This window comes from Streptomyces sp. P9-2B-2, from assembly GCF_030406865.1.
In the GTDB taxonomy this organism is placed as follows: domain Bacteria; phylum Actinomycetota; class Actinomycetes; order Streptomycetales; family Streptomycetaceae; genus Streptomyces; species Streptomyces platensis.
Genome location: NZ_CP129126.1, coordinates 6,566,581 through 7,027,953, shown reverse-complemented (window position 1 = coordinate 7,027,953; position 461,373 = coordinate 6,566,581). Strand labels below are relative to the sequence as shown.

346 protein-coding genes, 1 tRNA gene, 6 rRNA genes, 14 pseudogenes and 1 riboswitch (2 of these 368 cut by a window edge) are annotated in these 461,373 nt (G+C 70.4%); of the genes and pseudogenes, 135 read left to right on the top strand and 232 right to left on the bottom strand.

Going from position 1 to position 461,373, the window contains the following annotated elements:
• Positions 1-317: the end of a malto-oligosyltrehalose synthase gene (gene treY / locus QT196_RS30870; protein WP_266731740.1), read on the top strand. Its footprint begins 2,143 nt before the window's first position; the window shows 317 of its 2,460 coding nt (coding positions 2,144-2,460); its start codon lies beyond the left edge, outside the window; the stop codon is at positions 315-317.
• A gap of 16 nt (positions 318-333) precedes the next feature.
• Here treY and QT196_RS30865 read toward each other — a convergent pair whose 3' ends face one another.
• Positions 334-1,230 carry a LysR family transcriptional regulator gene (locus QT196_RS30865; RefSeq protein ID WP_290356106.1) on the bottom strand — a complete coding sequence of 299 codons (897 nt, stop codon included), beginning with the start codon at positions 1,228-1,230 and terminating at the stop codon, positions 334-336.
• A 132-nt stretch (positions 1,231-1,362) separates the two neighbouring features.
• On the opposite strand from QT196_RS30865, the gene lpdA reads away from it, so the two are divergent.
• Positions 1,363-2,799 carry a dihydrolipoyl dehydrogenase gene (lpdA, locus tag QT196_RS30860; protein WP_168481927.1) on the top strand — a complete coding sequence of 479 codons (1,437 nt, stop codon included), beginning with the start codon at positions 1,363-1,365 and terminating at the stop codon, positions 2,797-2,799.
• A 163-nt stretch (positions 2,800-2,962) separates the two neighbouring features.
• Positions 2,963-4,927, top strand: a complete 1,965-nt coding sequence (gene otr(A) / locus QT196_RS30855) for a tetracycline resistance ribosomal protection protein Otr(A) (protein ID WP_290356105.1) — start codon at positions 2,963-2,965, stop codon at positions 4,925-4,927.
• Positions 4,928-4,990: 63 nt separating this feature from the next.
• Here the strand turns inward: otr(A) and QT196_RS30850 are convergent, their stop codons facing one another.
• The gene (locus QT196_RS30850; protein ID WP_168481923.1) at positions 4,991-5,536 is read right to left on the bottom strand and encodes a DUF1707 and FHA domain-containing protein; all 546 of its coding nucleotides are present in this window, start codon (positions 5,534-5,536) and stop codon (positions 4,991-4,993) included.
• 192 nt (positions 5,537-5,728) lie between these two features.
• Here QT196_RS30850 and treZ point away from each other — a divergent pair, with 192 nt between their 5' ends.
• The 3 genes from treZ (at position 5,729) to QT196_RS30835 (ending at position 11,588) form a co-directional block, all read left to right on the top strand.
• Complete coding sequence (treZ, locus tag QT196_RS30845) at positions 5,729-7,510, top strand: malto-oligosyltrehalose trehalohydrolase (RefSeq protein WP_290356104.1); 1,782 nt, start codon at positions 5,729-5,731, stop codon at positions 7,508-7,510.
• Positions 7,511-7,870: 360 nt separating this feature from the next.
• Positions 7,871-10,009 carry a bifunctional polysaccharide deacetylase/glycosyltransferase family 2 protein gene (locus QT196_RS30840; RefSeq protein ID WP_290356103.1) on the top strand — a complete coding sequence of 713 codons (2,139 nt, stop codon included), beginning with the start codon at positions 7,871-7,873 and terminating at the stop codon, positions 10,007-10,009.
• 229 nt (positions 10,010-10,238) lie between these two features.
• Positions 10,239-11,588 carry an LCP family protein gene (locus QT196_RS30835; protein ID WP_290356102.1) on the top strand — a complete coding sequence of 450 codons (1,350 nt, stop codon included), beginning with the start codon at positions 10,239-10,241 and terminating at the stop codon, positions 11,586-11,588.
• Between the two features lie 65 nt (positions 11,589-11,653).
• Here QT196_RS30835 and QT196_RS30830 read toward each other — a convergent pair whose 3' ends face one another.
• Entirely contained in the window at positions 11,654-12,187 is a 534-nt protein-coding gene (locus QT196_RS30830; protein WP_085927127.1) for a type 1 glutamine amidotransferase domain-containing protein, read from the bottom strand.
• Positions 12,188-12,439: 252 nt separating this feature from the next.
• On the opposite strand from QT196_RS30830, the gene QT196_RS30825 reads away from it, so the two are divergent.
• The 9 genes from QT196_RS30825 to QT196_RS30785 all read left to right on the top strand — a co-directional run bounded on the left by QT196_RS30825 (position 12,440) and on the right by QT196_RS30785 (position 28,975).
• Positions 12,440-14,050, top strand: coding sequence for a PucR family transcriptional regulator (locus QT196_RS30825; protein WP_290356101.1), 1,611 nt, complete (start codon positions 12,440-12,442; stop codon positions 14,048-14,050).
• Between the two features lie 63 nt (positions 14,051-14,113).
• Entirely contained in the window at positions 14,114-15,049 is a 936-nt protein-coding gene (locus tag QT196_RS30820; RefSeq protein WP_290356100.1) for a metallophosphoesterase, read from the top strand.
• Positions 15,046-15,705, top strand: a complete 660-nt coding sequence (locus QT196_RS30815) for a 4'-phosphopantetheinyl transferase superfamily protein (RefSeq protein WP_290356099.1) — start codon at positions 15,046-15,048, stop codon at positions 15,703-15,705. Before QT196_RS30820 ends, QT196_RS30815 begins: the two co-directional genes overlap by 4 nt.
• Positions 15,706-15,844: 139 nt before the next feature.
• Positions 15,845-17,146: an NPCBM/NEW2 domain-containing protein gene (locus QT196_RS30810; RefSeq protein WP_290356098.1), complete on the top strand. Its 1,302-nt coding sequence runs from the start codon at positions 15,845-15,847 to the stop codon at positions 17,144-17,146.
• Between the two features lie 520 nt (positions 17,147-17,666).
• Positions 17,667-18,155, top strand: coding sequence for a hypothetical protein (locus tag QT196_RS30805; RefSeq protein WP_248001378.1), 489 nt, complete (start codon positions 17,667-17,669; stop codon positions 18,153-18,155).
• 85 nt (positions 18,156-18,240) lie between these two features.
• Positions 18,241-18,552: a hypothetical protein gene (locus QT196_RS30800; RefSeq protein ID WP_248001377.1), complete on the top strand. Its 312-nt coding sequence runs from the start codon at positions 18,241-18,243 to the stop codon at positions 18,550-18,552.
• 453 nt (positions 18,553-19,005) lie between these two features.
• Positions 19,006-26,301: a toxin glutamine deamidase domain-containing protein gene (locus QT196_RS30795; protein WP_290356097.1), complete on the top strand. Its 7,296-nt coding sequence runs from the start codon at positions 19,006-19,008 to the stop codon at positions 26,299-26,301.
• Positions 26,298-26,570, top strand: coding sequence for a DUF6406 domain-containing protein (locus tag QT196_RS30790; protein WP_168481903.1), 273 nt, complete (start codon positions 26,298-26,300; stop codon positions 26,568-26,570). Before QT196_RS30795 ends, QT196_RS30790 begins: the two co-directional genes overlap by 4 nt.
• 197 nt (positions 26,571-26,767) lie before the next feature.
• Positions 26,768-28,975 (top strand): SUKH-4 family immunity protein, encoded by a 2,208-nt coding sequence (locus QT196_RS30785; protein ID WP_290356096.1) that lies wholly within the window; start codon positions 26,768-26,770, stop codon positions 28,973-28,975.
• A 6-nt stretch (positions 28,976-28,981) separates the two neighbouring features.
• Here the strand turns inward: QT196_RS30785 and QT196_RS30780 are convergent, their stop codons facing one another.
• From QT196_RS30780 to QT196_RS30745, 8 genes are all read right to left on the bottom strand, one after another.
• A complete protein-coding gene (locus tag QT196_RS30780; RefSeq protein ID WP_266731717.1) occupies positions 28,982-31,117 on the bottom strand; it encodes a hypothetical protein in 2,136 nt (711 codons plus the stop codon).
• Positions 31,118-31,192: 75 nt separating this feature from the next.
• Entirely contained in the window at positions 31,193-31,519 is a 327-nt protein-coding gene (locus tag QT196_RS30775) for a DUF6406 domain-containing protein (RefSeq protein WP_266731715.1), read from the bottom strand.
• A 40-nt stretch (positions 31,520-31,559) separates the two neighbouring features.
• Complete coding sequence (locus QT196_RS30770) at positions 31,560-32,879, bottom strand: SUKH-4 family immunity protein (protein WP_168481893.1); 1,320 nt, start codon at positions 32,877-32,879, stop codon at positions 31,560-31,562.
• Positions 32,880-33,053: 174 nt separating this feature from the next.
• Entirely contained in the window at positions 33,054-35,183 is a 2,130-nt protein-coding gene (locus QT196_RS30765) for an ATP-binding protein (protein ID WP_290356095.1), read from the bottom strand.
• A 220-nt stretch (positions 35,184-35,403) separates the two neighbouring features.
• Entirely contained in the window at positions 35,404-35,811 is a 408-nt protein-coding gene (msrB, locus tag QT196_RS30760; RefSeq protein ID WP_290356094.1) for a peptide-methionine (R)-S-oxide reductase MsrB, read from the bottom strand.
• 16 nt (positions 35,812-35,827) lie between these two features.
• The gene (gene murC, locus QT196_RS30755; protein WP_168481889.1) at positions 35,828-37,225 is read right to left on the bottom strand and encodes a UDP-N-acetylmuramate--L-alanine ligase; all 1,398 of its coding nucleotides are present in this window, start codon (positions 37,223-37,225) and stop codon (positions 35,828-35,830) included.
• 138 nt (positions 37,226-37,363) lie between these two features.
• Positions 37,364-38,038, bottom strand: coding sequence for a response regulator transcription factor (locus tag QT196_RS30750; protein WP_290356093.1), 675 nt, complete (start codon positions 38,036-38,038; stop codon positions 37,364-37,366).
• On the bottom strand, positions 38,035-39,300 hold the full coding sequence (locus QT196_RS30745; protein ID WP_266731707.1) for a sensor histidine kinase: 1,266 nt from the start codon (positions 39,298-39,300) through the stop codon (positions 38,035-38,037). The genes QT196_RS30750 and QT196_RS30745 overlap by 4 nt, the downstream gene beginning before the upstream one ends.
• Positions 39,301-39,486: 186 nt before the next feature.
• Between QT196_RS30745 and QT196_RS30740 the strand changes: the two genes are divergently transcribed.
• Together QT196_RS30740 and QT196_RS30735 are read left to right on the top strand one after the other, a co-directional pair.
• Positions 39,487-40,590, top strand: coding sequence for an FtsX-like permease family protein (locus QT196_RS30740; RefSeq protein ID WP_290356092.1), 1,104 nt, complete (start codon positions 39,487-39,489; stop codon positions 40,588-40,590).
• A complete protein-coding gene (locus QT196_RS30735) occupies positions 40,587-41,273 on the top strand; it encodes an ABC transporter ATP-binding protein (RefSeq protein ID WP_290356091.1) in 687 nt (228 codons plus the stop codon). Before QT196_RS30740 ends, QT196_RS30735 begins: the two co-directional genes overlap by 4 nt.
• A 71-nt stretch (positions 41,274-41,344) precedes the next feature.
• On the opposite strand, the gene QT196_RS30730 is transcribed toward QT196_RS30735, so the two are convergent.
• Both QT196_RS30730 and QT196_RS30725 read right to left on the bottom strand, forming a co-directional pair.
• Entirely contained in the window at positions 41,345-41,824 is a 480-nt protein-coding gene (locus QT196_RS30730) for an indole-3-glycerol phosphate synthase (RefSeq protein WP_168481880.1), read from the bottom strand.
• 157 nt (positions 41,825-41,981) lie between these two features.
• Positions 41,982-42,806, bottom strand: a complete 825-nt coding sequence (locus tag QT196_RS30725; protein ID WP_168481878.1) for a pyrimidine reductase family protein — start codon at positions 42,804-42,806, stop codon at positions 41,982-41,984.
• Between the two features lie 67 nt (positions 42,807-42,873).
• On the opposite strand from QT196_RS30725, the gene zapE reads away from it, so the two are divergent.
• Both zapE and QT196_RS30715 read left to right on the top strand, forming a co-directional pair.
• Positions 42,874-43,992 carry a cell division protein ZapE gene (zapE, locus tag QT196_RS30720; RefSeq protein ID WP_211117453.1) on the top strand — a complete coding sequence of 373 codons (1,119 nt, stop codon included), beginning with the start codon at positions 42,874-42,876 and terminating at the stop codon, positions 43,990-43,992.
• Between the two features lie 111 nt (positions 43,993-44,103).
• Entirely contained in the window at positions 44,104-45,471 is a 1,368-nt protein-coding gene (locus QT196_RS30715; protein WP_290356090.1) for an alkaline phosphatase PhoX, read from the top strand.
• Between the two features lie 320 nt (positions 45,472-45,791).
• Here the strand turns inward: QT196_RS30715 and QT196_RS30710 are convergent, their stop codons facing one another.
• Positions 45,792-46,460 carry an ABC transporter gene (locus QT196_RS30710; protein ID WP_290356089.1) on the bottom strand — a complete coding sequence of 223 codons (669 nt, stop codon included), beginning with the start codon at positions 46,458-46,460 and terminating at the stop codon, positions 45,792-45,794.
• The gene (locus QT196_RS30705; RefSeq protein ID WP_266731694.1) at positions 46,457-47,377 is read right to left on the bottom strand and encodes an ABC transporter ATP-binding protein; all 921 of its coding nucleotides are present in this window, start codon (positions 47,375-47,377) and stop codon (positions 46,457-46,459) included. The genes QT196_RS30710 and QT196_RS30705 overlap by 4 nt, the downstream gene beginning before the upstream one ends.
• A 225-nt stretch (positions 47,378-47,602) precedes the next feature.
• Here QT196_RS30705 and QT196_RS30700 point away from each other — a divergent pair, with 225 nt between their 5' ends.
• On the top strand, positions 47,603-48,364 hold the full coding sequence (locus tag QT196_RS30700) for an aminoacyl-tRNA hydrolase (protein WP_290356088.1): 762 nt from the start codon (positions 47,603-47,605) through the stop codon (positions 48,362-48,364).
• Between the two features lie 145 nt (positions 48,365-48,509).
• Here the strand turns inward: QT196_RS30700 and QT196_RS30695 are convergent.
• A pseudogene (locus QT196_RS30695) lies at positions 48,510-48,872 on the bottom strand (aminotransferase class IV); the annotation flags it as partial.
• Positions 48,873-49,018: 146 nt separating this feature from the next.
• Positions 49,019-49,165, bottom strand: coding sequence for a hypothetical protein (locus QT196_RS30690; RefSeq protein ID WP_290356087.1), 147 nt, complete (start codon positions 49,163-49,165; stop codon positions 49,019-49,021).
• Positions 49,166-49,204: 39 nt separating this feature from the next.
• Between QT196_RS30690 and QT196_RS39425 the strand changes: the two are divergent.
• The 4 genes and pseudogenes from QT196_RS39425 (at position 49,205) to QT196_RS30665 (ending at position 54,156) form a co-directional block, all read left to right on the top strand.
• Positions 49,205-50,522: pseudogene (locus QT196_RS39425) on the top strand (DUF692 domain-containing protein).
• Positions 50,523-50,527: 5 nt separating this feature from the next.
• Positions 50,528-51,508, top strand: a complete 981-nt coding sequence (locus QT196_RS30675) for a TIGR04222 domain-containing membrane protein (RefSeq protein WP_290356084.1) — start codon at positions 50,528-50,530, stop codon at positions 51,506-51,508.
• Between the two features lie 74 nt (positions 51,509-51,582).
• Positions 51,583-52,383: a TIGR04222 domain-containing membrane protein gene (locus QT196_RS30670; protein ID WP_290356083.1), complete on the top strand. Its 801-nt coding sequence runs from the start codon at positions 51,583-51,585 to the stop codon at positions 52,381-52,383.
• Positions 52,384-52,467: 84 nt separating this feature from the next.
• Positions 52,468-54,156, top strand: coding sequence for an alpha/beta hydrolase (locus QT196_RS30665; protein ID WP_290356082.1), 1,689 nt, complete (start codon positions 52,468-52,470; stop codon positions 54,154-54,156).
• 100 nt (positions 54,157-54,256) lie between these two features.
• Here the strand turns inward: QT196_RS30665 and hemQ are convergent, their stop codons facing one another.
• Positions 54,257-55,009 (bottom strand): hydrogen peroxide-dependent heme synthase, encoded by a 753-nt coding sequence (gene hemQ, locus QT196_RS30660; RefSeq protein WP_042160056.1) that lies wholly within the window; start codon positions 55,007-55,009, stop codon positions 54,257-54,259.
• A gap of 11 nt (positions 55,010-55,020) precedes the next feature.
• Entirely contained in the window at positions 55,021-56,481 is a 1,461-nt protein-coding gene (gene hemG / locus QT196_RS30655) for a protoporphyrinogen oxidase (RefSeq protein WP_290356081.1), read from the bottom strand.
• Between the two features lie 123 nt (positions 56,482-56,604).
• On the opposite strand from hemG, the gene QT196_RS30650 reads away from it, so the two are divergent.
• From QT196_RS30650 to QT196_RS30640, 3 genes are all read left to right on the top strand, one after another.
• On the top strand, positions 56,605-57,678 hold the full coding sequence (locus tag QT196_RS30650) for a DUF4349 domain-containing protein (RefSeq protein ID WP_266731681.1): 1,074 nt from the start codon (positions 56,605-56,607) through the stop codon (positions 57,676-57,678).
• Positions 57,679-57,770: 92 nt separating this feature from the next.
• On the top strand, positions 57,771-58,967 hold the full coding sequence (locus QT196_RS30645) for a thiolase family protein (RefSeq protein WP_168481858.1): 1,197 nt from the start codon (positions 57,771-57,773) through the stop codon (positions 58,965-58,967).
• A 187-nt stretch (positions 58,968-59,154) separates the two neighbouring features.
• Positions 59,155-60,537: an FAD-dependent oxidoreductase gene (locus QT196_RS30640; RefSeq protein WP_290356080.1), complete on the top strand. Its 1,383-nt coding sequence runs from the start codon at positions 59,155-59,157 to the stop codon at positions 60,535-60,537.
• 30 nt (positions 60,538-60,567) lie between these two features.
• Here the strand turns inward: QT196_RS30640 and QT196_RS30635 are convergent, their stop codons facing one another.
• Together QT196_RS30635 and hemE are read right to left on the bottom strand one after the other, a co-directional pair.
• Entirely contained in the window at positions 60,568-62,094 is a 1,527-nt protein-coding gene (locus tag QT196_RS30635; protein ID WP_168481853.1) for a hypothetical protein, read from the bottom strand.
• Positions 62,095-62,131: 37 nt separating this feature from the next.
• On the bottom strand, positions 62,132-63,199 hold the full coding sequence (gene hemE / locus QT196_RS30630; protein ID WP_168481852.1) for a uroporphyrinogen decarboxylase: 1,068 nt from the start codon (positions 63,197-63,199) through the stop codon (positions 62,132-62,134).
• A gap of 146 nt (positions 63,200-63,345) precedes the next feature.
• Between hemE and QT196_RS30625 the strand changes: the two genes are divergently transcribed.
• From QT196_RS30625 to QT196_RS30615, 3 genes are all read left to right on the top strand, one after another.
• Positions 63,346-64,002 (top strand): DUF3000 domain-containing protein, encoded by a 657-nt coding sequence (locus QT196_RS30625; RefSeq protein WP_168481850.1) that lies wholly within the window; start codon positions 63,346-63,348, stop codon positions 64,000-64,002.
• A gap of 346 nt (positions 64,003-64,348) precedes the next feature.
• Positions 64,349-65,011, top strand: a complete 663-nt coding sequence (locus QT196_RS30620) for a response regulator transcription factor (protein ID WP_018088879.1) — start codon at positions 64,349-64,351, stop codon at positions 65,009-65,011.
• Positions 65,012-65,088: 77 nt separating this feature from the next.
• Positions 65,089-66,363: a ribonuclease D gene (locus QT196_RS30615; RefSeq protein ID WP_266731673.1), complete on the top strand. Its 1,275-nt coding sequence runs from the start codon at positions 65,089-65,091 to the stop codon at positions 66,361-66,363.
• 55 nt (positions 66,364-66,418) lie between these two features.
• Here the strand turns inward: QT196_RS30615 and QT196_RS30610 are convergent, their stop codons facing one another.
• A complete protein-coding gene (locus QT196_RS30610) occupies positions 66,419-67,075 on the bottom strand; it encodes a PepSY domain-containing protein (RefSeq protein WP_290356078.1) in 657 nt (218 codons plus the stop codon).
• Between the two features lie 275 nt (positions 67,076-67,350).
• On the opposite strand from QT196_RS30610, the gene QT196_RS30605 reads away from it, so the two are divergent.
• The 3 genes from QT196_RS30605 to QT196_RS30595 all read left to right on the top strand — a co-directional run bounded on the left by QT196_RS30605 (position 67,351) and on the right by QT196_RS30595 (position 71,204).
• Positions 67,351-68,577, top strand: a complete 1,227-nt coding sequence (locus QT196_RS30605) for an acetyl-CoA C-acyltransferase (protein ID WP_168481847.1) — start codon at positions 67,351-67,353, stop codon at positions 68,575-68,577.
• A complete protein-coding gene (locus tag QT196_RS30600; protein ID WP_290356077.1) occupies positions 68,574-70,709 on the top strand; it encodes a 3-hydroxyacyl-CoA dehydrogenase NAD-binding domain-containing protein in 2,136 nt (711 codons plus the stop codon). The genes QT196_RS30605 and QT196_RS30600 overlap by 4 nt, the downstream gene beginning before the upstream one ends.
• A gap of 102 nt (positions 70,710-70,811) precedes the next feature.
• On the top strand, positions 70,812-71,204 hold the full coding sequence (locus tag QT196_RS30595; protein WP_290356075.1) for an NTP pyrophosphohydrolase: 393 nt from the start codon (positions 70,812-70,814) through the stop codon (positions 71,202-71,204).
• A 167-nt stretch (positions 71,205-71,371) separates the two neighbouring features.
• Here QT196_RS30595 and QT196_RS30590 read toward each other — a convergent pair whose 3' ends face one another.
• The 9 genes from QT196_RS30590 to ngcE form a co-directional block, all read right to left on the bottom strand.
• Positions 71,372-72,898: an amino acid permease gene (locus QT196_RS30590; protein ID WP_290356074.1), complete on the bottom strand. Its 1,527-nt coding sequence runs from the start codon at positions 72,896-72,898 to the stop codon at positions 71,372-71,374.
• A gap of 196 nt (positions 72,899-73,094) precedes the next feature.
• On the bottom strand, positions 73,095-75,146 hold the full coding sequence (dxs, locus tag QT196_RS30585) for a 1-deoxy-D-xylulose-5-phosphate synthase (RefSeq protein ID WP_168481843.1): 2,052 nt from the start codon (positions 75,144-75,146) through the stop codon (positions 73,095-73,097).
• Positions 75,147-75,366: 220 nt separating this feature from the next.
• Positions 75,367-76,704: a sugar ABC transporter permease gene (locus QT196_RS30580; protein WP_168481842.1), complete on the bottom strand. Its 1,338-nt coding sequence runs from the start codon at positions 76,702-76,704 to the stop codon at positions 75,367-75,369.
• Entirely contained in the window at positions 76,701-77,501 is an 801-nt protein-coding gene (locus QT196_RS30575) for an ATP-binding cassette domain-containing protein (protein ID WP_168481841.1), read from the bottom strand. The genes QT196_RS30580 and QT196_RS30575 overlap by 4 nt, the downstream gene beginning before the upstream one ends.
• Positions 77,502-77,870: 369 nt before the next feature.
• Positions 77,871-78,965 carry a substrate-binding domain-containing protein gene (locus QT196_RS30570; RefSeq protein WP_248001373.1) on the bottom strand — a complete coding sequence of 365 codons (1,095 nt, stop codon included), beginning with the start codon at positions 78,963-78,965 and terminating at the stop codon, positions 77,871-77,873.
• Positions 78,966-79,104: 139 nt separating this feature from the next.
• Positions 79,105-80,304 carry an ROK family transcriptional regulator gene (locus QT196_RS30565; RefSeq protein ID WP_290356073.1) on the bottom strand — a complete coding sequence of 400 codons (1,200 nt, stop codon included), beginning with the start codon at positions 80,302-80,304 and terminating at the stop codon, positions 79,105-79,107.
• 331 nt (positions 80,305-80,635) lie between these two features.
• Positions 80,636-81,598 carry a carbohydrate ABC transporter permease gene (locus QT196_RS30560; RefSeq protein ID WP_168481840.1) on the bottom strand — a complete coding sequence of 321 codons (963 nt, stop codon included), beginning with the start codon at positions 81,596-81,598 and terminating at the stop codon, positions 80,636-80,638.
• Entirely contained in the window at positions 81,598-82,521 is a 924-nt protein-coding gene (locus tag QT196_RS30555) for a sugar ABC transporter permease (RefSeq protein WP_168481839.1), read from the bottom strand. Before QT196_RS30555 ends, QT196_RS30560 begins: the two co-directional genes overlap by 1 nt.
• A gap of 61 nt (positions 82,522-82,582) precedes the next feature.
• Complete coding sequence (ngcE, locus tag QT196_RS30550) at positions 82,583-84,022, bottom strand: N-acetylglucosamine/diacetylchitobiose ABC transporter substrate-binding protein (RefSeq protein ID WP_290356072.1); 1,440 nt, start codon at positions 84,020-84,022, stop codon at positions 82,583-82,585.
• A 445-nt stretch (positions 84,023-84,467) separates the two neighbouring features.
• Here ngcE and QT196_RS30545 point away from each other — a divergent pair, with 445 nt between their 5' ends.
• On the top strand, positions 84,468-87,875 hold the full coding sequence (locus tag QT196_RS30545; RefSeq protein WP_290356071.1) for a GH92 family glycosyl hydrolase: 3,408 nt from the start codon (positions 84,468-84,470) through the stop codon (positions 87,873-87,875).
• 150 nt (positions 87,876-88,025) lie between these two features.
• On the opposite strand, the gene acnA is transcribed toward QT196_RS30545, so the two are convergent.
• Complete coding sequence (acnA, locus tag QT196_RS30540; RefSeq protein ID WP_290356070.1) at positions 88,026-90,770, bottom strand: aconitate hydratase AcnA; 2,745 nt, start codon at positions 90,768-90,770, stop codon at positions 88,026-88,028.
• A 423-nt stretch (positions 90,771-91,193) separates the two neighbouring features.
• Between acnA and QT196_RS30535 the strand changes: the two genes are divergently transcribed.
• Complete coding sequence (locus QT196_RS30535; protein ID WP_168481834.1) at positions 91,194-91,667, top strand: carboxymuconolactone decarboxylase family protein; 474 nt, start codon at positions 91,194-91,196, stop codon at positions 91,665-91,667.
• Positions 91,668-91,751: 84 nt separating this feature from the next.
• Here QT196_RS30535 and QT196_RS30530 read toward each other — a convergent pair whose 3' ends face one another.
• Positions 91,752-92,702, bottom strand: a complete 951-nt coding sequence (locus tag QT196_RS30530; protein ID WP_290356750.1) for an SDR family NAD(P)-dependent oxidoreductase — start codon at positions 92,700-92,702, stop codon at positions 91,752-91,754.
• Between the two features lie 329 nt (positions 92,703-93,031).
• Here QT196_RS30530 and QT196_RS30525 point away from each other — a divergent pair, with 329 nt between their 5' ends.
• Complete coding sequence (locus tag QT196_RS30525; RefSeq protein ID WP_168481832.1) at positions 93,032-93,913, top strand: sigma-70 family RNA polymerase sigma factor; 882 nt, start codon at positions 93,032-93,034, stop codon at positions 93,911-93,913.
• 42 nt (positions 93,914-93,955) lie between these two features.
• On the opposite strand, the gene QT196_RS30520 is transcribed toward QT196_RS30525, so the two are convergent.
• Both QT196_RS30520 and QT196_RS30515 read right to left on the bottom strand, forming a co-directional pair.
• Positions 93,956-94,780: a S16 family serine protease gene (locus QT196_RS30520; RefSeq protein WP_290356069.1), complete on the bottom strand. Its 825-nt coding sequence runs from the start codon at positions 94,778-94,780 to the stop codon at positions 93,956-93,958.
• A gap of 248 nt (positions 94,781-95,028) precedes the next feature.
• Positions 95,029-95,985, bottom strand: coding sequence for a nucleotidyltransferase (locus tag QT196_RS30515; protein WP_290356068.1), 957 nt, complete (start codon positions 95,983-95,985; stop codon positions 95,029-95,031).
• A 119-nt stretch (positions 95,986-96,104) separates the two neighbouring features.
• Between QT196_RS30515 and QT196_RS30510 the strand changes: the two genes are divergently transcribed.
• Positions 96,105-97,460, top strand: coding sequence for an MFS transporter (locus QT196_RS30510; RefSeq protein ID WP_290356067.1), 1,356 nt, complete (start codon positions 96,105-96,107; stop codon positions 97,458-97,460).
• A 141-nt stretch (positions 97,461-97,601) separates the two neighbouring features.
• On the opposite strand, the gene QT196_RS30505 is transcribed toward QT196_RS30510, so the two are convergent.
• Together QT196_RS30505 and QT196_RS30500 are read right to left on the bottom strand one after the other, a co-directional pair.
• Positions 97,602-97,961, bottom strand: a complete 360-nt coding sequence (locus tag QT196_RS30505) for a GntR family transcriptional regulator (RefSeq protein WP_085926137.1) — start codon at positions 97,959-97,961, stop codon at positions 97,602-97,604.
• A gap of 1 nt (position 97,962) precedes the next feature.
• Complete coding sequence (locus tag QT196_RS30500) at positions 97,963-98,877, bottom strand: DUF1648 domain-containing protein (RefSeq protein WP_290356065.1); 915 nt, start codon at positions 98,875-98,877, stop codon at positions 97,963-97,965.
• Between the two features lie 178 nt (positions 98,878-99,055).
• Here QT196_RS30500 and QT196_RS30495 point away from each other — a divergent pair, with 178 nt between their 5' ends.
• Positions 99,056-100,585 carry a UDP-N-acetylglucosamine 1-carboxyvinyltransferase gene (locus QT196_RS30495; protein WP_168481829.1) on the top strand — a complete coding sequence of 510 codons (1,530 nt, stop codon included), beginning with the start codon at positions 99,056-99,058 and terminating at the stop codon, positions 100,583-100,585.
• Between the two features lie 124 nt (positions 100,586-100,709).
• Here the strand turns inward: QT196_RS30495 and QT196_RS30490 are convergent, their stop codons facing one another.
• Positions 100,710-100,955 (bottom strand): hypothetical protein, encoded by a 246-nt coding sequence (locus tag QT196_RS30490; RefSeq protein ID WP_248001371.1) that lies wholly within the window; start codon positions 100,953-100,955, stop codon positions 100,710-100,712.
• A 103-nt stretch (positions 100,956-101,058) separates the two neighbouring features.
• Here QT196_RS30490 and QT196_RS30485 point away from each other — a divergent pair.
• A protein-coding gene (locus tag QT196_RS30485; protein WP_290356064.1) for an IS5 family transposase occupies positions 101,059-101,876 on the top strand; the annotation gives its coding sequence in 2 pieces (ribosomal slippage) (positions 101,059-101,401 and positions 101,401-101,876; 819 coding nt in all).
• A 125-nt stretch (positions 101,877-102,001) separates the two neighbouring features.
• On the opposite strand, the pseudogene QT196_RS30480 reads toward QT196_RS30485, so the two are convergent.
• From QT196_RS30480 to QT196_RS30470, 3 genes and pseudogenes are all read right to left on the bottom strand, one after another.
• A pseudogene (locus tag QT196_RS30480) lies at positions 102,002-102,394 on the bottom strand (uridine kinase); the annotation flags it as partial.
• Between the two features lie 67 nt (positions 102,395-102,461).
• Positions 102,462-103,625: an ADP-ribosylglycohydrolase family protein gene (locus tag QT196_RS30475; protein WP_168481827.1), complete on the bottom strand. Its 1,164-nt coding sequence runs from the start codon at positions 103,623-103,625 to the stop codon at positions 102,462-102,464.
• A 72-nt stretch (positions 103,626-103,697) separates the two neighbouring features.
• Positions 103,698-104,273 (bottom strand): hypothetical protein, encoded by a 576-nt coding sequence (locus QT196_RS30470; protein ID WP_168481826.1) that lies wholly within the window; start codon positions 104,271-104,273, stop codon positions 103,698-103,700.
• 89 nt (positions 104,274-104,362) lie between these two features.
• On the opposite strand from QT196_RS30470, the pseudogene QT196_RS39420 reads away from it, so the two are divergent.
• A pseudogene (locus tag QT196_RS39420) lies at positions 104,363-104,455 on the top strand (restriction endonuclease); the annotation flags it as partial.
• 95 nt (positions 104,456-104,550) lie between these two features.
• Here the strand turns inward: QT196_RS39420 and QT196_RS30465 are convergent.
• Positions 104,551-105,606, bottom strand: a complete 1,056-nt coding sequence (locus tag QT196_RS30465; protein WP_290356063.1) for a hypothetical protein — start codon at positions 105,604-105,606, stop codon at positions 104,551-104,553.
• Positions 105,603-105,851, bottom strand: coding sequence for an ADP-ribosyltransferase (locus tag QT196_RS30460; protein WP_266732930.1), 249 nt, complete (start codon positions 105,849-105,851; stop codon positions 105,603-105,605). The genes QT196_RS30465 and QT196_RS30460 overlap by 4 nt, the downstream gene beginning before the upstream one ends.
• Positions 105,852-106,164: 313 nt before the next feature.
• Here QT196_RS30460 and QT196_RS30455 point away from each other — a divergent pair, with 313 nt between their 5' ends.
• On the top strand, positions 106,165-106,764 hold the full coding sequence (locus QT196_RS30455; RefSeq protein WP_168481823.1) for a hypothetical protein: 600 nt from the start codon (positions 106,165-106,167) through the stop codon (positions 106,762-106,764).
• A gap of 17 nt (positions 106,765-106,781) precedes the next feature.
• Here the strand turns inward: QT196_RS30455 and QT196_RS30450 are convergent, their stop codons facing one another.
• Positions 106,782-107,582 carry a VOC family protein gene (locus QT196_RS30450; RefSeq protein WP_168481822.1) on the bottom strand — a complete coding sequence of 267 codons (801 nt, stop codon included), beginning with the start codon at positions 107,580-107,582 and terminating at the stop codon, positions 106,782-106,784.
• A 217-nt stretch (positions 107,583-107,799) separates the two neighbouring features.
• Here QT196_RS30450 and QT196_RS30445 point away from each other — a divergent pair, with 217 nt between their 5' ends.
• Positions 107,800-108,315, top strand: coding sequence for a hypothetical protein (locus QT196_RS30445; protein ID WP_168481821.1), 516 nt, complete (start codon positions 107,800-107,802; stop codon positions 108,313-108,315).
• Between the two features lie 31 nt (positions 108,316-108,346).
• On the opposite strand, the gene QT196_RS30440 is transcribed toward QT196_RS30445, so the two are convergent.
• The gene (locus QT196_RS30440; RefSeq protein ID WP_168481820.1) at positions 108,347-109,480 is read right to left on the bottom strand and encodes an acyl-CoA dehydrogenase family protein; all 1,134 of its coding nucleotides are present in this window, start codon (positions 109,478-109,480) and stop codon (positions 108,347-108,349) included.
• Between the two features lie 314 nt (positions 109,481-109,794).
• On the opposite strand from QT196_RS30440, the gene QT196_RS30435 reads away from it, so the two are divergent.
• The 3 genes from QT196_RS30435 to QT196_RS30425 are packed head-to-tail and all read left to right on the top strand — an operon-like array spanning position 109,795 to position 113,234.
• Complete coding sequence (locus tag QT196_RS30435) at positions 109,795-110,757, top strand: IS481 family transposase (RefSeq protein ID WP_168481483.1); 963 nt, start codon at positions 109,795-109,797, stop codon at positions 110,755-110,757.
• Between the two features lie 13 nt (positions 110,758-110,770).
• On the top strand, positions 110,771-112,378 hold the full coding sequence (locus QT196_RS30430) for an AMP-binding protein (protein WP_168481819.1): 1,608 nt from the start codon (positions 110,771-110,773) through the stop codon (positions 112,376-112,378).
• A 4-nt stretch (positions 112,379-112,382) separates the two neighbouring features.
• Complete coding sequence (locus QT196_RS30425; protein WP_168481818.1) at positions 112,383-113,234, top strand: PaaX family transcriptional regulator C-terminal domain-containing protein; 852 nt, start codon at positions 112,383-112,385, stop codon at positions 113,232-113,234.
• 19 nt (positions 113,235-113,253) lie between these two features.
• Here QT196_RS30425 and QT196_RS30420 read toward each other — a convergent pair whose 3' ends face one another.
• Entirely contained in the window at positions 113,254-114,018 is a 765-nt protein-coding gene (locus QT196_RS30420) for an HAD family hydrolase (RefSeq protein ID WP_168481817.1), read from the bottom strand.
• Positions 114,019-114,469: 451 nt separating this feature from the next.
• Here QT196_RS30420 and QT196_RS30415 point away from each other — a divergent pair, with 451 nt between their 5' ends.
• Positions 114,470-115,102, top strand: a complete 633-nt coding sequence (locus tag QT196_RS30415; RefSeq protein ID WP_168481816.1) for a TetR/AcrR family transcriptional regulator — start codon at positions 114,470-114,472, stop codon at positions 115,100-115,102.
• Between the two features lie 32 nt (positions 115,103-115,134).
• Here the strand turns inward: QT196_RS30415 and QT196_RS30410 are convergent, their stop codons facing one another.
• Complete coding sequence (locus tag QT196_RS30410) at positions 115,135-116,163, bottom strand: NADP-dependent oxidoreductase (protein ID WP_290356061.1); 1,029 nt, start codon at positions 116,161-116,163, stop codon at positions 115,135-115,137.
• Positions 116,164-116,390: 227 nt separating this feature from the next.
• On the opposite strand from QT196_RS30410, the gene QT196_RS30405 reads away from it, so the two are divergent.
• Positions 116,391-116,987 (top strand): ScbR family autoregulator-binding transcription factor, encoded by a 597-nt coding sequence (locus tag QT196_RS30405; RefSeq protein ID WP_248001370.1) that lies wholly within the window; start codon positions 116,391-116,393, stop codon positions 116,985-116,987.
• Between the two features lie 148 nt (positions 116,988-117,135).
• Entirely contained in the window at positions 117,136-118,113 is a 978-nt protein-coding gene (locus QT196_RS30400) for a ScbA/BarX family gamma-butyrolactone biosynthesis protein (RefSeq protein ID WP_168481814.1), read from the top strand.
• A gap of 109 nt (positions 118,114-118,222) precedes the next feature.
• On the opposite strand, the gene QT196_RS30395 is transcribed toward QT196_RS30400, so the two are convergent.
• Positions 118,223-120,514, bottom strand: coding sequence for a bifunctional salicylyl-CoA 5-hydroxylase/oxidoreductase (locus QT196_RS30395; RefSeq protein ID WP_168484079.1), 2,292 nt, complete (start codon positions 120,512-120,514; stop codon positions 118,223-118,225).
• A 2-nt stretch (positions 120,515-120,516) separates the two neighbouring features.
• The gene (locus QT196_RS30390; protein ID WP_168481813.1) at positions 120,517-121,344 is read right to left on the bottom strand and encodes an enoyl-CoA hydratase family protein; all 828 of its coding nucleotides are present in this window, start codon (positions 121,342-121,344) and stop codon (positions 120,517-120,519) included.
• Between the two features lie 303 nt (positions 121,345-121,647).
• Between QT196_RS30390 and QT196_RS30385 the strand changes: the two are divergent.
• Positions 121,648-121,893 (top strand): annotated as a pseudogene (locus tag QT196_RS30385) (ATP-binding protein); the annotation flags it as partial.
• 402 nt (positions 121,894-122,295) lie between these two features.
• Positions 122,296-122,403: pseudogene (locus QT196_RS30380) on the top strand (ATP-binding protein); the annotation flags it as partial.
• On the opposite strand, the gene QT196_RS30375 reads toward QT196_RS30380, so the two are convergent.
• The 10 genes from QT196_RS30375 to QT196_RS30330 all read right to left on the bottom strand — a co-directional run bounded on the left by QT196_RS30375 (position 122,372) and on the right by QT196_RS30330 (position 135,429).
• Positions 122,372-123,886 carry an amino acid permease gene (locus tag QT196_RS30375; protein ID WP_168484078.1) on the bottom strand — a complete coding sequence of 505 codons (1,515 nt, stop codon included), beginning with the start codon at positions 123,884-123,886 and terminating at the stop codon, positions 122,372-122,374. The pseudogene QT196_RS30380 and the gene QT196_RS30375 sit on opposite strands and share 32 nt — an antisense overlap.
• Positions 123,887-124,085: 199 nt before the next feature.
• Positions 124,086-125,090, bottom strand: coding sequence for an ornithine carbamoyltransferase (gene argF, locus QT196_RS30370; RefSeq protein ID WP_290356060.1), 1,005 nt, complete (start codon positions 125,088-125,090; stop codon positions 124,086-124,088).
• A gap of 135 nt (positions 125,091-125,225) precedes the next feature.
• Positions 125,226-126,461: an arginine deiminase gene (locus tag QT196_RS30365; RefSeq protein ID WP_168481810.1), complete on the bottom strand. Its 1,236-nt coding sequence runs from the start codon at positions 126,459-126,461 to the stop codon at positions 125,226-125,228.
• A gap of 228 nt (positions 126,462-126,689) precedes the next feature.
• Positions 126,690-129,500: a polynucleotide kinase-phosphatase gene (locus tag QT196_RS30360; RefSeq protein WP_290356059.1), complete on the bottom strand. Its 2,811-nt coding sequence runs from the start codon at positions 129,498-129,500 to the stop codon at positions 126,690-126,692.
• The gene (locus QT196_RS30355) at positions 129,497-131,152 is read right to left on the bottom strand and encodes a 3' terminal RNA ribose 2'-O-methyltransferase Hen1 (protein ID WP_290356058.1); all 1,656 of its coding nucleotides are present in this window, start codon (positions 131,150-131,152) and stop codon (positions 129,497-129,499) included. Before QT196_RS30355 ends, QT196_RS30360 begins: the two co-directional genes overlap by 4 nt.
• A 70-nt stretch (positions 131,153-131,222) precedes the next feature.
• Positions 131,223-132,146, bottom strand: coding sequence for an LLM class F420-dependent oxidoreductase (locus QT196_RS30350; RefSeq protein ID WP_168481809.1), 924 nt, complete (start codon positions 132,144-132,146; stop codon positions 131,223-131,225).
• A gap of 185 nt (positions 132,147-132,331) precedes the next feature.
• Positions 132,332-132,790, bottom strand: coding sequence for a DUF6099 family protein (locus QT196_RS30345; protein ID WP_168481808.1), 459 nt, complete (start codon positions 132,788-132,790; stop codon positions 132,332-132,334).
• A gap of 383 nt (positions 132,791-133,173) precedes the next feature.
• Complete coding sequence (locus QT196_RS30340) at positions 133,174-133,533, bottom strand: nucleotide pyrophosphohydrolase (protein WP_168481807.1); 360 nt, start codon at positions 133,531-133,533, stop codon at positions 133,174-133,176.
• The gene (locus QT196_RS30335; RefSeq protein ID WP_290356057.1) at positions 133,530-134,984 is read right to left on the bottom strand and encodes a biotin transporter BioY; all 1,455 of its coding nucleotides are present in this window, start codon (positions 134,982-134,984) and stop codon (positions 133,530-133,532) included. The genes QT196_RS30340 and QT196_RS30335 overlap by 4 nt, the downstream gene beginning before the upstream one ends.
• Before the next feature lie 55 nt (positions 134,985-135,039).
• Positions 135,040-135,429: a cell division protein SepF gene (locus tag QT196_RS30330; RefSeq protein WP_168481806.1), complete on the bottom strand. Its 390-nt coding sequence runs from the start codon at positions 135,427-135,429 to the stop codon at positions 135,040-135,042.
• Between the two features lie 220 nt (positions 135,430-135,649).
• On the opposite strand from QT196_RS30330, the gene QT196_RS30325 reads away from it, so the two are divergent.
• A complete protein-coding gene (locus tag QT196_RS30325; protein ID WP_211117449.1) occupies positions 135,650-136,807 on the top strand; it encodes a magnesium and cobalt transport protein CorA in 1,158 nt (385 codons plus the stop codon).
• A gap of 252 nt (positions 136,808-137,059) precedes the next feature.
• On the opposite strand, the gene QT196_RS30320 is transcribed toward QT196_RS30325, so the two are convergent.
• The 4 genes from QT196_RS30320 to QT196_RS30305 are packed head-to-tail and all read right to left on the bottom strand — an operon-like array spanning position 137,060 to position 141,986.
• Positions 137,060-138,154, bottom strand: a complete 1,095-nt coding sequence (locus QT196_RS30320) for a polyprenyl synthetase family protein (protein WP_290356056.1) — start codon at positions 138,152-138,154, stop codon at positions 137,060-137,062.
• The gene (locus QT196_RS30315; protein ID WP_168481804.1) at positions 138,151-139,164 is read right to left on the bottom strand and encodes a terpene cyclase; all 1,014 of its coding nucleotides are present in this window, start codon (positions 139,162-139,164) and stop codon (positions 138,151-138,153) included. Before QT196_RS30315 ends, QT196_RS30320 begins: the two co-directional genes overlap by 4 nt.
• Positions 139,165-139,223: 59 nt before the next feature.
• The gene (locus QT196_RS30310) at positions 139,224-140,627 is read right to left on the bottom strand and encodes a cytochrome P450 (RefSeq protein WP_290356055.1); all 1,404 of its coding nucleotides are present in this window, start codon (positions 140,625-140,627) and stop codon (positions 139,224-139,226) included.
• 21 nt (positions 140,628-140,648) lie between these two features.
• Positions 140,649-141,986, bottom strand: coding sequence for a cytochrome P450 (locus QT196_RS30305; RefSeq protein WP_290356054.1), 1,338 nt, complete (start codon positions 141,984-141,986; stop codon positions 140,649-140,651).
• Positions 141,987-142,220: 234 nt separating this feature from the next.
• On the opposite strand from QT196_RS30305, the gene QT196_RS30300 reads away from it, so the two are divergent.
• On the top strand, positions 142,221-143,474 hold the full coding sequence (locus QT196_RS30300) for a glycosyltransferase (protein ID WP_290356053.1): 1,254 nt from the start codon (positions 142,221-142,223) through the stop codon (positions 143,472-143,474).
• Positions 143,475-143,504: 30 nt separating this feature from the next.
• On the opposite strand, the gene QT196_RS30295 is transcribed toward QT196_RS30300, so the two are convergent.
• Together QT196_RS30295 and QT196_RS30290 are read right to left on the bottom strand one after the other, a co-directional pair.
• On the bottom strand, positions 143,505-144,368 hold the full coding sequence (locus QT196_RS30295) for an ABC transporter permease (protein WP_290356052.1): 864 nt from the start codon (positions 144,366-144,368) through the stop codon (positions 143,505-143,507).
• Positions 144,328-145,410 carry an ATP-binding cassette domain-containing protein gene (locus tag QT196_RS30290; protein ID WP_266731590.1) on the bottom strand — a complete coding sequence of 361 codons (1,083 nt, stop codon included), beginning with the start codon at positions 145,408-145,410 and terminating at the stop codon, positions 144,328-144,330. Before QT196_RS30290 ends, QT196_RS30295 begins: the two co-directional genes overlap by 41 nt.
• A 558-nt stretch (positions 145,411-145,968) precedes the next feature.
• Here QT196_RS30290 and QT196_RS30285 point away from each other — a divergent pair.
• Together QT196_RS30285 and QT196_RS30280 are read left to right on the top strand one after the other, a co-directional pair.
• Positions 145,969-146,991 carry a hypothetical protein gene (locus QT196_RS30285; RefSeq protein WP_290356051.1) on the top strand — a complete coding sequence of 341 codons (1,023 nt, stop codon included), beginning with the start codon at positions 145,969-145,971 and terminating at the stop codon, positions 146,989-146,991.
• A 42-nt stretch (positions 146,992-147,033) separates the two neighbouring features.
• Positions 147,034-147,567, top strand: coding sequence for a hypothetical protein (locus tag QT196_RS30280; RefSeq protein WP_168481799.1), 534 nt, complete (start codon positions 147,034-147,036; stop codon positions 147,565-147,567).
• A 34-nt stretch (positions 147,568-147,601) separates the two neighbouring features.
• Here the strand turns inward: QT196_RS30280 and QT196_RS30275 are convergent, their stop codons facing one another.
• Positions 147,602-148,729 carry a PP2C family protein-serine/threonine phosphatase gene (locus tag QT196_RS30275; protein ID WP_290356050.1) on the bottom strand — a complete coding sequence of 376 codons (1,128 nt, stop codon included), beginning with the start codon at positions 148,727-148,729 and terminating at the stop codon, positions 147,602-147,604.
• Positions 148,730-148,933: 204 nt separating this feature from the next.
• On the opposite strand from QT196_RS30275, the gene QT196_RS30270 reads away from it, so the two are divergent.
• The 3 genes from QT196_RS30270 to QT196_RS30260 all read left to right on the top strand — a co-directional run bounded on the left by QT196_RS30270 (position 148,934) and on the right by QT196_RS30260 (position 151,905).
• Positions 148,934-149,524 (top strand): XRE family transcriptional regulator, encoded by a 591-nt coding sequence (locus QT196_RS30270; protein ID WP_042159684.1) that lies wholly within the window; start codon positions 148,934-148,936, stop codon positions 149,522-149,524.
• A gap of 196 nt (positions 149,525-149,720) precedes the next feature.
• Complete coding sequence (locus QT196_RS30265) at positions 149,721-150,665, top strand: DMT family transporter (protein ID WP_290356049.1); 945 nt, start codon at positions 149,721-149,723, stop codon at positions 150,663-150,665.
• A 16-nt stretch (positions 150,666-150,681) separates the two neighbouring features.
• Positions 150,682-151,905, top strand: a complete 1,224-nt coding sequence (locus QT196_RS30260) for an MFS transporter (protein WP_290356048.1) — start codon at positions 150,682-150,684, stop codon at positions 151,903-151,905.
• A 268-nt stretch (positions 151,906-152,173) separates the two neighbouring features.
• On the opposite strand, the gene QT196_RS30255 is transcribed toward QT196_RS30260, so the two are convergent.
• The gene (locus tag QT196_RS30255) at positions 152,174-152,407 is read right to left on the bottom strand and encodes a DUF5133 domain-containing protein (protein ID WP_168481797.1); all 234 of its coding nucleotides are present in this window, start codon (positions 152,405-152,407) and stop codon (positions 152,174-152,176) included.
• Positions 152,408-152,539: 132 nt separating this feature from the next.
• Entirely contained in the window at positions 152,540-153,400 is an 861-nt protein-coding gene (locus tag QT196_RS30250; RefSeq protein ID WP_168481796.1) for an RNA polymerase sigma factor SigF, read from the bottom strand.
• Between the two features lie 309 nt (positions 153,401-153,709).
• Here QT196_RS30250 and QT196_RS30245 point away from each other — a divergent pair, with 309 nt between their 5' ends.
• Positions 153,710-153,880: a hydrophobic protein gene (locus QT196_RS30245; protein WP_085926100.1), complete on the top strand. Its 171-nt coding sequence runs from the start codon at positions 153,710-153,712 to the stop codon at positions 153,878-153,880.
• Between the two features lie 443 nt (positions 153,881-154,323).
• Here the strand turns inward: QT196_RS30245 and QT196_RS30240 are convergent, their stop codons facing one another.
• Both QT196_RS30240 and QT196_RS30235 read right to left on the bottom strand, forming a co-directional pair.
• A complete protein-coding gene (locus QT196_RS30240) occupies positions 154,324-155,526 on the bottom strand; it encodes an aromatic acid exporter family protein (RefSeq protein WP_290356047.1) in 1,203 nt (400 codons plus the stop codon).
• 128 nt (positions 155,527-155,654) lie between these two features.
• Positions 155,655-156,554 (bottom strand): SigB/SigF/SigG family RNA polymerase sigma factor, encoded by a 900-nt coding sequence (locus QT196_RS30235; RefSeq protein WP_290356046.1) that lies wholly within the window; start codon positions 156,552-156,554, stop codon positions 155,655-155,657.
• A 335-nt stretch (positions 156,555-156,889) separates the two neighbouring features.
• Here QT196_RS30235 and QT196_RS30230 point away from each other — a divergent pair, with 335 nt between their 5' ends.
• The gene (locus tag QT196_RS30230) at positions 156,890-157,216 is read left to right on the top strand and encodes an STAS domain-containing protein (protein WP_348772253.1); all 327 of its coding nucleotides are present in this window, start codon (positions 156,890-156,892) and stop codon (positions 157,214-157,216) included.
• A gap of 124 nt (positions 157,217-157,340) precedes the next feature.
• Here the strand turns inward: QT196_RS30230 and QT196_RS30225 are convergent, their stop codons facing one another.
• The 8 genes and pseudogenes from QT196_RS30225 to QT196_RS30190 all read right to left on the bottom strand — a co-directional run bounded on the left by QT196_RS30225 (position 157,341) and on the right by QT196_RS30190 (position 163,365).
• Positions 157,341-157,889 (bottom strand): ferritin-like domain-containing protein, encoded by a 549-nt coding sequence (locus QT196_RS30225; protein ID WP_168481793.1) that lies wholly within the window; start codon positions 157,887-157,889, stop codon positions 157,341-157,343.
• 137 nt (positions 157,890-158,026) lie between these two features.
• On the bottom strand, positions 158,027-158,182 hold the full coding sequence (locus tag QT196_RS30220; RefSeq protein ID WP_168476349.1) for a glycoside hydrolase family 15 protein: 156 nt from the start codon (positions 158,180-158,182) through the stop codon (positions 158,027-158,029).
• Between the two features lie 28 nt (positions 158,183-158,210).
• Positions 158,211-158,609 (bottom strand): annotated as a pseudogene (locus QT196_RS30215) (trehalase-like domain-containing protein); the annotation flags it as partial.
• A 113-nt stretch (positions 158,610-158,722) separates the two neighbouring features.
• Positions 158,723-159,085, bottom strand: coding sequence for an STAS domain-containing protein (locus QT196_RS30210; protein WP_290356045.1), 363 nt, complete (start codon positions 159,083-159,085; stop codon positions 158,723-158,725).
• The gene (locus tag QT196_RS30205) at positions 159,082-160,221 is read right to left on the bottom strand and encodes a cobalamin-dependent protein (RefSeq protein WP_266731576.1); all 1,140 of its coding nucleotides are present in this window, start codon (positions 160,219-160,221) and stop codon (positions 159,082-159,084) included. Before QT196_RS30205 ends, QT196_RS30210 begins: the two co-directional genes overlap by 4 nt.
• 127 nt (positions 160,222-160,348) lie before the next feature.
• A complete protein-coding gene (locus QT196_RS30200) occupies positions 160,349-161,917 on the bottom strand; it encodes a PP2C family protein-serine/threonine phosphatase (protein WP_248001683.1) in 1,569 nt (522 codons plus the stop codon).
• Between the two features lie 331 nt (positions 161,918-162,248).
• Complete coding sequence (locus tag QT196_RS30195; RefSeq protein WP_266731574.1) at positions 162,249-162,620, bottom strand: ATP-binding protein; 372 nt, start codon at positions 162,618-162,620, stop codon at positions 162,249-162,251.
• Between the two features lie 352 nt (positions 162,621-162,972).
• The gene (locus QT196_RS30190) at positions 162,973-163,365 is read right to left on the bottom strand and encodes an ATP-binding protein (protein ID WP_248001361.1); all 393 of its coding nucleotides are present in this window, start codon (positions 163,363-163,365) and stop codon (positions 162,973-162,975) included.
• Between the two features lie 878 nt (positions 163,366-164,243).
• On the opposite strand from QT196_RS30190, the gene QT196_RS30185 reads away from it, so the two are divergent.
• The gene (locus tag QT196_RS30185; protein ID WP_168481790.1) at positions 164,244-165,683 is read left to right on the top strand and encodes a glyceraldehyde-3-phosphate dehydrogenase; all 1,440 of its coding nucleotides are present in this window, start codon (positions 164,244-164,246) and stop codon (positions 165,681-165,683) included.
• Between the two features lie 329 nt (positions 165,684-166,012).
• Here the strand turns inward: QT196_RS30185 and QT196_RS30180 are convergent, their stop codons facing one another.
• A complete protein-coding gene (locus QT196_RS30180; RefSeq protein WP_290356044.1) occupies positions 166,013-166,309 on the bottom strand; it encodes a hypothetical protein in 297 nt (98 codons plus the stop codon).
• A gap of 631 nt (positions 166,310-166,940) precedes the next feature.
• On the opposite strand from QT196_RS30180, the gene QT196_RS30175 reads away from it, so the two are divergent.
• The 3 genes from QT196_RS30175 to QT196_RS30165 all read left to right on the top strand — a co-directional run bounded on the left by QT196_RS30175 (position 166,941) and on the right by QT196_RS30165 (position 169,618).
• Positions 166,941-167,474, top strand: coding sequence for a GTP cyclohydrolase I (locus QT196_RS30175; RefSeq protein WP_168481789.1), 534 nt, complete (start codon positions 166,941-166,943; stop codon positions 167,472-167,474).
• Positions 167,475-167,593: 119 nt separating this feature from the next.
• Complete coding sequence (locus QT196_RS30170; RefSeq protein WP_266731569.1) at positions 167,594-168,898, top strand: MFS transporter; 1,305 nt, start codon at positions 167,594-167,596, stop codon at positions 168,896-168,898.
• Between the two features lie 75 nt (positions 168,899-168,973).
• Positions 168,974-169,618, top strand: coding sequence for an NUDIX hydrolase (locus tag QT196_RS30165; RefSeq protein WP_290356043.1), 645 nt, complete (start codon positions 168,974-168,976; stop codon positions 169,616-169,618).
• Positions 169,619-169,708: 90 nt separating this feature from the next.
• Here the strand turns inward: QT196_RS30165 and QT196_RS30160 are convergent, their stop codons facing one another.
• On the bottom strand, positions 169,709-171,262 hold the full coding sequence (locus tag QT196_RS30160) for an alpha/beta hydrolase (RefSeq protein ID WP_290356042.1): 1,554 nt from the start codon (positions 171,260-171,262) through the stop codon (positions 169,709-169,711).
• 373 nt (positions 171,263-171,635) lie between these two features.
• A complete protein-coding gene (locus QT196_RS30155) occupies positions 171,636-172,436 on the bottom strand; it encodes an alpha/beta hydrolase (RefSeq protein WP_266731563.1) in 801 nt (266 codons plus the stop codon).
• Positions 172,437-172,768: 332 nt separating this feature from the next.
• Between QT196_RS30155 and QT196_RS30150 the strand changes: the two genes are divergently transcribed.
• From QT196_RS30150 to QT196_RS30120, 7 genes are all read left to right on the top strand, one after another.
• Complete coding sequence (locus QT196_RS30150) at positions 172,769-173,719, top strand: helix-turn-helix domain-containing protein (protein WP_266731561.1); 951 nt, start codon at positions 172,769-172,771, stop codon at positions 173,717-173,719.
• 192 nt (positions 173,720-173,911) lie between these two features.
• Positions 173,912-174,673 (top strand): SDR family oxidoreductase, encoded by a 762-nt coding sequence (locus tag QT196_RS30145; RefSeq protein ID WP_290356041.1) that lies wholly within the window; start codon positions 173,912-173,914, stop codon positions 174,671-174,673.
• A gap of 248 nt (positions 174,674-174,921) precedes the next feature.
• Positions 174,922-176,598, top strand: a complete 1,677-nt coding sequence (locus QT196_RS30140) for an FAD-dependent oxidoreductase (protein WP_290356744.1) — start codon at positions 174,922-174,924, stop codon at positions 176,596-176,598.
• Positions 176,595-178,052 carry an ATP-binding protein gene (locus QT196_RS30135; RefSeq protein ID WP_168481782.1) on the top strand — a complete coding sequence of 486 codons (1,458 nt, stop codon included), beginning with the start codon at positions 176,595-176,597 and terminating at the stop codon, positions 178,050-178,052. Before QT196_RS30140 ends, QT196_RS30135 begins: the two co-directional genes overlap by 4 nt.
• A complete protein-coding gene (locus QT196_RS30130) occupies positions 178,049-178,399 on the top strand; it encodes a UBP-type zinc finger domain-containing protein (RefSeq protein ID WP_168481781.1) in 351 nt (116 codons plus the stop codon). Before QT196_RS30135 ends, QT196_RS30130 begins: the two co-directional genes overlap by 4 nt.
• A gap of 217 nt (positions 178,400-178,616) precedes the next feature.
• Positions 178,617-179,756, top strand: a complete 1,140-nt coding sequence (locus QT196_RS30125; RefSeq protein ID WP_290356040.1) for an inorganic phosphate transporter — start codon at positions 178,617-178,619, stop codon at positions 179,754-179,756.
• Between the two features lie 54 nt (positions 179,757-179,810).
• Entirely contained in the window at positions 179,811-180,050 is a 240-nt protein-coding gene (locus tag QT196_RS30120; RefSeq protein ID WP_290356039.1) for a hypothetical protein, read from the top strand.
• Between the two features lie 177 nt (positions 180,051-180,227).
• On the opposite strand, the gene QT196_RS30115 is transcribed toward QT196_RS30120, so the two are convergent.
• The 3 genes from QT196_RS30115 to QT196_RS30105 form a co-directional block, all read right to left on the bottom strand.
• A complete protein-coding gene (locus QT196_RS30115) occupies positions 180,228-180,611 on the bottom strand; it encodes a hypothetical protein (protein WP_168481778.1) in 384 nt (127 codons plus the stop codon).
• 71 nt (positions 180,612-180,682) lie between these two features.
• Complete coding sequence (locus tag QT196_RS30110) at positions 180,683-181,429, bottom strand: hypothetical protein (protein ID WP_290356038.1); 747 nt, start codon at positions 181,427-181,429, stop codon at positions 180,683-180,685.
• Between the two features lie 33 nt (positions 181,430-181,462).
• Positions 181,463-181,789, bottom strand: coding sequence for a hypothetical protein (locus QT196_RS30105; RefSeq protein ID WP_168481776.1), 327 nt, complete (start codon positions 181,787-181,789; stop codon positions 181,463-181,465).
• Between the two features lie 54 nt (positions 181,790-181,843).
• Between QT196_RS30105 and QT196_RS30100 the strand changes: the two genes are divergently transcribed.
• Positions 181,844-182,179, top strand: a complete 336-nt coding sequence (locus QT196_RS30100; protein WP_168481775.1) for a hypothetical protein — start codon at positions 181,844-181,846, stop codon at positions 182,177-182,179.
• Positions 182,180-182,781: 602 nt separating this feature from the next.
• On the opposite strand, the gene QT196_RS30095 is transcribed toward QT196_RS30100, so the two are convergent.
• The 5 genes from QT196_RS30095 to QT196_RS30075 form a co-directional block, all read right to left on the bottom strand.
• A complete protein-coding gene (locus tag QT196_RS30095) occupies positions 182,782-185,343 on the bottom strand; it encodes an FtsX-like permease family protein (protein WP_168481774.1) in 2,562 nt (853 codons plus the stop codon).
• Positions 185,344-185,412: 69 nt separating this feature from the next.
• Positions 185,413-186,195, bottom strand: a complete 783-nt coding sequence (locus QT196_RS30090; protein ID WP_168481773.1) for an ABC transporter ATP-binding protein — start codon at positions 186,193-186,195, stop codon at positions 185,413-185,415.
• Between the two features lie 270 nt (positions 186,196-186,465).
• Positions 186,466-187,749 carry a HAMP domain-containing sensor histidine kinase gene (locus tag QT196_RS30085; protein ID WP_168481772.1) on the bottom strand — a complete coding sequence of 428 codons (1,284 nt, stop codon included), beginning with the start codon at positions 187,747-187,749 and terminating at the stop codon, positions 186,466-186,468.
• Positions 187,750-187,760: 11 nt separating this feature from the next.
• Complete coding sequence (gene cseB / locus QT196_RS30080) at positions 187,761-188,453, bottom strand: two-component system response regulator CseB (RefSeq protein WP_168481771.1); 693 nt, start codon at positions 188,451-188,453, stop codon at positions 187,761-187,763.
• A 343-nt stretch (positions 188,454-188,796) separates the two neighbouring features.
• Positions 188,797-189,495, bottom strand: a complete 699-nt coding sequence (locus tag QT196_RS30075; RefSeq protein WP_168481770.1) for a DUF4232 domain-containing protein — start codon at positions 189,493-189,495, stop codon at positions 188,797-188,799.
• Between the two features lie 425 nt (positions 189,496-189,920).
• Between QT196_RS30075 and QT196_RS30070 the strand changes: the two genes are divergently transcribed.
• Positions 189,921-190,640: an alpha/beta hydrolase gene (locus tag QT196_RS30070; protein WP_168481769.1), complete on the top strand. Its 720-nt coding sequence runs from the start codon at positions 189,921-189,923 to the stop codon at positions 190,638-190,640.
• A 242-nt stretch (positions 190,641-190,882) separates the two neighbouring features.
• Here QT196_RS30070 and rrf (QT196_RS30065) read toward each other — a convergent pair.
• The 3 genes from rrf (QT196_RS30065) to QT196_RS30055 all read right to left on the bottom strand — a co-directional run bounded on the left by rrf (QT196_RS30065) (position 190,883) and on the right by QT196_RS30055 (position 196,026).
• A 5S ribosomal RNA gene (gene rrf, locus QT196_RS30065) occupies positions 190,883-190,999 on the bottom strand.
• 74 nt (positions 191,000-191,073) lie between these two features.
• Positions 191,074-194,196 (bottom strand): 23S ribosomal RNA (locus tag QT196_RS30060).
• A gap of 301 nt (positions 194,197-194,497) precedes the next feature.
• Positions 194,498-196,026 (bottom strand): 16S ribosomal RNA (locus QT196_RS30055).
• Together the 16S, 23S and 5S rRNA genes form the textbook arrangement of a ribosomal RNA operon.
• 2,358 nt (positions 196,027-198,384) lie before the next feature.
• Between QT196_RS30055 and QT196_RS30050 the strand changes: the two genes are divergently transcribed.
• The 4 genes from QT196_RS30050 to QT196_RS30035 all read left to right on the top strand — a co-directional run bounded on the left by QT196_RS30050 (position 198,385) and on the right by QT196_RS30035 (position 201,090).
• Positions 198,385-198,927 carry a hypothetical protein gene (locus QT196_RS30050; protein ID WP_290356037.1) on the top strand — a complete coding sequence of 181 codons (543 nt, stop codon included), beginning with the start codon at positions 198,385-198,387 and terminating at the stop codon, positions 198,925-198,927.
• Complete coding sequence (locus tag QT196_RS30045; RefSeq protein WP_290356036.1) at positions 198,927-199,391, top strand: hypothetical protein; 465 nt, start codon at positions 198,927-198,929, stop codon at positions 199,389-199,391. The genes QT196_RS30050 and QT196_RS30045 overlap by 1 nt, the downstream gene beginning before the upstream one ends.
• A gap of 521 nt (positions 199,392-199,912) precedes the next feature.
• Entirely contained in the window at positions 199,913-200,221 is a 309-nt protein-coding gene (locus QT196_RS30040; RefSeq protein WP_168477819.1) for a transposase, read from the top strand.
• Positions 200,218-201,090 (top strand): IS3 family transposase, encoded by an 873-nt coding sequence (locus tag QT196_RS30035; RefSeq protein ID WP_168478147.1) that lies wholly within the window; start codon positions 200,218-200,220, stop codon positions 201,088-201,090. Before QT196_RS30040 ends, QT196_RS30035 begins: the two co-directional genes overlap by 4 nt.
• Positions 201,091-201,444: 354 nt before the next feature.
• On the opposite strand, the gene QT196_RS30030 is transcribed toward QT196_RS30035, so the two are convergent.
• From QT196_RS30030 to QT196_RS30000, 7 genes are all read right to left on the bottom strand, one after another.
• Positions 201,445-201,588, bottom strand: coding sequence for a hypothetical protein (locus tag QT196_RS30030; protein ID WP_290356035.1), 144 nt, complete (start codon positions 201,586-201,588; stop codon positions 201,445-201,447).
• A gap of 259 nt (positions 201,589-201,847) precedes the next feature.
• Positions 201,848-204,181: a UvrD-helicase domain-containing protein gene (locus QT196_RS30025; RefSeq protein ID WP_290356034.1), complete on the bottom strand. Its 2,334-nt coding sequence runs from the start codon at positions 204,179-204,181 to the stop codon at positions 201,848-201,850.
• Positions 204,178-210,891, bottom strand: coding sequence for a DEAD/DEAH box helicase (locus QT196_RS30020; RefSeq protein ID WP_290356033.1), 6,714 nt, complete (start codon positions 210,889-210,891; stop codon positions 204,178-204,180). The genes QT196_RS30025 and QT196_RS30020 overlap by 4 nt, the downstream gene beginning before the upstream one ends.
• Positions 210,888-216,146 (bottom strand): hypothetical protein, encoded by a 5,259-nt coding sequence (locus QT196_RS30015; RefSeq protein ID WP_290356032.1) that lies wholly within the window; start codon positions 216,144-216,146, stop codon positions 210,888-210,890. The genes QT196_RS30020 and QT196_RS30015 overlap by 4 nt, the downstream gene beginning before the upstream one ends.
• A complete protein-coding gene (locus tag QT196_RS30010; RefSeq protein ID WP_290356031.1) occupies positions 216,143-219,319 on the bottom strand; it encodes a DEAD/DEAH box helicase in 3,177 nt (1,058 codons plus the stop codon). Before QT196_RS30010 ends, QT196_RS30015 begins: the two co-directional genes overlap by 4 nt.
• Before the next feature lie 163 nt (positions 219,320-219,482).
• A complete protein-coding gene (locus tag QT196_RS30005) occupies positions 219,483-220,691 on the bottom strand; it encodes a serine/threonine-protein kinase (protein ID WP_290356030.1) in 1,209 nt (402 codons plus the stop codon).
• 264 nt (positions 220,692-220,955) lie between these two features.
• Complete coding sequence (locus tag QT196_RS30000) at positions 220,956-221,825, bottom strand: IS5 family transposase (protein WP_290356029.1); 870 nt, start codon at positions 221,823-221,825, stop codon at positions 220,956-220,958.
• A gap of 533 nt (positions 221,826-222,358) precedes the next feature.
• On the opposite strand from QT196_RS30000, the gene QT196_RS29995 reads away from it, so the two are divergent.
• On the top strand, positions 222,359-223,075 hold the full coding sequence (locus tag QT196_RS29995) for a DUF4839 domain-containing protein (RefSeq protein ID WP_290356028.1): 717 nt from the start codon (positions 222,359-222,361) through the stop codon (positions 223,073-223,075).
• A gap of 378 nt (positions 223,076-223,453) precedes the next feature.
• Positions 223,454-223,819: a hypothetical protein gene (locus QT196_RS29990; protein ID WP_290356027.1), complete on the top strand. Its 366-nt coding sequence runs from the start codon at positions 223,454-223,456 to the stop codon at positions 223,817-223,819.
• A gap of 292 nt (positions 223,820-224,111) precedes the next feature.
• On the opposite strand, the pseudogene QT196_RS29985 reads toward QT196_RS29990, so the two are convergent.
• The 4 genes and pseudogenes from QT196_RS29985 to QT196_RS29970 all read right to left on the bottom strand — a co-directional run.
• Positions 224,112-224,502, bottom strand: a pseudogene (locus QT196_RS29985) (hypothetical protein).
• Between the two features lie 447 nt (positions 224,503-224,949).
• Positions 224,950-225,822, bottom strand: a complete 873-nt coding sequence (locus tag QT196_RS29980) for an IS3 family transposase (protein ID WP_168478147.1) — start codon at positions 225,820-225,822, stop codon at positions 224,950-224,952.
• Positions 225,819-226,127, bottom strand: a complete 309-nt coding sequence (locus tag QT196_RS29975) for a transposase (RefSeq protein ID WP_168477819.1) — start codon at positions 226,125-226,127, stop codon at positions 225,819-225,821. The genes QT196_RS29980 and QT196_RS29975 overlap by 4 nt, the downstream gene beginning before the upstream one ends.
• Positions 226,128-226,191: 64 nt before the next feature.
• A pseudogene (locus tag QT196_RS29970) lies at positions 226,192-226,701 on the bottom strand (hypothetical protein); the annotation flags it as partial.
• A gap of 81 nt (positions 226,702-226,782) precedes the next feature.
• On the opposite strand from QT196_RS29970, the gene QT196_RS29965 reads away from it, so the two are divergent.
• On the top strand, positions 226,783-228,348 hold the full coding sequence (locus QT196_RS29965) for a hypothetical protein (RefSeq protein ID WP_290356026.1): 1,566 nt from the start codon (positions 226,783-226,785) through the stop codon (positions 228,346-228,348).
• A gap of 320 nt (positions 228,349-228,668) precedes the next feature.
• On the opposite strand, the pseudogene QT196_RS29960 reads toward QT196_RS29965, so the two are convergent.
• From QT196_RS29960 to QT196_RS29950, 3 pseudogenes are all read right to left on the bottom strand, one after another.
• Positions 228,669-229,220 (bottom strand): annotated as a pseudogene (locus QT196_RS29960) (tyrosine-type recombinase/integrase); the annotation flags it as partial.
• Between the two features lie 8 nt (positions 229,221-229,228).
• A pseudogene (locus QT196_RS29955) lies at positions 229,229-229,429 on the bottom strand (transposase); the annotation flags it as partial.
• 8 nt (positions 229,430-229,437) lie between these two features.
• Positions 229,438-229,575 (bottom strand): annotated as a pseudogene (locus QT196_RS29950) (transposase); the annotation flags it as partial.
• Positions 229,576-230,041: 466 nt separating this feature from the next.
• On the opposite strand from QT196_RS29950, the gene QT196_RS29945 reads away from it, so the two are divergent.
• Genes QT196_RS29945 through QT196_RS29925 form a run of 5 tightly spaced genes read left to right on the top strand, consistent with a single transcriptional unit; the run spans position 230,042 to position 238,708 of the window.
• Entirely contained in the window at positions 230,042-230,716 is a 675-nt protein-coding gene (locus QT196_RS29945) for an Abi family protein (protein ID WP_290356025.1), read from the top strand.
• Entirely contained in the window at positions 230,713-232,767 is a 2,055-nt protein-coding gene (locus tag QT196_RS29940) for a hypothetical protein (protein WP_290356024.1), read from the top strand. Before QT196_RS29945 ends, QT196_RS29940 begins: the two co-directional genes overlap by 4 nt.
• A gap of 54 nt (positions 232,768-232,821) precedes the next feature.
• Positions 232,822-234,417 (top strand): type I restriction-modification system subunit M, encoded by a 1,596-nt coding sequence (locus tag QT196_RS29935; RefSeq protein ID WP_290356023.1) that lies wholly within the window; start codon positions 232,822-232,824, stop codon positions 234,415-234,417.
• Positions 234,414-235,634, top strand: coding sequence for a hypothetical protein (locus QT196_RS29930; RefSeq protein WP_290356022.1), 1,221 nt, complete (start codon positions 234,414-234,416; stop codon positions 235,632-235,634). The genes QT196_RS29935 and QT196_RS29930 overlap by 4 nt, the downstream gene beginning before the upstream one ends.
• Positions 235,631-238,708 (top strand): HsdR family type I site-specific deoxyribonuclease, encoded by a 3,078-nt coding sequence (locus tag QT196_RS29925; RefSeq protein ID WP_290356021.1) that lies wholly within the window; start codon positions 235,631-235,633, stop codon positions 238,706-238,708. The genes QT196_RS29930 and QT196_RS29925 overlap by 4 nt, the downstream gene beginning before the upstream one ends.
• Before the next feature lie 43 nt (positions 238,709-238,751).
• Here the strand turns inward: QT196_RS29925 and QT196_RS29920 are convergent, their stop codons facing one another.
• The 6 genes from QT196_RS29920 to QT196_RS29895 form a co-directional block, all read right to left on the bottom strand.
• The gene (locus QT196_RS29920; RefSeq protein WP_290356020.1) at positions 238,752-238,925 is read right to left on the bottom strand and encodes a DUF4253 domain-containing protein; all 174 of its coding nucleotides are present in this window, start codon (positions 238,923-238,925) and stop codon (positions 238,752-238,754) included.
• Between the two features lie 696 nt (positions 238,926-239,621).
• Complete coding sequence (locus tag QT196_RS29915) at positions 239,622-240,203, bottom strand: GNAT family N-acetyltransferase (protein ID WP_290356019.1); 582 nt, start codon at positions 240,201-240,203, stop codon at positions 239,622-239,624.
• A gap of 791 nt (positions 240,204-240,994) precedes the next feature.
• Entirely contained in the window at positions 240,995-241,219 is a 225-nt protein-coding gene (locus QT196_RS29910; protein ID WP_290356018.1) for a VOC family protein, read from the bottom strand.
• A gap of 495 nt (positions 241,220-241,714) precedes the next feature.
• The gene (locus QT196_RS29905) at positions 241,715-243,043 is read right to left on the bottom strand and encodes a TRAM domain-containing protein (RefSeq protein WP_290356017.1); all 1,329 of its coding nucleotides are present in this window, start codon (positions 243,041-243,043) and stop codon (positions 241,715-241,717) included.
• Between the two features lie 142 nt (positions 243,044-243,185).
• Complete coding sequence (locus QT196_RS29900; protein WP_266738654.1) at positions 243,186-245,237, bottom strand: APC family permease; 2,052 nt, start codon at positions 245,235-245,237, stop codon at positions 243,186-243,188.
• 401 nt (positions 245,238-245,638) lie between these two features.
• Positions 245,639-247,609 (bottom strand): potassium channel protein, encoded by a 1,971-nt coding sequence (locus QT196_RS29895; RefSeq protein ID WP_290356742.1) that lies wholly within the window; start codon positions 247,607-247,609, stop codon positions 245,639-245,641.
• A 328-nt stretch (positions 247,610-247,937) separates the two neighbouring features.
• Here QT196_RS29895 and QT196_RS29890 point away from each other — a divergent pair, with 328 nt between their 5' ends.
• Together QT196_RS29890 and QT196_RS29885 are read left to right on the top strand one after the other, a co-directional pair.
• A complete protein-coding gene (locus tag QT196_RS29890; protein ID WP_018093582.1) occupies positions 247,938-248,606 on the top strand; it encodes a TrkA family potassium uptake protein in 669 nt (222 codons plus the stop codon).
• Positions 248,603-249,274 (top strand): TrkA family potassium uptake protein, encoded by a 672-nt coding sequence (locus QT196_RS29885; RefSeq protein WP_168481747.1) that lies wholly within the window; start codon positions 248,603-248,605, stop codon positions 249,272-249,274. Before QT196_RS29890 ends, QT196_RS29885 begins: the two co-directional genes overlap by 4 nt.
• Positions 249,275-249,347: 73 nt before the next feature.
• On the opposite strand, the gene QT196_RS29880 is transcribed toward QT196_RS29885, so the two are convergent.
• The 4 genes from QT196_RS29880 to QT196_RS29865 all read right to left on the bottom strand — a co-directional run bounded on the left by QT196_RS29880 (position 249,348) and on the right by QT196_RS29865 (position 254,042).
• Entirely contained in the window at positions 249,348-250,232 is an 885-nt protein-coding gene (locus QT196_RS29880) for a DUF3159 domain-containing protein (protein WP_168481746.1), read from the bottom strand.
• 3 nt (positions 250,233-250,235) lie between these two features.
• On the bottom strand, positions 250,236-250,634 hold the full coding sequence (locus tag QT196_RS29875) for an OB-fold nucleic acid binding domain-containing protein (protein ID WP_085928285.1): 399 nt from the start codon (positions 250,632-250,634) through the stop codon (positions 250,236-250,238).
• 92 nt (positions 250,635-250,726) lie between these two features.
• On the bottom strand, positions 250,727-251,410 hold the full coding sequence (locus QT196_RS29870; RefSeq protein WP_042159739.1) for a response regulator: 684 nt from the start codon (positions 251,408-251,410) through the stop codon (positions 250,727-250,729).
• Positions 251,411-251,489: 79 nt separating this feature from the next.
• Positions 251,490-254,042 (bottom strand): sensor histidine kinase KdpD, encoded by a 2,553-nt coding sequence (locus tag QT196_RS29865; RefSeq protein WP_290356016.1) that lies wholly within the window; start codon positions 254,040-254,042, stop codon positions 251,490-251,492.
• A 917-nt stretch (positions 254,043-254,959) separates the two neighbouring features.
• Between QT196_RS29865 and QT196_RS29860 the strand changes: the two genes are divergently transcribed.
• The gene (locus QT196_RS29860; protein ID WP_266738662.1) at positions 254,960-255,523 is read left to right on the top strand and encodes a GNAT family N-acetyltransferase; all 564 of its coding nucleotides are present in this window, start codon (positions 254,960-254,962) and stop codon (positions 255,521-255,523) included.
• A 74-nt stretch (positions 255,524-255,597) separates the two neighbouring features.
• Here the strand turns inward: QT196_RS29860 and QT196_RS29855 are convergent.
• From QT196_RS29855 to QT196_RS29820, 8 genes and pseudogenes are all read right to left on the bottom strand, one after another.
• A pseudogene (locus QT196_RS29855) lies at positions 255,598-256,292 on the bottom strand (ABC transporter ATP-binding protein).
• Between the two features lie 565 nt (positions 256,293-256,857).
• On the bottom strand, positions 256,858-257,526 hold the full coding sequence (gene kdpC / locus QT196_RS29850) for a potassium-transporting ATPase subunit KdpC (RefSeq protein WP_266738664.1): 669 nt from the start codon (positions 257,524-257,526) through the stop codon (positions 256,858-256,860).
• Positions 257,527-257,531: 5 nt separating this feature from the next.
• Positions 257,532-259,667, bottom strand: a complete 2,136-nt coding sequence (kdpB, locus tag QT196_RS29845) for a potassium-transporting ATPase subunit KdpB (protein ID WP_248001349.1) — start codon at positions 259,665-259,667, stop codon at positions 257,532-257,534.
• A complete protein-coding gene (kdpA, locus tag QT196_RS29840; RefSeq protein ID WP_266738727.1) occupies positions 259,664-261,340 on the bottom strand; it encodes a potassium-transporting ATPase subunit KdpA in 1,677 nt (558 codons plus the stop codon). The genes kdpB and kdpA overlap by 4 nt, the downstream gene beginning before the upstream one ends.
• Positions 261,341-261,371: 31 nt before the next feature.
• Positions 261,372-261,461 (bottom strand): K(+)-transporting ATPase subunit F, encoded by a 90-nt coding sequence (kdpF, locus tag QT196_RS29835; protein ID WP_168481742.1) that lies wholly within the window; start codon positions 261,459-261,461, stop codon positions 261,372-261,374.
• 325 nt (positions 261,462-261,786) lie between these two features.
• Entirely contained in the window at positions 261,787-262,554 is a 768-nt protein-coding gene (locus tag QT196_RS29830) for a DUF3710 domain-containing protein (protein WP_266738667.1), read from the bottom strand.
• Between the two features lies 1 nt (position 262,555).
• A complete protein-coding gene (gene dut / locus QT196_RS29825; protein WP_085928655.1) occupies positions 262,556-263,077 on the bottom strand; it encodes a dUTP diphosphatase in 522 nt (173 codons plus the stop codon).
• Positions 263,074-263,667, bottom strand: coding sequence for a PaaI family thioesterase (locus QT196_RS29820; RefSeq protein ID WP_085928654.1), 594 nt, complete (start codon positions 263,665-263,667; stop codon positions 263,074-263,076). Before QT196_RS29820 ends, dut begins: the two co-directional genes overlap by 4 nt.
• A gap of 58 nt (positions 263,668-263,725) precedes the next feature.
• On the opposite strand from QT196_RS29820, the gene QT196_RS29815 reads away from it, so the two are divergent.
• Positions 263,726-264,169, top strand: a complete 444-nt coding sequence (locus tag QT196_RS29815; RefSeq protein ID WP_168481740.1) for a DUF3093 domain-containing protein — start codon at positions 263,726-263,728, stop codon at positions 264,167-264,169.
• Between the two features lie 15 nt (positions 264,170-264,184).
• Here the strand turns inward: QT196_RS29815 and QT196_RS29810 are convergent, their stop codons facing one another.
• The 4 genes from QT196_RS29810 to QT196_RS29795 all read right to left on the bottom strand — a co-directional run bounded on the left by QT196_RS29810 (position 264,185) and on the right by QT196_RS29795 (position 267,807).
• A complete protein-coding gene (locus QT196_RS29810) occupies positions 264,185-264,952 on the bottom strand; it encodes a hypothetical protein (RefSeq protein WP_168481739.1) in 768 nt (255 codons plus the stop codon).
• Positions 264,953-265,053: 101 nt separating this feature from the next.
• Entirely contained in the window at positions 265,054-265,356 is a 303-nt protein-coding gene (locus QT196_RS29805; RefSeq protein ID WP_016575747.1) for a DUF4193 domain-containing protein, read from the bottom strand.
• 528 nt (positions 265,357-265,884) lie between these two features.
• The gene (locus tag QT196_RS29800; RefSeq protein WP_168481738.1) at positions 265,885-267,147 is read right to left on the bottom strand and encodes a HAMP domain-containing sensor histidine kinase; all 1,263 of its coding nucleotides are present in this window, start codon (positions 267,145-267,147) and stop codon (positions 265,885-265,887) included.
• A 6-nt stretch (positions 267,148-267,153) separates the two neighbouring features.
• The gene (locus tag QT196_RS29795; protein WP_006602630.1) at positions 267,154-267,807 is read right to left on the bottom strand and encodes a response regulator transcription factor; all 654 of its coding nucleotides are present in this window, start codon (positions 267,805-267,807) and stop codon (positions 267,154-267,156) included.
• 321 nt (positions 267,808-268,128) lie between these two features.
• Between QT196_RS29795 and QT196_RS29790 the strand changes: the two genes are divergently transcribed.
• A complete protein-coding gene (locus QT196_RS29790; protein ID WP_266738677.1) occupies positions 268,129-268,302 on the top strand; it encodes a hypothetical protein in 174 nt (57 codons plus the stop codon).
• An 81-nt stretch (positions 268,303-268,383) separates the two neighbouring features.
• On the opposite strand, the gene QT196_RS29785 is transcribed toward QT196_RS29790, so the two are convergent.
• Complete coding sequence (locus QT196_RS29785) at positions 268,384-269,229, bottom strand: inositol monophosphatase family protein (protein ID WP_168481737.1); 846 nt, start codon at positions 269,227-269,229, stop codon at positions 268,384-268,386.
• 45 nt (positions 269,230-269,274) lie between these two features.
• Positions 269,275-270,429 (bottom strand): ferrochelatase, encoded by a 1,155-nt coding sequence (locus QT196_RS29780; RefSeq protein ID WP_168481736.1) that lies wholly within the window; start codon positions 270,427-270,429, stop codon positions 269,275-269,277.
• Between the two features lie 178 nt (positions 270,430-270,607).
• Here QT196_RS29780 and QT196_RS29775 point away from each other — a divergent pair, with 178 nt between their 5' ends.
• Together QT196_RS29775 and QT196_RS29770 are read left to right on the top strand one after the other, a co-directional pair.
• Positions 270,608-271,882 carry an MFS transporter gene (locus QT196_RS29775; RefSeq protein ID WP_168481735.1) on the top strand — a complete coding sequence of 425 codons (1,275 nt, stop codon included), beginning with the start codon at positions 270,608-270,610 and terminating at the stop codon, positions 271,880-271,882.
• Positions 271,883-272,178: 296 nt separating this feature from the next.
• The gene (locus QT196_RS29770; RefSeq protein WP_168481734.1) at positions 272,179-273,522 is read left to right on the top strand and encodes a D-arabinono-1,4-lactone oxidase; all 1,344 of its coding nucleotides are present in this window, start codon (positions 272,179-272,181) and stop codon (positions 273,520-273,522) included.
• A 118-nt stretch (positions 273,523-273,640) separates the two neighbouring features.
• Here the strand turns inward: QT196_RS29770 and QT196_RS29765 are convergent, their stop codons facing one another.
• A complete protein-coding gene (locus QT196_RS29765) occupies positions 273,641-274,840 on the bottom strand; it encodes a hypothetical protein (protein ID WP_290356012.1) in 1,200 nt (399 codons plus the stop codon).
• A 495-nt stretch (positions 274,841-275,335) separates the two neighbouring features.
• Here QT196_RS29765 and sepH point away from each other — a divergent pair, with 495 nt between their 5' ends.
• Positions 275,336-276,400 carry a septation protein SepH gene (gene sepH / locus QT196_RS29760; protein ID WP_168481733.1) on the top strand — a complete coding sequence of 355 codons (1,065 nt, stop codon included), beginning with the start codon at positions 275,336-275,338 and terminating at the stop codon, positions 276,398-276,400.
• A gap of 84 nt (positions 276,401-276,484) precedes the next feature.
• Here sepH and QT196_RS29755 read toward each other — a convergent pair whose 3' ends face one another.
• A complete protein-coding gene (locus QT196_RS29755; RefSeq protein WP_290356011.1) occupies positions 276,485-277,324 on the bottom strand; it encodes a sulfurtransferase in 840 nt (279 codons plus the stop codon).
• Between the two features lie 249 nt (positions 277,325-277,573).
• On the opposite strand from QT196_RS29755, the gene QT196_RS29750 reads away from it, so the two are divergent.
• The gene (locus QT196_RS29750) at positions 277,574-278,359 is read left to right on the top strand and encodes a VOC family protein (protein ID WP_168481731.1); all 786 of its coding nucleotides are present in this window, start codon (positions 277,574-277,576) and stop codon (positions 278,357-278,359) included.
• A gap of 43 nt (positions 278,360-278,402) precedes the next feature.
• On the opposite strand, the gene QT196_RS29745 is transcribed toward QT196_RS29750, so the two are convergent.
• The 4 genes from QT196_RS29745 to QT196_RS29730 all read right to left on the bottom strand — a co-directional run bounded on the left by QT196_RS29745 (position 278,403) and on the right by QT196_RS29730 (position 283,933).
• Positions 278,403-279,068 (bottom strand): thymidine kinase, encoded by a 666-nt coding sequence (locus QT196_RS29745; RefSeq protein WP_168481730.1) that lies wholly within the window; start codon positions 279,066-279,068, stop codon positions 278,403-278,405.
• A 61-nt stretch (positions 279,069-279,129) separates the two neighbouring features.
• The gene (locus tag QT196_RS29740) at positions 279,130-280,320 is read right to left on the bottom strand and encodes a nucleotide pyrophosphatase/phosphodiesterase family protein (RefSeq protein ID WP_168481729.1); all 1,191 of its coding nucleotides are present in this window, start codon (positions 280,318-280,320) and stop codon (positions 279,130-279,132) included.
• Positions 280,320-280,910, bottom strand: coding sequence for a DUF5998 family protein (locus QT196_RS29735; RefSeq protein WP_006602644.1), 591 nt, complete (start codon positions 280,908-280,910; stop codon positions 280,320-280,322). The genes QT196_RS29740 and QT196_RS29735 overlap by 1 nt, the downstream gene beginning before the upstream one ends.
• Before the next feature lie 38 nt (positions 280,911-280,948).
• Complete coding sequence (locus QT196_RS29730; protein WP_290356010.1) at positions 280,949-283,933, bottom strand: bifunctional GNAT family N-acetyltransferase/acetate--CoA ligase family protein; 2,985 nt, start codon at positions 283,931-283,933, stop codon at positions 280,949-280,951.
• Between the two features lie 207 nt (positions 283,934-284,140).
• Here QT196_RS29730 and QT196_RS29725 point away from each other — a divergent pair, with 207 nt between their 5' ends.
• Entirely contained in the window at positions 284,141-284,422 is a 282-nt protein-coding gene (locus tag QT196_RS29725; protein WP_033267424.1) for an HPr family phosphocarrier protein, read from the top strand.
• A 314-nt stretch (positions 284,423-284,736) separates the two neighbouring features.
• Here QT196_RS29725 and QT196_RS29720 read toward each other — a convergent pair whose 3' ends face one another.
• From QT196_RS29720 to QT196_RS29705, 4 genes are all read right to left on the bottom strand, one after another.
• Entirely contained in the window at positions 284,737-285,426 is a 690-nt protein-coding gene (locus QT196_RS29720) for a GntR family transcriptional regulator (protein WP_168481728.1), read from the bottom strand.
• Between the two features lie 261 nt (positions 285,427-285,687).
• Positions 285,688-286,488, bottom strand: a complete 801-nt coding sequence (locus QT196_RS29715) for a M23 family metallopeptidase (RefSeq protein ID WP_168481727.1) — start codon at positions 286,486-286,488, stop codon at positions 285,688-285,690.
• A 12-nt stretch (positions 286,489-286,500) separates the two neighbouring features.
• A riboswitch (cyclic di-AMP (ydaO/yuaA leader) is annotated at positions 286,501-286,656 on the bottom strand.
• Positions 286,657-286,867: 211 nt separating this feature from the next.
• Positions 286,868-288,250, bottom strand: a complete 1,383-nt coding sequence (locus QT196_RS29710) for a pitrilysin family protein (protein ID WP_290356740.1) — start codon at positions 288,248-288,250, stop codon at positions 286,868-286,870.
• 38 nt (positions 288,251-288,288) lie between these two features.
• Entirely contained in the window at positions 288,289-289,629 is a 1,341-nt protein-coding gene (locus QT196_RS29705; protein ID WP_168484060.1) for a pitrilysin family protein, read from the bottom strand.
• Positions 289,630-289,918: 289 nt separating this feature from the next.
• Between QT196_RS29705 and QT196_RS29700 the strand changes: the two genes are divergently transcribed.
• Positions 289,919-292,366, top strand: a complete 2,448-nt coding sequence (locus QT196_RS29700; RefSeq protein WP_168481726.1) for a DNA topoisomerase IV subunit A — start codon at positions 289,919-289,921, stop codon at positions 292,364-292,366.
• A gap of 64 nt (positions 292,367-292,430) precedes the next feature.
• Here QT196_RS29700 and QT196_RS29695 read toward each other — a convergent pair whose 3' ends face one another.
• Both QT196_RS29695 and QT196_RS29690 read right to left on the bottom strand, forming a co-directional pair.
• Complete coding sequence (locus tag QT196_RS29695) at positions 292,431-293,555, bottom strand: CobW family GTP-binding protein (RefSeq protein ID WP_168481725.1); 1,125 nt, start codon at positions 293,553-293,555, stop codon at positions 292,431-292,433.
• A gap of 116 nt (positions 293,556-293,671) precedes the next feature.
• The gene (locus QT196_RS29690) at positions 293,672-294,841 is read right to left on the bottom strand and encodes a citrate synthase/methylcitrate synthase (protein WP_266738690.1); all 1,170 of its coding nucleotides are present in this window, start codon (positions 294,839-294,841) and stop codon (positions 293,672-293,674) included.
• A 113-nt stretch (positions 294,842-294,954) separates the two neighbouring features.
• Here QT196_RS29690 and QT196_RS29685 point away from each other — a divergent pair, with 113 nt between their 5' ends.
• From QT196_RS29685 to QT196_RS29670, 4 genes are all read left to right on the top strand, one after another.
• Positions 294,955-296,202: a citrate synthase gene (locus QT196_RS29685; RefSeq protein WP_266738692.1), complete on the top strand. Its 1,248-nt coding sequence runs from the start codon at positions 294,955-294,957 to the stop codon at positions 296,200-296,202.
• A gap of 188 nt (positions 296,203-296,390) precedes the next feature.
• Complete coding sequence (locus QT196_RS29680; protein WP_168481723.1) at positions 296,391-297,392, top strand: sucrase ferredoxin; 1,002 nt, start codon at positions 296,391-296,393, stop codon at positions 297,390-297,392.
• Positions 297,393-298,510: 1,118 nt separating this feature from the next.
• The gene (locus tag QT196_RS29675; RefSeq protein ID WP_290356738.1) at positions 298,511-300,166 is read left to right on the top strand and encodes a sensor histidine kinase; all 1,656 of its coding nucleotides are present in this window, start codon (positions 298,511-298,513) and stop codon (positions 300,164-300,166) included.
• Complete coding sequence (locus tag QT196_RS29670) at positions 300,163-300,837, top strand: response regulator (protein ID WP_168481722.1); 675 nt, start codon at positions 300,163-300,165, stop codon at positions 300,835-300,837. The genes QT196_RS29675 and QT196_RS29670 overlap by 4 nt, the downstream gene beginning before the upstream one ends.
• 119 nt (positions 300,838-300,956) lie before the next feature.
• On the opposite strand, the gene QT196_RS29665 is transcribed toward QT196_RS29670, so the two are convergent.
• The 6 genes from QT196_RS29665 to QT196_RS29640 form a co-directional block, all read right to left on the bottom strand.
• Complete coding sequence (locus QT196_RS29665) at positions 300,957-302,561, bottom strand: cation acetate symporter (RefSeq protein ID WP_168481721.1); 1,605 nt, start codon at positions 302,559-302,561, stop codon at positions 300,957-300,959.
• On the bottom strand, positions 302,558-303,055 hold the full coding sequence (locus tag QT196_RS29660; RefSeq protein ID WP_168481720.1) for a DUF485 domain-containing protein: 498 nt from the start codon (positions 303,053-303,055) through the stop codon (positions 302,558-302,560). Before QT196_RS29660 ends, QT196_RS29665 begins: the two co-directional genes overlap by 4 nt.
• A 107-nt stretch (positions 303,056-303,162) precedes the next feature.
• The gene (locus tag QT196_RS29655) at positions 303,163-303,837 is read right to left on the bottom strand and encodes a response regulator transcription factor (RefSeq protein ID WP_168481719.1); all 675 of its coding nucleotides are present in this window, start codon (positions 303,835-303,837) and stop codon (positions 303,163-303,165) included.
• The gene (locus QT196_RS29650) at positions 303,834-305,000 is read right to left on the bottom strand and encodes a histidine kinase (RefSeq protein ID WP_168481718.1); all 1,167 of its coding nucleotides are present in this window, start codon (positions 304,998-305,000) and stop codon (positions 303,834-303,836) included. Before QT196_RS29650 ends, QT196_RS29655 begins: the two co-directional genes overlap by 4 nt.
• Positions 305,001-305,030: 30 nt before the next feature.
• Positions 305,031-305,519, bottom strand: a complete 489-nt coding sequence (locus QT196_RS29645; RefSeq protein WP_290356009.1) for a DUF1453 domain-containing protein — start codon at positions 305,517-305,519, stop codon at positions 305,031-305,033.
• Positions 305,520-305,674: 155 nt separating this feature from the next.
• Positions 305,675-307,795, bottom strand: coding sequence for a DNA topoisomerase IV subunit B (locus QT196_RS29640; protein ID WP_266738698.1), 2,121 nt, complete (start codon positions 307,793-307,795; stop codon positions 305,675-305,677).
• Between the two features lie 443 nt (positions 307,796-308,238).
• On the opposite strand from QT196_RS29640, the gene QT196_RS29635 reads away from it, so the two are divergent.
• Entirely contained in the window at positions 308,239-308,469 is a 231-nt protein-coding gene (locus QT196_RS29635; RefSeq protein ID WP_003981845.1) for a hypothetical protein, read from the top strand.
• Positions 308,470-308,592: 123 nt separating this feature from the next.
• Here QT196_RS29635 and QT196_RS29630 read toward each other — a convergent pair whose 3' ends face one another.
• The 6 genes from QT196_RS29630 to QT196_RS29605 all read right to left on the bottom strand — a co-directional run bounded on the left by QT196_RS29630 (position 308,593) and on the right by QT196_RS29605 (position 317,985).
• Positions 308,593-309,402: a serine protease gene (locus tag QT196_RS29630; protein WP_168481716.1), complete on the bottom strand. Its 810-nt coding sequence runs from the start codon at positions 309,400-309,402 to the stop codon at positions 308,593-308,595.
• A gap of 135 nt (positions 309,403-309,537) precedes the next feature.
• Positions 309,538-311,091, bottom strand: coding sequence for an RNA polymerase sigma factor (locus tag QT196_RS29625; protein ID WP_266738699.1), 1,554 nt, complete (start codon positions 311,089-311,091; stop codon positions 309,538-309,540).
• Between the two features lie 403 nt (positions 311,092-311,494).
• The gene (locus QT196_RS29620) at positions 311,495-312,496 is read right to left on the bottom strand and encodes a FadR/GntR family transcriptional regulator (RefSeq protein ID WP_168481714.1); all 1,002 of its coding nucleotides are present in this window, start codon (positions 312,494-312,496) and stop codon (positions 311,495-311,497) included.
• Positions 312,497-313,324: 828 nt separating this feature from the next.
• Positions 313,325-314,086 (bottom strand): NUDIX domain-containing protein, encoded by a 762-nt coding sequence (locus tag QT196_RS29615; RefSeq protein ID WP_181018681.1) that lies wholly within the window; start codon positions 314,084-314,086, stop codon positions 313,325-313,327.
• Positions 314,087-314,134: 48 nt separating this feature from the next.
• Positions 314,135-316,138, bottom strand: coding sequence for a glycogen debranching N-terminal domain-containing protein (locus tag QT196_RS29610; protein ID WP_356948487.1), 2,004 nt, complete (start codon positions 316,136-316,138; stop codon positions 314,135-314,137).
• Between the two features lie 215 nt (positions 316,139-316,353).
• Entirely contained in the window at positions 316,354-317,985 is a 1,632-nt protein-coding gene (locus QT196_RS29605; RefSeq protein WP_290356008.1) for a DUF4192 family protein, read from the bottom strand.
• Between the two features lie 125 nt (positions 317,986-318,110).
• Between QT196_RS29605 and QT196_RS29600 the strand changes: the two genes are divergently transcribed.
• Together QT196_RS29600 and QT196_RS29595 are read left to right on the top strand one after the other, a co-directional pair.
• Positions 318,111-320,276 carry a RecQ family ATP-dependent DNA helicase gene (locus QT196_RS29600; RefSeq protein WP_168481711.1) on the top strand — a complete coding sequence of 722 codons (2,166 nt, stop codon included), beginning with the start codon at positions 318,111-318,113 and terminating at the stop codon, positions 320,274-320,276.
• A gap of 216 nt (positions 320,277-320,492) precedes the next feature.
• Complete coding sequence (locus QT196_RS29595) at positions 320,493-321,194, top strand: hypothetical protein (RefSeq protein WP_168481710.1); 702 nt, start codon at positions 320,493-320,495, stop codon at positions 321,192-321,194.
• 153 nt (positions 321,195-321,347) lie between these two features.
• Here the strand turns inward: QT196_RS29595 and QT196_RS29590 are convergent, their stop codons facing one another.
• The 5 genes from QT196_RS29590 to QT196_RS29570 all read right to left on the bottom strand — a co-directional run bounded on the left by QT196_RS29590 (position 321,348) and on the right by QT196_RS29570 (position 326,574).
• Positions 321,348-321,995, bottom strand: a complete 648-nt coding sequence (locus QT196_RS29590) for a hypothetical protein (protein WP_168481709.1) — start codon at positions 321,993-321,995, stop codon at positions 321,348-321,350.
• Between the two features lie 66 nt (positions 321,996-322,061).
• Positions 322,062-322,763: a ribonuclease HII gene (locus QT196_RS29585; RefSeq protein WP_168481708.1), complete on the bottom strand. Its 702-nt coding sequence runs from the start codon at positions 322,761-322,763 to the stop codon at positions 322,062-322,064.
• A gap of 310 nt (positions 322,764-323,073) precedes the next feature.
• Positions 323,074-323,985, bottom strand: a complete 912-nt coding sequence (locus QT196_RS29580) for an ADP-ribosylglycohydrolase family protein (RefSeq protein WP_168481707.1) — start codon at positions 323,983-323,985, stop codon at positions 323,074-323,076.
• An 11-nt stretch (positions 323,986-323,996) separates the two neighbouring features.
• A complete protein-coding gene (locus QT196_RS29575) occupies positions 323,997-324,656 on the bottom strand; it encodes a histidine phosphatase family protein (RefSeq protein ID WP_168481706.1) in 660 nt (219 codons plus the stop codon).
• A gap of 295 nt (positions 324,657-324,951) precedes the next feature.
• Positions 324,952-326,574 (bottom strand): ABC-F family ATP-binding cassette domain-containing protein, encoded by a 1,623-nt coding sequence (locus tag QT196_RS29570; protein WP_290356007.1) that lies wholly within the window; start codon positions 326,572-326,574, stop codon positions 324,952-324,954.
• 82 nt (positions 326,575-326,656) lie between these two features.
• On the opposite strand from QT196_RS29570, the gene QT196_RS29565 reads away from it, so the two are divergent.
• Positions 326,657-327,382, top strand: coding sequence for a TetR/AcrR family transcriptional regulator (locus QT196_RS29565; protein WP_248001346.1), 726 nt, complete (start codon positions 326,657-326,659; stop codon positions 327,380-327,382).
• Positions 327,383-327,394: 12 nt separating this feature from the next.
• Here QT196_RS29565 and QT196_RS29560 read toward each other — a convergent pair whose 3' ends face one another.
• Both QT196_RS29560 and QT196_RS29555 read right to left on the bottom strand, forming a co-directional pair.
• Positions 327,395-328,000 carry a YdbC family protein gene (locus QT196_RS29560; protein ID WP_290356006.1) on the bottom strand — a complete coding sequence of 202 codons (606 nt, stop codon included), beginning with the start codon at positions 327,998-328,000 and terminating at the stop codon, positions 327,395-327,397.
• A gap of 69 nt (positions 328,001-328,069) precedes the next feature.
• On the bottom strand, positions 328,070-329,482 hold the full coding sequence (locus QT196_RS29555) for an amidase (RefSeq protein WP_290356005.1): 1,413 nt from the start codon (positions 329,480-329,482) through the stop codon (positions 328,070-328,072).
• A 138-nt stretch (positions 329,483-329,620) separates the two neighbouring features.
• Between QT196_RS29555 and QT196_RS29550 the strand changes: the two genes are divergently transcribed.
• A complete protein-coding gene (locus QT196_RS29550; protein WP_168481702.1) occupies positions 329,621-330,208 on the top strand; it encodes a TetR family transcriptional regulator C-terminal domain-containing protein in 588 nt (195 codons plus the stop codon).
• Positions 330,209-330,413: 205 nt separating this feature from the next.
• Complete coding sequence (locus QT196_RS29545; protein ID WP_168481701.1) at positions 330,414-330,935, top strand: TerD family protein; 522 nt, start codon at positions 330,414-330,416, stop codon at positions 330,933-330,935.
• Between the two features lie 91 nt (positions 330,936-331,026).
• On the opposite strand, the pseudogene QT196_RS29540 reads toward QT196_RS29545, so the two are convergent.
• A pseudogene (locus tag QT196_RS29540) lies at positions 331,027-331,170 on the bottom strand (CGNR zinc finger domain-containing protein); the annotation flags it as partial.
• Positions 331,171-331,220: 50 nt separating this feature from the next.
• On the opposite strand from QT196_RS29540, the gene QT196_RS29535 reads away from it, so the two are divergent.
• Positions 331,221-332,483: an MFS transporter gene (locus QT196_RS29535; RefSeq protein ID WP_266738707.1), complete on the top strand. Its 1,263-nt coding sequence runs from the start codon at positions 331,221-331,223 to the stop codon at positions 332,481-332,483.
• Positions 332,484-332,659: 176 nt separating this feature from the next.
• Here the strand turns inward: QT196_RS29535 and QT196_RS29530 are convergent, their stop codons facing one another.
• Positions 332,660-335,536, bottom strand: coding sequence for a vitamin B12-dependent ribonucleotide reductase (locus tag QT196_RS29530; RefSeq protein ID WP_290356004.1), 2,877 nt, complete (start codon positions 335,534-335,536; stop codon positions 332,660-332,662).
• Positions 335,537-335,660: 124 nt separating this feature from the next.
• Positions 335,661-336,191: a transcriptional regulator NrdR gene (nrdR, locus tag QT196_RS29525; RefSeq protein WP_085925266.1), complete on the bottom strand. Its 531-nt coding sequence runs from the start codon at positions 336,189-336,191 to the stop codon at positions 335,661-335,663.
• Positions 336,192-336,737: 546 nt separating this feature from the next.
• On the opposite strand from nrdR, the gene lexA reads away from it, so the two are divergent.
• A complete protein-coding gene (lexA, locus tag QT196_RS29520) occupies positions 336,738-337,535 on the top strand; it encodes a transcriptional repressor LexA (RefSeq protein ID WP_042159846.1) in 798 nt (265 codons plus the stop codon).
• Positions 337,536-337,688: 153 nt separating this feature from the next.
• Here the strand turns inward: lexA and QT196_RS29515 are convergent, their stop codons facing one another.
• The 6 genes from QT196_RS29515 to QT196_RS29490 all read right to left on the bottom strand — a co-directional run bounded on the left by QT196_RS29515 (position 337,689) and on the right by QT196_RS29490 (position 346,007).
• A complete protein-coding gene (locus QT196_RS29515) occupies positions 337,689-339,665 on the bottom strand; it encodes an ATP-dependent DNA helicase (protein WP_290356003.1) in 1,977 nt (658 codons plus the stop codon).
• Positions 339,666-339,706: 41 nt separating this feature from the next.
• Positions 339,707-341,485: an IucA/IucC family siderophore biosynthesis protein gene (locus tag QT196_RS29510; RefSeq protein ID WP_290356002.1), complete on the bottom strand. Its 1,779-nt coding sequence runs from the start codon at positions 341,483-341,485 to the stop codon at positions 339,707-339,709.
• Between the two features lie 105 nt (positions 341,486-341,590).
• Positions 341,591-342,286 (bottom strand): GNAT family N-acetyltransferase, encoded by a 696-nt coding sequence (locus tag QT196_RS29505; protein ID WP_168481697.1) that lies wholly within the window; start codon positions 342,284-342,286, stop codon positions 341,591-341,593.
• Positions 342,287-342,394: 108 nt separating this feature from the next.
• Positions 342,395-344,416, bottom strand: coding sequence for an IucA/IucC family protein (locus QT196_RS29500; RefSeq protein WP_290356001.1), 2,022 nt, complete (start codon positions 344,414-344,416; stop codon positions 342,395-342,397).
• A complete protein-coding gene (locus tag QT196_RS29495; RefSeq protein ID WP_290356000.1) occupies positions 344,413-345,801 on the bottom strand; it encodes a diaminobutyrate--2-oxoglutarate transaminase family protein in 1,389 nt (462 codons plus the stop codon). Before QT196_RS29495 ends, QT196_RS29500 begins: the two co-directional genes overlap by 4 nt.
• Positions 345,792-346,007: a hypothetical protein gene (locus QT196_RS29490; protein ID WP_168481694.1), complete on the bottom strand. Its 216-nt coding sequence runs from the start codon at positions 346,005-346,007 to the stop codon at positions 345,792-345,794. Before QT196_RS29490 ends, QT196_RS29495 begins: the two co-directional genes overlap by 10 nt.
• A 74-nt stretch (positions 346,008-346,081) precedes the next feature.
• On the opposite strand from QT196_RS29490, the gene QT196_RS29485 reads away from it, so the two are divergent.
• A complete protein-coding gene (locus QT196_RS29485) occupies positions 346,082-347,269 on the top strand; it encodes a hypothetical protein (protein ID WP_168481693.1) in 1,188 nt (395 codons plus the stop codon).
• 115 nt (positions 347,270-347,384) lie between these two features.
• Here the strand turns inward: QT196_RS29485 and hflX are convergent, their stop codons facing one another.
• From hflX to miaA, 6 genes are all read right to left on the bottom strand, one after another.
• Positions 347,385-348,872 carry a GTPase HflX gene (gene hflX / locus QT196_RS29480; protein ID WP_168481692.1) on the bottom strand — a complete coding sequence of 496 codons (1,488 nt, stop codon included), beginning with the start codon at positions 348,870-348,872 and terminating at the stop codon, positions 347,385-347,387.
• 180 nt (positions 348,873-349,052) lie between these two features.
• Positions 349,053-350,681, bottom strand: coding sequence for a M1 family metallopeptidase (locus tag QT196_RS29475; RefSeq protein WP_266738713.1), 1,629 nt, complete (start codon positions 350,679-350,681; stop codon positions 349,053-349,055).
• 143 nt (positions 350,682-350,824) lie between these two features.
• Positions 350,825-353,017 (bottom strand): HD domain-containing protein, encoded by a 2,193-nt coding sequence (locus QT196_RS29470; protein WP_266738714.1) that lies wholly within the window; start codon positions 353,015-353,017, stop codon positions 350,825-350,827.
• 196 nt (positions 353,018-353,213) lie between these two features.
• The gene (dapF, locus tag QT196_RS29465) at positions 353,214-354,089 is read right to left on the bottom strand and encodes a diaminopimelate epimerase (RefSeq protein ID WP_168481690.1); all 876 of its coding nucleotides are present in this window, start codon (positions 354,087-354,089) and stop codon (positions 353,214-353,216) included.
• A 241-nt stretch (positions 354,090-354,330) separates the two neighbouring features.
• Positions 354,331-354,858 (bottom strand): hypothetical protein, encoded by a 528-nt coding sequence (locus tag QT196_RS29460; RefSeq protein WP_168481689.1) that lies wholly within the window; start codon positions 354,856-354,858, stop codon positions 354,331-354,333.
• 108 nt (positions 354,859-354,966) lie between these two features.
• Positions 354,967-355,905, bottom strand: a complete 939-nt coding sequence (miaA, locus tag QT196_RS29455; RefSeq protein ID WP_168481688.1) for a tRNA (adenosine(37)-N6)-dimethylallyltransferase MiaA — start codon at positions 355,903-355,905, stop codon at positions 354,967-354,969.
• A 187-nt stretch (positions 355,906-356,092) separates the two neighbouring features.
• Here miaA and QT196_RS29450 point away from each other — a divergent pair, with 187 nt between their 5' ends.
• Entirely contained in the window at positions 356,093-356,503 is a 411-nt protein-coding gene (locus QT196_RS29450) for a hypothetical protein (protein ID WP_266738715.1), read from the top strand.
• Between the two features lie 70 nt (positions 356,504-356,573).
• Here the strand turns inward: QT196_RS29450 and QT196_RS29445 are convergent, their stop codons facing one another.
• From QT196_RS29445 to QT196_RS29435, 3 genes are all read right to left on the bottom strand, one after another.
• Positions 356,574-357,284 (bottom strand): class III extradiol dioxygenase subunit B-like domain-containing protein, encoded by a 711-nt coding sequence (locus QT196_RS29445; RefSeq protein WP_290355999.1) that lies wholly within the window; start codon positions 357,282-357,284, stop codon positions 356,574-356,576.
• 70 nt (positions 357,285-357,354) lie between these two features.
• Complete coding sequence (gene miaB, locus QT196_RS29440; protein ID WP_168481685.1) at positions 357,355-358,869, bottom strand: tRNA (N6-isopentenyl adenosine(37)-C2)-methylthiotransferase MiaB; 1,515 nt, start codon at positions 358,867-358,869, stop codon at positions 357,355-357,357.
• A 94-nt stretch (positions 358,870-358,963) separates the two neighbouring features.
• The gene (locus QT196_RS29435) at positions 358,964-359,506 is read right to left on the bottom strand and encodes a DoxX family protein (RefSeq protein ID WP_168481684.1); all 543 of its coding nucleotides are present in this window, start codon (positions 359,504-359,506) and stop codon (positions 358,964-358,966) included.
• 387 nt (positions 359,507-359,893) lie between these two features.
• Here QT196_RS29435 and QT196_RS29430 point away from each other — a divergent pair, with 387 nt between their 5' ends.
• Positions 359,894-360,889, top strand: coding sequence for a TAXI family TRAP transporter solute-binding subunit (locus QT196_RS29430; protein ID WP_168481683.1), 996 nt, complete (start codon positions 359,894-359,896; stop codon positions 360,887-360,889).
• A 98-nt stretch (positions 360,890-360,987) separates the two neighbouring features.
• Here QT196_RS29430 and QT196_RS29425 read toward each other — a convergent pair whose 3' ends face one another.
• From QT196_RS29425 to QT196_RS29415, 3 genes are all read right to left on the bottom strand, one after another.
• Positions 360,988-361,191, bottom strand: a complete 204-nt coding sequence (locus QT196_RS29425; RefSeq protein ID WP_042160117.1) for a cold-shock protein — start codon at positions 361,189-361,191, stop codon at positions 360,988-360,990.
• A gap of 213 nt (positions 361,192-361,404) precedes the next feature.
• Positions 361,405-362,820, bottom strand: a complete 1,416-nt coding sequence (locus QT196_RS29420; protein WP_168481682.1) for a HAMP domain-containing sensor histidine kinase — start codon at positions 362,818-362,820, stop codon at positions 361,405-361,407.
• A gap of 16 nt (positions 362,821-362,836) precedes the next feature.
• Positions 362,837-363,577: a response regulator transcription factor gene (locus tag QT196_RS29415; protein ID WP_168481681.1), complete on the bottom strand. Its 741-nt coding sequence runs from the start codon at positions 363,575-363,577 to the stop codon at positions 362,837-362,839.
• Positions 363,578-363,856: 279 nt separating this feature from the next.
• Here QT196_RS29415 and QT196_RS29410 point away from each other — a divergent pair, with 279 nt between their 5' ends.
• The 8 genes from QT196_RS29410 (at position 363,857) to QT196_RS29380 (ending at position 370,451) form a co-directional block, all read left to right on the top strand.
• Complete coding sequence (locus QT196_RS29410; RefSeq protein ID WP_168481680.1) at positions 363,857-364,642, top strand: amino acid ABC transporter ATP-binding protein; 786 nt, start codon at positions 363,857-363,859, stop codon at positions 364,640-364,642.
• A gap of 56 nt (positions 364,643-364,698) precedes the next feature.
• A complete protein-coding gene (locus QT196_RS29405) occupies positions 364,699-365,607 on the top strand; it encodes a glutamate ABC transporter substrate-binding protein (RefSeq protein WP_085925301.1) in 909 nt (302 codons plus the stop codon).
• Between the two features lie 132 nt (positions 365,608-365,739).
• Positions 365,740-366,387: an amino acid ABC transporter permease gene (locus QT196_RS29400; protein WP_168481679.1), complete on the top strand. Its 648-nt coding sequence runs from the start codon at positions 365,740-365,742 to the stop codon at positions 366,385-366,387.
• Positions 366,388-366,460: 73 nt separating this feature from the next.
• Entirely contained in the window at positions 366,461-367,396 is a 936-nt protein-coding gene (locus tag QT196_RS29395; RefSeq protein ID WP_168481678.1) for an amino acid ABC transporter permease, read from the top strand.
• Positions 367,397-367,579: 183 nt separating this feature from the next.
• Positions 367,580-369,373 carry an FAD-dependent monooxygenase gene (locus QT196_RS29390; protein ID WP_168481677.1) on the top strand — a complete coding sequence of 598 codons (1,794 nt, stop codon included), beginning with the start codon at positions 367,580-367,582 and terminating at the stop codon, positions 369,371-369,373.
• Positions 369,366-369,452: a putative leader peptide gene (locus tag QT196_RS39415; RefSeq protein ID WP_311044721.1), complete on the top strand. Its 87-nt coding sequence runs from the start codon at positions 369,366-369,368 to the stop codon at positions 369,450-369,452. The genes QT196_RS29390 and QT196_RS39415 overlap by 8 nt, the downstream gene beginning before the upstream one ends.
• A 79-nt stretch (positions 369,453-369,531) precedes the next feature.
• Positions 369,532-370,074, top strand: coding sequence for a cysteine dioxygenase (locus tag QT196_RS29385; protein ID WP_168481676.1), 543 nt, complete (start codon positions 369,532-369,534; stop codon positions 370,072-370,074).
• The gene (locus QT196_RS29380) at positions 370,071-370,451 is read left to right on the top strand and encodes a rhodanese-like domain-containing protein (RefSeq protein WP_290355998.1); all 381 of its coding nucleotides are present in this window, start codon (positions 370,071-370,073) and stop codon (positions 370,449-370,451) included. The genes QT196_RS29385 and QT196_RS29380 overlap by 4 nt, the downstream gene beginning before the upstream one ends.
• Before the next feature lie 234 nt (positions 370,452-370,685).
• Here QT196_RS29380 and recX read toward each other — a convergent pair whose 3' ends face one another.
• The 4 genes from recX to QT196_RS29360 all read right to left on the bottom strand — a co-directional run bounded on the left by recX (position 370,686) and on the right by QT196_RS29360 (position 374,258).
• Entirely contained in the window at positions 370,686-371,342 is a 657-nt protein-coding gene (gene recX / locus QT196_RS29375) for a recombination regulator RecX (protein ID WP_168481674.1), read from the bottom strand.
• 6 nt (positions 371,343-371,348) lie between these two features.
• Entirely contained in the window at positions 371,349-372,467 is a 1,119-nt protein-coding gene (gene recA, locus QT196_RS29370; RefSeq protein ID WP_168481673.1) for a recombinase RecA, read from the bottom strand.
• Between the two features lie 242 nt (positions 372,468-372,709).
• Positions 372,710-373,882 carry an AI-2E family transporter gene (locus QT196_RS29365; protein WP_168484057.1) on the bottom strand — a complete coding sequence of 391 codons (1,173 nt, stop codon included), beginning with the start codon at positions 373,880-373,882 and terminating at the stop codon, positions 372,710-372,712.
• A 181-nt stretch (positions 373,883-374,063) separates the two neighbouring features.
• On the bottom strand, positions 374,064-374,258 hold the full coding sequence (locus QT196_RS29360; protein ID WP_042159897.1) for a DUF3046 domain-containing protein: 195 nt from the start codon (positions 374,256-374,258) through the stop codon (positions 374,064-374,066).
• 77 nt (positions 374,259-374,335) lie between these two features.
• On the opposite strand from QT196_RS29360, the gene QT196_RS29355 reads away from it, so the two are divergent.
• Complete coding sequence (locus tag QT196_RS29355) at positions 374,336-375,256, top strand: hypothetical protein (RefSeq protein WP_168481672.1); 921 nt, start codon at positions 374,336-374,338, stop codon at positions 375,254-375,256.
• Positions 375,257-375,429: 173 nt separating this feature from the next.
• On the opposite strand, the gene QT196_RS29350 is transcribed toward QT196_RS29355, so the two are convergent.
• The 4 genes from QT196_RS29350 to QT196_RS29335 all read right to left on the bottom strand — a co-directional run bounded on the left by QT196_RS29350 (position 375,430) and on the right by QT196_RS29335 (position 378,665).
• Complete coding sequence (locus QT196_RS29350) at positions 375,430-376,392, bottom strand: IS481 family transposase (protein ID WP_168481483.1); 963 nt, start codon at positions 376,390-376,392, stop codon at positions 375,430-375,432.
• A 140-nt stretch (positions 376,393-376,532) separates the two neighbouring features.
• Positions 376,533-376,841: an AzlD domain-containing protein gene (locus tag QT196_RS29345; RefSeq protein ID WP_168481671.1), complete on the bottom strand. Its 309-nt coding sequence runs from the start codon at positions 376,839-376,841 to the stop codon at positions 376,533-376,535.
• Complete coding sequence (locus tag QT196_RS29340) at positions 376,838-377,656, bottom strand: AzlC family ABC transporter permease (RefSeq protein ID WP_290356734.1); 819 nt, start codon at positions 377,654-377,656, stop codon at positions 376,838-376,840. The genes QT196_RS29345 and QT196_RS29340 overlap by 4 nt, the downstream gene beginning before the upstream one ends.
• Positions 377,657-377,753: 97 nt before the next feature.
• Positions 377,754-378,665, bottom strand: coding sequence for an AraC family transcriptional regulator (locus QT196_RS29335; RefSeq protein ID WP_168481670.1), 912 nt, complete (start codon positions 378,663-378,665; stop codon positions 377,754-377,756).
• A 135-nt stretch (positions 378,666-378,800) separates the two neighbouring features.
• On the opposite strand from QT196_RS29335, the gene QT196_RS29330 reads away from it, so the two are divergent.
• The 3 genes from QT196_RS29330 to QT196_RS29320 all read left to right on the top strand — a co-directional run bounded on the left by QT196_RS29330 (position 378,801) and on the right by QT196_RS29320 (position 385,372).
• Positions 378,801-383,573: a DEAD/DEAH box helicase gene (locus tag QT196_RS29330; protein WP_290355997.1), complete on the top strand. Its 4,773-nt coding sequence runs from the start codon at positions 378,801-378,803 to the stop codon at positions 383,571-383,573.
• A gap of 153 nt (positions 383,574-383,726) precedes the next feature.
• Positions 383,727-384,563, top strand: coding sequence for a DNA-formamidopyrimidine glycosylase family protein (locus QT196_RS29325; protein WP_290355996.1), 837 nt, complete (start codon positions 383,727-383,729; stop codon positions 384,561-384,563).
• Between the two features lie 32 nt (positions 384,564-384,595).
• Positions 384,596-385,372, top strand: a complete 777-nt coding sequence (locus QT196_RS29320; protein WP_290355995.1) for an SDR family NAD(P)-dependent oxidoreductase — start codon at positions 384,596-384,598, stop codon at positions 385,370-385,372.
• Positions 385,373-385,847: 475 nt separating this feature from the next.
• Here QT196_RS29320 and QT196_RS29310 read toward each other — a convergent pair whose 3' ends face one another.
• The 9 genes from QT196_RS29310 to QT196_RS29270 all read right to left on the bottom strand — a co-directional run bounded on the left by QT196_RS29310 (position 385,848) and on the right by QT196_RS29270 (position 400,082).
• Positions 385,848-386,318, bottom strand: coding sequence for a DNA starvation/stationary phase protection protein (locus tag QT196_RS29310; RefSeq protein WP_168481666.1), 471 nt, complete (start codon positions 386,316-386,318; stop codon positions 385,848-385,850).
• 194 nt (positions 386,319-386,512) lie between these two features.
• On the bottom strand, positions 386,513-386,896 hold the full coding sequence (locus tag QT196_RS29305) for a helix-turn-helix transcriptional regulator (protein ID WP_018092941.1): 384 nt from the start codon (positions 386,894-386,896) through the stop codon (positions 386,513-386,515).
• 94 nt (positions 386,897-386,990) lie between these two features.
• Positions 386,991-387,527 carry a nicotinamide-nucleotide amidohydrolase family protein gene (locus QT196_RS29300; protein WP_266738722.1) on the bottom strand — a complete coding sequence of 179 codons (537 nt, stop codon included), beginning with the start codon at positions 387,525-387,527 and terminating at the stop codon, positions 386,991-386,993.
• Complete coding sequence (gene pgsA / locus QT196_RS29295; protein WP_085925229.1) at positions 387,524-388,174, bottom strand: CDP-diacylglycerol--glycerol-3-phosphate 3-phosphatidyltransferase; 651 nt, start codon at positions 388,172-388,174, stop codon at positions 387,524-387,526. The genes QT196_RS29300 and pgsA overlap by 4 nt, the downstream gene beginning before the upstream one ends.
• Positions 388,171-389,673, bottom strand: a complete 1,503-nt coding sequence (gene rimO / locus QT196_RS29290; protein WP_168481664.1) for a 30S ribosomal protein S12 methylthiotransferase RimO — start codon at positions 389,671-389,673, stop codon at positions 388,171-388,173. The genes pgsA and rimO overlap by 4 nt, the downstream gene beginning before the upstream one ends.
• A 103-nt stretch (positions 389,674-389,776) precedes the next feature.
• Positions 389,777-390,583 carry a helix-turn-helix domain-containing protein gene (locus tag QT196_RS29285; protein WP_168481663.1) on the bottom strand — a complete coding sequence of 269 codons (807 nt, stop codon included), beginning with the start codon at positions 390,581-390,583 and terminating at the stop codon, positions 389,777-389,779.
• Positions 390,584-390,807: 224 nt separating this feature from the next.
• Complete coding sequence (locus QT196_RS29280; RefSeq protein WP_266738723.1) at positions 390,808-393,570, bottom strand: DNA translocase FtsK; 2,763 nt, start codon at positions 393,568-393,570, stop codon at positions 390,808-390,810.
• A 92-nt stretch (positions 393,571-393,662) separates the two neighbouring features.
• Entirely contained in the window at positions 393,663-394,322 is a 660-nt protein-coding gene (locus tag QT196_RS29275; protein ID WP_168481662.1) for a response regulator, read from the bottom strand.
• A gap of 255 nt (positions 394,323-394,577) precedes the next feature.
• Positions 394,578-400,082 carry a HAMP domain-containing protein gene (locus QT196_RS29270; protein WP_266738724.1) on the bottom strand — a complete coding sequence of 1,835 codons (5,505 nt, stop codon included), beginning with the start codon at positions 400,080-400,082 and terminating at the stop codon, positions 394,578-394,580.
• Between the two features lie 261 nt (positions 400,083-400,343).
• On the opposite strand from QT196_RS29270, the gene QT196_RS29265 reads away from it, so the two are divergent.
• Positions 400,344-403,013, top strand: a complete 2,670-nt coding sequence (locus tag QT196_RS29265) for a SpoIIE family protein phosphatase (RefSeq protein WP_168481660.1) — start codon at positions 400,344-400,346, stop codon at positions 403,011-403,013.
• 142 nt (positions 403,014-403,155) lie between these two features.
• Entirely contained in the window at positions 403,156-404,202 is a 1,047-nt protein-coding gene (locus QT196_RS29260; RefSeq protein WP_290355994.1) for a YncE family protein, read from the top strand.
• A 65-nt stretch (positions 404,203-404,267) separates the two neighbouring features.
• On the opposite strand, the gene QT196_RS29255 is transcribed toward QT196_RS29260, so the two are convergent.
• The 8 genes from QT196_RS29255 to thyX form a co-directional block, all read right to left on the bottom strand.
• Positions 404,268-404,343 (bottom strand) — tRNA-Thr (locus QT196_RS29255).
• 63 nt (positions 404,344-404,406) lie between these two features.
• Complete coding sequence (locus QT196_RS29250; RefSeq protein ID WP_168481658.1) at positions 404,407-405,084, bottom strand: DegT/DnrJ/EryC1/StrS family aminotransferase; 678 nt, start codon at positions 405,082-405,084, stop codon at positions 404,407-404,409.
• 115 nt (positions 405,085-405,199) lie between these two features.
• Positions 405,200-405,316 (bottom strand): 5S ribosomal RNA (gene rrf / locus QT196_RS29245).
• Positions 405,317-405,390: 74 nt separating this feature from the next.
• Positions 405,391-408,513: ribosomal RNA gene (locus tag QT196_RS29240) — 23S ribosomal RNA — on the bottom strand.
• Between the two features lie 303 nt (positions 408,514-408,816).
• A 16S ribosomal RNA gene (locus QT196_RS29235) occupies positions 408,817-410,345 on the bottom strand.
• Positions 410,346-410,954: 609 nt separating this feature from the next.
• Entirely contained in the window at positions 410,955-412,640 is a 1,686-nt protein-coding gene (locus QT196_RS29230) for a ribonuclease J (protein WP_168481657.1), read from the bottom strand.
• Positions 412,641-412,754: 114 nt separating this feature from the next.
• A complete protein-coding gene (dapA, locus tag QT196_RS29225) occupies positions 412,755-413,654 on the bottom strand; it encodes a 4-hydroxy-tetrahydrodipicolinate synthase (RefSeq protein WP_168481656.1) in 900 nt (299 codons plus the stop codon).
• A gap of 197 nt (positions 413,655-413,851) precedes the next feature.
• The gene (gene thyX, locus QT196_RS29220; protein ID WP_168481655.1) at positions 413,852-414,610 is read right to left on the bottom strand and encodes an FAD-dependent thymidylate synthase; all 759 of its coding nucleotides are present in this window, start codon (positions 414,608-414,610) and stop codon (positions 413,852-413,854) included.
• A gap of 232 nt (positions 414,611-414,842) precedes the next feature.
• Here thyX and QT196_RS29215 point away from each other — a divergent pair, with 232 nt between their 5' ends.
• The gene (locus QT196_RS29215) at positions 414,843-415,079 is read left to right on the top strand and encodes a hypothetical protein (RefSeq protein WP_168481654.1); all 237 of its coding nucleotides are present in this window, start codon (positions 414,843-414,845) and stop codon (positions 415,077-415,079) included.
• Positions 415,080-415,180: 101 nt separating this feature from the next.
• Positions 415,181-415,732 (top strand): hypothetical protein, encoded by a 552-nt coding sequence (locus QT196_RS29210; protein WP_290355993.1) that lies wholly within the window; start codon positions 415,181-415,183, stop codon positions 415,730-415,732.
• A gap of 92 nt (positions 415,733-415,824) precedes the next feature.
• On the opposite strand, the gene QT196_RS29205 is transcribed toward QT196_RS29210, so the two are convergent.
• From QT196_RS29205 to eccD, 6 genes are all read right to left on the bottom strand, one after another.
• A complete protein-coding gene (locus QT196_RS29205) occupies positions 415,825-416,280 on the bottom strand; it encodes a hypothetical protein (RefSeq protein ID WP_168481652.1) in 456 nt (151 codons plus the stop codon).
• A gap of 5 nt (positions 416,281-416,285) precedes the next feature.
• Positions 416,286-417,038, bottom strand: a complete 753-nt coding sequence (gene dapB / locus QT196_RS29200; RefSeq protein WP_168481651.1) for a 4-hydroxy-tetrahydrodipicolinate reductase — start codon at positions 417,036-417,038, stop codon at positions 416,286-416,288.
• Positions 417,039-417,075: 37 nt separating this feature from the next.
• Positions 417,076-418,455 carry a pitrilysin family protein gene (locus tag QT196_RS29195; RefSeq protein WP_085927390.1) on the bottom strand — a complete coding sequence of 460 codons (1,380 nt, stop codon included), beginning with the start codon at positions 418,453-418,455 and terminating at the stop codon, positions 417,076-417,078.
• Entirely contained in the window at positions 418,452-420,671 is a 2,220-nt protein-coding gene (locus tag QT196_RS29190; RefSeq protein WP_168481650.1) for a polyribonucleotide nucleotidyltransferase, read from the bottom strand. Before QT196_RS29190 ends, QT196_RS29195 begins: the two co-directional genes overlap by 4 nt.
• Positions 420,672-420,968: 297 nt before the next feature.
• Positions 420,969-421,256: a 30S ribosomal protein S15 gene (gene rpsO / locus QT196_RS29185; RefSeq protein ID WP_006602744.1), complete on the bottom strand. Its 288-nt coding sequence runs from the start codon at positions 421,254-421,256 to the stop codon at positions 420,969-420,971.
• A gap of 156 nt (positions 421,257-421,412) precedes the next feature.
• Positions 421,413-422,879: a type VII secretion integral membrane protein EccD gene (eccD, locus tag QT196_RS29180; RefSeq protein ID WP_168481649.1), complete on the bottom strand. Its 1,467-nt coding sequence runs from the start codon at positions 422,877-422,879 to the stop codon at positions 421,413-421,415.
• A gap of 254 nt (positions 422,880-423,133) precedes the next feature.
• On the opposite strand from eccD, the gene eccCa reads away from it, so the two are divergent.
• The gene (gene eccCa / locus QT196_RS29175) at positions 423,134-427,090 is read left to right on the top strand and encodes a type VII secretion protein EccCa (RefSeq protein ID WP_168481648.1); all 3,957 of its coding nucleotides are present in this window, start codon (positions 423,134-423,136) and stop codon (positions 427,088-427,090) included.
• Between the two features lie 105 nt (positions 427,091-427,195).
• Here the strand turns inward: eccCa and QT196_RS29170 are convergent, their stop codons facing one another.
• Together QT196_RS29170 and QT196_RS29165 are read right to left on the bottom strand one after the other, a co-directional pair.
• Entirely contained in the window at positions 427,196-427,936 is a 741-nt protein-coding gene (locus QT196_RS29170) for a WXG100 family type VII secretion target (RefSeq protein ID WP_168481647.1), read from the bottom strand.
• Positions 427,933-428,241: a hypothetical protein gene (locus QT196_RS29165; protein WP_168481646.1), complete on the bottom strand. Its 309-nt coding sequence runs from the start codon at positions 428,239-428,241 to the stop codon at positions 427,933-427,935. Before QT196_RS29165 ends, QT196_RS29170 begins: the two co-directional genes overlap by 4 nt.
• 239 nt (positions 428,242-428,480) lie before the next feature.
• On the opposite strand from QT196_RS29165, the gene QT196_RS29160 reads away from it, so the two are divergent.
• The 3 genes from QT196_RS29160 (at position 428,481) to QT196_RS29150 (ending at position 432,769) form a co-directional block, all read left to right on the top strand.
• Entirely contained in the window at positions 428,481-428,888 is a 408-nt protein-coding gene (locus tag QT196_RS29160; protein ID WP_085927385.1) for a hypothetical protein, read from the top strand.
• A 402-nt stretch (positions 428,889-429,290) separates the two neighbouring features.
• A complete protein-coding gene (locus tag QT196_RS29155; RefSeq protein WP_290355992.1) occupies positions 429,291-431,441 on the top strand; it encodes an ATP-binding protein in 2,151 nt (716 codons plus the stop codon).
• Complete coding sequence (locus tag QT196_RS29150; RefSeq protein WP_168481644.1) at positions 431,438-432,769, top strand: SUKH-4 family immunity protein; 1,332 nt, start codon at positions 431,438-431,440, stop codon at positions 432,767-432,769. The genes QT196_RS29155 and QT196_RS29150 overlap by 4 nt, the downstream gene beginning before the upstream one ends.
• Before the next feature lie 66 nt (positions 432,770-432,835).
• Here QT196_RS29150 and QT196_RS29145 read toward each other — a convergent pair whose 3' ends face one another.
• Positions 432,836-433,135 carry a hypothetical protein gene (locus QT196_RS29145; RefSeq protein ID WP_168481643.1) on the bottom strand — a complete coding sequence of 100 codons (300 nt, stop codon included), beginning with the start codon at positions 433,133-433,135 and terminating at the stop codon, positions 432,836-432,838.
• Between the two features lie 440 nt (positions 433,136-433,575).
• Here QT196_RS29145 and QT196_RS29140 point away from each other — a divergent pair, with 440 nt between their 5' ends.
• Together QT196_RS29140 and QT196_RS29135 are read left to right on the top strand one after the other, a co-directional pair.
• Positions 433,576-433,908, top strand: coding sequence for a hypothetical protein (locus QT196_RS29140; RefSeq protein ID WP_168481642.1), 333 nt, complete (start codon positions 433,576-433,578; stop codon positions 433,906-433,908).
• 149 nt (positions 433,909-434,057) lie between these two features.
• Entirely contained in the window at positions 434,058-435,086 is a 1,029-nt protein-coding gene (locus QT196_RS29135; protein WP_168481641.1) for a PE-PGRS family protein, read from the top strand.
• 94 nt (positions 435,087-435,180) lie between these two features.
• Here QT196_RS29135 and QT196_RS29130 read toward each other — a convergent pair whose 3' ends face one another.
• The 9 genes from QT196_RS29130 to QT196_RS29090 all read right to left on the bottom strand — a co-directional run bounded on the left by QT196_RS29130 (position 435,181) and on the right by QT196_RS29090 (position 445,675).
• Positions 435,181-436,497 carry a S8 family serine peptidase gene (locus QT196_RS29130; RefSeq protein ID WP_290355991.1) on the bottom strand — a complete coding sequence of 439 codons (1,317 nt, stop codon included), beginning with the start codon at positions 436,495-436,497 and terminating at the stop codon, positions 435,181-435,183.
• Positions 436,498-436,575: 78 nt separating this feature from the next.
• Positions 436,576-437,874: a S8 family serine peptidase gene (locus QT196_RS29125; RefSeq protein WP_290355990.1), complete on the bottom strand. Its 1,299-nt coding sequence runs from the start codon at positions 437,872-437,874 to the stop codon at positions 436,576-436,578.
• A gap of 193 nt (positions 437,875-438,067) precedes the next feature.
• On the bottom strand, positions 438,068-439,420 hold the full coding sequence (locus QT196_RS29120) for a S8 family serine peptidase (RefSeq protein WP_290355989.1): 1,353 nt from the start codon (positions 439,418-439,420) through the stop codon (positions 438,068-438,070).
• 94 nt (positions 439,421-439,514) lie between these two features.
• Positions 439,515-441,131, bottom strand: coding sequence for a hypothetical protein (locus tag QT196_RS29115; protein WP_290355988.1), 1,617 nt, complete (start codon positions 441,129-441,131; stop codon positions 439,515-439,517).
• 61 nt (positions 441,132-441,192) lie between these two features.
• Positions 441,193-441,507: a hypothetical protein gene (locus QT196_RS29110; RefSeq protein WP_290355987.1), complete on the bottom strand. Its 315-nt coding sequence runs from the start codon at positions 441,505-441,507 to the stop codon at positions 441,193-441,195.
• Between the two features lie 2 nt (positions 441,508-441,509).
• Positions 441,510-442,784, bottom strand: coding sequence for a type VII secretion-associated serine protease mycosin (gene mycP / locus QT196_RS29105; protein WP_290355986.1), 1,275 nt, complete (start codon positions 442,782-442,784; stop codon positions 441,510-441,512).
• Between the two features lie 189 nt (positions 442,785-442,973).
• Positions 442,974-443,267: a WXG100 family type VII secretion target gene (locus QT196_RS29100; protein WP_018093366.1), complete on the bottom strand. Its 294-nt coding sequence runs from the start codon at positions 443,265-443,267 to the stop codon at positions 442,974-442,976.
• Positions 443,268-443,391: 124 nt separating this feature from the next.
• Positions 443,392-443,715 carry a WXG100 family type VII secretion target gene (locus QT196_RS29095; protein ID WP_168481634.1) on the bottom strand — a complete coding sequence of 108 codons (324 nt, stop codon included), beginning with the start codon at positions 443,713-443,715 and terminating at the stop codon, positions 443,392-443,394.
• A 364-nt stretch (positions 443,716-444,079) separates the two neighbouring features.
• Positions 444,080-445,675, bottom strand: a complete 1,596-nt coding sequence (locus QT196_RS29090) for a type VII secretion protein EccB (RefSeq protein WP_290355985.1) — start codon at positions 445,673-445,675, stop codon at positions 444,080-444,082.
• Between the two features lie 346 nt (positions 445,676-446,021).
• On the opposite strand from QT196_RS29090, the gene eccE reads away from it, so the two are divergent.
• From eccE to QT196_RS29075, 3 genes are all read left to right on the top strand, one after another.
• On the top strand, positions 446,022-447,248 hold the full coding sequence (gene eccE, locus QT196_RS29085) for a type VII secretion protein EccE (RefSeq protein ID WP_168481632.1): 1,227 nt from the start codon (positions 446,022-446,024) through the stop codon (positions 447,246-447,248).
• A complete protein-coding gene (locus tag QT196_RS29080; RefSeq protein WP_168481631.1) occupies positions 447,248-448,090 on the top strand; it encodes a hypothetical protein in 843 nt (280 codons plus the stop codon). The genes eccE and QT196_RS29080 overlap by 1 nt, the downstream gene beginning before the upstream one ends.
• 332 nt (positions 448,091-448,422) lie before the next feature.
• Entirely contained in the window at positions 448,423-451,224 is a 2,802-nt protein-coding gene (locus QT196_RS29075) for an SCO5717 family growth-regulating ATPase (protein WP_290355984.1), read from the top strand.
• A 210-nt stretch (positions 451,225-451,434) separates the two neighbouring features.
• On the opposite strand, the gene QT196_RS29070 is transcribed toward QT196_RS29075, so the two are convergent.
• The 7 genes from QT196_RS29070 to infB all read right to left on the bottom strand — a co-directional run.
• Positions 451,435-452,274, bottom strand: a complete 840-nt coding sequence (locus tag QT196_RS29070) for an alpha/beta fold hydrolase (RefSeq protein ID WP_168481630.1) — start codon at positions 452,272-452,274, stop codon at positions 451,435-451,437.
• A gap of 142 nt (positions 452,275-452,416) precedes the next feature.
• Positions 452,417-453,364 (bottom strand): bifunctional riboflavin kinase/FAD synthetase, encoded by a 948-nt coding sequence (locus tag QT196_RS29065; RefSeq protein WP_168481629.1) that lies wholly within the window; start codon positions 453,362-453,364, stop codon positions 452,417-452,419.
• Positions 453,365-453,559: 195 nt separating this feature from the next.
• Positions 453,560-457,654, bottom strand: a complete 4,095-nt coding sequence (locus QT196_RS29060) for a hypothetical protein (protein WP_290355983.1) — start codon at positions 457,652-457,654, stop codon at positions 453,560-453,562.
• A gap of 324 nt (positions 457,655-457,978) precedes the next feature.
• Positions 457,979-458,908: a tRNA pseudouridine(55) synthase TruB gene (gene truB, locus QT196_RS29055; protein WP_168481627.1), complete on the bottom strand. Its 930-nt coding sequence runs from the start codon at positions 458,906-458,908 to the stop codon at positions 457,979-457,981.
• Complete coding sequence (gene rbfA, locus QT196_RS29050) at positions 458,905-459,360, bottom strand: 30S ribosome-binding factor RbfA (RefSeq protein ID WP_085927366.1); 456 nt, start codon at positions 459,358-459,360, stop codon at positions 458,905-458,907. The genes truB and rbfA overlap by 4 nt, the downstream gene beginning before the upstream one ends.
• Before the next feature lie 65 nt (positions 459,361-459,425).
• Complete coding sequence (locus QT196_RS29045) at positions 459,426-459,719, bottom strand: DUF503 domain-containing protein (RefSeq protein WP_085927365.1); 294 nt, start codon at positions 459,717-459,719, stop codon at positions 459,426-459,428.
• 136 nt (positions 459,720-459,855) lie between these two features.
• A protein-coding gene (infB, locus tag QT196_RS29040; protein ID WP_290355982.1) for a translation initiation factor IF-2 crosses the window boundary here: on the bottom strand, positions 459,856-461,373 show its final stretch. 1,620 nt of this gene lie beyond the right edge of the window; only the last 1,518 of its 3,138 coding nucleotides appear in the window; the start codon falls outside the window, past its right edge; it ends in the stop codon at positions 459,856-459,858.

Genomic DNA, 461,373 nt, shown 5'->3' with positions numbered 1-461,373 from the left:
CCGCGGCGGCGCTGCGGCTGCGGCGCGACCATCCGGAGTGGTTCGGCGCCGCGGCCTCGTACGAGCCGGTGTACGGGGAGGGCCCGGCGGCCGAGCACTGTGTGGCGTTCTGCCGCGGCGGGCGGGTGCTGACGGTGGTGACCCGGCTGTCGCTGCGGCTGGTGGAGACCGGCGGCTGGTGGGACACCCTGCTGCGGCTGCCGTCGGAGGGCCCCTGGCGCGAGCTGCTGACCGGGCGCGAGCTGCCAGGCGGCGCGGTGGTGGGGCTGAGCGATCTGCTGGCGGAGTCGCCGGTGGCACTGTTCGTCCGTGAGTGACGCGAGTGACGTGGCGTCAGCTTTCGGCGCCCCGTTGTCCCTCCGCGCTGCCCACCGTGCGCAGCAGCTCCGTGAACTCCGCGGCCGCACCGGTCGGTTCGACCCGGGAGAAGACGGTGATGTCGCGGTGCCAGGGCGGGTCGGTGGGCACGACCGCACAGTCGAGGCCGCGGAGTTCATGGGCGGCGGTCAGCAGCACGCCGACGCCCGCCGAGGCCATCCGGACGGCCGTGGAGCTGTGCTGGGTGCGGACGGCGGTCCGCGGGGTGAAGCCGGCCCGTTCGCACTCCCGGTCCAGCCAGCGCCGCCCGTCGACGACCGGCTCCAGGCTGCACCGCACCCACGGGCGGTCCGCCAGCTCGGCGAGGCGGACCGACTCCCGGGCGGCGAGCGGGTCACCGTGCGGGACGACCAGCACCATCCGCTCCTGGCCCACGACGGTGACCGGTCCCGGCCAGTCCTTGGGGCGCGGCCCGAGCGCCAGATCGGCGACCCCGCGGGCCATCTGGTCGTCCAACTCCTCGGTGGTGGCGTACTCATGGAGCACCAGCCGGACCCCCGGACGAGCGCGGGCCCAGCGGGCACAGACCTCCGGGAGCACACCGACCGCCTGGGCGTGCACCGTCGCGATATGCAGTTCGCCGCTCTCCGCACCGCCCGCCGCGAGGGCGGCACGGCGGGCCTGCCGGGCGCTGCGGACGGCGAGCTGGGCGTGCGGGAAGTAGGCCCGGCCCATCGCGGTGAGCCGCACCCCGCGCGTCATCCGCTCCAGCAGCGGGCCGCCGACCGTCCGCTCCAGCGCCTTGATCTGGTGCGACAGCGCGGACTGGGTGACATGCAGCGCCTCGGCGGCGCGGGTGAAGGACTCCTGCTCCACGACCGCGACGAGGTACTCCATCTGCCGCAGACTCATGCCCGCCCCTCCCGGTGCCCTCGGCCCCTCATGCCGTGCCGCGCGGGAAGCCCCGGCACATGAAGGTTCTTCATCACCTCCATGGAAACATTGCCTTGGACTCATCACCGCAGGTGGGCGGAGTCTGAACGCATGAGTGAGACAGACCCGAACACGACGGACGTCATCGTCATCGGCGGCGGCACCGGCGGCTACAGCACCGCCCTGCGCGCCGCGTCCCTGGGGCTGCGGGTGGTGCTGGCCGAACGCGAGCTGATCGGCGGCACCTGTCTGCACCGCGGCTGCATCCCCAGCAAGGCCATGCTGCACGCGGCCGAGTTGGTGGACGGCATCGCGGAGGCCCGCGAACGGTGGGGCGTCAAGGCCACCGTGGACTCCCTGGACTGGCCGGCCCTGGTGGCCACCCGGGACACCATCGTGGAGCGCAACCACCAAGGCGTGGCCGGGCACTTGCGGACGGCCGGGGTGCGGGTCCTGAAGGGCGCCGCACGGCTGACCGGGCCCCGTACGGTCCACGTCGGGGACGCCGGGGAGTTCACCGCGCGGCGCGGCATCGTGCTGGCCACCGGCTCCCGGCCGAAGATGCTGCCGGGCCTGGCCGCGGACGGCCGACGGGTGGTGACCAGCGACGACGCACTGTTCGCGGCCGGACTCCCGGCGTCCGTCCTGGTCCTGGGAGGCGGGGCGATCGGCGTCGAGTACGCGTCCTTCCACCGCTCCATGGGGGCCGAGGTCACCCTCGTCGAGGCGGCCGGGCGGCTGCTTCCGATGGAGGACGAGGACGTCGGCCGCCATCTGGCGCGCGGGCTGAAGAAGCGCGGGATCGCGGTCCGTACGGGCTCGGCGCTCACCGGCACCGAGCTGCTGCCGGACGGGGTACGGGCCACCGTGCGCACCCCGAAGGGCGAGGAGCTGGTGATCGAGGCCGAGCGGCTGCTGGTCGCGGTGGGGCGGGCCCCGGTGACGGACGGGCTGGAGCTGGCGGCAGCCGGGCTGGCGGCGGACGGGCGGGGGTTCGTCGCGCCTGCGGACTGGTCACGGCTGGAGACCGCCGTCCCGGGCATCCATGTGGTCGGCGATCTGCTGCCGCCGCCGTCCCCGGGGCTGGCCCATGCGTCCTTCGCGGAGGGCCTGTTGGTGGCGGAGACGCTGGCGGGCCTGCCGTCGCGGGCGGTGGACTACGCGGCCGTGCCACGGGTGACGTACTCCTCGCCGCAGACCGCGTCGGTCGGCCGGACCGAGGCCGAGGCGCGCGCCGACGGCCTGGACATCAAGGTGAACACCATGCCGCTGGCCGCCACCGCCAAGGGCATGGTGCACGGCCGGGGCGGCATGGTGAAGGTGATCGCGGCGGCGGACGGTGCGGGCGGGGAGGCTACCGGCACGGTGCTCGGGGTCCATCTCGTCGGGCCGCAGGTCTCGGAGATGATCGCGGAGAGCCAGCTGATCGTGGGCTGGGACGCCGAACCGGCCGATGTCGCCCAGCACATCCACGCCCATCCGACGCTGTCGGAGGCGGTCGGCGAGGCGTTTCTGACGCTGGCGGGGCGGGGGCTGCACCAGCACTGAGCGGGCCGGGGCCGCGGCCGTAATTCGGTTGCGGTCCCGCGCCGGGCTGACAGCATGGCCGCGTACGACGGTTTTTCCTTGAGCAAGGAGCACGGAATGCGCGGATTCCTCGGAACGACTCATCGCCCCCACCGGACGACAGTTCTTGAGGAATCCACCTTCCATGCTTCCTTCGCGCACCCTGAACATCGGGATTCTCGCCCACGTCGACGCGGGTAAGACCAGCCTCACCGAGCGGCTGCTGTTCGACACCGGCGCCATCGAGCGGCTCGGCAGCGTCGACGCGGGTGACACCCGTACGGACACCGGTGAGCTGGAGCGGCAGCGCGGTATCACCATCCGCTCCGCCGTCGCCTCCTTCACCGTCGGCGGCACTCAGGTCAATCTCCTCGACACCCCCGGCCACTCCGACTTCATCACCGAGGTCGAGCGCGCGCTCGGGGTGCTCGACGGCGCCGTGCTGCTGCTGTCCGCGGTGGAGGGCGTCCAGGCCAGGACCCGGGTGCTGATGAAGACACTGCGGCGGCTGCGGCTGCCCACATTGCTCTTCATCAACAAGATCGACCGGGCCGGCGCCCGGGGTGAGGCACTGCTCGCCGACATCCGCCGCCTGCTGGCACCGGTCGCCGTCCCGATGACGTCCGTGACCGGCCTGGGCACCGCGCGGGCCGCGTCCGTGCCGTACGTCCTGGAGGACCCGCGGGACCGCGAACGGATCGCGGAAACCGTGGCCGAGGCCGATGAGTCGATCCTCGATCTGCTGGTGGGCCCGGCCCATGGCGGGCGGGACGCGGGCGACGGCGGGCCGCCGCTGACCGCGGACCGGCTCCGGGCGGCGCTGGCCGCCCGGACCGCCGACGGCTCACTGCACCCGGTGTACTTCGGCTCCGCCCTCGGCGGCCAGGGCGTCGGCGCGCTCATCGACGGCATGGTCCGGCTGATCCCGCCCGCACCGGCCGGTGCGGGCACCGCACCGCGGGGCACGGTCTTCGCCGTCCATCAGCCTCCGAACGGCGAGAGGACCGCGCACCTCCGGCTCTACGCGGGCACGTTGCGGTCACGCCAGCAGATCACCCTCCACCGGCCCGGCGCGGACGGCACCGACGGAACCCTGACCGGCCGGATCACCTCCCTCCAGGTCATCGGGCGGCCGCCCGGCGACGACGGGCCGCTCACCCCGGGCCATATCGCCGTCATCCGCGGGCTGCCCGGCATCCGCACCGGTGACCGTCTCGGCCCGCCCGGCGACGGCCCGACGGGCGGGTCACTGTTCCCCTCCCCCACCCTCGAAACCCTGGTCCGGGCCCGCCACCCGGCACACGCCGCCGCACTGCGCAGCGCGCTGCTGACGCTCGCCGACCAGGATCCGCTGCTCCAGGTCGGCGCCGCGCCCGGCGGTACCACCTCGGTGCTGCTGCACGGCGAGGTGCAGAAGGAGATCCTGGCCGCCACCCTGCACCAGGAGCACGGCATCGAGGCCGAGTTCACGCCGAGCCGGGTGGTGTGTGTCGAGCGGCCGTGCGGGGTCGGCGAGGCCTGCGAGGAGATCGCCCGGCGCGGCCACACCGGGCCCTGGGCCACGGTCGGACTCCGGGTCGAACCGGGCGCCCGGCACTCCGGCCCGGTCTTCGCCTACGAGACCGAACTGGGCGCCCTGCCGCACGGCTTCCATCAGGCCATCGAGGAGACGGTGCACGCGACCCTGCGGCACGGGCCGCGCGGTCTGGCGGTGACGGACTGCCGGGTGGTGCTGACCCGGTCCGGATTCGTCGGCCCGCTCAGCACCGCCGGGGACTTCCGTACGGTCACTCCCCGGGTGCTGCGGCGCGCCCTGGAGCGGGCCGGTACCCGGGTGTACGAGCCGTATCACGCCTTCGAGGCGGATATCCCGCTCGCCGCGCTGGCGCCGGTGACCGCCCGTCTCGCGGCGCTGGGCGCCGAGTTCGCCGAGACCACCGGCGGCGGCCACTCCTGGCTGGTCAGCGGCGTCCTCCCGGCGCGCCATGTCCAGGAGTTCCAGGGGCTGTTGCCCGGTCTGACGCACGGCGAGGGGGTGTGGACGTCCGCGCCCTCGGGTGACCGTCCGGTGCGGGGGAGCGCGGCGCCGCAGGAGGATGGGTCCCGGTGAGGCGGCGGCTGCCGGGCGGGAGCGGGCCGGGGCAGGCCGCGCGGCCCGGTCCCTCCGACGCGCTCAGCGCTCCGTCAGGACGTAATCCACCTGGCCGAACCTGATGTGGTCCCCGGGGCCGACCGGCACCTCACCCACCACTCGGCGACCGTTGACGCAGGTGCCGTTGGTGGAGCCGAGGTCGCGCAGCAGCCAGCCCTTGCCGGCGCTGCGGAGTTCGGCGTGCGCACGGGAGACCGTCTCGTGGTTGAGGCGCAGACCGGAACCGGGAGCCCGCCCTATGAGCAGCGGGAGCGGACCCGGCTCGGGCAGCAGCAGCTTCGGCAGCCGCTCCGTACGCCAGGCGCGGCGCACCCGGAGGTGAAACGCGGACGCCCGGCCCACCATCCGCAGCACCACGCCCTGGACGGTGCCGCGGCACGCCAAGTCAGCGGTGACCAGGTCGAGTTCGGACTGCTGTTGAGCGGTCAGGACGAGTTCCAGGCGCCGCAGGAAGGTGTCCTGGGACAACCGTCCCTGCGCCGCGCCGTCACGCAGCAGATCGAGGGCACGTTCCCGGTCGGCGTCCGACGGCCGCGCCGGACGTGCAGGGAACTCGAGCGAAGTCATACCGGGATTCTCCGGCGACCACGAGCCGCTGTCCAGGCGATGTGCCTGCGCAGAGCGCTGCGGCCGGGCCCGCGGCTCGCCGGAACGGCCCAGCAATTGGCGCGATGTGGCTCCGCAGCGCCACGTCGGACTGTCGGGCGGCGCGGCGGCGTGCTTTCGTCGGGGGCCGGGACCGAACGAAGGAGGACGGCCGTGCTGTTCGAGGTGTGGGCGCCACAGGCCGGGCGGGTCGCTCTCCAGTGGGCGGGGAACCGGGCGGGCGAACCGCCGGTCCCGATGGAGCGCGACGCCGCCCGCACGGGCTGGTGGCGGGCCGAGGCACCGGCCCGGGACGGGGACCGGTACGCCTTCCGGCAGGACGGCGGGCCGCCGCTGCCCGATCCGCGGGCCGCCCGGCTGCCGGAGGGCCCCGGCGGGCCCGCCGCGGTCGTCGTACACGACCGGTTCGGCTGGCGGCACCCCTGGCCGGGCCGCCCGCTGCCCGGCGCGGTCCTCTACGAACTGCACATCGGGACCTACACCCCCGAGGGCACCTTCGACGCCGCAGCCGCGCGGCTGCGCCACCTCGCCGACCTGGGCATCACCCATGTCTCCCTGATGCCGGTCTGCCCGTTCCCCGGCACCCATGGGTGGGGCTACGACGGGGTCGCGCCCTGGGCGGTGCACGAACCGTACGGCGGGCCGGACGGGCTCAAGCGGTTCGTGGACACGGCGCACGGGCACGGGCTGGGGGTCGTACTCGACGTGGTGCACAACCACCTCGGCCCCTCCGGCAACCCGCTCCCCGCGTTCGGGCCGTACTTCACCGACACCCATCAGACCCCGTGGGGCGCGGCGGTCAATCTCGACGCCCCCGGTTCCGACGAGGTGCGCGCCTACTTCCTCAGCAGTGCGCTCTCCTGGCTGCGCGACTACCGGCTCGACGGACTGCGGCTGGACGCCGTGCACGCCCTGCACGACGACCGTTCCCCGCACTTCCTGGCCGCGCTGTCCGCCGCCGTCGACGCGCTGGCCGGGCGGCTGCGGCGCCCGCTGTTCCTGGTCGCCGAGTCCGATCTCAACGATCCGCGCACCACCGCGCCCCGGGCGGACGGCGGCCAGGGGCTGCACGCCCAGTGGAACGACGACTTCCATCACGCCCTGCACACCGCGCTCACCGGCGAGTCCCAGGGCTATTACGCCGACTTCGCGCGGGCCCCGCTCGCCGCCCTCGCCAAGACGCTGACCGGCGGCTTCTTCCACGACGGTACGCACTCCGCCTTCCGCGGGCGGCGGCACGGCGCACCGCTCGATCTGCGGGTCACTCCCGCGTACCGGCTGCTGGCCTACGCCCAGACGCACGACCAGATCGGCAACCGCGCGCTCGGCGACCGGCTCGCCGCCGGCCTCTCCCCCGGCCTGCTCGCCTGCGCCGCCACCCTGGTGCTGTGCGCGCCCTTCACCCCGATGCTGTTCATGGGCGAGGAGTGGGGCGCGACCACCCCGTGGCAGTACTTCACCGATCACCAGGATCCGGAGCTGGCGGAGGCCGTACGGGAGGGGCGGCGGCGCGAGTTCACCGCGCACGAGTGGGCCGGAGACGCCGGGGACTGGCCCGACCCGCAGGACCCGGCGACCCGCGACCGCTGCGTCCTGGACTGGACCGAACCCGCCCGGGAGCCGCACACCGCGCTGCTGGCCTGGCACCGCACCCTGCTGACGCTCCGTCATGAGCTGCCCCCGCTGACCGACCCGGACCCACGGCACACCGCCGTCCACTACGACGAGGCGGCCCGCTGGCTCCTGCTGCGGCGCGGTCCACTACGGGTGGCGGTCAATCTCGCGCCGGACACCACGGCGGCCATCCCTATTGGCAACGACGGCGGCGGGGCCGGCCTCCAGGCCCTGGCCGGCTGGCCCGGCGCCCGGCTCCCCGACGCGGACGGGCTGCTGCGCCTCCCTCCGGAATCGGCGGTGGTGCTGGGGCCCTGGTGAGCTGGTGGGAACGCGCGCCCAGACCGCAGGCCGACGGTGGCCGGTGAACCGGCCTGCGGGGTGGCGTCGATCATGGCGCGCCGCGCTGCGACGTCGACCACCCACTGTCTCTCTGCGCCGCCGTTTGCGCTGGTGTTACACCCCCCGCACCGGGCCGGGGCGGTCATGATCTGCCGTGCGTACCCCGGATCGGCCATGACTACACTCGCCCACCATGTGTGAGGCCAGAGGGCATGCAAAACGGAACGAAATGCACGATGATCGACCATGTGGTGACGCTTCCACCCGGAGCGTGACGGCTCCACGGAACCCGCTTGATACCGCCACAAACACCCTGTACCGGACCTCTGTTGTCCGCGGATGCACCACATCGGCGCCGGCCTCCGGCACCCCGGGGGCGATGTGAGACGCCGCGTGAACCGTGCCCGGCACCGGCAGTCCCGTGACCCGCGCGGCCACTGGCTGCTGCTGCTCATGGTCCTCCCGGTGATGTTCGGGGCCCTGCTCTTCGAGGGCTGGACCACCCACGAGGTCGATGCCGCGAAGACGCGCAAGGACTGCACCAGCCCCGTGCCCAGGTCCGTCGACAAGGGCGGCCCGGTGCTGCGGTTCCACGACGGCAAGGTGACCTCGTCCGCGGTGCCGGCCCGTACGGTGGCGCTCACCTACGACGGCGGCCCCGACCCCGTATGGACACCCCGGCTGCTCGACCTGCTGCGCAAGCACCACGCCCACGCCACGTTCTTCCTCCGCGGCGCCCAGGCGGCCCGGCGCCCGGACCTGGTGCAGCGGATCCGGGCCGAGGGCCATGAGATCGGCTCGAACACCTACACCGGCGCCGCCATGGGCGCGTCCTCGCCGCTGCGCGCCTCGCTGGAGCTGTCGCTCACCCAGCAGGCACTGGCGGGCAGCGCGGGTGTCCACACCAAGCTGCTGCGACTGCCGCAGACCACCGCGGTGGACACCATGTGCGGCGCCGAATGGAAGGCGGCCGAGAAGGCCGGTGCGGAGGGCTACACCCTGGTCGCCGCCGACCAGTGGTACCGCAAGCCGTCGCAGGGCGTGATCCGGCAGTTCAGTCAGAACGATCTCGCTTACCTGGGCACCAAGGAGCTGCTCGACAACCCGAAGATCAAGAAGTTCACCACAGTGACGGCGGGTGTCCGGCAGCCCTCGCCCGACGAGCCGGTCTCCACCGTCGAGCGCTGGTCGGGTACGGCCCTGATCTGGGCCAAGGGCCTCGGGCACGCCTTCGTCAGCGGGATGGCCTGGGTGCTCGCCATCGCGGGCGGCCTGGGGCTGCTGCGACTGGCGATGCTGGTGTTCTTCGCCCGCACCCACGTCCGGCGGCTGACCCGTTTCCGTCCCGGATCGCCCTGGCTGCGCGAGGTCACCGAACTGGTGACGGTGCTCGTCCCCGCCTACAACGAAGAGGCGGGTATCGAGTCCACCGTCCGTTCACTGCTCGCCTCGACCCACCGGCAGATGCAGGTCATCGTGATCGACGACGGGTCGACGGACCAGACGGCGGACCTCGCCACCTGGATCGACGATCCCCGGGTGCGGGTGATCCGGCAGACCAACGCGGGCAAGGCGGCCGCCCTCAACACCGGTCTGGCCCACTCGCGATGCGACATCGTCGTCATGGTCGACGCCGACACCGTCTTCGAACCGGACGCCATCCAGCGCCTGATCCAGCCGCTCGCCCACCCGGCCGTCGGCGCCGTCAGCGGCAACACCAAGGTCGGCAACCGGCGCCGCCTGCTCGGCAGATGGCAGCACCTGGAGTACGTCTTCGGGTTCAACCTCGACCGGCGGATGTTCGAGGTGCTGGAGTGCATGCCGACGGTCCCCGGCGCCATCGGCGCCTTCCGCCGGGACGCGCTGATGGGCGTCGGCGGGGTCAGCGAGGACACCCTCGCCGAGGACACCGACCTGACCATGGCCCTGTGGCAGGCGGGCTGGCGGGTGGTCTACGAGGAGACCGCCGTCGCCTGGACCGAAGTGCCCACCTCCCTCAGCCAGCTGTGGCGGCAGCGCTACCGCTGGTGCTACGGCACGCTCCAGGCCATGTGGAAGCACCGCGGGGCCGTCCTCGAAGTGGGCCCGACCGGACGCTTCGGCCGCCGCGGACTGAGCTATCTCGCCCTGTTCCAGGTCGCCCTGCCGCTGTTCGCGCCGATTGTCGACATCTTCGCGCTGTACGGGCTGCTCTTCCTCGGCCCCTGGCAGTCGGCCGGTGTCTGGTGCGGCTTCCTGTTCGTGCAACTGCTCTGCGCCGGATATGCGCTGCGGCTGGACGGGGAGAAGGTGCGGGCGCTGTGGGCGATGCCGTTCCAGCTCCTGGTCTACCGGCAGTTGATGTATCTCGTCGTCATCCAGTCCGTCGTGGCCCTCCTGCTCGGCACCCGCCTGAAGTGGCACCGGATGCACCGCTCGGGGACCGCCGCGCAGCAGATCGGGCAGCCGTCGGCGTATCAGAGCCTGTCGTCGAAGTGAGCGAGCCGGCTGGGGCGGGCGCCGCCACAGGGCGCCCGCCCCGCCTCCGGGTGTCCCCAGCCGTCCGCCCACCTGGCTCCCACGCGCCCCGGCTCCCGCACGCACACCTCGCCCGCATAGACACCCCACCGCGTACGAAATCCACTTTCCCTCCCCTAAAAACCGTTCCTTTGGTGCAGAAGTGCGGGCCATTTGGTGAAGGGATCGTGAGCATGCAGACTGTCCGCCCATGAGCGACTGGCTGGATGGGGCCCCCGACACCAACCGTTACGGTGGTCAAGCTGAGCCGGCGCATGCCGTCACGGGGCAGATATGGCAGCACGCCCCGTACCCGCCGCAGCCGGTCACCGCCAGACCGCTGCCCGGCCATCTGGGCGGCGAGGACCCGTATGCCGCGGCCGTCCCGGCCCGGATCGACGCGCCTGTGGCCGACCCGGCGTTCCCGCCCGGCGGGGACGGCTCGTACGGCAGGGACGGCTCGTACCGCGGACCCGGCCCGTACGGCGGACCCGGTGGAACCGGTGGACCCGGCGGACCCGGTGGGCCCGTGCTCAGGAGCACCCGGCCCGCGGCCACCCGCCCCACCCGGCGCCGCCGGATCCTGCAGCTCTCGGGTGTCCTGATCGCCGTGACCCTGCTCACCTCCGTCGGCACCTACACGTGGGCCGACACCAAGCTCGAGCGCGACGTCGACCTCGGCAAGCTCGCCGGCCGGCTGTCACCGGGCAAGGGCGCCAACTATCTGATCGTGGGCTCCGACAGCCGCCAGGGCCTGTCCGGAAAACAGCTGAAGGACCTGCACACCGGCGGCTCGGCGGACGCGGGCCGCCGCACCGACTCGATGATCCTGCTGCACACCGGCGCCCACGGCACCACGATGATGAGCCTGCCGCGCGACTCCTGGGTGACCATCCCGCCGTATATCCGCCCCGAAACCGGCAAGCATTACCCGGCATCGAAGGACAAGCTCAACGCGGCGTTCTCGCGCGGCGGTCCCGAGCTGCTCGTACGGACCGTCGAGCACAACACGGGCCTGCAGATCGGGCATTACACGGAGATCGGCTTCGCGGGCTTCGTCGGCATCGTGGACGCGGTCGGCGGAGTGCCGATGTGTCTGGACAAGGCCGTCAAGGACAAAAAGTCCGGCGCAAACCTTACGAAGGGCTGCCATACGCTCGACGGCCGCGCCGCGCTCGCGTTCGTCCGACAGCGCCACCAAGAGGCCCAGGGAGACCTCGGCCGCAGCCGGAACCAGCAGAAATTCCTGGCCGCGCTCTCCCACAAGACGGCCACACCCGGCGTCCTGCTCGACCCGTCCACGGTCTACCCGACGATGAACGCGGGTCTCGACACGCTCATCGTCGACAAGAACATGAGCCTGTGGAACCTCACTTCGCTCTTCGAGGCGATGAAGAGCGTCTCGGCCGGCGACGGCAAACGCCTTAATGTCCCCGTCTCCAGCCTCGGCTTCAAGACCCCCAAGGGCAGCGCCGTGAAGTGGGACATGCCGCGGGCGAAGGAGCTCTTCGCCCAACTGCACAACGATCAGCCGGTGACGGCCGGGGCGAAGGGCCGGTGAAGTGGTGTGCACCTACTGCTACTGCGACAGGATCTCCGGACCAGCTCACCAGGAGGGGCCCCTCCTCAGTGCGAGAACTCCGAGACGAACGCCGCGCAGAAGGCCTCCAGATCGGCCGGCTTCCGGCTGGTGATCAAGGTGTTCGGTCCGGCGGTGCAGATCTTGACCTGCTCGTCGACCCAAGTGCCACCCGCGTTCCGGATGTCGGTCCGCAGGCTCGGCCAGGAGGTCAGCGTGCGGCCACGCACCACATCGGCCTCGATCAGCGTCCACGGCGCATGGCAGATCGCGGCCACCGGCCGTCCGGCGTCGAAGAAGGACTTGATGAACGCCACGGCCCGCCGGTCCAGCCGCAGGGCGTCCGGGTTGGCGACCCCGCCGGGCAGCACCAGTCCGTCGAAGTCCGCCGCGGTCGCCTCGTCCACCGTCAGATCGACGGGGAAGGTGTCCGCCTTGTCCAGGTGGTGGAACGCCTGCACCTTGCCCGCGTGGGTGGAGACCAGCGTCGGGCCGCCGCCCGCGTCGGTCACCGCCTGCCACGGCCGGGTCAGCTCGACCTCTTCGGTGCCCTCGGGAGCCACCAGAAACGCCGCCTGCATACCGAGCTCACGTCCCTTCGTCGGGTCGCGAAGCGGGGAGGGTTCCCCGCTCCCACACCCTCGACCATAACGGCCCACCGGGCCCGCGCTCATCCGCGGGACGGGGCGTGGATTCCGGCCCCGGACGGCGCTCCGCACCGTTGCCGCCGCCGGTCGGCCGCGCCGTCCACCGGCCGCCCGAACCCGCAGGTCACGCGGGTGAGGCGAGTGCCCGAGTGTCCATCGCGGGGCCCTCTGCTGGACACTGTGTCTATGCCCCTGCACATCTCCGACCTGCTGGCCCGGCCCGATCTCCGGCTGTCGGTCACCTACGACGTGCCGCCGCGGCTGCTGGCCCGCACGATCGAAGCGGCGACGGTCTCGGATCTGCCGGAGCCGGGAAAGTGGCTCCAGGGCGGCGAACTCCTCATGACCATCGGCCTGTTGCTGCCGAAGGAGCCGGCCGCGTGCCGGGCGTACGTGCGGGACGTGGCCGAGGGCGGGGCGGCCTGTCTGGCGCTCGGCCTGGGGCAGGGGCTGCCGTACCAGGAGGCGCCGGAGCCGCTGGTGACCGCGGCCGGGGAGGCCGGACTGCCGCTGCTGACGGTGCCGGACGGGGTGCCGTTCATCGCCGTCACCAAGGCGGTCTTCGAGGCCCGGGCCGAGGAGCAGCGTGAACGGCTCCAGCGGGCGTTCGCGACCCAGCGGCGGCTGACGGCCGCGGCGACCGGCGACGGGCTGCGGCCGATGCTGGCGGAGTGGACGGCCGCCACCGGGGTCGGCGCGGCGGTGTTCGACCCGCTGGGGCGGCTGCTCGCGGCGGATGAGCGGGCGCAGCGGACGCCGCCGGCGCCGGCCCGGGACCTGATCGAACGGGTCGCCGCGCACGGACTGCGCGGCAGCGCGTCCAGCACGGCCGCCGGGCAGCAGCTGGAGGTGCAGCCGCTGGGGGCGCGCCGGCTGCGGGGGCTGCTGCTGCTCACCGGCCGCCCGGACGACGCCGCCCGTTCGGTCGTGCCCGGCCTGGTCTCGCTGCTCTCGCTGGAGCTGGAGCGGCGTCACCTGCGCGATGAGCCGGAGCGCCGCCGCAGGTCGGCGCTGCTGTCGGAGCTGCTGACGGCGGAGGACCCGGCCGCCGGGCCGGCCCGGGACATGCTGCGGTCGGTGGGGCTGACCGCCGAGCGGGTGCGGGGCGTCGTGGTGGCGGCGGGGGGTGGCGCGGGCGATCGTGGGGCCTCCGCCGCGCCGGGTTCCGGGGCCGGGGCGGCGGACGGCGCCGCGCAGGAGATGGCCGCCGATCTGGCGCTGGCGATGCCCGGTGGCCTGGTCAGGGTGGTGGACGAGGCACCGGGCACGGTCATCGAGGCGGTGGTCGGCGAGGATCTGGACATCCGCGATGTGCTCGCCCGCTTCGCCCCGGGCTGCCCGGCCGGTATCGGCCCGGCCACCGCCCCCGAAGCGGTACGGGTGTCTGTGCGCCAGGCGACCGGGCTGCTCGCCGTCAGCCGGTCGAGCGGCGAGCCCGCGGAGGCCCGGCAGAGCCAGGCCAGCCGCCTGCTGCTCGACCTGGGCGACCGCCGTACGCTGCACGGCTACGCCGACACCGTGCTGGGCCCGCTCGATCTCGCGGACAACGGTGAGGAGTTGACCGCCACCCTCGCGGCCTGGCTGGAGACCGGCGGGGCCTGGGACGCCACCAGCCGGCGCCTCGGCGTCCACCGGCACACCGTCCGCAACCGCCTCGACAAGGCCATGGACCTCACCGGCCGCCGCCTCGACGACCCCGACGACCGCTTCGACCTCTGGCTGGCCACCCGCATCCGCCGCGGCGACACCGCCACCGGCACCGACGGCCGTCCGGCCGCACCGCCGCCAGGGCGGTGACGCACGGCGCTTCCACCCAGGTCCGCGCTTCACTCTCGCGCCCGCACCGTCTTTACTTCGAAGATGACCTACGAGATCCGCACCCCCACACCCGGCGCCGCCGGGCCCGCCGCCGGTTCCCCGCACGGCGGCGGCCGCGGCAGATTGGTGGCCGTCAGCGATCTGCACGTCCGCTACAAGGAGAACCGCGACATCGTCGAGGGGTTAAGACCCGAGTCCGACGACGACTGGCTGCTGGTCGCCGGTGACGTCGGGGAGTTCGTCTCCGACATCCGCTGGGCGCTGTCGCTGCTCAGCAGCCGGTTCGCCCAGGTGGTGTGGGTGCCCGGCAATCACGAGCTGTGGACCCCGGCCCAGGACCCGGTGCAGCTGCGCGGCGTGGAACGCTACGAGCATCTGGTGGACATCTGCCGGGAGTTGGGCGTGCTCACCCCCGAGGACCCGTATCCGGTGTGGGAAGGCGCCGGCGGTCCCGTCGTCATCGCACCGCTGTTCCTCCTCTACGACTACACCTTCCGGCAGCCGGGGACGACGTCCAAGAAGGAGGCGCTCGCCCGGGCCGAGAAGGCCGGGGTGGTCTGCACCGACGAGCACTTTCTGCATCCGGACCCGTATCCGACCAGGGAGGCGTGGTGCCGGGCGCGGGTGGCCGAAACCGAGGCCCGGCTCGCCGCCGTCCCGGAGGAGCTGCCCACCGTGCTCGTCAACCACTGGCCGGTGGTCCGCGAGCCCACCCGGCCCCTGTGGTACCCGGACTTCGCGCTGTGGTGCGGTACGGAGTCGACCGCGGACTGGCCGCGCCGCTTCCGTGCCGCCGCCGTGGTGTACGGCCATCTCCACATCCCGCGGCTGCTGACGCTGGACGGCGTACCGCACCAGGAGGTCTCGCTCGGCTATCCGCGGGAGTGGCAGCGCCGGGCCGCCGAGCCGGGCCGCCCGGTCCAGATCCTGCCCCTGCCCGCCGCGGTCACCTCCGGCACCCCCGGGAGCCCCGCATGATCGAGAAGCTGCTGCCGGCCCCGGTCCGGACCGCCGAGGCCTTCGATGACGCGCCGCTGTCCGAGATGTTCCCCGAGGAGTGGGCGCAGGTGGCCAACGCCGTGCCCAAGCGGCAGCGGGAGTTCGGCACCGTACGCGGCTGCGCCCGCCGGGCCCTGGCCGAGCTGGGCTTCGCCCCCGCGCCCCTGCTGCCCGGCCCCAACCGGGAGCCCCAGTGGCCGGACGGCGTCGTCGGCGCCATGACGCACTGCGCCGGCTACCGCGCCGTGGCGGTGGCCCGCGCGGCAGAGGTACGGACGATCGGCCTGGACGCGGAGCCCAATCTGCCGCTGAACGACCCCGGGGTGGTCGACCTCGTCACCCTCCCCGAGGAGCGCGCACAGATCCGCCGACTGGCCACGCTCCAGCCCGAAGTCTGCTGGGACCGCCTGGTGTTCAGCGCGAAAGAGAGCGTCTACAAGGCGTGGTTCCCCCTCACCCGCCGCTGGCTCGACTTCGAGGAGGCGCTGCTCACCCTCGACCCGACGAACGCCACCTTCACCGCGCGACTGCTCGTCCCCGGGCCCGTGGTCGACGGCAGGGAACTCACCGAATTCAGCGGCCGGTGGCTCGTCGGTTCGGGGCTGGTGGTGACGGCGATCGTCGAATCGGTGTGACGGGACGGCCGCGGGGAGTGGTGGCGGGAGCCCCCGCGGCCCGGCCGGTTGTCAAATGACGCACCGGCCGCCGGTCATCCGTACTACTTGGGGTATTTTTCATGGCCCGTCAGGACGTTGAAGGGTCATCAGCCCACTCATGCAAGAGCACAGCGACACCACAGGTGGGACCGCGCCCTCCGACACCGAGCTGGTCCGGCGTATCCGTGCGGCGGCCGAGCCCGGTGGCCGACTGTCAGCCGGCCCGTATGGCGGCCCGGTTCCGGACGGCGCGGCCGGGTCGGGCGAGGAAGCCCTCAACGAGTTCCACCGCCGGCACTACGCCGCCGTACTGGCCTACGCCCGCGACTGCTGCCGGTCCTCCCAGGCGGCAGCCGATCTGACGAAGGAAGCCATCAACGGCGTCCTGCACTCCCCCGGCCCGGAAGAGACTTCCGACGCGGCCTGGCGGGACAGCCTGCTGGCGGCGGTGCGCCACACCGCCGCCGCCTGGCACCAGCACTCCCGGAACACCGAGCTGCGGGACGACTTCGCCTCCTGGCTGGCCGCCCAGCCGGGGGAAGGCCCCGGCCCCGCGGACGGCTGGGCGCCCACGGCCGGGGGCGGCCGGCCGTCCGCCGGCGGCGCGCCCACGGCCGGTATGAGCTTCTCGGGGACGGTCCCGTCCGCCGCGCCGGACAAGCCCCGGCGGGCGCGGTTCTCACCGGCGCGGATCACCGTGCTCGCGGTCGCCGTGGCCGTCCTGGCCGGCATCGCGATATCCGCCGGCCCGCTGTTCGGCCCGGCGCGGCACGATGCCGAGGCCGGCGGCACCACCCCGTCCGGGCACACGTCGGCGCCCGCTCCGGGCCACTCGCCGACCACCTCCCCCAAGGGCTCGCCGAGCGCGTCCCGTTCGGCGTCCGGCTCCCCGGACCCCACCCGCAGCGCGGCGTCGAAGCATCCGAAGCCGCGGCACCCGTCGCCCAAGAAGCCGTCACCGTCCGCGCCACGCCCGGGCCACAAGAGCAAACCACCGGGCCACACCACTTCGCTGACCGCCCGGCAGTGGATTGCCAGCAGCGACAGCTTCGGGCCCGCGCGGGTGAACAGCAGCATCGACGGACATCCCCTCACCATCCAGGGAGCCTCCTACCCGCAGGGTCTGGGCGCCCACGCCGACAGCCAGCTCCTCTACGACCTCGGCGGCTCCTGCTCCGCCCTCACCGTGGATGTGGGCCTCGATGACGAGGTGGGCGCCAACGGCTCCGTGGTCTTCCAGATCTACCGGGACACCACCTTGGTCGCCGACAGCGGGCTGATGACCGTCGACCAGCCCGCCAAGCGCCTCACCGCGGATCTCGCCGGCGGCAGCCAGCTGCGGCTCGTGGTCAACAACGGCGGCAACGGGAACGACTCCGACCACGCCGACTGGGGCGACCCCCAGCTCACCTGCCGCTGATCCGGACGGCGGCGATCCGGCGGCCGGATGGCGGTCGGATCAGGGCGGCCCGCGCAGCGAGCGGTGCGCGGATGCGCCCGGGTTGACGGTCCGAACAGTTGGCTGGATAAGCTCGCCACAGTTGTAGCAGGCTGTAGCGAGTGCGAAAGCCGCTTTCGGCGTGCGCGAAGGGCCCTCTGGGCTCGAAGGGGGATCTCATGACCAACAGGCTGGGAAACGGACCGGGACCGGGCGAGCGGGAGATCGACGCCTCCGAGTTGAACGATGGGGAGGCTCTCGAAAAGGCCCCGCCCCGTCCTCGGTCCCACCAGGCCTGACGGCACCCAGACGCCTTTGCGGGTGCGCGAGTTCGACATCGGCCACCGCGAACACGGCGCTCGCTTTGTCTCGGAAGATGTATCGGCCGGACGCTCCCGGGACAGCACGGTGAAACCCAGGGGTTGAGGGCTCGTCAGCGCATCTGGATACGCTGGCACAAACAGAAAACAGACGTGAATCGGCAGCTCAATGATGCCGGTTGATGAACGGGGGCACAGTCATGGGCGACGGGTTCAAGACGAATCCGGAGATGCTGAAGACCGAGGGGAAGAACTTCTCCGAGATCGGCAGGGACTTCTACCAGGCGACCACCAAGCTGAAGAACAGCCTGGCCGCGCAGGGGGACGGTGGAGGCGGCGGAGGCGGCGCGCCGAAGGAGACGACGTTCTCGAGTGTCGCCCAGGACGCCTGGAAGGGCCTGACCACCTTCAGCGACAAGGAAGGCACCCCACCGTGGGGTGACGACGAACTCGGCGAGAAGTTCGGCGTGGTCTACGAAGGCCTGCGCGACGGCATGACGGACTCGATGGAGCACCTGGCCACCAAGCTCAACGAGATCGGCAAGGCGTTGGAGCGGATGGCGAAGAACCACGAGGAGAACGAGCACTTCAACGACGCTCTGATCAAGGAGCACAAGCCGGAGAACCAGTTCGGCGGCGAGGTGCGGATCCTGAGGCCCGTGAGCAAGTGACAGCCAACTGCTCGCGCCTGATCCGAGTTCCACCGCATGACCGTGCCTGACCCACAGTCGCCCGTTCACTGACAGGAGAGAGTCCGTGTCGCATCCCGACGCGCCCCAACCGGTACAGCCCGTCCCCGCCACCGCCGAAGAGGCATTGGCTGCCGCTCGCGCCCGATTCGAAGTACTGGATCTCGAAGGAAACCCGGCGCCGTTGTACGTGGCGGAGTTCGACATCGGCTTCCTCATCCACGCCGTCATGCCCCCACCGCCGCCCGGCACTCAGGCGCCCTTGGGTGGCAGTCACATGGTGATCTCCAAAAGCGACGGAGCCGTCACCTACGTCCCCAACTTTCCGCCGGACTCCGCGATCGAGCTGTACCGCAGCCTGCGCCGGTCCCAGGGCTAGGTCCTGTCGTCAAACTCCCGTCGTCTGCCCGGAGGGCAGGTCCCGCGGCGTCTGGTGCGTGCGCTCGCAAGGCGGAGGGTCGTCCTCGTAGTGGGCCTACGTGGACGATCCCGACAACGCAGCGAGCGTGCGTGCCAGACGCCGCGGGGCAGGCGGGAGTTTGACGACAGGGCCTAGGGCTGCCGCCTGAGGGCTGGACGTCTTTGGACCGGATGTCGGCCACAGCAGTGTGAATCAACAGCGTTGAGAGATCAGAAGGGCCGTTGGGCAGGCCCTGGCATGGGTATGGCTCTGCGCCGACGCAGCCGGTTGAGCACTCATGAGGCTCCGAGTGGTGCCTCCGGCAGCAGCAGAGAAGCAGGGCCCTTCCGCCGGCGGTGAGGCGGAAGGGGTCGGTCGGCCCACAGGGCCGGGACGACACGAACTACATGGGCGACAACGGGGGACTTCGTCATGGCTTTGATGCTGCCGAACGCACTTGAGTGGGTTCTCGAGATGTGTGGCTTCGAGTGGCCCACAGGCGACGAAGACAAGATGATGGAGTGCGCCAACACCTGGCGCCAGTTCGCCGCGGATGTGGAGAGCCTCCAGGCCCGTGGCGTAAGCGCCGCCGGCAACGTCCTCGCCGAGAACGCCGGCGACTCCATCGAGGGCTTCAACAAGACCTGGGAGAAGTTCGGCGGCGGCTCGGGCTACTTCGACGATGCCCGCCAGGGCGCCGAGCTGATCGCCATCTGCATGGACGCCGCGGCGATGCTCATCATCGGGCTAAAAGTGGCGGTGATCGCCCAGTTGATCATCCTGGCGATCGAGATCATCGCGGCCCAGGCCGCCGCGCCCTTCACCCTGGGGCTGTCCGAGCTCGGCGCGATGGGCGCGGCCGCCGCCACCCGGTTGATCCTGCGCAAACTCCTCAAGGAGATAGCCCAACAAATCTTGCAGGCGGTATTGGAGACCGCCAAGGAACCCTTTGTCTCCGCTCTGGAAGCCATGATCTCCGACGTGGTCGCCCAGACCGTCGAGCAGAACTTCGGCAAGCAGTCGGGCTACGACCTGGGACGCACCGCCAAGAAGGGTTACGAAGAGGGCAAGGACGCCCTCAAGAACTCCGGTTCCACCTTCGGCGAGTCCCTGCGCGACGGCGCCGGCTCCCGCGCGGGGCATGGCGCCCGCCACGGCCTGACCAACAGCGGACACGACGGCGGCGGTGACGGCAGCGACGGCGACGGCTCGTCGGACTCCGGCAACGACAGCTCGTCGAACTCCAACGATTCGTCGTCGAACAACAACTCGTCGTCCAGCGACAGCAGTTCGTCCGACAACTCCCCCAGCTCCGCCAATTCGTCGAACTCGTCCAACTCGTCGTCGGACAACGGCAGTTCGTCGAGCAACTCCCCGGATTCCAGTAGTTCGCCGAGTTCCAGTAGTTCGCCGAGTTCGAGCAGCGGCGACTCCGGGCGCAGGGCACCGGATATCGGCGGTCCGTCGTCCTCGTCTCCGTCGAGCGGTTCGGACAGCTCTTCGTCGAGCCCGTCCTCGTCGTCCGATGGCCCGTCGGCGGCTTCGAGTTCGCCCTCCTCTTCCTCGACTACGCCGTCCCACAGCAGCACGGACAGCACCGGCAGCCCGGACTCGTCGAACCCGTCATCGTCCTCGTCCTCACCAAGCCGTGGCTCCGACGCGCCCAGCCCCTTCGACGTGGGCACCCAGGCCTACAACGACACCATGGGTCGTCCTCCGGGGGACGACTCGTCCACCCCCGACTCGTCTCCGGACTCCTCCACGCCGTCCACCCCGCCGTCCACTGCGACGCCGGACGTCGAGGGCGGACCGGCCCCCGACACCACCCCTGACTCCGCCCGTCCGGACAGCACACCGGACGTCCCGCCGAGCACCGCACCGGGCAACGAGCCGTCCATGCCCGCCGACTCCTCGCCCATCGAGGCCCCGGGCGCCACGCCGGATGTCGATGGCTCCCCGGCGCCGGACACCACTCCGGACAGCGCTCGCCCGAGCCGCCCGGAAGGCGCCGACGTCCACACCCCGGAGCAGGGCGCGTCGATCCCGGACCCGCGCAACACCGAGCCCGCGCCCATGCCGTCCCCGCCGCCGGAGTCCGACCGCCCCGAGGCGGCACCGGCCCCGGCTCCCGACAACTCCCGCCCCGAACCGGGCGTGCACCAGGTCGACCGCGACGCGGTCACCACCATGCCCGTACCGGCCCAGGGCCCCGTGCCGGGCGACTCCCACGACGGCAACAACAACGACCACCAGAACCAGGGCAGCGGCCGCGTCTCCATGCCGAGCGGCGCCATGCCCGGCAACACGCCCACCGCACACCCCAGCCCTGGCCAGGGCCACGCGCCGACACCCTCGACACCGACCCCGCATGACCCGGACGACGAAAACGTCGGCCTCATGAGCACCACCGCCACGGCGGCGCCCCCGACCCCCGGTACGCAGCCCGGTGAGGCGGGCATCCCGCAGCAGGCGGCCCCGTCGTCCGCGACGCCCTCAACGCCGACCCCGGGTGCCATGCCACCACCGGCGGCCGGCCCCATCCCGACGCAGGCGCCGGCGGCAGGCAGCCCCACGACGACCCGGCGGGCCACCACGCCCGGCGCCACGACGCCGCGTACGGAACAGCCCGGCACCAGGCCCACGACGCCGTCGCGGGACACCCAACAGAACCGTCCCGCATCGCCGCCGCGCACCGAGACGCCGCGCAGCGAGTCACCGAGCCGCCCGACCACGCGGCCGCGCACCGACACACCGCGTACCGAAACGCCCAGCCGCCCCACCACACCACCACGCACTGACACGCCGCGTGCCGAGACTCAGCACACCGAGACGCCTGGGCGCCCGACCACACCGCCCCGCGGCGAGCAGCCGACAAACCGTCCGACGGACCAGCAGTCACCGGCCGAGTCCCCCACTTCCACCCCGAACGACCAGGGGATGCCGGCACCGAGCAACCAACAGCCGGACGCCCCCCACCAGACGCCCGATCAGAACCAGCCCCCCGCTGACGAAAGCGCGCCCAAGCACCCCACGGCGCCTCCGCCTGCGCCCCAGGCAGACAACCTCTCGGACATCCGGGACGGCCTGAACATCCCGTTCGAAGGCCTGACCACGCCCGACCCCGCCCATCAGCAGGACCTTGAGAACGCCCACCCGAGGAACCCCGACGGCACCCCGCAGGTGTACGCGGACCCGCGGCAGGGAAACTGGGCCGGTCTGCAGAACGACGGCGGCGTGGGGGTGCCCGGCCGGTCCAACAACTGTGCCGACTGCACACGTTCGTTCCTCGAGACATGGTTCGGCCGCCCGACGGTGTCCGCCCCGCGCACCTTGGACCTCAATGCGGACGGCAGCCTGAACACCTATTCCGCGGAGCGCGATTCGGTCGACAACCAGACGCGTTGGGCCGGCGCACCCAGCACGTTCGCGGGCAAGGACCATCCCCACCCGTACGCCCGTATCGCCTACGAGCTGTCGCAGGCCGGGCACGGCTCGGCGGCCGTGATCGGCGTCAACTGGCCCGGCGGTGGCGGCCATGCCTTCGCCGCGGTCAACCACAACGGCCAGGTCCTGTTCGTCGACGCGCAAACAGGCGTCGTCAGCGAGAATCCGATTCACCTGGGCGCCCAAGAGGTCTTCTACACCCCGCTGGACGCCCATCGGAATCCCATCACTCCGTACTTCCTGGCCCCGCCGGCGCCGCAACCGTCCCCCCAGAACACTCCGGACACCGACAACAGCTCGGACCCCGACTCGTCGACGGATCAGTCAACTCCCGACGCACAATCCGACGGCCCCTCCCACACCTCGCCGTCCCCTGAGCCGTCCACTGACGAGGCGCCCTCCGACAACGACGGCTCGACCGCCGAGCAGAACGCGAACGACGCCGACACCGACACCGCAGCGCCGTCGACGACCCCGGAATCCTCCACCACGCCGGAGACGACGCCGGGCCCCGAAGCGACGTCGACCCCGGAGACGACGCCGACCCCGGAGACGTCATCACCGCAGAACGAGGGCATCTCTCCGGACACGAACACCACCCAGGAGTCCAACTCGGACCAGGTACCCGAGACCGCCCCGGACACGGACTCCACCACGGACCGGGACTCGGAAGCGACCCAGGACCCGGACGCGACGGACCAGGACAGCCCGCAGCCCGACGACGTACAGGACACGCAGGACACGCAGGACAGCCAGGAATCCCAAGCCCCTCAGGATTCCCAGGACGCCCAGGACTCCCAGGACACCCAGGACACCCAGAACCCTCAAGACACCGACCAGCAACCGGAGTCGAGGGAACCGGTCTTCCCGTCCACCGCCACGCGCCCCTCCGGTCCGCCGGATGGCTACGACGACCCCACCGACGCCGACAACCGCGCGCAGCAGGAGGGATTCCCGCGCAACGAGGACGGCTCGTTCCAGCAGGCCCCCGACCCGCGCGAGGGCACCTGGGTCGACGATCTGCGCGGCCAGAACCCCGACGAGTCCGGCCGCGACGTCAACTGCCCCGACGGATCGCTGGCGTTCGTCGATTCGTACGCAGGCAACCCCACGGTCGCCGCCCGCCGCAGCCCGAATGAGGACGGCACAGCCGCCGACACTCCCGAGCCCAACGGCCGTGACCGTATCGAGAACGCCCTGGGCGCCGAGTTTGACGACTTCGGCGACGGCCGCGACGCGTACAACAACCTGGAGACCACCCTCCTCAACGAGGGCCACGGCTCACAGGCCGTGATCATCACCCAGAACGCCGACGGCCGCGCCCACGCCTGGAACGTGGTCAACCACAACGGCCAGATCGTCTACGCCGACCCGCAGACGGGCCGGCGCGGCACCACCCCGCTCCACAACGGCGACAGCGGCGTCTTCGCGATCCCGTTGGACGCCAACCGACGGCCCGTCGACGCCACCATCCAGCCCACCGCCCACACCCAGAGCCCGACCACCCCGGCCGCGACCGACCGCCCATCGCTGCAGCGCCCGGCCGGCGCCGCTGATCCGTCCGACAGTCAACGCAGCGCCGAAGCAACTCGCGAGCAGCGAAACCAGAGCCTCCCCAACCCGGAAGCCCCGGACCAGCAGCATGCGAACCTCCCGCCGGATCAATCACAGCAGGATCTCCGGCGGGAGCACGAGGTACGGCGGATCGATCTGACGCCGGTCCAGCAGCAGATGCGGGCCTGGGCCGAGCCTCAGAGCAACCCGCCCACCTCCCCCTTGGGCAATCTGCTGCAGGAGTCCGTGGACCGCCGGCAGCAGCATGCGGAATCCGCACAGCACATCCGGGACGCCAAGCAGGCTCTTGACGACGCAAAGAAGGAGACCGACAGCGCCAAGAGGGCGCTGAAGAAGGCCGATCCGACGGAGCGGGCGGCCGCCGAGCAGAGACTGAACGACGCCAAGAACGCCTTGGCTGAGGCGAAGAAGGAGCACAGGGAGACGCTGCGGGCGCACCGGGACAACGTCTCGATGCCGGCAACCAACTTCACGGACAGCGATCTGCGCCGCCATCTCGACCCGGCATGGTCGCAGATGAACGACGGTGACCGGTACGCCGCGCTCGCGACCTTGGGCCGGATGAGCCACTCCTTCCACGCGAACAACGCGGTGGGCGCGAGCCCGGAACCCGCGCCCAACAACGACCCGTACGCCGACGCACCGCCCAAGAAGCGCCAGAAGATCGACCCGGCGCACGACCATCACGAGTCCGTGGCATCCACCCGACGGGAAGCCTCGGCTCGCCCCAAGGACAACGCCCCGCAGGACCTCAGGGATCTGTTGGACGAGACGGAGCGCAACTCCCCGGACTTCTCCGACAAGAACTACGCGGTGGTAGAGGTCGTCGACGAGCGCGGCGAGAGCCACTACATCATCGACTCCTCGGTCCCGGCCGCCTCGGATGCCGTGCGTCCACGGCACTCGGAAGGTCACATCCTGGAGTGGGTCGACCAGCTCAACAACAGCAGGGATGCCGAGGGGCGACCCAAGTACAAGATCGCCGGCCTGTACACCGAGCGGGAGCCTTGCGGTCTGCGCAAGGACATGTCCGGGCATGCGGACTGCTCCAAGACCATTCGCGACTCCGACGCGATGGACGGGGTGCCCGTTTACTACAGCACGACGTACCGGGTCGACCCTCAGCGCAAGGAGTTGCTGGAGCAGGAGCGCGCCGCCCGGCGGGACCAGGGCAAGACCGATGCCGAGATCAAGAAGGCATTGGACGGCTACAAGACGCCCAACCGCCAACTCATGGACCGGGAGATCCAGCAGCACCTGGACTTCGTCGACAACCTCCTTTCGACGATGAACGACCAGGGCCAGACTCCCCCCACCACCACGGACCCCAACCGCACCCCACCGGCGGACCCGGCAGGCGTCGACCGCAGGCCCCCCGCCAACCCCGCAGGCACAGACCGTAGGCCCCCGGCGGACTCCGCCGGCACGCCGACCACCAACCCGACCGATAGCGAGCGCACACCTTCGGCAGACCTCGCGAGCGTCAACTCCCCTGTGGACTACGGGACTGCGGACACCGGGACTGCCGACAACGGAACATCCGCACCGGCGGACTCGCCTCGCTCACACCGCGACGTTCCGCAGACGGAGACCGAAGGTGCGGGCGCGGGAAATACCCCGCGCCCCACCACCGCCACCACGGGGTCGGGCGAGCAGGCCGGCGCCCCGAACCCCTCCGTCGACGAGCCTCGCGAGGGCTCCCCCGCCTCGGACAACCAGCCGGAAAAGCGCGGCCGGATCAAGCAGATCTGGCAGTCCATGACCCGGTCAGGCCCGGCCGAGCCCACCGAGATCACCACTGAGGTGGACCAGCCGCGCTTCGGCAACCACAAGAAGCTGGCGGAGTTCCAGCCCGACGTTTACGGCACTCCGCTGGACCGTCCCGACGGGACGCGCGTGCCACTGTTCGACGGGCCTCCGTCGCGTGAGCAGACGAAGCAGGGTGCCATCGGCGACTGCGGCATCATCGCCACCCTGGGCGCCATCGCGAGCAGGTACCCGGATCTCCTCCAGGACATGATCCGGGAGACGGAGGACGGCAATTACGAGGTCCGTTTCCACGAGGTGCGGCGCAACAACTACGGCAACCAGGCTCCGACGGGCCGCATCCTGACCGTGAGGGTCACTCCCGACGTGCCCGTGTACAGCGATTTCCCCAGCATCACCGCCTACGCCAACGCCAACGACGTGGGTGTGGCCTGGCCAGCGATCATGGAGAAGGCCATCGCAGGCCTGGATCAATTCTGGGACGACAAGAAGCGCGAGCACGAGTCGCAGCTCCCCCGCAACCGGGACTTCGACGACAACCTGCTGACGGGCTACTCCCGTATCGGCCAGGGCTCCACATCCGGCGACCGTGCCGAGCTGCTCGCCCAGCTCACGGGACGTACGTCGGAGAACCACGATTTCCCGACGAACTACGACATGAACGGCCGCAGCCCGGAAAAGCAACTCCTGGCCCACTTGCGGGAACTCACGGAAAGCGGCAGACCGGTCGTTATCGGCACCCAACCGAGGGGCAAGGGCGTGGAGAACAAGATGGAGAAGGGCCTCCTGAGTTCCCACGCCTACGAGATCGTCTCGGTCGACGACAAGGGCCTGATTCATTTGCGCAATCCGCACAACGAGGACGATCCCCAGCCGCTGACCATCAAGGAATTCATGAAATACTGCAGCAACCAGTATGCGTCTTTGGAGGATGAGAAGTGAGTAGTGCCGACACGATTGGCCTCTGGCACGGGATTCAGCGAAATACCGAGAACGCGAGCTTCGCAGTGAACGATATCTACCGGGAGTCCGACGCCTCGGTCAGGGTTCTGCTCAGGGTCGCCGCCCCCGAAGTGCAGCATCACACCCTCCGCATTGGTGAGACCTTCCCCGTGCGCGACGAGACGTGGAAACTCGCCGAATTGACGGGCTGGCCGAGCGAGGACGACTGGACCGTGGTGCTGCGCCGCGTCACGGCTGCCTCAGCATGAGACAGAGACGGCCCCTCCTCGGGGTGGATACGGCTTGATTTTGCACCACAATGCCTCCCGCAAGGCGGCCGGCGAACTCCCCACGTAGGCCAAACTCCCTGCCAAGTTCCCTGCATAGGCCCCGATCCCCCTCGGAGCGCGCTGTCCCATTACTGTGATGGAGTTTGGGAGCGGTGGCGACGAGGAGCGACATGACTGTGGCATCGGTGGGCATTCCCGAGGAGGGAGTGCCCGGTCGCGTGGGCGCATGGTGGCGTGCCGGTGGGCGGGGCGGCAGCGCCGCCTATGTCGTCGCTCCGGTCGGTGTCGATACCGGGGCCGTCATGCGGCGGGTGCACGAGGGTGTACCGGGGAGTGTTCTTGTCGACGTCGCAGGGCTCACCGCCGAGCAAGTGATGCACGAAGCCTTGGTCGAGCTGGGAGTTGACCTGTCTCCCGGCAAGCGGGACGACTGGCGGTTTGCGCTCGGTTCGTGGAGCGAAGAGCGGTTGTTGGTGCTCGTCAACACCCGCCGCGCTGGGCTCACTCGGCGGTCGTTCGAGCCGGAGCGGCTGATCCGCAGCACCATCCCCTGGCTGACGCGCGGGAAGTTGGTAGTGCTGACCGATACCGACCCCGAACTCCTGCCGCGAGGCGTGCCTCCCGAGGCCGTCTTCCGCCTGGCCGGGCCCGCCGATGTCGTATCCACTCCCGACGTGCCGGCCGTCCTGCGCGCCCTCGCCCTGGCGGAGCCGCGCATCGTGCCCATGCCCGTGTGGGCGCAGCTTGTCGTCGCCTTGACCGGCGAGACCATGTCTCCAGACGAACTCACCGAGTTGGCTCGGGAGCATTCAGACGTTCTGCTGGTGGGTCCACTTGGGGTTTCCTTCGCCGAGGAGGCTGTGGCCGAAGCCCTGCGACGCCAAGTCGATCCCGAGGAACTTGCGTGCGTCAGTCGGCACTTGGTCACCTGGCTGCTGCGTACGTCCGCCGATTTCCGCCATCCGGAGGGGTGGGCCAAGGCCGGAGCGGTCGGGCTGTACGCCGCCGCAGGGCTCGCCATGCACGCCGTACAGGCGGGGGCATACGAAGAACTTCTGCGCGATGGGCGTACGGTGGCCCATCTACCACATACCGCACTCATGGACTCGGCGCGAAGCCGCAGCTTCGTCATCCCCGGCAACAGTCCCGCCGCCGACGCAATTCATCTGTGGCAATGGGGAGTTGTACCGCGAAGTCAGGGTGAGTGGGCTTCCTGGCTGCATTTGATGGCCTGGTCGCGCGACGATCTCGAATTCGCGTCGTCCGTGGCTTCGTCCGGTGTCTCACTTCCCTGGCGTACGAAGTGGGCCCACTGGCGGCCGCCGGGTGGATATCATGTGCGTTTCCTCGAAGCGGGCAGGTTCGTCAGGCTGGCGGAAGTGCGCCGGCAGGGACGGTCCGCAATTGCCGGGTTGCAGCAGCGTACGGTGGATGGATCGCCGCAACCGTATGTCTCCGTCCGGGACTTTGAGACGGGTGAGCTCGTCGCAGGTCCTTGGGAACAGGGTGAGATTCCGCAGGAACATCGCACGGACCTGACCTTGCCCCCGGCTACTGCGACACCGACCCCATCGGCTTCACAGGCCAGCGAGAGTTCCGGGCATCCCACACGCCTCAGCGAGCTGTTCGACTCGTCGTCTCCTCCTCGAAGCAAAAGCGCGTTCCTGCTTCCCTGCACCCCACTGACCGTGGGCGATGTCGTCGTGTTCGGGGGCGACCTGGGGCTGATCGCCATCCAGTCAGCTCACGGCGTGGACCCCTCGGACACCTTCGGCTTCCGGCAACGACCCCTGTCCTGGGAATACGCGAAAGCGGGCCCTAGCAGCCCCGTTGATGCCACGCCCCCGAACCACAGAGACCTGATCGCCCTTTTCGGCGAAGACGACATCTACGAGGCCGAACCCGAGGAACTTCCCGAGGAGTTGACCCATCAGCCGACTCGCGAGCTCTGCACCGAGTTCGGCCTGCCGGACATGAACGAGGGCGCCATGGCGCTACTGCCGTACGGAAATTGGGAAGTCGACTTCTTCGACGAGGTGGACTGGCCGGGTGATGCCGAACCCGTGGCGGAACGCGGGCCCTTCTTCCAGATCGGCAAGTGGATGGGGGGCGAAATCGTCATCGACGGGCCCACCGGGCACATCCTGCGCGTCCCGACCGGGCCAGACGAGGAGTATCTGGCCGGGCTTCCCGCTGCACGCGACTTGGAGAGCTTCCTCACCATGGTCGCGCTGTGGGTCACCGGGCTCCGCACCCGTGCCCTCCTTCCTCCGGGCAACTCCGAGCGAGGGCAGATCACCTACTGGGTCCTGGGAGCGCTGGCCGAAGTCGACGAGACGGGCAGTGAGCAGCCCGCCTGGTCGTACGTACTCCACAACGAGTGACGCCGATCAGTCGGAGAGGCGACCAACAAGCCGCCTCAGCCCCGCCTGGCAGTTGACCCCCGTCTGGAGCGCCTTCCAGGCCCGGGTGGCCTGCGCATCGGACAGGTCGGGGAAGGTCTCATCGATCCGTGTGCGCAGATCCGGCATGGGCCTGGTGCCGATCAGGTCCTGGGGGCGCATCGTGGCCATCAGCGCCTCGATCGCTGGGCGGTCGGCCTCGGTCGGAAGGTCGGCCAGGACCAGCGCGACCACGTCCACGGCCGCGAACTCCCGTGCCGCCGCCTCGTCCTTGAGCAGCTCGTCGACGACCCCGCCGATGTGCACGAAGGGGGCGAGCACACGCACGAGCCCGTTCAGGTCGAGCCCTGCGCGCAGGCGTTCGCGCTGGCGGTCCAGCCAGGCGCGCAGCACCTCACGGCCCAGGGGCGTGCGGCAGATGCCCGGGGTGCTGCGCCAGCTGTTGAGTTCCGCGTCGCGGTGCGGGCGATAGTGACGGTGGTAGGACACCCCCGCCTCCGGCAACCCTTCCAGCTCGAGTTCGGCGTTAAGCGCGCTGCGCAGCTCGCGGGCGAAGCGGGGGTCGGCGAGCAGCCGGCTCAGGTGGGGGCGCCGGTGCACGACCATGTGGGCGGCACCCGGGCTGCCCAGTTTCCGCGGCGGGTCGGCCAACGGAACGCCGTGTTCGAGGAGTTCGTCCGCCAGGTCGAGCGGGATGGGGGCCCGCCTGCGGCCGGGCGCGGGATACGGCAGGCGCACCGGAACGGCGTCGGCCGCCAGGCGTGGGGCGAGGCGCACCGCCAGGTCGTACAGCTCGTCACTGCGCACCCGCGACGTCGGTTCGCTCGCGAGGCAGTCGTGCAGCAGACGGGCGGCCTCACCGGCGGGGAGCCCCGGGCGCTCACCCGTCAACAGGGCCAGGGCGCCGCTTCGTCGGAGCAGCGACAGCCAGTCCTCCGGACTGTTCGCGTCGTCGGGGATCAGCCACAGTACGTCGTGCACCGTCTCCGGGCGTCGCTCGACCAGCAGCTCCAGGGCCTTCCCCTTCAGGGCGTCGGCCCAGAACTTGTCCGTGTCTCCCGCGCACAGCCCGGTCCTCGGCACGATGGCCGCGAGCAGTGCGGCCACTTCGGACTCGGGATTCGCTCCCGCCGCCCGGGCCACCTTGCGCAGATCCGCGGCCATGCCCGGATACAGGTCGTGGGGCGTGTGTACGCGTCGCACCAGTACGTCGCGGAAGTGCCGGAGCTGGTCCGGCGAGACCACCGCGCCCCGGGGAGCCAGCTCCTTGGCACGCGCGCGTACCGCCCCGGTCGCCAGCGCTCCGTGGTCCGCGAAGGTGGCGTATCGCGCGTCCAGCCATCGCTCGTCCAGCTTGGTGTGCTGCTCACGTTCGGCGTTCCTGGCGCGCGTGAAGTACCCGGTGGCGTGCTCCTGGTGCTTTCCGCCCGCCTTCAGGCACATGTCGGCGAGTTCGTCGAGGACGGCGGGGAGGAACCTGGGTGCCGTCGCGGCCAGGTGCGCCAGGTCGCCGTCCAAGAGGGACTTGTAGAGAGACGGGCTGCCCCAGAGGCTCCAGCCGAAGGCGTAGACCGCCTCCAGGGCCTCCTGCTCCCGGCCGGGGTGCGCCGCCATCAGCCGCTCGGGAAACGTGGGTTCGGTGTCCCCGGGAACCCGGATGCCGGTGGCGAAGGTGTCCGTGAGCGCCCAGTCCTCCTGCGATGCCACAAACGCGTCCCAGTGGCGGGCGAAGGGGGCCCTCAGGAGGAGCGTCATGGTGTGGTCGTCGGGGTGGACGTACGTCCGCGCGATCAGCGCCGCCTCGTCGGCATCCGGTGCGGACGGCGGGTCTGCCACCGGCTCTACGCCGGCGTCGTCGAGTGCCTCGCGCCATACGGGGTCGGACTCGGCGAGGGCCATGGGCACGCGCGTGCCTGCGGTGGCCCAGGCTTCTGCCTGCACACGCGCATGCCTGCGGTGCCCGGTCAGCGCCCGCCGCAGGCGGTACAGCCGGCGTACGCCTTCGCTGTCCGCGAGCCAATCGGGTACCTGCTGAAGCTTCTTGCCGCGTGGATTGCGGTGGACGACCTGGAAGCCGTCGTCCAACTCGGCGGTGTAACCGTCCACTTCGTGGCGCCGGCCCATGTTCCGGTACTCCTCCCCCGTCTTGGCTGTCTCGGCCGTCCTCGCCGTCCGGTCAGGCGCGTCCGTTACGTACTCTCAGGCCGGGGCAGCCGCGACGCGGCGCAGCACCACGGTCCAGTCGTCCTCGCTCGGCCAACCCGTCAACTCTGCGAGCCGCCACGTCTCGCCGCCCACGGGGAAGGTCTCACCCATGCGGAGGATGTGACACTGCTCCTCGGTGGCGCCGGTCACGAGCCGAACCCTGACCGATGCGTCGCCATCCCGGTAGATATCGTTCACTGAGAAGCTGGCGCTCCCGGTATTTCGCTGAATCCCGTGCCAGAGAGCAATGGTGTCGCGACTACTCACTTCTCGTCCTCCAAAGACCTCGCATGCGTATCTACGCGAAGAGGCGTGGCGCATTGTCGGCAACGCGCCACGCCGCCAAGGCGATGGGGGTCGGTCAGAACAACCCGTGCCACATCTGCTCGACGATCACCGACCACCAGTTCCTCGGGTCGTCCAGGGCCGATGCGTCGATGGCGACGAGCTGCTCCTGGAAGCCGGCGACGGCGCTGCCCGCCATGACCGGGTCGAGCGCGATCATCTCTTCGCGTGTGGTGTCCAGGAGCGCGAGGGAGCGGGCGAACGCGGACACCGAGGCGTTGACACGGCGGCCCGCGCCGGTTTCCGGAGTGACGGCCCAGAGCTGGCCGACCGGCTCACCCTCCAGATCGGACCCCGTGCACTGGACGGTGATCAGAGCGATCCCGTCGGTGCCGATCCTGACGTGACCCTCCAGGAACGCGAGGGTGTCGGCGCTCGCCTGGGAGCCGACCTCGCGCAGGTGCGCGGCGGCATTGCCGAACAGGCCGGCCGGAAGCTCCGCCTCCGGGCTGTCAGCCGTGAAGAAGAACGGGACGACGGTCGGAAGCCCGGCCCATGTCAGCGTGGCCTTGGCTGCCTCGGGGAGCGGGGTGCCCGCCACGTCGTCGGCGTCGTAGCGATGTACGTCGTCGGCGCCGAAGGCCTCCGTCAGCTCGCGGCCCAGGGCAGCATCGCTGAGCTGCTCGGCCGGCTCGACGTCGGTCGGCACCGGCGCCCGGTGCGGCCGGGGCGGCGGCTGCTGTCCCGCGATCTGGTGCACCTTCTCGACGTGCTGGATCAGCCCGGTGATCGCCTGGGCGCGCTCCTCGCCCCGCGGGCCGTACTCATGCGTGCAGGAGAACCGGGCGTTGGGGAAGCGACGGCCGAGCAGCAGGCCCGGGTACCCGCCGGGGAGCAGGCTGGAGCTGAGGTCGGTGTGGATGGCGACCACGTTCTGCGCGGGGACGCCGAGGTCTTCGACCTCCACCAGGGCCTGGTACTCGGAGTGCGGCTCTCCGGGGGCGGAGTTCTTGACGAGGCTCGTCTCCTCGCCGGTGCTCGGGTCGACATAGGTGAGGACCGTGGTGTTGCCGGGGCCGGTGACCGGCGGCTGCTCGGACGACGCGGCCTCCTGACCGTCACCGTGCTCTTGCTGATACCTCCGCACGACCTCCTCGACCGGCACGGAGGGCCAGGTGCTCAGTTCGCCGGTGCGGCGGTCGACCACACCGCAGGAGTGGCCGATCGTGGCCGGCGGCCGGCGCTTGCCCGTGACCGGGTCACGCTCGATCGGCGGGGCCGCGGCCCACACCACCCAGCCCAGATCGAACTCCTGCATCCGCACCTCACGGCGCTCCTGTCCCTCGGGGTTGAGCCACCCCTCGGCGGTCGCGAGCGCCTGCTCCTGGCTGATCACGGGAACTCCCTTTGAGTCTTCGGACGGACGGGGCCGGTGCGGCCGGGGTCGGTGCCCGGCACGCTCTGCGGCCCTCGTCCGAGTGGGCCTGGGTGCAGGCGGTCTGATGCGGGCGCCTTCGAAAGGCTTCGGGCCTTTGAGGCTTTGAGGCTAACGGTCTGCGGTGGGTGGGTGTCAGGCGGTCGGGTGGGCATCGGGCCCGGGGGCTTGTGGAGCCTGTGCGGCTGCCGGCTGGGGCTCGGGGGCCTGTGCGGGCTCGGGCTCGGGCTCGGCTGCCCGGGGGTCGGGTACGGAGCGCCGGGCGGTCGTGGCGTAGGGCTGCGCCGGGCGGATCCGCAGCGCCTTCACACCGCTCTCCGTGGCCACGACGAGGATGCCATCGGGGGAAAGGTCGGTTCCCGTGAAGGGCGTGGCGGAGATCAGGGCCGTGACGATCTTCTCGTCGCCCTTCTGCTCGCCGCGATGCCAGACGCGTACATAGTCGGCGCCGCGGCTGAACCCGAGCGGCCCCGTGGCGCGCTCGTCATCCGAGGGGCGCAGGACCCGGGTCGGGTCGGCATCGATGACGGAGCCGGTGGCGAGGTCCTGCACCAGCAGGGCCGGGGCCTTGGGATCGTCGGCCTGCAACGGGCTTGAACCCGGGGTGCCTTGAGGCACTGTGCACACGGCGACCGCGAGCGGGGCCGTCTCCGCGGCGCCGTCCGACGCGGCCGTGGACGGGGGCAGGGTGCCGACGGTCACGGCGTCGACCCCGGCGACCGGTGCGCTCCACAGGGTGTGCCAGGGAAGCTCGGGCACCAGGCGGCGCAACACCGCCGCGTACTCCGGCAGTCCGTCTTCGACGAACGCGGTCTCCAGGAGCGCCGCTCGAAGGAGGGCGGGTGCCTGGGTGCGGGTGAGCAGCGGGGCCGTACGCAGATAGGTGCGCGCCGGTGCGCCCAACTGCTCCGGGGGTACGGCCTCCACCGCGGCGCGCAACCGCACCGGATCGGCGTGGGCGAACAGGCCGGGGTCGGTGAGGAGCCGGGGGAGCAAACCGGCCTCCAGGGTGTGTCCCGCGATGTCATCGCGCACATACGCCCCTGCCTTCCCCCAGTCCTGATCGGGTACGGCCTCCAGCAACTCCATGGCGATCCGCGTCTGAGCACCCGGAATATCCGGAATGCCGGCCCGAACGGCCTCGCCGATGCCCGGGTGCGGCAATCCGAGGAGCGTCCGTTCGTCCTCGGGGATGCCTTCGCCGGCCCTCTCGACGGGGCGGATGAAGGGGGCGACGAGCAGCATGCCCTGCGCCATGTCCTCGCTGATGTCCCGTCCGGCGACGGCGGAGGCGAGCGGGGTCAGCAGGTGCACGGGCAGGCCGTCGCCCTCGGCAAGGGCGAGGGGCGCGAGGATCTGCCGCAGGGTGCGGGGGTGGACGCCAAGTCGCTGGGCGTGCAGATCGAGCACTTCGCCGACGCTGTCGGGCAGTTGGCTCGCGTCCGCCGGGTCGAACCCCTCCGGGTGCATCAGGATCGACTGCACGGCGAGATGCACGGTCAGGCGGCTGCCCGCGCCGTCTCCCGCGCTCCGGGCGATCATCTCGGCGAGCGCGCGCCGAGCGTCGGGTTCGGTCGTGAACGGCAGCTCCGGGGCGCCGAATTGGGGATTGAGCAGCGCCTCGGCCTGCAGCACAAGCCCTTCGGGGTCGGCCCACTCGGGTGCGTCGAGGTCGATGATCTGGGCCACGCCGGGCGGCAGGCCCTCGGCGAGCTCGACGGCGAACTCCCGGGGCACGTCGGCGAGAAGGCGTAGGGACTCGACGGCGGCGAGGGGCTTCAGCGCGTCCCGCACCACGCGCGCGGGCTCACCCGTCCCCCGTACCGGACCGGCCCGGTCCACATCCGCCACCACGATCGTCACCGGCCGCCCGGACAACGGGAGTTGACCGAGTTCTGGGAAGATGTCGGCGGTACGGGTCGCGGACAGCCCGTAGTGATCGGCGAGCAGCCACAGGGTCTGCGCTGCCGTCAGCCCGGCGACGCCCGGCACCGCGGGTGCGGGCAGGTCCGGAGGTACGGTCGCCGGATCGAGCGCGTCCAGGTCGAGCCCCTTGCGGTACTCCGGGTCGCAGAGCATCAGGAACCCCGTGAGCAGCCGCGAACACCCGGTGCCCGGACTTCCGGTCAGGATGACGACCCGAGGCGCGCCCGGCCGCTCCGTCCGCCACGCGGTGAGCGCGCGCAGCGCGGCATCGCGGCCCCCGATGTAGGGGTGGGGCTCATGGGTCCTGGGCTGTTCTGGGGCCTGGGTCGGGCTGGTCATTGTCTCCCCGTTGTCCTGTCCGTCCGGCACCGTCAAGTCGTGTTGACCGGACGCCGTTCATCCTAGGGGCGTCGTACGAGGTGGAAGGCGCGCGGGCGGCCTCACGGGGTGCCTGCGATCACCCCGTGACACAACCGCCCCAAGGCAAACCGATGCCCGCACAAGGCTCCCTGGTTCCCTGTGCGGGCATCCGCCAGTCCCGACAACAGCCGGTGGCGCGTCAGTCCTCGTCAGCCGTCAGGCGGAGCGAGATCGAGTTGATGCAGTACCGCTGGTCGGTGGGGGTGGGGTAGCCCTCGCCCTCGAAGACGTGCCCGAGGTGCGAGCCGCAGCGGGCGCACCGCACCTCGGTCCGCACCATGCCGTGGGAGTTGTCGGCGATGAGCTCCACGGCGTCGGAGTCGCGGGCGTCGTAGAAGGACGGCCAGCCGCAGTGGCTCTCGAACTTGGTGTCGGAGCGGAAGAGCTCGGCACCGCAGGCGCGGCAGGAGTAGACGCCCTCGGTCTTGGTGTCGGTGTATTCGCCGACGAAGGCGGGCTCGGTGCCGGCCTTACGGAGCACCTGGTACTCCGCGGGGCTCAGCTCGGCGCGCCACTGCTCGTCGGGCTTGTCGATCTCGTACGGCATCAGGGTCCTCCTCAGCTCAGCTGCCCAGGCGGGACAGGATGGCGGGGCCGAGGTCGGTCACATCGCCCGCGCCCATGGTGAGAACAAGGTCACCGGGCTTCGCCATTCCGGCGATGACCTCCGGGACGGCGGCCTGGTCGTGCTCGGGGGTGACATCGGCGCCCGCGGTGCGCGCGGCGTCGATGATCAGGGCGCTGGTGATGCCCGGGATCGGGTCCTCCCGCGCCGGGTAGATGTCCAGCACGACGGAGGCGTCGGCGAGGGCGAGCGCCTGGCCCATCTCCGTGCCCAGCTCCTGGGTGCGGGAGAAGAGATGCGGCTGGAAGACGACCAGCACCCGGGCGCCCTCGGCGGCGCCGCGGATCGCCTCCAGGTCGGCGGTCATCTCCGTGGGGTGGTGCGCGTAGGAGTCGATGACCTGGACGCCGGCCGCCTCGCCCTTGAGCTGGAGGCGGCGCTTGACGCCGGTGTACTTGCCGAGCGCGGAGGCGAGGTTGTGCGGTGCGAGGCCCAGGGCGACACCGGCGGCCAGCGCGGCGACGGCGTTGTGGGCGTAGTGCCGGCCGGGGACGGAGACCGTGAAGGTGAGGATCTTGCCGCTGGTCAGGGTGACGGTGACATCGCTGGTCAGGCCGCGGGGGTTGACCTTGAGGATGCGGACGTCGGCGTCCTCGGACTCGCCGTAGGTGACGACCTCGATGTCGTAGCGGCCGGAGATCCGCTCGGTCAGCTCGCGGGCGCCGGGCTGGTCGGCGGCGATGACCAGGGTGCCGCCGGGGCGGATGCGGCCGACGAAGGTCTCGAAGGACTCGTAGATCTCGTCCATCGAGGCGTAGTTGGCGTGGTGGTCCAGCTCCACATTGAGGATGATCGCGACCTCGGGCGCGTACTTGTGGAAGCTGCGGTCGCTCTCGTCGGCCTCGGCGACGAAGATCTCGCCGGTGCCGTGCTCGGCGTTGGACCCCGGGGCGTCGAGGTCGCCGCCGATGGCGTAGGACGGCTTGAGGCCGAGGGCGCCGAGGGAGACGGCGAGCATGGAGGTCGTCGTCGTCTTGCCGTGGGTGCCCGCCACGGCGATGGGGCGCAGGCCGTCCATGAGGGAGGCGAGGGCGTCGGAGCGGTGCACGACGGGGATGCCGCGCTCATGGGCGGCGGCCAGCTCGGGGTTGTCGGGGCGGATCGCGGAGGAGACGACGACGCTGGTGGCGTCCTCGGCGAGATGCCCGGCGGCGTGGCCGATGTGGACCGTGGCGCCGAGGGCGCGCAGGGCCTGGGCGGTCGCGGAATCCTTGGCGTCGCTGCCCGCCACCTGGGCGCCGCGCTGCGCAAGGATCTTGGCGATGCCCGACATACCGGCTCCGCCGATGCCGATGAAGTGCGGCCGGTCCATCGAGGCTGGGATGGCGGGTGCCATGGTGCGTCTCCCTGATCGTCGATCATCGCGAGCGGTGTGCTGCCGTTCGGTCGTGCTGTCGATGATTCTCGCACCCGGCACCGACAGAACCGGTCCGCGGACCCCGGCCGGGTGCGCGCTCCGGTGCCGGGCCGGAGGTCAGCGGCGGATCAGGCCCTGTGCGGTGGCGGCGGCGACCGCGGACGTACGGGAGTCCACGCCCAGCTTGGAGTAAATGTGGACGAGGTGGGACTTGACGGTCGCCTGGCTGAGGAAGAGCTGTTTACTGATCGCCGCGTTCGACAGCCCGTCGGCGACGAGCTGGAGGACCTCGGTCTCGCGGCGGGAGAGCGCGGTGGCGGGGGCGCGCATCCGGTCCATGAGGCGCAGCGCGACGGTGGGGGCGAGGGCCGACTTCCCGGCGGCGGCGGTGCGTACCGCGGCGGCCAGCTCCTCCGGCGGGGCGTCCTTGAGGAGGTAGCCGGTGGCGCCGGCCTCGATGGCGGCGAGGATGTCGGCGTCGGTGTCGAAGGTGGTCAGGACGAGGACGCGCGGGGCGCCGGGGGCGGCGGCGATCGCGGCGGTGGCCTGTGAGCCGAGCATCCGGCCGCCGAACTGGAGGTCCATGAGGACCACGTCGACATCGAGCCGGGCGGCGAGGCCGACGGCCTGCTCGGCGGTCGGTACGTCGGCGACGATCTCGAAGTCGTCCTCGGTCTCCAGGACGGCGCGCAGTCCGGCGCGGACCACGGGGTGGTCGTCGGCGAGCAGCAGCCGGATGCGCGGGGGACGTGCGGGCGAGGCCGGGGGCTCCGGGGAGTCCGGCGCGGTCACGAGGCGGCCTCCGGTGCGGCGTCGGGCGCGGGCGCGGCTTCGGACGCAGGCGCAGGCGCGGGGCAGGGCAGGGTGACGGCGACCGCGGTGCCCTCCCCCGGGGCGGACTCGACGACGAGGGTGCCCTGGAGGGCGCGGGCCCGGGCGCGCATCGCGGCGAGCCCGAAGCCGGTGCCGGGGACCGCGGCGGAGCCGGGGACGGGCACCTCGGCGGGGACGAAGCCGGTGCCGTCGTCGACGATGTCCAGCGCGACCTCGGTGTCCATGTAGCTGAGGGTCAGCTCGACGCGGCCCGCGGCGGCATGCCGGACGGTGTTGGCGAGCGCGGACTGGGCGATGCGCAGCAGCGCCACCTCGTGCGGGGTGGGCAGCACGGTGGGCACGCCGGAGACCTGGCAGTGCACGGCGAGGCCGGAGGTGCGGGCCGTGGTGGCGCAGACCCGTTCCAGGGCGGCGGGCAGCGACCCGGCCTCCAGGTCGGGCGGGCTGAGCGCGCGTACGAAGCGGCGTGCCTCGGCGAGGTTGTCGACGGCGGCGGTACGGGCCTGCCGGACGTGGCCGAGGGCGCTGCCGGGCCGCTCCGGCAGGGCGCGCTCGGCGGCCCGCAGCAGCAGCTGGATGCTGGACAGGCCCTGCGCGAGGGTGTCGTGGATCTCGCGGGCCAGCCGTTCGCGTTCGGCGAGCACACCGGCGGCGTGTTCGGCGTCGGCCAGTTCGCCGCGGGTCGCGGTGAGCTCCTCGATGAGGCGGCGGCGCTGTTCGCTCTCCCGGTAGAGCGCCTCGTACCCGAGGACGACGGCGACCGCGACGGCGGCACCCAGGGCCGGGCCGAGCACCGTACCGACGCTGAGGGTGTGGGTGTGCCGGCCGAATCCGGCGATGGCGGCGAGGGTGGTGGCCGCGACGGCGGGCAGGGCCCAGCGCGGCGGCAGCAGATGCAGCTGGACGAAGAACAGCGGGAAGGCCACCCAGACGCCGTCCGGGGTGAGGGCCAGCAGGACCAGCCAGACCAGGCCCAGGGCGGCGAGCCAGAGGGCGGCGGCGCCGGTGGAGGTGCGCAGCCGGGGCAGCCGGGGGCCGGTCACGTAGAGCGCGCACAGCGCCGCCGCGGCGGCGAGCACGGCGGGCGCGTCCGGGGTGCGGTCGGCCACCGCCCGTACGGCGGCGAGCGCGAGGAGCGCGGCCACCATCAGATGCAGGCAGCTGCGCAGGGCCCGCAGGACGGGGGTGAGGGAGTGAGCGGTCACGGCTTCTTCGGTCACGGCCCCTTCAGGCTAAGGGCCCCGTTCACCCGGCGGCATCAACCAAAGGATTGACCGCGGGACGCACCTTTCGACGCCGGCGGACCCCTCCCCGGCGCGATGCCGCGGCCCCGTCCGGGAGGCGACGGTGGGGACCAGCCGCCGGGCAGTCGGGTCCGGCGGCCCCCGACCCGAAGAGGGCAGCCCGTGTTCGTCGCCTGGAGAGACCTGAGATACGCCCAGGGGCGGTTCGCCCTGATGGGCACCGTCATCGTGCTGATCACGGTGCTGGTGGGCCTGCTGTCGGGCCTGACGGCGGGCCTGGGCCGGGAGAACACCTCGGCGGTCACCGGACTGCCCGCCGACCATCTGGTGTTCTCGGCACCCGCCGACGGCAGCGAGCTCGCGTTCACCGATTCGCGGCTGCCGGAGCGGAGCGTGCGGGCCTGGGCGCGGGTCCCGGGCGTACGGCACGCCGAGCCGCTGGGCATCACGACGACCCGGGCCGAGGCGGGCGGCCGGACCGCCGCGGTGTCGGCGTTCGGGGTGCGGCCGGGGTCCCGGCCGGCGCCGGAGCGGGTCGCCGACGGGGCGGTGGTGCTGTCGGGCAAGGCCGCCGCGTCGCTCGGGCTGCGGGCCGGCGGGCGGCTGACGCTGGGCGGGCGGACCTTCGAGGTCGCGGCGGTGTCGGGCGCGGCGATGTACAGCCACACCCCGGTGGTGTGGACGTCGCTGGGCGACTGGCAACGGCTCGCGGGCGGCTCCGGTCCGGCCGCGCACGGCAAGGGCCCTGGCGACGGCCCCGCCGGGGCGACGGTGCTCGCCCTCTCCACCACCGGGTCGGCCGGTCTGGCCGCCGCCGACCAGCAGCTCGGCACGAAGACCGTCACCACCGACGACGCCGTACGGGCCATCGGCTCCTTCACCGCCGAGAACGGTTCGCTCCAGCTGATGCGCGGCTTTCTGTTCGCCATCTCCGCGCTGGTCATCGGCGCGTTCTTCACCGTGTGGACGATCCAGCGCAGCGGCGATGTCGCGGTGCTGAAGGCGCTGGGCGCCTCGACCGGCGCGCTGCTGCGGGACGCGCTCGGCCAGGCCGTCGTCCTGCTGGTGGCCGGGACCGCGCTGGGCACCGGCCTGGCGGCGGCGGTGGGCGCGGCGCTGGGCGGCACCGTGCCGTTCGTGCTCGATCCGCCGACGGTGCTGGTCCCGGCCCTGATCATGATCGCGCTGGGCGCCGCCGGTGCCGCGCTCGCCATCCGCCGCGTCACCTCCGTCGACCCGCTGACCGCCCTGGGAAGTGCCCGATGAGCCTCGAACTGACCGATGTCACCCTCACCTACCCCGACGGCGACGCCCGGCTGACCGCGCTGGACCGGGTCTCGCTGACCGTGCCCGCCGGCGGTCTGACGGCGGTGATCGGGCCGTCCGGATCCGGGAAGTCCAGCCTGCTCGCGGTCGCCGCGACACTGATCCGCCCGGACCGCGGACGGGTGGTGATCGACGGCACCGACACGGCGGGACGGGGCCGCGCGGAGCTGACGGCGCTGCGCCGCACCACCATCGGCACGGTCTTCCAGCAGCCGAACCTGCTGCCCTCACTGACGGCCGCCGAGCAGCTCCAGGTGATGGCCCATCTGGACGGCCGCCCGCCCCGTGCGGCGCGCTCCCGGGCGCGGGAACTACTGGCGGCGGTCGGCCTGGCGGAGCTGGCGGACCGGCGGCCGCATCAGCTGTCGGGCGGTCAGCGGCAGCGGGTCAATATCGCCCGGGCGCTGATGAACGAGCCCGCGGTGCTGCTGGTGGACGAGCCGACCAGCGCCCTGGACCACGAGCGGGGCGCCGCGGTGCTCGCGCTGCTGCGCACCCTCACCAAGGAGCGCGCCACGGCAACGGTGCTGGTCACCCACGACCCCGCGCATCTGGACGCGGCGGACGAGGTCGCCGAGGTGCGGGACGGCCGGCTCCGCCCGCACCACGGCGGCCGCCGCTGATCTCCCGCCGAGCGGGCCGGCCCCCGGCGTACAGGAGCCGGACCTCCAGGAGGCCCGGCTCCGCGCCGTCCTCAGCCGCCCGCGGTGTCCTGAGGCTGGTCGTCCGCCGCGTGCGAGAAGAGCTTGAGCACCGGGACGCCGACCTTGTGGCGGGCCCGGGAGGCCCAGTCGCGGTGGAAGAACTCCTCGACGAAGTGCGGGGTGGTCAGCACGATCACCTCGTCCGCGCCGGTCTCGTCGACGATGGACCGCAGCAGATCCAGCGGTTTGTCCTCGACCACCTGCCCGACGGCCTCCGAACCGGCGGCGCGCAGCGACTGGAGGGTGTGCGCCAGGGCCAGCTCGGCGGGGGCCTCGGCCTGGTTGCCGCCCGGTTCCTCGGCCTCCCGTACGGCGTCGTCGAACTCGCCGAGCGCGACGTCGTCGATGGCCCGCAGCAGCACGTCCTGCTTGCCCCGCGGCTGCATGAGCACGACGAACGAGATCCGGTCATCGCCGTGCAGGGTGGTCACAAACTCCACGTCGGCGGGCGTCAGAGGCTTCTCGATCATCAATACGCTCGTGAACACGACGGACGCCCTTCTTCTCTTCGGGGCGCCGCATGGCACGGAGCCCGACAGACACCATCCTGCCCCGTCGCCACGCGGGACCTGTTGGCTTTCAGTGTGCCCAACGGAAGCTAAGCGGAACAGGCTGTTCCGCTGATTGTCAGGACCGACGGTAGCGAGTGAACAGGAACCCGGCCTCTTCCAACACCGATGCCAGGGCGAACCGCTCCGGCACCGCGACGGCCGGACCGTTCATGATCCTCGCCGCGTCACCCAGGGCGACCACCGGCGCCAGCGACAGACACATCTCGTCCAGTGCGTCCGCCGCCACCAGCTGCCCCAGCAGCCGCGGCCCGCCCTCCGTCAGCAGCCGGTGATGCCCCCGCCCGGCCAGCACCCCGGCCACCCGGGCCGGATCGACCCCCAGCCCCTCCCCCGCGAACAGCACCTCGGCGCCCGCCGCACGGGCCTCGGCCACCCGGTCCGCCGGCGCCGCCGCACCGGTCAGCACCACGGTGGGCACCAGCGGCTCGGTGAACAGGGGCAGGGTGAAGTCCAGCCCGAGACCGGCGGTCACCACGGCGATGGCCGGGGCCGGGCCCTGGCCCGCGGCGGCCCGGCGGGCGGCGAACGCCTCCCGGGCGCGGCCCGGCCGGTAGCCCTCCTGCCGCACCGTCTCCGCCCCCACCACCACGGCGTCCGCGAGCCCCCGCAGCACCCCGAAGATCCGCATGTCGGCCGCGCCGGACAGCGGCTGCGAGCGGCCGTCGTGATGGGCCGCGCCGTCCAGGGAGGACACCATGTTCGCCCGCAGCCAGCCGGTGCGCCCGGAGCGCGCCGGGTCGTCCGCCGCCGGGTACGCATAGGCCTCGGCCAGCTCGTCCAGCGTCCACTCGCGGTCGGTGAGGTCGGTCGTCGCCGCCCCACTGCCGTCGAGGTCAGAGGCCGATGCGGGAGGGGCGGGGAGCGGGAACAGGCGTCGCATGGCGGCAGTGTGACATGCCTCGCTCACCGGACCGGCGGGTACCGCGCACGCGATAGGCTGGACGGCTGTGTCGCCTTCCCAGCCCTCCGCCCCGCAGACCGACCCGACCGCCGGACCGCCGGCCGGCGGTGACGACGCGGTGCCCGCCGCCCTCACCGCCCGCGCCCCGCACGTCCCGGCCGACCGCCTGGTCGCCGAGATGGTGCCGCCGCCGCGCTTCCAGGGCGCCCGCTTCGACACCTACATCCCGGACACGAAGCAGCCCAGCCAGTCCGAGGCCGTACAGGTCCTGAGCGACTTCGCGGACGGTATCGACGCCGGGCGGGCGGGTGCGGGCAAGCGGCGCTGGTTCGCCAGGAAGCCGGCCGCCCCCCAGGGCCCGCGCGGGGTCTATCTGGACGGCGGCTACGGCGTCGGCAAGACCCACCTGCTCGCCTCCCTGTGGCACGCCACCCCCGCCCCGGCCGAGCGCAAGGCCTTCGGCACCTTCGTCGAGCTGACCAACCTCGTCGGCGCGCTCGGCTTCCAGCAGACCGTCAAGACGCTCGGCGAGCACAAGCTGCTGTGCATCGACGAGTTCGAACTCGACGACCCCGGTGACACGGTCCTGGTCTCCACCCTGCTCGGCAAGCTGGTGGACGCCGGGGTGGCGCTGGCCGCCACCTCCAACACCCTCCCCGGCAAGCTCGGCGAGGGCCGGTTCGCCGCCGCCGACTTCCTGCGCGAGATCCAGGGGCTGAGCGCCCAGTTCCGACCGCTGCGCATCGACGGCGAGGACTACCGTCACCGCGGTCTGCCCGAGGCGCCCGCCCCGTACGACGACGAGACCGTCACGCGCACCGCCTACCGCACCCCCGGCGCCTCGCTCGACGACTTCCCCGCCCTGCTGGACCATCTGTCCAAGGTGCACCCCAGCCGCTACGGCGCCATGTGCGACGGGATCGAGGCGGTCTGCCTCACCGACGTCCAGGCGGTGCCCGACCAGTCCACGGCACTGCGGCTGGTCGTCCTCGCGGACCGGCTCTACGACCGTGAGGTGCCGGTGGTGACCTCCGGCAAGGCCTTCGGCGAGCTGTTCAGCGACGAGATGCTGCGCGGCGGCTACCGCAAGAAGTACTTCCGGGCGATCTCCCGGCTGACGGCGCTGGCGCGCGACGCGGGCCCCCTGGTGACCGACGCGCGGTAGGCGGAACGGCGGCCACACCCGGTTGGTGCCCGCCGGGCTGGTTCCCGGCGGCCCGGCCGCGTGGTACACACGAGCGGGTCACGCCACCTGTCCGCCAACAGGGAGTTGCCCATGTCCGCGACACGACGTCAGATCCTGGCACGCACCGGTGCGCTGGGAGCGGGAATCGCCTTCTCCGGAAGCCTCACGGAGCTCTTCACGGGAACCGCGACCGCCCAGAGCATGGGACAGCGCGGCTACGGCCCGCTGGTGCCGGACCCGGACGGTCTGCTCGACCTCCCCCGGGGCTTCCGCTACCGGGTCCTGTCCCGGGAGGGCGACCCACTGCACTCGGGAGAGGGCAAGGTCCCCAGCAACTGTGACGGGATGTCGGCCTTCCCCGGCCGCAGCGGCGGCACCCACCTGGTCCGCAACCACGAGAACCGTACGAACTCCCGGCAGGCCGTCCCCCGGATCCGCGATCTGACGTACGACCCCGGTGGCGAGGGCGGCTGTACGGCCCTCGCACTCGACCGGGACAACAAGGTGCTCTCCGAGCGGGTCGCCATCGCCGGCACCTCCACCAACTGCGCGGGCGGCCCCACCCCCTGGAACACCTGGCTGACCTGCGAGGAGACCGAACTCCGGGCCGGTGAGGAGAACTACACCAAGGACCACGGCTTCATCTTCGAGGTCGACCCCTACGACCCGCGGCGCACCGGAGCCGTCCCGCTGACCGCGATGGGCCGCTTCCAGCACGAGGCGATCGCCGTGGACCCCGGCACCGGCATCGTCTACGAGACCGAGGACGCCTTCGAGAAGCCGTTCGGCCTCTTCTACCGCTTTCTGCCCGAGAAGCCGAGGGGCGGCCGCGGTTCACTCCGGGCCGGCGGCCGCCTCCAGGCGCTGCGCGTCCCCGGGGTGCCCGACCTCTCCACCATCCAGCGGCCCGGCACCACCTTCGACCACGTCACCTGGGTCGATGTGCCCGACCCGCTGGCCCGTCAGACCCCCATCCGCTTCCAGGACTTCGGCCCCCAGGGCATCACCCACGCCCAGAAGCTGGAGGGCTGCTACTGGGGCGGCTCCTGCGTCTACTTCATCTCCAGCTTCGCCCACCGCGCGGACGGCTCGGCGGCCGACCACTACGGACAGGTCTGGAAGTACGACCCGAAGAAGCGGCAGCTGACCCAGGTCGTCGTCTTCGGCCCGGACACCGACCTCCAACTGCCCGGCGAATCCCCCGACAACATCTGCCTCGCACCCAGCGGCGGCCTGATGGTCTGCGAGGACGGCGAGGGCGCCCAGCACGTCTTCGGCCTCACCCGGCGCGGCGAGGTCTACCCGATGGCCCGCGGCCGGCAGAACATCGGCACCCCGCAGAAACCGGAGTGGGGCGAGTTCGCCGGCGTGACGTTCTCACCCGGCCACCGCACGATGTACGTCAACTGCTACACACCGGGGACGACGTTCGCGGTTACGGGGCCTTGGCATCACTGAGGGGCGGTGAGGGGCCTCTGGCATGGCTGAGGTGAGGCGGGGGGGGCTGGTGGCGCTGACGCGGTGACTGGGCCCCGCATCACTGACGTTGTGCCGGGGTCCTGGTACCCGTGACGCTGTGCCGGGGTCCTGGTACCTCTGACGCTGCGCCGTCGCCCGGACTCCGCTGACGTTGCGGCGGGGGCCGCTCCCCCCACCCCCGAACCCACCCCCCGCCCCCTCCCCCGAAGGGGGAGAGGGGGAGGGGGCGGGGGAGAGCTCGGGAGCCCCTTCCGCGCGGGCTTTCCCCGTCAGCTCCCCTTCCGTGCGGGCTTCCCCCGTCACCCCCGCCGTGAGCTGATGGCGCACGCGACTGCCGTGGCGGCGGCCGCGAGGAGGCCGGTGGCGGCGAGGGGCAGCCACGGGGTGTTGATCGTTCCGTGGACGGAGCCGGTGACCAGGCCCGATACGGCGGCGTTGGCGGGCGAGGCGGCCAGCACCAACAGCAGCAGGGCGGCGAGCAGACCCGTCGGGATGCTCCAGCCGGTGCTGCGCAGCACCGGCCAGTTGCTCAGCGCGCCGATGGCGATGCCCATGAGCAGACACACCAGCGCGGCGAGCAGCCCGGCGAACGCCGCGGCCGGGACCGGGACGGCCACCCGGAGGTCGGTGGAGCGCGGGTCCGACAGCAGCACGACCACGGCCGTGCCGACCAGTGCCAGCAGCAGCCCGGTGACGGCCGCGGTCAGTACACAGGCGAGGTGTACCCGGCCGGGCCCGGCGGCCGCCGCGGCGCAATTGCGGGCGGCCGGCGGCTCGTTGGTGACACAGACCCGGGTCAGCCATACGGCGGCCGGCAGCAGCCCGCCGGCGGCGTAGCCGAACGCGTCGAGGATCGGCCCGCCGCTCTGGACGCCGATGGCCAGCCAGGCGGCGTAGAGGATGACCGGCGGCAGCCAGCGGTGCGAGCCGATGAGCAGGGCGGTCTGGTAGCGGAGGAGAGCGATCACGGGAGGGGCGCCTCATGGGGTGCGGGGGAATCGTCGGTGGCAGACAGGGCGGCGGCGTGCGGCGGCGGGACGGCGGTGACCGAGCGGATGTGCCAGGGCGGACGGGCGGTGAGCAGCGCGCGCAGCAGGGCGTCGGAGTGGGCGGCCGGCACCGTCAGCCGGGTCGTCCCGTCCGGTCCGGGCGCGATCTCCGGCCCGCCGGGCAGCCGCGGCGCTCCATCGTCCGGCAGACGCCCCGCTGCGCCCTCGGCCTCGATGAGCACCCGGGGACCGGCCGCGGCCGTCATACCCGCCGTCGGGCCGCTCTCCTCGTGGGTCAGCAGCCGTCCGTCCACGACCCGGTAGCGGGCGTCGGCGGCGCCCGCCAGCCGTTGCGGGTCGTGGTCGACGAACACGACGGTGCCGCCGTCCGCGACCCGTTCGGCGACCGCCCGGTCGAGCACCTCGCGCGCGCCGCCGTCCAGACCCGTCCAGGCCTCGTCCAGGACCAGCAGCTCGGGCTCGGCGAGCAGCGCCTGGGCGACCGCGACCTTCTGGCTCGTCCCCTTGGACAGCTCGGCCAGCCGGGTCCGCGCATGCCCGGCCGCCCCGAAGCGTTCCAGCCACTCGGTGGCGCGGCGGGTCGCTTCGGGTCCGGGCAGACCGTGGATGCGGCCGAGGTGGGTGAGGTAGCCGACGGCGGTGAAGGGGAGGGCGACCGGGAAGCGTTCGGGCACATAGGCGGTGCGCGGGCGGCCGGTGATCCGTCCGGTGCTGGGCCGGTCGATTCCGGCGAGCAGTCGCAGCAGGGTGGATTTCCCGCTGCCGTTGGTGCCCTCGACGCGCAGCAGCGCGCGGGCGGGCACGTCGAGGTCCACCTCCCGCAGCACCCAGGGGCCGCGCACCCCGTACCGCCGCCCCACCCCGTCCAGCCTCATACGTCCCGGCACCTCCGCTGCCTCCTGGCGGCCCCGCCGCTCCAGGCCCCCCACGGTAGCCAAAGCGGCCGCCGGGTGCCTGCCCGGGGGCGCGTCCAGCGCCGGACCGTACGCGCCCCAACCGCGTGCCGGACAGACGGAGTTGGCCCTCGCCGTGGCCCGGCGAGGGCCGGAGAGCCGGATACGGGCCGGGGCGCTGTCGGTGGCGGCTGGCAGACTGGGCGGGTGACCAGCACCGAGACCGCCGAACCGTCCGACAACAGCGCCGCCAGCCCCTTCGCGCACGCAGAGACCGACCGGGACGCGGCGCCGCAGTTCGTGCTGCCGCTCGTCGTCCGGATCGAGCGGGAGGCCCCGCCGGCCCGTACGGACGCGCTGGAGACGGCGGCGCGGGCGGTGCTGGTGCTGCTGTCGGACGAGCGGTCGGCCGGGGACGGCGAGTGGGCCGCGGCGGTGCGGGACTGGCAGGACGCCCGGATCCGGAAGGTGGTGCGGCGGGCGCGCCGCGCCGAGTGGCGGCGGGCGACGGCGCTGCCGGGCATCACGGTCACCGGCCACGAGGCCGAGGTACGGGTCTTCCCGCCGGTGCCTCTGGACGGCTGGCCGAAGGACCTGGCGCGCCTCCAGGTCTCGGGCACCGAGCTGGATGATCCGCAGCCGCCCGGGGCGCCCTCCGACGGCCCGGTCCTGTGGTTCAACCCCGAGCTGGAGATGTCGGCGGGCAAGGAGATGGCGCAGGCCGGGCACGGCGCGCAGTTGGCGTGGTGGGAGCTGTCCGAGGAGGAGCGGGCGTCCTGGCGGGCGGCCGGGTTCCCGCTGTCGGTGCGGTCCGCCGAGCCCGCGGAGTGGGACGCGCTCACCCGCAGCGGTCTGCCCGTGGTGCGGGACGCCGGGTTCACGGAGATCGCGCCGGGTTCCTGCACGGTCGTGGCCGACCACCCCGCGCTGCGGAGGGCCCTGTCGGCCGAGGGGGACGGTCGCTTCTGACCTCTCCCACGCGTACGACGGCCGTAGGTGGTCACCGCGTCCCGAGGCGATACGGAAGCGGCATGGGCGTGCGGTGCCCGCCCGCGGTTTCCCCGCGGGGAGGACCACGCCCGCCCCGCCCCGCCCCTCACACCGGCAGGGAAGAGAAGGCCAGGTTCCAAATAGTGGCCTCGCTCAGCCGGCCCCGCCGGTCGACGAAGGCCGCATCGTCACATCCCTGTTCGACGGCCTGGCGGAGGCGATACGTCTTGGCCACCTCGCCGATATGTTTCACCGCCGGGAGTTCCCGTTCGTGCTCGACCGCCGCCAGGGCCAGCGGTCCCTCGGGGCCGGTTGCCGGCGGTGCCGTACGGACCAGCAGCTCAGGCTCCACATCAGGCCCGGTCACGGTGAACTCGCCTGCCGGGGAGTAGACCGTGGCGATCAGCGAGAGGTCGGCCGGGCCGGCCCGCAGCGCCGTCCGCAGGTAGGCACGGACCCGGTCGTCGGGCAGTGCCCGCCCATGGACGCGCAGATGGCCACCCTTCGACGCACCCGCGGCACTCTCGCCGGCTACTTGGCGCAGTCGCCCATCGGTCCCACCCGTGGGGCGCTGCCGCGCACCGGGTGAGAAGCGAGCGGGCCGGGGCGCCACCCGGCCGGCACCCGGTCCGATCAGGCCACCGTCGGGGCGGGCTCGCGCCGGTCAGCGCGGTGCAGCAGAGTGGAGCCCGCCGCGGCACCGCGCAGCACCGCCGCTGCGCCGGTGAAGCTCAAATCAACCTCTGAACTCGGCTGGTGCAGGGTTCGGCCGGGCTCCACGCGGCATGAGTACGACACCACGGAGCGAGAGGGGGAGCCATGGAGCGCCTGGGTACGGGAATCGGCTGGCGGCCGGAAATCGCCGCGGAGATCGCGGAGCTGCCCGGGGTGGACTGGGTCGAGGTGGTCGCGGAGAACATCTGCCCGGGCCACCTGCCGTACGCCCTGGAGGAGTTGCGTCAGCGCGGTACGACCGTGATCCCGCACGGGGTCTCGCTCGGCCTCGGGGGCGCCGACCGTCCGGACCCCGGCCGGCTGACCGCGCTCGCCGAGCGCGCCGAAGCCCTCGGCGCACCGCTGGTCACCGAGCACATCGCCTTCGTACGGGCGGGCGGTCCGCTCACCGCCTCGCCCCGTATGGAGGCCGGGCATCTGCTGCCGGTACCGCGGACCCGGGACGCGCTGGACGTGCTGTGCGCGAACGTACGGATCGCCCAGGACGCCCTGCCGGTGCCGCTGGCCCTGGAGAACATCGCCGCGCTCATCAACTGGCCGGGCGAGGAGCTGACCGAGGGGCAGTTCCTGACCGAGCTCGTCGAGCGGACCGGGGTGCGGCTGCTGATCGATGTCGCCAACCTCCACACGAACCACATCAACCGGGGCGAGGACCCGCAGACCGCCCTCGACGAGCTGCCGCTGGACGCCCTCGCCTACGTCCATGTCGCGGGCGGGGTGGAGCGCGACGGGGTGTGGCACGACAGCCACGCCCATCCGGTGACCCGGCCCGTCCTGGACGTACTCGCCGCGCTGTGTGACCGGACCACCCCGCCCGGGGTGCTGCTGGAGCGGGACGACGACTTCCCCGGAGGCGGGGAACTGGCCGGTGAACTCGATGCGATACGCACCGTGCTGAAGGAGGCCCGCCATGACCGGGCGGCTTGAGGCGGCGCCGGACATCGCGTCCGTAGTGGAGGCCGGAGTGGACAGCCCCACCGACACCCGAGCCGCCCGCCGGCGGCTGGCCCTGGCGCAGACCGCGCTGCTGTCCGCGCTGGTCGCCGGGACGCCCGCCCCCGAGGGTTTCGACCACGCCCGGCTGCGGGTGCAGAGCCGGGCGCTGGCCGCCAAGCGGGCCGACGTGGTCGCCAAGGTCGCGCCCGAACTGCCGGAGATCCTCGGCACTGACTACCGGGCCGCCTTCGCGGACCATGCCCGGAACCGGCCCATGAGCGGCGGCTACCGCCAGGACGCCCTGGACTTCGCGGCGTACCTGCTGGCCCAGGGGCGGCCCGAAGACCCGGTCGCGCGGCGGGAGTTGACGCGCTGGTGGCGGGATCGTGCGGGCCCGAAGCCGCCGTCCGCGCGGCCCGTGGCCCGGCTGGTGCGCGCCCTGCGGCTCTTCCGGCGACGGGGGTGACCGCGATGTCCTACCCCCAGGCCGTATACGCGGGGATCGCCGCCTCGTCGCTGCTGCTGATCGTCGGCGCCCTATCGGTGCGGCTGCGCACCCCGTCCGTCCCGCGGACCGATGTCCTGGCCCATGACGTGTGGGAGATGGCGTTCCTGGCCGGCGGCCCCGGGCGGGTGGTGGACGCCGCGCTCGCCGGGATGCATGAGGACGGCCGGCTGGCCGTGGGCGGCCCCGGTGTGGTGACCGTGCGCCAGGCGCTCGCCCGGGACGCCGTCGAGGCGGCGGTGCTGGACGCGATCGCCCGGACGCCCGGCGGGGCGCTGGCCGCGCTGCGGGCCACGGCGATGCGCAGCCCGGCGGTGCAGGCCGTCGGCGACGGGCTGGCGGCCCGCGGGCTGCTGCGCCGGCCGCAGCTCGGCCGGGGCTGGCGCCGGTGGGCGGGCGTCCAGATGACGCTGTGCGGGGTGCTCTTCTTCGTGGGTGTGCTGCTCGCGGTCACCGGGTCCGGCGGGGGCGACGGGTTCGCGGTGCCGCCGGTCGTCACGACCGCGCCCGCGCTGATCGGCGGTCTGGTCGTGGCGTCGGTGTGCCGGAAGGCGGTCACCCGGCGGGTCACGAAGGCGGGGTCGTTCGCCCTGCACACCGCGAAGGTGGCGCAGGCACATGCGGGCGGGGGCGGGGTCTGGCAGCCCGCCGGGCTGGTGGTGGCGCTCGGCGGTACGGCGCTGATCGCGGACGAGTTGCTGCGGCAGCAGTTCGAGGAGGCGCAGCGGGCCGCGGCGGGCAGCGGCTCCGCGTCGTCCGGCGGCTCCGCGTCCGATACCTCCGGGGGCGGCTCGGGGAGCGACGGTGGCTCCTGGTGCGGCTCCTCCGGCAGCGGGTCCGGGTGCGGCAGCGGCGGCTCGTCGTGCGGCGGCGGGTCGAGCTGTGGGGGCGGTTCGTCGTGCGGGGGCGGGTCGAGCTGTGGCGGCGGAGGCTGCGGGGGCGGCTGAACCCGGCGGACACCTGCCCGCATGCTGAGAAATTTTGTGGCGGCCGTTGCGGCACATCGCATAAAAACTCCGACATGTGGCTGCTCTTCTTCCTCGTCGCCTGTTCCGCGGCGGTGCTGTCCTGTGCGCTGCTCTGCCGTGCGGCGGTCGCCGCGGCCCGTGCCACCCCCGGGCCCGCCCCGCGGCCGGCTCCCGAGACCGTCCCGGACGCGGCCGCCGCGCGCCGCGGCCCCGGTCTGACCCTGTACGAGATGGCGTACCTGTCGGGCGGCCCGCACCGGCTCGCCGACGTGGTGCTGGTGCTGATGGCCCAGCAGCGGCGGCTGCTGCTCGCCGACACCGGCTGGGCCACCGTCGTCGACCCGGTCGGCAAGGACGCCGTCGAGCGCGCCGCCCTCACCGCCATCGGCCCCGACGGGCAGCGCCGCATACCGGCGATACGGGACGCCCTGGTCGGCGACGACGCGGTGCGGCAGGTGGCCGACCGGTTGGTGACCGACGGGCTGGCGGTGCCGGCCGCGGTCCGTCCGGGCGTCGGCAGCGCCGTCCGCCTGGTGCAGGGCGCCGCCCTGCTGGTGCTGCTGACCGCCGCCGCGTCCTACTGGATGGCACCGGCCGGCACGGACGCCGGGCTGCTCCTGGCCTGGTTCTCGCTGCCGCTGATCCTCACCCTCGGGACCTGGGCCGTGGCCCGCTTCGAGCTCCACCCGTACAGCGACTGGGCCACCACCGCCGGCGAGCGGCAACTGCCCGGGGTGGGCCACTCCCCCGCCGCCCCTGCCACGCCCGCCTCCCTCGTCACTCTTGCCCTACGAGGCCCCGCCGCCCTCACCGATCCCGCCTTGCGCGCCGCGCTCCACTCTTCCGGGGCATAGCCTCCGACACCGGCACCAGGTGCTTTACAACGACAATCGCCGCCCCAACTATCCCTTTTGTATGCACACACGAAGGGACGGCCAGTGAGAGCACTTGCGTTGTACGGCACCATCGGGTCGCTGCTGGTGACCGCCCTCGCCACTGCCCCGGCAGGCGGCGCCACCGGGGCCGCCGCCGCGCCACCCGCACCCGTTCCGCACCGCATCGAATTCGGCCGCTGCGCCGCGGTGGAGCATCTGCCGTCGACCGTCGAGTGCGGCCGACTCACCGTTCCTCTCGACTACGCGCGCCCCGACGGCAAGAAGATCCACCTCACCGTCAGCCGGATCCGCGCCACGGCGCGCGGCGAACGGCAGGGCGCGCTGGTCTTCAACCCCGGCGGCCCCGGCGCATCCAGCATGGAGTTCCCGCTCTACGGGGCGCTGCCCAAGTGGCGCAAGGTGGCCCGTGCCTATGACTTCGTGGGCTACGCGCCACGGGGTGTGGGCCGCTCCGCGCCGCTGTCGTGCCAGAACCCCAAGGAGTTCGCCAAGGCACCCACCGACAGCCGGATGCACCCCGATGCCGCCTTCAAGCGCAAGAAGCGGACGGAGGCCAGGGCGTACGCCCGCGGCTGTGTCCGCCGGGCCGGCGCGGACCTGCCGTACTACAACTCCGTCAACAACGCCCGTGACCTGGACATGCTGCGGGCCGCGCTCGGCGAGAAGAGGCTGACGTTCATGGGCGCCTCGTACGGGACGTACTTCGGTGCGCTCTACGCGACGCTCTTCCCCGGCCACGTACGGCGGATGATCTTCGACAGTGTGGTCAACCCCGCGCCCCACAAGATCTGGTACCGGAACAACCTCGACCAGGACATCGCCTTCGAACGCCGCTGGGGCGACTGGCTGGGCTGGGTCGCCCGGCACAACGCGCAGTACCACCTCGGCACCACCAAGAAGGCGGTGCAGCAGGCCTACAACAAGGCCGCGGGCAAGCTGCGCCGCACACCCCTCAACGGGAAGATCGGCCCCGGCCAGCTCCAGTCGGCGTTCCTGAAGACCGGCTACAACGACGCCTTCTGGCCGATGCGCGCCGAGGCGCTCGCGGGGTACCTGCACGGCAACCCCAAGCCGCTGATCGCCCAGGCCCTGCCCCGGGACACCGGCGCCGCCGCCGACGAGAACAGCAACGCCGTCTACGCGGCCGTGGAGTGCAATGACGCGCCCTGGCCGCACGACTGGCGGACCTGGAACCGGGACAACACGGAGATCGCCCGGATCGCCCCGTTCGAGACCTGGGACAACGCCTGGATGAATCTGCCGTGCGCCTACTGGCCGGACCGGCCGGCGTCGGCCGCGGCCGAGCTCGACGACGCGGTGCGCCGCGCGGACCATCCCGCCGCCGGGCGGGACCTGGCCGATGTCGCCGGCCATGTGGCCAGGACCCAGGTCGATGAAGCGCTCCATGGGCGGCGTGGTCCGCTCGATGTCCATACGGAGCCCGGTGCGCTGCCGCCGGTGCTGCTGCTGGCGGCCGAGCGGGACGCGGCGACGCCGTACCGGGGGGCGCTGGAGCTCCAGCGCCGGCTGCCCGGCTCCTCGCTGGTCACCGAGAACGGCGCGGGCACCCACGGCGTCGCGTTCAACGACAACGCCTGTGTGAACAAGTACGCCGAGGCGTATCTGCTGCACGGGAAGATCCCGGCGCACAAGGTCTACTGCGCACCGCGCGCGGAGCCGCTGCCGGGCCAGCAGGCGACCAGGGCCCAGCACGCCCTGCCCGGGAAGTAGCCGACCCCGCACAGCGCCGCGGGCCGTCCCTGAGGGGGCGGCCCGCGGTGCGGTGTCCGGGACCTCGGCCGGACGCGCCCGGCCGGACCCGCGCGTCCCGTTACGCCAGACCCGCGACCAGCTCGGCGACCGGCTTGCGCCGCCCCGTGTAGAACGGGATCTCCTCGCGGACGTGCATCCGCGCCTCGGAGCCGCGCAGATGACGCATCAGGTCGACGATGCGGTACAGCTCATCGGCCTCGAAGGCCAGCACCCACTCGTAGTCGCCGAGCGAGAAGGACGGCACGGTGTTGGCGCGCACGTCCGGGAAGCCGCGGGCCATCTTGCCGTGGTCGGCCAGCATCCGGCGGCGGTCCTCGTCGGGGAGGAGGTACCACTCGTAGGAGCGCACGAAGGGGTAGACGCTCACATAGGCGCGCGGCTGCTCGTCGGCGAGGAAGGCCGGGATGTGCGACTTGTTGAACTCGGCGGGGCGGTGCAGCGCCATGTTCGACCACACCGGCTCCAGCGCACGGCCCAGACGGGTCCGGCGGAAGAGGTTGTACGCCTCCTGGAGGGCGTCCGAGCTCTCCGAGTGCCACCAGATCATCAGGTCCGCGTCGGCCCGCAGACCGGACACGTCGTAGGTGCCGCGGACCACCACATCCTTGGCCGCGAGCTGCGCGAACAGCTCCTCGACCTCGTCGGCGTAGCCGCTGCGGTCCTCCGGGAGGACGTCGCGCAGCTTGAACACGGACCAGAGGGTGTAGCGGATGACCTCGTTGAGGTCCTTGGCCTTCTTGCCGGCGTGCGGCACCTTCTCGGGCGCCGCGGGGGTCTGCGGCGCGGAAGCGGGAGTGGAAGCGTCTGTCATGTGGTCCATTCTCACTCGGCGGGCACGGCGTCCGGCGTCAGGGTGCCGAGCAGTTCGTCCGCGGCGCGGCGCGCCGAGCCGACGCAGGCCGGGATGCCGACGCCGTCGTAGACCGCGCCGCACACCCGCAGCGCGCCCGGCATCCGGGCGAGGGCCGCGCGGATCCCGGCGACCCGCTCCAGATGGCCGACGGCGTACTGCGGCAGTCCGCCTTCCCAGCGGGTGACCGTGGTCGCCACCGGGCGGGCGGTCAGGCCGACCGCCGCGCCGAGGTCGGCGAGCGAGAGGCCGACCAGTTCGGAGTCGTCGCGCTGGAGGTCGGCGGTGTCCTGGTACCTGCCGAGGGAGGTGCGCAGCACGAAGAGGTCGGGGTCGGCGGCGCCGATCCAGCCCCATTTGTGGCTGGCGAAGGTCGAGGCCTTGATGCGGTGGCCGTCGACGGGCGGTACGAGGAAGCCGCTGCCGCCGGGCACCCGGTCCAGGTCGGCGCGGCGGAAGGCCATGGTGACCAGCGCCATCGAGGCGTAGTCGACGGTGTCCAGCGCGGTGGCCGCGTCGGGGCACTCGGTGCGCAGCAGGCCGGCCGCGGCGCCCGCGGGCGTGGCCATGACGACCGCGTCGGCCGTGATCGTCCGGTCGCCCAGGCGGATGGACCAGCCGTCGCCCTCGGACCAGTGGAGGGCCTGGACGGGGGTCCCGAGGTGGATCTCGCCGCCGGCCCGGCGGACGGCCTCGGCGACGGCGGACGGCAGCGTCCCGATCCCGCCGTCGATGCCCATGAAGACCGGCGGGGTCCGGTCCGGGCCGCCCGGAGGTGCGGTGGCGGCGGCACGCGCCTGGATGGCCCGTACGCCCTCGATCAGGGAGCGCTGCGAACGGGCGGCCTCGAAGAGCTGCGGGACGGCGGCGCGCATCGAGATGCGGTAGGCGTCGCCCGCGTAGACACCGCCGAGCAGTGGCTCGACGAGCCGGTCGACGACCTCCCGGCCGAGCCGGGCGGCGACATACGCGCCGACCGCGACATCCTCGCCGGCCTCGGTCCGCGCCAGCGTCTCGTCCTCGGCGATCCGCGCCATCCCCTCCGGCGAGATCACCCCGGAGGCGGCGAGCAGACCGAGGTCCCCGGGGACGCCCATGACATGCCCCTTGGGCATCGGGCGCAGCGCACCGCGGGTCCACAGCGACGCACTGGCCGTGGCGGGCGGCTGAAGACGGTCGCCGAGCCCGACCTCGCGCGCGAGGTCCACCGCCTCCGGGCGCCTGGCCAGCATCGATTCGGCACCGAGATCGACCGGGACGCCGGCGATCGCACCGGCGCGCAGCTTCCCGCCGAGCCGGCCGGACGCCTCCAGGACGGTCACCCGGGCGCCGCCTTCGAGCAAACGGTGCGCGCCCGCCAGCCCGGAGATGCCTCCACCGATGACGACGGCATGACCGGGCTCGCGGCCCGTACGGGTGTGCGCTGCGCTCATGTCTCCACTCTCTCAGAGCCCACCGACACGACCGTGACCGGATCGCGATCCGCGGACGGCAACCCCGGTGGGCGGCGGCCCGTCGAAGGGCCAACAACGGCACGCCACTTCAAGGGGGACGTCATGCGGGAAGCGGTGCGGGCGAGGGGAGCCGGGAACCTCCGGTCCGGGTGGGCGGCGGCGGGCCGGCGGGGTGCCACGGCGGGGGTGCTGCTCGCCGTCTCCCTGGCGGTCGCCGGGTGCAGCGCCCCGGGCGGCGACAGCGCGCGGGACTCGGCGGTGTCCGGCAAGGCGCCGGCCGCCCCGAGCCGGGCCGCGGGCGAGCGGCAGAGCGCCGGGGCGGCCGCGGACGGCGGCGCCGCGCGGCCGGGCGGCCGGACGGGCAAGGCCCCCAAGGCCGTTCCCGCGCAGATCGTCCGGACCGCGACCGTCACCGTGCAGACCGAGGACATCGCGGCGGCACTGGCCAGGGCGCGGGCGGCGGTCGACGGCGCGGGCGGGTACACCGCCGACGAGACCACCGACCACGACGCCGCCGGCCATGACCGGTCGCGGATCGTGCTGCGGGTGCCGCCCGCCGAGTACGACGGGGTGCTGGGGCGGCTGGCCGGGCTGGGCAAGCTGCTCTCCCGTGAGGTCTCGGCGAAGGACGTCACCTCCCAGGTGGTGGACACCGACAGCCGCATCAGGTCGCAGCGGGCCAGTGTGACGCGGATCCGGGCGCTGATGGAGAAGGCCACGACGATCGGCGACATCGTCTCCCTGGAGTCGGAACTGAGCACCCGGGAGGCGAATCTGGAGTCGCTGGAGGCCCAGCTCAAGTCGCTCAAGGAGAGCACCGGGATGGCCACCGTCACGCTGCTGCTGCGGCAGCCGGACGCCGCCCCCGGGGACCGCGGTGACGACCGGCCGACGTCGTTCGGAGACGCGCTGTCCGGCGGCTGGCACGCCTTTCTGACGGCCGTGCGGTGGGTGCTGGTGGCGGTCGGCGCGGTGCTGCCCTTCGCGGTGGCCGCGGGCCTGGTGTACGCGCTGTGGCGGCTGGTCCGCGACCGGCTCCGGCCGACGCGGCGGCGTCGCAGGACGGACGGCGGGCCCACCCCGCAGCCGGCGGACGGGGCGGCGGATGCGCCCGGAGCCGCCGCGTCGGCCGACGCGTCCGGGACGGCGGCGGAAGGTGACCGGGAGCCCCGTTGACAGCGGGCGGCGACGGGCAAAGACTCGTGGTCGGCGGGCGATCTTCGTACCGCCGCACCGATGCCGAGCCGTGACAGCGAGGACAGCGCCTGATGACCGACCCACGCGTACGGGATGTCTACATCGTCGATGCCGTACGGACCCCCGTCGGCAAGTACGGCGGCGCGCTGGCCGGGGTACGGCCCGACGACCTCGCCGCCCATGTGCTCAAGGCCCTGGTCGACCGCACTCCGGACCTCGATCCGGCGCGGATCGACGACGTCTGCTTCGGCGATGCGAACGGCGCGGGCGAGGACAACCGCAATGTGGCGCGGATGGCGGTGCTGCTGGCCGGGCTGCCGGTGACCGTCCCCGGCGTGACCGTGAACCGGCTGTGCGGGTCGGGCCTGGAGGCGGTCATCCAGGCGGCCCGCGCCATCGCGCACGGCGACGCGCATATCGCGGTGGCGGGCGGCGTGGAGTCGATGAGCCGGGCGCCCTATGTGCTGCGCAAGCCCGAACGCGCCTACCCAGCGGGCCATCAGGAGATGTTCTCCTCGACGCTGGGCTGGCGGATGGTCAATCCGCGGATGCAGCCGGAGTGGACGGTCGCGCTGGGCGAGGGCGCCGAGCTGATCGCCGACCAGCACGGCATCACCCGCGAACAGCAGGACGTGTTCGCGCTGGCCAGCCACCAGAAGGCGGTGCGTGCCTGGCAGGAGGGCGCCTACGACGCCGAGGTCGTACCGCTGCCGGACGTGGACCTGGTGCGCGACGAGGCGATCCGGGAGGCGTCCTCCCTGACGTCGCTGTCCAAGCTGAAGCCGGTGTTCCGCCCGGCCGGCGGCACGGTCACCGCCGGGAACTCCTCGCCGCTCAACGACGGTGCGGCCGCGCTGCTGCTGGTCGACGAGGAGGGGCTGCGGGCCACCGGGCGGGAGCCGCTGGCCCGTATCCGCGCGAGCGCGGTGACCGGCGTCGAGCCGCAGCTGTTCGGCCTGGGCCCGGTGGAGGCGGTACGGCGGGCGCTGGAGCGGTCCGGGCGCGGCTTCGACGAGGTGGCCACCTTCGAGCTCAACGAGGCGTTCGCGGCCCAGGCGTTGGGCTGTATCGGGCAGTGGCCGGAGCTGGACCCCGCGGTGGTGAACCCGCGCGGCGGCGCCATCGCCATCGGGCACCCGCTGGGCGCGTCCGGCGCCCGTCTCGCGGGCTCGGTCGCCCACCAGCTCGCCGCCCTGGGCTCGGGTACCGGGCTCGCCGCCCTGTGCATCGGTGTGGGCCAGGGGCTCGCACTGGTCCTGGAGCGCTGAGCCCCCGCCGCGGCGGGCCGGACGGCCGGTCCGCCGCGCGGCGCGGGCCCGGCCGGCCCCCGCGGACACCGTGCGGGCCGTAACGTAGCGAACCGGGCAGGCACCTCCAGGACACGGAGTCACCGGCGCCCCCACACGGCACCGCACTCGCACGACGCAGCACCCACACGGCGAAGGGGCACCCGGCATGGCGACGGAGCGGCTGGTGGTCGTCGGGGGCGATGCGGCGGGGATGTCCGCGGCATCGCAGGCACGCCGGCTGCGCAAGCCCGGCGAACTGGCGATCACCGCCTTCGAGCGCGGCCACTTCACCTCCTACTCCGCCTGCGGCATCCCGTACTGGGTGGGCGGCGACGTCGACGGCCCGGACGCGCTGATCGCCCGTACGGCAGAGGAGCACCGCGCCCGGGACATCGATCTGCGGATGCGTACCGAAGTCACCGAACTCGACCTGGACCGCGGCCGGGTGCGTACCCGGGAGCTGGACAACGGCGGCCGGGAGTCATGGACCGGCTTCGACAAGCTGGTGCTGGCGACCGGCGCGCGGCCGCGCCGCCCCGGTCTGCCGGGGATCGACGCGCCGGGGGTGCACGGTGTGCAGACCCTCGACGACGGCCAGGCCCTGCTGGACACCCTCGACGCGTCGTCCGGCCGTCGGGCGGTCGTCGTGGGCGCGGGCTACATCGGCGTGGAGATGGCCGAGGCGCTGATCCGTCGCGGTTATGAGGTCACCGTCCTGGAGCAGAGCACCCAGCCGATGTCCACCCTGGACCCGGACATGGGCGCGCTCGTCCATGAGGCGATGTGCGGGATGGGCATCGAGACGGTGTGCGGGACGACCGTCACGGGTGTGCTGACGGATCCGGAGGGGCGGGCCCGCGCGGTCACCACCGAGGACGGCGACTACCCGGCGGATGTGGTCGTGCTGGGCCTGGGGGTCCGGCCGGAGACCACGCTCGCCGCCACGGCCGGGCTGCCGCTGGGCGAGTCCGGCGGGCTGCTCACCGATCTCGCGATGCGGGTCCGCGGCCAGGACCACATCTGGGCGGGCGGCGACTGCGTGGAGGTGCTGGACCTGATCTCCGGGCGCACCCGCCATATCGCGCTGGGCACCCACGCCAACAAGCACGGGCAGGTCATCGGCGCCAATGTGGGCGGCGGCTATGCCACCTTCCCCGGTGTCGTCGGCACGGCCGTCAGCAAGGTCTGCGATCTGGAGATCGCCCGGACCGGGCTGCTGGAGCGTGAAGTGCTGGCCGCCGGACTGCGTTTCGTCACGGCGACCGTCGAGGCCACCAACCGCGCCGGCTACTACCCCGGTGCCCGCCCGATGCACGTCAAGATGCTCGCCGAGCGCCGGACGGGCCGGTTGCTGGGGGTGCAGATCGTCGGCCGCGAGGGCGCCGGCAAGCGGGTGGACATCGCGGCGGTCGCGCTCACGGCCGGTATGACGGTGGAGCGGATGACCGCCCTCGACCTCGGCTACGCCCCGCCGTTCTCCCCGGTCTGGGACCCCGTCCTGGTGGCGGCCCGCAAGGCGGCCGGAGCCGTACGGGCCGCCGGGGCCTGACACCGCGGTACGGCGCCCGCCCGCCCCGGTTCAGTCGTCGTCCTCGCCGTACCCGTCCTCCGCGGCCTCGTCCCAGGTGTCACACCACTCCAGCCACTCCTCGGCGAGCGGCGCGAGGTTCCGGGGGCAGGCCCAGGCGTCCGGCTCCCGCGCGCCCTCCGGGGCGGGGAGGCTCTCCGGGGCACAGAGGTGAGCGAGGTGCGCACCGGCCGCGCCGGGCAGACCGGCCCCCGCTCCCGGGTGCACGTCCCCGTGCGGGCACGTCTCCGGCACCGCTGCGACGGCGCTCTCCAGAACGGGGCGCAGCTCGCGGTAGACGGACGGCGGCGGGTCCGGGTAGGCGAGGTCCAGGCTGTGACACACGGTCAGGAACAGCATGAGCCGTTCATGGGCGGTGCCCGGGCCGCCCGCGAAGCGGCGGGCCGCCCACAGCCCGAGGTCCTCGGTCCGCTCCTCGCCCTCGGCAGCGCCGCGCAGCACTCCCGCCAGCCGCGCCGCGTCCCAGGTCCCGTCGGGGCCCAGGCACTCCGCGTCCAGGTACGCCGTGCGGCGCTCGCCGAAGAACCGGTCGCGGGCCGCGGTGAGATGGCCGAGGGTGTCGCGGGCGAGCTCCTCCAGATGGGCGCGGCAGGTCCAGGCGGCGGGTGGCGCGTCCTCGATGCCGTCCTCGTAACTGCGCTGGAGCAGGGCGCGGCCGCCCGGGGTAAGGAGGTGGTAGCCGGTGCCGGCGTCGGTATCCGGGTCGCCGGAGAGCTCGGGGTGGTCGCCGTCGCCGTGGGAACAGGTCGCGCCCGCCAGCTCCCGCAGCGCGTCTTCCAGCGTCCCGATCATGTCGTCCAGCACCCAGCGCGGCCTGATCGTCCCGGAAACGGCCTCCCAGCATCCGGCGCGGAGCAGGGCGAGGTGCCCGGCGAGGGCTCCCGTGGTGGGGTGCGCGGGGAGACCGGCCCCGGCGGTGATCTCGTACGCGGGCTCGGCGCCGCCGCTCGGATAGCCGTGCAGGACCGACGCGAGGTCCTCGATGCAGTCCTCGTAGTGGTCCGGAATGCGCTCGGGAATGCCCTGCGGGGTCCCGGGGACGATGATCTCGGCGGCGATCCGCGCGAACACCGCGACGGCGCGCGGGCAGCGGTACTCCTCCTTGGTGCCCGGCTCCCGCCACTCCGGGTCCGCCTCGGTCGGCGTGCCGTTGCCGAGGAGCACCACATCCGGAGCGCTGCCGGCCAACTGGAGCTCATCGAAATCGAGCTGCTCCAGGGCGCCTTCGTAGGGGTGGCTGCGGTGGTCGCAGGGCGGGCCGTCCAGGGCGCGGGCCGCCGTGCGCAGCACCTCCGCGACCTGCCCGGCCGTCGCGTCATCCGCCCTCGTGGCGAGGTACCGGGTCATCGAGAGCAACCCGTAGACCCACTCGGCGGCGTGCTCGCCACCCGGGTCGGCGGCGAGCCGGCGCACACAGTCGAGGACGACCGGATCGGCCGTCCCGGCGGTGGAGCGGTGATCGACCAGCTGCCAGGCGGCGGCGAGGTCGGCTGTCGGGGCGTCGGCGGAGACATGCATGATCTTGACGACGCCCCGGCGGCGGGGGTGGTTCCGGTCAGCTCGCCGTCTGTGTGTGGACGTACTCGACCAGGCGGGTCAGCGCGTCCGGGTCGGTGGTCGGCAGGACGCCGTGGCCGAGGTTGAAGATGTGGCCCTCCAGGCCGGCGGCGGCGTCGAGGACCTCGCGGGCCTTGGTCTCGACGGCCTCGCGGGGGGCGAAGAGCACGGCCGGGTCGATGTTGCCCTGGAGCGCCTTGCCGGGGCCGACGCGGCGGGCCGCCTCGTCCAGCGGGACCCGCCAGTCGACGCCGACGACATCCGCGCCCGCCTCGCCCAGCAGGCCGAGGAGTTCACCGGTGCCGACACCGAAGTGGATCCGCGGCACGCCCAGGCCCTCGACGGCCCGGAAGACCTTGGCGGAGGCCGGCATCACGGAGCGGCGGTAGTCGGCCGGCGAGAGCGCGCCGACCCAGGAGTCGAAGAGCTGCACCGCGCTCGCCCCGGCCGCGATCTGGACCTGGAGGAAGGTGGCGGTGATGTCGGCGAGCCGGTCCAGGAGGTCGGCCCACAGCTGCGGGTCGCCGTACATGAGGGCCTTGGTGCGCTCGTGGTTGCGCGACGGGCCGCCCTCGACGAGGTAGCTGGCGAGCGTGAAGGGCGCACCGGCGAAGCCGATCAGCGGGGTGCCGCCCAGCTCGCGGACGAGCATGCCGATGGCCTCGGTGACGTACGGGACGTCGCCGGACTCCAGCGGGCGCAGCTGCTCAAGATCGGCGCGGGTGCGGATCGGGTTCTCGACGACCGGGCCGACGCCGGGCTTGATGTCGAGGTCGATGCCGATGGCCTTGAGGGGGACGACGATGTCGCTGAAGTAGATGGCGGCGTCGACGTTGTGGCGGCGGACGGGCTGAAGGGTGATCTCGGTGACCAGGTCGGGCCGCATGCACGAGTCGAGCATCGCGATGCCCTCGCGGACCTTGCGGTATTCAGGGAGTGAGCGCCCCGCCTGGCGCATGAACCACACCGGGGTGTGCGGCACCGGCTCCCGTCGGCATGCCCTGAGAAAAGCCGAGTCTTCCGTACCGGTCTGCTGCTGGCCCGCGGGGCCGAGGTTGGCGCTCACGCCCCAAATCTTCGCACGACGGCCCGCCCGCCGATCGGGGCAGGTGGCCGATATCTCCGCATGCGCCCGGGGGCGCCTCCGAATGGGCGACGCCGCACCGGGTGTCCTCCCCGTATGCGGGCCCGGTTCCGCCTAATCTTCCGGGCATGGCTGCGGCTCACGAACACCTCGCGGACAGCGCGGACGAGGCCCCGATCCCCTTCCGTCAGGCGGTCGAGGCGCTCCGCGCGGCACGGCTGCGGCCGGAGATCGAGATCGATCCGACACCCGCGCCGAAACGGCTCGCCCCGTTCGCGTACGCGCTGGAGGCGGCGGTCGTCGAGCGCGGCGCGGGTCCGGACGGCGAGGACCGGGATCTGGCGGACGGCCGGCTGGTGGTGCTGCACAACCCGGCCGGGGACGAGACCTGGCACGGCACGTTCCGGGTGGTGACGCTGGCACGGGCGGAGCTGGAGCCGGAGATGGGCGCCGATCCGCTGTTGCCGGAGGTGTCCTGGTCGTGGCTCACGGGGGCGCTGGACGCGCGCGGGGTGCACTACGGCGCACCGAGCGGGACGGTCACCCGGGCCGGCTCGCACTACTTCGGCGGGCTCGCGGCGCGTGAGCCGGCGACCCAGATCGAGATCCGGGCGTCCTGGACGCCGTCCGAGGGCCCCGGCGGGGTGCCGGATCTGGCGGCGCATCTGTCGGCGTGGTGCGATCTGCTGTGCCAGGTCGCGGGTCTGCCGCCGGCCCCGCTCGATATGACGACGCGTGGCGGGATCGTCCCGCTGCCGCAGCGCCGGGGCGCCCAGCCCCGCTGAATTCCACGCTCCCCGGACCGGGCCGGCGGTGTTCGCACACCGCCGGCCCGGTGCGCGTTTCGCTGCCCGCCCGCCCCACCGCCTCCCCCTGACGAGTTCCGGTGACGCGGCCCGGTGATGACGTCCGGGCGGCATCTCGTACGGCTTTGATCATCTCGGTGCGCACCGGGTACTCACCCTGATCGATCATGCATCCGATTTGCCCGAATTGCCCCTAACTAAATCGTGATCAAAGTCTAAAGTCCCGCCGGATTGCTGCCGAAGAGGTCAGTGACCCTTCAAACACGGATCATTCCGGCTCCCCCAAGCCGGTATCCGTCCCCCGCCACTCCCCCCAGGAGGCCCGGTGTCTGTTCTTCTCGAGCAACCTTCGAGCCTGGTCGCCTACCGCCCGAACAAGCCGACGGCCATGGTCGTCGTGGCCGACCCTCGCGTGCGCTCCACCGTCACCCGCCACCTGTGGGCTCTCGGAGTGCGCGACGTGATCGAGGCGTCGTCGATCGCGGAGGCTCGTCCCCGCGTCGGCAATCCGCGCGACATCTGCGTTGCCGACGTCCACCTGCCCGACGGCTCCGGCCTCACGCTGCTGTCCGAGACCCGGGCGGCGGGGTGGCCCAACGGCCTCGCACTGTCCGCGGCCGACGACATCGGTGCCGTACGCAACGCCCTGGCCGGCGGCGTCAAGGGCTATGTCGTCACCGGCACCCGTACCAACCTGGGCCTGCCCGGCCGCCCCGGCGCCTCGCCGATCGGCGCCAACGCGGCCCGTATGCAGCGCCGTCCCCCGGGCGCCCCCGGCCACCCGGGCGGCTACCGGGAGCTGTCGGGGCGCGAGGTCGAGGTGTTGCGGCTGGTGGCGGAGGGCCAGTCCAACAAGGCCATCGGTGTCTCGATGGGGTTGTCGGCGCTGACCGTCAAGAGCCATCTCGCCCGTATTGCCCGCAAGCTCGGCACCGGCGACCGGGCCGGAATGGTGGCCGTCGCCTTGCGTACCGGCATCATTCACTGACCGTCCACACGACCGGCTCGCCCGTCGAGGGAACGTTCCCTCGACGGGCGACGTGCATACACAGATACCCTTGACTGGTGACCGACGCCCAAAAGACCGCAGCAGACACGACACTGCGAGCAACCGGAGACTCGCCTCCGGACCCCCGACCGGCGCCGGTCCCTCTCCTGGAGCCCCGCGAGGGCATCCCCCCGGTGACCGCCACGGACGAGGCACTCGCCGAGGTCGTGGCCGCCTTCGCGGCCGGTACGGGCCCGGTGGCCGTCGACGCCGAGCGGGCCTCCGGCTACCGCTACGGTCAGCGCGCCTACCTCGTACAGCTGCGCCGCGAGGGCGCCGGCAGTGTGCTGGTCGACCCGGTCGGCTGCCCCGACCTGTCGGCGCTGGGGGAGGCGATCGGTGACGCCGAGTGGGTGCTGCACGCCGCCACCCAGGACCTGCCGTGTCTGCGTGACATAGGGATGGTCCCCACCCGGCTGTTCGACACCGAGCTGGCCGGACGGCTGGCCGGCTTCGCCCGGGTCGGCCTGGGCGCCATGGTCGAGAACGTCCTCGGCTTCGCCCTGGAGAAGGGCCACTCCGCCGTCGACTGGTCCACCCGCCCGCTGCCCGAGCCCTGGCTTCGCTATGCCGCGCTCGATGTCGAGCTGCTGGTGGATCTGCGGGACGCGCTGGAGGAGGAGCTGACGGAGCAGGGAAAGCTGGAGTGGGCCCGGCAGGAGTTCGCGGCGATCGCCGCCGCTCCCCCGCCGCCGCCCCGCAAGGACCCCTGGCGCCGCACGTCCGGCATGCACAAGGTCCGCCGGCGCCGCCAGATGGCGGTCGTACGGGAGCTGTGGACGGCCCGTGACCAGGTCGCCCAGCGGCGCGACGTCTCGCCCGGCAAGGTGCTCGGGGACGGCGCGATCGTAGAGGCGGCGCTGAGCCTGCCGCCGAACAGTCACGCGCTGGCGGGGCTGCCCGGCTTCGGACACCGGATGGGCCGCCGGCAGCTGGAGCAGTGGCAGGCCGCCGTGGACCGCGCCCGGGCGCTGCCCGAGAGCGAGCTGCCGCAGCCCGGCCAGCCGCTCAACGGCCCGCCGCCGCCCCGCGCCTGGGCCGACAAGGACCCGGTCGCCGCGGCCCGGCTGTCGGCCGCCCGTGCGGCGGTCACCGCGCTCGCCGAGGAGCTGAATCTCCCGCAGGAGAACTTGATCACACCGGACACGGTGCGCCGGCTGTGCTGGGAGCCGCCGGCCGAGCCGACCCGGGAAACGGTCGCCGAGGTGCTGTCCGGGCACGGCGCGCGCCCCTGGCAGATCGAGCAGGTCGCGCCGATCCTCACCGAGGCGCTGCTGACGGACGCCGGCTGACACGGCGGCCCCGGGCGGCGCAGCACGCCGGCCCGGGGCAGGTGGGGATCGTCGCTCAGTCCTGATCGAGGTGCATCCACAGGACCTTGCGGTTGGTCGCGTCGATCTCGTACGTGGTCTCGTTCCAGTCGTCGGTGGTCACCACGCCCACCGTCCACGCCACGGTGTCGTTGCCGTGGTCGGCGTCGCCGAGCTCGATGGTGGTGACGGTGCCCTTCGTCTTCTCGGTGGCCGTCTGCGCGGCCTGCTGGGCCGTGACGGTGGCCTTGCCCAGCCGGGCGGCCAGCTCCTGTTTGTCGTCGGGGTCGTCCGACTGGGGTTGCGGCTTCTGGGCCTTGCCGGAGACCGCGTCCACGCGCACCGCGTACGCCGTCCCGTCGGTCGTCGCCACCACGGTGCCCCAATAGGGGCTGCCGGGCGTCCCCTTGAGCTCCGCGGCGATCGCCTCCGAGGACGGGACGGCCGCGATCGCGGCCTTCAGCGCCTGCCCGTAGTCCACCTTGGCCTTGGGAACCAGGGCCTGACGCTGGGCCTGGTCCGCGTTGAGTGAGGCGGCGGTGGCGGGTACCGCCCGCGAGGGGGCCGCGCTCTTCTGAGGGCTTGCCGTGTCGCTGCCGCTGCTGCCGCAGCCCGACAGCAGCGCGCCCGCGGCGGCGACGGCACAGACCAGTCCGATCGTGCGCGGGCCCGCCGGACGCCCGCGCCGGATCACAACACCACTCCTATTCGTATCCATATGGGCACTTTAGGTGTGTGGTGGGACGAATCACCCCAAGACCCGACGGGTATTCAGCCCATTTCGATCACCGATTTCCGCCGGTTGTGGTGCGGCCGCCCGGCAGTCGGGGCGTCCGCCGGGTGTGACCTTCAACGCTCCGGGCGGTGGGGGTGTGCAGCTTGGTTACCCGTAAGTAGCATGTCGGTGTGAAGCGCCCCGCGGGGCGCCATGCAGCAGCAGTGCCATCCCGCACCTGGAGGAGAGCCAACGTGCCTCGTACCGCTAGGGACGTCGTCTTCGTCGACGGCGTCCGCACCCCGTTCGGCAAGGCGGGCCCGAAGGGCATCTACCACGAGACCCGCGCCGACGATCTCGTCGTGAAGGCCATCCGGGAGCTGCTGCGCCGCAACCCGGCCCTGGACCCCGCGAAGATCGACGAGGTCGCCATCGCCGCGACCACCCAGATCGGTGACCAGGGTCTGACCATCGGCCGCACGGCTGGCATCCTGGCGGGCCTCCCGCAGTCCGTGCCCGGCTACTCCATCGACCGCATGTGCGCCGGTGCGCTGACCGCCGTCACGGCGACCGCCGGCTCCATCGCCTTCGGTGCGTACGACGCCGTCATCGCCGGTGGTGTCGAGCACATGGGCCGCCACCCCATGGGTGAGGGCGTCGACCCGAACCCGCGGTTCGTCAGCGAGAAGCTCGTCGACCAGTCGGCCCTGTTCATGGGCATGACGGCGGAGAACCTCCACGACCGCTACCCGCACATCACCAAGCAGCGCGCCGACGAATACGCCGTGCGCTCGCAGGAGAAGGCGGCGAAGGCGTACGCGAACGGGAAGATCCAGCAGGACCTGGTCCCGATCTCGGTGCGCAACACCAACGCGGAGGTCGGCGAGACGGGCTGGGGCCTGGTCACCGCCGACGAGCCGATGCGTCCGGGGACGACCCTGGAGAACCTCGCGGGCCTGAAGACGCCGTTCCGTACGCACGGCCGCGTCACCGCGGGCAACGCCGCCGGTCTCAATGACGGCGCCACCGCCTCGGTCCTCGCCTCCGAGGACTTCGCCCGGGAGCACAACCTCCCGGTCAAGATGCGCCTGGTCTCCTACGCCTTCGTCGGTGTCGAGCCCGAGGTCATGGGCTACGGCCCGATCCCGGCCACCGAGAAGGCGCTCGCCAAGGCGGGCCTGGGCATCGAGGACATCAACCTCTTCGAGATCAACGAGGCGTTCGCCGTGCAGGTGCTCGCCTTCCTCGACCACTACGGCATCGCCGACGACGACGCGCGCGTCAACCAGTACGGCGGCGCCATCGCCTTCGGGCACCCGCTGGCCTCCTCCGGTGTGCGGCTGATGACGCAGCTGGCCCGCCAGTTCGAGGAGCAGCCGGAGGTCCGCTACGGCCTGACCACCATGTGCGTCGGCTTCGGCATGGGCGCCACGGTCATCTGGGAGAACCCGCACCACAAGGACGCCGGAGGCGACAAGTGAGCACCACCACCACCGCCGAGCTCCTCAAGGGCGCGGCCGAGCTGTTCCCCGACGAGGTCGTCACGTCGGCGCACGTCCGCCACCTCGATCTCCCCTACGGCGCCGGCAAGTTCGCGCTGATCACGCTCGACAACGGCTTCGACCACACCAAGCCGACCACCTTCGGTCCGGGCTCGCTGGCGAACCTCAACGCCGCGATCGACCAGGTCGAGAAGGAGGCCGCGGACGGCGACATCGTCGGCGTCGGCCTCACCGGCAAGCCGTTCATCTTCGCCGTCGGCGCCGACCTCAAGGGCGTCGAGCTGCTGAAGCAGCACGAGGACGCGCTGGCCATCGGCAAGGGCGGCCACGAGGTCTTCAAGCGGCTGTCGAAGCTGGCCGTGCCGACCTTCGCGTACTACAACGGTGCCGCGATGGGCGGTGGCGTCGAGGTCGGTCTGCACTGCTCCTACCGCACCGTCTCCAAGGCCCTCCCGGCTTTCTCGCTGCCCGAGGTCTTCCTCGGTCTCGTCCCGGGCTGGGGCGGCTGCGCGCTGCTGCCGAACCTCATCGGCGCGGACAAGGCCGTCTCGGTCATCATCGAGAACTCGCTCAACCAGAACAAGCAGCTCAAGGGCCAGCAGGTCTTCGACCTCGGCATCGCGGACGCGATCTTCGAGGGCGCGGACTTCCTGGAGCAGTCGCTGATCTGGACCGCGAACGTCCTCAAGGGCGACGTGACGGTCGAGCGTCCCGAGATCGACCGCGGTGAGGGCTGGGACCAGGCCGTCGCCAAGGGCAAGTTCATCGCCGACGGCAAGGTGCACGGCGCCGCCCCGGCCGCCCACCGCGCGCTGGACATCATCGCGGCCGCCAAGGACGGCGACCTCCAGGCCGGTTTCGACGCCGAGGACCAGGCCCTGGCGGACCTGATCATGGGCGGCGAACTCCGCGCCGGGATCTACTCGTTCAACCTGGTGCAGAAGCGCGCCAAGCGGCCCGCCGGTGCGCCGGACAAGAACCTGGCGCGTCCGGTCAGCAAGGTCGGTGTCGTCGGCGCCGGCCTGATGGCCTCGCAGCTGGCCCTGCTGTTCCTGCGCCGCCTGGAGGTGCCGGTCGTGCTGACCGACATCGACCAGGAGCGCGTCGACAAGGGTGTGGGCTATGTCCACGCCGAGATCGACAAGCTGCTCGGCAAGGGCCGCATCAACCAGGACAAGGCCAACCGCCTCAAGGCCCTGGTCTCCGGTGTCCTGGACAAGGCCGAGGGCTTCTCCGACGCCGACTTCATCATCGAGGCGGTCTTCGAGGAGATCGGCGTCAAGCAGACGGTGTTCGCGGAGGTGGAGGCCGTCGCCCCGGCGCACGCGATCCTCGCCACCAACACCTCCTCGCTGTCGGTCACCGAGATGGCGTCGAAGCTGAAGCACCCCGAGCGGGTCGTCGGCTTCCACTTCTTCAACCCGGTCGCGATCCTCCCGCTGCTGGAGATCGTCCGCGGTGAGAAGACCGATGACGCGTCGCTGGCCACGGCCTTCGGCGTCGCCAAGAAGCTGAAGAAGACCGCGGTCCTGGTGAAGGACGCCCCGGCGTTCGTCGTCAACCGCATCCTGACCCGCTTCATGGGCGAGATCCAGAACGTCATCGACGAGGGCACCCCGGTCGAGACCGCGGAGAAGGCCATCGAGCCGCTCGGTCTGCCGATGTCGCCGCTGGTGCTGCTGGAGCTGGTCGGCCCGGCGATCGGTCTGCACGTCTCCGAGACGCTCAACGGCGCCTTCCCGGACCGCTTCACGGTCTCCCCGAACCTCAAGGCCGTCGTCGAGGCCGGCAAGCGCGGCTTCTACGTCTACGACTCCGGCAAGCCGGAGCTGGACCCCGAGGTCGCCGCGCTGCTCAAGCAGGGCGACTCGGTGCTGACGGAGGAGCAGGTCCGCGACCGCGTCCTGGACGCCGTCGCGCAGGAGATCGGCCTGATGCTGGACGAGGGCGTCGTCGCCGAGGCGCAGGACGTCGACCTGTGCCTGATCACCGGCGCCGGCTGGCCCTTCCACCTGGGCGGCATCACGCCGTACCTGGACCGCGCGGGCGTCTCCGAGCGGGTGCGGGGCAAGAAGTTCCTGGCCCCGGGCATCGCGAGCGTGCCCGCCTAAGGGTGCACGGCTGACAGCGAAGGCGCGGGCCGGCTCGGCGGAGCCGGCCCGCGCTTTCGTGTGCCCGGGTCCGGCGGCGGCCCGGCATGGGAGGGTGGCGCCATGGATTCCTTGGTCATTGTCGATGCCGCGAATGTCGTCGGCTCGGTGCCCGACGGCTGGTGGCGGGACCGGCACGGCGCGGCCGAGCGGCTGCGCGACGCGCTCCCCGGCTACGCGGCCGAAGGGCTGCCGGGGCTGGTGCCACCGCCCCTGGAACTGATCCTGGTGGTCGAGGGCGCGGCGCGCGGCGTGGAGTCCGTCGAGGGCGTCCGGGTGGTGGCGGCGACCGGCAGCGGCGACGACCGGATCGTGCAACTGGTCGCGGACGAGGGCACCGACCGCGACTGCCTGGTGGTCACCGCCGACCGCGAACTACGCGAACGCGTCCAGGCACTGGGCGCCCGGGTGACGGGCCCACGGGCGGTGTGGGGGCGGGGCGCGAGCCCGGCCTGACCAAACGACAGGCCCTACGGGACCAACCAGGTCCAAGTGCTTGACTCACCCACTCGCTGCACCGCCTCGCCGGGCTCCTCTCCGGCAGGTGAGGTCGTCGTGCCCCGTATGCCGGGGCGGGCGCGGCATACGGGGCACGACGCGGAGGGGCCAGGAGGGTGTGGCCGTCAGTCCTTGGCGGGCTGCCGGGTGCGGAGGCCGAGGCGGCTGTGGGAGCGGCCGTACAGGAAGTAGATGACGAAGCCGAGCACCATCCAGATGGCGAACCGGACCCAGGTCTCGGCGGGCAGATTGAGCATCAGCCACACCGAGGAGGCCACCGAGAGCACCGGCACCAGCGGCACCAGCGGGGTGCGGAAGGAGCGGGGCAGATCGGGCCGGGAGCGGCGGAGCAGGACGACGCCGATGGCAACCACGACGAAGGCGAACAGGGTGCCGATATTGACCAGTTCGGCGAGTTCGTCGATCGAGGTGAAGCCGGCGACGACGGCGACGACGGCGCCCAGCGCGATGGTCGAGCGGTAGGGCGTGCCGAACCGCGGGTGGGACCGCGAGAAGGCCCGCGGCAGCAGCCCGTCCCGGCTCATCGCGAAGAACACCCGGCTCTGGCCGAGCAGCAGAATCATGCTGACGGAGGTCAGGCCGACGGCGGCGCCGAAGCTGATCACGCCCGCGAAGAAGGGATGTCCGAGGTCCTTGAAGGCATCGGCGAGCGGGGCGTCGGTGGAGAGCTTGCTGTACTTCTGCATCCCGGTCACGACGATGGACACGGCCACGTAGAGGAGCGTGCAGATGGCCAGTGAGCCGAGGATGCCGCGTGGCACATCGCGCTGCGGGTTGCGGGTCTCCTCGGCGGCGGTGGCCACGATGTCGAAGCCGATGAAGGCGAAGAAGACCACGGCCGCGGCGGCGAAGATGCCCATGGTTCCGAAGTTGGCCGGGGCGAAGCCGAACATCAGCTGGGAGAGCGGGGCGGCCAGTCCGCCGCCGGCTTCACTCGGCTCGCTGGGCGGGATGAACGGTGTGTAGTTGGCGCCGTTGATGAAGAAGGCTCCGGCGACGATGACCAGCAGGACGACGGTGACCTTGATTCCGACGACCACCGTCGTCACCCGTGAGGACAGCTTCATCCCGAACACCAGAATGGCGGTCAGCAGCAGCACGAGGAGGAAGGCGAGCAGATCGAAGCCGAACCGCCCCTCGTGGGTGCCGGACAGCGCGGCGGGCAGATGCAGCCCGGCGGAGTCCAGCAGGGACCGCACATAGCCGGACCAGCCGACCGCGACCACCGCACAGCCCAGGGCGAGTTCCAGGATCAGGTCCCAGCCGATGATCCAGGCGGGCAGCTCCCCCAGTGAGGCGTACGAGAAGGTGTAGGCCGATCCGGCGACCGGCACGGTGGAGGCGAACTCCGCGTAACACAGCGCCGCCAGCGCGCAGACCACGCCCGCGACGACGAAGGACAGTGCGACGGCGGGTCCGGCCTGTTCCTTGGCGATTTTTCCGGTCAGGACGAAAATGCCGGTGCCGATGACGACACCGACACCGAAGACGGTCAGATCGAGCGCCGACAGGGACTTCTTGAGCGTGTGCTCCGGCTCCTCGGTATCCCGGATCGACTGTTCTACAGTCTTCGTCCGGAACAGACCGCGATTGCGGCGTGAATCGTGTGGTGTGCCGTGCTGTGTGCTCATGGGCGAACCTCCGCCTGGACGACCCTCGCAACTCTCCTGAACTGACCGAGTCTCCGCAATGTCGGGAAACAGTCAGCTTCGGCGGGCCTCCGGACGGAGGGGATTCACCCGATGGGGTGCGGCCGTACGTATGCCGATGGGCCGGGCGGAACATCCATACGGATGACCGGCCCGGCCCATCGTGCCGTCGGCGGAATCAGTCGCGGGTGGCCTCGGCCGGCTCGGCCGGACCCTTGGCGCGGGCGATCTCGGAGGCGTCCGCGGTGTCGTCGGCGGAGGCTTCCCCGGCCGGCCGGAGCGAGGGCTGGGGCAGCCCGTCGATCTTCGAGACCAGGCCGGTGACCTGGCGGGCGATGTCCGGTGCGGTGAGCCCGATCTCCGCCATGACCTCCTTGCGGGAGGCGTGGTCGAGGAACTGCTCGGGGATGCCGAAGTCGCGCAGCGGCACGTCCACACCGGCGTCGCGCAGCGCCTGGGAGACGGCCGAACCGACGCCGCCGGAACGGACGTTGTCCTCGACGGTGACCACGACCCGGTGCTTGGCGGCCAGCCCCGGCAGCGCCGCGTCGACCGGCTTGACCCAGCGGGGGTCGACGACGGTGGTGGAGATGCCCTGCTTGTCCAGCAGGTCGGCGATCTCCAGGCACATCGGGGCGAGCGCGCCGACGGACACCAGGAGGACATCGGGCCGGGTGACGCCCTCGGCGGGCTCGCGCAGCACGTCCATGCCGCCGATCCGTCCGACGGCCTCCACGGCGGGGCCGACCGCGCCCTTGGAGTAGCGCACCACGGTGGGCGCGTCATCGACCTCGACGGCCTCCCGCAGCTGGGCGCGGACCTGGTCGGCGTCGCGCGGCGCGGCGATCCGCAGGCCGGGTACGACCTGAAGGATCGACATGTCCCACATGCCGTTGTGCGAGGCGCCGTCGGTGCCGGTGACACCGGCCCGGTCCAGCACGAAGGTGACGCCGCACTTGTGCAGCGCGACATCCATCAGCACCTGGTCGAAGGCGCGGTTGAGGAAGGTGGCGTAGACCGCGAAGACCGGGTGCAGACCGCCGGTGGCCATGCCCGCAGCGGAGACCGCCGCGTGCTGCTCGGCGATGCCGACGTCGTAGACGCGGTCGGGGAAAGCCTTGGCGAACTTGTCCAGGCCGACGGGCTGGAGCATGGCCGCCGTGATGGCGACGATGTCCTTGCGCTCCTTGCCGAGTTCGACCATCTCGTCACCGAAGACGGACGTCCAGTCCTTGCCGCCCGAGGAGATGGGCAGGCCGGTGTCGGGGTGGATCTTGCCGACGGCGTGGAAGCGGTCCGCCTCGTCCTGGAGGGCGGGCTGGTAGCCGCGGCCCTTCTCGGTGAGGCAGTGGACGATGACCGGGCCGCCGAAGCGCTTGGCGCGCGTCAGGGCGGATTCCAGCGCCTCGATGTCATGGCCGTCGATCGGGCCGACGTACTTCAGGCCCAGGTCCTCGAACATGCCCTGCGGGGCGATGAAGTCCTTCAGGCCCTTCTTGGCGCCGTGCAGGGTCTCGTAGAGCGGCTTGCCGACGACGGGCGTGCGCTCCAGCAGGTCCTTGCCGCGGGCCAGGAAGCGCTCGTAGCCGTCCGTGGTGCGCAGCGTCGCCAGGTGGTTGGCGAGGCCGCCGATGGTCGGGGCGTAGGAGCGCTCGTTGTCGTTGACGACGATGACGAGCGGGCGGTCCTTGGCGGCGGCGATGTTGTTCAGCGCCTCCCAGGCCATGCCGCCGGTCAGCGCGCCGTCACCGATGACCGCGGCGACCCGGTTGTCGCAGCCGCGCACCTCGTTGGCCTTCGCGATGCCCTCGGCCCAGCCCAGCACCGTGGAGGCGTGGCTGTTCTCGATGACGTCGTGCTCGGACTCGGCACGGGAGGGGTAGCCGGACAGGCCGCCCTTCGCCTTGAGCTTGGAGAAGTCCTGACGGCCGGTGAGCAGCTTGTGGACGTAGGACTGGTGCCCGGTGTCGAAGAGGACCTTGTCCTTCGGGGAGTCGAAGACACGGTGCAGGGCGATGGTCAGCTCGACCACGCCGAGGTTCGGGCCGAGGTGTCCGCCGGTCTTGGACACCTCATCCACGAGGAAGGTACGGATCTCCCCTGCCAGCTGCTCCAGCTGCTCCGAGCTCAGTCGGTCCAGATCGCGCGGTCCCTTGATACGGGAAAGCAGCGCCCTCCCGTCGCCCGCCACCACCCCGGCCGGACTCGCCTTGCGCGGCACCTCCTGCACCCCTGCCTCCTTGCTGCTTGCTGCCTGCTGCCGTGGATCGAGCTTGCCGATCAGATGAGTCTAATGTCGCGCCCGCCGCGCCGACGCCCGGGCCTTGCGATGTATGTCACTCGGGTGAACCCGGGTTTCGGCGCACCGCACGGCGTACGTCACCGCACGCGGAACGGCCCCCACCGGATGATGCCCGGTGGGGGCCGGCGCCGTCGGACGGGGACCGCGGTCAGGTGCGTCCGGCCGTTTTCTGCGTCCGGCGGGAGACCGAGTCGATCACCACGGCGGCGAGCAGCACCGCGCCGGTGATCATGTACTGGATCTCACTGGCCATACCGAGCAGATTCAGGCCCTGCTGGATCGACTGGATGACCAGCATGCCCAGCAGCGCGGACCAGATCTTGCCCCGGCCGCCGAAGAGGCTGGTGCCGCCGATGACGGCCGCCGCGATGACGTTCATCAGGGTGTTGCCGGAGCCCAGGTTCTTGGTGGCGCCACCGGAGAGGCTGGCGATGAACAGTCCGCCGAAGGCCGCGAGCATGCCGGAGACCGCGAAGACGCTGATCCGGATCTTGTTGACGTTGATACCGGCGCGGCGGGCCGCCTCGGCGTTGCCGCCGACCGCGAAGATCTGCCGTCCGTAAGTGGTACGGCGCACCACGAAATCGGCGATGACCAGGACCGCGAGGAACAGCACCAGGGCCAGCGGCAGACCGCGGGCGCCGGCCGGCTCGTTCAGGACATAGGCGACGACGAAGGCGAGCACCGCGACCACGCCGGTGCGCAGCAGGATCTCGCTGAGCGGCCGGGAGGGCAGCGCGGCGGCCCGGCGGCGCTTGCTGTCCAGCAGCAGCGATCCGGCGTAGGCGAGCACCGCGACCAGCGCGAGACCGTAGGCGGCGCCCTTGTCCTCGAAGTAGTAGCCGGTGAGGTTCTCCACGACACTGCCGCTCGGCGTGTTGATGGAGCCTTCCTTGCCCATCATCCAGATCTGGAGTCCGCTCCAGCCGAGGAATCCGGCCAGGGTGACGACGAAGGCCGGCACTCCGATCTTGGCGAAAAAGAACCCGTGCAGGGCGCCGATCGCCACACCGGTCGCGATGGCGATCAGCACCGCGAGCCAGTCATTGACGCCGTTGGTGACGCTGAGTACGGCCCACACGGCCGCGCCGACGCCCGCCACCGAGCCGACGGACAGATCGATCTCGCCGAGCAGCAGCACGAAGACGATGCCGACGGCCATGATGCCGAGGCCCGAGGTGTAGACGCCGATGTTGGCGAGGCTGTCCGCGGACAGGAAGCTGCTGTTCTTCAGCTGGAAGACGACCGCGATGACGAACAGGCCGATGATGACCGGCAGCGAGCCCAGCTCACCGCCGCGCACCCGGCGCCTGAAGTCGTTGAGGTAGCCGGCGAAGCCCTGTTCGCGGACGAGCAGACGGGGGTCGACGGCGGCAGCCTGGACGGCGTCCGCGGCCGGGGCGTCCGTCTCCGGAGTGTCCGTGGCGGGGGCGTCCGTGGTCTCCACGTCCTCGGCCGCCGCAGGCTCCTTGGTCAGGTCACTCATGCGTCGACCTCCTTCTTCACCTGGTCCGTGCGCGCCTTGCGGCGGGTCACGGCGTTGTCCGAGGCGCCGGTGATGGCGGCGATGATCTCTTCGTGAGAGGTGCCCTCGACATCGAAGACACCGTTGTTGCGGCCCAGCCGCAGCACCGCGACCCGGTCCGCGACGGCCTGCACATCGGCCATGTTGTGGCTGATGAGGATCACGCCCAGACCGCGCTCCCGCAGCCGCTCGACGAGGTCGAGGACCTGCGCGGTCTGCTCGACACCGAGCGCGGCGGTGGGCTCGTCCAGGATGACGACCTTCGGGTCGCCGATCAGTGCCCGGGCGATGGCGACGACCTGCCGCTGACCACCGGAGAGCGCCGCGACCGGGATCCGGACGCTGGGGATCCGGATGGACAGGGTGTCCAGCAGCTCCTTGGCCCGCTTCTCCATGGCGATCTCGTCGAGGACGCCGACGGTGCGGGTCTCGTTGCCGAGGAAGAGGTTGGCGACGACATCGAGGTTGTCGCAGAGCGCGAGGTCCTGGTAGACGGTGGCGACGCCGAGTTCCTGGGCGTCGTGCGGCTTGTTGATGCGGACCGTCGCGCCCTGCCATTCGATGGCGCCGTCGTCGACCGGGTGCACGCCCGAGATGGTCTTGACGAGGGTGGACTTGCCGGCGCCGTTGTCGCCGACGAGGGCGACCACCTCACCGGGGTGGATCTCCAGGGTGACGTCCGTGAGTGCCTGGACGGCGCCGAACCGCTTGGAGATTCCGCGCAACGCCAGCACAGGCGTAGCGGACACGTGAATCATCTCCTTCGCCGCCGTCACAACGGCGGGGATGGTGGTGCGTGGAGCGGGGGGGCTTTGCGGGGGCCGGTCCGGCGTCCGCGCCCGGGACGGGGCGGCGCGGGTACGGGCCGGTAGAGGTAGGGCCGGTCTCGCGGACCGGTCGGGGTGCGGGCCGGTCGGGTACGGACCGGTGGGGGGCGAGCCGGTCGGGGTGCGGACCGGGTGGGGACCGGTCGGGGTGCGGACCGGTGGGGATACGGCCGGGCCGGGGCCGCGGGGCGATGCCGCGCGGCCCCGTCTGACCGGGGGCCTGGGGCCGGAGCCAGGGGCCGTGGGACCGGGGCCGGGGAGCCGGGGCCGGACGGCCGGGGGCAAGGGCCCGGGGCCTTATTACTTGATGCCGGCCGTCTCGCAGGCCTTCTTGGCGTCGCCGGTGCAGATCTGGCTCGCCTTGTAGACCTTGTCCTTGAGGATCGTGGACGCGATGTTGTCCTTGGTCACGATCTGCGCGTCGTACAGCTTGGCCGGGATGCCCTTGACCTCGCCGCTGAGGCTGTCGACCTTGGTGTCCGTCAGGGAGTCGATCTTCTCGCCCTTGAGCAGCTTGACGGCGATCTCGGCCGTGGAGTCGGCCTGCGGCTTGATCTGCTTGTAAATGGTGAACGCCTGGTCGCCCTTGAGGATCCGCTGGAGACCCGCGAGCTCGGCGTCCTGGCCGCCGACCGGGACGTCCACGCCCTTCTGCTTCAGCGCGGTGATGATGCCGCCGGCCATGCCGTCGTTGCCGGAGTAGACGCCCTGGAAGCCGTCCTTGCCGAGCGAGTCGAGCGCGGCGCTCATCTTCTTGTTGGCCTCGTCAGGCGACCAGTCGGGGATGTCCTGCTCGTACGCGACCTTCTTGACCTGCTTGTCGAGGACGCTGTGGGCGCCCTTCTTGAAGAACGGCATGTTCGGGTCGGTCGGCGAACCGTTGATCATGACGACATTGCTGTCCTTGGCCTTGTCGCCGAGTGCCTTGACCAGCGCCTGGCCCTGGAGGCGGCCGATCTTCTCGTTGTCGTAGGACACGTAGGCGGAGATGTTGCCCTCGGCCAGCCGGTCGTAGGCGACGACCTTCACGCCCTTCTTGGCGGCCTGGTTCACCCAGGACTTGGTCGCCTTGTAGTCGACGGGGTCCAGGATGATCACCTTCACGCCCTGGGTGATCAGCGCGTCGAACTGCTTCTTCTGGTTCTCGGTGTCCTGCGAGGCGTTGTTGTACCGCACCTTGCAGTCGCTGCACAGCGCGTGGATCTTCGACTCCATGAGCGGGCGGTCGAAGGTCTCGTAGCGGGTGGTCTTGTTCTCCGGAAGCAGCAGACCGATGGTCTTGTTGTCGCCGCCGCCCGACTTGGCGCCGTCACCGGCCTTGCCGCAGGCGGCCACGGAGAGCGCCATCGAGACGGCGGCAGTGCCTATGACGACGCGACGCGTCCAAACGTTCATTGGGGTGCCTCCCTGACGAGGCCGCGTCGTTGCGGCCGAGGTGGCTGGAAGTCAACTCGGCCGCCAGCCGGCCGTCAAGGAGTAAATCCTTAACGAGATGACAACGGTGCCATGCGTTAGCTGCGTGAACTCAGCGCGCTCACGCCAGGGCGGGAGCGTCCGCCGACTGCACCCCGTCGAGCAGGGTCGAATCGCCCATCTCGCTCAGCACCAGCGCCAGCGCGCCGAGCACCTCCGCCCGGCCGCCGAGCGTGCCGGGGACGATCCCCAACTGCCGTGCCGCGCTGGGGATCGCGTACCGCGACACCGACTCACGGATCGGCGCGAGCACCAGCTCACCGGCCTCGGCGAGATCACCACCGAGCACCACTCGGCTGGGATTGAGCAGATTGCACAGATTCGCCACACCACTGCCGATATAGCGCCCTACGTCCGCAATGACCCGGCGGCAGCCCGGGTCGCCGTCGCGGGCCAGCTGGACCACCCGCGCCATGGTCAGATCGGGCCCGTGGCTCGGCTGGAGCAGCGGGAGGACGTACCGGGCCGCGGTGAAGGTCTCCAGGCAGCCGCGGTTGCCGCAGCGGCACACCGGACCGGCCTCGTCCAGCGTGATGTGCCCGATCTCGCCCGCCGTGCCGCCCGGCCCGCGGTAGATCTGCCCGCTGATCACCAGCCCGGCGCCGACCCCGCTGGCGACCTTGATGTACGCCAGGTCGGCGGCCCCGCGGCCGCCGCCCCACACCAGCTCGCCCAGCGCGCCGAGGTTGGCGTCGTTGTCGACGTGGACGGGTACCCCGAGGCGCCCGGAGAGCTCCTGGCCGGGGTTCGTGCCCGTCCAGCCCGGCAGGATCGCCGTGGAGCCGAGCGTCCCGGATTCGACGTCGATCGGCCCCGGCACGCCCAGGCCGACCCCGACGACCTTGCCGGCGTCGATCCCGGTGGCCGCGATCAGCCGGTTGACCAGCTGTTCCGCCCGGTCGAAGCCCTCGGCGGCGGAGGCGTCCACATCGATCGGCTCGGCCTCCTCGGCGAGCACCTGGTGGGCGAGGTTGCCGACCGCCACCCGCAGATGGGAATGCCCGAAATCGACCCCTACGACGATGCCCGCGTCGCCGGAGAGCGAGACACTGCGCGCCCGCCGCCCGCCCGCCGAGGTCGGCGTCACCTCAACGGTCCCGCCGTCCTTCAACTCGCGAACGATGTTGGAAACGGTGGCCGCGGACAGCCCCGTGCTCCGGGCGATCTCCGCCTGCGTGAGTGAGCCCGCCATACGCACCGCGCGTACGACCCGCTCCAGATTGGCCCGGTGCAGTGAGGACTGCGACCCTGGAGTCTCCATCGACTCATCCACTCCCGTCTGGGGCCGGGGGTGCCTCCCAGCGGCAGCTGGGGAGGCACGACGACCGCCCGCCGACCGCACCCAGGTCTTCGGGGGGCGGCCATCGATTCAACATGTGAACTCTAAGCAGAACGCCAGCCGGGAAGTCTCGTCAAGGCGTTGAGCCCGGCATGATCAGGAAGCGGCTGATCCGGGCACCCGCGAAGGCGGCCCCGCCGCCGCGGAGCCGCCCCGGGAGGCGTGCCGGAGGGCACGCCGAGGTGGCGCGAATCTTTCGCCGGACCGCCGGTCCGCCGACTTCGGAGGTGGCCCCCGGCCCCCGGCCCGCCCCCTACTTCAGTGCGCCGGCCGTCAGACCGGCCACCACCTGCCGCTGGAAGATGATGTACGCGGCGAGCACCGGCAGCATCGCGATCGTCAGCCCGGCGAACAGACCGGACCAGTCCCCCTTGTAGCCCTGACTCACCGCCAGGGCCACCAGACCCTGCGTCAGCATCTTCTTGTCCGGCTCACCGACGTTGAGCACCGTCGGCAGCAGATACTGATTCCACTGGCCGAGGAAGTTGAAGATGCCGACGCTGATCAGGCCGGGCTTGGCCATCGGCAGCATCACCTGGAAGAAGGTGCGGGTGTGTGAGGCGCCATCGATGAGCGCCGCCTCGGCCACCGACGTGGGCAGCGTTCTGAAGAACCCGCTGAGGAAGAAGACCGTGAACGGCAGCGAGTAGGCGATATAGACCAGGATCAGCCCGTGGTACGTGTCCAGCAGCGCCATGTTCTTCATGACGAAGAACAGCGGGACCAGCGCCAGGATGACCGGGAAGCCCATCCCGCCCACGAACAGGAAGTACAGGAAGCGGTTGCCGGGGAAGTCGAAGCGGGCCAGGACATACGCCGCCATCGACCCCAGCAGCATCGTGCCGATCAGCGAACCACCCACGACGATCAGCGAGTTGAGGAAGTACTGGCCCATGTTCGCCTTGTCCCAGGCGCGCGACCAGTTCTCGAAGTGCAGCACCGACGGCAGCCCCCAGGGCGAGCCGAAGATCTCGCTGTCGTCCTTGAAGGAGCTCACCACCGCCCACAGCAGCGGCATGGTGACCAACAGGCCCCAGATCACCAGGACTCCGTGCGAGAAGACATTGAGGACCTTGCCCTCACTGCTTCCACTACCGGCGCCGTCGTCCTTGTGCGCCTGGCCGCCGCGCGGGCCGGGCAGCCGCGCCGCGTCCGGAGCCGGTGTGTGCTCCTTCGTCACCCCCGGGAGGTCCGCGGGGTCGGTCTGCGCACTCATCAGAACTCCAGTCGCTCGCGCCGGCCCAGCCGCATCACGACGGCCGAGAAGACGAGGGTCACGATCAGCAGGGAAACGCCGATCGCGGTCGCATATCCGGCCTGACCGTCCCGGAAGGTCTTCTGGTACACGTACAGCGGAAGGACCTCGGTCGAATAGTCGGGGCCGCCCGGACCGACGCTCATGATCTGGACGAAGGCGAAGGCCGACACATCCAGGGCGAGAATGCCCATATAGATCCAGCCGGTCTGCACGGTGTCCCACAGCAGCGGCAGGGTGATCCGGAAGAAGGTGTTGAAGCGGTTCGCACCGTCCAGCAGCGCGGCCTCGTAGAAATCCTTCGGAATGGAGCTCATACCGGCGGAGAAGAGCACGACATAGAAGCCGACATTGGCCCACACCATCGCCGCCATCACACACCACAGCGCGATCTGCGGATCCCCCAGCCAGTCCGGCTGCACACCGTCGAGCCCGATCGCGTCGAAGAAGGCGTTGAGCGCGCCGCTCTCCGGGTTGTAGGCGAACTGGAACAGCAGCGCGACGATCGGGACCGACAGCACCTGCGGGAAGAAGTAGAGGATCTTATAGGCGCCCGAGCCGCGCACCCCGCCGATGACCGCCTTCTTCCGGCGGCGGCCACCGACGTTGAGCATGAAAGCGAAGAAGAGCCCGAGCGAGAGCGTCACCACCGGCAGAAGCAGCAACAACGTCACACTGTTGCCCACGGCGGACCAGAAGACCTCGTCCTGGAAGAGCCGCGCATAGTTGTCGAAGCCGACCATCTTCATGTCCGGACTCAGTCCGGTCCAGTCCGTCAAGGAGTAGTAGATGGCCTGCACGAAGGGCGAGATCACGAAGATCGCGTAAATCGCCAGCGGGAGGATCAAGAACCCCGCGATGAAACGGTACTTACCGTGCTTCATGACTACCGATCCCGTTGTCTGCCTGCGCGTGCCGCCGCCGGTACCGCTTCGAACGTCGTGATCAGCGCTTGTACTTCTTCACGCTGGAGTCGTCGCGGGTGCCGTCCGCATACTTCTGGATCTTCTTGATGGCCTCGTCGGGAGTCAGCCGGCCGGCCATCATCTCGCCCAGCGCGCCGACGCCGATCCGCTCCTTCTGGAGCGCCACATACCAGTCCTGCAACCGCGGATTGACGATGTTCTGCCCGGCCTTCTCCAGCGCCACCTGCGCGGATGCCAGACCCGGCGGGAGCTTCAGCCCCTCGGTGCCGCCGTTGAGCGAGGTGAGCGAGGAGACCTGCCGGATGAAATTCTGCGCGGACTTCTTGCTGAGCATGATGCGCAGCAGTTCCATCCCGCCCTCGGCGTTACGGGCCTTCCTGGGCACGATGTACGGCTCACCGCCGGAGGCCCAGATGGTGCCGTAGGGCATCTTGTCGGAGTCCGACAGGCTGGACGGGGCACCCACCGCGAGATCGAACTGCGGGTTCTGCGCGATCTGCTTGGCCGACTCGTTCTCCACCCAGGAGCCGTTCGGAATGAACAGCGCCTTCCCCTCGGCCCACGCCTTCTGCGACTGGAGGTGGTCCAGGCCGGGCGAGCCCTTGAGGACATAGCCCTTCTTGTAGAGCTCGTAGTAGGCGTCGAATGCCGCCTTGACCGCCGGGTCCTTCCAGGCGTTCGGCTCCAGGTTGTCAATCTTCCGCAGCACCTCCGCACCGCCGATCTTGGCGATGAACGGGTAGAGGCTGAAGGGAAGGTAGTACGGGTACTTGCCCGGGTACGTCCAGCCCGCGACGCCCTTCTTCTTGGCCTTGGCGCACAGGGCCAGCATCTCGTCCCAGGTCTCCGGATACTCCGCGTCCAGCTTCTTCAGATTGCCCTTGGAGTACCAGACGCCATAGACCGTGTACGCGTAGTAAAGGATCCAGGTTTCCTTGCCGCCGAACTGGCCCATTTCGACGACACCGGGGCGCAGGGTGTCCCGCACCTTCTTGTTCGGGTCATCGACGGACGGGGCGTCGAGAAGCGTCGAGAGGTCGGTCAGCTGGTCCTTGGCGACCAGCGTGCCGAAGTCCATTTGCTCCGCACCGGAGTTGTCGACGAGGTCCGGGGGATTTCCGCCGTTGAAGCGCGGCTGAAGCGTCGACTGGATCTTCTGGGTCGACGAGAGCTTCACCTTGCCATCGGCCTTCGGGAAGGCCTTGAGGTACTCGCTCTGCGCGTCCTTGGCGTACTTGTCACCGAATCCGCCGTCGAAGATGACGACATCGAGGCCGGCCGACTCATTGACCGCGAGCGGATTCTTGGCGGACTTCTTGCCCTTTTCGACCTTGTTATCGCTGTCGCTGCCGCCGCCGGCGCACGCCGACAGTATTCCCATGGCCGGTACGGCGACGATCCCCAGGGCCGCGGCTCGCTTGACCAGATCACGACGGTTGAATGCTGAGGTGGATCCCATGCTCAAGTCCTCGCCTTCTTCAGGACTCAGGCGGTGTACCGGAGCCACCCCGGCACCGCGGGTCAGATGAAGCTGAGTTGTACGGGATGTGCACCGGGCTAGCTAGAGAAATGCGGGGCAGTCATGCGTTCCCGCCTTCCCCCCGGGTCCACGGCCTGCGTCGTACGGCCGGTCGGACGCCGACAGGTATAGTCCACTTCCGGTCGCAGGGGCAAGATCGAATGCAGGGTTGGACGGCAGTCTTTCCCTAGTTGAGACCTCCCCGGTATGCGGGGATTCGCCCGGCCGTCCCCCGCCGCCCGAACGGCGGCACGACGGGCGGCACGACCGGCGCACCGATCGCAGCGGCACCCTTGACACCAAAGTCCCCACGCACCTTACTTATCTCTGTTTATCTCGGCGCCATGTAACTGACAACGATGTCAATCTCGTTGAGAGGGCTCGCGTGCGGCTCAGACACCGGCACAGTCCACTGCGGGGGATCGCCCGCCCCGCCGCCCTCGCGGCGGCCGCTCTGCTCATCATCACCGCGCCCGGCCCGGCCCAGGCCGCGCCACCCCAACCACCCCAAGGGACAGCGGAGTTCCGCTCCTCCTTCGAATCCGGCGACCCGCGGCCGGACTGGACCGACACCGTCGAGACCGGCCCCGATGGAAAGCCCCGGACCTCCGGCGTCACCCCGGAGACCACCCCGGCGGCACCCGGGATGAACACCGGGACCGACACCGGCCCCGGCGACTCCCCCACCGCCAAGGCCCACGCCGGCTTCACCGGAGGGCACGCGCTGCGCTACGCCGGCACCCACACCGCCGCCGGCCACGGCTACTCGTACAACAAGATCTTCGACGTCAATGTGCCGGTCACCGCGGCCACTTCGCTCTCCTACAAGATCTTCCCCGAGATGGCGAAGAGCGATCCGGCCTACCCGGCGACCCACACCGCCGTCGATCTGGCCTTCACCGACGGTACGTACCTCAGCGAGCTGTCCGCCGTCGACCAGCACGGCGCGCCGCTGACGCCCCAGGGCCAGGCCGCCGCCAAGACGCTCTACGTCAATCAGTGGAACAACCGGGAAGCGCGGATCGGCGCGGTGGCCGCGGGCAAGACCGTCGACCGGATCCTGGTCGGCTATGACGCGCCGGCGGCACCACGGACCGCGCCGGCCTTCCGGGGCTGGATGGATGACCTCACCCTCGCGCCCAAGGCCCCGGACAAACCGCTCCCCCACTACTCCGACTACGCCGTCACCACCCGCGGCACGCTCTCCAGCGGCAGTTTCTCGCGCGGCAACACCTTCCCCGCCACCGCCGTCCCCAACGGTTTCAACTTCTGGACCCCGGTCACCAACGCGGGCTCCGCGGACTGGCTCTACGAATACGCGCGGAAGAACAACGCCGACAATCTCCCCACCCTCCAGGCGTTCAGCGCCAGCCATGAGCCGAGCCCGTGGATGGGCGACCGGCAGACCTTCCAGGTCATGCCGTCGGTCGCGGCCGGCACCCCGGACGCCTCGCGCACCGGCCGGGCGCTGCCGTTCCACCACGAGAACGAGACCGCCAGGCCGCACTACTACGGCGTGACCTTCGACAACGGCCTCGAGACGGAGATCACCCCCACCGACCACGCCGCGCTGATGCGCTTCACCTTCCCCGGCGACCGGGCGAGCCTGATCTTCGACAACGTCAACAACAAGGGCGGGCTGAACCTGGACACCGAACGCGGGATCGTCACCGGCTTCTCGGACGTCAAGAGCGGACTGTCCGTCGGCGCCACCCGGCTGTTCGTCTACGCCGCCTTCGACGCCCCGGTCACCGGCGGCGGTCGGCTCGACGGCGGGGGCGGCAAGGACGTCACCGGCTACCTCCGCTTCAAGCCCGGGGCGGACCGCACCGTGACGATGCGGATCGCGACCTCACTCATCAGCGTGGAGCAGGCGAAGGCGAATCTGACCCGGGAGATCTCCGACGACGCGGCCTTCGCCGGCGTCAAGGACCGGGCGCAGTCCCAGTGGGACGACCTGCTGGGCCGTATCGAGGTCGAGGGCGCGAGCCGCGATCAGCTCACCACGCTCTACTCCAACCTCTACCGGCTCTACCTCTACCCCAACTCCGGCTTCGAGCGGGTCGGTTCGCGCAGCCGTTACGCGAGCCCGTTCTCGCCGCAGGTCGGCCAGGACACCCCGACCCGCACCGGCTCGAAGATCGTCGACGGTGAGGTGTACGTCAACAACGGCTTCTGGGACACCTACCGGACCACCTGGCCCGCCTATTCGCTGCTCACCCCGAAACGCGCGGGGAAAATGGTCGACGGCTTCGTCCAGCAGTACAAGGACGGCGGCTGGATCTCCCGCTGGTCCTCGCCCGGTTATGCGGACCTGATGACCGGGACGAGTTCCGATGTGGCATTCGCCGACGCCTATGTGAAGGGGGTGGAATTCGATGCCGAGGCGGCCTATGCCGCGGCCGTCAAGAACGCCACCGTCGCCCCGCCGCACCCCGGCGTCGGCCGTAAGGGCATGACCACCGCGCCGTTCCTCGGCTATACGAGCACCGATACCCGCGAGGGCATGTCCTGGGCGCTGGAGGGCTACCTCAACGACTTCGGTATCGCCCGTATGGGCAAGGCGCTGTACGAGAAGACCAAGAAGCCCCGCTACAAGGAAGAATCGGCCTATTTCCTGAGCCGCGCCCAGAACTACGTCAAGCTCTTCGACCGCCGGGTCGGCTTCTTCCAGGGCAAGGACGCCAAGGGCGACTGGCGGCTGCCGCCGGGCACCTTCGACCCCCGGGTCTGGGGCCACGACTACACCGAGACCAACGCCTGGACCTTCGCCTTCACCGCACCGCAGGACACCCGGGGGCTGGCGAACCTCTACGGCGGCCGCACCGCCCTGGGCAAGAAACTGGATGCGTACTTCTCCACGCCGGAGACCGCGTCCAAGGAATTCGCCGGCTCCTACGGCCAGGTCATCCATGAAATGACCGAGGCCCGCGACACCCGCATGGGCATGTACGGACACAGCAATCAGCCCTCGCACCACATCGCCTATGTCTATGACGCGGCGGGGCAGCCCTGGAAGACACAGGAGAAGGTCCGCGAGGCGATGTCCCGGCTCTACCTCGGCAGCGAGATCGGCCAGGGGTACCCGGGCGACGAGGACAACGGCGAGATGTCCGCGTGGTACGTCTTCAGCTCGCTCGGCTTCTATCCGCTGGTGATGGGCCAGGGCGAATACGCGGTGGGCTCCCCGCTCTTCACCAAAGCCACGGTCCATCTGGAGAACGGCCGCGATCTCACCGTGAACGCCCCGCGCAACAACGCCCGCAATGTCTACGTCCAGGGCCTCCGGGTGAACGGAAAACCCTGGAATTCCACCGCCCTGCCGCACCAACTCCTCGCCCGCGGCGGCACCCTGGACTTCACCATGGGCGACCGGCCCTCCGCCTGGGGCACCGGAGCGCACGCCGCCCCCACCTCGATCACCAAGGACAGCCGCGTCCCCGCCCCGCCCCAGGACGTCACCGCCCCCGGCGGCGGCCCGCTCGTCGACAACACCTCCGACACCGCGGCCGAACTGACCGACGCCCCGCTGGACCTCACCCGGCCCACGCGGGTCACGTCCTACACCCTCACCTCAGCGGACCATGCCACGGCCCCGGCCGGCTGGACGCTGGAGGGCTCCCCGGACGGCAAGCGGTGGACGCGGCTGGACCACCGCGACGCCGAGTCCTTCACCTGGGACCGGCAGACGCGGGTCTTCGGCATCGCCCGGCCGGACAGTTACCGGCACTACCGGCTGGTGCCCGACGGCCCGGGCACCCTCGCCGAGATCGAGCTGCTCGCTACGCCATGAACCCCGTTGTCCCTTGGCAACTACGGGGAACTCCGGCAGCGACCGCCTGATCCGCTGAGACCGGGCACGGAAAAGCGGACGGGCCGCACCCCCTCGGTCGAGGGAGTGCGGCCCGTCCGGGTGCCCCAGGGGACTTACTTGCGGCTGTGTTTACTTCCGGATGAGCGAGCGCAGCACGTACTGCATGATGCCGCCGTTGCGGTAGTAGTCCGCCTCGCCGGGGGTGTCGATGCGGACGACCGCGTCGAACTCGACGCCGCTGTCCGTGCTCACCTTGACCGTGCGGGGGGTGGTGCCGTCGTTCAGCTCGGTCACGCCGGTGACGGAGAAGGTCTCCTCGCCGGTCAGGCCCAGGGACTCGGCGGTCTGGCCCTCGGGGAACTGGAGCGGCAGGACGCCCATGCCGATGAGGTTCGAGCGGTGGATGCGCTCGTAGGACTCGGCGACGACGGCCTTGACGCCGAGCAGCGCGGTGCCCTTGGCCGCCCAGTCACGGGACGAGCCGGAGCCGTACTCCTTGCCGGCCAGGATGACCAGCGGGGTGCCGGCGGCCTGGTAGTTCTGCGAGGCGTCGTAGATGAACGACACCGGAGCACCGCCGTCACCTTCGGCGGCCCGCGTGAAGTCGCGGGTGTAGCCGCCCTCGGTGCCCGGCGCGATCTGGTTGCGCAGGCGGATGTTGGCGAAGGTGCCGCGGATCATGACCTCGTGGTTACCACGGCGCGAGCCGTAGGAGTTGAAGTCACGACGCTCGACGCCGTGCTCGGTGAGGTACTGACCGGCCGGGGTGTCGGCCTTGATCGCACCGGCCGGGGAGATGTGGTCGGTGGTGACCGAGTCGCCCAGCTTCGCCAGCACCCGGGCGCCGGCGATGTCGGAGACCGGGGTGGTCTCCATCGTCATGCCCTCGAAGTACGGGGGCTTGCGCACGTAGGTGGACTGCGGGTCCCACTCGAAGGTGTTGCCGGTCGGGATCGACAGCGCCTGCCACTGGGCGTCGCCCGCGAAGACATCGGAGTAGGACTTGTTGAACATGTCCTCGCCGATGGAGTTGGCCACGACGTCGTTGACCTCGGCCTCGGAGGGCCAGATGTCCCTGAGGTAGACCGGGTTGCCCTCGGTGTCGGTGCCCAGCGCGTCCTCGGTGATGTTCACCTTCATGGAACCCGCGAGGGCGTACGCGACGACCAGCGGCGGGGACGCCAGGTAGTTCATCTTGACGTCGGGGTTGATCCGGCCCTCGAAGTTCCGGTTGCCGGAGAGCACCGAGGTGACGGCCAGGTCGTGCTCGTTGACGGCCTTGGAGACCTCCTCCGGCAGCGGGCCGGAGTTGCCGATGCAGGTGGTGCAGCCGTAGCCGACGAGGTTGAAGCCGACCTTGTCGAGGTACGGGGTGAGCCCGGCCTTGTCGAAGTAGTCGGTGACGACCTTCGAGCCCGGCGCCAGGGTGGTCTTGACCCACGGCTTGCGGGTCAGGCCCTTCTCCACGGCCTTCTTCGCGACGAGCGCGGCGGCGACCATGACGTACGGGTTCGAGGTGTTGGTGCAGGAGGTGATGGCCGCGACCGTCACCGCACCGTGGTCGATCTCGTAGGTCGAGCCGTCGGGGGCGGTGACCGTGGTGGGACGGGTCGGCACACCGTTGGCGGCGGCCGGGGAGTCGGAGGCCGGGAAGGACTCCTGGCCCGCCTCGTCCGCGTCGGAGACGTAGTTGAGGACGTCGCGCTCGAACTGCGTGGCGGCGTTGGCCAGGACGATGCGGTCCTGCGGGCGCTTCGGGCCGGCGATCGACGGGACGACCGTCGACAGGTCCAGCTCCAGCTTCTCGGAGAAGTCGGGCTCGGCGGCCGGGTCGAGCCAGAGGCCCTGCTCCTTGGCGTACGCCTCGACGAGCGCGACCTGCTGCTCGTCGCGGCCGGTCAGACGCAGGTACTTCAGGGTCTCGTCGTCGATCGGGAAGATCGCGGCGGTGGAGCCGAACTCCGGCGACATGTTGCCGATGGTGGCGCGGTTGGCCAGCGAGGTGGCGGCGACGCCCTCGCCGTAGAACTCGACGAACTTGCCGACGACACCGTGCTTGCGCAGCATCTCGGTGATGGTCAGCACAAGGTCGGTGGCGGTGGTGCCGGGCTTCAGCTCACCGGTCAGCTTGAAGCCGACGACGCGCGGGATGAGCATGGAGACCGGCTGGCCGAGCATCGCGGCCTCGGCCTCGATGCCGCCGACGCCCCAGCCCAGCACACCGAGGCCGTTGACCATGGTGGTGTGCGAGTCGGTGCCGACGAGGGTGTCGGGGTAGGCCTGGCCGTTGCGGACCATGACCGTACGGGCCAGGTGCTCGATGTTCACCTGGTGGACGATGCCGGTGCCGGGCGGGACGACCTTGAACTCGTCGAAGGCGGTCTGGCCCCAGCGCAGGAACTGGTAGCGCTCCTTGTTGCGGCCGTACTCCAGCTCGACGTTCTGGCCGAAGGCATCCTTCGTGCCGAACTTGTCGGCGATGACGGAGTGGTCGATGACCAGCTCGGCCGGCGCCAGCGGGTTGATCTTGTCGGCGTCGCCGCCGAGCTCCTTCACGGCCTCACGCATGGTGGCGAGGTCCACGGCACAGGGCACGCCGGTGAAGTCCTGCATGATCACGCGGGCCGGCGTGAACTGGATCTCCTGGCTGGGCTGGGCCTGGGAGTCCCAGCCGCCGAGTGCCCGGATGTGGTCGGCGGTGATGTTCGCGCCGTCCTCGGTGCGGAGCAGGTTCTCCAGCAGCACCTTCAGGCTGTAGGGAAGACGCGCGGCGCCTTCGACCTTGTCCAGCCGGAAGATCTCGTACGACTCGTCGCCCACGCGCAGCGTGCTGCGGGCGTCGAAGCTGTTCGCCGACACGACAGTCTCCTTCATGCATGAATTCGCGCGTACCACCGCAATGCTGCCGTCACCGTCCTTGCCCCATCCGCTAAGGTGAGCCTAAGTTAGGTATGCCTTACTGGCGCGGCAGCGGTACGCCTCTCGGCAGATATCTCGATGTCGAGATAACTCTAATACATCGCCGCGTCCTGGTCATGCCCCGACCGGGGTGCGCTGTGCCCTCGGCATGCGATCGTGGTCACTGAAGGCCGGTGACCACCGGGTTCGTGCCACCGCGGGCGGAGTGACCGGAAATGGTCGGGGCCAGGGGTCGCCCACCGGCAGTGCAGGTGCCCGCCGTCGTCGGGCTCCGCGCCGCCCCGCGAGCGGAAAGCCGCAGGTCAGGCGCTCATGTCACATCCTGCCGGGCTGGGCCGTCGTACGTGTGCAAGCACCGACCGGCAAAAGGAGAGCACCATGAACGCCCGTTTGGACGCCTTCAGCAGCCCGACCATCGGCAAGGTCTTCAAGCACATCGTCGCGGCCGGCAAGATCCTGGAGGACTCGACGCTGCCGGCCTCGACGCAGGAGCTGGTGCGGCTCCGCGCCAGCCAGATCAACGGGTGCGGTTTCTGCACCGATATGCACACCAAGGACGCGGCGGCCGCCGGTGAGACCTCGGTCCGGCTCAACCTGGTCGCGGCCTGGCGGGAGGCCACGGTCTTCACCGAGGCCGAGCGCGCCGCGCTGGAGCTGGCGGAGCAGGGCACCCGCCTCGCGGACGCGGCCGGCGGGGTCACGGACGAGGCCTGGGCGAACGCCGCCAAGCACTACGACGAGGAGCAGCTCGCCGCCCTGGTGTGCGCGATCGCCCTCATCAACGCCTTCAACCGGGCGAACGTCATGGTCCAGCAGCCGGCCGGCGACTACCAGCCCGGGCAGTTCGGGTAACGGCGACCGCCGGGCCGGGCGGGTCGGACGGCCAGGAGCGGCCGGTCGGGACCGCGGGCCGCGCTTCGGCCAGGCTTCGCTGCCTCACAGGGGGCCGAGGACCGGGTCGACGCCGGTCAGGGCGCGGCTGGCGGTCCACAGGCGCGCCGCGGTGCCGGCGTCGGCCAGGTGCTCCCAGAGAGGCTCGGGCACGGGCCTGCCGCGCAGCCCGAACACCCGGGGCCCCCACAGCTGCCCGCCGCGCACGTCCGGGTCGAGCACCGCCCGTACGGCGGGCCACGCGCCGGATTCCTTGCCCTGGACGACCAGGCCGAGCGGCAGCCCGCGCAGCCGCTCGGCCGTCGTCCGGACCCGGACCTGCGGGCGGGAAGGGGTGAGCGAGTCGAGCGCGCCGCCGGGGTGGACGACCACGCTCAGCGTCGCGCGGCCCGCGGCGCGCAGCCGGCGGTCGAGTTCGACGCCGAAGAGCATCTGTGCCAGCTTCGAGCGCCCATAGGTGCGCTTGGGCCGGTAGTCGCGGCCGCTCTGGAGATCGTCGAGATCCAGGCGTTCGGACTTGGCCGCGAAGCTGCCGGTGGTGACGATCCGGCTCCCGGCCGTGGCCGCGAGCAGGGGTGCCAGCCACCCGGTCAGGGCGAAGTGCCCCAGGTGGTTCGTCGCGAACATCAGCTCCTGACCGTCCCTGGTCTCCCGGCGCGGCGGATCGTCGAGCGCCACACCGGCGTTGTGGACAACCGCGTCGAGACGGTCCAGGCCGAGCGCGGCCACCGACGTCCGGAGCGAGGCCGGATCGGCCAGGTCCAGCCGCAGGTGCCGCACCTCGGCACCGGGTACGCGGGCACGGATCGACGCGGTCGCGGCGTCGGCCTTCGCCGGGTCGCGGCTGCCGAGCACGACCGTGGCCCCGGTGCCGGCGAGCTGCTCGGCCACGAAATACCCGATACCCGCGTTGCCGCCGGTGACCAGGAAGCACTTGCCCTCGGCGGACGGGAGCCGGTGCACGTCCCACCCCTGGGCCTTTTCTGCGGCGGGCATCGTGGATCGCTCACTCATCTCGGGTTCCTCACTCCACTCATCGCGGGTTCCGGGTAGTTCATCGCGGGTTCCGCACTCTCGGGCTGATCCGGTGGCGGTGACCGGGACCGCACCCTCCTCACCGGTGCCGTCCGTCCTGCCACACGGTCCCAACGGCCACCGACATCCCGCCGACAGCACACTGTCCGCTGTCGACGGACGGCCGACACGACACGCGACTCCGCGCCGGGCGGGCGGCTCCGCACCCCTCCCCCGAACTCCCCGTGTCACATTCGGCCCGTGACCTCCGTCAGTACGGTGACGGAGCTCGACGGGGAGGACTGAGACCCATGAACGACCACGAGTGGCTGGCCGAACGCTTCGAGGAGAACCGCAGCCGGCTGCGGGCCGTGGCCTACCGCATGCTCGGCTCGCTGAGCGAGGCGGACGACGCCGTCCAGGAGGCCTGGCTGCGGCTGAGCCGGACCGGCGGTGACGAGGTGCAGAACCTCGGCGGCTGGCTGACCACGGTCGTCGGGCGGGTGTGCCTGGACCAGCTGCGGATGCGCAAGGCACGGCGGGAGGACTCCCTGGAGGTGCATGTCCCCGAGCCCGTCGTGAGCCGCCTGGACACCGTCGACCCGGAACAGGAGGCGCTGCTGGCCGACTCGGTCGGACTCGCGCTGCTCGTCGTCCTGGAAACCCTCACCCCCGCCGAGCGGCTGGCGTTCGTCCTGCACGACATGTTCGCGGTGCCCTTCGACGAGGTCGCCCCGCTCGTCGACCGCACCCCCGCCGCCGCCCGCCAGCTCGCCAGCCGCGCCCGCCGCCGGGTCCAGGGCGCCCCGGCGCCGGACACCGATCTCGGACGCCAGCGGGAGGTGGTCGATGCCTTCCTCGCCGCCTCGCGCGGCGGCGACTTCGAGGGGCTGCTCGCGGTCCTCGACCCAAATGTGGTGCTGCGCGCCGACGCCGGTGGGGCGCCCGACGGGCTGTCGAAGCTGGTCCGCGGAGCCCGCGCGGTCGTCGAGCAGGCACTCACCTTCTCCCGGTTCGCCCCGTTCGCGCGCCCGGCGCTGGTCAACGGCACCCCGGGCCTGGTCACGGCGCAAGGCGGGCAGCCGCTGGCCGTCATGGGCTTCGCCCTCGCCCACGGGAAGATCGTCGAGATCAATATCCTCGCCGACCTCGCACGGCTGAGCCGGCTGGATCTGTCCATCCTCGACGACTGACGGAACGGGCCGGGGCGGAGGGGCGGGGACAGGGCGGCCGGTTCAGCAACCGGGGACCGGTCCGCCCTTCGCCAGCGCGCGCAGGGCCTGCACCGCGCCCTTGAGGGTGGTGACGGGGACCAGCCGCAGCCCCTTGGGGGCGGGCTGCACCTGTGCGCACTCCGCCTTCGGCACGAGGAAGACGCTCGCCCCGTCGCGGCGGGCCGCCTGGGTCTTGAGCGGCGCTCCGCCGACCGCGCCCACCCTGCCGTCGGCGTCGATCGTGCCCGTACCGGCGATGGTGCGGCCGCCGGTGAGCTCACCGCCGCTGCCGTCGCCGCCCAGCTTGTCGACGATGCCGAGCGAGAACATCAGCCCGGCGCTGGGCCCGCCCACATCGTCGAGCCGCAGCCGCACCTTCACCCGGTCCGGGTCCCGGTGCAGAAAACGGAGCGCGGCCGTGGTCGCGGCCCGCTGCGAGGACTTCATGTCCGCGGCGTTGTGCTGCGCGATCTCTTCCTCGGACCCGCCGGAGGGAAAGACCGCATCCAGCGGCAGCACCGCCCGGTCCGTACGGAACCACCCCTCGATCACCTCCCCCACCCGGATATCCGCCGTGGGCGCGGTCGCCTGGATCGCCACCATCCGCAACTGCCCCGAGGTCTTCCGCACGGTGGCGCCGCTCGTCGAGATGACCTCCCCGCCACCGTGCGTACCCAGCACATCCGTGGTCTGCCCCGGCCGCGCCACGGAGTACGGCAACGGCGCGAACCCCGCGACGGCCAGCAGCGTCGCGACGGGCACGGCGCCGAGCGCGATGGCACGGGGGCGCGAGAGGGCACGGGGACGGGTTGGGGTTCCGGGGCGGGAGGGTGGGTTTGGGGTCACAGCGCAAATTTAGGGCAGGGGGATTGTCCGGGTTCAGGCGGGTCGGTGGGGGTGGGTTGGGGACGGTGTTGGGGACGGTGTTGGGGGCGGTGTTGGGGTGGGCGGCTGGCGTACTTCGCGGGTGTGGGGGCTGGTTCGAGTCAGGGGTGTGGAACGGGCGTCGTGCAGCTGCCTCTTCGGTGACGGGCGAGCCCAAGTTCCCTGCAGGAGTGTCCCGTTAGGTGGGGAGCCGGGACCTCAGGCGCTGATCAGCCCTGCGGAGTCGGGGAGTTGTGGCCGTACGTCGCCAGCGTGCGGTCGAGGGCCGGGCCGAGGAATGCCCGCGTCAGGTCGGCGCGGCGGGTGAGTGCGTCGGACGGGCGAGCGGGGCCGGGCGGGCGAGCGGGGCCGGGCGGGCGAGCGGGGCCGGGCGGCGGGGGCGGTGCCGCAGGCCCGTAGCGGCGGTTTCTGATGTCGGCGATGACCTCGTCCGGGGCGCCGAGTTCGCCGAGGACGGCCAGTGCCTCGCCCTTGCTGATCAGCGTGCCGTCGCGGAGGGTCACCGTGGCGCGGGCCAGGGTCAGCAGGCCGAGATCGACCCAGATGTCCTGGAGCCACAGGTCCGGGTCCTCCAGGGTAGGCCGCCAGTAGTCCCGCAGGTCGGTGGCGATGTAGGCGGCGAGCTGCGCGTCGGTCACCGGCGGGAGGAGGGCGGCGGGGGTGTCATCACCGTGAAGGACGCGTCCGAACGTGTGGAGTTCGCGCCGGGTGACCGGGGTGACCGTGCGGCGCATGAGTTCCCGGTGGGCCCAGGTCAGGTGGATACGGGCGGGCTCGGCCGTCTCGTCGGCCGCCAGGTAACTACAGTGCAGCTTGGCGGCGAGGGGGTCGGTCCGGTCCAGGGTCGTGTGGAGCGCGCCCAGTTGCCGTTCCTCGTCCGGCGTACACGGGCGGTCGACGATCGCGATCAGGTCGAGGTCACTGCGGCCCTGCTGGTAGTCGCCACCGGCGAGGGAACCGTGAGCCCAGAGCGCCCGGAGACGCGGAAGCCGGAGGCGGAGACCGGCCAGAAAGCGGTCCAACAGGTCGGCCGTTGCCCGGTCGGACCCTCCCCCAGCGGCCCGTTCCTCGCCGCTACCTTCACCGCTACCTTCACCGCTGGTTTCGGTCACCGCCCCGGGCGGACCGGACTCTGGAGGCGGGGCGGGCGTTGGCCTGGACGTCATCACCGCAGTCTGGCCCCCGTAAGGAGGCAGCGACAGAGGGCGCCCCGCGCACCGCATGTTCTCGGCCGCCGTGCGGGATTGCCACACCCGGACGGACCTCCGGCTCCTACGCTGACGCCGTGACGGCCACTCCGGAACCCGCGCTCCCTCACCCGTCCCCGCCCGCCGCCACCACCGCCCCACCACCTGCTGCCCCCTCACCTGGCGACCCACCACCTGCCGATCCGCCCCTCTGGCGCGACCGACGGTTCGTGCTGCTGGCCGCCGCCCGCACCATCTCGGTCCTCGGGAACGGCTTCGCCCGGGTGGCGCTGTCCTTCGCGGTGCTGGCGCTGCCGGGGGCGGGACCCGGGCAGCTCTCGCTGGTGCTGGCCTGTCAGGCGGTGCCACAGCTGGTGTTCATCCTGGCCGGCGGGGTGCTCGCGGACCGGATGTCGCGTTCCCGGCTGATGATCGTCACCGATCTCGTCGGCGCCGCCGCGTACGCCGGACTCGCCGCCATGGTGCTGACCGGGCACGCCCCCCTGTGGGCGCTCTGCGCCCTCGCGGCGCTGGCGGGCACGGCCACCGCGCTGTTCTCCCCAGCGATGGACGGCGTCATTCCGCTGCTCGTCCCCGCCACGCGGCTACAGCGGGCGAACGGGCTGCTGCGGGTCGGTATGAACAGCTCGATGCTGCTGGGGCTCGCGCTGTCCGGTGTGGCCGTCGCGGTCGTCGGCGCGGGCTGGGCCCTGGCGCTCAATGCCGCGTCGTTCGTGGTGAGCGCGCTGCTGATCCGCGGCCTCCGGCTGCCCGCGCGGGCCCGTACGGGGACGTCGGGGTGGGCCGATCTGCGGGACAGCTGGCGGGAGTTCGCCGGGCGGCAGTGGCTGTGGGTGGTCGTCGCGCAGTACTCGGTCGTGGTCGCCGCGCTCAACGCCAACGCCGGAGTGCTGGGGCCGCTGATGGCCGAGAACGGGCTGGGCGGGGCACGGTCCTGGTCGCTGATCGTCGCCGCGCAGGCGCTGGGCACCATCACCGGCGCCGGACTGGCCGCCCGCCTCCGGGTACACCGGCCGGTGCTGACCGCCGTATTGGCCACCTTCCCGCTGGCCCTCCCGATCGCGCTGCTCGCGGTGCGGGCACCGGTGCCGTGGATCGCGCTCGCCATGTTCGCCTCGGGGATCGCCGCCGACATCTTCGGTGTGCTGTGGGCGACCACCATCCAGCGGGAGGTCCCGGAGGCGGCGCTGTCCCGCGTCAGCTCGTACGACTGGTTCGGCTCACTGGCCTTCGCCCCGCTCGGCCTGCTGATCGCCGGACCGGTGGCGGCACGCATCGGCGTCGGCCACGCCCTCGCCGGCTGCGCCGCCCTGATCGTCCTCGCCTCGGCCGCGGCCCTGCTCTCCCCCCAGGTACGCGGCATCCGCGCACCGGAACCGTCACCGACGGACGACAAGCGGAGCGAGCGCAAGGCGGGCAAGCAGCCTCACTGAAGTCGCGGCGCGGTCGCGCCCGAGAGGGGCGCCGGGAACGGCGCGACCCACAACACAGCCGCAGACCCACAACACCCTCTCGCCCCCCACACAGGACTTGGCGGACCGCTCAACCGCGACAACGCCCCCGCCCCCGCCAACTCACCGCCCCGCGAGCCCCACCCGCACCACCGTCACGATCTCCTCGTCCGAGAGCCCCAGCCGGCGGGCCTCCGCGATCAGCCGCTCGGCGGTTTCCCCGAGGCGGGCGCGGGCGGGCGCGGCGGCGCCGATGACCACCGCACCCCGCCCCCGGCGGAGTTCGATCAGCCCCTCCTCCTTGAGGCGCTGATAGCCGCGCAGCACGGTATGGACGTTCACGCCGAGGGACGCGGCGAGCTCACGGGCGGCCGGCAGCCGCTCCCCGGTGTTCACCGTGCCGTCGGCGATGGCACCGCGGACCGAGGCCGCGATCTGGTCGCCGAGCGGGACGGACGACCCGGGGTCGACCCGGAAGAGCACCTCAGCCTCCTTGCCGCGAACGGGCGCGGTCGGTGTACGTATTGAGCAGTGCCGCGGCGGTCGCGGCATCATCGACCGTCACCACGAACTCCCTGCCGTTGGTCAGCCGTACCACAATGCCCTCCCCCGAGCGCAGCACGAAGCCGCTGCGACCGGCCCGGATGCGGTAGCCCCAGCCGCCGAACTCGGCGAAGCAGGCGACGCGCCGGCTGCCGGCCTCCTCGATGCGGTCCAGGGGTATACGCCGGAAACGGCAACGCGAGGACAGCAGCGCCGGCGCAAGGGTCAGCCCACGCCGGTCCACGGTCACCCGTACCGAGGCGAGCGGCAGGGACACGGCAGCGCCGAACAGCAGGCCCGCGCTCGCGATCCAGTCGGCGAAGAGGCCGATGAGGAGCCCGCCGACGAGCAGCAACCCGCCCAGTACGGCCAGCGGCGGCGAGCCGATGGTGCGTGACCAGCCGGCCGTCGCGGCGGCGGGAAGGTCGAGCCGGGACACCGCACCGCGCGGCCGCCAGGGCGCGGCGGGCGCCGCGCCGGCGAGCAGCCGCCCCAGCGCCCCGGCGCACAGCGCCACCGCGAGGCCGAGGAACAGCTCCCAGTGCGGCACCCGGACGGCCGATGCATCGGCCGCGTCGACGTTGCTGAGCAGCGTCACGCAGTCGGCATAGCCGATTACGACAACGGTGGCGTAGCCGCCGGCGATCACCCACGGCACCTCGGGGGCAGCCGGCCGCAGCTGGACGAGGAAGCCGACCACGGCGCCGAGAAGGAGGAACAGGGCGAGGGACCCGGCCAGAAAGCCCTGGACCGAGGTGAAGCCGTCGGCCTGGCCACCGAACCGGAAGTGGGTGGCGAGCGGATCGGGCAGCCGGCCGGACACCGCCGTATAGATGCCGGCGAACGCCACGATCACGGCAAGGAAGGGACCGGCGGCAATCACGGTCCGCGGCCGGCCGGTCAAAGGCGGGACAGAACGCAGCACACTTCGCATAACTCCCCTTACGTCTCTCCTTCGATTGTTCGCATAGTAGTAGAACTACTCGACACGCCACAATGAAGCATCCATCTCATATCTGAGATACGGTCACCCCATGGCAGACGACTACCTCGTACGCATCGGCAGGCTCATCCGTGACGCCCGGCAGCACCGTGGCTGGACACAGACGCAGCTTGCGGAGGCTCTGGGCACCAGCCAGAGTGCCGTCAACCGCATCGAACGCGGGAATCAGAACATCAGCCTTGAGATGATCGCCCGAATCGGCGAGGCTCTCGACAGTGAAATCGTCTCGCTGGGCTATGCCGGGCCGATGCATCTGCGAGTGGTCGGCGGACGCCGGCTCTCCGGCAGCATCGACGTGAAGACGAGCAAGAACGCCTGTGTGGCGCTGCTCTGCGCCACACTGCTCAACGCGGGCCGCACAACTCTGCGCCGGGTGGCCCGTATTGAGGAGGTCTACCGCATCCTCGAAGTACTGGGCAGCATCGGCGTACGGACCCGGTGGATCAACGACGGCAACGACCTGGAGATCATCCCGCCCGCGGAACTCGACCTCGACTCGATGGACACCGAGGCCGCCCGCCGCACCCGCAGCGTCATCATGTTCCTCGGCCCGCTGCTGCACCGGATGGACCACTTCAAACTGCCGTACGCGGGCGGTTGCGATCTCGGCACCCGCACCGTGACCCCGCACATGACCGCGCTGCGCCACTTCGGCCTGGAAATCACCGCGACCGACGGCACCTATCTCGCCGAGGTGGACCGCACCGTCGCCCCCAAGCGCGCGATCGTGCTGACCGAACGCGGCGACACCGTCACCGAGAACGCGCTGCTGGCCGCCGCCCGCCACGACGGCGTCACGGTCATCCGCAACGCCTCCTCCAACTACATGGTCCAGGACCTGTGTTTCTTCCTGGAGGAGCTGGGCGTCCGGGTCGACGGCATCGGCACCACCACCCTCACCGTCCACGGTGCCGCACACATCGAACGCGATGTGGACTTCGCCCCGTCCGAGGACCCGGTCGAGGCAATGAGCCTCCTGGCGGCGGCAGTTGTCACCGAGTCCGAGCTGACCATCCGCCGCGTCCCGGTCGAGTTCCTGGAGATCGAACTGGCCGTCCTGGAAGAGATGGGCCTGGACCACGAACGCAGCCCGGAGTACGCCGCCGACAACGGCCGCACCCGGCTCATCGACCTGACGGTCCGCCCCTCCAAGCTCCAGGCCCCCCTCGACAAGATCCACCCGATGCCCTTCCCGGGCCTCAACATCGACAACGTCCCTTTCTTCGCGGCCATCGCGGCCAGCGCCCAGGGCCAGACCCTCATCCACGACTGGGTCTACGACAACCGCGCGATCTACCTGACCGACCTCAACCGCCTCGGCGCCCAGGTCAAACTCCTCGACCCGCACCGCGTCCTGGTGGACGGCACCACCCGCTGGCGCTCCGCAGAAATGATGTGCCCCCCGGCACTGCGCCCCGCCGTAGTCGTCCTCCTGGCCATGATGGCCGCCGAGGGCACCTCCGTCCTCCGCAACGTCTACGTCATCAACCGCGGTTACGAGGACCTGGCGGAACGCCTCAACTCGATCGGGGCGCAGATCGAGATCTTTCGGGACATCTGAATCACGGATGCCGCCGCACTCTTTCTGACCTGCGTGAATACGGGCCAGGAGGGGGTGCGGCGGCATGTCTGGGACTTCTCTGGGACTTTGGGCCAGGACCGAGCTTCTGCTGGTCGGCTTGCGGCTACGCGAAGACCGCGTCGATGGCTGCGCCGCCGCGTGCACCGGCGCGGGGCAGGAAGTGCGCGTACTTCCGGAGTGTGAAGCCGGGGTCAGAGTGGCCGAGCCACCTGGCCAGGGAGACGACCGACTCGCCGGCCTCCAGCTGCTCGGAGGCGTAGAAGTGACGCAGGGCATGGTAGCCGTGCTCCCGGGAGGGCTCCCAGGCCCGGGATCCGTCCGGTGCGCTCTCCTCCAGTGCAGCGATCACGCCGGCGTCGGCCAGAGCGGGCTTCCAGACGTAGGAGTTGAAGTAGTTCCGATTGATCGCCTTAGACTGTGTCCTATGTGGTGAGGCGGTCGTTGGCTTCGGTATGGGGCGGGGTACGTGGAGTTGGATTGTTCCGGACGGACTGTGGGAGATCTCGAAGCCGCTGATCCCGCCGTCGAGAGTGCGGCCACAGGGCGGCGGAACGCAGGACACGCCTGATGAGACGCTGTTTGCGGCCATCGTCTACGTCCTGGTCAGCGGCTGCGCATGGCGCCAACTGCCGCCCTGCTTCGGCATATCGAAGTCGACCGCCCACCGCCGGTTCCTGATCTGGTCGAGAGCCGGCGTCTGGGGCCGCCTCCACGAAGCCGTGCTGCACCGGCTCGACGACGCCGGCCTGATCGACGTCACCCGCGTCGTCCTCGACACCGCCCATGTCAGGGCTAAAAAGGGGGCGAACACACAGGTCCGAGCCCCGTGGACCGGGGCAAGCCGGGCTCTAAGATGCACATCCTGTCGGACGCGAACGGGCTGCCCCTTCTCGTCGGCATCTCGGCCGGCAACACCCACGACAGCGAAGGGCTGAAGCCCATGGTGGCGGGTCACCAAACGAGACACGACCCCCACCGAGGCCGGTACCTCAAGCCCCAGCGCCTTCACGCCGACAAGGCGTATGACCGCGCCGATCTGCGGAAATGGCTGCGCGGCAAGCGGATCGGAGTGCGCATCGCCCGCAAAGGCATCGAATCCAGCGAACGCTTAGGGCGCCGGAGGTGGGTGATCGAGCGCACCATGTCGTGGCTGTCCGGCTACCGCAGACTCATCCCCCGCTACGAGCGCCATTCCCGCAACTACCTGGCCTTTCTCGGACTCGCCGCCGCCCTTTGCTGCTACAAGCGACTCGTCCGCCTCACCACATAGGACACGGTCTTACTCCCATCTGTACTGCTCTGGCAGCAGAGTTGCTCCGAGGGCGAGGCCGTGGCTTTGTTCTTCCCAGAGGCCCCCTGTGTGCAGCCGCTCGATGTTGCAGACGACGTGCTCGCCAGCTGGATCGCGGAGCTTCTATCCGATCTCGATGCGGGCCTGTCCCACAGGTCGGGCAGGATGCGCCCGCTGCCGTCCGCCTACAGGGGGTTGAAGACCTCGCGCCACAGCGCACCCGTATCGAGCCATTGGTCGTAGTACGCGTCGGGGTCCTCGGGCCCGAATTCGTACCGGAGCGAGGCGGGTCGCAGGAAGCCGCCCGTCCCGACGGTCTGCACCGAGCGTCCGCGGATCCGCAGGACATCCGCCAAGCGCGCCGCCAGCCCTTCCGGATGGGCGGTCGGCGCCCCGTCGATCGCGACGCGCAGCCACGGACCGCCGTCCGCCGCCGTCAGCTTTCCGATCCGGTCAGCGCGCGCATCGGTCAGCCGCTCCCAGGAGATCGCTTCCAGCCGTACCCCTCCATCATGCCCGGGCACTGCCGTACGGTGCCGGGTGGGCGCCCGTGGCCGAGCGGCGTCAGCTGCGCGGGTAGCGCCCGGGGGCGAAGAACGACTCGTTGTACGGCTGGTGGGTGAGGGGGTGGAACGCCGCCGAGAAGTCGTCGGCCAGCTCGGTGATCGTGCCACGGCCCTCGACGGCGGTGAGCCAGGACGGGGGGAGGGCGAGGTCGCCGTGGTGGGCGCCGAGGAGGTTGCCGCAGATGGATCCCGTGGAGTCGCTGTCACCGGAGTGGTTGACGGAGAGCAGGAAGGCTGACTCAACGCGCGTGCGCCGGGGTGCCGGGTCGGCGGGGCGGGCGAGGGCACAGTAGACGGCGATGGCCAGGGCCTCCTCGGCGATCCAGCCTCCGCCGAGGGTTTCGACCTTCTCGGGGGTCGCTGTGCCGTCGGCAGCCAGGTCGACCGCCTTGCGGAGGGCGGCCGTCGTCTCCTCGTGGCCGGGATAGCGGGCGAGGAGTTCCATCGAGCGCAGCACGGCGCCTTCGAGGGAGTCGCCGTCCAGTAGGTGTCCGATCATGGCGGCGAAGGCACCGGCCGCGTAGTAGCCGGTGGGATGGCCATGGGTGATCTGGGCGCAGCGGGCGGCGAATTCGAAGGCTCGGCGAACGGGCATGCCGGTGAGGCCGAAGGGAGCCGAGCGCATGACCGTGCCGCAGCCCTTGGAGTCGGGGTTGACCGGCCCCGGCGCTCCGAGCTCGCCGAGCGTGTCGGGGATGTGCTCGTAGCGGAGGCCGGAGACGCAGGCGTTGCCGGGGGCACGGCGGGCGTAGAGCCAGGTCTGCTGGCGCAGCCAGCCGGTGCGGTCGTAGGCGAGTTCGGCCGGCGGCGGGGGCGCGGGGTGGTTCTGGGTGTCGAGCCAGCGCAGATAGGCGTTCCGCACGAGGACGGGCCCGGCGGAGCTGATGCCGTTGCCGGTGGCGGGGCCGTAGCGGGCGTAGGCGCGGATGAGGCCTTCCGCGGTGAAGAGGGTCATCTGGGTGTCATCGGAGACCTGGCCGAGGACGACGCCGCCGACCGGCAGGAAGCCGGTGACCCCGGACGGCCCGTAGCCGTTGCGGATCGAGGCCAGCGGCTGGAACTCGATCGGGTATCCCAGGGCGTCGCCTATCGCCCCGCCCAGAAGACAGCCACGGACACGGGCACGGCGGGCGACGATGTCGCCCCACGACTGACTGTTCAAGCCGGTTCCCTCACTTGATGGTTGTGCTCATGGTCATTGCGTCGATCGGTCGCGTGGTCGGAGCCTTCCGGCTCAGAAGATCCAGGCCAGGTAGAGGCTGAGCGCCGCACCACCGGCGCCGCCCAGGACCAGCCGCTTCATCCAGGCACTCGCGCGGGTTCCGGCGATCAACCGGCCCACGGCCACGGCCTGTCCCCTGCTCGGCATGATGCCGGTCGCGGCGAACGGGATCCCCAGCGCGGCGACGATCCAGCCGAGGAAGAACAGCGCGCACCAGCGCCAGATCTCGCCGAAGCCGGTGGCGAGGTAGCCGCTCACGGTCTGCTGGACGGGGATGCGGTCGCCCCGTTCGCGGTCTGCCGTGATGGTCGCCTCGTGATCGACGGTCGTTCCGTCGTCTGCGCGGAAGGTGCCGGCGCACACCGTCTTGTCGCTGTGGTGACGGCTTCCGTGGTCGATCCAGCAGCGCTCGACCGTGAGCGTGCCGTGACGACCGACGAGGCCCGCTGCGTGCGTCGAGTTGTACAGCGAGAAGCCGGCGCAGAGGAGCGCCAGAAAGAAGAAGAGGCCGCCGAAGAGGCGCCCTTTCACACTCGGCGCGGGCGTCGAGACGAACGGATCCGGCGTCCCCAGTCCTTGCTCCAGCATGGCGCTACCACCCCCTCCACTCCGGCTGCTCCCGTGATCGCTCACCTTACTCAGCCGGTGCGTCGGCCCCACTGTCAGTGCCATGCCCTAGGTCAGGATTCGCCGAAGAAGTACTGCGCGCCTATGCCTTCGCGTGTGCGATGTGCGGGTACGACGGGACACTGGGACGGAACCCGGTCGGGACGAACCGCCCTATCTCCCCCGCCGCCAGCCGGAGTTCATGCCCGCCCAAGCCGAATCGAAGGATCACGTTCGGTAAGCGGATAGCGTCTCAGGGTCAGCCGAAAGGGCTCACCGCCACCTTGGAAGCCGCAATGTCGAGGCATGCCGCGCTCCCCTCGTCGATCTCGATGTCGAGATTAATCATGCGACCCGCCACCTCCGCGGCGTTCATCCAGCGGCAATGCTCCCCGCCCTGCGGTGCGTGGCGCGCTCCGGTGTACATCAGCAAGAATGGGCGCCCTCCGGAGCCGCGCTCCCGGAGGCGCGGCGTACTGCCGTCGTCCTCCACGGGGACCAGGACCTGAGCGGAGCGCAGCTCCTTCAGAAGTTCGTCCTCCGTAATGCGGCCGAGCAGCCTGAGCTGGACGGCCCGCTCCACCGTGTTCTCTGCCCGAAGCATTCCGACCGCCGTCGGGGTGGGGCGGTAGTGCCGGTTACGGACGAAGTCGCCGAACCCGCCGTCCTGGTCGATCTGCCAGTCCCCGACGATCCCTTCGCGGGGGACGGGGACGCTACTGAAGAGTGGGTACTCCGGATCGATGGCGATCATCCGCTTGCCCGGAGCGAGCACGGTCGACTTCCGCATGTCGTCGGTGATCTTCGGTACGAGCAGCCTTTGCCGTCCGTCCGATTCGACAATCCGCCTCGAATAGGCGTAAGTGCACAGATACGGCGGCTCTTTGACCTCGGGCAGCGCCTTGATCTGGGCACGGAGTGTATCCAGGCTCTCCACCTCTCCGCCCGACCTGGGGAGCACTCGGCCCGGGAAAGGCATACCTCCCACCTGGGAGTCCAACAGCCAGTTCAGTGCCTGCTCTGGCGTCAAACCGCGTGCCTTCGCCTCCCGCATGCGCTCGATCCAGAAGCCAAGCGCGTTGATGGCGCGATACCCCTGCTCGCGGCTCGGAATGCAACCGGCGTTGTCAGAGCCGTCCGCCGCCATCCACAAGTAACCGATGGCGCCCGCGGGATTGCAGTACGCGATGTACCGAACGGGTCCGACTGGACTCCTGCCGTATTCCTCGGGGCCGCCCACAAGCGTGAGGTGCACGTCCTCCGACAATGGGCCTTGGGGAGTCCCACCGTCTTTCGACGGGCGATCGCCACTCATGATATCTCTCCGTAGATGTGGTACTTACCCTTTTCGTCTACAAATACTTGTTTGAAATGAATGTTGCGACCACGTCCGAGCACGATCTCGTTCTCGCTTCCGCCGAAGTGACTGACATCTTCGACGTATGCCGCCGGCGTCCCTTCGGGCGCACGCAGGTGAAGCATTGCGGGCTGATGGTCGAATGTCGCCTTCCCTACTGCGGTCGACATGAAGCCCTTCTCTTGCACTGACTTACCGACCAGGTCCGTAGAATCGTCAATTACTGTGAAACAGCCGAAAGGCCATCACCGCAGGTCAGCGCCCCACAGCCACCCTTCGCAGCAGGTCACAGAGCCGCCCGGTCTCTTCCGGGACATCTGAACGACTGATGCCGCCGCACCCTTCCTGACCTGCAACGATCTGGGCCAGGAGAGAGTGCGGCGGCACCCGTGTGACTCCGTCGGTGAGGTGCCCGCACGCACTGCGGCACGACATCCACGAGCGGGTGACCAACTCCGTTGTCAGTGACTGCTGTCAGGCTGAGCATCGCCATCACACCGCCGTCTGGAGGACAGCATGAGTGTCGATCTCGGTCCGCTGGTCATCTCGCGCCGCAGCGGCGGTGAGCCACTACGGGCCCATGGTCAAACGGTGGGCAGGCTGGGTGACTTCTGGAGCTGGGCGTGCTCCGACCTGGCCAACAACACCATGCGGGGCGTCCTGGCCGAGTACCTCGTGGCCACGGCACTGGATACCGCCACGGGTACCCGCACCGAATGGGACACCGTTGACATCCGCACCCCCGAGAAGTGGCGTGTCGAGGTCAAGTCGGCGGCATATCTGCAGTCGTGGGCGCAGTCCCAGCCGTCGGACATCTCGTTCTCCATCGCGCCGGCCTCCGGCTGGGACGCACAGACCGGCACCACCTCGGCCGAAGTGCTGCGCCGCTCCGATGTGTATGTCTTCTGCCTGCTGCACCACCAGGACAAGCAGACCCTCGATCCCCTCGACCTCGACCAGTGGACCTTCTACGTCCTGCCCACCCGGGTCCTGGATGAACGGTGCCCGGTCCAGAAGACCATCAGGCTCTCCAGCCTCAAGCGCCTCAGCCCGCTGAAGACCGACTTCAGTGGCCTGCCGAAAGCAGTCGCCACCTGCGTCGAAGGCAGGCGATAGCCGACAGCGCCCCCACCTCACCCCTCCCCCTCCGGCGTGAGCACCACGAACTCCGCGCCCGACGGGTCCGTACAGACGGCGAGGCGGCCGACGCCCTCGGCGGTTTCGGGGCCCATCGACAGGGTGCCGCCGTTGCCGGTTGCCAGGCCGACGGTGGCGTCGCAGTCCTGGCAGCCGAAGACCGGGTGCCAGTACGGCTTTCCGCCGGGGCCGAGCAGGTCCGCGGGGACGCCCATGAGGCCGCCGTGCATCCGTTCCTCGCTGCAACCGGCGGGGGTGAGCAGGGTGTAGGTGCCACTGCCGCCGGGGAGCGGCATGTCCTGGGTGCTCCAGCCGAAGACGGACTTGTAGAAGGTCTGCGCGGCGGCGGGGTCAGTGGTGTAGAGCTCGGTCCAGACCAGGGTGCCCGGGCCGTCCGCATCCTCGACGCCCGGGTACCTGGCGGGTTCCCAGACGGCGAAGTCGGCGCCCTGCGGGTCCGTGAGCTGGGCGAACCGCCCGTCTTCCGTACCGACCCCAGCAGGCGGCACACGGACCGAGCCGCCCGCCCGTTCCACCGCCTGGACCGAGGCGTCCGCGTCGGGGGTGTGGAAGTAGAGCGTCCAGGCGGAGCGGGCGCCGGCCTCGGTGAGCGGGCCGACCGCGCCGACGGCCTTGCCGTCCAGCCGGAAGAGGGTGTATCCGCCCACGTCCTGGCCACCGTGCGGTTCGGCCTGCCAGCCGAAGACGGCCCGGTAGAAGGCCGTTGCGGCCTCCACATCCGGGGCGCCGAGGTCGAGCCAGCACGGGGAGCCGGGAACGAAGTCAGTAGTGATCATGGTGATTCCCTTCGCGGATCCTCTCTGCTGTCAGCCTGACATCCGGCACCGGCGCTCGCCCGTCGGCCGCAATTCGGCGCCCCTGCCCGCGCTTGCTAGCCTGACGCGCGCTCGTCAAGAACGCTCGGCGAGCGCATCACCAATCGGATGCGCGTATAGATACGCGCTCAGGGCGGCCGTCCAAGGGGACGGCCGTCACCACGGGGGAGAAGTAGCTATGCAGTTTCGCCATGTCCGCGCTGTTGCCGCATGTGCACTGGTGGTCGTCGCGCTGACCGGGGCCCGGCATTCGCACGGCGGGGGCTGCGGCAGCAGCCACAGTTCCAGTTCCAGTTCCAGCGGTGGCTACAGCGACGGCGGTTACAGCAGCTCCGGGAGCACCACCAGCAGCGGCACCACCACGGGCGGTTCGCCGACCGCCGGATCCACCACGCCGCCCGAGTCGGACATCCGGATCACCGACTGCCAGGTCGACAGCGCGGCCGGGACGCTGAGCGCCAAGCTGAGCGTGACCAACGGCAACTCGCAGGGCACGGCGACCTACAACGGCACCGTGCAGTTCACCGACGAGACCGGCGCCACCTTCGGCTCGGCGCAGATCTCCGTCAGCGGGGTGGCCGCCGGCCAGACCCGGCCCGCCTCGGTCTCCGGCACCTTCCTCAAGGGCCCCGGCGGCCAGGGGCCGAGCTCGGGCAAGTGCAAGCTGGGCCAGGTCTGGAAGGCGAACAGCTGAGGCACCCAACGGGCTGACGCGGTCGCGGACTTCAGGTCCGCGACCGGTACAGCTCCTTGGCGATGATCGAGCGCTGCACCTCCGTGGCGCCCTCGTAGATGCGCGGCGCCCGGACCTCGCGGTAGAGGTGCTCCAGCAGATGGCCGCGGCGCAGCGCGCGGGCGCCGTGGATCTGCACGGCGGCGTCGACGACGAACTGCGCGGTCTCGGTCGCCAGCAGCTTGGCCATGGCCGAGCGGCGGGCGAGGTCCGGGGCCCCGGTGTCGTACGCGGAGGCCGCCGCGTAGACCAGAAGGCGGGCGGACTCGACCCGGGTGGCCATCTCGGCGAGCTGGTGGCCGACGGACTGGAGGTCCTTGAGGGGGCCGCCGAACGCGGTGCGGGTGCCCGCGTGCGCCAGCGCGGCGTCCAGCGCGGCCTGCGCCATACCGACCGCGAAGGCGCCGACGCTCGGCCGGAAGAGATTCAGCGTGGCCATCGCGACGGCGAATCCGCCGTCCACCTCGCCCAGCACATCCGCCCTGGTCACCGGCGTGCCGTCGCACACCAGCGTGCCGATCGGATGCGGGCTGAGCATGTCCAGGTGCTCGCCGGTCAGGCCCGGCCGGTCGGCGGGGACGAGGAAGGCGGTGACCCCGCGTGCCCCCGCCGCGCCGCCCGTGCGGGCGAAGACGGTGGCGAAGTCGGCCTCGGGGGCGTTGGAGATCCAGCACTTCTCGCCGGTGAGCCGCCAGCCGTCCGGACCGTCCGGCTCGGCGGCCAGGGACAGCGCGGCGGCGTCCGAGCCCGCGCCCGGCTCGCTCAGCGCGAAGGCCGCGACCGCCCGGCCGGCGGCCACCTCCGGCAGCCAGCGGGCCCGCTGGTCGGCGGTCCCGGACTGCACCACCGGGTAGGCCCCGAGGCCCTGGAGTGCCAGCGCGGTCTCCGCCTCCGTGCACTCCTGGGCGAGGGATTCCCGCAGCAGACACAGGTCCAGGGCACGCAGCGCGCCGTCGGCGGGGAACAGACGCCGCAGCAGCCCCAGTTCACCGAGCGCGGCGATCAGCGGGCGGTTGACCCGGCCCTCCTCGCCCTTCTCGGCCAGCGGACTCAGCCGTTCGGCGGTCAGCGCGCGCAGTTCGGCGCACCATTGCTGCTCGTCCGGTCCCAGCGCGAATACGGTCACGAGGCGGCTCCCTGGTAGCGGTCCTCTATCGCGGTCTGTTGACTGCCGTCACGAACACGTTACGCTGACGACGGATCCGAACGGCAGTCCTCGCCCGCAGAACGCGCAGCAAACCGAGCAGTCCCCGACCGGTTCCCACACCGGCCTCCGCCGTCTTCCATTCCTCCCCCGGCCGCCCGTCGGCCCACGCCCTAGGTGTGTTGTCCCGGGACGTTGGTGACAGGCGACATGCACCGTGGTGGTGCTTGAACGGGTGAGGGCCTTCTGGGATTGGTGTGGATTGCGACATCTCCACCGGTTCTCAGGAGGCCCTCGTGTCCCACCGTAATGCCCCGCTGACCCCAACCGGCAGGCTGCGTCTGGCCCGGTGCGTCGTTGACGACGGCTGGCCGCTTCGCCGGGCCGCGGAACGCTTCCAGGTCAGCCACACCACCGCTGCCCGCTGGGCCGGCCGTTACCGACTGCACGGCCCAGCGGGCATGGACGACCGCTCCAGCCGCCCCCACCACCAGCCACGACGCACCTCCCCAGCCGTCGAGGAGCACGTTCTGCGGATGCGGCATGAACACCGCATCGGCCCACTGCGACTCGCAGGCCGCGCCGGCATCGCAGCCTCCACCGCCCACCGCATCCTCCAGCGCCACCACACACCACCCCTGGCCACGCTGGACCGGGCCACCGGCGAACCCGTCCGCCGCTACGAGCGCTCCCGCCCCGGCGAACTGGTCCACATCGACGTCAAAAAGCTCGGCCGCATCCCCGACGGCGGCGGCCACAAAGCCCTCGGCAGGGCCGCCTCCAGCCCGAACAAGGACCGCCGCAACGGCGCCGGATACGCCTACCTGCACACCGCACTCGACGACCACTCCCGCCTCGCCTACACCGAAGACCTGCCCGACGAGACAGCCCCGACCTGCGCCGCCTTCCTGACCCGCGCCACGGCATGGTTCGCCGGACAAGGCGTCTTCACCGAACGCGTGCTGACCGACAACGCCTGGGCCTACACCAAGAACACCTGGCGCCAGACCTGCCGTGACCTGGGCATCAGCCCCCGCTGGACGCGGCCCTGGCGACCCCAGACCAACGGCAAAGTCGAACGCTTCCACCGCACCCTGCTCGACGAATGGGCCTACCACCGGCCCTACACCTCAGACGCCGAGCGCCAAGCAGCGTTTCCCAACTGGCTGGACTGGTACAACTACCACCGACCCCACACCGGAATCAGCGGCCACACCCCAGCCAGCCGCGTCACCAACCTGTCCGGACAACACACCTAGGGGGGCACCCGTCATGGAGCTACGGTCCTCGGCCCATACCGACACCTTCGCGCGCGACCGGCTGCCGCCCCCCGACCAGTGGCCGCACCTCACCGATCTGGGCTATCCCGACCGGCTGAACTGCGGCGCCGAGCTGCTGGACGGCACCATCGCCCGGCTCGGCGCCGACCGGCCCGCGGTCCGCGACGCGAGCGGCCCGGTCTGGACGTACGGTCAGCTGCGCGCCCAGGTGGACGCCATCGCCCATGCGCTCACCGACCGGCTGGGGGTGCGGCCGGGCAACCGCGTCCTGCTGCGCGGCCCCACCACGCCCTGGCTGGCCGCCTGCTGGCTCGCCGTGATGAAGGCGGGGGCGGTCGCGGTGACGGTGCTGGCCGCCCAGCGCCCCGAGGAACTCGCCACGATCTGCGCCATCGCGCAGGTGCGGTTCGCGCTGTGCGAGGCGCGGGCCGTCGACGATCTCGCCAAGGCCGAGGTCCCGGGGCTGCGCATCACGACGTTCGGCGGGGATGGTCCGGACGATCTGCGGCAGCTCGCCCGGCCGGGCGGCGCGCCCTACCCGGCCGTGGCGACCTCCGCCGACGATGTCGCGCTGATCGCCTTCACCTCGGGCACCACCGGGCGCCCCAAGGGCTGTATGCACTTCCACCGCGATGTGCTCGCCATCGCGGACACCTTCTCGGCGCAGGTGCTGCGCCCGGAGCCGGACGATGTGTTCGCCGGCAGTCCGCCGCTCGGTTTCACCTTCGGCCTCGGCGGACTGGTCATCTTCCCGCTGCGGGCGGGCGCGTCGGCCTTTCTCGCCGACTGGGGCGGGCCGAGGCAGCTGCTCGCCGATATCGCGGCACACCGGATCTCGGTGCTGTTCACCGCGCCGACCGCCTATCGCGCGATGCTGCCCGAACTCGCCGGGCACGAGGTGTCCTCGCTGCGCCGGTGCGTGTCGGCCGGGGAGAATCTGCCGGCCGCGACCTGGCAGGCCTGGCACGAGGCGACCGGTCTGCGGATCATCAACGGGATCGGCGCCACCGAGCTGCTGCACATCTTCATCGCGGCCGCCGACGACGCGATCCGCCCCGGGATGACCGGACTGCCGGTCCCCGGCTTCCAGGCGCGGGTGGTGGGCCCGGACGGCGCACCGCTGCCGGACGGCGCACCGGGGCTGCTGGCGGTCCGCGGGCCGACCGGCTGCCGCTATCTCGCGGACGCCCGACAGACGGAGTACGTACGGGACGGGTGGAACATCACCGGCGACACCTATGTCCGCGAGTCCGACGGCTACTTCCGCTATGTGGCCCGCGCGGACGACATGATCATCTCGGCCGGGTACAACATCGCGGGCCCCGAGGTGGAGGACGCGCTGCTGCGGCACCCCGATGTGACCGAGGCGGCGGTGGTCGGCCGCCCGGACGAGGACCGCGGACAGGTGGTGATCGCCCATGTCGTGCTGCGGGACGGTGTCCCCCGGGGTGACGAGACCGTCGCCGCGCTGCGTGCCTTCACCAAGACCCGTATCGCGCCCTACAAATGCCCGCGCGCGATCGTCTTCCACACCTCGCTGCCGCGCACCCCGACCGGCAAGCTCCAGCGTTTCCGGCTGCGGGAACCCGATCTAGAGTGACCCGGTGAACGACCCGCACACACAGCGCACCCCACGGTCCCTGATCGTCACGTTCTACGGCGCCTACGGGCGCGGCGAGCCCGGCGCCCCGGGCGGCCCGGCCGCCCCGGTACCGGTGGCCGCCCTGATCCGGCTGCTCGGTGCGCTCGGGGTCGATCCGCCGTCGGTGCGCTCCGCGGTCTCCCGGCTCAAGCGGCGCGAGCTGCTGACCCCCGCCCGGACGGCCACCGGCGCGGCCGCGTACGGGCTGTCCGACGCGGCCCGCCAGCTGCTCGACGACGGCGACCGCCGGATCTTCGGCCGGCCGGCCGCACGGCTGTCCGACGGCTGGGTGCTGGCCGTCTTCTCCGTCCCCGAGGAGGAGCGGCACAAGCGGCATCTGCTGCGCTCCCGACTGGGCCGGCTCGGCTTCGGCACCGCCGCGCCGGGCGTGTGGATCGCCCCCGCACAGCTCTACGAGGAGACCCGGCACACCCTGGAGCGGCTGCAACTGGATCCATACGTCGACCTGTTCACCGGTACGCACGCCGGCTTCGCCCCCACGGCGGACGCCGTCGCCCGGTGGTGGGACCTGGACGCCATCGCCGCACAGCACCGCGCCTTCCTCGACGCGCAGGAGCCGGTGCTCCAGCGCTGGTCGCGGCGCCGCTCGGTGCCCCCCGAAGCGGCCTACCGCGACTATCTGCTGGCGCTGGACGCCTGGCGCCGGCTGCCGTACGCGGATCCCGGACTGCCCTCTCCCCTCCTGCCTGAGGACTGGCCGGGCGGCCGCGCGGCGGACGTGTTCGGCCGGCTGCACGCCAAACTCCGGGACGCCGGGGCCCCCTACGCGCACGAGGCGATGGCCGGGGCGTAGCAGCCCCCGCGCACCGGCCTCAGCGGCGGCGCTGCTGGGCCCCCACCTTGACGCCCGAGCGCGGCCGGGCGGCGGCGATCACGGAGACCACGTCCTTGAAGGAGCCGCACATCCGGGTGCCGGCGACCCCGGCGAGCTCGCCGAACGTGCCGACCCCGTAGGTCACCGCGACCGGCTCCATGCGCGCGGTGACCGCCATCCTCATGTCCCCCACGGTGTCCCCCACATACGCGCTCTGCCAGGCCGCGACACCGAGCCGGCCGGCCGCCCGCAGCACCATCTCCGGGTGCGGTTTGCCGCGCCGGACCATGTCCTGGCCGATGACCGGACCGACCAGGTCGCGGATGCCCATGACGTCGAGCAGCGCCTCCGCGCTGCGGGTGGTCTTGGACGTGGCGACCGCCAGCTCGACCCCGTGGGCGCGCAGCGCGGACAGCCCCGCGGTCACGCCCGGGAAGAGCAGCTGCGGCCCCAGGCACAGCACTTCGTAGGCGAACAGTTCGCGGTAGCGGGAGATCGCGGCCTGCACCCGGCTGTCGTCCTCGGGCCTGCCGAGCAGCCGGCCGAAGGCGGGGCCGGGCGGCTTGCCGATCGCGGCGGCCGCCTGCCGTGCGGTCACCGAACATCCCTGCTCCGAGGCCACCTTGATCAGCAGTTTGCTGATCGCGGGGAGAGTGTTGGCGAGGGTGCCGTCCAGGTCGAAGACGGCGGCCCGGATCGTCTCACCTCCGGCGCCCCGTACACCTCTTACGGGACGTTCGCCGACTTCCGTTGCTACGCGCATGGCTGGAGACCTTTCCGGATTGCGATGGGGGGTGCAGGGGCTCGGGTGACGTTGCTGGCTCGGCTGATGGGGCGGCCTGCGGTCGACGACTGGTTTCGGCAGCGGCGGTCTCGCCATGACGCACCGCCGTCCGGGGCGGCACGCAACCGTCGAGGCGGCGCATCGGAAGGGAACGTCCCGTTTACCGCCTTCGGAGATTTAAAAACCGCCTGCGCTGTTTGTCAATGCATCCCCGTGTCCCCTGACGGGTCGACAACACCTCTTTGCGCAGCCAGACTGGGGGCGCATGCCCCCCGGGAGGCGCCGAGCGCCGGATCGAGCGAAAGATCGTCACCTTCGCGTCAGGGCCCGCTAGTTCCGGCCAATCCCGTGAAGCATATCGAACCGCATGGTTGGTTTTCTATGTAGACTGCAATGAGCTCGCAGCCGTACTAGAGACGGGACGGACACCGTGCCCACCCAGCATCGCGCCATCCAGAGCCGCCAGGCACTCATCCGCTCGGCCGCAGAGACCTTCCTGGAGAAGGGGGTTCCCGCAGCGGGCATGGTCGAGATCAGCCGGCGGGCCCGGCTGAGCAAGGGAGCGCTCTACTTCCACTTCACGTCGAAGGACGACCTCACGCTCGCGGTGCGGGACGCGGCACTGGAGGCCCTACAGGAGCTGGAGGACACCTTCACCCGCTCGACGCAGCCACTGACCATCGCCGTACGGGACTTCACCACCGCGCTGTTCAGCCGGGTGGAGTCGGACGCGGTGCTCCGCGCCGGCTTGCAGCTGCGGCCGGAGACGGCGCCGGGGCTCGGTATCTACGCCCTGGAGCAGCGCTGGTATGCGCTGTTTCTCGACAAAGCGGTGACCTGTGGGACCGGCGGGCCGGCCGGGCCGCACGCGACGGACACCGAACCGCGGCGTACGGCCCAGCTGTTGACCTCGCTCGTGGTCGGTCTGCTGCATCTGGGCAGTGAGGACGGGACGTGGTGGGACCACGAGGGCATCGTCGACCTGTGGGCGCTGCTGCCGGCCGCACCGGGCCGGATCCCGGCCGCCGTCCCGGCTCCGGCGCAGCTTCCGGCGGCCGGCTGACCCCGGCCCGCCCCGTTCGGTATGCCCCGGCCTCACAACTCGACCAGCACGGCCCCGATATGACGACCCTGCGTCAGTTCGCGCAGCGCCTGCGGCGCCTGTTCGACCCCCTTCAGAAGGGCATGCGGGAAGACCAGCGTGCCCTCCCGCAGGCCCTGGCCGAACTCCTTCGTCCACTCCTGCGGCAGGTCCGGATGGGCATACAGCCCGAATCCGCGCAGGGCCACCCGCCGGCTGATGATCAGCCCCGGGTCCAGCTCCACCGGGGCGATGTCGCCACGGTCCCCGCCCAACTGGCTGGAGAGTGCGCCGACCAGCACGAACCGCGCCTCGGGACGGGCCACCGCGAGCGCCGCCGTCAGCTGTTCGCCGCCCACGGTGTCCAGCAGCACATCGATACCGCCCGGCGCGGCCCGCCGCAGCTGCCGCTCGATCGGCCCGGCGCCGCGCACGACCGTGTCGTCGTAGCCCAACTCGGCGCGCAGCCGCGCGGCTTTGCGCTCCGAGCCGGTGCTGCCGACGACCCGCCCGGCGCCCAGCCGCCGTGCGAGCTGCCCGGCCATGCTGCCCACGCCGCCCGCCGCACCACTGATGAACACGGTGTCTCCCGGCCTGACCTCGGCGGCCCGGCGCAAGGCACCCCAGGCGGTCGCCCCCTGCGACAGATGCGCGGCGGCGGTCGGCAGCGCGTCCGAGCCGAGGCTCCGTACGCGCGACGCGTCGACCACCGCGAACTCTCGCCAGCCGCAGGGGTGATGGACCAGTTCGCCGGGAGTGAAGCCGCCTCCGGGCGCCGCCACCACCTCGCCGACCGCCGCGCCCCACAGCGCCTTGCCCGGTACGAATGAGGGCATCGGCAGCCGGATTCCGGTCATCTGTGACCGCATCACCGCGGTCACCGCCATCACGCGGTTGCGCACCAGCACCTCCCCCGCGCGCGGCTCGGGCACCGGGACCTCGGCGATCGTGAAGTGGCGTGCCGTCAGCTCGCCTTCGACCTGGGTCGCCAGCCGGACCTCGCGGTGCACGGCGGGTATGGCGGGGACGACGGTGGGGGACATCGGACAGCTCCTCACGCTCGTGGCACTCGATGGTGCCGCCCCTGAGGACGACACCGGTTCACGCCAGAGAGGCCCGCCTTAGGACTGGGCGCAAATTCAATACCGCATGGTTGGCTTCTTTATGATGCGGAAATAGACTGCGCGGCCACGGGCAGCGGGTCGCACTCAGGCACAACAACTCCAAGAGAGCATACGGAGGATGATCGGTGGTCAAGCAGGAACGCGCAGTGCGCACCCGACGCGCCGTCCTCGAAGCAGCGGCTCATGTCATCGGCACCCGCGGGTACCAGGCCGCCACGATGGCCGAGATCATCCAGCGCGCCGGGGTCACCAAGGGAGCGGTGTACTTCCACTTCACGTCCAAGGACGCACTGGCCCGCGCGGTCATAACGGAGCAGACCGATCCGTTTCTGCCACAAGTCAGTGAGTCCCGGCTCCAGGACGCCATCGACTTCACCCACCAGGTGGCACTGGCCCTGCGGAGCGACCCGTTGCTCCAGGCCGGCACGCGGATCGCGGTGGAGACGACCTTCAGCGAGGACCCGCTGGTGCCGTACCAGGCGTGGACGGACATCATCACCACGATGTTCACCGAGGCCCGGGACAGCGGGGAATTACTGCCCGGCGTGGCACCGGACCGGGCGGCCGAGTTCTTCGTCGCCGCCTACATGGGCGTGCAGTTGTTCTCGCGCGCCGCGACCAACCGCGCCGATCTCCCGGAGCGGGTCACGGCCCTGTGGAAGCACACGCTTCCGGGTCTCGCGTCGCCCGGTGCGCTGAGCCATCTGGATCCGCACGGCCGCTGCGTCACGATCCCGGTCTGACGCCCCGGGCCACCGCTCGGGCGGAGCCGACGGCTCCGCCCCGGCTCCGAAAAACAAACCACATGGTCCGTATCTTAGTGTGTTCGGGCCATGACCAAGCCTCAGCCCTTCAGGGCGCTGAGAGCCGCACCACAGAAAGGAACCACCTATGGCCAGCGCCACGCTCACGCCGTACTTGCGCGATCAGCGCCACGAAGTCGGAGGCGGATCCGCCGACGGAATCCGACCGTCGTCGCTCACCACGACCGTGCCGCGTGAGTATGTCCACCGCAACGCGTTGTCCGAGGTGTTCCTGACGAACTGGCGGCGGGGCGGCGCGGACAGCTGGGTGGTCAGCGCCCAGTGGCCGCGCGCCCACACCTTCTACGGGCCGCTCCACGGGATGCACGACCCGATCCTGCTGATAGAGACGGTGCGGCAGGCCGGGATATTACTGAGCCATGTCGCGCACCAGGTGCCGCTCGACCACCCGATCATCTGGCAGCGGGTCCGCTACGACCTCGCGCCGCAGGCGCTGCGCACCGCGCAGCACCCCGCCGAGGTCGAACTGCACATCACCGACCGCGACATGGTCCACCGTGGCAAGCGCCTGGTCAGCGCCCTCCAGGAGTTCCAGATCCGGTGCGACGGCGCCGAGCTGGCCTCTGCGACGCTCGACTACTCCTGTCACAGCCCGGCCGTCTACCGACGGCTGCGCGGCGAGTACAGCGATCTGGCGCTCGCCAACTCCCGGACGCTGCCGCTGCCCGAGGCCGTGCGCCCGCAGCTGGTCGCCCGGGAACACGACCGCGATGTGGTGCTCTCCCCCACCGACCGCCCCGACCGCTGGCAACTGCGGGTGGACACCTCGCACCCGGTTCTCTTCGACCACCCCGTGGACCACGCCCCCGGCATGCTGATGGTCGAGGCCGCCCGGCAGGCCGCGCAGGCCGCCACGCCCGGCGTCACGCTGCCGGTCTCGATGGAGTGCTCCTTCTCGCGCTACGCCGAACTCGACGCGCCGACCTGGGTACAGGCGCGGACCACCGGCCGGGGCGACGACGACCGCCACCAGGTCGAGGTCGCCGTCGAACAGCACGGCCAGCCGGTCGTCTCGGCGCAGGTCAGCTGCGTACCGACGCCCTGACCTGCCCGCCGGTCCGCTGACGGCGTTCGCCGCCGGTCCGCCCGGCCCCGCCGACGTCCTTCCGGACCGGCCCCACCATCGGCCCCGCCCCGCTGCCCGTGCCTCCCCGTCACCGCAGCGTGAGGCGGGGCTTCGGCGCGTCCAGGCGTCCGGTGGGCGGAGTACGGCTGCCCGCCTGGTAGGGCAGCGGCCAGGGCGCGCCAGGACCCGCGTAGCCCTGCTCGGCGGCGGCGTGCAGGGTCCAGTGCGGGTCGTACAGATGCGGTCTGGCCAGCGCGCACAGGTCCGTACGCCCGGCCAGCACCAGGGAGTTCACGTCGTCCCAGGAGGAGATGGCGCCGACCGCGATGACCGGCACGCCGAGGGTGTTGCGGATGCGGTCGGCGAACGGGGTCTGGTAGGAGCGGCCGAAGTCGGGGCGCTCGTCGGACACCACCTGCCCGGTGGACACATCGATGGCGTCGGCGCCGTGGGCGGCGAAGGCCTGCGCCATCGCCACCGCGTCCGCCGCGGTGGTACCCCCGTCCGCCCAGTCGGTCGCGGAGATCCGGACCGTCATCGGGCGCCCGGCAGGCCAGACGGCACGGACCGCGTCGAAGACCTCCAGCGGGAAGCGCAGCCGGCCGGTGAGATCGCCGCCGTAGGCGTCGGTGCGGTGGTTGGTGAGCGGGGAGAGGAAGCCGGAGAGCAGATAGCCGTGGGCGCAGTGGAGTTCGAGCAGGTCGAAGCCGGCCCGGGCGGCGGACTCGGCGGCACGGACGAACTGCTCACGGAGGGTGGCGAGTTCGGGCTCGGTCAGGGCGTGCGGGGTCTGGTTGACGCCGGGGCGGTAGGGCAGTGCGGAGGGCGCCACGAGGGGCCAGTTGCCGTCCGGGAGCGGCTGGTCGATGCCGTCCCACATCAGCCGGGTGGAGCCCTTGCGGCCGGAGTGGCCGAGCTGGACGCCGATGGCGGTGCCGGGGGCGGAGGTGTGCACGAAGTCGGTGACCCGGCGCCAGGCCGTCTCGTGCTCCGGCGCGTACAGCCCCGTACAGCCGGGGGTGATCCGCCCCTCGGGGCTGACGCACACCATCTCCGTCATCACCAGTCCGGCCCCGCCCAGTGCGCGGGCGCCTAGGTGGACGAGGTGGAAGTCGCCGGGGGTGCCGTTGTGGTCCGCGGCGGAGTACATGTCCATCGGGGAGACCACAACGCGGTTGCGCAGGGTCAGCTCACCGAGCCGGAACGGCAGGAACATCGGGGGTGTGCCGGGCGGGGTGCCCGCCTCGTCCTGGACAGCCGCGACGAATCCGGGGTCGCGCAGCCGCAGATTGTCATGGGTGACGCGGCGGCTGCGGGTGAGGAGGTTGAAGGCGAACTGGTGCGGCGGCTGGTCGAGATAGGTGGCCAGCTCCTCGAACCAGGCGAGGCTGGCGCGGGCCGCACGCTGGGTGGAGGCGACGACGGGGCGGCGCTCCTCCTCGTACGCGGCCAGCGCGCGGGCCGTGTCGGGCTGCTCCTCAAGACAGGCCGCCAGCGCCAGGGCGTCCTCGACGGCGAGCTTGGTGCCGGAGCCGATGGAGAAGTGCGCGGTGTGCGCGGCGTCGCCGAGCAGCACGGTGTTGCCGTGCGACCAGCGGTCGTTGACGACCGTGCGGAAGGCGGTCCAGCTGGAGTTGTTGCCGTGCAGCGGCCGGCCGCGCAGGGCGTCGGTGAAGACCTTGGCGCACCACTCGGCCGACTCGCGCTCGTCGCAGCGGTCGAGCCCGGCCGACCGCCAGACCTCCTCGCGCATCTCGACGATGACCGTGCTGGCGCCGGCCGCCGGGCCCGCCGGCCGGGCGAAGGGGTAGGCGTGGAGCTGGACGACGCCGTGCTCGGTCTCCGCGATCTCGAAGCGGAAGGCGTCGAAGGCGAAGTCGGCGGCCAGCCAGATGTAGCGGCAGTGGTGGGTGGCCAGCCGCGGGCGGAAGGCGTCGGCGTGCGCGGTGCGGGTGGCGCTGTGCACTCCGTCGGCGGCGATCACCAGGTCGTACGCACCGGCCAGTTCGGCGGCGGGCGGGGCCTCGGTGCGGAAGCGCAGCTCGATACCGAGGTCGCGGCAGCGCCGGTGGAGTACGGCCAGCAGCCGGCGCCGGCCGAGCGCCGCGAAGCCGTGTCCGCCGGAGGTCAGGGTGCGTCCCCGGTGGACGATGTCGATGTCGTCCCAGCGGACGAACTCCGCCTGGAGGGCGCGGTAGACCTCCGGGTCGGCGTGCTCGATACCGCCGAGGGTCTCGTCGGAGAGCACGACGCCGAACCCGAAGGTGTCCTCGGGTGCGTTGCGCTCCCATACGGTGATCTCGCGGGCGGGGTCGAGGCGCTTGAGCAGCACCGCGGCGTACAGCCCGCCCGGCCCGCCGCCGATGACGGCGACCCGCATGGCTATTTCCCCTGCCACTTGGGGGCCCGCTTCTCCGTGAAGGCGGCGTGGAATTCCGCGTAGTCGTCGCTGTTCATCAGCAGCGCCTGGGTGGCGGCGTCCATCTCCACGGCGGCGGCCAGCGGCATATCGAGTTCGGCGGTGAGCAGCGCCTTGGTCTGGGCGTGTGCCATCGCGGGCCCATCGGCGAGCCGCTTGGCGAGCGCCGCGGCCGCCTCGTCGGCCCGGCCCTCCTCGGCCAGATCGCTGATCAGACCGAGGCGTTCGGCCTCCGGCGCGCGGACGGTGTCGCCGAGCATCAGCAGCCGGGTGGCGTGGCCGAGGCCGATGACGCGGGGCAGGAGATAAGCCGCGCCCATGTCACCGCCGGACAGCCCGACGCGGGTGAAGAGGAAGGCGAAGCGGGCGGACGGATCGGCGACCCGGAAGTCCGCGGCCAGTGCGAGCACCGCGCCCGCGCCCGCGGCGACCCCGTGCACCGCCGCGATCACCGGGAACGGGCACTCCCGCACCGCCCGGACGACCTGCCCGGTCATCCGGTTGAAGTCCAGCAGCTGTGCGGTGTCCATGCCCAGGGTGGCGCCGATGATCTCCTCGACGTCGCCGCCGGAGCAGAATCCGCGCCCCTCACCCGCGAGCACCAGGGCGCGTACGGAACGCTCCCTGGACAGCTCGGCGAGCAGGTCGCGGAGGTCGGCGTAGGCCTCGAAGGTGAGCGCGTTGAGCTTGTCCGGGCGCGCCAGGGTGACGGTGGCGACCCCGTCCTGCCGCGTCACGCGAAGGTGCTGCCAGGTCTCGGTACTGCGGGCGGATCCTGCGAACGGGCTCATCGGGCTGCCTGCCCCCTTTGGCCGGGTCGGCCGGTGGATGCTGTTCCGGATGCCTCTCGAAGTTATCACCCGTTCATGACTGTCGTCATGAGAACGCGATACGACACGGGCCGACGACAGCATCCCGCCACCCGCCGCGGCCGTCGGGGTGAACCCGCCGAAGGTCCCGGCCGCCGCATGACGGAGGTCATCCGATCCCCGGCCGCTCGCCTCTGATCCCCTGCCTCCGCGCTCCCTACGGTGGAGAGGCCCGATCCGGTCTCAGGCCGCCGACCCGGCCCTTCGCGAACGGACGAACCGCGCATGCTGGAACCGCCCACCCCCGCGACCTGGCGCATCGCGCTGCCGCGCGGCGCGACCGCCGTCCCCATCGCCCGTGCGATGGTCCGGACCGCCCTGCAGGATCTCCGGGTGACGGCCGACCGGACCACCGCTCAACTACTGACCGCGGAACTGGTCACCAACGCGCTCAAGCACACCTGCGGCGCCGCCCCCATCGAGCTGGTGGTGGAACAGCGGCCATCGGGCTGCCGGATCGAGGTACACGACGACAGCCCGCTGCTCGTGGCGGGCCTGGGCGATCAGGTCCCGCTGGGGGAGCCGGGGGCTGTGGTGGTGGCACCGGACGGTTGCGCGGCGGGCGGCGGCGCGGCGGAGGGGCCGTCGGACGGCACGGCGGGCGGCACGGCGCAGGCCGACGGCCAGGTCCCGATGCAGCGGGCGGAGGAGGCCGGGCGGTCCGGAGACGGCGCCGGGACGGGCGAGGGCAGGGACGAGGGACCGGACGAGGACGACGGGCAGCCGGAAGCCGATCGCGACGCCTACGCCGACGGCTCCCCGGACTCCCGTTCCGCAGACGACGCCGACGCCGACACTGATGCCGACGGCGATGCCACTGCCGAGAACGGCACCGACACCGGCACCGCCCCCGACGCCCCCTCCCCGACCCCGCGTGGTCTGCTGCTGATCCGGTCCCTCAGCGCGGCCTCCGGCTGTCGTCCGACGCCGCGCGGCAAGGCCGTCTGGTTCACCCTTCCCGAGGTGCGGCGCCGACGCTGACGGCGGCCGCGTCAGCACCGGTCGCGTCGGCGTCAGGCACATCGGCGTCGACCGCATCCGCGTCGGCCGCCGGGCCCTGCGGCCCCGTCGCGAGCCGCGAGCGACGGCGTCCGTAGCACGTGTAGACCAGCGCACCGGCCACCAGGAACCCGGCGAACTGGAGCCAGGTCGCCGGGCCGGTGCCGTAGATCAGATAGAGGCAGAAGGCGATGCCGAGCACCGGGCTGACCGGGAAGAGCGGGACGCGGAAGCGGCGCGGCAGATCGGGGCGGTTGCGGCGGAGCACCATCACGCTGAGGTTGACCACCGCCATGACCGCCAGCGTCCCGATGGTCGACAGGTTCATCACCGCGTCCAACGGGACGACCGCGGCCGGCACCGCGAAGACGGCCGCGACGATCCAGGTGTTGGCGACGGGCGTGGACGTCCGGGGCGAGACCCGTTCGAAGATCCGCGGGACCAGCCCGTCCCGCGCCATCGACATCAGGATGCGGGTCTGGCCGTACATGACCGCGAGGACGACCGAGGCGATGGCGACGACGGCGCCGAACGCGATCACCCCGCCGCCGAGCGTCGAGTGGGTGACGTGGTTGACGATCAGCGACAGCGCGGCGGGCCGGCCGCCGACCTGGCCGGCGGAGAGCGCGCCGATGGCGGAGAGCGCGACCAGGCAGTACAGGACGGTGACCACACCGATGCAGACCATGATCGCGACGGGGATGTTCCGCCGCGGGTCCCTGGCCTCCTCACCGGCCGTGGTGATCGCGTCGAAGCCGATGTACGAGAAGAACGCGAGCGAGGCGCCGGAGGTGATGCCGGCGACGCCCTCCGGGGCGAACGGCGACAGGTTCCCGGCCTGGAAGGCGCTGAAGCCGATCACGCAGAACAGGACCAGGACCGCGAGCTTCAGCACGGCCATCGCGGCGGTCGCGCGGGCGCTCTCCCGGACGCCGCGGACGAGCAGCAGCGCGGCGAGCAGCATCACGACGACGGCCGGGATGTTGACGATGCCGCCGTCGCCGGGCGGCTGGGAGAGCGCGGCGGGCAGCTGCCAGCCGGTCAGGCTGCCGAGCAGCTCGTTGAGGTACTGGCCCCAGCCGACGGCGACCGCCGAGACCGAGATGCCGTATTCGAGCAGCAGGCACCAGCCGACGAGGAAGGCGAGGCGCTCGCCGAGGGTGGCGTAGGCGTAGGAGTAGGCGCTGCCGGACACCGGTATCGCGCCGCCCAGCTCCGCGAAGGAGAAGGCGGTGAAGACGCAGGTGACGGCCGCCAGGACGAAGGACACGATGACGGCGGGACCGGCCTCGGCGACCGTGTCGGACAGGCCGACGAAGATGCCGGTGCCGACGATGGCGCCGATGCCGAAGCAGATGAGCTGGAAGAGCCCCATGCTGCGCCGGAGGCCGTTGCCTTCGAGGTCCGCGCCCGATTCGGCGATGAGGAGGTCGGGCGATTTGATGCGCAGTCCGGACGGACGCAGGAAGGGCGGGCGCACGGTGTGGTTCTCTCTCTGGTGGTGCGACGCGCGTGGCGGGGGTGCGGCCACACACGGAGCGGGGTCCGGACCGGTGGGTCCGAACCCCGCGAGCGGATCGATGGTAACCGCCGAAACCGTATGATCGCCCGTCTGCGTGTATGGCTATGCGGTGGGCTGTTTTGTCCGGTGTGCCCGGCAGGGTCTAACGGGCGAGCGTCGCGACCAGCACCGCCTTGATGGTGTGCATCCGGTTCTCCGCCTCGTCGAAGACGACCGAGTGCGCGGACTCGAAGACCTCGTCGGTGACCTCCAGCGACGACAGCCCGTGCCGCGCGTGGATCTCCCGGCCGAGCGCGGTGCCCAGGTCGTGGTACGCGGGCAGGCAGTGCAGGAACTTCACGTCCGGCTTGCCGGTGGCGCGCAGCACGTCCATGGTGACCGCGTACGGGACGAGCAGCGCGATCCGCTCGTCCCAGACCTCCTTGGGTTCGCCCATGGAGACCCAGACATCGGTCGTCACGAAGTCCGCGCCGCGCACGCCCTCGGCCACGTCCTCGGTGAGCGTGATGCGGGCGCCGGAGGCGTCGGCCAGCCGCTGCGCCTCGGCGATGACCATCTCCTCGGGCCACAGCTTCTTGGGCGCCACGATCCGTACGTCCATGCCGAGCAGGGCGCCGGTGACGAGGTAGGAGTTGCCCATGTTGTTCCGGGCGTCGCCGAGGTAGGCGAAGGCGGTCTCCGTCAGGGGGCGGCCCCGGCCGTGCTCGACCATGGTCAGCACATCGGCGAGCATCTGCGTCGGGTGCCAGTCGTCGGTCAGCCCGTTGAAGACCGGCACCCCGGCGTAGGCGGCCAGCTCCTCGACGTCGGACTGCCGGCTGCCGCGGAACTCGATACCGTCGAACATCCGGCCCAGGACCCGGGCGGTGTCCTTCACCGACTCCTTGTGCCCGATCTGCGAGCCGGACGGGTCCAGATAGGTGGTGGAGGCACCCTGGTCCGCGGCGGCGACCTCGAAGGAGCAGCGGGTCCGGGTCGAGGTCTTCTCGAAGATCAGGGCGATGTTCCTGCCCTGGAGGCGGGGGACCTCGGTACCGGCGCGCTTGGCCGCTTTCAGCTCGGCCGCCAGGTCGATCAGTCGGCGGAATTCCTCGGCGCTGAAGTCCAGCTCCTTGAGGAAGTGGCGGCCCGTGAGGTCTATCGCCATGGGTGGGCTCCTGGGTTCGCGGCGGTCGGGACGGACTCGGACCCTGGAATTATATACGCATGCCCGCATCTCTATACGGGCTGGCGGCTGCGGTACGGGTCCGGTCCCTCCTCCCGGGCGGAGTACCCGGCACGCTCAGGCTGCCCCCGGCACCGCGTCCCTCGCCACCGGACAGCTCATACAGCGCGGCCCGCCGCGGCCGCGCCCCAGCTCGCTCCCCGGGATCGTGATCACCTCGATGCCGCGCTTGCGGAGGAAGGTGTTCGTGGTGACGTTCCGCTCGTACGCCACCACCACGCCCGGCTCCACCGCCAGCACATTGCAGCCGTCGTCCCACTGCTCCCGCTCGGCGGAGTGCACATCCTGGGTCGCGGTCAGCACCCGGATGTCCGCCAGCCCCAGCGAGGCCGCTATGGCGCGGTGCATATGCTCCGGCGGATGGTCGGTGACCTTGAGGTCCTGATCCCCCGAGCCCGGCTCGATGGTGTACGAGCGGAGCATCCCCAGGCCCTCGTACTGGGTGAAGGTATCTCCGTCGATCATCGTCATCACGGTATCCAGATGCATGAACGCCCGGCGCTTCGGCATATCGAGCGCCACGATCGTGCGCGCCGAACCCGCCGCGAACAGCCCCCGCGCCAGCAGCTCGACGGCCTGGGGCGTGGTCCGTTCGCTCATCCCGATCAGTACCGCGCCACGGCCCATCACCAGGACGTCGCCGCCCTCGATCGTCGAGGGGTAGTCCGCCTGCCCCTCCGACCAGACATGGAAGTCCCCGCCGCGGAAGAGCGGATGGTGCCGGTAGATCGCCTCGTAGTGCACGGTCTCGCGCTGCCGGGCGGGCCAGCGCATCGAGTTGATCGACACCCCGTTGTAGATCCAGGCGGAGGTGTCGCGGGTGAAGAGGTGGTTGGGCAGCGGGCCCAGCAGGAAGTCGTCCAGGTCCATCACATGGAAGCGGACCGAGGTCGGCTCGGCGTGCCGCTCCAGGAACTCCCGCTTGGTCATACCGCCCACCAGCGCCTCGACGAGCTCCGGCACCGGCAGTTCGTCGAAGGCGGCCCGCAGATGGTCGGTGGCCAGCGGCCCGTATTCCTTCTCGTCGAAGACGCGGTCGAGGACGAGCCGCCGCGCCTCGGGGATCTGGAGGCTCTCGGCCAGCAGATCGCCGAAGAGGTGCACCTCCACCCCCCGGTCCCGGAGCACATCCGCGAAGCCGTCGTGCTCGGCCCGCGCCCGGCGCACCCACAGGACGTCATCGAAGAGCAAGGCGTCCTTGTTCGAGGGCGTGAGCCGCTTCAGCTCCAGATCGGGGCGGTGCAGGATGACCCGGCGCAGCCGCCCGGCCTCGGAGTCGACTTGGAATCCCATCCACCCATCTTGGCCGCTCGGACGGCTCTGCGGAGGGAGTCGGGCGATGTCGGTCCGGTCAGGCCCGGGAGTTGCGCAAAAGCATCGGCTGTCCCGTGGGCCCCAGGAGTGTTCCCGGCTCTGCGGCTCGTGCTCGGCCGCCGTCTCTCCGCCGCCACGGCATCCAGGCGGTCTGCGACGGCCGGGAGGGGAAGGAACTCTCCATCCCTCCCTCCCCCTCCAGTCCGCCTACAGCCGCGGGTCCACCGGCTCCGACTCCAGGGCGAGCACCGCGAAGACCGCCTCGTGGACCCGCCACAGCGGTTCGCCGTCCGCCATCCGGTCGAGCGCCTCCAGGCCGAGCGCGTACTCCCGCAGGGCCAGCGAGCGCTTGTGGCCCAGGTGCCGGACGCGCAGCCGCCGGAGGTTCTCCGGACGGGTGTACTCCGGCCCGTAGATGATCCGCAGGTACTCGCGGCCACGGCACTTGACGCCCGGCTGGACGAGCCGGCCGTCGGCCTGCCGGATCAGCGCCCGCACCGGCTTGACCACCATGCCCTCGCCACCGGCGGCGGTCAGCTCCTGCCACCAGGCGATACCGGCGGCGACCGAGGTCTCGTCCTCGGTGTCGACCAGGATCCGCCGGGTCGTGGCGAGCAGCCCCGGCCGGTCCGTGACGCCGCCGGCCGTCCCGCCCTCCCGGGCCGCCACCGCGCCCTCGGCCGCGATCAGCCGGTCGAGCAGGGCGAGCTGCTCGGTGTGCGCCAGCCCGGCGAGGCTGCGGCCCCGCACCGCGAGGATCTGGAACGGTGCGAGCCGCACACCGTCCAGCTCCCCCAGCCCGGCGCCGCCGCCCGGCTCCTGCGGCTCCGGCGGCTCCTCGCCGTCCGCCGCCGTCGCCCCGACGCGCCAGCAGTAGCGCCGGTACGCCTCGGTGAACGCGGCCGCGTCCGCCGCCCGGTCCTGCTGACGGCCGCGCAACGGTGCCACCTCGACTCCGCGGGCGGCCGCCGCGTCCAGCGCACCGAGCACGCCCGGGAACGCCGCCCCGGACGCCGCGCCCACCGCCGCGTACTGCTTGCGCAGCAGACCGGTCGCCTTCAGGGACCAGGGCATCAGCTCGGCGTCCAAGAGAAGCCAGTCGGTCTCCAGCTCGTCCCACAGACCGGCCTCCTCGGCGCAGTCCCGGACCCGCCGCAGCAGGCGTTCGGTCGCCTCCGGGTCGTCGAAGAACGGCCGGCCGGTACGGGTGTACAGCGCGCCCGGCACGCCCTTGGGCACGCCGAAGCGTTTACCGGCCACGGTCTCGTCGCGGCACACCAGCGCCACCGCGCGGGACCCCATGTGCTTCTCCTCGCACACCACTTCCCGTACGCCGTCGGCCCGGTAGCCGGCGAACGCCTCCGCGGGGTGCTCCAGGTACCCCTCCTCCGACGAGGTCGCGCAGGGCGCCATCGTGGGCGGGAGGTACGGCAGCAGCCGCGGGTCGATCGCGAAGCGGCTCATCACCTCCAGCGCGGCCGCGGCGTTCTCCTCCTTGACCGCGAGGCGGCCCATGTACCGGGTCTCCACGATCCGCCGCCCGGCCACATCGTTCAGATCGAGCGGACGGCCGTCCGCCCCGCCGGGCGCCTCCGACGCCAGCGGCTTCGTGGGCTCGTACCAGACCCGCTCGGCCGGTACGTCCACCAGCTCGCGCTCGGGCCACCGCAGCGCGGTCATCGCCCCGCCGAAGACACAGCCGGTGTCCAGGCAGAGGGTGTTGTTGAGCCAGGTGGCGCGCGGGGTGGGGGTGTGGCCGTAGACGACGGCGGCGCGGCCGCGGTAGTCCTCGGCCCACGGGTAGCGCACCGGCAGGCCGAACTCGTCGGTCTCGCCGGTCGTGTCCCCGTACAGCGCGAAGGAGCGCACCCGCCCCGAGGTCCGGCCGTGGTACTTCTCCGGCAGCCCGGCGTGGCACACCACGAGGCCGCCACCGTCCAGGACGTAGTGGCTGACCAGGCCGCGGATGAACTCCGCGACCTCGGTACGGAAGGCGGCGTCCTCCTTCTCCAGCTGCTCGATGGTCTCGGCGAGCCCGTGGGTGTGCTGGACCTTGCTGCCCTTGAGGTAGCGGCCGAGCTTGTTCTCGTGGTTGCCCGGCACACACAGCGCGTGCCCGGCCCCGACCATGCCCATCACCAGTCGCAGCACGCCGGGGCTGTCCGGCCCGCGGTCGACGAGGTCACCGACGAAGACCGCCGTACGGCCCTCGGGGTGCACCGCGTCTACCGGCCGGCCGAGCGTGTCGCGCACCAGCGCATAGCCCAGCCTGCCGAGCAGGGTCTCCAGCTCGGAACGGCAGCCGTGGATATCGCCGATGATGTCGAACGGACCGGCGAGATGGCGCAGATCGTTGAATCGCCGCTCGGTGACGACCTCGGCCGACTCCACCTCCTCCGGGCCGCGCAGGATGTGCACCTTGCGGAAGCCCTCCCGCTCCAAGTGGCGCAGGGAACGGCGGAGTTCGCGCTGGTGGCGCTGGATGACCCGGCGGGGCAGCCCAGCCCGGTCGGCGCGCGCCGCGTTGCGTGCGGCGCAGACCTGCTCGGGCATGTCCAGCACGATCGCCACCGGGAGGACGTCATGCTCCCGGGCCAGCCGCACCAGCTGGGTACGCGCCTCGGACTGCACATTGGTGGCGTCCACGACCGTCAGCCGCCCGGCGGCCAGCCGCTTGCCCGCGATGAAGTGCAGGACGTCGAAGGCGTCACCGCTGGCGCTCTGGTCGTTCTCGTCGTCGCTGACCAGCCCCCGGCAGAAGTCGGAGGAGAGGACCTCGGTCGGCCGGAAGTGCCGGGCGGCGAAGGTGGACTTGCCGGAGCCGGTGGCTCCGATCAGCACCACGAGGGAGAGGTCGGGCACGGCGAGCGTACGCGGCGCCCGCTCGGGCCGGGGCCGCGGCGGCTGCTCCGCGCTGTCCTGGCGGGGACCGCTGTCCTGCGCGCTCCCGCTCTCCTGCTGGTCCTCGTGCGGGTGCTCGTTCTTCTCGCCGTACTCGCTACGGTCGTCGTCCGTCATGCCGCGACCTCCTTCCCCCTCATCGAGCCGCTGCCGCCCGCAGCGCTGCTGCCACCTTCAGGCGCCCGGTTTTCCCGGACGCTCCCGCTGTCTTCGGACTGCCGGTCCTCCCGGCTGCCGCCTTCGGGGCCGCGGCCTTCCCTGCCGTTCCCACTGCCTTCAGGCTCTCGGCCTTGCCGGCTGTTCGCACTGTCTGCCGGGCCGCTGCTGTCGTCACCGGCCCTGCGGAAGTGCGCGAGCTGGGTGGGCGGGCCGACCTCGGGGTCGTCCGGGCCCACCGGGCCGAAGCTCACCTCGTAGCCGTGCCGGGCGGCGACCCCGTGCGCCCACTGCCGGAACTCCTCCCGGGTCCACTCGAAGCGGTGGTCCGCATGCCGCACCCGGCCGGCCGGCAGCGACTCCCAGCGCACGTTGTACTCGGCATTCGGCGTCGTCACCACGACCGTGCCCGGCCTGGCCGACCCGAACACCGCGTACTCCAGCGCCGGCAGCCGCGCCGGGTCGACATGCTCGACGACCTCGCTGAGCACCGCCGCGTCATACCCCTTCAGCCGGCCGTCGGTGTACGCCAGCGACCCCTGTACGAGCCGTACGCGCGCCGACTGCCGCTCCGACATCCGGTCCAGCCGCAGCCGGCGCCGCGCCTCGTGCAGCGCCCGCATCGACACATCCACGCCGACGATCTCGGTGAACTGGCCCTCCTTGAGCAGCGCACCGACCAGCTGGCCCGGACCGCAGCCCAGGTCGAGCACCCGCGCCGCGCCGGCCGAGCGCAGAACCGCGAGGATCGCCTCCCGCCGCCGGACAGCGAGCGGCACCGGCTTCTCCTCGGTGTCCGCCTCCTCGTCCACGGCGTTGTCGAGCTCCTCGGCGGCCACGTCGTCCGACTCGGCCAGCCGCACCAGTTCCAGTCGCTCCATGGCCTGGCGCGTCAGCGACCAGCGCCGCGCGAGATAGCGGCCGACGATCACCCGCTGCTCCGGATGGCCCTCCAGCCAGCCCTCGCCGGCCCGCAGCAGCTTGTCGACCTCGTCGGGCGCGACCCAGTAGTGCTTGGCGTCGTCCAGCACCGGCAGCAGCACATACAGATGCCGCAGCGCCTCGGACAGCCGGCACTCCCCTTCCAGGACGAGCCGTACATAGCGCGAGTCACCCCACTCCGGGAACGTCTCGTCCAGCGGTACCGGCTCGGCCCGCACCGTCCAGCCCAGCGGCCGGAACAGCTTGTCCACCAGCTCCGGGCCACCCCGGGCGGGCAGCACCGGCACCTCGATACGCAACGGCAGCGCCTGCGCCACCAGCTCGGGCCGTGCCGTGCACTGCCCCTTCATCGCGCTGGCGAAGACGGTCCGCAGCGCCACCGCCAACAGCGAGGAGGCCGCGTACGGGCGGTCGTTCACATACTGGCCGAGCGCCGAATCCGGCGCACCGCCCCGGCCCTTGCCGCGGCTCTTGCGCACCAGGGCGATGGGATCGACCTCCAGCAGCAGTGCGGCGGTGCACCGTTGTGCGTCGGCGTCCGGATAGAAGACATGCGCGGTGCCCTGCGACGTCGAGAACCGCTGCGCCTTGTCGGGATGCTTGTGCAGCAGAAAGCCGAGGTCGGTCGCGGGACGGTCGGCGCTGCCGGTGGTGGTTATCGTCAGGAACACGCGTCCGAGTATTGCCGCAAGACAGCCCCGGCCCCACCGGTTTTCCACGACAGCGCCGCCCCGCCCGGCGTCAGTTCAGCTGCGACTGCACCTGCGTCGAGATCAGCTCCAGGTGGTCCAGATCGTCCAGGTCCAGCATCTGCAGGTAGACCCGGGACGCGCCGATCGCGGCATAACGGCCGATCTTGTCGACGACCTCGGCGGGCGAGCCCGCCAGGCCGTTGGCCTTCAGTTCGTCCACCTCGCGCCCGATGGCCGCGGCCCGTCGCGCCACCTCGGCGTCGTCCCTCCCGACGCAGGCCACGAGGGCGTTGGAGTACACCAGCTCCTCGCCCTTCCGCCCGGCGGCCTCGGCGGCCGCCCGCACCCGTCCGAACTGGCGCGCGCTGTCTTCGAGCGAGGCGAAGGGGATATTGAACTCATCGGCGTACTGCGCCGCCAGCCGCGGTGTACGCGTCGCACCGTGGCCGCCGACCAGCACCGGCACCTTGCCCTGGGCGGGCTTGGGCAGCGCGGGCGAATTCTCCAGCTGGTAGTAGGTCCCGTCGTAGCTGAACTCCTCTCCTGTTGCGGTGCCCCACAGGCCGGTGATGATCGCCAGCTGCTCTTCCAGCCGTCCGAACTTCTCCTTGGGGAACGGAATGCCGTACGCCTTGTGCTCCTCCTCGAACCAGCCCGCCCCGAGGCCGAGTTCGACCCGGCCGCCCGACATCTGGTCGACCTGGGCGACCTGGATGGCGAGCGCACCCGGCAGCCGGAAGGTGCCGGCCGTCATGAGCGTGCCGAGACGGATGCGCCGGGTCTCACGAGCGAGGCCGGCCAGCGTGATCCAGGCATCGGTCGGGCCGGGCAGCCCGTCGGCATTGCCCATCCGGAGATAGTGGTCCGAGCGGAAGAACGCGTCGAAACCAAGATCCTCAGTAGCTTTGGCGACCTTCAGCAGAGTCTCGTAGGAGGCACCCTGCTGCGGCTCGGTGAAGATTCGTAGGTCCATACCTCCATCCTGCACGCCGCACGACCCCCCAACCGTCGGAGAGCGCTTCGGCGCAGCGGGGCGGACTGGGTACGGGTGGCATGGGGATGGACACGGCCGGCGGTGGGCGGGGCCTGACCATGAATGGCGCGAGACATGCGACGGGGCGAGCGCAGGGTTGGCACGGTCGTGCGGTGGTGTGGTGCTCAGGCGGGGTTCCGGTCGCGCACCTCCAATTTCTCCAGTATTCCGGCGACGCGGTCTCTCGATTCATCGACCGTGTCCATCGCCTCGACGCAGGTCCAGTACATCCCGTCCTCGTCCGCCAGCAGCACCACCGCCACCAGCGCTTCGCACACCTCTCGCAGCAGGAGGCACAGGCCGGTTAAAGCCGCCTTGGCATCACGCACCTCGGACAGCTGAGCCGCCCGCAGCCCACCGCCGGTGACCGACGCCGGGCACAGCAGTCCCCCGCTGAACCGCCCGCCTGCGTCGCCCAATCCCCGGGCCCTGGACCGCACTTCATACGGCCCGAATATCGCGAGATGGCTGCCGACCGCCTCCGCCAAGGCCTGCGCCTGCCATGCCTCGACGATCACTCCCTGAACCGTGTTCGCCTCTGCCAGCCCGCGTCGACTGGCCGCGATGATCCGCACCGCGTCCATCCGCTCCCCTCCTCTCCTCTTCATTCGCATGCACCCTGCACTCTTTCCACTACCCAGAGTGAATGCGAACACCCAAAAAAGCCAGGGGAATTCGCAGATCTGTGGACAAGCGAGGCGATGTGGAAAGATCCATGACTCCGGAGAGTGACAAGCGGCTGTCGTACCCCCGCTCCCTCCCCTTCCGCCCCAGCACCCCCACCCCTCACACCACCGGCACAAGTCACGCGAAACCGCCGAAGCGAACACGGACCGGACCACCGGGCGAACAGCACACGGCACCACGGACAACACACCAGGGGCGGGGCCGGCGTTCACACCCCGCCGGCCCCGCCCCTGCACCCCCGCGTTCTTCGCTCCCCCGCGCCCTTAGCTCCGTCCCCGCCCTACTCCTCGCCCTCCCGCGGCCGGTCCGGGCGCGCCGAGCGGACCGCCGGGAAGCGCGACTCATTGCGCTCGATCTTCGCGGCGAGCGCCGCCAGGGCGTCGATCCCCAGCGCCTCGCAGAACTGGAGCAGATACGCCAGCACGTCCGCGACCTCGTCCTCGACCCGGCCGGCCTTCCCCGGGTTCGTCATCACCTTCGCCGACTCCTCCGGCGTCAACCACTGGAAGATCTCGACGAGTTCCGCGGCCTCGACGCTCAGCGCCGCGGCCAGGTTCTTGGGCGTGTGGTACTGCTGCCAATCCCGCGCGGCCGCGAATTCGGCCAGCCGTCGCTGCAACGCATGAAGATCCTCGCTCATACCCCTAGGTGTAGCACCTGTACGCCGGGCAGCCCCTCGGCGACCGAGGGATCCCGCACCGTCCCCAGCAGCCGCACATGCCCGCGGTCGGTCATCCGCAGGGCCAGCGACACCAGCTCGCGCGCCTGCCTGGCGTCCATACAGCGGTCCATCCCGTCCGCCATCACCGTCATCTGCTGATGGGCGGACGGCACCTCCCCGACCGGATCCATGGCCAGCACCTCCGGCCCGGTGAGCAGCACCAGCGCCAGCGCGAGAAACCGCAGCTCACCGTCGCCGAGCTGCTCGACGGGCAGCTCACCCAGCTCCCCCCGGTCGAGGACCGCCCGCACGCCCGCCACCCCGGCCCGCGGCCCCGCGGTGCCCACCGGCCCGGCCGGCGCAGCGGCGTCGGCGGGCGACTCCCCCGTACCGCCCGCCTGCCACGGCACCGCACGCAGCCCCTCGACGGGACCGGCGCAAGCCTCCCGTACCGCCGCGACCAGCACCGCATGCCGTCGCGCACACTCCTGGCTGGTCCGCTCCAGCACCGCGGGCAGGTTGTCGCAGGACGACCGCAGCCGCCCCTCGGCCCGCGTGCCCTCCGTATCGCGGGCCCAGCCGCCCGCCTCACCACCACTGCCCGTACGCTTCCGCGGCCCCCAGGCCCCGGCAGCCCCACCGGCCCCGCCCGGCTTCCCCGCCCCGCCCCGCAAGCCCGCTTCCCGGCCACTCCGCCGTACCCCGACGCCACGTCCGGCACCACTGGCGCCACTGGCACCACCGGCGCCGTCCGCACCACACGCACCGTCCGGCCCGGCTCCCCCCGTCCCGCCCGTCCCCGCTCCCCGCATGACCTCCGGCCGCGGGTCGCACACGAACGCCGACCGCAGCGCGACCACGACCTGTTCGGCCGCCGCGAGGACCAGGCGCTGCCCCGCCGTCTTGCCCGCGACACGCAACGGCAGGAGTGAGGTGCCGAGCCGGTCGTCGGGCAACGGGGCGCGGGTCACCGGAGTCGCCCCCGCGGTGTGCCAGGCCGCCTGGACGGTGGGGCGGTCCGGGTCGGTGAGCGCGGTGGTCAGCAAGGTCTCGCCGCCCCCGGTCAACCGCTCGCCGACGATGCGGAGTTCGGGCTCGGCCTGGACGGCGAGATCGAGGCTGACGGGGCCGGCCGGACCGTCGACCGTGCAGCCGATCCGGAACCCCCGCCGCCCCTGTGCGTCGGGGCGCGCCCCGGCCGGCACACACGCCGCCGGGCTGCCCGCCACCTCCCCCACGGCCCGGGCCAGCGACTCACCACTGCCGAGCCGGGCGAGGATCTCGTACGCCTGCAGCGCACTGGACTTGCCGCTTCCGCTCTCACCGCTCAGCAGCGTCAGCCGGGTGAGCGGCAGGGTGACGCCGCGATGGGTTTTGAAGGCGGACAGCCGTAATTCGGTGACCGCCGGCCGCACAGTCTCGGTATTCATGCCGGGACGCTATGCAGCACCCCGACCGGAGAACCGTTACGCCCAACAGCTCTTCCTACGAACGGGGGACGCCCCCGAGTGCTGTTTCCGCGACCTCGGTACCAACGGGCGCCAGCAGGAAGACATTGGTGTCGACGCGGTGCATCCCGCTGCCCAGCCCGAAGACGACTCCGCTGGAGAAGTCCAGGATGCGCTTGGCGACGTCGGCGTCGGCGCTGCTGAGGTCCAGCAGGACGGGGATCTGCGCCATCAAGTACTCGGCGACCTCACGGGCGTCCGCGAAGGTCTGGACGCGGATGACGATGAACCGCCGCAGCTGCTCCGCCGGCTCCTCCTCGGGGAGGGCACGGTGGTCGGGCCAGGAAGGCCATCCGCTGCTGCTGCGGAGCGGGACGACCTCGGCGAGCCCTTCCCACTGCTCGTCGGTGGCATCGGGGCCGTTCACCGAATCACCTCACCCAGGGGAGCGCTGGCTGTCTGCGGTATCTGCATCGCACAATTCTAGGGATAGACGTACAAAGCCCGGCGGACGCGACACACGCCGCGTCGCGTCCGGTTCCATCCTGCACCATGGCCGCTGACCTGTGCTGACATCCTCGGCAGATATCCTGCGTCGAGATTCTGTGTGCCCGTTCATCCCCCTTGTGACGGAGGTCCGTTCTGTCGTGAGCTCTGAGCCTCCCGGCCGTCGGCCGCGTGGACTGCGCGGCCTGCGCAAACCCGCGAAGAAGCGGCCCGCGGGACCGCCGCCCGCCGAGACCACGGACGGCTCCGCCGCGCCGGAACCGCCGGCCGAAACCCCCAGCAGCATCATCACCGCCGCCCTCTATCGCGACGGACACCGGGTCAGCACCCATGAGACGCTCGCCGACGCCTTCCGGCAGCAGCGCGCCACCTCCGGCACCCTCGCCTGGATCGGCCTGCACCGCCCCACCTCCGCCGAACTGGTCACCCTGGCGTCGGAGTTCGACCTCCATCCGCTCGCCATCGAAGACGCCCTGGAGGCGCACCAGCGGCCCAAGCTGGAGCGCTACGGCGGCACCCTCTTCGTCGTTCTGCGCGCCGCGCGCTACCTCGACGACCCCGAGGAGGTCGACTTCGGCGAGCTGCACGTCTTCGTCGGCCGGGACTTCGTGATCACCGTGCGGCACGGCGGCGCCCCCGACCTCTCGGCCGTACGCCGGCGCATGGAGGACACCCCCGAACTCCTCAAGCGCGGCCCCGAAGCCGTCCTCTACGCGATCCTCGACGCGGTCGTCGACGGCTACGCACCAGTCGTCGACGGTGTCCAGACCGATATCGACGAGATCGAGACCGAGGTCTTCGGCGGCGACCCCCGGGTTTCCCGCCGTATCTATGAACTCTCCCGTGAGGTGGTCGAGTTCCAGCGCGCCACCCGCCCGCTGAACGGCATGCTGGAGAGCCTGACCGCGGGCTTCGAGAAGTACGCCATCGACGAGGAACTGCGCCGCTATCTGCGCGATGTGGCCGACCACGTCCTGCACACCACGGAGCGGGTGGACGGCTTCCGGCAGGCCCTTCAGGACATCCTCACCGTCAACGCGACCCTGGTGAACCAGCAGCAGAACGCCGAGATGCGCGCCCTGGCCGAGGCCGGTTTCGAGCAGAACGAGGAGGTCAAGAAGATCTCGGCGTGGGCGGCGATCCTCTTCGCGCCGACCCTGGTCGGGACGATCTACGGCATGAACTTCGACGAGATGCCGGAGCTGCACTGGGTCTTCGGCTACCCCTTCGCCCTCGTCCTGATGGCGGTCGTCTGCACCAGCTTGTACCTCATCTTCAAACGGCGCCGCTGGCTCTGACCAACGACTTGCGGGGGCGGCAGCCGGGCGGGAACCCCGGAGCGGGGCTCAGGGCCGTCAGCGCGGGGCTCCACCGCTGTCATCGTGCGCCCGCAGACTCTTGACCTGCCACGAACGCAGTACGGGGGCTGCCGCGCGTACCACGGACGCAGACGCCGTCTCCGCCGCCTCGATGGGGTCTCTCACACCCTTGCGCGCGGTCTCGGCCGGGTGCCCAGCGGCCCGGCCGCTACTCCGTGCCCCCGCGAGGGATCAGACGTCCCTGCGGGTGATCAGGTCGGCGAGCGCGGTGAGCGCGCGGGTGCCGTCCGGGGTGACGCCGGCGGTGGCCAGCCGGGTGACCGCCGCGGTCCGCTGTCGCTCGGCCTCCTCCTGGGCCCAGCGCCTGCCGCCGGCCTCCTCGATCAGCCGGGCGGCCGTGCGCAGCTCGGCGTCGTCCAGGGGCTCCGTACGGTGGTAGAGCGCGGCGAGCCGGTCGCCGGCCGGGGTGCCGCTGGACAGGGCCGCGACGACGGGCAGGCTCTTCTTCCGCGAGCGGAGGTCCGAGCCGACGGGTTTGCCAGTAACGGCGGTGTCGCCCCAGATGCCCAGCAGGTCGTCGACGAGCTGGAAGGCGAGCCCCAGGTGCCGTCCGAACTGCCGCAGGGCGTCGACCCGTTCGGCCCCGGCACGCGCCGCGAGTGCGCCGAGCGCGCAGGCCGCGGCGAGCAGGGACGCCGTCTTGCCGGCCGCCATCTCCAGGCATTCGGCCAGGCCGACGTCCGCCCGGGTCTCGAAGGCGAGATCGGCGCCCTGGCCGGCGACCAGTGCGAGCAGGGACCCCGAGAGTTCCCGTACGGCCTCGGGGCCTCCCTGAGGGCATCGGTGGGCGAGGGTGTCGACAGCGACGGCCAGGAGGGCGTCACCCGCCAGAATCGCCTGTGTGGAGCCGAACTGCGACCACGCCGTACTACGGCCCCGGCGCAGCAGATCGCCGTCCATGAGGTCGTCGTGCACCACCGAGAAGTTGTGGACGAGTTCCACCGCAGCGGCGGGCGCCACCGCCTCTTCGGCCACCGCCCCGAGGGCCTGGGCCGCGGCCAGCACCAGGGCCGCGCGTACGCCCTTTCCGCCCTCCCCGTTCGCCGGCCGGCCGCACTCGTCCGACCAGCCGAAGTGGTAGGCGGCCACCGAGCGGACCGGTTCGGCGAGACGGTCCACGGCTTTGCGGAGTTCGGGTTCGGTCAGCTCCCGGGCCGTTTTGAGGAGGTGCCAGGCGTCGGGGGCGGAATTCCCGGGGGCGGCGGCATTTCCGGGGCCGGCAGAGCCGGGCTGCGCGAGTGCCGGTCTCTCCCCTGTCGTGGTCACTGGTCCACCTTCATGAGACTCGCCTCCAGGTACTCTTCCGGCCGTATTTCCTCGTCGCCTTCCACGGGGCGATAGCGCTTGGTGCTCCTGGACCAGTCAAGATTTCCTCGCATCCAGGTCCGCATGCCCGCGAGGGTGGGGACGAGCACCGCGTGGTGCTCGGGGCGGGCCGCCAGGAGTTCCCGCTCCTTTTCTAGGAACAGCGTGGTCTCGGTCGAGGTGGCGGCGCAGACGTGGTCCAGCGCCCCGGGGGTGTCGAGTCCTCGGTGGTGCTCGACGATATGGACGAGATTGTGGACCTCGCCCAGTGCGCGCTCCTTTGCGAGCGAGTAGACGTCGTTGGTCCAGCACACGACGTTGCACGCGGCGTCGAGAGCAGCCTGGAACTGCGCACCGGTATAGAGGGAATCGGGGATGTCGATGCGTTCGACGATGTCGATGAAGTCCATGCAGACATAGATCGCACCGGTGTGCCGGCGCATTTCGATATAGGTCTCCTCGTCCGGCACCGTTCCCGTGACCCGGTTCCCGGCCTCCCAGGTGGCGGCCACGGTGAGGCAGTCGTCCAGGTGCTGGACGAACCGGCGGCGCCAATGCGCGGTGGCGTGCGGTGCCGTACGCAGCCACAGATCGGCGAGTGCGGAGACCGCCACCGGGCCGTCCCGGTCGGCCGCAGCCGCCGCCCCGTGATCCGGGCTCTCCAGTACCACCCGCATTCCGTCCACGATGTCCCGTGCCCGTTCGGGGCTGCGCCCGATGCTTCCGTCGTCCAACTGGTCGTCGACGAGAAAGAGCCAGGCGAACCAGTCGGCCATGAGATTCAGCCGGGTGGCGTCGGCGGTGGGATACACCATTGCCGCGAACCAGCCGAAGTCGGCTTTGGCAAAGCGCTTTCTGGCGGCTTCCCGCTCTATCAGCCCTATGCGCCGTGTCCAGTCCGTCAGATGCTCACGGGCCTCCGCGACATGGGGGCTGATCCGGTAGGGAAAGGGGTGGAAAATATCCGGCACGGGTGTCTCCGCTGTCGTCGCTGGTGCCGCGGTCCGCGCACCGCGCCTGGTGGTCGGGTTCATCCGCGGGGCTCCGGCCGCAAGTGCACTCCGCCCTTGGGGTGCAGGGTGATCAGGGCCTCCGGGTGCACCTCGGCGGCGCCTTCGGGCATGACCAGCCGGTGGTGCCGGGCCACGGTGGCCAGCACGAGGGTGAGTTCGGTCAGCGCGAAGTGCTTGCCGATACAGATGCGGTGGCCGCTGCCGAACGGTATGTAGACGTGCTTGGGGCGCTGGGCGACCTGCTCGGGGGTGAAACGCTCGGGCACGAAACGTTCGGGGTCTTCCCAGAAGTCCGGATGCCGGTGCAGGAAATAGCTGTTGATGAGGACATTGGCGCCGGCCGGCATCCGATAGCCGTCGATCTCGTCCTCTTCCCGCGCCCGGCGCATGAACTGATACGCCGGGGAATAGATGCGCAGCGTCTCTTCGACGACCATGCGGGTGTACACCAGCTTCGGCAGATCCTCGAAGGCCGGGACCCGGCCGCCCAGCACCTCGTCGACCTCGGCATGCAGCCGCTCCTCGATCTCGGGATGCCGGGCCAGCAGATAGAACGCCCACGAGAGGGTGTTGGTGGTCGTTTCGTAGGCGCCGATGCAGATGTTCAGGACCTCGTGGTGCAGTTGCTCCAGGTCCATTCCCTTGCCGTCCTCCTCGTCCACGGAGTGCAGCAGAAGGGTCAGCAGATCGGTTTCCTCGCCCGTGGCGACCTCGTCGTTCAGCCGCTTCTTGATGAAGCCGGAGACGAATGCGTCCATACCGTTGATCGCCCGGCGCAGCCGCCGGTGGCTGGGCGTCGGGACGCTGAGCGGAGGGAACGGGAATCGGAAGAAGGCGCCGAGGATACTGTTCGCCTCGCCGAAGGCCCGCTCGAAGGCCTGGGCGGCGGCCCCCACATCGGCACTGAAGAGCGACCGGTTCACGATCCGGAGCGCCAACTGGCCTATTTCGTCGGTGATGTCGAGGGTGTCACCGGCGGCGGTACGGGGTTCCCAGCGCTCCAGCATCTGCACGGTCTCGTCCGTCATGTTCCGGGCGAACGCGCTGACCGTGCGCGGGGTGAAATGCGGGGCCATCATGCGGCGCTGGCGGCGCCACAGTGCCATATCGGCATTGGCGATCAGGCCGTTGCGCAGGACCGGACGGACCACCTTGAAAATGGCGGCGTCCTTGTCGTACTGCTCGCCCTTATCGACCAGGATGTGCCGGATGTGGTCCGGGTGGTTGACCATGACCATGGGGAGGCCGAGCGGGCGGAACCGGAAGATGTCGCCGTGCCGCGCCAGCCCGTCGCCGAGAAAGGCGAGCTGGTCACGTTTGAAGGCCAGCGTTCCGCCGATACCGTCCCGCGCCGTGACCGTGGGAATCTCTCTGAGGGAAGGCGTCCGGCGCGCGGCACGGGTACGCGGAGTCAGGGGCATTCATGACCTCTTTGTGATGCGTCAGCGACGGTGCAGCCGGAGATGGATGCCGCCCTTGGGATGCAAGGTGATCAGCGGCGCGAAACCCACCGGGGCCTGGCCCTCCGGCCGGGTGATGTGGAAGGTCTGGGCGAGCATGGCCGTGATGATGTGCAGTTCGGTCAGCGCGAAATGCTTGCCGAGGCAGTGGCGGGGCCCGCTTCCGAACGGCTGATAGACGTGCCGCGGCCGTCGGGCGATTTCTTCCGGGGTGAACCGCTCGGGATCGAACCGGTCCGGGTCCGGCCAGAATTCGGGGTGCCGGTGGAAGGTGAAGAGATTCAGATAGACATCGGTTCCCCGGGGAATCCGGTACCCGCCGATGACATCGTCGTCGACGGCGTGCCGCATGGTCTGCCACGCCGGGGTGAACAGGCGCAGCGTCTCGTCGATCACCATGCGGGTGTAGGTCAGACGGGGCAGATCGTCGAGAGTGGGTACGCGTCCGTCCAGCACACCGTCCACCTCATCGTGCACCCGGCGCTGGATATCCGGGTACGCGGCGAGCTGGTAGAAGATCCAGGAGATGGAATTGCTGGAGGTTTCATATCCGGCAATGATCATGGCCAGGATCTCATTGGCCAATTGCTCATGGGTGAGCCCGGTGCCGGTCTCCTCATCCATCGCATTGAGCAGCAGCGTGAACAGGTCGGGCTTCTCGCTCTCCCGGGCCAGGCGCGCATCGATGAGATACGCGATGAAGCCGTCCATCTCCCGGATCAGCTGCCGGAGCCGGTTCCGGGACGGCGAGTACCAGGACAGCGGTGGGAAGGGGAACCGGAAGAAGTCCCCCGCGATGGCGTTCACTTCCAGGAAGTCCCGCTCGAAGCGCCGGCCGCGGTCGTCCGCGTCGACCCCGAACAGCGCGCGCAGCACGATCCGCAGCGCGAGATTGGCGACTTCGGTCGTCACCTCGACCACCGCGCCCCGGCCGGCCGGCTCTTCCCACTGGCGCAGCAGGTCGCCGGTCAGATCGCTGATGTTCGTGGTGAAGTCGGCGACACTGGAGCGGCTGAAGGAGGGCTGCATGATCCGGCGGTGCCGACGCCATGGCTCGCCGCCCTTGTTCGCGATGAGCCCCTCGCGCAGCACTGTCCGGGTGGCGCGATAGAGGAAGTTGTCCTTGTCGTAGTTCTGGTGGCTGTCGACCAGGACGTGCTGGAGATAGTCAGGGTGATTGACCATCACCGTGGGCAGACCGCCCAGACGCATATGGAAGATATCGCCATGAGTCCGCACCGAGCGCACCAGGAACGCCAGTTGGTCGCGCCGCATTTCCGCAAGGCCCACGAGATTCTCGCGCAGGCTCAGTCGCGGCACGGGCTGTGGCGGGTTTTTGCCTTCGGGCGAGTCTAATCGGGCAGAAACAGTGGACACGGAAGATCCTTGGAAGTCAGGAGCTGGTGCCGAACTCTCTGAAGGCTAGCCGTTCAAGATTTTGTTTCGTTATCGATCGGCTTCCGAAATCCGCAGGCCGCGGCGGACTCTCCGACCGTCCGAGTCGCCGACGGGAAACCGCTCATGGCTCACCGGACCAGACCCTACGATGCCGCCATGACAGTCCTCATTGTTGCCACCGGCACCCAGGGCGACATCTCACCCTTCCTCGGCCTGGCCACCCGGCTGAGGGCAGCCGGACACCCCGTTGCTCTCGCCACCTACGAGGCATTCGCCGAACAAGTCCGCCGGAACAACTGCGAATTCCGTCCGCTGCCGGGCGACCCCCGCGCCCTGGGCGTCGCCGAACAGGGCCGGCTGAAAAAGGCCGGAATCGGCGATTCACTCCGCGCAGGTGTATGGCTGAAGAACATACGCCGCCATCTGGAAGCGCTCGGTGACGGTTTGATCGCCGCCGCCGAGAAGGACACCGACCTGCTGTTGTGCAGCGGCCTGACCATGTTTCACAGCTACCACTTGGCGAAGGCATTAGGGATTCCCAGCATGGGACTGGGACTTCAGCCGCTGCACCCCACCGGGGACTTCCCACCACCGATCGGCGTGCCTTCCCTGGGCACCTGGGCCAACCGCTCCCTGGGACAGCTGATGTTCGCCACCGGGCTGACCCCCTGGTCGAGCTCGCCGGAATTCTGCAGGAAAATCGCGGTGCCCCCGATGAACACCGCGGAGACCTTCCGCCGTACGACCGACGAGCGTTGGCCCGTCCACTACGGCTTCAGCCCGACCGTGGTCCGCCGCCCCGCCGACTGGCGTCCCGGGGTGGAGGTGGTCGGCTACTGGTGGCCGCCCGAGCAGCCCGCCTGGCAACCGTCCCAGGAACTTCTGGACTTCCTCGACGACGGCCCCGCCCCCGTACGCATCGGCCTGGGCAGCGTGGGCGACCCGCGCGACGCGGAACGGATCGGCGAGCTGGCCGTCGACGCGCTGCGCCGGGCACGGGTGCGGGGCGTCGTCCAGACCGGCTGGGCCGGACTGGACGCCAGGGACGACGCCGTCCTCACGATCGGCGACGCGCCGCACGACTGGCTGTTCCCGCGGATGGCCGCCGTGGTGCACCACATGGGTGCCGGCACAACCGGCGCGGGCCTGCGCGCAGGAGTGCCCGCGGTGGGCCTGCCGGCCTTCGGGGACGCCCCCTTCTGGGCTCGCCGCGTCGTGGCGATGGGCGCCGGCCCCGGTTTCCTCCCGCTCGGCACCCTGCACGCCGGCCGCCTCGCCGAACTGATCCGCACGGCCGTCGACCGGCCCCAGTACGCGCGACGCAGCCGTCTGCTGGCGGCGAAGCTCGCCCAGGAAGACGGCGCCGGACGCACCGTCGAGGCGGTGGACCGACTGCTCAACTCCGGCTGAGGGAAACCGTAGGGAGCGGGAGGGCCAGGCTCACCGGGCCAGCCGCCCCAGGAGCGACGAGGCGGCGGCGATGCCGAGTGCGGCCGCGCCCACCAGGACGGCGTAGTCGAGGGCCAGGTGGGCGTGGGTGCCCAGGAGGAGGCCGCGGAGGGCGTCGACCTGGTAGCTCAGGGGGTTGATCAGGCTCACCGTCTGGAGCCAGCCGGGCATGATCGCCACCGGGTAGAGGGCGTTGGAGGCGAAGAACAGCGGCATGGTGATGGCCTGGCCGATGCCCATCAGCCGGTCCCGGGTGAGCACGATCCCGGCGATCGTCATGGACAGACAGGAGAAGAAGGCCGAGCCGAGGACCACGGCGACGGCAACGGCGAGCAGCCGGAGGGGGTTCCAGGTCATGGCCACACCGAGCAGGGCGGCGATGACGATCACCACCACGGCCTGGATGAGCGCCTTCACCCCGGCGGCGAAGGCCTTGCCGGCGATCAGCGCGGACCGCGGGGTCGGGGTGACCAGCAGCTTGGTGAGGATGCCGGCGTCCCGCTCCCAGATGATCATGATGCCGTAGAAGATCGCGATGAACATGGCGGACTGGGCGATGATGCCGGGCGCCAGATAGTCGATGTACGGGGTGCCACCGGTCGGGATGGCTTTGAGGCGGGTGAAGGTCTCGCCGAACACCAGGAGCCACAGGGCGGGCTGGACGGCGCGGGTGTAGAGCTCGGTGCGGTCGTGGCGCAGCTTTTGCAGTTCGACCACGCACATCGCGACGACGCGGGCGATCAGCACCCGCCAGCCGGTGCGGGCGCGCGGCGGGACCAGCAGCAGGTCCAGCCGGTCGGCGCCGGAGGCGGTGTCAGCCGACCCGGTTGGCGGTGCGGCGGGTGCTTCGGACATCGCGGAAGTCTCCTGACTGCTCGTCGAGGCCGCTGCCGGCGACGTCCCGGAAGACGTCCTCCAGGGTCGGCGCGGTGTCGGACGGGCGCGAGGGGGCCGACGACGGAGAGGAGGAGGTGGCCGGGGCGGCAGGGGTGGAGGGTGAGGCTGCCGAGGCCGTCGGGGTGGCGGTGTCCGGGGCGTCGGACGGGGTGTGGGGCGCCGGCTGACGGGCGGCCGAGGTCCGGGCGGCGCGGCGGCGGGCGCGCAGGGCGGAGCGCAGCTCCTCAGGGGTGCCGAGGGCACGGATCCGGCCCTGGTGCATCAGGGCGAGACGGTCGCAGTACTGGTCGGCCTCGTCCATGTAGTGCGTGGTCACCAGGACGGTCATACCGGTGGCGGCCCGTACGGCGTTGATGTGTTCCCAGACGCTGGTACGGGCGATCGGGTCGAGGCCGATCGTCGGCTCGTCGAGCATCAGCAGCCGGGGCGCGCTGACCAGGGCCTGGGCGAGTTCGAGGCGGCGGATCATGCCGCCGGAGTACGTCTTGGCGAGCCGGCCGGCCGCTTCGGTGAGGCCGACCGCCGCCAGCGCCTGGGTGACGCGGGCGGCGCGCTCGCGGCGGGAGACGTCGAAGACCCGGGCGAACAGCGCGACGTTCTCCCGGCCGGTCAGCCCGGCGTCCGCGGACAGCTGCTGCGGGACGTACCCCAGCAGCCGGCGCACCGCCATCCGCTCCTTCGCCGCGTCATGCCCGAAGACCCGCACCATGCCGGCCGGGACGGGCAGGAGGGTGGTGATACAGCGGATCGCGGTGGTTTTCCCCGCGCCGTTCGGGCCGAGCAGCCCGAAGACCTCACCGGTGCGGACGGAGAGGTCGACGCCGTCCACGGCCTTGGTCTCGCCGAACGCGTAGCGCAGCGCGTGGCAGGTCACGGCGTCGGGGAGGGGCGCGTGCGGACCGGGGGCGCCGGGAGCGGGCGTGGCCGGGGTGTGCGGTGGCCCGTCCGGCGCCGCCGGTTCGGTGAGCCGTCCCCGCCCTCGCTCGTCGTCGGTGGTCATGGGCCCTCCGGATCAGCCGCGGGACACCGGCCCGTCCCGCGTCGGGCGGGTCGGGAACCCCCTGCGGGCATGTTCCGATTTTAGGTCCGAGGGGCGGCGGAGACCGGAACGCGCGCGGGGCGGGGTATCGAACGGCCCACCGGGAGGCCGGGCGGTCACCGCCGCCACGACGGCCCCGCCGGTCGCCTCCGCTGCGACGGCCCCGCCGCCTCGCCGCCCCACCGGGCCCGCCGCGAAGCAGCCCGGCACGCGAGAGATCAGCTCCCTTCCGGAGGCGGAGGTGGAGGCGGAGGCGCCTCTTCCGGCGGCGCGATCTTTGGGCGGGCCCCGGACCACCGCCGCGACCGGTCCGGCCTGCGCGGATACCGCGCCCGGCAGGAAGGCGTCCCGGCGCGCCCCCGGATCCCAGCGCCGCCCCCGGCCCGCCCCCGCCCTGCCCCCAAACCCCGCCCAACTGCCGTACCTGACAACCCACTTGACAGCCACTTGTGGTGGGAGAAGCCTGTCTCTTTCGGCAGTTGCCGGATGTCGGGGGATACCGGGGGAATCGGGGGACTCATGGTGAGGTACACGTCTGCGCACACGACGGGCGGGACGGCGGCGGGAGCGGGCCGGACAGCGGCCCACCCACGCCGCCGTACGGGCCGGGCCACCGCACTGGGCGCGGCGGCCCTCGCACTGGCGCTGCCGCTGACGGCCTGTTCGGCAGGCGGAGGAAGCGACGCTCCAACGGGCGGATCAAGCAGCTCGGCGGCCGGTTCGGCACCGTCCCCCACCCCATCGCCGACCGCCGACCCCGCCACCTACCGTCATGCGCTGACCGACGCCCTCCGCCCGCTCGACAGCGCGCTGCGCGCGGTCGACGGTGCGCACGAGGGCGGTCCCCTGGACAAGGCGCTGAACACCGCTGCGGGCAAGGCCGAGACCGCCGCCGACGCCCTGGAGGCGGTCGCCGCACCGGACAACGCCCTCTCGGGCACCAGCCAACTCGCCACCGCCCTGCGCGCCTTGGGACAGGATCTGCGCAGTGCCCGCGGCGGCGTCGGCCGCTGCGCCACCTCACCCCGCGTCGAACTCGACACGGCGCACGGCCCGCAGAGCGTCAAGGAGGCCGCCCGCGCGCTCAAGGCCCTCGGCTATGACACCGCGCTGCGGCTGCCGCGTACGGAACGGGCCCAGCACCGGCGGCCGGCGAACGGCACCTTCGTGCGCGACGGCAGCCGGGGCGGGCTGGGCCGGCTGACCGTCAACAACGGCACCAGCTCCGATGCGGTGGTGACGCTGACCCGCGGCACCCGCACGGCGTTCTCCCTGTACGTCCGCAAGGGCGCCAAGGCGACCGTCCGCAGCGTCAACAGCGGTGCGTACACGGTGTACTTCACCACCGGCGAGGACTGGAACGGCGGGAAGCGCTCCTTCACCCGCGGATGCAGCTTCGAGAAGTTCGACGACAAGGCGAACTTCCGGACGGTGCGGGTGTCCGGCGGGACGCAGTACACGGTGCTGACCTTCACCCTGAACAAGGTGTTCGGCGGCAACGCTGCCACGAGCACGGTGCCGCCGGGCGAATTCCCCTCGTAGCGGCGCCCGGTGCGCCCGAGCGGCTCGGTAGGGTGACGTCACGTGGGCGACAGCACGATATGGACTCTGGCAATCGCGGCGGTGACCGGCGGCACGGCGGTGCTCGCCAGTTGGGTCACCAGCCGCGGCAGCGCGCGGGCCGCCAGGATCCAGGCCGAGACCGCCGCGCGCTCGCAGCGTGCCGAGCGGCTGCGGGAGAGCCGCCGCACCGCCTATCTGGATCTGATCGAACAGACCCACCGGATGGGCGAGTTGTTCTGGGAGATCTCCACCGTGCTGCGGCTCCCCCGCTCCGAGTCCCGTGCCTCCACACTCGGCGAACTCCAGGACCGGGAGGTCGCCGAGTACGCGAGGATCCGCCGCTGCGCCCGGGTCGTCGAACTGGAGGGCCCGCAGTCGGCCGCCGCCGCGGCCCTCGCCCTCCAGAAGGCGACCCGCCCGTTCTACGCCGCCCTCAGCGCGGACCTGACCGGCGACCCCGACGGCCAGGACTCCTTCGACGCCGCCTACCGCCCCTACTGGAAAGCCCTGGAGGAGTTCGTCGACGCGGCACGGGACGCCCACCAGACGGACTGACGCGAACCGCCACGGCACCACGCCAACCGCTCTCCTACGCCCCACCACCGCCGCCGTCAGCGCCGTCAGGTGCCAGGGCGAGCAGAGCGACATCGTCATGGAAGACGCGGGTATGGCGGGGCAGATCGGTGTTGAGGAAGTCGATGACATCGGCGGGGCCGGGCGCGGGCCGATCGCCGAATCGGTCACGGAGACGGTCGAGAAGCGGGTAGAAGGCGCCGTTGTGGTCGCGGGCCTCGATCACCCCGTCGGTGCACAGAAGAAGGACATCACCGCAGGTGAAGGAGTGGGTGTAGGCGACGGGCTCCTCATCGGCCAGGGCGCCCAGGCCGAGCGGGAGCGCAGGCGGCCCGATGAGGGGCGTCACCTCGCCACGGGAGATCAGGACCGGCTCGATGTGCCCATGGTTGATGATCGTCACTCGCTGGGCGGCGGCGTCGTACTCGATCAGCGCGGCGGTGACGAACAGCTCGTCATCGGGAAGCTCTTCGGCCTCACGGGCCATGCGCCGCTCCATACGGGCCGCGACGGCCGGCAGCTCCCCCGGCTCATGGACCGCCTCACGGAAGCTGCCGAGGATATCGGCGACCGTACGGACGGCCTGGAGTCCCTTGCCGCGGACGTCGCCGATGATGGCGCGCTCACCGGCCGGGGTGGCGCGGAGGTCGTAGAGGTCACCGCCGACCATGGTGCCGACCTCCCCGGACCGGTACAGCCCGGCCGCGAGAAGGCGGCCGACCCGGTGCGGCACCGGCCGCAGCAGGGTCCGCATCAGGGCCTCGGCGACCGAGCGGGCGCGCACCAGATACTGCTCCTGGCGCCGGCGGTGGGCCGCCAGCGCCACCCCGAGCACACCGACCAGACCGGTGGCGACATACGCGGCGACATGGTGGTTCTCCCACAACATATGGATGTTGTGGCCGGTACAGCACGGGGTGCCCGCCAACACGCCCTCCAGCAGCACCGCGAAGACCGTGGCCGCCGCGACCAGCACCGGGCCGAGGGAGTAGGCGGCGATCACCGGCAGGGCGATGAGCAGGAAGCTCACCGCCCACGGCGTGGGGGTGACGGTTTCGAGCAGCAGGACGAACGCCACATAGGCAACGGGCAGCCAGCGCATCCACGCGGGCGGACGGGGCACCTCGAAGCCCTTGCTGTCCACGGTCTCCGCAAGCCGCCCCGCCGTACGTCCACGGCCCCGCCGCCGGTCACGGCCGGACCGCCCAGCGATCCACTCACCCGATCCGTCCACACGGGCTCCCCACACGACCGCGACCAAGAGCCACAGCCTGACGCCCCCAAACAGACCAGCCCGCTCATTAGGCCGTCAGCGGCATGTCCCCTGCCCCGGCATTAGGATGCGGGCATGGCAGACCCGGCCCCCTCCACCCCTCCCGCGCGGGATCCGGAGCTCGGCTTCCCGCCGCCCGGCGAGGTGCTGCACCGGCTCCGTACGCAGCGGGGGATGTCGCTTCGCCAAGTGGCCGCTGAGTGTGGGCTGTCGGTGTCCTTCCTGGCCGGTCTGGAGCGGGGCGAGACGGATATCGCGCTGGAGCGGCTCGGCCGTCTGGCGAAGGTGTTCGACCACGATGTCGGCTCGTTCCTGGGGTTCTCCCGGGGGCGGGCCACTCCCTCGCTCTTCCCCCGGGAGAAGCAGGAGACCCTGAACCGGGCGCCGGGTGTCGTCTACCGTGTGCTGCGGTCCCCGGAGCTCGGATACCAAGTGGTCACGGGGGACTTCGCCCCGCACAGCGGCCTCACCGAGGACCTTCAGCACGAGGGCTCCGATCTCATCATGGCGACGCGGGGCACTCTGGTGGCCCGGTACAACGGCCGGGACCATGAGCTGCGCGCCGGGGACTGCATCCAGTGGTCGGCCGGTCATCCGCACACCTTCCGCAATGACACCGATGAGCCGGCCCAGATGGTCGCCGTACTCTTCTCCAGCCTCTACTGAGCCCCTCCGCTCTCCTCCAACTGCCCTGCGGACCACGGCCCGTGGGGCTTTTTGCTGCCCGGGCTCCCGACCTCCCGTCCGGGCCGTGGCCATGACCACCACGGTGACCCCGAAGAGCGGAAAACCGTCGCAGTGAACGATATTTTGCTCTAGCGTGCAGTTTATCGAACACGGTCAAACAGAGGGAGCGTCAGCAGTGACCAGTCCCAGCCCGCCCCTGGCAAGTGAGGAGCGGCCCGCACCCAGCGGTGTGCCGGCCCCCACCGCACGGCCCGCGGGGCGCCTCGCCGAACTGCCCGCCCGGGCGGCCCTCGTGGTCGTCTGGAGTTCGGGATTCCTCTCCGGCACGCTCGGCCTGCGGTACGCGGCGCCCTACACCTTCGCGGCGTTACGCTTCGCCCTGGCCGGACTGGTGCTGCTGGCCGTCGCCGGCATCCGCCGCCAACGGCTGCCCCGCGGGCGCCGGCTGCTGCATCTGGCCGTCGCCGGAGTGCTCGTCCAGGCGGTGCAGTTCTCCAGCATCTACGCGGGCATGGACCTCGGCGTGCCGTCCGGGCTCGCTGCCCTGATCATCGCCCTCTACCCGCTGACCGCCTCACTGCTGGCGGTGCCGCTGCTCCACGAGCGGGTCTCGGCAGGCCAGTTGCTGGGGCTCGTCCTCGGGCTCGGCGGGGTGGCACTGGCGGTCGCCGAGGGGATCGAGCCGTCCCTCAACTGCCTTCCGGGACTGGGCTTTCTCGCGCTGGGGCTGCTGGGCATCTCCGCCGGCACGGTCTACCAGAAGCGGTTCTGCGGGCGGATGGACCCGGTGAGCGGCAATGCCGTACAGCTGCTGGCCGCCTCGCTGGTGGTGCTGGTGCCTGCACTGCTCGCCGAGGGCTGGGACGTGCACTTCACCGCCGCGTACTGGCCGGTGCTGCTGTGGAGCGCGCTGGTCAACTCGATCGTCGGGGTCGGCCTGCTCTACCGCCTCCTCCAGCGCCACGGCACGAGCCAGGTCAGCAGCCTGTTCCAGCTGGTCCCGATGAGCACGGCGGGGCTCGGCGCGCTGCTGCTCGGACAGCGGCTCGGCCCGCTCACCCTCGCCGGGCTCGTGCTCGCCACCGCCGGCACCCTCCTCACCCACCGCGTCCGCCGCTGAACGACCGGAGGCTCCTATGAACCAGCTCATGGACACCGGCCGGCGCGCCCCGGCCGCCGCTCCCCCGGCCGTGGCCCGGCTGCGCCGGGCGATCACCCTGTTCTTCGCCCTCGACGGCTTCGTGTTCGCGGGGTGGGTGGTGCGCATCCCCGCCATCAAGGAGCAGATCCACGCCTCGGCGGGCGCACTCGGACTGGCCCTGCTCGGGGTGTCGGTGGGGTCGGTCGCCACGATGCTGCTCACCGGCAAGCTGTGCCGCCGCTACGGCAACCATCCGGTGACGGTGGTGACGGCGGCCCTGCTGTCGCTGTCGGTCGCCCTGCCCGCGCTGACTCATTCCGCCCTTCAGCTCGGCCTCGTCCTGCTGCTGTTCGGAGCCGCGTACGGGGGCCTCAATGTCGCCTTCAACGCGGCCGCCGTGGACCTGGCCGAGGCGGTCCGGCGCCCGATCCTCCCGTCGTTCCACGCGGCGTTCAGCGCGGGCGGACTGGCAGGCGCGGGACTCGGCGGGCTCCTCGCCCCGCATCTGAGCCCGCTGTGGCACCTGTTGCTCCTGGCCGCGACCGGGCTCGTCGTCACCGCGTACGCGGGCCACGTTCTGCTGCGGACGCCCCGGCCGGCCACCGGCCATGGCGCACACCACGACGGGGAGGACGCGATACCGGCGCGCGGCCGTGTGCCGGTGCGCCGTACCCGGCTGCTCGTGACGGTCTACGGGCTGATCACCCTGTGCACGGCGTACGGCGAGGGCGCGCTGGCCGACTGGGGTTCGCTGCATCTCTCCGCTGACCTGCACACCGGACCGGGTGCGGCAGCGGCCGGATACGCGGTGTTCGCGCTGATGATGACGCTCTCCCGGATGTCGGGCACCTGGCTCCTGGAACGACTGGGCGACACCCCCGTCCTGGTGGCCGGCGGTCTCCTCGCGGCGGCGGGGATGCTGGTGGCAGCCCTGAGCCCGCAGCTGTGGCCGGTGTACCTGGGCTACGCGCTGACCGGGCTGGGCCTGGCCAATGTCTTCCCGGCCGCGATCGGCGGCGCCGGCGCCCTCGCCGGCCCCCATGGCGTCGCGGTCGCATCGACCCTGGGCTACTCCGGCATCCTGCTCGGCCCGCCGTCGATCGGCTTCCTCACCGAGGCGTACGGGCTGCCCAGGGCGCTGACCACCATCGCCGCGCTGGCCGCGGTGGCGGCGCTGCTCGGCCGACTGGTCCGGCGCCGGCGGCAGGCACCGTACTGACCACGCGACGCCCGCCCCTGATGCGCCCCGCGGTGGCAGCCGTACCGCCACCACGGGTGCCTCAAGGGCGAGGAACGGATCGGCCTGCGGCTCGCCCGCTCACCACCCACGGCGGATATCGCCGGCTGCACCCCGTCTCCCCTTCTGCGCCTCAAGGCTGTCGCCGCGCCATGCCAAGACGTGGCCCTTCGACTGCCCAGGCTTTTTGACCTGCGCAAGAGCTGCCGGCCCTCGTGGCCGTAGGGGTGCCTACGCCCGCGTCGGCCGGTCAGCCCGTGCCCGTGAGGAGGGAGTCGTCCTGCACGCGGGCGCCGGGCAGCCGGTGGCGGGCGGCGATCAGTGCCGCGTCCACATCGCGGGTGCCGGTGGAGACGCACAGGGTGTAGGCGATGTCGTCCATCCTCCGGCGCACCTCGGCCTTCCCCTGACGGGCGTGCAGCAGCTCCAATGCCTCGTACTCCGCCACGAGTTCCCGCAGCACCGCAGGGTGGGCCATCAGCATCGTCGGTTTCCTTCCCGCCTGAAGAGTGTTCGCCGTCGCGGATGCCCGGACCTCGTCGCGCCACACCTCGAAGGAGGCTGCCGCGCCGGATCAACAGGACCCGTCCTCCCCCTACACCGCGCAGGGCGGGTCTCAGCGTTCGGTGAGCATTCCGGCGCGGAGCTTCGACAGGGTGCGGGTGAGCAGCCGGGAGACATGCATCTGGGAGACGCCGAGCTCTTCGCCGATCTGCGACTGGGTCATCTCCTGGCCGAAGCGCAGCTCGATGAGGCGCCGTTCCCGTGCGTCGAGGGTGTCGAGCAGCGGCCCCAGCACCTGGTAGTCCTCGACGGCCTCCAGCGCCGGGTCGTTCTCCCCCAGCACGTCGACGAGGGTGCGGCGCTGCTCCGACGGGTCGGGGTCGGCGGGGGTGTCGAGCGAACCGGCGGTGTAGCCGTTGGCGGCGACGATGCCCTCGATGACCTCGTCCTCCGACAGTTCGAGGTGGGCGGCCAGTTCGCGGACGGTGGGGTCGCGGTCGAGCTTGGCGGCGAGGTGCTCCTTGGCCTTGGCCAGGTCGCTGCGGAGCTCCTGGAGGCGGCGGGGCACATGGACGGCCCAGCCGGTGTCACGGAAGAACCGCTTGATCTCGCCCAGGATGTAGGGGACGGCAAAGGTGGAGAACTCGACCTCGCGGGTGAGGTCGAACCGGTCGATGGCCTTGATCAGACCGATGGTGCCCACCTGGATGACGTCTTCCATGTCGTCGCCGCGATTGCGGTAGCGGCGGGCGACATAGCGCACCATCGACATGTTCATCTCGATGAGGGTGTTCCGCGCGTACTGGTACTCGTGTGTGCCCTCTTCGAGGACCTGAAGCCGTTCGAAGAACTGCTTGGACAAGTCCTTGGCGTCCCGAGGTGCCACCTTCTGCGGTTGCGGCACCTCCGGCAGTGCAAACGCCGGGGTGATCTGTCGCTGCTCGGTCGTGGTCTCGCTCACGATGGTGGTCATCTCGCCCTCCCGCGCGCCCGGCACCTGCGGACGCTTCAGCGGCGCGCCTACCCCGATCTCTCCAGGGCATGCATACGAACCGGAAGCGGATGCAACCGCGCTCCGTCCGACGGCAGTTGTGAGATGCGGGTGAGACCTGTGAGGCCACTTTCCGTAGCAGGAACCTCATATGCCCCAGAGCCCGCGCACGGTAACTGATTTCCGGGGGTAATAAGCGTCTGAGGGACAGCGGTTGCCCGGTTTTTATCCGAAGAAACGTTGCGTGTGACTCGAATGCGCGGGCACACGATGTCTCGGAGGTTGATAACTATGGTTCCGCTGCTTCTCGTACTCCTTCTCGGGCTGCTGCTCTTCGGTGCCGGATTCGCTTTGAAGGCACTCTGGTATGTCGCGGTGGCCGTACTCATCATCTGGGCGCTCGGATTTGTGCTGCGTTCCGCGGGCGCCGGCGGCAAGCGCGGCCGGTGGTACCGCTGGTAGCCGCCGCAAGCCCGGAAATCCGGGGTGGGCCGGACAACACCGCGTTGTCCGGCCCACCCCGATTTTTCTGTGTCCGCTGACGCATCATCATCAGGCCCGGGGAAACACGAGAAGTACGGCCCGGGGCGTGCACTGTTCCCGCAGGGGACTCACCTCCATCGCAGTGCGCGCTCCGGGTCGGCAGGCGTTTCCCGCACCTATCGCTCAGTCGCTTGGCAGCGCAATGCGGGGGCACGAGAGATACGCCGCCAACGAAAGGACCACCATGAGTGCTGGCGAAAAGGCCAAGGACGCCTTCAAGGAATAACCGGACACCGCCCGGCGCACGGAGGGGCCACCGCTTTCCTGCGGCGGCCCCTCCTCTTTGTCCGGCCGCGTGCCCCGTCGTTCTCCTGGGCACCACCTCACGAGGCCGCCGTTTCACCGGTCGACATGATGCTGTTTCACCGGTCGACATGATGCTGGAGCACGTCACAGGTGTACTGGAACTCCTCCATCAGCCGGGCGGCCTCGATGACCAGCACTCCATACGGGCGGCCCGGGTCCGCGAGCGGCAGCTCACCCCGCTCCGCCTCCTCGGCCAGCCGCCGGCGGTAGTCCTGTGCCTCGTCGGCCAGTTGGCACAGCTCGGGGGCCTGGTCGCCGAGCCGGTCCTCGTCGAGGTCCGCGAAGACGCGGGTGATCCGGGAGAGGGACTCCAGGAAATCGGCGTAGCTCGCCAGGAAGTCGCCGTAGCGGTGGCGGTCCTCGTCCGCGCTCCATTGGTTCAGGCTCCGGGTCAGGGCGGCGACCTGGCCCAGGGTGCGCTCCAGCGCTTCCAGCACCGCGGCATAGCCCTCGAAGCCGGTGTGCGGGCGGCCGCGGCGGACGAGCCGGCGCGGGTTGTAGTGGAGGCTCTCCCGCGCCATCCGCAGACCCGTGCGGGCCTGTGCGACCAGTTCCCCGGTCTGTTCGGCGCGCGACCGCCACCGCCCGGTGCTCTCCTCGTCGAGTCCGCCCTCGCGCAGCACCGGGCAGATGTCGCTCACCAGGTCGCACAGGGCGTGGGCCAGCGTGCGGATGCCGTATTCGGCGCTGCGGTAGCGCAGCGGCGGCAGCACGGTGACGTTCACGAGGACGCCGACCCCGCAGCCGATGAGGACCAGCAGGATGATCTGCCCCAGCTGGGTGCTCGCGTCGAGGGGCGTGGCGGCGGACACATAGGTGGAGAAGGCGAAGAACGCCGCGGTGGCCACCTGGGAGCCCTGCGAGCCGAGCGCCGGCCACCGGCCGATGGTGAGCGCCACCGCCGCCACCAGGGCGAACGTCAGTACCTCGGGCCCGACGAGAAAGCCCAGGGCGGCCTGTACGGCCACGCCCGCCACCACCGCGCCCACGTAGCGCGAGGCCTGAAGCAGCGACTGGTAAACGGTCACCTGCATGATGAGCACCGCGGAGAACGGGGCGAACGCGGGCGACTGCGCGTGCAGTAGCTGGTAGGAGATCACCCAGGCGATCGTCGCCGCCAAGGTGCCCTTGACGATGAGGAGCACCGTCGTGCGCTCATGGCCCTCCGACCCGAGCGCCCGCCCCCACCACTGCCGGACGCGCGCCATCCGGCCCGGCCGGGCCGGTCGCATCCGCCGCTCGCTGACTTCTCCGGCCATGCCGTCCCTTCGCCTGGTGCCCCATGCGCGCCGCAGCGGATCGTGCGGTGCCCGGTACCCGGTACCCGGTCGCAGGGGAACCATCCATGGGCTGTGCGGCTCGGACGCCGGAAGCGGGCCCGGCGGGGTCACTTGTGGCCGAGCATGCCCCTGCGCAGCTGCTGGATGATGCGGGTGAGAAGTCGGGAGACATGCATCTGGGAGATACCGAGCACCGCGCCGATCTGCGCCTGGGTCATCTCCCGGTCGAAGCGCAGATGAACGATGAGCCGGTCGCGCTCGTTGAGCTGCTGCAGCAGCGAGGCCAGGGCGTACCGGTCCTCGACGTGCTCCGTAGCGGGGTCGGTGGTGCCGAGAATGTCGGCGAAGACGGGACCGCCGCCGCCCGGTGCCGTCGACTCGCTGTCGCCGGAGAGGTGCAGCGAGACGGCCGTGTGGCCGTTGCCGGCCACGATGCCCTCGATGATCTCCTCTTCGGTGAGCTCCAGATGCCCGGCCAGCTCTTTGACGGTGGGTTCCCGGTCCAGAGCGGTGGACAGCTGCTCCATGGCCTGGGCCAGGTCGATGCGGAGTTCCTGGAGACGGCGCGGGACATGGACGGCCCAGCTGGTGTCGCGGAAGAACCGCTTGATCTCCCCGAGGATATGGGGAATGGCGAAGGCCGCGAACTCCGTTCGACGGGAGAGGTCGAACCGGTCGATGGCCTTGATCAGACCGATGGTGCCGACCTGGACGATGTCCTCCATCTGGTCACGGTGACTTCTGTACCGCGAGGCCACATAGCTCACCAGCGACAAGTTCATCTCGACGAGCGTATTGCGGGCGTACTGATACTCGGCAGTGCCCTCGTCGAGTTCCGCGAGCCGCTCGAAGAACAGCGGCGACAGTGCCTTGGCGTCCTGGGGAGCCACCTTCCCGGCATCCTCGACGCGCGGCAGCGTGGTGGAATATCTTCCGGCCCGCGGTGACGGCCCGTCATAGGGCCCCGGCAGTTGTGTGTCACATACGTCCTCGAAAACCGTGTTCATGCTCCACCTCCGGGATTCAGGTCGTTGAGCAGGCCTGTTGCCCGGTGCCGGGTTCCTTATGCGTAACGGTGGAACAATCACCCCGCTGAGTGGCGCAGCCGGTGGACCGGAGAGGTCCGTCCGCGGAATTCTGAGTCATTCATGAGAAATACGACCGCCGTCGCGCCGCACTCCGGACGAGAACGTGGGCGCCGGTGTGCGGACGCACTTCGCCTACCTGCGACGAGGGCCATACGAAGGACGGTCTTGGGGCTGGCCGAACAAGAGACTGTCTAGAACCTGTGCGCGAAAAGCATGGCATGCTGTCGCACATGTACGTTCATACACCGGCTGTGGTGACCCATGCTGTCGAGGACGAGGCCTTTGTCGTCCGCGTCAGCGGGTCCCTCGATCACGACAGCGCCCCTCTCCTGGAAGAGGCCTGCGCGCTGGCGGAGGATTCCGGCGCTCCACGTACCGTCGTCGATCTGTCGCTCACCGACTTCGCCGACTCCACGGTGCTGCATGTCCTGCTCGCCGCCCAGCGTGCCCACCACCGGCAGCAGCGCACGCTGATCGTCGCCGGCCCGTTCCACGAGGTCGTCCGCCGGCTCTTCGATGTCACCGGCACCGCCGGATACTTCACGCTGGCCGACGACATGCTCGGCGCCCTGAGCTCCTGAGGGCCCGCGCCCGCTCACCCGCCCGGGCGGAGCCCCGGCGGGGACACACCCACCGTCGCGCGGCGCCGGGAAGCACCGCCGCCGACCGCCGTGATCAGGCCAATCACGCCGGAAGCAGCGCGCGTCAGTCGGCTTTCCTGTCCTGCGGAATGCGTTCCAGCAGCCCCCGCAGATCGTCGGCGTGCTCTTCCTCCTGCGCCAGCAGATCTTCGAATACGCGGCGCGTGGTCGGGTCGCCGTCACCGAGCCACTTCGCGATTTCCGTGTACGAGGCGATGGCCACCCGTTCGGCCACCAGGTCTTCCTTGATCATGTCCACCAGGTCGTCGCTGGCGTCGTAATCGGCGTGCGCCCGCTGCGTCAGGGTTTCCGGGTTGAAGTCGGGCCGGCCGCCGAGCTGCACGATGCGCTGCGCCACCTTGTCCGCGTGTTCCTGCTCCTGCGCGGCATGCTCCAGAAACTCCGCGGCGACCGGCTCCGAATAGAGACCGGAAGCGGTGTAGTAGTGCCGCTTGTACCGCAGGGTGCACACGATTTCCGTGGCCAGCGCCTCATTCAGCACCTGAAGGACGCGCTCCAGATCGGCTCCGTACGCTTCGGTGACCGGTCCCTTTTCCATCTCGCGGCGGGCCCGCTCGCGCAGGGTGGTGATGTCGGTGAGAAAGTCAGCCACGGTCTTCCTGCCCTTCAGTTCTCCTGGGGTGGACAGCGCTTCGCCTCGGAATGTGTGCCCGTCGGCACCGCCGGTCAGTATGCCCCGCCATCGGGCCGGCGACGGACACCATTCCGTCGGCAGTGTGGCGTTTCGGCTCAGCCCATGAAGTCATCCAGGCCCGTGGCCGCGCTGATCAGCGCGAGATGAGTGAAGGCCTGCGGGAAATTCCCCAGGTGTTCGCCCGTCAGCCCTATCTGCTCCGCGTACAGACCGAGGTGATTGGCGTAGGTGAACATCTTCTCCAGCGCCACCCGGGCCTCTTCGATCTGTCCGCGAACTGCCCCGTACGCTGACCACCCGCCGCACCAGCCGTTGCCGGTGTTGGGGGTCGTCCTCCGCCCGTATCGGCATGAAATCCTGGATCTCGACGATGCCGTTCTCGGTCAGCATCCGCGTCATGAGAATGTTGGTTTCGGGAAAGTAGTACTGCTGGCGCTTGGCGATGTCCTCGACGGGGCTGATCTGCCAGTGGCCACCGTTCCCGGCACCGAGCAGCGACCCGAAAATGCTGGGCGAATCGAACCGCGGGGCGCAGTACCGGGCGATCCGGCCATCGGTCCCGGCCAGTGCCGCGGTCCGCAGATCACCGATCAGACCGTGCTCGGCGATGGGCAGATGTCCCGCGCCGTCTGCCGCACCGCCCGCCTCACCGGCCGAGGTCTTTTGACGGCCATTCATAGGCCACGTCCCCTTACGCCCGCGCCTGCCGTTCGCCGCCCGCTCGTGCGCCCCGGCCGAGCCGTCCGTACGCACTGGCCCATGCCCCACCGGCACATACGCATCGCTCGACGTCAGCCCGTAGTGGAGCTGCTGCCTCCGGGCGGGGAAGTGAGGGGGCCGAGGGTGCCGGTGACCGTCAGAAGGCGATCCAGAGCGGGTGGGCGGTCGTCCAGGTGGGGGTGGATCCCGGCGGCGTCGGTGCGGCGGTGGAGAGCCAGCAGGGCGGCGAGTCCCATCTGGTCGCAGGCCCGCACCTGGGCGCAGTTGAGGTGGAGGGCGCGGAGGCCGGGCTGCGCGGCGATCTGCCGGAGGGCGAGGGCGAGCAGCTCGTCCGCGGTGGTGTGGTCCAGGTCCCCGGTGAGGTGGAGGTGGGCGGTGTGCCGGTCCGGGGTGGCAACGGTGGGACAGCGCTCGTCGGGCGGGTACGACGTCATACGGAGGATCCGGAACCGGGGCGGGTGTCGGAGCCGGGGCCGATGTCGGCGCCAGGGCCACTGTCGATACCAGGACCGGCGTCGAGGATCCGGCGGGCGTGGCCGATGATCCGCCGGGCCCGCGGGAAGTCCTTCAGCTGTGCGGCGAGGGCGTCCAGGGTCGGGTGCAGGGAGTGTGCGGGGACTCCGCGGGTGGTGAGGATCGCCCCGGTCCAGGTGAGGAAGCCGGTGAACAGTTCGTCGTCATCCGTGTAGAGCGCGGTGGCGAGGAAGTCGGTGATGTGCGCGAGGTCTTCCGCGGTGTGCTGCCGCTGCCGGTCGGAGTAGTCGCGCAGGGCGGGGAAGCGTTCCTCCAGCTGCGCGAGGGTCTCCTTGACCAGTTGCGGGGCGGTGCGTGCCACCAGGGAGTACTCCTGGTCGGACAGATGCGGCAGATCGTCGACGGGCTGGTGCCCGAGCGCGGGCGCCCTGGTGTCCGGCATGCCCCGGGAGAGGAAGTCGGCGGCGGTGCGGGCGTCCGGCGCCCAGGCGTCGGCACCGAGGAGCCGGGCGTAGCGGCCGTCTTGACCGAACGCGGCGCCGCCCACCAAGACAGGGACGCCCGCGGCCTGGCAGGCCGTGATCGCCGCATGCGCGGTGGGCAGCCGGGTGGCGATCGAACTCGACAGCGCGACGGCCTCCGGACCGGTCTGGTGCAAATGGGCGATCAGATGAGGTGCGGGCACCTGGGCGCCGAGGAAATCCACCTGCCAGCCGCGCAGCCGCAGCACCTCGGCGAGGAGGCGGGCGGGCAGCGCATGCCACTCACCGTCGACACAGGCCACCGTGATGCGGCCCCGTTCCGCTACGGCCGCCGGCGGCCGGTGATGCGCGAGGGCCGCGATGACCCGGTCGTTGATGGCGGTCGCGGCGTGCTCCTGCGCCACCGTCATCTTGTTCGCCGCCCAGTACTCACCGACCCGGTGCTGGACGGGCGCGATGATGTCGAGCAGCACGTCCTCCGGCGGAATCCCGGCGTCCACCGCGTCGAACACCCGGCGGACGGCGGCGTGCTCGTCCACCGTCACCACGGCGTCCCACAGGTGGTCGACGTAGGCGGCCAGGCTCTCCGTCATCGCAACAGGCGAAGTGGTCATGACGCGCGCCTACCCGGCAGCCGTCCACTCATGGACCCCGAACGACCACGGCGGGACGGAACGGCCCCCACCTCTGCCTCCCGCCAGTCAGCGGTCATCGGCACGCCCCCCATGGAAGCGATAGTTCTCAAGCCGTGTACCTGCCCCGGGTGTGGCCGTCCACCGCACTGAGGTGCGCATGGTGGGGTGCGGTGATGGCGACCACGGCCATGTCGTCATGACGCCCGGCCCCCACCCACTGGGCGGCGAGCATCCGGATCCGCTCCACGACCGCTTCGGCGGGCAGGCCCGCACACTCGCTCAGCGCGGACCGCAGACGTGCCTCGCCGAAGAGTTCATCGCCCAGCGGCCCGCCCATCGCCTCGGTGATCCCGTCGGTGTACAGCAGACAGGACTCCCCGGGCGCGAGATCGAGCGTGGCCGTCGTGGAGGTCACCTCCGGCAGCGCGCCTACGAGGGACCCGCGGGTGGCGGCTTCCTCCACCCGGCCGTCGGCGCGGACGACCAGCGGCGCGGGGTGTCCGGCACTGGTCACCCGCAGCCGGACGGTGCCGCCCCGCCGCGCGACCGAGGCCAGGACCAGGGTGGCGAACCGGGTGTGATCGGAATCGAGCAGTGCACCGTTGAGCAGCCTCAGCACCCGCTGATGATCGGTGGCCAGCGGCAGCAGGGCGTGCAGAGTGTTGCGGATCTTGCCGGTCTGGACCGCGGCCTCCAGCCCCTTGCCGCACACATCCCCGAGGACGACGAGCGACTCCTCGTCGGGCCCGGCCCCCGCGTGCACGTCGTAGAAGTCGCCTCCCACACGGTCGGTGTCGTTCGAGGCCCGGTAGCCGCCGGCCAACTCCACTCCGCTGAGCTGCTGGAGGCGGGGCGGCAACAGCTCCCGCATCAGCGTCCGGGTGATGGCCGCCTGTTCCGCGTAGAGCCGCGCGGCGGACATGGCCGCTCCGGCGCGGGCGGCGAACAGCCGGGCGAAGGTCTCCTCGCTCTCGCTGAACGCGGCGTGATCGGAACGCCTCATGAGGATCAGCGCGCCGGCCGCCACACCGTGCCCCGGGAGCGGGGTGACCGCCACCGAGCCGATCTCCCCCAGCGCGGACGGCCGCACCCAGTCCGGCACGGCCGCCGGGTCTATCCAGCGCGAGGGCACGGGAGGAAAACCCTTCAGGGCTTCGGCCAGTCCCGGCACGGAAGTGGGATCGGCGACAACCTTGTCACGCACCACCCGCCCGTCCGGACCGCAGAAGCTCATCGCCAGCCACCGTCCGGAGGGCGGGGCGACCACGACGGCGGCATCCGCCAGATACTGCGTGGCCAGCCGGGCAGTGACGTGCATGCACCGGTCGACATTCAGGGACGCGAGCAGCTCCGTCGACGCCTGGGCGAGAAACGCGGTGCGCTCCCGCTCGGCACACAGGGCGTCCTCCGCCGCCCGGCGGGCGGTGTCATCGACCAGCCACCACACCACGTCGCCGCTCTCCGTACGGCGCGGACGGGCCTCGAAGCTCCGTGTTCCGACGGGCCCGCGCGCCGCCTCCCCGTCGTCGTCGGGCCGCAGGGAGTCGGTGAAGCGCTGATGAGCGTCGGCGAGCCAGGACACCAGGGCGTCGTCGCACAGTGCGCCCGCCTTGGCGGCCGGGAAGAGCAGCACGGCGGCGTCATTGACCGCACGCACGAGCCCGGACGGACTGATGACGACTACGGGGAGGGGTGCGGCCTGCCACGCGGCACCGGCATCGACACCGGGCACGGACGCGGCCACGGACGCGGCCACGGGCGCGGTGACAACGGATGCGTCGGAACTCTTCACCACGCAAGGCTCACTGAGTGCACCCCATCACCCCACACAACCGGCAGAGACCATTCCCCTTCGTTCACCCTCCCCCACGGAGACCGGGGATGGCAATCGTCGCCGGGGGCGGGCTGCGGGGAGAAGCGAGCCGGCCTGATGGAGAGCGCGGTCGATCCGGGATGGGGGTTGGGATGGCCCGCGGCTCACACCATCAGGAACAGCACCAACACCCTCAAAGGGGCAATGTCACGCGAATCGTCTTTCCGGTCACGGTCGCGGTGATCTCGACGCTGCGCGCCAGCCGCTGTATCAGGGGCCAGCCGTAGCCACCCGTAATGCCGGGTTCACGACCGGGGTTTTGCGGGGAAGCGGCAGCGGGGCAGTGCGCGCTGCCGTCCTCGACCGCCACTTCCAAACACCCCTCGACGACCCGCGCGGTGAACCCGGTGAGCCCGCCCCCGTGCCGTTGGGCATTGGTGACCAGCTCCGTGGTCACCAAGAGGGCATCGACAAGGGCCAGGTCATCGACCGGGCTGCCTATCTTGTGCAGCAGGTCGTGCACAAAGTTGCGCGCCTCAGCTGCTCTTACAGGTACTCCCTGCATCACACCATTCCACCCCAATGCCCCCGAGCCGTCGCGGCGACGCCGCCACGCTCACCCATCCTCCGGGCAGGCATTGCCGGCCGGGGCACTTCCTTCTCACACAGCAGGACGGCAATACTCTCAGGCCCCCGCGCGGACGCCTCAGCGGGTGAACACTCAGCGGGCGGGCGGGGCTGGTGGGCGTGACACGCAAGGCGCACCGGCATTCACGGCATCGTCGAATGGGGCGCCTAACGGGGTGGCTATCGGGGGGTGCCTTACGACGGGGGCCTTACGACGGGGCGCGCTCTACTACCCGTCCGCTACCGCACCCGCTGCCCCTAGCCGACTCGTCGGCCGGTCGACTGGCCGGCTAGTCGGGGGCACCCTCAAACCGGAGAAGAACGGTCACCGTAATCGCCTTGCCCTCGCCCGTGGGGACAATCACCACACAGGACGTGAGTTTCTGGATCATCGGCCACCCATATCCGCCGACCCCATACTTTTCCCGTCCGATGGCCGTGGCGGGATGACGAGGACTGCGATCGGCGACGGTCACTTCCAGCAGACCGCCCGCGATCCGGGCGGAGAAACCGGCGACGCCACCACCATGCCTCTGGGCATTGGTCACCAATTCCGAGGTGACCAGCAGGGCGTCGATCACGGAGAGTTCATCGACCTGCGGGCGGTGCGCGTGCAGCAGCTCATGAACGCGGTCCCGCGCGTCCGCCGCTTTGTTCACCGGGGTCTGCTGCGTGTCCGTCACACCTCTCACCTCACGCCCGATCGACCACAACACCTGGAGCTCACCCACCGCCCCCTGCGAGGGCCACGCAAAAGGCTACTTCGACGAGAAGGTTCTTTGACGGCTTCCCCCGGACCGCGCAGTTCACGCAACACTCCCCACGCCCCGGCGCCAAGACCCCGACACACCCCCTGACCTCACCACCAACACTCCGCAGCAGATCCGGCCGCAATGACTCCGGTGAACGACGTCACAGAAACGCCACCACCCGGCGCGCCGACCGCACACGCCATACGCCACGACGCCGGAGCGCACGGGCTGGGGGCAAACAGGGCAGAGCCGACGCCCCTTGGGCGGCAGCCGTCTCCACCCGCGCCGCACAACACCCACCCATACGCCCCTCCCACTCCGAGCCCATTGCCGCGCCGATAGCCCACCCCTCCGCCCCTCCACTCAGGAATGCATCGGCCCGACGGAGGAAAAGCCCTACCTGTCGGCCACGCCAATAGCGGACCCGACGCACCACCGAGCTCACCGACTCGGCCGTCAGGTCGTAGAAGAACTGGTGGGCCCCAGGACAGGCCCTTGAGCGGCCACACCCTCGCCGAGGTCACCGCCACCGGGCCGGGCACTGCCCCCGACGGGTAGCCGATGTCACACCCTCACCGCCCCGCGACGCCCGCCGCCCATTCGACTCCGGAGACGCAGGCGACGCAGACGCCCCCTTGGGTGCATTTGCCCCAATTCGCCCCGGCTCTTCACTCCGCACCGTCACGCCGCCCCTACGCCGGCATGACCCTGGCGCCCACCGCGGCATCCCCCGCAAAGCAGGACCGTCTGAACGATCAAAATATGAGGGCGCTAGCATATGAGCACCGCCTAGCTCGAAAGATAAGCCTGTGACTGCTGTCAATGACGACTCGTTCACCAACTGGAAGAACCGCGAGGAGATCGCGGAGTCGATGATCCCGATCATCGGGAAGCTGCACCGGGAGCAGGACGTCACGGTCCTGCTGCACAGCCGCTCCCTGGTGAACAAGTCGGTGGTCAGCATCCTCAAGACCCACCGCTTCGCCCGGCAGATCGCCGGTGCGGAGCTCTCGGTCACCGAGACGATGCCCTTCCTCCAGGCCCTCACGACGCTCGACCTCGGCCCCTCCCAGATCGATCTCGGCATGCTCGCCGCGACGTACAAGAAGGACGACCGCGGTCTGTCGGTGGAGGAGTTCACCGCCGAGGCCGTCGCCGGCGCCACGGGCGACAACAAGATCGAGCGCCGCGAGCCGCGCGATGTCGTGCTCTACGGCTTCGGCCGTATCGGCCGCCTCGTCGCGCGCCTGCTCATCGAGAAGGCCGGCGGCCTGCGGCTGCGTGCCATCGTCGTCCGCGGCGGCGGCGACCAGGACATCGTCAAGCGCGCCTCGCTGCTGCGCCGTGACTCCATCCACGGCCAGTTCCAGGGCACGATCACCGTTGACGAGGCGAACAGCAAGATCATCGCCAACGGCAACGAGATCAAGGTGATCTACTCCAACGACCCCACGTCGGTGGACTACACGGCGTACGGCATCAACAACGCCATCCTGATCGACAACACCGGCAAGTGGCGCGACCGCGAGGGCCTGTCGAAGCACCTGCGCCCCGGCATCGCCAAGGTCGTCCTGACCGCCCCGGGCAAGGGCGACGTCCCCAACGTCGTCCACGGCGTCAACCACGACATGATCAAGCCGGACGAGCAGATCCTGTCCTGTGCGTCCTGCACCACCAACGCGATCGTCCCGCCGCTGAAGGCGATGGCGGACGAGTACGGCGTCCTGCGCGGTCACGTGGAGACCATCCACTCGTTCACCAACGACCAGAACCTGCTGGACAACTACCACAGCTCCGACCGCCGCGGCCGCTCCGCGCCGCTCAACATGGTGATCACCGAGACCGGTGCCGCCTCCGCCGTCGCCAAGGCGCTGCCCGACCTCGATGCGACGATCACCGGCAGCTCGATCCGCGTCCCGGTGCCGGACGTCTCGATCGCGATCCTCAGCCTGCAGCTCGGTCGCGAGACCACCCGCGCGGAGGTCCTCGACTACCTCCGCGACGTCTCGCTGACCTCCCCGCTCAAGCGCCAGATCGACTTCACCACGGCCCCCGACGCGGTCTCCAGCGACTTCATCGGCTCCCGCCACGCCTCGATCGTCGACGCCGGCCCCACCAAGGTCGACGGCGACAACGCCATCCTCTACCTCTGGTACGACAACGAGTTCGGCTACTCCTGCCAGGTCATCCGCGTCGTCCAGCACGTCTCCGGGGTGGAGTACCCGACCTACCCGGCGCCGGCGGTCTGATCGCGGCGAGCTTCCGAACTGTCCGAGCCGCCGCCCCGGGGTGCTGGGGTGGCGGTGAGGAGCGGGCGTTGCGGACCGGTACCGCCCAGCTAATTGAGTCCGTCATCCGGCAGGTTTTCACGCGAGCCGGATGACTGAGGCAGCTTCCTCTGGCCCGGGTCCGCGCATCCATCCCCTCTCGGGGCGGGATGTGCGGGCCCGGGCCGGCTGGCATGTCGCCCCGGGCGGGATACGCCTCCGCCCTGGATGAAGTGGCTCCGCCGTGCACTTCGCGTCCTGCAAGAGAGGCCCGAACTCGCCCCGTTCGCCCTGAGTTCGGCGTGCAGGGTTCACATCTCCGGATGGTCGGGCAGGGGCGACGCGGCGACGGCGTCGTCGAGGATCTGCTCCCGTGCCGAGATGACCAGCCTGTTGAGTGCGCTGGCCAGGGGGAGGATCTCACCAAGCCTGTCAGGGTCGGCGATCCGGTCGGTCGACGCGTCGAGGAAGACCATCACCTCCCGCATGAGCCGGTGCGCTTCGGGCGTGGTGGGAAGCGCGTCAGCTCTGACCAGGTTGAGCATCATCTCTAATGCCGAGGCCAGCTCGCGGACCGCGGCACGCATCTCGGATTCGTCGGAGTTCATGCCGCATACGATCGCGGAACGGATGCGGAGATGCCACGCGGCAGACTTCGGCCGGAGGAGCCGGGCGGCATCAGTTCGAACGTCTTCGCTGCGAAGCGACTTGCCCAGGGCCCAAGTTGAGTCCACCTCCTGGTTCGCCACCCGCCCGGCACCTCCTGGCCCCACCTTCTGTGGTGGCTGTCGGTGGTAACCACCACCGTGGCCCGGCGGTCACGGCGATGAGCGCGGCGCTGCTCTCTCGGGCGCGTAGATTCCCGCCGATCCTTCATCAACTACACCCGAGCCCCACACGCCCCACCCTCTTACGAATTCTTCGATCAGGCGGTGGGGCGCATTCATCCCCGCACCCCGAAAGGTGAAAAGTGAGCGGGTGTGCCCCGGCGCTCGGAAAGGTATTTTTGCCTTTCCATTTCGGGCGCCGCATTCCCTTCGACCGCTCGGTTCAAGCCTCGAAGAAACGTTACTGCTGCGTGCTGATTTGAATACTTCACTATGGGCGCATCACCAGCATATTGGTCTTATCGGGTGTGGGCCAATGGAGGTATGTTCTCAACGAACATGCATGGGTGGATAGTGAAAGGCCTCCACCGGGTTCGGAGCCCTGGGTGTGAGCAGGAAATGGAGGTCGCAGATGACCATAGAGGAATGGCTCAAAACTAATGTCACCACCGACACGAGGGCGCTCGGGTGGTACAGCGGACCGGAGTGCGAGGACCGGATTGTCCGAGCCTACCGCGAGCTGTTGAGTGGCTATGAGATCGACACCTCGGCGATTCTCAAAACCACGTGCCTGGTGGACGGCGAGCACACCGGCGTGGTGCGTATCCAGGAGAACAACTTCTTCTCGATCTGCGCCCACCACTTCCTGCCGTTTTTCGGGAAGGTCAACATCTCGTACGTGCCCGGTGACCGCATCCTCGGACTCGGTAAATTCCCCCGTCTGGTACAGGCGTTCAGCCGGCGCTTCCAGATTCAGGAGTACCTCGTCAAGGACATCGCTGAAGAGATCATGTCCTCCGGCGGCGCACAAGCCGTGCGCGTCACCTCCCGCAGTCGCCACCTCTGCATGTGCAGTCGTGGTCCGTCCGACCAGACCGTCACCACCGACACCTCTTATGTGGCAGGCGATCAGGAGTTGATGGCCAGGTTCGGCCTGGACGACTGATGCGGACTCGCGTGGCGGGAGGTGTGCTCACTGAACCCTCCCGCCACGCGGCCCCGGTCAGTCCGTCCCTCGACGGCCGACCGCGCGGGACCACGCGCCGGCCGGCACAAGGAGAATCCGTGCGCGTCAGGAAGAGACGCAGTCGGCGCCGCGCTTCGGCGTCACTCTGGACGTACACGCTGGCGACCTGGTTCGCCGGTGTGCTGGCGGCAGTCGGCCTGGGTGCCGTCGCGCCGGTGGGGTCCGCGCTGCGTGCGTCGCTCGGCCTGTCGGACGGTGCGCTCGCGTGGGCCACCTCGAGTATCACGGCGGTGAGCGCCGCTCTCGGCATCCCGGCGGGATGGTGGGTCCGCCGCTTCGGCGCCCAACGGGCCCTTTCCTGGGGCCTTTTCGTCATGTCGGTGGCCGCTGTCGGCAGTGCGGCCGCCGGATCCTGGGGGCTGCTGCTGGGGGCACGAATCGCTGAAGGGGTCGGCTACCTGCTGGTGTTCGTGGCGGGTCCGGTCGTTCTCACCCGCATCGCGCAGGGTGGCACCCGGTCGGCAGCGCTCGCGTTGTGGGGCACCTGCGTCCCTACGGGACTGGCCATCGCCGCGCTCACGGGCGGCGCCCTGGAATCCGTGTGGACCTGGAACCAATGGCTGGCCCTCACCGCACTCGGGCCGCTGATCATGGCCGGAGTGCTCACGGCCGTTCTGCCTCGGCTGCCGAGGGCGGCGGCCCCGTGCGCTCACCGCGAAGCCGGCGCCTGGAACGGGGCGTTGCGGCTCGGTGTGGCGTACGGCAGCCTGTCGCTGGTCGGCGTCGCCGTGGTGATGGTGCTGCCGGCATTTCTTCTTGAGCAGCGGCTCGCTACGCCGACGGTCACCGGTGCCGTGGTGGCGGTCGTCTGTCTGGGGAGCGCGGCCGGCGGGCTCGCCGCCAGTTGGCTGCTGCGGCGCGGCACGGCCTTCTCCTCACTCGTCCCGCTGGGTGCGTTGATGCCGATCGCCTGCCTCCCCGCGTTCTCGGCTGAATTTCCGCTCGCGGTCAGCGGCGGAGCGGCCACCCTTGTCCTTGTCGTGGACGGACTGCTGATCTCGGCGGTCTTCGCCGCCGTTCCCGCCTCGGTGAGCCGTGCTGCGGATGTCGATGTCGCCAATGGCATCCTCAACCAGCTCGGCAGTGTGGGGATTCTGCTGGGACCACCGGTGTTCGGGGTGGTCATCGCTGCCGTGGGGTGGGGCGTCGTCGCTGCCCTGGTCCTGGTCTTCGGTGGATTGGGGGCGGTCCTGCTGCTGGCGTCCGGGCGCCCGTCCGTGACCGGTTCGGCAGCCGATCCGTCCCGGGCGCTCGACGCGCCGGGTGGCAGGGAGCGGCGGAACGGGGCGGAATCCTTGGCGAAGGCGGCGGATGCCGGCAAGCGCCAGCGCACGCGTCCCTGAACGAGCCACGGATATGTGGCATGCCTGACTGCCTTACCAGCTGATGGCAGTTCTTCGCCCAGGAAGGGGCGCAGGGTGGAAATCGACTTCCCGCTGGTGCGGGACCACACCTTTCGCGAGTACTGCCTGCATTGCCGTGCCGAGGCGATCACTTGGATCGTCGTGGAGGGGAAGAAATGCTGCACCTGCGCTTCGTGTGGCCGCGAGGCGGAGCGAGCCGTTGTCATCGATCCGCGTATCTCCTGGTGGACCGATGCGGACGGTGAGTACTGGCACGAGAGTGCCGGGGTGTTCGTACGCGACCGGGGTGGGCGGTTTCTGTTCTTTCAGCGAACCGCTTTTCCTTACCGGTTGACCGTGCCTGCGGGGCACGTCGAGAGCGGGGAGGAACCCCGGTGTGCGGCCGCGCGGGAGCTATGGGAGGAAGTGGGAATGCGGGGTGCGGAGGGGGATCTCCGGCTCGTCGCGGATGAGTATTTGCGGGGAGATGTGTGCCGAAGGGGTTCCGACGCGCATCGTTGGCATGCCTTTCTGCTGGAGATCGATGAGCACCGGGAATCCGGAGTCCAGGGGGAGGTGACCGTGAATGAGGAGGGTGAGGCGCCCGTCTGGCTCACGCTCGACCAAGCGCGGTCCGGCCGGCCGACGTTCGCGGTGGAGCGCATCATCGAGCAGTATTCCGAGCGGCTGCTGGCCGCTGTCCCGCGTATTGCTGAGTAACGGAAGCGGGGCGGCCCTTCGGAGGACGGTTCGGTTCTCGGGCGGGACGTCTTCCTCGTACGCCACCACCGTGGGTGACCAGTTGCCGTCTCAGCCTGAGCAGTTGGCGACCTGGTCCGGCAGTGTTCCCCCGACCAGATATCTGTCGACGGCACGGTCGGTGCAGGTGGAGGGGGGCTCCGAGGCGTACGCCGCATGCCCCTGGCCCTTGCGTACGAGGAGCGAGCTGTGGTCCAACTGCCGGTGCACCGCCCGGGCGTTCGCCAGTGGAGTGAGCTGATCGTCGGTGTACGACACCAACAGCACCGGTGCCGCGCCCGCCGCCTTGACCGGCTCGGCCGCACCGGTGGGGGCGATCGGCCAGGCCGCGCAGTCGATCATCTGCCAGGCGTAGGAACGGCCGAAGAGCGGCGACTGCCGGGCGAACGCGTCGGCGGTGGCGAGCATCTGCTTTGGGGTCTTCGGCGCGGACGGGGAGTCCAGGCACAGCACCGCCGACATGCTCATCGACTCGTTCTCCTCGGTGCGCTCCTCCTGCGGCGTCGGCTCCTGGTCACCGCTCGCGCCGGCCGCCTCGGCGTCCAGACCGTCGAACGCGGTCACCTCGCCGTGCAGGGCGGCCACCAGCGCCGTGGTCAGTCGCTGCCGGCTCACGTCGCCTGACACGGCCATTCCCAGGTACATGGACAAGTCGGCGCCGGTGAATTCCTCGCCGCCCGCCCCGTGCAGCGGCTTCCGGTCCAGCTCCTCGGCGAACCTGGTGAGCCGCCGCAGAATCTCCTCGGTGGTGGCTCCCAGCCGGTCATCCCCGCGCGCAACGAGGTCGTGGGCGTACCGGCGCACCGCGTCATCGGAGGTCTTGAGGTCGAGCCGGGCGACCTGCCGGAGGTCGGCGGCGGGATTGACGACACCGTCGAGCACCATCCGGCCCACCTTGCCGGGGAACAGCTTCATGTACTGCTGGCCTATGAAGGTGCCGTAGGAGACACCCGTGTAATTCAGCTTGGCGTCGCCCAGGACCGTACGCAGCACATCCAGGTCGCGCGCGACACTCACGCTGTCCATGTGCGCGAGAACGGAACCGCTCGCCTTTTGGCAGGCGCGGGCACGCCGGGTCGCGTCGGCGAATGCCTTCTCGGCCTGCGATGCGGTACGCGGCGGGTTCTCGGGTTCCTCCGCCACGCCGTCGGGGCACTTGATCTGCCCGGACCCGGCTATGCCTCGCGGGTCGAAGCCGACCAGGTCGTAGCGGGCCCGGGCCTGTGCCCCGGCCTGCCAGTTTCCGTTGGCCACGTCGGCCGCACCGCCGGCTCCGGGCCCGCCGGGGTTGAAGAGCAGCGAGCCCAGCCGACGGCTGTGATCCTTGGCCTGCACCCGCGAGACCCGCAGTGTGACGGTCTTCCCGTCCGGGGCGGCGTAGTCGACCGGCACCTTCACCCAGCCGCACTGCGCGCCGGGCACGGCCTTGGGGGTGACATCCGCGCCACAGGCCGTCCACTGGACCTTCTGCTGCGTGAAGCGCGCGGGCAGCGCCTGGACGGTCGTGTCCCTGCCCTTGGCGTCGTCGGGCCGGGATGCCGCGGCGCCACCGGCACCGCAGACCGTCACCACCGTCGTGGTGACGGCCAGCAAACCGGCAGACAAGGCCACGGATGGGCGGGGGATGGACATCGGCGCTCTCGCTCTCTCGCTCGTCGCCCGCACAGGATGCGCACAGGCACCGCCGGGCCGCTGTAGGGCCCGTCACAGTTGGGGCGAAATTACGCATTGTCGGTGGACGGTTGCATTTCACCCTCAGGTGGGGCGACGTCACGGATGGCGAAGTGACGGATGGCGAGGTCGCGGATGGCGGCGTCGCAGATGGCGGGGAGGCTGCGTTGCCGTTGACCGCGCGGGCACGGACCGGTGGGGCCGCTGTCCAGCAGTGGCGCAGGAGCGGGGCACCTCAGGGCGAGCGGCCACCTGAACACGATCAGCGAGGGGACGCACCCGCTGGGTTATCGCCGCAGGTGATCGCCTACAAGCGGGCGATGAATGCGCCGATGTGGGACGCGATCTGGTCGGGCACCTCCAGGGGTGACAGATGGCCGGTGCCGCTGAGCTCGGTGAGGGTGGCGGTGGGGATCAGGGGAAGCAGGTGTGCGCGCAGGATCTGGGGCGGATCAACCTTGTCGTCGCTCCCGGCCAGTACCAGCACGGGCACGTTGATCGCGCCGACCCGGTCCGCGAAGTCCTCGACCAGGGCCTGCCGCGGCCACGCCATACGGGCCGCCTCGCCCGCCCGGGCACTGTCCTCGTGGACCTGTCGGCGGGCCTCAACGGACAGCTCGCCGTTGGTCAGCACCAGATCGATGCTTCGGGCGATGGCGTCGTCGTTGTCGTAGGCGTGCGCCAACGCCTCCTGGAACTCGTGCGTCACACCGACCGGAGCCGGTGGGGCGGGTGCGACGAGCACCACGCCCTTCAGTCCGGCCGGGCGGCGGGAGGCGAATATCTGGGCCGCCTTGCCGCCCATCGAGTGGCCCACCACGACGTAGTCGTCATAGCCGAGCTGGTCGATGACCCGCTGGGTGTCGTCGGCGAGTTGCTCCATGCCGTAAGGGCCGGGGGTCTCGGTCGACTCGCCCCACCCGCGGTGGTCGTACGAGACGAACGTCTGCGCCGGGCCGAGGCGCTCGATGACCGGCCGCCAGGTGCGGTGGGAACCTCCCCAGTAGTGGAGGAAGACCAGGGCCGGGCCGTCGCCCTCGCGGACATGGCCGTAGACCCGCCCGCCGTTCACGGGGAAGTAGCGGCCGGTCGGGGTGTGGGTGGTCACGAAGGTCAGATGTCCTTGCCTGGACCGGCGCGGAGCCGCTCTGTCGCGGGCGCTGCCGGTGTGAGCCCCGGCGGTGGGGCCGCGCTGCTCATGACTCGATCGTCGTCCGGCTGCTTTTGATCAACCACGGGCTCGAATGCCAGCATGCGCAACTTTCGGGACACGTCCGCGCGGACGGTTGGTCGTCGCTTGCGCATCGGCGCAGCCTGCGTCGAGCGCCCCAACGCCCCGTCGGCTGAGCCCACTTGGCGCCCGACCGGCTACGGGGGCAGCAACCGCGCCCCCTGCCCGGATCCAGCTGGCGCGAAAGTTACGGCCATAACATTGCGGCCATGGCTCCTCATCGCGTCGCGGTCCTGGTGCTGCCCCGGGTGCTCCCCGTCGACCTGGGCATCCCGACGCAGATCTTCAACCCGCGGCCCCACACCCCGTACGAACTCACGGTGTGCGGCGCGGCCCGTGGCAGCGTCACCACCAGCACCGGGTTCACGGTCGGCGTCAGAGCCGGGCTGCCGGCCCTGGCCCGGGCGGACACGATCATCGTGCCCGGCTACTGGGACTATCAGCGGCCACCGGCGCCCGAGGTCACGGCGGCCCTGCAACGCGCCTTCCGCCGAGGCGCCCGCATCGTCTCCATCTGCACCGGCGCCTTCGCACTCGCCGCTGCTGGGCTGCTCAACGGCCGTACGGTCACCACGCATTGGGCCAGCGCCGACGAGCTCGAAGAGAGCTATCCCCAGGTCCGGGTCGACCGCAGCGTCCTCTACATCGACGACGATCCCCTGCTGACCTCCGCGGGCGTGACCGCCGGCATCGACCTGTGCCTCCACCTCGTCCGTAAGGACCTCGGTGCCGCCGTCGCCAACGACATCGCCCGCGAACTGGTCGCCGCACCGCACCGCGACGGCGGCCAGGCCCAGTACATCGCCCGGTCCCTGCCGGAGCCCACCGCGCACACCCTCGCCGACACCCGCGAGTGGGCCGTGCGGCACCTCGACGAAGCCCTCACGCTCGACGTTCTCGCCCGGCACGCACGCGTCTCCACCCGCACGCTGGTGCGCATGTGGCGCCAGGAGACCGGCAGCACGCCCCACCAGTGGCTGCTGAGCGCCCGCGTCCAGCACGCCCGTGAACTCCTGGAAGTCACCGGCCTCGGCATCGAGCAGATCGCCGACCGATGCGGCCTCGGCACCGGCACCAACCTCCGCGCCCGTTTCCGCAATGCGCTGGGCACCACACCCTCCGCGTACCGGCGGACCTTCCAGCGGACGAGCGCGGGCTGACCGCACCCCCTGCGTCAGCGCGGCGGACCCCGGCCACCACCGTCAAAGCGGCCGAGAGGTGATCAGTGGCCCGAAGCGCGACGATGGGGCGGAGACCGATGTCCGGAGGTACCCGATGACGGACAGAGCACCGGCCCCTGCTCTCGGCATGGCCCTGACCTGCGGTGTGGTGTCGACCTGCGGTGTGGCGTCATGACGGCGGCGCCCGGCGATCCCGGTCCCCCGCCTCGGTCCGATCTCGCCGGCCAGACCGTCGTGGTGATCGGCGCCAGCGCGGGTATCGGCCTCGAAACCGCCCGCCAGGTACGGGCAGGTGGCGGCGGGCTGATTCTGGTCGGCCGTAACCCTGAACGGCTGCAACGCGCTGCCGACGAACTGCATCCGCTCGGTACGGCGGCGTTCGATGCGAACGACAGCGACCGCCTCCAGCAGTTCTTCCAGGATCTGGCCGCACCCGTCGACCATGTGATGGTGACGGCCGGCAGCCCCTCCTACCGGCCCTTGTCCGATATGGATCTCGACGCCGCGCGTGCGGAGTTCGCACAGCGGCTCACCCTGACCCTCGGCGTCGCCCTCCACAGCCGTGCAAAGATCCGCCCGGGAGGCACGCTGCTGTTCATGAGCGGCACCGGCGGCCGGCGTCCCGGTGTCGGCATGACCATCGTGTCCGCCCTCACGGCGGCGCTGTCCGCCCTCACCGCCAATCTGGCGCTCGAAATGGCACCGATCCGTGTGAACGTCATCGCGGCCGGGTTCGTCGACACGCCCCTGTCCGCCTCACTGCTGGGCGACCGGCTGGAGGCCCGGCGTCAGGAGCTGCGCGACACGCTTCCCATCCGACGGGTGGTCGGACCGGCGGACGTCGCCGCGCTGGCCGTCCATCTCATGTGCAACGACGCCCTCACCGGCGGCACATACGACGTGGACGGCGGGCAGCAGCTCCTGCCCCACTGACAGCTCCCGACTGCACTGCCAGCTCCTCGCCGACGGGCCACCTAGCCCTGCGCGGATCTCTGTTCACGGACCGTGAAGCCGGCCAGCGGGGAGCCGGACTCCTGATCTTGCGGCAGAGCAAAACATGACAATCGCCCATAAGATGGGTACCACTGACGCGCGCCGGTGTGCCGGACGGACAGGCAGGGCACACCGGCGCGGAAGGGCGATCGACCGGGAACGGGATGCCTACCGGGGACGGGATGCCTATGGAGCAGGGCGCCAGTGCGGCGCGGACCGTCATCCTGACCGTGGACGACGACCCGGGCGTGTCACGTGCTGTCGCCCGCGATCTGCGGCGTCGCTACGGCGAGTTGTACCGCATCGTCCGTGCGGAGTCCGGCGAGTCGGCCCTTGCCGCGCTGCGTGAGCTGAAGCTGCGCGGCGCCCCCGTCGCGGTGATCGTGGCCGACTACCGGATGCCGGAGATGGACGGCATCCAGTTCCTTGAGCAGGCCCTCGACATCCATCCCGGCGCCCGGCGGGTGCTGCTGACCGCGTACGCCGACACCGACGCGGCCATCGACGCGATCAATGTCGTCGACCTCGACCACTACCTCCTCAAGCCCTGGGAGCCACCGGAGGAGAAGCTCTACCCCGTCCTCGACGATCTCCTGCTGGCCTGGCGGGCCAGCGATCACCGGCCGGTGACCGTCACCAAGGTCGTCGGACACCGCTGGTCGGCGCGTTCGTCGGCGGTACGGGAGTTCCTGGCGCGCAACCAGGTGCCCTACCGCTGGTACTCGTCCGAGGATCCGGAAGGCCGACGGCTGCTGTCCGCCGCGGGCCAGGAGGGCCTGCGGCTCCCGCTGGTGATCGCCCCGGACGGCACCGCCCTCGTCGAGCCCGGGGACCAGGAGCTCGCCGCGCGTGTCGGCCTCGCGACCACGCCGGCAACGGACTTCTACGACCTGGTCGTCATCGGCGGCGGGCCGGCCGGTCTGGGGGCGGCGGTATACGGGGCCTCCGAGGGGCTGCGGACCGTCCTCGTGGAACGCTCCGCGACCGGGGGCCAGGCGGGTCAGAGCTCGCGCATCGAGAACTATCTCGGCTTTCCGGATGGCGTGTCCGGGGCGCAGCTCACCGACCGGGCCCGGCGTCAGGCGTTGAAGTTCGGTGCCGAGCTGCTGACCGCGCGCGAGGTCACCGGGCTCGAAGTCAACGGCGCGTCGCGGGTCGTCCGGTTCTCGGACGGCTCCGCCGTCGCCGCACACTCCGTGATTCTCGCGACCGGCGTGTCGTACCGGCAGCTGGACGCCGCCCACGCGTCCGAGTTGACCGGCTGCGGAGTGTTCTACGGGTCGGCGCTGACCGAGGCGGCCGCCTGCCAGGACCAGGATGTGTACATCGTCGGCGGCGCCAACTCCGCAGGCCAGGCCGCGGTATACCTCGCCCGGAGCGCCAAGTCGGTCACTGTATTGGTGCGTGGCCCGTCCTTGTCCGCTGCGATGTCGCACTACCTGGTCCAGCAGGTCGACGAGACGCCCGCGATCTCCGTGCGCACCAACACGGTCGTCGACGCCGCCCACGGCTCGGGCCATCTGGAGCAGATCACCGTCCGTGAGACAGCGACCGGCCGGACCGAACGCGTCGACGCCCATTGGATGTTCGTCTTCATCGGTGCGGCCCCGCTGACCGACTGGCTGGAGGGCACGGTGCTCCGGGACTCCCGCGGTTTCCTGCTGACCGGCCCCGATCTGACCGCGGACGGGCGCCCGCCGGCCGGCTGGGAGCTGGACCGGCCGCCCTACCACCTGGAGACCAACGTCCCGGGCGTGTTCGTGGCCGGAGACGCCCGCGCCGAATCCGCCAAGCGTGTCGCTTCCGCGGTGGGCGAGGGCGCCATGGCGGTCATGCTCGTCCACCGTTATCTGGAGCAGTCATGAACAGCCGGCCGATGCCGTGCAGTCAGCAGGAGCTCGGCTCACTGTTCCTGTTCGAGGAGCTGGCTCCCGACCAGCTCGCCCTGCTCTGCCGCGAAGGCCGGGTGGAGGAGTTCGCACCCGGGCCCGTGTACGGGGAGGGCGACGCGGCCACCTGCTTCTATGTGCTGCTCGAAGGGACCCTCGTGCTCTCGCGCCGGATCGGGGACTACGACGTGGAGATCAACCGGAGTTCCAGCCGCGGGGTCTACGCGGGCGCCTTCCAGGCCTATCTGGGCGACCGCCTGCGGCAGGTGTACAACAGCTCCCTGCGCGTCATCGAGCCGACCCGCTTCTTCGTACTGCCCGCGGAGACCTTCGCCACGATCATGCGTGAGTGGTTTCCCATGGCCGTACACCTGCTGGAGGGCCTCTTCTTCGGCACCAAGAGCGTCCAGGAGGCCGTCGGCCGGCGGGAACAGCTCCTGGCTCTCGGATCGCTGTCCGCGGGGCTGACCCATGAGCTGAACAACCCGGCCGCGGCGGCCGTGCGAGCCACCTCCGCGCTCCGCGAGCGGGTCGCCGGGATGCGCCACAAGCTCGGCATCATCGCGGCACACCCGTACCGGCGCGACACCCTGGAGACGCTCGTCAACATCCAGGAACGCACGGCCGAGCGCGTGGCCAAGGCCACCGCCCTGAGCCCGCTGGAAACCGCGGACCGGGAGGACGCGCTCTCCGACTGGCTGGACGACCACGGCATCGGGGACGGCTGGCAGCTCGCGCCGACCTTCGTCCAGGCCGGTCTGGACACCGACTGGCTGGACCAGATCGCCGCGGCCGTGGACAGCGACACCCTCGAAGGCGCCGTGCGGTGGCTCAACTACACCGTGGAAACCGAGCTGTTGATGAACGAGATCGAGGAGTCGACGACGCGCGTCTCGGTTCTGGTCACGGCCGCCAAGCAGTACTCACAACTCGACCGGGCGCCCCACCAGGTCACCGACGTCCATGAACTGCTGGACAGCACGCTGCTGATGGTTTCCGCGAAAATCGGCCCGCACATCACCGTCGTCAAGGACTACGACCGCGGCCTGCCGAAGATCCCGGCCTACCCCAGCGACCTCAACCAGGTGTGGACGAACCTGATCGACAACGCCGTCTCGGCGATGAGCGGTACGGACACCGACGGCACGCTGACCGTGCGCACCGCGCGCGAGGGCGACCATTTGCTCGTCGAGATCCGCGACACCGGCCCCGGAGTCCCCACCGAGATCCGCGACCGCGTCTTCGACCCCTTCTTCACCACCAAGCCGGTGGGTGAGGGCACGGGCCTCGGCCTGGACATCTCGTGGCGCATCATCGTCAACAAACACCAGGGGGACCTGCGGTTCGATTCCGTCCCCGGCGACACCCGCTTCCAGGTACGCCTTCCGCTGGCCCCCACCGACCCCCGTTCCCCCCAGGAGGCGTCATGACTTCCCCGCACGGAATCGACCCCTCGGCCGCTCCCAGCGGAACCGGCTGCGCGGAGTGCGAGGCCGGTGGCGGCTGGTGGTTCCATCTGCGGCGCTGCGCACAGTGCGGCCACGTCGGCTGTTGCGACGACTCCCCAGCCAAGCACGCGACGGCCCACGCCCGGGACACCGGGCACCCGGTGATCCGCAGCTTCGAACCGGGCGAGACGTGGTTCTACGACTACGACACCTCTGACGTGTACGCCTCGGGCCCGCCCCTGGCACCCCCGGAGAGCCACCCGGCCGACCAGCCCACCCCCGGCCCCGCCGGCCGCGTCCCGGCGGACTGGGCCGACCGTCTGGGATAGGCGGGGACAGTCGCACCACTCCCCCGTCCGGCACGGCGCCGACCTGGGCCGGACGCCGCCACCGACCGGCCCGAGCCGTCGCGTTGGCGGCATTCCGGAGCGGCGCTTAGCGTGGAGGGGACGGCGGTTCGTACCCGATCCGGGGCCCACGTGGCCGGACCGCCCTCGACGTGGAGGGCCAGGAGATCCGGGAGATGCGGGAGATCCGGGAGGTCGGGTGGACTCTTTCTCGTTCCTGCTCGTGGCCGTGATACTCACGGCCCTTGCCTTCGACTTCACCAACGGATTCCACGACACCGCCAACTCGATGGCCACCTCCATCGCCACCGGCGCGCTGAGCCCGCGGGTCGCCGTCGCCGTCGCGGGGGTGCTCAATCTGGCCGGAGCCTTCCTCTCCACGGAAGTGGCCAAGACGATCTCGGGCGGCATCGTCGAGGACAGCCAGGTCTCACTGGTGATGATCTTCGCCGGGCTGATCGGGGCGATCCTGTGGAATCTGGTCACCTGGCTGCTCGGGCTGCCGTCCAGCTCGTCCCACGCCCTGTTCGGCGGGCTGATCGGCGCGGTGTGGGTGGGGGCCGGGGGTTCCGCGGTGCGCTTCGGCGCGATCATCGAGAAGATCGTGATCCCGGCGGTGGCCTCGCCCGTGGTGGCCTGTGTGGTGGCGCTGCTGGCCACCTACCTCGCCTATGTGATCACCCGGAGGACCTCCCGCCGCGCCGTCGGAAAGGGCTTTCGCGCGGGTCAGATCGGGTCGGCGTCCCTGGTGGCGCTGGCCCACGGCACCAATGACGCCCAGAAGACGATGGGCGTCATCACCCTCGCACTCATCTCGACCGGGGCACTCAGCCATGGCGCGGGGCCACCCTGGTGGGTGGTGCTGAGCGCGGGCCTGGCGATCTCCCTGGGCACGTACGCGGGCGGCTGGCGGATCATCCGGACCATGGGCAAGGGGCTCACCGACATCCAGGCCCCCCAGGGCTTCGCCGCCGAGACCAGCGCCACCGCGGTGATCCTCGCCTCGTCACACATGGGGTTCCCGCTGTCGACCACCCAGGTGTGCACCGGCAGCATCCTCGGCGCGGGGCTGGGCCGCAGGCTGGCACATGTGCGCTGGGGAGTCGCCGGCCGGATCGCGGTGTCCTGGCTGCTGACACTGCCGGCCGCGGCCGCCGTGGGAGGCGTGGCCGCCTGGGTGGCCGACCAGGGCGACCTGGGGGTGGCCCTGGTAGCGGTCGTCGCCCTCGCCGCCGCCGCGGGCTTCTACGTGCTGTCGCGCCGCCGCCCCGTGAGCCCGGAGAACGTCAACGAGGCGCCGGCACCCGAACCGGCCTCCACCGTCAAACCGGCCGCCTGAGCCGGCCCTGCCGGCCCGGCCGACCCAGTCGCCGCCCAGAAAGGGAAGAACCGAATGGACATCAACTGGGGCACCCTGGCAAGTGTCTTCGCCATCAGCCTCGGCATCACCGCCGTGGTAGTCGTGATGTTCTCCCTCGGCCTGGCCGCCTGGTCCCGCACCCGCCACGGGGATCCCGCCTCCGATACGCCTGGAGTCCGTCACCAGAAGACGGCAACGGCGACGGCCCTGCTCTGCTTCGCGTCCTGCCTCGGGGTCGCGGGGTATGGGATCGGGCTGATCGTTACGGGGTGATGGGGGGGTGGGGGTTGGGGTTGCCGGGGCTTGGGACTGCGGGGGCATGGGACTGCCGGGGGATGGGACGCGTCCGGGGAGGTGAGGCCCACGGCGGATCTTCTGTCGCGTTTCCGCGGTTCGCACGCGCGCCGTACGGTCGGCACGCCGTCCGAGGGGCAGGGGCGCTCGGTGCCGTCAGCCGCGGTGGCGGGGCGGTGCTGCGCCGGGGCGACCGGCGGCCTCGCGTTCCGCTCTGATTTCCCGGCGCTGTTCGTCCAAGTACTGGGAACTCTCGCGTTCCGCTGCAAGGCGTTCGCTCTCCGACATCGCATCCCAGCGCTGCTGGAAGGTTTCGAAGCGAACTTCGAGGGACTCGCTCCGGGGCAGGTCGTCGATGGCTTCACGGATGCCCCGCCGGCCCGACATGACGTCCCTGGCCATCGCGGCCAACGGATCACGGCCGTCCCCTTGCGCAAGATTCTTCAGCATTTTCCGCAGCATGCGTGCCCTGGCCTCATCCTTGGCCAGCCCCATGAATTCGGCGTCGCCGACTTCACGCTCATTTTGACTTGACTGCATTCTTCCCCGATTCCTCCGTCTCGATTTGCGGTGTTACCCAGAGGCGCTTGCACTGCCGCCAGGGCGAAGCGTCAGACCACCGGACTGTCGTACGCTTTACCGGGCAGGGGAAATTTGATCGCCTTGTTCTCGATAGAAGAACTGATGCCGCCAACGAGCGCCACCGATCCGTTGATTGCGGTCTGGAGTTCACTGATGACCGTGGTCAGCTTGGACCACATGTTGATCATGGCGATGACCTCTCCGGCGATCGCACCCGCGGCGATAGCCGGACCGAACAAGGTGAAACTCGTCGATGCGCCGGCCAGCGCAGTCAGTCCGACGATCGCCGCAGTATCCAGAATCCCCTGGAGCAGGTCACCGCACGCCTCAGCCGCATTCCAGACCGCTTCTGTGGTCTTCTCGTAGTTCTCCTTCAGATCAACGAAGGAGTCCTTCATTTCCGCGATGTCCTTCGAGAGCGTCTCGAAGTAGATGTACGCGGCGTCTGCGGCATTGCCATTCCAGGACTTATCCAGTGCCGTATTTCCGGCCTTGATGTTCTCCGCGAGGTCCTCGCAGAAGTCACCCATCGCCTTCCACGCCTTGGCGCACTGCGCATACTCTTCCCAGTCGCCAGCGATCAGCTTCTTCGCCTCGTCAACCGGATTGAACTCAAAGGCGATCTCCAACCCCTTGCTGATCACCCAGGAAGGACTCAACACATCGCCGAAGGACAGGAGGTCCTTAACCACCCCACCTTCCGGCTCCTCCTTGTCGCCATCCACTTTTGGCGCCACCAGACGACTGGTTGGTTTTGCTACGTCCGCAAATCCCATATCAATCTCCTCCCGATCCGGGGATGTTTCGGATTAACGCTTGGAAGCCGGGTAGGTGGCATCCATTTGGGTAGCCTCACCTCGGTCAGTGGAGTCGTAATGCTTAGCGGAGCCAAGCAGTTCGGCCGATGATGCGCCGAGAATCTTGTGCAGAGCCTTGAGGGTGTTTTGCACGCGGTTCACCACATCTTCGTGGCTGCCACTCCACAACTGAGCCACCGTGGAAATCGGGCCGACATCAGAGGCGAGCATCTCGCATGACTTCTTTACATAATCCCGTGAATCCTCGACATCATCGGCGGCTCGTTTCACCTGCTTTCCGAAACCGGTCAGATCGTCTGGATCTACCGAAAAGCTCACCCTGCCCCCATTCGTGACTTTGACGCGCCTGTTGCGCGCTGATACCGTACTCTAGTGAAAATTTTCAGCGATGACGGCAGCAATCTTCCATCGCTTGAACTTGGCGGTGAGACAAGCGACCCCACTGACCAATACATCCAGCGCCAGGTGCGGGGCTGGGCGCTACTCCCCCTCTTTTTCGCGATCCTCCTTCCTTGGCTCTGGGTGTACTTTGCATTCACTTATGACCTCCGGAAGGACCTTCCCTTCCTCGCCCTGGTGGTGACGCACGCCGGGCTGGCGCTCATCTGGCTTGGACGCCGCAGCTCACGCCGCCTGCTCACCTGGGCGGGCATCGGCTGCTATCCACTCGCTGTCGCCCTGTGTCTGCTGCTGCAGAACGTTCTCTAGCGGTCCGCGGGTCAGCTCCTTCTCCGGCGCCGTCCGGGGCCGGCCCTGGTCATGCGGCCGTCCAGGGGAGATCAAGTCCCGTCCTAGCAGGTACCTAGGGCGGTCAACCCCGGGGACGACGAGTGCCGTCGGCAATGCATGTCGCGTCCGCAGCAGCACGGGAACGCGGGAACGAAGAGCCCTTCGGTCGAGCGCAGCACGCTCCCCCTATTGCAGCCGTTGCAGCCTCACAACCGGAAAAGGTGGGCTTCGAGTTCATTCACATCCGAGTCCCGCACGCCGAATTCCCTCTGGAGGCGGTCCAGCGTCGCCTGGCACTGCTCGCGGTTGTGGGGAACTCCGTACACCCCGAGGTACGCGAGTTCGAAGGCCGCGACCATACGGACGGTGCATCGCCCGCAAAGGCATCGAACCCAGCGAACGACTCGGACGCCGAAGGCGGGTCAGCGTACGCACCAAGTCCTGACTGACCAGCTACCGCAGACCCAACCACAGCTACCAGCACCAACCCCGCACCCACCTGACCCTGCTCGGCCTTGCCCCCCTCCCCTGCCAAGCAACTCGCCCCGCCCACCACACAGAACCCTGCCCAAGCCCCTGCCTCACGCGTCCGCCACAGCCTCCAGCGGGCTCAGGGCGGCCGCCCGATGGGCCGGGACGGTGGCGGCCAGGGCGCCGATCGCGAGGGAGAGCAGGCACACGAGGAGCAGCGTTCCCCAGGGGAGTGCCAGGGAGTACTGGGGCATTGCGCCATTGGCCAGTGAGCCGACTGCCCAGGCGCCGAACAGGCCGCCTGCCAGGCCGAGGAGTGTGCCGAACGCGGCGACGGTCACCGCCTCCAGGCGGATCATCCGCCGGATGCCGGAGCGGTCCATGCCGAGGGCCCGCAGGGCGCCGATCTCCCGGGTGCGTTCGGCGACCGACATGGCCAGGGTGTTCGTGATGCCGAGCGCGGCGATGACGATGCCGATGGCGAGCATCCCGTACATCAGGGTCAGCAGGTTGCCCATGGTGCCGGCGGCCTCGTGGACGAACTGCTCCCGGTCCTGGACCTTCAGCAGCGGGCTGTTGCCCACGGCGGTGCGCAGCCGGTCCTCGGTGGTCTTCGAGACGGCGCCGCCGTCGGTGCGGACGAGGATGCGCTGAACGGAGCCGGGCAGGTAGCTGTCGTGCGCCACCTCGGTACGGGCGCCGAGTGCGTCGTGGGCGACGGGGTTGTCCTTGTAGACGCCCACGACGGTGTACTTCCTGAACTTCTGGTTCCGGCCGAGGCTGGCGTTGAGGTGGCCGCCCGTGGTCACGTCATTGTCCCGGGCGAGGGTGCTGGAGACGGCGATCCGGCCCGGCCCGAGGTCCTTGGCGGAGCCGCTGACGAAGTCGAGCTTCATGACGTCGTGCACGGTGTGGGGGTCGACACCGGAGATCTCCCGGACACCGCCGCCGGTGGACAGGGTGGAGTCCGTGACGGCGCTCGCGGTCCGCACCCCGGAGGTGTCGGCCACCCGCCGTACGGCGGCCGGGTCGACGCCGGTCGTGGGGGTGCGGGAGCCGATCACGTAGTCGGCGCCGAGGCCGGCCGCGGCCTGGCGGTCGAGGGCCTGCCCGGTGGAGTTGCCGATGACGGCGAGGCCGGCGACCAGTGCGGTGGTGATCAGCAGGGTGGCGGCGGTGGCGGCGGTGCGCCTCGGGTCGCGGAGCGCGTTCTGCTGTGCGAGATGGCCGGTGATCCCGAAGCGGCCGGTCAGCCGTCCGGTCAGCCGGATCATCGGGGCGGCGAGGAGCGGCGCGAGGACGATCAGGGCGGCGACGAGGAGGGCGCAGCCGAACATCGCGTTCTGGAGGTTCTTCTCCGAGGCGTCCTTCGCCCCCGAGAGCGACACCAGCACACCGGCGCCGAGGACGAGGAGAGCAAGGCCCGCCACGCCGCGGATCCGTGACCGCTGGGCGGAGGGCGGTTGGTCCGTCGTGCGCATCGCCTCGACGGGCGCGACCTTCGCGGCCCTGCGGGACGGCAGCCACGCGGCGAGCACGGTGACGCCCACGCCCACGCCGAGCGCCGCCACGACCGGGCGCGGGCCGATCACCAGCGGGCCCTGGGGCAGCGTGTTCCCGTCGGTGCTCAGGATGCCGGGCAGCACCGCGGCGATGCCGAGGCCGAGCAGGAAGCCGGCCGCCGATGCGACGAGGCCGACCAGGAGGGCCTCCAGGAGCACGGAGCGGGACACCTGGCGGCGCGTGGCACCGATCGCCCGCAGCAGAGCGATCTCACGGGTGCGCCGCGACACGAGCATCGTGAAGGTGTTGATGATGAGGAAGGAGCCGATGAACAGCGAGACCCCGGCGAAGACCAGCGGCAGCTTCTCGTAGCCCCGGGTCAGGGTGTCGACGTAGAGGGCCTGTTGGGCGGCCTGGGCGGCGCCGGTGGTGGCCTCGGCCCGGTCGGCCGGGAGCACGCCGGTGACCCGGCGGGAGAGCGCGAACTGGTCAGTGCCGGGGTCGGCGGACAGATCGATCCCGGTGTAGTGGCCCGGGGACGCGAACAGCTTCTGGGCGGTCGCCTGGTCGAACAGGGCGAGGGTGCCGCCGGCGGTCACCCGGGTGTCGTCGGTGGTGACGATGCCGACGAGCCGCTTGGTCATGACGGGGCCGTCGGTGGCCAGCGTGATGGTGTCGCCGAGGCGGAAGTGGCCGGCGGCGACGGTGCCGCGGTCCACGGCGAGTTCGCCGCTGTTCCTCGGGGCGCGGCCCTCGGCCAGCGGGTAGTGGCTGTCCTTGCCGTCCTTGCCCGGTACGTAGCCGGCGGCCGGATTCGCCCCCGGATCGACCCGCAGCGGGGTGCCGTCCGCCGCGTTCAGGGCAGCCGAGCCGTCGGCCGACGGGCGCACGGCGGCGACACCGGGAACGGCGGCCAGTTTCCGTGCGAGCGCGTCGTCGAGCGCGCTGGTCCGCTGGTGTGCGGCGGCCCCCGGCGGGGGTGTCTTCGCGGTCACGGTGACCGCGATGTCGGCAAAGCTCTTCGACGCGGCGGCACGGTGGGCCTCGGCGGTGGAGTCCGCGAAGACCAGGGTGCCGCTGACGAACGCGACACCCAGGCAGACGGCAAGGAGAGTCATGATCTGACGGGCCTTGTGCGCCAGGAGGTTGCGCAGGGCTGTTTTCAGCATGGGGAGCTTTCGAGGCGTGGGCTCGGCGGAGGCGAGCGGGCGGCGGGTTGGGTCCTGGGCGAGGCGGGTCTAGCCGGTGTGCGAGCGGGCGCCCAGACTCTTCATCAGGCCCAGCACCCGGTCCGGGGTCACGTGTGTCATCTCGTCGACCAGGCGGCCGTCGGAGAGGAAGACCACGCGGTCGGCGTAGCCGGCTGCGACCGGGTCGTGGGTGACCATGACCACGGTCCGGCCCAGCTCACGCACCGACTCGCGCAGGAAGCCGAGGACTTCGGCCCCGGCGCGGGAGTCGAGGTTTCCGGTGGGCTCGTCGCCGAAGATGATCGCGGGGCGGGAGGCCAGGGCACGGGCGACCGCGACGCGCTGCTGCTGCCCGCCGGACAGCTGCGCGGGCCGGTGACCGAGGCGCTGGGAGAGTCCGACCATGGCGACCACGCGGTCCAGCCACTGCTGGTCGGGGCGGCGTCCGGCGACGGTCAGCGGCAGCGTGATGTTCTCCAGCGCGGTCAGCGTCGGCAGCAGGTTGAACGCCTGGAAGATGAAGCCGATCCGGTCGCGGCGCAGCGCGGTGAGCTGCCGATCGCCCAGCGTGCTCAGTTCGGTGGTGCCGATGCGCACGGAGCCGGAGCTGGGCGAGTCGAGCCCGGCCGCACAGTGCATCAGCGTCGACTTGCCGCAGCCGGAAGGACCCATGATCGCGGTGAACTCGCCCTCCCGGAAGTCGATGCTGACATGGTCCAGGGCTACGACCCGGGTGTCGCCGCTGCCGTAGACCTTCGACAGATCGAAGGTGGCGGCTGCGACCCCGGGCGCCCCGTGCTGCGCGGGCGGGCCGAAGGGGGTGACGGACATGTGGGGACTCCTCTTCGGGTGCGGAAGGGTGCACTGCGAAGGGTGTCCGGGGAACGTATCGGGGCCTGAGCCACTGTGTATCGGCGACCGCGCCGCCTGGTAGCAGTTCTGTAGCAGGAGGTCTGTGGCAGGTCTGTAGGGGCGGGGAGCCTGATGGCCGGACGGGCCGCGCGTCCGTGGTGTCCGAGGTAGCGGGGGGGGCGGCCGCATCCGTGCCGGGCGAGCGTGCCCGAGGCGGCGGGGCGCACACAGGGCCTCCCGGCCGAGCCCTCATGCCGACGCGGCGGTTCCGCAGGAGCCGGAGGCGCGGGACGGCAGGTGCAGGGTGGCGACGGCGCCGCCGTCCGGGGCGTTCTCCAGATGCAGCTCGGCGCCGAGGAGCCGGGCCTGGCCCAGGGCGATGGTCAGGCCGAGGCCGTGGCCCGTGCCGCGCTCCGTCGACCCCGTCTGGAACCGGCGGGGACCGTGAAGCAGCACGTCTGCCGGGAAGCCGGGGCCGTGGTCGCGCACGACGACCGTACGGCCCTCGACGGTGACCTCCACCGGGAGCCCGCCGTGCCGGTGGGCGTTGACGACGAGGTTGTCGACGATCCGCTCCAGACGGCGCGGATCGGTCTCCACGGTCCGATCGGCTTCCGTCCCGGCGACGGTGACCTCGGCGCGGAGACCGGTGCGTGCCACGGCCTCGGAGACGACGGCGCCGAGCGGCACCCGGGCCGGGACCGGCTGCTCGGCCCCGGCGTCCAGTCGGGAGATCTCCAGCAGGTCCTCCACCAGGCCGCGCAGATCCCGTACCCGGGCCCGCAGCAGATCCTCCGTCTCACCGGCCGGCAGCAGGTCTGCGGCGGCCAGCAGACCGCCGACGGGGGTGCGCAGCTCATGGGCCACGTCCGCGGTGAACTGCCGCTCGGTGCGCAGCAGTTGGCCGAGATGGTCGGCCATACCATCGACGGTGGCGGCGATCTCGGCCACCTCGTCGCGGCCCTTGGTGGGCCCGGTGCGGGCGTCCAGATCCCCGGCGGAGATCCGGCCTGCGGTCTCGGAGACCCGCCGCAGCCTGCGGGCGAGCAACCCGGCCCCGTAGACCGCCAGCGGCACGGCCACCGCGAGCGCCAGCAGCGAGGCCACCGCCATGGTCACGTCGAGTTGGCGCAGCGTGTACAGCTCCGAACTCATGTTGACCTGCACCGCCAGCACCCGGCTGCCCGGGCCGCCGACCCGCTGGGCGGCCCAGACGGTGGGGCCCCCATTCCCCTCGACGCGCCCGTCGTAAGCCGTATGCCGCTCGCCGTCGGCGGGGTGCCGGAGCGCGAGGGGCAGCTCGGCCGGATCCAGCTCGGCTCCGTCCGCGAGGGTTTTGGTGCGCCGGTAGGTGTCCATGGCCGAGTACAGCCCGTTGAACGCCTGGGCCTCGGCCCGGGAGCGGATGTCGTCCGCGGTCCACAGGTGCACCAGCACACCCACCGCCGCCACGACCAGGCAGGCCGTGACCGCGGCCAGCGCGGCGATCTTCCAGCGCAGGGACGACAGGTCCGGCCGCAGCCGTCGGAACACCCGCACCCCCCTCAGCGCCTGAGCTTGTAGCCGAAACCGCGGACCGTCTCGATCCGCTCCCGCCCCAGCTTCCGCCGCAGCCGCTGCACACACAGGTCCACCACCCGGCTGTCACCGTCCCAGCCGTACTCCCAGACATTGCGCAGCAGGGTGTGCCGCTCCAGCACGACACCCGGGTGGGCGGCGAACTCCAATAGCAGCTTCAGCTCGGTCGGGGTCAGCGCCACCGGGCTCCCGGAGACGAACACCTCCATACCGGCGGTGTCGATACGCAGGTCCCCGAACTCCAGCACCTCCCCCTCGGACGGCGGCTCCTCATCCGCGGCCCGCCCGGGTCCCGGCGCGGGCGCGTAGGTCGCCCGCCGCAGCAGCGAGCGGATGCGCGCCACCAGCACGTACGTGTCCACGGGCTTGACCACGTAGTCGTCCGCCCCGGCCTCCAGACCGGCGACGACATCGAGTCCGTCGCCGCGCGCGGACATCATCAACACGGGCACCAAGCTGCTCTCCCGGACCCTGCGGCACAGGCCGATCCCGTCCAGACCGGGCAGCATCACGTCCAGGATCAGCAGGTCGAAGCTTTCGTCACGGAAGAGCTCAAGGCCCGTAAGACCGTCGGCCGCGGCCGTCATCTCGTAGCCGTAACGCTCCAAGGCGACGGTGAAGGACCGCCGCATCAGCTCGTCGTCCTCCACCAGCAACACACGGACAGGTCGCGAAGAGGCCCCGGCCGGGGCGGGCGAGGACACGAGCGGCCAACTCCTGTTCGGACGATTCAGACGAGGCATCAGTCCCGCATAGACGCACGCTCAGCCCATGTACGCACGCGCAGCCGACGACCCGAAGAAAGGGTAAGGCAGACACCGGACCCGGCCACCGCGTCGTACATCGGACACGCGTCGCGCCCCCAGCGGACGAGCCGCTGGGGTCCCAGGCGGAGGAGGCACCCCGCACGTCGAGTGGGAGGCCGTGCCCACCGTTTGCCGGCGCTCCGGGACGCGGCGGTGTGGCGCGGCCCGGGGCGACACGTCACCGTCCGGCGGACTGTCAGAAGTCGTACGGCTTCTTGGTGCTCCAGTTCAGCACGTCGGCCTCGTTCCAGCTGAACTGCGGCTTCTCGCCCTTGATGGCGACGGAGTAGGTGGGGCCGTTGTGACCGTCCGCGCCGCGCAGTGCGAGAGCGAAGGACTGCGCCGTGTGGTTCTTCGAGCCGTAGTCGAAGAGGTTCACCGCGCTGTATGCCGTGCCACCGGGCTGGAGCGTGATGTGCTGGCTGCCGCCCGCGTTGTCCTTCTTCGAGTGCGGCAGTGCGGCACCGTCGACGCCGTCGCCGAGCTTCACGGCCGGGTACGAGGTGACCCAACACGGCTTGGTGCCCTTGTTCGAGGCGGTGACCAGCAGATGGTCGCCCTGCTGCCCGGCGAGCTGGTGCACCGCGGTCAGCAGCATCTCGTCGCCGCGGCACTGCTGGGCACCGGCCGTTGCGCCCTTGCCCGCGGTCTCGCCCGTCCCACCCGAGGCGGTCGTCGCGCCTGCGCCCTCCTTGGAGCCACCGCCGGGGTTGGCCTGCTCCGCGCCGCTCTTGCCTTCCCCATTGGGCGCGGACTGGGTCTGCGCGGTACCGGCGGCGTTGTCGCCGCCCGCCGCCTTCGAGTCACCGTCGGCCCCGCCGCAGGCAGTCAGGCCCAGCGCCAGCGCGGCGGTGACGGCAGCCAGAGTGGCGGTACGAATCCGGGAAGTACGCATGATCGGGTTCCCCCTGTGTTCCGTGCGGGAGTTCTTTCTTAGGCCGTTCCCGCGGTGTGAACACCACTCTTCCCTGGGCCACTGACGTTCCGTTAACGCCTCACTCACGTCCCGCCAACAAACCGCCCCAGCGGCGGACCCCCTCAGGCTGATCCGCCGCTGCGCATCGTCGTGGACGACAACGCCTTCCTGGACACCAAACACAAGTGACGACCGAGACGGGTGGTGAGGCGACATCCGGAGCCTCCGCAGAAACCCGTTGGCAAGCCACGCCGACCACTGCTAACTTTCCAACGGCCGTGCGAGAGAACGAGGAGGTGGTACCCGTGAACGCAGTATCGACATGGGTGCTCCCCTCCGGGGTCACGGTCGGGCGATAGGTCGTCCGGGAGCGCCGTTCCAGAGCACTCCCGAAAGGCACGACCATGCAATTCACTTCCGAACTGCGCCTCGACGACGGCGTCCTCGAGCGCGAATTCATCCTCGGCGAGATCCCCGGCACCCTGTGGACGCCTGGATCCGCACCGGCCCCGCTGATCCTGATGGCCCACAACAACGGCCTGCCCAAGGGGCAACCGCGGCTGGTGGCCCGGGCCCGGCACTCCGCGGCGCACGGCTACGCGGTGGCCACCATCGACGCCGCCGGGTGCGGAGACCGGCCCCGTTCCACCGCCGACGAGCAGGCCCGCGCCGACCTCCGCACGGCGATGCAGGCCGGCGAGCCGGTCGACGAGATCTTCGAGTCCTTCATCGCCCCGCTGGTCGAAAAGGCGGTCCCGGAATGGCGGACCACCCTGGACGCCCTCCTTTCACTCCCCGAAATCGGCGGCCCGGTCGGGTACTCGGGGTGGACCGCCGTCGGCATTCGACTGGCGGTGATCGAACCGCGCATCGCAGCCGCCGGTTTCTTCGCCGGGGGTTACGTGCCCCGCGCCCAGCGTGAGGAGGCCCGGCAGGTCACCATCCCGCTGCTGTTCCTGTTGCAGTGGGACGACGAAGGGAACCCCCGGCAACGGTCCCTGGACCTGTTCGACGCCTTCGGCAGCAAGGAGAAGACACTGCACGCCAATATGGGCGGGCACGTCGGCACCCCGTGGTTCGAGGTGGAGGACGGAAACCGGTTCTTCGACCGGCATTTGAGCTAGCCGCCAGCTGGCCCCGCCGTCAGGCCGGCAGCCGGCACGGATTCTTCCCAGGAGTTGCAGGTCATCCGGCTCAGCTGAAGGCAGGCTGTTGACCCAAAATCAGTCTGCTGTACGCGGCGGTGGCGTTCAACCGGCTCCACCACGTCTACGACAACCCTGGCACGGCACGTGGAATGGGGAGAACGGACCCAAAACGCAGGAAAGCCCCGCACCATACGGTGCGGGGCTTTCCCGGAAAATTTGTTCGGCGGCGTCCTACTCTCCCACAGGGTCCCCCCTGCAGTACCATCGGCGCTGAAAGGCTTAGCTTCCGGGTTCGAAATGTAACCGGGCGTTTCCCTAACGCTATGACCACCGAAACACTATGAAGTTAACCAACCCGGCATAATCACAGGTCGTTACTTCAGAACCTACACAGTGGACGCGAGCAACTGAGGACAAGCCCTCGGCCTATTAGTACCAGTCAACTCCACCCGTTACCAGGCTTCCATATCTGGCCTATCAACCCAGTCGTCTACTGGGAGCCTTAACCCCTCAAAGGGGGTGGGAGTACTCATCTCGAAGCAGGCTTCCCGCTTAGATGCTTTCAGCGGTTATCCTTTCCGAACGTAGCCAACCAGCCATGCCCTTGGCAGGACAACTGGCACACCAGAGGTTCGTCCGTCCCGGTCCTCTCGTACTAGGGACAGCCCTTCTCAATACTCCTACGCGCACAGCGGATAGGGACCGAACTGTCTCACGACGTTCTAAACCCAGCTCGCGTACCGCTTTAATGGGCGAACAGCCCAACCCTTGGGACCGACTCCAGCCCCAGGATGCGACGAGCCGACATCGAGGTGCCAAACCATCCCGTCGATATGGACTCTTGGGGAAGATCAGCCTGTTATCCCCGGGGTACCTTTTATCCGTTGAGCGACGGCGCTTCCACAAGCCACCGCCGGATCACTAGTCCCTACTTTCGTACCTGCTCGACCCGTCAGTCTCACAGTCAAGCTCCCTTGTGCACTTACACTCAACACCTGATTGCCAACCAGGCTGAGGGAACCTTTGGGCGCCTCCGTTACTCTTTAGGAGGCAACCGCCCCAGTTAAACTACCCACCAGACACTGTCCCTGATCCGGATCACGGACCCAGGTTAGACATCCAGCACGACCAGAGTGGTATTTCAACAATGACTCCACAACCACTGGCGTGGCTGCTTCAAAGTCTCCCACCTATCCTACACAAGCCGAACCGAACACCAATATCAAGCTATAGTAAAGGTCCCGGGGTCTTTCCGTCCTGCTGCGCGAAACGAGCATCTTTACTCGTAATGCAATTTCACCGGGCCTATGGTTGAGACAGTCGAGAAGTCGTTACGCCATTCGTGCAGGTCGGAACTTACCCGACAAGGAATTTCGCTACCTTAGGATGGTTATAGTTACCACCGCCGTTTACTGGCGCTTAAGTTCTCAGCTTCGCCACACCGAAATGTGACTAACCGGTCCCCTTAACGTTCCAGCACCGGGCAGGCGTCAGTCCGTATACATCGCCTTACGGCTTCGCACGGACCTGTGTTTTTAGTAAACAGTCGCTTCTCGCTGGTCTCTGCGGCCACCACCAGCTCAGGAAGTAAATTCCATCACCAGCAATGGCCCCCCTTCTCCCGAAGTTACGGGGGCATTTTGCCGAGTTCCTTAACCATAGTTCACCCGAACGCCTCGGTATTCTCTACCTGACCACCTGAGTCGGTTTAGGGTACGGGCCGCCATGAAACTCGCTAGAGGCTTTTCTCGACAGCATAGGATCATCCACTTCACCACAATCGGCTCGGCATCAGGTCTCACCCTTAACGTCATCCGGATTTGCCTAGATGACGGGCTACACCCTTACCCCGGGACAACCACCGCCCGGGCTGGACTACCTTCCTGCGTCACCCCATCGCTTACCTACTACCACCTTGGATCGGCGGCTCCACCACGTCCCTTTGTCCGAAGACTCCAGGCCGGCTTCACGGCCTTAGCATTAATGGATTCGATATTGGGCGTTTCAAAGCGGGTACCGGAATATCAACCGGTTGTCCATCGACTACGCCTGTCGGCCTCGCCTTAGGTCCCGACTTACCCTGGGCAGATCAGCTTGACCCAGGAACCCTTAGTCAATCGGCGCACACGTTTCCCACGTGTGTATCGCTACTCATGCCTGCATTCTCACTCGTGAACCGTCCACAACTCGTTTCCACGGCTGCTTCACCCGGCACACGACGCTCCCCTACCCATCACAGCCTCCGTTGGGAGTATTGCTGCAATGACATGACTTCGGCGGTGTGCTTGAGCCCCGCTACATTGTCGGCGCGGAATCACTTGACCAGTGAGCTATTACGCACTCTTTCAAGGATGGCTGCTTCTAAGCCAACCTCCTGGTTGTCTCTGCGACTCCACATCCTTTCCCACTTAGCACACGCTTAGGGGCCTTAGTCGATGCTCTGGGCTGTTTCCCTCTCGACCATGGAGCTTATCCCCCACAGTCTCACTGCCGCGCTCTCACTTACCGGCATTCGGAGTTTGGCTAAGGTCAGTAACCCGGTAGGGCCCATCGCCTATCCAGTGCTCTACCTCCGGCAAGAAACACACGACGCTGCACCTAAATGCATTTCGGGGAGAACCAGCTATCACGGAGTTTGATTGGCCTTTCACCCCTAACCACAGGTCATCCCCCAGGTTTTCAACCCTGGTGGGTTCGGTCCTCCACGAAGTCTTACCTCCGCTTCAACCTGCCCATGGCTAGATCACTCCGCTTCGGGTCTTGGGCACGCTACTCAACGCCCTATTCGGACTCGCTTTCGCTACGGCTTCCCCACACGGGTTAACCTCGCAACATACCGCAAACTCGCAGGCTCATTCTTCAAAAGGCACGCAGTCACGACTGCATGTGCAAGCACATACAGCGACGCTCCCACGGCTTGTAGGCACACGGTTTCAGGTACTATTTCACTCCGCTCCCGCGGTACTTTTCACCATTCCCTCACGGTACTATCCGCTATCGGTCACCAGGGAATATTTAGGCTTAACGGGTGGTCCCGCCAGATTCACACGGGATTTCTCGGGCCCCGTGCTACTTGGGTGTCTCTCAAACGAGCCGCTAATGTTTCAGCTACGGGGGTCTTACCCTCTACGCCGGACCTTTCGCATGTCCTTCGCCTACATCAACGGTTTCTGACTCGTCTCACAGCCGGCAGACTGTAAAAGAGAGATCCCACAACCCCAACCACGCAACCCCTGCCGGGTATCACACGTGACTGGTTTGGCCTCATCCGGTTTCGCTCGCCACTACTCCCGGAATCACGGTTGTTTTCTCTTCCTGCGGGTACTGAGATGTTTCACTTCCCCGCGTTCCCTCCACACTGCCTATGTGTTCAGCAGCGGGTGACAGCCCATGACGACTGCCGGGTTTCCCCATTCGGACACCCCCGGATCAAAGCTCGGTTGACAGCTCCCCGGGGCCTATCGTGGCCTCCCACGTCCTTCATCGGTTCCTGGTGCCAAGGCATCCACCGTGCGCCCTTAAAAACTTGGCCACAGATGCTCGCGTCCACTGTGCAGTTCTCAAGCAACGACCAGCCACCCACCACCCCAACCCGAAGGCTGAGTTCACTGGGGCCGGCATCGCGAAGGTCCAGACTCAACGGTCCGTACCCTCAGATACCCAACAACGTGCCCGGCCCACTTCACTCGTCCTCACGTTCCACGCCGAAGCAGTACTAGTGACAACCAATCAAGTGCGCCGAATAGTCAACGTTCCACCCATGAGCTAACCACCGTCGAACATTTGCCGACGTAGTGGCTCTGGATCTCTTACGAGATCTAGATGCTCCTTAGAAAGGAGGTGATCCAGCCGCACCTTCCGGTACGGCTACCTTGTTACGACTTCGTCCCAATCGCCAGTCCCACCTTCGACGATTCCCTCCCACAAGGGGTTGGGCCACCGGCTTCGGGTGTTACCGACTTTCGTGACGTGACGGGCGGTGTGTACAAGGCCCGGGAACGTATTCACCGCAGCAATGCTGATCTGCGATTACTAGCAACTCCGACTTCATGGGGTCGAGTTGCAGACCCCAATCCGAACTGAGACCGGCTTTTTGAGATTCGCTCCACCTCGCGGTATCGCAGCTCATTGTACCGGCCATTGTAGCACGTGTGCAGCCCAAGACATAAGGGGCATGATGACTTGACGTCGTCCCCACCTTCCTCCGAGTTGACCCCGGCAGTCTCCTGTGAGTCCCCATCACCCCGAAGGGCATGCTGGCAACACAGAACAAGGGTTGCGCTCGTTGCGGGACTTAACCCAACATCTCACGACACGAGCTGACGACAGCCATGCACCACCTGTACACCGACCACAAGGGGGCGCCTGTCTCCAGACGTTTCCGGTGTATGTCAAGCCTTGGTAAGGTTCTTCGCGTTGCGTCGAATTAAGCCACATGCTCCGCTGCTTGTGCGGGCCCCCGTCAATTCCTTTGAGTTTTAGCCTTGCGGCCGTACTCCCCAGGCGGGGAACTTAATGCGTTAGCTGCGGCACGGACGACGTGGAATGTCGCCCACACCTAGTTCCCAACGTTTACGGCGTGGACTACCAGGGTATCTAATCCTGTTCGCTCCCCACGCTTTCGCTCCTCAGCGTCAGTATCGGCCCAGAGATCCGCCTTCGCCACCGGTGTTCCTCCTGATATCTGCGCATTTCACCGCTACACCAGGAATTCCGATCTCCCCTACCGAACTCTAGCCTGCCCGTATCGAATGCAGACCCGGGGTTAAGCCCCGGGCTTTCACATCCGACGTGACAAGCCGCCTACGAGCTCTTTACGCCCAATAATTCCGGACAACGCTTGCGCCCTACGTATTACCGCGGCTGCTGGCACGTAGTTAGCCGGCGCTTCTTCTGCAGGTACCGTCACTCTCGCTTCTTCCCTGCTGAAAGAGGTTTACAACCCGAAGGCCGTCATCCCTCACGCGGCGTCGCTGCATCAGGCTTTCGCCCATTGTGCAATATTCCCCACTGCTGCCTCCCGTAGGAGTCTGGGCCGTGTCTCAGTCCCAGTGTGGCCGGTCGCCCTCTCAGGCCGGCTACCCGTCGTCGCCTTGGTAGGCCATCACCCCACCAACAAGCTGATAGGCCGCGGGCTCATCCTTCACCGCCGGAGCTTTCCACCACCAGACCATGCGGTCGGTGGTCGTATCCGGTATTAGACCCCGTTTCCAGGGCTTGTCCCAGAGTGAAGGGCAGATTGCCCACGTGTTACTCACCCGTTCGCCACTAATCCCCTCCCGAAGGAGGTTCATCGTTCGACTTGCATGTGTTAAGCACGCCGCCAGCGTTCGTCCTGAGCCAGGATCAAACTCTCCGTGAATGTTTACCGGTAATCCGGTGAAACACACACGAGAGCGGAACAACCAGACGGAATAGGTCCGGTCGTTCACAGCGTCCTCGCTGTGTGTGCCACCCCGACCGCATGGGCCGTGGTGGGCTTTTCAAAGGAACCTCATCCTCCGGAAGTGTTTCCGGTGGACGGGGTATCAACATATCTGGCGTTGACTTTTGGCACGCTGTTGAGTTCTCAAGGAACGGACGCTTCCTTTGTGCCTTATCGGTTCTGATTGCTCAGTACCGGGCTCTCCGGGCGCTTCCCTTCGGTCTTGCGTTTCCGACTCTATCAGATCCTTGCGGGCCCGATTTTCGCCGGTGCGTTTCCGCCTTTCGGCTTCTTCGCGTTTCCAACCTTACCAGATCCGTTTCCGTCTCTGGCGCCCTGTTGGAGCGGGCCGGCCGTTCAGCTTTCGCTTTCCGGCCTTTCCGACTCTATCAGATCCGATTCTCGGTCCGTTGCCGGTCCGAATTCGCTTCCGAATCCCCGTCGGAGGGGGTTACGCCGTGGTCCGGCAATTTGCGTTGCCGTGCCTTTCGGCGTGATCACTACGTTAGCGGAATTCCTCGTTGACGCATAATCACGTCGCGGTGCGAATTTCGGCATGCCGAAATTGTTCCCGGTGAGGGGCCGTGCAGTAGTGGTGTGCCGCGAAGCGGCGGGATGGCTGCCCCGGGCCTGTCGGCTCCGTGGCAACTCGAAGAACCTACACGATCCTAGGGGTGCAGCACGACTTGGGGGTACATCCGCGGTGATTCGAGCTCATCCCGGCCCGCTAGGTTGCCCGGACCACCCGGTCGCTGGGGCGCCCACGAGGTAGGCCCATCCCGATGATCTGTCCCGGGTGGGCACACTCGCAACCGCAGGTCACGCGCTCTTGGCCGCCTTCTCCAACACCACAACGCACCCGAGATCGCGTTTCGTGATCCTCACGACTGCCGTCCGAGGACGCAACGAGGTCGAGGCCTTCGAGGGAATCGCCAACACCTTTGCGAGCCAACGCAGTACACCTGCATGTTCCGTGCCCCCGCCACGCTCCAGTCGGCGCACATTGAACTGGCGACAGCGCAATTCGGTGGCGACCTCCAACTTCGTCGGACTTAAGCCGTCGGGCGTGGTCGAGCAACCGGCACCCCAGCGCGGCGCCGGGACCTTGGGTGCCACGGAGATCACCAACCGGCGGAACGGGCGCCGTTTTTCACGGGGGTCTCGTCTGGCGTCTGACGAGCAGATCGAACTGGCCCTCTGGGGCCGCCCCGGTCTTCGCGACCGACAGGCCGACATGGATCGAGCCGGGACCTCGTGCCCAGCGGGTGTAGTGGTAGATCCAGCAGCCTTGTGAGCCCCGCCGGCACCGGACGGGTTCGGCCAGTGGTGCGGCGCACCAGCCACGGGGGTTCCGGCGGCACCAGCGAGATGGGGCTCGACTTCGGCCGGTACCGGACTCGAAGGCGGGATCGGGCTCCCCAGGACAGAGCGGGCCCATGCCGGACGTCGCTCTGCACGCCCAGGTGGGTGACACCAGCCACCCAATCAGTGGTTTGCGTCTGATCCCGAACCCCCCTGTCAACGCAGCCTGGTCAGGCTTGCTCGACTGCCACGGCAAGGCCAGGGCTACCTTCGTCAGCCGTGCCGGAGCACCGTTGTGGGCACCAGAAGGTCCCTCTCCCCGTCGAGGACGCGTACGTCGGTGGCGCCCAGAGGTCTCCGGGTTCTGGACGATCCCGGAGAGGCCCTGGAGCAGGTCGCTGAAGAGATTGCCCGTGTAGTCCCTGGTCAGGTAAGCAGCGTGGTGCATCAGTCCTGGCAGAGCCGCGATACAGCGCACCCGAGTGCGCTACGACCTCCGCCGTCGTCGCGTCGCCCCACGGTTCCGGCACGTCGTCCGCCTCGGGTGCCCCTCCTGGGCGAGGAACAGGGCGGTGGATCGGTGGGCGCGCTCCTCGTCATCGGTATCGAAGTCGAACGTGGGCCGGCGGAAGCCGCCCTGGAATCGGATTCGGCGGCCGGTGGCGTGACGGGCTCCTCGATCAGTCCAAGACGGCACTCGCGTTATTCGTACGGTACGTGGACGGCTACCTGCCACTGCGATGCGTGTCATCACCCGACTGACAGTGCGCCATCCGTCGCTATTGCGACAACGTCTCGCATGCTCGATGAACTAGGCATTTGCGGGCGATGAAGCTGCCCGATGTGATCCATCGCCGCCGCGTCACTGCCCGCGATTCAGGTCACCGTGCCAAGTGACGCCAATTCGGAGAACGGTCACCCGATCGCTCGTAGAAGTCGGCACGGTGAACCACTCCGGCTCGCCCCGCATTCAGCACCTAACCGGAGTTGATCGTGATCGAAGACGCCGCGCCCGCTACCGTAGCGCTGCCTGATCTCGTACGCGAGGTCGTCACCGTTGCTGCGGCAGCCGACATCCTTGAGAAGACCCGCTTGCACGGCTGCAACCCACGCAAGCTGGATTCCTCTCACGCCCGGCGGCTCGCTCGTGACATGTGCAACGGTAGCTGGGACGACTACAACCCCGACGTCCTGTCTCTGTGCAGTCATGGAGCCGCAATTCAGGGACAGCACCGACTCCAAGCGGTCATCATCAGCAAAACGCCCCGCAGCTTCCTTGTCGCCCGGGACGTGCCACATGGTGCGGCAACAACGATGGACTGCGGCAAGGCTCGGTCGGCTGCGACCGCGCTGTCCCTGGTGGGCGTCGACGGGCATCGCAAGGACGTCTCTTCGACCATCCGGCTGCTGCAAAACTACGACGTCGAACGCAAGAAGGTTGCCTGGCCCGCATGGCGGTCTGTTGTCTACACCAATGCCGAGATCGTTCGGTTCTTCCAGTCGGAGTATTCCGACCTGAGCAGTTCCTGCCACTGATGACCGCCCTGAAGAGCGGCGTGTATTCCGCCCCCGCAGCGTCACTGGCATGCGCGTACCTGGTCCACCGGGACGGCGGAAGCACCTCGCACGCGGACGACTTCTTCCAAGGCCTGATCTCCGGAGCCCACCTGGACACGGCCGACCCCAGATGGGTTGTCCGCCGATACTTTCAGAATCCGGCCCGGCCACGACGCGGCAACACCGTCAGCTCACTTCAGCTGGGACTGCTGCTCAAAACCTGGAATCTATGGATCTCTGACGGGGCCTGGGAGATGGCGTACTTCCGCCCCAACGAGCGAATGCCCGAAGTCGTCCGCGCTGGCTCGGCGCGCAGATTCACCGAGGTGCAGCACGAATCAGCTGACCCGGACAGTAACAAGATGCCCTTGTCACCACATCGCACCGCACGCAAGGCCCGTGTGCCCGACCAGAACGCCAACACGGCTCAGGTACGCTCCTGAGCCATCCGTGCCGGGCTTCCTTGGGACCGAGTTGGGGCAACATCAGGGCCACAAGGCGGCAGTCGCCGCCAGCAATCGGGCGACTTCCTTGCCGCGGCCATCGGCCGTTCGGACACCCCGGAGACCCCGCCAGGCCGCTACTGGCGACGGCCTCTAAACGCAGGGCAGCCGGCATCCTGCCGTCGCCAGCCTTCAGAAACAGCTGGAGGTCAGCCGTTTTCGACTCACACGGAGTCGGCGTGCCCGGAGGACCCTGGTCGCCGTGGTCGCCCGCCTACACGCCCTCCAGGCACGCCCGAAGTCCACCACCGCTGGGAGCTGACGACCGGCTGGCTCTTGATCGGACCGGCTTCGGCGTCGTGGCGGCAGCCTGAACGGCCTTCGTCAAGGTGCGAGCCGCCGCGCGGCCGGTCCGTGAGGTCTGTGGTGAAGACGCGCAGTCGCCGCCTGATGGAGTGTGGGCTTGATGCGCTTTGACGGACATCTGAGATCAGGGGTTCTGCCCCGGGAGGATGTCCATCATGGAGAGCATGGGGAAGAAGAAGCCTCGGCCTCGCCGTTCGTTCACGTCGGAGTTCAAGGCCGAGATCGTCGAGCTGTGCCGGCGTGGTGACCGCTCGGTCGGTCAGGTCGCCAAGGACTTCGACCTGACCGAGACCGCGGTGCGGCTGTGGGTCAGCCAGGCCGAGGTCGACGCGGGCGAGCGCGATGGGCTGACCAGCAGCGAACGTGAGGAGTTGGCCGCGCTGCGGCGGGAGAACCGCCGGTTGCGGGAGGACGTGGAGGTCCTCAAGCGGGCGACGGCTTTCTTCGCGAAGGAGACCCGGTGACGGTGCACCCGTTCATCGAGGCGGAGAAGCGAGACGGTCACAACGTCAAGCGCGCGTGTGAACTGCTGCAGGTCTCCCGAGCCGCCTTCTACGCCCGCCGCAGTGGCAGGACCGGTCCGCGGGCGGTCCGCGATGCCGAGCTGACCGAGAAGATCGCCGAAGTTCACGAGCGGTCCCGCGGGACCTACGGAGCCCCGCGAGTCCACGCCGCCCTGCAACGACAGGGCGAGGACTGCGGCCGACGCCGCATCGCCAGACTGATGCGCAACGCCGGGCTGCAGGGCCGGCACCGCAGACGACGGCAGCTGACGACGATCCCCGACCCGCGGGCCACGTCCCGGCCCGACCTCGTCGTCCGGGACTTCGCCCCCGACCCGGACGGCGTCGACACACGCTGGTGCGGTGACATCACCTACGTTGCCACCGAGGAGGGCTGGCTCTATCTGGCCACCGTCATCGACATCGCCTCCCGCCGCGTCGTCGGCTGGTCCACCGCCGACCACCTGCGGACCGAACTGGTCGCGGACGCTCTCACATCCGCCTGCCGCCAGCGTCGTCCCACCCGGCCAGTGATCTTCCACTCGGATCGTGGATGTCAGTACACGAGTCAGCAATTCGCCACCCTGGCAACGGAGTTCGGCGTCCGCCTGTCCGTCGGCCGCACCGGGCAGTGCTGGGACAACGCGCTCGCCGAGTCGTTCTTCGCCACCATCAAGCGGGAGTTGCTCGACACGGGTTCCTGGCCCAGCCGGGCCACCGCCCGCACTGCGATCTTCGACTTCATCGAGGGCTGGTACAACTTGCACCGACTACACAGCAGCCTCGGCTACCGCAGTCCCGCCGAATACGAGACCGCACTCGCAGCCTGACCACCACACCGATGGTGTCCGTCAAAGCGGAACAAGCTCAGGCGAAGCATTCGTGTGTGGGGGGATGCCCCGGCTTCATTGGGGCTCGTCGGCCGGCTGGACCCGCGTAAAGTGTCCAGCGGCCGTCGGCGTCGAACGGTCTCGGGTAGGCATAGGCATCGGCCTTCGACATCTCACGTAACACCTTCCGCCTGGCCGGGGGATCCGGCAGAGGACTCAGTCGGCTATGCAGCGGGTCGAGTTGTGCCCCATACGCCTCGGCCCAATCGAGCCACTCAGCCTCCTCGGCAACAGGCTGCCTTCGGTTCGGCCGCGCGCGGCTTGGCAGAAGGCGCGGATCTCGGCGGCATGTCGCTAGGCCCCGATCTGCTCAATGAGGAACTTCCCGCGGTGCTGCTCGATCTGTTGCTGGCGAGCCTGCGAGATCGCCTCGTACCATCGGCGCCGCCGTTCGGCCTGGAGGAGTTCTTGCTTCCGGTCCCGGTCTTCGGTCTCCACGGCGAGGCGCTCGGGGGGCGTGACCCTCGGCAGGTGGTCACACTGCGTGACACTCGTTGCCGTGAGCCTCTTGTGGCAGGCGGCAGGCGTTGAAAGTCGTAGGCGCGGCGGGCGTGCGCGGCGGCCGTACGGGCGGTGTCGGAGGTGGGAGCGAGCGGCCTGGCCTCGCCCTGCTCCCACCGCTCCACCACGTCACGTGCCCGGTGGCATGAGATCAGGTGCGCCTCGGCGCCCCCCTTCTCTGGCGAATCGATCCGGCCTACAGGGGCAGGAATGGGCTGGGCCTGCCGTGCCAGGAAATTCGCAGCGCGTCGCGGGCTCGCGTCGCGGCGACAAAGAGCTGATTGCGGCTCTTCTTGAGTTCGCGTTCGTAGCGCTTGGGGTCGATCGTCGCGTACTTTTCGATGAGGGCGGTGCGTGGAAGGACGCCGTCGCTCGCGCCGACGACCGCAAGCTTCTGGTATTCGAGGCCCTTGAAGCGGTGCATCGTGCCGATGTGGACCTCTCCGCCCCCCTGCGGGCCGTCCTTGGTGAGGGTCGCCGTGGTGATGCCATGTTTCATCTCCAGGTCGGTGGCGACACGGCCGGCCATCTCTCCGTCGGTGACGCATACGGCCATGGTGCCGCTCGGGTCGCGAACGGTGCCGTCCTCGACGGGCTGGGCGATGTCCTCGCGCCACTGCTTGAGGGCCTCGGCGAGCTGAGTGATCTCGTCGGTCCAGTCGGCACAGGCGACGTACTCCGGCGCCGGGCCGTGCAGCAGGGAGTGGTAGCCGTCGAGGGTGTCGGTGCCGTCGTCGAGGTCGTCATAGGTGGCCCCGCGGACGACCCTGGCGGCCTGGTCGAGGATCTCCTGTGTGGTGCGGTAGCTGAGCGTCAGCTTTGAGGACCTCCCGCGGATGTTGACGCCGACGGTGGAGAGGGTGACCTGCCGGTCGTAGATCCGCTGGTGGGTGTCACTGGCGATGAACAGGTCGTCCGGGCCGGACGCGACCATGGCGCGCAGCATCTTCCAGTGGGCGGGGCTGAGATCCTGGGCCTCGTCGACGACGATATTGCGGTAGCGGTGGCGCAGGTAGCGCATCGCGGAGCTGTTGTCGTCGAGGTGAGCCAGGTCGCCGCCGCCGATCTCAGCCTTGTGTTCGGCCCGATTATGGATTTTGCGCGCGCGCTCCATCTCGTAGCGCGCCGCGCTTTCGGCGGCCTGCGCCCAGGTCTCGCGGCCCATGCCGCCCAGGCGCAGGGTGAACTGGTCGAGCAGCTTCCAGATGGCGGCGCGTTCGGGGCGGTTGAGGGCACGGCCCATACCGGCACGGCGGGCCTTGAAGTAGTCCTGGCGGGTGGCGAGGGACTGTCCGAGGACGATCTGCTCCCATTCGTCGAAGAGGAACTCGGCTTCCCAGCGCTGCTCGTCGTGCTCGAAGAGGACCTCGCGCAGCACGTCCAGTGCCCGGTCGTCGGTGATCAGGCCGCGCTGCGCGCCGGGCGCGGTGTTCTCGTTCAGGACGTTCTGGGCGAGCTGGTCGATGTGCTTGATGTCGATGCGGCCGAGCAGCGCCGGATCCATGAGCGAGGTGAGCCGGGAGCGCAGGTCGGCGGTGAGGTTCTTGGTGTACGTGGTCAGCAGGATCGGCTTGCCGTGACCGGGCGGTAGGGCGCCGGCGAGGCGGGCGACGCGGTGCAGGGCGACGATGGTCTTGCCGGTGCCGGGGCCACCGCTGACCCGGGCGGGGCCGCTGTAGTTCCGTTCGACGGTCTTGCGCTGGGTGGGGTGGAGGTAGACCTTCCAGGCGCGGAAGTCGCCCTCGGCCAGGACGTTGCGGATGTCGTCGTCGACCGTGGTGACCGCGGTACGGGTGAGAGCCGCCGCCATGTCGTTCTCGAAGCCCGGTTCGAGTTCGGCGGAGGCGGGCTGGGTGATCTCGCGCTCGACCTCGTCGACGGACATGCCGGAGCCGAGGCCGGTGAGGACCTCGGCGGTCAGCCGCGGGGCGCCGACGATGAGCTGGTCGAGTTCCTCTTCGGTCGTGACCGTGAGGACGACGTCGATCAGGGCATCGGCGACACCGAGACGGCGCAGGTCCTCAGGGGCGCAGCCGGTGAGGAATGGTTCGGCGAGGGCGGCCGGTTGCTCCGTCACGACGGGCGCGGGCGTGGGCTCGGCCGGTACGGCCTGCTCGTCCGGGATCGGTGCGTCGTGATCGTCCGTGGCAGGAGTGAGCTGGAGTCCCGCGCGCTGAAGGACACTCTGTCCGACGACGCCGAGGTCGACGAACTCGATCTCGCCGGTCACCCGGTTGACGGCGACGCTGAGCTGGTCGTAGACGTCCTTGCGGTGGCGGACGGCGACGATCAGCCACTGCTGGATGCCATCGGCACCGACACCCGCCCGGGCGAGGAGCGCCCGGTACGAACGGTCGATCTTGGCGCGGAAGATCCGGCCGTCGCCCTTGAGAGGCTTGAGGTCGAGGCTGGGGTGATCCGGGTCGAGACGGAACTGGTGGCAGAAGTCGTAGAACTTCGTCTTGACCGACGAGTCCATCTTGTAGAGCTCGTTCTCGGCCTTCTGGTAGAGGCTCAGGCGTGCGGTCATCGTGCGGCACTCTGTTCTTCGGAGTCGGGACGGGCGGTGGCGTCGGGGAGCATGGTCAGCAGAGCGTCGAGGCCGGTGAGCCAGTCGCCGGCCGAGCGGATGGTGAACCCGGCGTCGCGGTAGGCACTCCAGGTCTTGTCGCTCTCCTCGTTCGCCTGGTCGTACGGTTCGGCCATGACGGCGAGCCGCTGTTCGCCGTGGTCCCAGGCGAAGTCGGCGAGCCAGCCGCGTTCGCCGAGCTCGTATCCGTAGGCGGGGGCCTTCTTGCCGCCGTCGGCCAGGATGTGGGCGAGGCGGGTGAGGGGGGCGTCGGGTTCGTCCTCGTCGAGGTATTCGAGGATCTCCCTGTCCCACAGCAGATCCCGGACCGCCGCTTCGAGAGGAGTCTCGGGAGATGCCTCCGCGGGCTCGGGTTGCGTCGCGGGTACGCCGGTGCCGTACCGCACGACGAGGGATTCGAGTTCGCCGAGGCCGCCGAAGGCCTTGAGGATCGCGGTGTCGAAGCGGCCCGCGGTGGTGGTCGTCAGTTGGACACCGTCGCCGTCGTCGCGGGCGAGGAACTGAAGAATGTTGGCCCACTGGAGCCAGGAGCGCCAGCGCGCCTTGTGTTCGGGCGTGCCGAGCTGGTCGGGTGCGGTGTCGTCGAGGCAGGCCAGGGCGGACCAGCGGCCGGTGGCCCCGTCGACGAGGAAGGCGACGGGCAGATGGGACTCGTCGCACGTTTGGAACAGGTTGAGCGTGCCAGTGCCCTGAACGGGCGCCGTGTCCATGCCGTCGGTGCGGCCCCAGGCGTCGAGGAGACGGTCGAGCGTCTGGCGGGTCTGCTCGGGGGCGCCGTTGCCGACGAGGATCTCCTTGCCGGTCCCGAGGAGCCCGCCGACCACCGCCGATGCCCGTCGTCCCCAGGCCGCGTCGTCCGGACTGCGCAGGTAGGCGAGGAGCATGGTCATGGGGTCGGTGAAGGCGGTGTCGGTGAGGTCGTCGCTACCGCGTTCGGCGTAGAGCCGCTTGGCGACGTCCTGGGCGCTGCGCGGATACGGCGGCCACACCGCTTCGACTGCCTCTCGCCCCGCAGAGGACTCCGCCGTGTTCGTCTGCCGCTCGAAGGCGTCGAGGTCGTCCCAGGTGAGCTGGAAGACGACGCGGCCCTCGGCCCGGAGCCGGTTGCGCTTGTCGGCGTCACCGGCGAGCCGGTTGTGACGCCGGGTGGCGTGGAAGCGGTGTCCGTCGAGGTAGACGGTGATCTTCCGCTTGGGGCCGTCGATGCGCTCGAAGGTGAAGTCGGTACGGGTGAAACCCTCGTTGCGCTGAGCGGTCAGACGCCAGCCGTGCACGGTGCCGACCTCGTCGAGCCGCAGATAGGCGCTGTTGTCACCGCTCTCTTCCAGCACGGCGTCGGCGCGCCGTCCGGCCCACCCGCGCAGGGCCTTGAGGAAGCGTGCCTCCAGGTCGGACTCGACCTGTCCGTCAAGACCGATCTGGTCAGTGTTACCGACCGCCTTGGTGTCCCAGGCGTCGGTGTCGGTACCCAGGAGTTCGTCGAGGATCTCCAGGGCGGCCTGGCGGGAGACGCGCTCGATGTGCTGTTCGTCGGCGTACAGGTACAGACAGCGGTGGCAGGCCTGTCGGCCCTCCCCGTTGCAAGGGCACCCCACGAGCAGCTGGCGCGCACCCTCCAGCACCTGCCGGAAGTTCAGGGGGTCGGTCAGGCGGTCGAGGTAGCCGGTGCCGTGCGGGAGGCGGTCGTACAGGACCAGGAAATGCCGTCTCTCCGCGGTGTCGCGGTCCGGCATGGTGGCGAGGGTGCTGGCGAGGTGCTGTGGGTCGCCGCCGAAGGCGCCGTCCACGCCCAGGCGCAGGGCTGCCTGGAAGGAGTGGACCTTCTCCTCGACGAGGACGGTCGCGGCGGGCAGCAGGACCCGCAGTGCTTCGGTCTCCAATTCGTGGGCGAGCAGGACCGGTTCCTGATCCACACCCTTCTTGCCACGCCGTAGTGGACACCAGGGGGTGTGGTGCTTGAGTTCGCGCTGGCGGTTGGCGGAGTTGTCGACGGCGTCCTGGTCGTCGTCGAAGACGGGCCGGCCGTCGGCGCTCGCGGCTCCGCACGCAGTGCACACGTGGAAAGGGGCGATGCGCACAGGCTTCCCTGCGAGCTGGTCGTTGTCCTGGGCGCCGATGCTCAGCGGCCCGGCGTTGACGCGGCGGATGACGGCGCGGCGGGTGTAGTCGACGCCGAAGATCTCCTTGGTGTGCCGCCAGGACTTGCCCACCGCGAAGTCCTTGGGGTCGATGTCGACCATGTCGATGACCGTGTAGAAGCGCCGGTCGCGGTCGTCGCTCTCGTCGCCGATCCTGGCATCCTCCCGCTTGTCGCGGGCCGTGACGACACTGGGCTGGACGATCTGCCACAGACTGCCGGAGTCGGCGATCCCCGCATCCCCGCACCGCGGGCAGGGCGTGACGTCCGTCTCGGCGTTCTCGGTGCGGACGTAACCGCACGAGGGGCAGAAGCGCCATTGGCGCCAGTCCTGGTCCCGGCCGGTGACGATGTCGATGCCGGTGATCCGGTGCTTGTAGCCCTCGGCGTAGAAGGTGTTGCCGGGGGCGAGCTCGGACAGGGCGAAGCCGCGTGGCCGCCCGTAGAAGAACGACTTCGACGTGTAACGGACCCGCCCCTCGGGTGTGGTGCCCTCGGGCCAGAAGACGGTGGCGTCGAGGGTGGTCGCGGCGTCGATGAGGGCGTAGTTGGGCAGCAGGCCGAGGTCGCACAGCAAGGTCTGGGCGGGCTGGCGCTGGCGCGTGGCGCCCTGCTTGGCGACGGCACGCAGTTCGGCCTCCAACTCTGCCTTCGTGCACGCCTGTTCGTCGTCACCTTCCTTGAGCTCGTCGATCGCGGAGCGGATCGTACGGATACGGGTGCGCAGCTTCTGATTCTCCCGTTCCCACTCCCGCTCGGCCTTCTCGATGGCGCTGCGGATGCCGCGGACCGCGTACTTCGTCAGCTCATCCCGGGCGGCGTCGCTCACGCCGGTGGGGAAGAGTGCGAGGAAGCCCGCGACGAGTTCCTCGCCGCGGGCGAGGGCGGCGTCGGTGAGGTCGGCGAGGTAGCCGGAAGGGCCGAAGAGCTCGTCGACCCTGCGCGACACGGCAGCCAGTGGCTTGCCGTCCTCGCGCAGCAGCCGGCCGCGCGCCGCGAGGTCGAGGAGGTGCGCGGTGTACTGGCGCCGCAGAATCTCGATGGCCGACAGATACGAGCCCGGCGGCACGATCCGCCCGTCGATCATGTCCCGTGGCCGGTCGAGGAAGTACAGGTCACGGCGGGAGCGGTCGGGGATGGTCAGCAGGAAGGCGTTTCCGGTACGGCGCCCGGCTCGCCCGGCCTGCTGCGCATAGTTGGCGGGCCGGCGTGGCAGAGCGCCGAGGACGACGGCGGACAGCTCGCCGATGTCGATGCCCATCTCCAGCGTGGGCGTGCAGGACAGCACATTGGGGTCGTTGAACCCTTGGCCGCTGCGGAAGGCGTCCTCGACGCGTTCGCGCTTGCCGCGCGAGAGCAGACCGGTGTGCTCGGCGGTGATGACCTGGTAGGTGCCGGCTCGCCGGTACAGGCTTCGGTAGTAGTCGTCGCGGTAGTCGCGGTCCCGGTCGTGCCGGTCCACGGTCTCCAGCCATCGGTCACCCGCGATCAGTCGTCCGGTCGTGCAGCGGTACGCCTGGCAGGGCTGCCCGTGATACTGAGCCAGTAGTGAGGGGTGGACCGTCTGCTCCCAGAAGCACTTCGGGCAGCGCACATACGACTCATTGACCTGGCCGTCAGTCAGCAACTGAAGCTGAACGGCGCCTGGTTGGAGACCGTAGAACCGGGCGGCCGTGTCGCCCGGGGTGCGGGCCGAGAGCAGACCGGCGTCCGTGAGCCGGGGCAGCAGCCGCACCCAGAACTCGTCGGCCTGCTCGCGGGTCATGTCGAGGCAGCGCTGCGCCCAGGTCTGGTACCAGGACAGACGCCCGGCGGCGAAGTCGAACTCGCTGCCCTGCTTGGGCCGCGCGAGCAGGAACGTCGGTGCGGAGACGCCCTTCGGGAAGGCCTTCATGCCGCGCGGGCGGCCACCCCAGATGAAGTAACGGCTGGTGCCCGCCTCGTCGAGGAACTTCTCCAGCCACCGGTGCCCGACCGCGCCCCGCGTACGCAGCCGCTCCAGCAGCCCGCGCAAGAACGCCAGATAGCGTCCGTCGTCGTGTGCGGTGAGCGCCAGCCCGTGATCGGTGGATTCCTCGTGAGCGGCACGTGCGATTGCCACGGCCACCCGTATGTCGGGGATGTCCACCCAGGCGGCAGCGGTACGGGTCAGTTCGAGGGTACGGCCGTTGCGCGAGCGGTGGCCGAACTCCATGACCGCCTCGAACGCGAACCGTTCACCGATCAGGTCCCACGTCTTCCTGTCCCCGCCCCGCCCCGTGCCCGACAGCAGACGCGCCACGCCCGTGTCGTCGTGCAGGTCCGGCGGGACGACGGCGGCCAGCGTCTCACGGTCGGTGGTGGCCGCGACGACGTCGGCGACGAGGTCGTTGAGCGCACTGGGCCGCTGCTCGCTCAGGTGCTTGGTGAACAGCGCCCGCAGGGAGAAGGTGTATGAGCGGGAGGCGACGAACCCGGCCCGGTGGGCGGCATCCTGCACCGAGTCGTTGAACATCAGCGTCTTCGTCTCACGCTGCTCCTTGTCCATCTCCCCGCCGGTGAAGAGCTGGGTGACGGACGCGGCGGCGAGCGCGGCGGCGCCCGTACCGACGAAGCGGATCGCGTTGTGCGTACCGCAGGCCGGGCACCAGTCGTCCTTGGCGGCTCGCTCCGCGGTGTCGCCGAGCTGGACGAGGACGAAGACCGAATCCGGCTCCGCCGGCTGAGGGTCGCCCTCGTTGTCGTAGTCGCTCTGCGGGTCGGGCAGGCGCAGGCGACGGGAGAGACCGTCGAGCATCATGAGCACGCCCGCGCCGCCGGTGGTGAGCGACTTCTGCGCGGCGCGGTCCATGGTGGTGCGGCCATTGCCCTCGCGGGCCTCGTTGTCGGTGGCCGCCACCAGGGTGCGCACCTTGGCCTTGTCGGCGGTGACGGTGGCCCGACGGATCTTGTGGGGCTCGAAGCTCAACTCCTCCAGGTCCGACTCGGGGGCGAGGACCGACCAGCCGGAGCGCCCGCACTCACGGCAGTACACCGCGGGCAGGAAGATCTTGGTGTCGCGTGAGGTGGTGGTGTTCGGTGTTGCGCGCGACTGGCTCTGCGCCCCGGTCGTGTCCCATGCGAACTCGGCCTTCGGCCACGGCAGTACGCCACGCAGCATGCGTGTCACGGACCGCGCCCACTGGTGCACCTCGATCTGGACGAGCGGACGGCTCATCCCGGCCGGCGCCTCCGGTGCCCGCGCCACGGCCAGCAGGGCGACGAAGCGGGTGAGTGCCACCGCGGCGACCTGCGGCCGTGTCGTTATCGCCTCGTCCCAGCTCCTCGCCCCACTGCGACGCATCACGTCGAGCACTTCGTCGTATGTGCGCACCGTGCCGTCGAAGGCGTTCAGAACGGCGTACGTGAGCCGGTTGCGCTGCAGCGCGGCACCGAGGACGACCGGATCGGTGGTGCGGCTTCCGGTGACGGCCTCGGCGAGGTCCGCGAGCGCCGAGGGGCCGGCGGCCGGGTCGGGTAAGGCGGTCAGTGTCTCGGGGGAAGTGGCCTGGCCGGGGAGGAATCTCGCGTCCGGAATCGACTCGTCATTGCCGAGGATGAACTCGTCGACCGTCAGCCGGTCTTCGCCGACGATCGCGTCCGCGGTGAACTCGGCGCCGAAGACGTTGGTGGCCACGGAGAGGAGTTGGCGAACCCCGTCCTCATCGGTACCGGAGGCGAGGGTCGCGGAGGTGGCGACGGGGGTGATCGAGCCGAGCGGCTTGCCGGGCCGGTTGGCGTCGACGGCGATGGCGAGGCGGCGCAGCAGCATGGCCACGTCGGTGCCCTGCGCGCCGTCGTAGGTGTGGAACTCGTCGACGACGACGTATCGGATGTCGCTGCCGTCCCACAGCGGCGCGTCGGCAGCCCGCTGCAGAAGCAGGTCGAGCATCTTGTAGTTGGTGATCAGGATGTCCGGCGGGGACAGCTGCATGTCCTGGCGGCGGGTGTAGACCCGGTCGTAGTGCGTCGCCGCCTTCTCCCCGATGTACAGGCCGGCGCGTACGCCGCTTAACTCGTCGTAATCGGTTAGTAGTTGGTTGATTCGTGCCGCCTGGTCGGTGGCCAGGGCGTTCATCGGGTAGAGGAAGACCGCCTTGACCCCATTGTTCCCGGCCGCGCGTTCGCGGGCGCAGTGATCGAGTACGGGGTAGAGGAACGACTCGGTCTTGCCGGAGCCGGTGCCTGTGGTGACGAGGGTGGGCTGGGGGGTGTGGCCGTCCTTGGAAGTGAGGCGAGCGAAGGCGCGGGCCTGGTGGGCGTACGGTGTCCAGCCGTCGGTGCGGACCCAGTCCAGGTGCTGCTGCCAGCCGTCGTTGGCCGGGGTGAAGGGGGTACGCAGGCGGAGGTACGGGCCGCGGAACATGCCCGTTGTCTCGTTTCCGAGGAAGGCGTGCAGGGCCTTTCGGGCACCCTCGTCCGCGAGGCCATACGTCGTGGACAGGTACTGGAGCAGGCTCTCTTTGAGTCCCTGTGCTTCGAGGGTGGGCCTCACGGGGTCGGGACCTCCATCTTCTCCGGGTCCCAGAGCCCCTTGCTCACAGCTTCATCGAGGCGCTTCTGGAAGTAGATGTGGGCTTGGCGCATTTCGCGTACTCGGTCGGCCTTGTAGAAGGGGGCGGTGTAGCCGTCGGGGACAGGACTGGCCTCGGGTGCGGCTAGATGCTCCACTAGGGCTTTCCAATGCTCGCCGGTCTGCTCGGTGCCGAAAACCCACCTGTCTGAGGCAAGTTGCCGCCCGTGCGCGTCGAAGTACATCTGCTCTTCACGGCCAGACAGCACGTCCAAGCGTGCTTGGTACGCCGCGATCAGTGCGTCTGCGGGAAGCCCCATCCACACAGCGGCCAGCGCGTCGAGCTCAACGAGCGCGGCGCGGCGTTCGAACTCCGTGCGGAGTGGCGTGCTCCAAGACCAGCGGGGCTCCATCGCATTCAGTGGGCGCAGCCCCGTCCACGAAATTGCCCACTTCTCGCAGAGCCATGAGAAACGGAACTCCGACTCCCACAGGTCAGCGTAGGCACTTGAGAGACAGTTCAGGCGGGCCGACCTGATGGCTAGGGCCCTCGCCAGCGGGTGGTCCGGAGACGGAGCGGGAAGACGCTGGGCACCGGCCTCGTAGAGGTCCTTCATTCCGAAGGCACGCAGCATGTAGTCCAGCGGAATCGCCGACCAGAAACCGGAGACCAGCAGCAGATGCTGGCGATTTCGAAAGGCAAGGCTGTGGACACCGTGAACATGGGTGGGACCTGGAGGAATGATCCCGGCTTGCAGAACCCTCTCCGTCTTCCCGTCGTTCCGGCGCCGGAAGGCCAAACGGTAGTGGCGGGCATGTGGCTGCCCCTGCCAGTCCTTCCACACCATAGCCATGGACTCGAACCCGGCCCGATCGCATGACCTGGCCATCTTGGTGGCGGGAATGAAGTCGGCTGGGATTGTGGTCAGGTCGATCCGCGCTCCCTCTGATTTAAGTTCGGGGTCTTCCTTGCAAAAGGGTGTTCCAGGACCGATGTGCGGGCCGTGCAGGATCACTTCATCCCAGGAAGCCGGACGCTGGCTTCGGTAGTTGATATATCCCGCAGTACGGTCGCGCTCTTCGTCGTAGCCACGGCTCATGCTGATCTCGTTGCGGGAGAGCCGGATGGGATACTTCGCCATCAGAGCGACCGCATTCTGCTCACTCTGCGTCAGCGGATACATCATCTCCGCCTCCGCTGCCGGAAACTCGCCGCCTTGCTGCTCACTCCACAGGGCGAGAGTCTCTGCTTTCACGTTGATGATCCGTGCCTGGTGCGGCCGGGTGTCGTACTGCCCGTCGAACCTTAGACCCGGTTCCGGACCAGATCCATCGTGCCGCAGGGAATCTGTGAGCACATCGGCTCTGTAGAGGAAGCTTAGGTGCTTGAAGTTGACCTCTTGACGAGGGCCGTAGATGTTGGCTGCAAAGTCCTTCTTGTCTCCAACAGGTCGCGGGAAGGCCCAATTCGAGGCATTCACAAAGGCTCCGTGCACACGCATCCGGCGATACGCTTCCGCACGGATGCGCCGGTTCTGCTTCCCTTTCAGGTGACCATCGGGGTGTACGAGCCCGATGGCCCCCGTCGCGGCCGCATGGTCCCAGCATTGGCTCATGAAGCGCGGGTGCAGGTGCGCCGGTGTCCCCGCGAGGATCGGGTACACCACCGCGCTGGAGTAGAAGCTCGCCAGTGCCGTGTCCGTGGCCGCGTCTCGGAGTACCCGGATGCGCCACTCGGGCACCTGCAAGACACGATCGCGCAACTCTGCCTCGCGCTCCTTGGTAAGGCTCTCCTGCAGCGTCAGATCGGGTTCGAACTCGGAGAAACTGGCTGTACGGTTGAACTTGATCTCCACCCAAGGCGGGTTGCCGACCTGGAGGTCGAAACCTCCCGCCTCACTCGCGAATACACCCGCAAAGTCCAGCTCCCAGTGCAGGAACCCCTGTTCCTTCGCAATATCCCGCACCACCCGCATCCACGGATACCGCGACTCCACGGCCTTTCGAGCATCGTCCATGCCCATCTCGCCCTGGATGGCCCCTTCGAGGACCTTCAGCTCCTCCAGGGAGTCAACGGACGTGGCGAACGTTTCCTCCGGGACCGACCCCGTACCAACCATGGATTCCAGGAAGGCAAGCCAGTCGTCCAGGTCCTTCAGAGCGATGACAGGGCGGCGCTGCGCCGTCCCGCCGCCCTTCTTTGGCGCCGACGGCTCGCGACGCCTCTTAACCCGCTTCTTCTCGACCAGTTCACTCTCGTCCGCGCATTCTCCGAAGGCCAACTGGTCCCCGTTCAGCGCGAATAGCAACCCACTCTCGACGTACTGAGGTTCAGGCGCAGGTTCCACTTCGCCCACCTGCGGCACCCCCGACGACAACAGCGCATCGACCGTCACCACCGGCGGCGTCTCGTACTCCGCGTCCGTCCCATCCAGCAGCTCCACCCGGTCCAGCGGCCAGAAACACAGAGCACACCACGCATCCATGACCTGCTTGAGACGCCAGTACGGAGAACCTTCTGCCTCGAACAAGTCCTGGAAGACCTGCTCCTTGGTCAGCGGCAAGGAGTCCCCGTCCGCGTTCCTCTTGTCACGGCGTAGGAACGCGTACTCCTCCGCATCCTCCTCCTGCCCAGCCCCCCACACGTCGATAGTGCGGGCAATCTCGCGCTCGCTCAGCTCCATCCGCTTGGCGACGAGCTGCCACAGGAACTCCACCCGCTTGGCCGCCTCCTGTAGCCGCGCGAGCTGGCTACCCTTGCCGCCCGTCGTCTTCGGTTTGGCGCCCATTGCTTTTCGCCACTCGGTAAGTCGGTCGAGTTCCGGCTTGACCAACTCCCCGATGAGCTTGCCCGCAGGATTTGCTGGTTTGACCAAGGCGACCGCGCCCCACCCCGGCGTGGGCAGCAGGAACTGGTGCACCGCCCCCTCGGGCAGCGCCTGCTCCGCGCCGTCGCCCTCCGTGTCGCGGAACGGCAGCTTGACGGGCGTCGTACCGCCGACGGTCCGCTCCTTCTTGATGCGGTCCGCCTCGTACACCCAACGCCGCGCCCCGATCAGCGAGTTGCCGCGCCGCAGGTGCAGTCCGAACCATGGTGCGCGCATTCCGGGGTGCATGGTGTTCAGCCACAGCGACACCTCGGCGAGCTCAACGCCCGTCGCGTTCAGGTCGATGCCGTACGCGTTGTGCAGCGCGATGTACGCCTTGACCTTCTGCTTCGCGTCCAGCGCCTTCGACGTGTCCAGGCTGACGCCGAGCTCCTCCTGTCGCCGCTTGAGGTACTCGTCGGCGACCTGGTTGATCGCCTCGTTGAGGAACGCGCCCGAGCCGAGCGCGGGCTCGCAGATCGTGTACTTCAGGAGGTCGCTCGCCCGCGTCTCGTCCGTGAGCCGGTGCTTGAGAGCCAGTTCGACGGTGACCTTCGTCAACGACTCCGGCGTGTAGTACGAGGCGGACGTCTCGCGGTCGCGTCCGGCCAGCCGGTAGACGTACTCGCCCACCTCATACTTCTTCGGCCCGCGAAGGCCGTGCTGTTCGGCGTCCTGGGCGGAGTAGACGACCCACGTGTTCTCCGGGTAGTCGCTCAGCCGGTCTGCGGGAACCAGCCACGAGCCCTTCTCCGGATCGCCGTACTGCTTGCCGCCCCGCTTCTCGCCCGGCTTGGCGATCTCGGCGAGCTCCTTGTCGGCGATGATGCCGGTGTAGGACATCAGGCCCTCATAGACAGCGCCGAGCTGGTTGATGCCGAGGTTGCGGTAGGAGATGAAGCCGCCCTGTCTGCCCATCTGACCGGCCTCCTTCATGGTCAGCAGGCGCAGCACCTGGTGCAACGCCTCGTTGCGCAGTCGCAGGTCCAGCCAGTGTGGCGGCTCGTTCCCGTCCTCGTCCCATCGGGGGTCGAGGACGCGGCGGCCGATGAGGGTGATCGCCTTCGGGTCGAACAGCTCGCTGCGCAGTGGCTCGAAGCGCAGGCCGCGCAGTTCACTGCGTTCCTCGTCGGGCTTGTCGTCGTCCGCCTCGGTGCCGCGCGGGCGATGGCCGTAGTTGACCTTGTTGAAGAGCACGTCGAGGGAGGCGTACAGGTGGAAGCCGCCTCGGCTGTCCTCGTCTACCAGCTTTCGCTCGCGTGCCACCAGTTCGCGGAGCCGGGTGATCGAGTACCCGGCCTCGTACGTGGAGTCGTCGGCGGGCAGGATGCCCAGCTCGGGGCGGGCCTCGGCGTACAGGAGGAAGAGGATGCGGTAGAGGTAGCGCAGGGATTCGCGGGTGAGCTGCTTGGCGAACGGGCCCTTCTTCAGGTCCTCGATCTCCCGTGGCTCGACCTCCGCTTTGCGTAACTGGGCGAGCACTTCGTTCGCGATGATCTCGACGGATTGCTGGAGCCCCTTGCGCAGCTCGGAGTTGACGCCAACGGCGTTGTCACGGGACGCCTTCAGGAGGTCGTCGATGCGGCGGCCCTTGCCGTCGAGCCGGGGCGCGAGCATGTCGTGGGAGAAGAGGGCGGCGAGGAGAGCGAGTTCGCCGGCCTTCGCTGTGTCGTTGCGGGTGAGGGCCGCGTCCAGACTGGCGGCGAGATAGCGGCCTTCGGCCCAGGCGCCTCGGTCGGCGAGGACGAGCACGCCGCCGCAGAGCAGCAGGACGAAGCGGGGTGCGTCGCCGCCGGGCGCATGCAGTTCGCTCTGGAAGAGCCAGCCCGCCAGCTTCTCGCCGACTTCGAGGAGGCCGTCGGCGGTCTTGAGGGGGTGGAGGAGCCGTCCGGCCTTGTCGGGGTCGAGGGCGTCGTCGAGTTTGGCGGTCCAGCCGCAGTCGACGGCGAGGATGCCGTCACCGTGCCAGGCGGCCTGGAGTGCGTACTCCCTGCCCGCATTGTGCACGGTGAGCGGTTCGGGCCGGTCACCGCCGTAGCCGAGGGCCTTGAGAACGGTGGCGTGCCAGGTGGTGAGGTGCTCGGCCCACTCGCCCGTTGGGTCGTCGTAGGTGCTGCCGGGTTCTTCCTGCTGGGTGCGGGAGGCCAGGAAGGGGCGCACGGTGGACAGGTACTCACCGCGGAGCCGGGGGAGTAGTTCGCGCGGGGTGGCCTGCGGGTCGTGCGGGTCGGTCTCACGGCCGGTCCACAGGGTGAACAGACCCTCGTCGCCTGCCTTGCTCTTTTTGAGGGTGTTCTCCAGCTCCTCGCTGAAGTAGTGGGCGGAGAGGTACTCGCCGCGGTTGGCGAAGGAGTCGTAGGTGTAGCTCATCGTGCGGACTCCTCGGTGTGCGCGGCGGACACGGTGGTGGTGTGCAGGGGTTCGAGGACACAGAGGACCCGCAGCATCGGGTCGCCGTCGGTCCGCAGGCGGCGTACGAGGTCGCGGCGGCGGGCGGCGGTGTCGTACACCTGCTTGCGGCGTTGCTGCTGATTGCCCACGGCGATCAGGGCGCCCTGCTCCCAGACCTGTACCCGGTCCTCGTACGGGGCCAGGTAGGAGTCGACCTGCTTGTCGTAGTCGGCACGGCGCTCGCGCAGGTGGGTCTCGGCCGCGTCGACGGCCGCGGGGACGAGTGCCTGGAGGAGGTCGGGGTCGACAGGCCGGCCGCGGCCGGGCATGCCGGGGCCCACACCGCAGGCGGCGAGGAACGCCGAGTCCATGCGCCATACGCGAGGAGCGGCCTCGGTGAGACCGGTGACGGCCATCCACTCCACGACCGTCGGCCTTCCCGCCGCGTTGGAGTAGACGCCTTGGAGGAGGTAGACCGGGCCGGTCAGAGCCTCGGGCAGGGCGGCGTCGATCCGTTTGGCTTTGAGAGCGTCGGGCCGGTGGGCGAGGACGAACGCCTCGTCGTACCGGAGCTTGGCGAGGACCTTGTCCGTCACCCAGTCGAGCACGGGGTGGATGTCGGAGACGTAGGAGACGTTGGGCCACTGGGAGGTGGGCTGGTCGCCCTTGCCCTGCTTGGCGTTGCGGGCGGCGTCCAGGCGGTCGGCGGCGTACCGCTTGTCGAAGGTGATGCGCAGTGTGCCGTCGTACTTGGGGGTGGTGAGGATCTTCTCCTGCTCCAGGTACGACTTCGGAAGCTCCCGGAAGCGGTACTGCAGGTCGCCGGGCGGAGTGAACTCGATGCGCCCGTGGGCCGTTTCGGGCTTCCAGTCGAGAGCCTCGCGCTCGGCCTGCGGGTAGATGAGGTCCATCGCGGCGTGGAAGTACGCCTTGGTGTCGGCGAACACGTGGGGCACGTCCGCCTCGGGCACCGAGGCTGTGCCGAGGGTGGCCGGAGTGGCTGTCGGGTCGGCGAGCCGGGCATTCGCGCCGGCGAGGAGGTCGGCGAGGACCCCGCCGGACTCCTGCTGGGACTGCTTGATGGAGCGTTCGACGGTGCCGCCCTTGATGAGGTCGCGGGTGAGGCGGTCCTCTTCCTTCTTGTCGTCGTAGAGGCCGGTGACGGCCTCGGCGCTGCCCTCGCCGGTCTCGATCTCGTGCGCCTGGGCCTCCCGGCGCAGCAGGCGGGCGCCGACCAGCCGGTCGTCGAGCGTGAGCATCCTGCCGCTCTCCTCGTCGCGCCGCCAGGGCACGTCGGCGGTGAGGGTGATCGCACGGAACTCGGGGCTCACCGCCTGCCCGTACCGGTCGATGCGCCCGTTGCGCTGCTCGATGCGGATGAGGGACCAGGGGAGGTCAAAGTGAACGAGGTCGTGGCACTGGTGGTGCAGGTTGACGCCCTCGGAGGCGATGTCGCCGGTGAAGAGCAGCCGCACCGGCTCGTCGGCCCGCCCGAAACGGTCGATGATCTCCCGCTGCTGCTGGTCGTTGGTGGTGTCGCCGTGCATGACCTCGACGACACCGCCGTACACCTGCCAGGGGCGCGCCTTGTCGGCCTTGGCCGCCGGTTTCTTCTTGAAGCCGAGCAGGGCCGGGACCTCCTGGGCCAGCCAGTCCAAGGTGTGGACCCGCTCGGAGAAGATCACGACGCGGCGCTCGCAGCCCGGGCCGACCTTGAGGTCGTCTTTCAATGTGCGGACGAGCGCGTCGAGCTTGGCGGAGTCCTGATCGGTGAAATCCGCGACCAGTGCCTCCAGTTCCGCGAGGGCTGTGCCCTCTGCCGCCAGGGCGGCGCGGCGCTCGGGAGAGTCCGCCTTCTTGCCGTCCTTGCCTTTCACCATGGCGCTCCTGGGGTTGTCCAGGTAGGCGCGGCGGGCGGTGAGGGATTTGCGCAGGGCGACGTGGGAGGAGAGGAACGCCTTGAGGAAGTTGTAGCCGACCAGCGGATCGGCGCACACCGACGAACGGTTCGGCTCACCGGGGGTCCACTCGCTCGCGAGCTTCTCCAGGACGGCGACCTCCTTCCGTGTCGCCGGAGCCGGCACCGGCAGGGACTCGCCGCGTTCGGCCCAGGGCTTGTCCTTGAGGCCGTTGCGCACCTCGCGGTCGGACTTGGTGCGCCGGATGTAGAGGTGGTCGAGGGCGGCCACCTTGTAGTTCTTGGGATCGGCGATCGCCGCCGGATCGAGCATCCCGATCAGCTCGGCGAAGGACTCCGCGTCGCCGTTGTGCGGAGTGGCGGAGGCCAGGATCAGTGCGTCGGTCTGCTCGGCGAGGCGGCGGGCGAGGCGGTTGTTGCGGGTGCCCTTGTTCACGAGGTTGTGCGACTCGTCGATGACCACCGCGTCCCAGGTGATCTTCTCCAGGTGGTGGGCGTACGTCGCCGACTTGAGGGTGTCGACGGAGACGATGACCCGCTTGAAGTGGGCGAACGGGTTCCGGCTTGCCGGGATCTCCTGCTGGATGCGCTGGATACCGGTGGAGTCCAGGCGCACCAGCGGCAGGGCGAAGCGGGTCCACAACTCGCGCTGGAACTGCTCCAACACATGGGCGGGCGTGACCACGAGAATGCGCTCGCCGCGCCCGCGCCGGATCAGCTCCGAGAGCGTGACGCCGATCTCCAGCGTCTTACCCAGACCGACGACGTCGGCTATCAGCAGCCGGGGCTGCGGGTTGCGCATGGACAGCGCCAGTTCGGCGGGGCGCAGCTGATGCTCCTGCCGGTCCATGAGGAAGGAGTCGGCGAGCGCGATGCCGTGATCGGTCTGCGGCAGCGCGGTCTTGCGGATGACCGCCTCCAGGTAGAGGCGGGCCTTGGCGTGCTTGGAGGTGTCGTCGGGCACGAGCCGGGTCTTGCGCGGATCGAGTACGTCGATCTGGTCGAGGCCGGAGTAGAACACCGCGTCCGTGCCACGGACGAACGGGGAAACCCCGCTGACCTCGACCATCAGTCCGTCGCGGGACTCCCCGATGGACTTCACGAGCCACTGCTCGTCGCGGATGCGCACCTGGGCGCCGGGGGCTAAGACCGGCTTCGCGCCGGTCGGGTACGGCGGATGTGCCGGATCGGAGTCGCGCGGCTCAGGGACCTCTGGCTGCATCGCCGTGGTCACGTGGTGCTCCTCTGTGAACGGTCTACTCGTGCTGTCCGGTGTGCTTGTGGGGGAGCCTGCGCGGTCGCCCGGTGAGCCGGGTGCGCTGTATCCAGGGCCATACCGACGCCCGAGTTCCGCACTGTGTCGGCTCGTTGGCGGGAGGACGGAGGAAGGCAGCGGCTCAGCGCTTCGACCAGGCGAGTGCCGGTCGTCTCGCGTAGCGCTCGCGCAGCTCGTCGGCAACCCTGCGGGAAGCGGGGGGACGGCCCGGCTGCGGTACGGGCTCCGCCGGTCTTCCGCTCCCGGGTTCGGAACCGAGCGCGGTCAAGGGCTCGGGCGATAGCGAGATCTCGACGTTGATCTCGCCCACAGTGTCCGCACCGGGCTGACCAGCGACGGTGGGGACAGGGGTGCTTCGCTCCCCGGCCACCAACTCTTCGCGCAGCAGCCTCTCAAGCGAGTCGAGCCGGTCAAGCATCGGTGCGTCCGGCTGCGGAAGCACCATCGTGGGGTGATCCTTCGCCGTCGTCTCCTGGATCAGCGCGCGTCGCGCGCGGGCTGGACTCGTCCCCAGCAGACGCATGAGATGGGCGCACTGCCGGGTCACCTCCTCCAAAGAGGGGCGTTCGTCCGCTTTGTGCGCCAACATCGACGTCACGACGGGGGCAAGTTCCTTGGGCAGCCCGGAGAGATCGGGGTCGACCTCGGGATTGACCACCTGCGCGGCAACCGCCTCCCACCGGGCGCCGTCGTACGGGTAGTGATCGGTCGCTGCGTAGAGAAGCACCGTGCCCAGGCCGTACACATCGGCGGCCTGCGTCACGTCCACCTCGCCCAAGGCTTGCTCGGGTGGCATGCAGCGCACCGTACCGATGACAGTGCCGGCCTGGGAGAGCGAGCCCTTGGAGGCTCCGAGGAAGGCGCCGAGCCCAAAGTCGATGATCACTGGGCCGAAGTCGCCCAGAATGACGTTCTGCGCCTTCAGGTCGCGGTGGACCAGGCCCACGGCGTGCACGGCAGCAAGGCCCTCGGCTAATAATGCGCCCAGGCTCGCCACGAGTGGCGCGGCGAGAGGTCCTTGGTCCTTCACGAGGTCGGAGAGAGGCCGGCCCGGGACGTAATCCATGGCCAGCCACGGCTCCTCGGCAAACGGGTCCGCGTCGATGAAACGGGCTACACGGCCCGTGCCGGAGGTCGTGCGCGCGATCGTCGCTTCGCGTTCGAAGCGGGCGCGGGTGTGCGGATCCGTGCGGTCGGGCCGGATCACCTTCACTGCGACCGGTTCACCCGCGACGGAGTAGGCGAGGTACACCTCCCCCATACCGCCCGCGCCGAGCCGCCGCTCGACGAGGTACGGACCGATACGCGGCGGCAAAGTTCTGCCGTTCACCGCACCCCCCTGACTCCCGTAATGACAGCGCGACCTCGCTCGGTGCGTGCATCCACGCCGCCGCACAAGAACGGCGTGGGTGATGTGGACACCGACGAATCACTGCTACAAGCGTACTGATCGACATCCCGCCGTAGGAAGCGATCACACAGGACTGGATCGACCCTTCCGGCCTCTGCGTCCGGGACGGGCCGCTGCGGAGGGGTTCCCTGATCTCCGGGGACGGCATTCCATCCGGTTTAGAGGTCGTTTTCTCCCAGTGTTTTATCCCGGAATTAAGTTTTTGGTCTGGGGTGTCGGGTCGCGCCATGTGATGGTGTTCTCGCCGGTGAGGCGGCGGGCCATGAGGTCGGTCATGGCAATGTGGATCATGGCTTCGGAACGGGCAGGCAGGGTCTCGTAGTCACGGGCCAGGCGACGGTGGAGCATCAACCAGCCGTAGGTCCGCTCGACTGCCCACCGCTTAGGGATCGGAGTGAATCCCCTGGTCCCCGGAGTGCGGGCGGTAATCTCCATGTCGATGCCGAGGGTGGCGGCATGCTCGACGAGCTGCCGGCGGTATCCGCCGTCGACCCACACCTTGCGGATGCCGGGGTGCTCGGCGGCGACCTGGTCCAGGAGCTGGGTGCCGGCCACCGAGTCCTGCACGCTCGCCGCTGTGACCAGCACTGCTATCAGGAGCCCGATCGTGTCGGTGACGATGTTCCGCTTCCTGCCCACGATCTTCTTGCCCGCGTCGATACCCTGACTCGAGGCATGAACGCTGGTGGAGGTCTTGACGCTCTGTGCGTCGATCACGCAGGCCGACGGCTCGGCGTCCCGACCTTCCTTCTGCCGCAACAGCTGCCGAAGCAGGCCGTTGAGCTGGGCGAACACGCCCTCCTGCTGCCACTTCGTGAAGTAGCCGTAGACAGTGTTCCAGTTCGGGAAGTCATGCGGGAGGTAGCGCCACTGAACCCCGGTCCGGTCCACGTACAAGATCGCGTCCATGATGTCGCGCAGGTCTTGCTCGGGCGGCCGGCCGAAGTCGAGGGCCCTGCCGTGGCGCTCGAAGCGCCAGGCGGCAAGTACCGGCTCGATCAACTCCCAGCGGGCATCGGACAGATCACTCGGATACGGGCGTCGCGTCGGCATGCTTCCGGCGTACCGCCGCAGACCGAGAGCGCCCAGGCGTACAACGATGACGACGGAAGCACGCGACGCAAACGCCGCGTCTTGGGATGAGACAGACACGAGCCGCATCCTGCCCCACCCGTCACCCCGCACGACCCACATGTCCCAACGGCACCTGCTACCTCTCCTACACCACCATCCGCACTCCAAGAATCGCCCCATATGCAGGCAGCGCAGAAGAAAACGACCTCTTAGATGCCGCTGCATGGCCCTCAGATCGCGGCGGAAGGCGATGTCTTGGTCGTCAACCGGGTTGGGACTTGTTCTGTATCAGAGCATTTCGGAGGTCTGCACACAATGAACCCTTGGAGGGCAGCGTGATTGCGGGAGCGCCTCGGAGAGATGGCCTGCGCGTGACCGCGGGATTCCACGCGTTCAGCGTGCTGCGGATGCCGGTGATGAGTCGCCGGTTCGTGACGCTGGGCTCTTCGCGAAGTCATCTATGCTCGCGCCCAGTTGGTATGACGAGTTCGCTTCAGGGGGCGGGGAGCCGCATGGCCGATGAGATCAAGTACGAGTACAAGGCTGTGCTGACGGTTCGGGGCACCCACGGTTTGGTGATCTCGAAGATGCAGAAGGACGGATGGGAGCTCGTGGAACAGCTCCCAGGCAGACTTCGCACCACCCTCAACTTCCGCCGGCCGAAGAAGCCACTACCGTGGCGTCTGATCGGGGCGGGGGCTGCCGTCCTCGTGGTCTTGGCCGCCAGCATCGGCACTGGCGTTGCGCTCGGCGACGGAGATGAAGAGAAGGGCGCGTCAGCCAGTTCGACGGCCAGCAGCGAGAAGCCTTCCGTTACGCCGCCCGCAGATGAGCCGACTGCCGCTGAGGTGATCACGGCGCGGAACAATCGAGAGTTCGCGGCGTTGTTGAAGGCGGATCCGTGTGACGAAGCGAACGTGAACTTCGCAAACAAGCACGAGGGGCAGACGGTCGCCTTCGACGGGTCGATCAGGCACATGGCGTCCTACGGGGATGACCAGACGCGCTACGACTTCCTTCTCGGCCCGGGCGACAAGGGGCCGCAGACGACGGACGGCCCGAGCTTTAAGTACGAGGACGTCAACACCGGCAACCTGCACCTGACTGGCAAGCAGGTCCCTGCCACCGTTGCAGTTGGCGACAGGTTCCGCTTCGTCGCCGAGGTGATCGAGTTCAACACGATCCAGTGCCAATTCCGCCTCGCCCCGGTCTCGACGGAGACTCGGTAGCCGAAATAGGCAGCTTTCCCATCATGGAGGGGGCTGCCCGATGGAACGGCACCCTCCCCCCCCCCGCGCTCCATCCATTCGAGAGTCTTTGAACTTTCCAACCAGACTGTCAGACCGCAGCGCCATCATTGGTCCATGCCCGCATCCAGCTGTGCCCAGCGGCTCGCCGACCACGTTCAACACCTGCTTGGCAGCGGTCCGTTTCCCCAGCCCGGTGGATGGACCCACATGGGTACTGTCATCTGCGACGTCAGCTTCCAGCCCCGGTGCAGGTACGAGGGGACTCTCCGACCGCGGCTCCTCCATCTGCAATCGAGCTGGCCTGATGCGAGAACAGTCCGAGGCTTCCAGCTCCGGCTCGTCACGGAAGACCTTGCCGTGGCCATGAAGTTCAACCACGCACAGAAGGTCGCGACGGCCCACGCCACCACCGACCTCCTCGCTGCCCACGGGGTCGATACCCGCGAGGACCTCCACACGTGGCTCGATCGTCAGGCCAATCGCGCCGCTCTGCGCACGGTGAAGGGGGTGGGGCCGAAGAGCATCGACTACATCGGCAATCTCGTCGGCCGTTCGCACGTCGCCGTTGACGTACATCTGCGTGCCTTCGCCGTGGATGCTGGTGTTCCGGATCTCCCATACGACCAGTTGCGCGCAGTGTATGAGGAAGCCGCCGTACTTCTCGGGCACGACAAGGGTGCACTGGAGCATGCCGTTTGGCGGCATAGGTCGAAGGCCGCGTAGCCACCCAGCGGGTCTGGCCGTTGTAGGTACGGGTTACACCAGGTGATCTGCTCGTGGGTGATGCGTGGCCGAGTTCGTGGACCTTGTCTCCGGTCTTCTCCTCCCACCAGTTAGCGAGGATCCTGTGGTGGCACCATCGAGGCCAGGCGGAACCGTCCTGTGGCCGGGGAAATTGCCGTGACCCCATGTGCGGGGTCACCTGTTCGATTCGTTTTGCAACTGGAGTCGTGACCGACCTGCCCTCTCGACCTGCCACGCACCAGAAGCCGCGTGTGCAGCTCCGGCATGTCCGTCACGCGGCTGCCAGGGTGCGGGAGGCGAGCTGGGGGAAGGTGTCCTCCCACACAGTGCGCACGGTGCGACCGACCAGGACCCGCAGCACCGGCCACAACTGGAGGAGCAGGTCCGGTTGAGGTAGCGGGGCAGGTCGTCGCGCCGTCCCTCGTGCAGGACAGTGCGGTACAGGCCCACGCGCTGGCGAGTCTTGCTCATGTCATACGAGGTCATCCCGGCCAGGCCATGTGCAGAGGCAGCTCTATGACCCCTTGGATCGGGCCGTGCAACTCCTCCAGCGACTCTGGCAGACGCCGCCGGAACTTCTCCCGGTACAGCGCGAGGTCCTCGGCCTCCGCCCCCGAGAGGTTCTTCGGCATGGGTACGGGGCGCTGTGGGCTGGAGGGCATGCCTCCATTCTGGAGCCGGAGTATTGGCGCGGGTCATGCTGAGCCAGCTGGCCTCTGGAGTGAGCGGGACGGAGCTTGCTGGGGCAGCTGGTCGTGGCAGCACAGTCTGGCCCGAGTGGGGGGACGGCCTGTCGACCGTGACGCTCGTTTGACGCTCTGGGCGCACTCACACTGCACGGCGGGCCGTGAAAGCTGCTCTGACCTGGTCTTTTCCGTGACTCGCTCAGGCCGACATCTTTCCGATGACGCACCATGTGGAGTGCGTTGTGGTGCTGGAGAAGGCGAACAAGGGCGCCTGACCTGCGGTTTTGCGGTGTTCGTCGGCTACTCGATCTGTTTCCGCTCGTCCAACGGGTGAACGGCGACGATCGTCTGTAAAGGCCGCCTGATCTGCGGATTCAGGCAGGTGAGCTTGTTCCGCTTTGACGGACACCATCGGTGTGGTGGTCAGGCTGCGAGTGCGGTCTCGTATTCGGCGGGACTGCGGTAGCCGAGGCTGCTGTGTAGTCGGTGCAAGTTGTACCAGCCCTCGATGAAGTCGAAGATCGCAGTGCGGGCGGTGGCCCGGCTGGGCCAGGAACCCGTGTCGAGCAACTCCCGCTTGATGGTGGCGAAGAACGACTCGGCGAGCGCGTTGTCCCAGCACTGCCCGGTGCGGCCGACGGACAGGCGGACGCCGAACTCCGTTGCCAGGGTGGCGAATTGCTGACTCGTGTACTGACATCCACGATCCGAGTGGAAGATCACTGGCCGGGTGGGACGACGCTGGCGGCAGGCGGATGTGAGAGCGTCCGCGACCAGTTCGGTCCGCAGGTGGTCGGCGGTGGACCAGCCGACGACGCGGCGGGAGGCGATGTCGATGACGGTGGCCAGATAGAGCCAGCCCTCCTCGGTGGCAACGTAGGTGATGTCACCGCACCAGCGTGTGTCGACGCCGTCCGGGTCGGGGGCGAAGTCCCGGACGACGAGGTCGGGCCGGGACGTGGCCCGCGGGTCGGGGATCGTCGTCAGCTGCCGTCGTCTGCGGTGCCGGCCCTGCAGCCCGGCGTTGCGCATCAGTCTGGCGATGCGGCGTCGGCCGCAGTCCTCGCCCTGTCGTTGCAGGGCGGCGTGGACTCGCGGGGCTCCGTAGGTCCCGCGGGACCGCTCGTGAACTTCGGCGATCTTCTCGGTCAGCTCGGCATCGCGGACCGCCCGCGGACCGGTCCTGCCACTGCGGCGGGCGTAGAAGGCGGCTCGGGAGACCTGCAGCAGTTCACACGCGCGCTTGACGTTGTGACCGTCTCGCTTCTCCGCCTCGATGAACGGGTGCACCGTCACCGGGTCTCCTTCGCGAAGAAAGCCGTCGCCCGCTTGAGGACCTCCACGTCCTCCCGCAACCGGCGGTTCTCCCGCCGCAGCGCGGCCAACTCCTCACGTTCGCTGCTGGTCAGCCCATCGCGCTCGCCCGCGTCGACCTCGGCCTGGCTGACCCACAGCCGCACCGCGGTCTCGGTCAGGTCGAAGTCCTTGGCGACCTGACCGACCGAGCGGTCACCACGCCGGCACAGCTCGACGATCTCGGCCTTGAACTCCGACGTGAACGAACGGCGAGGCCGAGGCTTCTTCTTCCCCATGCTCTCCATGATGGACATCCTCCCGGGGCAGAACCCCTGATCTCAGATGTCCGTCAAAGCGCATCAAGCCCAGTCAGCCCACCTGAAGCTCTGCGATGACCTGCTCCGCCATCTGGCGGGCGGGCTCCAACCGAGGGTCCTCCGGGTGTGCATCCGGTCCGAGGATTTTCGCGCACACGAACAGCGTCATCAGCTTGCCGTCCCGGCTCTCGAAGTCGCTACGCCGCTCATGCCGTACTCGGTCGGCCAGACCCGGGACGGCGAGGGAGTTGCCCCACAGCGATGCGGCATCCAGTCCTCGGGGAGCGTTGCCCCAGTCTTCCTAGTCGAAGAGACAGAACGTCGGCCCGGTCATGTTGGCGCAGTTCAGATCCGCATGGGCAGGCGCCCACCGCTCCACAACTGTGTCGAAGGATCCGGTGAAGGCGCTGCTGATGGCCTCGGTAATGCCGGCCTGGGTAATGGTGACGGTGTCCGGCGTGGCTATGCGGATGGTGCGCTGTTCAGCGGGCGCATCCGACGAGGAGTTCAGGGCCTGCCACCCGTCTGGCAGCTGCGGATCAACGGCCAGCACGCTGTCTCCACAGGTAGTCCGCTGCCCGTCCGGTGGTCTCAATTCTCGCTTTATTCACCCGGCGGCGCGAGCCGGTGGCACAGTGGGCTCATGCAGCCGCCTGCCTGGGCGGGGACCGCGGATAACCCGATATCCGCACCCGACGCCTTCGACGTCCCCGTATTCCTCCACCGCAGTTCTCCGCTGACCCCGGCGCCACGCCCCTCCCCCGCACAGGTGGCTTCGGCCCACCAGCCCTGGCCCAAGGGCGCTGGCATCCCTGTAGACGGCGCGTATCTGGTCGGGACGACGTGGCGTGCCCTCCTCGACGCCACGACCACCGTCGGACGGAACATCGGCCCTTGGATCGCTGCCACCCCCCGTCTCGCACGCCGCGAGATCATGGCCCGCCGGTACCCCCTCTCGGCCTACCTCGTCCGCGCCGGGCGCGAGGTCGTGCCCAGCGTCGTCTACTCCCACGGAACTGAGAGTTCGACTCGTAGCGCCTTCGGCTACCACGTCGGCATGACGATGGCCGAGTGGGCCTGCCGGCGGATGGGGCTCGGTCCCACCACGCACGCCGAGAGCGCGGTACCACAGGGGGCGGCACCCGGCTGGGCCAAGACGCCCAGTCTGCCGGACCTGTTCGGCACGCACCCGGCCACGTCCGAGCTCTGGCTGGTCGAGGCGAAAGGGAGCCGCCGGCTCGGCCTGCGCCCCAGGGTCAAGGGAGCGAAGCAACTGGACGTCGGCGCCCTCGTGCCCGTTCCGCACCAGAAGGTGCTGTGCGGCACCAGCTTGGAACGGCGTCTGTTCATGATGATCGACGTTGAGGGCCTACCGAAGACTGGGAACTCCGGTGACGTCTCTGTGGACAACACTGACGAAAAAGCGCTGGGGCAGGACGGCGTCGAGGGCCTACCGAAGACTGGGAACTCCGGTGACGTCTCTGTGGACAGCACTGACGAAGAAGCGCTGGTGCAGGACGACGAGGCGCTCCTGGAGCTCGCTCGGTCGCGCATGCTGACATATCTGGTGCTGACATCGCTCCCCCGGGACGGGTTGCGCATCACGGCTGTCGGCAAGCCCGAGGAAGGATCGGCAGCGCGAGGAGACCTGATCCGACTACTGGAAAGCGACCGCGCGACGACCGAGCTGCGCCGCCACGTCCCTCCTGATGCCGGGGACGAGGCCGTTAGGCAACAGAACGGTCTGGACATGCTGACGGGACGACTGCCGGGAACGGATCTCATGCTCGGGATGTCACGGCGCCTGTACGGCGCATGCCGTGCGCTGGCCTACGCGGAGCGTCGTGTCGTCGCCCGGGTCCGGGAAGAGCGGCCCAAATATCTGGAGGAGCTTCCCCGCGAAGTTCAGCCCGTGGACGGTACAGTCACGCGGATGCCCGAACGACAGATGAGCGATCGCGTGTACGAGGAAAGGATCGCCGAGGTCCAGGAGTACGTGCGGGAAGTCCGAGAGGAACAGCGGGACGACCAGCTCCGGTCCGTACGAGACGGTTTCACGATGGGGGACAGCGGCTCCTGGATGCACCTCATCGATCTGGCTCCGCGCCTCGCACTCCCAAGGGAGGAGGGATTTCTGGAGGCGGCGACCGCAGACACCTACCTCGCGGTCGAGGAAGAGGCGCTCGACCTGGACGACGAGGCCGAATAGCGGCTGCTGGCCAAGACAGATTCGCCGCCGCTGCAAGGCCGAGGCATTCGGCGCTACCAGGGCTGATTCGACTAGCCACGCTTGGCCTCCCGAATGAACCATGGTCTCAATTCTGGTCTCATTCACGCACGTCCGGCACCATTCAGAGGCCCTGCCCTCACCTGCTCCATCGCAGGTACCCCTCCGGACCCCCAGACGAACATTTGGAAAGCGTGTTGGGGCAACCCCTCACGAGTTCGAATCTCGTATCCTCCGCCAGTGCCTCACCGGGCACGATGTCGAAGGGCCCCCTGGAAACAGGGGGCCCTTCGACGTTGTCCTCAGACCTCGTTGTCCTGGTTTTTGTCCACAGGAGGTGTTCCCGGGGATCCCCAGATGACATCGGCGATCTTCCGGGCGACGTCCTTCAGCATGGCGTCCGGCACGTGGAGGTACCGGGCCCGCATGCTCGCGGAGGTGACCGGCTCCCAGCCCATGATCTGGTCGATTACGCGGTCCGGGACACCGAGCAGCATGAGCACGGTGGCGGCTGTGTGACGCGCGTCATGCAGCCGAGCGTCATGGACCCCCGCGTCTTCCAGCAGCCGCTTCCAGTCGTGATCCGTGTTCGGGCTCAGGGGGCCGCCCAGCGGCTTGGTGAACACGTAGTCCGACTCGATCCAGAGATCACCGGCCGCCTTGCGCTCGCGCGCTTGGGTCTCGGCGTGTGCCCGCAGCATGACCACCAGCGGGCCTGGCAGGGGCACGGCACGGCGGCCGGCGCGCGACTTGGTGTTCTTCTTGGTCTCGCGCCGGACCTGTACCTTGTCCGGGCAGAAACCCGGCTTCCGGCCGCAGGGCGAGGCTTCCGGGCACCCGTGCTTGTACCGGGGGCAGCTTCGATGTGGTCGGCGGCGGTGTTGGAGCCTGCGTTGCCGGGCCGCAGCAGGGCGGCCACCGGTTCTCCGGACCCGGTCTGGCCATGGTCGACGAACGCGACGAGCGGATGATGGCCGAAGGTCTTCTTCCAGGTCGCGGTGGCGTCCTGCTTCCCGGAGTGTGCGATGACCAGCACGCCGTCGATGTCCACGATCACCTGGCCGTCAGCGGGTCGGCGATCCGACGCACGGCGACTCCGGGCAGGTAGGCGACCTTGCAGCCTGCATCGCGGGCGACGGTGAGCAGTAGAGCTCCGATGGAGACGGCTTGGTCCACGATCACCAGCACGGTGCCGAACTTCGCGGTCAGCTGGCGAGCGGGGCGCGGGCCGGCAGCCCTTCCTCCTCGATGAGGAGGGGCATGGTGCAGCAGCTTGCTGCTGACCGCGGCCGAGATAACCCTGCCAGCCCCTCGCCCGGCTGTGCGGGAGAGCTAGCGCTTACGGTTCCGTTACTGCCCGCCTGGAACGAGCTGCTGGTGAGAAGTGGGCTTCTCGGGTCCGGGTATCTGTGAATGTGGCACCGGCGGTTGCGCCGCTGCTAGCGTGGACCTTGGTCGAAGTGGTGAACGCCCAGCCTCAGCGGCTGTGTCCCGGGATACAGCTATGCCCCGGAGTCCGCCTGATCGCTGCGGGCGGACCTCGGGGCAGGGAGCCGGATCATGCTTCTTGCCTCGGGCTGTATGCAACCAGGTGCAGTGACAGAAGTTCCAAGGCGTACGCAGAAAAATCTAGCACAGCTATCTGCCATCTGCGTCGGACACAGGGGGCGCAGTGATGCGGAGCGATGAGCAGGAACTGGTACGGGCCATGTCGGCCGAGCGCTTTCAGCCGTTCCTCGCGGTATGCGGGGGCGACGCCACGGTGGCACTGCGCCTGTATGCGTGGGACGCCGAGGTCAGCCGGGCTTTACACAGCATCTTGCGGGACCTGGAGATCTGCTACCGCAACGCCGTCCACCGGCAGCTCGCGGGCAAGTACCGCCGGGACGACTGGTGGAACGACCGGCGCATCCGACTGCACCGGGTCGGCCAGGGCAACATCGCCGATGCCCGGGAGAAGCTGCGCACGATGCGCAAGCCGGACGCTCCCTGCGACGTCGTGGCGCAGTTGTCGTTCGGCTTCTGGGTTGGCCTCTTCGCCAGAGGCGAAGGGCGCCACTACGAGATGCAGCTGTGGAACGCGTCGCTTCAGCACCTCTTTCGGGCGCACGGCATCCGCCGCGATGAACTGCACCTGGAGTTGAAGAGACTTCTGAAGCTGCGGAATCGGGTCGCCCACCACGAGCGCGTCTTCCACATGGAGTTGGAGGACCGCTTCGCCGCCGCGCTCACGCTGATGGGCTACGTCAGCCCCGAGACGGCCGCGCTGCACGAGAAGTTCGGCCAAGTGCCGCAGGTGCTGGCTCGCAAGGAACGAGTGCTGTCCGGAGAGGAGGAGATTCGGCTGTGAGCCAGGGGAACCAGCGGACGCGTAAGAACCGGAACCGGTTCAAGCCGGTGACACTCGGCGAGATCAAGGAACTCGCCAGCGTGGGCCGTCCCACCGTGAGCAACTGGCGCCGCCGACACGCGTCCTTTCCGGCCGCGATGGGCGGCACCGAGAACAAGCCGCTGTTCGACGCGGAGGAAGTCGCCGAGTGGCTGGATACCCGGCCCGTCCCCGACGCGCAACGGCGGGAGGACGGACGTATGCCGACGTACGGAGACCGGTTCCGGGAGGCTCTCCGGTTGCGGCGGTTGGTCGCGCTGAAGCACGACGGCATCTCGGCGGAGACGCTGATCAGGTCTGCCCTGTCGCTTATCGCCGATGCGGCCGCGGGTAACCGGCGGGCTCCGGCCGCGGACGGACAGCTCGGACAAGCGGTGGATGACCTGCTGGACGGTACGGAGACGCCGGGCGCCGCCGCCGACGCGGTGCTCGGCTTGGCCGGCCGGCTCGAATCCGACCTGGCCATAGACGCCACCCCAGCGGTGGTCGCGGAGCTGATCGGCGCGCTGGTCCGCCGCCGCGAGGCCGCCGGTGGGGCCGAATGTGCCCGCCCCTCGGTGATCAACCTGCACGCCGGCACGGGAGAGCTGCTCTTCGCCCTCGACCGTGGTCGGCACGGCCGGATCACCGCGATGGAGGCGGACGGGCTGCGCCGTGAACTGCTGGGCCACCGCCTGCTGGCGCACGGTGTGCGGGGCGTCGACGTGTATGCCGACGTCGCGGCGCTGCGGGCCGACGGGCACACGGTGGCCGACGTCGTAGTCGTCGACCCGCCCTATGCGGCGGGCGAGCGCGAGACGGACGAGGACGGGCCGCTGAGCCGGGCCGTCGAGGCGCTGAATCTGCTCGGGCCCGATGGCACCGCGTACGTGGTCGTGCCGTCGTGGACGCTGGCCCGCCAGAGGACGGGCGTCCGCAGCCCGAACGTCCGGCTGCGGGAGCACCTCTTCATGGAAGACGCGGTGGCTAGCATCGTCCAACTCCCGCGCCGCATACATCCGTTCCGCACCGGTGCGGAACTCGCCCTGCTGGTCCTGCGCCGGGACGCCGGACCGGCCGAGCGCGGCCTGACGCGGGTGGTGGACGGCGACCGGATCGCGCTGCGGACGGGGCTGGGGCAGCGCTGGGCCGAGTTCGTCACCGACGCGCTGAGCACGGCGGACCTCCCGGCGTCCGAAGAGGTCCGTGACATCCCGGTGACGGCCGCGAACCCGCGCGGGGAGCAGCTGCTGGACGGCCGGTCCCTGCTGCCCGCCCACCGGCTGGCCTCCCCCGAGCCGGGACTCGACCACTTCGAGGCGTCCCTGGACGCCCGCCGGGAGGCGGCGGCGGCGCTGCCCGACCTGCGGGAGTGGATCGGCGGCCTGGGCATCGCCAAGCGGGAGAGCCCGGTGCCGCACCGCCGGCTCGACGAGCACGTGCGGGCCGGGCAGTTGAAGCTGCTCCCGGGGCACCGCATCCACTCCGAGGACATCGCCGGCGAGGGCCTGGTCGTCATCGGCCGGGAGGAGATGCTGGGCACACTGCCGATCGGTCGGCGGCGTATCGCGCCGGAGGCGCTGGCCAGCTACCCGCAGGCGGCGGTGACCGAGCGCGGCGACGTCCTGCTGCTCACCGAGCACGGGGTGCGCACCCATGTGGACGACGTGGGCGGCTGCGTCCTGCTGGCGCCGGTGCAGGGCCTGCGGATCACCGCCTATGCGCAGCACCAGCAGCAGCGGGCGACCGGCGGCCTGTGGATCGGCCCGCACCCGCTGGCCCGGCTGCTGGCCGCGCCCAGGAACCAGCATCGCAGCAGCGGTTCGCTGGTGCGGCGTGTCAGCGTACGCGACATGGACCTGCCGCAGCTGCCGCCCGAGGAGATCACCGAACTAGAGGCCGTCCTCGCCGAGACCGACCGGCACCGCGCCGAGGTGCGGCGCCAACTGGACGCGCTGGACACGCTGGCCGAGCGGCTCGCCGCCGGGGTCGCCGACGGTGCGCTGGCGTTGCGGCGGCGGCCGAGCCGGTAGCCGGTGGTCCCATGGGGGAAGCACGAAGTCGAACACGAGAGAAGCGAGGCAGCTGTGCCGCCACGGAAGAAGCGGTCCCCGGAAGAGATGAAGGACATCCTCTGGCGTGCCGCCGACAAGCTGCGCGGCAGCTTGGACGCCACCGCCTACAAGCACTTCGTGCTGGGCCTGGTCTTCCTGAAGTACGTGTCTGCGGCGATGGCCGAGCGGCGGCGGCAGCTGGAGGCCGAACTGCGCGCGGAAGGCGGATGGGAGGAGGCCGGACTGCTCGCGACCCTGGAGGAGCGCCGTGAGTACACGGGCTCCGGCGTCTACTACGTTCCCCCGGCAGCCCGTTGGGAGAGCGTCGTGGACCTGGCGCGGGGAACGGGGGGCGGGGCTGGCATCGGCGAGGCGATCGACTCCGCGATGCGCGCGATTGAGGGCTACAACCCAGCTCTGGTCGGGACCCTCCCGAAGATCTACGGCGACAGCAGTGTAGACGGGCGGCGCCTGGCCGACCTCGTGGAGCTGCTCGACCGCGTGGTGTTCCAAGAACAGGCCGGCGGGCCCGGCGCCCCGGACGTCGTGGGCGAGGTCTACGAGTTCTTCCTCGCCCGGTTTGCCGCCTCCGAGGGGCGCAGGGGCGGTGAGTTCTTCACCCCAGCCAGTGTCGTCCGGCTCCTGGTGGAAGTCCTCGGGCCCCGGGAGGGCGAGCGGGTGTACGACCCGGCGTGCGGCTCCGGCGGCATGTTCGTCCAGACGGCGCACTCGGTCAGAACCCACGGCGGCGACTGGCTGAACGTGGCGTTCTACGGCCAGGAACGGAACGCCACCACCTGGCGGCTGGCCCACATGAACCTGGCCGTCCACGGGATCGAGGCCGGTCTCGGCACCGGGCCGGCCGACGTCTTCCGCGACGACCGGCACCCGGACCTCAAGGCACAGGTCGCGCTGGCCGCCCCGCCGTTCAACCTCTCCGACTGGGGCGGCGACTTCCTGGCGATGGACCGGCGCTGGGTCTACGGCACCCCGCCGGTCAACAACGCGAACTACGCGTGGCTCCAGCACACGGTGAGCAAGCTCGCCCCGGGCGGGCGGGCGGGCGTGGTGCTCGCCAACGGGTCGATGAGCAGCAGGCAGTCCGGTGAGGGGGACATCCGCCGGGCGATGCTCGAAGCCGACCTGGTGGCCTGCGTGATCGCGCTACCGGGCCAGCTGTTCCGCACCACCGCCATCCCGGCGTGCGTGTGGCTCCTCGCCGACGGCAAGGGGCGGGGCTCCAGCTGGGCTCGGGAACGCGGCGGCGAGGTGCTGTTCGTCGACGCCCGGGAGCTGGGGTTCATGGCGGACCGCACCCTGCGGGAGCTGAGCGACGAGGAGATCGTCCGCATCGGCGACCGGGTCCGTGCCTGGCGCGGCGAGCCCGGCGCCGACACGTACGAGGACGAGCTGGGCTTCTGCGCGAGCGTGCCCCTGTCCGCCATCGCCGAGCAGGACTTCGTTCTGACCCCAGGCCGGTACGTCGGCACGGCCGAGGCCGCGGCGGACCCGGACGCCGAGCCGCCGGACGCGAGGGTCGCCCGACTGACCGCCCTGCTGCGCGAGCAGTTCGCCGAGTCCGAGCGCTTGGCGAAGGCCGTCGACGCGCAGTTGCGGAGAGTGTCGTGAAGGCCGTCCACGCGCGGCCCCTGAAGGACTTCGCCGTGCCGGACGGCCTCGTCGGCGGACCGCTCGGCTCCCGCCTCGGAAAGCGGGACTTCGTCCCGGAGGGGGTCCCGGTCGTCCGCGGCCAGAACCTGGCCGGCGGCGGGTACTTCTCGTCGGCCGGTCTCGTCTTCGTCCCGGCCGCCCGCGCGGACGGCGCACTCGCCCGCCACCTCGCCGTTCCGGGCGACCTCGTCCTCACCCAGCGCGGTACGCTTGGCCAGGTGGGAATCGTGCCTGCCGGAATCCATGACCGGTACGTCCTGTCACCGGCCCTGGCGCGGATACGGGTAGACCCGGACCGGGCGGACATCAGGTTCCTCTACTACTGCCTCCTGGACCCGGGCATGGTGGCGCTGATCCGTTCGCGTGCCGTGACCACGAGGGTTCTGCACGTCACCCCGGACATCCTCGGCGATCTCCCGGTCCCCGCCCGGCCGCTGCCGGAGCAGCGGGCCGTCGCCGATGTCCTCGGGGCACTGGACGACAAGATCGCCGCCAACGAGCGCACGGCCGAAACCTGCCTTGAGCTGGCTGGCGCCTCGTTCGCGGCGGCGCCGGCGGGCCCCCCGCAGCGGTTGGGCCAGGTCGCGGAACTGCACGACGGGCCGCACGCCACGCCGGTGAAGACCGCATCCGGCCCGTGGTTCCTCAGCATCAGCAGCCTGGACGCCGGCCGCCTGGACCTGGCCGCCTCCGCCCACCTGTCCGAGGAAGACTTCGCCAGCTGGACCAGGCGCGTCCGGCCGCGGGCTGGCGACGTGCTGTTCTCGTACGAGACCCGGCTCGGCCACGCGGCGCTCATGCCGCCCGGTGTCCGGGCGTGCCTGGGCCGCCGGATGGCACTCCTACGGGCGAAGACCCCCGCGGCGGGCGGCGCGCTGCTCCTGCACGCCTACCTCAGCCCCGCATTCCAGGACGAGATCGGCCGCCGTACGCTCCAGGGCGCCACCGTGGACCGGCTTTCGCTGAGGGACATGCCCGGCTGGCCCCTTCCCCTTCCGGCCGAGGGCGAGCGGGCCGGGCTGTCCGCGAGACTGGACGCCCTGCACGCGAGCGCGGCGCAGACCGCGGCCGAGAACCGTACCCTCGCGGCACTGCGCGACACCCTGCTCCCCGGGCTGGTCTCCGGCCGGCTGCGGGTCGGGGACGCTGCCCGCGTGGTGAGGGAGGCCGGATGAGCGAGCGCGTCGCGGGCGCCGCAGGGCCGACCGAGCGGGAGCTGGAAGGGCACACCCTCGAACTGCTTGGCGAGTACGGCTGGCGGCCAATCGACAGGGCCGAGCTCGGGCCGTCCTCCGGGGAGCGGAGCGACTGGGACGACCTGGTCCTGCGTCCGCGCCTGAGCGAGGCGATCGCGCGGCGCTACCCACACCTGCCCGAGCGGTCCGTTGACGACGCAGTCGCCCAACTGCTGGAGCGGCCCACCAGGAACGATCTCCGCGAGAGCCACCGGTTCCACCAGCGGCTGGTCAACGGCGTCGGCGTCCCGTACCCGGACGCGGCAGGCGGCGGGGAACGGCACACGGTTGTCCGCCCAGTCGACTTCTCCGACCCGCACGCGAACGACCTGCTCGCCGCCCGCCAGGTCAAGGTCCGCAGCGCCCAGGACCGCGTTGCCGTCTTCGACATCGTGCTGTACGTCAACGGCCTGCCCCTCGCGGCCGTCGAGCTGAAGCGGGCTAGCGGTCGGGATGGCGCCCGCGACGCGTACGACCAGATCCAGGGCTACCGCCGCGATCTGAAGGAGACGGGCACGTTCGCGAACGTCCTGGTGACCCTCGTCTCCGACGGCACGACCGCCCGGATGGGCACCCCGTTCACCGCCTGGGACCACATGGCGCCCTGGCACGCCGACCCCGACGGTGCACTGCTGCGCCGGAGGGAGCGGCAGGACGGGCGCGCCTTGGAGCGGATGCTGCTTGGCGCCGTCGAACCCGCCCGGCTCCTTGATCTCGTGGCCAACTTCCTGTCGTACTCCGCGCGCCGGACGGGCGCGGTGGACACCGTCACCCTCGCCAGGGCCCACCAGTTCTTCGCCGTCAACGCGGCAGTCCGCGCCACCGAGACCGCCGTCGCGACGGACGGCCGGGCCGGGGTCGTCCGGCACGCGCAGGGCGCGGGCCGGAGCCAGGAGATGTTGTTCTACGTCGGCAAGGCCGCGCGGGCGCCCGAACTGCCGCACCCGATGTTCGTCGTCCTCACTGACCGCGTCGACGTCGGCAACCGGCTCTACGCGGCCTTCGCCGCCAGTTGCACCCTGCCGGCGGCGATCGGCGGCGGCGTCGAATGGGCCCAGGACAGCACGCAGCTGCGGCAGTTGCTGCGGCGCGACGCCCACAGCGGTGTCGTCTTCGCGACCATGCAGAAGTTCCGTCTCACCCACGAGGAACGTGAAGCGGGCGCTCGCCATCCGCTGGTGTCCGCACGCCGCGACGTCATCGTCGTGGTCGACGAAGCCCACCGCGGACAGAGCGCCCGGCATGCCCTCAACCTGCGCGAGGCGCTGCCGAACGCCACCTTCATCGCGTTCACCAGCACCCTGGCGGACGACCGGAACGGCCGCACGCACGCTGTGTTCGGCAACACCATCCACACCTACGATCTGGCGCAGGCGGTGGACGACGGAACGGCCGTGCCCGTCTTCTACGAGTCGCGCCCGATCCGGACGCCACCCGAGGACGTGGACTTCGACGTCAACTTCGACGTCGGCTTCGTTCCCGATGCTGCTGACATGGCCGCTTCCCCCGCGCGGACCGAGGCGCTGGCCCGGGACATCCTCGCGCACTGGGACGTACGGCGCACTGAGATGGTCAAGCTCACCGGCCGGCCCGGCAAGGGCATGGTGGTGACCTCGTCACGGCTTGCGGCGGTGCGGCTGTTCGATGCCCTCGCGCGGCTGCGGCCGGAGTGGGCCAGCGGCCGGGACCCCCGGACAGGGCTGCTGGCCGACACCGGCGGGCGGATCCGGGCGGCCGTCACGGGCCACATCGGGGACTCCGCCGAGATCGCGGACCACGTCCACACCCCGGAGGGGCTGAGGACGATCCAACGGCAGATCTTGGATCCCGACGACGAACTGGAACTGGTCATCGTCCGGTCGCTGTGGCTGACCGGCTTCGACGCCCCGCCGCTGCACACCCTCTACCTGGACCAGCGGATGCGCGGCCCCGCGCTGCTGGAGGCCGTCACCCTGTTGAACCGCACGTGGGACGGCAAACCGTCCGGCTTGGTCGTGGACTACCAGGGCGTAGGCCCGCAACTCGTCGAGGTGCTGGCCGACGCCACTCGGCAGGACGGGGACGGCGGCGCACCCGTCACGGACGTCGCGCACGCAGTGGGCGCCGTCCGTGACAACCACCGGCGGCTCCTGGACGTCCTGGCCGACTGCCCGTGGCGGGAGATTCGCGACGGCAGCGGCCCGGACGCGTACCGGGGGGCTGTGACGGCGGTATTGGACCACCTCGCCGCTCCCGAGCCCGGCGCGCGGCCGGGAACGGCCCGGCGCGGCGACCGGTTCACGCGGCACGTGAACCTCATGCGCGGTGCGTTCTCGCTCTGCCCGGCGGACGCCGGGGTGCGGGACCTGCTCGCGGACATCCGCTTCTTCGAGGCCGTGCGGACCGCGCGGGAGAAGCTGGATGCGTCCGCCGACGACACCGGCGGCTCGGCCGACCTGTACGACGCCGCCGGCCTGGCCGAAGCGGACCTCTCCCGCCCGGACGACGCCCTGCTGGACCGGCTCCGGGCGAGCCGCCGCCCGCACCTCGCCGTTGAGGCGCTGCGCCGCACGCTGGTCAGGGACATCCGGCAGGCGCACCCGGACAATGTCGTTCGCCAGGAGGCCCTCACCGCGAGGACGCGGCAGGCCGTGGACCGCTACGCCAACGGCCTGATGACGGCCGCCGAGGTCATGGCGTCCCTGGTCGCCCTGGCCCACGAGGTGTCCGACGACCGTGCGCGGGCGCAGCGGCTGGAGCTGACCGAGGACGAACTTGCCATCTACGACGCGCTCGTGGTCGCCCCGCTCGTAACCGACATGATGGGGGCGGCAGTCCTGGCCCGGCTCGCGCGCGAGCTGTACGGCCAGGTCAGGAGTGTCACCACGGTCGACTGGCGGCTGAAGGACCAGGCCCGGGACCGCGTCGTGGCCCGTGTGCTGCGGCTGCTGCGCAGGAACGGCTACCCGCCCGACCAACTCCAGGCGGCTGTCGAGCGGGTGCTAAGGCAGGCGGAGGCCGACGAGTGGACGTGACGCGCCGCTCAGGCCGGTTGAGGGCGCGCCGGGCCGCGTGCCATCAGTCCCACCAGAAGTGCCAGACGTGGCGATCCAGGACCGCCTTGGCCGCGTAGGTGCGGAGAGTTTCGTGGTGGCCTTGGACGATGTTGTCTGGGCAGAAGGCGTAGTGCTCGGCGGCGACCGCCTTGGCCTTCACCAGGTGTGGGGCGGGGCGGCCACCGAGGCTTGGCACGCGACTCGTAGCCCATTTCCACCTTCGTCTGTCGGCCGTCTTCATCGGTGACCAGCAGGCGCGTGAAGGATTCTCCAGATCGCATTATCTCGACCATCAGACGCATAGGCGTCCCGTACTGCGTTCACCGCAGCGTTAGCCTCGATCGAAGTCGACGTCTTCCCATATGAGCCCGAGGACATCGCCCTACCGCAGCCCGAGCGCCAGGGCGATGACCCATCGCGCCGAGATCCGCTGCTCGCTGGCCGCTTCGACTCTCTCGTCCGGCTGGGTCGCCACCCGAAGGCTAATCGTCCCGGGGACCTCGGCGGCCCGCCGACCCGGATGGTCCGTATTCGGGCTGAGCGGGCAACCAAATGGAAGAGGGCGATGGCCTCAGCGAGCTACCGTGATACAAGACAGCACCTTGTTGCGCTCCGGCCGCACAGCCGGGCCTATGCGGTCCTCGATACGGCGGACGGCCCGGACCGGAGAGTCGTCTTGGAGCGGGATGATGTACGCGGTGGTCCAGTCGATCGTCTTGCGGGCGTCCCGGGCATGCTGGGTAAACCGAGTGGCGACCCCAACCGTGGTGGAGCCGACATAGAGAGCGCGGTGAAGCCACCCTCATCCACAGTGAAACCGTCAGCCCCAGCGGCTTCCACGGCCGCTGCGGAGAGGTGGGGATCGACGATCCTGACGGACTGGGCCTCCCGCTCACGCCCGGACGTCGCTTGGGATGTCGCCCGTGTCAGGGTGGTGTCGCCCGCTGCGGTGACGCTTCATGTGGACGAGCTGCGAACAGTGTCTCGGCGAGTTCGGCGATGTCCTCGGCGCGGCCGCTGTCGCGCAGAACGGCGATTTGTTCTTCGTCTGCGCGGGTGCGGAGCTGTCCCGCGGCTTCGTCCTGCGGCCCTGTACGCATGGGCGCTGGATGGTCGCACTCTGAATGTCCCGATCCTGCGGACTGCGGCTCACCCGTTGGAGGAGACGCTCGCTCGACAGCTGCTCACGGATCGCCTCCACCAGCAGACGGGCGATACCCCTTCCCCGGTGCTCCTCAGCCACGCACAGGTGAGCAAGACGCACATAGTGATTCCGCTTGGGCAGCCCGAAGAGCGCGTAGCCGACGACTTCCTCGTCCTCCACGGCAGCCAGCAGACCTCCGTCCTCAGCGTGCTTGAGGTAAGCAGGCGGCGTTACCAAGCCCAGGAATCTCGTGTACCGGTCACCCAACGCAATCACGGCATCGAGCAGTCCAAACTGCTCCCCCGCCACCGGCAGCACCTCGATCGCCATGTGTCCCCCTCCAGTTGCCCTGACTCAGACTGATCGCCGTCCCACCGCATCCTGCCCAGCGTCACCAGCCCGAGCCACCGATCAAACAAAACCAGCTAGGTCGGCGCGAATTCCCCCCAAGCGGGCAGGTCAGATGAAGCGCCATCCCGAAATCCTCGAAAGTTTTGGGCAGCGATCAGCTCGTAGGGCCATTCGTGCAGGTCACAGGCATACCGCTCCCCTATCCACCAGGTGCCTCCTAAGCGCCTGCTCCGTCTCAGCGGGAAAAGCCAAAACTGGGCACTCACTGGGTCCGTGACCCTACCCAGCGATGCCGCCATGCCAGAGCAGGCCGCGAGCCCAGGGCATGGCCACAAAGGGCCGGCCGCGCAGCAGTTCCTCGCGCTCCCGAGCCGTCTCTGACGTTCCTCGACGCTGGCTGCGTCAGCATGCCGCTGATGTGGCAGCGACGCATCGCGTCGAGGCAGGAAGACGTGCTTGAACTCCACGCCCTTGGCCCTGAGCACTCCCCACCATTAGCTGCTTCGCACATCCGCCGCCGAAGAACACGCCTTCCGCCTGCGACGCGACCACCGCATAGAAGGTCTGGCGCAACGCAGTCGCCCCGACCTGAGCCTGAATTCATCCAACGTGCCATGAATTGGCCCTACTCCCCGTCTGCGCACCAGAGCAACGCCCACCGCCGAGTGCGCTCTGACCGGCGGAGCCAGCTGCAGCGTCTCCAACTTGACCACACCCCGCCGCCACCCTCGACGCGCTTCGCGAAAAGACCTTTGCCGGAACGAAAGGCTCTACCGCGTGAAGCCGAGTTCATCGTCGAGGAGCCCCTCGTCGCTCAACTCGACCATGAACTGATGGCCTTCTGGGTCCGCCATCGCCACAGACCGGGGATCGCCCGGGGAATCATGGAGAAACACGGCCCCGAGGCGGACGAGCCGTTCGACCTCGTCGTCGAGTGTGCCGCACAGTGCCCCGACGCTGAGGAACGGGCCGCCTTCCGGAGCCGACTGGGCCACCGCTTGCGTGAAGTACAGGCCTGCGGCTCATTCCCTTCGACCATCTGCAGGTGAGGGCCTTCACTGCCGTCAATCACCGGGCGGAGCAGCACCCCGCCCCAGAACCGGGCGAGTGCGGCAGGATCCTGACCCGGGATGGTGAGGCGCCGTAAGTGAGTCGTCATCCAACCGACGATAGCCGCGCACGTGCGGCGACAGCTGCGTGCTACGTCCCCCTCGTCGCAGAAACCTGCAATCGACCGGATCGCGGCTGCCAGCCATCAACAAGCCCGGTCGCCGCCGCAATCAGCGACGACGAAACCAGACCAATCTTCGGCAAGTTCCGTAAAGACAAACCTCGGGAACTGCGCCTTGCACCCCTCGCGACCTGCACGGCCAGGCAGGTGACACCCCATCAGAACGAGCGTCAAATGAGCGCCACGAGCGTCATTTCAGCGTCAAGATATCGCCCGTAGCGCCCACACCGCACATAATGCGCACGGGAAAAACCGCAGGTCAGGCGCCCTTGGCCGCCTTCTCCAGCACCACGACGCACTCCACATGATGCGTCATCGGGAACAAATCAAACGCCCGCATCCGCCGCGGCGCATAGCCCACCTCCGCGAAGTACTTGAGGTCGCGGGCGAGGGCGGCCGGGTCGCAGGCTACGTAGGCGATGCGGCGGGGGGTGAGGGAGGCGAGGTGGGTGACGGTCTGCTTGCCGGCGCCGGCGCGGGGTGGGTCGAGGACGATGAGGTCGACGTCGGTGATGCCGGTGCGGGGCAGGATCTGGTCGACCTTGCCGTGTTCGATGCGGACGCGGTCGAGGTCCTGGAGGTTGTGGCGGGCGTCCTCGACGGCGCGCTTGCCGGATTCGATGCCGAGGACCGCGCCCTTGTCGCCGACGCGTTCGGCGAGGGCGCCGGCGAAGAGGCCGACGCCGCAGTACAGGTCGAGGGCCATATCGCCCTTCTTGGGCATCAGGCCCCGCATGACGGCGTCGACCAGGAGGTCGGCGGCCTTCGGGTGGACCTGCCAGAAGCCGCCGTTGCCGACCCGCCAGGTGCGGTCGGCGGCCCGTTCGCGGACGAAGGGGCGGCCGTGGACACGGTGCACGCCGCCGTCCTTCTCCCCCACCCGCATGACCGAGACCGGCTTGTCGAGTTCGACGATGGGGAGGCGGCCGCCGGGGCGGGGGGTGAGGATGACCTGGCGGTCGTGGGAGCCGGTGGCGGCGATCGCCTCGACGCCGGCGATCTGCGGCCACTCCCGCTTCTCGATGCCGAGTTCGGTGACTCCCGGGGCGGCGATCATGCAGTGGGTGATCGGCTCGATGTCGTGGGAGCGGTGCTTGCGCAGGCCCGCGTGGCCGTCGGCGTCCACCGCGTACTGGACGCGGGTGCGCCAGGCCGGTACCTCGCCCTTGGCGACCTTGTCACCGGGGGCGGGCTCGACGGTGCCGTCCCAGCCCGCGTCCTCGGGGGAGAGCCCGGCCAGGCGCTGGAGCTGTTCGGCGATCACCGAGGACTTCAGGCGGCGCTGGGCGCCGGGGGCGGCGTGCTGCCAGTCGCAGCCGCCGCAGCGGCCGGGGCCGGAGAAGGGGCAGGGGGCCTCGACCCGGTCCTTGGAGGGCTCCAGGATCGAGACGGCGTCGGTGCGCAGGAAGCGGGCGCCCTCCTCGCCGTCGGTGACGCGGGCGATGACGCGCTCGCCGGGCAGCGCATGCCGTACGAAGAGGACCTGGCCCTCGTCGGTGCGGGCGATGCAGTGGCCGCCGTGGGCGACCGGGCCGACCTCGACCTCGTACTCCTCGCCGACCAGCGACTTCTTGGGTTCTGCCTGCATGGCGGGAGGGCTCCTGAGGTGGGTGGTGAGCGGGGACGGGGGCCGGCCTCCGGAGGGAGGCCAGCCGTCAAGTCTACGTCCCATAGGCAGTGCCCCGGCCCGGCACCGACGACCGCCACCGGGGCACGGAGGAAAGCCCGCGCTACTTCTTGGTGGCGGCCTTCTCCTTCTTCGGCTGGGCCACCGGGCCACGGCGGACCGCACCCGGAGCGTTCCACTCCGCGCGCTTGCGGGCGCGCAGCTTGGCGGCCTCGGAGGAGTCCAGCTGCCAGGGCACCGAGGTGACCATGACGCCGGGGGTGAAGAGGAGGCGGCCCTTGAGGCGCAGGGCGGACTGGTTGTGCAGCAGGTGCTCGTACCAGTGGCCGACGACGTACTCCGGGATGTAGACGGAGACGGCGGCGCGCGGGCTCTGCCGGCGCAGCGACTTGACGTAGTCGATGATCGGCCGGGTGATCTCGCGGTACGGGGAGGCCAGGACCTTCAGCGGCACCTCGATGCCGCGGCGTTCCCACTCCTCCCGCAGGGCCCTGGTGTCGGCCTGGTCCACGTCCACGCTGACCGCTTCGAGGGTGTCGGAGCGCATCAGCTTGGCGTAGTTCAGGGCGCGCAGGGTGGGCTTGTGCACCTTGGAGACCAGGACGAGGGAGTGCACCCGGGAGGGGCGGACCACCTCGTCGTCGGGGGTGTCCTCGGCGGCGATCTCGTCGGCGACCCGGTCGTAGTGGCGGCGGATCGCGGACATCGTCACAAAGAAGATGACCATGCCGAGCAGGGCGACCCAGGCGCCGTGGGTGAACTTGGTCAGGAGGACGACCACGAGCACCAGGCCGGTGAAGAAGGCGCCGAAGGTGTTGATGGCGCGCGAGCGGTGCATACGGCGGCGCTTGGCCGGGTCCTTCTCGGTGATCAGATGGCGGTTCCAGTGCCGGACCATGCCGATCTGGCTGAGCGTGAAGGAGACGAACACGCCGACGATGTAGAGCTGGATGAGCCGGGTGGAGTCCGCGCCGTAGAGGTAGACGAGGATCGCGGCGGCGCCGGCCAGTAGGACGATGCCGTTGGAGAACGCCAGACGGTCACCGCGGGTGTGCAGCTGGCGCGGCAGATAGCGGTCCTGGGCGAGGATCGAGCCGAGCAGCGGGAAGCCGTTGTAGGCGGTGTTGGCGGCGAGGAACAGCACCAGCGCGGTGGCGGCGGCGAGGATGATGAAGAGGAAGCTGCCCTTACCGAAGACCGCCTCGGCTACCTGCGAGATGACCGGGTTCTGGGTGTAGCCGGAGCCGATCGGCTTGCCGTGGAGCAGCAGGTCGGTGGCCGGGTTCTCGGCCATCCTGACGTTGGTGGCCATGGCCAGGCCGATGATGCCGCAGAACATGGTGACGGCCAGGCCGCCCATGAGGGCGAGGGTGGTCGCCGCGTTCTTGGACTTCGGCTTGCGGAAGGCGGGGACGCCGTTGGAGATCGCCTCGACGCCGGTGAGCGCGGCACAGCCGGAGGAGAAGGCGCGCAGGAGAAGGAAGATGAGCGCGAAGCCGGCCAGCCCGCCCTGTTCGGCGTGGATGGTGTAGTCGGCGGTGGGGGCCTTCATGGTGTCGCCCATGACGACGCCGCGGATCACACCCCAGGCGATCATGATGAAGACGCCGGCCACGAAGACATAGGTCGGGATCGCGAAGAGCTTGCCCGACTCCTTGACGCCGCGCAGGTTCATCAGCGTCAGCAGCACGATGATGGCGACCGCGCACAGGGTCTTGTGCTCGACGACGAACGGGATCGCGGAGCCCAGGTTCTCCACTCCGGAGGAGATGGAGACCGCGACGGTCAGCACATAGTCGACGAGCAGCGCGCTGGCGACGGTGAGACCGGCCTTGGGGCCGAGGTTGGTGTTGGCGACCTCGTAGTCGCCGCCACCGCTCGGGTAGGCGTGCACGTTCTGCCGGTACGACGCGACGACGGTGAACATCAGCACCACGACCGCGACCGCGATCCAGGGGCTGAAGCTGTACGCAGACACACCCGCGATGGACAGGACGAGCAGCACCTCGCCCGGCGCATACGCCACGGAGGACAGCGGGTCGGAGGCGAAGACGGGGAGTGCGATGCGCTTGGGAAGCAGGGTCTCCCCGAGCTTGTCGCTGCGCAGTGCGCGCCCGATCAAGATCCGTTTGGGCACGTCGGTCAGTTTGGACACGCAGAGGATGCTAAGCCTTCGTCAAGGTCCGCGCCCACCCGCTCCCCGCACGGTCTGCGCCCCGGAAGAGCGGAGTGGGGCGGCCGAGACGCATCCGGCCTGCTGAGGGGGCACACCACGGCCCCGTCTCCACAGGATCCGCACGTTCTGTGCACGTCACGGCCCCTTCTGGGACGCCTTCGTGTCATTCGTCACGGAGTGGCGGTGCTGTCACTGGGCGCGATGGCGGGGTCACGGTGGGGAGGTGCGGCGGGGGCAGCGGGGCGGGCGGGGACGGGACGGACAGGCGGGGCAGCGGGGCGGGCGGGCGGCGCCACGGGCTCCGTCCGCGGCCGGGTCCCGTACGGCGGGCTCCCGCGCCACGGCCGTACTACGGTGCGCGGTCGCCCGCCCCCTCGTGGTCACCCCTGCCGGGCCCCGCTCTGCCGGGCCGCCGCCGGCTGCCGGTTCCGGGCGTGCAGCTCGCCCAGCCCCTGCCGGGTGGCGACCAGCAGCACCCGGTCCTGTGGCCGCAGGACATAGTCGTCGCCGAGTTCGTGCACCAGCTGCGCCGGCGTGCGCTCCTCGGGCGGCGGGGGCGGGGCGGCGGCCGCGGCGTCCGGCTCCGCGTCGTCGGGGGCGGAGGTGTCGACCGCCAGCACCCGCAGCCGCCCCGGCCGCAGCACCTCGGCGACCGTACGGCCCTCCAGCGCGGCATGGCCCCGTACGTCGAACCGGGCGATCAGCAGCACCCGGCGCTCGACCGGAATGGCTCCGAGGATCTGGCGCCCCATCATCGCGCCGGCGAAGGCGGGCGCGGCCAGGTAGGTGACGCTCCGGCTGCGGGTCAGCGCCCCTGGATGCGCGGCGCGCAGAGTGCGGTAGACGGCGGTGGCGAACCGGTCGTCGAACAGCCGCAGCGTCACCCGGAGCCGGGGGCTGACCGAGCGGGCATAGAGGCAGGCCTCCAGATTCGTGGTGTCCTCGCTGGTCAGGGCGAGCAGGGTGGCCGCCCGCTCGATCATCGCGGCCTCCAGGACCCCTTCCTGGGTGACGTCCCCCAAGACGGTCGGCACCCGCAGCCGGCGTGCCAGGGCGATGCCCCGGGCCTCCGGGTCGCCCTCGATGCAGACCACGGGGATGCCCATCTCGTGCAGCCGCGCCAGTACCCGGGTGCCGACCTTGCCGAGGCCCAGCAGCACCACGTGCCCCGACAGCCCGCGTGGCGGACGGCGCAGCGCCGAGGCACTGCGGAAGGTGCCGAGCCCCTCGAACGCCGCCGCGACCAGCACCGGCAGCAGCAACAGCCCGGTCAGCCCGGACAGCAGCTGGAGCACCTTGCGGGGCGCCGGATCGTGGATGGCCGGGTCGTTGATCGCGAACAGGTCCAGCAGCGAGAGGTAGGCGGCGTGCACCGGGTCCTCGCCCATGGTCAGGGAGGACGCGACGGCCAGCGCCAGCACCGCACCGACGACCCCGCCCAGGGACCAGCGCAGCCGCCGGGAGAAGAGGGACGCGAGTGGTGCGCCCCGGCCACGGAGCCATCGGCGCCGTATGGGCCGGCCCGTATAGGAGACGGTCTCCAGGACGACGGTGCCGCAGCCGGCGGCGGCCGCGGTCGCGGCCTCGTCCGGCAGGAGTACGGGCCCCTCGTCGCCCGCCGCCGAACCGGTCGCGCCCGCCGGGTCGTTGGCGGACGCGGACAGCAGCGCCAGGGTGCACAGTCCGGGCTCACCGGGCCGCCCGGGTGGCACCGGCGCACGCTCCACGGCCCGCAGCAGCAGCCCGTCCGCCTCGATGACCCTGCTGGTACCGGCGACCGCGGCGCCCGCCAGCGCGGGGGCCACCGTGTCGGCGTCGGACAGCACGGTCGTGGACGCGTCGGCGCCCTCCGCGTCCCCGGCGTCCTCCGAGCCCAGCGCGGCGACCGCCGCCGCCTGGTCGAGCAACTCCTCCAGATGCTGGCCGAGTTTGCGGTTGTAGAGCCGAATGACCAGCCGCAGCCGGGGGTTGAGCCGGCGGGCGCGCAGCGCGGCATGAATGTTGAGCTCATCGTCGTCGTAGACCAGGGCCAGCGCGCCCGCCCCGGCGATACCGGCCTCGGTCAGCGCCGCGTCGTCCGGCTGCGCCGCCTCCAGGATCCGTAACGTCTCCTCCGCCGGCTCCGCCCCGTCCCCGGCCGCCTCGGACGACAGCGGCGCGGGACGCACCATCGCCGCCGACACCCGGCCCAGCAGCGCGCCGGCCCGGCCCAGCGCGCGGGCCGGTGGCGGAATACGGGGGCGCTGCGGTTCCCGGGCGGAGGGGACGACGAGCGTCACCCGTTCGCCGTAGACGTCCTGGAGGTCGGCGGCCAGTCGATGGGCCAGCGCATCGTCGCCGCAGACCACCATGTGCGAGGTGTAGGGGCCCTGTTGGGGCTGAAGAGGCAGGTTGGGCACACCTCGTAGCGTGCCTTACGGGCCCGGCGCGGCGCAGCCCGGCACGGGAGGCCATGGCACCGGCGGTGCGGATCCACTGGAGACCGCGGCCCACCGCGCCCCCTACCGGAACCGCCATTACGGCTACGGTTGTACCGGACCACGGTGCGCCCGGCGCTCCCGCTGCCGCACCCGGTCCGTCGCGAGCCGTGGCTCCGTGTCGCCGGTACTGGGAGAAGAAAGTAGTGAGCAGGGTGTTTGTGCAGGTCAGAGCGCTAGTACAGGGCACGGGGTAATCAGCATGCACATCGTCATCATGGGGTGCGGGCGGGTGGGCTCCGCGCTCGCGCAGACCCTGGAGAGCCAGGGTCACACCATCGCGGTGGTCGACCAGGACCCGACCGCGTTCCGCCGCCTGGGCTCGTCCTTCGGCGGCCGCCGGGTGACCGGCGTCGGCTTCGACCAGGACACCCTGCGCGAGGCCGGCATCGAGGAGGCGGGCGCCTTCGCGGCCGTCTCCAGCGGTGACAACTCGAACATCATCGCCGCCCGGGTGGCCCGCGAGATGTTCGGTGTCGAGAATGTCGCGGCCCGTATTTACGACCCGCGCCGCGCCGAGGTCTACCAGCGCCTGGGTATCCCCACCGTCGCGACCGTCCGCTGGACGGCCGACCAGATGCTGCGCCGGCTGCTGCCGTCGGGCGCCGAGCCGCTGTGGCGCGACCCGAGCGGCGGCGTCCAGCTCGCCGAGGTGCACACCGCGGCCTCCTGGGTGGGGCACAAGATCAGCACCCTCCAGGAGGAGACCGGCGTCCGCGTCGCCTTCCTCACCCGACTGGGCGAGGCGATGCTGCCGACCTCGCAGACGGTGCTGCAAGAAGGCGACCTGGTGCACGTGATGATGCGCACCGACGAGGTCGAGAAGGTCGAAGCGGCATTCGCCACGGGTCCTGAGGGGGCGCACGCATGAGGGTCGCCATCGCAGGCGCAGGCGCGGTGGGTCGTTCCATCGCGGGTGAGCTGCTGGAAAACGGGCACGAGATCCTGCTCATCGACAAGGCGCCGACCGCCATCTCGGTCGAGCGGGTGCCGCTGGCGGAGTGGCTGCTGGCCGACGCCTGTGAGATCACCTCGCTCGACGAGGCGGCGCTTCAGCGCTGCAATGTCGTGATCGCGGCGACCGGCGACGACAAGGTCAACCTGGTCGTCTCGCTGCTCGCCAAGACCGAGTACGGGGTGCCGCGGGTGGTCGCGCGGGTCAACAACCCGAAGAACGAGTGGCTGTTCAACGAGTCCTGGGGCGTCGATGTCGCGGTCTCCACGCCGCGTCTGATGTCGGCCCTGGTCGAGGAGGCGGTGAGCGTCGGCGATCTCGTACGGCTGCTGCGCTTCAGCCACGGTGACGCCAACCTCGTCGAGCTGACGCTGCCGCCGGAGGCCGCGCTGGCCGGTACCCGGGTCGGCGATGTCGAGTGGCCCCAGGACACCTCCCTGGTCACGATCATCCGCGGCACGCGGGTGCTCACGCCCAACAAGGAGGACGCGCTGGAGGCCGGCGACGAGCTGCTGTTCGTGGCGGCGCAGTCGCGTGAGGAGCAGTTGGAGGACCTGCTGTCGGTGCGGCGCGAGGACGCGTAGCGCCCGGCGGAGGCCGGAAACGCCGGGGCCCGGGAACCAAGCGGTTCCCGGGCCCCGGCGTGTGCGTGTCGCGTCAGCGGCGGTGGCGGCCGCCCTGCGGCGGGTCGGACTGCGGCTCGGCCGCGGCCTCCTGCACGAGGTCCCTGCTGAGGTCGTCGGCGACCCGGTCCAGCGTCTCGCGCTCGGCGCGGCGCCGCTCCTCGGCCTCCTCCTCGGCCTTCTCCTTCGCTTCCATTTCCGCGAAGACATCGATCGGCGCGGGCGCCTTCGCCAGGAAGACCCAGGTGAGATAGACCGCCAGCAGGAACGGCGGGATCTTCAGCGCGATCAGCACCCAGCCGAGCTGGGTGGTGTCCGCCCACCAGTACAGCGGGAAGAGGATCGCGCACTTGGCGAGCAGGATCAGTCCCCAGGCCCAGCTGGCCTTCGCGTACGCCTTCTTCCGGCCCGGGTTGCGGGTGCGCCAGGAGAGGTTCTCCTTGAACACCGGCCCCAGGATCAGCCCGATCAGCGGGACGCCCGCGAGCGTGGTGATCATGTAGGCGAGGGCCAGGCCGAGGGTGTAGAGCATGCCCGGCAGGTAGAAGTCCTTGGCGTTGCCGGTCATCATCGCGAAGACCACGCCGAAGGCCACCCCGAAGACGCCGCTGAAGGCGTGCTTGACGGTGTCCTTGCGGATGAGGCGGAGGACCCCCAGCACCAGCGAGACGGCCAGCGCGGCGATCGCCGAGACGTGCAGGTCCTTGTTGATCGTGAAGATCGTCACGAACAGCAGGCCGGGAACAACGGTCTCCACCATGCCGCGGACCCCGCCGAACGCCTCGAACAGCGCCGCCTCGGTCACCTGCCTGCCGTCGGCGGCTCCTTCGGTGCCCGGGTCGGGCGAGGCGGGTGAGGGGCCTGCGGAGGGGTCGGTATCGGCATGCGCGTCAGTGGTCGGTCGGTCGTGAGACGTCACCGGCTACTCCTGTCCGAGCGGTCGGAGTTCGTACTTCGGATTGAAGAGCACCCGGCGTCCGTGGCTCAGGGAGACCCGGCCCGAGGCGATGAGCTTGCGGCCCGGCTCTATCCCGGCGATGGAGCGGCGGCCGAGCCACACCACGTCGAGCGCCGCGGAGCCGTCGAACAGCTCCGCCTCCAGCGCGGGCACACCGGCGCGCGGGCGCAGCGTGACATGCCGCAGGGTGCCGGTGACCTTCACTATCTGCCGGTCGTCACAGTCGCAGATACGGGTGCATCCCGCGTCCTGCGCGTCCTGTTGCAGCTCGGCGGACTGCAACTCCTCCTCGGAGGAGGACAGCCTGTCGAGCAGCCGGCGAAAACGGCCTGCCGGCTTCTCGGGTCGGGTCCCAGCACTCATGCGCCCAGCGTACCGGTGGCCGGGGACCGGGATCACGGCCCGCACGCGGAGTTCGTACCCACCGCACAAAGCCGTGTCCGGCCGCCGGGGCGCTACTGCTCGAAGCGGTAGCCCATCCCCGGCTCCGTGATGAAGTGCTTCGGATGCGAGGGGTCGCTCTCCAGCTTGCGGCGGAGCTGGGCCATGTACACCCGCAGATAGTTGGTCTCGGTCCCGTACGAGGGCCCCCAGACCTCCTGGAGCAGCTGTTTCTGGCTGACCAGCCGGCCCGCGTTGCGGACCAGGACCTCCAGCAGATGCCACTCGGTGGGGGTCAGCCGGATGTCCCGGCCGCCACGGTTGACCTTCTTCGCGGCGAGATCGACGGAGAAACCTTCCGTCTCCACGATCACCTCGTCATCGGCCGGGCCGGTCGGCTCGGCCCGGCGCACCGCCGCCCGCAGCCGGGCCAGCAGCTCGTCCATGCCGAACGGCTTGGTGACGTAGTCGTCCGCGCCGGCGTCCAGCGCCTCCACCTTCTCGTCGGAGGTCTGCCGGGCGGACAGCACCAGGATCGGCACCCGTGTCCAGCCCCGCAGCCCCTTGATCACCTCGACGCCGTCCATATCGGGCAGCCCGAGGTCCAGGACGATGACATCGGGGTGGCGGGCGGCGGCGAGTTTGAGGGCGGTGGCCCCGTCGGGGGCGGCGTCGACCTCGTATTTGCGCGCCTTCAGGTTGATCACGAGGGCGCGCACGATCTGCGGCTCGTCATCAACCACAAGCACCCGGTTCACTGGCGTTCTCCTCGTGGTGTCGTCTCCCGGCGGGGCGGGCCCGCCGGGCGTGGGATGCGGGGGATCCGTGCGGTACGGCTCATGTCGTGGCCTGGGCCGGTAGATCGGGCCGGGCCGGCGGGCGGCCGGGCGCGGCCCGGAGGGTCAGGACCATGGTCATCCCGCCTCCGGGGGTGTCCTCGGCGGCGAGCGTGCCGCCCATCGCCTCCGCGAAACCGCGCGCCACGGCCAGCCCCAGGCCCACCCCGGCCCCGCGCGGCGCGTCACCGTAGCGCTGGAAGGGCTCGAAGATCCGGTCCTTGGCGCTGTCCGGCACCCCCGGCCCGCGGTCGGCGATACGCAGCTCCACCCGCTCACCGAGCGCACTGGCCGAGACCAGCACCGCCGCCCCGTCCGGGCTGTACTTCACGGCGTTCTCGACGAGATTGGCGACCGAACGTTCCAGCAGCCCCGGATCGACGGCGACGATCGGCAGCTCCTCGGGGATGTCGAGGGTGACGCTGCCCTCCGGCACACCGCCGAGCGCCATCGGCACCACCTCGTCGAGGTCGATCTCCCGGATCAGCGGGGTGACCGTGCCGGTCTGGAGCCGGGACATGTCCAGAAGGTTGCCGACGAGATGGTCCAGCCGGTCGGCGCCCGCCTCGATACCGGCCAGCAGCTCCGCCTCGTCCTCCGGGGACCAGGCGACATCGTCGGATCGCAGGGACGTGACGGAGGCCTTGATGCTCGCCAGCGGGGTCCGCAGGTCATGGCTGACGGCGGCCAGCAGCGCCGTCCGGATGCGGTTGCCCTCGGCCAGCTCCCGGGCCCGCTCCGCCTCGCCCACCAGCCGCTGCCGGTCCAGGACCACGGCGGCCTGGGCGGCGAACGCGGCCAGCACCCGGCGGTCCTCGGCGGGCAGCACCCGGCCGGTCAGCGCCAGCGCCATGTGGTCGCCCACAGGCATGTCGACATCGGCGTCCTCGGGGCGCAGCAGCGGCGTGCCGTGATCGGTACCGGCCCGGCCCGCACAGGTCCACGGCTCGACATCGCCGGCCCGCTCCAGCAACGCCACCGTCTCCATCCCGAAGGTCTCGCGCACCCGCTCCAGCAGCGCGTCCAGGGTCGTCTCACCGCGCAGCACACTGCCCGCCAGGAAGGACAGGATCTCCGACTCGGCGCGCAGCCTGGCCGCCTGGTGGGTGCGGCGGGCGGCGAGGTCCACCACGGAGGCGACCGAGACGGCCACCGCGAAGAAGATCACGATGGCGACGAGGTTCTTGGGATCGCTGACCGTGAGGGTGTGGGTGGGCGGAGTGAAGTAGAAGTTCAGCAGCAGCGAGCCGACCGCGGCCGACGCCAGCGCCGGCAGCTGCCCGCCGAGCAGCGCCGCGACGACCGTCAGGAACAGGAAGAGCAGGACGTCGTTGGCCAGGCCGGGACCGTTCGCGATGCTGGTCAGCAGCAGCGAGAGCAGCACCGGGCCGACCACGCCGACGAGCCAGCCGGCGATGATCCGGGTCCGCCCCAGCCGCGCACCGCGTGCCACCGGCAGCCCCCGGCCCTTGGCGACCTCGTCGTGGGTGACGATGTGCACATCGAGATCGGGCCCGGACTCCCGGGCGACCGTCGCGCCCACCCCCGGCCCGAAGATGTACTGCCAGGCCTTGCGGCGACTGGAGCCCAGCACGATCTGGGTGGCGTTGACGCCCCGTGCGAACTCCAGCAGCGCGCTCGGTATGTCGTCGCCGATGACGTGGTGAAACGTCCCGCCGAGGTCCTCCACCAGGGTGCGCTGGACGGCGAGTTCCTTGGGCGAGGCCGAGGTCAGTCCGTCGCTGCGCGCTATATAGACGGCGAGCACCTCACTGCCCGAGCCCTTGGCCGCCATCCGGGCCGCGCGACGGATCAGCGTGCGCCCCTCCGGCCCGCCGGTCAGCCCGACGACGATCCGCTCACGCGCCTGCCAGGTGGAACGGATCGAATGCTCCGCGCGGTACTCCTGGAGGTACTCGTCCACCCGGTCGGCGACCCACAGCAGCGCCAGCTCGCGCAGCGCCGTGAGGTTGCCCGGCCGGAAGTAGTTGGACAGGGCGGCGTCCACCTTGTCGGGCTGGTAGATGTTGCCGTGCGCCATCCGCCGACGGATCGCCTGGGGCGACATGTCGACAAGCTCGATCTGATCGGCCCTGCGAACGACCTCGTCCGGCACGGTCTCACGCTGCCGCACACCCGTTATCGACTCGACGACATCACCGAGCGACTCCAGATGCTGGATGTTCACCGTCGAGATCACATGGATCCCCGCTTCCAGCAGCTCCTCGACGTCCTGCCAGCGCTTGCCGTTGCGCGAACCGGGCACATTGGTGTGCGCCAGCTCATCGACCAGCGCCACGGCCGGCCGCCGAGCCAGCACCTCGTCCACGTCCATTTCGGTGAACACCGTGTCGCGGTAGTCCAGCTCCCGGCGCTGAATCTGCTCCAGCCCGTGCAGCATGACCTCCGTACGGGGCCTGCCGTGGTGCTCCACGAACGCGACGACGGCATCCGTCCCCCGCTCCACACGCCGGTGCGCCTCGGACAGCATCGCGTACGTCTTGCCGACGCCCGGTGCCGCGCCCAGATAGATCCGTAGCTTGCCGCGTGCCATGGCCCCATTGTCTTACGTGAAGGCCGCCCCCACCGGGCTGAACCTCCCGCGACCCTACCGACCCAACAAGGGGACAAAGGGTGCAGTTGGGGGGTGGGGGGTGGGTTTTGACGGGACTCTGATGGGGGTGAGAGCTGGGGGGGCTTGGGGTGGAGGGGGTGGTGCGGTGGGTGGGCCGGGGGCGGCGCGTGGCGTGGTGGCGATCCGGTGGATGGGGGCGGCGCGGCGGGGGGACGATCCGGTGGACGGGGCAACGCGGGTCGCGACGACGACCCGGTGGGCAAGGCGGCACGTCGCGCAGTGGTGATCCGGGCGACGGAGCGGCGCATCGCGTAGTGGCGTTCGAGTGGACGGGGCAAACGCGGCTCGCGGTGACGATCCGGTGGGCGGGGGCGGCACATCACGCAATGGCGATCCGGGGGACGGGGCGGCGCATCTAGCAGTGGCGTTCCAGTGGACCGGGCAGCTCGTCGCGTAGCGATGTCCTGGGGACGAGGGGTGCGTCGGGCGGCAGCGATCAAGATGGGGAGCCGGCCATCAGGCAGGGCTGCCAGCTGACAGGGGCCGACGGTGCGGCCGACCCGGCGGCCCGTTGACCCGATAGGCCGATTCGGCCGGAGCGCGGGCCGTCCCGCCACATACGGGCGGGCGCCGCGCGAAGAGGTACGCGACGCCCGCCGTGACGTCCGGCTGAGGGGCCGGACCCCCGGGCGGCGCCCACCACGCACCGCCGTACGACGGCTGCCCGGCGGCGCGGAACGCCCGGTCGTGCCTCATGACATCGGCCGGAGCGGAGGCACACCAGCCCAACACGCCTTCCCTGACGCATCACTGACGCCGATGGCCGACGGCAAGGCATGAACCCTGGCCGGAAAAATGCCGTCGCCCGGCCACCGGACGACTGCGACGATGCCCCCATGACCGAGGCACATCTGACGACGCCCCGCATGACCGACGTACGCATCGCCCACACCGCCGATCTGGACGTCACCACCCTCAAGGCGGCCCGCGCCCTCCTCTACGACGTCTTCGACGACATGACCGCGGAGGACTGGGAACACGCACTCGGCGGGCTGCACGCCCTGATCCACGAGGACGGCGAACTGATCGGGCATGCGAGCGTCGTGCAACGACGACTGCTGCACGGGGGCAGGGCGCTGCGCTGCGGATATGTGGAGGGCGTCGGCGTACGCGCGGACCGGCGCAGCCGCGGCCATGGCGCGGCCCTGATGGACGCCCTGGAGCGGGTGGTGCACAGCGGCTACGACCTGGGCGCGCTCGGCGCCGCCGACGAGGCCGCGACCTTCTACGCCGCCCGCGGCTGGCAACAGTGGCGCGGCCGCTCCTGGGCACTCACCCCGGACGGCATCCAGCGCACCGCCGACGAGGACGGCTGCATCTACGTCCTACCGGCCGCGGCCACCCCACTCGACCTCGACTCCGACCTCACCTGCGACTGGCGCGACGGCGACGTCTGGTGAGGCAGGGGAGATAGCGGGCGGGTGGGGCAGAGAGCGCGCCCCGGGTGGGGCCCCTCCCCCCTCCTCCCCGCCCCTCACCCCACCCCCACCTCGCGCTCCGCTCCCGTCTCCGTGATCACCCCATCGCTCAGCTCCAGGACGCGGTCGGCCAGGCCCAGGAGGTTTGCGTCGTGGGTGGCCACCAGCGCCGTGACCCCCTCGCTGCGGACCACGGCACGCAGCAGGTCCATCACTCCATGCCGGTCTCGGCGTCCAGTTGGCCGGTCGGCTCGTCGGCTATGAGCAGCGCGGGGCGGTTGGCGAGTGCACGGGCGATGGCCACGCGCTGCTGCTGACCGCCGGATAGTTCGCCGGGCCGCTGCTCGGCGTGGTCGGCCAGGCCCACCAGCGACAGCAGAAGCGCGACCCGGTCCTCACGCTCGCGCGGTGGGACCTTCCGCAGCCGAAGCGGCACTCCGACGTTCTCGGCGGCGCTGAGTATCGGTATGAGCCCGAACGACTGGAAGACGAAACCTATGCGGTCGCGGCGCATCTCCAGCAGCTCGCTCTCGCCGAGGCCGGCCAGCGGTGTGCCGTCGACGGTGATCCGCCCCGAGTCGGGGGTGTCCAGACCGCCGATGAGGTTGAGCAGAGTCGTCTTGCCCGATCCGGAACGGCCGCGCAGGGCGACCAGTTCGCCCCGCGGGACGCTGCAAGACACCCCGCGCAGGGCGTGTACGGCGCCGGCCCCGGTGCCGTAACTGCGGTGCAGGTCCTCGACGACCACCATCGCGCCGACACTCGGCGGATCGGCGACCGACACTCCCGCCCTCGCCCCCTCCGCCACCTCATGCGCCTTCTTCCGAGCCCAGCCCCTCCGCCGGCTCTCACCCGACGCGCTTCCCCCGCCATTCATGAGCCGCTCCCCCACTCGCATCTCGTACCGCTCCCCCGCACCCCCCGGCCGCTGCCGCGGGCCTGCCCCGTCGCATCAAATCCCGCTAGCTGACAGCGACTTGACCGCCTCTCTGCAGGCCCCGGGCTGCCTGCCGATGACGTCAGTATGCGTACCGCGCGCTTCGGCAGGCAACGCCTGTGGATAACTCTCGGACCAGCTCCCCCACACGCTCCGGACCGGCCCGGATCAACACCGCATCAGCTCCATCCAGCCCCGGTTCAGTCACCAAGTCCGTCCCCGCCACAGATGCCGACCACGGCCAGGCGCCCCGCCCGCAGCCAGCAGCCGTTCAGCACGACTCCCGCGGAAACGACCGGGTGGCTTCGGGGATATCTCCCCGGGGCCACCCAGCTCAGCTAACGCCCAACTCAACCCCACCCCCACCAGATCCCCCGCGCTACCCCTCCCCCGCCCTCGTCACCAACTCCCTCAACCCGACGTTCAGCTCCAGGACATTCACCCGCGGTTCCCCCAGGAATCCGAGGTCGCGCCCGTCGGTGTGCTCCTCGACCAGCTTCTCCACCGTGCTGGCGGGGAGGTGGTTCCGCTGGGCGACCGTGGCGGTCTGTAGTTGGGCGTAGGCCGGGGAGATGTGCGGGTCGAGGCCGGAGCCGGAGGAGGTGACGGCGTCCGCCGGCACCTTCGACTCGGGGACTTGGTACGTCGTGGAGACCCAGTGCCTGCGTTCCTTCACCGCCTTGATGAGGTCGGTGTTGGTGGCGCCCAGGTTGGAGGCGCCGGAGACCTGGAGGTCGTACCGGGTGTTGACGCCGTTGGCCTGGTTGCTGCCCAGTCCCGCCGAGGGGCGCGGCTGGAAGTACCGCAGGTCGGGGACCGGTTCGCCATCCTTGTCCTGACCCTTGTCGTAGCGCTGGCCGATCAGCGATGAGCCGACGACCTTGCCGTGGGAGCGCACCTCTGACCCGTTGGCCTGATCGGGGAACGCCGCCTGCGCCACCCCGGTGACCATCAGCGGGTAGAGGACGCCGCAGACCACGGTCAGTACGAGCAGGGCGCGCAGGCCCGCGCCGATCAACCGGGCGGTGTTGCGTACGGAGTTGTTCACGGCGGTCACCCGATTCCGGGGAGGAGAGAGAGGAGCAGGTCGATGAGTTTGATGCCGATGAAGGGGGCGATCAGGCCGCCGAGTCCGTAGACCGCCAGGTTGCGTCGCAGCATCTTGTCGGCGCTTACGGGGCGGTACTGCACGCCCTTGAGGGCGAGCGGTACCAGCGCGACGATGATCAGCGCGTTGAAGATGATTGCCGAGAGGATCGCGGAGTTGGGGCTCGACAGCCGCATGATGTTGAGGGTGTCCAGGCCCGGATAGGCCACCGCGAACATCGCCGGGATGATCGCGAAGTACTTCGCGACGTCGTTGGCGATGGAGAAGGTCGTCAGTGCGCCCCGGGTGATCAGCAGTTGCTTGCCGATCTCGACGATCTCGATCAGCTTGGTGGGGTTGGAGTCCAGGTCCACCATGTTCCCGGCCTCCTTGGCGGCCGAGGTGCCGGTGTTCATGGCCACCCCGACGTCCGCCTGCGCCAGCGCGGGTGCGTCGTTGGTGCCGTCGCCGGTCATCGCGACCAGCTTGCCGCCGGCCTGTTCGCGTTTGATGAGCGCCATCTTGTCCTCGGGCGTGGCCTCCGCGAGGAAGTCGTCCACGCCCGCCTCGTCGGCGATGGCCTTGGCCGTCAGCGGGTTGTCGCCCGTGATCATGACGGTCTTGATGCCCATCTTGCGCAGCTCGACGAAGCGTTCGCGCATCCCGTCCTTGACGACGTCCTTGAGGTGGATGACTCCCAGGACGCGGGGGCCGCTCGCGTCCTCCAGGGCGACCAGCAACGGGGTGCCGCCGGCCTGCGAGATCGTGTCGGTGAGCTGCTGGGCATCGGCGGCGACCGTGCCGCCGCGCTCCTTGACCCAGGCGATGACCGAACCGGACGCGCCCTTGCGGACCTTGCGGCCGTCGACGTCCACCCCCGACATCCGGGTCTGGGCGGTGAACGGCACCCATTCGGCGTCCGTCAGCTCGCCCTGGTGGCGCTCGCGGAGGCCGTACTTCTCCTTGGCGAGGACGACGATGGAGCGGCCTTCGGGTGTCTCGTCGGCCAGAGAGGACAGCTGGGCCGCGTCCGCGACCTCGGCCTCGGTGGTGCCGTGGACGGGGACGAACTCGGCGGCCTGGCGGTTGCCGAGGGTGATGGTGCCGGTCTTGTCGAGCAACAATGTCGATACATCGCCTGCGGCTTCGACGGCGCGGCCGGACATGGCGAGGACGTTGCGCTGCACCAGTCGGTCCATGCCGGCGATGCCGATGGCCGAGAGCAGTGCGCCGATCGTCGTCGGGATCAGACAGACCAGCAGGGCGAGCAGCACGATCATGGGCTGTTCGGCGCCCGCGTAGATCGCGAACGGCTGGAGGGTGACCACCGCCAGCAGGAAGACGATGGTGAGCGACGCGAGCAGGATGTTCAGCGCGATCTCGTTGGGCGTCTTCTGCCGCGCGGCGCCCTCGACGAGGTTGATCATCCGGTCGATGAAGGTCTCGCCGGGCCTCGTCGTGATCTTGATGACGATGCGGTCGGAGAGCACCTTCGTACCACCGGTGACGGCCGAGCGGTCGCCGCCGGACTCGCGGATGACCGGGGCCGATTCGCCGGTGATCGCGGACTCGTCCACGGAGGCGACGCCTTCGACGACATCGCCGTCACCCGGGATGATGTCACCGGCCTCGCACACCACCAGGTCGCCGATGCACAGTGCGGTACCGGGGACCTGTTCCTCGCTGCCGCCGTTCAGCCGCCGGGCCACCGTGTCGGTCTTGGCCTTGCGCAGGGTGTCGGCCTGCGCCTTGCCGCGGCCCTCGGCGACCGCCTCCGCCAGGTTGGCGAAGATGACGGTCAGCCACAGCCAGACGGCGATCGCCCAGCCGAACCCGTCCGACGGGGACATACAGGCGAAGACGGTGGTCAGCACGGAGCCGACCTCGACCACGAACATCACGGGGGACTTGACCATCACCCGCGGGTCGAGCTTGCGGAGGGCGTCCGGGAAGGACTTGAGCAGCAGCTTGGGGTCGAAGAGGCCGCCGCCCACCCGGCCGTCGCCGGGCTGGTGCCCGCTGGGGACGTCCTGGTGCGGAGCGCGCGTCGGTGTGGCGGTGGACATGGAGCCGGGCTCCTCCGGTTTCACGGGTGCGGTCATGACAGACCCTCCGCCAGCGGCCCGAGGGCCAGCGCCGGGAAGTAGGTAAGACCGGTGATGATCAGGATCGTGCCGACGAGCAGCCCGGCGAAGAGCGGCTTCTCGGTACGGAGGGTGCCCGCGGTTTCCGGGACCGGCTGCTGCTCGGCGAGCGAGCCGGCCAGGGCGAGCACGAACACCATCGGCAGGAAGCGGCCGAGCAGCATCGCCAGGCCGATCGTGGTGTTGTACCAGGGGGTGTTGGCGTTGAGGCCGCCGAACGCGGAGCCGTTGTTGTTGGCGCCGGAGGTGAAGGCGTACAGCACCTCGGAGAAGCCGTGCGAACCGGCGCCCAGCGCCTTGGTGTTGAGCATCGAGCCCAGTGCGTCCGGCAGCGCCATCGAGGCGGCGGTGAAGCCGAGCACCAGCGTCGGGGTGATGAGGATGTAGCAGGCGGCCAGCTTGATCTCGCGGGTGCCGATCTTCTTGCCGAGGTACTCGGGCGTCCGGCCCACCATCAGACCGGCGATGAACACCGCGATGATCGCCATCACCAGCATGCCGTAGAGGCCGGAGCCGACGCCGCCGGGGGCGATCTCGCCCAGCATCATGCCGAGCAGCTGGATGCCGCCGCCGAAGGCCGTGAACGAGGAGTGGAAGGAGTCGACCGCGCCGGTGGAGGTGAGGGTGGTGGCCACCGAGAAGATCGCGGAGGATCCGACGCCGAAGCGGGTCTCCTTGCCTTCCATGGCGGCGCCCGCGGCCTCCAGGGCCGGGCCGCCGTGCGCGAACTCGGTCCACATCATCAGCGCCGTGAAGCCGAGCCAGATGACGCCCATCGTGGCGAGCACGGCGTAGCCCTGCTTCACGTTCCCGACGAGCTTGCCGAAGGTGCGGGTCAGCGCGAACGGTATGACGAGGATCAGGAAGATCTCGAAGAGGTTGGTGAAGGCGGTGGGGTTCTCGAAGGGGTGGGCGGAGTTGGCGTTGAAGTAGCCGCCCCCGTTGGTGCCCAGTTCCTTGATGACCTCCTGGGAGGCGACCGCACCACCGTTGGTCTGCTGGGAGCCGCCCATGAACTGGCCGACCTCGTGGATGCCGGAGAAGTTCTGCAGGGTGCCGCAGGCGACCAGGACGAGCGCGCCGATCACGGCGATCGGGACGAGCACCCGTACGGTGCCGCGGACCAGGTCGGCCCAGAAGTTGCCGAGTTCGCCCGTCCGCACGCGTGCGAAGCCGCGGACGAGGGCGATGGCGACGGCCATGCCGGTGGCGGCGGAGACGAAGTTCTGCACCGCGAGGCCGGCGGTCTGTACGACGTGGCCCATGGCCTGCTCGCCGCTGTAGGACTGCCAGTTGGTGTTGGCGACGAAGGAGGCCGCGGTGTTGAACGCCTGGTCGGGGCTGATCGACGCGAAGCCGAGGGACAGCGGCAGCCCGCCCTGGAGGCGCTGGAGCAGGTAGAGAAAGAGCACGCCCACCGCGGAGAACGCCAGGACGCTGCGCAGGTAGGCCGGCCAGCGCATCTGGACGTCCGCATTGGCGCCGATGCAGCGGTAGATGACCTTCTCGGCACGGAGGTGCCTGGGGGAGCTGTAGACGGCGGCCATGTAGTCGCCGAGGGGACGGTAGGCCAGGGCCAGCGCCGCGACGAGCGCGGTCAGCTGGAGCACGCCTGCGAGGACGGGGCTCATCTGGCCCGCCGCGGCAGCAGCAGTCGACACCTCAGAACCTCTCCGGGAAGACAAGGGCGAGGACCAGATAGCCGAGCAGGGCGACGGCCACGATCAGGCCGACGATGTTTTCGGTGGTCACAGCTTCGCCACCCCCTTGGCGACGAGGGCCACCAGCGCGAAGACCGCGATCGTGACGACGGCGAAGGCCACGTCGGCCATCGTGTGCTCCTAGAGGGACGGGGCGGACAGGACCCCTAGAGCAAAGCGCCGTTCCCGCCCCGCGTGACCGCTGTTGACGCCTCCCTTACGGCCATTAGCACTCCGTTGACGACTTTCTTACGCACCACGACCTGACCTGCACAAACGGAGGGGCCCGCACCCCCCATCGGGGAGTGCGGGCCCTTGTGACCGTCATGTTCCGGCCGTCACCGGGCGGCTACGCGCCGCCCGGCCGCCGGGGGATGTCAGCGGATCTCGGTGATCTCCGGTCCGCGCTCCAGACGCTCCACACCGCCGCCGAAGCGCGACTGCTCGACCTGATCCTGCTGCACACCGTCCGGCACCATCTGGGCGTCGTCCGGCAGCTTCAGGACGATCGGGTCGCGGGGCGCCATCGGCGCATCACCGCGGATGATCACGGTGTCCCGGAAGATGTGCTCCAGCACGCCCGCGGCCTGCGGCTGCACCGCGCCCTGGCCGGAGATCACACCCCGCAGGAACCACCGGGGGCCGTCGACGCCGATGAAGCGCACGACCTGCACCCCGTTGGTGCCGTCCGGCAGCTGTACGGGTACCTGGGCACGCAGCTCCCAGCCCAGCGGGCCCTCGACCTCGTCGATGACCCCGCCCTGCTGGGTGATGCCGGCGGCGATCTCCTCGCGGACCTCGCCCCAGATCCCCTCGTTCTTGGGGGCGGCGAAGGCCTGTAGCTGTACCGCGCTGTCCTGAAGCACCACGGTCGCGGCGACGATCGCGTCCCCGGCGACCTCCACCCGGAGTTCCATGCCCTCGACACCGGGCACGAACAGCCCGCCGAGGTCCACCCGGCCCTCGCCGGGCTCGGAGACCTCCGACGCGTCCCAGGGACCGTCGGGACGCGGCGCGGGCGGAAGACTGAGCCGCTGCTGCTCCGCGTCGTCCTCGTCGGCGTCGCTCACCGCTCGCCCGTCGGCGAGCGTGGTGTCCTCGGCCGACTCTTCAGGAGCCTCGTTCTTCTTGCGACGTCCGAACACGTCACTGTCCTTCCCGGTCGGCACCGACCGATGCGTATTCATTCCCGCCCGTGGAGCCGTCCACCGCCGCATGACCGCCGGTGGAACCGAATCCCCCCTCGGCCCGCGCCGAGCCGGGAAGTTCCGCCACCTCGTGGAAGCGCACCTTCTCGACCTGCTGGACGACCAGTTGGGCGATCCGGTCGAATCGTTCGAACCGCACGCGCTCGCGCGGGTCCAGATTGACCACGATCACCTTGATCTCTCCACGGTACCCGGCATCCACCGTCCCGGGGGCATTCACCAGCGCCAATCCGCACCGCGCGGCCAGCCCCGACCGCGGGTGCACAAAGGCGGCGTAGCCGTCGGGCAGCGCGATCGACACCCCGGTGGGCAGCACGGTGCGCTCCCCCGGCGCCAGCTCGGCGGCCTCGGTGGTCACCAGATCCACGCCCGCGTCGCCGGGATGCCCGTACGACGGCACGGGCACGTCCGGGTCCAGCCGGCGCAGCAGCACATCCACCGGATTCCGTACCTGACTCACGGGTTCACCTCGAAGGCACGCGCTCGTTTGACCTGGTCCGGGTCGGACATCGCCGCCTGGATCTCCTCGGTCCTGCCGTTGTCGATGAAGTGGTCGACCTTCACCTCGATGAAGACGGCTTCGGCGCGCACCGCGACCGGGCCGTCCGGGCCGCCTATACGCCCCACGGCCGTCGAATAGATCTTCCTGCGGTGTACGGCGGTGACCCGCGCGTCGAGGTGCAGCACGGTACCCAGGGGGACCGGCCGTACGAAGTCGGTCTCCAGGCGGCCGGTCACCGCGATCACCCGCAGCAGCCAGTTCAGCGAGCCGAGCGTCTCGTCCAGCGCGGTGGCCAGTACGCCGCCGTGCGCCAGACCGGGCGCACCCTGGTGGGCCTCCTTGACGGTGAACTCGGCGGTCACGCTCACGCCGTCGCCGGCCCGCGCCTCCAGGTGCAGACCGTGGGGCTGGCCGGTGCCGCAGCCGAAGCACCGGTCGTAGTGCGCGCCGAGGAGTTCTCCGGGTGCCGGCGCCTCGGCATGCCGGACCGGAGCGACGGCGTCCGTCGGTGGCGTCAGCCGCGCCCTGGGTTCGTCAGTTCCACTCACGAGTGCAGACCCTACCCGCGCGCGTAGCGGGCCCGTGCCGCCGTGCCAAGCTGGAGCCATGCAGTCGTACGAAGAACGTCTCACCGCGCCCCGGTCCTGGTGGGTGATCGCCGCGCTGATCGGTGTCGCCTGTGCCCTGATGCTGCTGCCTCTGGGGACACTCCCGATGCTCGGCGGGCTGATCGGCGGCGCGGCGCTGGCCGCGGTGGGCGTGAGCGGGTACGGCTCGGCGCGGATCCGGGTGGTGGGCGGCGCGCTGATCGCCGGCGACGCGAAGATCCCGGCGACGGCGCTGGGCGAGGCCCAGGTGCTGGACGCGGACGCGGCGCTGGCGTGGCGTACGCACAAGGCCGACGCCCGGGCGTTCATGCTGCTGCGCGGCTATATCCGTACCGCGGTGCGGGTGGAGATCACCGACCCGCAGGACCCGACGCCGTACGCCTATCTCTCGACGCGGGAGCCGGAGCGGCTGGTGGCAGCGCTGGCGGCCGCACGCGGCTGACCTTCCCAGCGCGGTTCAGTCGCCCGGCGGGGGCAGGGGCCGGCCGGCCCCCTCACCGTCCGTACGGGCGGCCGGGGCGGAGTCGGGGAGGGCGTCCCAGGAGACCTGCTTCGTGCGCAGGTCCTTGCGGACCTTGTCCGCGAGCTTCCGGGTGTCCCTGCGGTTCATGAACGCGCCGACGGAGGCGCCGATCATGAACGGGATGAGGTTCGGGAGATTGCGCAGTGTGCGCTTCATGATCTGCTGGCGCAGTTCGCGCCGCATCTGCATGCCGAGGGCGAAGTTCAGCGAGGTCGGTTTCGCGATGTCGATGCCCCGCTCCTCGGTCCAGGACATCAGATAGGCCATTCCCCGCTGCCGGAAGTTGCCCGCCGGCCGCAGGCCGTAGACCTCGTGCAGCTCGGCGATCAGCTTGATCTCGACCGAGGCGACGCCGGTGACCTCGGCGGCCAGCTCGGCCGGCATGGCGGGCGGTACGGGCAGCATCGCTGCCGCGCCGACGCCCGCTCCGACGGTGGCGGTGCCCTTGCAGGCGCCCGCGACGAGCTTGTCGGCCAGGTCCTCGGGGGTCAGTCCGGGGAACTGGGCGCGCAGGGTGGCGAGGTCGCGGACCGGGATCCGCGGGGCGAGGTCGATGATCCGGTCGGCGACCACGGCGAGCCCCGCCCGCACCCTGCCGCCGGCACCGCGACCGAGCACGGCCGCGAGCGAGGCCGTGCGGCCTCGCTCCTTCAGTGCACCGGTCGTCCGCTCCGCGGGGAGGGCGGTCGGGTCGGCGGGCACGGACGCTGTTTCCTTGCGTGATCGTGCGCCGGCCGCCGGTCCTTCGGCGCCCTTGGGTCCCTTACGGAACGGGTTCACGCCTGCCACGGCGCAGACCGTTCTCAGGCCGCGCAGTCGCGGCAGATCGGGTTGCCGTTCTTGTCCTCCGCGGCCAGCTGGCTGCGGTGGTGGACCAGGAAGCAGCTCATGCAGGTGAACTCGTCCTGCTGCTTGGGCAGCACGCGCACTGCGAGCTCTTCGTTGGAAAGGTCCGCGCCGGGCAGCTCCAGGCCCTCGGCCTGCTCGAACTCGTCAACGTCGACGGCCGAGGCGGACTTGTCGTTCCGCCGCGACTTCAGCTCTTCAATGCTGTCCTCGTTGAGGTCGTCGTCGGTCTTTCGTGGGGTGTCGTAATCCGTAGCCATTTTCGCTCTCCCCCTCTGGGTGTCTGCGGTGTCTCAGCGCTCGTAACGCGTGAGAGGCCGGACTTGTGCCCGACCTGAGGCGGAGATTTTGCCTCACATCAAGGTCTGTTACTCAATCGACACCCAACCGCACCCCTGAAGAGGTGATCGGTTTGGATGGCGATCAGGACCGTACACGGTCCGAAAGTCGCACCTCGCGCAGCCCACCACCTGTACTTCCCGTGATCTGACCCCCCGGAAACCCGGACTTCCCCGGCATTCCGACGGGTATTTTGATCACGGAGCGTAGATGGCTGGAATTTCGCGCCTGTGAGGGATCACACACGCAAAGACCGGCAGGCGGACCGGTTCAATTCCGCGCAAAGCGAACTCGGGGCGAAGGATCCATGGCGACCCCCCTTCTCGTCAAACCGGGAGGCGAGGCGGCATACGGCCGCGAGACGAGCGATCGTACGCACAGATGTCCGATGCCTGCCCACGGGGGCGTACAGGGGCTCCAGCGGGCGTACAACCGCGCTCCGGCCTGCGTCAGAGCGGCAGGACGACCCGCATGATCAGCCCGCCGCCCTCCCGCGGCTGCGCCGTGATGCTCCCGTCGTGCGCCCGCACCACCGACCGCACGATCGACAACCCCAGACCCACACCCTTGTCACTGCCCGTGCGCTCGGTCCGCAGCCGCCGGAACGGCTCAAAAAGATTCTCCACCTCATACGCCGGCACCACCGGCCCCGTATTGGCCACCACCAACACCGCACACCCCGGCTGCGGCTCCGTCACCACCTCCACCCAGCCCCCCTCCGGCACGTTGTACCGCACCGCGTTCTGCACCAGATTCAACGCGATCCGCTCCAGCAACACCCCGTTGCCCTGCACAAACACCTGCTGACGCGCCCCACGCAACACCACCCCCTTGGCATGCGCCTCCTCCCGCGTCTGATCCACCGCCTGCGCCGCCACCTCCGACACATCCACCGGCTTCTTGTCCACCACCCGGTTCTCACTCCGCGCCAGCAGCAACAACCCCTCCACCAACTGCTCACTGCGCTCATTCGTCGCCAACAGCGTCTTGCCCAACTGCGCCAGCTCCGGCGACGCCGCCGGATCCGCCAGCTGCACCTCCAGCAACGTCCGATTGATCGCCAACGGCGTCCGCAACTCATGCGACGCATTCGCCACAAACCGCCGCTGCGACTCAAACGCCCGGTCCAACCGGTCCAGCATCTGATCGAACGTGTCCGCCAACTCCTTCAACTCATCATCCGGACCCCCCAACTCGATCCGACGATGCAGATCCGAACCCGCCACCCGCTGCGCCGTCCGCGTAATCCGCCCCAACGGCGACAACACCCGCCCCGCCATCGCATAACCAAAAGCGAACGCCACCACCGTCAGGCCGAGCAGAGCCAGCAGGGAGCGGTTGAGGAGGCTGTTGAGCGCGACCGCCCGCTGATGCTGAAGACAGCTGTTGACGGCCTCCTGGAGCAGCTGCCCGGACGTCTGGGTGGGCAGGTCACAGATGTCGCTGGTCGACTCGAATTTGCCGCCGAGGATCTTCAGCGGCAGCGCGCTTCCGTCGTGCAGCGCGTCCGCGGCCAGCATGTAGATGATCGTCAGCAGCACGATGCCGGCCATCAGGAACATGCCGCCGTACAGCAGCGTCAGCCGTATCCGGATGGTGGGGCGCAGCCACGGGAAGGGCCGGACATTGACCGGCCGGGGGTCCCAGGTGGGCTTGGGCGGAGCGGCCGGCGGGGAGCCGGCCGTCTTGGAGAACGAGGGCAGGGAAGGCATCGCCGGTCAGATCCGGTATCCCGAGCCGGGGACGGTGACGATCACCGCGGGCTCGCCGAGTTTGCGCCGCAGGGTCATGACCGTGACCCGGACGACGTTGGTGAACGGGTCGGTGTTCTCGTCCCAGGCCTTCTCCAGGAGCTGCTCGGCCGAGACGACCGTGCCCTCGCTGCGCATCAGGACCTCCAGCACCGCGAACTCCTTCGGTGCGAGCTGGACCTCCTTGCCGTCGCGGAAGACCTCGCGCCGGTTGGGGTCGAGCTTGATCCCGGCCCGTTCCAGGACGGGCGGCAGCGCGACGGTCGTACGGCGCCCCAGGGCGCGCACCCGCGCGGTCAGCTCGGTGAAGGCGAACGGCTTCGGAAGGTAGTCGTCCGCTCCGATCTCCAGGCCCTCGACGCGGTCGCTGACGTCACCGGAGGCGGTGAGCATCAGGACGCGGGTGGGCATCCCCAGCTCGACGATCTTGCGGCAGACGTCATCGCCGTGGACGACCGGGAGGTCGCGGTCGAGGACGACGACGTCGTAGTCGTTCACCGCGATCCGTTCCAGAGCGGCAGCGCCGTCGTAGACCACGTCGACCGCCATGGCCTCCCGGCGTAGTCCGGTGGCCACCGCATCGGCGAGCAGCTGCTCGTCCTCGACGACGAGAACACGCACGTCGCTAGTCCTTCCTCAGGGCCCTTACGGGCGGGTGCATCACTGTCTGAAAGCTCTTCCATCCTGCCCCGAAGAGCTGTAAACCGGCGGTAAGAGGGGTGCCGGGTGGCCGGTCGGCCGGGCCGGGGGCCCGACGGGCAGGATTCCTGGGCGGGTTGAGGTTTCCCTGAGGTGGCGGGCGGGGAGGACGACTGCACACCCGCGATCACGCCCTGTTTCTTCGGCTACTTGCCATGGACTGCTCCATCGCAGGGATCACGCCGTGATCGACCCACCCGTCGGCACACCCCGTGCCCACCGACCCACGACGAGGGGGCGCACATGGACGCTTTCACCGCAGGCATTTTGCAGCGCATACAGAGCACCGAAGCCGATCTGGACCGGGCCCGCGCTGCGGGCGATGACTTCCTCGCCGAGGTCGAGCAGGCAGAACTTGAGGATCTTCAGCGACTGGCGACCGAGCACGGTGTGCGCATTGGAGCGGTCAGCGCCTGACCGCTCCAGCGCGCATGACGACAGCGCCCCGGCATCCAGGGGATGGTGCCGGGGCGCTGTCGTGCCCGGACGGGCGTCCGCTCAGTCGTGCCAGGCGCCGAGCTCGTCCAGCAGCGGCTGGAGCTGCGCGAAGAGCTCCGGGGAGGCCGCGAGGGTCAGCTCCAGGGCGGCCTCCCGGCCGGGGCGGCCACCGGTGAGCGCACCGGCCTCGCGGGCGATCAGGGTGCCGGCGGCCAGGTCCCAGGGGTTCAGGCCGCGCTCGTAGTAGGCGTCGAGCCGGCCGCAGGCCACATCGCACAGGTCGATCGCGGCCGAGCCGCCGCGCCGGATGTCCCGGACCTGCGGCAGCAGCGTGCGCAGCACCTCGGCCTGGGCGGCCCGGCGCTCGGCGACGTAGGAGAAGCCGGTGCCGAGCAGGGCCTGGGAGAGCGGCGGGGCGGGCCGGTGCCGGATGCGCTCGCCGTCGTTGAACGCGCCACGACCCAGGACGGCCTGGTAGGTCTCGCCGCGCATCGGGGCGGCGACGACCCCGACGACCACCTCGCCGTCCTTCTCCGCCGCGATGGACACCGACCAGGACGGCAGGCCGTAGAGGTAGTTCACGGTGCCGTCGACGGGGTCGATGACCCAGCGGACGCCGCTGGTGCCGTCGGTGCTGGCGCCCTCCTCCCCCAGGAAGCCGTCGTCCGGGCGGCGCTCCCCGATGAAGCCGGTGATCAGCTTCTCGGAGGCGATGTCCATCTCGGTGACGACGTCGATGGGGCTGGACTTGGTGGCGGCCACGCCCAGATCGGCGGGCCGGCCGTCGACCAGCAGCGTCCCCGCTCGGCGGGCGGCCTCCAGGGCGATGTCGAGCAGTTCGTCGTAGAGCGCCGCGGTCTGCGCCGGGTCGGTCTGCGGGGCGTCGGGGTGCTGCTGATCGGGCACGATGCTCCTTGCTCGGACGAGCGGTGGTCGGGCGGGCGTACGGGCTTACGCGGGGGCCTCGGCGACCGGGCCCCGCCAGTCGGCGCCGGCCGCCGCCGGACGTGCCGCGCGTGCGGGGCAGCAGCCGACCGGGCACAGGTCGTGGCTGGCGCCGAGGGCGCCCAGGGCGCAGCGCTCCGGGGTCTTGCCCCGTTCGGTGGCCGCGCGCTCCAGGAGGAGGTCGCGGACGGCCGCGGCGAACCGGGGGTCGGCGCCCACGGTGGCCGACCGGGCGACCGGCAGTCCCAGTTCGGCGGCCTTGGCGGTGGCCTCGGTGTCGAGGTCGTACTTGACCTCCATGTGGTCGGAGACGAACCCGATGGGGGCCATGACGACGGCCCGGACGCCCGCGGCGTGCTGCTCCTCCAGGTGGTCGCAGATGTCCGGCTCCAGCCAGGGAATGTGCGGGGCGCCGCTGCGGGACTGGTAGACGAGCCGCCAGGGGTGCTCCACCCCGGTCTCCGCGCGCACGGCGTCCGCGATCATCCGCGCCACGTCCAGGTGCTGGGCGACATAGGCGCCGCCCTCGCCGTCGCGGGTGTGGTCGCCGGGGGTGCCGGAGGTGTCGGCTGCGGCCGTGGGGATGGAGTGCGTGGTGAAGGCGAGGTGGGCGCCGTCCCGCACGTCCTGGGGCAGTCCGGCGAGGGACGCCAGCACCCCGTCGATCATGGGGCGGAGGAAGCCGGGGTGGTTGAAGTAGTGCCGCAGTTTGTCGACCTGCGGCACCGGCAGGCCCTCGGCGCGCAGGGCGGCGAGCGCGTCGGCGAGGTTCTCGCGGTACTGCCGGCAGCCCGAGTACGAGGCGTAGGCGCTGGTCGCCAGTACGGCGATGTGGCGGTGGCCGTCCTGGACCATCGTCCGCAGGGTGTCGGTCAGGTAGGGCGCCCAGTTGCGGTTGCCCCAGTAGACGGGCAGATCGAGGCCGTGTGCGGCGAAGTCGCCGCGCAGCGCGTCCAGCAGCTCCCGGTTCTGGGCGTTGATCGGGCTGACGCCATCGAACAGGAAGTAGTGCTGCCCCACCTCCTTGAGACGCTCACGGGGGATGCCGCGGCCGCGGGTGACGTTCTCCAGGAACGGGACGACGTCGTCGGGGCCTTCGGGGCCGCCGAACGACAGCAGCAGCAGGGCGTCATAGGGGCGGGGATCACGCTGTTCGGGCATGCCATCGATCCTGCCACCCTTCCCACGGGGGCGAGGGGCAGGCCCTGGTGCGGACCGGGCGCCGGCGGCCCCGGGGCGCCCCTAAAACCGGAGGCGGCCGGTGGTTCACCGCCCGTAAGCTGTATCGGCTACAGACATCCCTTACCGATCTTCGGTCCTCACCGGCGGAGCACCCTCGTTGCCCAGTCCCTACCGCGCCATCTTCGGCCGCCCCGGCACCAAGTCGTTCTCCGCCGCCGGACTGCTGGGCCGGATGCCCGTGTCGATGATGGGCATCGGCATCGTCACGATGGTCTCCCAGCTCACCGGCCGCTACGGCCTGGCGGGCGCGCTCTCCGCGACCCTCGCGCTGTCCGCCGCGGTCCTCGGCCCGCAGATCTCCCGGCTGGTGGACCGGCACGGGCAGAGCCGGGTGCTGCGCCCGGCCACCCTGGTCTCGATCGCCGCGGTCGCCGGTCTGCTGCTGAGTGCGCAGCAGCGCTGGGCGGACTGGCTGCTGTTCGTCTTCGCGGGCTGTGCGGGGTGTGTGCCGAGCGTCGGCTCGATGATCCGGGCGCGCTGGGCGGAGATCTACCAGGGCTCCCCGCGTGAGCTGCACACCGCGTACTCCTGGGAGTCGATCGTCGACGAGGCCTGCTTCATCTTCGGGCCGATCCTGTCCATCGGCCTGTCCACCGCGTGGTTCCCGGAGGCCGGGCCGCTGCTGGCCGCCGTCTTCCTGGCCGCCGGGGTGTGCTGGCTGACGGCGCAGCGGGCGACGGAGCCGGTGCCGCATCCGCGGGAGCAGCACACCAAGGGGTCGGCGCTGCGCTCGCGGGGGCTTCAGGTGCTGGTGGTGACGTTTGTGGCGACCGGCGCGATCTTCGGGGCGATCGATGTGGTGACCGTGGCGTTCGCCGAGGAGGTCGGCCACAAGGCCGCGGCCAGTCTGGTGCTGGCGGTCTACGCGCTGGGCTCCTGTCTGGCCGGTGCCGTCTTCGGGCTGCTGCACCTCAAGGGGCATGCGTCCCGGCGGTGGGTGGTGGGGGTCTGCGCGATGGCGGTGAGCATGGTGCCGCTGCAACTGGTCGGTTCCCTGCCGCTGCTGGCCGTCGCGCTGTTCGTCGCGGGGCTGTCCATCGCCCCGACGATGGTGACCACGATGGCGCTGATCCAGGAGCACGTCCCGCGGTCGAAGCTGACCGAGGGCATGACCTGGACCAGCACCGGCCTGGCGGTGGGCGTCGCGCTGGGGGCGTCGGCGGCCGGCTGGGTGGTGGATGCCGCCGGTGCCGCCCGGGGCTATCTGGTGCCGGGGGCCGCCGGTCTGCTCGCCGCGCTCGTGGCGTTCGCCGGCTACCGCAGGCTGCGTCCGCAGCCCACCTCTCCGGTGGCGGGCCCGGCCGTGGCCGGCGGGCTGCCCGGCCAGGACGGACCGGTCCCGGAGCGGCAGGACGAGGAGCCCGTCGCGTAGGGGCGGTCCGACGGAGCTCGCCGATCCGGCCGTTCCGGAGGTGCTCGGCCGGGCCCGGCCGTTAGGGCGGCGCTCGGAACGGACCGGACCGTTCCGGCGCACGATGGCCAACGACCCCCGCCCGCTTGCCTGTTACCGGCGGTACGACATGTCCGGGAGCCGGTCGATTCCAGTCGATTTCCCGTCCCTGTGATTCCCGTCACCCCGCCCGGATGCCGTGTCGGCGACTGACATCATGCGCTCACACCAACGGCGGCCGCACGCGGCCGGCCCGCGCGCAGGGAGGGGACGTCACCATGGCAGTCAGCAGCGCCGTCGGCGGCTCGGGAGGACGGGGGCCGACCACCGGGCCCTGGCGCAACTGGGCGGGCAATGTCACCGCACGCCCCACCCGGAGCGTGGCCCCGGCGAGCACCGAGGAACTCGCGGCCGCGATCCGCACCGCCGCCGAGAACGGGCTGACGGTCAAGGCGGCCGGCACCGGCCACTCCTTCACGCCGGTGGCCGCCACCGAGGGGCTGCAGATCCGTCCCGAGCGGCTGAGCGGGGTCCGTACGGTCGACCGCGAGGCCGGGACCGTGACGGTGGCGGCCGGTACGCCGCTCAAGCACCTCAACGCGACGCTAGCCGCCCACGGGCTGTCGCTGACCAACATGGGCGACATCATGGAGCAGACCGTGTCCGGGGCGGCCGCCACCGGCACCCATGGGACGGGCCGCGACTCGGCGTCGGTCGCCGCCCAGATCACCGCACTCGAACTCGTCACCGCCGACGGCTCGGTCCTGACCTGTTCCGCCGACGAGAACCCGGAGATCTTCACCGCGGCGCGGCTGGGCCTGGGCGCGCTCGGTGTGATCAGCGAGCTCACCTTCGCCGTGGAACCGGAGTTCCTGCTGACCGCCCGCGAGGAGCCGATGCCCTTCGACGAGGTGACCGACCGGTTCGACGAGCTGGTCGTCGAGAACGAGCACTTCGAGTTCTACTGGTTCCCGCACACCGGCAGCTGCAACACCAAGCGCAACAACCGCAGCCAGGGCCCGGCGGCGCCCCCCGGGAAGATCAGCGGCTGGATCGAGGACGAGCTGCTGTCCAACGGGGTGTTCCAGCTCGCCTGTACGGTCGGCCGGGCGGTCCCGGCCGCCATACCGGGCATCGCCAAGATCTCCAGCCGGGCGCTGTCGGCCCGTACGTACACCGACATCCCCTACAAGGTGTTCACCTCGCCGCGGCGGGTGCGGTTCCTGGAGATGGAGTACGCGCTGCCCCGCGCGGCCGCGGTCGCGGCGCTGGGTGAACTGAAGGCCCTGGTGGAGCGCTCCGACTTCAAGGTCAGCTTCCCGGTGGAGGTGCGCACCGCGCCGGCCGACGACCTTCCGCTGTCCACCGCTTCGGGCCGGGACACGGTGTACGTCGCCGTGCACATGTACCGCGGGACGCCGCACCAGGCGTACTTCGCGGCCGCCGAGCGGATCATGACGGCACACGACGGGCGCCCGCACTGGGGCAAGCTGCACACCCGCGACGCCGCGTACCTCGCCGACGTCTATCCGCGGTTCGGTGAGTTCACCGCGCTCCGCGACCGGCTGGACCCGGAGCGCCGGTTCGCCAATCCGTATCTGCGGCGGGTCCTGGGGGACTGACCTGAGACGACGGCCGCGCCCGGTACCCGTAAGGGACACCGGGCGCGGCCGTCGTGGGTCCACCCGACCGGGCGGTCCGCCCGTCGGGACGGGCCGCCGGGGTCAGGAGGCACCGAGGTCAGGAGGCGCCGGGCTCCGGGGCCTGGGGATCGGACTCCTGCTGGTGCCGGCCTCCCTGATCCTCACCGCCGGTCGAACCATCGCCGCTGCCGGCGCCACCGTCGCCGGCGGACCCGCTCGGGGACGGGTTCGGGCGCGAGGGCTTGCCGGGGTCCGGCGACGCCTTGTCGCCGTCGGACGGGCTCGGGGCCGGCGACGGGGAGTCGCCGTCCGTTCCCTTGCCGGTGCCGTCGTCCTGCGACGTCCCCCGGTCCGGGCTGGGCTCACCGCTGTTGCCGTGGTGCCCACCCTTCTCCGGAGAACCGGGGTCGGGCGACTGCGGCGTACCGGGCTGCTGCCGGCTCCCTCCCCCGGGCTGGGTGAGGTGGCTCAGCGTGGTGCCCTTCTGGCCGCTCGGCGTCTGCCCGGTGACGAGCTCGGTGCCGGTGACCACCCCCATGGCGAGCACGAAGACGGCGAGCGCACCGAGCGCCGGCCGCTTCCAGCCGCGCAGCCGCGTGCCGTACGTCGCGGTGCTGAGCTCCTCGGGCGGTCCGGCCGGGTGCCGCGCAGGCCTGCCTGCCGGGTGGGCGGGTGCCCGGCCCGGGGCCATGGTCCGCTCGTCGAGGCGCGGCACCAGCTGCGTCCGGTCGGCGGGCCGCTCCGGGCCCGCGCCGTCCTCCGTACGCGGGGCGCCGATCCCGCCGTGGCCGGCGGGCCGCAGCATCCGCGTCGCGTCGTCCGACAGCTGATCCGGGTGGGCGCCGGCGGGATCACGGCGGCGGGCCTGCTCGGCCCGCGGGATCAGCTGGGTACGGGCGGTGCCGCTCCCGGGTGTCCTGGCGGCGACGGAGGTGACCTGGTCCTCCGTGCCCTGCTTGTCGAAGGTCGGCAGCACCATCGTGGAACCGGCCTGCCGAGCGTGCGGTGCGGTGGATCGATTGCGGGTGGCGGAGAAGCGGCGTGGCTTCGGTCGCGTGGTGACCGTCGCCTCCTTGATCTGTTCGCCGGTGCGCCGGAACAGGTGGTGGAATATCGAGCCGCCGGTCGTGGCCACGACACTGACCAGACCCGCGCCGATGATGGTTCCGTAGACGCCGAGCCGGCCCGCGAGGTACGCGGCGGCGGCCGCAGCGAGCGCGCTGGCGGCAACCTGAGCGACGCTCAGGTCTATCCGCTTCTCCTTCTTCTTCGTGTCGGTTTCGGTTTCTTCGTCCATCTCCAACCTTTGATAGCCCCTTCGATCCATCTTGCATGGAGAAGTGACCATTCGGCGGAGCCATTAGTTCCGATTTTGGGGAATCTGTGAAACTCGCCACCTGAGCCCCAGGTAGAGAGGTCGACAAGACGACCGAACACCCTTGCCCGCCCAGAAGTTCGGCGGCGCGGCGGTCCACCTAAGTGGTCCAAATGGAGTACTGTGGCGAACCCTGGCCCCGGTTCCCGTCCGGCTGCCCGGAACCCGCGGGAGGGGCCCTGAAGGCGGCACTCGCCCGGGGCGCCGCCGCTCGACACGGGTGCACGGCGACAGGCAAGGGGCACGGTCACTGAGCGTGGCGAACCGGTAACCGTGTCATAACGGCGTTTCAGGGCCAAGCCCCGACACGCCGGGCAACTCGGCAATGTTGTGGCAGGCTGCACCCGGGCAGGCCACACTCGACTAGCGGAAGCAGCGACGCACGTGACGTCGGCAGGCACCACCCGGGAGGTCCCCATGCCCGAACTGCGTGTCGTGGCCGTCTCCAACGACGGCACACGGCTGGTGCTCAAAGCTGCGGACAGCACCGAGTACACGCTTCCGATCGACGAACGGCTGCGCGCCGCCGTCCGCAACGACCGTGCGCGGCTGGGCCAGATCGAGATCGAGGTCGAGAGCCATCTGCGCCCACGGGACATCCAGGCGCGTATAAGAGCAGGTGCCTCCGCGGAAGAGGTCGCCCAGCTCGCCGGCATCCCCGTCGACCGGGTGCGCCGCTTCGAGGGCCCGGTGCTCGCCGAGCGCGCGTTCATGGCCGAGCGGGCCCGTAAGACCCCGGTACGGCGCCCCGGCGAGAACACCGGCCCGCAGCTCGGTGAGGCGGTCGCGGAGCGGCTGCTGCTGCGCGGCGCCGACAAGGAGAGCGTCCAGTGGGACTCCTGGCGCCGGGACGACGGCACCTGGGAGGTGCTGCTGGTCTACCGCGTCGCGACCGAACCGCACTCGGCGAGCTGGACCTACGACCCGCCGCGGCGGCTCGTCCAGGCCGTGGACGACGAGGCGCGGGCACTGATCGGCGAGAGCGACGACACTCCCGAGCCGAGCTTCCCGTTCGTGCCGCGGATCGCGCGGCTGCCGCGCGACCGGCCGCTGGACCGCGCCCTGGACCGGCAGACGTCCGAGCGCGGCGAGCGCCCGGCGCAGTCCGGCGGTGAGGACGACGAGCCGCGGGTCATGGAGGAAGCCACCGGTGAGCGGGAGCGGGATTCGCTGACCAGTCTGCTGGAGGCGGTGCCGAGCTTCCGTGGCGACATGGTCGTACCGGAGAGCGCGAAGTCGCCGCAGAGCGATGAGGAGTCCGAGGCCGAGGTCGAGGAGCCGCCCGCCCCGGCGGCGAGTGCGGGCGCGGGTTCCGCGTACGCCGATGTGCTGATGCCGCGTGCGGTGGCCGGGCATCGTGACCGGCTGACCGGGACGACGGACCGGCAGGCCGAGGCGGACGGCGTTCGCCCCGGGCGCCGTGCCGCGGTGCCCAGTTGGGACGAGATCGTCTTCGGCACCCGGCGCAAGAAGCCGGAGTAACGGGGCCGCCGCCCGCCCCCAGTGCGTCACTTCGTCCGCCCGTCCCGGTTTCCCGGGGCGGGCGGACGGGCGTAACTACGGGGCTCAGCCGGGCTGCGGGCCGGTGGCGACCGGGCGGGACGAGTCGGCCGACCACTCGCTCCAGGAGCCGACGTACAGCGCGGCGGGGATGCCCGCGACCGCGAGGGCCAGCACCTGATGGGCCGCGGACACCCCGGAACCGCAGTAGACGCCGACCTCGGCGTCCGCGGTGACACCCAGCTGCGCGAACCGCTTGGCCAGGTCCGCGGCGTCGCGGAAGACGGTGTCGCCCTCGACGACGTTCTCGGTGGTCGGCGCGGACACGGCGCCGGGGATGTGGCCGGCGACCCGGTCGATGGGCTCGACCTCGCCGCGGTAGCGCTCGGCGGCCCGGGCGTCCAGCAGGATGCCGCGGCGCGCCACACCGGCCGCGTCGTCCGCCGTGAGCAGTGGCAGCGCGCCGGGCAGTGGTGTGAAGTCACCGGCCGGCGGGGCCGGTTGCTCGGTGCTCAGCGCGCCGCCGGACGCCTGCCAGGCGGCGAGACCGCCGTCCAGCACCCGCACGTCGGGGTGGCCGGTCCAGCGCAGCAGCCACCAGGCGCGGGCGGCCGCCCAGCCCTGGCCGCCGTCGTAGACGACCACGGGGCGGTCCGCGCTGATCCCGGCGGCCCGCATGGCCTCGGCGAAGGCATCGAGGTCGGGCAGCGGGTGACGGCCGGCCGGGCCGGGAGGTGAGGCCAGTTCACTGTCGAGGTCGACATAGACCGCGCCGGGTACGTGGCCGGCCGCGTACTCGGGACGGCCGGGCGGTCCGCCGAGCTGGTAGCGGACGTCCAGAAGTACCGGCGGGGTGGGCCGCGCCAACTCGCTCGCGAGTTCGGTAGCGGTGATGATGGCATTCATAGGACTCATCCTTGCGTAGCGACGACTACGTACAGAAGGTGGGTGCCCACCCTCCGTATGGCGCAGTTACACCCTGCCGTAACTCCGTTGAAACGGCTGGGGAACCCTAAAACGGGCATTCTCCCTCGCGAACGTGTCATGGACGGCGCGGCCGGGGCGCACACGAGGTCACCGGGTGCGAGCATCTGCACGGGACCCGCGCCCGTACCGCACAGGGTCAGCACCCGACGCTCCGAGGAGAGAGTGACAATGACGACCGAGGCAGCGACCCGGCGGATGCCCGGCGCGCCCTGCTGGGTGAGTCTCCTGGCCCACAGCCTGCCCGTGACGCAGGAGTTCTACGGGGCGCTGTTCGGCTGGGAGTTCCGCCCGGGGCCGCAGCATTTCGGTCCGTACTCCCGGGCCTTCCTCGACGGCCGGGAGGTCGCCGGGGTCGGCGAACTGGCGCCCGACCGCCATCTCCCGGTCTCCTGGACCACGTATCTGGCCAGCGATGACGCGGATGTGACCGCCGAACAGATCCGTTCCTGCGGTGGGACGGTGGGCGTCGGACCGCTGGACGCGGACGACGACACGGGGCGGATGGCGATCGCGTCCGACCCGCAGGGGGCGATCTTCGGCGTCTGGCAGGGCCGGTCGATGATGGGCACCGCGTTCACCGGCGAGCCGGGCACCGCGGTGTGGAACGAGCTGGTCACCCGGGACACCGCCGCCGTCGGGCCGTTCTACGAGCATGTCTTCGGTTTCGAGGCGGAGCCCCTGTCCGCGGACGACTCCGCCGGTTTCGACTATCTGACGCTGCATCTGAAGGACCATCCGGTGGCCGGCATCCACGGGGTGGGCAGCGCCCTGCCACGTGACCGGGGCTCCCACTGGATGACGTACTTCGCCGTGTCCGATACGGACGCGGCGGTCCGCCGGGTGACCGAACTGGGCGGGCATGTGCTGGACGGCGCGCACGACTCCGCGCACGGCAGGCTGGCGACCGTCTCGGACAGCGAGGGCGCCGTCTTCACCCTCATCCAGCAGCGCTGAGGGCCCGTCACCTCATCCGTCGGAGGCCGTCCGTAGGCAGCTGCTACCTCGCGTGGTCGACCGGCAGGACGTCCGGGGAGAGCGCGACCGCCCGGGCGGACGCCGAGGTCTGGCGGCGGCGGTGGTGACGCCGGCACAGCACCTCGTAGCCGACCTCGGCCGGTGGGCCGTCCGCGTCGCCGACGACATCGCCGACCACGACCTGGGCGCCCTCGACGACCATCCGGTTGCCGACCGTGCGGGCGTTGTGCGTGGCGCGGGCGCCGCACCAGCACAGTGCCTCGACCTGAAGTACCTCTACCCGGTCCGCCAGTTCGACCAGGCGCTGGGATCCGGGGAAGAGCTTGCTGCGGAAGTCGGTGCTGATGCCGAAGGCGAAGACGTCCAGTTCGAGGTCGTCGACGACCCGGGCGAGCTGGTCGATCTGTTCGGGGGCGAGGAACTGGGCCTCGTCGGCGATGACGTAGTCGACCCGGCCGCCGGAGGAGAGCTGGCCGACGACATGTGCGTAGAAGTCCATGTCGTCCGCCGCCTCCACGGCCTCGGTGACCAGCCCGAGGCGGGAGGAGAGCTTGCCGTGGCCGGCCCGGTCGTTGCGGCTGTAGATCATTCCCTGGAGTCCGCGGGACGAGCGGTTGTGCTCGATCTGTAGGGCCAGTGTCGACTTGCCGCAGTCCATCGTTCCGGAGAAGAACACCAGCTCGGGCATGGGTGGTTGCGGGCCTTTCGGGCTCGTGGGGGGTAGGGCGACGGGCGGGCGGCCGTACGGGTCAGGTGCGGACTTCCAGGAGCGGCACCAGCTGCTCCACCGGGGTCATGGAGCCGTGCATCCCGACCATCTCCGACTCCCGGGGCTCTCGTTCCGTCGCGATGATCACCATGTCTGCGTGAGCGGCGGCGACGACATCGCCGATCCGGGCACGCACCCGGTCGTCGACCTGCGGCCCGAACCACCCCGCGGCGATGGCCTCTTCACGACTGGCCACCCACATCTGCTCACCGACCACCTCGCGCCATACGGCGAGCACATCGGCGGCCGCGCCCGGGTGGGCGTACACATGGCGCGCCCGGCCCTCGCCGCCCAAGAGGCGTACGCCGGCGCGCAGTTCCCAGTCCTCGTCGAAGTCGATCCGGGAATCGGGGTCGAAGGGGATGTCGATCATGCCGTGGTCGGCGGTGATGTAGAGGGCGCTGCGCGGCGGCAGCTGCTCGGCCAGCCGCTGGGCGAGCCGGTCGACGTACATCAACTGGCCGCGCCAGGCGTCGGAGTTGACGCCGTAGCGGTGTCCCTTGCCGTCGACCTCGGAGTAGTACGTGTAGACCAGCGAACGGTCGCCGGCGGCGAGCTGTTCGGCGGCGAGGTCCATCCGCTCCTCGCCGGAGAGCCGGCCGTGGAAGGTGCCGCCGCTGAGCGCGACCTTGGTGAGCGGGGTGTGCTGGAAGTTCGGCGCGGAGACCTGGCAGGTGTGGATGCCGGCGGCGTCCGCGAGCTGGAAGACCGTCGGATACGGCTGCCAGACATAGGGGTCGGTCCACGGGTACCAGCGCAGCTGGTTCATCAGGGCGCCGGTCGCCGGGTCCTCACAGGTGTAGCCGGGCAGGCCGTGGGCGCCCGGCGGCAGTCCGGTGCCGACCGAGGCCAGGGAGGTGGCAGTGGTGGACGGGAAGCCCGCGGTGAGCGGACGGCCGCTGCCGTTGAACGACGTGCCCAGGAGCGAGGTGAGGAACGGCGCCTCCTCCGGGTGCGCACGCAGCAGCTCCCAGCCGAGGCCGTCGATCAGGAAGACACAGGCCCGGTCGGCGGGGGCCAGCTCCATCGCGCCGGCGGTGCCGGGTATGCCCAGCCCGGTGGCGATGGTGGGCAGCAGATCGGCGAGGGAGGCGGTGCCGTATCGGGGTACGGGGGCGCTGAGCGGGTCGAGCGGTTCGGGTTCCGGCCAGGCGGGGGCGGTGTGGACCATCAGCGGGTGGTGGTGGCCGCGGTGGCCTCGGAGAGCGCCTGGGCGAAGGTGAGCGTCTCGCGCACCGAGTCCGGGCCGTCGCCGGCCTCGCTGACGCGCAGCGAGAGGTCGTCGGCGGTGGAGGAGCCCGTGTAGCCGTGGTCCGCCTCGCAGTTGGGGTCGCCGCAGGCGGCCGGCTCCAGGTCCAGGCGGGCGACCGCGCCCCAGCCGATGGTCAGCACGACCTCGCGGGGCAGCTGGCCCGGGGTGTAGGACTCCGGGTTGGCGACCACCCGGCTGAGCACCACGGAGGAGATCCGGCCCAGCTTGACGGACTCGGTGGAGGTGGTGGCGTACGGCGACGGGGAGGTGGCGTCGGCGGCCTGCTCGTCGGTGTGGCTGACGATGAAGCGGGTGCCGGTCAGGACCAGGACCGTGACATGGCGGCGGACCTCGTTGGCGTCGAAGGTCGTCTCTTGATGGACGAGGTACGACACCACCGGCTCACCGCCGACCGCGGCCTGCACCGCCTCGGCCACGAGCGTCGGGTAATAGCCACTGCGCTCGATTGCCGCGCGCAGCCCCTGGGTCGTCGTACCGGTCTTAGCCATGGAGTCCATCTTACGGGGCGTACCGGGCCGCGAGAGCCTCAGTAGACGGGTAGCCGGCGGGGGCCGAGGTCGGTGGTGGCGGGGGGCCTGGCCAGCCGGACGGTCGCGCCGAGGACGGACAGCCCGTGGGCTGCGACGACGACCGGTTCGAGGTCCACGCCGACGACCTCGGGGTGGTCGTCGACGAGCCGGGAGACGCGCAGCAGCAGCTCGGCCAGGGCTGCGGTGTCCACGGGCTGGGAGCCGCGCCAGCCGAACAGCAGCGGGGCGGCGCGGATCGAGCGGATCTGCTCGGCGACCTCGCGGTCGGTGGCGGGGATGAGGCGGTGGGCGATGTCGCCGAGCAGCTGGGAGGGCGCCCCGGCGAGGCCGAAGGAGAGGACGGCGCCGGCGGCCGGGTCGATGGCGGCGCGGACGACCGTGTCCACACCGCGCGGCACCATGGACTGGACGACCGGGCGCAGCTCCTCCGGGGAGCCGAGGAAGTCGGTCAATTCGGCGTAGGTCCGGCGGAGTTCGGCCTCACCGGCGATGTCCAGGCGTACGCCGCCGAGATCGGGGCGGTGGCGCAGATGGGGTGCGGTGGTCTTGAGGGCCACCGGGTAGCCGAGGCGGGCGGCGGCGCGGACGGCGGTGTCCGGGTCGGGGGCCGGGAGGACGGGGCAGGTGCGGATGCCGTAACGGGCCAGCAGGGCCTCGGCGTCCTGGGGCGGCACCGGGACGGAGCGGCCACTGGGGACGTCGGGGGTGAGCCGGTCCAGGAGGCGCTCGATGTCGGCGCCGGCCTGGACCTCCTGGATGTCGTCGTACTCCGGCACCCGGCCCGGATCGACCGCCTCCCGGCGCCAGGCGGCATAGCGGACGGCCTCGGCGAGCGAACGGACGGCGCGCTCGGCGGCAGGGTAGGCGGGGATCCGGAGGGGCTCCCGACGGGGGCGGCGCGGTGGGCCGGCCTCGGCGTCGCGGGCCGGGGGCGCCTGGCGTGTGGTGAGGGTGGGCGGTGGGCCGGTGGGGGCCGGGGGGCGTGGGGCGCGAGCCGGGACGGGCGGGAAGGGCGGGGGCGCCGGGGCCGGGGCCGCGGGTTGGGCCGCCGGCTTGGGGTCGCCCCTGTCGGGAGCTTCGGGCTCGGCCGGTTGGGCCGGTGCCGCGAGTGTCTCCGCCAGGTCTTCCATCGCGAGGTGGACGACGGTGACCGGCTTCTGGGGGTGGGCGGTCGCGGCGGTACGCAGGGCGTCGGCGAGCGCGGCGCCCTCGCTGCCGCCCGGGGAGACGGCGGCCCCCTCCCCCACCCAGGGAATGGCCGTGACGACCACGGCATCGCAGCCGTCGGCGGCGAGCGCCTCGGCGAGCGCGGCCCGGAAGTCGTCCGGTGTCGCGGCGGAGGCCAGGACGTGGGGGCGCAGCGGGCGCAGCCCCTCGGTCAGGCAGGCGTCGTACGCCAGCAGGGCCAGCGACTCGGAGTTGCCGAGGATGGCGATCCGCGGGCCGGCCGGCAGGGGCTGGGAGGCGAGCAGCAGCCCGGCGTCGATCAGTTCGGTGACCGTGTCGACGCGGATCACGCCGGCCTGGCGCATCAGGGCGGCGACGGTGCTGTCGGGGACCCGGACGGTGGGCACCGCATGGCCGGGCGGGGCGGTGCCGTTGTGCCGGGCGCCCTTGGCGACCACCACCGGTTTGACGGCGGCGGTGCGGCGGGCGAGGCGGGCGAATTTGCGAGGGTTGCCGATGGACTCCAGATAGAGGATCACGACATCGGTGTCCGGGTCCTCGTACCAGTACTGGAGGAGGTCGTTGCCGGAGACGTCGGCGCGGTTGCCGGCCGAGACGAAGGCGGAGACACCGGCGATCCCGCCGTCCCCGGGGCCGCGCGCATGCAGTCCGCTGAGCAGGGCGATGCCGATGGCGCCGGACTGGGTGAAGAGGCCGATGTGACCGGCGCCGGGCATCCGCGGGGCGAGCGAGGCGTTCAGCCGGACGTCCGGGGCGGTGTTTATCAGGCCGAAGGCGTTGGGCCCGATCAGCCGCATGCCGTAGGACCGGGCCTGCCGGAGCAGGGCGCGCTGCCGCTCCCGCCCGTCCGGGCCCGCCTCGGCGTACCCGGAGGACAGCACCAGCACGCCCTGGACCCCGTGCTCGCCGCAGTCGCGGATCACCTCCGGGACGCTGTCCGCGGGGACGGCGATGACGGCGAGGTCCACCGGGTCGGCGATCTCCCGCAGGGCGCGGACGGCCGGTACGTCTTCCGGGTCGAGCCGCCGCAGATCCTCGGGGAAGGCGTGATTGACGGCGTGCACCCGGCCCGTGAAGCCGGAGTCCAGGAGGCTGCGCAGGGCGGTGCGACCGAGGCCGCCGGGGGCCCGGCCGGTGCCGATGACGGCGACCGAGCCCGGTGCGAGCAGCCGCTGTACGGAGCGGGCCTCGGCGCGCTGCTCCCGCCCGCGCATCACGGCCATGGACTGCTCGGTCGGCTCCAGGTCGAACTCGAGCCGGACCACGCCGTCCTCGAAGGTGCGCTTGTGGGTGTAGCCGGCGTCCGTGAACACCTTGATCATCTTGGAGTTCGCGGGGAGCACCTCGGCGGCGAACCGGCGGATGCCGCGTTCGCGGGCGACGGCCGCGATGTGCTCCAGGAGGGCGGAGGCGACGCCGCGGCCCTGGTGGGCGTCCTGGACGAGGAAGGCGACCTCGGCCTGGTCGTCGTCGGGGTCCTTGGCGGGCAGGCCCTGGTCGTTGATCCGGTCGTAGCGGACGGTGGCGATGAACTCGCCGCCGACCGTGGCGGCCAGCCCGACCCGGTCGATGTAGTCGTGGTGGGTGAAACGGTGCACATCGCGGTCGGACAGGCGCGGGTAGGGCGCGAAGAAGCGGTAGTACTTCGATTCGTCCGAGACCTGCTCGTAGAAGGAGACCAACCGCTCGGCGTCGTCAGGGGTGATGGGGCGGATCCGCGCCGTGCCGCCGTCACGCAGCACCACGTCGGCTTCCCAGTGGGTCGGGTACGCGTGCTCCGGCGGCGTCTGCATGCGGACAGCGTACGACCGGCCACCGACAACTGACCGGCGCGCGTACGCTCGGGATGCGGGGCAGGCTCGGACCCCGTAGGGCATACGGCCTGCCGGGCCTCCCCCGGGCCCCACGGCCGCGCAGGCCGCAACGCAGGGCCGGTGGACCACACCCGGCAGCGTGAGAGACTGGTCTAGACAACTGTCACGACTTTGAAGGGCAACACCATGGCAGAGCGCCGCGTCAATGTCGGTTGGGCCGAGGGCCTGCACGCCCGCCCCGCGTCGATCTTCGTCCGTGCGGCCACCGCCTCCGGCGTCCCGATGACGATCGCCAAGGCCGATGGCAACCCCGTCAACGCGGCCTCCATGCTCGCGGTCCTCGGCCTCGGCGCCCAGGGTGGCGAGGAGATCGTCCTGGCCTCCGACGCCGAGGGTGCCGAGGTGGCGCTGGACCGTCTCGCCAAGCTCGTCGCCGAGGGTCTCGAGGAGCTTCCCGAGACCGTCTGAGTCCGCCAGGGCTTCTGCTGCATGCGGCGGCCCCGCAGCGGTGACCGGATCGGTTGCCGCTGCGGGGCCGTTTCGCTACGTGCATTCCCCTTGGGGACGGATACGTGGGAATTCCGCGACGCCCGCCATCCGGGGTCGATGGCGAACGCTATTCGGGGTCGACCGCGATCTGAGAGCCACCCGCAAAAGCACACAGCATTAAGCACACGCAGCGCCGGCGGAAATAGGCATGCCGAATGCGAGCTCGGATCGAATAACGCACCGCCGCGCACCGCAGCTACCGATTTCGCGCCTCTTTGTATACGGGGCGAATGTTAAGGGCGGACGCGTGCCGTGTTGACGGGTCGTTTCGGATCCCTCACCTCGGGGGCGGTGGGGCGCCGCAGCCGGTAGACGGGGAGCGAGCGCTCGACATGAGCCGCCATCAGGGCGCGCGCCCGTTCCGCGTCTCCCCGGGCCACCGCGTCCAGCACCGCGCCGTGTTCGTCCCAGGACTCGCCGGCCCGGGACGGGGGTTCCACCGTGTACATCCACTCGATCTTGCGGCGCAGTTGGGTCAGCAGCGCCGTCAGGCTGGGGCTGCCGACCGCCTGAGCAAGCGTTTCGTGGAACCAGCCGTCCAGTTGGCGCAGATCCGCCGGGTTGCCGTGACGGGCCCGCTCGCGGCCGAGCCGTACCAGGCCGCGGAGCACTTTGAGGTGGGCCGGGCTGCGGCGGGCGGCCGCGCGGGCGGCGCCCAGTGGCTCCAACAGGGCGCGGATGTCCAGGAGGTCGGCCGCCTCCTGCTCGGTGGGCTCGGCGACGCAGGCGCCCGCGTGGTGGCGGGTGGTGACAAAGCCCTCGGACTGAAGGGTGCGCAGTGCTTCGCGCACCGGCACTCTGGAGACGCCGTAACGGGCCGCCAGGATCTCCTCGATCAGCCGGCTCCCCGGCGCCAGCGCACCGGAGACAATGTCGTCGCGAATCGCCGTGCACACCGCATGCGCGGAAATATGGCCTCGCATCTTCCGCGCCTCCGCCGTAATCCCCTGGAAACGCCGCCGGTCGGCGACTTTTCGGTGACTCTATTCGACCGGCACGGCTTTTCCGACGGGGTCCGGGTATTCATGGATAACTTTTGGCCGGAAGTCGCGGGCCCGCGGCGTAACCCGTGCGCGCACCGCACTCCGGATACGCCGAAGCCCCGGCCGTGGGACCGGGGCTCCGGAAGGACGCTCGGCGTGAGGCAGGCCCCGTAGGGGACGCGGCACCGGCGCGGCGCGGGATCAGACGTTGACGCCGTGCCCGCGCAGGTAGGAGACCGGGTCGATGTCCGAGCCGTAGTCGGCGCCGGTGCGGGCCTCGAAGTGCAGGTGCGGGCCGGTGACGTTACCGGTGGCGCCGGAGAGGCCGATCTGCTGGCCCGGGGTGACCTGCTGGCCGACCGAGACACCGAGCGACGACAGGTGGCCGTACTGGGTGTACGTGCCGTCGTTCATCTTGATCACGATGTTGTTGCCGTACGAGCCGCCCCAGCCGGCCTCGACGACGGTGCCCGAGCCGACCGCGTGGACGCTGGTGCCGGAGGCCGCGTGGAAGTCGATACCGGTGTGGCTGCCGGAGGACCACAGGCCGCTGGAGGCCTTGTAGGAGGTGGAGACGTAGGAGTCGGAAATCGGGGCGACGAAGGCGTTGAGGCGCTTGCGCTCCGCGTCGCGGGCGGCTCGCACCTTGGCCTCGTGGGCGGCCTTGGCCTTCTTCTTCGCCGCCTCGGCACGCCGCTTGGCCTCGTCGGCCTGCTTCTTGGCGACGGCCTCGGCCTTCGCCCGCGCCGCGGCGATCTCGGCGTCGGCCTGCTGCGCGTCGGCCTGGGCCTCGACACGGCTGGCGAGCTCGTCCCCCATCACGACGGCCTGCTGGAGCCCGGTGTCGTGCGCGCGTGCCTCGTCCGTCGCGGCCAGCGCCGGCGAGGCCACGGAAGCGACCACACCACCGGCCGCGAGGGTGGCTATGCCGGCGATGTTGCGGCCCGTCTTGACGGGACGGCTCGTGCGACGGTGCTTCCCGGTGGCACGGATGAACGCCATGTGCTGGCTTGTCCTTTCCCTCCTTCTCGCCTACCGGGTTAGCTGACGGGTTCGGAGCAGGAAGGTCTCCTACGGACTCCTCGGAGAGGAGCCCGATTCACCCCAAGGGACATATGGGTCCCCGGCTCCCCTGGCTCGCGCCGTACGGGGACTCGGCGATGACTGCCCGGTGCCACTGTTGTGGCGGACTTGTGACGAACAGCCGGACCGACGCTAAACGGGGCAACTTTCAATCGGCAAACAGATCAGCTTTTTTGTGCGGGATGCCACAAGAACCGGGGCACCAGCCGCGATAAACCGGACATACAGCGGCTCCCGTGGCCGATAAGCACCACGGGAGCCGCATGTCGACATATGACCTTCCGTCACACCGGCGGGACTAGCCGCTGACGACGGTCACCTCACCGATGCCCAGCGCCTTGACCGGCTCGGCGATCTGTGCCGCGTCGCCCACCAGGACGGTCACCAGCCGGTCCACGGGGAAGGCGTTGACCGCCGCCGCGGTCGCCTCGACCGTGCCGGTCTCCACGAGGCGGGCGTACAACTGCGCCTGGAAGTGATCCGGCAGCTGCTGCTCCACCTGGTCGGCGAGGGTGCCCGCGACGGCCGCCGCGGTCTCGTACTTCAGCGGCGCGACCCCGACGAGGTTCTGCACGGCGACATCCCGCTCCTCGTCCGTCAGCCCCTCTGCCGCGAGGGTGCGCAGCACCTTCCACAGGTCCTCGAGCGCCGGAACGGTGGAGCCGGTGTCCACCGAGCCGCTGATGGCCAGTAGCGCGGCGCCCGTCGACCCCTCGGGGGAGGTGGGGGCGGTGGAGCGCAGCACCTGGCCGAAGGCGCGCACCCCGTAGGTGTAGCCCTTCTCCTCCCGCAGCACACGGTCCAGACGGGAGGTGAGGGTGCCGCCCAGGCAGTACGTGCCGAGGACCTGTGCGGGCCACACCCGGTCGTGCCGGTCGGCACCGATACGGCCGATGAGCAGCTGCGTCTGGACGGCCCCGGGGCGGTCCACGATCACTACCCGGCCGGTGTCGTCGGCGACGATCGGCGCGGCCGTCAGCGGCTCGGCCGTGGAGCCGGTCCAGGCGCCGAGGGTGCCGGCGAGGGCCACGTCGAGGTCGACGCCGGTGAGGTCACCGACGATGACGGCGGTGGCCGTGGCGGGCCGGACGTGGGCGTCGTAGAAGGCACGGACGGCCGCGGCGTCGATGCGCGCGACGGTCTCCTCGGTGCCCTGCCGGGGCCGCGACATACGGGCGGTGGCCGGGAACAGCTCCTTGGACAGCGACATCGCGGCACGGCGGGCCGGGTTGGCGAGCTCGTGCGGAATCTCGTCGAGGCGGTTGCGGACCAGCCGCTCGACCTCGCTCTCCGGGAAGGCGGGCGCCCGCAGCGCGTCGGCGAGCAGGCCGAGCGCGCGGTTCAGCCGGGACACCGGCACTTCGAGGGAGACCCGTACGCCGGGGTGGTCGGCGTGCGCGTCCAGAGTGGCGCCGCAGCGTTCCAGCTCGGCGGCGAACTCCTCCGCGTCCAGCGTGTCGGTGCCCTCGGACAGCGCACGCGCCATGATCGTGGCGACGCCGTCCAGGCCCGCGGGCTCGGCGTCCAGCGGCGCGACGAGGTTGATCTCGACGGCGACGACCTGCTGGCCGGGGCGGTGGCTCGTCAGGAGGGTGAGCCCGTTGGGGAGTTGGCTGCGCTCGGGGGCAGGGAAGGCCCACGGCTTGGGCGCGCCCCCCTGGGGCTGCGGGTGGAAGTCCATGGTGCTCACGGGGGAATCGGCGTGGGTGGTGGCGTCGCTCACTGGTCCGCCTCCCCTTCCTCGGTGTCGGCGGCGTCGGTCGGCTCGGTGGGCTCGTAGACGAGCACCGCGCGGTTGTCGGGGCGCAGCCGGGCCTTGGCGACGGCCTGCACCTCCTCCGGGGTGATCTCCAGCACCCGCTGCACGGCGGTCAGCGCGAGCTGCGGGTCACCGAACAGGACGGCGAAGCGGCACAGTTCGTCGGCGCGGCCGCTGACCGTGGCCAGCCGGTCGAGCCATTCGCGCTCCAGCTGGGCCTGCGCCCGCTCCATCTCTTCCGGCGTCGGCCCCTCGGCGGCGAACCGGGCCAGCTCCTCGTCGACCGCGCGCTCGATGTCGGGAACCTCGACCCCGCCGGACGTCTTCACGTCCAGCCAGCCCAGCGAGGGGGCGCCGGCCAGCCGCAGCAGGCCGAAGCCGGCGGCGACGGCGCTGCGGTCGCGGCGCACCAGCCGGTTGTACAGGCGCGAGGACTCGCCGCCGCCCAGGACGGTCAGCGCCAGGTCCCCGGCGTCCGCCTCACGGGTGCCGTCGTGCGGCAGGCGGTAGGCCGCCATCAGGGCGCGGGAGGGCACGTCCTCCTCGACGACCTCGCGCAGCTCGCCGCCGAGGACGTCGGGCAGGGTGCCGTCCCGGGGCGGCTGCTTGCCGTCGTGCGAGGGGATCGAACCGAAGTACTTCTCGATCCAGGCCAGCGTCCGCTCGGGGTCGATGTCGCCGACGACCGACAGGACGGCGTTGTTGGGCGCGTAGTACGTACGGAAGAACGCCCGCGCGTCCTCCAGGGACGCCGCGTCCAGATCGGCCATCGACCCGATGGGGGTGTGGTGGTACGGGTGGCCCTCGGGGTACGCCATGGCCGTCAGCTTCTCGAAGGCCGTGCCGTAGGGGACGTTGTCGTAGCGCTGGCGGCGCTCGTTCTTGACGACGTCGCGCTGGTTCTCCAGTGAATCGTCGTCGAGCGCGGTCAGCAGCGAGCCCATCCGGTCCGCCTCCAGCCAGAGCGCGAGCTCCAGCTCATGGGCGGGCATGGTCTCGAAATAGTTGGTGCGCTCGAAGCTCGTGGTGCCGTTGAGCGAACCGCCGGCGCCCTGCACCAGCTCGAAGTGGCCGTTGCCCTTCACCTGCGCGGAACCCTGGAACATCAGATGCTCGAAGAGGTGAGCCAGGCCCGTGCGGCCCTTGACCTCGTGGCGAGAGCCGACGTCGTACCAGAGGCATACCGCCGCCACCGGGGTCAGGTGGTCTTCGGAGAGCACCACGCGCAGGCCATTGGCCAGCCGGTGCTCGGTCGCTGTCAGGCCGCCGGAGCCGGCTTGTTCTGTGGCCGTGTGACCCATGGGCATGTACGTCCCTTCGATCCGCTTGCGAGGAAGTTCTGTCACTGTATGCAAGCGCGTCGGCATCTGGCGAAGTTCCCGTCCGACCGGCCCCGAACGTACGCCGCGCTCGGCTCCAGCGGGGCCGAAGGGGGAGTCGCGGTCGGCGTTGTCAGTGGCGCGGTCCACAATGGTCCGCGTCAGACTCAGACATACTCGCGGGTCGATCCCCCAGCTGGTTGACCCGACTGGTTGACCCGACGCTTTCCCGACATCGGCAGTAGACGCAGCAGAAGGAGCCGCAGCCGCGATGGCCCGCCGCAGCACGAAGACCCCGCCGCCGGACGACTTCGAGGAGAGGATCCTCGACATCGACGTCGTCGACGAGATGCAGGGTTCCTTCCTTGAGTACGCGTATTCGGTCATCTACTCGCGCGCCTTGCCGGACGCCCGCGACGGTCTCAAGCCCGTGCACCGCCGCATTCTGTACCAGATGAACGAAATGGGGCTGCGCCCCGACCGCGGCTACGTCAAGTGCGCCCGCGTCGTCGGCGAGGTGATGGGTAAGCTCCACCCGCACGGCGACGCATCGATCTACGACGCGCTGGTGCGCATGGCGCAGCCGTTCTCCATGCGGCTGCCGCTGGTGGACGGTCACGGCAACTTCGGTTCCCTGGGCAATGACGACCCGCCCGCCGCGATGCGGTACACCGAGTGCCGGATGGCCTCCGCCACGTCCCTGATGACGGAGTCCATCGACGAGGACACCGTCGACTTCTCGCCGAACTACGACGGCCAGGAGCAGGAACCGGCCGCCCTCCCCGCCGCGTACCCGAACCTCCTGGTCAACGGCGCCTCCGGCATCGCCGTCGGTATGGCGACGAACATGCCGCCGCACAACCTCGGCGAGGTCATCGCCGCCGCCCGCCATCTGATCAAGCACCCCAACGCCGATCTCGACACCCTGATGCGCTTCGTGCCGGGTCCCGATCTGCCCACGGGCGGCCGGATCGTGGGCCTCGGCGGCGTACGGGACGCGTACGAGAAGGGCCGTGGCACGTTCAAGATCCGTGCGACGGTCACCGTGGAGAGCGTCACCGCCCGCCGCAAGGGCCTGGTCGTCACCGAACTCCCCTTCACCGTCGGCCCCGAGAAGGTCATCTCCAAGATCAAGGACCTGGTCGGGTCGAAGAAGCTCCAGGGCATCGCCGACGTCAAGGACCTCACCGACCGCGAACACGGCCTGCGGCTGGTGATCGAGGTCAAGAACGGCTTCAACCCCGAGGCCGTATTGGAGCAGCTCTACAAGCTCACGCCGATGGAGGAGTCCTTCGGCATCAACAACGTCGCGCTGGTGGACGGCCAGCCGCTGACGCTGGGCCTCAAGGAATTGCTGGAGGTCTATGTCGACCACCGCTTCAACGTGGTGCGCCGGCGCAGCGAGTTCCGGCGGACCAAGCGGCGCGACCGTCTCCACCTGGTCGAGGGCCTGCTGACGGCGCTGGTGGACATCGATGAGGTCATCCGCCTCATCCGCTCCAGCGAGAACAGCGCACAGGCCAAGGAGCGGCTGATCGAGCGCTTCTCGCTGAGCGACATCCAGACGCAGTACATCCTCGACACCCCGCTGCGCCGGCTGACCAAGTTCGACCGAATCGAGCTGGAGTCGGAGCGTGACCGGCTCCAGGACGAGATCGAGAAGCTGACGGTGATCCTGGAGTCGGACACCGAGCTGCGCAAGCTCGTCTCCAACGAGCTGGCCGCGGTCGCGAAGAAGTACGGCACGGACCGGCGGACGGTTCTGCTGGAGTCGGCGGGCCCCGCGGTCGGCGCGGTGCCGCTGGAGGTCTCCGACGACCCGTGCCGGGTGCTGCTCTCCTCGACGGGGCTGCTGGCGCGCACGGTCACCGGGGACATGGCCTTCGACATCGACGCCAAGCGCGCCAAGCACGATGTGATCGTTTCGGCGGTGCCGGCGACGACCCGTGGCGAGGTGGGGGCGGTGACGTCCCTGGGCCGGCTGCTGCGGATCTCGGTGATCGACCTGCCGCAGCTCCCGGAGACCGCGGCGGCGCCGAGCCTCTCCGGTGGCGCGCAGCTTTCGGAGTTCCTCACTCTGGAGGACGGCGAGGAGCTGATCTGTCTGACCACGCTGGACGAGTCCTCGCCGGGCCTGGCGCTCGGCACGGAACAGGGCGTCGTCAAGCGGATGGTGCCCGACTACCCGGCCAACAAGGACGAGTTGGAGGTCATCACCCTCAGGGAGGGCGACCGCATCGTCGGCGCGGTCGAGCTGCGCACCGGTGACGAGGACCTGGTCTTCATCACCAACGAGGCGCAGCTGCTGCGCTATCCGGCGTCGCAGGTGCGGCCGCAGGGCCGGCCCGCGGGCGGTATGACGGGCATCAAGCTGGGCGAGGGCGCGAAGGTGATCTCGTTCGCCGCGGTCGATCCGGCCACCGACGCCATGGTGTTCACGGTCGCCGGCTCGCACGGCACGCTGGACGACTCGGAGGCGACGGCCAAGCTCACCCCGTTCGACCAGTACCCGCGCAAGGGCCGGGCGACCGGTGGGGTGCGCTGTCAGCGGTTCCTGAAGGGCGAGGACTGTCTGACCCAGGCGTGGGCGGTGCCCGCTCCGGTACGGGCCGCGGACGCCAAGGGCAGTCCGGTGGAGCTGCCGGAGGTGGATCCGCGCCGGGACGGCTCGGGAGTGCCGCTGCCGAAGCCGGTGGCGGCGCTGGCGGGGCCGGTGTAACCGGTAGCCGCGAGGGCAGACGTGGCCGACGCCGTCGGGCCGGTGGAGAACCGGCCCGACGGCGTCACCCGTCTTCGGCTTCCTCGTCTGCTGCCACGTACCGCAGCACACCCCACATGCTGTTCGGATCGGCCTCCGAGGGTGCGCTGACCCGGCAGCTCTCCAGCTCCTTGTGCAGGGCCGGGGCGTCGACACCGCTGCCGATCATGACGAGCTGGGTGCACCGCTCCTCGCCCTTCGGCCACGGCGCGGGGTAGAAGCGCAGGAAGTCCCCGACGGCGTGCACCGTGAACTTCTGGCGGTTCTCAGGGACGTCGAAGTGGACGAAGCCCTTGATGCGGTAGAGGCCGGCCGGGCGGCTGTCGAGGAAGTCCATGAGGCGGCGCGGGTGCATCGGCTCGGCGGAGGTGAACTCCACGCTCTCGTAGGCGGCGTGGAGGTGGCCTGCGTGGTGCGTGTGGCCGGGGTGGCCGCACTCACCGGAGTGTCCGCAGTGGTCGCCGGAGTCATCGGCGGGAGCCCCGTTAGCCGCGGCCTCGCGCAGCAGGTCCTCGAAGGACAGCTGCCGGACGGCCGCGTCGAGGTCCTCGCCCGGGCCGCGGTCGAAGAACAGCTCGGGATCGACCCTCCCGTATGCGGTGCTGATCACCGGGCGGCCGGGAGCCAGATCGGCGAGCGCGTCCATGAGTGACCGCCGCGCCGCGTCACCGATGCGATCGGCCTTGTTGAGCACCACGATGTCGGCGATGGCCACATGCCGGTCCAGTTCGGGATGCCGGGCGCGGGTGTCGTCGAACTCCGCGGCGTCGACGACCTCGATCAGCCCGCCGTAGACGATCCGGTCGTTGTCGCTGGCCAGGATCATCCGGATGAGTTCCTGCGGCTCGGCCAGTCCGCTGGCCTCGATGACGATCACATCGATACGGGCGGCGGGGCGGGCCAGCCGCTCCAGGTAGGTGTCCAGCTCGCTGGTGTCGACCGCGCAGCACAGACAGCCGTTGCCGAGCGAGACCATCGAGTCGACCTGCCCGGCGACGGTCATGGCATCGATCTCGATGCTGCCGAAGTCATTGACGATCGCGCCGATCCGGGTGCCGTCACCATTGCCCAGCAGGTGGTTGAGGAGGGTGGTCTTGCCCGACCCGAGGAAGCCCGCGAGCACGACGACCGGGATCTGTTGCGTGGCCAAGGGAGCGCCTCCATGGTGCGGGTGGCGGGCCGCGCGGACCGGCGGCGGACGAGCTGTCGATCGTAACGGACCGTCGGCGCCGCGGGCCCGGCTCGGCCTCCCTGCCGCCTTGCCCGCTAGCAGGGTGCGACGGCGGGCACCGGCTGCGCCGGGGGCGGCCCGACATACCGGGCCGCAGGGCGGATGATCTTCGAATCCTGGGCCTGCTCCAGGATGTTGGCGCTCCAGCCGACCACCCTGGCCGCGCAGAAGGTCGGCGTGAACATCTCGCGCGGCAGTCCGCACAGCTCCATGACGACGCCCGCGTAGAGCTCCACATTGATGTGCAGCTCGCGGCCGGGCTTGAGCTCGGCCAGCAGCTCTTCGACCCTCGCCTCCACCTGGACGGCGAATTCCACCAGCGGGCCACCGAACCGCTCGGCGATACCCCGCAGCATCCGGGAGCGCGGGTCCTCGGTGCGGTAGACGGAGTGGCCGAACCCCATGATCCGGTCGCCGTGCTGCACACGGTCACGGATCCACGCATCGATGCGGTCGGGGGTGCCGATGGCGTCGAGCATGTCCAGGGCGCGGCTGGGCGCACCGCCGTGCAACGGCCCGGAGAGCGCACCGACGGCGCCGACGAGACAGGCCGCGAGGTCGGCGCCAGTGGAGGTGATGACGCGTGCGGTGAAGGTCGAGGCGTTGAAGCCGTGGTCGATGGTGGAGATCAGATACGCCTCGATGGCACGGACCTGCTCCGGCTCCGGCTCATCGCCGGTGAGCATGTAGAGGTAGTTGGCCGCGTGGCCGAGGTCCGCGCGCGGCTCGACGGGTGTCAGGCCCTGGCCGAGGCGGTACAGCGCGGTGATCAGGGTCGGTACGGCGGCGCAGGCGGCGAGCGCGTCGGCACGACGGCGGCCGGCGTCGAGGTCGTACAGCGGCCGGAAGCCCGCCGTCGCGCCGAGCAGCGACAGCGCGGTGCGGAGCCCGGCGAGCGGGCCGGAGAGCGCACCGGCATGGGCGAGGGCGGGCAGCGCGTCCCGCACGGCCGCGGGCAGCGTGCGCAGCGCGGCGGTCTCGGCCTTGAACGCCGCCAGCTGCGTGGCGTCGGGCAGCTCCCCGTGGAACATCAGGTACCAGACGTCCTCGAAGCTGCGGGCGGTGGCCAGCTCGACGGCGGAGTACTGGCGGTAGTGGTAGAAGCCCTCGGTGCCCCGTACGTCGCCCAGTTGGGTCTCGGTGACGATGACACCCGCAAGCCCCCGGGGAGCGTCGATCGGTGCGTTCACCTCGGCGGTCGGCATGGCTGGTCTCCTTGGCTCTCCCTCACCCGAATATTGATTCGACTGTCTATGCTGACTCAATAGTTGTCAATGTTGATTGAATCAATATGGATGGGTCTGGATACGGTGACCTCATGGCGGATCGAGAAGCAGCGCAGGATGCGGGCGAGCAGCGACTGAACACCCGGGAGGCGGCCGACCGACTCGGCGTGAAGCCGGAGACGGTGTACGCCTACGTCAGCCGCGGCCAGCTGACCAGCCGCCGCGAGCCGGGCAGCCGCGGCAGCACCTTCGACGCGACGGAGGTCGACGCGCTCGCCCGCCGCGCCAGCCGCCGCGAACCTTCCGCCTCCGGTGGCGAGTTGTCGGTCCGCACAGGCATCACGCTGATCGACCGCGACCACTGCTACTTCCGCGGCGTCGACACCTCGGAACTCGCCGCCCACTACACCTACGAGGAAGTCGCCGAGTGGCTGTGGACCGGCGAGCTGCGGCCCGGCATCCGCTTCACAGCGCCGCAGGACGCCCTGACCGCCGCCCAGCGAGCCGTCCAGGCACTGCCGGCTCACAGCGGACCGATGGACCGGCTACGGGTCGCCGTGATCGCCGCCGCGGCCGCCGACCCCCTGCGCTTCGACCTGTCCGACGACACCGTCGTCGAGACCGCCCGCAGCCTCATCCCGACCCTTGTCGACGCCTTGCCGTCGCACACCCCGAAACAACGTGCCGCCGACGCACTCGCACCTCGCCTCTGGTCACGGCTGACCGCTGAACCAGCCGACGCCGCAGCACTCCGCGTCCTGGACGCCGCTCTGGTCCTACTGATCGACCACGACCTCGCCGCCTCGACCTGCGCGGTCCGGGTCGCCGCCTCCGCCCGTGCTCATCCGTACGCGATCGTCTCGGCCGGCTACGGGGCCCTGGACGGCGTGCTGCACGGCGCGGCGAGCGGCCTCGCCCACCGGATGCTGCTGGAGGTCCTGGACCGCGGCAGCGCGGCCGCCGTCGTCGCCGACCACCTACGGGCCGGCCGCCAAGTACCAGGCCTCGGCCACCCCCTCTACAAAAGCGAGGACCCACGGGCCCGCACCCTCTTCGAGCTCCTGGAAGACGTACCTCAGGCCCGCCCCGCCTTGGAGGCCGCTCGCCAAGTGATCTCCACAACAGCCCGGCATACGGAGCTGCATGCCAATGTCGACCTGGCCCTGGCCGCACTGACCGTCTCAACCGGCATGCCGACCGAGGCGGGCGAGACCATCTTCGCCGTCTCCCGCACAGCCGGCTGGATCGCCCATGCCCTGGAGGAATACGCCGAACGCCCTCTCCGCATGCGCCCCCGCGGCCAGTACCACGGCCCCCGCCCGCCACAACCGTTGCCGTGACAGGCAGCCGCGCGCGAGGGGCGGGGCAGAGCCGACCCTGGCACCACCAGCGAAACACGGTTGGCATCGACATCGCCGGAACTCACGCGGCGTGGCACCCGCTACCGCTCGGGTCTTTTCGCTCGCTCTAGTCCCCTGGATGCCCACCCGAGAGCCGACTCGCGGCGGATGAGGTTAGGCTCACCTATGTGAGTACCTGCGCCACCGCTTCCCGTGAATCGGCCGAATCGCTCGCCGGAACCGCGGCGCCTGCCCGGACCTGGCTGCTCATCGAGCAAACAGGTCCCTGGGGCGCCCATGCACTGACGAACAGTCACCTGGATCCTGATGTCGGCCGGGCCCTTGAAGCCGCGGCAGAGGGGACAGACGTACGCGTCGCCCTTATCCGGCGGCCGGGACGCCACGCCGACTGCCACGGCACCTCTCGGCGACGCATGTTCCTCGCGCACACCGCCCCGGGGCGCTCGTGGATCCGCACGACCACCGTCACCGACCCACGGGCCGCCCTCGACCTGGACTTCACGGCCCTGAGTGTGGGAGAGCATCGCGGCCTGTGGGAGCCGTACATCGGTGAGCCGCTGGTTCTCGTCTGCACCAACGGCAAGCGGGACCGGTGCTGTGCCCTGCTCGGCCGCCCGCTCGCTGCCGAGCTCGCCGCCGACGGGTCCGAGGTCTGGGAGGTCACCCACATCGGTGGCCACCGCTTCTCCCCCACCCTCTTCGTCCTCCCCTACGGCTACGCCTACGGACGAGCTTCGGCTCCCTTGGTCAAGGAGACCGTGGAGGCGGCGCGCGACGGACGGATCACGAGCGACCATTGCCGCGGGCGCTCGGCCTGGGACCGGCCGGGCCAGGCCGCTGACCTTGCCGTCCGCAGGCTGATCGGGGAGGACCGGGCGGACGCACTCGACGTCGTACGGACCGACCCGATGTGGCCCGAACCCAAGCCGGCCGACAACCGGACGCCCAGCAGCGCGACGGTCGGGGGAGCCTCCCCCGCCTGGGTCGTTACCGTCGCGCACTCCGACGGGCGCGCCTGGCAGGTGACCGTCGAACAGCGGGCCGATGGTGCTGCGGCGCCCGCTAGCTGTGGTGCGCCGCTCGGTCCACCGGCACGTATGGCGGTTGTCTCCGTCACTGCGGCGAACGGCATGCTTCACGGGACGCCCCAGGTTGCCGCCAGTAGGTGATCTCGCGGGCTTGCCCTGACAGTCCACAAGCACTCCAGCAGCCTCCGCTTCCCCCACCCGCGCGAGGTGCGGGACTTCGCGCTTGCCGGGCCGATGGTCATGTGTGGGCCGGCTACCCCGGCCACCTGACGCATGGCCCGGCCCACCAATGCCGTCCTCTGGTAGCGCATTGCCACCGCAGGACCAGGTGAGGTGGCAGACAAAACGCACTGACCAACTGCGTCGAGCCCGGACAGCCGCGCCGCGGCGGCCGAACCGTACGCCGCCCACCCACTTCCACCGCTGCCGCCCCGCACCGCAGCCATCCCGCATCGCCGTCATTTCCCGCTCCCCCTACGCGTCCGCCGCGTTCCTCGCCCTGGCGGCCCTGACCGCCCGTGCAAGGCCCCCATCGGCCTCACCTCGCGAGGCTAAGCGCGCACACTCCGCCCCCGAAAGGCCTGTGGATAACTCCTCCCAGCGCTCCTCCGGCCTTGCCTACACGCACCTGACCAGTGCCTTCCACACGACGGGCAGTCGCCGGGCAAGCAGCTGGCCGAGACGACGCCGACACATCGGTGACGTCCTGCTGGGGATCGCATGGATGAACCGGAGGCTGAAAACCACGAGCAGGACGAACCAACCATGGCAGCTGTGAGTCGCGCCATCGTCCTCGTGGTGACCGCCGGCGGCAGGCATGGGCGATCGTGATGACACGGGGGATCTTGGTGTTCGCCTTGGGTTAGACGACAGCGCTGCGAGGCACACATCCGATCCTGGCCGCAGGCTCGGGAGCGGACGGGGTCACATCCCAGTCGCCACCCGGACACCCTCCGAATTCCCTCCATCAGGTATTACCCACCCGACCACCGCCGCGCTTACTGTTCGTTCGTATGGGCGAAAAGGAAGACTCGGTTCCAGGCCCGAGCGGTGCAGAGCCCTCGGGTTTCGCGCCGTTTCCCACCGCCACGCCGGTCCCCAGCACGACTACCGACAGACCAGGCAGCGCCTCGGATGCGGCCGACAGTCGACCGGCCGCCGAGACCACGGCCTCGGTCAGCCAAGAGCCGGCCGCCCCGAGGCCGCGCCGTACCCGGACACGGCTCGGCTGGCCACGGCGGGTGTTCTCCCAGGTCCTGATGGTGCAGCTGGCCATCGCTGCCGGTGTCACCGCACTGGCAACCGGCCTGTTCCTCGCCCCGCTCAGTGCGCAGCTCGACGACCAGGCGATGCGCCGCGCTCTCGCGATCGCGCAGACCACCGCGGCTGAGACACATCTCGACGATGCCCTGGAGTCCTCCCGTCCGACGCGCCATGGCCCGGTGCAGAACGAGGCGGAGCGGATTCGCGCCGCCACCGGCGCCGAGTACGTGGTGATCATGGACAAGCGGGGTGTGCGCTGGTCCCACACCGACCCTGACGAGATCGGGCGCCACGTCTCGACCGATCCGAGCGCCGCGCTCTCCGGCCAAGACGTCATGCAGATCGACGACGGCACCCTCGGCCGGTCCGCGCGTGGAAAGGTCCCGCTCCGTGACGAGGACGGCAAGGTCGTGGGCGCCGTCTCCGTCGGTATCGCGTACGAAAGCGTGCAGGAACGGCTTCTCTCCACCGTCCCCCAGTTGCTCGCCTACGCGGGAGGGGCACTCGCCGTGGGTGCTCTCGCCGCCTATCTCGTTTCCCGCCGCCTCCAGCGCCGCACCCATGACCTGGCCTTCTCTGACATCTCCGCGCTGCTGGCCGAGCGGGAGGCGATGCTGCACGGCATCCGTGAGGGGTTCCTTGCGCTCGACAAACACGGCCACATACGTCTCATGAATGACGAGGCACAGCGCCTCCTGGATCTCCGCGCCGAGGACACCGGCCGCTCCCTGGAAGCAGCCCTGCCACCGGGCCGAACCACCGATGTTCTGGCCGGTCGGGTGTCGGGGGCGGACCTGCTGGCCGTCAGTGGGCAGCGAGTCCTGGTGGCGAACCGCATGCCGACCGATGACGGCGGTGCCGTCGTCACCCTGCGCGACCGCACCGAACTGGAGCGTCTGGGCCGCGAACTGGACGGCACCCGCGGCCTCATCGACGCCCTTCGCGCCCAGGACCACGAGCACGCCAACCGGCTGCACACCCTGCTCGGCCTGCTCGAGCTCGGACTGCACGAGGAAGCTGTGGAGTTCGTGACACAGGCTGTGGGGGTGCACCGCGTAACCGCCGAGCAGGTCACCGAGCGCATCCACGATCCGCTGCTCGCCGCCCTCCTGGTGGGCAAGGCCACCGTCGCCACCGAACGCGGCGTCTCCTTGAGCGTCTCCCCCGATACCCACCTGCCCGACCGTCTGGTCGACCCGCCCAGCCTGGTCACCATCCTCGGGAATCTCGTAGACAACGCCCTGGATGCCACATCGGGTGAGCGCGACGCCCAACTGGAGGCGGAGATCCGCGCTGACGGCCGAACAGCTGTGGTGCGTGTCACCGACAACGGACCGGGCGTGCCCGAGGAACGTCGCGCGGAAATCTTCACCGAGGGGTGGACGACCAAGGAGCCACCCGCCCACGGGCAGCGCGGCATCGGTCTGGCACTCGTACGGCGACTCGCCGAGCGCTACGGAGGCAGCACCGAGGTCGGCGAGCGCCCGGGTGGCGGTGCGGTCTTCACCGTGACAGTCCCGGACGCACTGTCCGATGAGCTTCCCGAGCCCCGTGAAGCAGCCCCACAGAACGCAACCCGGGATTCCCACACCACCAGACGCGCCGTAGCACGCGCTCGCCGCCCCGAAGACGCCACGGAGGCCGGCCGATGATCGACGTACTGGTCGTGGACGACGATGTGCACGTCGCGAAGATCAATGCGGCATACGTCGCCAAAGTCGAGGGGTTCCGAGTCAGTTGCCTCGCGCACACCGCTGCGGAAGCCCTCACCGCCCTTGAGACGCGCCCCGTCGACCTGATCCTCCTGGACCACTACCTTCCCGACAGAACGGGCCTGCAACTGGTCAGCGAGCTGCGGCGTCGCGGTCTGCTCACCGACGTGATCATGGTGACTGCGGCTCGCGATATAGCCACTGTGCAGGCAGCGATGCGCCACGGGGCCTTGCAGTACCTGGTCAAGCCGTTCACCTTCGCGGGCCTGCGCTCCAAGTTGGAGGGTTACGCGGCACTGCACCGCACATTTGCGGGCGGCGGGCAGGCGGAGCAGTCCGAAGTGGACCGGATCTTCGGGGCGTTGGGAGCCGCCAACGCCGGCTCCGCCGAGTTGCCGAAGGGGCACTCCACCGCCACCGCCGACCGCGTCCGCTTCGTGCTGCGCTCCGTGGACGCCCCGCTGTCCGCGCAGGACGTCGCCCTACAGGCCGGCCTGAGCCGGCAGACCGCCCAGCGCTACCTCAAACTCTTGGAACGCGCCGGACGGGTGCGCCTCACACTCAGGTACGGCGAGACCGGCCGCCCCGAGCACCGCTACGAGTGGGTCTAGGCCTTCACCAGGGCCATATGAAGGCGGGGCGATGGCCAATGGGAGATGCAGCAGCCACGCCCCGCTCCGTCTGGCCCTCCCTTGGCGGGCATCTCCACCGCTGCCCCACGGGGAACGCGCTAAGCCGCCCCCGCCCCCGTGAGCGCCCGTACCTCCGTCTCCGCGTGCCGTGCCTCGTCGGCGGCCTCCGGGGAGAGCACCGTTCCCAGCCAGCCCATCAGGAAGCCCAGCGGGATCGACACAACACCGGGGTTGTCGAGCGGGAAGACGGCGAAGTCCAGTCGGGGGAAGAGAGCCTCCGGGCTCCCGGACACCACCGGCGAGAGGACGACCAGGGTGATCGCGGGGATCAGACCGCCGTATACGGACCACACCGCGCCCCGGGTCGTAAAGCGTCGCCAGAAGAGGGTGAACAGCAGGGCCGGAAGGTTGGCCGACGCGGCGACGGCGAACGCCAGCCCCACCAGGAAGGCCACGTTCAGATCCTGGGCGAGCAAGGCGAGGCCGATGGCGACCGCGCCGACGGCCACCGCCGCGATGCGTGCCACGGCCACCTCAGCGCGCTGAGCATCCTGTGCCGTGTCGCACGGGCGCCGTAGGGAGGCATACAGGTCGTGTGCCACGGAGGCCGACGACGCGAGTGTGATGCCGGCGACCACGGCCAGGATGGTGGCGAACGCGACCGCGGCCACCACGGCGAAGAGCACCGTCCCTCCGGTCGAACCGGCGCCGCCTCCCAGATCGAGGGCGAGCAGCGGGACAGCGGTGTTGCCTGCCGTATTGGACGCGCGGACGGCATCGCTGCCAAGTACTGCGGCGGCACCGAACCCGAGCACGATGGTCATCAGGTAGAAGCCACCGATCAGACCGATGGACCATACGACGGAGCGACGGGCGGAGCGCGCCGTGGGAACGGTGTAGAAGCGGGAGAGGATGTGCGGCAGCCCGGCCGTGCCCAGGACGAGTGCGATGCCGAGGCTGATGAAGTCGAGCCGCGAGGTCCAGTCGCCGCCGTATTTGAGGCCAGGTGCGAGGAAGTCGCGGCCGTGGCCGCTGCGTTCGGCGGCGGTGTTCAGCAGTGCGTTGATGTCGCCGTGGAAGCGGACCAGTACCAGGACGGTCAGTGTGACCGCCCCACCCATGAGGAGTACGGCTTTGACGACCTGGATCCAGGTCGTTGCCCGCATACCGCCGAAAGCGACGTAGACCACCATCAGGGCGCCGACCCCGATCACCATCCAGGTACGGGCCTGCTGGCCCGCGCTCCCCACGAGCAGGGCGACGAGGCTGCCGGCACCGACCATCTGCGCCACCAGGTAGAGCACCGACACGGTGACGGAGGCCGCCCCGGCCGCGACACGGACGGGGCGTTCCCGCATCCGGGCGGCGACGACATCGGCGAGGGTGAACCTGCCGCAGTTGCGGACCAGTTCGGCGACGAGGAACAGGACGATGAGCCAGGCGACGAGGAAGCCGACCGAGTACAGCAGGCCGTCGTATCCGAAGAGGGCAATCAGCCCGGAGATGCCGAGGAAGGATGCGGCGGACATGTAGTCCCCCGCGATGGCGAATCCGTTCTCCATGGGCGAGAAGAGTCTTCCGCCCGCGTAGAACTCCTCGGTGGAACCGCGCCTGCGGCGGCTCACCCAGGTGGTGATCGCCAGGGTGACGGCGATGAACACGCTGAACAGGAGCAGCGCGAGGGTCTGGTGGTCACCGGTCACCGGGTGTTCCCTCCGGTCAGTTCCTGGGTTTCCCAGCGGATGTCGAGCGCCGCACTGTCCCTGCGCAGCCGGGCATGGCGTGCGTACGCCCAGGTGAGCAGGAAGGTGGTGGCGAACTGGCCGAGGCCGGCGAGCATCGCGACGTTCAGGGCGCCTGCGACGCGGTGGGCCATGAGGCCCGGCGCGGCGATCGCCGCGATCACGTAGGCGAGGTACCAAGCCAGGAAGACGACCGTGCCCGGCAGGACGAAGCGCCGGTAGCGGCGACGCACCTCTTGGAAGGCCGCGCTTCGCTGCACCGCCAGGTAGACCTCGTCGTGCGTCGCGGACCGCGGTCCCGGTACGGGTGGCGGTGGCTGCGTGCCACCCCACCCGTCCGTTGTCTCCGCCGCGTCGTCCAGTTCGCCCCACCCGGAGGCGAGAGTGTCGTACCAGGGGTCGTCGAGCCGTAGGGCCCCTGGATCACCGACCGAGCGGCCGTCCTGCTTGTCCACCGAACTCTCCTTGGTGCACGGGGCTGTTGTCCGTGCGGCCCAAGGGTGGACAGAAAGGAAGATCCGGGATGCTTCATTGTGAATCCTTCACCCCATTAGGTGAGGAGTCACCCGGGCGGCTGTGCGAGACCTTGGCGGTAGGCGTAGTGGATGGCCTGGGCCCGGTCGCGTAGCCCCGCTTTGGCGAAGAGATTGTTGATGTGGGTCTTCACAGTCGCCGTGGAAACGTGCAGCGTGCGCGCGATTTCGGGGTTGGACTGTCCCTCGGCGATCAGCCGCAGCACCTCCACCTCACGGGCGGTCAGCCCGTCCGGCGGCTCGTCCGACGACTGCGCCCAGGGACCGACGGGCTCTGTGAAGCGCTCCAGGAGCCTGCGCTGGATCTTGGGCGACAGGCCGGCCTCACCTGAGAGCACATCGTCGATGGCACGGACGATCTCATCACCATCGGCGTCCTTGGTCAGGTAGCCGCGTGCACCGGCCTGGAGAGCGGGAAAGAGTGAGTCGTCGTCCGCATAGGTGGTGAGCACCACGACCTGGGTACCGGGGTGCTCGAGACGGATGCGGCGGGTGGCCTCGACGCCGTCGCAGCGCGGCATCCGCAGGTCCATCAGGACGACATCGGGGGCGAGTTCCGCGACGAGGCGGATCGCCTCCGCGCCGTCCGCGGCCGACCCGACGACCTCAATGCCCGGCAGCAGCCCCAGCAGCATCACGATTCCCTCGCGCACCACCGTCTGGTCGTCGGCGACCACGACCCGTGTCACCGTGCGCTCCGTCATGCCGGCACCCGCAACCTCACCACGAAACCGTCTCCATCAGGGCCGGACTCCAGCGTTCCGCCGAGGAGCTCCGCGCGCTCCCGCATTCCGGGCAGACCGTACCCGGAGCCGCTCTTGGCGAGCTCGCCGGGCTTGCCACGGCCACCGAAGTCGCGCACCTCGAGCCCCACGTCGCCCGTCCCGTACTCCAGCCGCACGCTCACCCGGGCTCCCGGAGCGTGCTTGCGCACGTTCGTCAACGCCTCCTGGGCGACCCTGCGGACTGCGAGGCCCGCTTCGGCCGGCACAGTGCGGGCCTCACCCGTCACTTTGAGCTGAGCGCCCTCAGTGGCGGTCAGGCGGCTCAGGAAGTCCTCGACCGGGATCATCTCCCCGCGCAGCGCGGAAAGCGCCTCACGGGTGCCTTCCAGCCCTTCTCGGGCCATCCCCCGGCACGCCGTGACCCGCTCCAGGAGCAGGTCACGGTCGTCCTCGAGGTCGGCACTGTGCTGGATGAGCAGCCGTACCGCCTCCAGGTGCACCAGTTGGGCGCTGAGGCTGTGGGCGAGCACGTCGTGGATCTCCCGTGCGATCCGCCCGCGTTCGGTGAGCGCCGCCGATTCGGCCTCCGCCTTGTGGGCCGCCCGTTCCTGAGCCAGCAGCCGCTGGGCGTTGCCGCGCGCCTCGGCGTCCAGCCGAATGACGTAGCCCGCCAGCGCCAGGCCCACAGTGGTGGCGGTGGTCGCTACCCAGCCGCCGTTGTTCATCGCCGCGTACGCGCCCAGGGCGGCGGCGGAACACGGCAGGGCGGCGCTCAGCGGCAGCCGCTCCATGGCGGTGATGGCGCAGGCGCACCACAGGACGATCGCGGGCACCCGCGCCCCGGCGAGGTCAAAGCCGAAGGCCGCGGCCTCCAAGAGGGCGAACAAGCCGATGGACGGCCACAGACGGCGCTCCAGTGTTGTGCGATAGAGGGCACGGAACGCCAGGACGGTGCCGACCATGCCGGCACCCGCCGCGGCCAGGCCCCAGCCGGTGAACGCCCGCCCCGCCAGGGTGGTCCACATCAGGACCGCGACCGCCACTACACGCACCGCCCGGCGGATCCACATCCGGGCGCCGGTCATCCCTTCACGGGACAGCGACTCCCGCAGCGGCCAGCTCGTCCAGGAGTTCAGCAGCACGTGCGGTCCTTTCGCGGCGCGCTCACGGTCTCAGCCCGCGACGGGGACACGGTACTTCTGCTGCGCCGCTTGGGCCCGCCACAAGGTGGCGCCTCCACGGGTGAGCAGCATTGCGGCCACGGAGAGCATGGTGGCCGCGCTGCCCTGGTGGACGCCCAAGGCCGCGGCGATGCCCAAGAGGCCAAGGCGCAGCACCAGACCGCAGAGCCACACGCCGGCCGCCGCCCAGCTTCCCTTGGTCCACACGACACCGTCCGCGTCGGTCCAGATGCGCGTCGTCCGGGCCCAGCCCAGACCGCAGGCCAGCCCGATCAGGGTCTCCACACCGAGCAGGGCGGCCGACGCCGTGTGGTGTGCGGGGTCCAGGAGGCCGGGCTCGCGCACCGCCATGACCGTCAGGGCGAGCGGGATCAGCCACCACGTCTTGCTCTCCGAAGTGACGCGCTGCGCCTTGAACTGACGGACGAACACCAGCGCAACAGCCGCGGTGATCACAACGATGTTGAGCAAACCGCTCATGACCTGGCCCTCCTGGGGACGGGGAATTCGACCGTCCCGACGCTACGGAGCGGTGCTGCCGCCCGGATCGGAGCCAGGGTGGGGCCCGGGTGGAAACGGCGACGGGCGCCCGTCCACCCAGGGGTGGAGAGGCGCCCGTCGGGAGCTGCGGCCCCCTAGGTATCGATGCGCGAACGGTCCAGAGTGGACGCGGAGTTGGTGATGAACTCCTTACGGGGGGCGACTTCGTTGCCCATGAGGAGATCGAAGGCCTTCTCCGCCGCTTCGAGGTCGCTGATGTTGATGCGACGCAGGGTGCGGTGGCGCGGGTCCATGGTCGTCTCGGCGAGCTGGTCGGCGTCCATCTCACCCAGACCCTTGTAGCGCTGGATGCTGTCCTTGTAGCGGACCTTCTTGCGCTGGAGTTCGAGCAGGGTCTGGCGCAGTTCGTTGTCCGAGTACGTGTAGATGTACTTTTCCTGGCCCTTTTTGGGGTTGATCAGTTCGACGCGGTGCAGCGGCGGGACGGCGGAGAACACCCGGCCCTGTTCGACCATCGGGCGCATGTAGCGCTGGAAGAGGGTCAGCAGCAGGCAGCGGATGTGGGCGCCGTCGACGTCCGCGTCGGCCAGGAAGATGACCTTGCCGTAGCGGGCGGTGTCGATGTCGAACGTACGGCCCGAGCCGGCCCCTATGACCTGGATGATGGCGCCGCACTCGGCGTTCTTGAGCATGTCCGAAACCGATGACTTCTGGACATTCAGAATCTTGCCGCGGATCGGCAGCAGGGCCTGGAACTCCGAATTGCGCGCCAGCTTGGCGGTACCCAGCGCCGAGTCTCCCTCGACGATGAACAGCTCGCTGCGGTCGACGTCGTCACTGCGGCAGTCCGCGAGCTTGGCCGGCAGCGAGGAGGATTCCAGCGCCGTCTTCCGCCGCTGGGCCTCCTTGTGCTGACGGGCGGCGATGCGGGTCCGGGCCGCGGCGACGATCTTCTCCAGGACGGCGCGTGCCTGCTGCTTGTCGTCCCGCTTCGTGGAGGTCAGGAACGCCTTGAGTTCCCGGCTCACCACCTGGGCAACGATCCGCGCGGCGGCGGAGGTGCCGAGCACCTCCTTGGTCTGCCCCTCGAACTGCGGCTCCGCGAGCCGTACGGTCACGACGGCGGTGAGACCCTCTATGGCGTCGTCCTTGACGACATCGTCCTCGGCGACCCTGAGCAGCTTGCTCGACCGCAGCACCTCGTTGACGGTCTTGGCGACCGACCGCTCGAAACCGGAGACGTGGGTGCCGCCCTTGGGCGTCGCGATGATGTTGACGAACGACTTGACCGTCGCGTCGTAGCCGGTACCCCAGCGGAGCGCGACATCGACGCCCAGTTCCCGGGTGACCTCGGTCGGTGTCATGTGACCACGGTCGTCGAGAACCGGCACGGTCTCTTTGAAGGTGCCCTGGCCGGTCAGCCGGAGTACGTCGCAGACGGCCTTGTCCTGCGCGAGGTACTCGCAGAATTCGCTGATGCCGCCGTCGTAGCGGAACGTCTCTTCAGACTTTCCGGCACCGTCGATGCCGCGCTCGTCACGGACCACGAGGGTCAGGCCAGGCACGAGGAAGGCCGTCTGGCGGGCACGGGCGTACAGCGTCTCCAGGGAGAGCTTGGCGTCCTTGAGGAAGATCTGCCGGTCGGCCCAGTAGCGCACCCGGGTGCCGGTCTTCGTCTTGGCGATCCGCTTGCCCTTGAGCAGGCCGTTGCCCGGATCGAAGGGGGCGTCGGGACCGGATTCGGTGAAGATCCCGGGGACGCCGCGGCGGAAGCTGATCGCATGCGTCTTGCTGTCGCGGTCCACCTCGACGTCCAGCCGGGCGGAGAGGGCGTTGACGACCGAGGCGCCGACGCCGTGCAGACCGCCGGAGGCCGCGTACGAGCCGCCGCCGAACTTTCCGCCGGCATGCAGCTTGGTCATCACGACCTCGACGCCGCTGAGGCCGGTCTTGGGCTCGACATCAACGGGGATGCCCCGGCCGTTGTCCCTGACCTCCACCGACCCGTCGTCGTGGAGGATCACCTCGATGTGATCGCAGTAGCCGCCCAGTGCCTCGTCGACGGAGTTGTCGATGATCTCCCAGAGGCAGTGCATCAACCCCCGGCTGTCCGTCGAGCCGATATACATGCCGGGGCGCTTGCGGACGGCTTCGAGCCCCTCGAGGACGAGCAGATGCCGCGCGGTGTAGTTGGAACCGTCCCGGTCTGCCCCGGTCAGCACTGCGGTGGACGGCACGGACATCTCGGCGGTCACGCGGTTCGCTCCTCGCTGAATTTCTGGCAGTCCGCATTCCGCGGACTCGGTTGTGGCGGTGTCGCCGGTCAGAGCGTACCGAGGCCTGGTAGAGCCGATGTGACGCCACCCGTAAGCATGGCCATGGTAGTAGAATTTCGCTCGTACGTTCGATCCCTCGTTGGGGTGACGTCCGAGTGACGTGCACATCACGTTCCCTTCGAGGCATGAACCATTTAGGCTCCGGGCACGTCCTCATCAACAACCGGCAAGCCAGCCGGGGGACACAGACCAACAACCAACGTGAATCAGACCACCAAGCAATACGGCTCATTCGCCGCCACCCGGCAGCACCCGGCCCCCTCGAAGAAATTTTTCGAGGAAAAGGCACGAGCGGGAACGTTTTCGGCCTGGTTGGATGTTGACCCTGGTACGACAGCTCGTCGAGCTAGAGAAGAGGCGACGTGACTACTGTTCTGACACCCGCGAGCCCGCTGACGGCCGCTGACCGCTGCGACCGCTGCGGCGCCCAGGCATACCTGCGCGTCGTCCTGATGTCCGGCGGAGAACTGCTCTTCTGCGCCCACCACGGTCGCAAGTTCGAGCCAGAACTCAAGAAGATCGCCGCGGAAATACAGGACGAGACGGAGCGGCTGACCGCTTCTCCGGCGTCCGCGTCCGATGAGGAACGCTGACACTTCGCATCCACGACGAGCGAGCAGCGGCCCAGGGCCGTACCGCGGGCGGCTTCCCCGACACCACCGGGGAGGCCGCCCGCACTCGTGCCCTCATCCATGGCTGACAGCTCCCCACGCCGCTCAGTCGGCCCCGTGGGCGGCCACGGCCGGGAGCAGCGCCGAGGCGCGCGTATAGACCCCTGGACTGCCCGCCTGACCGCAGCCGGTCCCCCACGACACCAGGCCCACCAGCCGGCCGCGCACGACCAGCGGCCCGCCACTGTCCCCCTGACAGGCGTCCCGGCCACCGGTCGGCTCCCCCGCGCACAGCATCGACTGCGCTCTGTACTTGCCATCCGCACTGCCCGGATAGGCCCGCGCACAGACCGCGTCCCGCAGCACATTGACGTGCGCCGCCCGCAGGTGTGATGCGTAGCTGCCGCCGCCTGTGGTGTCACCCCAGCCGTAGACCGTGGCCGCGTTGCCCGGCCGGTAGGCGCTGTCGTCCCGTCCCGCTATCGGGAGGGGCTGGTTCGGGAGCGGCTTGTCGAGCGTGAGGACGGCCATGTCGCCGTCGTTGGTCCAGCTGTTGTAGTGCGGGTTGACCCAGATCTTCGCGGGCTTGAGTTCCTGTCCGCCGCCGGCGGAGAGGTTGTCGCGTCCGACGACGATCCTCAGGTCCCGCACCTGCCGCCAGGGGACGCCCAGGACCTCCTTGCTCAGGCAGTGCGCCGCCGTCACCACCGTCGAGTGCCCGACGAGCACGCCGCCGCAGAACTGTCCGGAGCGCTGGGCCCCGAATCGCTCATGGGAGGCCAGCGCCACCGCCCAGGGGCTGTGCGCCAGCGGTGCGGGCTTCCCGCCGATCACCGACTCGTCCGCGGCCGCCGGCGTCGGCAGGGCGAGGAGCAGCGCGAGGGCTCCAAGGGCGGCGTGGACGGTCGGACGCATGCGGACTCCTGACTCTGGGGCAGTACACGCATACCCAGAGTGAGTCAATCGGCCGCCCGGCGCACCCGGACGAGCGCGAGCCCGGCCCTCCGGCTAGGGAGGACCGGGCTCGTGATGCCGTCCGGACGGGTGGGACTAGTCGAGGTAGTCGCGCAGCACCTGGGAACGCGACGGGTGACGCAGCTTCGACATCGTCTTCGACTCGATCTGGCGGATCCGCTCACGCGTGACGCCGTAGACCTTGCCGATCTCGTCCAGCGTCTTGGGCTGGCCGTCGGTGAGGCCGAAGCGCATGGACACGACGCCGGCCTCACGCTCGGAGAGGGTGTCCAGCACCGAGTGCAGCTGCTCCTGGAGAAGCGTGAAGCTGACCGCGTCGGCCGGGACGACCGCCTCGGAGTCCTCGATGAGGTCACCGAACTCGCTGTCGCCGTCCTCGCCCAGCGGGGTGTGCAGCGAGATCGGCTCACGACCGTACTTCTGGACCTCGATGACCTTTTCAGGGGTCATGTCGAGCTCCTTGGCCAGCTCCTCCGGGGTGGGCTCACGGCCCAGGTCCTGGAGCATCTGGCGCTGGACGCGCGCGAGCTTGTTGATGACCTCGACCATGTGGACGGGGATACGGATCGTACGGGCCTGGTCGGCCATGGCGCGGGTGATGGCCTGACGGATCCACCACGTCGCGTAGGTCGAGAACTTGTAGCCCTTGGTGTAGTCGAACTTCTCGACCGCACGGATCAGACCGAGGTTGCCCTCCTGGATCAGGTCCAGGAAGAGCATGCCGCGGCCCGTGTACCGCTTGGCCAGGGAGACGACCAGACGGAGGTTGGCCTCCAGGAGGTGGTTCTTCGCCCGGCGGCCGTCCTCAGCGATGATCTCCAGCTCGCGCTTGAGCTTCGGAGCGAGCTTGTCGGAGTTCGCCAGCTTGTCCTCGGCGAACAGGCCGGCCTCGATGCGCTTGGCGAGCTCGACCTCCTGCTCGGCGTTGAGGAGCGGGACCTTGCCGATCTGCTTGAGGTAGTCCTTGACCGGGTCGGCGGTGGCGCCGGCCGCGGCGACCTGCTGGGCCGGAGCGTCGTCCTCGTCGTCGTCGGACAGAACGAAGCCGGCGTTCTCCGTACCCTCGGCGGCCTCGGGAGCGTCACCCTTACCGGGCGCCGGGGTCTCCTCGGTCACGTCCTCGTCGAGCAGCTCGTCGACGTCCTTCTTGGACGCGCTCTTCTTTGCGGTGGCCTTCTTGGCCGTGGTCTTCTTCGCGACCGTCTTCTTGGCGGTCGTCTTCTTCGCCGCGGCCTTCTTGGCAGGCGCGGACTCGGACTCACCGGCCGACGGGTCCCCCATGGAGGCGGGGGCCGCGGCTGCGGTGGTCTTCTTGACCGTGGCGGCCTTCGCCGCGACGGCCTTGGTGGCGGTGCGCTTCGCCGGACTCTTCGCTGCGACGCTCTTGCGGGTGCGCTTGGGCGCCTCTGCGGCACTGACCATCAGCGTCACACCCTCCTCGTCGAGGATCTGGTTGAGGCTGCGCAGAACGTTCTTCCACTGGGTTGGCGGAATCTGGTCAGCCTCGAAGGCCCGACGCACGTCATCGCCGGCGATCTGCCCATCTGCCTTTCCCCGCTCGATGAGCGCCATCACAGATTCGGACTCGGCGATCTCCGGCGGGAGCGTACGGGATGTGCTGGCCGACACGAACAACCTCTCGGAACGATGGAAACGGCTTCCGACCCCGTCCTCTATGGATCGGAGCCGACGACCGCCGGTAGGGATGGACCGACGGCGCAGGGGCAACCGGGGAGTTGAACAGCGTCACGAACGCCGCTCGTATTCCCTCCTCGGCTATCACCTCTTAAGTCATCGCGCTTCCCTGAAGAGCGTTACGCCCAATCTGCGTGGCCCGAGTCACACCCCATAACGACCCATGCCCAGTCATATGACATGCAACCCTCCCAAGGTCTCTCGCCGGATCCGGTCGACGACCCGGATCCGGCGATCTCGTGCGCCATCGCCGCGTGCGGCGTGCCCTGCCCGGAGGGGTGCGCAGGGCACGGGGCCGCGCGGCGCCTACTGTCCGTACGCGCTCGGGTACGGCGCTTCAGTGCTCGCGGGGCGCGGGGACGACGTGGTCCGCGGGCGTCCCGGAGCCCTGGCCGACGACCTCGCCGTGGGCGGCGAGGAGCTGCCGCATCGCGGATTCGGCGGCGGTGGCGTCGCCGGAGCCGATGGCGTCGACGACCCGCATGTGCTGCCCCACGGATGTCTCGACCGGTCGCTCGCAGCCGCCGGCGGTGCCACCCGAGACGTGCAGGGCGGCGGAGACGATGCCCGAGAGGTGCTCGAGCATGCGGTTGCCGGCGAGCTGCAGCAGCAGCGAGTGGAACTCGGCGTCGGCGCGGGAGAAGGTCATGGTGTCGCCCTGTGCCGCGGAGTGGCCCATGATCTCGACCATGTCCGCCAGCCGCTGCTGGATGTCCTCACGGCCGTGGCCGGCGGCGAGCCGGGCGGCGAGGGGCTCGATCGTCCAGCGGAGCTCACTCAGCTCACGGCGCTGGTCGTCGCGCTGTGGCCCGTAGGCCCGCCATTCGATGATGTCGGGGTCGAGGAGGTTCCAGTCGCTGACCGGGCGCACTCGGGTGCCCACGTTCGGGCGGGCACTGACGAGGCCCTTGGCCTCGAGGACTCGCAGCGATTCGCGGACGACGGTGCGGGAGACCTCGAAGCGCTGGCCGATCTCCTCGGGTACGAGCGGGCGGTCGGCGCCGAGATCGCCGGAGACGATCATCTGGCCCAGCTGCTGGACGAGTTGGCCGTGCAGGCCTCTGCCGCGACTGCCGGCCGCGCGACGGCCGACCCGGCCGATGTCTGCTTCGGGGCTGTCCCAGACCTGCGAAACCCGCTGGGCACGGTCCTGGCCGGCTGCGTTGTTGGCGTTCGCGGCGTTGGCCGCGTTGGCGTAGGGGTAGCGGTCAAGCTCGCCCGGGCCTGCGAGGCCGGTGTCGCCGGGGCGAGCCGCGGTCATCATGGTGTGCGCAAGGGTACTCACGCATCTTTTGTCGGCGACACCCTGAACACCCTTGAGGTCTTTGGTGAAAAGCACACGAAAGGGTGATCGCCCCCCATCCCTGAATTGACGCTTTATCGGAAAGAAATGCGCTCTCCCAGGCGAGTTGCGGACAGCGGCCATAACAACAGGGCGCCAAAACATATGCCTTACTCGATCAGCGACTGAAGCCGCCTGACCCCGTGGGCACATCGCCGCAGACCAGGCCGGTCGACGACAACACCGTTGCCTCGCTTGCGGGTTGGCGCGTGAAGCACATCACGAACAGATGCACCTTGGTCGATTCCGAACGAGCCCTTGACGCAGCGGCTGAACGGCAGGACGGACCCCGTCGAGACGTTATGAGAGGCGCCGCGGACAATCCCATTGCGAGGGAACGGAATATGCCGATGCCTCAAACCTCCGCCCAGGCAAAATCGCAACAGCCCGCCCAACTGGGGCCGCGAAAAGGACACTCGGCGGCGGTGGCGACTAAGGGCGCGCGTGGCCGGCGTCGGACCGTGACGGGGAGGCGGAAACACGGGCGAGCGACCGACCGGACAGGGCGCCGGGGACGGTTCGTTCGGACCGGCCGGGGCGGGCCACGCTAGTGAGGTGGCGCCCCGGACGAGCGGCGCTGGGCGGCCGGGGGTGCCAGCGGCGGCGGCTTGCACGCCGTACGGGCCGCCGGGCGACCCGGCAGTGCGAGGCCTCGCACCCCTGGCGGGGCGTGAGGCCGGTCGGGAGCTACGGGAGATACGAGAGGACTCACCCGGTCAAGGTAGCGCAATATGTCTTATTTTCTCGTAATTGCTCGATCTTGATGGCTCACCGTGTCACCGCGGGTGAACTTCGGCCCTGCGGTGCCTGGGCTGCGCCCCGGGCTCAGACCTCCGGGCGCAGCATCGGCGGGTTGAGCAGCGTCGCCCCACCGGCTCTGAACAGCTGTGCGGGACGGCCGCCCTGACGCGTCGTCGTACCGCCCGTGGGCACCAGGAAGCCGGGGGTGCCGGTGACCTTGCGGTGGAAGTTGCGGGGGTCGAGGGCGACGCCCCAGACCGCCTCGTACACGCGGCGCAGCTCGCCGACGGTGAATTCCGGTGGGCAGAAGGCCGTGGCCAGCGAGGAGTACTCGATCTTCGAGCGGGCGCGCTCCACACCGTCGCCGAGGATCCGGGCATGGTCGAAGGCGAGTGGGGCCGCGAGCTCGCCCTCGCGGGTGGTGTCGTCCTGCTCCAGGAGGGTCTCGACCGGTGCCCAGCGTGCGCTGTGGGCGTCACCGCCGGCCCGGGGAGCGGGCAGGTCGGGGGCGAGGACCAAATGGGCGACGCTGACGACCCGCATCCGGGGGTCCCGCTTGGGGTCGCCGTACGTGGCGAGCTGCTCGAGGTGCGCGCCGTAGATCGGCGACGCGCCCGCCGGGGTCTGGGCTTGCAGACCGGTCTCCTCGGTGAGCTCCCGGGCGGCCGCGGCCTCGAGGTCCTCATCGGCCCGGACGAATCCACCGGGCAGGGCCCAGCGGCCCTGGAACGGCGGCTCGCCGCGGCGCACGGCCAGCGCGCACAGGGCGTGGCGGCGCACGGTGAGCACGACCAGGTCGACGGTGACAGCGAAGGGCGGGAAGGCCGACGGGTCGTAGGGAGGCATGGGCGTGATCATAGTCGTCCGCCTGACGATAAACAGGCCCGAAGCACCTCACGAACCCAGCCGCAGACCGTCCGCCGCCGTTTCCACCACCCCCGTCCCGAGTCTGCTGATCCGTACGGCGAACGGTTGCTGCGCGACGCTCAGGCCAGTGAGCTGAAGTGCGCCGAGCGGGGCCGTACCTGGCGGCCGCACAGACACGGTCTTGGCGGAGACATCGGGACGCAGGCCGGCGAGCGCGACCAGTATGTGCACCGCGCCGGCGGCCGCCACGGCAGCGGGGCGGCAGGCCGCCGGATGTGGCACGGGGGCACTGTCGGCGGTGCGCTGCTCCCCCGCGTACATCTCGGGGAGGCGGTACCCGAAGCTTTCCGCGGCAGCGAGAACCCCCTTGGTCAGGGCGCCGGCTGTCCGTTCATGCCCGGCCGCGGCCAATCCGGCGGCGGCGATGGCCGTTTCGTGGACGCGGACTGCGCCACTGCGGTGGCCGAAGGGGTTGTAGCCGCTCTCCTTGGTACCGAGCCCCCGTAGGCCCCATCCGGAGTCCATGGCCGGGCTGCCCAGCAGTCCGGCCAGCTGGTCGGTCTGCGCCGCGTCCAGCAGGCCGGGGGCGAGTGCGCCGCCGCCGAGCAGGCCGGTGTCGAGGAGTGAGGCGGTGGTGGAGGAGAGGTGCGGGACGGGGCGTCCGTCGGCGGTGAGCAGGGCGGCGGGGCGGCCGCCTGCGCCGTCGTCCAGCCAGAAGTCCGTACGGAAACGCGTGCGCAGGTCGTCGGCCCAGTCCCGTAACGCTGCCGCGTCGGAGGATCCGAAGGCATCGAGGAGATCGGCGCCCAGCAGGGCGGCGCGATGGGCGTGGGCCTGGGTCTCGCAGCGGTACGGTCCGCCGGGCGCGGGGTCGGGGACGTAGCCCCTGGGGCCGCCGCCCGGTGGATCGGTGATGATCCTCAGCCATCGCAAACAGCGCTCAGCGGCGGGGAGCAGCCGCTCCGTCTCCCGTTCGGGCAGGCCCCAGCAGCGGGCCTCCGCCAGCACGACGGGGAATAGCAGGGTGGCCTCGATGCCGGTGCAGCTCGGTGGAGCGTGCGGTCCGGCGTCCCTGAGAGAGCCGGGGATTCGGCCGAAATCCGTCCCTGGAGCGGCTTGTTGCCCACGGGCGAGGGCGCGGAGCGTGCCCGCGGCGAGCCGGGTGCCCAGGGGAAGCAGCATCCGGGCGGCCCACAGCGCCTCGGCCGGTGCCAGGCCGCAACGCCAGGGGAACCCGCCGGCGAGATACACGTCCGCAGCGGCCGCCGGGTCGCGCATCAGCAGGCCGTGGAGATCGTCGAGACTGCCCGCCAGGAGCGCGTCGGCCCGGTGGTCGTCGCACTCCAGCCGGGCCGCCGACCAGGGACGCGGTGGCTGGTCGCCACGCGTCCGCGGGGCGACCGGTCCGGTGCGGGGGCCAGGGATGCGAGCTTCACCGAGGAGCCGGTGTTTGCCCGGAGCGCCTCCGGGACCGCCCCTGTCTCTTTCCAGTCCGGCGCGCAGTTCGATGGTGCGGCAGGCACCTGGCGGCAGATCCAGTTCCCAGCGCAGCAAGCCGGCCGATGCCAGTGCGTCCGTGGGGCCGGGCGTCGCGGACACCACCGCGTGCACACCGGGCCCGGACCAGCGGAGTCCGGAGCCGTGGACCGTGGCTTGCAGGGCGAGGCCAGGGAGGCCGACGGCGACGGACCCGAGTTCCGCGAGATCCGTGGCCAGCCGGAGCTCGACCGGAAGCCGGACGGTCCGAGTGGCGCTGCTGCGGAACGTGATCTGCTCGGTACCGTCGGCGGACCGCAGCCGCTCCACGTGGACCTCCGGATCCGGCCCGCGCTCACCGATCCTGCGAATCGTCCCGACGAACCGGGCACGGTCCGCTCCGGTCAACCGCCCCTGGACGACGAGTGGTTCCTCACCCGCGACGAGCAGTTCGCAACGGGACAGGACCCGTCGGCCGTCGCGGTAGAAGCCGTCCAAGCCCTGGCCGGTCAGCTGCCCCGACGCCGGGGAGACGGCGAGGGACGGGAGGGCCACACAGACGAGTGCGGAGTGGACGGGCTGCGGTTGTGGGGCCCGGGGTGGTGCCGGGCGCCGCGCTCCGGACAGCCGGCGGGCCGGCTGAGTAGTGGGGACGAGGCCTGGCACGCGCTGTGCTCCCTGGTGAGGTCGGGGGTCCGGACGGGTTACGCCACTCGGGTGAACGCGTCGGCCGGCTCCCAGGTCACGCCGGCCTCGCAGCAGCGGGCCGGTCACCGTCGGCTCCCGTCCCGGCCGGCGCGGCGCCTGCCGCGTCCGTCGGTCGTACGGCTGCCCGGGCCAGTGGCGCCCCGCGGCCCCTGAGGACGGCCTGCGGGTCCGGAGCGGGTCGGCCCGGAGCGCTTCGTGGGTCGCGGTGCTTCCTTGGCGGCCGGAGCGGTGGAAGACGTGGGCGCCTCGGTGTCGGCCCCGGCCTCCTGGTGCTGCTCACGCAGACAGCGGCGCAGCGGCTCCGGATCGAGGCCTTCGTTGATGGCGCGGTGCAGCAGTTGGGCGAAGGTGTAGTCGGGGTCGAGGGCCAAGGCACAGCTCAGGGCGACGCGTGCCGAGGGTCCGTCCTCGGTGGACCAGCAGACCCAGCCGGCCAGGGTGAGCGGTGCCACCGCGTGTTCGGCGTAGCCGCCGGCGCAGCGGCGGGCGAGGGCGCGCCAGAGCCGGAGGGCCGGTGCCGCGGCGGGGCCGTCCATCCACTCCGCCGCCCGGTCACGGGTGACCCGGTCCTGAAGGCCGAGGATGAGAGCGGCGGCCTCGGAGTCGGTGATCAGCGCATCGTCGCAGGCGTCCCTGGCCCGGTTGCTGCCCGAGGGGGTGTCCAGACGGAACCGGCGGATCATGGCGCCGGCCCGATCGAGGGTGTCCCGGCGGACGGCCGTCGCCCCGTCCCGCCGGAGCATGTGCGGCACCAGCGCACCGGCTGCCGTGTCCAGCGCCTTCTCCTGTTCGGCGGCCCGCGGTCCGGTACGGGGCCTCAGCCTGGCCTCCATCTCCTTGAGGGAGCCGCGCACCTGCATCCCCGCGTATGCGGCGGCCGCGGCCATCACGGACGTCCCGGGCATGACCATGGGTGTGCCCTCGGCGGGGCAGCAGCGGAAGTCGGGGCAGCAGTAGGACCAGAAGCGGCCGTTGGAGAGGCAGAGGGCTTCCAGGACCGGTACGTCGAGAGCGCCGCAGGCGGTACGGAGCCGCTGGGCGAGCGGGCGCAGCCGGTCCTTGACGTCCTTGCCGCTCTCGCCCGCCGCGGGCTCCTGGCAGAGGTAGACGATGATCGCCGCGGGCCGGTCGTCACGCTCCTTACCTGCCGAGATCAGACAGTCGGCGAGGTCGTCGGCGACATCGGGCCACTGCGCGGTGTCGGTCGGAATGCCGAGCCTGACCCGGCCGCCGAACCGGCCGCGCTCGCCGTGCAGGGCGACCATTACGACGCTGTCATCCGGATAGAAGCCAAGAAAATACGGCAGGGCGTCGGCGAGCTCGGCCGGGCTGCGCAGGGTGACCTGGGCGTCGGCGGACGGCGCGGTGCCCTGATTGGCGGAGGCGGAGGGGGCGGCGTGAGAGGGATCGGACGGGCTCGCGGAGTCGGCGATGTAGGCGGGGTTGGAGAGCGCGGAAGGGCTGGCGGTGTGTGCGGGGTCGGCCGGACCGGCCGGTTCTGCGGCGCTGGTGGCGTCCGTGGGGCCACTCGGTGCGATGGGGCGGGAGGGCCTGGTGGTGTTCGGCGGGTTGGCCGGGGGCGAGGGCTTGGGCGGGCGGGGGGAGTTCGAGGGGGTCGGGGCGGACGAAGGGCAGGGGGTGGCGGCGGAGTTGCTGTCGCCGGGGCGCTTGCTCGGTTCGCTGTGCGGATTCATGACTCGAAGATCCCGCGGCCGGCCGCTGCGCCGCGACCCCTGTGGATAACTCGCGGGCGACGAGGTTATCCACAGGTTCGGGCGGGGGTTCGCGCGATGTCAGTGGCATCGGGTTGCATGGGGGCATGAGCAACGAAGATCTGCGTGCCGCAGCCGATACCGTCCTGACCCGTCTCGTCGGGAATCCCGGCGGCGATGTCAGGCTGCGTGAGGATCAGTGGCGCGCGATCGAGGCCCTGGTCGCCGACCACCGCCGCGCCCTGGTCGTGCAGCGCACGGGCTGGGGCAAGTCCGCGGTCTATTTCGTCGCGACAGCGCTGCTGCGCGAGCGCGGCAGCGGGCCGACCGTGATCGTCTCCCCGCTGCTCGCTCTGATGCGCAACCAGGTCGAGGCGGCCGCGCGCGCCGGGATCCGCGCGCGCACGATCAACTCCGCCAACACCGAGGAGTGGGACACCGTCCAGGCCGAGGTGGCGGCCGGTGACGTGGATGTCCTGCTGGTGAGCCCCGAGCGGCTCAACAACCCCGATTTCCGCGATCAGGTGCTGCCCAAGCTCGCCGCGGCGACGGGGCTGCTGGTGGTCGACGAGGCACACTGCATCTCCGACTGGGGCCACGATTTCCGGCCGGATTACCGACGGCTGCGCACGATGCTCGCCGATCTCCCGCCCGATGTGCCGGTGCTCGCCACCACCGCGACGGCCAACGCGCGGGTGACCGCCGATGTCGCCGAACAGCTCGGCACGGGCGAGGGCTCCACGGAGGCGCTGGTGCTGCGCGGGCCGCTGGACCGGGAGAGTCTGAGCCTGGGGGTGCTCCCGCTGCCGGACGCCGCGCACCGGCTGGCCTGGCTCGCGGACCATCTGCACGAGCTGCCGGGCTCGGGGATCATCTACACGCTCACCGTCGCCGCGGCCGAGGAGATCACGGCGTTCCTCCGTCACCGGGGGCACACGGTCTCCTCGTACACCGGCAAGACGGAGAACGCGGACCGCCAGCAGGCCGAGGACGATCTGCTCGCCAACCGGGTCAAGGCGCTGGTGGCGACCTCGGCGCTGGGCATGGGCTTCGACAAGCCCGACCTGGGGTTCGTGGTGCATCTGGGTTCGCCGTCGTCTCCCATCGCCTACTACCAGCAGGTGGGCCGGGCCGGCCGTGGGGTCGAGCACGCCGAGGTGCTGCTGCTGCCCGGGCGGGAGGACGAGGCGATCTGGAAGTACTTCGCCTCGCTGGCGTTCCCTCCCGAGGAGCAGGTGCGGCGCACCCTGGACGTCCTGGCGGCCGCCGGCCGGCCGGTGTCGCTGCCGGCCCTGGAGCCCCAGGTCGAACTGCGCCGCTCGCGCCTGGAGATCATGCTCAAGGTCCTGGATGTGGACGGCGCCGTGCAGCGCGTCAAGGGGGGCTGGATCTCCACCGGCCGGCCGTGGGCGTACGACGCCGAGCGCTATGCGTGGGTGTCCCGTCAGCGCGAGGCCGAACAGCAGGCGATGCGGGAGTACGCCACCACGACGGGCTGCCGGATGGAGTTCCTGCGGCGGCAGTTGGACGACGAGGCGGCGGTGGCGTGCGGCCGCTGTGACAACTGTGCCGGGGCGCGGTTCACCACCGAGGTGTCCGCGGCGTCGCTGGACGCAGCGCGGGGTGAGCTGGGGCGGCCGGGCGTGGAGGTCGAGCCGCGCCGGATGTGGCCGACGGGACTGCCGGCCGTCGGTGTCGATCTCAAGGGGCGTATCCCTGCCGGTGAGCTGGCAGCGACCGGCCGTGCCCTGGGACGGCTCTCCGACATCGGGTGGGGCAACCGGCTGCGTCCGATGCTCGCCCCGCAGGCCGCCGACGGTCCGGTCCCGGACGATGTGGCGGCCGCGGTGGTCACGGTTCTCGCCGACTGGGCGAAGGGGCCGGGCGGTTGGGCCTCGGGGGCGGCGGAGGCACCGGCCCGCCCGGTGGGCGTCGTCGCGCTCTCCTCGCGCAGCCGTCCGCAGCTGATCCGGTCGCTGGCCGAGCGGATCGCCACGGTCGGCCGGATGCCGTTCCTGGGCACGGTGACCTCGTCGGAGGACGGTGCCGAGGGCAGGATTCCGCGCAGCAACAGCGCCCAGCGGCTGCGGGCCCTGCACGGTTCGCTGGGTGTGTCGCCGGAGCTGGCGCAGGCCCTGGCCGCGGCGGGTGGCCCGGTGCTGCTGGTGGACGACTACGCCGACACCGGCTGGACGCTGGCCGTGGCCGCCCGGTTGCTGCGCCGGGCGGGAGCAGAGGGGGTGTTTCCGCTGGTCCTCGCCGTACAGGGCTGAGCGCGGGACGACCCGCGGCGGCGCGCAGGGATATTTGGGACACCTGTGCCGATTCCGGTCATGGGCGGAAATTGCTCGTTGCCGCATGCGTGTACGACCGCGAGAATTGGAGGCGCTTCCCCTTACCGGCCGTCCGTGGTCAGGCAGGGCCATGTCGTGGTGCGTACCGTGCCCGGCCGCCGCCCGACGTGCGGACGCGTAGACGAAGGGAGGAACGTGACCTTCGGCTTCGCCTCGCCCTCGCATGTGCCCCCGCCCGCGTCCGCCGATTCCGCCCGACTGGGACGGATGCTGGAGCCCGCCGAATGGGCCTCGGCCGGGATCCCGTTGCTGCGCAACCCCCGTGAGGTCGTCGCCGACCTGCACGATCGTCATCGCCCGGGGCCGTCGACGGCCATCGTCGCGGTGCTCGATGCGCAGGAGCGGGTGACGGCCAGCGCTTCGTTCACCGAGTTCGCGGTCTCTCCCGACGGCTGGGGGTTCCGCAATGTGCTGCTGGCGCATCTGCGCCGGGTCATCCCGCACGACCTGCGGCTGCGTGCCCCGGTGCGCACCGCCGTGCTGCTGTACTGCCGTGAGGGCGAGCCCCGTTGGACGGAGACGGACGGGGCGTGGATGTGGGGTCTGCGCGATGCCTGCACTCTGCACGGGCTGCGCTGCGGGGCGTACATCACGCTGACCCCGGACCGCTGGCAGGTGCTGGGAGAGGGCCGGGGCGGGCGCCGCCCCAGGCGGTCCCCGCTGGATGAGCCGTCCGGAGAACCGACCGGGGTGAGCCACCGGGAGATGCGCCGCACGACGGCTGCACTTCCGGATGCCCCGTACGCGGCCATGGGTATTCCCGCGCAGAACCGGTCAAAGCCGCGACGCACCGGCGGCGGCGCCCCGGAAGCCCATCGGCACACGGCGGCACGCTGAGCCGAGCGGGCGGGCGTCCCGGGTTCCCGCGCGCCGCGGGAGCAGCGGGCCGCCCTCACTCGGCTTCGGCGTACCGTCCGGGCCTCAACTGTCGGGTACGCAAACGAGCCCGACGGCCTCCAGGGCCGACGGGCTGTTGCGAACCGGCAGCGGTCAGGCGGGGGCTCCGAGCACGGCGTTGATCCGCTGCGGGTCACCGCAGACGATCAGCAGCGTGCCGGCACGAGCCATCGCCGCGGGCAGTGCCCGCCCGGTGACCTCGTCCGAACCACCGTTGACGGCGACGACCACGACGGGCCGGCCGGTGGCGCGCTCGGCCGTGGCGTCCGCGTAGAACACATCGTCCACGGCGTCGTGTTGGGCCCAGTAGGACGCCTCACCGAAGGACTGTTCATGCACGGCCCACGGGTGGGTTTCGCCGGTGGTCAGCACCAGGATTTCGCCCGGTGCACGCCCGGAGTCCAGCAGCAGGTCGACGGCCTCGTCGGCGGCGTCGACGGCGCCGTCGGCGGGGGCCGGGATCAGCTGGAGCTGCGCTCCCGCGGCGGTGCCGGGATCACCGGCAGGCTGCGGGGAGTTGGTGCGCTGCGCCGGCGGGGCGGCGACAGGCCCACGCGGCGGGGCAGCAGGTCCGGGCTTGCCCGGACGGACACTGGACGCGGGCGCGCCGCGCGGAGGCGCGGGGCGGGGGCCGGGGCCAGGAACGGGGCGGGGGGTCTGCGCGGTACGGCCGGCGGCCGGAGTTGCGCGGGGACCCGGGACACTCTCGTGAATCTGAGGCTCCTCGGGGATGAGAGGCATAAAGGGATGTCTATCAAACGTAAGTGCGGAACATGTCATCGGGTACCGAATTCATGTCCACACCGCTCAGAAGTCGAAGCCGAGTTGGCCACCGGCTTGCAGAGCGGCTGCTTCGGGGGTGATGCGCACCTTCTTCAGATGCCGCCACCGGGGCAGCGCGTCCATGTAGGACCACGACACTCGGTGGTGCGGCGTAGGACCGTACTCCTCCAGGGCGATGCGATGGGTCGGAGAGGGGTAGCCGGCGTTGGCCGCGAAGTCGAAGTCGGCGTAGGCCAGGCCCAGTTCGGCCATCATCGCGTCGCGCCGCACCTTGGCGATCACGGACGCGGCGGCAACCGCGATGCAGGACTGGTCGCCCTTGATGACCGTGCGGACGCGCCAGGGCGCGCCCAGGTAGTTGTGCTTGCCGTCGAGGATGATCGCGTCCGGCCGGACCGGCAGCGCCTCCAGGGCGCGTACGGCCGCGAGCCGCAGGGCAGCGGTCATGCCCAGCTCGTCGATCTCCTCCGGTGAGGAGTGCCCCAGGGCATACGACGTGACCCACTCGCCGAGCACATCGCACAGTTCGGTGCGGCGCTTGGGGGTCAGCAGCTTGGAATCGGTGAGTCCGTCGGGCGGCCGGCGCAGACCGGTGATGGCTGCGCAGACGCTGACCGGACCGGCCCACGCTCCGCGTCCGACCTCGTCGACACCTGCAACGATCTTGGCGCCCGTCGTGGCGCGCAATGATCGCTCGACGGAATGTGTGGGGGGCTCGTACGGCATGGCGCCAGCAAGGTTACGCCTATTCGGCCCAGCCGTCCGCATCGGATCCGAACCTGGCGGCAAACGGTGTCGGCGAACCTGCGAGAGGGGCCGGGCGGCGCCGCTACCGACGGGTATGACGAAGCGGGCACGGGCGGGCGGGGGCCGGTATGCGGACGCCACTGTTCCACCTCCTCGTGTGCAGCCGTACGAAGGCGAACTCACCGTGCGGCGCTGCCTGTTGCAAGGCACCGCACGGCGCGAAGGCAGACGCGGGCGGTCGGGCTACGAGGGGTACGGAAGGGCAAGAGGTGGGGCGCTACGGCGGTGATCAGTCGGCGAGGGCGGGGGCCCACGACGGGAGGGGCTCGGCGCCGTCCAGCCATGCCTCGGGCGGGGCCCCTGCGGGACCGGCTGCGGCGACGATGCCGCCGACGATGGCGCAGGTGGTGTCGACGTCGCCGCCCGCCTGAACCGTGGTCCAGAACGCCCGCTCGTAGTTGCCGAGATGCTGGGCGGCGGCCCACAGGGCGAAAGGCACGGTGTCATGCGCGCTGGTGCGTCGTCCGCAGCCCAGGACGGCGGCGACGGTGCCGGAGTCGGCGTAGTCGAGCATGTCGCGGGCCCGGCGCAGCCCGGCCTGTACGGCGCTGCGCGGAATCAGCTCCAGCACCCCGTCGAGCAGCTGCTCGGGGCCGTTGTCGCGGGTCGGGTCGGCCACCAGGGCGGCCGCGGCGGCGACGGCCATGGCGCCGACGACGGCCTCTCGGTGCTGGTGGGTGGTGTAGGCGGAGATCTCCGCCTGGTGGGTGGCCTGCTCGGGATCATCGGCGTACCAGGCGCCGAGGGGAGCGATACGCATCGCGGCGCCGTTGCCCCACGAGCCCTGGCCGTTGAAGAGCCCGGACGCCAGCTCGCGCCAGTCGCCGCCCTCGCGGATCAGCCGCAGCATGCGGTTGACGGCCGGACCGTAGCCGCGGTCGAAGTCGTGGTGGTCGGCGAAGGAGCGGGCGAGGGCGTCCTGGTCGATCCGTCCGTGAGCGGTGAGGACGGCCAGGACGGAGCAGGCCATCTCGGTGTCGTCGGTCCACTGCCAGGGGGCGGGCGGCGGCTCACGGCGCTTGAGGGAGGGGTAGTTCGCGGGGACGAAGAACTGGGATCCGAGGGCATCACCCACGGACAGTCCGCGCAGGCTCGCCAGAGCCCGCTCACAGCGGTCTGCGTCACGGTGGTCGAGGGTCATCGGAGTGCACTCTAACCGGTGGCCCCATAAGGAACGGGTTCACACCAGCGCTCGAAGGGCCGGTCGAGGGTGTAGCGGCCGTCCGGGCCGAGCAGCAGGGTGCGCCACTCCGCATTGCCGGGGTTGGACAGCGACTCGAAGTCCGCCACCGTCCAGTGGAACCAGCGCATGCAGAACAGCCGCATGGTGAGCCCGTGCGTGACGATCAGGACGTTCGGCGGGTGCTGGGGGTCCTCGAAGCTGCGCCACAGGCTCTCCAGGAAGGCCCCGACCCGGTCATAGACATCGGCTCCGGACTCGCCCTGGGCGAAGCGGTAGAAGAAGTGGCCGTAGGCGTCCCGGTAGGCCTTCTGCCGGCGGACGTCCTCGCGGTCCTGCCAGTTGCCCCAGTCCTGCTCGCGCAGCCGGGGTTCCTCGCGCACCCGGACCTGGGCGGGGTCGAGGCGGAGTTCGCGGAAGGTCTGGTGGGTGCGGCGGTACGGCGAGACATACGCGGAGACCCGCTCGTCGCCGAACATCTGCCGCACCGCGCCGCCGGCCTCCGCCGCCTGCCGCAGCCCGGCCCCGGTGAGGGCGAGCGCGTGATCGGGTTCCCGCTCGTACACGGTGTCGTCGACATTCCCCTCCGACTCTCCGTGGCGGATGAGAACGATGCGTCGGGGCCGAGCCATGCCGCCAGCCTAGATCGGGTGGCTTGCGCATGTCGCACGCTGTCATGGTCGCGGCCCGGTCGAGCGTCCGTCCGTCACCTTCCGTTCTCCTTTCTGCGCGTTTCCGAACGAGGCGTGGTTCGGGGTCGGGGGCCGGGGCCGTAGACGCGGTCGACGCCCTTGCGTACGGAGTCGTGGGTGGTCGTCCCCGTCGGATGTCCGCTGCCCGGGGCGCGGCCGGCGTCGATGTCCGGAGGCAGCGGCTGCGCGGAGGCCACGCCGGGCCGCCGGGGCGTACCGGATCAAGGGGCGCCGGTCAGCGGACGGCCGCCAGGGCCGGGCGGCCGTCGCGTATCTCGTAGGAGCGGCCGCCGAAGCGTCGCCGCAGCAGCCGGTCGTGGGAGACGACGACCAGGGCGCCGGGCCATGCCGCGAGCGCGGCTTCGAGCTCTTCGACGAGACCGGGCGCCAGGTGGTTGGTGGGTTCATCGAGCAGCAGCAGGTCCGCCGGGCGGGCCAGCAGCCGGGCCAGCGCGAGCCGTCGCCGCTGACCGGCGGAGAGCGCCCCCACGGGGACCTCGAGGTCACGTTCGCGGAACAGGCCGAAGGACAGCAGCAGGGCGGTGTGCTCCTCCACATCCCCGGCCAGCCCGCGGCGGAACACCGACAGCAGCGGTTCGGCGGGACGGGAGACCGGTATTTCCTGCGCGAGGTAGCTGATCCTGCCTCGGCGCCGCACCGTGCCGCTGTCCGGTGTGGTGACCCCTGCCAGCACCCGGAGCAGCGTGGTCTTGCCCGCTCCGTTGGCGCCGTGGATCAGCAGACGCTCACCGGCGGCGACGGTGAGGGAGTCCACCGCGAGCCGGTCCCCCACCCGCACTCCGTCGAGCCGGACGAGGGTGCCCCCGGCCTCGCCGACGTCCGGTGCGGCACGGAACCGGAGCGGGTCGGGAGGCCTGGGAACGGGATCTTCCCGGAGCCTGCGCAGCCGTTCCTGGGCGTTGCGCACCCGGCCGGCCACGGAGGCCTGGACACGGCCCTTGGCCCGGTCGTACGCCATCTTGTTGCCGTCCTTCATGGCCCGGCCCTGAGCGACGTTCCGCGCCGCGCCCCCGGCGAAGTCGGTGAGCTGTGCGATCTGTGCGCACCACTGGGCATGGTCCTGCTCCCAGCGCCGTCGGGCGGCGTCCTTGGCCGCGAGGAAGGTGCCGTAACCGCCGCCGTAGCGGACCAGGGTCCGGCGGTCGGCGTCGACCTCGACCAGCGCCGTGGCGATGCGCTGGAGGAAGAGCCGGTCGTGCGAGACGGCGAGGACCGTGCCCCGGTGGGCGAGCAGGGCGCCTTCCAGCCAGTCCAAGGCGGTGGCGTCGAGGTGGTTGGTGGGTTCGTCGAGAAGCATGACCTCGGGGGCCGCGGCGATCAGGCAGGCGATCCCCAGCCGGGCCTGCTCGCCCCCGGAGAGGCTGCCGAGCAGCCGGTCGTGATCCAGCCGCGCCAGCCCCAGGGCGTGCAGTGCCCGGTCGACGCGGGCGTCGGCTTCATAGCCGCCGCGCAGCTCGAAGAGGGTGAGCAGAGCGCCGTACGCCTCCAGCCCGCCGGTCGTGGCCCGGTCGAGCCCGCGTTCCAAGGAGCGGAGTCGGCGCTCCATGTCCCGCAGGTCCGCCAGAGCGGCGTCGATCGTGTCCTGAACGGTGCGGTCCGGTGGGAGGTGCGGGGTCTGGCCCAGGTAGCCGATGCCACCGTCGGCCCGGAGCACCACCTGGCCTCCATCGGGCCGCTCGACACCTGCGACGATGCGCAGCAGTGTCGACTTCCCGGCACCGTTCTCCCCCACGATCCCGACGCGTTCGCCGGGGCGCACCGACAACGAGACACCGTCGAGCAGCAGGTGGTCACCGTAGGACCGGGTGATGTCGTGCAAGGAAATCTGGGTGGTCACACATCCCCCAAAGTAAATGCAACCTTCGTCGCATTACGATGATGATGGCAGACGGAATCCGCTAACGCAACTGGAGTAGCAATTGTCTGACGAGACGGTGCCCGACAGCGGTCGCGAGAGCGGCGGTTCCGCACCCTCCCCCGGCACCCGCCGCCCAGGCGGCCGCACCGCCCGCACCCGTGCCGCCGTCCGCGACGCCGTGCTGGCCGGCCTCACCGAGCACGGCTATCCCGGCCTGACCGTCGAATATGTCGCCGCCCACTCCGGCGTGCACAAGACCACGCTCTACCGGCGCTGGAAGGACATCGAGGGCCTGGTGGCGGACGCGCTGGATCTTGCGGGCGAGGACAGCTGGGTCCCGCCCGACACCGGGTCCCTGGAGGGCGATCTGCGCGCCCTGGCCCAGGAGGTCGTCGTTTCCTTCACCGACCCGGCGGTGGCCGCGTCGGGCTCGGCGATGATCGCCGCCGCCTTCCAGTCGGAGCGGGCGGCCGACGCCCTGCGCGACTACTACACCGAGCGGTTCGCGCGCTGCGAGGCCCTCGTCGAACGGGCCGTACGGCGCGGGGAGTTGGCGGCGGACCCGGATTCCGCTGCGGAAGCCGCCGCCACTCCGCACCGCGGCATCGACGCCGGAGCGCTCGTCCGCTCCGTCTCCGCGCCGTTGTTCTTCCGCCTGTTCATCACCCGGGAGCCGGTCGACGACACCGTCGCCGAACAGGCCGTGGCGGCCACACTGGCGGCCGCCCACGCCGGGGCGTTCACGGTCACCGACCGGGCGGACGCCTCACCCGGAGCGGCCCCCTGACCGCGCCGCCCCTCACACCGTCCACGACGGTTCGAGCTGCACCACGTCCCCCGCGATGGCCCGGACATCCGCGGCTATCTGGGCACGGAGCGCCAGCCGCTCCACCCGCTCGGGCCGGTACTTCCCCCGCTCGGCCGCCGACTGCCACATCGACAACACCAGGAACTCCTCCCCCGGAGCCCGCCCCAGCATCCCTCGCAGCATGCCCGGCGAACCCGCCATCGCCGGGTTCCAGACCTTCTCCTGCATCAGCATGTAGTGATCCACCCGGTCCTGGCGCACCTGGCAGTGCGCCAGCCGCAGGACATCCACATCGCCGAACGACGGGCGGAATCCCACCTTCACATCAAACTCGTGCTCGAACAGCCGGACTTGGGCGTCCTTGTACGTGCCGACCTGGGAGGCGGCGAGCCGGTCGTGCGAGCGCGCCATGAAGGAGTCGTAGAACGCCCGGCCCTCCCAGAAGGCGACCAGATGCGCGACGCCCGGCCGCCCCCGGCTCCACCCGCCGCCCTGCCCTCGGAACCCCGGCTCACCCAGCAGCCCCGCCCATTTCCGCTGCCCCCGCTCGAACCCTCGACGGTCCACGACGGTGAGGCGAATCCACTTGACCAGCACCGCGCCATCGTACGACCCAAGGGCGGACCGGGATCACTGCGCGTCACATTCGCACCACCCCGAACTTCCTTACGGGCGGGGATCGATGGGCGTGTGGACACCGAGCCGCTGCTCCACGGCCTCGGCCGCTGCCAGGCACAGGTCCTCCCGGTAGGAGCGCCCGATCAGTTGCACTCCGTACGGGAGCCCGTCCGCCACCCCGGTGGGGACGGCCACCGCGGGCACCCCGACGAAGCTGGTCGCGGTGCACAGCCGCAACGCATGCTGCACCCGCCGATAGCTCTCCTCGTCCCGTAGCTCCTCCCCCGGAGCGAACGGTGGATCGGTGAACACCGGCCCCAGGACCAGCGGATACTCGTCCAGAAAAGCCGCCCAGTCCCGCTGGATGCCCAGCCGCACCCCGGTCAGCCGCAGATACTCCGGCAGCTCCACGGGGGCCGACCTCGCCATCCCCCACTCGACATAGCGATGGCCGCCCTCCCCGAGCAGCGGTTTGACGGTGGGCCAGGTGGTGGCGAACTCCGTGAGCGTCATCCGGGCGTAGACGTCGAGGGCGTCGTCCAGCCGCGGTACGTCCGCCACTTCGCGCACCTCGTACCCCGCGTCCCGCAGCGCGTCCGCCGCGCTCTCCACGGCCCGGCGCACCGCGGGATGCACCCCGCCGCCTCCGGGATCCGCCACCATCGCCACCTTGAGGGGACGCCCCGGCGGCGGCCCATAGGGCGGCACCGGCACAGCCCGCGGGTCGCACGGATCGGCCCCGGCCAGCACCTCGTACGCGAGCCGCAGATCATCGACCGTACGGGCCAGCGGACCGTCGACCACGAGGAACTGGGCGGCGAGGGAAGGGTCGTCCGGGCCGATGCGGTGATCGGCGGCGAACCGCCCGTAGGTCGGCTTCAGACCCGCTACGCCACAGAAGGACGCGGGTATGCGCACCGAACCCCCGGAGTCGTTGCCGAGTCCGAGCGGGGCCATACCGCTCGCCACGGCCGCGCCGTCGCCGCCACTACTGCCGCCCGGAGTGACCGCGGCACTCCAGGGGTTCACGGTGTCGCCGAACAACTCACTACGGGTATGGATGCCGGCCAGGATGAGCGTCGGCATGTTGCTGTGCCCCACGGGAATTCCGCCCGCCGTGCGCAGACGCGCCACCGGGGGCGCATCGGAGTGCGCGACAAAGTCACGGAAGCGCTCCGCGCCGTAGGTCGTCGGCACCCCTTCGATGGCCGTGGTCTCCTTGACGGTGAACGGCACCCCGGCCAGGGGCCCCAGCTCCGCACCCGCCGCCCGCTCTCGGTCGACCTCCGCCGCCTCGCCCCGCGCCCGTTCGGCGAGCAGCTGGGTGACGGCGTTGACCACCGGGTTTACCTCGGCGATCCGCTCCAGGTGCGCCTCGACCAGCTCCACCGCCGACACCTCACCGGTGCGTACCGCCGCCGCCTGAGCGCGGGCCGTCATCTTCCACAGCGCGTCGTGCATGTCCTCCCCTTCCGTGGCCTCAGCCGGCCCTCCCCTGGGCCGCCAGGACCGTTCCCGGTCATTCCGATGCAGTTGCATCGGTTCGGTATCGTAGCCTGGTTGCCGATACATACGCATCGAATAACCGGAGTACGGGGCATGCCCAAACAGGTCGACCACGAGAGCCGGCGCCGCCAGATCGCCGAGGCGGTGTGCCAACTCGCCGACGAGAGCGGCCTGGAGGGCGTCACGCTCCGCGATGTGGCGGCCCGCGCGCAGGTCTCCATGGGCGCCGTCCAGCGCTGCTTCCGCACCAAGGAGGAGATGCTGGTCTTCGCGCTCGGCCACATCGGCGAACGGGTCACCGCCCGGGTCTCGGCCCGGCTCGCCGCCTCGCCCGCCCAGTCGGCCCGTACGGCGCTGGGGCACGCCACAACAGAGGTGTCGCTCCTTCAGGAGGAACATCGCGCCGAGGCACGGGTCTGGCTGGCCTTCGTGGCACAGGCCGCCGTCAGTCCGTCCCTGGCCGGAATTCTGCGTACCAACTACGCCGGTCTACAGACGGTGTTCGCACGGCTGATCACCGAGGCCGCCGACATCACCGACCCGGACCGCGCGGCCCGCACCCTCCTCGCCCTGGCCGACGGTCTCACCACCCATGTCCTGATCGGTCACCTCTCCCCCGCCGAGGCGCTGGACGTACTGGACGGTCAGCTCAACAGCCTCTGGGACGAGCGGACAAGCTGATCCGCATCCGGCGAACCCCATTGGCCGGACGGCGCTTTCCAGCCACCCGAGCCGGAGGCAAACCACGGGTGACCAGGGGCAGTTCACCCCGCCCACGGGCCGTGAGGCGTGGCACGATGGACAGCGAACGGGAAGCCCTGGGGAGTTGGCCGCCTGCCCGCGCAGGCCGCGCCACGCCCCCGGGAGATGACGGGAGGGACGTCCGGTGAGCACGCTCAGCAAAGGGATCGAGAAGGTCGAGGTAACGCTCAAGTGGGACCCGAGCCCCCTCGGGACGCCGGACAATGATCTCGACATCGTCGCGGCCACCTATACAGCCGACGCTCCGCACGGCGAGCCCGCCTATCTGGTGCACTTCGACAGCCGGTCGCCGGACGGGACCATCACCCTCAACCGGGACAGCAGGACCGGCCAGGGGTTCGGCTTCGACGAGATCATGACGCTGGAGCTGGACCGACTGGCCGAGACCTACACCCGGGTGATCGTGGGGGTGGCCATCCAACAGAGCGAGGGCCGCAAGGTCTTCGGCGATATCGCGAACACCGCCGTCCGGATCCGCGAGGGGTACACCGATCTGGCCGAGCACGACTTCACCGAGGTCGCGGGGGCAACTGCCGCGACGGTCGCCGAATTCACCCGGGACGAGGGAGGGCAGTGGCGCTTCCGCTCGGGTCTCCGGGGATTCGACACCGACCCCCACGCGTTCACGGCGGAAATGGGCCGCTGACGGGCAAACGGCGCGCGGGCGGCACTGAGCCCGAGGGCAGCAGAGGGGGAGGTGGCCAGGTGCCCCCTCCCCCTCTGCCATATCCGCGCCGTCAGCCGCCCGCCCGTTTGCGGCGACGGTGCGCCGCCACCCGCTCCCGCGCGGCACAGGCCGTCGAGCAGTAACGGCGGGCGCTCCCGGGGCCGGTGCCCAGGTAGAGCGTGCCGCAACGGGCTGACGCGCACTCCCCCAGGGGGCACGGCAAAGTAAGCCGTTACGACTCCGTCCGTCCTCCTGGAGATGCGTATGCCGCGACGCCCAGCCGCACCAGGGGCACGCTCAGGATTACCGCTCTATCTGGCCACGGCCTTCTTCGCCCGACTCGCGGAGGAGGGCATGGCCGTGGCGGTGGTGCTGCTGGCCTTGCAGCGCTCCGGGAGTGCGGGGCAGGGCGCGTTCGTCCTCACCGCTTGGATGGCGCCGCATGTGATCGCCGCTCCCCTGGTCGGCACCCTCGTCTCCCGTATGCGGCGGCCCCGGCTCTGCTACCTCGGTGCCCTGGGCGGATTTGCCGTGGCCATCGCGGTGCTGGCGACGAGTGTGGGGCGGGCGCCCGTACAGGTGACCCTCGCCGTGGCCCTGGTCGGCGGCAGTTGCGGGCCGGTGGTCTCCGGAGGACTGTCCAGCCTGATCACCGGGTTGCTGCCGGCGGGCGGACCGCGTGAGCGTGCCTACGCGCTGGATGCGGCGGTCTACAACGCCGCGTCGGTGGCGGGTCCCGCCATGGCCGGACTCGCGGCCGCGGTGGCGTCGCCCGGCGCGGCAATGTTGCTGCTCGCCGCAGCGGCGGCCACCGCGGCGGCACTGGCCACCGGACTGCCGTACGGGCGCGCGCAACCGGCCGCGGCGGACAACGCCCCCGCCGGCACGCTGCGCGCCGATCTTGCCGCGGGCCTGGCGGCCGTCTGGCGCATCCGTGCGCTGCGCGCCCTCACCGCGGGCACCTGTCTGGCCTTCGTCGGCGTGGGCGGCCTGACCACCACCACGGTGCTGCTCGCCGGCCACCGGGGGCGCCCCGGAGCGGGCGGCATCCTGATGACCGCGTTCGCGCTCGGCGCGCTCACCGGTTCGCTGGCCGTGGCCCGATGGCGACCGCCGCTGTCCGATCCGCGCCTCGCCACCCTCGCCCTGTGCGGCACCGGTGTCGCGCTCGCCGCCGCCGCGCTCCCGGTGTCGCCGACGGCCACCGGGGCCCTGTTCGTCCTCGCCGGGCTGTGCGACGGTCCGCTGCTGACCGCGACCCTGCGCCTCCGGGCCGCGCACGCCCCGCCGCCGGTCCGTGCGCAGGTCTTCACCCTGGGGGCGGGCCTCAAGATCACGGCGGCGGCCTGCGGAGCCACCCTTGTCGGTGCGGCCGCCACACTGCCGCCGCCCCTGTTGCTGCTCGGGATCGCCACCGTCCACCTGGCGGCAGCGCTCCTCTACACCCTGGTCCGTCCCCGGGAGGAGAGCCCCGGGGACACGGCATGCCCACCGGCCCCGCTGTCGGACGCCCAAGTCGTCCCGTAGAGGCCACCGGCGAGAGATTGCCCCAATAGGGGTGGCGGCCCGCTCAGCCATACCGTCCCCATGCCGCAAGACGCCGAAGAGGGTGCCGACCCATGGTCGACACCCTCTGTCAGGTGCGGTGCGGCGCCCTCAGCGGCAGTTGCTCAAAGCCGCGTCGGACGCCGTTCCGTGCGCGGTCAGCTGCAACCGCTGGTCGATCCGCAGCCCTCGCACAGGTAGCAGCTGCCGGCCCGCTGCATCTTCGTCCCGCAGGAGAAGCACAGGGGGGCGTCGGCGTTGATGCCCAGCTGCATCTCGACGAGTTCGGCGTTGGTGTGCGCCTGCTTGGGGGCCGGGGCGGCGGCCTCCTCGACGATCTTCGCGGCCGGGGTGGACTCGCTCACCGACTCGATCTGGCGCGGCGCCGACTGGGCCAGGCCCTCGACGTCGACCTCGTCCTCGGACGGCTCGTACGAACCGGTCTCCAGGTGGCGCGTGCGCTCCTCGACGGAGTGGATGCCGAGCGCCGAGCGGGTCTCGAACGGCAGGAAGTCCAGCGCCAGGCGGCGGAAGATGTAGTCGACGATCGACTGCGCCATCCGCACGTCCGGGTCGTCCGTCATACCGGCCGGCTCGAAGCGCATGTTGGTGAACTTCGAGACGTAGGTCTCCAGCGGCACGCCGTACTGGAGGCCCACCGACACCGCGATGGAGAAGGCGTCCATCATGCCCGCGAGGGTCGAGCCCTGCTTGGACATCTTCAGGAAGACCTCACCGAGACCGTCGTCCGGGTAGGAGTTGGCGGTCATGTAGCCCTCGGCGCCGCCGACCGTGAAGGAGGTGGTGATGCCGGGACGGCCCTTGGGGAGGCGCTTGCGCACCGGGCGGTACTCGACGACCTTCTTCTCGGCGACCGGCTCGGCCTTCTTCTCCACCTCCTTCTTCTTGGCGGAGAGCGGCTGGCCGACCTTGCAGTTGTCGCGGTAGATCGCCAGCGCCTTCAGGCCGATCTTCCAGCCCTGGAAGTAGACGTCCTCGATCTCCTCGACAGTGGCCGTCTCCGGGACGTTGACCGTCTTGGAGATCGCACCGGAGAGGAAGGGCTGCGCGGCCGCCATCATCCGCACATGGCCCATGGCGGAGATCGAGCGTGCGCCCATGGCGCAGTCGAAGACCTCGTAGTGCTCGGCCTTCAGGGCCGGGGCGTCGAGGACATTGCCGTGGTCGGCGATGTGGGCGACGATCGCCTCGATCTGCTCGGGCTGGTAGCCGAGCCGCTTGAGCGCCTTGGGGACCGTGTTGTTCACGATCTGCATGGAGCCGCCGCCGACCAGCTTCTTGAACTTGACCAGCGCCAGGTCCGGCTCGACGCCCGTGGTGTCGCAGTCCATCATCAGGCCGATGGTGCCGGTCGGCGCGAGCACCGACGCCTGGGCGTTGCGGAAGCCGTTCTTCTCGCCGAGCCGCAGCACGTCCTGCCAGGCCTCGGTCGCCGCGGCCCACACCGGGGTGTCCAGGTCGTCCATGCGCACGGCGCTGCCGTTGGCGTCCGAGTGCTGCTTCATGACGCGCTTGTGGGCGTCGGCGTTACGGGCATAGCCCTCGTACGGGCCGACGACCGAGGCCAGTTCGGCCGAGCGCCGGTAGGAGGTGCCCGTCATCAGGGAGGTGATGGCACCGGCCAGCGCGCGGCCGCCGTCGGAGTCGTAGGCGTGGCCGGTGGCCATCAGCAGGGCGCCGAGGTTGGCGTAGCCGATGCCCAGCTGGCGGTAGGCGCGGGTGGTCTCGCCGATCTTCTCGGTCGGGAAGTCGGCGAAGCAGATGGAGATGTCCATCGCGGTGATGACCAGCTCGACGACCTTGGCGAAGCGCTCGGCGTCGAACGACTGGTTGCCCAGGTCGTCGTCGCGCAGGAACTTCAGGAGGTTGAGCGAGGCGAGGTTGCACGAGGAGTTGTCCAGGTGCATGTACTCGCTGCACGGGTTGGACGCGGTGATCCGGCCCGACTCCGGCGAGGTGTGCCAGTGGTTGATGGTGTCGTCGTACTGGATGCCGGGGTCGGCGCAGGCCCAGGCCGCCTCCGCCATCTTGCGGAAGAGCCCCTTGGCGTCGATCTCCTCGATGACCTCACCGGTCATCCGGCCGCGCAGCCCGAACTTCGAGCCGCCCTCGACGGCCTTCATGAACTCGTCGTTCACCCGGACCGAGTTGTTGGCGTTCTGGTACTGGACGGACGTGATGTCGTCGCCGCCCAGGTCCATGTCGAAGCCCGCGTCACGCAGCGCGCGGACCTTCTCCTCTTCCTTCACCTTGGTCTCGATGAAGGCCTCGACGTCCGGGTGGTCGACGTCCAGGACGACCATCTTGGCCGCACGGCGGGTGGCGCCGCCCGACTTGATCGTTCCGGCCGACGCGTCGGCGCCGCGCATGAAGGAGACCGGGCCGGAGGCGTTGCCGCCGGAGGAGAGCAGCTCCTTGGAGGAGCGGATACGGGAGAGGTTCAGGCCGGCACCGGAGCCGCCCTTGAAGATCATCCCCTCTTCCTTGTACCAGTCGAGGATCGACTCCATGGAGTCGTCGACGGAGAGGATGAAGCAGGCGCTGACCTGCTGCGGCTGCTGGGTGCCGACGTTGAACCACACCGGCGAGTTGAAGCTGAAGACCTGGTGGAGCAGGGCGTACGCCAGCTCGTGCTCAAAGATCTCGGCGTCCGCCGGGGAGGCGAAGTAACCGTTCTCCTCGCCGCTCTTCCGGTACGTCTTGACCACTCGGTCGATGAGCTGCTTGAGGCTGGACTCACGGGTCGGGGAACCCACCGCGCCACGGAAGTACTTGCTCGTGACGATGTTGACCGCGTTCACCGACCAGGAGTCGGGGAACTCGACGCCACGCTGCTCGAAATTCACCGAGCCGTCGCGCCAGTTGGTCATGACGACGTCACGAGACGCCCACTCCACCTCGTCGTACGGATGCACGCCGGGTGTGGTGTGGATGCGCTCGATACGCAGACCCTTGCTCGCCTTGCTGCCCTTGGCGCGGGAGCCTCGTGCCGGGCCGCTCGTCGTCTCTGTCATTCCGCCTCCCTGTATACGGGCAAACGCCCATATGTGCGCACGCATTCCGTGGCACGGTGTATGTCTTTCTGCGACCGGGACGCCCTGCTCTCGCCCCGGTACGGGTCCTGGATGCGCGCCGAACTCAGTCGGCGGCGGTGGCGGGCACGGGGACTGCCGGGCCGCCGGCCTCCCCCTCGGTCCCGCATTCCTGCCCGGGCGGCCCCTGCTCGCGCTGCTCCCGCAGCTCGGCGATGGCCGCCTCGAAGTCGTCAAGCGAGTCGAAGGCCCGGTAAACGGAGGCGAAGCGCAGGTACGCGACCAGGTCGAGTTCCTGCAACGGCCCCAGTATGGCGAGCCCGACGTCATGGGTGGACAGCTCGGCACTGCCGGTGGCGCGCACCGCCTCCTCGACCCGCTGGCCGAGCTTGGCGAGGGCGTCCTCGGTGACCGGCCGGCCCTGGCACGCCTTGCGCACTCCCGCGATGACCTTGTTGCGGCTGAAGGGCTCGGTGACCCCGCTCCGCTTGATCACCATCAGTGACGCCGTCTCGATGGTCGTGAAACGGCGGGAGCAGTCGGGGCACTGGCGGCGCCGGCGGATCGCCGTCCCGTCATCGGTGGTGCGGCTGTCGACGACCCGGCTGTCCGGGTGCCTGCAGAAGGGGCAGTGCATGGCTCCACCCTCCTCACCCTGTGATATACGGACGTACGTACGCCAACGAGCCCCGGGTAGCGCGACAGACCTCTGACCGGTCCGTACGGGCCCTTCGGAGCAGTCACCAGCATAGGCGATTCCCGACCCCCTGAGGGACCAGGCACCACAACTTCTGGGTGACCGAACGCATTCAACCACTAGATGTGGTGTCGGCCCGCTTACATCCGCCTACCGCGTGTCGCGGTGGAGGCGGGCCGGGCGGTCGCCCATGAGAGTACGGGAAGCCACCCGCCCGGCGGTGCGGCGGGGCCGGGATGACAGAATCGACCGGTCGGGACGGCCGACCGCCGAGGCCTCCGCGGGCGACGGTCCGGCCCGCCGCCCGGCCGCAAAAACCCGGCGCACGCAGCCCGCTGCGGGCCCGGAATGCCGCTCGGCCATACACCTAGCCACTCGATCCGGGTAGGCAATAGCCGAATATTTCACTCGAACGTGTGTTTGGCGCAACCTTTCGAAAGCAACTACCGTTGGCTAACTAGGGAGAACATTTCGAGAGGGGCCGACGTGACCACCACCGCAGACAGCGCGACCATCACCGCACAAAGCCACTCCCAGAGCCGGTTCGAGCACCCGCAGAAGGCACAGCGGCCGATGGACGACGCCACGTTGGACTCCGAAGAGCAGAAGCCCCCCCGTGCCCTGCCCGGCCGGCCCCCAGGGATCCGCGCCGACAGCTCGGGGCTCACCGACCGCCAGCGCCGGGTGATCGAGGTGATCCGCGATTCCGTGCAGCGCCGCGGCTACCCGCCGTCCATGCGCGAGATCGGACAGGCCGTCGGCCTGTCCAGCACCTCGTCCGTCGCCCACCAGCTCATGGCGCTGGAGCGCAAGGGCTTCCTGCGGCGCGACCCGCACCGCCCCCGGGCGTACGAGGTCCGCGGCTCGGACCAGACCAGCACCGCCGCGACGGAGACCGCGGGCAAGCCCGCCGCGTCCTATGTCCCGCTGGTCGGCCGGATCGCCGCCGGTGGCCCGATCCTCGCCGAGGAGTCGGTCGAGGATGTCTTCCCGCTCCCCCGCCAGCTCGTCGGCGACGGCGAACTGTTCGTGCTGAAGGTCGTCGGCGACTCCATGATCGAGGCCGCCATCTGCGACGGCGACTGGGTCACGGTCCGCCGCCAGCCGGTCGCCGAGAACGGTGACATCGTCGCCGCGATGCTGGACGGCGAAGCCACCGTCAAGCGCTTCAAGCGCGAGGACGGCCATGTGTGGCTGCTGCCGCACAACTCCGCGTACCAGCCGATCCCCGGCGACGAGGCGACCATCCTCGGCAAGGTGGTGGCGGTACTGCGCCGCGTCTGACCCACCCCTCACGACCGAGCCCCGGAACCACTGCGCCGGTTCCGGGGCTCTGTTTGTGCGCCTGAGCCGGCGCCGCTTTCGCGGAGGGGGTTGCGGTCCGGTGGGGGTTGCTCAATTGAGGGTTGCGGCGCAAGACCCCGGATGGTGCGCCGTCTAGGCGTCGGCCTGTGTGGTTTTTGCTGCTGCGTCGATGGCGGCCAGGGAGCGGCGGACCTGGTTGCGGTCGGTGGTGTACCAGAACTCGGGCATCGACTTGCGGAGGAAGGAGCCGTAGCGGGCCCGCTCCACCCGGGGGTCGAGGACGGCGACCACCCCGCGGTCGCCGGTGGCGCGGACCAGACGGCCGGCGCCCTGGGCCATCAGCAGGGCCGCATGGGTCGCCGCGACCGCCATGAAGCCATTGCCGCCGGCCTCCTCCACGGCCTTCTGCCGGGCGCTCATCAGCGGGTCGTCCGGACGCGGGAACGGCACCCGGTCCATCACCACCAGCTGGCAGTTCACCCCCGGCACATCGACGCCCTGCCAGAGGGACAGCGTGCCGAACAGGCAGGTACGGGCGTCCTCGGAGAAGGCGCGGATCAGCTCGCCGAGGGTCTCCTCGCCCTGGAGGAGGATCGGCAGATCCAGCCGGCCCCGCAGCTCCTCCGCGGCGGCCTGGGCGGCGCGCATGGAGGAGAACAGGCCGAGGGTGCGGCCGCCCGCGGCCTCGATCAGCTCGGTGAGCTCATCGAGCATGTCCGTACGGCTGCCCTCCCGGCCCGGCTGGGCCAGATGCTTGGCGACGTACAGGATGCCCTGCTTCCCGTAGTCGAAGGGGGAGCCGACATCGAGGCCCTTCCAGGGCGGGACGTCCTCGCCCTCCGTGCCCTCGGGGGCCAGCCCCAGGGAGGCGGCGACCCCGTTGAAGTCGCCGCCCAGTTTGAGGGTGGCGGAGGTGAGGGTCACCGAGCGGTCCTCGAAGAGCTTCTCGCGCAGCAGGCCCGAGACGGACAGCGGCGCCACCCGGAGGGACGCGCCGAAGCGGTCATGGCGCTCGTACCAGACCACGTCGTACTCGGAGCCGTTCGCGATGCGCTCGGCGACGGCGTGGACGTTCTCCAGCGAGGCGAGGGCCTGCTTGCGGACGGCGTCCTCGTCCTGGACCGACTTGTCGCGGGTCGAGCCGAGCGCCGAGATGACCGTACGGGCCGCGTCCCGCAGCGCCATCAGGCAGTAGCCGAGATCCTCGGGGATCTCCTCCAGGCGGCCGGGCAGGGCCAGCTCCATGAGGCGTTCGAAGCTCTCCGACGCCGTCTGAAGCTGGTCCGCGGCCTTCTCGTTGACGAGCTTGGCGGCCCGCCGGACGGCGCGGTTGACCTGGCCGGGGGTGAGCTCGCCGGTGGCGACGCCGGTGACCCGGGAGACCAGCTCATGGGCCTCGTCGATGATCAGGACCTCATGCTGCGGGAGGACCGGGGCGCCCTCGATCGCGTCGATGGCGAGCAGCGCGTGGTTGGTGACGACCACGTCGGCGAGCTTGGCGCGCTCCCTGGCGGCCTCGGCGAAGCACTCCGCCCCGTACGCGCACTTCGAGGCACCCAGGCACTCCCGGGAGGAGACCGAGACCTGGCCCCAGGCGCGGTCGGAGACCCCGGGGGTCAGCGCGTCGCGGTCGCCGGTCTCGGTCTCGTCCGCCCAGTCGCGCAGCCGCAGCAGGTCCTTGCCGAGCTTGCTGGTGGGCGTCGCCTGCTCGAACACGTCGAAGAGGCCGTCCTCCTCTTCCTGCGGGACACCCTCATGGAGGCGGTGACGGCACAGGTAGTTCGAGCGGCCCTTGAGCATGGCGAATTCCGGGCGGCGGCGCAGCAGCGGATGCAGGGCCTCGACCGTCCGCGGCAGATCGCGCTCCACGAGCTGGCGCTGGAGCGCCAGGGTGGCCGTGGCGACCACCACTCTCTCGCCATGGGCGAGCGCCGGGACCAGATAGCCGAGGGACTTGCCGGTGCCGGTGCCGGCCTGCACCAGCAGGTGGGCCTGGTCGTCCACGGCCTCGGCGACGGCCTCGGCCATCGCCACCTGGCCGGGGCGCTCGGTGCCGCCGACGGCGGTGACGGCGGCGTGCAGCAGATCGGGGAGGGAGGGCTTTGTCATAGCGCTGCAAGCCTACGCGGGACCACTGACAGCCGGGTCCGTCACGGCATGTGGAGCGGATTGGGGACGGTGCCGTGCACGGCCGCGTGCGGGCGGTCGGTGCGGTCCCGGTAGCCGTCCACATGCAGACGGTTGCGGTTCAGACACAGCCGCTCGATCCGCGGGGTGAGCAGGTCGAAGGTCTCGTGCCGCTCCTTGAGGGCGGGGAAACGTTCGTGGTGGCGCAGGATCTCCGCCCGTACGAGTGACCAGAACTCGGCCTCGGGCACGCCCAGTTGGTCCGCGCACAGCGGTGCGAGGTAGCGGAAGACGCCGACGAACAGGCCGGAGTGGATGAACTGGGTGAGGAAGGCGGGCGGTTCGGTCAGCAGCACCGCCCGTACGTCGTCCGGCATGGAGTCGTGCTCAGGGAGCGGCACGGAGCTGGTGTTGACGTCGTCGACGAAGTCCTTGACCGCGAGGCGGGTGGGGACGTCGTGCTCGTCGAAGACGACGATGGCGTTCTCGCCGTGCGGGGAGAAGACCGTGCCGTATTGGTAGAGGAAGTGCAGCAGCGGCGGCAGCAGCGCGGCGAACAGCCGGGCCATCCAGGCGCGCGGGGCCAGCCCCGAGCGGCGCACCAGCTCCGCGGTCAGCGCCCGGCCCCGGGAATCGGTCTGCAACAGCGCGGCCAGGGTGCGGGCGCGTTCGCCAGGGTCCAGACATCCGCTGAGGGGCTCGCGCCAGATACAGCCGAGCAGCTCCTTGAACTGGTACGGGACGCCGGGCAGCCGGTCGTAGAGGGGGTGCTCGACGGTGACGGACGCGGTCTCGCCCAGCAGGATCACCCGGGTCTCGTCGCGCAGATACGGGTCGGCGTCGCGCAGGCCGTGGACCCAGCGGGTGACGGCGGGCGCGGCGAGGGTGCGTTCGGTGGGCAGGCCGCGCCAGACGAGGGTGTTGAGGATGGACAGCGGCAGCTTGACCGTCCGGGCCCCGGGCCGGCTGAGGTTGAGGAAGGTGCGGATCGACTGCTGCGGCAGGCGGAGGTCGTTGTCAGTGGGCAGCGCGATGATGGATCTGTCCGCGAGTTGCGGGGCGAAGAGCGGGGCGATGGTCTCGTCCCATTGCCAGGGGTGCACGGGGAGATAGAGGTAGTCGGCGGGGTCGAAACCCTCGTCGCTGATGGTGCGGGCGAAGGTGTGCCGGGTGGCGGGGGTGAGTTCCTCGCCGTAGAGACGGTCGGGGGTGGCAAGGGTGGGGATACCGCGGTAGTGGGCGATGCTGTGGTGCGCGGCGAGCCAGGGCAGACGCTGAGCGGTGCGGGCCTCGGGGGCCCAGGTCGCCGCGTCGGTGGCGGAGAAGCCGAGCCGGCCCTTGTTCGCGACGAGCCAGGGGTGGCCGGTCTGGTGGCCTTCGAGGGAGGTGTAGTCCAGGTCGGCGAGTTCGGCGGCGCCGAGCGCGGTGGCGTCGAGGCGGGTGTCGGCGGCGAGGGTGGCGGTCAGCTCGCGGATGAGGTGGCCGGTGGTGTCGCCGGACAGGCCCAGCACGGTGTCGTGGGCGTGCGTGAGGAAGTGGAAGGGGTCGGTGTCGGTGTCCGGGGTGATCGAAGCGGGGTCGACGCGCCAGTGGCCGTAGGCGCCGCGTCGGGCACGGAAGCGGTAGACCAGGGCCTCGGTAATCGGCAGGCGGTATTGAGGGGTGCCGTCGGGGGCGGTGCCGTCGGGCTCGGGGGTGAGGACTTCCTCGTAGGCGAACTCCGCCAGGATCTTGGCGAACAGTCGGCGCGCGGCGTGCTGCCAGGCGCGGTGCGAGGGCTGGGGCTGGGGCTCAGGAGACAAGGCGGGACTCCTCGAAGCGGGACCGCCCCGGCTCGTACGGGGGACAACCGGGGCAGCGTGGTGGACGGCGGACCGGAGCGGGACCGTCGACGGACGGCCCCGGGGTCAGAGCAGGTGGCGGCGGGCGCGGTCGCGGACCATCAACGCCGCGCGTTTCGCGGGCAGTTCGATCTCGTCGGCGCAGCGGAACCCCGCGCTCCGGAAGGCCGCGACGGAGGCGGTGTTGCGCAGATCGGGCTCGGCGACGACCCGGGTGCACTGCGGGCGGTGGTCGAGGATGAGACCGGCGGTGGCACGCAGCAGGGTGCTGCCCAGCCCGCGCCCCCGGTCGCCTGCGCCGCCGATGAGCAGATGGACACCGGCGTCCTGGGGCCGGGCGGGGTAGTGGCGGGCGAGGGGGTCGAGGTCGGCGCGGTAGATCTCCCAGTAGCTCATCGGGACCCCGGCCAGCACCCCCAGGCAGGGCACACTGCGGCCGTCGCCGTCGAGCTGGTCGCGCAGATGGGCGGCGGTGGTCTCCGGCGGCCCCGCCAGCTCCCAGAAGGCCGCGACGGCGGGATCGTTCATCCAGCCGGTGATCCGGTCGAGATCGCGGTCCGGCCGGACGGGCACGAGCGCGAACGGCCCGGCGGGTGTCTCGGCCGCGCCCCAGCCCGCCAGGTTGTCGAGCAGCGGGCCGGCGGCCGGGGCGTCCGGGGACACCACCGGCCGCGGACCGTCGTCGGCCGGCGCGCTGTGTTCCGGCGGGTGCGGCCGGCCAAGGGTGTCATCGGAGCTGAGGCCGGGGTCGGTGGGTGGCACGGCGACGCTCTCCTCTCGTGGCCGCGTGCCGCGTGGCCGTATGGGTCGCGGGGCGCCGGCGCCGGGGACGGGATGCGGGGTTCTGCTGTCGGGGGCCGCGGTGGGCGGCTACGGGGCGAGGGGGTTGGCCAAGGTGACGTAGACGGACTGGGTTTCGACCGGGCCGACGAGTTCGTCCAGGCCGTGCAGCCGGGTCGCCAGGTTGGCCTTGCAGCGCAGGGTGCGGGCGGCGAGCAACTGCTCCGGGAGCGGGGAGCGGTGGGCCGGCGGGGCCGCGGCGGCATCGGCGAGGAACCGGCGGAAGGCGGCGAGCAGGATCTCCTCGCGGACCAGGCGCTGGGAGCCGAAGGCCCCGATGAGGCCGAGGACGTTGTTGATGCCGAGGTAGTAGGCGAAGCGTTCGTCGGTGACGTCGTCGGCGACGAAGGAGTCGCTGGCCGCGCCGATGCCGGGCAGCCGTCGTTCCAGTTCGGCGCGGCGCGAGGTGCGGAAGTAGTAGCCCTGGTTGTCGCGGTAGCGGCCGCCGACCGGCCAGCCGTCGGGGTCCAGCAGCACCACGGTGTTCTGCTGATGGGCTTCCAGCACGATGCCGGCCGTGCCGTCGAGCCACAGCACGGGCCGTACGACCGCTTCGAGGTAGCGCAGGAACCACTCGGTGGCCACCGCGTCCAGGGGGCGGCCGGTGCGCGCGCCGAGTGTGCCGACGAGGTCTTCGAGCCGGGAGCGCACGCCGGAGCGGCCGGGCCAGGGCCGGGGGGAGGTGAGGCCGGCGATGCAGACGGCGTCGTCGGTGGTGCTGAAGGGGTTGTGGCGGATGACGACATCGAGGCCCTGGACGGGTTCGCCGTCGAAGCCGTCGACGGCGAGATAGGCCGGGTCGCGGACGATGTCGAAGCCGGGGTGGACGGTCTGCCACTGCTTGGCGAGGCCGGTGCGCAGCAGCCGGTGCACCTCGACTCCCCGGGCCAGTTCCTTACGGAGGTTCTCCCGGCGGGAGTTGGTGATGCGCAGCCCGAGGGAGAGCTTGAGCATGGCGTCCGCGTCGGGGCGGTAGACCGTGCGGACGGAGGAGGTGGGGTGCCAGAGCGGGCCGTGGACGCCGAGGTCGTGCAGCAGACCGGCCTCGCGGAGGGCGGTGACGTCGGAGCGGTCGGCGAGTTCCCTGGCCTGCCAGGGGTGCAGCGGCAACGGCACGGTGCCGTCGGGGAGTCGGCAGCCGCTCCCCGCGAACTCCCGGGTGAGATGGTCGGCCGGTACGGGCTTGCCGCGTACGGTCCAGGCGGAGTCGGCGGCCAGGACGGAGCGGTGCACGGCCATCCAGTGCAGCGGGAAGGCGCCGCGCAGTTCGGGCGAATAGGCGCGGGTCTCGGCTTCGGAAAGACCCTCGCGGCTCTTGGGTGTGGGGTGCAGCGGGTGGCCGAGGAGGAGGGACTGTTCGGCTTCGAGGAAGAGGGCGCCGTGGTCGTCGGCGGGCCGGGCGCGCCGGTCGGTGAGGAAGGCGGCGACATTGCGGACGGAGTTGGCAACCCGGCCGACGAGTTCGGCGCCGTCGCCGTCCGGTGCCTGCTGCGGCGTGGCCTCCGGCTCCGGCCGCTCCCCGCCGTCCGCCACCCGGTGCTCGCCGCCGTCGGAGGCCCGCCGGTCGCCGTGCGCGGCCTCCCGGCGCAGCATCGCGGCGAGGGTGACGGCGTCCAGCGGGGCGGCGCCGGGCGGGGCGCCTTCGAGGGTCGGGGCGCCCAGGCGGTGCCAGCCCGTGGGGGACCAGTAGCGGACGGGGATGATCAGGGCGCTCGCGGCGGCGGCCCGCAGCGGGAGGCGCAGCCGGCCCTCGGCCGGGTGGTGGGTGCCGCTCTCCCGGAGCCAGCAGCGCAGAAGGTGCTCGATACCCGCGGCGTCGGCGGCGACCGCCGGGTCCGGGTGGTCGAGCGGGTCGTGGTCACCGCGTACGCGGTCGTGCGGGGCGGCGCCGTGGGGGGCGAGTCCGTCCGGGGACTCGTAGGGCTGCTGATGGCAGGTCTCGTCCGGGGCCCGCCGCTGCTGGCGCGGTACCGACTCGATGATGCCCGCGCCCTGGTGGGCGGGGATGCGCTCGGCGGGCTGGCCGCCGTCGGGGCCGGGGCGTTCGTTCATGGGGTGGTGCCTCGCATTGTCGTGGGGGACGAGCCCATCGGCCCGGGGGTGGTGCGGACCGCCGCCGTGATGGCGTCGGCGAGGCGGTCGAGGATCGCGTCCGCCTGTTCGTCGGTGATGGTCAGGGGTGGCAGCAGCCGGACGACGGCGGAGTGCCGGCCGCCCAGTTCGACGATCAGGCCGCGGTCCAGACAGGCGTCCCGGACGGCGGCGGCGAGCTCGGGGGCGGCGGGGCGGGCGCCGGTGGCATCGGCGTCGGCGTCGCGGTCGACGAGTTCGACACCGAGCATCAGGCCGCGGCCGCGGACGTCGCCGATGCAGTCATGGGCGGCGGCGAGGGAGCTGAGCCGGGCGAGCATCCGGGCGCCGAGCTCCCCGGCCCGCCGGGCGAGGCCGTTCGCCCGGACGTACGCGAGGGTGGCGGCGCCGGCGGCCATGGCGAGCTGGTTGCCGCGGAACGTGCCGGCGTGCGCGCCGGGCTGCCAGGCGTCCAGCTCCTCGCGGTAGACGATCACGGCGAGCGGCAGGCTGCCGCCGATCGCCTTCGACAGCACGATCACGTCGGGCACGATGCCGCTGTGGTCCACCGCCCAGAAGGCGCCGGTGCGGCCGACACCGGTCTGTACCTCGTCCACGATCAGCGGGATCTGCCGGGCGGCGGTGATCTCCCGCATCCGCCGCAGCCAGCCGTCCGGTGCGGGGATCACCCCGCCCTCGCCCTGGACGGGTTCCAGGATCATCCCGGCCGGGCTGGGCACCCCGCTCTTGTGGTCGTCGAGGAGGTTCTGGGTCCAGCGCGCGGCGAGTTCGGCTCCGCGCTCGCCGCCGGTCCCGAAGGGGCAGCGGTAGTCGTACGGATAGGGCAGCCGGACCACGCTGGTGCGCTGCGCTCCCCCGGAGGCGGCCAGCGCCTCCGAGGTCATGCCGTGGTAGGCGCCGGAGAAGGCCATCAGGCCGTCCCGGCCGGTCGCGGTGCGGACGAGTTTGAAGGCGGCCTCGACGGCGTCCGTGCCGGCCGGGCCACAGAACTGGATGCGCGCCTTTTCGGCCAACCCTCCGGGCAGCGTGGCGAAGAGCTCGGTGGTGAAGGCGTCCTTGACGGGCGTGGCCAGGTCGAGGACGTGCAGCGGCGCACCGGAGTCGAGGACGGTGCGGATCGCTTCGAGCACCACCGGGTGGTTGTGGCCGAGCGCCAGGGTACCGGCGCCGGAGAGACAGTCGAGATAGCGCCTGCCGTCGGCGCCCTCGATGGTGAGCCCGCGGGCGCGCACCGGGACGATGGGCAGCGAGCGCGCGTAGGTGCGGGCGGCGGACTCACGCAGGGACTGCCGGCGCAGGATCCCCTCGTGGGCCGGCGCGGCCGGCACGGTTTCGGTCAACGCCACGGCAGTTGTGTCCTCCTGCTGGTGAGCTGCGGAAGGCCGCGGGCCCTGCGGGCGGCCCGGCCGTCCCCCGTCCGTACCAACGACGGCGGCGACGTGGGATCACGGTTGTCGCCAAGATCCTTGGCGGCGTGGAACCAGTACCCGAGTACCGCCGTCCCCATCGTCACCGGCATAGTGGGGTGTTGCACCGGGATCTTGAGGTTCATGACAAAGACCGCACCGGCGCAAGATCAGCTCACGTCACACCGGCTCAGTCCGATTCACCAGGGGGAACTCACCCATGCGATCCATACGTCGGCCAGTCCTGGCCGCCGCCGCTCTCACCGCCGTCCTGGCGCTGACCGCCACCGGCTGCGGGCCGGAGGGCGGCAACGCGGACGCCAAGCCCACCCAGGCCGCCGGCCAGGAAGCGGGCGGGGGTGACTTCAAGATCCCTCAGGACATCCAGGACAAGCTCAGGGAACACGGCGTCGACCTGGACAAGTGGAAGAACGGCGAGTGGAAGAACTGGGACCGCGACAAGTGGCTCCGGGAGGCCGGGGAGTTCATCAACCCGATCATCAAGGACTTCTGGGACAAGGACAAGATCGACAAGGTCAAGCCGCCCCAGGACCCCAGCAAGCCTGAGGACATCTCCGAGGACCAGGGGAAGACCGACCCCGAGCCGTCCGCCGTCCCGGCGCAGGCCGTCAAGACCCCGTACACCTCCACCGCCCCCGGCGTGGGCCTGCTGCTCTTCAGCACCCCCGAGGGCGATTCGCGCTGCTCCGCCACCGTCGTCAAGGACCCGGCGCACCCCGGTAAGTCCAACCTGGTGTGGACCGCGGCGCACTGTGTGCACGCCGGCAAGAACGGCGGCTGGTACCGCAACATGATGTTCGTGCCGAACTTCAACAAGACCGGTGGTTCCGCCGCTGAGTTGAAGGGCAAGCCCTTCGAGGACCGGGTCCCGTCGGGCAAGTGGTGGGCGGACGACATGGCGACGTCCCAGCAGTGGATCAAGGCCGGCGGCGCCGTTCCGGGTGTCCCGATGGCTCCGTACGACTACGCGCTGATGCACGTGAAGTCCGAGCAGGGCACCGGCGGCAAGTCGCTGGAGGAGATGGCCGGCGGCGCCTACGAGGTCGACTTCAACGCCCCGGCGATGGCCAAGATCCCGAGCCTGACCGCACAGGGCTACCCGGCCGAGGCTCCGTTCGACGGTGCGGCGCAGCAGCAGTGCACCGACAAGCCGACCCGGCTGTCGATGGACGCCAAGAAGCCGACCATGTACCGCATCGGCTGCACCATGACCGGTGGTTCCTCCGGTGGCCCCTGGTTCGCCAAGGACCCGAGCGGCAAGCAGGTGCTGATCTCCAACATGTCGATGGGGCCGCGTCCGGCCCGCTGGTCGGCCGGTCCGCACCTGGGCCCCGAGGCCAAGACCCTCTTCGACAACATGAGCAAGAAGTGGGCGAGCAAGCAGTAGTCGCCTGAGGCGGGTGGTGCCCGGACGGCGCCACCCGCTCCGCCCATGAGCAGAACGAAGGCCCGCCCCCGGTCTCCCGGGGGCGGGCCTTTCGTCGCGCTGTACTACGGGCGCGTCAGGCAGCCGGCACGAAGGGCTCGAACTCGGCGGCCAGTTCCGCGTGCACCCGCGCCTTGAGGACCGTACCCTCGGCGGTGTGCTCCTCGGAGATGACCTCGCCCTCGGCGTGCGCCCGCGAGACCAGGGCGCCCTGGGTGTAGGGCACCAGGACATCGATCTCGACCTGCGGCCGGGGGAGTTCCTCGTCGAGCAGCTCCAGCAGCTCCGCCATGCCCTGGCCCGTACGGGCCGAGACCGCGAGGGCGTGCTTCTCGTTGCGCAGCAGTCGCTGGAGCACCAGCGGATCGGCCGCGTCGGCCTTGTTGACCACCACGATCTCGGGCACGTCCGTCGCACCCACGTCGCGGATCACCTCGCGTACCGCGGCCAGCTGTTCCTCGGGCACCGGGTGCGAGCCGTCGACCACATGCAGGATGAGATCGGACTCGCCGACCTCCTCCATCGTGGAGCGGAAGGCCTCGACGAGGTGGTGCGGGAGGTGGCGGACGAAGCCGACGGTGTCGGCGAGGGTGTAGAGCCGTCCGCTGGGGGTCTCGGCCCGCCGGACGGTCGGGTCCAGGGTGGCGAACAGGGCGTTCTCCACCAGGACGCCGGCCCCGGTCAGGCGGTTGAGCAGGGACGACTTGCCGGCGTTGGTGTAGCCGGCGATGGCGACCGAGGGGACCTTGTTGCGCCGGCGCTCCTGGCGCTTGATGTCCCGGCCGGTCTTCATCTCCGCGATCTCCCGGCGCATCTTCGCCATCTTCTCGCGGATCCGCCGCCGGTCGGTCTCGATCTTGGTCTCACCGGGACCACGGGTGGCCATACCGCCGCCCGCCGAACCGGAGCCACCGCCACCCATCTGCCGGGAGAGCGACTGACCCCAGCCACGGAGGCGGGGGAGCATGTACTGCATCTGCGCCAGCGATACCTGCGCCTTGCCCTCCCGGGACTTGGCGTGCTGGGCGAAGATGTCGAGGATCAGGGCGGTCCGGTCGACCACCTTGACCTTGACGACATCCTCCAGGTGGATCAGCTGGCCCGGGGAGAGCTCACCGTCACACACCACGGTGTCCGCCCCGGATTCGAGCACGACATCCCGCAGCTCCAGGGCCTTGCCGGAGCCGATGTAGGTGGCCGGGTCGGGCTTGTCCCGGCGCTGGATGACGCCGTCGAGCACCATCGCACCGGCGGTCTCGGCGAGGGCGGCGAGCTCGGCGAGCGAGTTCTCCGCCTCCTGGACCGTGCCCGTGGTCCAGACACCGACGAGCACCACGCGCTCCAGGCGGAGCTGTCGGTACTCGACCTCGGTGACGTCCTCGAGCTCGGTGGAAAGGCCCGCTACGCGGCGTAGTGCGGCGCGTGCCGAGCGGTCGTACTGGTCGCCGTCACGCTCCCCGTCGATCTCGTGGCTCCAGGCGACGTCCTCTTCCATCAGGGCGTTCGCCCGAAGGCTCTCGGGGAGGCGCTGCCGGTCCTGCGGAAGGGAAGAAGAGGAGGTCATTTGATCCTTCGCGTCGTTGGGAAGCCCTCACGGGAGCCTGGCGGCCCCCCGGGACTGTCGTCATGGCGACCGCCGCGGTGAAGCCGCGACCGTCGCTGATGTCAACGTCCGAGCCGTCCGGGAGATTCCCCGGCCGGGCCGGAGCCGACCTGACGATGGTCCCACGGCCGGAGAGGGCCGTCACGCGGGTTTACCGGGCTTTCCGGCGGCCGCCTTGGGCCCCCCGGGGGTCGGAGCGGGCTTCTTGGCACCGGGGCCGGGGGCGGCTCCCTTGGCGCCGGGCTTGTCCGCGCCCTTCCGGGGCTGCCACTGCGCATGCCCCGGCATCGGCGGCGTCCGCTCGCCGTAGAGCCACCCCTGGAAGAAGGCGGTGAGGTCCTGCCCGGCCACCTGGGAGGCCAGCTGGACGAAGTCGGCGGTATCGGCCACCCGGTCGCGGTGCCGGGACACCCACTCGCGTTCGATCCGGTCGAAGGCGGCGGGGCCGACCTTCTGCCGCAGGGCGTAGAGGACCAGCGCACTGCCGTCGTAGACGACCGGGCGGAAGATGCTGATCTTCTCCCCCGCGTTCGGGGCCTTGGGAGCGGCGGGCGGCCCGCCCTCGGCTCGCCAGCCGTCGGACTGCTCGTAGGCGTGCCGCATACGGGTCTCCAGCGAGGCCCGGTGGTCGCCCTTCTCCTGGGCGTAGAGGGCCTCGTACCAGGTGGCGTGGGCCTCGTTGAGCCAGACATCGGACCAGCGGCGCGGGCTGACGCTGTTGCCGAACCACTGGTGGGCCAGCTCGTGCACCATCACGGACTCGACGTACCAGTCGGGCAGCTGACCGGCGGTGAACAGGGCCTTCTCGAAGAGCGACAGGGTCTGGGTCTCCAGCTCGAAGCCGGTCCTGGCGTTGGCGATCAGCACCCCGTACGCCTCGAAGGGGTAGGGACCGACCTTGCGCTCCATCCAGGTCACATGGCCGGGAGTCTTGGCCAGCCAGTGCGCGAGGGCGGCCCGGTCCGCGGTCGGTACGACATCGCGGATCGGCAGGCCGTGCGGCCCGTGGCGCAGCAGCACGCTGGACTTCCCGATGGAGACCTGCGCCAGCTCGGTGGCCATGGGGTGGTCCGTGCGGTAGGTCCAGGTGCGGCGCCCCGCACGGGCGCCGGGGCGCAGCGGCAGCCCGTTGGCGACGGCGGTCAGCTGCTGGGGCGCGGTGATGTGGAAGGTGAAGAGGGCCTTGTCGGAGGGGTGGTCGTTGCAGGGGAAGACCCGGTGTGCGGCGTCGGCCTGGTTGGCCATCGCCAGCCCGTCGGCGGTGCGGATCCAGCCGCCGTCGCCCTTGCCAACGGGGTCGCTGGTGTGCTCGATGGCGATCTTCAGATCCTGGCCCCGGGAGATGTGGAAGGCCGGGGTGAGCACCAGGTCCTCGCCGTGCTGCTCGTGCCGGGCGGCCAGGCCGCCGATCTTCACGGAGCGTACGGCGCCGCGGGCGAAGTCGAGGTTGAGGTGGTCGAGCTCGTCGGTGGCGCGGGCGGTGATCTGGGTGGTGACGTTCAGCGGCCGGTCGTTGTGGCCGGAGTAGTCCAGGGAGACGTCATAGGACGTGACGTCGTAGCCGGTGTTGCCGAGGGTGGGGAAGAGGCGGTCACCGAGGCCCTGCGGCCCCACGGCCGGCGGCTCGGCCACGCCGAGGGTGGCCAGGGCGGCCAGCCCGAGGGCGGCGGCCCGCAGACCGGTCCACCGGCCCCGCCCGCTCGGGCCACGGGGCAGGACGGGGGCGGGGCGGTCGGGGTCGCGGGACGGGCGGCGCAAGGGAAGGGACATGCACTACGGCTACCAACGCGGCCCCCTCCCCCGCGGGTGACGGGGCAAACGGCACCCGAACGGGCGGCGGATCGTCCACCCGTCTTACGCCGCCGGACGGAGGAACGTCCGACGGGGCGTCAGCTTCCGGTCCCCCGGGGCCTTCAGGGGCGCAGGGCCGCGGGCTGCCGGGCGCGCCCCGCGCGCAACACATCGAAGACGCCGGGCACTTGGCGCATGGCGCGCATCAGGGACGGCAGCCCGGCGGCGTTCGGCAGATGCAGCGTGTAGGTGTGGCGGACCCGCTGTTCGTGCGGGGGTTCGACGGCGGCCGACACCACGGCGGCGCCCTGGGAGGCGATCGCTTCGGTGAGGTCGGCCAGGAGCTGCGGCCGGCAGAAGGCCTCGGCCAGGAGGGTGACCCGGCAACCGTGGCCCCCCTGGCCGGCGCCGGGCCAGCGCACCCCGACCGGCTGCCGGCCGGTGGCCGCCATCCGCGCCACGACGGGGCACAGGGCGCGGTGCACGGTGACCGTGCCGCCCCGTACGGCGAAGCCGGTGACGGCGTCCGGCGGCACCGGGGTGCAGCAGCGGGCCAGCCGGACCGACGCGCCGGGCAGATCCGCCACCGCGAGGACCGAGGCGGGGGCGACCGGGTCCGCTCCGGGGTGGTCGGGCCCCGCGGTGCGGCGGTCGGGGGGCGCCGCGCCATGCCCCTCGCCGGGGGCTGCCGGGCGGGCGCAGGACTCCCGCGGTCCGGCCAGCCAGCGGGCGATGGCGAGCCGGGCAGCGGGGGTCCGGGCGTGCTCCAGCCATTCGGGCGAGGGACCGGCCGCGGATTCCGGTGCCCTCAGCAGCTCCAGGCTGTCGCCGTCGTGCAGGACCGTGGAGAGGGTGGCGAGCCGTCCGTTGACGCGCGCGCCGATGCAACAGTGCGCCCCCTCGCCGTGCCGTTCGTACGCGGCGTCCACGCAACTCGCCCCGGCGGGCAGACCGATCACGCCCCCCGTACCGCCGGACGAACCGTCCGGCGGGGCGTCGGTGCAGAAGACGGTGATCTCGCGGTCCTGGGCGAGATCGTCGCGCAGCGAGGTCCAGAACGTGTCCGGGTCGGGGGTGGTGCGCTGCCACTCCAGCAGCCGGGAGAGCCAGCCGGGGCGGGTCGGGTCGGCCCGCTCGCCCTCGGGGGCGTCCACACCGTCCGTCGGCACGTACGGGTTGCCGAGCGCGATCACCCCGGCCTCGGCGACCCGGTGCATCTGGTGCGTACGGATCAGGGTCTCGGCGACCTCGCCGGACGGGCCGGTGACCGCGGTGTGCAGCGACTGGTACAGGTTGAACTTGGGGACCGCGATGAAGTCCTTGAACTCGGAGATCACCGGGGTGAAACAGGTGTGCAGCTCGCCGAGGACCGCGTAACAGTCGGCGTCCTCGGCCACCAGCACCAGCAGCCGCCCCAGGTCCGCACCGGTCAGCGCGCCGCGCGCGAGGCGCACCCGGTGGACGGAGACGAAGTGCCGGGGCCGGACCAGGACTTCGGCGTCGATACCGGCCTCGTCGAGGACCGTGCGCACCCGCTGGGCGAGGGCGGTGAGCGGGTCGGGCCGGGAGGCGTACTCCATGACCAGGGCCCGGGTGGTGGCGTACTCCTCGGGATGCAGGATCGCGAAGACCAGGTCCTCCAGCTCGGCCTTCAGCGCCTGGACGCCGAGGCGTTCGGCGAGCGGGATCAGCACATCGCGGGTCACCTTGGCGATCCGGGCCTGCTTCTCGGGGCGCATCACGCCGAGGGTGCGCATGTTGTGCAGCCGGTCGGCGAGCTTGATGGACATCACCCGGACGTCATTGCCGGTCGCCACCAGCATCTTGCGGAAGGTCTCCGGTTCGGCGGCCGCGCCGTAGTCGACCTTCTCCAGTTTGGTGACGCCGTCGACGAGATAGCAGACCTCGGCGCCGAACAGCTCCCGCACCTGATCCAGCGTCACTTCCGTGTCCTCGACGGTGTCGTGGAGCAGGGAGGCGGTCAAGGTCGTGGTCTCCGCGCCGAGTTCGGCGAGGATCAGGGTCACCGCGAGCGGATGGGTGATGTACGGCTCGCCGCTCTTGCGCAGCTGACCGCGGTGCGAGGACTCGGCGAGCAGATAGGCCCTGGTGAGGGTGTCCAGGTCGGCGTCGGGGTGGTGGCCGCGGTGCACCTTGGCGACGTGTTCGAGGGCGTGCGGGAGGCCGTCGCGCGGGGCCGGGCCGAGCAGTGCGGCGCGGCCGATCCGGCGCAGCCCGCTGAGTTCCAGTCTGCGGCGGCCGCGCCTGCGGCCCGCTGCTCCAGGATTACCAGGGTTAGTGGCCTCTGCGCTCATGGGCACCTCCGGCAGCGTCGACCGGCGGTGGAACGCGTCAGTTCGGGCGCCCGGGCCGGTGCTTGATGCTACCGAGCCCATCACGCACCGCTGTCCGCCTCTCGCTCAGCGTGATACGGATCACCCGTTCGAGCGAATCGTTTGGCCGGAACCCTTTCCCGGAGCGGGCCCGGGAGGCGCTACGCAGCGAGGCCCGTCAGGCGAGCGCGGCGGCCAGCCAGGCGGCGTCGAACGTGCCCTCGGCGACGATCTCGGCCGGGCCGGTCATCTCGACCGTGCCGTCGGGCCGCTCGGTGATCGACAGGCTGCCGCCGAGCACATCGACCCGGTAGGTGGCGGGCGTACCGGTCTCGGCGGGGTCCAGACCGTCCCGGCGGGCAGTGGCGACCGCGACCGCACAGGCACCGGTGCCGCAGGAGCGGGTCTCGCCCGAACCGCGTTCATGGACCCGCATCGCCACATGGCGCGGACCGCGGTCGACGACGAACTCCACGTTCACGCCGTCGGGATAAACCGACGCTGGGCTGAACGGCGGCACCGCCCGCAGTTCGCCGGCGTGGGCCAGGTCCTCGACGAAGGCGACCGCGTGCGGATTGCCCATGTTCACGTTGCGGGCCGGCCAGCTGCGGCCTCCGAGGGTGACGACGACGCCCTCTTCGGGGAGTTCGGCCCGGCCCATGGAGACCGTGACATCGCCGGTCTTGGCGAGATGCACACGGCGGACGCCGGCGCGGGTGGCGACGGCGAGGTCACCGGCCTCGACCAGGCCGGCATGCAGCAGATAGCGCGCGAAGACGCGGACGCCGTTGCCGCACATCTCGGCGATCGAGCCGTCGCCGTTGCGGTAGTCCATGAACCACTCGGCCTCGTCGGCCTGAGCGTGCGCCTCGGGGTGCGCGGCGGACCGTACGACGTGCAGCAGGCCGTCGCCGCCGAGGCCGGCCCGCCGGTCGCAGATCCTGGCGACGGCGGTCGCGGGCAGCTCGAGCCGCCCGTCCGGGTCGGGGACGATCACGAAGTCGTTCTCGGTGCCGTGGCCCTTGAGAAAGGCGAGGCGCTGCGTGCTGGTCACCCCTGCATCGTACGGGGAGGGCGGGGGGAGGGTGGATGGGGCCCAGGTGCTCACCTGTGCCCGCCCACCCCCCGAAGGGGGGTGGGCGGCGGGGAAACAACGGGAGGGGCCAAAGCTAGAGGCGCCCCAGCTTGGGCGCCCTGGCTTGAAGCGCGAAAACCGAGTGGCTGCATAGGAGCGGCAGGGAACGGTCCGCTTACTGGCCGCCCGGCCCACGCGCCCGCTCCGCCCAGGCCGTGCCTCAGCGCAGCCGGGCCACGCGCCAGATGGCCAGCGACGCCGGGATGGCCACCAGGACGGTGTAGATCAGCACCACCCGCCAGCAGGCGCGGCGGCCGGAGCCCTGCGCGGGGAGGCCGGGCCAGGTGTAGCCGACGCGGCGGGCGGCCATCATGCCCCAGCCCGCGGCGCAGCAGCACAGCAGGAGTCCGAGCATCGCGATCATCGCGCCGCCGTCGCCGCCCAGCTCGAAGGCGAGCGGGAAGGCGAACATCAGCGAGCCGAGGGCCGCGAGCGCGACGATGGGGGCCAGCTGCCACAGCCGCAGACGGCGCGGCGGGCGCAGCTCCCGGAAGGACTCGCCGCCCTCGCCGGGGCCGTCGTCCGGGGCGTCGGAGTCGTCCAGGGCGTCCGGGTCGGTGAGCGGTCCGCTGCCGACCCCGTCAGGGCCGGACAGGCCGTCGCCGATGTCGGGACCGTCGTCGGTCAGGGGAGCCGTGTCGGCGCCGCTGTCCGGTTGCTGCGCTCCGTTGCGAGGGCCGGCCTCCATTGCCACGCGCCCTCCCCACTACAGACTGCACGCCTCGATCGAAGGTCGATGATGACACGCCCTCAGGGGCCCGGATGACGGCCGGAGCGTCCCGATGCCATGACGTGATCAGGCTGTGACCGGTCGTTCGAGCAACGCCAGTGCCTGTCCAGGAAGTTCCCCCCGGTGCTCGGCGGCGCCGCTGAGCCAGTGGACCCGCGGGTCCCGGCGGAACCACGAGTCCTGGCGGCGCGCGAAGCGCTTGGTGGCGCGCACCGTCTCGTCGCGCGCCTCCTGCTCGGTGCACTCCCCCGCGAGCTGGGCGAGCACCTGCTGGTAGCCGAGCGCCCGGGACGCCGTACGGCCCTCGCGCAGCCCCTCGCCCTCCAGCCGGCGCACCTCGTCGACCAGGCCCGCCTCCCACATACGGTCGACCCGCCGCGCGATCCGCTCGTCGAGTTCGGGGCGCGCGACATCGACGCCGATCTGGAGGGTGTCGTAGACCGCTTCATGGCCGGGGAGGTTGGCGGTGAAGGGGCGGCCGGTGATCTCGATGACCTCCAGGGCGCGCACGATGCGGCGGCCGTTGCTCGCCAGGATCGCGCGGGCGGCCTCGGGGTCGGCGGCGGCCAGCCGGGCGTGCAGGGGGCCGCTGCCCAGTTCGGCGAGTTCGGCTTCCAGGCGGGCGCGCACCTCCGGGTCGGTGCCGGGGAAGTCGAGCGCGTCGATGGCGCCGCGTACGTAGAGGCCGGAGCCGCCGACCAGGACCGGGGTGCGGCCCTCGGCGAGCAGCCGGTCGATCTCGGCGCGGGCCAGCCGCTGGTACTCGGCGACGTTGGCGGCGCGGGTCACGTCCCAGATGTCCAGGAGGCGGTGCGGGACGCCCTGCTGCTCCTCGGGCGTGAGTTTGGCGGTGCCGATGTCCATGCCGCGGTAAAGCTGCATGGAGTCGGCGTTGATGACCTCGCCCCCCGTGTGCTGTGCGAGCGCGACGCCCAGATCGGACTTTCCGGCCGCGGTGGGACCGACGACGGCGATGACCCGCGGAGCGGGAACGGCGGTGTTCACCCCGTCAGTCTCGCAAACATCACGCCCCCATCTCGAACGAGCGACGTGACGGGCCACCGATGACCTCGTTGCCTGTTGCGAGGTCCCGAGAGCCGGCGCAGCACCCGGCGCCCGCGGGCGGCGCAACGGTCCGCTCCCGGGCGGACCGGGACGTCGCCACATGAAGAACGTAGGAGCAGTTATGGGTGTGTTTTCGCGGTTTCGCCGCCGTAAGTCCGAGGCGCTGACGGAGGAGAGTGCCACTACGGCGGTGGCGGCCGAGGTGGAGGAGCCGACGGCACCGGCCGTTCCGGCGGAGTCCGGGGACGCCGATCACGCCGGTCACGCCGACCACGTCGATCAGGCCGAAGACGCCGCGGACGACACCGAGCGCCCGGCGGCGGCCGCCCCGGACGCCGGGGATACGCCGGAAGCGGAGGACGCCGCGGCTGGGCCGGAGGCGTCCGAGGACGCGGCGGCGGCAGCGGAGGCGGCCGACGCCGGGACGCCGCGCGCGGAGCAGACCGATGAGAAGGCCGGTGAGAGCGCCGGGATTCCCCGGCAGCAGTCCGTGGAGGCCGCCGCGGACAGCGAGAGCGCGCGGCACCAGGCGCGCTGACCGGAGCACCGCCACGACGGCCGCGGGCGAAGCGCCTCGCGGCCGTGGGCGTACCCGTCGTGCGGCCGCGCTACGACCAGGCCGCGACGAAGTAGCCCACCCCGTAGGGGGCCTCCTCGCGGAGCAGCCGGCCGCTCCGGCCCGCGTTCTCCGCCGCCCCCGCCAGGGCCTGCCAGCAGGCCCGTCCGGACGCCTGGAGACCGGCCGCCCGCTCCTCGTCGAGCGCGGCCAGTGCGGCGGTGTCGGCACCGCCCAGGGCGCGGGCCACCTCGGCGTCGAAGGGCTCGGCCCGCTCGTCGAAGTAGCCGGGCGCCTTCACCGTCCGGCAGGCGCTGCCGTCCCCGAGCACCAGCAGGGCGACCCGGGGAGCGGCCGCGGCGATCTCCCGGCCCAGTTCCAGGCAGCGGTCGCGGGGCAGCGACTGTGCCACTCCCAGCCCCTCCACGGGGGCGTCGTCCCAGTCCGTACGGGACAGCAGCCAGGCGCCGACGGACAGCGACGGCGGGAGTTCCCGCTCCGGTGCGGTCTCCGCGGCGCCCAGCGGCACCTCGAGGCCCACCCCGAAGCCGCGGAAGGAGCCGATGGCCCCCTGGGGGTACGGGCCGCTGCCGGCCTCGTCGGTGGGACCGAGGACGACCAGCCGGTCGGGACGGGCCGCGGCGAGCACGCCGATCGCGTCGAGGCAGGCGGCGCGCAGCGCGTCGAGTTCGGGCGCCGCCCCGGCGGCCACCTCCGGGACGAGCAGCGGCGGGCAGGGGCAGAGGGCGGCGGCTACGAGCATGACACGCAGCGTAACGCCCCCTGGTGCGGGGCGGGTCGCCGTGCCCCGGGACGGCCTGCGCGCGGCCGGGTCAGTCGCAGCCGCAGCCGGCGGTGGGCGCCGGGCTCGGTGCCGGGGCCCCGATGGTGGGCAGGCCCAGCAGGACGCCCTTGGGCTTGTCGGCCGGGGCGGCGTTGCGCTTTTCCCAGGCGTCCCCGGCGCGGGTACGGCGGACCGCCTTGGCCGGGCCCTCCGCCAGGAGGTGGTGCGGAGCGGCGTAGGTGATCTCGACGGTCACCACGTCGCCGGGGCGGACCGGCTCGTCGGGGCGGGTGAAGTGGACCAGCCGGTTGTCGGCGGCGCGGCCGGACAGGCGGTGGGTCGCCTCGTCCTTGCGGCCCTCGCCCTCGGCGACCAGGACCTCCAGGGTGCGGCCGACCTGCTTCTTGTTCTCCGCCCAGGAGATCTCCTCCTGGAGGGCGACCAGGCGCTCGTAGCGCTCCTGGACGACGGCCTTGGGGATCTGGCCCTCCATGTCGGCGGCCGGGGTGCCGGGGCGCTTGGAGTACTGGAAGGTGAAGGCCTGGGCGAAACGGGACTCACGGACCGTGTGCAGGGTCTGCTCGAAGTCCTCCTCGGTCTCGCCGGGGAAGCCGACGATGATGTCCGTGGAGATGGCGGCGTCCGGCATCGCGGCCCGCACCTTCTCGATGATGCCGAGGAAGCGCTCCTGGCGGTACGAGCGGCGCATCGCCTTCAGGACGCGGTCGGAGCCGGACTGGAGCGGCATGTGGAGCTGCGGCATCACGTTCGGCGTCTCGGCCATGGCGGCGATGACGTCGTCGGTGAAGTCGCGGGGGTGCGGGGAGGTGAAACGGACCCGCTCCAGGCCCTCGATCGTGCCGCAGGCGCGCAGCAGCTTGCTGAAGGCCTCGCGGTCGCCGATGTCGGAGCCGTAGGCGTTGACGTTCTGGCCGAGCAGGGTGATCTCGCTGACGCCCTCGGAGACCAGTGCCTCGATCTCGGCCAGGATGTCGCCGGGCCGGCGGTCCTTCTCCTTGCCGCGCAGCGCGGGCACGATGCAGAAGGTGCAGGTGTTGTTGCAGCCCACGGAGATGGAGACCCACGCCGCGTAGGCGCTCTCCCGCCGGGTGGGCAGGGTCGAGGGGAACGCCTCCAGCGATTCGGCGATCTCGACCTGCGCCTCTTCCTGGACACGGGCGCGCTCCAGCAGCACCGGCAGCTTGCCGATGTTGTGGGTCCCGAAGACCACGTCGACCCAGGGGGCCTTCTTGACGATGGTGTCGCGGTCCTTCTGGGCGAGGCAGCCGCCCACGGCGATCTGCATCCCGGGCCGCGCGGCCTTCTTCGGGGCGAGCTGACCGAGGTTGCCGTAGAGCCGGTTGTCGGCGTTCTCCCGCACCGCGCAGGTGTTGAAGACCACGACATCGGCGCCGTCGCCGTCCTTGGGCGCGGGCACGTATCCGGCCTCTTCCAGCAGGCCGGACAACCGCTCGGAGTCGTGGACGTTCATCTGGCACCCGTAGGTGCGGATCTCGTAACTCTTGTTGACGCCCACTGCCTGGCTCCGGTCACTGCTGCTCATGCCACAAGGGTAGGCGGTGCCGGAAGTACCTCCTGACGCCGGAGGCCCGGCCGGGATCATCCGGTGCCGGGCGCGGGAAGGCCCGGAGGTCCGCTCAGAGGGCCAGTACGAGGGCGGCGCCGAGGCCGCCGGCTCCCAGGGCGAAGGCCGCGCTGCGCCAGCCGCCGTGCCCCCAGCGGAAGGGCCGGTCGAGGGCGTAGCGGCCGGGCCCGGTGGCCGCGATGGTCAGTGCGACGACGGCGATGGTCAGCGGATATTCGAAACCGCCGGTCTCCGCCCAGAGTCCCTTGGGCGCCCCGATGACGACGGCGTTGATCATCACGCCGATGAGTGCGGCGGCTGCCAGGGGGGTGAGCAGTCCCAGGGCGAGGCCGAGGCCGCCGAGGACTTCCGAGGTTCCGGCGAGGCCGGCGAAGAAGGTGCCGGGCCGGTAGCCGAGCGATTCGAAGCCCTTGGCGGTCATGTCGAGCCCCCGGCCGCCGAAGAGTCCGAAGAGCTTCTGGGCGCCGTGGCCGGCCAGGATCAGTCCCACGGTCAGCCGCAGGAGGAGCAGCCCGGCATCGGCGGCGACGGGGGGTGGGCGGACGGCCTCGGACCGGGCACGGGTGTCGGGCCGCAGTGCGGTGGGCGGTTTCATGAGGTGTCGCTTCCCGCACCGGCGCATCAAAGGGCCGTCGTGTGGGGGCACCGGCGCCGGTGCGCTGAGGGTCGAGGGATTCTCTTGGCGTGCGCGCCACCGGGCGCGCGGTGGGGGACGTGCCAGGTCCCCGCTGAGTCCAGGTGGGGAGGGGGCTGCCCGCTGCCGCCGGAGCGTATCGGGCGCCACTTCGCCACCGTAACAACTGCTGTTGCGGGTGCAAGCGCGGTCGGGTAGCCGGGCCGTGACACCCGTCCGTTCCCGGCCCCCGAGGGCGGCGGACCGTGCCGCGCCGGCAGTCGGGAGTGCCGGTCCCGGCACCGGTGACCTCATGGGACCGGGCCCCACCCCTCCCTTTCCGGCCGCGGTCCTGGCAGGATCCCGCTCATGTTCACCGCACTCCCCCGCGCCGGTCGCCGGGCCTTCCAGGCGGCGATCGCGGCACTGGTCGCCCTCGGGCTGGGGCTGTGGTGGCTGATGTCGACCGGCGGTACACCCGCTCCCGGGGGCCGGGTGACGCTGGCGACGGGCGTCCCGACCGGCGTCTACGCGCGCTACGGGGAGCTGCTGAAGCAGGATCTGGCCCATGATCTGCCGGATGTGGATCTTCGGCTGGCCCGCAGCGAGGGCTCGATCGACAATCTGCGGCAGCTGGTCGCCGGACGCGCGGAGTACAGCATCGCGACGGCGGACGCGGTCGCCACGTACAAGATCAGGGGTGAGCCGGGCGCGGACCGGCTGCGGGCCTGTGCCCGGCTGTACGACGACTACGCGCAGCTGGTGGTGCCGAAGGGCTCCGCGGTGCGCTCGACGAAGGATCTGCGGCGGCTGCGGGTCGGGGTCGGGGCCGACGGCTCCGGCGTCCAGCTGCTCACCCGGCGGCTGCTGGAGGCGGCCGGGCTGGACTTCGCCAGGGACATCGAGCCGGTGCGGGTCGGTATCGACCGGATGCCGCAGCTGCTGGAGCAGCACAAGCTGGACGCCTTCTTCTGGTCCGGCGGGCTGCCGACGACGGCGGTGCAGCGGCTGGCGCAGCGCTTCCCGGTGCGGCTGGTCCAGCTCGGGGATCTGAGCGAGGCGCTGCACCGGCAGGGCGAGCGCACCCGCTACTACCGCGCCGCGGTGATGCCCGCCGACGCCTACCCGAAGGCTCAGGGCGGGCAGGCGGTGAAGACGATCGCGGTGGCGAATCTGCTGGTGACGACGGACCGCGAGGACGCCGCGCTGACCGAGGGCATCACCCGGACCGTCATCGACAGCCGGGACTGGATCGGCCGCCAGGTGCATGCCGCGCAGAAGGTGGATCTGCGGACGGCGGTGTTCACCGACCCGCTGGAGCTGCACGCCGGGGCCCGGCGCTATTACGTGTCGCAGAAGCCCTGAGGCGTCCGCCCCGGGGTCGGTCCAGGGGGCGGTCCGCCAACGGAGCGGGGCCCGCACCGGGCGTACCGGTGCGGGCCCCGCTCACGGGACGCGGTGCGTCAGGCAGCGGCGATGTTCTCCGCCTGCGGGCCCTTGGGGCCCTGGGTCACGTCGAAGGTGACCTTCTGGCCCTCGAGGAGCTCACGGAAGCCCTGCGCGTTGATGTTCGAGTAGTGGGCGAAGACGTCGGGGCCGCCGCCGTCCTGCTCGATGAAGCCGAAGCCCTTTTCCGAGTTGAACCACTTGACGGTGCCGGAAGCCATGTTTTTCTCCTTCATGGGGCAAACGGGAGACCGTACTGCACGGCCTCCTTGTCGCCGAGATGATTGCCCCACACCGGAACAGGTCCGGGAAAACAAGGAACGCCCGGGGCATCCAGCCTCCGGGCGCGCACATAGTTCATGGGTACCACAACTGCAACGTCATCGACGGTAGCACAGTCCGCGGGGCCGTCGGCTCCTCCGCACCGGCTCCCCTTACGGCGCGCTGCGCGGCACGGTCACAGTGACCTTCAGCCCGTGCGGCGGATGCGGGGCGTAGGTGATGGTGGCGCCGCCCGCGGTGAGCAGCGCGCGGGTGATCGACAGGCCGAGTCCCGACCCGGAGACGTTCTGGTGACGGCCGCTGCGCCAGAAGCGGTCGCCGACCCGGGAGAGCTCGTCGTCGGTGAGGCCGGGGCCCCGGTCGGCGACGGTGACGTGGACACGCTCGCCGTCCGGTGCGACGCCGACGGTGACCGGACGGCCCTCCGGGGTGAACTTCAGGGCGTTGTCGATCACGGCGTCCAGGGCGCTGGAGAGGGCCACCGGGTCGGCCCAGCCGGTGACGGCGCTCTGCCCCTCATAGGTGAGGCCGACGCCCCTGTCGTCGGCCAGCGGATGCCAGGAGTCGACGCGCTCGGCGGCCAGCGCCGCGACATCGGTGAGCTGGAGGTCGGCGGCGGTGTGTTCGGCGAGGGCGAGGTCGAGCAGACCGTCCAGGACCCGGGCCAGGCGCTTGCCCTCGGTGCGCACCGCGGCGATCTCCGCGTTGCCGTCGGGGAGTTCGAGGGCCAGCAGCTCGATCCGCAGCAGCAGCGCGGCCAGCGGATTGCGCAACTGGTGGGACGCGTCGGCGACAAAGGCGCGCTGCTGCTCCAGGACGTCCTCGACGTTGTCGGCCATCTCGTTGAACGAGCGGGCCAGCCGCCGCAGTTCGGGCGGGCCCGCGGTGGCGGCGACCCGGGCGTTCATCCGGCCGGTGGCGATGTCGTGGCTGGCCGCGTCCAGGACCCGTACGGGCCGCAGCACCCAGCCCGTGAGGCGGAAGGCCGCGGCGACAGCGACGAGCATGGCCGCGCACTCGCCGGCCGCGATCAGCAGCCAGCCGCGCAGGACGTGCGAGCGCAGCTGCCCCGTGGGCGAATCGGTCATCACGACGGCGACCACGTCGCCGTCGCGGATCACCGGTGAGGCGACCGGGATGCGGCCCTTGTCGTCCCAGGGCCAGACCTGGTGCGGGTCATGGCTGCGGCGGCCGGCCAGCGCCTCACTGAAGGCTCGTGCGGCCTCGCCGTCCTGGGGTACCGGCAGGCCGACGGGGGCGGCGGCCATGGGGGTGCGATCGCGGTAGAAGACACCGGCACGTATGCCGTAGAGGTCGTAGTAGCGCGCGAGCTCGGTACGGAGGGTGGCGCGCCGCTCGTCCTCCTCCGGGGTCTTGTTCCCTTCGTCCGCGTCGGGGCGGGCGGTGACGAACTGGGCGAGGGAGGCGAAGCGGGCGGCGTCGTCGATCCGGTCGACGACCACCCGCTGCTGCTCCACCCCGGCCGTGATGACGCCGAGCGGGATGCCGAGCGCGAGCAGGACACCGGCCATGAGGACGATGAGGAGGGGGAGGAGTCGGGTGCGCACGTGGTCGCGGCGGCCTTCAGGAGGCCGGGGCGGCAGATGTCCGCACCCCCGGGCCGGCGGCCGGGACGACCAGGCGGTAGCCGACCCCGCGCACCGTCTCGATCAGCGCGGGCATGCGCAGTTTGGCGCGGAGTGAGGCGATATGCACCTCCAGGGTCCGGCCGGTGCCCTCCCAGCTCGTGCGCCACACCTCGCTGATGATCTGCTCCCGGCGGAAGACCACCCCGGGGCGCTGGGCGAGCAGCGCGAGCAGGTCGAACTCCTTGCGGGTGAGCGGAACCGCGGCGCCGTCCACCGCCACCTGGCGGGTGGAGAGTTCGACGGTGACCGCGCCCAGGCGCAGCGCCTCGTCGGCGGTACTCTCCTCGGCGGGCTGCTCACCGCCGCCGGGAGCGTTGCGCCGGCTCACCGCGTGGATACGGGCCAGCAGCTCACCGGTGTCGTACGGCTTGACGACATAGTCGTCCGCGCCGAGGTTGAGCCCGTGGATGCGCGAGCGCACATCGGAGCGCGCGGTGACCATGATGACGGGGATGGCGCAGAGCTTGCGGATCCGGCCGCACACCTCGAAACCGTCCTGGTCGGGCAGCCCGAGGTCGAGCAGCACCACCGCGAACCGCTCCCCCTCGTCGGGCAGCAGGGCCTTGAGCGCGTCCTCGCCGTTGCGCGCGTGCACGACGGCCAGGCCGTGCTTGGCGAGCACCGCGGACAGGGCCGCGGCCACATGATCGTCATCCTCGACGAGCAGCAGTCTCATCTGGCCTCCTTCCGGGTGCATGCGTACAGGCCACAGGGCATCTACGGCGATGGGAGGCCCATGCGTCAAGAGGTGGCCACCTCTGCGCCGCCATCCGTTACCCAGCCGGTACGCCGGGGACACCACCATGGCGTCGTGTCCACCGCGGACGCCGCGCCGTGCGCCCGGGGTCCCGTCGCGGCCGGATCGTTATGCTCAAGTTCCCCTCAGATGTAATGACGCTGGTCGCGGGGCGTTACTAGGGTCCTCCCCAATCGAGGAGGACGGAGCCACACGCCGATGAGCGAAGTATCGGTGACCAAGAACGCCGACGGTCCCGCGCCGGCAGCGGACCAGCTGGTCGTGCTGGACAACGTGAACAAGCACTTCGGCGCGCTGCACGTGCTCCAGGACATCGACCTGACGATCAACCGCGGCGAGGTCGTCGTCGTGATCGGGCCCTCGGGCTCCGGCAAGTCGACGCTCTGCCGCACGATCAACCGCCTGGAGACCATCGACAGCGGCAGCATCGCGATCGACGGGAAGCCACTGCCGCAGGAGGGCCGCGAACTGGCCCGGCTGCGCGCCGACGTGGGCATGGTCTTCCAGTCCTTCAACCTTTTCGCGCACAAGACCGTGCTCGAGAACGTGATGCTGGGCCAGACCAAGGTCCGCAAGACGGACAAGGCGGCAGCCGCCAAGAAGGCCCGCGCCCTGCTCGACCGGGTCGGTGTCGGCACTCAGGCGGACAAGTACCCCGCGCAGCTCTCCGGCGGTCAGCAGCAGCGGGTGGCGATCGCCCGTGCGCTGGCGATGGACCCCAAGGTGATGCTGTTCGACGAGCCGACCTCCGCGCTCGACCCGGAAATGATCAACGAGGTGCTGGACGTCATGCAGCAGCTCGCCCGGGACGGCATGACGATGGTCGTCGTCACCCATGAGATGGGGTTCGCGCGCTCCGCGGCGAACCGGGTCGTCTTCATGGCGGACGGCCGGATCATCGAAGAGGCCGAGCCGAACCAGTTCTTCAACAACCCGCGCAGCGACCGCGCCAAGGACTTCCTGTCGAAGATCCTTCACCACTGAGCCCGCAGTTGGGCCACCATCATTGCCAACGCTTGTTGAACCAAAGGATGTTCACCATGAGGATTCGTAAGACGGCTGCGGCCGGTGCGGTGGTGCTCGCGCTGGCGGCGACGGCGACCGCCTGTGGCGGCGACTCGGGCGCGGCGGGCGACAAGCCGGCCGGCGGCGATGTCTTCAGCGGCAAGTACAAGGTCGCCTCGGCGCCCAAGATCGACTCGCCGGTGCTGAAGAAGGCACAGAAGGCCAAGAAGATCGTCATCGGCGTCAAGGCCGACCAGCCGTTCCTGGGCTTCAAGGACACCACCGGCAAGTACTCCGGCTTCGACATCGAGATCGCCAAGATGGTCGCCGCCGACCTCGGCTTCTCGGAGAAGCAGATCGAGTTCAAGACGATCGACTCCAACGTCCGTGAGACCACCATCTCCAACGGGCAGGTCGACTACTACGTCGGTACCTACACGATCAACGACGAGCGCAAGAAGCAGGTCGGCTTCGCGGGCCCGTACTACACCGCCGGCGCGGACCTCCTGGTGCGCAAGGACGACAAGGCCATCACCGGACCGGACACCCTCAAGGGCAAGAAGGTCTGCTCGATCGTCGGCTCCACTCCGCTCCAGGAGATCAAGAAGAAGAAGTACGGCGCCGACACCAGCGAGCAGTCCAAGTACTCGGACTGTGTGAAGAACCTGCTGGACGGCCAGGTCGACGCGGTCACCACCGACGACGCGATCCTCAAGGGCTACGCCGCCCAGCGCCCCGAGAAGCTCCGGGTCGTCGGCAAGTCCTTCACCAAGGAGCCTTACGGCGTCGGCATGAACAAGGACGACAAGGCCCTGCGCAACGCGATCACCGACGCGCTGGAGGCCCACATCAAGAACGGCGACTACAAGAAGGCGTACGACGGCACGCTCGGCAAGTCCGGGTCGAAGTTCGTCGCCCCGGAGACGCCGCTGCCCCGCGACTGAGGCGCCGGCGAACCCACCGAACCGTGCCGCCCCGTACGCCCGCCGCGGCGGGTGTGCGGGGCGCACGGTGTCTTCGCCCGCCGCTGACTCACTTCCCGCCGTCGACCCGATGACCGCTACCGCGGAGACCCCATGAACGTACTCCTCGATTATCTGCCCCAGTTCCGGGACGGATTCCTCGGAACCCTGGCGATCACCGCGTCCAGCGCCCTGCTCGCGCTGGTACTCGGCGTGCTCATAGCCGGTTTCCGGGTCTCCCCGATTCCGCCGCTGCGCGCCTTCGGGACGGCCTGGGTCACGGTGCTGCGCAACACACCGCTGACGCTGCTCTTCCTCGTCGCCTTCTTCGTCGTACCGCAGGTCCTCTTCCAGGGGGCGAGCCCCTACGTGCTCGCCTCACTGGCGCTCGGGTTCTACACCTCCTCCTTCGTGTGCGAGGCGGTGCGGTCCGGCATCAACACCGTGCCGCTGGGACAGGCGGAGGCCGCGCGCAGCCTCGGTATGACGTTCTCCCAGACGCTGGGCCAGATCGTGCTCCCGCAGGCCACGCGCACCGTCCTGCCCCCGCTGAGCAGCATCTTCATCGCGCTGACGAAGAACTCCGCGATCGCCGGAGCGTTCGGCTACGGCGAGCTGTTCAACCTCTCCAAGCTGCTCAACGACAAGGGTTACGCGATCGCCTGGATCTTCCTGTGGACCGCGCTCGCCTACCTCATCATCACCTTCGCCATCAGCGCCGTCTTCCGGCTGCTGGAGCGCCGTATGGGGGTGGCCCGATGAGCGGGCGCGAGGGGCGGATCAGCACGACGTGGGTGCCACGCGCAGGCGCGGCGGAACAAAGCGAGGTAAGGGCATGAGCGGCGCCAGCGTTCTCTACGACGTACCAGGACCGAAGGCGAGGACCCGCAACCTCGTCTACTCCGTGGTCGGCTCGCTCGCGGTACTGGCGCTGATCGTCTTCGTCGTGCTGCGGCTGAACACTCAGGGCCAGCTCGCGCCCGAGGTGTGGAACATCTTCAACAACGCCGGTGTGCGGACCAACATCCGCGACGGTCTGCTGACGACCCTCCAGGTCTTCGCGGTCGCGGCGGTGCTGTCGCTGGTGCTGGGCGTGCTGCTCGCGGTGGCGCGGCTCTCCGACCACCGGCCGGTCCGCTGGGTGGCGACCGGGTTCATCGAGCTGTTCCGCGCCGTGCCGCTGCTGATCACCATCTACGCCCTGTGGGTGCTCCTCCTCAGCAACCGGGAGAGCCTCGGCCTGGCCGGGAACCAGCCGCAGTTCTGGGCACTGGTCATCGGCCTCACCGTCTACAACGGCTCGGTCCAGGCCGAGGTGCTGCGGGCCGGCATCAACTCCGTGCCCACGGGACAGCGCGAGGCCGCGTACGCCCTGGGCATGAGCAAGACGCAGGTCATGACGACGGTGCTGATCCCGCAGGCCGTGCGGGCGATGCTGCCGACGATCATCAGCCAGCTCGTGGTGACCCTGAAGGACACCTCCCTCGGCTACATCATCACCTTCGAGGAACTGCTCTTCACCGCCCGCCAGATGAGCACCAACATCATCGTCAACGGCAACGACACCTACGTGCCGTTCATCATCGTCACCGGCGCCATCTATGTCGCGATGTGCCTGGCGCTGTCCGCCCTCGCCAACTGGATCGAGCAGCGCGGCCGGCGGGCCAAGACGGGCATCGGTGTCGCCACGGCCGGCGAGCCGGTCACGGCCACCGACGCGATGGAGGTCTCCGACGCGGCGCCCGACGGCCCGGCCGCCACGAAGGACTGACACACCGCGGGCCGCCCGCGGCCGATATCGATCCGTCCGGAGGCGGTGGCACCCTCGCCACCGCCTCCGTCACTTGACGCGAGCGGTCGCAGTGGGTTGCATACGCTGTGTGATCACGCACCGGGCTCCAACTGCCAGTTCCCGCATGTCCCGTACGTACCAGCGGCCCCGGGGAGCTGCGCCGTGGACCCGGTGATCGTCGTCGGGGCCGGCCCGGTCGGCCTCTCCCTCTCGCTCGCCCTCGCCCGCCTCGGCGTCCCGACCGTCGTCCTCGACGAGACCACCGGCCAGGAGGAGACCCGGCCCGCCCGCAGCGTCGTGCTCCGCCCGGACACCGCCGCCTTCGTCGCCCGGCTCGGCTGCGCCGACACCCTGGAGAGCGCCGGCGCCCACTGGACCGCATGGCGCACGATGCGCCGCCGGCGCCTGCGGGAGCGCGTCGCCTTCGCCCCGCGGCCCCCGGACGGCGCGGCCGCCCCCGCCACCGCATCCCCGCTCCACCTCCCGCAGCACGCACTCACCCGCGCCCTGCGCACCGCACTCGCCCAAGAGAAGCTCGCCGAGATCGTCACCGGCAGCCGGCTCGCCGACCTCGAACAGGACGAGCACGGCATCAGCGCCCACACCCGCGGCCCCAACGGCACGTGGTGGCGCGGGAGTTACCTCATCGGCTGCGACGGGCCCCGGTCGACTGTCCGCAAGCTGCTGGACATCCGCTTCCCGGGCCGTACGGCCGTCGAACGGCATGCGGTGGCCGCGCTGCGCTGCGAGCTCCCCTGGCCCGGCGAGGCGCTGCTGCACCGCTCGCCGCCCCGGCAGGGCGGCGGACCGGGCAACGAGGTCTCCGCCCGCCCGCTGGCCGGGCATGTCTGGCGGCTGGACTGGCTGCTGCCGCCCGGGCGCGAACTGGTCACCCCGGACGCCCTGGTCGCCCGGATCCGGGACTCACTGGCCGGCTGGACCAGCGAGTCACCGTCTGGCCCCGCCGACGAGACCGGCGCCGAGGGCGACACCGCGCTCCCCCGGGGGCGCGGCCACGGCCGGCTGGTCCCGCCGTACGAACTCCTCGACACCGGTGTGCACACCGTCCACCACCGGCTGGCCCGGGACTGGCGGCAGGGCCGGGCCTTCCTCGCCGGGGACGCCGCACATCTGCTGGGCGCGCTCGGCACCCAGGGCCTGGACGAGGGGCTGCGGGACGCCGAGAACCTCGCCTGGAAACTGGGCCTGGCCTGGCATCACGGCGCGTCCGACGTACTGCTCGACAGCTACCAGGCCGAGCGCCGGGGCGCGGTCGCGGCCCGGCTGCGCGCCGCGGACCAGGCGCTGCCGCTGCTGCGCGACGGCCGCTCGGCCCGCTGGCGCACCGTCCTTCCCGGCGCGGCACGCGGCCGCAGCACCCTGCTGACCGACGGCCACCTGGGCCGCGGCCCGCTCGGCGCACCGCCCGTCTATGCCCGCACCCCGCTGGGACCGCCCGACGGGCACACCGGCGGCCCGCTCGTCGAGACACCGCCCGGCGCGCCGGTCACGGATGTGGCGGTGACCGCGTCGGACGGGTCGGTGGTGCGGCTGCGCGACCGGCTCGGGCTCGGACTGCTGGTGGTGCTGGTGGCACCCGGCACCGGCGTCTGGGACCGCCGGCACTGGCAGTCGGCCGGCCTGATGCCCCGACTGGCCGAAGCGGTCGACGCGTTGCCGATGGACGCCGAGATCCTGGTCACCGAGGCCTATCCGGGTGCGTCCGCGCACACCGTGCTGCTCGTGCGGCCGGACGGCCATCTGGTCACCGCGCTGTCCGGCGTCCGCCCGGCCGAGATGGCCGCGTGCGCGAACGCGGTACGGGGCGGGGCACACGGGCCGGTGACCGGGTCCGGCCGGGAAGCCGCTGCACCCGGGGGCGACGCGGCCGGAGAGGAGGACTCTTCCACGGTTGACCCTGTGGGAAGCACCGTGCTTCACTCCGAGAATGACTGATCACAGCTCGCGATTCTGGCGGAGGGTCCATCTCGACCTGGTCCGCTACGCGGGCTGCATGTGTCGTCCGTCCTGCTGATCCGCATCTTCCTTCCCCGCGCGGCCGCCCGCCTCCGACCGGCAGCCGCGCCTCTTCGCGATCACTCAGGACGGTTTCCGTGCCCGACGTACACACCCCTGCGCGCCCGCCTGCCCTCGGCAAGGACAGCGGGCCCAGCGCCACCGAACTCCTCGGCTTCGCCCGCCGGGCCGCCACCGACCGGGCCCTGGTCGCTTCGCTCCCGCTCGATCCCGAAGGCCGTACCTGGCTCCGGCTGGACGGGCCGGGCGGCAGCGAGGCCTGGCTGATCGGCTGGCCGCCCGGCACCGGCACCGGCTGGCACGACCACGGCGGCTCGCGCGGCGCCTTCGCGGCGGCCGCGGGTGAGCTGACGGAACAGTCGCTCGCCGCCGCGCTGCCCACCGAGGGCTGGAAGACCCTGGAACTCGCCGACGACGTGGACCGGGAGCGCCGGCTCCGCGACGGGCACGGGCGGGCGTTCGGCCCGCACCATGTGCACCAGGTGCTCAACCTCTCCGCGGACACCCACGCGGTATCGGTGCACGCCTACTATCCGCCGCTGCCGCTGATGCGCCGCTACAGCCGCACCGGGCCGGTGCTGCGGCTCGAAGCGGTCGAGCAGCCGGAGGAGTGGGCATGAGCGCGGTCGACGCCCTGCTGGCGCAGGCCCGGCGCCAACTGGGGCACCGGGTGGACCCGCAGGAGGCCGCCGCCCTCCGGGAGGCGGGCGGACTGCTCGTGGACATCCGCTACGCGGAGCTGCGGGAGCGCGACGGCACCATCCCCGGCGCCCTGATCGTCGAGCGCAACGAACTGGAATGGCGACTCGACCCGACAGGCGCACACCGCGCCCCGGAAGCAACACACCACGACCTGCCGATCGTCGTCATCTGCAACGAGGGCTACGCATCCAGCCTCGCCGCCGTCTCCCTACGCCAACTGGGGCTGCACCGGGCCACCGATCTGGCAGGGGGATTTCAGGCTTGGCGGGGGGCGGGGTTGGGGGTGGGGGGCTGAGAGGCTTCGGTGGGGGTGAGGTTCGGCCCCCGGGCCTGCGTCCGCGCTTGTGTCTGCACCCGCGCCCTCGCCGCGTCCGTCGCCTCCGTCGCGACGAAGTCGCCGCTGCCCTCAGTCAGTTGTCCTTGAGGTCGGCGCCCCCGGACCCAGTGCTCCGCCGGGCCCGGTGCGCGGCCGCCCGGTCACCGGCCCGCCGGATTCACTGACGGCTACGGTGCCCCCGACCGCCGCCCCTCATATGTCCAGCAAGCCGTGCTGCTCCAGAAGATCCGGATCCTCGCCTTCCTCCTCCAGCGCCTGTTTGACGACGCGGAGGGCGAGGCCCTCCGGGTATCCCTTGCGGGCCAGCATTCCGGCCAGGCGGCGGAGGCGCTTTTCGCGGTCCAGGCCTCTGGTGGCCCGCAGTTTGCGGTCGACCAGCTCGCGGGCGGTGGACTCCTCCTGCTCGGAGTCGAGGCGGCCGACGGCCACATCGATGAGGGCGGAGTCCACTCCCTTGGTGCGCAGTTCGCGGGCCAGGGCGCGCCGGGCCAGGCCGCGCCCATGGTGGCGGGACTCCACCCAGGCGTCGGCGAAGGCCGCGTCGTCGATCAGCCCGACGTCCTCGAAGCGGGACAGCACCTCGTCCGCGGCCTCCTCGGGGATGCCCCGCTGGTGCAGGGCGTCCGCGAGCTGCTTGCGCGTACGCGGATTCCCGGTGAGCAGGCGCAGGCAGATGGCCCGCGCCTGCTCCTCGGGCGTACGCGGTGGCCCCGACTCGGCCCTCGACGAGGAGGGGCCACCGCTGTCCTCACGGCCATGACGGCCCCTGCGCCCGCTACGGGTCTCGGCGTCGCCGGCAGCGCTGTCGATCTCGTCCTCGCTGCCCGGCCATTCCGTTCGCCGCGTCATGGCGGGCTAGCTCTTGGCCGCGGTGGCCTTGGAGCCCTTGGCGCCCTTGGCCGCCGGTGCCGGAGCCGCAGCCGGTTCGGCCGCCGCCACCGCGGCGTCCGTGCCGGGCTCCGCCGCCGGGGCCTGCGGCTGCACGCCGATGCCGAGCTTCTCCTTGATCTTCTTCTCGATCTCGTTGGCGAGATCCGGGTTGTCCTTGAGGAAGTTGCGGGCGTTCTCCTTGCCCTGGCCGAGCTGGTCGCCCTCGTAGGTGTACCAAGCGCCGGACTTGCGGATGAAGCCGTGCTCCACGCCCATGTCGATCAGGCCGCCCTCGCGGCTGATGCCCTGGCCGTAGAGGATGTCGAACTCGGCCTGCTTGAAGGGCGGGGAGACCTTGTTCTTGACGACCTTGACGCGGGTGCGGTTGCCGACCGCGTCCGTGCCGTCCTTGAGGGTTTCGATGCGGCGGATGTCGAGACGCACCGAGGCATAGAACTTCAGCGCACGGCCACCGGTCGTGGTCTCCGGCGAGCCGAACATCACGCCGATCTTCTCGCGGAGCTGGTTGATGAAGATCGCGGTGGTCTTGGACTGGTTGAGCGCGCTGGTGATCTTGCGCAGCGCCTGGCTCATCAGCCGGGCCTGGAGGCCGACGTGGGAGTCGCCCATCTCGCCCTCGATCTCGGCCCGCGGCACCAGGGCGGCGACGGAGTCGATCACGATGAGGTCGAGCGCACCGGAGCGGACCAGCATGTCCGTGATCTCCAGTGCCTGCTCGCCGTTGTCCGGCTGGGACAGGATCAGGGAGTCGGTGTCCACGCCGAGCTTCTTGGCGTACTCCGGGTCGAGCGCGTGCTCGGCGTCGATGAACGCGACGGAGCCGCCGGCCTTCTGGGCGTTCGCGACGGCGTGCAGGGTCAGGGTCGTCTTACCGGAGGACTCCGGGCCGTAGACCTCGACCACGCGGCCGCGGGGGATACCGCCGACCCCGAGCGCGACATCAAGCGCGGTGGAGCCGGTGGGGATGACCTCGATGGGTTCGTTCGGCCGCTCCCCCATGCGCATCACGGCGCCCTTGCCGAATTGCCGTTCAATCTGTGCGAGTGCGGCGTCCAGCGCCTTCTCGCGGTCGGTGCCTGCCATGGGTTCCACCCGATTTGCTTGAGTCGATCGCTTCACGTCCATGACGCTAACGCCTGCCACTGACAATGCGCCCGGACCCGGCTCCGGCCTGTGGATAACTCTCGCGAAAACCCCGAGGACAGCGGCCGGAACTCCCATGAGAATGGATGTTCGATTTTGGTGTCAAGCAGCCTCACCCACGCGTCGTCGGTGGGGGACCGCCCGCGCGAGGCCGCCCCGCCCCTCCGATGGTGCGCCCTCCGTCAGCCCGCGTCCTGGCCCTCGGCCGGGGTGCCGCCCGCCTTCCGGTCCTCCAGCGGAGCCGGCGGCTGCGCGTCGTGCAGATTCCGCCGCATACGGGCCAGGGCCCGGACCCCGCGCTCGCGTCTGCCGTGGACCCGCGGGTCGTCGGTGACCTCGTACCGCTTCACATACGCGCCGAGGAAGGCTTGCAGGGTCGCCGTCGCCGGGATCGAGATCAGCGCGCCCACCGCGCCCATCAGGGCCGTGCCGGCGACGACCGAGCCGAAGGCGACGGCGGGATGGATGTCCACCGTCTTGGCGGTGATCCGCGGCTGGAGGAGGTAGTTCTCGAACTGCTGGTAGGTCACGACGAAGCCGAAGACCCACAGGGCGTACCAGGGGTCGACGGTGAACGCGATCAGGACCGGCAGGGCGCCCGCGAGATAGGTCCCTATGGTCGGGATGAACTGGGAGACCAGGCCCACCCACATGCCCAGTGCCGGGGCGTACGGGACCCCCAGGAACTCCAGCAGCACGTAGTGCGCGATGCCGGAGATCAGCGCCATCAGGCCGCGCGAGTAGAGATAGCCGCCGGTCTTGGCGACCGCGATCTCCCAGGCGCGCAGCACCTCCGCCTGGCGGTGCGGCGGCAGCACGGAGCACAGCGCGCGGCGCAGCCGGGGCCCGTCGGCGGCGAAGTAGAACGAGAACAGCGCCACCGTCAGCAGGTTGAACAGACTGCCCAGCACCGTCGCGGAGACGGCCAGCACATTGTTGGCGCTGTCCGTGACGTACTTCTGGAGCCAGTCCGACTTGAGCAGGTTGTTCTGCACCTGGACCCGCGAGAGGTGGGTGTGCAGGGTGTTGTTGATCCAGCTGATCACAGAGTCCAGGTACTGCGGGAACTCCTCGACCATGTTGGCTATCTGGCCGGCGAGCATGGAGCCCAGGAGCGCGAAGAATCCGGCCGCGGCGACGAGGATGCCCACGAAGACCAGACCGGTGGCCAGCCCGCGCCGCATGCCCCGGGCCGCCATCCAGTCGACGGCCGGTTCGACGGCCAGCGCGAGGAAGAACGCGATCAGCACGTTCAGCAGCAGCGTGATCAGCTGGTGGAATCCCCAGGTGGCGAGCTGGAAGCAGGCCACCAGGGCGAGCGCGAGCACCATGGCGCGCGGCAGCCAGCGCGGCATCCGCGCATCGGACCGGTCCTCGGGGCGTGGGACGTCGTTGCTGGGGATCTCTTCTGACTCGGGCACGGAGCCAAGTGTCGCGTACGGTCATGACATTCCCGGTCCTGGGCCGTGCCCCGGCCCTCGCCGCCCGGCCCCCGGGCCCTCTTCCGGCCAGGTCAGAGCCCTGCGACGGGCCCGTTCAGCGTTTGTCGGACGGCACCTCCATGACCGAGCAGACCACCCGCCACACCTCCTTGGCGCTCCACCCCGCGTCCAGTGCCTCGTGCACGGTCCGGCCGCCGAGGCCGGACATCACATGATCGCGCGCGAAGGAGTCGGCATACGCCGCACCGAAGTGATCCGCCATCCGCTGCCAGAAGACCGTCAACCGCATGCCTTCAGTATCCCGCCCTGGGAGGGCAGCGATCGCGAGCCGGTGCCACCAGGAGGAAACGGCCCTACGGTCAGCCCATGGCCGAAAACGTAAGCTCACCTTCGACTCCTCTGGCGCGAGCCGAGCGATTCGTCTGGCTGACCGCCCGGGTACTTGAGCAGCGGCTCTTCGAGTACCACTTCCTCGGCGGCGGGGCCGACCCCGTGGAGACCGCGCTCGCCGCGTACCGCAACGACGACGACGGCTTCGGCCACGCCCTGGAGCCCGACCTTCGCGGCCCGGTCAGCCAGCCGCTGCACACCGCGCACGCCCTGAAGGTCCTCGATCTGATCGGGCGGTGCGACGGCCGCCAGGTGGAGCGGATCTGCCGCTATCTGACGAAGATCTCCACCCCGGAGGGCGCGCTGCCCGCGCTGCACCCTTCGCTGCGCGGCTATCCGTCCGCGCCCTGGATCCCGGTGGTCGACGATCCGCCGAGCGCTCTCCTGGCCACCGGCCCCGTGGTGGGGGTCCTGCACCGGAACGAGGTGTGGCACGCCTGGCTGTTCCGGGCCACGGACTACTGCTGGGCGGCCGTGGAGTCGATGGAGGACACCCACCCGTACGAGGTCGAGGCGGCGGTGGCCTTCCTGGACGGCGCCCCGGACCGGCCGCGGGCCGCCGCGGCGGCGCAGCGGCTCGGCCGGCTCGTACGGGACCGGCGCCTGGTGCTGCTGGACCCGGAGCAGGCCACGGACGTCCCGGTGGCACCGGGGTACGCCCCCGGGGAGCACCACCTCGCCTACGACTTCGCGCCCGCGCCCGGCTCGCTGGCCCGCGACTGGTTCACCGACGAGGAGATGGAACGGGCACTGGATCACCTCGTCGCGCTCCAGGAGGAGGACGGCGGCTGGCCGCTGAACTGGCGGGTGTGGGCACCCGGGACGGCGCTGGAGAGCCGTCCGATGGTGACTCTCAGGGCGCTGCTCACCCTCCGGGCGTACGGGCGTCCCCTCTAGGCCCTGTCGTCAAACTCCCGCCTGCCCCGCGGCGTCTGGCACGCACGCTCGCTGCGTTGTCGGGATCGTCCACGTAGGCCCACTACGAGGACGACCCTCCGCCTTGCGAGCGCACGCACCAGACGCCGCGGGACCTGCCCTCCGGGCAGACGACGGGAGTTTGACGACAGGACCTAGGTGTGTTGTCCGGACAGGTTGGTGACGCGGCTGGCTGGGGTGTGGCCGCTGATTCCGGTGTGGGGTCGGTGGTAGTTGTACCAGTCCAGCCAGTTGGGAAACGCTGCTTGGCGCTCGGCGTCTGAGGTGTAGGGCCGGTGGTAGGCCCATTCGTCGAGCAGGGTGCGGTGGAAGCGCTCGACCTTGCCGTTCGTCTGGGGTCGCCAGGGCCGCGTCCAGCGGGGGCTGATGCCCAGGTCACGGCAGGTCTGGCGCCAGGTGTTCTTGGTGTAGGCCCAGGCGTTGTCGGTCAGCACGCGTTCGGTGAAGACGCCTTGTCCGGCGAACCATGCCGTGGCGCGGGTCAGGAAGGCGGCGCAGGTCGGGGCTGTCTCGTCGGGCAGGTCTTCGGTGTAGGCGAGGCGGGAGTGGTCGTCGAGTGCGGTGTGCAGGTAGGCGTATCCGGCGCCGTTGCGGCGGTCCTTGTTCGGGCTGGAGGCGGCCCTGCCGAGGGCTTTGTGGCCGCCGCCGTCGGGGATGCGGCCGAGCTTTTTGACGTCGATGTGGACCAGTTCGCCGGGGCGGGAGCGCTCGTAGCGGCGGACGGGTTCGCCGGTGGCCCGGTCCAGCGTGGCCAGGGGTGGTGTGTGGTGGCGCTGGAGGATGCGGTGGGCGGTGGAGGCTGCGATGCCGGCGCGGCCTGCGAGTCGCAGTGGGCCGATGCGGTGTTCATGCCGCATCCGCAGAACGTGCTCCTCGACGGCTGGGGAGGTGCGTCGTGGCTGGTGGTGGGGGCGGCTGGAGCGGTCGTCCATGCCCGCTGGGCCGTGCAGTCGGTAACGGCCGGCCCAGCGGGCAGCGGTGGTGTGGCTGACCTGGAAGCGTTCCGCGGCCCGGCGAAGCGGCCAGCCGTCGTCAACGACGCACCGGGCCAGACGCAGCCTGCCGGTTGGGGTCAGCGGGGCATTACGGTGGGACACGAGGGCCTCCTGAGAACCGGTGGAGATGTCGCAATCCACACCAATCCCAGAAGGCCCTCACCCGTTCAAGCACCACCACGGTGCATGTCGCCTGTCACCAACGTCCCGGGACAACACACCTAGGGGGCGTCCCGCAGCGCTCACCCTCCCAGGGCCCGCACCCCTGCGGTGACCACCACGGCGACGCCGATGACCAGGAGGAACGGCGCCCGCAGGAGGAGCGCGACGGCCGCGGCGGCCACCCCCGCGGCCTTGGCGTCGAGCATCAGGTGCCGGCCGTCGCTGAAGGTCTGCTGGGCGGTGAGCGCGGCCAGCAGGGCCACCGGCAGCAGCGCGGCCAGCCGTTTGACCAGCGGGCGTTCCAGGAGGCCGGCGGGCGCCGCCAGGCCGAGGTACTTGACCAGGTAGCAGCCGACGGCGGTGACGGCGATGGCGATCCAGACGTTCATGCCCGGTCCTCCTCGGTGGCGGGGCGGCTCGCGGGGGTTCCCTCCGGGCGCGCGGGCGGGCCCTGGTCGTCGGCCCGGTCGGCGCCCGGCCCCTGCGCCGTCCCCCGCCCGCGGCGCCCCTGGACGACGAGGACGGCGGGTGCGGCGAGCGCCGCGACCAGCACCGGTACACCGGTGGGCAGCAGCGGCAGCGTCACCATGACCAGCACCACGGCGAGACCGGCCGCGACCCGCTCCACGGTGTCCTTGAGCATCGGCGCCAGCAGCGCCAGGAAGACCGCGGGGCCGGCCGCGTCCAGGCCCCAGGCCTCGGTGTCGCCGAGCGCCTCGGCGCCCAGGGCACCGGCGAGGGTGGTGAGGTTCCACAGGACGTAGAGGGTCAGCCCGGTGACGGTGAAGCCGAGCCGGGCGCTGCGCCGGTCGGGCTGGGCCAGGGTGACGGCCGAGGTTTCGTCGATGACCCAGTGGGCGGCGAACGGCTTGACCGTGGCCCGGTACCCGAGGACGGCGGACAGCCGCAGCCCGTAGAAGGCGTTGCGGGCGCCCAGGAAGAACGCGCCGGCCGCGGCGGTGAGCGGGTTGCCGCCCGCCGCCAGCGCGCCGACCAGGGCGAACTGTGAGGCCCCTGTGAACACCAGCAGGCTGAGCGCACAGGTCTGCAAGAGGCTGAGCCCGACGCCGGCCGAGGTCACGCCGAAGGCGAATCCGGAGAGGCCGACGGCGATGCCGACGCCGAGCGCGTCCCTGATGACGGTGGCGTCGGAGGTCGCGGGCGGTGCCGGCGGCGGTGGCGCGGCCGGCTCCGTGGTGCGTATCTCTGTCTGTTCTGGCACGTCCCGGACCTTAGGTTCCGGGACTGTCGCAGGTCTTGTACGTTCTTGCGCCCGGCGCGGGCGCCGCCCGACCGCGCGCTCAGAGCCCCTCCGCTCGTACCGCCCGCCGCTGGGCCGGCCGCTCCCTCCGGTACGCGCCGGGCGGTACGCCGACGATCCGGGTGAAGTGCCGGTTCAGATGCGGCTGGTCGGTGAAGCCGACGGCGACGGCCGTATCGGCGGGTGTGCGGCCCGTCTCCAGGAGCCTGCGGGCCCGGCGCACCCGGGCGTCGGTGAGCCAGGTGTGCGGCGGCATGCCGTACGCGCTCTTGAAGGCCCGCAGCAGCGCGAACGGGCTGGTACCGAGCTCCTGCGCCAGCCGCTCCAGGGAGGGCGGGTCGGCCATCCGCTCCTCCAGGACGGTCCGGGCGCGGGCGGCGGTCCGGGCGCCCGCGGTGTGGGGTGTACGCGCCGGGAGCGGGCCTCCGTACCGGCGCAGCAGGAGGGCGACGACGGTCCGCAGCAGGCTGTCGGCGGCCAGGGCGTTCCCGGTCTCGGCGGCCCGGTGGATCTCGGTGATCATGCGGCCGAGCTGTGGCTCCTCAGCGGTCGTCCGGTCGAAGCCCGGGGTGCCGCGCAGCGCCGTGGTCTCCTCGGCGATCTCGGCGACGAGCTCGTAGGACGGGTAGAGCGTGGCGTAGGTCCAGCCCTCGGGTGCGCCCGCCCGCGCGGTGTGCGCGACCTCCGGGTTGATCATGATGATGCCGCCGTGGCCGGCCCGGACGGTGCCCTGCCGGAGCCCGACCTCCTCGATGCCGGAGGTCACCGCGCAGACCACATAGCCGTCGTGCGCGTGCCGGGGGAAGGAGTGCCGGACGTAGCGGGCGCGCAGCAGGTCGAGGCCGGGCAGCCCGTCGTAGCGCCAGTGGCGCGCCCACTCGCCGCGCGCCCGTGGCACGGCCGCCGCGCCGGGCCCGCCGTCGGCCGCGCTCTCCCCGCTGACCATGACCATGCCGCCATTCTGCGTCCGCCGGACGGCCGCCGGCCCGCCCGTCCGAGGCGTGGACGGCCGGAAAAGGCCCGGTCGGCTGGGGTGGGCGCGGCGCGCGGGTCCGCGTTGTCAGTGGTCCGGTGCACGATGGGGGACATGGCCGAGGCAGCGTTCGAGACGTTCTCCCCCGCGACCCGCGGTTGGTTCGCCGGGGCGTTCAGCGCGCCCACGGCCGCGCAGGAGGGCGCCTGGCGGGCGATCGGCGCGGGCTCCGACGTCCTCGTGGTGGCGCCGACGGGTTCGGGCAAGACGCTCGCCGCCTTCCTCGCGTCGCTGGACGCGCTGGCGAGCAGTCCGCCGCCCGCCGAGCCGAAGAAGCGCTGCCGGGTGTTGTACGTCTCCCCGCTGAAGGCGCTGGCCGTAGATGTTGAGCGCAATCTGCGCAGTCCCCTGACGGGCATCCGCCAGGAGTCGGTCCGCCTCGGGCTGCCGGAGCCGGACATCACGGTCGGCATCCGCTCCGGGGACACCCCGCCCGCCGAGCGCCGGTCGATCGCCAACCGCCCGCCGGACATCCTCATCACGACCCCCGAGTCGCTGTTCCTGATGCTGACGTCCTCGGCCCGGGAGGCACTGGCGGGCGTCGAGACGGTGATCCTGGACGAGGTCCATGCCGTGGCCGGCACGAAGCGCGGGGCGCATCTGGCGCTGTCCCTGGAGCGGCTGGACGAACTCCTGGCCCGTCCGGCGCGACGGATCGGGCTGTCGGCGACGGTCCGCCCGGTCGAGGAGGTGGCCCGCTATCTGTCGCCGCGGCGCCGGGTGGAGATCGTCCAGCCGCCGTCCGGGAAGCGTTTCGATCTCTCGGTGGTCGTCCCGGTGGAGGACATGGGTGAGCTGGGCGGCTCGCCCGTCCAGGAGGGCGACACCGGTGAGAAGCCGTCCATCTGGCCGCAGGTCGAGGAGAAGATCGCCGATCTCGTCCAGGCCCATCGCTCCACGATCGTCTTCGCCAACTCCCGCCGTCTGGCGGAGCGGCTGTGCAACCGCCTCAACGAGATCGCCTACGAGCGGGCCACCGGCGAGGCCCTGCCGGAACACCACTCCCCCGCGGAGCTGATGGCCGAGGCCGGTGCCGCCAAGGGGGCGCCGGCGCTGCTGGCCCGCGCCCACCACGGTTCCGTGTCCAAGGAGCAACGCTCCCAGGTGGAGGAGGACTTGAAGGCGGGCCGGCTGCCGGCCGTGGTCGCCACCTCCAGTCTGGAGCTGGGCATCGACATGGGCGCGGTCGATCTGGTCGTCCAGGTGGAGTCGCCGCCTTCGGTCGCCTCCGGTCTCCAGCGCGTCGGGCGGGCCGGGCATCAGGTCGGCGCGGTCTCGACGGGCATCGTCTTCCCCAAGTACCGCGGCGATCTGGTGCAGGCCGCCGTGGTCACCGAGCGGATGCGCTCCGGCGCCATCGAGGCGCTGCGGGTGCCGGCCAATCCGCTGGACGTGCTCGCCCAGCAGCTCGTCGCCATGACCGCGATGGACACCTGGGACGTCGAGGAGCTGCTGACCCTGGTCCGGCGGGCCGCCCCGTTCGCCGCGCTTCCCGAGTCGGCGTTCACGGCCGTGCTGGACATGCTCGCCGGCCGCTATCCCTCCGACGCCTTCGCCGAGCTGCGGCCGCGCATGGTGTGGGACCGCGTCGCACAGACGGTCACGGGCCGCCCCGGGGCCCAGCGGCTGGCCGTCACCTCAGGGGGCACCATCCCCGACCGCGGCCTGTTCGGGGTGTTCCTGGCGGGCGGCGACTCCGGCAAGGGCGGCGGCGGGCGCCGCGTCGGAGAGCTCGACGAGGAGATGGTCTACGAGTCCCGCGTCGGCGATGTCTTCACACTCGGCACGACGTCCTGGCGCATCGAGGACATCACCCGCGACCGGGTGCTGGTCACTCCCGCCCCCGGGATGCCGGGGCGGCTGCCCTTCTGGAAGGGCGACCAGCTGGGCCGCCCCCTGGAACTGGGCCGCGCGCTCGGCGCGTTCCTCCGCGAGATCGGCTCGCTCGCGCCGGAGGACGCCGGGGCCCGGCTGTCCGCCGCCGGGCTGGACGACTGGGCGGTGTCCAATGTGCTGAGCTACCTCGCCGAGCAGAAGCAGGCCTGCGGCCATGTCCCCGATGACCGCACGATCGTCGTGGAGCGGTTCCGCGACGAGCTCGGCGACTGGCGGGTGGTCATCCACTCCCCGTTCGGCGCGCAGGTGCACGCCCCCTGGGCGCTGGCCCTCGGCGCCCGCCTCGCCGAGCGCCACGGCATGGACGCCCAGGTGATGCACGCCGACGACGGCATCGTGCTGCGGCTGCCCGACGCCGATCTGATGGGCCTCGATCTCCTCGACGGCGACAGCGGTTTCGACCCGTCCGCCGGACCGCCCGGCCACGGCGCGGAGTACGACCCCGAGCAGTCCCCCGTGGGCGCCGCCGATGTCGCCTTCGACCAGGGCGAGGTCGATCAGCTCGTCACGGACCAGGTCGGCGGCTCCGCGCTGTTCGCCTCCCGGTTCCGGGAATGCGCCGCCCGCGCCCTGCTGCTGCCGCGGCGCAGCCCCGGCAAGCGCACCCCGCTGTGGCAGCAGCGCCAGCGGGCCGCCCAGCTCCTCCAGGTGGCGAGCGAGTTCGGCTCCTTCCCGATCGTGCTGGAAGCCGTCCGCGAATGCCTCCAGGACGTCTTCGATGTCCCGGGCCTGACGGAGCTGATGGGGGACATCGAGTCCCGCCGGGTCCGCCTGGTGGAGGTCACCACCCCCGAGCCCTCCCCGTTCGCCCGCTCGCTGCTGTTCGGCTACGTCGCCCAGTTCCTGTACGAGGGCGACTCCCCGCTCGCCGAGCGCCGCGCCGCCGCCCTCTCCCTGGACTCCCGGCTGCTCGCCGAACTGCTCGGCCAGGCCGAGCTGCGCGAGCTGCTGGACGCCGAGGTGCTGGCCGAGCTGGAGCGCGAGCTCCAGTGGCGTACGGACGACCGGCGGGTCAAGGACGTCGAGGGCGTCGCCGACGTCCTGCGGCTGCTGGGGCCGCTGACCGATGCCGAGCTGGCCGAGCGCGGCGCGGATCCGGCCTGGCCCCGGGAGCTTGCCGCCGCCCGCCGGGCCCTCTCCGTACGGATCGCCGGCGCCGACCACTGGGCCGCCGTCGAGGACGCCGGCCGGCTCCGTGACGCGCTGGGCACGGCGCTGCCGGTCGGTGTCCCGGAGTCGTTCACCGAACCGGTCAAGGACCCGCTCGGCGATCTGCTGTCCCGTTACGCCCGCACCCACGGCCCGTTCACCTCCGAGCAGGCCGCCGCCCGCTTCGGCCTCGGGACGGCCGTCACCGACGGGGCGCTCCAGCGGCTCGCCGCCGCCGGCCGGGTGGTCCAGGGCGAGTTCCACCCCGCGGGCATCGGCCAGGAGTGGTGTGACGCCCAGGTGCTGCGCAGGCTGCGCCGCCGCTCGCTCGCCGCGCTGCGCGAGGAGCTGGAGCCGGTGCCGCCCGCCGCGCTCGCCGCCTTCCTCCCTCAGTGGCAGCACGTCGGCGCACCGCGCCCGGCAGCGGCCGGCGGTGTGTCCGCACCCCTCGGCGGCGCCGCGCACAGCCTGCGCGGCATCGACGGCCTGGTGCGCGCCATCGAGCAGCTCCAGGGCGCCCCGGTGCCCGCCTCCGCCCTGGAAAAGCTGGTGCTGCCGTCCCGTGTCGGCGGCTACACCCCCGCACTGCTGGACGAACTCACCGCCACCGGTGAGGTGTTGTGGGCCGGCGCCGGTGCGCTCCCCGGCAAGGACGGCTGGCTCTCGCTGCATCTCGCCGACTCCGCCCCGCTGCTGCTCCCGCCGCCGCTCCCGCTGGAACTGACCGCGCTGCACGAGTCGTTGCTGACCGCCCTCGCCCCCGGTTACGGGCTGTTCTTCCGCCAGCTCGCCGACCAGGTCCGCGCCACCACCCACCCGGACGCCACCGATCCGCAGCTGGCCGACGCGCTGTGGGACCTTGCCTGGTCGGGCCGGCTGACCAACGACACCCTCGCCCCGCTGCGCGCCCTCCTCGGCTCGGGCCGTACGGCAGGATCGACCGCCCATCGCGCCCGCCGCGCCGTCCCCCGGGGCCGGTACGGCTCGCTGACCGCGGCCGCGGGCCGCGGCGGCCGGCCCACCGCCTCCCGCTCCGGCCCGCCGACAGTGGGTGGCCGCTGGTCGCTGCTGCCCACCACCGAGCCGGACCCCACCCACCGCGCCCATGCCCTGGCCCGTGCGCTCCTGGACCGGCACGGCGTCGTCACCCGGGGCGCGGTCGCCGCCGAAGGGGTCGAGGGCGGGTTCTCCGCCGCTTACCGGGTACTGGCCGCCTTCGAGGAGTCCGGTCAGGCCCGTCGCGGCTATGTGGTGGAGGGGCTGGGCGCTGCCCAGTTCGCGATGGACGGGGCGGTGGACCGGCTGCGCGCGGTCAGCACCCAGCGGGAGCGCACCGCCGATGCCGCGCTGCCGGAGAGCGGCCCGGCATCGTCCCGGCGGGGCGGCCCGCAGCGCGCCGTGGTCCTGGCCGCCGCCGACCCCGCGAACGCCTACGGTGCCGCACTGTCCTGGCCCGAGCCGCCCGAGGGCTCGACCCACAAACCCGGCCGCAAGGCGGGCTCCCTGGTGGTCCTCGTCGACGGCGAGCTGACGCTCTACATGGAGCGCGGCGGCAAGACCCTGCTCATCTGGCCGCTCGGCCCCGCACCGGACCGGGCCGCCACGGACCCCCGCCTCCAGCTGGCCGTCGAGGCCCTCACGGATGCCGCCCGCGCCGGCGCCCTGGGCACCATCACCACCGAACGCATCAACGGCACCGCGGCCCTCACCTCCCCGTACGCCGTCACCCTGGAGACCGCCGGCTTCCACCCCACTCCCCGGGGCCTGCGCCTGCGCGGCTGACCACAACGGCGCTCTGCTCCGCGCCCGCCCCACGGGCCGAGGGCTCCCGGCTCCCGGCTCCCGGCTCCCGGCTCCCGGCTCCCGGCTCCCGGCTCCCGGCTCCCGGCTCCCGGCTCCCGGCTCCCGGCTCCCGGCTCCCGGCATGATGGTGGCATGCCCGAAGGTGACACCGTCTGGCGCTTGGCCCAGCGGCTCCACGACGCGCTGACCGGCGGCCCGCTGACCCGCTGCGATCTGCGCGTGCCCCGGCTGGCGACGGTGGATCTGACCGGCCGCGGGGTGCTGGGCGTCCTCCCCCGCGGCAAGCACCTCCTCACCCGCTTCGAGGGCGGTCTGACCCTCCACTCCCATCTGCGGATGGACGGTGCATGGCAGATCTACGCCCCGGCCGAGCGCTGGCACGGCGGCCCCGCCCACCAGATCAGAGCGATCCTCGGCACCGCGGACCACACCGCCGTCGGCTACCGCCTCCCCGTGCTCGATCTGCTGCGCACCGCCGACGAGCCCCGGGTCGTCGGCCATCTCGGACCCGATCTCCTCGGCCCGGACTGGGACCCCGCCGAAGCCCTGCGCCGCCTGCTCGCCACCCCGGAGCGCCCGCTCGGCGAGGCCCTGCTCGACCAGCGCAATCTCGCCGGCATCGGCAATGTCTACAAATGCGAGCTGTGCTTCCTGCTGCACGCCTCGCCCTGGCTCCCCATGGGAGCGCTCCCCCGGCCGGAACGCGTGCCCACGCTCGCCAAGAAGCTCCTCGAGGTCAACAAGCGACGCCCCGCCCGTATCACCACGCCCAGCGCCCGCCCCGACCGACGACTGTGGGTCTACGGCCGGGCCGGCCGCCCCTGCCTGCGCTGCGGCGCCGGTATCCGCACCGCCGACCAGGACCCCGCCGCCGAGGAACGCGTCACCTACTGGTGCCCCACCTGCCAGCCGGACCCACGGGGCAGCCACCCCACCGGCCGGCCCGGAGGACCCACGCACGCCAATTGACGCCCCGTCAGATCCCTCCCTACCCTCGTCCCATGCCTCTCACGGCGTACGACCTCACGGGCCGCACCGCGCTCGTCACGGGCGCGGCGAGCGGCATCGGCCGCGCCACCGCCACCCTCCTCGCCGACGCCGGAGCCACCGTCCACTGCGCCGACCTCGACGCACAGGGCGCGCAGGCGACCACCGCGGCCATCACCGCGGCAGCGGGCTCCGCACACGCCCATCAGCTCGATGTCACCCGGCGCGACCAGGTCGCCGCCGTCGTCGACGCGGCCCGCAGCGCCACCGGCCGCCTCGACGTCATGGCGAATATCGCCGGAATCATGCACTCCGCCCCCGTCCTGGAGACCGAGGACGCGGATCTGGACCGGGTCTGGAACACCAACTTCAAAGGCGTGCTGTACGGCTGCCAGGAGGCCGCCCGCGCCATGATCGCCACCGGCACCCGGGGCTCCCTCGTGAACATGGCCTCCGGCGCGATCGACACCGGCGCCCCCGGCCTGCTCTCCTACGGCGCCGCCAAGGCCGCCGTCGTCCAGCTCACCAAGACCCTGGCCACCGAGATCGGCCGGCACGGCATCCGCGTCAATGCCGTCGCCCCGGGCTGGATCCGTACGGCGATGACCGACCGCCACACCGCGGAGGCGCAGCAGCAGGCGGAGGGCCCGATGATCCGGATGTCGCCCCTGGGGAGGGTGGGAGAGCCGGAAGACGTCGCCCACACCGTGCTGCACCTGGCATCGGACGCCTCGTCCTTCATGACCGGCCAGGTCCTCCGCCCGAACGGCGGCGTCGCCATGCCCTGGTGACCGCCCCCCGCCGCTCCCGTACCCGCCGGGCCGCCCGCGCCATGGCGCGATGACAGAGACCGTCCTTCCGGTTCGCCCGCGGCACGCAGTGCACCGGCAGCAGACTGAGCCCCCAGCCGCCCACCAGCACGGCCCCCTCGACCACCCCCGCCGACTGCGGCCACACCACCAGCCGGACCGCGGCCCACCACCACAGCCCCCCGGCGACGACCCCGGAGAGGACGACGGCCGCGGATATCCGGCGCCCCGGCACGGAACGCGGACGCCGTCCAACCGGTCCGCGGGCCGCGAAGTCACGCCACCCCATGGCTGCCTCCTCCGGCCGACGCTAGACGGGCCCCGCCGCCCGGCGGGAGGGCGCACCGGGGCATTTCCGGCGCGCAGCCGGCCCCGCAAGCCCCGGAACGTCCCTGGACGCCGCCGACCCCGTCAGGCACACCCGAGAGCCCGCGGCCTCAGCGCCCGCCGCCGTCCGTCACTGGGCCTCGGCCTGGAACATCCAGTGGTGCTTCTCCAGGTCGGCGGTCAGCCCGATGAGGATGTCCTGGCTGACCGGGTCCGCCTCCGCGGTGGCGAGGATCCGCTCGCGCATCCGGCCGATGACCGCGCTCAGCGCCTCCACCATCGCCCGCACCACGTCGCCGTCCTTGATCCAGCCGTCCGTGACCTCGGCGATGCCGCTGGTCTTGGCGACGGTGACCGCCCGCCCGTCCGGGGACACCCCGATCGCCGCCGCCCGCTCGGCCACCGTGTCGGCGTGCTGCCGTCCACTGGCGACGACCTCGTCGAGCTGGAGATGTACGGAGCGGAAGCGCGGACCGATGACGTTCCAGTGCACCTGCTTCGCGACGAGGGAGAGATCCACCAGGTCGACGAGGGCTCCCTGGAGGGCGTTCCCGACGATGCCGCGGTCCCCGTCGGACAGTGTGCTCTTGACGACAGACATCCAGATACTCCTGTTCGGGCGATTTATCCGGTTCGGCCATCGTATAAATGAATCGCCCGTTCCGAGCTGCCCGGACGGTCCGGCCGAGCGCCCGCCGGGGCCCCGATGCGCCGCGCACCCCCGCCCCCGTACGGGCAGCACAAAGCCCCGGCAGGCTGCGCCTACCAGGGCTTCGATGCGTACGAACAGGGGTGTCAGGCCGCGACGACATCCACGACGTCGGCCGGGGACTTGATGGTCACGCGGTCCTCCGGCACACCGGCCAGGGACGTGACGGACACCGAATTGAGCTTCGGCCGCACCGGTGCGGGCACCGGGTCGCTGGCGGCCGCGGACGCTGCCAGCTCGGCGAGCGCCAGCTCATCGCTGACCTCCCGCATGAGCTCGGACATCCGCACATCCAGTGCGTCACAGATCGACGAGAGCAGCTCGGAGGAAGCCTCCTTCTGCCCCCTCTCCACCTCGGACAAATAGCCGAGCGATACCCGGGCGGAGGAAGAGACCTCGCGCAGGGTTCGGCCCTGGCGCTGACGCTGTCGGCGCAGCACGTCACCCAGCAGGCGACGAAGCAGAATCATCGCTGGCTCCCTCCTCGGACCTCGGATCCGGATCCTTCTCGCCCCACCGTACCGCCTCGGGCGGTACCAGTGCCGGGCGCAAGTACGTGTTCACTCAGGGCTGCAAACATCCATTCCCCCCGTGTTGTTCCGTATCCTGTGCCCGCATATTTTCTGTCAGTTCGCTCAACAACAGTGCGAGCACGGCGCGAATGGTGTCCTGGCGAATCCGGTCACGATCCCCCGCCAGCGACAGCCTGCGCACCGCTCCGGCACCGTCCGGTCCCTGCACCGCCACGAAAACGGTGCCCACCGGATGCCCGTCCTGCGGATCGGGGCCGGCCACACCCGTGGTGGCCAGGCCCCAGTCGGCGCCCAGCACCCGCCGCGCACCGCTCGCCATCTGCCGGGCGACCTCGCCGTCCACGGCACCGCGCGCGGCCAGCAGGGCGCCGTCCACGCCCAGCACGTCCCGCTTGACCTCGGTCGCATACGCGGTGACCGAGCCCCGGACCACCCGCGAGGCCCCCGGGACGGCGGTCAGCGCGCCCGCCACCAGGCCGCCGGTCAGTGATTCGGCCACAGCCAGGCTCTGTCCCCGCCCGGCGAGCATCTCCAGCGCCCCGGCGGCGGCAGAACCCGGCCCGTTCACCGCGCCGCGTCCCGCTCGGCGCGCACGGCCCGCTCCCGGGCCAGCCCGGCCCGGCGCAGCACCACGGCCTGCCGAACGTAGTCGAGCCCGGTGACGACGGTCAGCGCCACCGCCACCGCCATCACCCACCAGCGGAAGGTGGCCAGCGGACCCGTGAGCACCAGGACGTACATCCCGACCGCGGTGCCCTGCGCCAATGTCTTGATTTTGCCGCCGCGACTGGCCGGAATGACACCGTGCTTGATCACCCAGAACCGCATCAGCGTGATGCCGAGCTCCCGGAAGAGGATCACGCCGGTCACCCACCAGGGCAGATCACCCAGCACCGACAGACAGATCAGCGCGGCACCCATGATCGCCTTGTCCGCGATCGGGTCGGCGATCTTGCCGAAGTCGGTGACCAGGTTGTACGCCCGCGCCAGATGCCCGTCGAACACGTCGGTGATCATGGCGACGGCGAACGCGGCCCAGGCGAAGACGCGCCAGACCGGATCCGTACCGTCGTCGTGCATCAGCAGCAGCACGAAGGCCGGGACCAGCACCAGCCGCAGCATCGTCAGGACGTTGGCGATGTTCCACAGCCCGGCCTGCCGGACGACCGGCGCCGTGCGCGGGCCACCCGCTGCGGATGCCGGGACTCCGGTCATCTGCCCGCCTCCTCGGTACACCCTGTGCCCTCCACCGACAGCACCTCCGCGACGAGGTCCACGCCCTCGCTCGCCACCACCTTTGCTTCGACCATACGACCGGGCTCCAGTTCCCGGTCGGTCGACAGCAGGGTGACGCCATCGGTCTCCGGGGCCTGGTGCGCGGCCCGCCCGACGACACCGTCCTCGTCGTCGGTCCGGTCGACCAGCACCCGCAGCGTCTCGCCGATCCGCTCCTCGGCGCGCTGCGCGGTCAGCTCCTCTGCCAGCCGGGAGACCCGCGCCAGCCGCTCGGCGACCACGTCCGGGTCGACCTTGTCCTCGTACGAGGCGGCCTCGGTGCCGTCCTCGTCGGAGTAGCCGAAGACGCCGATGGCATCGAGCCGGGCCTCGGTGATGAAGCGCTCCAGCTCCGCCAGGTCGCTCTCGCTCTCGCCGGGGAAGCCCACGATGAAGTTGGAGCGGGCTCCGGCCTGCGGCGCCTTGGTGCGGATCGTCTCCAGCAGCTCCAGGAAGCTGTCGGTGCCGCCGAAGCGCCGCATCGCCCGCAGCACACCGGGCGCCGAGTGCTGGAAGGACAGATCGAAGTAGGGCGCGACCTTGTCGGTGCCGGTGAGCACGTCGATCAGGCCGGGCCGCAGCTCCGCGGGCTGGAGGTAGCTGACCCGGATCCGCTCGATGCCGTCGACGGCAGCCAGCTCCGGCAGCAGCGTCTCCAGCAGGCGGATGTCGCCGAGGTCCTTGCCGTAGGAGGTGTTGTTCTCGGAGACCAGCATGATCTCCTTGACGCCCTCCCCGGCCAGCCAGCGCGTCTCCCCGAGCACATCGGAGGGCCGGCGGGAGATGAAGGAGCCGCGGAAGGACGGGATGGCGCAGAACGAGCAGCGCCGGTCGCAGCCGGAGGCCAGCTTCACCGAGGCGACCGGGCTGGTGCCGAGCCGGCGGCGCAGCGGGGCCCGCGGTCCGGAGGCCGGCGCGATGCCCTCCGGCAGGTCCTCGGGCGGGGCGGCCGGCTCGTCGGTACCGGACTGGGCATGGCCGGGCAGCGCGACCGCGGTGGAGCCCTGGCGCTCGGCCGGGCTGATCGGCAGCAGCTTGCGGCGGTCGCGCGGGGTGTGGGCCTCGACGTTTCCGCCGCTCAGGATGGTCTGGAGCCGGCCGGAGATATCGCTGTAGTCGTCGAAGCCGAGCACTCCGTCCGCCTCGGGCAGCGCCTCGGCGAGTTCCTTGCCGTAGCGCTCGGCCATGCAGCCGACGGCCACCACGGCCTGGGTTCTGCCATGATCCTTCAGATCGTTGGCTTCCAGCAGGGCATCTACGGAGTCCTTCTTTGCGGCCTCGACGAAACCACAGGTGTTGACGACGGCGACATCGGCATCGGCGGCTTCCTCGACGAGCTCCCAGCCGTCCGCTGCCAGGCGGCCTGCGAGCTCCTCCGAGTCCACCTCGTTACGGGCGCAGCCAAGAGTGACAAGGGCGACGGTACGGCGTTCGGGCATAGGGCTCAGCCTACTTTGTCCCGGCCACCCCCTCGGCGCGCAGGTCTCCGCCGCCGGTCCCGGGCCCCGGAGCCGGGCGGCGGACGCCCCCTGACAAGGGCACTCAGCCCGCCTGGGGATCCCCCGGCGTGTAGCTGAGCCGCTCCACGGTGCCCTTCTCGCCGACCTGCTTGACCTCCTTGCCGTTGACGTACAGCTGCACGGCTCCGGCGTTACCGAGGACCAGGTCGATCCGCTTCTTGTCCGTGATGGTCTTGGATTCGCCCTGCTTGAGCAGACCGTCCTCCAGGAGCTTGCCGCTGGCGTCCTTGGCGGAGATCCAGCTCTGGCCGTCGCGGGCGGTCACCTTGATCGTGACCTTGTCCTTCGGCAGTCCGGCGACGGCGCTGTCGGAGGGCTCGGGCTTGAGGGTCGGCCTGATGGTGGAGGAATGGCGGGTGGGCGCCGGCGCCGGCTTCGCATGGGCGTCACCGGCCGCGACCTGGCCGCCGTCGCTCTTGTCGCCGCCCGTGAAGAGCGTGAAGCCCGCGAATCCGACCACGGCGACGATCGCCGCGACCATCGCCGCGGTCCAATTGGGGCGGCGCGGCTCGGAGCGGATCCGTTCGGCTTCGTAGAGCGGTGCGGCGGGGGTCGGCGCGGGCCGGCCGCCGTGCTCGGCGTCGAACCGGTCGATCAGGGGTCGGGAATCAAGGGATACGGCACGGGCGAGCGCCCGGATGTGCCCCCGGGCGTAGACGTCGCCGCCGCAGCGGGAGAAATCGTCCTGCTCGATCGCGTGCACGAGAGGGATGCGCACCCGTGTCGTCGTACTGACCTCTTCGACGGTCAGTCCCGCTCCGATACGGGCCTTCTGGAGGGCAGCACCGACGGAAGGCCGGTCTGCTTCGGGGGAGTTGCCGATGGACACGGAGGCGCCTTTCGAGCGTGTAGCCACCTGCTGGAAGTTCAGTCTAGGGGTGGAGCGAAAGGGTCGGGCAAGCGGGAGAGCGGACTTTGTACGCCATCGGAACGCCGTCGGCGATGCCCTCGGGCTGGATGGTGCGGCATCGTTCCCTCATCTCCCTCAACTTGACGTCTCGGCAGCAGAAACGGTTGCTTTCTTCTTTCCTACGAGTGACCCGGATGTCTGTGCTACTCGGTAGCCTCCCCCCGGATCACCGCCAGCACTCCGTCCAGTTCATCAGGCTTCACAAGAACGTCACGAGCCTTGGAACCCTCGCTCGGCCCGACGATGTTCCGCGACTCCATCAGGTCCATCAGCCGGCCGGCCTTGGCGAAGCCCACCCGCAGCTTGCGCTGGAGCATCGACGTCGACCCGAACTGAGTGGAAACCACCAGCTCAGCGGCCTGACATAGCAGATCGAGGTCATCGCCGATGTCCTCGTCGATCTCCTTCTTCTTCGCCGTGCCGACGGTGACGTCCTCGCGGAAGACGGGCGCCATCTGGTCCTTGCAGTGCTGGACGACGGCCGCGACCTCCTCCTCGGTCACGAAGGCGCCCTGCATGCGCACCGGCTTGTTGGCGCCCATCGGCAGGAACAGCCCGTCGCCCTTGCCGATCAGCTTCTCGGCGCCCGGCTGGTCGAGGATGACCCGGCTGTCGGCGAGCGAGGAGGTGGCGAACGCGAGCCGGGAGGGCACATTGGCCTTGATCAGGCCGGTGACCACATCGACGGACGGGCGCTGGGTGGCGAGCACCAGGTGGATGCCTGCCGCGCGGGCGAGCTGGGTGATGCGGACGATCGAGTCCTCCACGTCCCGCGGCGCGACCATCATCAGGTCCGCCAGCTCGTCCACGATGACCAGCAGATACGGGTACGGCGCCAGCTCGCGCTCGCTGCCCTCGGGGGAGCTGACCTTGCCGCTGCGGACCGCCTCGTTGAAGTCGTCGATGTGCCGGAAGCCGTAGGCGGCGAGATCGTCGTAGCGCAGGTCCATCTCGCGCACCACCCACTGAAGCGCCTCGGCGGCGCGCTTGGGGTTGGTGATGATCGGCGTGATCAGATGCGGGATGCCCTCGTACGCGGTCAGCTCGACGCGCTTGGGGTCGACCAGCACCATCCGGACGTCCTCCGGGGTGGCCCGCACCATCACCGAGGTGATCAGGCAGTTGATGCAGGAGGACTTGCCGGAGCCGGTGGCACCGGCCACCAGGACGTGCGGCATCTTCGCCATGTTGGCCATGACGTAGCCGCCCTCGACGTCCTTGCCGAGCGCCACCAGCATCGGATGGTCATCGCCCGCCGCGTCGGCCAGCCGCAGCACATCGCCGAGGTTGACCATCTCGCGGTCGGTGTTGGGGATCTCGATGCCGACCGCGGACTTGCCGGGGATCGGGCTGATGATGCGGACGTCGGGGCTGGCCACCGCGTAGGCGATGTTCTTGGCCAGGGCGGTGATCTTCTCGACCTTGACGGCCGGGCCGAGCTCGACCTCGTAGCGGGTGACCGTCGGGCCCCGGGTGAAGCCGGTGACCGCGGCGTCGACCTTGAACTCCTGGAAGACCGTGGTCAGCGCGGTCACTATGGCGTCGTTCGCGGCGCTGCGGGTCTTTCCGGGCCCGCCCCGGGAGAGCAGGTCCAGCGAGGGCAGCGAGTAGGTGATGTCGCCGGACAGCTGGAGCTGCTCGGCGCGGGCCGGCAGCTCGCCCGAGGGCTCGGGCGCGGCCTTGGTGAAGTCCGGCACGGCCGGGGTGCGCTCATTCGTGGACGGCTCCGGCTCGGCGCCGCGGGCCGGCGGCACCGTGCCGCTCTCCCCCGCGGTGTCCTCGCCGTCGCGGCCCCGCCGCTCCCCGGAGATGCTGCTGCTGAGGCCGGCGACGAGCGGTGACGGCTGGACGCCGTGCAGCACCGCGCCGTCCAGCGCGGCGGCGGCCGCGGCGGCGACGTCCACCGCGTCCATCGGCCGGTCCGGGTCGGACTGCGCGGAGGCCCGGCGCGGCCGGCGCCGCTTGGCCAGCGCCGCTTCCTCTATCGCATCCGGGTCCTGCGCGGCCGGTGCGGCGGCGCTGCGGCGCGGCTTGCGTACGGGCTGCTCGCGCCACTCCTCCGCGTAGTCCTCGACCTCGTCGTACTCCACCTCGGGATGCACCACGCCCAGCTTGACGCCGAGCGCCCGCAGCCGCTGCGGGATGGCGTTCACCGGCGTCGCGGTGACCACCAGCAGCCCGAAGAGGGTCAGCAGCGCCAGCAGCGCCACCGCCAGGGTCTGTCCGACGGTGAAGATCAGCGGCTTGGACGCGACCCACCCGAGGTAGCCGCCGGCGTCCTGTATGGCGGCCAGGCCGTTGTCCCGGCCCGGTGAGCCGCAGGCCATCGCGACCTGCCCGAGGACGCCGACCACCAGCGCGGACAGCCCGATCACGATCCGGCCGTTGGCCTCCGGCTGCTCGGGGTGCCGGATGAGGCGTACGGCGATGCCGCCCAGCAGTATCGGTACGACCAGATCGAGCCGGCCGAACGCGCCGGTCACCAGCAGCTCGACGAGGTCGCCGACCGGGCCGCTGAGGTTCGACCAGGTGCCGGCCGCGATCACCAGCGACAGCCCGAGCAGCAGCAGCGCCAGCCCGTCCTTGCGGTGCGCCGGATCGAGGTTCTTCGCGCCGCGGCCCACGCCGCGGAACATCGCCCCGATGCCGTGCGCGAGCCCGAGCCAGCAGGCGCGGGCGAGACGGTAGACCCCGCCGGTGGGTGACGGCGCCGGTTTGGGCGCGGCCTTCTTGGCGGCGGACTTCCTTGCCGGTGCCTTCTTCGCGGCCGCCTTCTTGGCCGGCGGCTTCGCGGTGGCTTTCTTCGCGGCGGTCTTCTTGGCGGCGCCGCCCGCGGTCCGTCCGGCGCGCTGCTTGGAGGGGCCCGCCGTGCTCTGGGTTCCCTTGCCGGACGTACGTGAGGCCATGGCGACGAGATTACAGGCGATCGCAGGCATGACACGAGCGCACGGCGCTTCACCCGAACGTGTCGCGCGCTCGTCTCATGAAGGGGCGTCAGTTACCCCGCGACGCTGCCTGACCCCGGCTCCAGGGCGTCCAGCGCCCTGCGCAGTCCGGTCAGTTTGCGCTCCAGATGCGCCGCGGTGGCGACCGCCGCCGCGTCCGCGGTCTCGTCCAGCTGCTTGGACAGCGCCTCGGCCTGCTCCTCGACCGCGGCCAGCCGCGCGGAGAGCTCGGCGAGCAGCCCCGCGGACTCCCGCGCCTCGTCGGCGCTCGTCCGCCCGCCCTCCAGCTGAAGCCTCAGCAGGGAGGCCTGCTCCCGCAGTTGGCAGTTCTTCATGTACAGCTCGACGAACACCGAGACCTTGGCGCGCAGCACCCACGGGTCGAACGGCTTGGAGATGTAGTCCACCGCGCCGGCCGCGTACCCGCGGAAGGTGTGATGCGGGCCGTGGTTGATGGCCGTGAGGAAGATGATCGGGATGTCCCGGGTCCGCTCGCGCCGCTTGATGTGCGCGGCGGTCTCGAATCCGTCCATCCCCGGCATCTGCACATCGAGCAGAATCACCGCGAAATCGTCCGTGAGCAGTGCTTTGAGCGCTTCCTCCCCGGACGATGCCCGCACCAGTGTCTGATCGAGCGCAGAGAGGATCGCCTCCAGCGCCAGCAGATTCTCCGGCCGGTCATCGACCAGGAGGATCTTGGCCTTCTGCACCATGGCCCGTCCTCCTCGCCCCGGCATCGAACCGGACGCCGCCCCAGGGGACGACTCCGTCATGCCGCCCGTCCTTGTGCCGGTCATGGTAGCTGCACCCCGCCTGTCGCCACACCCTGTCACCGCGATGTCACTGTGCACGTTGCAGAAACGCAGACAGGGACCAGAAGGTTCCCCGAATCCCACGTCTCCACACGTCCGCGGCAACACTGAGTCAGCACGCGATGATCCCCTTTCCCCTCCATACTGGACGCTCCGTCACTCCGCCCGCATCCATTGCTCCATGACCGACAACAGATGATCGGTATCCACCGGCTTGGTCACGTAGTCGGAGGCTCCGGAGTCGATGCTCTTCTCCCGGTCGCCCTTCATCGCCTTCGCGGTCAGCGCGATGATGGGCAGTCCGGCGAACTGCGGCATCCGGCGGATCGCCGCCGTCGTCGCATAGCCGTCCATCTCCGGCATCATGATGTCCATCAGGACCAGCACGATGTCGTCGTGCTGCTCCAGGACCTCGATCCCCTCGCGCCCGTTCTCCGCGTAGAGCACCGACAGCCCGTGCTGTTCCAGGACGCTGGTGAGGGCGAAGACGTTGCGGATGTCGTCATCCACGATCAGCACCTTCTCACCGTGGAAGCCGCCCTCGAAGGCCGGGTCCACCAGATCCTGGCCGTTGCCGAGCCAGGGCTCCTCCGCGAGCTGCTGGGGAGCCGGCTGCGGCGGCGCCGGTGGCGCCTGCTGCGGCGCCGGGGACGGCTGCCGCCCGGAGAGCTCGAAGCGCCGCGGGGTGCCCTGAATCGCCCGGCGGCGGCGCCGGTTGAGGCTGGAGCCCTGCTCGTGCTCCTGCTGCTCCTCGGCCTCCTGCCGGCCGACCTCCACCTCGCGCGCCTCCGCGTCCATCGCGATGCCGCCGGCCACCAGCTGCGGGTAGCCCTGCGGCGGCAGCCCGCCCGGGTTGTGCGGCAGGTAGAGGGTGAACGTGGAGCCGCGGTTCGGCTCACTCGCGGCATGGATCTCGCCGCCCAGCAGCCGGGCGATCTCCCGGCTGATGGACAGGCCCAGGCCCGTGCCGCCGTACTTGCGGCTGGTCGTGCCGTCCGCCTGCTTGAACGCCTCGAAGATGACCCGCATCTTGCTGGAGGCGATACCGATCCCGGTGTCGGTCACCGAGAAGGCGATCATGTCCGCGTCCGGGTCGCGCAGGGAACCGTGCTCCAGCAACTGCTCCCGGATGGCCACCGGGACATCCGCGCCGGCCGGCCGGATCACCAGCTCGACGGCGCCGCTGTCGGTGAACTTCACCGCGTTGGACAGCAGATTGCGCAGCACCTGGAGCAGCCGCTGCTCGTCGGTGTGCAGCGTCGCCGGCAGCTCCGGGGAGACCCGTACGGAGAAATCGAGTCCCTTCTCCGCGGTGAGCGGCCGGAACGTGGCCTCCACGTAGTCGACGAGCTGGACCAGCGCGATCCGCGTCGGACTGACGTCCATCTTGCCTGCCTCGACCTTGGACAGGTCGAGAATGTCGTTGATCAGCTGGAGCAGGTCGGAACCGGCGCCATGGATGGTTTCGGCGAATTCGACCTGCTTCGGGGAGAGATTCCCCTCGGCGTTATCGGCCAGCAATTTGGCCAGAATCAACAGGGAGTTGAGCGGTGTGCGCAGCTCGTGCGACATGTTCGCCAGGAACTCCGACTTGTAGCGCATCGAGACCGCGAGCTGCTCGGCACGCTCCTCCAGGACCTGCCGCGCCTCCTCGATCTCGGTGTTCTTCACCTCGATGTCGCGGTTCTGCGCGCGCAGCTGCTCGGCCTTCTCCTCCAGCTCCGTGTTGGACAGCTCCAGCGCCTTCTGCCGGCTCTCCAGCTCGCCCGATCGCTCCTTGAGCTGCTCGGTCAGCTCCTGCGACTGCTTGAGCAGCACCTCGGTCTTGGTGTTCACCGAGATGGTGTTGACGCTGGTCGCGATCATCTCGGCGATCTGGCTGAGGAAGTCCTTCTGGATCTGGGTGAACGGCTGGAAGGACGCCAGCTCGATCACTCCGAGCACCTTGTCCTCGAACAGCACCGGCAGCACGATCACATTCGCCGGCGGCGCCTCACCCAGCCCGGAGGCGATCTTGAGATAGCCGGAGGGGACGTTCTCGACCAGGATCGTGCGGCCCTCCTCCGCGGCCGTGCCGATCAGCGTCTCGCCCGGCCGGAAGGTCGTCGGCATCCCGCCCATGGCGTAGCCGTACGAGCCCATCAGCCGCAGCTCGTACGCACCGGCCTCGCCGCCGTCCGCGCCGATCTCCTGGCTGTCGGGCTGCGCGGCGAGGAAGAACGCGCCGTGCTGCGCGGAGACCGCGGGCGACAGCTCGCTCATGATGAGCGTGGCGACGTCCTTGAGGTCGCGGCGGCCCTGCATCAGACCGGAGATCCGGGCCAGGTTGCCCTTGAGCCAGTCCTGTTCCTCGTTGGCGAGGGTGGTCTCCCGGAGCGTGGAGATCATCGTGTTGACGTTGTCCTGGAGCTCCAGGATCTCGCCGGCCGCGTCCACATCGATCCGGACGTTGTGATCGCCGAGGGTGACCGCCGCGGCGACCGCGGCGATGGCCCGCACCTGACGGGTCAGGTTCCCGGCCATCTCGTTCACCGACTCGGTCAGGTCCCGCCAGGTGCCGGCCACGCCGCGCACCTGCGCCTGCCCGCCCAGCTGGCCTTCCGTCCCCACCTCGCGGGCCACTCTGGTGACCTGCTCCGCGAAGGACGACAGCTGGTCGACCATGGTGTTGATGGTGGTCTTCAGCGCGAGGATCTCGCCCCGCGCATCGATGTCGATCTTCTTGGTCAGATCACCCTTGGCGATGGCGGTGGTGACCATGGCGATGTTGCGGACCTGGCCGGTCAGGTTGTTGGCCATCGAGTTCACGGACTCGGTGAGGTCCTTCCACGTACCGGCGACGCCGGGGACGCGGGCCTGACCGCCCAGGATGCCGTCGGTGCCCACCTCACGGGCCACTCGCGTGACCTCGTCGGCGAACGACGACAGCGTCGTGACCATCGTGTTGACCGTGTCGGCGAGCTGCGCGACCTCGCCGCGCGCCTCGACCGTGACCTTCTTGGTGAGGTCTCCGTTGGCGACTGCCGCCGAGACCTGGGAGATGTTCCGCACCTGGATGGTCAGGTTGTTTGCCATCAGGTTCACGTTGTCGCTGAGGTCCAGCCAGATGCCGGTGGCTCCCGGCACCCGCGCCTGACCGCCCAACTGGCCCTCGGTGCCCACTTCTCGGGCCACCCGGGTCACCTGCTCGGCGAACGACGACAGCTGGTCGACCATCGTGTTGACGGTGGTGACCAGTTCGAGGATCTCGCCCTTGGCATCGACGGTGATCTTCTTGGAGAGGTCACCACGGGCCACCGCGGTCGTCACCTCGGCGATGTTGCGCACCTGCGAGGTGAGGTTGTTCGCCATGAAGTTGACGGACTGGGTGAGGTCCTTCCAGGTACCGCTGACGCCCTGTACCTCGGCCTGGCCGCCGAGGATGCCCTCGGTGCCCACCTCGCGGGCGACCCGGGTGACCTGCTCCGCGAACGAGGAGAGCTGGTCGACCATGGTGTTCAGGGTGTTCTTGAGCTCCAGGATCTCGCCCCGGGCGTCCACGTCGATCTTCTGCGACAGGTCACCGCGGGCGACCGCCGTGGCGACCTGCGCGATGTTGCGGACCTGGGCCGTCAGGTTGCCGGCCATACCGTTCACGGAGTCGGTCAGATCGCGCCAGACACCCGCGACGCCCGGTACCTGCGCCTGACCGCCCAGCCGGCCGTCCGTACCGACCTCCCGGGCGACCCGGGTGACCTGCTCGGCGAAGGCGGAGAGCTGGTCGACCATCGTGTTGATGGTGTTCTTCAGCTCCAGGATCTCGCCGCGCGCGTCCACGTCGATCTTCTGCGAGAGGTCACCACGGGCGACCGCCGTCGTGACCTGGGCGATCTGCCGCACCTGTGAAGTCAGGTTCCCCGCCATGAAGTTGACGGAGTCGGTCAGTTCCTTCCAGGTGCCGCTGACGCCGTCCACCCGGGCCTGACCGCCCAGCCGGCCCTCGGTGCCCACGTCCCTGGCCATCCGCGTGACCTGGTCGGCGAACGAGGACAGCTGATCCACCATGGTGTTCACGGTGTTCTTCAGCTGAAGCATCTCGCCGGAGACATCGACGGTCACCTTCTGCGAGAGGTCACCGTTGGCCACCGCGGTCGTCACCTGGGCGATGTTGCGCACCTGCCCGGTGAGGTTGCGGAAGGCGGTGTTCACGGAGTCCGTGAGGTCCTTCCACGTCCCCGCCGCCCCGGGCACCGCCGCCTGGCCGCCCAGCTCGCCCTCGACCCCGATCTCCCGTGCGACGCGCGTCACTTCGGCGCCGAACGACGACAGCTGACCCACCATCGTGTTGACGGTGTTCTTCAACTCCAGCATTTCACCGGCGACATCGACGGTGACCGTCTGCGAGAGGTCACCGTTGGCGACCGCCGTCGTCACCTGCGCGATGTCCCGCACCTGTGCCGTCAGGTTGCGGAAGGCGGTGTTCACCGAGTCGGTGAGGTCCTTCCACGTGCCGGCCGCGCCCGGCACCTGCGCCTGACCGCCGAGCTGGCCCTCGGCGCCGACTTCGTTCGCCACCCGCGTCACTTCGTCCGCGAAGGTCCGCAGCGTCTCGGTCATGGTGTTGATCGTGTCGGCCAGCTGCGCGACCTCGCCGCGTGCGCTGACCGTGACCTTCTGCGACAGATCACCGTTCGCGACAGCCGTGGTGACCTGCGCGATCCCGCGCACCTGCGCGGTGAGGTTGCCGGCCATGAGGTTGACCGAATCCGTCAGGTCCTTCCAGACGCCGGCGACGCCGGGGACCTGCGCCTGACCGCCGAGCTCACCTTCCGTACCGACCTCACGGGCGACCCGCGTCACCTCGGAGGCGAACGAGGAGAGCTGGTCGACCATCGTGTTGACGGTGTTCTTCAGCTCCAGCATCTCGCCGGAGACATGGACGGTCACCTTGCGCGACAGATCGCCCTTGGCCACCGCCGTGGTGACGAGAGCAATGTCACGGACCTGTGCCGTCAGCCGGGACGCCATGGTGTTGACGGATTCCGTGAGGTCCTTCCACGAACCCGACATTCCGCGCACCCGCGCCTGGCCGCCGAGCTTGCCTTCCGTACCGACCTCGCTGGCCACTCTCGTGACCTCGTCGGTGAACGCGGAGAGCTGGTCCACCAGCCCGTTGACGGTCCGGCCGACCTTCAGGAATTCACCCCTCAGAGGGTGCTCCGAAGAGCTGTCCGAACTGCGCGAGCGCAGATCCATCCGCTGTTCCAGGTCGCCCTCGGAGACCGCCGACAGCACCCGTCCCACCTCGGAGACGGGCCGTACGAGGTCGTCGACCAGCGCGTTCGAGGCGTCGATCGCCGCGGCCCAGGAGCCCTCGGCGGCGCCGACCTCCAGCCGTTCCGTGAGTTTTCCCTCACGGCCGACGACCCGGCGCACCCGCGTCAGCTCGCCCGTGAGGTGCAGATTGCGGTCCGCGACCTCGTTGAAGACCGCCGCGATCTCCGACATGACGCCTTCGCCGGAAACCGTGAGCCGTTTGCGGAAGTTCCCGTCCCGCATGGCCACCAACGCGACCAACAGCCGATTCAGCGCAGCCGTATCCACTTCGGTCGTCCCGTTGTTCCGGGAACGTCCGCCTTTCGCGCGCGTGCTTACGCCCCGCGCCGCTGCGCCAGACTCCACCGTGTCCCTCCCGCAGGGTTGACCGTTCTACCCGGGCTTTCTCTTGATACTTGCCCAGTGTTTCACCATGGCTCAACCAGGCCATAACAGTTCGGCAGCATCGCACACCGTCCCGGTGCACGATTGGGGCGGAAACACACGTGACCGGCATCCTTGGGTGCGGCGAAGGTAAGTAACCTGGCATACGGCTGTCCACCGCCCCGGCCATGGAGCACGGGCGGTGGGGCGAGCACAACAGGTATTCGGAGGGGCGCCGCGACCATGGGGGAGCAGATCACCGACACACGCATGAGGAGACCAGTGATCACCGCGCGGGCCGCCGCAACCTTCGAGCCGGTCGGGCGCTCCGTCGCCACTGCCCGTGCGTTCGTCCGCGACACCCTCCAGGGCTGGGGCTGCGCCGACATCGTCGACGACGCCGTCGTCCTGACCAGTGAGCTGGTGACCAACGCGGTGGTGCACGCCGGCACCGCCGCCGATGTGCTGTGTCTGCGCAACGACGGCGGAGTGAAGATCTCCGTCGCCGACCGCTACCCCGAACGCGAGATCCCGCTCCAGAACGCCGGCCAGGTCGTCGTCCACCCCGACCGCGAGGGCGGCCGCGGCCTGCTGCTGTGCGGCGCGCTGGCCTCCCGCTGGGGCGTCGAGTACACCGCCGCCCAGAAGCATGTGTGGTTCCAGCTGGACCTCCCCGAGCGCCCGGCCGGCACCCGCTCCGCGGGCCCCGCGCTGCCCGTGGACGCCCTCCCGGTCGCCGAGGCCCGGGTCCGCGTCGCCGTGATCCAGATCGACCGCGGCAGCTGCATCAGCTTCTGGAACGAGGACGCCCAGGACCTCTTCGCCTATGACCCCGAGCAGGTCATCGGCAAACCGCTCACCGACTTCGCCGCCTGGCCGCACACCCCCGGCACCGGCACCGGCATCGCCGAGGCGCTCCAGCTGTCCCGCTGGGAGGGCTCCTACGGCATAAGGGGCGCCGACGGCCGGGTCGTCCCCGTCTACGCCTCCCACCTGCGCGTCCGCGACGCCGACGGCGAGGCCTCCACGGTCTGCCTCCTGGTGCGCGACCACGAACGAGCGATCCTCCAGAGCCCGCAGCGCACGCCCGCCCCGGACGCCGCCTCCCAGGCCGCCCAGGCCGAGGGACGCCCGTCCGACCCGTTCGAGGTCTTCATCGGCTCCCCGGCCCCGGACGACCTCGACGGCCTGCTCCAGCGCACCGTCGAACGCGCCCGCGACATGCTCGACGGCGACGCCGCCTACCTCCTCCTGGCCACCGACGACGAGACCGAGCTGGAGGTGCGCGCCTCCACGGGCCTGCCCTCCGCCCGCCAGCGGTTCGCCCGCGTCCCCGTCGAAGCCGGATCCGGACGCTACGGCTCCGCCCGGATGCCCGCCGTCCACGAGGACCTCACCGCCGTCCCCGGCGCCGTCCCGCTCCTCAGCGGCACGGGCATGCGCTCCGTCGTCACCGTCCCGCTGAAGGTCGAGGGCCGGCTGACCGGCTCCCTCGGCGTCGCCGCGGAGGGCGCCGGCCGCTACACGAACGAGGAGGCGCTGCGGCTCCAGTTCGCCGCCGACCGCATCGCCCTCGCCGTCGAACGCGCCCGGCTGACCGAGCTGGAGAAGCTGCGCCGCGGCTCCCTCTCCTTCCTCGTCGAGGCCTCCGACCTCCTGGCCGGCACCCTCGACCGCGACCAGACCCTGGCCCTGATGGCCCAGATGACGGTCCCCACCCTCGCCACGTGGTGCGCGGTCTACACCGTCGCCGACCCGGCCTCCGAGCCCGAACTCTCGTACGTCCTGCACGAGGACGAGGACCGTATCGACGGCCTCAAGACCCTGCTGATGAGGGTCGATCCACCCGAGCCGGTGCCCACCCCCGGTGCCCGGGTATGGACCGCCCCCAGCGACGCCGCCCACGACGCCGCGCTGCGCACCTCGATGCGCAGCCTCGGCCTGGGCAACTCCGCCCGCCCGTCCACCGGTCCGGGCGCCACCCTCGCCACCGCCTCCGCCGTCGGCGGCGAAACCGTCGTCCTGCCGCTGGTCGCCCGTAACCGCGTCATCGGCATGCTCACCCTCGGCAAGCCCACCGAGGAGCACTTCCGCCAGGAGATCCTGGAACTCGCCGAGGACCTCTCCCGCCGGGCCGCGCTCGCCCTGGACAACGCCCGCCTCTACTCCGAGCGCACGGCCATCAGCCAGTCCCTCCAGCGCAGCCTGCTGCCCCCCGAACTGCCCGTCATTCCCGGCGTGGAGGTCGAGGTCATCTACCGCGCGGCCGGCGAGGGCAACGAGGTCGGTGGCGACTTCTACGACCTCTTCCCCATCCGCGACGGCGCGTACGGCTTCGCCATCGGCGATGTCTGCGGCACGGGCCCGGAGGCCGCCGCGGTCACCGGCCTGGCCCGGCACGCGCTGCGGCTGCTCGCCCGCGAGGGCTTCGGCGGCCCCGCCGTCCTGGAGCGCCTGAACGCCGCCATCCTCGACGAGGGCGCCCGCAGCCGCTTCCTGACGCTCCTTTACGGCGAGCTCTGGCCGCAGGACGACGGCAGCGCCGTCCTCAAGGTCGTCTGCGCCGGCCATCCCCTGCCGCTCCGGCTGCGCCAGGACGGCACCGTCGAACCCGCCGCCGAACCCCAGCCGCTCCTCGGCGTCATGGACGACCTGGAGCTCTACGAACAGACCGTCACCCTCGACCCCGGCGACGTCCTGCTGTGTGTCACCGACGGCGTCACCGAACGCCGCGAGGGCACCCGCATGCTCGGCGACGACGGCCTCACCGACGTCCTGACGACCTGTACGGGCCTCACCGCCGGTGCGGTCGCCGCCCGTGTGCTGCGCGCCGTGGAGCGCTTCGCCGCCGAACCCGCCTCCGACGACATGGCCATCCTCGCCCTGCGCGTCCCCGAGTTCCAGGCCGGCTGACCCCGGAGCAGCGGCCGTGTGAACTGGCTCACAGACGCCCGGCCGCTGCTCCTGTCACCACCTGCACCCTTGCGTGCGGCGCAAGGCACCCTTGCCTGCCTTGCACTGGAGTCATCCCCAACGGCCGCCCACGATACGGACCATGACCTCCACACCCGCCGGTTCGCCCGGCGATCTGCTCGCCGTCGTCAGCCAGACCGGTTCGACCGTCACCTTCTTCGACGCGGCCACCCACGAACGCCTTGAGGTGCTGCCGGTCCCGCCGCAGCCCCACGAGCTCTGCTACGACCCGGACCACCGGCTGCTGTACTGCACCAGCACCTACCGCTCCGGCTTCTACAACGCCCACCAGGGCCGGTCCCACCAGATCACCGTCATCGACGTCGACACCCGCACCGTCGTGAAGACCCTCGACACCGCCCCCGACCACGCCCCGCACGGTCTGGCCCTCGACCGCGCCCGCGGCCGGCTGTACGCCAGCGTGGAGGCCACCGACACCGAGCCCGGCGGCGTCCTGGTCCTCGACACCCGCACCCACGCCCGCCTCGGCCGCATCTCCACGATGGCCCCCGGCCCCCACTGGTTCGCCGTCACCCCTGACGGACGGTTCGGCTACACCACCAACAAGGAAGCCCCGTTCGTCTCCGTCGTCGACCTCGCACGCGATGAGTGCATCGGCCGCATCCCCGTCACCGGCAGCGAAGGCCTCGCCGTCGCCCCCGACGGCCGTCATGCCTACGTGGCAGCCCCGAACGCCAACTTCACCGCCCCGCCCTCCGAGCCGACGGGCATCCACGTCATCGACACCGCCACCCACGAGATCATCCGCACCCTCCCCACCAAGGGACAGGTCATGCCGGTCCACGCCACCTCGACCGGCCTTCTGCTGGCCGGCGAACTGCGCCTGGGCACCACAGCCGTCGGCTCCATGGACGCGCAACTCCCGGGAGTCCTGACCGTCTTCGCCGCCGATACCCTCGCCCCCGTGGGTGAGGTCGAGGTCGGCCGGGCGCCCCTCACCATCACCTCGTCCCCCGACGGCCGCCTCGGCTATGTCTCCGCGAATCTCTCCCACACCGTCACCGTCGTCGACCTCACCACCCTGAGCCCGCTCACCACCCTGGAAGTCGACCGCGCCGATACGTCGGGCGCCCACGGCCTGGCCTATATCGAATCCCCGCAAAACTGACGCACATTGCGCACCGCGTCCCAACACGACAAAGGCCCCCGCCATTTGGCGGGGGCCTTGTCCTCTGGAGCCCCAATACGGAATCGAACCGTAGACCTTCTCCTTACCATGGAGACGCTCTGCCGACTGAGCTATTGGGGCGCGGCAACGGAATAGATATTACCCCAACTCGGCGGCAGGTTCGAACCGCACCCGGTCCACTCGCTAAAACGCCGACTGCAGCAATCCACCGAGCGCATTGCACGCACCGACCATCTTGTGCAGCTCCCGCCGCGACATCCCCGCGTGCACGGGCAGCGCCAGTGTCTCGTCCACCGCCCGCTCCGTCTGCGGCAGAAACACATCCCGCCGCAGCCCCGGCATCCGGTACACCGGAGCCAGCACGGGCACCCGGCACGCCACGCCCTTGGCCCGCAACGTCCGCGCGAACGCGTCCCGGTCCGGCCGCCCGTTACCCGGCACCCGCACCACATACTGCGCGTAGGTGTGCCCCGCCGCCGGTGTCGGCGTCCCGACTCCGTTGAGTCTGCCGTCCAGATACGCCGCATGCGCCCGACGCAGCTCCGCGCCCTCCGGGTCCGCACCGGCCTCGTCCTCCACCAGCACCAGCAGGCCGTGCCGCTGGCCCACTTCACGGATCCAGCCGGCCTCCGCCGGCCGTCCGAAGCGGTTGACCGCCACGACGGCGGCGGTCTGACTCGTCACCACGTCCGACACGGCGGCCGGGTCGAGGCAGTAACTGTCGCCGTCCACATCGGCGAACACCGGCACCGCGCCCAACTCCACCACGGCCCGGGCCACCTCGGCGCTGCCGTACGCCGGCACCACGACCTCATCACCCGCACGCACACCGGCTGACTTGAGCGTTCCTACTGTCCGCATGACAGGGATCCTGGTCAGCTGAGATGAACTTCGAGTTACGCCCATCACCCGGGGGGCAGAACAAAAAAGCTCCGGTCCCTGAACCAAGAGGTTCAGGGACCGGAGCTGAAATTTTGTTCGGCGGCGTCCTACTCTCCCACAGGGTCCCCCCTGCAGTACCATCGGCGCTGAAAGGCTTAGCTTCCGGGTTCGAAATGTAACCGGGCGTTTCCCTAACGCTATGACCACCGAAACACTATGAAGTTAACCAACCCGGCATAAACACAGGTCGTTACTTCAGAACCTACACAGTGGACGCGAGCAACTGAGGACAAGCCCTCGGCCTATTAGTACCAGTCAACTCCACCCGTTACCAGGCTTCCATATCTGGCCTATCAACCCAGTCGTCTACTGGGAGCCTTAACCCCTCAAAGGGGGTGGGAGTACTCATCTCGAAGCAGGCTTCCCGCTTAGATGCTTTCAGCGGTTATCCTTTCCGAACGTAGCCAACCAGCCATGCCCTTGGCAGGACAACTGGCACACCAGAGGTTCGTCCGTCCCGGTCCTCTCGTACTAGGGACAGCCCTTCTCAATACTCCTACGCGCACAGCGGATAGGGACCGAACTGTCTCACGACGTTCTAAACCCAGCTCGCGTACCGCTTTAATGGGCGAACAGCCCAACCCTTGGGACCGACTCCAGCCCCAGGATGCGACGAGCCGACATCGAGGTGCCAAACCATCCCGTCGATATGGACTCTTGGGGAAGATCAGCCTGTTATCCCCGGGGTACCTTTTATCCGTTGAGCGACGGCGCTTCCACAAGCCACCGCCGGATCACTAGTCCCTACTTTCGTACCTGCTCGACCCGTCAGTCTCACAGTCAAGCTCCCTTGTGCACTTACACTCAACACCTGATTGCCAACCAGGCTGAGGGAACCTTTGGGCGCCTCCGTTACTCTTTAGGAGGCAACCGCCCCAGTTAAACTACCCACCAGACACTGTCCCTGATCCGGATCACGGACCCAGGTTAGACATCCAGCACGACCAGAGTGGTATTTCAACAATGACTCCACAACCACTGGCGTGGCTGCTTCAAAGTCTCCCACCTATCCTACACAAGCCGAACCGAACACCAATATCAAGCTATAGTAAAGGTCCCGGGGTCTTTCCGTCCTGCTGCGCGAAACGAGCATCTTTACTCGTAATGCAATTTCACCGGGCCTATGGTTGAGACAGTCGAGAAGTCGTTACGCCATTCGTGCAGGTCGGAACTTACCCGACAAGGAATTTCGCTACCTTAGGATGGTTATAGTTACCACCGCCGTTTACTGGCGCTTAAGTTCTCAGCTTCGCCACACCGAAATGTGACTAACCGGTCCCCTTAACGTTCCAGCACCGGGCAGGCGTCAGTCCGTATACATCGCCTTACGGCTTCGCACGGACCTGTGTTTTTAGTAAACAGTCGCTTCTCGCTGGTCTCTGCGGCCACCACCAGCTCAGGAAGTAAATTCCATCACCAGCAATGGCCCCCCTTCTCCCGAAGTTACGGGGGCATTTTGCCGAGTTCCTTAACCATAGTTCACCCGAACGCCTCGGTATTCTCTACCTGACCACCTGAGTCGGTTTAGGGTACGGGCCGCCATGAAACTCGCTAGAGGCTTTTCTCGACAGCATAGGATCATCCACTTCACCACAATCGGCTCGGCATCAGGTCTCACCCTTAACGTCATCCGGATTTGCCTAGATGACGGGCTACACCCTTACCCCGGGACAACCACCGCCCGGGCTGGACTACCTTCCTGCGTCACCCCATCGCTTACCTACTACCACCTTGGATCGGCGGCTCCACCACGTCCCTTTGTCCGAAGACTCCAGGCCGGCTTCACGGCCTTAGCATTAATGGATTCGATATTGGGCGTTTCAAAGCGGGTACCGGAATATCAACCGGTTGTCCATCGACTACGCCTGTCGGCCTCGCCTTAGGTCCCGACTTACCCTGGGCAGATCAGCTTGACCCAGGAACCCTTAGTCAATCGGCGCACACGTTTCCCACGTGTGTATCGCTACTCATGCCTGCATTCTCACTCGTGAACCGTCCACAACTCGTTTCCACGGCTGCTTCACCCGGCACACGACGCTCCCCTACCCATCACAGCCTCCGTTGGGAGTATTGCTGCAATGACATGACTTCGGCGGTGTGCTTGAGCCCCGCTACATTGTCGGCGCGGAATCACTTGACCAGTGAGCTATTACGCACTCTTTCAAGGATGGCTGCTTCTAAGCCAACCTCCTGGTTGTCTCTGCGACTCCACATCCTTTCCCACTTAGCACACGCTTAGGGGCCTTAGTCGATGCTCTGGGCTGTTTCCCTCTCGACCATGGAGCTTATCCCCCACAGTCTCACTGCCGCGCTCTCACTTACCGGCATTCGGAGTTTGGCTAAGGTCAGTAACCCGGTAGGGCCCATCGCCTATCCAGTGCTCTACCTCCGGCAAGAAACACACGACGCTGCACCTAAATGCATTTCGGGGAGAACCAGCTATCACGGAGTTTGATTGGCCTTTCACCCCTAACCACAGGTCATCCCCCAGGTTTTCAACCCTGGTGGGTTCGGTCCTCCACGAAGTCTTACCTCCGCTTCAACCTGCCCATGGCTAGATCACTCCGCTTCGGGTCTTGGGCACGCTACTCAACGCCCTATTCGGACTCGCTTTCGCTACGGCTTCCCCACACGGGTTAACCTCGCAACATACCGCAAACTCGCAGGCTCATTCTTCAAAAGGCACGCAGTCACGACTGCATGTGCAAGCACATACAGCGACGCTCCCACGGCTTGTAGGCACACGGTTTCAGGTACTATTTCACTCCGCTCCCGCGGTACTTTTCACCATTCCCTCACGGTACTATCCGCTATCGGTCACCAGGGAATATTTAGGCTTAACGGGTGGTCCCGCCAGATTCACACGGGATTTCTCGGGCCCCGTGCTACTTGGGTGTCTCTCAAACGAGCCGCTAATGTTTCAGCTACGGGGGTCTTACCCTCTACGCCGGACCTTTCGCATGTCCTTCGCCTACATCAACGGTTTCTGACTCGTCTCACAGCCGGCAGACTGTAAAAGAGAGATCCCACAACCCCAACCACGCAACCCCTGCCGGGTATCACACGTGACTGGTTTGGCCTCATCCGGTTTCGCTCGCCACTACTCCCGGAATCACGGTTGTTTTCTCTTCCTGCGGGTACTGAGATGTTTCACTTCCCCGCGTTCCCTCCACACTGCCTATGTGTTCAGCAGCGGGTGACAGCCCATGACGACTGCCGGGTTTCCCCATTCGGACACCCCCGGATCAAAGCTCGGTTGACAGCTCCCCGGGGCCTATCGTGGCCTCCCACGTCCTTCATCGGTTCCTGGTGCCAAGGCATCCACCGTGCGCCCTTAAAAACTTGGCCACAGATGCTCGCGTCCACTGTGCAGTTCTCAAGCAACGACCAGCCACCCACCACCCCAACCCGAAGGCTGAGTTCACTGGGGCCGGCATCGCGAAGGTCCAGACTCAACGGTCCGTACCCTCAGATACCCAACAACGTGCCCGGCCCACTTCACTCGTCCCCACGTTCCACGCCGAAGCAGTACTAGTGACAACCAATCAAGTGCGCCGAATAGTCAACGTTCCACCCATGAGCAACCAGCATCAGACATTCGCTGATGTACTGGCCTCTGACCAACCGAAGTCGGTAAGAAGTGCTCCTTAGAAAGGAGGTGATCCAGCCGCACCTTCCGGTACGGCTACCTTGTTACGACTTCGTCCCAATCGCCAGTCCCACCTTCGACGATTCCCTCCCACAAGGGGTTGGGCCACCGGCTTCGGGTGTTACCGACTTTCGTGACGTGACGGGCGGTGTGTACAAGGCCCGGGAACGTATTCACCGCAGCAATGCTGATCTGCGATTACTAGCAACTCCGACTTCATGGGGTCGAGTTGCAGACCCCAATCCGAACTGAGACCGGCTTTTTGAGATTCGCTCCACCTCGCGGTATCGCAGCTCATTGTACCGGCCATTGTAGCACGTGTGCAGCCCAAGACATAAGGGGCATGATGACTTGACGTCGTCCCCACCTTCCTCCGAGTTGACCCCGGCAGTCTCCTGTGAGTCCCCATCACCCCGAAGGGCATGCTGGCAACACAGAACAAGGGTTGCGCTCGTTGCGGGACTTAACCCAACATCTCACGACACGAGCTGACGACAGCCATGCACCACCTGTACACCGACCACAAGGGGGCGCCTGTCTCCAGACGTTTCCGGTGTATGTCAAGCCTTGGTAAGGTTCTTCGCGTTGCGTCGAATTAAGCCACATGCTCCGCTGCTTGTGCGGGCCCCCGTCAATTCCTTTGAGTTTTAGCCTTGCGGCCGTACTCCCCAGGCGGGGAACTTAATGCGTTAGCTGCGGCGCGGACGACGTGGAATGTCGCCCACACCTAGTTCCCAACGTTTACGGCGTGGACTACCAGGGTATCTAATCCTGTTCGCTCCCCACGCTTTCGCTCCTCAGCGTCAGTATCGGCCCAGAGATCCGCCTTCGCCACCGGTGTTCCTCCTGATATCTGCGCATTTCACCGCTACACCAGGAATTCCGATCTCCCCTACCGAACTCTAGCCTGCCCGTATCGAATGCAGACCCGGGGTTAAGCCCCGGGCTTTCACATCCGACGTGACAAGCCGCCTACGAGCTCTTTACGCCCAATAATTCCGGACAACGCTTGCGCCCTACGTATTACCGCGGCTGCTGGCACGTAGTTAGCCGGCGCTTCTTCTGCAGGTACCGTCACTCTCGCTTCTTCCCTGCTGAAAGAGGTTTACAACCCGAAGGCCGTCATCCCTCACGCGGCGTCGCTGCATCAGGCTTTCGCCCATTGTGCAATATTCCCCACTGCTGCCTCCCGTAGGAGTCTGGGCCGTGTCTCAGTCCCAGTGTGGCCGGTCGCCCTCTCAGGCCGGCTACCCGTCGTCGCCTTGGTAGGCCATCACCCCACCAACAAGCTGATAGGCCGCGGGCTCATCCTTCACCGCCGGAGCTTTCCACCACCAGACCATGCGGTCGGTGGTCGTATCCGGTATTAGACCCCGTTTCCAGGGCTTGTCCCAGAGTGAAGGGCAGATTGCCCACGTGTTACTCACCCGTTCGCCACTAATCCCCTCCCGAAGGAGGTTCATCGTTCGACTTGCATGTGTTAAGCACGCCGCCAGCGTTCGTCCTGAGCCAGGATCAAACTCTCCGTGAATGTTTACCGGTAATCCGGTGAAACACACACGAGAGCGGAACGACCAGACGGAATAGGTCCGGTCGTTCACAGCGTCCTCGCTGTGTGTGCCACCCCGACCGCATGGGCCGTGGTGGGCTTTTCAAAGGAACCTCATCCTCCGGAAGTGTTTCCGGTGGACGGGGTATCAACATATCTGGCGTTGACTTTTGGCACGCTGTTGAGTTCTCAAGGAACGGACGCTTCCTTTGTGCCTGTTTCAGCAGGCTCTCCGGGCGCTTCCCTTCGGTCTTGCGTTTCCGACTCTATCAGATCCTTGCGGGCCCGATTTTCGCCGGTGCGTTTCCGCCTTTCGGCTTCTTCGCGTTTCCGACCTTACCAGATCCGATTTCGTTCCGTTTCCGGTTCGAATTCGTTCCGATTTCCCGTCGGAGGGGGGTGCCTTTCGGCTGATCCGACTTTATCAGATTGCTCTGGGTCGGAATTCCGCCCGGCTTCGCGGGGTGCTCCGTACGCACAGCGTGCGGCGCTTCCCGGCCAGGCGGAGCCGTAAACGTACTGGAGCGGGGCGCCTGGATGCAAATCCAGGCGCCCCGCTCCGACTTGAGTACGTTCGTACGACTCTGTGCGTCAGACCTCGACGACCACGGGGAGGATCATCGGGCGGCGGCGGTAGTTGTCCGACACCCACTTGCCGACCGTACGGCGGACCAGCTGCTGGAGCTGGTGGGGCTCCGTGACGCCGTCCTGCGCCGACTTGGCCAGGGCCTCGTCGATCTTGGGCATCACGCCCGAGAAGGCGGCGTCATCGATGCCCGAACCACGGGCGTGGATGTCCGGGCCACCGACGATCTTGCCGGTGGTGCTGTCCACGACCACATAGACCGAGATGATGCCCTCGTCGCCGAGGATCCGGCGGTCCTTGAGGTGGGCCTCGGTGACATCGCCGACCGAGAGGCCGTCGACGTAGACGTAGCCGGCCTTGACCTTGCCGACGATCTTGGCGACGCCGCCGACCAGGTCGACCACCACACCGTCCTCGGCGATGACAATCCGGTCCTTCGGTACGCCGGTCAGGGCGCCCAGCTCGGCGTTGGCCCGCAGGTGGCGCCATTCGCCGTGCACCGGCATGAGGTTCTTCGGCTTGCAGATGTTGTAGAAGTACAGCAGCTCGCCAGCCGAGGCGTGGCCCGAGACATGGACCTTGGCGTTGCCCTTGTGGACCACGTCCGCACCCCAGCGGGTGAGGCCGTTGATCACGCGGTAGACCGCGTTCTCGTTGCCCGGGATGAGGGACGAGGCCAGGATCACCGTGTCGCCCTGGACGATCCGGATCTGGTGGTCGCGGTTGGCCATCCGGGAGAGGGCGGCCATCGGCTCGCCCTGGGAACCCGTGCAGACCAGCACGACCTCGTCGTCCGGGAGATCGTCGAGCGCCTTGACGTCGACGACCAGGCCGGCCGGGACCTTCAGATAGCCCAGCTCGCGGGCGATGCCCATGTTGCGGACCATCGAGCGGCCGACGAAGGCGACCCGGCGGCCGTACTCGTGGGCGGCATCGAGGATCTGCTGGATGCGGTGCACATGGCTGGCGAAGCTGGCCACGATGATGCGCTTCTGGGCGTTCGCGAACACCGTGCGCAGCACGTTGGAGATGTCGCGCTCGGGCGGGACGAAGCCCGGGACCTCGGCGTTCGTGGAGTCGGAGAGGAGCAGGTCGATGCCCTCCTCGCCGAGCCGCGCGAAGGCGGGGAGGTCGGTCAGCCGGCGGTCCAGCGGGAGCTGGTCCATCTTGAAGTCGCCGGTGTGCACGACCATGCCCGCGGGGGTGCGGATGGCGACGGCCAGCGCGTCCGGGATCGAGTGGTTGACCGCGACGAATTCGCAGTCGAACGAGCCGATCCGCTCGGTGTGGCCCTCCTTCACCTCAAGGGTGTAGGGGCGGATGCGGTGCTCCTGAAGCTTGGCCTCGATAAGGGCGAGGGTCAGCTTCGAGCCGATGAGCGGGATGTCCGGCTTCTCGCGCAGCAGGTAGGGGACGCCACCGATGTGGTCCTCGTGCCCGTGGGTGAGCACGATGCCGTCGATGTCGTCGAGACGGTCCCTGATGGACGTGAAGTCCGGAAGGATCAGGTCGATTCCGGGCTGCTCCTCCTCGGGGAAGAGCACTCCGCAGTCGACGATCAGCAGCCGGCCGTCGTATTCGAAGACCGTCATGTTGCGGCCGATTTCACCCAGGCCGCCGAGGGGGGTGACGCGCAGGCCACCCTTGGGAAGCTTCGGCGGGGCGCCGAGCTCAGGATGCGGATGACTCAAAAGACTCTCCTCACCACACGCGCCACGCTGCCGTCGAGGGCACGTGGCGCGCATGACATTCGTGCACTTGCTGTAGGGCGATTGTTGGTCCGTATTCAGTTATGAAGTCTGTGATCAGAGCTGTACCCCGCCGGCGGCAAGATCGCGCGTCAGCTGCTCGGTCTCCTCGGGGGAGAGCTCCACGAGCGGCAGCCGCAGCGGACCAGCCGGCAGACCCTGGAGGCCGAGCGCGGCCTTGGTCGTGATGACGCCCTGGGTGCGGAACATGCCGGTGAAGACGGGCAGCAGCTTCTGGTGGATCTCGGTGGCCTTGGTGACGTCGCCGTTGAGGTGGGCGTCCAGGAGGGCGCGCAGCTCGGGGGTCACGATGTGGCCGACCACGGAGACGAAGCCGACGGCGCCGACCGAGAGCAGCGGGAGGTTCAGCATGTCGTCGCCGCTGTACCAGGCGAGGCCGGAGCGCGCGATGGCCCAGCTGGCGCGGCCGAGGTCGCCCTTGGCGTCCTTGTTGGCGACGATCCGGGGGTGCTCGGCGAGCCGGACCATGGTCTCGGTGTTGATCGGGACACCGCTGCGGCCCGGGATGTCGTAGAGCATCACCGGCAGGTCTGTGGCGTCCGCGATCGCCGTGAAGTGGCGGAGCAGGCCCTCCTGCGGGGGCTTGCTGTAGTACGGGGTCACCGCGAGCAGGCCATGGGCGCCGGCGTCCTGGGCGGCGCGGGCCAGCTCGAGGCTGTGGTGGGTGTCGTTGGTGCCGGCTCCGGCGACGACAAAGGCGCGGTCGCCGACCGCGTCGACCACGGCGCGGACCAGCTGGGCTTTCTCCGCATCGCTGGTGGTCGGGGACTCTCCGGTGGTGCCGTTGACGATGAGACCGTCATTGCCGGAGTCCACCAGATGGGCAGCGAGCCGCTGCGCGCCGTCGAGATCGAGAGCGCCATCCGGCGTGAATGGCGTGACCATGGCGGTCAGCACCCGCCCGAAGGGGGTCTGCGGTGTGGAAGTCGGAGCCATGGGTCCCACGCTACTCGTAGCTCACCGCGGGTTGCGCCTCTGGGGAGCAAGGATGTGGACACCGGCACTGCCTGCTCGGGGGTTCAAGCAGTGCCGGGTCCGTCTGTTCAGCGTAAATGAACTTCTCAAAATGCCGCAATCCGGACACTTCGCACGTCTGTCCTGCGCGCTCCCGTAACCGGCCCGCGGCCTGGGCCTTACGGAGCGATCCGGCCATTCGCATTGAATGCGCCGTACGTGAGCGGCATGAGCTTGGCCCAGTGAGCCTCCATCTGCTCGCCGACCATCTCGATCTCGCGCTGCGGGAAGGACGGCACCTTCGCCTGCTCGTGCTGCGTCCGCAGGCCCAGGAAGTGCATCAGGGAGCGGGCATTGCAGGTCGCGTACATCGAGGAGAACAGGCCGACGGGGAGCACCGCGCGGGCGACCTCGCGGGCGACGCCGGCGGCGAGCATCTCCTGATACGCCTCGTAGGCCCGGCGGTAGGAGTCCTCCATGACGCGGCCGGTGAGCTCGGCCTGCTCCTGGGTGCCGTCGACGAATTCGTACTTGCCGGGGCGGCCCTGCTGGACGAGCTTGCGGGACTCACCGGGGACGTAGAAGACCGGATCCAGCTGGCGGTAGCGGCCGGATTCCTCGTTGTACGACCAGCCGACGCGGTGCCGCATGAACTCGCGGAAGACGAAGATCGGTGCGCTGATGAAGAACGTCATGGAGTTGTGCTCGAACGGGCTGCCGTGCCGGTCCCGCATGAGGTAGTTGATCAAGCCCTTGGAGCGCTCCGGGTCCTTCTGGAGCTCCTCCAGGGACTGCTCGCCGGCCGTGGAGACACGGGCCGCCCACAGCACATCGCTGTCCGCGGCGCTGTGCTTGACCAGCTCGACCGTCACCTCACTCCGGAAGCTGACGGCTGCGCTGTCGGGGCTCGCAGCGCTCTCGGCAGGGGTCTGGGACACCGGCGGTTCCTTCCATTCGTTCCTCGTGCGCGACCACCCTACGACCCGCCACTGACAGCTCAGGAAATGCGACATGATGTCGTGTTAGCCGCAAAACGGGCGCTCTTTAGCAGCCTGCGGAGCGCCAGTTGATATTTTTCACAGAAGTCTCGGAAAACGGGCACCAACCGGACTCCGCAGACGTCTAACCCTGTGACAGTGCCCACTTCGAGGTTCCTAGGAGAGCCCGCTCATGTTCCGCCGGCGAGAGCCCGTCCCGTTCGCCTTCGTTGCCGAGGCAGACCGGTTCCGCAGCAATGTCACTCCCCCGCCGCGACAGCGCGCTTCCCGCGCGCAGCTCCTCGGCCAGTCTCTCATCACGCTGACAGTCGTGGGTGGCCTGGCCGGCGCCCTGCTGTTCGGCGTTCCCGCCCTGTCGCAGGACAGTTCCGGGGCGAGCCGGGTGCATCAGTCCGAGGCACATCGCTGAACGGGCGGGCGGGGCGTGCCGGAAAGTGGTTCCGCTCCGCCGGTCCCGATAGCCTCACCGGTCACAGCTTGCAACAGCGTGCCCATGAGTGAGGATCAGCCGTGCCCCTGCCCTTCCTGACGGCCGACCGCGACCTCGACACCGGGGCCGCGGAGACCGCCGCACTGCCGCACGACGAGCCCGACCACTGGCGCCGTCCCTACCGCCCCGGACCGTGGCGGGTAGGGGCGGCGGCGGTGCTTTTGCTGCTCGCCTCGTTCGTTCTGCTCTCCGCGATGATCATCGCGATGGCCGGCTCGTTGCCCGGCGCCGCGGCCTGTGCGGCCGTGGGGGCGCTGATGATCGCCCTCGCCCTGCGACTGCTGCGCGTCGGCCTGTGGGTCAGCGCGCAGGGTCTGCGCCAGGTGAACCTGCTGCGTACGGCGACCGAGCCGTGGAGCGGCATCGCCACCGTGCGCACCCGCCAGCAGCCGGTGCGCTGGCTGGGACTGCCGCGGACGGTGCAGGGCCAGGCCCTGATCATCGAGCGGACGCAGGGTGAGCCGCTGCGCACCCTGATCACCGACCACAACGGCGACTTCCTGTCCCGTCCGGAGGCCTTCGAGCAGGCCGCGGACGTCCTGGAGGCCTGGGCGGCGGAGCACCGCGGCTGAGCCTTCGATGTTCGTCCGTTGTGGCGCCCGCCGGACGCCGGACGCCGCACGCCTACGGGGCAGGACCGGTCGGCCCTGCCCCGTAGAACAGCTCAGGCAGCCGGGACGGCCTTGTCGTCGTGCAGGGCGATGGCGCGCTGCATCGCCTTACGGGCGCGCGGGGTGTCCCGGGCGTCGTGGTAGGCCACCGCGAGCCGGAACCACGTACGCCAGTCGCCGGGCGCTTCCTCCGTCTCGGCCTGCCGCCGGGCGAAGACCGCGTCGGCCGCGTCCCGGTCGATCCGGCCGCCGGGGGTGCGCTGGAGCTCGTCGGCCGGCAGTGCGCCCTCGGCCTCCAGCACCCGCGCCAGCCTGTTGGCGTCGCGGGCGAAGCGGGTGTTGTGCCAGAGGAACCAGCCGCCGATGCCCGGCAGCAGGAAGGCCACCGCTCCCATGCCCATGGCCGCCGGCTCGCCGGTCAGCAGGAGGAGGACGCCCTCCAGCGCCACCACGCCGAACACCAGGATCAGCACGGTGGCGAGGAAGAAGTACGTGATCTTTCCGCCCATACCCGTCAGCCCAGGTCGAGGAAGTTTTCCAGGCCCACGGTCAGGCCCGGAGTGGTCACCACCCGGCGCACACCGAGCAGGATGCCCGGCATGAAGCTGCTGTGGTGGAGGGAGTCATGGCGGATGGTGAGGGTCTCGCCCTCGCCGCCGAAGAGCACCTCCTGGTGGGCCAGCAGACCGCGCAGCCGTACGGAGTGCACGGGGACGCCGTCCACGTCCGCGCCGCGGGCGCCGTCCAGCGCGGTGCTGGTGGCGTCCGGCTGCGGGGCGCAGCCGGCCTCCTCACGGGCCTTGGCGATCAGCTGGGCGGTGCGGGCGGCGGTGCCGGACGGGGCGTCCGCCTTCTTCGGGTGGTGCAGCTCGACGACCTCGGCCGACTCGAAGAACCGGGCCGCCTGCTGGGAGAACCGCATGGTCAGCACCGCGCCGATGGAGAAGTTCGGGGCGATGAGCACGCCCGCCCCGGGCGAGGCGGCGAGCGAGGTGCGCAGCTGCGCGAGGCGCTCATCGGTCCACCCGGTCGTCCCGACCACCGCGTGGATCCCGTGACGCACACAGAAGTCGAGGTTGCCCATCACCGCGCCGGGGTTGGTCAGCTCGACCACGACCTGGGCGCCGGCCTCGACCAGCGTCTCCAGCTTGTCGCCCCGGCCCAGCCCGGCGACCAGCTCCATGTCCTCGGCGGCCTCGACGGCCCGTACGGCCTCGGAGCCGATGCGTCCCTGGGCTCCCAGTACGGCCACGCGCAGCTTGCTCATCGTTTCCCGTCTCTCTCTTGGTGTATCGCAGCGGCGCCTATGCGACGACGTCGTCCAGCCGGGCCGCCTGCCGGTCCTTCAGCGGGCCGATGACGGACAGCGAGGGACGGGTGCCCAGGACGTCCCGGGCCACCTCGCGCACCTCGTCCGGGGTGACGGCGGCGATCCGCGCGAGCATCTCGTCGACCGACATCTGCTCGCCCCAGCACAGCTCGCTCTTGCCGATGCGGTGCATCAGCGCGCCGGTGTCCTCCAGGCCGAGGACGGTTGAGCCGCGCAGCTGGCCGATCGCGCGGTGGATCTCGTCGTCGGTGAGGCCCTGGGCCGCCACCTGGTCGAGTTCGTCGCGGCAGATCTTGAGGACGTCGTGCACCTGGTTCGGACGGCAGCCGGCGTAGACACCGAACAGCCCGCAGTCGGCGAAGCCCGAGGTGTACGAGTACACGCTGTAGGCCAGGCCACGCTTCTCGCGGACCTCCTGGAAGAGGCGGGAGCTCATCCCGCCGCCCAGGGCGGTGTTCAGCACGCCCATCGCCCAGCGCCGGTCGTCGTTGCGCGCCATCCCGGGCATCCCGAGGATCACATGCGCCTGCTCGGTCTTGCGGTTGAGCAGTTCGACGCGGCCGGCGGTGCGGATGGCGCGGTTGCCGGAGCGCGGCGCCATCGGGACGGCGTCCGTCCGGTCCAGGGCCCCGGCCTGCTCGAAGGCGCGGCGGACCAGGCGGACGACCTTGGCGTGGTCGATGTTGCCGGCGGCCGTGACGACGAGGTGGGTGGGGTCGTAGTGCTTCTTGTAGAAGCGGCGGATGCGCTCGGGGGTGAGGGCGTTGACGGTGTCGACGGTGCCCAGGACCGGGCGGCCGAGCGGGGTGTCACCGAGCATGGTGTGCGCGAACAGGTCGTGCACACAGTCGCCCGGGTCGTCCTCGGTCATCGCGATCTCTTCGAGGATGACGCCGCGCTCGGCGTCCACGTCCTCGGCCTCCACCAGCGAGCCGGTGAGCATGTCGCACACCACGTCTATGGCGAGCGGCAGATCGGTGTCCAGCACCCGCGCGTAGTAGCAGGTGTACTCCTTCGCGGTGAAGGCGTTCATCTCGCCGCCGACCGCGTCGATGGCGGCGGAGATGTCCAGCGCGCTGCGCCGCTCGGTGCCCTTGAAGAGCAGGTGCTCCAGGTAGTGCGTGGCGCCGTTCAGAGACGGGGTCTCGTCACGGGAGCCGACGTTCGCCCAGATCCCGAAGGTGACGGAGCGGACCGTCGGCAGGGTCTCGGTGACGATGCGCAGACCGCCGGGGAGGGTGGTCCGGCGGACCGTGCCGGCGCCCGCGGTGCCCTTGAGAAGCGTTTGGGTACGGGCGACGGCCCGCCCCTCCGTGGAGGTGCGGGCCGTCGTCGTGTGCGTACGGGACGTCACTTGGCGGCGTCGTCCTTCGTGCCTTCGGCCGCATCCTCTTCCTCGATCACGGGGATCAGGGAGAGCTTGCCGCGCTGGTCGATCTCGGCGATCTCGACCTGGACCTTGGCGCCGACCGCGACCACGTCCTCGACGTTCTCCACACGCTTGCCACCGGCGAGCTTGCGGATCTGCGAGATGTGGAGCAGGCCGTCCTTGCCCGGGAGCAGGGAGACGAACGCACCGAAGGTGGTGGTCTTGACGACCGTGCCCAGGTAGCGCTCGCCGACCTCCGGCATGGTCGGGTTGGCGATGCCGTTGATCGTGGCGCGGGCGGCCTCGGCGGCCGGGCCGTCGGCGGCACCGATGTAGATGGTGCCGTCGTCCTCGATCGTGATGTCGGCGCCGGTGTCCTCCTGGATCTGGTTGATCATCTTGCCCTTGGGGCCGATGACCTCACCGATCTTGTCCACCGGGATCTTGACGGTGATGATCCGCGGGGCGTTCGGGGACATCTCGTCCGGAACGTCGATGGCCTCGTTCATCACATCGAGGATGTGCAGACGGGCGTCGCGGGCCTGCTTGAGCGCGGCGGCCAGGACGGAGGCCGGGATGCCGTCCAGCTTGGTGTCCAGCTGGAGGGCGGTCACGAAGGTCTTCGTGCCGGCGACCTTGAAGTCCATGTCACCGAAGGCGTCCTCCGCACCGAGGATGTCGGTGAGGGCGACGTAGTGGGTCTGGCCGTCGATCTCCTGGGAGATCAGACCCATGGCGATACCGGCGACCGGGGCCTTGAGGGGCACACCGGCGTTCAGCAGCGACATGGTGGAGGCGCAGACCGAGCCCATGGACGTCGAGCCGTTGGAGCCCAGCGCCTCGGAGACCTGGCGGATCGCGTAGGGGAACTCCTCGCGGGTCGGCAGGACCGGCACGATGGCGCGCTCGGCGAGCGCGCCGTGGCCGATCTCGCGGCGCTTGGGCGAGCCCACGCGGCCGGTCTCACCGACGGAGTACGGCGGGAAGTTGTAGTTGTGCATGTAGCGCTTGCGGGTCACCGGGGAGAGGGTGTCCAGCTGCTGCTCCATGCGGAGCATGTTGAGGGTGGTGACGCCCAGGATCTGGGTCTCGCCACGCTCGAACAGCGCGGAACCGTGCACCCGCGGGATGGCCTCGACCTCGGCGGCGAGCGTACGGATGTCCGTGACGCCACGGCCGTCGATGCGGACCTTGTCCTTGATGACGCGCTCGCGCACCAGCTTCTTGGTCAGCGCGCGGTAGGCACCGGAGATCTCCTTCTCGCGGCCCTCGAACTGCGGGAGCAGCTTCTCGGCAGCGATCTCCTTGATGCGGTCCAGCTCGGCCTCGCGGTCCTGCTTGCCGGCGATGGTCAGCGCCTGGGCGAGCTCGCCCTTGACGGCGGCGGTCAGCGCCTCCAGGACGTCGTCCTGGTAGTCGAGGAAGACCGGGAACTCGCCGACGGGCTTGGCGGCCTTGGCGGCGAGATCCGACTGGGCCTTGCACAGGACCTTGATGAAGGGCTTGGCGGCCTCGAGACCGGCGGCCACGACCTCTTCGGTCGGGGCCTCGGCGCCGTCCTTGACCAGCTGGACGGTCTTCTCGGTGGCCTCGGCCTCGACCATCATGATCGCGACGTCGCCGTCCGGGAGGACGCGGCCGGCCACGACCATGTCGAAGACGGCGTCCTCGAGCTCGGTGTGGGTCGGGAACGCCACCCACTGGCCGTTGATCAGCGCGACACGGGTGCCGCCGATCGGGCCGGAGAAGGGCAGGCCGGCCAGCTGCGTGGAGCAGGAGGCGGCGTTGATGGCGACCACGTCGTAGAGGTGGTCGGGGTTGAGGGCCATGATCGTCTCGACGATCTGGATCTCGTTGCGCAGGCCCTTCTTGAAGGAGGGGCGCAGCGGGCGGTCGATCAGGCGGCAGGTGAGGATCGCGTCCTCAGAGGGCCGGCCCTCACGACGGAAGAAGGAGCCGGGGATCTTGCCGGCTGCGTACATCCGCTCCTCGACGTCCACCGTCAGGGGGAAGAAGTCGAGCTGGTCCTTGGGCTTCTTGGAAGCGGTGGTGGCCGACAGCACCATGGTGTCGTCGTCCAGGTACGCCACGGCGGAACCGGCGGCCTGCTTGGCCAGGCGGCCCGTCTCGAAGCGGATGGTGCGGGTGCCGAAGGAACCGTTGTCGATCACGGCTTCGGCGTAGTGGGTCTCGTTCTCCACCAGGAATATCTCCTCGTATGTGTCCGCTGCCCGTGTGGCAGGGGACCGTCTTCGGTGGAGCGCCGGTACGGGCCGGTCTTCGATCGAAGCACCCGGGGTGAGAGCCATGAAGTGTCTCCATGGATCGTCCGGGGGCCACTACCGAGGACCGGCGGCCAGGTGGCGCTCCTACCGCGTTCGCTTTTTGCGATATGGCACCAGACTACAAAGCTTCCGTCCACCTCGCGGCGGGACGGGGTCCGGTGCGTATGGCAAAGGGAGCGGCCCCCGGGTGGGAACCGCTCCCTCTACGGCGTCTTACTTGGCGCCCGCCGCGCCGCGGCGGATGCCCAGGCGCTCGACCAGCGCACGGAAGCGCGTGATGTCCTTCTTCGCCAGGTACTGCAGCAGGCGGCGGCGCTGGCCGACGAGCAGCAGCAGACCACGGCGGGAGTGGTGGTCGTGCTTGTGGGTCTTGAGGTGCTCGGTCAGGTCCGAGATCCGGCGGGAGAGCATCGCGACCTGAACCTCGGGGGAACCGGTGTCACCCTCCTTGGTGGCGAACTCGGCCATGATCTGCTTCTTCGTAGCGGCGTCGAGCGACACGCGGTACTCCTCTTGGTTTCGGCCCGTGAGCGCCCCTGGATTTGCTGCACAGGGAATCTTGGATGACTCGACCGGACCGTCACACAGCGTACCAGCTGGCAACGGCCCCCCGACCGGCTGGTCGGGGGGCCGCGGAAAAGGCCGGTGAGCGGGGGCCTAGCTGCTGCTGGTGAGGCCGCGCACCGTGGCGTAGATGTCCAGGACCGCCAGGCACAGCGGCACCAGGGACAGCAGGACCAGACCGTCGAAGAGGTCGAAGATCCGGCCCCAGAAGGGGGTGACGCCCTTGCGCGGGACGACGAGGCCGACGCCCACCAGGAGGGCGGCGCCCGCCGCGATGCTGCTGGAGAACCAGACCGTGCGGATGTTCAGCGGGCCGGCGTCCCGGAAGCGCTCCAGCTCGACGAAGATCTCCGTCGGCGGGTTCAGCGCGATGCCCAGGATCAGCAGGACGATCGTGAGGATGCCCGCGATGGTCAGGCAGGCGACCTGCGCGGTGTAGTCGAAGAGCCGGGCGCGCAGCATGACCGTGATGCCCGCGGCCAGCGCCAGCAGCTGGGCCCACACGTTGTCGGAGAAGCCGAGGACCGCACCGGCCGAGCCGACGACCAGGGCGGCGCAGCCGGCGACCAGGCCGAGCAGCAGCTCGTGTCCGCGCTTGGCCTGGTTGCCGATCTTGACGAAGTCGACGGACTCGGTCTCGCTGCTGTTGTCGTACGAGCCCTTCGCGATCTGGTCGGGCGACTTGTAGCCGATCGGCAGCCTGGCGAAGCGGGCGGAGAGGCCGGGCAGCCAGGCGACCAGCGCGATGGCGACGACGGCGGTGACGGCGGCGACCTCGATGGGCGCGGCGTCGGTGAGGATCGCGGCGAAGACCGCGAGGGTGCCCATGGCGGAGAGGAACGCGGCGGCGACGAAGGGTGCGTCACCGCGCGGCAGCAGGACCACCAGGAGTGCGGAGGCGATAAGTACCGTCACACAGCCGACGAGGAGGTGCAGCCGGCCGGGGCCCGCGCCCTCCTCGACGGGGAAGATGCCGGAGCCGGCGAGCAGCAGGTGCGGGAGCGAGGCCAGGCCCAGCGCGATGGAGGAGCCGTGGTCGTCGTAGACGCGGGCGCGGACGCCGGCCAGGGCGACCAGGACGATGCCGACGACACCGGCGATGATGCCGGGCAGGCGGTGCATGTCGCGGTGCACGGGGTTCGAGAACCACAGGGCGAACGCCATCATCACGAGCAGGAGCACACCGGCGGAGAGGCCGACGACATGCATGAGGTCGTCGCTCCAGCGGCTGCGGTTGCGCTTGACCGCGGAGGCGACGGCGTCGGAGACATCGTCGAAGACCGGGAGCGGCAGCGACTCGGCGAACGGCTTCAGAAGAAGAAGGTCGCCGTCGAGGATCTGCTGCTGCGCGAGCGACTGCCCGGCGTCAAGTACCGTGCCGTCGCGGCGTACAAGGTGATAGCCGGTGGGGGCGCCCTCCGCCTGGGACTGACCGGAGAGCCGCAGAATCTCCGGGTAAATGTCCACGAGTGCGACGTCTTCCGGCAGAGCCACATCGATCCGTGCGTCCGGCGCGGCGACTGTGACCCGGCAAAAGCCGGTGCCAGTGCTCGTGCTCACCTGGCGGTTCCCCCTATCCGTTGGGCGTTTTGTCGCTTCGCGCGCCGTATATATAGAGCCGTCACTATGGGGCTGCGGCACGCTCGCGAGGCGTCAGCGTACCGTCCAATTCGGCGGCCGCCCCACCCACCCCGAGACTTGACGCTTAACAGTAGGATCAACGCCTGCGTCGGGCCAAGTACTTGGCTCGGGGGACCGTCGAATCCAACGGGGGCGGTCCGAGACTGCGAGATGCATGAAGGACTGATGCCTCGGTGAGCGTTGTCATCGTCAAGCGCCCGCCCCGCGCGCTGCCACCCCAAGTCCCCTCGGAGGAGGTGACACTCGAGGCACCTCCGGAGCTGCCGCGTGAGGGTGAATCAGAGAACATGCTGATGACCCTTATGCCCATGATGGGCATGGCGTCATCGGCGGGATTCTTGTTCATGGGCAATCAGCCGTTCATGAAAATCATGGGCGGCTTTATGGTGGCGTCCACTCTGGCAATGGCGATCGTGCAGATCGTCAAGGCCCGCCAAGGGCCTTCCGGGCAAATGCTCCAAGAGCGCCAGGATTACCTCAAGTACCTTACGCAGAAGCGAAAAGAGGTGCGGCGGACCGCGCGTAAGCAGCGGGACGCGCAGTTGTTCACCCACCCCGACCCGAGCCAGTTGTGGTCCATCGTGGCCGAGGGCAAACGCGTCTGGGAACGCCGGTCGAGCGACCCGGACTTCGGGCAGGTACGGCTGGGCCTCGGGCCGCAGCAGCTGGCCACTCCCCTGCGGGCCCCGGAGACCGCGCCGGTCGACGAGCTGGAACCGCTCACCGCGCATGCGATGAAGGAGTTCCTCGACAAGCACGGGCACTTGGACAACCTGCCGCTGGCGGTCTCGCTGCGCGCCTTCTATCACCTGACCGTCTCCGGCGACCCGGACACGGTCTACGCCGCCTCGCGCGCCCTCGTCGCCCAGCTGTGCACGCTGCACTCGCCCGAGGACCTGGTGGTGGCCGTCGTGGCCGCGCCCGGTGCGCAGGCGGAGTGGGAGTGGACGAAGTGGCTGCCGCACGTGCAGGACAAGACCACGGACGGCGCCGGATCGCGCCGGCTGGTCGTCGGCGACCTCGGTGAGATCGAGGAACTGCTGACGGACGACCTGGAGGGCCGCGGCCGGTTCAACCCGCAGGGCTCTCCGGTGACCGACGCCCCGCATGTGGTGATCGTGCTGGACGGCGGCGAGGTGCCGATGGACTCGGTGATCGCCGGGGCCGAGGGCCTTCAGGGCGTCACCATCCTGGAGGTCGTACCGGGCGATCTGGACGAGATCCGGGGCGGTCTGGCCGTCCAGGTCCAGCCGGGCAAGCTGGTGCTGGAGTCGGCCAGCGGCGCGGTCTACCACGGTGTCTGCGACACCCTGTCGATCGCCGAGTCGGAGGCGCTGGCGCGCCAGCTGGCCCCGCTGCGGGCGGGTTCGGGCGCGGACGGTGAGGAACCGCTGCTGTCGAACCTGGACTTCACCGATCTGCTGAACCTCGGTGACGCCGGTTCCGTCGATGTGTCGCGTACCTGGCGGCCGCGGACGCTGCACGAGCGGCTGCGGGTGCCGATCGGTGTCGACAAGGACGGCCAGCCCGTCATGCTCGACATCAAGGAGGCCTCGCAGGAGGGCATGGGCCCGCACGGTCTGTGTGTCGGTGCGACCGGTTCCGGTAAGTCCGAGGTGCTGCGCACCCTGGTGCTCGCGCTCGCGGTGACCCACTCCTCGGAGACCCTCAACTTCATCCTCGCGGACTTCAAGGGTGGCGCCACCTTCACCGGTATGTCCGAGATGCCGCACGTCGCGGCCGTCATCACCAACCTCGGTGAGGACGTCACCCTGATCGACCGCATGCGCGACTCGATCACCGGTGAACTCCAGCGCCGTCAGGAGCTGCTGCGCTCCGCGGGCAACTACGCCAACATCACCGACTACGAGAAGGCACGTGCCGCGGGTGCCCCGCTGGACCCGCTGCCGTCGCTGGTGATGGTGCTCGACGAGTTCTCCGAGCTGCTGACCGCGAAGCCCGACTTCATCGACATGTTCATCCAGATCGGCCGGATCGGCCGGTCGATGGGTGTGCACATGCTGCTCGCCTCGCAGCGCCTGGAAGAGGGCAAGCTGCGCGGTCTGGACACCTTCCTCTCCTACCGGCTGGGTCTGCGGACGTTCTCCGCGGCCGAGTCGCGGACCGCGATCGGTGTGCCGGACGCCTACCACCTGCCGAACGTCCCCGGTTCCGGCATCCTCAAGTACGACACCGAGACGATGGTCCAGTTCAAGGCCGCGTATGTCTCGGGTCCCTACCGCGGCCCGGGTGCCGGCGGCGGCCCCGGCGGCAGCCGGACCCGGCGTCTGCCGGTGCCGTTCACCGCGGCCCCGGTCGTCGAGCAGATCATCGAGGACCCCACCCCGGTCGAGCCGGCCGAGCCGGAGCAGGACGACGCGCTCGCCGACACCGTGCTCGACGTCATCGTCCAGCGCATGCAGGGCCAGGGCCCGCCGGCCCACCAGGTGTGGCTGCCCCCGCTGGACGAGCCGCCCACGGTCAACCAGCTGCTGCCGACGCTCGCGGTCACGCCCGAACGCGGTGTGCACGCACCGGAGTACACCGCGCTCGGCAAGCTCGTGGTGCCGGTCGCGCTGGTGGACAAGCCGTTCGAGCAGCGGCGTGACGTGATGTACCTGGACTTCTCCGCGGGCGCCGGTCACGGTCTCGTCGTGGGTGGTCCGCAGTCCGGTAAGTCCACGCTGATCCGGGCCGCCATCGCCTCGTTCGCGCTCACCCACACCCCGGCCGAGGTGCAGTTCTACTGCCTCGACTTCGGTGGCGGCGGCATGCTGAGCATGGAGGGCCTGCCGCACGTCGGTGGTGTCGCCTCGCGTCTGGACGCCGAGAAGGTGCGCCGTACGGTCTCCGAGGTCGTCGGCATCCTCAACGAGCGTGAGGAGTTCTTCCGGGCCAACAGCATCGACTCGATCAGCACCTACCGCCAGCGGCGGGCCTCGGGCGCCTACCCCGACCAGAAGTGGGGCGACGTCTTCCTGGTCATCGACGGCTGGGCGACGTTCAAGACCGACTACGAGCAGATGGACCCGGTGATCCTGGACATCGCCGCCCGTGGTCTCGGTTTCGGTGTCCACCTGATCATCGCCGGTGCGCGCTACACCGAGGTGCGGCCCGCGCTGCGCGACCAGCTCCTCAACCGTGTGGAGCTGCGCCTGGGTGACCCGATGGAGTCGGAGTTCGACCGCAAGCGCGCGGAGAACGTCCCGATGGGCAAGCCGGGTCGCGGTATGTCCCCGGAGAAGCTCGACTTCCTGGCGGCGCTGCCGCGGCTGGACGGGATGAGCGACCCGGAGACGCTCAGCGACGGCGTCGCGAACCTGGTGTCGACGGTCAGCGAGCACTGGCAGGGCGAGCCCGCCCCCGCGGTGCGGATGCTGCCGACGATGCTGCACGTCAACGAGCTGCCCAAGGGCAACGACTACCCGGACCACGGGATCGCGATCGGTGTCGACGAGACCACGCTGTCGCCGGCGTTCATCGACTTCGAGACCGACCCGCTGCTGGTCATCTACGGCGAGAGCGAGTCCGGCAAGTCGTCGCTGCTGCGGCTGCTGACCAAGCAGATCGCCGAGCGGTACCCGTCCGACAAGGCGCTGATGGTGGTCTCCGACTACCGCCGCGCGCTGCTCGGCGAGGTCCCCGAGAGCCATCTGTACAAGTACTGCGCCGCGGGGCCGCAGTTGCAGGAGGTCATCAGCGGGCTGGCCGGTTCGCTGGGCCGCCGGATGCCGGGCCCGGACGTCACGCCGGAGCAGCTGCGCAACCGCAGCTGGTACGACCTGCCGGACGCGTTCGTCATCGTGGACGACTACGACCTGGTGGCGACCAGCAGCGGCAACCCGCTCCAGCCGCTGCTGGAGTACCTGCCGTTCGCCCGTGACCTGGGCCTGCGCCTGATCATCGCGCGCAGCTCGTCGGGTGCCGGACGGTCGTCCTTCGAGCCGGTGATGCAGCGCACCAAGGAGCTCGGTGCGCAGGGTCTGATCCTCTCCGCCGATCCGGCCGAGGGGCCGCTGATGGGCAACATCAAGGGACAGAGACTGACACCCGGACGGGCCACGTTCGTCACGCGTAAGCGCGGTGCACAGCTGGTCCAGACGGGTTGGCTGCCGGCGAACAGCCGCTGACCGGGCACAGACGAAACGGCGGTGGGGCGTCCCTCTCAGGAGGGGCGCCCCACCGCCGTTCTGTATGTGCGTGGTGCGTGCGCGGCGGTGCCGACCGGCGAGCTGTCAGCCGAACGCGCCGTGCTGGGTGACGTCGGGAGTGGGCCGGCCGGGGACCTCGCCGCCGGCGGCCGGGGTGTCCTTGGCCGGGGCGTCGGCGGCGGTGGCGGTGGCGGGCCCGTCGGCCGTCCCCTTCTTCTCCTGCCCGGCCTTCGGGGTCCGCTCCTCGCCGGGTGCCGGTTCGGCGACGGCCGGCTGGGTCCGTACGCCCTTGGCGATGCCCTCGCCGCCCCGCGTCCTGGCCTCGCCGGCCTTCGCCGGGCCGAACGGGTCGGGCCCCTGTGCGGCGGTGGAGGTCTCCCAGGTGTGGCCGACGACCGGCCCCCGCGACTGGCCGCCCCCGCCACCGCGCTTGCCGAACGCGCCGCCGAGGCCGTTGGCGAGCTGGCCGAGCGCCATGAAGCCATAGGCGACCTCGGTGCCCGATGAGGACGAGGAGTTGGCGGAGTTCTTGGCCGGCGCCGTCTCGTGGTGTTCCTCGCCGCCCTTGTCCTCGGGGGGCGCGGCGGCCGCGTTCTCCAGGTCGGCGGCGGCCAGTTCGAAGGCCGGCAGGGAGTCGTCGACGGACCGCTTGAGGCGGTGCCACTCCCCCGCGAACGCCTCACCGGCCGGGCCGTGCCAGTTGGCCGCGGCGGCGGTGCCGACATGCCGGTCCAGATCGCGGACCAGGCCGTCGAGGTGCTTGCCCATCTCCCGCCAGCCGGCCGCCGCTTCGTGCAGGGCCTGGGGGTTGCGTCGCTCGCTCACTTGACGCTCCGCATCATCTCGACCAGCTCGTCCTCGGCCGCCTGCGTGTTCGCGACGGTCTCCTTGATCCCTCCGCCGACCTCGGCGAGCCGCTGCTGAAGCTGGACGAGCGCCTGCTCGGCCTGTTCGTACAGCTCACGGAACGGCTGGGCCTCCTCGTCGCTGCCGAAGCCGTTCCGCAGGGCCTCGGCATCGGCCCGCCGTCTGAATGCGGCCAGCTGCCGGCTCAGTTCTTCCGCGCGTATCTCGAAGGTCGCACCGAGCTTGTGCAACTCCTCTGTACTGAGCCGGACTTCGTCGGACATCATTTCTCCCCGAATTGAATGACAGCTACCTGCCAACATCGCCTCAGGTCTAGCACACCCGCAATAGGCCCGAAGCACTCTCCGGAGCGGGCGGAGCGCGAACCGCGGAATGCATACGGAGCAATATGCGGCAATACCGACAACCCCCGCCTTGACGACCTGTTCACATCCGTCATTAGACTTCAGGACGCCGGTGCAGCACATGCGGTTGCTGTGCCACCACGTTCAAGGGGGCAGGGATGAGCAACGAGCGGCAGATCCAGGACGAGGACCTGATGGATGTCGCCCAGGACCCGGAGCAGGCGCACCGGCTGCGTAAGGCACTGAAGGTCCTGGCGGACAACCCCAACGTCGGCGGCAAGCTCCAGGAGATGGCCAAGGAGGTCCTCTCCGGCCGTATCGGCATGAAGGACGCGATCCAGACGCCGGGGTACATGGACGCGCTGGGCGACCGGATGAACCAGATCCGGCGGGCCGCGGAGGACCAGACCATGGCGGAGCGCGAGGAGTCGCGCGAGAAGTTCGCCGCCTGGCAGAAGGAGCAGGAAGCCAAGGAGGACGAGGAGCGCGCCGAGCGCGACGGCCCCTCGGGCACCATCGTCAGCACTCCGCGGCGCGGCGGCCGGGGCGGCGGACACCGGGGCTGACCCGCTCTTCCCCCGGGCGGCGCGCGGGCCGGACCGGCAGTACGGCGGCCGGCCCGGCAGCGCGGCGGGGCTGTTCCTTTCCTCCACCGAAATCCGTTCAAAGAGTCCCTTGAGGCGATACGGAAGAAAGCAGATCGGCCGCCGGATTCATGGACGGTCTGCTTCCTTTCCGCACACGGGATTCCCGTTTTCTCCACACCGCGCCCCAGGAACAACGCACTTAACGCGGGCCCCGTGAGCCACCTTGCGCAGTCACTCGGCAAGGCGCCCGGCCTGCGTGTTCCAGTTCCGGCACAGCCACCCCCGCACCGTCCCCGGCGGGCGGTCCGGATCATAGGATCGAGCCGGTACACGCAGGAATCCACAAAGGTGGAGACGGGATTGATGGGGGACGAGGAAGCCATGAGCGCCTCAGACGAAGGAATCGCCGCAGCGGCCGGATACGCACCTCATCCGTACGTCGGCGGCCGCACCGCCGTGTTGCGCGCGCTCGCGGCCTGGCGGATGCGGTGGCCCGGCGCCCCGCGCGTCATCGTGCTCACCGGAAACCCGGGCAGCGGGCGTTCGCGCCTGGTCACCGGCTTCCTGATGATGTGCGATCCCGGCTACCGCAAGCAGCTGCCGCTGGACGATCTGGACCCGGCGACGGTGCCCCCGGACCTCCCGGCGCCCGCCGTGCCGAACCCCTCAGGGCGCACCGCGGCCCAGCTGTTGTGGGTCATCGCCGATCATTTCGGACTGACCGCGGACCGCGCCGACGACATCTTTCCCGAACTCGCCGCTCGTGAAGAGCCGGTGACGATTGTGGTGCCGGACGTCGACCGGGCCGGCCCGGTCCGTGCCGCGCAGGAGCCGGCCCGCCTCGTACGGGACGTGCTCAAGCCGCTCGCCACCACCGGAACGGTGCAGCTGCTCGCCGATGTGCCGCGCGAACTGGCCGCGGAACTGGCGGAGTCGCTGCCGTCCGGCCAGGCGCAGATCATCGATCTCGACGCGCCCGAGTGGGCCGATCCGAAGGGTCTGGTGCGGCACGCCGAGACCGCGCTCGACCCCGGCGCCGGGGCGCCGGACCTCCCCTTCACCACCGACCCCGCCGTGCGACTGCCGCTCGCCAAGGCCCTCGCCGGGCAGGCGGACGGCAGCCGGCTCACCGTCCAGCTCGCCGTGCAGTCGCTGCTCCTGCAGCCGGAGGGCTTCGACCCGGCGGACGAGTCCCTGCTGCCCGCCACCGTCGGTGAGGCCCTCGACCTGCACGCCCGCCGGCTGGGCGTCGATCCGCAGACGCTGCGGCTGCTGCTGACGCCGCTCGCGTTCGCCGAGGGTGCCGGACTGCCCGTCCAGCTGTGGGGTCCGCTGGCGAATGCCGTGGCCGGATGGGACATGAGCCAGGATCTCGCCGACGGCATGCTGCTGGCCGCGCCGTTCATCCAGCCGGTCGAGCCGGACGCGGAGGAGGACGCGGACGACGAGGCGGCGGGGAACGGTGCCGACGACGGCCGTATGCTGCTGCGGCTTCAGCACCCGGGGATCGCCGAGGAGATCCGCTCCGGTCTGCCGGACGTCCGGGACGCCCAGACCAAGATCGCCATGGCGCTGCTGGAAGCGGTGCCCCAGCAGAACTGGGCCAAGGCCGACCCGTACATCCGCGACCATCTCGCCGCCCACACCCTCGAAGCCGGGCTGCTCCCCCAACTCCTCACCGACCCGGGCCTGTTCGCGCACGCCGACCCGGTGACGCTGCGGGCCGCCATCGAGGCCGTACCGCTGGAGCAGCTGGGCGCCCCGGCCCGTACGTACCTGCGCACCGCTCCGCTGCTGACCCGTTCGCAGGCTCCGGCCGACGTGCGGGCGGCGTTCCTGGAGAGCGCGTTCGTCGAGGACGGGCTGGCGCCGTACGCGGAGGCGCTGCACACCCTCGGCTTCGACCTGCCGTGGCGCACGCTGTGGAGCGTGCCGCTGGCCGGCGTCCGCGCCGTGACGACCGGTTCGCTGCCCCAGGAGGGCGGCGAGGGCGCGGCGGCGGAGCCGGGCCCGGGCACGGACGAGGCCGGATCCGGCGGGGAAGGAGCGGCGCCCGCGTCCGGCGGCCCCGCAACCGCGCTCCGCCCGGTGGCCGCCTTCGTCGTCCCCGAGGGCACCCCCGGCTCCCGTACGCTGCCCGGCCCGGACGGCGACGCCTCCGGGGACGGCGGCGGTGCGCTGCTCCTCCACGACCTGCTGCGGCCCGGATATGTCGACGCCGACCCGGCACAGGTGCAACTGCCCTCCGAAGAGACGAGGGCATCGGCCCCCTTCGGGTTCAGCCGGGGCGCCGACTACCTGCGGGTCTGGGCCCGGGCCGGCCAGGAGGTGGTGGCCGCGCTGCTCTCGGACACCCCGCTCACCGGCGCCGACCTCTCGCCCGACGGGGTGCTGGTCGTCGCCACCGAACGCGGGGTGACCGCCCGGCAGATCCTCGCCGCGGCTCCCGCGGCCGCCCCCACGGTGCCGGCCCAGCGCTCCGGCGCCGCCGACTCCGCTGCTTCCGACGGCCTCGAAGGAGACCACTCGTGATCAACCAGGCGCAGGCACACGCCACCGCCGCCCGCTGGCTCAACCCCGAGGGACATCAGGGTCCCCCGCGTGAGGTGGCCATGCAGGAGTTCGACCTCGGCTGGGTGGTGTGGGCCGTACCGCCGCCCCCGGAGGTCGACCCGCAGACGGGGCAGCGGCGCCCGCCCGCCGAGGTCGGCGCCGCCTGCGGGGTCGTCGACCGGGCGTCCGGTGAGCTGACGGTGTGGCCGTCGGTACCGGTCGACGAGGTCGTGCGGATGTATCAGCAGAAGCACGGTGCCGGGTCCGCCGCGGCTCCGGCGGCACCCGCCGAGCCGCCGGTCACCGGCCCCGGCAACACCGCCGTCGCGACCTACGCCGACCCGTCGACCGGCGAGGAGACCAGCCTCGCCCGCGTCTCGGCGCCCGGCCAGCCGCCCGCCGAATTCCAGCTCCACGACGAGCTCCAGCGGCTGGGCGTGGACCCCGCGAACGTCCGCGCGGTGCACACCGATCTGCGCTCGGCCCTGCTGCCCGGCGGCTACCCCGGCGACTTCATCCTCCGCACCTTCCCGAACGCCACGTTCTCCTGCACCGAGGGCTACGGCATGCGGCCCGAGGAGCGCGCCGAGGGCATCGCCGGACTGCTGCGGCACGTCGAGATGATGCATCAGCTGGCGGGCCGGCAGGCACCGCCGCGACCGCACCGGGTGCCGGTGCCGCAGCGGGTCGAGGCCGCACCGCAGATCCGGGACGTGGCCCTCGGCAAGCACCTCGTGGAGGTCTTCGGGCCCCAGGGGGTCACCCGCCCGGACGCCGATGACCTCGCCACGACGCAGCTGCCCGAGGCCACGAAGAGCACGCTGGTCTGGGCCGGTCTGCCCGCTCAGGTGCCGTTCTTCTTCACCGCGGACCGGCCGGCGGCCCCGCCCGCCGGCGGGCTGTTGCCGGACGTGGCGACCTACCTGCGCGCCACCGGCACCGAGGCCAGGGAACAGACCCTGGCCACCCTCGCCGGATACGTCCGGATCGGCACCGACGGCCTCTACACGCTCGCCGTCCAGTGCACGGCCGCCGAGGAGAACCAGAACCTGGTCGGCACCGTCTGGGCGGTCCAGCCGTCGTCGGGCGGCGGCCGGTTCGTCAACCGCACGCTGTCCGCCTACTTCCGCTCGCTCGCCCTGCTGGTCACCACGCGCGCGCAGATGCAGGGCATGGACCCGTACGCGGCGGGAGCGGCGGTCGCCGCCTTCCAGGAGCAGATCGCGGCGATCGACTCCTGGGCGCTGGACGACGACAGCAACTGGTGGTCGCTGGTCATCGAGCAGATGTGGCACGGCTTGTTCTGAGGGACCGGGGGCTTCAGGGACCGGGGGCTTCGGGGGCTTCGGTCCCCGTCTCCCCCGCCCCGGCCGTCAGGGCAACAACAGCCAGTCCGAGGCGAGCGCGGCCGCCAGGCCGATGCCCAGCAACCAGGTGCCGAGCCGGGTGCGCCCGTGCCGGCTGAGTTCGATCACCACACCGCAGAGCACCAGTGCGGCTCCGTACACCCCGACCACCAGCACCGACGTACGCGACGCCAGGCGCACCACGAGCACCCCCGCCATCGCGGCCATCAGTACCGAGGCCAGGACGATGCGTATTCGCCGGGCCTGACGAGGCGTCAGCCCCACACGGCTCTCGGTAAGGGGCTCTTCATTGCCGGGTACGTCCATGAGCGGGAATGCTACGGGACGAGTGATCGCCGGACGGCGCCGATCCCCGATGCCGGGTTCAACTCGCCCTGCACGCGGGCGAATCGCCCAGGTGCACTCGCCCTACGCTCGCCTTGCGCTCTCCTGGAACGGATTCCGAACCGGGCCCGGCCCGCCCCGGGAACGCTCAACACTCAGAACTCAGCGAATGATTGACCAGCGGCGTACCAATATTTAACCTTCCCTTTCAGTACGTCGCCGTGGCACCCGCCTCCGTACCGCCCACAAGTTTCACCAATGCCTCAGGTAGGGCAATTCCCCAGAATCCCAACGGCGTTGCCACCCCTGATGCCCACGTTCCCTCCACACTTCTCGCCTTGACATGCCCGCATTCAGATCGCCTAATGTGGGCTCGTTAAGAACGCGACAAGTATCGCGCGGGACACCGCAAAACGGGGGCAATGGTGGCAGGCAAGGCGTTCGATGTCGATCCGGATGTGCTGCGCACGCAGGGCAACGCGTTTGTGCACATCGGCAGCGATTTCTCCAAGGCGTCGAAGAAGCTTCAAGACGATCTTGAAGGCCTTGGCAGCCCCTGGGAGAACTGCGACTTCGGCGATATTTTCGAAACGATCTACACGCCCATCAGGGACGGCATGTTCGAGTCGATGGACTCCCTGGGCGAGCGCCTCGAAGACATCGGCGACAAGCTCCAGAGCATGGGCGACTCGTACACCGATTCCGACGAGCAGGGCATTCACACCATCAGCGCGGTAGGCCGCCCGGCCATCTGACGCCGCCCCTGCCCCACACGAGGCCGGATGGGCCTTTCGCCCCCGCCTCGCTCTCCCTCTCCCTTTCTCTCTTCCTCTCCTTCTCCACCACCGCCCTTCCATTCCATTCCACTCAACAATCGGTCAACACTGCACGGGGGACGATCACTGTGTCATTGACGCTGCCAGGCGAGGTAGCTTGGGTCCTGGACCTCCTCGGCTACAACTGGCCGGACGCCGACGAGGACAAGCTCCACGAATGCGCGCAGGCCTGGCGCAACTTCGCCGAGTCGGTCAACCAGGCGTCCTCCAAGGGCTCTTCGGCAGCCAATGAAGTCGTCTCCGCCAACTCCGGCGATGCGATCGAGGGCTTTTCGAATGAATGGGGCACCTTCTCCGGCGGCGGGAACAGCGGGGACAACTACCTCCGCGACGCCGCCGCTGCGGCCGAGGTCATCGCCCTCGCCTTCGACGCGGCCGCCATCGCCGTTCTCGCCGGCAAAATCGCGGTCATCGTCCAACTCGTCATCCTGGCCACCGAGATCATCGCGGCCCAGGCCGCCGCACCCTTCACCCTCGGCCTTTCCGAGCTCGGTGCCGCAGGGGCCACTCAGGCGACCCGCGTGATGGTCCGCCAGATCCTCGACAAGATCAAACGCGAGGTCGTGGAGGCGGCCACCAAGGCCATGGAGCACGCCACCATGGATGCCATCAAGAAGATGGCGAAGAAGGCGGTCTCCAAGGAAGCTCGCAAGATCGCGGCGGACTATGTGAAGAAGACGGTCAAGGAGACCGTCAAGGACAAGGTCGTCGACCAGGCGAAGGAAATCGCCCGGGACAAAATCGTTGAAGAGGGCAAGGCCAAGGCCCAAGAGGCCGCGACGGAGATGGCCCAGAACGTCGCACAGCAGGGCATCGAAAGCCACTTCGGTGCCCGCGACGGAATCGACTGGGGCGAAACCACCGACATCGCCAAGGACAAGGCCGGCGAATACGTCGACGGCATCAAGGAAGGCGCCCAGGACTACAAGGACGGCGTCGCCAGCCTCGCCGACCCCGGCACCTACATCGACCACGCCAAGGAAGACCTCACCAACCGCGGCCTCGACCACGCCCAACGCCACGTCGACCGCCGCACCGGCGGCGCGGCCACCCGCAACCAGGACACCACGGACGAGGTCCGCTCCGTCTTCGGCTGAGCCGGCATTCTGCGGTCACACCGAAAATAGGCCCACAGCCTCCTCGGCTGTGGGCCCAATCCGGTCCATACACGTCTTTACACGGCAGGAAATCTCACTGCCCCGGAGGCTGAGTGGGCGGTGCTGTGGGGTAAGCGCCCGGATTCCCCGGCTGCTGGTAGTAACCGAACTGCTGCTGAGGCGGAACTCCAACACCGCCACCCGGACCGCCAAAACCAATGCCACCGCCAGGGGGCGGAGGGCTGCGGCGCTTCTTCTGGGCAACGAGCACACCGATGACAGTGCCCAGAACGACAACCCCGCCCAGAGCGATACCGGCGACCGCGAGGGGACTCAGTCCGCCGAGGACACCCATCGCGCTCCCCTGAGCTTCCTGCCCCGGAGCATCCGCACCCGCGCCGGCATCAGCCTGAGAGTCCTTCGGCATGATGAGCGGCCCATTCTTCGACCCCGCAGGGACGTTCTCCGAGAGGGCCCGGTACGGGCGAATCACGCCGTAGCCGTACTTGGGGTCAGGGGACGAGATACCGGTCTTGCCATCAGGCGTGATCGCCGTCTTCGTGAGGCGATTGGCGACCTGACCGGCTGTGAGGTCCGGGAACTTCGAGCGAACGAGGGCCGCTGCGGCCGAGACATATGCCGTTGAGTCGGAGGTTCCCGTGGCCTGCCGGTACTTCATTGAGGTACCAGCGGAGTAGATCTTCTCGCCAGGAGCGATCAAACGGATGTGGGGGCCGTAGTTGGACTCGCCAAGGACCTTGCCGTCCTCGGCAACTGCACCGACTGCCAACACACCGGGAGCTGCCGCTGGGTACGAAGGCTTACTGGTGCCTTCATTGCCGGAACCAGCAACCAGCAACACGTCCTTCTTCACGGCATAGCTGATGGCACTCTTTTCGTTCTCCGTCAGTGCGTAAGGCCCCGCGAAGGACATGTTGATGACCTTGGCACCGTGATCAACCGCGTATCGAAGGGGGCCGTCGAAATTGTTCGCGTCTCCCCCCATCGATTCATTCCTCTTGATCGGAAGGATCTTCGCATCTGGCGCCAGACCCATGATGCCGTCCGCGCGGTGGGGGCCGTGCCCATGCCCCGCGATCAAGGCAGCCATGGCCGTTCCGTGATCATCACCGGTTTCATGACCTGCCGTACCACCCCCGTCGGCAAAGCTCTTCCCCGGAAGCACATTGCCCTTGAGGTCGACGTGCTCCCCGTTCACACCGGAGTCAATGACCGCCACGGTGACGTTCTTACCGGTCGACTCTTTCCACACCTTCTGCGGATTGAACGCATCAAGCGCCCACTGCCCGTCCCGGATGTAGTCCGCCGAAGCGCTCGGCGCGGCTGCGAAGAGCAGCGCCCCTGCCGCCGCGAGGCCGCCCACCGCACGCAGCGTCCGCGTGAAGCTCATGCTGTTACACCTCTCCTCAACAGGCGGCGGCCCGCAGCTCGAAGCTGCGGGCCGCGCCTGTGATGAAACAGTTCGGGATTACCGTCCCGGCGGCTGCGTGGGCGGCGCCGACGGATATGCACCAGGCGCGCTCGGCTGCTGCTGATGGCCCGGGTACGGCGGATGCGGCACAAAGCCACCGGGACCGCCCGGTCCGCCGTAGCCACCGGGACCACCCGGAGGCGGACCATTACGCCGGTTCTTCTTCTTGACCACCAGCACAACAATCAGCACGACGACGAGGAGGCCGACCACACCACCGACAATGCCGATGATGACGCCCGTACTCATGCCCTTGTCGCTCTCGGCTGCCTGCTGAGCGTCCTTGCTGGATGCGTTGGACGAACCGTCCTTCAGGGCAGGCAACGGCCCGTTCTCAGATCCCTTGGGCATCTTCTTGATGAGCGCCTGCCAGGGGTTGACGATGCCGTATCCGTAGTGACGGTCGGGAAGCTTCTTGCCCTTCATGCTGTCCGGCAGAACAGCGGTCTTCACCAGACGGTTGGCAACCTGGCCTGCGGTGAGGTCAGGGAACTTGGCGCGGACGAGGGCAGCGGCGGCGGAAACGTATGCTGTGGAGTCTGACGTGCCATTCGCCAAGCGATAGGGAGTCTCCACTCCCGCCGACCGGATATGAAGCCCCGGGGCTAGCAGCTTGATATGAGAGCCGTAGCTGGAGAACTTCCAGACCTTGAGATCAATGTCCGCCGCTCCGACAGCGAGAACCCCCGGTACCGAAGAAGGCAGATGAGGAATGCTGGAACCTGAGTTTCCAGATGCCGCAACTAGCAGGACGTCATGCTTTCGGGCATAGTCAACAGCGGCCTTTTCAGCAGATGACGTGTCCCCGAAGTCCTCGAACGACATGTTGACGACCTTCGCGCCGTGGTCCACGGCATACCTCAACGGTTCCGCGTAGGACTCCTCCTTGTCGCCAAGGTCAATTCCCACGGGAAGGATCTTGGCATCAGGCGCCAGCCCCTTAACACCGTCGCCGCCACCAGGCCCATGCCCGTGCCCAGCGATGAGCGAAGCCATGGCGGTGCCGTGCTCATACTTCCCATCCGGGCGATCTGCCGTTCCTCCATCGAGGAAACTCTTGCCGGGAAGAACACTTCCCTTTAGATCAGGGTGACTGCCGTCTACCGGGTCGTCGATAACCGCAACCGTGACGCCCTTACCTGTTGACACCTTCCAAATATCGTCAACGCCAAAGACCGTCAACGGCCACTGGTCTTTCCTGGTCTGGTCTGCCGAAGCAACCGGCGCGGTGCCGAAGAGCAGTGCTCCCGCCACCACCACACCGCCCGCCGCACGCAGCGCCCGCGTAAAGCTCATTCAAGCTCCTCCTACCGCACCAGATTGGGGTCCACAGCCTCAAGGCTGTGGACCCCAATCTGCTTCTTCCAGCTCTTGCTGCGTTGCAGGAGCCGTCCCCACTCATTGGGTTACGCGATCTCGTCACAAGACCCAGTTGACGACCTGGCCCTACGCGATCGCACCGCCATTGGACGTAAGAATTGCAGAGCTCTCACTGGCCTGGCGGCGGCGTGGGCGGCGCGGGCGGGACTGCCCCTGGAGCGCTGGGCTGCTGCTGATACGGACCCGACTGCTGATACGGGCCCGGCTGTTGATACGGACCCGGCTGTTGGAACGGACCCGGCTGCTGCGGCGCAAACCCAGGACCACCGAACCCACCGGGGGGCGGGCCGTTACGGTCGTTCTTCTTTCGCACCACAATGATGATGATCGCGACAACGAGTAGCACGCCGACCGCGATTCCCACGATGGCTCCGGTACCGAGCCCGCTGTCCTTCTGCTCACTTGCTTGGTCGCCAACGGTGCCCGATGCCCCCGGAGCGGACGCTCCACCGGCTGCAGGCTCAGTTTTGGGAGTCTTCAGAGGACCGTTCTTCGAACCGGTCGGAACGTTCTTCGTCAGCGCGCTGTACGGACGGATGAAGCCGTACCCGTAGTGCGGGTCCGGAAGCTCCATCCCTTCCTTCCCCGGCGGCAAACCAGCCGTCTTCACAAGACGATTAGCGATCTGACCGGCGGTGAGGTCGGGGAACTTGGAACGGAGAAGCGCTGCGGCTCCCGAAACATAGGCTGCAGAGTCAGAGGTTCCGTTTGCCAGTACGTACGGCTTGTTCGCCCCTGCAGACCGAATGAACGTGCCAGGCGCGGTCAGCATCGTCTGCGGGCCGTAATTCGAGTCTTCCCACACCTTGCCAGCCTTATCGACTGCGCCAACCGCCACGACTCCCGGATAGGAAGTCAACTGATCAAGCTTTCCCACTCCATCGTTACCTGTCGCAACGACGAGGAAGATATTCTTCTTGATGGCATTGTGGAGAGCCTGCTTATCGTCCTCGGAAAGAACGGCCTGCCCGAATGACATGTTGATGACAGAGGCACCTTGACTGACAGCATAATTCACCGCCTTCGCCAAGCCGCCCGAGCCCGGCGCCGAAATCTCGTCCTCGGGAGTGATACCTACTGGCAAAATCTTGGCATCGGGAGCTAGTCCTTTGACCCCATCTGAGCCGCTGGCCCCATGCCCGTGACCAGCAATGATGGATGCCATCGAAGTGCCGTGATTGTCTTGATCCTCTTGATTCGCCGGCCCGCCTTGGTCAAGGTCCTTCCCTGGCAGGACGTTGCCTTTCAAGTCGGGATGATCTCCGTTAACAGGATCATCGATCACTGCAACCGTGACGCCCTTGCCCGTTGACACCTGCCATACGCTTTCAGCGTCGAATGACTTCAACGGCCACTGGTCATCTCTGATCTGGTCCGCCGAAGCAGTCGGGGCGGAGCCAAAGAGCAGTGCCCCCGCCATCATCGCGCCGCCCACCACACGCAGCGTCCGCGTGAAGCTCATGCCGTACACCTCTCCTTAGCAAGATGGGCCCGCAGCCCGAAGACTGCGGGCCCCACCTCGATTCCGCCGAGCACTGATCTGGACTGACAGGCCCCTACTCGATGACCTTGGGCGCCACGTTACGCTCCGGGGTCCAGGTCTCCTCATCTTCTACCAGGTAGTCCGGACGCTGTCCGTCCTCGCCCCCCTTGTCCTTCCCCTTGGCTCCGTGAGCACCATGCCCCCCGGCCATCCCCATTGGGCGGCGGCCGCCTGCCGCACCCTGCTGCGTGCCACCACGGCTGCGGTGCAGACCGGACCCTCCTTGCCCGCCGGCTCCGACCGCGCCGCCCTTTCCGCCGACCAAACCGCCTTTCTGGCGCGCGAGCCCGCCGCCCTTGGCACCGGCACCCTTGGCGCCAGCGCCCTTGGCACCGCCACCAGCGCCGCCAGCCATGCCGGGCATGCCAGCGCGTCCACCGCGAGCACCGGCCCCAGTTCCAGCTCCTCCGCCACGGGCTCCAGCTCCAGCGCCTCCGACCATGCCGGGCATGGCACCTCCACCGATACCTGAACCCGAGCCTCCTCCGACTCCGGCACCCGTACCTAGACCGCCGGTGCCCACACCGCCACCGGCACCGCCGCCGATTCCTCCGGCTCCGGCACCCCCACCAGCTCCAAGTCCCCCTCCTGAGAGCCCGTCAAGCGTCGTCCCGACATTAGGCGCCGGCGTCTTGGGGAGACCGCCGATACCGCCGTCAATCCCATGCGGACGCGGCGCCTCCAGCGGCTGCGGGGATTTGTAGCCGCCACCCTTCATGCCCGGGACATTCGCTGCACCACCCGGCGACTTCGGAGCAGATGGCATAGGACCGTACGGACCGATGGGCGGAATATTGCTGTCACTCGGGTCTCTTTCCGGGATCTCTCCCTGGCGCCGCTGGTTGGCCGTCGGCGCTGGCCCGATAGCCTTCGCACCCACCCGGTACGTCGTCGCCAGCTGCTCCATGTAGTGAGCCGCCTCGAGCTGACGTTCCCTGTCAATCGACAGGCTTCCCCGGTTCTTGTTCACCGCTTCGCCGATGGTGATCTTCGGATCGGCAAGGGCCGCGTTCAACTGTGAGTCGTCACGCCCGCTGCCGCCCACCATCCCGCCCACAAGACCACCGACGAGAGCGCCCACTCCTGGGACAGCATTTCCGATCACGGCACCCTTGCCAGCACCGGAACTCCCGAAATCGGCAGCACGGTCCGCGATGCGTTCCATCTCGCTCGGCTCTTGCACGTTGTCGACCAGGTCTTGGACCTCCCGCAACCGCTCGCCGATCTGCTCCATGACGTTGTGCATGTCGTGCGGGTACGGAGCAAGCTTCGCGAAGCTCTCGCTGATCTTCTGAGCGGCCTTGGCGAAGGCTTCAGCAGACGGGCCGTGCCAGCTCTCCAGAACTTTGTTCACCGAGTCGTCGAACTGCTTCTTGATGCCGCTGTGCCAGTCCTCTCCGACAAGTGAGACACGAACCCGGCGCCAGCCGGAAGCAACGTTGGCAACCTCATTCGGCTTGGCCCCGGCGACCATCTGCTTGACATCGTTCAGCCCAAGGTGGATGAACTGCTTACGGCTGTCAGCGATCTCGTCGTACGCCTCCGTCGCGCCGCCTCGACCACGACGGCCCTCGGATTTGGCTGGCTCCTTCACCTGAGCTGCTTTGAAGCCGTGATCATTAGACGTCATCTGCTGTCCCCCATTCCGTGATCGAACATTCTCCACCTGACGCGTGTGTCACAAACCCACGTCACCGCATGCCGATTCGGTTTTCTGCTTCCGCGTCTTGATATGCGTCCCGCACCTTGGCGGACTTGCCCCCGAAGGTCTTGATCAAATTTTGCACCTTCCCCACGAGCTCTTCGATGGCTGCCTTCATCGCATCGTGGGCATTGTGCAGGTCTCCTTCTTCCTTGAAGTCGCGCCCCAAAGCACCCTTCGGCAGATACGTGCCATTCTTCGAATGACCGACCGGCTCGTCCATGTTCTGGAGAACATGGTTGAGCTTGCCGATAACTGAATTCAGGGCGTCCAGGTCAACGCCGTACTCGCCATTAGCACCCATGATCAGATCTCCCCGTGTGTTCTCAAACCAGTCTTCCGACGCCAGTCGCGGATCGCGATGGCTGAGCCAACTACCGCGGCGACGGCCAGGAGTCCGCCGCCGACGATGTAGATGGAGATACGGGCGCGCCGTTCCTCGGTGGATTCTCCGATAGTGACGGCGGCCGGCTGGATGTTGGAGCCGTCAGCCGCGTTGGAGGGCTTGTCCGGCTGGGGTTCGGCGGTGGGCCTGGTGTCATCGTTGAGGGCGGCGACCGGGTCGACGACTCCCCAGCCGATGTTGTGGTCCGCCTTCGGGCGCACGCGCTCGGCGGTCTTCTCCAGGTGCCAGATGACCTGCTGCGGGGTCCACTTCGGGACCTCGTTCCGGTGCTTCGCGATGAGGAGGGCCGCGGCGCCCGCGGCGTAGGGTGCGGCGAAGCTGGTGCCCTGGTCGACGCAGTTACCGCCGTCGGGGACGGTGGAGACCATGTTCACGCCCGGCGCGGCGATGTCGACCCAGGCTCCCGGCTGGGAGAAGGGGGCGCGCTCGTTGTTGCGGTCCGAGGCGGCAACGGACAGCACATTGTCGAACTGCTGGAAAGCGGCGGGGTACATGTTCTTCTCCTTACCGCTCGCGCCGTCGTTTCCGGCCGACGCGACGATGAGGATGTTTTGGCGGGCCGCTTTCTGGATCGCCGCCTTGAGGGGGATCAACTTTTCCGCGCTGGCGTCCGTGCCCTGGGAAATGTTGATGATGTTGACCTTCAGCTGGACCGCGTACTCGATGGCGGCGGCGAGGCTGTCGGCGGTGCCGGCCTTCTCCTCGCTGGTCTGCTGAAGCGCGATGACCTTTGCCTTGGGGGCGATTCCGTAGAAACCCGATCCCAGCTTCGGGCGGGCGGCGATGATGCCGGCGACCTTGGTGCCGTGGCCGACCTGATCGACGGTCGGCTTGCCGCCACCGGCGACGAACTCCTTGCCGGCGCCTTCGATGTTGGGCTTGATCTGCGAGTTGCCCGCGTCGATGCCGGTGTCGATGACGGCGACCCGGACGCCCTCCCCGTGGGTGTCGGCCCACATCTGGTTGGTGAGGAGGCGCTGGAGCGACCAGGGGGTCTCTTTGATGTCGTTGGTCCCGAACTTGCACTCACCACTGTTGAGCGGCACGTTCGGGTCGTCCGCGGCCGCCGGGGCAGCGGCGATGCTCGACAGGCCGACGATGCACGCCGCCGTGACCAGCGCACCCGCCGCTCGGCGACGGTGCCCGGCTCGGTGACCAATGGCGCGAGATCCCACGGGCTTTCTGCTCTCCATGTGTGGCGAATTGGGCAGGAACGAAGGGTGAGAAGACGGAGGCGGAGGGGTGAAGGAGTGGTGGACGGCAGAAGGGCGAGCGCACTGATGCAGCGCGCTCGCCCTCATAGACCACTGTGCGAGCAGCCGGGCTGCTCAGGTCTGGCCGTTTCCGGCTCGACTGACCGGAGGTCAGCCTCCCCAGATACCGGAGTTCTTGTGCTCAGTGGCCTGGTAGTTCTGAGCGGCCTGGTCCAGCGCCTTGGCGATGGCCTCAAGCGTCGAGTGCAGGGAGGCCGCACGCTGGTCCCACTCGCGCTGGCGGGCCTGGTAGCCCTCCTGCGCCGCGCCTTCCCAGCTGGCGGCGATCTTCTTGACGCCCGCCTCGAGGTCGTCGAGCTGCTGGCGGATGTTGTTGGCCGTACCGCGCACGTCGGAACTGGCCTGCGAGATCGTCGCGAAATTAACGAGGATCTGGCCTGACATGGTGTCTCCTCAGGAGTAGATGATGCCTGGTCGATTCGCACACCACAGCGGGCCGGCGGTATGGACCGGCGGGCCCGGGCTGCGGCGGCTGGGCCGTTGCGCCGCGGTCAGCGGCGCGGCCCCATCATCCGAACGGGGAAGCCGAGGAAGAGATGTGCGAGATCGACTGCGCCTGCTCCTCTTCGGAGGCGGAGTAGTTCTTGGTGGTCTCGTCGACCGCTTCCTTGATCTCAGCCAGCAGCTGGTTGAGACGGTTGGCGTCCTCGTTCACCTTGGACTGGAGCTGGTTGTACGAGGAGGCCGCAGCACCCTTCCACCCAGACGTGATGGTGTCGACGACCGTGTTCAGGCGCGAGATCTCGCCCTGGATCGACTGGTTGACCGAGGAGATCTTGCCGCTGAACGCGACCATCTCCTCCTCGGTGGTTGTGTACTGCTGACCAGCCATAGTCAACGTCCCCCATGAGACTCGTACGTCGTACCGCACCGGGCAGCCACAGGCGCTCGCGCGGCAGGCATCTCCTGCTGACGCCTTTGGCTACTTTAACCACTCGATATGGCTCTCCCCAACAGGGGGGAGGACTGTTGTGACGGGATCACAACAATGTCAACTGGCCGTCAGCGAAACGTCGTTCACGGGAAACGGACAGATGTGCCGCTATCGGTCATTCGCCAACAGGCCCGGCCCGGCGAAGATCTCCGTCAGAAGGCCGTCGTGATCCCGGCGGGAAATCCGCGGCGGCGGAATCCGGGGCACACCGAAGGCCGCACCGAATGCCCCTTTCCCGGGTTCGGTACGGCCTTCGCTCATATCAGGACGACTGCGGCTTCTTGGCGCTCTGAATGTCCAGCGACGGTCCGGTGGAGAGGAGTTCGGACCAGGCCTTCATGATCAGCGGCGGATGGGTGCCCTCGTAGCCGAGGTGGACCTTCGCCTTGTCCTGTTCGTCATCGGCCTTGCCGGCCTTGCTTTCGCTGTCGTTGTTCTTCGGCAGCGGATAGCGCAGTCCGGTGTCGGTGATCAGGAACTGGCTGCCGTTCGTCGACTCGGAGGTGCGCACCTCCGTGTAGAGCAGGCCGCTGCCGGGGGTGACGTACGAATTGGCTCCGGTGGCAATCTTGACCGGGTAGTCGCTGCCGACCCAGGTCTGCATGTCCGGCACGCCGTTCTTGTATCCGAGCTGCTTCTCCTCGCCGCCCGGCAGCTTGTTGTTCTTGCCGTTGTAGACGCTGCACGAGACGCCGTCCCGGGTGGGACGGGTCAGCCCGCCGGTCTGGGAGCCGTGCTCGAATTCGTTGGCCACCGAGAGGCTCTCTTGGGGCCACGGGGAGGGGAACGTGCCGAAACTCCCCATGAAGAACGACAGGTTGTCGGAGTCGTCCCGCTTCGGGTCGATGCTGTTGACGGCGATCTGTTCGGGCTTGATCCGCGAACCGTCACTGTGCAGCTTCTCCGCGTTCGCGCCCTCCTCCAGGAGGTTCGCCACGAAGTCCGTCACCTGCTCGACGCCGTCCTGCTCCACGACGTACTTCTGACCGCTGCTGTCCTGGAGGATCGAACCGACCGTCTTGGCCCGCGCCGGGACCTTCGGGTCGCTGGTCTGGCCCCCCGCCCCGGCGACCACAGGCATGCTGATGCCGAGCTGGCGCGGGAGCACGAGGAGGGTGTCCATGAAGTCCTGGGACACCGGCTGGGGCTTGGTGGAGCGGAAGATGATGCGGCGCAGGGTGTCGTTGACCGCTTCACTCCCCCCGTTGAACTCGAAGGCCTTGCCCTCGCTGTCGACCAGCCACTTCTTGTGCTGCGGGTCCTCGACGAACAGCGCCTGGCTCGGGCCGAGTTTGCCCTTGCCCTCGACGGCCTGCTTGTCCTTGCCGCCCAGGATGAACACGGACTGCTGGGGCTTGCTGTTGAGGCCGCTGCCGGGACGGTTGCACACCGCCCAGGTCTTGGGCGCGTCGGCGTCCTCCGTGGTGGGCAGCCGGTCGGGGGCGTAGGGAATACCGATGGCCGGTCCGTGCGGGATCTTTCCGTCCAGCTCTTCTTCCTTGACCTTCACGACCTTGAAATTCGGGTCGATGAGCAGCCGGGCGGAGGCGAGGTTGAGGATCGGGTGCAGCAGTTTCTGCTTGCCCTGCTTCAGGACGATATAACGCGTGGTGGATTTGTCCCCGACGATGACATTCTTTCCGACCTCGTCCCAGCCTTGCGGGGCAACAGGCTTGAGAATGCCGCAGGCACCGAATCCGACGAGGGCGACGACGCCCATCATGATGCTCGGCACCACCGCCTTCAGGGGCCTGGGAGCACTCTCGATCGAACCGTTCGGCAGCGGCTTCAGAAATGCCGCATTCGTGCGCTTTCGAGCGAACGAATACGCATTCAGCTCGTCCCGACGTGATGCCATTGTTTGCTTTCTCTCCCCGCCTGTCGGATCCACATCGACCGCCCCCGGCACTCACGCCGTAGCGCCCTCTACTATGCCGTGTGTCGATCGACCCGTACGGTACGGGTGCCACCTTCCAACGCACCAGTCTCAGCGGGCGGCCGATACGCCTAGAGGCCACACCACCAGTAGAGGAGCAGGCCGGGGGATGTCCAGCGCCACCAGGGCTCGACGCCGCAACGGGCGGCAACAGCAGCAACAGCCTTCCGCTGCACCGCAATACGCGGGAAATGCTGGCCAAAACGGCACAGCTCCGGGCAACAGAGAAAATGGCGGCCGGCGTTCCGCGGCCCGCCCGGCAGGTCCGGTGGCACCGCGGCTGCGCCAACAGGCCGGAACCATCGGCGGGGTCCGGGTTCAGCAGCTGGCCATCATCGAACTCGCCGCGGCCCTGGTACTGGTGGGCTGGTCGATCCACCCGGCCGCACTGACCGCGGCCATTGTGATCGCGGCAATTCTGGTCATCTTCGCGCTCGGCCGGCGGCGCAGGATTCCGCTGCCCGAATGGATCACCACCGTGCGCGCCATGAAGCGCCGCGGCAAGGAGAGCACCTCCGCGCTCGCGGCCACCCAGGGCGTCGACCCGGCGATCGCCCCGGTGGTGGAGTGCGAACCGGCGCTGCGCACCTATGAGTTCACCACCGAGTCGGACCAGCGCGCCATCGGGTTCGTCGGTGACGGCACGTTCCTGACCGCCCTCGTCCAGGTGGACGCCCGTGACGAGCCGCTGCGCCCGGAGCGCGGCAGCCACATGCTGCCGCTCGAGGTGCTGCACACCGCGCTCGACATCGAGGACATCCACCTGGAGTCGGTGCAGTTCGTCCAGTACACCCAGCCCGCGCCGGCCCCGCATCTGCCCGAACAGGCCGTCGCGGCCCGCTCGTACGCACCGCTCCAGGCCCAGGCGCAGACGCCCGCGCTCCAGTTGACATGGATCGCGCTCAAGCTCGACCCCGAGCTGTGCTCGGAGGCGATCGAGGCCCGCGGCGGCGGGATGGAGGGCGCCAAGCGTTCACTGCTGCGCGCCGCCGACCAGCTCGTCAGCCGGCTGACCGCGCACGGGGTGCGCGCCAGGGTGCTCGCCGAGCGCGAGGTGGTGGCCGCGATCGGCACCGCGGTGTGCGTCAGCCCGCGGGCCGCCAACGGCGCGATGGGGCGTGACGGGCGAGCCGCCCGCCGCACCCAGGAGACGACCCGGGCGATGCGCTGCGACGACCGCTGGCACTCCACGTACTGGATCGGCCGGTGGCCCCAACTGGGCCAGGGCGGTGCGCCGCTGGCGGCCGTCACCCAGCTGCTGACCAGCACCAGGGCGATGGCCAGCACCTTCGCGCTGACCGCCACCCACGGCAGCGGCCGCGCCCCGGCCATCTCGGGCTACGTCCGTCTTTCCACCCGCAGCGAGAACGAACTCACCTCCGCGCAGAGCGAGTTGGAGCGCCGTTCCGGTTCCGTGAAGGTCGGCCTCGTCCGGCTCGACCGGGAACAGCTGCCCGGCCTGCTGGCCACGCTTCCCCTCGGAGGTACCCGCTGATGGCCTCTCCCACCTACCAACCCCGTGTCAACACCAGCGGCAACGGCTGGCGCAACCCCCCGCTCGGCGGCAGCGACGGCGACCACCGGCTCTCGCACCAGCCGCGCCCGGACGAGGACCAGTCGGGTCCGACCGGTCCGAAGCCGAGGCCCGGTTACGGCCTGCGCGGTCCGCGCCGCAGCCCCCATGTGCTGACCGCCGAATCGCTCGCCTCACTGACCCTGCCGGTCGGCGACGACGGCGTGATCATCGGCATCGACCCGCAGAACCAGCCCGCCGTGCTGAGCCTGCTGCGGCCCGCGCCGATGGAGATCGCGCTGGTCGGCAGCATGTGGATGGCGCAATTGCTGGCGCTGCGTACGGTCGCCGTCGGCGCCCGGGTCGCGGTCGAGACCGCACGGCCGCCGGCCTGGGGCCAGATGGCACAGGCCGCGGGCGGCGGACAGCAGTGTGTGTCGGTCCATGACGTGCGCCAGATCGCCCCCCAGGGCCCGTCGGTTTCCAGCCCGGTGCTGGTCGTACGGGACATGGGCGCACGCCCGCCGCGCAATCAGCTCGCCCCGAGCCCCTGGCAGTCGGTGCTGACCGTGCTGCCGTTCCTCGGGCCGCGGTCACCGCAGATGCTCAGCCGCGCCGATCTGGTCGGTCTCCAGCGGCTTTCGCCCGAAGAGGCGGAGGTTGTGACGCGAATCATGCGGCTGCCGGAGCAGGTCGGCGCGGTGCTGCCGACGCTCAGCGACAACGCCATGCTGTGGTGCTCGCGCGAGGGCCACCAGTTCGTCATGACGCAGCCGACAGAGGCGGAGACCAACCTGCTCGGCGGGCCGCGCCGGATGGACTGACCGTCATTCCGGGCCGGTCGCCCGCGGAGCGCTGTGCGCAGCGCGTCCGCAACCGGCCGCGGGGCACGACCTACGGGCGCATCCACGGGTGCGCCCGTAAGCGTGCGAAGGGTATGAAGACGACATGACATCGACTGCCGTTATGAGCCGACTCTTGATTAGGCTGTATGGGAGAGCCGCAGGAGCACAGCACGACGGCACTCGATACGGGGATGGCGACAGCTAGTGTTGGCGCAACCCCGGGTGGTGTGTTCCGACTTCCGCTACATCCGATCGATCCGCCTGTATCCGGTCCTGCCGTTCAGGTGCGTGGCAATACACCAGGAGGCACAGTGAACGAGCAGGAGGCTTTCCGTCCGGACGGAAACGATCCTGACGACGACCAGTCCGAGTTCGACCTGACCGGTGAGTTCAAGATCGATTTCGCCGCACCGGCCTGGTACTCGAGCAACGACACCAGTGGTGGCGGCGCGAGCGCCGGCGCCTCGTCCGCGGCTCCTCCTGCGTCTTCGTCCGCCACTCCGACCGCCGGGGCCCAGCCCCCCGTCGGACAGCCCCTGGGTCAGCCGCTCCCCGGGCCCGCCGAGGCCGCGCCGCCCGGATTCCCGACGCTGCGCCCCCAGGAAACGGGCCATGACGCCCCGGTCGCCGCCACTCCCCCGGAGACGCCGGAGACTCCCTCGGAGCCCGCACCGGCCGCGAACGAGGGTGCCGGCACCGGCAATCGGCGCGCCGGTACGGGCACCGACCCGTCGGCCTCGCTCTGGGACGACGACAAGGACGCCGAGCCGGAGGCGACGCACGCGTCCGAGCCCGAGGTCACGTCCACCGACGCGGCGCCGCAGCCGGAGACTTCGGCCGTGCCCGCCCCCGTCGAGGAGACTCCCCCGGCCCCTGAGGCCGCGGTGCCCGCGCAGCCCGCCCCCGAGGCGGCCATGCCGGAGGCGCAGCCCGCACCGGCCCAGCAGCAGCCGCATCAGGGCGTGCCCCAGCAGGGCATGCCCGTACAGGGTGTGCCGCAGCAGGGAGTTCCGGAGCAGGCCGCTCCGCAGCAAGGCGTACCGCAGCAGGGCATGCCCCAGCAGGCGATGCCCCCGCAGGCGCCCCAGCAGGGCGTTCCGCAGCAGGGCGCTCCGTGGGGTGCTGCGGCGGACGGTCAGCAGCAGGGTGTGCCCGGACAGGGCGGGCTGCCGCCGCTGCCGGCCGAGTACCAGCCCGCGGACCCACGGACGGCACAGGCGCACGCCCAGGCCCAGGCCCAGGCCGCTCAGCAGCAGGCCCAGCAGGCCCAGCAGCACGCACCGGCCCAGCAGCAACCGCAGGCGCAGCCGCAGCCGCAGCCGCACGCCCAGCAGGCGGGGCAGCCGCAGGCCGGGTACCCCCAGGGGCAGCACGCCCAGCAGGCCGGCTACCCGCAACAGCAGCAGGGCGCGCCCGCACAGCAGCAACAGCCCGCGTACGGCTATCCGCAGCCCGCGTACGGCTACCCCCAGCAGGCCCAACAGCAGCCCCAGGCGGCCGCGCAGCAGTCGGCTTACGGCTATCCGCAGACCGGTGCGCAGGGCTACCCGCAGCAGGGCCAGGCGCAGGCCGGTTACGCCCAGCAGCACGCCGCCCAGCAGGCAGCACAGGCTCAGGCCGCTCAGGCGCAGGCCCAGGCACAGGCGGCGCAGGCACAGCAGGCCCAGCAGGCACAGGCAGCGCAGGCAGCGCAGGCACAGCAAGCCCAGCAGGCTCAGCAAGCACAGCAAGCGCAGCAGGCCCAGGCCCAACAGGCCCAGGCCCAGCCTCAGCAGGCGCAGTACCAGCCGCTGCCCGGTCAGCAGGCCGCCGACCCGAACGCCGCGGCCAACTACGCGTCGTACTCGCAGCCGGGCCCGCAGCAGCCGCAGCAGCAGCGGGCCGCCCCCGGCGCACCGCTCGGCTACAGCGCCGCCGTCGAGCTGACCTCCGACCGGCTGCTGCGCAACCAGCCCAAGAAGCGCAAGCCGGGCGCCAACGCCCAGCCGTCCAAGTTCAAGCTGGGCGCGAAGAAGGAAGAGGCGGAGCGGCAGCGCAAGCTGGAGCTGATCCGTACGCCGGTGATGTCCTGTTACCGGATCGCGGTGATCAGCCTCAAGGGCGGCGTCGGCAAGACCACGACCACCACGGCCCTCGGCTCCACGCTCGCGTCCGAGCGGCAGGACAAGATCCTGGCGATCGACGCCAACCCGGACGCCGGCACGCTCGGCCGACGGGTGCGCCGGGAGACCGGTGCGACCATCCGTGACCTGGTGCAGGCGATCCCGCATCTGCACAGCTACATGGACATCCGCCGGTTCACCTCGCAGGCGCCCTCGGGCCTGGAGATCCTCGCCAACGACGTCGACCCGGCCGTCTCGACGACCTTCAACGACGACGACTACCGGCGGGCGATCGATGTCCTCGGCAAGCAGTACCCGGTCATCCTCACCGACTCGGGAACCGGTCTCCTCTACAGCGCGATGCGCGGAGTCCTCGATCTCGCCGACCAGTTGATCATCATCTCCACCCCGTCCGTGGACGGTGCCAGCAGCGCGAGCACCACCCTGGACTGGCTGTCCGCGCACGGCTACGCCGACCTGGTGCAGCGCGGCATCACGGTCATCTCCGGTGTCCGTGAGACCGGCAAGATGATCAAGATCGATGACATCGTGTCGCACTTCGAGACCCGTTGCCGCGGCGTCGTGGTCGTCCCCTTCGACGAGCATCTCGCCGCCGGTGCCGAGGTCGACCTCGACATGATGCGCCCCAAGACCCGCGAGGCGTACTTCAACCTCTCCGCCCTGGTGGCCGAGGACTTCGCGCGGGCCCAGCAGGCGCAGGGCATGTACCCCCAGCAGCAGATGGGCGGGGATCCGTACGGCCAGCAGCAGATGGGCGGCGACCCGTACGCGCATCAGCAACAGCAGTACGCCCAGCAGGGCCAGCCCCAGCAGCCGCAACAGGGCCAGCCGCCGGCCGGCTACCCGCCGCAGCAGGGTGGCTGGACCCAGCAGCCCCAGCAGGGCCAGCCGCCGGCCCACTGGCAGCAGCAACAGCCCGCTCCGGACGCACCGCAAGCGGACGGGCCCGGCCTGGCGCCCGGGTGGCAGCAGCAGCCGCCTCCGCAGTAAGGCGGACGTAGCGCAATACGGGGCGGGGCCCGGTACCTGAGAGGTGCCGGGCCCCGCCCCGTATCACGTCATCCCCCGGACGAGTGAACCGGTCCCGGCCGAACTCCGGGTGAAATCAGCCGAGTTGGGGAGGGTGGCGCGTCCAGGGCGCCGGGCGACTCCCGGCCACCCCGCCGCGGACGAGCCCCCCGGACGAGCTGCCGCGACAGGTCAGCCGCGGAGGAACGCCAGGACCGAAGCGGTCTGCCCGAGGATCGCGTGGCCGGCCTCGGGCAGGAGGTGCACGGTCGCGTGCGGGACACCGTGCCGGATGCGCCGGGCGGTGCCTTCGGAGTCGAACAGGACATCGCGGCCACCGACGGTCACCTGCACGGGCATCGTCAGACGGCCCAACGCGCCGTCGGAGAAGACGGGCAGCCGCTCCGTACGCGGCTTGAAGTGCGTGAAGATCAGCGCCACTTGGTCGAGGACGTGCCGCTGCTCAGGCAGCTCCAGACCCGCCACGGTTCCTGCCGACCGGCGTATCCCACGGCGCCCGAAGAGGCGCAGCGGCAGAGCCTTGACCAGCCAGCCCACCTTCTGTCTCCCCAGGCCGCCGGGGCACAGCAGGGCCAGGCGCGTCACCCGCTCGGGCCGGCGGGTGGCGTAGTCCAGCGCCGTCCAGCCGCCGAGGGAGGCCGCGACCATCGACGCGCTCGTGATCCCGAGCCCCTCCAGCACATCGTCCAGCCACAGCGCACAGGCGTCGGAGGCCAACGGCGGGCGGGACGGCGCGCTCAGGCCCGGCTCGCCGACGAGGTCGACGGCGTAGGTGCGGAAGTGCCGCGCCCAGGAGGTGATGTCGTCCTGCCACATCGTGGCGTTCGCTCCCGAGCCGTGCAGCAGCAGCACGGGCGGCGCGTCCCGGGGGCCGGAGGCCAGGACGAAGGTCTCGCCCTCGCGGGTCGGCACCCGCAGCTCCTCGGCCGGTACCGGCCAGGTGCGCAGCGCGTCCCGGTAGCGCCGCAGGATCTCCCCCGCACCGGCCTCGGACCGGTAGATCGTGGTCATGACGCAAGTCCCCCTCCATGGAGCCGAACAGCCGGGCGGTGCCGGACGGGCCGCCCAGAACGATGGCCGCCCTCCGGGCCCGCTCCTCGTCGCATGGGCACGGGGCGGCCGGGGAAAGCAGGGAGTCGAGAGACCGCGCCCCTCACCCCGCCGCCGCGATCAGCCCCCGCGCCAGCTTCACATCGACAGCCATCCGCTCCAGCAGTGCGTCGAGGGTGTCGAACTTCTCCATGCCACGGATGTAGGCGAAGAAGTCCACGCCGACGTGCAGGCCGTACAGGTCCAGGCCGACGCGGTCGATGGCATACGCCTCGACGGTGCGGGTCTTGCCGTCGAACTGCGGGTTGGTGCCGACCGAGATGGCCGCCGGCATCGCCTCACCCTCCACCTGGAGCAGGCCCGCGTAGACACCGTCGGCCGGGATCGCGGTGTGCGGCAGGGTCTCCACATTGGCCGTGGGGAAGCCCAGTTCGCGGCCGCGCTGGGCACCGCGCACGACGACGCCCTCGACGCGGTGCGGCCGTCCGAGGACCTCCATCGCACCGGCCACCTCGCCCTCGGCCACCAGCCGGCGGGTGAGCGTGGAGGAGAACGGCTCGCCGCCGCCCGCCGCACCGCGCTCGTAGAGGTCGATGACCTCGACGGTGTAGTCGTAGGTGATCCCGAGCTCGGCCAGGGTCTCGACGTTGCCGGTCGCCTTGTGCCCGAAGCGGAAGTTGGGGCCCTCGACGACGACCTGGGCGTGCAGCTTGTCGACCAGCACCTTGACCACGAAGTCGGCCGGGGACAGCTTCGAGAACTCCTTGGTGAACGGGAGGATCAGCACCGCGTCCACCCCCAGCCCGGCCATCAGCTCCGCGCGCCGGTGGTGCGGCGCCAGCAGCGGCGGGTGGGTGCCGGGCCGTACGACTTCGCTCGGGTGCGGGTCGAAGGTGACGACCACGGCGGGAATCCCCAGCTCGCGGGCGCGCGCGACGGCCTTGCCAATGATCAGTTGGTGGCCGCGGTGCACTCCGTCGTACGAGCCGATGGTGACGACGCTGCGCCCCCAGCCCTCGGGGATGTCCTCCAAGCCACGCCAGCGCTGCACTGTGCCCGCTCCTCGCCCGAACCCTTGTCCGTCCATTGCGCCACGTCGGCATGGCGCAGGTCTAAGACTGCCATGCCGCGGGTGGTGCTCCACGCGAAGGGTGGCTCAGCGCAGCCGTCCACCGCCGGGACCGCGGGCACGAGGCGGGGCCTCCGCACGGGCCGGAGCGCCTGTCCGGCCCGCTCAACCCACCGGTCAGCTGTGGCATCCGGCGAGCGTGGCCCGTGCCCCGGGGCCCACCACCGCCGCCCACTCCCCCGGCTCGTCCGCCACCCAGTCCTGCACCCGCCGCGCGAACCCGGGCACCCGCCGCCCCAGCTCCACCAGCCGCCCGTCGAAGCGGGCCGCCCCCTCGGGCGTACGGACCAGCAGCGCCCCGGTGCGGTGCACCAGCTCGCGAGTGCGCTCGGCCGGCCGCCGCTCCGCTCCCTCGGCGGCCGTCTGCAGCAGCGCCTCCAACACCCGGGTATCCGGGCCGGACTCCTCGTACCCGCCGTGCGGTGCCGCGTACGAGGCCTCCTGCGTCAGCAGCACCTCCAGCAACTCACGGCGCAACGGTGCCGAGTCGCCGGAGCCGACCTCGGCCACCACCGCCGCGAGCGCACACCGGACCGGTACGGGATATCCGGTCAGCAGCTCGGCGGCGAGCGGGCGGAGCGCGGCGCGGGCGGCGGGTCCGCGCTCCAGGCGGCACTCGACGAACTCCGCGACCGGCCGCGCGGCCCGGTCCGGGCAGTGCCGGGCACAGTCGCGCACCAGGCCGTCGATACGCCCGGCGAGCACCGGGTCCTCGGTGCGGGCGAGCATCCGCAGCAGCCCGGCGGCCACCGGCGGACCGGCGCCTCCGACCAGCCGGGCCCGGAAGGCGTCCAGCACCGGCCCGGGGTGGTCGGTGAGGGCGGCCCGGAACGCCGTGGGCGGCAGCTGCGGATCCCCCGCCACGAAGCGGGCCAGCGCCCGGTCCAGGAAGCGGTCCCGGGTGGCCGGGTCGCCGACGAGCAGGGCGAGCGCGGAGCCGTGGTGGGCGCTGTCCGCGGTCCGGGCGAGCAGGCAGAGGGCGGCGTAGCGCAGCAGCGCGCGGTCGGCCGCGGCGGTGACGTACGGGGCGGCCCGCAGACCGTAGGACGCGGCGGCGGCCCGGCGCTCGGGGCGGGCGTCGTGGGCCCAGCGGTCCACGGCCCGGCACACCGCCGCCGGCTCGTCCTCGGCGAGCGCGTCCATCAGCTCGTCGCCCTTGGGGTGCGCGGCCTGCACCAGCGCGTCCGTGAGCGCGTCGAGCGCCGGCCGGCGGTGGGTGTGCAGCAGGGCCTGTGCGGCGGCGGCCACGGTGATCTCAGGGGGCAGCGCGCGGCGGGCCGGGCCGTCGCCCTCCTGGCCCCCGAGGCGCTGAAGCAGTCGGGCGTCGTCGAACCAGGCGCACAGCAGCGGCTGCATCCGCTCCGGGTCCGCGCACAGCAGCTCGGCCGCGGCATCGAGAAAGCGCGACGAGCGCGGCGCACCCGCCTCGGCCGCTCCGGCAGCCCCTTCGGGCGACCCGTCGCCGGTGCCCGTGCCGGAGGCGGGGCGGGGAACTCCGGTCGGGTGCGTCCCGCCGGGCCGGGTCGCGCCGTCCCATCGGCCGGCGGACGTGTCGTCGGCGGGGTGGACGCGTACGCGCGGGGGCGGGGCGAAGGCGCGGCCGAGGGTCGGCCCGTCGTCGGACGGCAGGCCGGGGCCCGGCCCGTCAATGGACGGCAGCAGATCGCCCGCCGTCCGGCCGGACGGCGACGAGTCGGACGAAGACCCGCCGGACGAGGCCAGGCCGGACGCCCACGACCCGGTCGACGCGACGGAAGCGGACGCGGCGGAGGACGCGGCGACGGACGTGGCGACAGAAGCAGCACCAGCCGCCGCCCCGGACACGGACGCCGACCACCGCCCCCGCGGCCGCGGCGGTCCGACCGGCGCACGGTCCGGCTCGTCCCCCGGGCCACCCCGTTCCGCCCCACCTCGCGCACCCCCACCCGGCACCCGCCCCGCCCCGGCCGGCGGCCCGTCCGCCGGCAGGAGACGGCGCAGCAGATCCATCCGGTCCTCGTCCGCCAGCGCCAGCCGTTCCCAGAACCACGGGCCGAAGGTCTCCAGCCCGGTGTGCGCGAAACCGCCCGTCCGGAGCGACCGTTCGGTGATCCGGTCGGCGAGCAGCCGCAGCACGCCCGTGTACGGCCTCGCATCGGGGACCCGGAGCAGCACCCCGGAGAGCACCCGCGCGGCCCACCAGCGGCCGTCCACGGCGTGCGGGGCCGGTGTTCCGGCGGCGGGGGCGGTGGCCATCGGCACCAACTCCGCCAGCCGGAACGTCAGTTGCACCGAGCCCTCACGTCCGGCGAGCCGCAGCAGCGCCTGGACGACCGGCCCGACGCGGTGTCCGGGGACGGGCAGCAGATCGAGATCGACATGGGCGCCCTGGAGCCACTCCCCGAACTCCTCGTGCGCGAAGCGGTATCCGGTGCCGGCCGGGACCAGCAGCCCCTCGGTGAGCACCGCGGAGGCCCAGCCGGCCGCCCGGGGGAAGACCTCCTCGAAGGACGTACGGTCCAGCGCTCCGGGGCCGGAGCCGAGGCAGCGGCGGGCCGCCTCGTGCACCTGGCCGGCGACCTGGGCGGCCAGCCGGCGGACCGCGGTGCCGCGCAGTGCGGGCCGGTGCGCGGCCGCGATGCGTACGGCGATGCGCAGGCAGACCAGGTCCAGGTAGGCGTCGAAGATCTGGTGGCGGTCCGGCGCGCCGATGCCGCCGTCCCGCCCGGCCTCGTCCCCCTTGGGGAGCGCCGCCCGGACCTCCGCGAGCAGCCGCAGGGCCAGCGGATGGCGGGCGTCCGGGGCGGCGGGTGCGCCGGACGGCAGGCCGTAGCGGGCGCGGGCGCGCTCCGCGGCCTCCTGGGAGAGGTCGCCGAGCTCCACACAGGCGGGCAGCGCGGGCACCGGGCGGTGCGGCCGGTGCAGCAGGCCGGGTGGGAAGAGCGCACCGGCCCGCTCCCAGTACTCGGGGCGGCAGGCGATCACCAGCCGCACCCCGGCCGTCCCCAGCCAGTCGGCCGTCGCCCCGGTCCACTCGGCCAGCCGCCGCAGCAGCCCCGTCGGCATCTCCTCCGGCCCGTCGAGCAGGACGAGCAGCGGACTCCCGGCCGCGGCCGCCGCGTGGGCCACGCCGTGCGCCGTGGTGTCGGCCGGATCACCGGCCGTACGGTCCGCACCGGCGACGGTCCGGCCCGCGGAGCGCAGCGCGCGCTCGACCGCGCTGCGGACGCCGTCGTCGCCGGGCCGCAGTTCCGCACCGCGCAGCCAGACGGTCGGGGCGGGCGCGGGACCCTGCGCGCGGCGAGCGGCCAGCCCGGCCAGCTCGGTGCTGCGCCCGGTCCCGGGCTCCCCCACCAGTCCGAGCACCCGGCCACCCGCCGCCCCGCCGTCCGCCTCGAAACGGGTGAACTCCGCGGCCACGTCCGGCCGTTCGACCGGCTCGCGCCACAGTCGTGGCCGCGCGGCGGAGCCCAGCGCCACCTCGGCGAGATGCCGCGCACCGGCCGGGTTCAGCTCGCTGCCGTAGGCCGGGACGGTCCGCGCGTTGCGCTCCAGCAGGGCGGCGAGCGGGCCCCGTGGCGCCGCCTCGGCGACCGCGCGCAGCGGAATGGCGAAGCCGCCCGCCCGGCGCCCGGGGGCCTGCCCCTTCCGGAAACCGCCGGGTGCCTGCGGATGCAGCGCGGTGCCGAGGACCGCGAGCACCACGCCCGTCCGGGCGTCCAGCACCGGCCCGCCGATCGCGGGACCGCCCAGCCGCAGCGCCTCCCGGCCGCCCGCGCAGAGGCCGAGTTCCAGCGTCTCGTCGAGCAGATGGACACGCGCGGCGGCCGTGTACATCACCCCGGAGCCGGGCCCGACGACCGTGCCGTCCAGCCAGCCGCCCGCCCAGAGCCGGGCGCGGGTGTCCGGGGCCGGCCGGCGCGCGGCGAGGGGCAGCGGGGCGAGCCGGTGCGGCCCGAAGCTGTCGGTCCGTACGAGGGCGAGCCCGGCCTCCGGAAGGGGCGTGATCGCATCGGCCGCCACCAGGCAGGTCCATCCGCCGCCCCCGGCCGCACCCCCGCCCGCGCCGTCCGCCATGGGTTGCAGCACCAGCTGTGCCGCACCGTCCACCGCTTCGTGGCTGGTGACCACCGTGCCGTCGTGGTCCGCGAGGAAGCCCGTACCCCGCGTCCGACCTGCCAGATCGCGGATCCGCACCAGTGCCGCGTCCGCATCGGCATCCAGCAACGCCATCGTCGGTCCTCTCGCCCTGTCCCGTTCTCCGCACGGTAAGCAGGCGGTGATCGCCGTGGGAGAGCAGCCGGCCAACGCGCCCCCGTCCACTCCTTGATTCACTTCGAGCGCCTCACCGAATGAGTGAATGGCCGGAACCTGTCGGAGCGGAGGGGATGGGCGGCGGGTGGCACACGGCCGGTGCCGGCTCCGGTACGGGCGGCCCGGTCCCCGCGCCGCCGCCGAGTGGCGGCCGGCGCCCCGTATCCGGACACACGGAAGGCCGGGCCCGGAGCGTGTTTCCACGCCCGGACCCGGCCCCGGTATCAGGCCATGGGCCCGCCTCTAGAGGGCGAACACCGCCAGGCTCTTGGCCTTCCCGCCCTGGTTCTCCACCAGTGCCAGGAACATGCCGTCCGGCCCGAAGGCCGCGACCGGCCCGTCGCCCTCGAAGCGCGGCATCGGGATCCGCGCGCCGTTGAGCAGCAGCCGCACCTGCGGTTCGGCGACATCCCAGCGGGTGAACGCCGCGGCGGCCGCGTCGCCGAGCGGCATGACCGGCAGGCCCTCGCCCTCGGTGTCGTCCACCGCCGCCTGGAGCTGGTCGAGCGTGCGCGCCCGGTCCAGCTTGTACGGGCCGACGCGGGTGCGGCGCAGCGCGGTCAGATGGCCGCCGACGCCGAGCCCGGCCCCCAGATCGCGGGCCAGCGCGCGGATGTACGTACCGGACGAGCACTCGACGGAGACCAGCAGGTCGGTCACCGGGGTACCGTCCTCGGCCTCGCCCTCGTGCGCGGAGTGCACCACGAACGAGGAGACGGTCACCGGGCGGGCCGGGATCTCCACGTCCTCGCCGTCGCGGACCCGCGAGTACGAACGCTTGCCGTTGATCTTGATGGCGCTGACCTTGGACGGCACCTGCATGATCGCACCGGACAGCTCGGCGACACCCGCGTCGATGTCCTCGCGGGCGAGGCCGTGCGCCGGCTTCGACTCGGTGATCTCGCCCTCGGCGTCATCGGTGACGGTCGTCTGGCCGAGCCGGATCGTGCCGACGTACTCCTTCTCCGTCAGCGCGAGATGGCCCAGCAGCTTGGTGGCCCGCTCCAGGCCCAGGACGAGGACGCCGGTGGCCATCGGGTCGAGCGTGCCGGCGTGCCCGACCCTGCGGGTACGCGCCATCCCACGCATCTTCGCCACCACGTCGTGCGAAGTGAAGCCGGACGGCTTGTCGACGATGACCAGACCGCCCGGCTTGTTGCTCTCACGCTTCATTCTGCCGCGGTGCCCTCGTCGTCCTCGTCCTCGCCCGGCTTGCGGTACGGATCGGCCTCACCGGCGTACTGCGCGCCCGAGGAGACCTCGCGCACCTGGGCGTCCGAGGCCCGTGCCTTGTCGAGCAGGTCCTCGATGGTCTTGGCGTTCTCCGGCAGGGCGTCCGCCACGAACGCCAGGGTCGGCGTGAACTTCGTACCGGCCGCCGCACCGACCGCGGAGCGCAGGATGCCCTTGGCGCTCTCCAGTCCGGCGGCGGCGCTGGCGCGGTCCTCGTCGTCCCCGTAGACCGTGTAGAAGACCGTAGCCTCCCGCAGGTCGCCGGTGACCCGGGTGTCCGTGATGGTCACATGCGTACCGAGCCGCGGGTCCTTGATACCGCGCTGCAGCTTCTGGGCGACCACCTCCCGGATGAGGTCCGCCAGCTTCTTCGCCCGCGCATTGTCGGCCACTGGTCCGTCTCCTTCTTTCTTCCACAATTGTGCTTCCGCCGGCGACGGGACGCCTGGTCATCAGGTCAGTCGTCGTCGCCGTGCAGCCGTCGGCGTACCGACAGCAGCTCCACTTCGGGCCGTGCGGCGACCAGGCGCTCACAGCGGTCCATGACTTCGGTGAGATGCCCCGTGTCCCCGGAGACCACCGCCAGGCCGATGGTGGCCCTGCGGTGCAGATCCTGGTCCCCGACCTCCGCGACGCTCACCGCGAATTTGCGGTGCAGCTCGGCGACGATCGGGCGGACGACGGAGCGCTTCTCCTTCAGCGACCGTACGTCGCCGAGAAGCAGGTCGAAGGACAGTGTCCCTACGTACATGCAAGACGGGTCAAGCCACCCGTGGGGCCTTAGGAATCCGTGTCTTTTCGAACCGTACACGGAACGGCCGGGGCCGATCGACGGGATTTCTCCCGACGACCGGCCCCGACACTGACCGCGCAGATCAGCGAGCTGATCAGCCGCGCGGCTTCTCGCGCATCTCGTACGTCGCGATGACGTCGTCGATCTTGATGTCGTTGAAGTTTCCGAGGTTGATACCGCCCTCGAAGCCTTCGCGGATCTCGGTGACGTCGTCCTTGAAGCGGCGCAGACCCTGGATGTTGAGGTCCTCCGCGATGACCTTGCCATCGCGGACCAGGCGGGCCTTGGTGTTGCGCTTGACCTCGCCGGAGCGGATGAGCACACCCGCGATGTTGCCGAGCTTGGACGAGCGGAAGATCTCGCGGATCTCCGCGGTACCGAGCTCGACCTCCTCGTACTCCGGCTTGAGCATGCCCTTCAGGGCCGCCTCGATCTCCTCGATCGCCTGGTAGATGACCGAGTAGTACCGGACGTCGACGCCCTCGCGGTCGGCCATCTGCGTCGCGCGGCCTTCGGCGCGGACGTTGAAGCCGATCACGATCGCGTCGGAGCCGGACGCCAGGTTGATGTCGGACTCGGTGACCGCACCCACGCCACGGTGCAGCACGCGGATGTCGACCTCCTCGCCCACATCGAGCTGGAGCAGCGAGGACTCGAGAGCCTCCACCGAACCGGACGCGTCGCCCTTGATGATGAGGTTGAGCTGCTGCACCTCGCCGGCCTTGAGCACCTTGTCGAGGTCCTCGAGGGACACCCGGCGGGTGCGCTTGGCGAAGGCGGCGTTGCGCTCGCGCGCCGCGCGCTTCTCGGCGATCTGACGGGCCGTACGGTCCTCGTCGACCACCAGGAAGTTGTCGCCGGCGCCCGGGACGTTGGTCAGACCCAGCACCAGGACGGGGGTCGACGGACCCGCTTCCTCGACGTGGTTGCCCTTGTCGTCGAGCATCGCCCGGACTCGGCCGTACGCGTCGCCGACCACCATCGTCTCGCCGACGCGCAGCGTGCCGCGCTGGACCAGGACGGTCGCCACGGCGCCGCGGCCACGGTCGAGGTGGGCCTCGATCGCGATGCCCTGCGCGTCCTGCTCCGCGTTGGCGCGCAGGTCGAGCGAGGCGTCCGCGGTCAGGACCACGGCCTCGAGCAGCTGCTCGATGTTCAGACCCTCACGGGCGGAGATGTCGACGAACATGGTGTCGCCGCCGTACTCCTCGGCCACCAGACCGAACTCGGTGAGCTGGCCGCGCACCTTGGTCGGGTCGGCGCCCTCGACGTCGATCTTGTTGACCGCGACCACGATCGGCACATCGGCCGCCTTGGCGTGGTTCAGCGCCTCGATCGTCTGCGGCATGACACCGTCGTTGGCCGCCACCACGAGGATCGCGATGTCGGTCGACTTGGCACCACGGGCACGCATGGCGGTGAACGCCTCGTGACCCGGGGTGTCGATGAAGGTGATGCGACGCTCTTCGTCGTTGACCTCGGTCGCGACCTGGTAGGCACCGATGTGCTGGGTGATGCCGCCGGCCTCGCCCGCGATGACGTTCGTCTTGCGGATCGCGTCCAGAAGTCGCGTCTTACCGTGGTCGACGTGACCCATGACGGTCACCACCGG

Coding starts and splice junctions, on each gene's coding strand:
- QT196_RS30865 (WP_290356106.1), bottom strand. CDS start 1,230: ATGAGTCTGCGGCAGATGGAGTACCTCGTCGCGGTCGTGGAGCAGGAG.
- lpdA (WP_168481927.1), top strand. CDS start 1,363: ATGAGTGAGACAGACCCGAACACGACGGACGTCATCGTCATCGGCGGC.
- QT196_RS30850 (WP_168481923.1), bottom strand. CDS start 5,536: ATGACTTCGCTCGAGTTCCCTGCACGTCCGGCGCGGCCGTCGGACGCC.
- QT196_RS30840 (WP_290356103.1), top strand. CDS start 7,871: ATGCACCACATCGGCGCCGGCCTCCGGCACCCCGGGGGCGATGTGAGA.
- QT196_RS30835 (WP_290356102.1), top strand. CDS start 10,239: ATGAGCGACTGGCTGGATGGGGCCCCCGACACCAACCGTTACGGTGGT.
- QT196_RS30830 (WP_085927127.1), bottom strand. CDS start 12,187: ATGCAGGCGGCGTTTCTGGTGGCTCCCGAGGGCACCGAAGAGGTCGAG.
- QT196_RS30825 (WP_290356101.1), top strand. CDS start 12,440: ATGCCCCTGCACATCTCCGACCTGCTGGCCCGGCCCGATCTCCGGCTG.
- QT196_RS30820 (WP_290356100.1), top strand. CDS start 14,114: ATGACCTACGAGATCCGCACCCCCACACCCGGCGCCGCCGGGCCCGCC.
- QT196_RS30815 (WP_290356099.1), top strand. CDS start 15,046: ATGATCGAGAAGCTGCTGCCGGCCCCGGTCCGGACCGCCGAGGCCTTC.
- QT196_RS30810 (WP_290356098.1), top strand. CDS start 15,845: ATGCAAGAGCACAGCGACACCACAGGTGGGACCGCGCCCTCCGACACC.
- QT196_RS30805 (WP_248001378.1), top strand. CDS start 17,667: ATGAACGGGGGCACAGTCATGGGCGACGGGTTCAAGACGAATCCGGAG.
- QT196_RS30795 (WP_290356097.1), top strand. CDS start 19,006: ATGGCTTTGATGCTGCCGAACGCACTTGAGTGGGTTCTCGAGATGTGT.
- QT196_RS30780 (WP_266731717.1), bottom strand. CDS start 31,117: ATGGGCCGGCGCCACGAAGTGGACGGTTACACCGCCGAGTTGGACGAC.
- QT196_RS30775 (WP_266731715.1), bottom strand. CDS start 31,519: ATGCGCCACGCCTCTTCGCGTAGATACGCATGCGAGGTCTTTGGAGGA.
- QT196_RS30765 (WP_290356095.1), bottom strand. CDS start 35,183: ATGACCAGCCCGACCCAGGCCCCAGAACAGCCCAGGACCCATGAGCCC.
- msrB (WP_290356094.1), bottom strand. CDS start 35,811: ATGCCGTACGAGATCGACAAGCCCGACGAGCAGTGGCGCGCCGAGCTG.
- murC (WP_168481889.1), bottom strand. CDS start 37,225: ATGGCACCCGCCATCCCAGCCTCGATGGACCGGCCGCACTTCATCGGC.
- QT196_RS30735 (WP_290356091.1), top strand. CDS start 40,587: ATGAGCCTCGAACTGACCGATGTCACCCTCACCTACCCCGACGGCGAC.
- QT196_RS30730 (WP_168481880.1), bottom strand. CDS start 41,824: ATGATCGAGAAGCCTCTGACGCCCGCCGACGTGGAGTTTGTGACCACC.
- QT196_RS30725 (WP_168481878.1), bottom strand. CDS start 42,806: ATGCGACGCCTGTTCCCGCTCCCCGCCCCTCCCGCATCGGCCTCTGAC.
- QT196_RS30715 (WP_290356090.1), top strand. CDS start 44,104: ATGTCCGCGACACGACGTCAGATCCTGGCACGCACCGGTGCGCTGGGA.
- QT196_RS30705 (WP_266731694.1), bottom strand. CDS start 47,377: ATGAGGCTGGACGGGGTGGGGCGGCGGTACGGGGTGCGCGGCCCCTGG.
- QT196_RS30675 (WP_290356084.1), top strand. CDS start 50,528: ATGTCCTACCCCCAGGCCGTATACGCGGGGATCGCCGCCTCGTCGCTG.
- QT196_RS30670 (WP_290356083.1), top strand. CDS start 51,583: ATGTGGCTGCTCTTCTTCCTCGTCGCCTGTTCCGCGGCGGTGCTGTCC.
- hemQ (WP_042160056.1), bottom strand. CDS start 55,009: ATGACAGACGCTTCCACTCCCGCTTCCGCGCCGCAGACCCCCGCGGCG.
- hemG (WP_290356081.1), bottom strand. CDS start 56,481: ATGAGCGCAGCGCACACCCGTACGGGCCGCGAGCCCGGTCATGCCGTC.
- QT196_RS30650 (WP_266731681.1), top strand. CDS start 56,605: ATGCGGGAAGCGGTGCGGGCGAGGGGAGCCGGGAACCTCCGGTCCGGG.
- QT196_RS30645 (WP_168481858.1), top strand. CDS start 57,771: ATGACCGACCCACGCGTACGGGATGTCTACATCGTCGATGCCGTACGG.
- QT196_RS30640 (WP_290356080.1), top strand. CDS start 59,155: ATGGCGACGGAGCGGCTGGTGGTCGTCGGGGGCGATGCGGCGGGGATG.
- QT196_RS30635 (WP_168481853.1), bottom strand. CDS start 62,094: ATGCATGTCTCCGCCGACGCCCCGACAGCCGACCTCGCCGCCGCCTGG.
- QT196_RS30625 (WP_168481850.1), top strand. CDS start 63,346: ATGGCTGCGGCTCACGAACACCTCGCGGACAGCGCGGACGAGGCCCCG.
- QT196_RS30595 (WP_290356075.1), top strand. CDS start 70,812: ATGGATTCCTTGGTCATTGTCGATGCCGCGAATGTCGTCGGCTCGGTG.
- QT196_RS30590 (WP_290356074.1), bottom strand. CDS start 72,898: ATGAGCACACAGCACGGCACACCACACGATTCACGCCGCAATCGCGGT.
- QT196_RS30580 (WP_168481842.1), bottom strand. CDS start 76,704: ATGAGTGACCTGACCAAGGAGCCTGCGGCGGCCGAGGACGTGGAGACC.
- QT196_RS30575 (WP_168481841.1), bottom strand. CDS start 77,501: ATGATTCACGTGTCCGCTACGCCTGTGCTGGCGTTGCGCGGAATCTCC.
- QT196_RS30570 (WP_248001373.1), bottom strand. CDS start 78,965: ATGAACGTTTGGACGCGTCGCGTCGTCATAGGCACTGCCGCCGTCTCG.
- QT196_RS30565 (WP_290356073.1), bottom strand. CDS start 80,304: ATGGAGACTCCAGGGTCGCAGTCCTCACTGCACCGGGCCAATCTGGAG.
- QT196_RS30560 (WP_168481840.1), bottom strand. CDS start 81,598: ATGAGTGCGCAGACCGACCCCGCGGACCTCCCGGGGGTGACGAAGGAG.
- QT196_RS30555 (WP_168481839.1), bottom strand. CDS start 82,521: ATGAAGCACGGTAAGTACCGTTTCATCGCGGGGTTCTTGATCCTCCCG.
- ngcE (WP_290356072.1), bottom strand. CDS start 84,022: ATGGGATCCACCTCAGCATTCAACCGTCGTGATCTGGTCAAGCGAGCC.
- acnA (WP_290356070.1), bottom strand. CDS start 90,770: ATGAAGGAGACTGTCGTGTCGGCGAACAGCTTCGACGCCCGCAGCACG.
- QT196_RS30535 (WP_168481834.1), top strand. CDS start 91,194: ATGAACGCCCGTTTGGACGCCTTCAGCAGCCCGACCATCGGCAAGGTC.
- QT196_RS30530 (WP_290356750.1), bottom strand. CDS start 92,702: ATGCCCGCCGCAGAAAAGGCCCAGGGGTGGGACGTGCACCGGCTCCCG.
- QT196_RS30525 (WP_168481832.1), top strand. CDS start 93,032: ATGAACGACCACGAGTGGCTGGCCGAACGCTTCGAGGAGAACCGCAGC.
- QT196_RS30515 (WP_290356068.1), bottom strand. CDS start 95,985: ATGACGTCCAGGCCAACGCCCGCCCCGCCTCCAGAGTCCGGTCCGCCC.
- QT196_RS30495 (WP_168481829.1), top strand. CDS start 99,056: ATGGCAGACGACTACCTCGTACGCATCGGCAGGCTCATCCGTGACGCC.
- QT196_RS30470 (WP_168481826.1), bottom strand. CDS start 104,273: ATGCTGGAGCAAGGACTGGGGACGCCGGATCCGTTCGTCTCGACGCCC.
- QT196_RS30465 (WP_290356063.1), bottom strand. CDS start 105,606: ATGAGTGGCGATCGCCCGTCGAAAGACGGTGGGACTCCCCAAGGCCCA.
- QT196_RS30455 (WP_168481823.1), top strand. CDS start 106,165: ATGAGTGTCGATCTCGGTCCGCTGGTCATCTCGCGCCGCAGCGGCGGT.
- QT196_RS30450 (WP_168481822.1), bottom strand. CDS start 107,582: ATGATCACTACTGACTTCGTTCCCGGCTCCCCGTGCTGGCTCGACCTC.
- QT196_RS30445 (WP_168481821.1), top strand. CDS start 107,800: ATGCAGTTTCGCCATGTCCGCGCTGTTGCCGCATGTGCACTGGTGGTC.
- QT196_RS30430 (WP_168481819.1), top strand. CDS start 110,771: ATGGAGCTACGGTCCTCGGCCCATACCGACACCTTCGCGCGCGACCGG.
- QT196_RS30420 (WP_168481817.1), bottom strand. CDS start 114,018: ATGCGCGTAGCAACGGAAGTCGGCGAACGTCCCGTAAGAGGTGTACGG.
- QT196_RS30410 (WP_290356061.1), bottom strand. CDS start 116,163: ATGTCCCCCACCGTCGTCCCCGCCATACCCGCCGTGCACCGCGAGGTC.
- QT196_RS30400 (WP_168481814.1), top strand. CDS start 117,136: ATGGCCAGCGCCACGCTCACGCCGTACTTGCGCGATCAGCGCCACGAA.
- QT196_RS30395 (WP_168484079.1), bottom strand. CDS start 120,514: ATGCGGGTCGCCGTCATCGGCGGCGGGCCGGGCGGGCTGTACGCCGCG.
- QT196_RS30390 (WP_168481813.1), bottom strand. CDS start 121,344: ATGAGCCCGTTCGCAGGATCCGCCCGCAGTACCGAGACCTGGCAGCAC.
- argF (WP_290356060.1), bottom strand. CDS start 125,090: ATGGCGATAGACCTCACGGGCCGCCACTTCCTCAAGGAGCTGGACTTC.
- QT196_RS30365 (WP_168481810.1), bottom strand. CDS start 126,461: ATGGGATTCCAAGTCGACTCCGAGGCCGGGCGGCTGCGCCGGGTCATC.
- QT196_RS30360 (WP_290356059.1), bottom strand. CDS start 129,500: ATGACGGACGACGACCGTAGCGAGTACGGCGAGAAGAACGAGCACCCG.
- QT196_RS30350 (WP_168481809.1), bottom strand. CDS start 132,146: ATGGACCTACGAATCTTCACCGAGCCGCAGCAGGGTGCCTCCTACGAG.
- QT196_RS30345 (WP_168481808.1), bottom strand. CDS start 132,790: ATGGACGCGGTGCGGATCATCGCGGCCAGTCGACGCGGGCTGGCAGAG.
- QT196_RS30340 (WP_168481807.1), bottom strand. CDS start 133,533: ATGAGCGAGGATCTTCATGCGTTGCAGCGACGGCTGGCCGAATTCGCG.
- QT196_RS30335 (WP_290356057.1), bottom strand. CDS start 134,984: ATGAATACCGAGACTGTGCGGCCGGCGGTCACCGAATTACGGCTGTCC.
- QT196_RS30310 (WP_290356055.1), bottom strand. CDS start 140,627: ATGCCCCTGACTCCGCGTACCCGTGCCGCGCGCCGGACGCCTTCCCTC.
- QT196_RS30300 (WP_290356053.1), top strand. CDS start 142,221: ATGACAGTCCTCATTGTTGCCACCGGCACCCAGGGCGACATCTCACCC.
- QT196_RS30295 (WP_290356052.1), bottom strand. CDS start 144,368: ATGTCCGAAGCACCCGCCGCACCGCCAACCGGGTCGGCTGACACCGCC.
- QT196_RS30290 (WP_266731590.1), bottom strand. CDS start 145,410: ATGACCACCGACGACGAGCGAGGGCGGGGACGGCTCACCGAACCGGCG.
- QT196_RS30285 (WP_290356051.1), top strand. CDS start 145,969: ATGGTGAGGTACACGTCTGCGCACACGACGGGCGGGACGGCGGCGGGA.
- QT196_RS30270 (WP_042159684.1), top strand. CDS start 148,934: ATGGCAGACCCGGCCCCCTCCACCCCTCCCGCGCGGGATCCGGAGCTC.
- QT196_RS30260 (WP_290356048.1), top strand. CDS start 150,682: ATGAACCAGCTCATGGACACCGGCCGGCGCGCCCCGGCCGCCGCTCCC.
- QT196_RS30255 (WP_168481797.1), bottom strand. CDS start 152,407: ATGCTGATGGCCCACCCTGCGGTGCTGCGGGAACTCGTGGCGGAGTAC.
- QT196_RS30250 (WP_168481796.1), bottom strand. CDS start 153,400: ATGACCACCATCGTGAGCGAGACCACGACCGAGCAGCGACAGATCACC.
- QT196_RS30245 (WP_085926100.1), top strand. CDS start 153,710: ATGGTTCCGCTGCTTCTCGTACTCCTTCTCGGGCTGCTGCTCTTCGGT.
- QT196_RS30240 (WP_290356047.1), bottom strand. CDS start 155,526: ATGGCCGGAGAAGTCAGCGAGCGGCGGATGCGACCGGCCCGGCCGGGC.
- QT196_RS30235 (WP_290356046.1), bottom strand. CDS start 156,554: ATGAACACGGTTTTCGAGGACGTATGTGACACACAACTGCCGGGGCCC.
- QT196_RS30210 (WP_290356045.1), bottom strand. CDS start 159,085: ATGACGTCGTACCCGCCCGACGAGCGCTGTCCCACCGTTGCCACCCCG.
- QT196_RS30205 (WP_266731576.1), bottom strand. CDS start 160,221: ATGACCACTTCGCCTGTTGCGATGACGGAGAGCCTGGCCGCCTACGTC.
- QT196_RS30195 (WP_266731574.1), bottom strand. CDS start 162,620: ATGCAGGGAGTACCTGTAAGAGCAGCTGAGGCGCGCAACTTTGTGCAC.
- QT196_RS30180 (WP_290356044.1), bottom strand. CDS start 166,309: ATGAACTCCGACGAATCCGAGATGCGTGCCGCGGTCCGCGAGCTGGCC.
- QT196_RS30175 (WP_168481789.1), top strand. CDS start 166,941: ATGACCATAGAGGAATGGCTCAAAACTAATGTCACCACCGACACGAGG.
- QT196_RS30150 (WP_266731561.1), top strand. CDS start 172,769: ATGGCTCCTCATCGCGTCGCGGTCCTGGTGCTGCCCCGGGTGCTCCCC.
- QT196_RS30145 (WP_290356041.1), top strand. CDS start 173,912: ATGACGGCGGCGCCCGGCGATCCCGGTCCCCCGCCTCGGTCCGATCTC.
- QT196_RS30140 (WP_290356744.1), top strand. CDS start 174,922: ATGGAGCAGGGCGCCAGTGCGGCGCGGACCGTCATCCTGACCGTGGAC.
- QT196_RS30135 (WP_168481782.1), top strand. CDS start 176,595: ATGAACAGCCGGCCGATGCCGTGCAGTCAGCAGGAGCTCGGCTCACTG.
- QT196_RS30130 (WP_168481781.1), top strand. CDS start 178,049: ATGACTTCCCCGCACGGAATCGACCCCTCGGCCGCTCCCAGCGGAACC.
- QT196_RS30120 (WP_290356039.1), top strand. CDS start 179,811: ATGGACATCAACTGGGGCACCCTGGCAAGTGTCTTCGCCATCAGCCTC.
- QT196_RS30115 (WP_168481778.1), bottom strand. CDS start 180,611: ATGCAGTCAAGTCAAAATGAGCGTGAAGTCGGCGACGCCGAATTCATG.
- QT196_RS30110 (WP_290356038.1), bottom strand. CDS start 181,429: ATGGGATTTGCGGACGTAGCAAAACCAACCAGTCGTCTGGTGGCGCCA.
- QT196_RS30095 (WP_168481774.1), bottom strand. CDS start 185,343: ATGCTGAAAACAGCCCTGCGCAACCTCCTGGCGCACAAGGCCCGTCAG.
- QT196_RS30090 (WP_168481773.1), bottom strand. CDS start 186,195: ATGTCCGTCACCCCCTTCGGCCCGCCCGCGCAGCACGGGGCGCCCGGG.
- QT196_RS30075 (WP_168481770.1), bottom strand. CDS start 189,495: ATGCGTACTTCCCGGATTCGTACCGCCACTCTGGCTGCCGTCACCGCC.
- QT196_RS30070 (WP_168481769.1), top strand. CDS start 189,921: ATGCAATTCACTTCCGAACTGCGCCTCGACGACGGCGTCCTCGAGCGC.
- QT196_RS30045 (WP_290356036.1), top strand. CDS start 198,927: ATGACCGCCCTGAAGAGCGGCGTGTATTCCGCCCCCGCAGCGTCACTG.
- QT196_RS30040 (WP_168477819.1), top strand. CDS start 199,913: ATGGAGAGCATGGGGAAGAAGAAGCCTCGGCCTCGCCGTTCGTTCACG.
- QT196_RS30025 (WP_290356034.1), bottom strand. CDS start 204,181: ATGACCGCACGCCTGAGCCTCTACCAGAAGGCCGAGAACGAGCTCTAC.
- QT196_RS30015 (WP_290356032.1), bottom strand. CDS start 216,146: ATGAGCTACACCTACGACTCCTTCGCCAACCGCGGCGAGTACCTCTCC.
- QT196_RS30000 (WP_290356029.1), bottom strand. CDS start 221,825: ATGCCGACGCGACGCCCGTATCCGAGTGATCTGTCCGATGCCCGCTGG.
- QT196_RS29995 (WP_290356028.1), top strand. CDS start 222,359: ATGGCCGATGAGATCAAGTACGAGTACAAGGCTGTGCTGACGGTTCGG.
- QT196_RS29975 (WP_168477819.1), bottom strand. CDS start 226,127: ATGGAGAGCATGGGGAAGAAGAAGCCTCGGCCTCGCCGTTCGTTCACG.
- QT196_RS29965 (WP_290356026.1), top strand. CDS start 226,783: ATGCAGCCGCCTGCCTGGGCGGGGACCGCGGATAACCCGATATCCGCA.
- QT196_RS29945 (WP_290356025.1), top strand. CDS start 230,042: ATGCGGAGCGATGAGCAGGAACTGGTACGGGCCATGTCGGCCGAGCGC.
- QT196_RS29925 (WP_290356021.1), top strand. CDS start 235,631: ATGAGCGAGCGCGTCGCGGGCGCCGCAGGGCCGACCGAGCGGGAGCTG.
- QT196_RS29915 (WP_290356019.1), bottom strand. CDS start 240,203: ATGGCGATCGAGGTGCTGCCGGTGGCGGGGGAGCAGTTTGGACTGCTC.
- QT196_RS29905 (WP_290356017.1), bottom strand. CDS start 243,043: ATGCAGGCAGAACCCAAGAAGTCGCTGGTCGGCGAGGAGTACGAGGTC.
- QT196_RS29895 (WP_290356742.1), bottom strand. CDS start 247,609: ATGGTGGTCTGCGGCGACGATGCGCTGGCCCATCGACTGGCCGCCGAC.
- QT196_RS29890 (WP_018093582.1), top strand. CDS start 247,938: ATGCACATCGTCATCATGGGGTGCGGGCGGGTGGGCTCCGCGCTCGCG.
- QT196_RS29885 (WP_168481747.1), top strand. CDS start 248,603: ATGAGGGTCGCCATCGCAGGCGCAGGCGCGGTGGGTCGTTCCATCGCG.
- QT196_RS29875 (WP_085928285.1), bottom strand. CDS start 250,634: ATGAGTGCTGGGACCCGACCCGAGAAGCCGGCAGGCCGTTTTCGCCGG.
- QT196_RS29865 (WP_290356016.1), bottom strand. CDS start 254,042: ATGGCACGCGGCAAGCTACGGATCTATCTGGGCGCGGCACCGGGCGTC.
- QT196_RS29860 (WP_266738662.1), top strand. CDS start 254,960: ATGACCGAGGCACATCTGACGACGCCCCGCATGACCGACGTACGCATC.
- kdpB (WP_248001349.1), bottom strand. CDS start 259,667: ATGACCGCACCCGTGAAACCGGAGGAGCCCGGCTCCATGTCCACCGCC.
- kdpA (WP_266738727.1), bottom strand. CDS start 261,340: ATGAGCCCCGTCCTCGCAGGCGTGCTCCAGCTGACCGCGCTCGTCGCG.
- QT196_RS29815 (WP_168481740.1), top strand. CDS start 263,726: ATGCAGTCGTACGAAGAACGTCTCACCGCGCCCCGGTCCTGGTGGGTG.
- QT196_RS29805 (WP_016575747.1), bottom strand. CDS start 265,356: ATGGCTACGGATTACGACACCCCACGAAAGACCGACGACGACCTCAAC.
- QT196_RS29800 (WP_168481738.1), bottom strand. CDS start 267,147: ATGCCTTCCCTGCCCTCGTTCTCCAAGACGGCCGGCTCCCCGCCGGCC.
- QT196_RS29790 (WP_266738677.1), top strand. CDS start 268,129: ATGGACGCTTTCACCGCAGGCATTTTGCAGCGCATACAGAGCACCGAA.
- QT196_RS29780 (WP_168481736.1), bottom strand. CDS start 270,429: ATGCCCGAACAGCGTGATCCCCGCCCCTATGACGCCCTGCTGCTGCTG.
- QT196_RS29770 (WP_168481734.1), top strand. CDS start 272,179: ATGGCAGTCAGCAGCGCCGTCGGCGGCTCGGGAGGACGGGGGCCGACC.
- QT196_RS29765 (WP_290356012.1), bottom strand. CDS start 274,840: ATGGACGAAGAAACCGAAACCGACACGAAGAAGAAGGAGAAGCGGATA.
- sepH (WP_168481733.1), top strand. CDS start 275,336: ATGCCCGAACTGCGTGTCGTGGCCGTCTCCAACGACGGCACACGGCTG.
- QT196_RS29755 (WP_290356011.1), bottom strand. CDS start 277,324: ATGAATGCCATCATCACCGCTACCGAACTCGCGAGCGAGTTGGCGCGG.
- QT196_RS29750 (WP_168481731.1), top strand. CDS start 277,574: ATGACGACCGAGGCAGCGACCCGGCGGATGCCCGGCGCGCCCTGCTGG.
- QT196_RS29745 (WP_168481730.1), bottom strand. CDS start 279,068: ATGCCCGAGCTGGTGTTCTTCTCCGGAACGATGGACTGCGGCAAGTCG.
- QT196_RS29740 (WP_168481729.1), bottom strand. CDS start 280,320: ATGGTCCACACCGCCCCCGCCTGGCCGGAACCCGAACCGCTCGACCCG.
- QT196_RS29735 (WP_006602644.1), bottom strand. CDS start 280,910: ATGGCTAAGACCGGTACGACGACCCAGGGGCTGCGCGCGGCAATCGAG.
- QT196_RS29730 (WP_290356010.1), bottom strand. CDS start 283,933: ATGCAGACGCCGCCGGAGCACGCGTACCCGACCCACTGGGAAGCCGAC.
- QT196_RS29725 (WP_033267424.1), top strand. CDS start 284,141: ATGGCAGAGCGCCGCGTCAATGTCGGTTGGGCCGAGGGCCTGCACGCC.
- QT196_RS29720 (WP_168481728.1), bottom strand. CDS start 285,426: ATGCGAGGCCATATTTCCGCGCATGCGGTGTGCACGGCGATTCGCGAC.
- QT196_RS29715 (WP_168481727.1), bottom strand. CDS start 286,488: ATGGCGTTCATCCGTGCCACCGGGAAGCACCGTCGCACGAGCCGTCCC.
- QT196_RS29710 (WP_290356740.1), bottom strand. CDS start 288,250: ATGGACTTCCACCCGCAGCCCCAGGGGGGCGCGCCCAAGCCGTGGGCC.
- QT196_RS29705 (WP_168484060.1), bottom strand. CDS start 289,629: ATGGGTCACACGGCCACAGAACAAGCCGGCTCCGGCGGCCTGACAGCG.
- QT196_RS29700 (WP_168481726.1), top strand. CDS start 289,919: ATGGCCCGCCGCAGCACGAAGACCCCGCCGCCGGACGACTTCGAGGAG.
- QT196_RS29690 (WP_266738690.1), bottom strand. CDS start 294,841: ATGCCGACCGCCGAGGTGAACGCACCGATCGACGCTCCCCGGGGGCTT.
- QT196_RS29685 (WP_266738692.1), top strand. CDS start 294,955: ATGGCGGATCGAGAAGCAGCGCAGGATGCGGGCGAGCAGCGACTGAAC.
- QT196_RS29675 (WP_290356738.1), top strand. CDS start 298,511: ATGGTGCAGCTGGCCATCGCTGCCGGTGTCACCGCACTGGCAACCGGC.
- QT196_RS29670 (WP_168481722.1), top strand. CDS start 300,163: ATGATCGACGTACTGGTCGTGGACGACGATGTGCACGTCGCGAAGATC.
- QT196_RS29655 (WP_168481719.1), bottom strand. CDS start 303,837: ATGACGGAGCGCACGGTGACACGGGTCGTGGTCGCCGACGACCAGACG.
- QT196_RS29645 (WP_290356009.1), bottom strand. CDS start 305,519: ATGAGCGGTTTGCTCAACATCGTTGTGATCACCGCGGCTGTTGCGCTG.
- QT196_RS29630 (WP_168481716.1), bottom strand. CDS start 309,402: ATGCGTCCGACCGTCCACGCCGCCCTTGGAGCCCTCGCGCTGCTCCTC.
- QT196_RS29615 (WP_181018681.1), bottom strand. CDS start 314,086: ATGCCTCCCTACGACCCGTCGGCCTTCCCGCCCTTCGCTGTCACCGTC.
- QT196_RS29605 (WP_290356008.1), bottom strand. CDS start 317,985: ATGAATCCGCACAGCGAACCGAGCAAGCGCCCCGGCGACAGCAACTCC.
- QT196_RS29600 (WP_168481711.1), top strand. CDS start 318,111: ATGAGCAACGAAGATCTGCGTGCCGCAGCCGATACCGTCCTGACCCGT.
- QT196_RS29590 (WP_168481709.1), bottom strand. CDS start 321,995: ATGCCTCTCATCCCCGAGGAGCCTCAGATTCACGAGAGTGTCCCGGGT.
- QT196_RS29585 (WP_168481708.1), bottom strand. CDS start 322,763: ATGCCGTACGAGCCCCCCACACATTCCGTCGAGCGATCATTGCGCGCC.
- QT196_RS29580 (WP_168481707.1), bottom strand. CDS start 323,985: ATGACCCTCGACCACCGTGACGCAGACCGCTGTGAGCGGGCTCTGGCG.
- QT196_RS29575 (WP_168481706.1), bottom strand. CDS start 324,656: ATGGCTCGGCCCCGACGCATCGTTCTCATCCGCCACGGAGAGTCGGAG.
- QT196_RS29555 (WP_290356005.1), bottom strand. CDS start 329,482: ATGCACGACGCGCTGTGGAAGATGACGGCCCGCGCTCAGGCGGCGGCG.
- QT196_RS29550 (WP_168481702.1), top strand. CDS start 329,621: ATGCCCAAACAGGTCGACCACGAGAGCCGGCGCCGCCAGATCGCCGAG.
- QT196_RS29535 (WP_266738707.1), top strand. CDS start 331,221: ATGCCGCGACGCCCAGCCGCACCAGGGGCACGCTCAGGATTACCGCTC.
- QT196_RS29530 (WP_290356004.1), bottom strand. CDS start 335,536: ATGACAGAGACGACGAGCGGCCCGGCACGAGGCTCCCGCGCCAAGGGC.
- nrdR (WP_085925266.1), bottom strand. CDS start 336,191: ATGCACTGCCCCTTCTGCAGGCACCCGGACAGCCGGGTCGTCGACAGC.
- QT196_RS29515 (WP_290356003.1), bottom strand. CDS start 339,665: ATGACAAAGCCCTCCCTCCCCGATCTGCTGCACGCCGCCGTCACCGCC.
- QT196_RS29500 (WP_290356001.1), bottom strand. CDS start 344,416: ATGAACGAACGCCCCGGCCCCGACGGCGGCCAGCCCGCCGAGCGCATC.
- QT196_RS29490 (WP_168481694.1), bottom strand. CDS start 346,007: ATGAACCTCAAGATCCCGGTGCAACACCCCACTATGCCGGTGACGATG.
- QT196_RS29485 (WP_168481693.1), top strand. CDS start 346,082: ATGCGATCCATACGTCGGCCAGTCCTGGCCGCCGCCGCTCTCACCGCC.
- hflX (WP_168481692.1), bottom strand. CDS start 348,872: ATGACCTCCTCTTCTTCCCTTCCGCAGGACCGGCAGCGCCTCCCCGAG.
- QT196_RS29475 (WP_266738713.1), bottom strand. CDS start 350,681: ATGTCCCTTCCCTTGCGCCGCCCGTCCCGCGACCCCGACCGCCCCGCC.
- QT196_RS29470 (WP_266738714.1), bottom strand. CDS start 353,017: ATGAGCGCAGAGGCCACTAACCCTGGTAATCCTGGAGCAGCGGGCCGC.
- QT196_RS29460 (WP_168481689.1), bottom strand. CDS start 354,858: ATGGAGGCCGGCCCTCGCAACGGAGCGCAGCAACCGGACAGCGGCGCC.
- QT196_RS29445 (WP_290355999.1), bottom strand. CDS start 357,284: ATGCTCGTAGCCGCCGCCCTCTGCCCCTGCCCGCCGCTGCTCGTCCCG.
- miaB (WP_168481685.1), bottom strand. CDS start 358,869: ATGAGCAGCAGTGACCGGAGCCAGGCAGTGGGCGTCAACAAGAGTTAC.
- QT196_RS29435 (WP_168481684.1), bottom strand. CDS start 359,506: ATGAAACCGCCCACCGCACTGCGGCCCGACACCCGTGCCCGGTCCGAG.
- QT196_RS29430 (WP_168481683.1), top strand. CDS start 359,894: ATGTTCACCGCACTCCCCCGCGCCGGTCGCCGGGCCTTCCAGGCGGCG.
- QT196_RS29425 (WP_042160117.1), bottom strand. CDS start 361,191: ATGGCTTCCGGCACCGTCAAGTGGTTCAACTCGGAAAAGGGCTTCGGC.
- QT196_RS29415 (WP_168481681.1), bottom strand. CDS start 363,577: ATGAGACTGCTGCTCGTCGAGGATGACGATCATGTGGCCGCGGCCCTG.
- QT196_RS29410 (WP_168481680.1), top strand. CDS start 363,857: ATGAGCGAAGTATCGGTGACCAAGAACGCCGACGGTCCCGCGCCGGCA.
- QT196_RS29405 (WP_085925301.1), top strand. CDS start 364,699: ATGAGGATTCGTAAGACGGCTGCGGCCGGTGCGGTGGTGCTCGCGCTG.
- QT196_RS29400 (WP_168481679.1), top strand. CDS start 365,740: ATGAACGTACTCCTCGATTATCTGCCCCAGTTCCGGGACGGATTCCTC.
- QT196_RS29395 (WP_168481678.1), top strand. CDS start 366,461: ATGAGCGGCGCCAGCGTTCTCTACGACGTACCAGGACCGAAGGCGAGG.
- QT196_RS39415 (WP_311044721.1), top strand. CDS start 369,366: ATGACTGATCACAGCTCGCGATTCTGGCGGAGGGTCCATCTCGACCTG.
- QT196_RS29380 (WP_290355998.1), top strand. CDS start 370,071: ATGAGCGCGGTCGACGCCCTGCTGGCGCAGGCCCGGCGCCAACTGGGG.
- recX (WP_168481674.1), bottom strand. CDS start 371,342: ATGACGCGGCGAACGGAATGGCCGGGCAGCGAGGACGAGATCGACAGC.
- recA (WP_168481673.1), bottom strand. CDS start 372,467: ATGGCAGGCACCGACCGCGAGAAGGCGCTGGACGCCGCACTCGCACAG.
- QT196_RS29365 (WP_168484057.1), bottom strand. CDS start 373,882: ATGCCGCGCTGGCTGCCGCGCGCCATGGTGCTCGCGCTCGCCCTGGTG.
- QT196_RS29360 (WP_042159897.1), bottom strand. CDS start 374,258: ATGCGGTTGACGGTCTTCTGGCAGCGGATGGCGGATCACTTCGGTGCG.
- QT196_RS29355 (WP_168481672.1), top strand. CDS start 374,336: ATGGCCGAAAACGTAAGCTCACCTTCGACTCCTCTGGCGCGAGCCGAG.
- QT196_RS29345 (WP_168481671.1), bottom strand. CDS start 376,841: ATGAACGTCTGGATCGCCATCGCCGTCACCGCCGTCGGCTGCTACCTG.
- QT196_RS29335 (WP_168481670.1), bottom strand. CDS start 378,665: ATGGTCATGGTCAGCGGGGAGAGCGCGGCCGACGGCGGGCCCGGCGCG.
- QT196_RS29330 (WP_290355997.1), top strand. CDS start 378,801: ATGGCCGAGGCAGCGTTCGAGACGTTCTCCCCCGCGACCCGCGGTTGG.
- QT196_RS29325 (WP_290355996.1), top strand. CDS start 383,727: ATGCCCGAAGGTGACACCGTCTGGCGCTTGGCCCAGCGGCTCCACGAC.
- QT196_RS29320 (WP_290355995.1), top strand. CDS start 384,596: ATGCCTCTCACGGCGTACGACCTCACGGGCCGCACCGCGCTCGTCACG.
- QT196_RS29310 (WP_168481666.1), bottom strand. CDS start 386,318: ATGTCTGTCGTCAAGAGCACACTGTCCGACGGGGACCGCGGCATCGTC.
- QT196_RS29305 (WP_018092941.1), bottom strand. CDS start 386,896: ATGATTCTGCTTCGTCGCCTGCTGGGTGACGTGCTGCGCCGACAGCGT.
- pgsA (WP_085925229.1), bottom strand. CDS start 388,174: ATGACCGGAGTCCCGGCATCCGCAGCGGGTGGCCCGCGCACGGCGCCG.
- rimO (WP_168481664.1), bottom strand. CDS start 389,673: ATGCCCGAACGCCGTACCGTCGCCCTTGTCACTCTTGGCTGCGCCCGT.
- QT196_RS29280 (WP_266738723.1), bottom strand. CDS start 393,570: ATGGCCTCACGTACGTCCGGCAAGGGAACCCAGAGCACGGCGGGCCCC.
- QT196_RS29275 (WP_168481662.1), bottom strand. CDS start 394,322: ATGGTGCAGAAGGCCAAGATCCTCCTGGTCGATGACCGGCCGGAGAAT.
- QT196_RS29265 (WP_168481660.1), top strand. CDS start 400,344: ATGGGGGAGCAGATCACCGACACACGCATGAGGAGACCAGTGATCACC.
- QT196_RS29260 (WP_290355994.1), top strand. CDS start 403,156: ATGACCTCCACACCCGCCGGTTCGCCCGGCGATCTGCTCGCCGTCGTC.
- QT196_RS29250 (WP_168481658.1), bottom strand. CDS start 405,084: ATGCGGACAGTAGGAACGCTCAAGTCAGCCGGTGTGCGTGCGGGTGAT.
- dapA (WP_168481656.1), bottom strand. CDS start 413,654: ATGGCTCCGACTTCCACACCGCAGACCCCCTTCGGGCGGGTGCTGACC.
- QT196_RS29215 (WP_168481654.1), top strand. CDS start 414,843: ATGTTCCGCCGGCGAGAGCCCGTCCCGTTCGCCTTCGTTGCCGAGGCA.
- QT196_RS29205 (WP_168481652.1), bottom strand. CDS start 416,280: ATGGGCGGAAAGATCACGTACTTCTTCCTCGCCACCGTGCTGATCCTG.
- dapB (WP_168481651.1), bottom strand. CDS start 417,038: ATGAGCAAGCTGCGCGTGGCCGTACTGGGAGCCCAGGGACGCATCGGC.
- QT196_RS29165 (WP_168481646.1), bottom strand. CDS start 428,241: ATGTCCGACGAAGTCCGGCTCAGTACAGAGGAGTTGCACAAGCTCGGT.
- QT196_RS29160 (WP_085927385.1), top strand. CDS start 428,481: ATGAGCAACGAGCGGCAGATCCAGGACGAGGACCTGATGGATGTCGCC.
- QT196_RS29155 (WP_290355992.1), top strand. CDS start 429,291: ATGAGCGCCTCAGACGAAGGAATCGCCGCAGCGGCCGGATACGCACCT.
- QT196_RS29145 (WP_168481643.1), bottom strand. CDS start 433,135: ATGGACGTACCCGGCAATGAAGAGCCCCTTACCGAGAGCCGTGTGGGG.
- QT196_RS29140 (WP_168481642.1), top strand. CDS start 433,576: ATGGTGGCAGGCAAGGCGTTCGATGTCGATCCGGATGTGCTGCGCACG.
- QT196_RS29130 (WP_290355991.1), bottom strand. CDS start 436,497: ATGAGCTTCACGCGGACGCTGCGTGCGGTGGGCGGCCTCGCGGCGGCA.
- QT196_RS29125 (WP_290355990.1), bottom strand. CDS start 437,874: ATGAGCTTTACGCGGGCGCTGCGTGCGGCGGGCGGTGTGGTGGTGGCG.
- QT196_RS29120 (WP_290355989.1), bottom strand. CDS start 439,420: ATGAGCTTCACGCGGACGCTGCGTGTGGTGGGCGGCGCGATGATGGCG.
- QT196_RS29115 (WP_290355988.1), bottom strand. CDS start 441,131: ATGACGTCTAATGATCACGGCTTCAAAGCAGCTCAGGTGAAGGAGCCA.
- QT196_RS29110 (WP_290355987.1), bottom strand. CDS start 441,507: ATGGGTGCTAATGGCGAGTACGGCGTTGACCTGGACGCCCTGAATTCA.
- QT196_RS29100 (WP_018093366.1), bottom strand. CDS start 443,267: ATGTCAGGCCAGATCCTCGTTAATTTCGCGACGATCTCGCAGGCCAGT.
- QT196_RS29095 (WP_168481634.1), bottom strand. CDS start 443,715: ATGGCTGGTCAGCAGTACACAACCACCGAGGAGGAGATGGTCGCGTTC.
- QT196_RS29090 (WP_290355985.1), bottom strand. CDS start 445,675: ATGGCATCACGTCGGGACGAGCTGAATGCGTATTCGTTCGCTCGAAAG.
- QT196_RS29080 (WP_168481631.1), top strand. CDS start 447,248: ATGGCCTCTCCCACCTACCAACCCCGTGTCAACACCAGCGGCAACGGC.
- QT196_RS29070 (WP_168481630.1), bottom strand. CDS start 452,274: ATGACCACGATCTACCGGTCCGAGGCCGGTGCGGGGGAGATCCTGCGG.
- QT196_RS29060 (WP_290355983.1), bottom strand. CDS start 457,654: ATGGCGTTGCTGGATGCCGATGCGGACGCGGCACTGGTGCGGATCCGC.
- truB (WP_168481627.1), bottom strand. CDS start 458,908: ATGAAGCGTGAGAGCAACAAGCCGGGCGGTCTGGTCATCGTCGACAAG.
- QT196_RS29045 (WP_085927365.1), bottom strand. CDS start 459,719: ATGTACGTAGGGACACTGTCCTTCGACCTGCTTCTCGGCGACGTACGG.